The 448,665-nt window shown below is 65.4% G+C and carries 449 protein-coding genes and 7 tRNA genes (2 of these 456 only partly in view); 256 read left to right on the forward strand and 200 right to left on the reverse strand.

The features are described from left to right. Positions 1–503, reverse strand: partial view of a TonB-dependent receptor plug domain-containing protein gene (locus CLG96_RS00920; RefSeq protein ID WP_107965988.1) — the beginning only. 1,921 nt of this gene lie to the left of the window's left edge; the window shows 503 of its 2,424 coding nt (coding positions 1–503); its start codon is at positions 501–503; its stop codon lies beyond the left edge, outside the window. A gap of 530 nt (positions 504–1,033) precedes the next feature. On the opposite strand from CLG96_RS00920, the gene CLG96_RS00925 reads away from it, so the two are divergent. The 5 genes from CLG96_RS00925 to CLG96_RS00945 are packed head-to-tail and all read left to right on the forward strand — an operon-like array spanning position 1,034 to position 7,335. Beyond that, on the forward strand, positions 1,034–3,364 hold the full coding sequence (locus tag CLG96_RS00925; RefSeq protein WP_243395552.1) for a DUF1592 domain-containing protein: 2,331 nt from the start codon (positions 1,034–1,036) through the stop codon (positions 3,362–3,364). Then, entirely contained in the window at positions 3,361–4,701 is a 1,341-nt protein-coding gene (locus tag CLG96_RS00930; RefSeq protein ID WP_107965990.1) for a DUF1552 domain-containing protein, read from the forward strand. The genes CLG96_RS00925 and CLG96_RS00930 overlap by 4 nt, the downstream gene beginning before the upstream one ends. Then, positions 4,694–6,100: an ankyrin repeat domain-containing protein gene (locus CLG96_RS00935; RefSeq protein WP_107965991.1), complete on the forward strand. Its 1,407-nt coding sequence runs from the start codon at positions 4,694–4,696 to the stop codon at positions 6,098–6,100. Before CLG96_RS00930 ends, CLG96_RS00935 begins: the two co-directional genes overlap by 8 nt. A gap of 31 nt (positions 6,101–6,131) precedes the next feature. Further along, positions 6,132–6,626, forward strand: coding sequence for a c-type cytochrome (locus CLG96_RS00940; protein ID WP_107965992.1), 495 nt, complete (start codon positions 6,132–6,134; stop codon positions 6,624–6,626). 49 nt (positions 6,627–6,675) lie between these two features. Next, on the forward strand, positions 6,676–7,335 hold the full coding sequence (locus tag CLG96_RS00945; RefSeq protein WP_107965993.1) for a cytochrome b/b6 domain-containing protein: 660 nt from the start codon (positions 6,676–6,678) through the stop codon (positions 7,333–7,335). Between the two features lie 442 nt (positions 7,336–7,777). On the opposite strand, the gene CLG96_RS00950 is transcribed toward CLG96_RS00945, so the two are convergent. Then, positions 7,778–7,864, reverse strand: a tRNA-Leu gene (locus CLG96_RS00950). Positions 7,865–7,977: 113 nt separating this feature from the next. Here CLG96_RS00950 and CLG96_RS00955 point away from each other — a divergent pair. The 6 genes from CLG96_RS00955 to CLG96_RS00980 all read left to right on the forward strand — a co-directional run bounded on the left by CLG96_RS00955 (position 7,978) and on the right by CLG96_RS00980 (position 17,117). Further along, positions 7,978–8,916, forward strand: coding sequence for a complex I NDUFA9 subunit family protein (locus CLG96_RS00955; RefSeq protein ID WP_107966758.1), 939 nt, complete (start codon positions 7,978–7,980; stop codon positions 8,914–8,916). A 32-nt stretch (positions 8,917–8,948) separates the two neighbouring features. After that, on the forward strand, positions 8,949–9,749 hold the full coding sequence (locus tag CLG96_RS00960; protein WP_107965994.1) for an undecaprenyl-diphosphate phosphatase: 801 nt from the start codon (positions 8,949–8,951) through the stop codon (positions 9,747–9,749). 158 nt (positions 9,750–9,907) lie between these two features. Next, complete coding sequence (locus tag CLG96_RS00965; protein WP_107965995.1) at positions 9,908–11,347, forward strand: NAD(P)-dependent oxidoreductase; 1,440 nt, start codon at positions 9,908–9,910, stop codon at positions 11,345–11,347. Positions 11,348–11,444: 97 nt separating this feature from the next. Continuing rightward, a complete protein-coding gene (gene gltB / locus CLG96_RS00970) occupies positions 11,445–15,968 on the forward strand; it encodes a glutamate synthase large subunit (RefSeq protein WP_107966759.1) in 4,524 nt (1,507 codons plus the stop codon). 84 nt (positions 15,969–16,052) lie between these two features. Next, positions 16,053–16,388 carry a VOC family protein gene (locus CLG96_RS00975; protein WP_107965996.1) on the forward strand — a complete coding sequence of 112 codons (336 nt, stop codon included), beginning with the start codon at positions 16,053–16,055 and terminating at the stop codon, positions 16,386–16,388. A 57-nt stretch (positions 16,389–16,445) separates the two neighbouring features. Beyond that, positions 16,446–17,117 carry a glutathione S-transferase family protein gene (locus CLG96_RS00980; RefSeq protein WP_107965997.1) on the forward strand — a complete coding sequence of 224 codons (672 nt, stop codon included), beginning with the start codon at positions 16,446–16,448 and terminating at the stop codon, positions 17,115–17,117. A gap of 63 nt (positions 17,118–17,180) precedes the next feature. On the opposite strand, the gene ubiG is transcribed toward CLG96_RS00980, so the two are convergent. Further along, positions 17,181–17,909 (reverse strand): bifunctional 2-polyprenyl-6-hydroxyphenol methylase/3-demethylubiquinol 3-O-methyltransferase UbiG, encoded by a 729-nt coding sequence (gene ubiG, locus CLG96_RS00985; protein ID WP_107965998.1) that lies wholly within the window; start codon positions 17,907–17,909, stop codon positions 17,181–17,183. Positions 17,910–17,976: 67 nt separating this feature from the next. On the opposite strand from ubiG, the gene CLG96_RS00990 reads away from it, so the two are divergent. The 7 genes from CLG96_RS00990 (at position 17,977) to ftsH (ending at position 27,822) form a co-directional block, all read left to right on the forward strand. Further along, positions 17,977–19,242, forward strand: a complete 1,266-nt coding sequence (locus tag CLG96_RS00990) for an aspartate kinase (protein ID WP_107965999.1) — start codon at positions 17,977–17,979, stop codon at positions 19,240–19,242. Positions 19,243–19,268: 26 nt separating this feature from the next. Further along, positions 19,269–20,258, forward strand: a complete 990-nt coding sequence (locus CLG96_RS00995; protein ID WP_207796566.1) for an NAD(P)H-dependent flavin oxidoreductase — start codon at positions 19,269–19,271, stop codon at positions 20,256–20,258. A 13-nt stretch (positions 20,259–20,271) separates the two neighbouring features. Further along, the gene (gene ptsP, locus CLG96_RS01000; RefSeq protein ID WP_107966001.1) at positions 20,272–22,557 is read left to right on the forward strand and encodes a phosphoenolpyruvate--protein phosphotransferase; all 2,286 of its coding nucleotides are present in this window, start codon (positions 20,272–20,274) and stop codon (positions 22,555–22,557) included. 150 nt (positions 22,558–22,707) lie between these two features. Continuing rightward, on the forward strand, positions 22,708–23,616 hold the full coding sequence (locus CLG96_RS01005) for a helix-turn-helix domain-containing protein (protein ID WP_107966002.1): 909 nt from the start codon (positions 22,708–22,710) through the stop codon (positions 23,614–23,616). Positions 23,617–23,647: 31 nt separating this feature from the next. Beyond that, positions 23,648–24,661, forward strand: a complete 1,014-nt coding sequence (locus tag CLG96_RS01010) for a tetratricopeptide repeat protein (protein WP_341476932.1) — start codon at positions 23,648–23,650, stop codon at positions 24,659–24,661. 155 nt (positions 24,662–24,816) lie between these two features. Further along, positions 24,817–25,797 (forward strand): tRNA lysidine(34) synthetase TilS, encoded by a 981-nt coding sequence (gene tilS, locus CLG96_RS01015; protein ID WP_243395553.1) that lies wholly within the window; start codon positions 24,817–24,819, stop codon positions 25,795–25,797. 75 nt (positions 25,798–25,872) lie between these two features. Next, on the forward strand, positions 25,873–27,822 hold the full coding sequence (gene ftsH / locus CLG96_RS01020) for an ATP-dependent zinc metalloprotease FtsH (RefSeq protein ID WP_107966003.1): 1,950 nt from the start codon (positions 25,873–25,875) through the stop codon (positions 27,820–27,822). 364 nt (positions 27,823–28,186) lie between these two features. Here ftsH and CLG96_RS01025 read toward each other — a convergent pair whose 3' ends face one another. Continuing rightward, the gene (locus CLG96_RS01025; protein ID WP_165799472.1) at positions 28,187–29,296 is read right to left on the reverse strand and encodes a DUF3667 domain-containing protein; all 1,110 of its coding nucleotides are present in this window, start codon (positions 29,294–29,296) and stop codon (positions 28,187–28,189) included. Between the two features lie 107 nt (positions 29,297–29,403). On the opposite strand from CLG96_RS01025, the gene CLG96_RS01030 reads away from it, so the two are divergent. The 10 genes from CLG96_RS01030 to CLG96_RS01075 all read left to right on the forward strand — a co-directional run bounded on the left by CLG96_RS01030 (position 29,404) and on the right by CLG96_RS01075 (position 36,892). Beyond that, positions 29,404–30,657: a glutamate-5-semialdehyde dehydrogenase gene (locus tag CLG96_RS01030; RefSeq protein ID WP_107966005.1), complete on the forward strand. Its 1,254-nt coding sequence runs from the start codon at positions 29,404–29,406 to the stop codon at positions 30,655–30,657. 49 nt (positions 30,658–30,706) lie between these two features. Next, complete coding sequence (locus tag CLG96_RS01035; protein WP_107966006.1) at positions 30,707–31,339, forward strand: nicotinate-nucleotide adenylyltransferase; 633 nt, start codon at positions 30,707–30,709, stop codon at positions 31,337–31,339. An 8-nt stretch (positions 31,340–31,347) separates the two neighbouring features. Continuing rightward, positions 31,348–31,752, forward strand: a complete 405-nt coding sequence (gene rsfS, locus CLG96_RS01040) for a ribosome silencing factor (RefSeq protein ID WP_207796525.1) — start codon at positions 31,348–31,350, stop codon at positions 31,750–31,752. A gap of 4 nt (positions 31,753–31,756) precedes the next feature. Then, positions 31,757–32,179, forward strand: a complete 423-nt coding sequence (locus CLG96_RS01045; protein WP_107966007.1) for a 23S rRNA (pseudouridine(1915)-N(3))-methyltransferase RlmH — start codon at positions 31,757–31,759, stop codon at positions 32,177–32,179. A 6-nt stretch (positions 32,180–32,185) separates the two neighbouring features. After that, positions 32,186–33,397: a murein hydrolase activator EnvC family protein gene (locus CLG96_RS01050; protein ID WP_243395554.1), complete on the forward strand. Its 1,212-nt coding sequence runs from the start codon at positions 32,186–32,188 to the stop codon at positions 33,395–33,397. Between the two features lie 101 nt (positions 33,398–33,498). Continuing rightward, positions 33,499–34,854 (forward strand): S41 family peptidase, encoded by a 1,356-nt coding sequence (locus CLG96_RS01055; protein WP_107966008.1) that lies wholly within the window; start codon positions 33,499–33,501, stop codon positions 34,852–34,854. 91 nt (positions 34,855–34,945) lie between these two features. Next, on the forward strand, positions 34,946–35,422 hold the full coding sequence (locus tag CLG96_RS01060; RefSeq protein ID WP_107966009.1) for a disulfide bond formation protein B: 477 nt from the start codon (positions 34,946–34,948) through the stop codon (positions 35,420–35,422). Continuing rightward, complete coding sequence (locus CLG96_RS01065) at positions 35,401–35,958, forward strand: demethoxyubiquinone hydroxylase family protein (protein ID WP_107966010.1); 558 nt, start codon at positions 35,401–35,403, stop codon at positions 35,956–35,958. The genes CLG96_RS01060 and CLG96_RS01065 overlap by 22 nt, the downstream gene beginning before the upstream one ends. Positions 35,959–36,005: 47 nt before the next feature. Continuing rightward, the gene (locus CLG96_RS01070) at positions 36,006–36,401 is read left to right on the forward strand and encodes a hypothetical protein (protein WP_107966011.1); all 396 of its coding nucleotides are present in this window, start codon (positions 36,006–36,008) and stop codon (positions 36,399–36,401) included. Positions 36,402–36,463: 62 nt separating this feature from the next. Further along, on the forward strand, positions 36,464–36,892 hold the full coding sequence (locus tag CLG96_RS01075; protein ID WP_243395555.1) for a hypothetical protein: 429 nt from the start codon (positions 36,464–36,466) through the stop codon (positions 36,890–36,892). A 28-nt stretch (positions 36,893–36,920) separates the two neighbouring features. On the opposite strand, the gene CLG96_RS01080 is transcribed toward CLG96_RS01075, so the two are convergent. Genes CLG96_RS01080 through CLG96_RS01090 form a run of 3 tightly spaced genes read right to left on the reverse strand, consistent with a single transcriptional unit; the run spans position 36,921 to position 43,721 of the window. Continuing rightward, the gene (locus tag CLG96_RS01080; protein ID WP_107966012.1) at positions 36,921–37,862 is read right to left on the reverse strand and encodes a transglutaminase family protein; all 942 of its coding nucleotides are present in this window, start codon (positions 37,860–37,862) and stop codon (positions 36,921–36,923) included. After that, the gene (locus tag CLG96_RS01085) at positions 37,859–40,363 is read right to left on the reverse strand and encodes a circularly permuted type 2 ATP-grasp protein (protein ID WP_423828185.1); all 2,505 of its coding nucleotides are present in this window, start codon (positions 40,361–40,363) and stop codon (positions 37,859–37,861) included. The genes CLG96_RS01080 and CLG96_RS01085 overlap by 4 nt, the downstream gene beginning before the upstream one ends. Positions 40,364–40,409: 46 nt before the next feature. After that, complete coding sequence (locus CLG96_RS01090; protein WP_107966766.1) at positions 40,410–43,721, reverse strand: transglutaminase family protein; 3,312 nt, start codon at positions 43,719–43,721, stop codon at positions 40,410–40,412. 88 nt (positions 43,722–43,809) lie between these two features. On the opposite strand from CLG96_RS01090, the gene pdxH reads away from it, so the two are divergent. Both pdxH and CLG96_RS01100 read left to right on the forward strand, forming a co-directional pair. Continuing rightward, positions 43,810–44,388 carry a pyridoxamine 5'-phosphate oxidase gene (gene pdxH, locus CLG96_RS01095; RefSeq protein WP_107966767.1) on the forward strand — a complete coding sequence of 193 codons (579 nt, stop codon included), beginning with the start codon at positions 43,810–43,812 and terminating at the stop codon, positions 44,386–44,388. After that, positions 44,385–45,176 carry a PhzF family phenazine biosynthesis protein gene (locus tag CLG96_RS01100; protein ID WP_107966013.1) on the forward strand — a complete coding sequence of 264 codons (792 nt, stop codon included), beginning with the start codon at positions 44,385–44,387 and terminating at the stop codon, positions 45,174–45,176. The genes pdxH and CLG96_RS01100 overlap by 4 nt, the downstream gene beginning before the upstream one ends. A 51-nt stretch (positions 45,177–45,227) precedes the next feature. Here the strand turns inward: CLG96_RS01100 and mnmA are convergent, their stop codons facing one another. Further along, entirely contained in the window at positions 45,228–46,331 is a 1,104-nt protein-coding gene (gene mnmA / locus CLG96_RS01105) for a tRNA 2-thiouridine(34) synthase MnmA (protein ID WP_107966014.1), read from the reverse strand. 109 nt (positions 46,332–46,440) lie between these two features. Here mnmA and CLG96_RS01110 point away from each other — a divergent pair, with 109 nt between their 5' ends. The 3 genes from CLG96_RS01110 (at position 46,441) to CLG96_RS01120 (ending at position 47,571) form a co-directional block, all read left to right on the forward strand. Continuing rightward, positions 46,441–46,701, forward strand: coding sequence for a hypothetical protein (locus tag CLG96_RS01110; RefSeq protein ID WP_107966015.1), 261 nt, complete (start codon positions 46,441–46,443; stop codon positions 46,699–46,701). A gap of 150 nt (positions 46,702–46,851) precedes the next feature. Beyond that, positions 46,852–47,151, forward strand: coding sequence for a CtrA inhibitor SciP (gene sciP, locus CLG96_RS01115; RefSeq protein ID WP_107966016.1), 300 nt, complete (start codon positions 46,852–46,854; stop codon positions 47,149–47,151). Between the two features lie 150 nt (positions 47,152–47,301). Further along, entirely contained in the window at positions 47,302–47,571 is a 270-nt protein-coding gene (locus CLG96_RS01120) for a GlsB/YeaQ/YmgE family stress response membrane protein (protein WP_107966017.1), read from the forward strand. A 143-nt stretch (positions 47,572–47,714) separates the two neighbouring features. Here CLG96_RS01120 and CLG96_RS01125 read toward each other — a convergent pair whose 3' ends face one another. Next, positions 47,715–48,443 (reverse strand): SIMPL domain-containing protein, encoded by a 729-nt coding sequence (locus tag CLG96_RS01125; protein ID WP_107966018.1) that lies wholly within the window; start codon positions 48,441–48,443, stop codon positions 47,715–47,717. 212 nt (positions 48,444–48,655) lie between these two features. Between CLG96_RS01125 and CLG96_RS01130 the strand changes: the two genes are divergently transcribed. From CLG96_RS01130 to CLG96_RS01140, 3 genes are all read left to right on the forward strand, one after another. Next, positions 48,656–49,828, forward strand: coding sequence for an efflux RND transporter periplasmic adaptor subunit (locus tag CLG96_RS01130; protein ID WP_107966019.1), 1,173 nt, complete (start codon positions 48,656–48,658; stop codon positions 49,826–49,828). 11 nt (positions 49,829–49,839) lie between these two features. Continuing rightward, positions 49,840–52,914 (forward strand): efflux RND transporter permease subunit, encoded by a 3,075-nt coding sequence (locus tag CLG96_RS01135; RefSeq protein ID WP_107966020.1) that lies wholly within the window; start codon positions 49,840–49,842, stop codon positions 52,912–52,914. 153 nt (positions 52,915–53,067) lie between these two features. Continuing rightward, positions 53,068–54,333, forward strand: a complete 1,266-nt coding sequence (locus CLG96_RS01140; RefSeq protein WP_423828176.1) for a DUF445 domain-containing protein — start codon at positions 53,068–53,070, stop codon at positions 54,331–54,333. 131 nt (positions 54,334–54,464) lie between these two features. On the opposite strand, the gene murA is transcribed toward CLG96_RS01140, so the two are convergent. The 4 genes from murA to CLG96_RS01160 form a co-directional block, all read right to left on the reverse strand. Next, the gene (murA, locus tag CLG96_RS01145; protein WP_107966021.1) at positions 54,465–55,748 is read right to left on the reverse strand and encodes a UDP-N-acetylglucosamine 1-carboxyvinyltransferase; all 1,284 of its coding nucleotides are present in this window, start codon (positions 55,746–55,748) and stop codon (positions 54,465–54,467) included. A gap of 314 nt (positions 55,749–56,062) precedes the next feature. Beyond that, complete coding sequence (gene clpS, locus CLG96_RS01150; RefSeq protein ID WP_107966769.1) at positions 56,063–56,389, reverse strand: ATP-dependent Clp protease adapter ClpS; 327 nt, start codon at positions 56,387–56,389, stop codon at positions 56,063–56,065. A gap of 162 nt (positions 56,390–56,551) precedes the next feature. Next, positions 56,552–57,004, reverse strand: coding sequence for a phasin family protein (locus CLG96_RS19045; RefSeq protein WP_243395556.1), 453 nt, complete (start codon positions 57,002–57,004; stop codon positions 56,552–56,554). Between the two features lie 378 nt (positions 57,005–57,382). Beyond that, complete coding sequence (locus CLG96_RS01160) at positions 57,383–59,197, reverse strand: PHA/PHB synthase family protein (RefSeq protein WP_107966023.1); 1,815 nt, start codon at positions 59,195–59,197, stop codon at positions 57,383–57,385. Between the two features lie 174 nt (positions 59,198–59,371). Here CLG96_RS01160 and CLG96_RS01165 point away from each other — a divergent pair, with 174 nt between their 5' ends. Beyond that, a complete protein-coding gene (locus tag CLG96_RS01165; RefSeq protein ID WP_107966024.1) occupies positions 59,372–60,583 on the forward strand; it encodes an LL-diaminopimelate aminotransferase in 1,212 nt (403 codons plus the stop codon). An 80-nt stretch (positions 60,584–60,663) separates the two neighbouring features. On the opposite strand, the gene CLG96_RS01170 is transcribed toward CLG96_RS01165, so the two are convergent. Beyond that, positions 60,664–60,933, reverse strand: coding sequence for a hypothetical protein (locus CLG96_RS01170; RefSeq protein WP_133175312.1), 270 nt, complete (start codon positions 60,931–60,933; stop codon positions 60,664–60,666). 224 nt (positions 60,934–61,157) lie between these two features. Between CLG96_RS01170 and CLG96_RS01175 the strand changes: the two genes are divergently transcribed. Continuing rightward, positions 61,158–61,622 (forward strand): DUF2721 domain-containing protein, encoded by a 465-nt coding sequence (locus CLG96_RS01175; RefSeq protein WP_107966026.1) that lies wholly within the window; start codon positions 61,158–61,160, stop codon positions 61,620–61,622. A gap of 301 nt (positions 61,623–61,923) precedes the next feature. On the opposite strand, the gene CLG96_RS01180 is transcribed toward CLG96_RS01175, so the two are convergent. The 5 genes from CLG96_RS01180 to uvrB form a co-directional block, all read right to left on the reverse strand. Further along, complete coding sequence (locus tag CLG96_RS01180; RefSeq protein WP_107966027.1) at positions 61,924–62,199, reverse strand: DUF3175 domain-containing protein; 276 nt, start codon at positions 62,197–62,199, stop codon at positions 61,924–61,926. A gap of 6 nt (positions 62,200–62,205) precedes the next feature. Next, a complete protein-coding gene (locus CLG96_RS01185) occupies positions 62,206–62,355 on the reverse strand; it encodes a hypothetical protein (protein ID WP_107966028.1) in 150 nt (49 codons plus the stop codon). Positions 62,356–62,414: 59 nt separating this feature from the next. After that, positions 62,415–62,951 carry a hypothetical protein gene (locus tag CLG96_RS01190; protein WP_107966770.1) on the reverse strand — a complete coding sequence of 179 codons (537 nt, stop codon included), beginning with the start codon at positions 62,949–62,951 and terminating at the stop codon, positions 62,415–62,417. Between the two features lie 67 nt (positions 62,952–63,018). Next, on the reverse strand, positions 63,019–63,714 hold the full coding sequence (locus tag CLG96_RS01195; protein WP_107966029.1) for a 2OG-Fe(II) oxygenase: 696 nt from the start codon (positions 63,712–63,714) through the stop codon (positions 63,019–63,021). Between the two features lie 61 nt (positions 63,715–63,775). After that, the gene (uvrB, locus tag CLG96_RS01200) at positions 63,776–65,971 is read right to left on the reverse strand and encodes an excinuclease ABC subunit UvrB (RefSeq protein WP_107966030.1); all 2,196 of its coding nucleotides are present in this window, start codon (positions 65,969–65,971) and stop codon (positions 63,776–63,778) included. A 17-nt stretch (positions 65,972–65,988) separates the two neighbouring features. On the opposite strand from uvrB, the gene CLG96_RS01205 reads away from it, so the two are divergent. After that, positions 65,989–66,423, forward strand: a complete 435-nt coding sequence (locus CLG96_RS01205; protein ID WP_243395557.1) for a VOC family protein — start codon at positions 65,989–65,991, stop codon at positions 66,421–66,423. A 24-nt stretch (positions 66,424–66,447) separates the two neighbouring features. Further along, positions 66,448–67,275 carry an arylamine N-acetyltransferase family protein gene (locus tag CLG96_RS01210; protein WP_107966031.1) on the forward strand — a complete coding sequence of 276 codons (828 nt, stop codon included), beginning with the start codon at positions 66,448–66,450 and terminating at the stop codon, positions 67,273–67,275. 10 nt (positions 67,276–67,285) lie between these two features. Here the strand turns inward: CLG96_RS01210 and CLG96_RS01215 are convergent, their stop codons facing one another. Next, on the reverse strand, positions 67,286–67,540 hold the full coding sequence (locus CLG96_RS01215; protein ID WP_165799474.1) for a PepSY domain-containing protein: 255 nt from the start codon (positions 67,538–67,540) through the stop codon (positions 67,286–67,288). Positions 67,541–67,791: 251 nt separating this feature from the next. Between CLG96_RS01215 and CLG96_RS01220 the strand changes: the two genes are divergently transcribed. The 8 genes from CLG96_RS01220 (at position 67,792) to CLG96_RS01255 (ending at position 76,153) form a co-directional block, all read left to right on the forward strand. Further along, positions 67,792–68,982 carry a serine hydrolase domain-containing protein gene (locus tag CLG96_RS01220; protein ID WP_107966033.1) on the forward strand — a complete coding sequence of 397 codons (1,191 nt, stop codon included), beginning with the start codon at positions 67,792–67,794 and terminating at the stop codon, positions 68,980–68,982. Between the two features lie 74 nt (positions 68,983–69,056). Then, positions 69,057–69,671: an outer membrane protein gene (locus CLG96_RS01225; RefSeq protein ID WP_107966034.1), complete on the forward strand. Its 615-nt coding sequence runs from the start codon at positions 69,057–69,059 to the stop codon at positions 69,669–69,671. Between the two features lie 434 nt (positions 69,672–70,105). Beyond that, complete coding sequence (locus tag CLG96_RS01230) at positions 70,106–71,434, forward strand: CmpA/NrtA family ABC transporter substrate-binding protein (protein ID WP_107966771.1); 1,329 nt, start codon at positions 70,106–70,108, stop codon at positions 71,432–71,434. Positions 71,435–71,460: 26 nt separating this feature from the next. Further along, positions 71,461–72,432 carry a nitrate ABC transporter permease gene (ntrB, locus tag CLG96_RS01235; RefSeq protein ID WP_107966035.1) on the forward strand — a complete coding sequence of 324 codons (972 nt, stop codon included), beginning with the start codon at positions 71,461–71,463 and terminating at the stop codon, positions 72,430–72,432. Positions 72,433–72,449: 17 nt separating this feature from the next. Continuing rightward, positions 72,450–73,253, forward strand: a complete 804-nt coding sequence (locus tag CLG96_RS01240) for an ABC transporter ATP-binding protein (protein ID WP_107966036.1) — start codon at positions 72,450–72,452, stop codon at positions 73,251–73,253. 94 nt (positions 73,254–73,347) lie between these two features. Further along, positions 73,348–74,601, forward strand: coding sequence for an alginate export family protein (locus tag CLG96_RS01245; protein ID WP_107966037.1), 1,254 nt, complete (start codon positions 73,348–73,350; stop codon positions 74,599–74,601). A 268-nt stretch (positions 74,602–74,869) separates the two neighbouring features. Further along, the gene (locus CLG96_RS19400) at positions 74,870–75,499 is read left to right on the forward strand and encodes a histidine phosphatase family protein (protein ID WP_423828186.1); all 630 of its coding nucleotides are present in this window, start codon (positions 74,870–74,872) and stop codon (positions 75,497–75,499) included. 9 nt (positions 75,500–75,508) lie between these two features. Then, complete coding sequence (locus tag CLG96_RS01255; protein ID WP_107966039.1) at positions 75,509–76,153, forward strand: peptidylprolyl isomerase; 645 nt, start codon at positions 75,509–75,511, stop codon at positions 76,151–76,153. Between the two features lie 184 nt (positions 76,154–76,337). Here CLG96_RS01255 and CLG96_RS01260 read toward each other — a convergent pair whose 3' ends face one another. Next, positions 76,338–76,769, reverse strand: coding sequence for a hypothetical protein (locus CLG96_RS01260; RefSeq protein WP_107966040.1), 432 nt, complete (start codon positions 76,767–76,769; stop codon positions 76,338–76,340). Positions 76,770–76,930: 161 nt separating this feature from the next. Then, positions 76,931–78,448 (reverse strand): fumarate hydratase, encoded by a 1,518-nt coding sequence (locus tag CLG96_RS01265; RefSeq protein ID WP_107966041.1) that lies wholly within the window; start codon positions 78,446–78,448, stop codon positions 76,931–76,933. 352 nt (positions 78,449–78,800) lie between these two features. Here CLG96_RS01265 and CLG96_RS01270 point away from each other — a divergent pair, with 352 nt between their 5' ends. From CLG96_RS01270 to CLG96_RS01285, 4 genes are all read left to right on the forward strand, one after another. Then, entirely contained in the window at positions 78,801–80,702 is a 1,902-nt protein-coding gene (locus tag CLG96_RS01270; protein ID WP_107966042.1) for a ribonucleoside-diphosphate reductase subunit alpha, read from the forward strand. A gap of 163 nt (positions 80,703–80,865) precedes the next feature. Further along, the gene (locus CLG96_RS01275) at positions 80,866–81,918 is read left to right on the forward strand and encodes a ribonucleotide-diphosphate reductase subunit beta (protein WP_107966043.1); all 1,053 of its coding nucleotides are present in this window, start codon (positions 80,866–80,868) and stop codon (positions 81,916–81,918) included. A gap of 245 nt (positions 81,919–82,163) precedes the next feature. Continuing rightward, complete coding sequence (locus CLG96_RS01280) at positions 82,164–82,397, forward strand: KTSC domain-containing protein (protein WP_207796526.1); 234 nt, start codon at positions 82,164–82,166, stop codon at positions 82,395–82,397. A gap of 68 nt (positions 82,398–82,465) precedes the next feature. Beyond that, positions 82,466–82,945, forward strand: a complete 480-nt coding sequence (locus tag CLG96_RS01285; RefSeq protein WP_107966044.1) for a hypothetical protein — start codon at positions 82,466–82,468, stop codon at positions 82,943–82,945. Positions 82,946–82,976: 31 nt separating this feature from the next. Here CLG96_RS01285 and CLG96_RS01290 read toward each other — a convergent pair whose 3' ends face one another. Further along, the gene (locus CLG96_RS01290; RefSeq protein ID WP_107966045.1) at positions 82,977–83,576 is read right to left on the reverse strand and encodes a YdeI/OmpD-associated family protein; all 600 of its coding nucleotides are present in this window, start codon (positions 83,574–83,576) and stop codon (positions 82,977–82,979) included. Between the two features lie 97 nt (positions 83,577–83,673). Here CLG96_RS01290 and CLG96_RS01295 point away from each other — a divergent pair, with 97 nt between their 5' ends. Then, the gene (locus CLG96_RS01295; protein ID WP_107966046.1) at positions 83,674–84,426 is read left to right on the forward strand and encodes a sulfite exporter TauE/SafE family protein; all 753 of its coding nucleotides are present in this window, start codon (positions 83,674–83,676) and stop codon (positions 84,424–84,426) included. Here the strand turns inward: CLG96_RS01295 and CLG96_RS01300 are convergent. The 3 genes from CLG96_RS01300 to CLG96_RS01310 all read right to left on the reverse strand — a co-directional run bounded on the left by CLG96_RS01300 (position 84,423) and on the right by CLG96_RS01310 (position 86,069). Continuing rightward, positions 84,423–84,845, reverse strand: a complete 423-nt coding sequence (locus CLG96_RS01300) for a cupin domain-containing protein (protein ID WP_107966047.1) — start codon at positions 84,843–84,845, stop codon at positions 84,423–84,425. The genes CLG96_RS01295 and CLG96_RS01300 overlap by 4 nt on opposite strands. Positions 84,846–84,865: 20 nt before the next feature. Next, positions 84,866–85,777: an EamA family transporter RarD gene (gene rarD / locus CLG96_RS01305; RefSeq protein ID WP_107966048.1), complete on the reverse strand. Its 912-nt coding sequence runs from the start codon at positions 85,775–85,777 to the stop codon at positions 84,866–84,868. A 70-nt stretch (positions 85,778–85,847) separates the two neighbouring features. Further along, positions 85,848–86,069, reverse strand: a complete 222-nt coding sequence (locus CLG96_RS01310) for a hypothetical protein (RefSeq protein WP_107966049.1) — start codon at positions 86,067–86,069, stop codon at positions 85,848–85,850. Between the two features lie 106 nt (positions 86,070–86,175). Between CLG96_RS01310 and CLG96_RS01315 the strand changes: the two genes are divergently transcribed. Genes CLG96_RS01315 through CLG96_RS01340 form a run of 6 tightly spaced genes read left to right on the forward strand, consistent with a single transcriptional unit; the run spans position 86,176 to position 89,712 of the window. Next, complete coding sequence (locus CLG96_RS01315) at positions 86,176–86,571, forward strand: MAPEG family protein (protein WP_107966050.1); 396 nt, start codon at positions 86,176–86,178, stop codon at positions 86,569–86,571. A gap of 47 nt (positions 86,572–86,618) precedes the next feature. After that, positions 86,619–86,999 (forward strand): fluoride efflux transporter CrcB, encoded by a 381-nt coding sequence (gene crcB / locus CLG96_RS01320; RefSeq protein ID WP_107966051.1) that lies wholly within the window; start codon positions 86,619–86,621, stop codon positions 86,997–86,999. Then, complete coding sequence (locus CLG96_RS01325) at positions 86,996–88,108, forward strand: RluA family pseudouridine synthase (RefSeq protein ID WP_107966052.1); 1,113 nt, start codon at positions 86,996–86,998, stop codon at positions 88,106–88,108. The genes crcB and CLG96_RS01325 overlap by 4 nt, the downstream gene beginning before the upstream one ends. 16 nt (positions 88,109–88,124) lie before the next feature. After that, positions 88,125–88,787, forward strand: coding sequence for an HAD-IA family hydrolase (locus CLG96_RS01330; RefSeq protein WP_107966053.1), 663 nt, complete (start codon positions 88,125–88,127; stop codon positions 88,785–88,787). Further along, on the forward strand, positions 88,784–89,020 hold the full coding sequence (locus CLG96_RS01335; RefSeq protein WP_107966054.1) for a hypothetical protein: 237 nt from the start codon (positions 88,784–88,786) through the stop codon (positions 89,018–89,020). The genes CLG96_RS01330 and CLG96_RS01335 overlap by 4 nt, the downstream gene beginning before the upstream one ends. Then, positions 89,017–89,712, forward strand: coding sequence for an ATP12 family chaperone protein (locus CLG96_RS01340; protein ID WP_107966055.1), 696 nt, complete (start codon positions 89,017–89,019; stop codon positions 89,710–89,712). Before CLG96_RS01335 ends, CLG96_RS01340 begins: the two co-directional genes overlap by 4 nt. A gap of 43 nt (positions 89,713–89,755) precedes the next feature. Here CLG96_RS01340 and CLG96_RS01345 read toward each other — a convergent pair whose 3' ends face one another. Both CLG96_RS01345 and gmk read right to left on the reverse strand, forming a co-directional pair. Continuing rightward, a complete protein-coding gene (locus tag CLG96_RS01345) occupies positions 89,756–90,325 on the reverse strand; it encodes a hypothetical protein (RefSeq protein WP_107966056.1) in 570 nt (189 codons plus the stop codon). A 30-nt stretch (positions 90,326–90,355) separates the two neighbouring features. Continuing rightward, the gene (gmk, locus tag CLG96_RS01350; RefSeq protein WP_107966057.1) at positions 90,356–91,024 is read right to left on the reverse strand and encodes a guanylate kinase; all 669 of its coding nucleotides are present in this window, start codon (positions 91,022–91,024) and stop codon (positions 90,356–90,358) included. A 73-nt stretch (positions 91,025–91,097) separates the two neighbouring features. On the opposite strand from gmk, the gene CLG96_RS01355 reads away from it, so the two are divergent. The 3 genes from CLG96_RS01355 (at position 91,098) to CLG96_RS01365 (ending at position 93,784) form a co-directional block, all read left to right on the forward strand. Next, positions 91,098–91,640, forward strand: coding sequence for a DUF1697 domain-containing protein (locus CLG96_RS01355; protein ID WP_165799475.1), 543 nt, complete (start codon positions 91,098–91,100; stop codon positions 91,638–91,640). Beyond that, positions 91,637–92,200 (forward strand): DUF2585 domain-containing protein, encoded by a 564-nt coding sequence (locus tag CLG96_RS01360; RefSeq protein ID WP_107966059.1) that lies wholly within the window; start codon positions 91,637–91,639, stop codon positions 92,198–92,200. Before CLG96_RS01355 ends, CLG96_RS01360 begins: the two co-directional genes overlap by 4 nt. Positions 92,201–92,299: 99 nt before the next feature. Continuing rightward, a complete protein-coding gene (locus CLG96_RS01365; RefSeq protein WP_107966060.1) occupies positions 92,300–93,784 on the forward strand; it encodes a catalase in 1,485 nt (494 codons plus the stop codon). Positions 93,785–93,855: 71 nt separating this feature from the next. Here the strand turns inward: CLG96_RS01365 and CLG96_RS01370 are convergent, their stop codons facing one another. The 3 genes from CLG96_RS01370 to CLG96_RS01380 all read right to left on the reverse strand — a co-directional run bounded on the left by CLG96_RS01370 (position 93,856) and on the right by CLG96_RS01380 (position 96,115). Then, positions 93,856–94,065, reverse strand: a complete 210-nt coding sequence (locus CLG96_RS01370; protein ID WP_107966061.1) for a hypothetical protein — start codon at positions 94,063–94,065, stop codon at positions 93,856–93,858. An 82-nt stretch (positions 94,066–94,147) separates the two neighbouring features. Beyond that, positions 94,148–95,536, reverse strand: coding sequence for a class II fumarate hydratase (gene fumC / locus CLG96_RS01375; protein ID WP_107966062.1), 1,389 nt, complete (start codon positions 95,534–95,536; stop codon positions 94,148–94,150). Between the two features lie 99 nt (positions 95,537–95,635). Next, positions 95,636–96,115, reverse strand: coding sequence for an SspB family protein (locus tag CLG96_RS01380; RefSeq protein WP_107966063.1), 480 nt, complete (start codon positions 96,113–96,115; stop codon positions 95,636–95,638). Positions 96,116–96,191: 76 nt separating this feature from the next. Here CLG96_RS01380 and hisB point away from each other — a divergent pair, with 76 nt between their 5' ends. The 7 genes from hisB to CLG96_RS01415 all read left to right on the forward strand — a co-directional run bounded on the left by hisB (position 96,192) and on the right by CLG96_RS01415 (position 101,446). Continuing rightward, positions 96,192–96,788, forward strand: a complete 597-nt coding sequence (gene hisB / locus CLG96_RS01385) for an imidazoleglycerol-phosphate dehydratase HisB (protein WP_107966064.1) — start codon at positions 96,192–96,194, stop codon at positions 96,786–96,788. A gap of 16 nt (positions 96,789–96,804) precedes the next feature. Continuing rightward, positions 96,805–97,425 (forward strand): imidazole glycerol phosphate synthase subunit HisH, encoded by a 621-nt coding sequence (hisH, locus tag CLG96_RS01390; RefSeq protein ID WP_107966065.1) that lies wholly within the window; start codon positions 96,805–96,807, stop codon positions 97,423–97,425. A 103-nt stretch (positions 97,426–97,528) separates the two neighbouring features. Beyond that, positions 97,529–98,260 (forward strand): 1-(5-phosphoribosyl)-5-[(5-phosphoribosylamino)methylideneamino]imidazole-4-carboxamide isomerase, encoded by a 732-nt coding sequence (hisA, locus tag CLG96_RS01395; protein ID WP_107966066.1) that lies wholly within the window; start codon positions 97,529–97,531, stop codon positions 98,258–98,260. Next, positions 98,257–99,030, forward strand: a complete 774-nt coding sequence (hisF, locus tag CLG96_RS01400) for an imidazole glycerol phosphate synthase subunit HisF (RefSeq protein WP_107966067.1) — start codon at positions 98,257–98,259, stop codon at positions 99,028–99,030. The genes hisA and hisF overlap by 4 nt, the downstream gene beginning before the upstream one ends. 7 nt (positions 99,031–99,037) lie before the next feature. Further along, positions 99,038–99,361, forward strand: a complete 324-nt coding sequence (locus CLG96_RS01405; RefSeq protein ID WP_107966068.1) for a phosphoribosyl-ATP diphosphatase — start codon at positions 99,038–99,040, stop codon at positions 99,359–99,361. A 38-nt stretch (positions 99,362–99,399) separates the two neighbouring features. Further along, positions 99,400–99,780 (forward strand): histidine triad nucleotide-binding protein, encoded by a 381-nt coding sequence (locus tag CLG96_RS01410; protein ID WP_107966773.1) that lies wholly within the window; start codon positions 99,400–99,402, stop codon positions 99,778–99,780. A gap of 112 nt (positions 99,781–99,892) precedes the next feature. Next, a complete protein-coding gene (locus tag CLG96_RS01415) occupies positions 99,893–101,446 on the forward strand; it encodes an amino acid permease (RefSeq protein ID WP_107966069.1) in 1,554 nt (517 codons plus the stop codon). Between the two features lie 64 nt (positions 101,447–101,510). Here the strand turns inward: CLG96_RS01415 and CLG96_RS01420 are convergent, their stop codons facing one another. Continuing rightward, complete coding sequence (locus tag CLG96_RS01420; RefSeq protein ID WP_107966070.1) at positions 101,511–102,506, reverse strand: adenosine kinase; 996 nt, start codon at positions 102,504–102,506, stop codon at positions 101,511–101,513. A gap of 272 nt (positions 102,507–102,778) precedes the next feature. On the opposite strand from CLG96_RS01420, the gene CLG96_RS01425 reads away from it, so the two are divergent. Further along, a complete protein-coding gene (locus CLG96_RS01425; RefSeq protein ID WP_107966071.1) occupies positions 102,779–103,171 on the forward strand; it encodes a hypothetical protein in 393 nt (130 codons plus the stop codon). On the opposite strand, the gene queG is transcribed toward CLG96_RS01425, so the two are convergent. After that, positions 103,146–104,294 carry a tRNA epoxyqueuosine(34) reductase QueG gene (gene queG, locus CLG96_RS01430; RefSeq protein ID WP_243395558.1) on the reverse strand — a complete coding sequence of 383 codons (1,149 nt, stop codon included), beginning with the start codon at positions 104,292–104,294 and terminating at the stop codon, positions 103,146–103,148. The genes CLG96_RS01425 and queG overlap by 26 nt on opposite strands. Before the next feature lie 125 nt (positions 104,295–104,419). Here queG and CLG96_RS01435 point away from each other — a divergent pair, with 125 nt between their 5' ends. From CLG96_RS01435 to msrB, 3 genes are read left to right on the forward strand one after another with little or no spacing between them, the layout of a single operon-like run. Continuing rightward, the gene (locus CLG96_RS01435) at positions 104,420–105,355 is read left to right on the forward strand and encodes an ABC transporter ATP-binding protein (RefSeq protein WP_243395559.1); all 936 of its coding nucleotides are present in this window, start codon (positions 104,420–104,422) and stop codon (positions 105,353–105,355) included. Further along, entirely contained in the window at positions 105,352–106,569 is a 1,218-nt protein-coding gene (locus tag CLG96_RS01440) for an ABC transporter permease (RefSeq protein ID WP_107966074.1), read from the forward strand. The genes CLG96_RS01435 and CLG96_RS01440 overlap by 4 nt, the downstream gene beginning before the upstream one ends. 45 nt (positions 106,570–106,614) lie before the next feature. Then, positions 106,615–107,106, forward strand: a complete 492-nt coding sequence (gene msrB, locus CLG96_RS01445) for a peptide-methionine (R)-S-oxide reductase MsrB (RefSeq protein WP_107966075.1) — start codon at positions 106,615–106,617, stop codon at positions 107,104–107,106. 63 nt (positions 107,107–107,169) lie between these two features. Here msrB and CLG96_RS01450 read toward each other — a convergent pair whose 3' ends face one another. Beyond that, positions 107,170–107,970 carry a LytR/AlgR family response regulator transcription factor gene (locus CLG96_RS01450; protein WP_107966076.1) on the reverse strand — a complete coding sequence of 267 codons (801 nt, stop codon included), beginning with the start codon at positions 107,968–107,970 and terminating at the stop codon, positions 107,170–107,172. After that, complete coding sequence (locus tag CLG96_RS01455; RefSeq protein ID WP_107966077.1) at positions 107,967–109,061, reverse strand: sensor histidine kinase; 1,095 nt, start codon at positions 109,059–109,061, stop codon at positions 107,967–107,969. The genes CLG96_RS01450 and CLG96_RS01455 overlap by 4 nt, the downstream gene beginning before the upstream one ends. Before the next feature lie 248 nt (positions 109,062–109,309). Here CLG96_RS01455 and CLG96_RS01460 point away from each other — a divergent pair, with 248 nt between their 5' ends. Beyond that, positions 109,310–111,580: a TonB-dependent receptor gene (locus CLG96_RS01460; protein ID WP_107966078.1), complete on the forward strand. Its 2,271-nt coding sequence runs from the start codon at positions 109,310–109,312 to the stop codon at positions 111,578–111,580. Positions 111,581–111,640: 60 nt separating this feature from the next. Beyond that, on the forward strand, positions 111,641–113,248 hold the full coding sequence (locus CLG96_RS01465; RefSeq protein ID WP_107966079.1) for an alkaline phosphatase D family protein: 1,608 nt from the start codon (positions 111,641–111,643) through the stop codon (positions 113,246–113,248). Between the two features lie 122 nt (positions 113,249–113,370). On the opposite strand, the gene CLG96_RS01470 is transcribed toward CLG96_RS01465, so the two are convergent. The 3 genes from CLG96_RS01470 to CLG96_RS01480 form a co-directional block, all read right to left on the reverse strand. Further along, positions 113,371–116,133, reverse strand: coding sequence for a TonB-dependent receptor (locus CLG96_RS01470; RefSeq protein WP_107966080.1), 2,763 nt, complete (start codon positions 116,131–116,133; stop codon positions 113,371–113,373). A 231-nt stretch (positions 116,134–116,364) separates the two neighbouring features. Beyond that, a complete protein-coding gene (locus CLG96_RS01475; RefSeq protein ID WP_107966081.1) occupies positions 116,365–118,137 on the reverse strand; it encodes a glycoside hydrolase family 66 protein in 1,773 nt (590 codons plus the stop codon). A gap of 501 nt (positions 118,138–118,638) precedes the next feature. Further along, a tRNA-Pro gene (locus CLG96_RS01480) sits at positions 118,639–118,715 on the reverse strand. 196 nt (positions 118,716–118,911) lie between these two features. Here CLG96_RS01480 and lepA point away from each other — a divergent pair. Then, complete coding sequence (gene lepA, locus CLG96_RS01485; protein WP_107966082.1) at positions 118,912–120,723, forward strand: translation elongation factor 4; 1,812 nt, start codon at positions 118,912–118,914, stop codon at positions 120,721–120,723. Between the two features lie 184 nt (positions 120,724–120,907). Continuing rightward, positions 120,908–121,540 carry a LysE family translocator gene (locus CLG96_RS01490; protein WP_107966083.1) on the forward strand — a complete coding sequence of 211 codons (633 nt, stop codon included), beginning with the start codon at positions 120,908–120,910 and terminating at the stop codon, positions 121,538–121,540. An 86-nt stretch (positions 121,541–121,626) separates the two neighbouring features. Here the strand turns inward: CLG96_RS01490 and CLG96_RS01495 are convergent, their stop codons facing one another. Then, positions 121,627–122,559, reverse strand: coding sequence for a LysR family transcriptional regulator (locus CLG96_RS01495; protein ID WP_107966084.1), 933 nt, complete (start codon positions 122,557–122,559; stop codon positions 121,627–121,629). Positions 122,560–122,666: 107 nt separating this feature from the next. Here CLG96_RS01495 and CLG96_RS01500 point away from each other — a divergent pair, with 107 nt between their 5' ends. From CLG96_RS01500 to CLG96_RS01520, 5 genes are all read left to right on the forward strand, one after another. Next, positions 122,667–123,365 (forward strand): pirin family protein, encoded by a 699-nt coding sequence (locus CLG96_RS01500; protein WP_107966085.1) that lies wholly within the window; start codon positions 122,667–122,669, stop codon positions 123,363–123,365. A 58-nt stretch (positions 123,366–123,423) separates the two neighbouring features. Continuing rightward, a complete protein-coding gene (gene wrbA / locus CLG96_RS01505; protein ID WP_107966086.1) occupies positions 123,424–124,023 on the forward strand; it encodes an NAD(P)H:quinone oxidoreductase in 600 nt (199 codons plus the stop codon). A gap of 314 nt (positions 124,024–124,337) precedes the next feature. After that, positions 124,338–124,724: a UrcA family protein gene (locus CLG96_RS01510; protein ID WP_165799476.1), complete on the forward strand. Its 387-nt coding sequence runs from the start codon at positions 124,338–124,340 to the stop codon at positions 124,722–124,724. Positions 124,725–125,249: 525 nt separating this feature from the next. Continuing rightward, positions 125,250–126,404, forward strand: coding sequence for a glycosyltransferase family 4 protein (locus CLG96_RS01515; protein ID WP_107966088.1), 1,155 nt, complete (start codon positions 125,250–125,252; stop codon positions 126,402–126,404). Positions 126,405–126,494: 90 nt separating this feature from the next. Further along, positions 126,495–127,190: an HAD family hydrolase gene (locus CLG96_RS01520; protein ID WP_107966089.1), complete on the forward strand. Its 696-nt coding sequence runs from the start codon at positions 126,495–126,497 to the stop codon at positions 127,188–127,190. Positions 127,191–127,240: 50 nt separating this feature from the next. Here CLG96_RS01520 and CLG96_RS01525 read toward each other — a convergent pair whose 3' ends face one another. Together CLG96_RS01525 and CLG96_RS01530 are read right to left on the reverse strand one after the other, a co-directional pair. After that, the gene (locus tag CLG96_RS01525) at positions 127,241–128,191 is read right to left on the reverse strand and encodes a carbohydrate kinase family protein (protein ID WP_107966090.1); all 951 of its coding nucleotides are present in this window, start codon (positions 128,189–128,191) and stop codon (positions 127,241–127,243) included. Positions 128,192–128,207: 16 nt separating this feature from the next. Further along, positions 128,208–129,593 (reverse strand): sugar porter family MFS transporter, encoded by a 1,386-nt coding sequence (locus CLG96_RS01530; protein WP_107966091.1) that lies wholly within the window; start codon positions 129,591–129,593, stop codon positions 128,208–128,210. A 415-nt stretch (positions 129,594–130,008) separates the two neighbouring features. On the opposite strand from CLG96_RS01530, the gene CLG96_RS01535 reads away from it, so the two are divergent. Further along, positions 130,009–131,160, forward strand: coding sequence for a PepSY-associated TM helix domain-containing protein (locus CLG96_RS01535; protein ID WP_107966092.1), 1,152 nt, complete (start codon positions 130,009–130,011; stop codon positions 131,158–131,160). Between the two features lie 69 nt (positions 131,161–131,229). On the opposite strand, the gene CLG96_RS01540 is transcribed toward CLG96_RS01535, so the two are convergent. Further along, entirely contained in the window at positions 131,230–133,488 is a 2,259-nt protein-coding gene (locus CLG96_RS01540) for a TonB-dependent receptor plug domain-containing protein (RefSeq protein ID WP_107966093.1), read from the reverse strand. Positions 133,489–133,635: 147 nt separating this feature from the next. On the opposite strand from CLG96_RS01540, the gene CLG96_RS01545 reads away from it, so the two are divergent. The 7 genes from CLG96_RS01545 (at position 133,636) to CLG96_RS01580 (ending at position 142,794) form a co-directional block, all read left to right on the forward strand. Then, positions 133,636–134,664, forward strand: coding sequence for a phytase (locus tag CLG96_RS01545; protein WP_107966094.1), 1,029 nt, complete (start codon positions 133,636–133,638; stop codon positions 134,662–134,664). A gap of 252 nt (positions 134,665–134,916) precedes the next feature. Next, positions 134,917–136,845: a sigma-54-dependent Fis family transcriptional regulator gene (locus CLG96_RS01555; protein ID WP_107966096.1), complete on the forward strand. Its 1,929-nt coding sequence runs from the start codon at positions 134,917–134,919 to the stop codon at positions 136,843–136,845. Between the two features lie 306 nt (positions 136,846–137,151). Next, on the forward strand, positions 137,152–138,135 hold the full coding sequence (locus CLG96_RS01560; protein ID WP_107966097.1) for a thiamine pyrophosphate-dependent dehydrogenase E1 component subunit alpha: 984 nt from the start codon (positions 137,152–137,154) through the stop codon (positions 138,133–138,135). Positions 138,136–138,172: 37 nt separating this feature from the next. Further along, positions 138,173–139,195: an alpha-ketoacid dehydrogenase subunit beta gene (locus CLG96_RS01565; protein ID WP_107966098.1), complete on the forward strand. Its 1,023-nt coding sequence runs from the start codon at positions 138,173–138,175 to the stop codon at positions 139,193–139,195. Between the two features lie 14 nt (positions 139,196–139,209). Continuing rightward, the gene (locus CLG96_RS01570; protein WP_107966774.1) at positions 139,210–140,343 is read left to right on the forward strand and encodes an acetoin dehydrogenase dihydrolipoyllysine-residue acetyltransferase subunit; all 1,134 of its coding nucleotides are present in this window, start codon (positions 139,210–139,212) and stop codon (positions 140,341–140,343) included. 67 nt (positions 140,344–140,410) lie between these two features. Further along, positions 140,411–141,928 (forward strand): aldehyde dehydrogenase, encoded by a 1,518-nt coding sequence (gene adh, locus CLG96_RS01575; protein WP_107966099.1) that lies wholly within the window; start codon positions 140,411–140,413, stop codon positions 141,926–141,928. An 86-nt stretch (positions 141,929–142,014) separates the two neighbouring features. Then, entirely contained in the window at positions 142,015–142,794 is a 780-nt protein-coding gene (locus tag CLG96_RS01580; RefSeq protein WP_107966100.1) for an acetoin reductase, read from the forward strand. A gap of 42 nt (positions 142,795–142,836) precedes the next feature. Here CLG96_RS01580 and CLG96_RS01585 read toward each other — a convergent pair whose 3' ends face one another. The 4 genes from CLG96_RS01585 to glmU form a co-directional block, all read right to left on the reverse strand. Further along, on the reverse strand, positions 142,837–144,282 hold the full coding sequence (locus CLG96_RS01585; protein ID WP_107966101.1) for a CehA/McbA family metallohydrolase: 1,446 nt from the start codon (positions 144,280–144,282) through the stop codon (positions 142,837–142,839). Positions 144,283–144,290: 8 nt separating this feature from the next. Continuing rightward, a complete protein-coding gene (locus tag CLG96_RS01590; RefSeq protein ID WP_107966102.1) occupies positions 144,291–146,795 on the reverse strand; it encodes a TonB-dependent receptor in 2,505 nt (834 codons plus the stop codon). Between the two features lie 148 nt (positions 146,796–146,943). Continuing rightward, a complete protein-coding gene (glmS, locus tag CLG96_RS01595) occupies positions 146,944–148,767 on the reverse strand; it encodes a glutamine--fructose-6-phosphate transaminase (isomerizing) (protein WP_107966103.1) in 1,824 nt (607 codons plus the stop codon). Between the two features lie 134 nt (positions 148,768–148,901). Next, positions 148,902–150,257: a bifunctional UDP-N-acetylglucosamine diphosphorylase/glucosamine-1-phosphate N-acetyltransferase GlmU gene (gene glmU, locus CLG96_RS01600; RefSeq protein ID WP_107966775.1), complete on the reverse strand. Its 1,356-nt coding sequence runs from the start codon at positions 150,255–150,257 to the stop codon at positions 148,902–148,904. Positions 150,258–150,320: 63 nt separating this feature from the next. On the opposite strand from glmU, the gene gph reads away from it, so the two are divergent. From gph to phoB, 8 genes are all read left to right on the forward strand, one after another. Further along, on the forward strand, positions 150,321–150,989 hold the full coding sequence (gph, locus tag CLG96_RS01605) for a phosphoglycolate phosphatase (protein ID WP_107966104.1): 669 nt from the start codon (positions 150,321–150,323) through the stop codon (positions 150,987–150,989). A 5-nt stretch (positions 150,990–150,994) separates the two neighbouring features. Next, positions 150,995–152,209: an ATP-binding protein gene (locus tag CLG96_RS01610; protein ID WP_107966105.1), complete on the forward strand. Its 1,215-nt coding sequence runs from the start codon at positions 150,995–150,997 to the stop codon at positions 152,207–152,209. 90 nt (positions 152,210–152,299) lie between these two features. Beyond that, positions 152,300–153,358: a substrate-binding domain-containing protein gene (locus tag CLG96_RS01615; protein WP_107966106.1), complete on the forward strand. Its 1,059-nt coding sequence runs from the start codon at positions 152,300–152,302 to the stop codon at positions 153,356–153,358. 13 nt (positions 153,359–153,371) lie between these two features. Continuing rightward, positions 153,372–154,757, forward strand: coding sequence for a phosphate ABC transporter permease subunit PstC (gene pstC / locus CLG96_RS01620; protein WP_107966107.1), 1,386 nt, complete (start codon positions 153,372–153,374; stop codon positions 154,755–154,757). A gap of 31 nt (positions 154,758–154,788) precedes the next feature. Continuing rightward, entirely contained in the window at positions 154,789–156,060 is a 1,272-nt protein-coding gene (gene pstA, locus CLG96_RS01625; protein ID WP_107966776.1) for a phosphate ABC transporter permease PstA, read from the forward strand. A gap of 73 nt (positions 156,061–156,133) precedes the next feature. Continuing rightward, positions 156,134–156,880 carry a phosphate ABC transporter ATP-binding protein PstB gene (gene pstB, locus CLG96_RS01630; protein WP_107966777.1) on the forward strand — a complete coding sequence of 249 codons (747 nt, stop codon included), beginning with the start codon at positions 156,134–156,136 and terminating at the stop codon, positions 156,878–156,880. Positions 156,881–156,893: 13 nt separating this feature from the next. Then, complete coding sequence (gene phoU, locus CLG96_RS01635; protein ID WP_107966108.1) at positions 156,894–157,598, forward strand: phosphate signaling complex protein PhoU; 705 nt, start codon at positions 156,894–156,896, stop codon at positions 157,596–157,598. Between the two features lie 4 nt (positions 157,599–157,602). After that, positions 157,603–158,301 carry a phosphate regulon transcriptional regulator PhoB gene (gene phoB, locus CLG96_RS01640; RefSeq protein WP_107966109.1) on the forward strand — a complete coding sequence of 233 codons (699 nt, stop codon included), beginning with the start codon at positions 157,603–157,605 and terminating at the stop codon, positions 158,299–158,301. Positions 158,302–158,347: 46 nt separating this feature from the next. Here the strand turns inward: phoB and CLG96_RS01645 are convergent, their stop codons facing one another. After that, on the reverse strand, positions 158,348–158,683 hold the full coding sequence (locus CLG96_RS01645; protein ID WP_107966110.1) for a DUF2794 domain-containing protein: 336 nt from the start codon (positions 158,681–158,683) through the stop codon (positions 158,348–158,350). Next, positions 158,683–159,396, reverse strand: a complete 714-nt coding sequence (gene epsC / locus CLG96_RS01650; protein ID WP_107966778.1) for a serine O-acetyltransferase EpsC — start codon at positions 159,394–159,396, stop codon at positions 158,683–158,685. The genes CLG96_RS01645 and epsC overlap by 1 nt, the downstream gene beginning before the upstream one ends. A gap of 272 nt (positions 159,397–159,668) precedes the next feature. Between epsC and CLG96_RS01655 the strand changes: the two genes are divergently transcribed. Then, positions 159,669–160,574, forward strand: coding sequence for a hydrogen peroxide-inducible genes activator (locus CLG96_RS01655; RefSeq protein ID WP_107966111.1), 906 nt, complete (start codon positions 159,669–159,671; stop codon positions 160,572–160,574). A 65-nt stretch (positions 160,575–160,639) separates the two neighbouring features. On the opposite strand, the gene CLG96_RS01660 is transcribed toward CLG96_RS01655, so the two are convergent. Genes CLG96_RS01660 through CLG96_RS01675 form a run of 4 tightly spaced genes read right to left on the reverse strand, consistent with a single transcriptional unit; the run spans position 160,640 to position 162,485 of the window. Then, on the reverse strand, positions 160,640–161,083 hold the full coding sequence (locus CLG96_RS01660; RefSeq protein ID WP_107966112.1) for a molybdenum cofactor biosynthesis protein MoaE: 444 nt from the start codon (positions 161,081–161,083) through the stop codon (positions 160,640–160,642). Then, positions 161,080–161,337, reverse strand: a complete 258-nt coding sequence (gene moaD, locus CLG96_RS01665; protein ID WP_107966113.1) for a molybdopterin converting factor subunit 1 — start codon at positions 161,335–161,337, stop codon at positions 161,080–161,082. Before moaD ends, CLG96_RS01660 begins: the two co-directional genes overlap by 4 nt. A gap of 7 nt (positions 161,338–161,344) precedes the next feature. Then, the gene (gene pgsA, locus CLG96_RS01670) at positions 161,345–161,893 is read right to left on the reverse strand and encodes a CDP-diacylglycerol--glycerol-3-phosphate 3-phosphatidyltransferase (protein WP_107966114.1); all 549 of its coding nucleotides are present in this window, start codon (positions 161,891–161,893) and stop codon (positions 161,345–161,347) included. Positions 161,894–161,906: 13 nt separating this feature from the next. Then, positions 161,907–162,485, reverse strand: coding sequence for a GNAT family N-acetyltransferase (locus CLG96_RS01675; protein ID WP_243395561.1), 579 nt, complete (start codon positions 162,483–162,485; stop codon positions 161,907–161,909). Positions 162,486–162,590: 105 nt separating this feature from the next. Here CLG96_RS01675 and CLG96_RS01680 point away from each other — a divergent pair, with 105 nt between their 5' ends. Further along, complete coding sequence (locus tag CLG96_RS01680; RefSeq protein WP_107966116.1) at positions 162,591–163,859, forward strand: MFS transporter; 1,269 nt, start codon at positions 162,591–162,593, stop codon at positions 163,857–163,859. A 34-nt stretch (positions 163,860–163,893) separates the two neighbouring features. On the opposite strand, the gene CLG96_RS01685 is transcribed toward CLG96_RS01680, so the two are convergent. From CLG96_RS01685 to CLG96_RS01695, 3 genes are all read right to left on the reverse strand, one after another. Next, a complete protein-coding gene (locus CLG96_RS01685) occupies positions 163,894–164,370 on the reverse strand; it encodes a hypothetical protein (protein WP_107966117.1) in 477 nt (158 codons plus the stop codon). Positions 164,371–164,492: 122 nt separating this feature from the next. Beyond that, a tRNA-Ala gene (locus tag CLG96_RS01690) sits at positions 164,493–164,568 on the reverse strand. 107 nt (positions 164,569–164,675) lie between these two features. Beyond that, the gene (locus tag CLG96_RS01695) at positions 164,676–164,993 is read right to left on the reverse strand and encodes a TIGR02300 family protein (RefSeq protein ID WP_107966779.1); all 318 of its coding nucleotides are present in this window, start codon (positions 164,991–164,993) and stop codon (positions 164,676–164,678) included. A gap of 111 nt (positions 164,994–165,104) precedes the next feature. On the opposite strand from CLG96_RS01695, the gene aroA reads away from it, so the two are divergent. From aroA to CLG96_RS01735, 8 genes are all read left to right on the forward strand, one after another. Then, a complete protein-coding gene (gene aroA, locus CLG96_RS01700) occupies positions 165,105–166,439 on the forward strand; it encodes a 3-phosphoshikimate 1-carboxyvinyltransferase (RefSeq protein ID WP_107966118.1) in 1,335 nt (444 codons plus the stop codon). After that, positions 166,436–167,062 carry a (d)CMP kinase gene (locus tag CLG96_RS01705; RefSeq protein WP_107966119.1) on the forward strand — a complete coding sequence of 209 codons (627 nt, stop codon included), beginning with the start codon at positions 166,436–166,438 and terminating at the stop codon, positions 167,060–167,062. The genes aroA and CLG96_RS01705 overlap by 4 nt, the downstream gene beginning before the upstream one ends. 201 nt (positions 167,063–167,263) lie before the next feature. Beyond that, a complete protein-coding gene (gene rpsA, locus CLG96_RS01710; protein ID WP_107966120.1) occupies positions 167,264–168,967 on the forward strand; it encodes a 30S ribosomal protein S1 in 1,704 nt (567 codons plus the stop codon). A 201-nt stretch (positions 168,968–169,168) separates the two neighbouring features. Then, positions 169,169–169,447: an integration host factor subunit beta gene (locus CLG96_RS01715; RefSeq protein ID WP_107966121.1), complete on the forward strand. Its 279-nt coding sequence runs from the start codon at positions 169,169–169,171 to the stop codon at positions 169,445–169,447. Positions 169,448–169,493: 46 nt separating this feature from the next. Continuing rightward, positions 169,494–169,577, forward strand: a tRNA-Leu gene (locus CLG96_RS01720). A 109-nt stretch (positions 169,578–169,686) separates the two neighbouring features. Continuing rightward, on the forward strand, positions 169,687–171,222 hold the full coding sequence (locus CLG96_RS01725; protein ID WP_107966122.1) for a peptide ABC transporter substrate-binding protein: 1,536 nt from the start codon (positions 169,687–169,689) through the stop codon (positions 171,220–171,222). Continuing rightward, positions 171,219–172,610: an ABC transporter substrate-binding protein gene (locus CLG96_RS01730; RefSeq protein ID WP_107966123.1), complete on the forward strand. Its 1,392-nt coding sequence runs from the start codon at positions 171,219–171,221 to the stop codon at positions 172,608–172,610. The genes CLG96_RS01725 and CLG96_RS01730 overlap by 4 nt, the downstream gene beginning before the upstream one ends. An 82-nt stretch (positions 172,611–172,692) precedes the next feature. Continuing rightward, positions 172,693–173,139 (forward strand): DUF4112 domain-containing protein, encoded by a 447-nt coding sequence (locus tag CLG96_RS01735; RefSeq protein WP_107966780.1) that lies wholly within the window; start codon positions 172,693–172,695, stop codon positions 173,137–173,139. Here CLG96_RS01735 and CLG96_RS01740 read toward each other — a convergent pair. The 13 genes from CLG96_RS01740 to CLG96_RS01800 all read right to left on the reverse strand — a co-directional run bounded on the left by CLG96_RS01740 (position 173,117) and on the right by CLG96_RS01800 (position 183,218). Continuing rightward, on the reverse strand, positions 173,117–173,830 hold the full coding sequence (locus tag CLG96_RS01740) for a ribonuclease T2 family protein (protein ID WP_107966124.1): 714 nt from the start codon (positions 173,828–173,830) through the stop codon (positions 173,117–173,119). The genes CLG96_RS01735 and CLG96_RS01740 overlap by 23 nt on opposite strands. A 24-nt stretch (positions 173,831–173,854) precedes the next feature. Continuing rightward, positions 173,855–174,700: a carboxylating nicotinate-nucleotide diphosphorylase gene (gene nadC, locus CLG96_RS01745; RefSeq protein ID WP_107966125.1), complete on the reverse strand. Its 846-nt coding sequence runs from the start codon at positions 174,698–174,700 to the stop codon at positions 173,855–173,857. Positions 174,701–174,730: 30 nt separating this feature from the next. Next, the gene (nadA, locus tag CLG96_RS01750) at positions 174,731–175,732 is read right to left on the reverse strand and encodes a quinolinate synthase NadA (RefSeq protein ID WP_107966126.1); all 1,002 of its coding nucleotides are present in this window, start codon (positions 175,730–175,732) and stop codon (positions 174,731–174,733) included. Continuing rightward, positions 175,729–176,361, reverse strand: coding sequence for a DUF4230 domain-containing protein (locus CLG96_RS01755; RefSeq protein ID WP_107966127.1), 633 nt, complete (start codon positions 176,359–176,361; stop codon positions 175,729–175,731). Before CLG96_RS01755 ends, nadA begins: the two co-directional genes overlap by 4 nt. Further along, positions 176,358–177,215: an MBL fold metallo-hydrolase gene (locus tag CLG96_RS01760; RefSeq protein WP_107966128.1), complete on the reverse strand. Its 858-nt coding sequence runs from the start codon at positions 177,213–177,215 to the stop codon at positions 176,358–176,360. Before CLG96_RS01760 ends, CLG96_RS01755 begins: the two co-directional genes overlap by 4 nt. 96 nt (positions 177,216–177,311) lie before the next feature. Further along, entirely contained in the window at positions 177,312–177,647 is a 336-nt protein-coding gene (gene grxD, locus CLG96_RS01765) for a Grx4 family monothiol glutaredoxin (protein WP_107966129.1), read from the reverse strand. Beyond that, complete coding sequence (locus CLG96_RS01770; protein WP_107966130.1) at positions 177,644–177,892, reverse strand: BolA family protein; 249 nt, start codon at positions 177,890–177,892, stop codon at positions 177,644–177,646. The genes grxD and CLG96_RS01770 overlap by 4 nt, the downstream gene beginning before the upstream one ends. 13 nt (positions 177,893–177,905) lie before the next feature. Then, a complete protein-coding gene (locus CLG96_RS01775; protein WP_107966131.1) occupies positions 177,906–178,229 on the reverse strand; it encodes a DUF1476 domain-containing protein in 324 nt (107 codons plus the stop codon). Positions 178,230–178,335: 106 nt separating this feature from the next. Continuing rightward, on the reverse strand, positions 178,336–178,914 hold the full coding sequence (gene leuD, locus CLG96_RS01780) for a 3-isopropylmalate dehydratase small subunit (protein ID WP_107966132.1): 579 nt from the start codon (positions 178,912–178,914) through the stop codon (positions 178,336–178,338). Positions 178,915–178,918: 4 nt separating this feature from the next. Next, entirely contained in the window at positions 178,919–180,355 is a 1,437-nt protein-coding gene (gene leuC, locus CLG96_RS01785) for a 3-isopropylmalate dehydratase large subunit (protein ID WP_107966133.1), read from the reverse strand. Between the two features lie 16 nt (positions 180,356–180,371). Continuing rightward, positions 180,372–181,715 (reverse strand): serine hydrolase domain-containing protein, encoded by a 1,344-nt coding sequence (locus CLG96_RS01790; RefSeq protein WP_165799477.1) that lies wholly within the window; start codon positions 181,713–181,715, stop codon positions 180,372–180,374. 157 nt (positions 181,716–181,872) lie between these two features. Beyond that, a complete protein-coding gene (locus CLG96_RS01795) occupies positions 181,873–182,508 on the reverse strand; it encodes a 3-oxoacid CoA-transferase subunit B (protein WP_107966135.1) in 636 nt (211 codons plus the stop codon). Further along, positions 182,508–183,218, reverse strand: coding sequence for a CoA transferase subunit A (locus tag CLG96_RS01800; RefSeq protein ID WP_107966136.1), 711 nt, complete (start codon positions 183,216–183,218; stop codon positions 182,508–182,510). The genes CLG96_RS01795 and CLG96_RS01800 overlap by 1 nt, the downstream gene beginning before the upstream one ends. A 110-nt stretch (positions 183,219–183,328) precedes the next feature. Here CLG96_RS01800 and murI point away from each other — a divergent pair, with 110 nt between their 5' ends. Further along, complete coding sequence (gene murI / locus CLG96_RS01805) at positions 183,329–184,126, forward strand: glutamate racemase (RefSeq protein WP_107966137.1); 798 nt, start codon at positions 183,329–183,331, stop codon at positions 184,124–184,126. 150 nt (positions 184,127–184,276) lie between these two features. Next, positions 184,277–185,491, forward strand: a complete 1,215-nt coding sequence (hemA, locus tag CLG96_RS01810; protein ID WP_107966138.1) for a 5-aminolevulinate synthase — start codon at positions 184,277–184,279, stop codon at positions 185,489–185,491. A 129-nt stretch (positions 185,492–185,620) separates the two neighbouring features. Here the strand turns inward: hemA and CLG96_RS01815 are convergent, their stop codons facing one another. Further along, entirely contained in the window at positions 185,621–187,432 is a 1,812-nt protein-coding gene (locus CLG96_RS01815; protein ID WP_107966139.1) for a glucan ABC transporter ATP-binding protein/ permease, read from the reverse strand. Between the two features lie 384 nt (positions 187,433–187,816). After that, positions 187,817–188,284 carry a hypothetical protein gene (locus CLG96_RS01820; RefSeq protein WP_133175314.1) on the reverse strand — a complete coding sequence of 156 codons (468 nt, stop codon included), beginning with the start codon at positions 188,282–188,284 and terminating at the stop codon, positions 187,817–187,819. A gap of 100 nt (positions 188,285–188,384) precedes the next feature. Here CLG96_RS01820 and rpiB point away from each other — a divergent pair, with 100 nt between their 5' ends. The 5 genes from rpiB to CLG96_RS01845 all read left to right on the forward strand — a co-directional run bounded on the left by rpiB (position 188,385) and on the right by CLG96_RS01845 (position 191,660). Beyond that, a complete protein-coding gene (rpiB, locus tag CLG96_RS01825) occupies positions 188,385–188,843 on the forward strand; it encodes a ribose 5-phosphate isomerase B (RefSeq protein ID WP_107966141.1) in 459 nt (152 codons plus the stop codon). Further along, positions 188,840–190,153, forward strand: coding sequence for a serine hydroxymethyltransferase (glyA, locus tag CLG96_RS01830; RefSeq protein WP_107966142.1), 1,314 nt, complete (start codon positions 188,840–188,842; stop codon positions 190,151–190,153). The genes rpiB and glyA overlap by 4 nt, the downstream gene beginning before the upstream one ends. Continuing rightward, positions 190,154–190,615 carry a transcriptional regulator NrdR gene (gene nrdR / locus CLG96_RS01835; RefSeq protein ID WP_107966143.1) on the forward strand — a complete coding sequence of 154 codons (462 nt, stop codon included), beginning with the start codon at positions 190,154–190,156 and terminating at the stop codon, positions 190,613–190,615. After that, complete coding sequence (locus tag CLG96_RS01840) at positions 190,612–191,325, forward strand: RNA methyltransferase (RefSeq protein ID WP_107966144.1); 714 nt, start codon at positions 190,612–190,614, stop codon at positions 191,323–191,325. Before nrdR ends, CLG96_RS01840 begins: the two co-directional genes overlap by 4 nt. Positions 191,326–191,390: 65 nt before the next feature. After that, entirely contained in the window at positions 191,391–191,660 is a 270-nt protein-coding gene (locus CLG96_RS01845; protein ID WP_107966145.1) for a hypothetical protein, read from the forward strand. 22 nt (positions 191,661–191,682) lie between these two features. On the opposite strand, the gene CLG96_RS01850 is transcribed toward CLG96_RS01845, so the two are convergent. Further along, complete coding sequence (locus tag CLG96_RS01850) at positions 191,683–191,991, reverse strand: chorismate mutase (RefSeq protein ID WP_107966146.1); 309 nt, start codon at positions 191,989–191,991, stop codon at positions 191,683–191,685. Positions 191,992–192,178: 187 nt separating this feature from the next. Between CLG96_RS01850 and rpsD the strand changes: the two genes are divergently transcribed. Beyond that, the gene (rpsD, locus tag CLG96_RS01855) at positions 192,179–192,793 is read left to right on the forward strand and encodes a 30S ribosomal protein S4 (RefSeq protein WP_107966147.1); all 615 of its coding nucleotides are present in this window, start codon (positions 192,179–192,181) and stop codon (positions 192,791–192,793) included. A 93-nt stretch (positions 192,794–192,886) separates the two neighbouring features. Here rpsD and CLG96_RS01860 read toward each other — a convergent pair whose 3' ends face one another. After that, positions 192,887–194,422, reverse strand: a complete 1,536-nt coding sequence (locus CLG96_RS01860) for an alpha/beta hydrolase family protein (protein ID WP_243395562.1) — start codon at positions 194,420–194,422, stop codon at positions 192,887–192,889. A 17-nt stretch (positions 194,423–194,439) separates the two neighbouring features. Next, positions 194,440–194,868 (reverse strand): hypothetical protein, encoded by a 429-nt coding sequence (locus tag CLG96_RS19050; RefSeq protein ID WP_243395563.1) that lies wholly within the window; start codon positions 194,866–194,868, stop codon positions 194,440–194,442. A 144-nt stretch (positions 194,869–195,012) separates the two neighbouring features. On the opposite strand from CLG96_RS19050, the gene CLG96_RS01865 reads away from it, so the two are divergent. From CLG96_RS01865 to aguB, 3 genes are read left to right on the forward strand one after another with little or no spacing between them, the layout of a single operon-like run. Continuing rightward, the gene (locus CLG96_RS01865; protein WP_107966148.1) at positions 195,013–196,671 is read left to right on the forward strand and encodes a M28 family metallopeptidase; all 1,659 of its coding nucleotides are present in this window, start codon (positions 195,013–195,015) and stop codon (positions 196,669–196,671) included. Then, positions 196,668–197,648 carry an agmatine deiminase family protein gene (locus tag CLG96_RS01870; RefSeq protein WP_107966149.1) on the forward strand — a complete coding sequence of 327 codons (981 nt, stop codon included), beginning with the start codon at positions 196,668–196,670 and terminating at the stop codon, positions 197,646–197,648. The genes CLG96_RS01865 and CLG96_RS01870 overlap by 4 nt, the downstream gene beginning before the upstream one ends. A gap of 25 nt (positions 197,649–197,673) precedes the next feature. Then, on the forward strand, positions 197,674–198,522 hold the full coding sequence (aguB, locus tag CLG96_RS01875; RefSeq protein WP_107966150.1) for an N-carbamoylputrescine amidase: 849 nt from the start codon (positions 197,674–197,676) through the stop codon (positions 198,520–198,522). A 28-nt stretch (positions 198,523–198,550) separates the two neighbouring features. Here the strand turns inward: aguB and CLG96_RS01880 are convergent, their stop codons facing one another. Continuing rightward, positions 198,551–199,237 carry a uracil-DNA glycosylase gene (locus CLG96_RS01880; protein ID WP_107966151.1) on the reverse strand — a complete coding sequence of 229 codons (687 nt, stop codon included), beginning with the start codon at positions 199,235–199,237 and terminating at the stop codon, positions 198,551–198,553. 23 nt (positions 199,238–199,260) lie between these two features. Between CLG96_RS01880 and folK the strand changes: the two genes are divergently transcribed. Further along, complete coding sequence (gene folK, locus CLG96_RS01885) at positions 199,261–199,758, forward strand: 2-amino-4-hydroxy-6-hydroxymethyldihydropteridine diphosphokinase (RefSeq protein ID WP_107966152.1); 498 nt, start codon at positions 199,261–199,263, stop codon at positions 199,756–199,758. A 39-nt stretch (positions 199,759–199,797) separates the two neighbouring features. Here the strand turns inward: folK and CLG96_RS01890 are convergent, their stop codons facing one another. The 3 genes from CLG96_RS01890 to CLG96_RS01900 are packed head-to-tail and all read right to left on the reverse strand — an operon-like array spanning position 199,798 to position 203,030. Continuing rightward, positions 199,798–200,415, reverse strand: a complete 618-nt coding sequence (locus tag CLG96_RS01890) for an Isoquinoline 1-oxidoreductase subunit (protein ID WP_107966153.1) — start codon at positions 200,413–200,415, stop codon at positions 199,798–199,800. Further along, the gene (locus CLG96_RS01895; protein WP_107966154.1) at positions 200,412–202,565 is read right to left on the reverse strand and encodes a xanthine dehydrogenase family protein molybdopterin-binding subunit; all 2,154 of its coding nucleotides are present in this window, start codon (positions 202,563–202,565) and stop codon (positions 200,412–200,414) included. The genes CLG96_RS01890 and CLG96_RS01895 overlap by 4 nt, the downstream gene beginning before the upstream one ends. 3 nt (positions 202,566–202,568) lie before the next feature. Further along, positions 202,569–203,030 (reverse strand): (2Fe-2S)-binding protein, encoded by a 462-nt coding sequence (locus tag CLG96_RS01900; RefSeq protein WP_107966155.1) that lies wholly within the window; start codon positions 203,028–203,030, stop codon positions 202,569–202,571. A gap of 165 nt (positions 203,031–203,195) precedes the next feature. Between CLG96_RS01900 and CLG96_RS01905 the strand changes: the two genes are divergently transcribed. Together CLG96_RS01905 and CLG96_RS01910 are read left to right on the forward strand one after the other, a co-directional pair. After that, positions 203,196–203,271: transfer RNA gene (locus CLG96_RS01905), tRNA-Lys, on the forward strand. Between the two features lie 156 nt (positions 203,272–203,427). Further along, entirely contained in the window at positions 203,428–204,723 is a 1,296-nt protein-coding gene (locus tag CLG96_RS01910) for a tyrosine-type recombinase/integrase (RefSeq protein ID WP_107966156.1), read from the forward strand. A gap of 5 nt (positions 204,724–204,728) precedes the next feature. Here the strand turns inward: CLG96_RS01910 and CLG96_RS01915 are convergent, their stop codons facing one another. The 11 genes from CLG96_RS01915 to CLG96_RS19495 all read right to left on the reverse strand — a co-directional run bounded on the left by CLG96_RS01915 (position 204,729) and on the right by CLG96_RS19495 (position 210,367). Continuing rightward, on the reverse strand, positions 204,729–204,926 hold the full coding sequence (locus CLG96_RS01915; RefSeq protein WP_107966157.1) for an AlpA family transcriptional regulator: 198 nt from the start codon (positions 204,924–204,926) through the stop codon (positions 204,729–204,731). After that, complete coding sequence (locus tag CLG96_RS01920; protein WP_107966158.1) at positions 204,923–205,318, reverse strand: thermonuclease family protein; 396 nt, start codon at positions 205,316–205,318, stop codon at positions 204,923–204,925. Before CLG96_RS01920 ends, CLG96_RS01915 begins: the two co-directional genes overlap by 4 nt. Beyond that, positions 205,315–205,608, reverse strand: coding sequence for a hypothetical protein (locus CLG96_RS18435; RefSeq protein WP_133175315.1), 294 nt, complete (start codon positions 205,606–205,608; stop codon positions 205,315–205,317). Before CLG96_RS18435 ends, CLG96_RS01920 begins: the two co-directional genes overlap by 4 nt. Then, on the reverse strand, positions 205,601–205,963 hold the full coding sequence (locus tag CLG96_RS01925) for a DUF4326 domain-containing protein (RefSeq protein WP_107966159.1): 363 nt from the start codon (positions 205,961–205,963) through the stop codon (positions 205,601–205,603). The genes CLG96_RS18435 and CLG96_RS01925 overlap by 8 nt, the downstream gene beginning before the upstream one ends. After that, complete coding sequence (locus CLG96_RS01930; RefSeq protein ID WP_107966160.1) at positions 205,956–206,171, reverse strand: hypothetical protein; 216 nt, start codon at positions 206,169–206,171, stop codon at positions 205,956–205,958. Before CLG96_RS01930 ends, CLG96_RS01925 begins: the two co-directional genes overlap by 8 nt. Then, positions 206,168–206,482: a hypothetical protein gene (locus tag CLG96_RS01935; RefSeq protein WP_107966161.1), complete on the reverse strand. Its 315-nt coding sequence runs from the start codon at positions 206,480–206,482 to the stop codon at positions 206,168–206,170. The genes CLG96_RS01930 and CLG96_RS01935 overlap by 4 nt, the downstream gene beginning before the upstream one ends. Beyond that, positions 206,482–207,078 carry a hypothetical protein gene (locus CLG96_RS01940; RefSeq protein ID WP_107966162.1) on the reverse strand — a complete coding sequence of 199 codons (597 nt, stop codon included), beginning with the start codon at positions 207,076–207,078 and terminating at the stop codon, positions 206,482–206,484. The genes CLG96_RS01935 and CLG96_RS01940 overlap by 1 nt, the downstream gene beginning before the upstream one ends. A gap of 499 nt (positions 207,079–207,577) precedes the next feature. Next, complete coding sequence (locus CLG96_RS01950) at positions 207,578–208,012, reverse strand: hypothetical protein (RefSeq protein WP_107966164.1); 435 nt, start codon at positions 208,010–208,012, stop codon at positions 207,578–207,580. After that, entirely contained in the window at positions 208,009–209,304 is a 1,296-nt protein-coding gene (locus CLG96_RS01955; protein ID WP_107966781.1) for a DNA cytosine methyltransferase, read from the reverse strand. The genes CLG96_RS01950 and CLG96_RS01955 overlap by 4 nt, the downstream gene beginning before the upstream one ends. A gap of 44 nt (positions 209,305–209,348) precedes the next feature. Beyond that, positions 209,349–210,017, reverse strand: coding sequence for a hypothetical protein (locus tag CLG96_RS01960; protein ID WP_133175316.1), 669 nt, complete (start codon positions 210,015–210,017; stop codon positions 209,349–209,351). Next, entirely contained in the window at positions 210,014–210,367 is a 354-nt protein-coding gene (locus CLG96_RS19495; protein WP_107966166.1) for a DUF968 domain-containing protein, read from the reverse strand. Before CLG96_RS19495 ends, CLG96_RS01960 begins: the two co-directional genes overlap by 4 nt. Positions 210,368–210,442: 75 nt before the next feature. On the opposite strand from CLG96_RS19495, the gene CLG96_RS19500 reads away from it, so the two are divergent. Further along, on the forward strand, positions 210,443–210,679 hold the full coding sequence (locus tag CLG96_RS19500) for a hypothetical protein (RefSeq protein ID WP_165799478.1): 237 nt from the start codon (positions 210,443–210,445) through the stop codon (positions 210,677–210,679). A gap of 211 nt (positions 210,680–210,890) precedes the next feature. Here CLG96_RS19500 and CLG96_RS18560 read toward each other — a convergent pair whose 3' ends face one another. The 6 genes from CLG96_RS18560 to CLG96_RS01995 form a co-directional block, all read right to left on the reverse strand. Next, positions 210,891–211,058 carry a hypothetical protein gene (locus CLG96_RS18560; RefSeq protein WP_165799479.1) on the reverse strand — a complete coding sequence of 56 codons (168 nt, stop codon included), beginning with the start codon at positions 211,056–211,058 and terminating at the stop codon, positions 210,891–210,893. Further along, entirely contained in the window at positions 211,055–211,354 is a 300-nt protein-coding gene (locus tag CLG96_RS01975; protein ID WP_107966168.1) for a hypothetical protein, read from the reverse strand. Before CLG96_RS01975 ends, CLG96_RS18560 begins: the two co-directional genes overlap by 4 nt. Further along, a complete protein-coding gene (locus tag CLG96_RS01980) occupies positions 211,354–212,148 on the reverse strand; it encodes a class I SAM-dependent methyltransferase (protein WP_107966169.1) in 795 nt (264 codons plus the stop codon). Before CLG96_RS01980 ends, CLG96_RS01975 begins: the two co-directional genes overlap by 1 nt. Positions 212,149–212,296: 148 nt before the next feature. Next, positions 212,297–212,737, reverse strand: a complete 441-nt coding sequence (locus tag CLG96_RS19295; protein ID WP_107966170.1) for an HIRAN domain-containing protein — start codon at positions 212,735–212,737, stop codon at positions 212,297–212,299. A 219-nt stretch (positions 212,738–212,956) separates the two neighbouring features. Then, a complete protein-coding gene (locus tag CLG96_RS01990; RefSeq protein ID WP_133175317.1) occupies positions 212,957–213,868 on the reverse strand; it encodes a hypothetical protein in 912 nt (303 codons plus the stop codon). Between the two features lie 84 nt (positions 213,869–213,952). Further along, positions 213,953–214,729, reverse strand: coding sequence for a S24 family peptidase (locus tag CLG96_RS01995; protein ID WP_165799480.1), 777 nt, complete (start codon positions 214,727–214,729; stop codon positions 213,953–213,955). A 316-nt stretch (positions 214,730–215,045) separates the two neighbouring features. Here CLG96_RS01995 and CLG96_RS02005 point away from each other — a divergent pair, with 316 nt between their 5' ends. The 44 genes from CLG96_RS02005 to CLG96_RS02195 all read left to right on the forward strand — a co-directional run bounded on the left by CLG96_RS02005 (position 215,046) and on the right by CLG96_RS02195 (position 246,995). Next, complete coding sequence (locus CLG96_RS02005) at positions 215,046–215,345, forward strand: LexA family protein (RefSeq protein WP_107966173.1); 300 nt, start codon at positions 215,046–215,048, stop codon at positions 215,343–215,345. Further along, entirely contained in the window at positions 215,342–215,488 is a 147-nt protein-coding gene (locus CLG96_RS18565) for a hypothetical protein (RefSeq protein WP_165799481.1), read from the forward strand. The genes CLG96_RS02005 and CLG96_RS18565 overlap by 4 nt, the downstream gene beginning before the upstream one ends. Further along, entirely contained in the window at positions 215,489–215,962 is a 474-nt protein-coding gene (locus tag CLG96_RS02010) for a hypothetical protein (RefSeq protein ID WP_107966174.1), read from the forward strand. It abuts the gene before it with no gap. 50 nt (positions 215,963–216,012) lie between these two features. Then, positions 216,013–216,483, forward strand: a complete 471-nt coding sequence (locus tag CLG96_RS18440) for a hypothetical protein (protein ID WP_165799482.1) — start codon at positions 216,013–216,015, stop codon at positions 216,481–216,483. Continuing rightward, positions 216,483–217,226, forward strand: coding sequence for a DNA-methyltransferase (locus tag CLG96_RS02020; protein ID WP_107966176.1), 744 nt, complete (start codon positions 216,483–216,485; stop codon positions 217,224–217,226). The genes CLG96_RS18440 and CLG96_RS02020 overlap by 1 nt, the downstream gene beginning before the upstream one ends. Positions 217,227–217,270: 44 nt before the next feature. Beyond that, positions 217,271–218,464, forward strand: a complete 1,194-nt coding sequence (gene dnaN, locus CLG96_RS02025; protein ID WP_107966177.1) for a DNA polymerase III subunit beta — start codon at positions 217,271–217,273, stop codon at positions 218,462–218,464. Between the two features lie 31 nt (positions 218,465–218,495). Beyond that, entirely contained in the window at positions 218,496–218,738 is a 243-nt protein-coding gene (locus CLG96_RS02030; protein ID WP_107966178.1) for a DUF2312 domain-containing protein, read from the forward strand. Between the two features lie 17 nt (positions 218,739–218,755). Further along, positions 218,756–218,962 (forward strand): hypothetical protein, encoded by a 207-nt coding sequence (locus tag CLG96_RS02035; protein ID WP_107966179.1) that lies wholly within the window; start codon positions 218,756–218,758, stop codon positions 218,960–218,962. Then, a complete protein-coding gene (locus tag CLG96_RS02040) occupies positions 218,959–219,240 on the forward strand; it encodes a hypothetical protein (RefSeq protein ID WP_107966180.1) in 282 nt (93 codons plus the stop codon). Before CLG96_RS02035 ends, CLG96_RS02040 begins: the two co-directional genes overlap by 4 nt. After that, on the forward strand, positions 219,237–220,007 hold the full coding sequence (locus tag CLG96_RS02045; protein ID WP_107966181.1) for a hypothetical protein: 771 nt from the start codon (positions 219,237–219,239) through the stop codon (positions 220,005–220,007). The genes CLG96_RS02040 and CLG96_RS02045 overlap by 4 nt, the downstream gene beginning before the upstream one ends. Then, the gene (locus CLG96_RS02050; RefSeq protein WP_133175319.1) at positions 219,913–220,605 is read left to right on the forward strand and encodes a hypothetical protein; all 693 of its coding nucleotides are present in this window, start codon (positions 219,913–219,915) and stop codon (positions 220,603–220,605) included. Before CLG96_RS02045 ends, CLG96_RS02050 begins: the two co-directional genes overlap by 95 nt. A 26-nt stretch (positions 220,606–220,631) precedes the next feature. Next, positions 220,632–221,258, forward strand: a complete 627-nt coding sequence (locus CLG96_RS02055; RefSeq protein WP_165799483.1) for a hypothetical protein — start codon at positions 220,632–220,634, stop codon at positions 221,256–221,258. Between the two features lie 116 nt (positions 221,259–221,374). Further along, the gene (locus CLG96_RS18570) at positions 221,375–221,542 is read left to right on the forward strand and encodes a hypothetical protein (RefSeq protein WP_165799484.1); all 168 of its coding nucleotides are present in this window, start codon (positions 221,375–221,377) and stop codon (positions 221,540–221,542) included. Beyond that, positions 221,542–221,850, forward strand: a complete 309-nt coding sequence (locus CLG96_RS02060) for an HNH endonuclease (protein WP_107966184.1) — start codon at positions 221,542–221,544, stop codon at positions 221,848–221,850. The genes CLG96_RS18570 and CLG96_RS02060 overlap by 1 nt, the downstream gene beginning before the upstream one ends. A 126-nt stretch (positions 221,851–221,976) precedes the next feature. Continuing rightward, positions 221,977–222,411 carry a P27 family phage terminase small subunit gene (locus CLG96_RS02065; protein WP_107966185.1) on the forward strand — a complete coding sequence of 145 codons (435 nt, stop codon included), beginning with the start codon at positions 221,977–221,979 and terminating at the stop codon, positions 222,409–222,411. After that, positions 222,383–224,224, forward strand: coding sequence for a terminase large subunit (locus CLG96_RS02070; RefSeq protein ID WP_107966186.1), 1,842 nt, complete (start codon positions 222,383–222,385; stop codon positions 224,222–224,224). The genes CLG96_RS02065 and CLG96_RS02070 overlap by 29 nt, the downstream gene beginning before the upstream one ends. After that, a complete protein-coding gene (locus CLG96_RS02075; RefSeq protein WP_165799485.1) occupies positions 224,181–225,560 on the forward strand; it encodes a phage portal protein in 1,380 nt (459 codons plus the stop codon). The genes CLG96_RS02070 and CLG96_RS02075 overlap by 44 nt, the downstream gene beginning before the upstream one ends. Further along, complete coding sequence (locus CLG96_RS02080; RefSeq protein ID WP_107966188.1) at positions 225,538–226,245, forward strand: head maturation protease, ClpP-related; 708 nt, start codon at positions 225,538–225,540, stop codon at positions 226,243–226,245. The genes CLG96_RS02075 and CLG96_RS02080 overlap by 23 nt, the downstream gene beginning before the upstream one ends. A 63-nt stretch (positions 226,246–226,308) precedes the next feature. Beyond that, entirely contained in the window at positions 226,309–227,559 is a 1,251-nt protein-coding gene (locus CLG96_RS02085; protein ID WP_107966189.1) for a phage major capsid protein, read from the forward strand. 59 nt (positions 227,560–227,618) lie between these two features. Continuing rightward, complete coding sequence (locus CLG96_RS02090) at positions 227,619–227,936, forward strand: hypothetical protein (RefSeq protein WP_107966190.1); 318 nt, start codon at positions 227,619–227,621, stop codon at positions 227,934–227,936. Beyond that, on the forward strand, positions 227,933–228,232 hold the full coding sequence (locus tag CLG96_RS02095) for a head-tail connector protein (protein ID WP_165799486.1): 300 nt from the start codon (positions 227,933–227,935) through the stop codon (positions 228,230–228,232). The genes CLG96_RS02090 and CLG96_RS02095 overlap by 4 nt, the downstream gene beginning before the upstream one ends. After that, entirely contained in the window at positions 228,232–228,591 is a 360-nt protein-coding gene (locus CLG96_RS02100) for a phage head closure protein (protein ID WP_107966192.1), read from the forward strand. The genes CLG96_RS02095 and CLG96_RS02100 overlap by 1 nt, the downstream gene beginning before the upstream one ends. Further along, positions 228,591–229,115, forward strand: coding sequence for an HK97 gp10 family phage protein (locus CLG96_RS02105; protein WP_243395566.1), 525 nt, complete (start codon positions 228,591–228,593; stop codon positions 229,113–229,115). The genes CLG96_RS02100 and CLG96_RS02105 overlap by 1 nt, the downstream gene beginning before the upstream one ends. Next, on the forward strand, positions 229,112–229,522 hold the full coding sequence (gene gp17 / locus CLG96_RS02110) for a tail completion protein gp17 (RefSeq protein WP_165799487.1): 411 nt from the start codon (positions 229,112–229,114) through the stop codon (positions 229,520–229,522). The genes CLG96_RS02105 and gp17 overlap by 4 nt, the downstream gene beginning before the upstream one ends. A gap of 14 nt (positions 229,523–229,536) precedes the next feature. Then, a complete protein-coding gene (locus tag CLG96_RS02115; protein ID WP_107966194.1) occupies positions 229,537–229,722 on the forward strand; it encodes a hypothetical protein in 186 nt (61 codons plus the stop codon). A gap of 66 nt (positions 229,723–229,788) precedes the next feature. Beyond that, positions 229,789–230,235, forward strand: a complete 447-nt coding sequence (locus CLG96_RS02120; RefSeq protein ID WP_107966195.1) for a hypothetical protein — start codon at positions 229,789–229,791, stop codon at positions 230,233–230,235. 104 nt (positions 230,236–230,339) lie between these two features. Further along, positions 230,340–230,759, forward strand: a complete 420-nt coding sequence (locus CLG96_RS02125; protein ID WP_107966196.1) for a hypothetical protein — start codon at positions 230,340–230,342, stop codon at positions 230,757–230,759. 17 nt (positions 230,760–230,776) lie between these two features. Beyond that, positions 230,777–231,190 carry a phage tail assembly chaperone gene (locus CLG96_RS02130; RefSeq protein ID WP_243395567.1) on the forward strand — a complete coding sequence of 138 codons (414 nt, stop codon included), beginning with the start codon at positions 230,777–230,779 and terminating at the stop codon, positions 231,188–231,190. A gap of 38 nt (positions 231,191–231,228) precedes the next feature. Then, positions 231,229–231,717, forward strand: a complete 489-nt coding sequence (locus CLG96_RS02135) for a hypothetical protein (RefSeq protein WP_107966198.1) — start codon at positions 231,229–231,231, stop codon at positions 231,715–231,717. Then, the gene (locus CLG96_RS02140) at positions 231,714–232,073 is read left to right on the forward strand and encodes a hypothetical protein (RefSeq protein WP_107966199.1); all 360 of its coding nucleotides are present in this window, start codon (positions 231,714–231,716) and stop codon (positions 232,071–232,073) included. The genes CLG96_RS02135 and CLG96_RS02140 overlap by 4 nt, the downstream gene beginning before the upstream one ends. A gap of 116 nt (positions 232,074–232,189) precedes the next feature. After that, entirely contained in the window at positions 232,190–237,208 is a 5,019-nt protein-coding gene (locus CLG96_RS02145; protein WP_107966200.1) for a coiled-coil domain-containing protein, read from the forward strand. Beyond that, the gene (locus CLG96_RS02150) at positions 237,205–239,889 is read left to right on the forward strand and encodes a DUF1983 domain-containing protein (RefSeq protein WP_107966201.1); all 2,685 of its coding nucleotides are present in this window, start codon (positions 237,205–237,207) and stop codon (positions 239,887–239,889) included. The genes CLG96_RS02145 and CLG96_RS02150 overlap by 4 nt, the downstream gene beginning before the upstream one ends. Before the next feature lie 4 nt (positions 239,890–239,893). Beyond that, positions 239,894–242,422: a hypothetical protein gene (locus CLG96_RS02155; protein WP_107966202.1), complete on the forward strand. Its 2,529-nt coding sequence runs from the start codon at positions 239,894–239,896 to the stop codon at positions 242,420–242,422. After that, positions 242,415–242,561: a hypothetical protein gene (locus CLG96_RS18575; RefSeq protein ID WP_165799488.1), complete on the forward strand. Its 147-nt coding sequence runs from the start codon at positions 242,415–242,417 to the stop codon at positions 242,559–242,561. The genes CLG96_RS02155 and CLG96_RS18575 overlap by 8 nt, the downstream gene beginning before the upstream one ends. Next, positions 242,555–242,935 (forward strand): transglutaminase-like cysteine peptidase, encoded by a 381-nt coding sequence (locus CLG96_RS02160; protein ID WP_107966203.1) that lies wholly within the window; start codon positions 242,555–242,557, stop codon positions 242,933–242,935. The genes CLG96_RS18575 and CLG96_RS02160 overlap by 7 nt, the downstream gene beginning before the upstream one ends. A gap of 62 nt (positions 242,936–242,997) precedes the next feature. Continuing rightward, positions 242,998–243,348, forward strand: coding sequence for a hypothetical protein (locus CLG96_RS02165; protein ID WP_107966204.1), 351 nt, complete (start codon positions 242,998–243,000; stop codon positions 243,346–243,348). Then, positions 243,345–243,515: a hypothetical protein gene (locus CLG96_RS18580; protein ID WP_165799489.1), complete on the forward strand. Its 171-nt coding sequence runs from the start codon at positions 243,345–243,347 to the stop codon at positions 243,513–243,515. Before CLG96_RS02165 ends, CLG96_RS18580 begins: the two co-directional genes overlap by 4 nt. Positions 243,516–243,533: 18 nt before the next feature. Next, positions 243,534–244,049 carry a TIGR02594 family protein gene (locus CLG96_RS02170; RefSeq protein ID WP_107966205.1) on the forward strand — a complete coding sequence of 172 codons (516 nt, stop codon included), beginning with the start codon at positions 243,534–243,536 and terminating at the stop codon, positions 244,047–244,049. Then, positions 244,046–244,228 carry a hypothetical protein gene (locus tag CLG96_RS02175; protein ID WP_107966206.1) on the forward strand — a complete coding sequence of 61 codons (183 nt, stop codon included), beginning with the start codon at positions 244,046–244,048 and terminating at the stop codon, positions 244,226–244,228. Before CLG96_RS02170 ends, CLG96_RS02175 begins: the two co-directional genes overlap by 4 nt. After that, entirely contained in the window at positions 244,225–244,632 is a 408-nt protein-coding gene (locus CLG96_RS02180; RefSeq protein WP_107966207.1) for a hypothetical protein, read from the forward strand. The genes CLG96_RS02175 and CLG96_RS02180 overlap by 4 nt, the downstream gene beginning before the upstream one ends. Next, a complete protein-coding gene (locus CLG96_RS18585; protein ID WP_165799490.1) occupies positions 244,616–244,762 on the forward strand; it encodes a hypothetical protein in 147 nt (48 codons plus the stop codon). Before CLG96_RS02180 ends, CLG96_RS18585 begins: the two co-directional genes overlap by 17 nt. Before the next feature lie 22 nt (positions 244,763–244,784). Then, positions 244,785–245,051 carry a spike base protein, RCAP_Rcc01079 family gene (locus CLG96_RS02185; protein ID WP_107966208.1) on the forward strand — a complete coding sequence of 89 codons (267 nt, stop codon included), beginning with the start codon at positions 244,785–244,787 and terminating at the stop codon, positions 245,049–245,051. Position 245,052: 1 nt separating this feature from the next. Next, positions 245,053–246,747 (forward strand): hypothetical protein, encoded by a 1,695-nt coding sequence (locus tag CLG96_RS02190; protein ID WP_107966209.1) that lies wholly within the window; start codon positions 245,053–245,055, stop codon positions 246,745–246,747. Further along, complete coding sequence (locus tag CLG96_RS02195) at positions 246,744–246,995, forward strand: hypothetical protein (protein ID WP_107966210.1); 252 nt, start codon at positions 246,744–246,746, stop codon at positions 246,993–246,995. Before CLG96_RS02190 ends, CLG96_RS02195 begins: the two co-directional genes overlap by 4 nt. A 38-nt stretch (positions 246,996–247,033) precedes the next feature. On the opposite strand, the gene CLG96_RS02200 is transcribed toward CLG96_RS02195, so the two are convergent. From CLG96_RS02200 to mutM, 8 genes are all read right to left on the reverse strand, one after another. After that, entirely contained in the window at positions 247,034–247,228 is a 195-nt protein-coding gene (locus CLG96_RS02200) for a helix-turn-helix transcriptional regulator (protein WP_207796527.1), read from the reverse strand. A 567-nt stretch (positions 247,229–247,795) separates the two neighbouring features. Beyond that, positions 247,796–248,098, reverse strand: a complete 303-nt coding sequence (locus CLG96_RS19405; RefSeq protein ID WP_423828177.1) for a DUF6961 family protein — start codon at positions 248,096–248,098, stop codon at positions 247,796–247,798. Beyond that, complete coding sequence (locus tag CLG96_RS19410) at positions 248,071–248,337, reverse strand: YozE family protein (protein ID WP_423828178.1); 267 nt, start codon at positions 248,335–248,337, stop codon at positions 248,071–248,073. Before CLG96_RS19410 ends, CLG96_RS19405 begins: the two co-directional genes overlap by 28 nt. Next, positions 248,291–248,515 (reverse strand): hypothetical protein, encoded by a 225-nt coding sequence (locus CLG96_RS18590; protein WP_107966214.1) that lies wholly within the window; start codon positions 248,513–248,515, stop codon positions 248,291–248,293. Before CLG96_RS18590 ends, CLG96_RS19410 begins: the two co-directional genes overlap by 47 nt. Continuing rightward, positions 248,515–248,742 (reverse strand): hypothetical protein, encoded by a 228-nt coding sequence (locus CLG96_RS02220; protein ID WP_107966215.1) that lies wholly within the window; start codon positions 248,740–248,742, stop codon positions 248,515–248,517. The genes CLG96_RS18590 and CLG96_RS02220 overlap by 1 nt, the downstream gene beginning before the upstream one ends. A gap of 507 nt (positions 248,743–249,249) precedes the next feature. Continuing rightward, a complete protein-coding gene (dnaA, locus tag CLG96_RS02225; RefSeq protein WP_165799491.1) occupies positions 249,250–250,692 on the reverse strand; it encodes a chromosomal replication initiator protein DnaA in 1,443 nt (480 codons plus the stop codon). 433 nt (positions 250,693–251,125) lie between these two features. Next, positions 251,126–251,389 carry a 30S ribosomal protein S20 gene (rpsT, locus tag CLG96_RS02230; RefSeq protein ID WP_107966217.1) on the reverse strand — a complete coding sequence of 88 codons (264 nt, stop codon included), beginning with the start codon at positions 251,387–251,389 and terminating at the stop codon, positions 251,126–251,128. 97 nt (positions 251,390–251,486) lie between these two features. Continuing rightward, entirely contained in the window at positions 251,487–252,299 is an 813-nt protein-coding gene (mutM, locus tag CLG96_RS02235; RefSeq protein WP_107966218.1) for a bifunctional DNA-formamidopyrimidine glycosylase/DNA-(apurinic or apyrimidinic site) lyase, read from the reverse strand. Positions 252,300–252,359: 60 nt separating this feature from the next. On the opposite strand from mutM, the gene CLG96_RS02240 reads away from it, so the two are divergent. The 7 genes from CLG96_RS02240 to CLG96_RS02270 are packed head-to-tail and all read left to right on the forward strand — an operon-like array spanning position 252,360 to position 257,755. Further along, a complete protein-coding gene (locus CLG96_RS02240) occupies positions 252,360–253,091 on the forward strand; it encodes a class I SAM-dependent methyltransferase (RefSeq protein WP_107966219.1) in 732 nt (243 codons plus the stop codon). A gap of 10 nt (positions 253,092–253,101) precedes the next feature. Beyond that, on the forward strand, positions 253,102–254,634 hold the full coding sequence (gene ubiB / locus CLG96_RS02245) for a 2-polyprenylphenol 6-hydroxylase (RefSeq protein WP_107966220.1): 1,533 nt from the start codon (positions 253,102–253,104) through the stop codon (positions 254,632–254,634). Positions 254,635–254,638: 4 nt separating this feature from the next. Then, complete coding sequence (coaBC, locus tag CLG96_RS02250) at positions 254,639–255,829, forward strand: bifunctional phosphopantothenoylcysteine decarboxylase/phosphopantothenate--cysteine ligase CoaBC (RefSeq protein WP_107966221.1); 1,191 nt, start codon at positions 254,639–254,641, stop codon at positions 255,827–255,829. Beyond that, entirely contained in the window at positions 255,816–256,277 is a 462-nt protein-coding gene (gene dut, locus CLG96_RS02255; RefSeq protein ID WP_107966222.1) for a dUTP diphosphatase, read from the forward strand. Before coaBC ends, dut begins: the two co-directional genes overlap by 14 nt. Next, entirely contained in the window at positions 256,274–257,023 is a 750-nt protein-coding gene (locus tag CLG96_RS02260) for a HesA/MoeB/ThiF family protein (protein ID WP_107966223.1), read from the forward strand. Before dut ends, CLG96_RS02260 begins: the two co-directional genes overlap by 4 nt. After that, complete coding sequence (locus CLG96_RS02265; RefSeq protein WP_107966224.1) at positions 257,011–257,373, forward strand: DsrE family protein; 363 nt, start codon at positions 257,011–257,013, stop codon at positions 257,371–257,373. Before CLG96_RS02260 ends, CLG96_RS02265 begins: the two co-directional genes overlap by 13 nt. A gap of 46 nt (positions 257,374–257,419) precedes the next feature. Next, on the forward strand, positions 257,420–257,755 hold the full coding sequence (locus tag CLG96_RS02270) for a hypothetical protein (protein ID WP_107966225.1): 336 nt from the start codon (positions 257,420–257,422) through the stop codon (positions 257,753–257,755). A gap of 12 nt (positions 257,756–257,767) precedes the next feature. Here the strand turns inward: CLG96_RS02270 and CLG96_RS02275 are convergent, their stop codons facing one another. From CLG96_RS02275 to plsY, 5 genes are all read right to left on the reverse strand, one after another. Next, entirely contained in the window at positions 257,768–258,157 is a 390-nt protein-coding gene (locus CLG96_RS02275) for a type II toxin-antitoxin system death-on-curing family toxin (protein WP_107966226.1), read from the reverse strand. A 2-nt stretch (positions 258,158–258,159) separates the two neighbouring features. Next, the gene (locus tag CLG96_RS02280; protein WP_107966227.1) at positions 258,160–258,387 is read right to left on the reverse strand and encodes an AbrB/MazE/SpoVT family DNA-binding domain-containing protein; all 228 of its coding nucleotides are present in this window, start codon (positions 258,385–258,387) and stop codon (positions 258,160–258,162) included. 31 nt (positions 258,388–258,418) lie between these two features. Then, entirely contained in the window at positions 258,419–260,980 is a 2,562-nt protein-coding gene (gene topA / locus CLG96_RS02285; RefSeq protein WP_107966228.1) for a type I DNA topoisomerase, read from the reverse strand. Positions 260,981–261,075: 95 nt separating this feature from the next. Further along, a complete protein-coding gene (dprA, locus tag CLG96_RS02290) occupies positions 261,076–262,167 on the reverse strand; it encodes a DNA-processing protein DprA (protein ID WP_107966229.1) in 1,092 nt (363 codons plus the stop codon). Between the two features lie 7 nt (positions 262,168–262,174). Then, positions 262,175–262,753 carry a glycerol-3-phosphate 1-O-acyltransferase PlsY gene (plsY, locus tag CLG96_RS02295; RefSeq protein ID WP_107966230.1) on the reverse strand — a complete coding sequence of 193 codons (579 nt, stop codon included), beginning with the start codon at positions 262,751–262,753 and terminating at the stop codon, positions 262,175–262,177. 382 nt (positions 262,754–263,135) lie between these two features. Between plsY and CLG96_RS02300 the strand changes: the two genes are divergently transcribed. Further along, positions 263,136–263,432: an antibiotic biosynthesis monooxygenase family protein gene (locus tag CLG96_RS02300; protein WP_107966231.1), complete on the forward strand. Its 297-nt coding sequence runs from the start codon at positions 263,136–263,138 to the stop codon at positions 263,430–263,432. A gap of 31 nt (positions 263,433–263,463) precedes the next feature. Here the strand turns inward: CLG96_RS02300 and CLG96_RS02305 are convergent, their stop codons facing one another. The 6 genes from CLG96_RS02305 to CLG96_RS02330 all read right to left on the reverse strand — a co-directional run bounded on the left by CLG96_RS02305 (position 263,464) and on the right by CLG96_RS02330 (position 268,417). Further along, entirely contained in the window at positions 263,464–264,852 is a 1,389-nt protein-coding gene (locus tag CLG96_RS02305; protein ID WP_107966232.1) for an aminotransferase-like domain-containing protein, read from the reverse strand. Positions 264,853–264,916: 64 nt separating this feature from the next. Further along, positions 264,917–265,534, reverse strand: coding sequence for a LysE family translocator (locus CLG96_RS02310; protein WP_107966233.1), 618 nt, complete (start codon positions 265,532–265,534; stop codon positions 264,917–264,919). Between the two features lie 296 nt (positions 265,535–265,830). Next, positions 265,831–266,256, reverse strand: coding sequence for an ExbD/TolR family protein (locus tag CLG96_RS02315; protein WP_107966234.1), 426 nt, complete (start codon positions 266,254–266,256; stop codon positions 265,831–265,833). Positions 266,257–266,294: 38 nt separating this feature from the next. Then, positions 266,295–266,780, reverse strand: coding sequence for an ExbD/TolR family protein (locus tag CLG96_RS02320; RefSeq protein ID WP_107966235.1), 486 nt, complete (start codon positions 266,778–266,780; stop codon positions 266,295–266,297). Between the two features lie 123 nt (positions 266,781–266,903). Then, on the reverse strand, positions 266,904–267,665 hold the full coding sequence (locus tag CLG96_RS02325) for a MotA/TolQ/ExbB proton channel family protein (protein WP_107966236.1): 762 nt from the start codon (positions 267,663–267,665) through the stop codon (positions 266,904–266,906). A gap of 71 nt (positions 267,666–267,736) precedes the next feature. Continuing rightward, positions 267,737–268,417: an energy transducer TonB gene (locus CLG96_RS02330; protein WP_107966237.1), complete on the reverse strand. Its 681-nt coding sequence runs from the start codon at positions 268,415–268,417 to the stop codon at positions 267,737–267,739. Between the two features lie 249 nt (positions 268,418–268,666). Between CLG96_RS02330 and CLG96_RS02335 the strand changes: the two genes are divergently transcribed. After that, on the forward strand, positions 268,667–269,506 hold the full coding sequence (locus tag CLG96_RS02335; RefSeq protein WP_243395568.1) for a hypothetical protein: 840 nt from the start codon (positions 268,667–268,669) through the stop codon (positions 269,504–269,506). A 28-nt stretch (positions 269,507–269,534) separates the two neighbouring features. Here CLG96_RS02335 and CLG96_RS02340 read toward each other — a convergent pair whose 3' ends face one another. Both CLG96_RS02340 and CLG96_RS02345 read right to left on the reverse strand, forming a co-directional pair. After that, a complete protein-coding gene (locus CLG96_RS02340; RefSeq protein WP_107966784.1) occupies positions 269,535–269,936 on the reverse strand; it encodes a dihydroneopterin aldolase in 402 nt (133 codons plus the stop codon). A gap of 26 nt (positions 269,937–269,962) precedes the next feature. Then, positions 269,963–270,739 carry an SDR family NAD(P)-dependent oxidoreductase gene (locus tag CLG96_RS02345; RefSeq protein ID WP_107966239.1) on the reverse strand — a complete coding sequence of 259 codons (777 nt, stop codon included), beginning with the start codon at positions 270,737–270,739 and terminating at the stop codon, positions 269,963–269,965. A gap of 365 nt (positions 270,740–271,104) precedes the next feature. Between CLG96_RS02345 and CLG96_RS02350 the strand changes: the two genes are divergently transcribed. Beyond that, positions 271,105–271,623 carry a GNAT family N-acetyltransferase gene (locus tag CLG96_RS02350; protein ID WP_107966240.1) on the forward strand — a complete coding sequence of 173 codons (519 nt, stop codon included), beginning with the start codon at positions 271,105–271,107 and terminating at the stop codon, positions 271,621–271,623. Positions 271,624–271,635: 12 nt separating this feature from the next. Here the strand turns inward: CLG96_RS02350 and CLG96_RS02355 are convergent, their stop codons facing one another. The 4 genes from CLG96_RS02355 to CLG96_RS02370 form a co-directional block, all read right to left on the reverse strand. After that, positions 271,636–273,600, reverse strand: coding sequence for a GGDEF domain-containing protein (locus tag CLG96_RS02355; protein ID WP_107966241.1), 1,965 nt, complete (start codon positions 273,598–273,600; stop codon positions 271,636–271,638). 206 nt (positions 273,601–273,806) lie between these two features. Next, positions 273,807–275,786 (reverse strand): S9 family peptidase, encoded by a 1,980-nt coding sequence (locus tag CLG96_RS02360; RefSeq protein WP_107966242.1) that lies wholly within the window; start codon positions 275,784–275,786, stop codon positions 273,807–273,809. A gap of 138 nt (positions 275,787–275,924) precedes the next feature. After that, complete coding sequence (locus tag CLG96_RS02365) at positions 275,925–276,464, reverse strand: GNAT family N-acetyltransferase (RefSeq protein WP_107966243.1); 540 nt, start codon at positions 276,462–276,464, stop codon at positions 275,925–275,927. An 80-nt stretch (positions 276,465–276,544) separates the two neighbouring features. Then, complete coding sequence (locus CLG96_RS02370) at positions 276,545–276,724, reverse strand: hypothetical protein (protein ID WP_107966244.1); 180 nt, start codon at positions 276,722–276,724, stop codon at positions 276,545–276,547. Positions 276,725–276,834: 110 nt separating this feature from the next. Here CLG96_RS02370 and gcvA point away from each other — a divergent pair, with 110 nt between their 5' ends. Genes gcvA through CLG96_RS02385 form a run of 3 tightly spaced genes read left to right on the forward strand, consistent with a single transcriptional unit; the run spans position 276,835 to position 281,866 of the window. Continuing rightward, on the forward strand, positions 276,835–277,764 hold the full coding sequence (gene gcvA / locus CLG96_RS02375; protein ID WP_107966245.1) for a transcriptional regulator GcvA: 930 nt from the start codon (positions 276,835–276,837) through the stop codon (positions 277,762–277,764). Between the two features lie 37 nt (positions 277,765–277,801). Next, positions 277,802–280,060 (forward strand): DNA topoisomerase IV subunit A, encoded by a 2,259-nt coding sequence (gene parC / locus CLG96_RS02380; protein WP_107966246.1) that lies wholly within the window; start codon positions 277,802–277,804, stop codon positions 280,058–280,060. Between the two features lie 18 nt (positions 280,061–280,078). Next, positions 280,079–281,866 (forward strand): putative bifunctional diguanylate cyclase/phosphodiesterase, encoded by a 1,788-nt coding sequence (locus CLG96_RS02385; protein ID WP_341476934.1) that lies wholly within the window; start codon positions 280,079–280,081, stop codon positions 281,864–281,866. Here CLG96_RS02385 and CLG96_RS02390 read toward each other — a convergent pair. Genes CLG96_RS02390 through CLG96_RS02400 form a run of 3 tightly spaced genes read right to left on the reverse strand, consistent with a single transcriptional unit; the run spans position 281,842 to position 284,218 of the window. Beyond that, positions 281,842–283,053, reverse strand: coding sequence for a CCA tRNA nucleotidyltransferase (locus tag CLG96_RS02390; RefSeq protein ID WP_107966247.1), 1,212 nt, complete (start codon positions 283,051–283,053; stop codon positions 281,842–281,844). The two genes, CLG96_RS02385 and CLG96_RS02390, sit on opposite strands and share 25 nt — an antisense overlap. After that, on the reverse strand, positions 283,050–283,649 hold the full coding sequence (locus CLG96_RS02395; protein WP_107966248.1) for a CoA pyrophosphatase: 600 nt from the start codon (positions 283,647–283,649) through the stop codon (positions 283,050–283,052). Before CLG96_RS02395 ends, CLG96_RS02390 begins: the two co-directional genes overlap by 4 nt. Beyond that, positions 283,646–284,218, reverse strand: a complete 573-nt coding sequence (locus tag CLG96_RS02400; RefSeq protein ID WP_107966249.1) for a DUF1285 domain-containing protein — start codon at positions 284,216–284,218, stop codon at positions 283,646–283,648. The genes CLG96_RS02395 and CLG96_RS02400 overlap by 4 nt, the downstream gene beginning before the upstream one ends. Before the next feature lie 214 nt (positions 284,219–284,432). Between CLG96_RS02400 and purC the strand changes: the two genes are divergently transcribed. The 4 genes from purC to CLG96_RS02420 all read left to right on the forward strand — a co-directional run bounded on the left by purC (position 284,433) and on the right by CLG96_RS02420 (position 286,626). Continuing rightward, complete coding sequence (gene purC, locus CLG96_RS02405; RefSeq protein ID WP_107966250.1) at positions 284,433–285,212, forward strand: phosphoribosylaminoimidazolesuccinocarboxamide synthase; 780 nt, start codon at positions 284,433–284,435, stop codon at positions 285,210–285,212. A 103-nt stretch (positions 285,213–285,315) separates the two neighbouring features. Beyond that, a complete protein-coding gene (gene purS, locus CLG96_RS02410; RefSeq protein ID WP_107966251.1) occupies positions 285,316–285,546 on the forward strand; it encodes a phosphoribosylformylglycinamidine synthase subunit PurS in 231 nt (76 codons plus the stop codon). Between the two features lie 4 nt (positions 285,547–285,550). Further along, positions 285,551–286,216, forward strand: coding sequence for a phosphoribosylformylglycinamidine synthase subunit PurQ (purQ, locus tag CLG96_RS02415; protein WP_107966252.1), 666 nt, complete (start codon positions 285,551–285,553; stop codon positions 286,214–286,216). Continuing rightward, entirely contained in the window at positions 286,213–286,626 is a 414-nt protein-coding gene (locus tag CLG96_RS02420) for a GFA family protein (RefSeq protein ID WP_243395569.1), read from the forward strand. Before purQ ends, CLG96_RS02420 begins: the two co-directional genes overlap by 4 nt. Before the next feature lie 9 nt (positions 286,627–286,635). On the opposite strand, the gene CLG96_RS02425 is transcribed toward CLG96_RS02420, so the two are convergent. Next, the gene (locus CLG96_RS02425; RefSeq protein ID WP_107966253.1) at positions 286,636–287,385 is read right to left on the reverse strand and encodes a queuosine precursor transporter; all 750 of its coding nucleotides are present in this window, start codon (positions 287,383–287,385) and stop codon (positions 286,636–286,638) included. Between the two features lie 58 nt (positions 287,386–287,443). Between CLG96_RS02425 and CLG96_RS02430 the strand changes: the two genes are divergently transcribed. Then, positions 287,444–287,520, forward strand: a tRNA-Arg gene (locus tag CLG96_RS02430). A gap of 195 nt (positions 287,521–287,715) precedes the next feature. Here the strand turns inward: CLG96_RS02430 and CLG96_RS02435 are convergent. Then, positions 287,716–288,612 carry a LysR family transcriptional regulator gene (locus tag CLG96_RS02435; RefSeq protein WP_107966787.1) on the reverse strand — a complete coding sequence of 299 codons (897 nt, stop codon included), beginning with the start codon at positions 288,610–288,612 and terminating at the stop codon, positions 287,716–287,718. 149 nt (positions 288,613–288,761) lie between these two features. Between CLG96_RS02435 and CLG96_RS02440 the strand changes: the two genes are divergently transcribed. After that, on the forward strand, positions 288,762–289,415 hold the full coding sequence (locus CLG96_RS02440; RefSeq protein WP_107966254.1) for a hydrolase: 654 nt from the start codon (positions 288,762–288,764) through the stop codon (positions 289,413–289,415). Positions 289,416–289,652: 237 nt separating this feature from the next. Here CLG96_RS02440 and CLG96_RS02445 read toward each other — a convergent pair whose 3' ends face one another. After that, positions 289,653–290,420, reverse strand: a complete 768-nt coding sequence (locus tag CLG96_RS02445; RefSeq protein WP_107966255.1) for an SDR family NAD(P)-dependent oxidoreductase — start codon at positions 290,418–290,420, stop codon at positions 289,653–289,655. A 64-nt stretch (positions 290,421–290,484) separates the two neighbouring features. Then, complete coding sequence (locus CLG96_RS02450; protein WP_207796529.1) at positions 290,485–291,168, reverse strand: NADPH-dependent F420 reductase; 684 nt, start codon at positions 291,166–291,168, stop codon at positions 290,485–290,487. 83 nt (positions 291,169–291,251) lie between these two features. Between CLG96_RS02450 and CLG96_RS02455 the strand changes: the two genes are divergently transcribed. Then, positions 291,252–292,178 (forward strand): LysR family transcriptional regulator, encoded by a 927-nt coding sequence (locus tag CLG96_RS02455; protein WP_207796530.1) that lies wholly within the window; start codon positions 291,252–291,254, stop codon positions 292,176–292,178. Positions 292,179–293,327: 1,149 nt separating this feature from the next. Here the strand turns inward: CLG96_RS02455 and CLG96_RS02460 are convergent. After that, the gene (locus tag CLG96_RS02460) at positions 293,328–293,969 is read right to left on the reverse strand and encodes a flavin reductase family protein (RefSeq protein ID WP_243395570.1); all 642 of its coding nucleotides are present in this window, start codon (positions 293,967–293,969) and stop codon (positions 293,328–293,330) included. Positions 293,970–294,153: 184 nt separating this feature from the next. Here CLG96_RS02460 and CLG96_RS02465 point away from each other — a divergent pair, with 184 nt between their 5' ends. Both CLG96_RS02465 and CLG96_RS02470 read left to right on the forward strand, forming a co-directional pair. Beyond that, a complete protein-coding gene (locus CLG96_RS02465) occupies positions 294,154–295,005 on the forward strand; it encodes a LysR family transcriptional regulator (RefSeq protein WP_107966258.1) in 852 nt (283 codons plus the stop codon). A gap of 116 nt (positions 295,006–295,121) precedes the next feature. After that, a complete protein-coding gene (locus CLG96_RS02470; protein ID WP_107966259.1) occupies positions 295,122–296,090 on the forward strand; it encodes an MBL fold metallo-hydrolase in 969 nt (322 codons plus the stop codon). Positions 296,091–296,234: 144 nt separating this feature from the next. On the opposite strand, the gene CLG96_RS02475 is transcribed toward CLG96_RS02470, so the two are convergent. Further along, positions 296,235–297,635, reverse strand: a complete 1,401-nt coding sequence (locus CLG96_RS02475; RefSeq protein ID WP_107966260.1) for a nicotinate phosphoribosyltransferase — start codon at positions 297,633–297,635, stop codon at positions 296,235–296,237. A 63-nt stretch (positions 297,636–297,698) separates the two neighbouring features. Next, complete coding sequence (locus CLG96_RS02480; RefSeq protein ID WP_207796531.1) at positions 297,699–298,733, reverse strand: bifunctional nicotinamide-nucleotide adenylyltransferase/Nudix hydroxylase; 1,035 nt, start codon at positions 298,731–298,733, stop codon at positions 297,699–297,701. Between the two features lie 290 nt (positions 298,734–299,023). Here CLG96_RS02480 and CLG96_RS02485 point away from each other — a divergent pair, with 290 nt between their 5' ends. From CLG96_RS02485 to CLG96_RS02495, 3 genes are all read left to right on the forward strand, one after another. Beyond that, entirely contained in the window at positions 299,024–299,914 is an 891-nt protein-coding gene (locus CLG96_RS02485; RefSeq protein WP_107966261.1) for an alpha/beta fold hydrolase, read from the forward strand. Between the two features lie 88 nt (positions 299,915–300,002). Then, complete coding sequence (locus CLG96_RS02490) at positions 300,003–300,725, forward strand: SDR family NAD(P)-dependent oxidoreductase (RefSeq protein WP_107966262.1); 723 nt, start codon at positions 300,003–300,005, stop codon at positions 300,723–300,725. 12 nt (positions 300,726–300,737) lie between these two features. Then, positions 300,738–300,968: a tautomerase family protein gene (locus tag CLG96_RS02495; RefSeq protein ID WP_107966263.1), complete on the forward strand. Its 231-nt coding sequence runs from the start codon at positions 300,738–300,740 to the stop codon at positions 300,966–300,968. Positions 300,969–301,007: 39 nt separating this feature from the next. Here CLG96_RS02495 and CLG96_RS02500 read toward each other — a convergent pair whose 3' ends face one another. From CLG96_RS02500 to CLG96_RS02515, 4 genes are all read right to left on the reverse strand, one after another. Then, positions 301,008–301,925, reverse strand: coding sequence for a LysR family transcriptional regulator (locus tag CLG96_RS02500; protein WP_107966264.1), 918 nt, complete (start codon positions 301,923–301,925; stop codon positions 301,008–301,010). Positions 301,926–302,094: 169 nt separating this feature from the next. Continuing rightward, a complete protein-coding gene (locus tag CLG96_RS02505) occupies positions 302,095–303,663 on the reverse strand; it encodes a putative porin (protein WP_107966265.1) in 1,569 nt (522 codons plus the stop codon). A 57-nt stretch (positions 303,664–303,720) separates the two neighbouring features. Further along, on the reverse strand, positions 303,721–304,536 hold the full coding sequence (locus CLG96_RS02510; protein ID WP_107966266.1) for an enoyl-CoA hydratase/isomerase family protein: 816 nt from the start codon (positions 304,534–304,536) through the stop codon (positions 303,721–303,723). Beyond that, positions 304,533–305,813, reverse strand: coding sequence for a CaiB/BaiF CoA transferase family protein (locus tag CLG96_RS02515; RefSeq protein ID WP_243395571.1), 1,281 nt, complete (start codon positions 305,811–305,813; stop codon positions 304,533–304,535). Before CLG96_RS02515 ends, CLG96_RS02510 begins: the two co-directional genes overlap by 4 nt. A gap of 321 nt (positions 305,814–306,134) precedes the next feature. On the opposite strand from CLG96_RS02515, the gene CLG96_RS02520 reads away from it, so the two are divergent. The 8 genes from CLG96_RS02520 to CLG96_RS02555 all read left to right on the forward strand — a co-directional run bounded on the left by CLG96_RS02520 (position 306,135) and on the right by CLG96_RS02555 (position 314,734). After that, complete coding sequence (locus CLG96_RS02520) at positions 306,135–307,406, forward strand: MFS transporter (RefSeq protein ID WP_207796532.1); 1,272 nt, start codon at positions 306,135–306,137, stop codon at positions 307,404–307,406. Next, positions 307,403–308,734: a glycerate kinase type-2 family protein gene (locus CLG96_RS02525; RefSeq protein ID WP_107966268.1), complete on the forward strand. Its 1,332-nt coding sequence runs from the start codon at positions 307,403–307,405 to the stop codon at positions 308,732–308,734. The genes CLG96_RS02520 and CLG96_RS02525 overlap by 4 nt, the downstream gene beginning before the upstream one ends. Before the next feature lie 128 nt (positions 308,735–308,862). After that, positions 308,863–309,540 carry a GntR family transcriptional regulator gene (locus tag CLG96_RS02530; protein ID WP_107966269.1) on the forward strand — a complete coding sequence of 226 codons (678 nt, stop codon included), beginning with the start codon at positions 308,863–308,865 and terminating at the stop codon, positions 309,538–309,540. A 69-nt stretch (positions 309,541–309,609) separates the two neighbouring features. Beyond that, positions 309,610–310,131 carry a gamma carbonic anhydrase family protein gene (locus CLG96_RS02535; protein ID WP_107966270.1) on the forward strand — a complete coding sequence of 174 codons (522 nt, stop codon included), beginning with the start codon at positions 309,610–309,612 and terminating at the stop codon, positions 310,129–310,131. A gap of 131 nt (positions 310,132–310,262) precedes the next feature. Then, a complete protein-coding gene (bla, locus tag CLG96_RS02540) occupies positions 310,263–311,174 on the forward strand; it encodes a class A beta-lactamase (RefSeq protein ID WP_107966791.1) in 912 nt (303 codons plus the stop codon). A gap of 292 nt (positions 311,175–311,466) precedes the next feature. Next, complete coding sequence (locus CLG96_RS02545; RefSeq protein WP_107966271.1) at positions 311,467–312,687, forward strand: 3-dehydroquinate synthase; 1,221 nt, start codon at positions 311,467–311,469, stop codon at positions 312,685–312,687. Further along, positions 312,684–313,880, forward strand: a complete 1,197-nt coding sequence (gene eboE, locus CLG96_RS02550) for a metabolite traffic protein EboE (protein WP_107966272.1) — start codon at positions 312,684–312,686, stop codon at positions 313,878–313,880. The genes CLG96_RS02545 and eboE overlap by 4 nt, the downstream gene beginning before the upstream one ends. Next, positions 313,856–314,734, forward strand: a complete 879-nt coding sequence (locus tag CLG96_RS02555) for a UbiA family prenyltransferase (protein ID WP_107966273.1) — start codon at positions 313,856–313,858, stop codon at positions 314,732–314,734. The genes eboE and CLG96_RS02555 overlap by 25 nt, the downstream gene beginning before the upstream one ends. 10 nt (positions 314,735–314,744) lie before the next feature. On the opposite strand, the gene CLG96_RS02560 is transcribed toward CLG96_RS02555, so the two are convergent. Next, positions 314,745–316,127 (reverse strand): alkaline phosphatase family protein, encoded by a 1,383-nt coding sequence (locus CLG96_RS02560; RefSeq protein ID WP_107966274.1) that lies wholly within the window; start codon positions 316,125–316,127, stop codon positions 314,745–314,747. Positions 316,128–316,314: 187 nt separating this feature from the next. On the opposite strand from CLG96_RS02560, the gene CLG96_RS02565 reads away from it, so the two are divergent. Beyond that, positions 316,315–317,088: an EboA domain-containing protein gene (locus tag CLG96_RS02565; protein ID WP_107966275.1), complete on the forward strand. Its 774-nt coding sequence runs from the start codon at positions 316,315–316,317 to the stop codon at positions 317,086–317,088. After that, entirely contained in the window at positions 317,085–317,978 is an 894-nt protein-coding gene (locus CLG96_RS02570) for a TatD family hydrolase (protein ID WP_207796533.1), read from the forward strand. The genes CLG96_RS02565 and CLG96_RS02570 overlap by 4 nt, the downstream gene beginning before the upstream one ends. A 153-nt stretch (positions 317,979–318,131) precedes the next feature. Here CLG96_RS02570 and CLG96_RS18595 read toward each other — a convergent pair whose 3' ends face one another. The 3 genes from CLG96_RS18595 to CLG96_RS02585 form a co-directional block, all read right to left on the reverse strand. Beyond that, positions 318,132–318,368 (reverse strand): DUF1488 family protein, encoded by a 237-nt coding sequence (locus CLG96_RS18595; RefSeq protein WP_165799492.1) that lies wholly within the window; start codon positions 318,366–318,368, stop codon positions 318,132–318,134. A 49-nt stretch (positions 318,369–318,417) separates the two neighbouring features. Next, positions 318,418–318,954 (reverse strand): GNAT family N-acetyltransferase, encoded by a 537-nt coding sequence (locus tag CLG96_RS02580; protein ID WP_207796534.1) that lies wholly within the window; start codon positions 318,952–318,954, stop codon positions 318,418–318,420. Between the two features lie 89 nt (positions 318,955–319,043). Then, positions 319,044–319,325 carry an SWIB/MDM2 domain-containing protein gene (locus CLG96_RS02585; RefSeq protein WP_107966279.1) on the reverse strand — a complete coding sequence of 94 codons (282 nt, stop codon included), beginning with the start codon at positions 319,323–319,325 and terminating at the stop codon, positions 319,044–319,046. Positions 319,326–319,462: 137 nt separating this feature from the next. On the opposite strand from CLG96_RS02585, the gene CLG96_RS02590 reads away from it, so the two are divergent. The 4 genes from CLG96_RS02590 (at position 319,463) to CLG96_RS02605 (ending at position 323,570) form a co-directional block, all read left to right on the forward strand. Beyond that, positions 319,463–320,587: a glycoside hydrolase family 130 protein gene (locus CLG96_RS02590; RefSeq protein ID WP_107966280.1), complete on the forward strand. Its 1,125-nt coding sequence runs from the start codon at positions 319,463–319,465 to the stop codon at positions 320,585–320,587. Further along, complete coding sequence (locus CLG96_RS02595) at positions 320,584–322,179, forward strand: alpha-amylase family glycosyl hydrolase (RefSeq protein ID WP_107966281.1); 1,596 nt, start codon at positions 320,584–320,586, stop codon at positions 322,177–322,179. The genes CLG96_RS02590 and CLG96_RS02595 overlap by 4 nt, the downstream gene beginning before the upstream one ends. Continuing rightward, positions 322,180–323,193 carry a glycosyltransferase family 4 protein gene (locus tag CLG96_RS02600; protein ID WP_107966282.1) on the forward strand — a complete coding sequence of 338 codons (1,014 nt, stop codon included), beginning with the start codon at positions 322,180–322,182 and terminating at the stop codon, positions 323,191–323,193. Between the two features lie 95 nt (positions 323,194–323,288). Next, on the forward strand, positions 323,289–323,570 hold the full coding sequence (locus tag CLG96_RS02605; protein WP_107966283.1) for a hypothetical protein: 282 nt from the start codon (positions 323,289–323,291) through the stop codon (positions 323,568–323,570). A 30-nt stretch (positions 323,571–323,600) separates the two neighbouring features. Here the strand turns inward: CLG96_RS02605 and CLG96_RS02610 are convergent, their stop codons facing one another. Beyond that, complete coding sequence (locus CLG96_RS02610; protein WP_133175321.1) at positions 323,601–323,840, reverse strand: DUF5818 domain-containing protein; 240 nt, start codon at positions 323,838–323,840, stop codon at positions 323,601–323,603. 591 nt (positions 323,841–324,431) lie between these two features. On the opposite strand from CLG96_RS02610, the gene CLG96_RS02620 reads away from it, so the two are divergent. After that, positions 324,432–324,632: a hypothetical protein gene (locus CLG96_RS02620; protein ID WP_107966286.1), complete on the forward strand. Its 201-nt coding sequence runs from the start codon at positions 324,432–324,434 to the stop codon at positions 324,630–324,632. Positions 324,633–324,656: 24 nt separating this feature from the next. Here the strand turns inward: CLG96_RS02620 and CLG96_RS02625 are convergent, their stop codons facing one another. From CLG96_RS02625 to CLG96_RS02645, 5 genes are all read right to left on the reverse strand, one after another. Next, positions 324,657–326,717, reverse strand: a complete 2,061-nt coding sequence (locus CLG96_RS02625; protein ID WP_107966287.1) for an NAD(+) synthase — start codon at positions 326,715–326,717, stop codon at positions 324,657–324,659. Next, positions 326,714–327,220 (reverse strand): CinA family protein, encoded by a 507-nt coding sequence (locus tag CLG96_RS02630; RefSeq protein ID WP_107966288.1) that lies wholly within the window; start codon positions 327,218–327,220, stop codon positions 326,714–326,716. Before CLG96_RS02630 ends, CLG96_RS02625 begins: the two co-directional genes overlap by 4 nt. 241 nt (positions 327,221–327,461) lie before the next feature. Next, the gene (locus tag CLG96_RS02635) at positions 327,462–328,961 is read right to left on the reverse strand and encodes a tetratricopeptide repeat-containing sulfotransferase family protein (RefSeq protein WP_165799493.1); all 1,500 of its coding nucleotides are present in this window, start codon (positions 328,959–328,961) and stop codon (positions 327,462–327,464) included. A gap of 81 nt (positions 328,962–329,042) precedes the next feature. Next, on the reverse strand, positions 329,043–332,117 hold the full coding sequence (locus CLG96_RS02640; RefSeq protein ID WP_107966290.1) for a TonB-dependent receptor: 3,075 nt from the start codon (positions 332,115–332,117) through the stop codon (positions 329,043–329,045). A 449-nt stretch (positions 332,118–332,566) separates the two neighbouring features. Then, complete coding sequence (locus tag CLG96_RS02645) at positions 332,567–335,464, reverse strand: TonB-dependent receptor domain-containing protein (protein WP_107966291.1); 2,898 nt, start codon at positions 335,462–335,464, stop codon at positions 332,567–332,569. A gap of 347 nt (positions 335,465–335,811) precedes the next feature. Between CLG96_RS02645 and CLG96_RS02650 the strand changes: the two genes are divergently transcribed. Next, a complete protein-coding gene (locus tag CLG96_RS02650; protein WP_133175323.1) occupies positions 335,812–336,333 on the forward strand; it encodes a hypothetical protein in 522 nt (173 codons plus the stop codon). Between the two features lie 16 nt (positions 336,334–336,349). Here CLG96_RS02650 and CLG96_RS02655 read toward each other — a convergent pair whose 3' ends face one another. The 3 genes from CLG96_RS02655 to xseA form a co-directional block, all read right to left on the reverse strand. Then, the gene (locus tag CLG96_RS02655) at positions 336,350–337,171 is read right to left on the reverse strand and encodes a M23 family metallopeptidase (RefSeq protein ID WP_107966792.1); all 822 of its coding nucleotides are present in this window, start codon (positions 337,169–337,171) and stop codon (positions 336,350–336,352) included. A 77-nt stretch (positions 337,172–337,248) separates the two neighbouring features. Then, positions 337,249–337,467 (reverse strand): DUF2093 domain-containing protein, encoded by a 219-nt coding sequence (locus tag CLG96_RS02660; protein ID WP_107966293.1) that lies wholly within the window; start codon positions 337,465–337,467, stop codon positions 337,249–337,251. 12 nt (positions 337,468–337,479) lie between these two features. Continuing rightward, positions 337,480–338,934: an exodeoxyribonuclease VII large subunit gene (gene xseA / locus CLG96_RS02665; protein ID WP_107966294.1), complete on the reverse strand. Its 1,455-nt coding sequence runs from the start codon at positions 338,932–338,934 to the stop codon at positions 337,480–337,482. Between xseA and purD the strand changes: the two genes are divergently transcribed. Continuing rightward, the gene (purD, locus tag CLG96_RS02670; RefSeq protein WP_107966295.1) at positions 338,933–340,213 is read left to right on the forward strand and encodes a phosphoribosylamine--glycine ligase; all 1,281 of its coding nucleotides are present in this window, start codon (positions 338,933–338,935) and stop codon (positions 340,211–340,213) included. The genes xseA and purD overlap by 2 nt on opposite strands. Before the next feature lie 47 nt (positions 340,214–340,260). After that, the gene (locus CLG96_RS02675) at positions 340,261–340,776 is read left to right on the forward strand and encodes a hypothetical protein (RefSeq protein ID WP_107966296.1); all 516 of its coding nucleotides are present in this window, start codon (positions 340,261–340,263) and stop codon (positions 340,774–340,776) included. A 49-nt stretch (positions 340,777–340,825) separates the two neighbouring features. Here CLG96_RS02675 and CLG96_RS02680 read toward each other — a convergent pair whose 3' ends face one another. Further along, on the reverse strand, positions 340,826–342,151 hold the full coding sequence (locus CLG96_RS02680; protein ID WP_107966793.1) for a hemolysin family protein: 1,326 nt from the start codon (positions 342,149–342,151) through the stop codon (positions 340,826–340,828). A 140-nt stretch (positions 342,152–342,291) separates the two neighbouring features. Between CLG96_RS02680 and CLG96_RS19300 the strand changes: the two genes are divergently transcribed. Beyond that, positions 342,292–342,963: a YiaD family glycine zipper/OmpA-like lipoprotein gene (locus tag CLG96_RS19300; RefSeq protein WP_107966297.1), complete on the forward strand. Its 672-nt coding sequence runs from the start codon at positions 342,292–342,294 to the stop codon at positions 342,961–342,963. 52 nt (positions 342,964–343,015) lie between these two features. Here CLG96_RS19300 and CLG96_RS02690 read toward each other — a convergent pair whose 3' ends face one another. Genes CLG96_RS02690 through CLG96_RS02700 form a run of 3 tightly spaced genes read right to left on the reverse strand, consistent with a single transcriptional unit; the run spans position 343,016 to position 343,999 of the window. Further along, positions 343,016–343,468 carry a nucleoside deaminase gene (locus tag CLG96_RS02690; RefSeq protein WP_107966794.1) on the reverse strand — a complete coding sequence of 151 codons (453 nt, stop codon included), beginning with the start codon at positions 343,466–343,468 and terminating at the stop codon, positions 343,016–343,018. Positions 343,469–343,511: 43 nt separating this feature from the next. Then, complete coding sequence (locus tag CLG96_RS02695; RefSeq protein WP_107966298.1) at positions 343,512–343,718, reverse strand: YqaE/Pmp3 family membrane protein; 207 nt, start codon at positions 343,716–343,718, stop codon at positions 343,512–343,514. Between the two features lie 2 nt (positions 343,719–343,720). After that, a complete protein-coding gene (locus CLG96_RS02700; RefSeq protein ID WP_107966299.1) occupies positions 343,721–343,999 on the reverse strand; it encodes a hypothetical protein in 279 nt (92 codons plus the stop codon). Positions 344,000–344,162: 163 nt separating this feature from the next. Between CLG96_RS02700 and rpmB the strand changes: the two genes are divergently transcribed. Both rpmB and CLG96_RS02710 read left to right on the forward strand, forming a co-directional pair. Continuing rightward, positions 344,163–344,447, forward strand: coding sequence for a 50S ribosomal protein L28 (rpmB, locus tag CLG96_RS02705; protein WP_107966300.1), 285 nt, complete (start codon positions 344,163–344,165; stop codon positions 344,445–344,447). A gap of 289 nt (positions 344,448–344,736) precedes the next feature. Then, positions 344,737–345,228 (forward strand): glycine zipper 2TM domain-containing protein, encoded by a 492-nt coding sequence (locus CLG96_RS02710; RefSeq protein WP_107966301.1) that lies wholly within the window; start codon positions 344,737–344,739, stop codon positions 345,226–345,228. 103 nt (positions 345,229–345,331) lie between these two features. Here the strand turns inward: CLG96_RS02710 and cobT are convergent, their stop codons facing one another. From cobT to CLG96_RS02725, 3 genes are read right to left on the reverse strand one after another with little or no spacing between them, the layout of a single operon-like run. Then, on the reverse strand, positions 345,332–347,167 hold the full coding sequence (gene cobT / locus CLG96_RS02715) for a cobaltochelatase subunit CobT (protein ID WP_107966302.1): 1,836 nt from the start codon (positions 347,165–347,167) through the stop codon (positions 345,332–345,334). A gap of 59 nt (positions 347,168–347,226) precedes the next feature. After that, positions 347,227–348,231 carry a cobaltochelatase subunit CobS gene (gene cobS, locus CLG96_RS02720; RefSeq protein WP_107966795.1) on the reverse strand — a complete coding sequence of 335 codons (1,005 nt, stop codon included), beginning with the start codon at positions 348,229–348,231 and terminating at the stop codon, positions 347,227–347,229. 31 nt (positions 348,232–348,262) lie between these two features. Next, positions 348,263–348,850, reverse strand: a complete 588-nt coding sequence (locus tag CLG96_RS02725; protein WP_107966303.1) for a J domain-containing protein — start codon at positions 348,848–348,850, stop codon at positions 348,263–348,265. A gap of 40 nt (positions 348,851–348,890) precedes the next feature. Between CLG96_RS02725 and CLG96_RS02730 the strand changes: the two genes are divergently transcribed. The 16 genes from CLG96_RS02730 to rutA all read left to right on the forward strand — a co-directional run bounded on the left by CLG96_RS02730 (position 348,891) and on the right by rutA (position 364,530). Continuing rightward, the gene (locus CLG96_RS02730) at positions 348,891–349,184 is read left to right on the forward strand and encodes a BolA family protein (protein ID WP_107966304.1); all 294 of its coding nucleotides are present in this window, start codon (positions 348,891–348,893) and stop codon (positions 349,182–349,184) included. Continuing rightward, entirely contained in the window at positions 349,181–349,888 is a 708-nt protein-coding gene (locus CLG96_RS02735) for a glutathione S-transferase (RefSeq protein ID WP_107966305.1), read from the forward strand. The genes CLG96_RS02730 and CLG96_RS02735 overlap by 4 nt, the downstream gene beginning before the upstream one ends. 60 nt (positions 349,889–349,948) lie before the next feature. Next, positions 349,949–350,614, forward strand: a complete 666-nt coding sequence (gene hisG / locus CLG96_RS02740; protein WP_107966306.1) for an ATP phosphoribosyltransferase — start codon at positions 349,949–349,951, stop codon at positions 350,612–350,614. Next, on the forward strand, positions 350,604–351,890 hold the full coding sequence (gene hisD, locus CLG96_RS02745) for a histidinol dehydrogenase (RefSeq protein ID WP_107966307.1): 1,287 nt from the start codon (positions 350,604–350,606) through the stop codon (positions 351,888–351,890). The genes hisG and hisD overlap by 11 nt, the downstream gene beginning before the upstream one ends. Then, on the forward strand, positions 351,887–352,345 hold the full coding sequence (nusB, locus tag CLG96_RS02750; protein ID WP_107966308.1) for a transcription antitermination factor NusB: 459 nt from the start codon (positions 351,887–351,889) through the stop codon (positions 352,343–352,345). Before hisD ends, nusB begins: the two co-directional genes overlap by 4 nt. Before the next feature lie 37 nt (positions 352,346–352,382). Beyond that, entirely contained in the window at positions 352,383–353,312 is a 930-nt protein-coding gene (thiL, locus tag CLG96_RS02755; protein WP_107966309.1) for a thiamine-phosphate kinase, read from the forward strand. 107 nt (positions 353,313–353,419) lie between these two features. Then, positions 353,420–353,620 (forward strand): hypothetical protein, encoded by a 201-nt coding sequence (locus CLG96_RS02760; RefSeq protein ID WP_107966310.1) that lies wholly within the window; start codon positions 353,420–353,422, stop codon positions 353,618–353,620. A gap of 143 nt (positions 353,621–353,763) precedes the next feature. Beyond that, complete coding sequence (locus CLG96_RS02765) at positions 353,764–355,875, forward strand: sodium-translocating pyrophosphatase (RefSeq protein ID WP_107966311.1); 2,112 nt, start codon at positions 353,764–353,766, stop codon at positions 355,873–355,875. A gap of 100 nt (positions 355,876–355,975) precedes the next feature. Continuing rightward, entirely contained in the window at positions 355,976–357,883 is a 1,908-nt protein-coding gene (locus CLG96_RS02770; RefSeq protein WP_107966312.1) for an alpha/beta hydrolase family protein, read from the forward strand. After that, positions 357,880–359,211, forward strand: a complete 1,332-nt coding sequence (deoA, locus tag CLG96_RS02775) for a thymidine phosphorylase (RefSeq protein WP_107966313.1) — start codon at positions 357,880–357,882, stop codon at positions 359,209–359,211. The genes CLG96_RS02770 and deoA overlap by 4 nt, the downstream gene beginning before the upstream one ends. 27 nt (positions 359,212–359,238) lie before the next feature. Beyond that, positions 359,239–360,471, forward strand: coding sequence for a NupC/NupG family nucleoside CNT transporter (locus CLG96_RS02780; protein WP_107966314.1), 1,233 nt, complete (start codon positions 359,239–359,241; stop codon positions 360,469–360,471). Next, complete coding sequence (gene deoC / locus CLG96_RS02785; protein WP_107966315.1) at positions 360,468–361,382, forward strand: deoxyribose-phosphate aldolase; 915 nt, start codon at positions 360,468–360,470, stop codon at positions 361,380–361,382. Before CLG96_RS02780 ends, deoC begins: the two co-directional genes overlap by 4 nt. A 75-nt stretch (positions 361,383–361,457) precedes the next feature. Continuing rightward, positions 361,458–362,198 (forward strand): pyrimidine utilization protein B, encoded by a 741-nt coding sequence (gene rutB, locus CLG96_RS02790; RefSeq protein WP_279330493.1) that lies wholly within the window; start codon positions 361,458–361,460, stop codon positions 362,196–362,198. Positions 362,199–362,203: 5 nt separating this feature from the next. Continuing rightward, complete coding sequence (gene rutC / locus CLG96_RS02795) at positions 362,204–362,596, forward strand: pyrimidine utilization protein C (protein WP_107966316.1); 393 nt, start codon at positions 362,204–362,206, stop codon at positions 362,594–362,596. After that, complete coding sequence (gene rutD, locus CLG96_RS02800; protein WP_243395573.1) at positions 362,593–363,429, forward strand: pyrimidine utilization protein D; 837 nt, start codon at positions 362,593–362,595, stop codon at positions 363,427–363,429. The genes rutC and rutD overlap by 4 nt, the downstream gene beginning before the upstream one ends. 27 nt (positions 363,430–363,456) lie before the next feature. Then, positions 363,457–364,530 carry a pyrimidine utilization protein A gene (gene rutA / locus CLG96_RS02805; protein ID WP_107966317.1) on the forward strand — a complete coding sequence of 358 codons (1,074 nt, stop codon included), beginning with the start codon at positions 363,457–363,459 and terminating at the stop codon, positions 364,528–364,530. Between the two features lie 42 nt (positions 364,531–364,572). Here the strand turns inward: rutA and CLG96_RS02810 are convergent, their stop codons facing one another. The 4 genes from CLG96_RS02810 to CLG96_RS02825 all read right to left on the reverse strand — a co-directional run bounded on the left by CLG96_RS02810 (position 364,573) and on the right by CLG96_RS02825 (position 369,445). Beyond that, positions 364,573–364,956: a MerC domain-containing protein gene (locus CLG96_RS02810; RefSeq protein WP_133175324.1), complete on the reverse strand. Its 384-nt coding sequence runs from the start codon at positions 364,954–364,956 to the stop codon at positions 364,573–364,575. A gap of 122 nt (positions 364,957–365,078) precedes the next feature. Beyond that, complete coding sequence (locus CLG96_RS02815) at positions 365,079–365,804, reverse strand: superoxide dismutase (protein ID WP_207796535.1); 726 nt, start codon at positions 365,802–365,804, stop codon at positions 365,079–365,081. Between the two features lie 76 nt (positions 365,805–365,880). After that, on the reverse strand, positions 365,881–367,452 hold the full coding sequence (locus CLG96_RS02820) for an alkaline phosphatase D family protein (protein WP_107966320.1): 1,572 nt from the start codon (positions 367,450–367,452) through the stop codon (positions 365,881–365,883). 79 nt (positions 367,453–367,531) lie between these two features. Then, a complete protein-coding gene (locus CLG96_RS02825) occupies positions 367,532–369,445 on the reverse strand; it encodes a M1 family metallopeptidase (protein ID WP_107966321.1) in 1,914 nt (637 codons plus the stop codon). 125 nt (positions 369,446–369,570) lie between these two features. Here CLG96_RS02825 and CLG96_RS02830 point away from each other — a divergent pair, with 125 nt between their 5' ends. Further along, complete coding sequence (locus CLG96_RS02830) at positions 369,571–370,956, forward strand: MATE family efflux transporter (protein WP_243395574.1); 1,386 nt, start codon at positions 369,571–369,573, stop codon at positions 370,954–370,956. A 236-nt stretch (positions 370,957–371,192) separates the two neighbouring features. On the opposite strand, the gene CLG96_RS19085 is transcribed toward CLG96_RS02830, so the two are convergent. Beyond that, on the reverse strand, positions 371,193–371,567 hold the full coding sequence (locus CLG96_RS19085) for a hypothetical protein (RefSeq protein ID WP_243395575.1): 375 nt from the start codon (positions 371,565–371,567) through the stop codon (positions 371,193–371,195). Positions 371,568–371,701: 134 nt separating this feature from the next. Here CLG96_RS19085 and pip point away from each other — a divergent pair, with 134 nt between their 5' ends. Next, complete coding sequence (gene pip, locus CLG96_RS02835; protein WP_243395576.1) at positions 371,702–372,685, forward strand: prolyl aminopeptidase; 984 nt, start codon at positions 371,702–371,704, stop codon at positions 372,683–372,685. 25 nt (positions 372,686–372,710) lie between these two features. Here pip and CLG96_RS02840 read toward each other — a convergent pair whose 3' ends face one another. Continuing rightward, on the reverse strand, positions 372,711–373,553 hold the full coding sequence (locus CLG96_RS02840) for an aldose 1-epimerase (protein WP_165799495.1): 843 nt from the start codon (positions 373,551–373,553) through the stop codon (positions 372,711–372,713). A 113-nt stretch (positions 373,554–373,666) separates the two neighbouring features. Between CLG96_RS02840 and CLG96_RS02845 the strand changes: the two genes are divergently transcribed. Beyond that, positions 373,667–375,658: a glycoside hydrolase family 97 protein gene (locus CLG96_RS02845; RefSeq protein WP_107966324.1), complete on the forward strand. Its 1,992-nt coding sequence runs from the start codon at positions 373,667–373,669 to the stop codon at positions 375,656–375,658. Between the two features lie 85 nt (positions 375,659–375,743). Then, positions 375,744–378,494, forward strand: a complete 2,751-nt coding sequence (locus CLG96_RS02850) for a TonB-dependent receptor (protein WP_165799496.1) — start codon at positions 375,744–375,746, stop codon at positions 378,492–378,494. A 127-nt stretch (positions 378,495–378,621) separates the two neighbouring features. Here the strand turns inward: CLG96_RS02850 and CLG96_RS02855 are convergent, their stop codons facing one another. From CLG96_RS02855 to CLG96_RS02870, 4 genes are all read right to left on the reverse strand, one after another. Beyond that, positions 378,622–379,353: a FadR/GntR family transcriptional regulator gene (locus CLG96_RS02855; protein WP_107966326.1), complete on the reverse strand. Its 732-nt coding sequence runs from the start codon at positions 379,351–379,353 to the stop codon at positions 378,622–378,624. 66 nt (positions 379,354–379,419) lie between these two features. Continuing rightward, a complete protein-coding gene (locus CLG96_RS02860) occupies positions 379,420–380,052 on the reverse strand; it encodes a 2-dehydro-3-deoxy-6-phosphogalactonate aldolase (RefSeq protein WP_107966327.1) in 633 nt (210 codons plus the stop codon). Then, a complete protein-coding gene (locus CLG96_RS02865; RefSeq protein ID WP_107966328.1) occupies positions 380,052–380,969 on the reverse strand; it encodes a 2-dehydro-3-deoxygalactonokinase in 918 nt (305 codons plus the stop codon). The genes CLG96_RS02860 and CLG96_RS02865 overlap by 1 nt, the downstream gene beginning before the upstream one ends. Then, positions 380,966–381,835: an SMP-30/gluconolactonase/LRE family protein gene (locus CLG96_RS02870; RefSeq protein WP_243395577.1), complete on the reverse strand. Its 870-nt coding sequence runs from the start codon at positions 381,833–381,835 to the stop codon at positions 380,966–380,968. Before CLG96_RS02870 ends, CLG96_RS02865 begins: the two co-directional genes overlap by 4 nt. 177 nt (positions 381,836–382,012) lie before the next feature. Here CLG96_RS02870 and CLG96_RS02875 point away from each other — a divergent pair, with 177 nt between their 5' ends. Next, the gene (locus CLG96_RS02875) at positions 382,013–383,575 is read left to right on the forward strand and encodes a sodium/sugar symporter (protein WP_107966330.1); all 1,563 of its coding nucleotides are present in this window, start codon (positions 382,013–382,015) and stop codon (positions 383,573–383,575) included. Between the two features lie 227 nt (positions 383,576–383,802). Here the strand turns inward: CLG96_RS02875 and CLG96_RS02880 are convergent, their stop codons facing one another. Then, positions 383,803–384,771 carry a Gfo/Idh/MocA family protein gene (locus CLG96_RS02880; RefSeq protein ID WP_107966331.1) on the reverse strand — a complete coding sequence of 323 codons (969 nt, stop codon included), beginning with the start codon at positions 384,769–384,771 and terminating at the stop codon, positions 383,803–383,805. A gap of 102 nt (positions 384,772–384,873) precedes the next feature. On the opposite strand from CLG96_RS02880, the gene CLG96_RS02885 reads away from it, so the two are divergent. Next, positions 384,874–386,673 carry an IlvD/Edd family dehydratase gene (locus tag CLG96_RS02885; RefSeq protein ID WP_107966332.1) on the forward strand — a complete coding sequence of 600 codons (1,800 nt, stop codon included), beginning with the start codon at positions 384,874–384,876 and terminating at the stop codon, positions 386,671–386,673. Positions 386,674–386,862: 189 nt separating this feature from the next. On the opposite strand, the gene CLG96_RS18920 is transcribed toward CLG96_RS02885, so the two are convergent. The 12 genes from CLG96_RS18920 to CLG96_RS02940 form a co-directional block, all read right to left on the reverse strand. Next, the gene (locus CLG96_RS18920; RefSeq protein WP_207796536.1) at positions 386,863–387,162 is read right to left on the reverse strand and encodes an alpha/beta hydrolase; all 300 of its coding nucleotides are present in this window, start codon (positions 387,160–387,162) and stop codon (positions 386,863–386,865) included. Between the two features lie 194 nt (positions 387,163–387,356). Beyond that, positions 387,357–388,544, reverse strand: coding sequence for an MFS transporter (locus tag CLG96_RS02895; RefSeq protein WP_107966799.1), 1,188 nt, complete (start codon positions 388,542–388,544; stop codon positions 387,357–387,359). A gap of 165 nt (positions 388,545–388,709) precedes the next feature. Next, entirely contained in the window at positions 388,710–389,618 is a 909-nt protein-coding gene (locus tag CLG96_RS02900; RefSeq protein WP_107966800.1) for a LysR family transcriptional regulator, read from the reverse strand. A gap of 107 nt (positions 389,619–389,725) precedes the next feature. Beyond that, positions 389,726–389,887: a hypothetical protein gene (locus CLG96_RS18600; protein ID WP_165799497.1), complete on the reverse strand. Its 162-nt coding sequence runs from the start codon at positions 389,885–389,887 to the stop codon at positions 389,726–389,728. A gap of 21 nt (positions 389,888–389,908) precedes the next feature. Next, positions 389,909–390,508 (reverse strand): cysteine hydrolase family protein, encoded by a 600-nt coding sequence (locus tag CLG96_RS02905; RefSeq protein WP_107966333.1) that lies wholly within the window; start codon positions 390,506–390,508, stop codon positions 389,909–389,911. An 89-nt stretch (positions 390,509–390,597) separates the two neighbouring features. Continuing rightward, positions 390,598–391,080 carry a cyclophilin-like fold protein gene (locus CLG96_RS02910; RefSeq protein WP_207796537.1) on the reverse strand — a complete coding sequence of 161 codons (483 nt, stop codon included), beginning with the start codon at positions 391,078–391,080 and terminating at the stop codon, positions 390,598–390,600. A gap of 171 nt (positions 391,081–391,251) precedes the next feature. Beyond that, positions 391,252–393,441 (reverse strand): aldehyde oxidoreductase molybdenum-binding subunit PaoC, encoded by a 2,190-nt coding sequence (paoC, locus tag CLG96_RS02915; protein ID WP_107966334.1) that lies wholly within the window; start codon positions 393,439–393,441, stop codon positions 391,252–391,254. 3 nt (positions 393,442–393,444) lie between these two features. Next, a complete protein-coding gene (locus CLG96_RS02920) occupies positions 393,445–394,395 on the reverse strand; it encodes an FAD binding domain-containing protein (protein ID WP_107966335.1) in 951 nt (316 codons plus the stop codon). Continuing rightward, positions 394,392–395,027 carry an aldehyde dehydrogenase iron-sulfur subunit PaoA gene (gene paoA, locus CLG96_RS02925; RefSeq protein ID WP_107966336.1) on the reverse strand — a complete coding sequence of 212 codons (636 nt, stop codon included), beginning with the start codon at positions 395,025–395,027 and terminating at the stop codon, positions 394,392–394,394. The genes CLG96_RS02920 and paoA overlap by 4 nt, the downstream gene beginning before the upstream one ends. Before the next feature lie 236 nt (positions 395,028–395,263). Further along, positions 395,264–396,397 carry an XdhC family protein gene (locus CLG96_RS02930; protein WP_107966337.1) on the reverse strand — a complete coding sequence of 378 codons (1,134 nt, stop codon included), beginning with the start codon at positions 396,395–396,397 and terminating at the stop codon, positions 395,264–395,266. Continuing rightward, positions 396,297–396,989 (reverse strand): RibD family protein, encoded by a 693-nt coding sequence (locus CLG96_RS19090; RefSeq protein WP_107966802.1) that lies wholly within the window; start codon positions 396,987–396,989, stop codon positions 396,297–396,299. The genes CLG96_RS02930 and CLG96_RS19090 overlap by 101 nt, the downstream gene beginning before the upstream one ends. A 17-nt stretch (positions 396,990–397,006) precedes the next feature. Beyond that, positions 397,007–397,774: a glucose 1-dehydrogenase gene (locus CLG96_RS02940; RefSeq protein ID WP_107966338.1), complete on the reverse strand. Its 768-nt coding sequence runs from the start codon at positions 397,772–397,774 to the stop codon at positions 397,007–397,009. A 208-nt stretch (positions 397,775–397,982) separates the two neighbouring features. Between CLG96_RS02940 and CLG96_RS02945 the strand changes: the two genes are divergently transcribed. After that, positions 397,983–398,282, forward strand: coding sequence for a (R)-mandelonitrile lyase (locus CLG96_RS02945; RefSeq protein WP_243395578.1), 300 nt, complete (start codon positions 397,983–397,985; stop codon positions 398,280–398,282). A 290-nt stretch (positions 398,283–398,572) separates the two neighbouring features. Here the strand turns inward: CLG96_RS02945 and CLG96_RS02950 are convergent. Further along, positions 398,573–398,663, reverse strand: a tRNA-Ser gene (locus CLG96_RS02950). A gap of 76 nt (positions 398,664–398,739) precedes the next feature. Between CLG96_RS02950 and CLG96_RS02955 the strand changes: the two genes are divergently transcribed. Beyond that, entirely contained in the window at positions 398,740–399,663 is a 924-nt protein-coding gene (locus CLG96_RS02955; RefSeq protein WP_107966339.1) for a peptidylprolyl isomerase, read from the forward strand. Between the two features lie 52 nt (positions 399,664–399,715). Here CLG96_RS02955 and CLG96_RS02960 read toward each other — a convergent pair whose 3' ends face one another. Beyond that, positions 399,716–399,937, reverse strand: a complete 222-nt coding sequence (locus CLG96_RS02960; protein WP_243395579.1) for a hypothetical protein — start codon at positions 399,935–399,937, stop codon at positions 399,716–399,718. A 149-nt stretch (positions 399,938–400,086) separates the two neighbouring features. Then, entirely contained in the window at positions 400,087–400,254 is a 168-nt protein-coding gene (locus CLG96_RS18925) for a hypothetical protein (protein ID WP_207796538.1), read from the reverse strand. On the opposite strand from CLG96_RS18925, the gene CLG96_RS02970 reads away from it, so the two are divergent. The 3 genes from CLG96_RS02970 (at position 400,253) to CLG96_RS02980 (ending at position 402,273) form a co-directional block, all read left to right on the forward strand. Continuing rightward, positions 400,253–400,486: a Rossmann-fold NAD(P)-binding domain-containing protein gene (locus CLG96_RS02970; RefSeq protein ID WP_107966340.1), complete on the forward strand. Its 234-nt coding sequence runs from the start codon at positions 400,253–400,255 to the stop codon at positions 400,484–400,486. The two genes, CLG96_RS18925 and CLG96_RS02970, sit on opposite strands and share 2 nt — an antisense overlap. A gap of 163 nt (positions 400,487–400,649) precedes the next feature. Next, positions 400,650–401,729 carry a YfiM family protein gene (locus CLG96_RS02975; RefSeq protein WP_243395626.1) on the forward strand — a complete coding sequence of 360 codons (1,080 nt, stop codon included), beginning with the start codon at positions 400,650–400,652 and terminating at the stop codon, positions 401,727–401,729. Between the two features lie 121 nt (positions 401,730–401,850). Continuing rightward, the gene (locus CLG96_RS02980) at positions 401,851–402,273 is read left to right on the forward strand and encodes a fosfomycin resistance glutathione transferase (RefSeq protein WP_107966341.1); all 423 of its coding nucleotides are present in this window, start codon (positions 401,851–401,853) and stop codon (positions 402,271–402,273) included. 92 nt (positions 402,274–402,365) lie between these two features. Here CLG96_RS02980 and CLG96_RS02985 read toward each other — a convergent pair whose 3' ends face one another. Next, positions 402,366–402,953, reverse strand: a complete 588-nt coding sequence (locus CLG96_RS02985; protein ID WP_133175325.1) for a hypothetical protein — start codon at positions 402,951–402,953, stop codon at positions 402,366–402,368. Positions 402,954–403,039: 86 nt separating this feature from the next. Continuing rightward, positions 403,040–404,497, reverse strand: a complete 1,458-nt coding sequence (locus CLG96_RS02990) for an OprO/OprP family phosphate-selective porin (RefSeq protein ID WP_107966343.1) — start codon at positions 404,495–404,497, stop codon at positions 403,040–403,042. A gap of 911 nt (positions 404,498–405,408) precedes the next feature. Between CLG96_RS02990 and acnA the strand changes: the two genes are divergently transcribed. The 3 genes from acnA (at position 405,409) to CLG96_RS03010 (ending at position 411,146) form a co-directional block, all read left to right on the forward strand. Next, on the forward strand, positions 405,409–408,093 hold the full coding sequence (acnA, locus tag CLG96_RS03000; protein ID WP_107966345.1) for an aconitate hydratase AcnA: 2,685 nt from the start codon (positions 405,409–405,411) through the stop codon (positions 408,091–408,093). 347 nt (positions 408,094–408,440) lie between these two features. Continuing rightward, on the forward strand, positions 408,441–409,442 hold the full coding sequence (gene galE / locus CLG96_RS03005) for a UDP-glucose 4-epimerase GalE (RefSeq protein ID WP_107966346.1): 1,002 nt from the start codon (positions 408,441–408,443) through the stop codon (positions 409,440–409,442). Positions 409,443–409,649: 207 nt separating this feature from the next. Then, complete coding sequence (locus CLG96_RS03010) at positions 409,650–411,146, forward strand: DUF389 domain-containing protein (RefSeq protein WP_107966347.1); 1,497 nt, start codon at positions 409,650–409,652, stop codon at positions 411,144–411,146. Positions 411,147–411,197: 51 nt separating this feature from the next. Here the strand turns inward: CLG96_RS03010 and CLG96_RS03015 are convergent, their stop codons facing one another. From CLG96_RS03015 to CLG96_RS03025, 3 genes are all read right to left on the reverse strand, one after another. Next, entirely contained in the window at positions 411,198–411,434 is a 237-nt protein-coding gene (locus tag CLG96_RS03015) for a hypothetical protein (protein WP_107966348.1), read from the reverse strand. Positions 411,435–411,608: 174 nt separating this feature from the next. Further along, the gene (locus tag CLG96_RS03020; protein WP_107966349.1) at positions 411,609–412,253 is read right to left on the reverse strand and encodes a cysteine hydrolase family protein; all 645 of its coding nucleotides are present in this window, start codon (positions 412,251–412,253) and stop codon (positions 411,609–411,611) included. Between the two features lie 53 nt (positions 412,254–412,306). Further along, positions 412,307–412,987, reverse strand: a complete 681-nt coding sequence (locus tag CLG96_RS03025) for an HAD family hydrolase (RefSeq protein WP_107966350.1) — start codon at positions 412,985–412,987, stop codon at positions 412,307–412,309. 261 nt (positions 412,988–413,248) lie between these two features. Here CLG96_RS03025 and CLG96_RS03030 point away from each other — a divergent pair, with 261 nt between their 5' ends. The 3 genes from CLG96_RS03030 (at position 413,249) to CLG96_RS03040 (ending at position 415,624) form a co-directional block, all read left to right on the forward strand. Then, positions 413,249–414,553 (forward strand): dicarboxylate/amino acid:cation symporter, encoded by a 1,305-nt coding sequence (locus tag CLG96_RS03030; RefSeq protein WP_107966351.1) that lies wholly within the window; start codon positions 413,249–413,251, stop codon positions 414,551–414,553. A gap of 69 nt (positions 414,554–414,622) precedes the next feature. Continuing rightward, the gene (locus CLG96_RS03035) at positions 414,623–414,817 is read left to right on the forward strand and encodes a hypothetical protein (RefSeq protein WP_107966352.1); all 195 of its coding nucleotides are present in this window, start codon (positions 414,623–414,625) and stop codon (positions 414,815–414,817) included. A 72-nt stretch (positions 414,818–414,889) separates the two neighbouring features. Continuing rightward, positions 414,890–415,624, forward strand: coding sequence for a metallophosphoesterase family protein (locus CLG96_RS03040; RefSeq protein WP_107966353.1), 735 nt, complete (start codon positions 414,890–414,892; stop codon positions 415,622–415,624). 6 nt (positions 415,625–415,630) lie between these two features. On the opposite strand, the gene CLG96_RS03045 is transcribed toward CLG96_RS03040, so the two are convergent. The 3 genes from CLG96_RS03045 to CLG96_RS03055 are packed head-to-tail and all read right to left on the reverse strand — an operon-like array spanning position 415,631 to position 421,395. Further along, complete coding sequence (locus CLG96_RS03045) at positions 415,631–417,049, reverse strand: efflux transporter outer membrane subunit (RefSeq protein WP_107966806.1); 1,419 nt, start codon at positions 417,047–417,049, stop codon at positions 415,631–415,633. Next, on the reverse strand, positions 417,036–418,211 hold the full coding sequence (locus CLG96_RS03050; RefSeq protein ID WP_107966354.1) for an efflux RND transporter periplasmic adaptor subunit: 1,176 nt from the start codon (positions 418,209–418,211) through the stop codon (positions 417,036–417,038). Before CLG96_RS03050 ends, CLG96_RS03045 begins: the two co-directional genes overlap by 14 nt. Then, complete coding sequence (locus tag CLG96_RS03055) at positions 418,204–421,395, reverse strand: efflux RND transporter permease subunit (protein WP_107966355.1); 3,192 nt, start codon at positions 421,393–421,395, stop codon at positions 418,204–418,206. Before CLG96_RS03055 ends, CLG96_RS03050 begins: the two co-directional genes overlap by 8 nt. Positions 421,396–421,548: 153 nt before the next feature. On the opposite strand from CLG96_RS03055, the gene CLG96_RS03060 reads away from it, so the two are divergent. The 3 genes from CLG96_RS03060 to CLG96_RS19350 all read left to right on the forward strand — a co-directional run bounded on the left by CLG96_RS03060 (position 421,549) and on the right by CLG96_RS19350 (position 423,473). After that, on the forward strand, positions 421,549–422,487 hold the full coding sequence (locus tag CLG96_RS03060) for a LysR substrate-binding domain-containing protein (protein ID WP_107966356.1): 939 nt from the start codon (positions 421,549–421,551) through the stop codon (positions 422,485–422,487). Between the two features lie 9 nt (positions 422,488–422,496). After that, a complete protein-coding gene (gene trxC, locus CLG96_RS03065) occupies positions 422,497–422,940 on the forward strand; it encodes a thioredoxin TrxC (protein ID WP_107966357.1) in 444 nt (147 codons plus the stop codon). Positions 422,941–423,050: 110 nt separating this feature from the next. After that, positions 423,051–423,473 carry an EAL domain-containing protein gene (locus tag CLG96_RS19350; protein ID WP_107966358.1) on the forward strand — a complete coding sequence of 141 codons (423 nt, stop codon included), beginning with the start codon at positions 423,051–423,053 and terminating at the stop codon, positions 423,471–423,473. Here the strand turns inward: CLG96_RS19350 and CLG96_RS03075 are convergent. After that, the gene (locus tag CLG96_RS03075; RefSeq protein ID WP_107966359.1) at positions 423,463–424,461 is read right to left on the reverse strand and encodes an aldo/keto reductase; all 999 of its coding nucleotides are present in this window, start codon (positions 424,459–424,461) and stop codon (positions 423,463–423,465) included. The two genes, CLG96_RS19350 and CLG96_RS03075, sit on opposite strands and share 11 nt — an antisense overlap. Before the next feature lie 95 nt (positions 424,462–424,556). On the opposite strand from CLG96_RS03075, the gene CLG96_RS03080 reads away from it, so the two are divergent. Beyond that, the gene (locus tag CLG96_RS03080) at positions 424,557–425,468 is read left to right on the forward strand and encodes a LysR family transcriptional regulator (RefSeq protein ID WP_107966360.1); all 912 of its coding nucleotides are present in this window, start codon (positions 424,557–424,559) and stop codon (positions 425,466–425,468) included. 33 nt (positions 425,469–425,501) lie between these two features. Here the strand turns inward: CLG96_RS03080 and CLG96_RS03085 are convergent, their stop codons facing one another. Further along, a complete protein-coding gene (locus tag CLG96_RS03085; protein WP_107966361.1) occupies positions 425,502–425,729 on the reverse strand; it encodes a hypothetical protein in 228 nt (75 codons plus the stop codon). 230 nt (positions 425,730–425,959) lie between these two features. Between CLG96_RS03085 and CLG96_RS03090 the strand changes: the two genes are divergently transcribed. The 5 genes from CLG96_RS03090 to CLG96_RS03110 all read left to right on the forward strand — a co-directional run bounded on the left by CLG96_RS03090 (position 425,960) and on the right by CLG96_RS03110 (position 432,856). Further along, positions 425,960–426,496: an RNA polymerase sigma factor gene (locus tag CLG96_RS03090; protein ID WP_165799499.1), complete on the forward strand. Its 537-nt coding sequence runs from the start codon at positions 425,960–425,962 to the stop codon at positions 426,494–426,496. Next, the gene (locus CLG96_RS03095) at positions 426,465–427,430 is read left to right on the forward strand and encodes a FecR family protein (RefSeq protein ID WP_107966363.1); all 966 of its coding nucleotides are present in this window, start codon (positions 426,465–426,467) and stop codon (positions 427,428–427,430) included. Before CLG96_RS03090 ends, CLG96_RS03095 begins: the two co-directional genes overlap by 32 nt. A 77-nt stretch (positions 427,431–427,507) precedes the next feature. Continuing rightward, positions 427,508–430,387, forward strand: a complete 2,880-nt coding sequence (locus CLG96_RS03100; protein ID WP_165799500.1) for a TonB-dependent receptor — start codon at positions 427,508–427,510, stop codon at positions 430,385–430,387. A gap of 81 nt (positions 430,388–430,468) precedes the next feature. Next, positions 430,469–431,335: a hypothetical protein gene (locus CLG96_RS03105; RefSeq protein ID WP_107966365.1), complete on the forward strand. Its 867-nt coding sequence runs from the start codon at positions 430,469–430,471 to the stop codon at positions 431,333–431,335. Between the two features lie 402 nt (positions 431,336–431,737). Next, positions 431,738–432,856 (forward strand): radical SAM/SPASM domain-containing protein, encoded by a 1,119-nt coding sequence (locus CLG96_RS03110; RefSeq protein ID WP_107966366.1) that lies wholly within the window; start codon positions 431,738–431,740, stop codon positions 432,854–432,856. A 45-nt stretch (positions 432,857–432,901) separates the two neighbouring features. Here CLG96_RS03110 and CLG96_RS03115 read toward each other — a convergent pair whose 3' ends face one another. The 10 genes from CLG96_RS03115 to CLG96_RS03160 form a co-directional block, all read right to left on the reverse strand. Further along, positions 432,902–434,059 carry an acyltransferase family protein gene (locus tag CLG96_RS03115; RefSeq protein WP_107966367.1) on the reverse strand — a complete coding sequence of 386 codons (1,158 nt, stop codon included), beginning with the start codon at positions 434,057–434,059 and terminating at the stop codon, positions 432,902–432,904. A 302-nt stretch (positions 434,060–434,361) separates the two neighbouring features. Further along, entirely contained in the window at positions 434,362–435,219 is an 858-nt protein-coding gene (locus CLG96_RS03120) for a LamG domain-containing protein (protein WP_107966368.1), read from the reverse strand. A gap of 177 nt (positions 435,220–435,396) precedes the next feature. Further along, a complete protein-coding gene (locus CLG96_RS03125; RefSeq protein ID WP_107966369.1) occupies positions 435,397–436,728 on the reverse strand; it encodes an O-antigen ligase family protein in 1,332 nt (443 codons plus the stop codon). Positions 436,729–436,797: 69 nt separating this feature from the next. Next, a complete protein-coding gene (locus tag CLG96_RS03130; protein WP_107966370.1) occupies positions 436,798–437,961 on the reverse strand; it encodes a glycosyltransferase in 1,164 nt (387 codons plus the stop codon). A 2-nt stretch (positions 437,962–437,963) separates the two neighbouring features. Then, entirely contained in the window at positions 437,964–438,974 is a 1,011-nt protein-coding gene (locus CLG96_RS03135; RefSeq protein ID WP_107966371.1) for an NAD-dependent epimerase, read from the reverse strand. A gap of 207 nt (positions 438,975–439,181) precedes the next feature. Next, positions 439,182–440,507, reverse strand: a complete 1,326-nt coding sequence (locus tag CLG96_RS03140) for a lipopolysaccharide biosynthesis protein (protein WP_133175326.1) — start codon at positions 440,505–440,507, stop codon at positions 439,182–439,184. Between the two features lie 168 nt (positions 440,508–440,675). Continuing rightward, positions 440,676–441,815: a polysaccharide pyruvyl transferase family protein gene (locus CLG96_RS03145; RefSeq protein ID WP_107966373.1), complete on the reverse strand. Its 1,140-nt coding sequence runs from the start codon at positions 441,813–441,815 to the stop codon at positions 440,676–440,678. Positions 441,816–442,076: 261 nt separating this feature from the next. After that, complete coding sequence (locus CLG96_RS03150; RefSeq protein ID WP_165799501.1) at positions 442,077–443,273, reverse strand: glycosyltransferase; 1,197 nt, start codon at positions 443,271–443,273, stop codon at positions 442,077–442,079. Continuing rightward, positions 443,270–444,424, reverse strand: a complete 1,155-nt coding sequence (locus tag CLG96_RS03155) for a glycosyltransferase family 4 protein (protein WP_165799502.1) — start codon at positions 444,422–444,424, stop codon at positions 443,270–443,272. The genes CLG96_RS03150 and CLG96_RS03155 overlap by 4 nt, the downstream gene beginning before the upstream one ends. Then, positions 444,421–445,377 (reverse strand): glycosyltransferase family 2 protein, encoded by a 957-nt coding sequence (locus tag CLG96_RS03160; protein ID WP_165799503.1) that lies wholly within the window; start codon positions 445,375–445,377, stop codon positions 444,421–444,423. Before CLG96_RS03160 ends, CLG96_RS03155 begins: the two co-directional genes overlap by 4 nt. Before the next feature lie 386 nt (positions 445,378–445,763). On the opposite strand from CLG96_RS03160, the gene CLG96_RS03165 reads away from it, so the two are divergent. Next, positions 445,764–447,764, forward strand: a complete 2,001-nt coding sequence (locus CLG96_RS03165) for an acyltransferase family protein (protein WP_107966377.1) — start codon at positions 445,764–445,766, stop codon at positions 447,762–447,764. A 1-nt stretch (position 447,765) separates the two neighbouring features. Here CLG96_RS03165 and CLG96_RS03170 read toward each other — a convergent pair whose 3' ends face one another. Then, on the reverse strand, positions 447,766–448,665 hold the 3' portion of the coding sequence (locus CLG96_RS03170; RefSeq protein WP_107966378.1) for an O-antigen ligase family protein. It continues 525 nt past the right edge of the window; the window shows 900 of its 1,425 coding nt (coding positions 526–1,425); its start codon lies off the right edge, out of view; it ends in the stop codon at positions 447,766–447,768.

The following is a 448,665-nucleotide window of genomic DNA, read 5'->3' on the forward strand; positions in this document are numbered from 1 at the left end:
CCGTCGCGCAGCACTTCGACCCGGTCGAGCGCCGCCGTCGGAATGGTGTTGAGGTCGACGGCCGCCGAGCCACGTCCGACCGAGCCGTTGGTATTGAGCAAGGCCGATATATGGCCGCGCACGCCGTTGATCAGCACCAGCGTCGCATCAGGCGACAGGCCGCGCAGCGTTGCGGGACGGATGGCGTCGGTACCGTCAACGGCAGCGGCACGCGGAAAATCGATCGACGGCGTGAGCGTTGCCAACGCCGAAGCAAGTTCCGCCGTGCCCTGCTGGCGCAGCGCGTTCCCGCTCAGCACGTCCACCGGCGAGGCCGTGTCGAGCCGGGATCGCCCGGGCGCGCGCGTGCCGGTCACGACAATGTCGGCTGAAGGCGGCGAATCCGCCGCCTGCTCCGGCGCGCCCGGCGCGGGTTCGGCTACAGACTGGGCCAGTGCGCCCTGGGATGCAGCGAGGACCAAGGCCGGGATGGCGGCCCGGCCCAGCGGACAATGAGAAAGCATGATATTCCCCCTTATGGATTTTTCGGCTTTGCAGGGGTTTCCTACCAATCAGGTAGTATATTCAGGTAGAAAGGATTTGTTGCCGCGAGCCAAGGAGACGACGCCCTCTCCCTGCGGCTGTTTTGCCGGCGATCCGGCGTCGAGAAGGTCAAATTATCATATCGCCGCCGGGCAGCCGTCGGAACGGAGCGCCCCAGCCTGTGACGGGCGCATTTGCACCGTTGCCGCGCATTGATCCGCGCCGACCAGGGCTCTCGATTTTTGCGCTCTCTCTGTTCAATTATCGGCAATGGACGGGGGCGTAATTAGCCGATAGGTCGGCGTCATACGAAAAAATCACGTCGTATTGCGGACGATCCGCCATCCTGCCGTCGTACGATGACAACGGCAGCCCTGCGGTCGCCAACGGGGCAATTGGATCGGAAGCGATGAGTCTGAGCTGGCGTCAAACCCTCTGCAGCAGCGCCCTCGCGCTGAGCACCCTTGTCGCCGCAGCGTCCGTCCTCGCGCGTTCGGAAGGTGCGCCGCAGGTGCCCCCGCCCGCCCTGTCCAACGCCCGCAACGGCCCGCCGACCATGCTCGACGAATTTTGCTCGCGCTGCCACAATGACGATGACAGGGTCGCCGGCCTCTCGATCGACGATCTGCGTGGCAGCGACCTACTCCGCGGCAACCATGCCGACGAGTGGGAGAAGATCCTGCGCCGTGTCAGCCTTGGCGAGATGCCGCCTCTCAACAAGCCGCAGCCCGATCCCGCGATGAAGGCGGAATTCGTCCAGTGGCTCGAGCATTCGCTCGACACTTATGCTGGCGCGCATCCCGATCCGGGTCGCGCGACGATCCGCCGGCTGAACCGTGTCGAATATGCCAATGCCGTGCGCGATCTCTTCGCACTCAAGGTCGATGTCAGCCGCGAGCTGCCGCAGGACAATTCGGGCTATGGCTTCGACAATATCGCTGACGTGCTCAGCGTTTCGCCGACGCTGATGGATCGTTACGTCGCGGTCGCCGGCAAGGTCGGCCGCATGGCGACTGGGCTCACCTCGCGTCGTGAATTCGTCACCTCCTACGAGGTGCCGAAGGACGGGTCTGTCATGAACTCTGGCCGACCCGCCTATAATGAGCGGGCGAGCGACGACCTGCCGCTCGGCTCGCGCGGCGGCGGCGCGTTCAACTATTATGCGCGCTACGACGGTATCTACGAGATCAGCGGCTATTTGAACGCCAACACCAATAACGAGACGGACCGGCTGAAGGAGGACAAGGTCAGCGTCCGCGTGCCGCTGAAATCGGGCGCGCATGTCATCGGCCTTTCCTTTCGACGTCAGATCGCGCCCGTCGAGAGCGTCCAGACACTCCGGAACACGCTCGACGCCGTGCCGCTCCCGACCGAAGCACCGACGATGCTGCCGCTCGACGTCTCGGTCGATGGCGTGCGCGTGAAGGAGGTGAGCGTCCCCTCCTACCGCATGTCGCCGCGCTTCTCGCAGATGAACTTCCCGCGCGACGTGTTGCAGATCGACGTGGCGGGGCCGTTCTCGCCGACCGGCGTCGGCAACACTCCCAGCCGCAAGCGCATCTTCATCTGCAAGCCCACACGCGCGTCGGCCGAAACGGCCTGCGCGAAGCGTATCGTCTCCTCGCTTGCGCGGCGCGCCTATCGCCGCCCCGTCACCGCCGCCGACATGGCGCCGCTGATGCGCATCTACGCTACCGAGCGCGCCGCATCCGATTTCGAACATGGTGTGGAGGCAGCGGTGGAGGCGATCCTCGTATCACCGCACTTCCTGTTCCTGGTCGAGCAGGACCCCAAGGGCAGCGCGCCCGGCAGCGTCCACCGGATCAGCGACCTGGAACTCGCCTCCCGTCTCTCCTTCTTCCTGTGGAGCAGCATTCCGGACGAGGCCCTGCTCAAGGTCGCGGAGAAGGGCCAGTTGCACGATCCAGCCGTGCTGGATGCGCAGATATCGCGGATGCTCGCCGACCCGCGCGCCGAGGCGCTGACGAAGAACTTCGCCGGCCAGTGGCTCTACCTGCGCAACCTCGATCAGCAGCGGCCGGACATCACCGTCTTCCCGAAGTTCGACACGCGCCTGCGCACCGCGATGGCGCGCGAGACGGAGATGTTCTTCAGCTACGTGCTGCGGACCAATCGCAGCGTGCTCGATTTCATCGCCGCGGACTATACGTTCCTCAATCAGCGCCTAGCCGAACATTATGGCATCGGCGGCGTCAACGGCACCGCGTTCCGCCGCGTTAACCTCGATCCGTCGGCGCATCGCGGCGGGCTGCTCGGTCAGGCGAGCATTCTCACCGTCACTTCCTATGGCAATCACACATCGGTGGTGAAGCGGGGCAAGTGGATCCTCGACAATATGCTGGCCGCGCCACCTCCGCCGCCGCCGCCGGACGTGCCGGCGCTGCAGGAGAAGCATGACGGCCGCCTGCTGACCGCGCGCGAGCAGCTGGAGATGCACCGCAAAAACCCGACCTGCGCCGCATGTCACGTCAAGATGGACCCGCTCGGCTTCTCGCTCGAAAATTTCGATGCCGTGGGCGCGTTCCGCCGGACCGATGCAGGCCAGCCGATCGACGTGTCGGCGACGATGCCGGACGGGATGAAATTCTCCGGGCTGACCGGACTCCAGCAGGTGCTGATGGCCCGCAAGGACGAGTTCACCGGCGCCTTCACCGAGCGGCTGCTGACCTATGCGCTCGCCCGCGGCGTCGGCGCGCACGACATGCCCGCCATCCGCTCGATCACGCGCGCGGCGGCGGCCGATGACTACCGCATCCAGACGATCATCCGGGGCATCGTGACGAGCGATCCCTTCACCTTGAGAAAGACGGCATCGCAATGATTGTCATGCGCAAGCCGCTGAGCCGCCGCACGATGCTGCGCGGGCTGGGCACGATGATGGCGCTTCCGTTCATGGAGGCGATGATGCCGTCTGCAAAGGCGGCGGACATCGCGGCGCGCCCGAAGCGGCTCCAGATCTTCTACTCGCCCAACGGCATGATGATGGAGAATTTTCTGCCGACCGCGCAGGGGCCGGGCTTCACGCTCCCGCCCACGCTGGAGCCGCTGGCGCCCCATCGCGACTATATCACGGTCATCACTGGCCTTGGCCATCCGAGCGCCGCTGCGATGGGCGATCGGCCCGCCGGCCATGGCCGCTCCTGCCCGGCCTTCATCACCGGGACGCATGTGAAGCAGACCGAGGGTACCGACATTCGCTGCGCCATCTCGGTCGATCAGGTCTATGCGAACCATGTCGGCGATGCGACGCAGCTCAGCTCGCTGGAGCTCGGCATCGATCAGGCGAGCCTGCTCGGCAGCTGCGACATTGGCTATAGCTGCGCTTACACCAACGGCATCTCGTGGCGCAGCCCGACCGTTCCGCTGCCCGTTACCGCCAATCCGCGCGACGTGTTCGAGCGGCTGTTCGGCGATGGCGACGCGCTCGATGAGGGAAGCCGGCTCGCGCAGTTGCGCCGGCAATCGAGCATCCTCGATTTCGTGATGGACGATACGGCGCGCCTCTCCGGCCAGCTCGGCATGGAGGATCGCCGCAAGCTCGAAGAATATCTGGAAGCCACGCGCGACATCGAAAGGCGCATCCAGAAGGCGATGGCCTCGAGCGGCGGCACGCAGGTCGCCAATCTGGAGCGGCCCGCCGGCATACCGGAGTCTTTTGACGATCATGTCCGCATGATGATCGATCTGCAGGTGCTGGCGATGCAGGCGGATATCACGCGCGTCAGCAGCTTCATGATCGGCCGCGAGCTCAGCAACCGCACCTATCCCGAGATCGGGGTCCCGGATTCGCATCACATGCTCAGCCATCATGGCGGCAATCCGGAGAAGATTGCGAAGCTCTCCCGGATCAACCGACATCATATGGAATATTTTGCTTATTATCTCCAGCGGATGAAAGAGACAAAGGACGGCGAAGGCTCGCTGCTCGATCGTACCCTGGTGCTGCGTGGTTCCGCCTTCGGTGACCCGAACGAGCATGATCATATGGACCTGCCGATCGTCGTCGCAGGCGGGCTCGTGAAGGGCGATCGCCACCTCGTCGTGGAGAAGGGTACGACAATGTCGAACCTGCTGCTCGCCTCGCTGCATATACTCGGCGTGCCGGAACAGTCGTTCGGCGACAGCACCGGACCGCTCAAGGCACTCGCCAGTGCCTGAGCGCTTCCGCCAGGTCATCGCCCTTCTCGCCCTAATTGCCGGCTGCGGCACCGCGCACGCCCGCGCCGCGCGTGACGATGAGGCGCTGACGCGGGCGATCCGCGCCGATGATGTCGCAGGTGCGCAGGCGGCACTCGCGCATCATGCCGATCCCAACCAGCGGCTCGCCTTCGGCGCGACGCCGCTCGGCTGGGCGGTGAACACGCAGAATCCGGCGATGGTCGAACTACTGCTTGCCAAGGGCGCAACCCCGAACACCGCCGATACGGATGGCGTAACCCCGCTCTCGCTCGCCTGCGAACTTGGCGATGCCCGGATCGTCAGGCAAATTCTCTCCGCCGGCGCCAATGTGCGCACAGCCAAAGCGGACGGCACGACGCCGCTCGCCATCTGCGCGCGCTATGGCCCCACCGATGCGGTCGCGCGGATGCTGGCGGCAGGCGCGACGGTGGATAGCATCGACAGCCGCGGCCAGACGCCATTGATGTGGGCCGCCGCATCCGGCCGGGTCGATGCCATCGCCTTACTTCTAAAAGCCGGCGCGGACGTGAACCGCGTTTCGAAGGGCGGCTTCACCCCGCTCTTCTTCGCGATCAAGAGCGGGGTGACACCGGCGGTCGAGGCGTTGCTCGCGGCTGGCGCAAAGACGGATCATCGCGGGCCGGAAGGCACCAGCGCCGCGCAGCTCGCCCTCTACCAGAAGAATTTCGCCGCTGCCGCGCTGATGGTGGAGCGCGGCGCGGACGTGGCGGAGCGGGATCGTAACGGCAATCAGCTGCTCCACGCCGCCGCCGCCGGTGGCGATACTGCGCTCGTCAGCCTGCTGCTGGCGAAAGGCGCCGATCCGAACGGCCTGACCGGTCCCTCGCGCATCACATGGGTGACGGAGGCGAATTTCGGCGTGCCACCGCCGCCCGTGCCCCCGACGCCGCCGCTGCTTATGGCCGCCGCCAACGGACAGGAAGCGACGATGAAACTGCTGATCGCCGCGGGCGCGAATCCGCGCTTCGTCGCTGCGAACGGCACGAACGTGGTGCTCGCCGCCGCGAAGGGCGGCAGCGCGGCGGCGCTGGACCTCGCGCTGAGCCTCGCGCCGGACGTCAATGTCGCCAACGCCAAGGGCGAGACCCCGCTTCACTTGCTGGTCGGCGGCGGCGTCCAGCCCGAGCTTGAGGCCATGATACGGATACTCGCCGCGCACGGCGCCCGTATCGACATCAACAACAAGCGTGGCGCGACGGCGGCGCAGATGGCGGACAACGGCTTGGCCGAGGTGAAGGCGATCTTCCGCAAAATCTTTCCCGACGGGGCTGGCCTGAAGCTTGCAGATGCGGGAGGAAAGCGGACGGCGGCGACGCCTCCTCAGCGTCCCGCCACGCGGACCGTCCCGCGGAACTGACCTCCACAACACCCAAAGGCTGGATAATCGAATGAACCCACCACGAGCCTTCAAGATCACCCATATCAGCGTGCTTTCGACCATGGTGGCGGCGCTGACGATGGCCGGCACGCTGGCAGCGGCGCCAGCGGCCGCGCCCTCCCCGCAGGCCGCCGTCACGGCGCGTCAGGCAGGCTATAAGAAGATGGGCGGGGCCATGAAGGCGCTGAACGAGCAGCTCAAGAGCGACGCGCCGGCGAAGGACGTGATGGTCGGCGCCGCCCGAACGCTCGCCACGACCGCGCGCGAGCAGCCGAGACTGTTCCCCGCTGGCAGTGGCCCGACGGCTGGTGTGCACACCGATGCACTGCCCGACATCTGGACGGACCGCGCCACGTTCGACGCGCAGATGGGCAAGCTGATCGCCGAGACCGGCAAGCTACTGACGATTACAAATGGTGGCGACGTGGCGGCCATCCGCGCGCAGGCCAAAGCGACCGGCGCGACCTGCAGCGGCTGCCACCGCCAGTTCCGCGCCGACAGCTAAGGGATCGGAGCCAGCCGTGCCTCTAGACGAAAAGTCCGCCACCGGGACAATGTTCGCCCGGATATGGGACGCTCCTGTCCGGCTGTTCCACTGGCTTCTCGTTGCCTTGCTCGCCTTCTCCTGGTGGAGTGGCGAGCAGCATGAGATGGAGTGGCATCGCCTTTCGGGGTACGGCATCCTCGCACTGCTGATCTTCCGCATCTACTGGGGCTTCGTCGGCGGGCGAACGGCACGCTTCGCGCAGTTCCTGCGTGGGCCGCGCGCGGCGTTCGCTTATGCCAAGTCGATTGCCAAAGGCCCCTATGCTGCCGCGCCGGGTCACAATCCGATCGGCGGCTGGAGCGTCATGCTGATGCTCGCGACGCTTGCGGCGATGGTCGTCGCGGGGTTGTTCGCGGTGGACGTGGACGGTCTCGAGTCCGGGCCGCTCGCCGATTATGTGAGCTTCGATCAGGGACGCGCCGCCGCGAATATCCATGGGTTCGTGTTCAACCTGCTACTCGCGCTGGTCGCACTGCATGTGCTGGCGATCCTCTTCTATCTCGTGCGGCTCCGCCACAACCTGATCGGCCCGATGATCCACGGCCGCCGAGCCGTGAGCGGGAACGATCCGGTCGAGGATCTTCGCGCGTCACCATCGAAGGCCATGCTCGGCATCGTTATCGCCGGCATTTGCACCTATGTGATCGCGCAGGGCTTCCGATTGTAGCAGCGACCGGGACTTATTGCGCTCATGCCCTGCTAAAGTGCTGCGATGATAGGCTTGGCTTGATTCATAGATTCGTGATCCGCAACGGCTGCGATGGCCGGATGCGCCAACAGCCTGGGCAGACAGAGTCAATTGGAGCGCGAAAGCCGCAGCCAGCCCCGCCATCAGCCCCGGAAGCGGCTCAGCAGGCGTTTCCATGCCCGCTCATCAGGCCGAGGCAGCAAAACGGCGCTAAACCGACACTGGCAGGGCCGGCACACTGACGATCAGCTGACGAGGTCGGGCAATCGCCCCGCGGCGGAATGGCGTGAAAGATACTTCACTACGGCTCTCATAGGTCGCTCCGTCCTGCGCCGCTTGTAGCGGCGTTTTGTATCGTCGGAGCAACTGAGAGTGACGGTATTCCGCCAATTTCCGTATCTACAACCATCTAGTTGTAGAATGGTGCCCAGGAGAGGACTCGAACCTCCACGCCCTTGCGAGCGCCAGCACCTGAAGCTGGTGCGTCTACCAATTCCGCCACCTGGGCACGGGGTAGGCGGCGCGCTTAGCGGTAGGTTGGAGGACTTGTCAACTGTCCCTTCTTGTCTTCCTGTCGGACGGCGGGCATTGGGACAGCAACGACAGACAGGGAAGATGACGATGGAACGGCTGGTGACGCTTTTCGGCGGCGGGGGTTTTCTGGGCCGCTATGTGGCCCAAGAGCTGCTGAAGGCGGGGGTTCGCGTCCGCATCGCCGAGCGGGATCCTTCCGACGCATGGTTCCTGAAGCCGCTGGGCGGGCTGGGCCAGACCCAGTTCGTCTCCGCCGACATCACCCGCGCCGACAGCGCCAAGCGCGCCGCCGCCGGATCGACCGCGGTCGTCAATCTCGTCGGCATCCTTAAGGGCAATTTCCAGGCCGTCCATGTTACCGGCGCGCGCAACGCGGCCGAAGCGGCGGCGGCCACCGGCGCGGACGCCTTCGTGCAGATTTCCGCGATCGGCGCCGATCCGCGCTCCGAATCGGCCTATGCCCGCACCAAGGGCGAAGGCGAGGCCGCGGTGCGCGACGCATTTCCGGGTGCCACCATCCTGCGCCCGTCCATCCTGTTCGGCCCCGAGGACCAGTTCATTAATCGCTTCGCGCGGCTGGCGCGGATTTCGCCGGTCCTCCCCGTGATTCGCGGCAAGGCGCGCTTCCAGCCGGTCTGGGTCTCCGACGTGGCGCGCGCGATCGCGGCCGCGGCGCTCGATCCGGACAGCCATGCCGGCAAGACCTATGAGCTGGGCGGGCCGCAGATACTGACCATGGCGGAACTCAACGCCTGGGTCGCCGAACAGATCGGCGTCGAACGCACGATCCTGCCCGTACCGGACGGGGCCGCATCCTTGATGGCGCGGCTGGGCGGCTGGCTTCCGGGCGCGCCGATGAGCTGGGATCAGTGGCTGATGCTGCAGCGCGACAATGTCGTCGCTCCCGATGCGGAGGGGTTCGACGCCTTCGGCATCGCGCCGACCCCGCTCGCGGCGGTAGCGCCGGGCTGGCTCGTCCAATATCGTCGGCATGGCCGCTTTGCGCGGAATCACCCCTCCACCTGATTCTCCCTCTCTTCCCGAAGGACCAGACACTGATGGAAATGTCGCTGCTGACGATCATCCTGCTCGGCATCGTCGAAGGGCTTACGGAATATATTCCCGTCTCCTCCACCGGGCATCTGATCCTCGCCGGCGAGATTTTCGGAAAGGCCCCTGGCAACGCCACCTTCGATATCGTGATCCAGCTCGGCGCGATCCTGGCCGTGCTCGTCCTTTATCATAAACGCTTCGCCGAGGTGCTGGTCGGCCTCAGCAAGGGAGACACCGCCTCGATCCACTTCACGCGCAACATATTGATCGGCTTCCTGCCCTCCGCGCTGGTCGGAGCAGCCGCTTATGGGCTGATCAAGAAGATGCTGGAGACGCCGATCATCGTCGCGGTGGCGCTGGTCGTGGGCGGCGTGCTGATCCTGCTGATCGAGCGACGCAACCACGATCCCCATGTCCATGGCGTGGAAACGATGAGCTGGAAGACCGCACTTGGCGTGGGCGTGATCCAGTGCCTGTCGATGATCCCCGGGGTCAGCCGTTCGGGTGCCACCATCATGGGCGCGCTCAGCATGGGCATCGAACGCAAGACAGCGGCCGAATATAGCTTCTTCCTAGCCATTCCGACGATGGTGGGCGCAACCACGCTGGCGCTGTGGAAATCTCGCGACGAGCTGGGCGATGCGCAGATGAGCGCGATCGCAATCGGCTTCCTCGTCTCCTTCGTCGTGGCGATCGTGGTGATCCGCTGGTTCCTCACTATCGTCACCAAACATGGCTTCGCGCCTTTCGCCTGGTATCGAATCGTGGCGGGGAGCGCGGCGCTGGCCTGGCTTCTATCGCGATAGGCCCGGTTCGGACTTTTTAAGTCGCGATGACGTCAGCCGAAATCGAGGTGAAACTAAGTAGATAGAGAATCTAGGTAAGCACTGCTGACTTACATGGCCTTTTCCGCGTGACTTTCACGGAAAAGTAAGTCATTTGCGCCCTCGAACGGAGGGCACAAATGGCTGACAACCCCATGCTGAAATTCGTGGCCCTTGGGCAGCAATATCCCGAGAAGCGCGCGGCGGACGAACGGAGAGCCGATTTCGGCGAAATCTCCCGCGCCTATCAGATCGCCACGGCGGAGGAGCAGGCTTCGCGCTGCTCGCAATGCGGCGTCCCCTATTGCTCGACGCATTGCCCGCTCCACAATCATATTCCGGACTGGCTGAGGCTCACCGCCGAGGGGCGGCTGCGCGAGGCCTATGAGCTGTCCAACGCCACCTCCACCATGCCCGAGATTTGCGGCCGCATCTGCCCGCAGGACCGGCTGTGCGAAGGCAATTGCGTGATCGAATTTTCCGGTCATGGCGCGGTCACGATCGGCTCGGTCGAGAAGTTCATCACCGACACCGCTTGGGAGCAGGGCTGGGTCGAGCCGATCGCGCCGCTCGCCGATCGCGGCCAGTCGATCGGGGTGATCGGTGCGGGGCCGGCGGGGCTCACCGCCGCGCAGCTCATGCGCGAGCGCGGCTATGAAGTGCATGTCTATGACCGCTACGATCGCGCGGGCGGGCTGCTGACCTATGGCATCCCCGGCTTCAAGCTGGAGAAGCATGTCGTCATGCGCCGCGTCCAGCGGCTCCAGGATGCCGGCATCACCTTCCATTTCGGCTTCGAGGTCGGCCGCGACGCTACGCTCGACATGCTTCGCGCGCGCCACGACGCACTGCTGATCTCGACGGGCGTGTACAAGCCGCGCGCGATCAAGGCGCCGGGCGTGGGCCTGGGCGGGATCATCGACGCGCTCGATTATCTCACCGCCTCCAACCGCAAGAGCTTCGGCGATGCGGTGCCCGCGTTCGACGATGGCAGCCTCGATGCGGCGGGCAAGAATGTGGTGGTCGTCGGCGGCGGCGACACCGCGATGGATTGCGTGCGTACCGCCATCCGCCAGGGCGCCAAGTCCGTCAAATGCCTCTATCGTCGCGACAAGGCCAATATGCCGGGCTCGCAGCGCGAGGTGAAGAATGCCGAGGAGGAAGGCGTCGAGTTCGTCTGGCTCGCCGCGCCCGAAGCGTTCGACGGCAAGGAGAATGTCTCGGGCGTGCGCGTCGCCAAGATGCGGCTCGGCGCGCCCGACGCCTCGGGCCGCCGCGCGCCGGAGCCCGATCCCGGCAGCGAATTCCGCATCGAGGCCGATCTGGTCATCAAGGCGCTCGGCTTCGATGCCGAGGACCTGCCCAGGCTGTTCGATTCGACCGACCTTTCGGTCACGCGCTGGGGCACGCTGCGCGTCGATCACAAGTCGATGCAGACGAGCCTCGACGGCGTGTTCGCGGCGGGCGACATCGTGCGCGGCGCCTCGCTGGTCGTCTGGGCGATCCGCGACGGCCGCGACGTTGCCGAACGGATGCACGCCTATCTGAAGGCGAAGGTCCACGAAAAGGTGGCGGCGTGATGCTTAAGCCCCAATCCACTCCGCTTCTCGAACAGGCCAGCCGCGAGGCGATGGCGGCCGTCCAGGCCGATAGCGCCGAATGAGCCGGGAGACCGACATGACCCATTTTCCCACCCCCGAACATGAGCGCCTCGCCCGCGAGGGCATGTACCGCCCGGACTATGAAGGCGATGCCTGCGGCGTCGGCCTCGTCGCGGCGACCGACGGCAAGGCTTCGCGCCGGGTCGTCTCCGCCGCGATCGACGCGCTGAAGGCGGTCTGGCATCGCGGCGCGGTGGACGCCGACGGCAAGACCGGCGACGGCGCCGGCATATTGATCGACCTGCCGCATCGCTTCTTCGACGATGCGATCGAGATTTCGGGGCACAAGCCGCTGCCGAACCAGCTTGCGGTCGGCATGATCTTCCTGCCGCGCACCGATCTCGGTGCGCAGGAGACGTGCCGCACGATCGTCGAGAGCGAGATCATCGATTTCGGCTATACCATCTATGGCTGGCGCCAGGTGCCTGTCGACGTCTCGGTGATCGGCGACAAGGCGATGATGCTGCGTCCCGAGATCGAGCAGATCATGATCGCCGGGCCGCTGCCCGACGAGGCTTCGGCCGCGGAATTCGAGAAGAATCTCTACCTCATCCGCCGACGCATCGAGCGCAAGGTGATCGAGGCGCAGATCCAGGGCTTCTACATCTGCTCGCTGTCCTGCCGCTCGATCGTCTACAAGGGGCTGTTCCTGGCGGAAGCGCTGTCGGTCTTCTATCCGGACCTGCAGGACGAGCGCTTCGTCAGCCGCGTCGCCATCTTCCACCAGCGCTATTCGACCAACACCTTCCCGCAATGGTGGCTGGCCCAGCCCTTCCGCACGCTGGCGCATAATGGCGAGATCAACACGATCCGCGGCAATAAGAACTGGATGAAGAGCCACGAGATCAAGATGGCTTCGCTCGCCTTCGGCGAGCATTCGGAGGAGATCAAGCCGCTGATCCCGGCGGGCGCGTCCGATACGGCGGCGCTCGACGCGGTGTTCGAGGCGGTCTGCCGCGCGGGCCGCGACGCGCCGACCGCCAAGCTGATGCTCGTGCCCGAAGCCTGGCAGGGCGATGAGCGCATGGCGCCCGAAACGCAGGCCATGTATTCCTATTTCGCGAGCGTGATGGAGCCGTGGGACGGCCCGGCGGCGCTGGCGATGACCGACGGCCGCTGGGTGGTCGCCGGCGTCGACCGCAATGCGCTGAGACCGCTGCGCACCACGCGCACCGCGGACAATCTGCTGATCGTGGGTTCGGAAACCGGCATGGTCGTCGTGCCCGAATCGACCGTCGTCGCCAAGGGCCGGATGGGCCCGGGCCAGATGATCGCGATCGATCTGGACGAAGGCCGCCTCTATCAGGACAGCGAGATCAAGCAGCGGATCGCATCCGAGCAACCCTATGGCGAATGGGTCAAGGGCTTCCGCACGATCGACGATCTGCCTGCCCCGGCCGGGGATGCCACGCCCCGCTGGGATCGCGCCGAGCTGCTCCGCCGCCAGGTCGCGGCCGGGCAGACGCTGGAGGATATGGAGCTGATCCTGGCACCTCAGGTCGAGGATGCGAAGGAAGCGATCGGCTCGATGGGCGACGATACGCCGCTCGCGGTGATTTCGTCCAAGGCGCGGCTGATCAGCCATTTCTTCCGCCAGAATTTCAGCCAGGTGACCAACCCGCCGATCGACTCCCTGCGCGAAACGCGCGTGATGAGCCTGAAGACGCGCTTCGGCAATCTGGCCAACATCCTCGATAGGGAAGCGCAGCAATCGGACGTGCTGGTGCTGGAATCGCCGGTCGTGTCGAGCCGCGAATGGGCGACGCTGAAGCAGCATTTCGGCGCGCATCATGCCACGATCGACTGCACCTATCCGGCCGACGACAAGCCGGATGCGCTGCGCTCCGCCATCGCCCAGGTTCGCCGCGAGGCGGAACAGGCGGTGCGCGAGGGCAAGACCGAACTGTTCCTGACCGACGAGAATGTCGGCCCGGATCGCGTCTCGATCGCGATGGTGCTGGCGGCGGCGGCCGTCCACACACATCTCGTGCGCAAGGGGCTGCGCTCCTATGCGTCGATCAACGTGCGTTCGGCCGAATGCCTCGACACCCATTATTATGCGGTGCTGATCGGCGTCGGCGCGACCACGGTGAACGCCTATCTCGCCGAGGCGGCAGTGGCGGACCGTCATGCGCGCGGCCTGTTCGGCGATCTGACGCTGGAGCAATGCTTTGCCCGGCGCCGCAAGGCGATCGAGGACGGCCTGCTCAAGATCATGTCGAAGATGGGGATCGCGGTGATCTCCAGCTATCGCGGCGGCTATAATTTCGAGGCGGTGGGGCTTTCCCGCGCGCTGGTGAACGATCTGTTCCCCGGCATGCCCGCCAAGATTTCGGGCGAAGGCTATGCCTCGCTCCAGCTCAGCGCCAAGATGCGGCATGAGGTGGCGTTCGACGAGGCGGTGGCGACGCTGCCGATCGGCGGCTTCTATCGCCAGCGCAACGGCGGCGAGCCGCATGCCTATTCGGCGCAGCTCATGCACCTGCTGCAATCGTCCGTCTCGACCGACAGCTATTCGACTTATCTGCAATTTTCGCGCGGCGTGAAGGATCTGCCGCCCGTCTATCTGCGCGATCTGCTGGAGTTCAACTGGGCGCGCGAGCCGATCCCGATCGACAGCGTCGAGGCGATCACCGAGATCCGCAAGCGTTTCGTGACGCCGGGCATGTCCTTGGGCGCGCTCTCCCCGGAAGCGCATGAGACGCTCGCCATCGCCATGAACCGGATCGGCGCCAAGGCCGTTTCGGGCGAAGGCGGCGAGGATAAGAGCCGCTACACCCCCTATGAGAATGGCGACAATGCCAACAGCGTGATCAAGCAGGTCGCGTCCGGCCGCTTCGGCGTCACCGCCGAATATCTGGGCTCGGCCGAGGAGATCGAGATCAAGGTCGCGCAGGGCGCCAAGCCCGGCGAAGGCGGGCAGCTGCCCGGCTTCAAGGTGACCGAGATGATCGCCAAGCTCCGCCATTCGACGCCGGGCGTGACGCTGATCTCGCCGCCGCCGCATCATGACATCTATTCGATCGAGGATCTGGCGCAGCTCATCTATGATCTGAAGCAGATCAACCCCCGCGCGCGCGTCTGCGTGAAGCTCGTCTCCTCGGCGGGCATCGGCACGGTCGCGGCGGGCGTCGCCAAGGCGCATGCGGATGCGATCCTCGTCGCCGGCCATGTCGGCGGCACGGGCGCCTCCCCGCAGACCTCGATCAAATATGCCGGCACGCCCTGGGAAATGGGCCTGTCCGAGGTCAATCAGGTGCTGACGCTCAATGGCCTCCGGCATCGGGTGAAGCTGCGCACCGATGGCGGGCTCAAGACGGGGCGCGACATCGTGATCGCCGCGATCCTGGGCGCGGAGGAATTCGGCATCGGCACGCTGAGCCTCGTCGCCATGGGCTGCATCATGGTGCGCCAGTGCCATTCGAACACCTGCCCGGTGGGCGTCTGCACGCAGGATGAGGCGCTGCGCCGGAAGTTCGTCGGCACGCCCGAGAAGGTGATCAACCTGATGACCTTCATCGCCGAGGAGGTGCGCGAGATCCTCGCCAAGCTCGGCGTGCGCTCGCTCGACGAGGTGATCGGCCGCACCGAGCTGCTCCGGCAGGTCAGCCGCGGCGCCGAGCATCTCGACGATCTCGACCTGAACCCGATCCTCGCCAAGGTCGACGCGCCGGATCATCACCGCCGCTTCAGCATCAACACGTTCCGCAACGACGTGCCGGACAGCCTGGACGCGCAGATGATCCAGGATGCCAAGGCGGTGTTCGAGCGGCGCGAGAAGATGCAGCTCACCTATACGGTGCGCAACACGCATCGCGCGGTGGGCACGCGGCTTTCGGCGGAGATCACGCGCAAGTTCGGCATGTCCTCGCTCGCCGACAATCATGTCCAGATCCGGCTGCGCGGGTCGGCGGGCCAGTCGCTCGGCGCCTTCGCGGTGAAGGGCGTGACGCTGCAGGTGTTCGGCGATGCCAACGACTATGTCGGCAAGGGGCTTTCGGGCGCGATCATCTCGATCCGGCCGACCGTTTCGAGCCCGCTCGAATCCAAGTCGAACACGATCATCGGCAATACCGTCCTTTACGGCGCCACTGCGGGCAAGCTGTTCGCGGCAGGCCAGGCGGGCGAGCGCTTCGCAGTGCGCAATTCGGGCGCGACCGTCGTGGTCGAAGGCTGCGGCGCGAATGGCTGCGAATATATGACCGGCGGCACGGCGGTGATCCTGGGTGCCGTGGGCGAGAATTTCGGGGCCGGCATGACCGGCGGCATGGCCTTCGTCCTCGACGAGGATGACAGCTTCGCCGCCCGTGCCAATCCCGAGAGCATCGTCTGGCAGCGGCTCGCCTCGTCCCATTGGGAGACGCGGCTGAAGGCGCTGATCGCCGAACATGCGGTGATGACGGACAGCAAATGGTCCAACACCATCCTCGACGACTGGGAGCGTTGGCGCGGCCGTTTCTGGCAGGTCTGCCCCAAGGAGATGCTGAGCCGGCTCGAGCATCCGCTCGACGAGACCACGGAGGCGGCGGCGGCGGAATAGCCGCCCCGCCATCCCCCCGACTATGCTTGCGCATGAAGTCCGTTCCCTTTACGTTCCGGCCTTGTGGAACCGAGGGAGCGGACTGTGGCGCGATTGAACTATGTCGAACTGCCGGTAGCGGATACCGCACGGGCCAAGGCTTTTTACGAACAGGCGTTCGGCTGGTCGCTGACCGCTTTCGGGCCGACCTATGCTGCGACTACCAGCGGCGATGTCGATCTGGGGCTCCAGGGTGACGCGGCCGAAGCCACGGGCGCGCCCCTGCCCGTGATCGAGGTCGATGATCTGGAAGCCACGCTTGAGAAGGTGAAGGCCGCCGGAGCAGAGATCACACGCCCGATCTTCGCCTTTCCCGGCGGTCGCCGCTTCCAATTCCGCGATCCTGCGGGCAACGAACTGGCCGCTACCCGCACGGACTGACGGCACGCGCTATTGCCGCTGGCAAGCGCGCGCGATCCGGCTATTACCGAGCGGATCATGTGGCAGCTCTTCCAGTTCCCTCTCTGTCCCTTTTCGCGGAAAGTCCGGCTTCTCCTCGGCGAGAAGGGCGTCGGCTATGAGCTGGTGCGCGAATCGCCCTGGGCCCGGCGCGACGAATTTCTCGACATGAACCCCGCCGGGCAGACCCCGGTGATGGTCGATCGCGCGGCGGGCGTCACGCTGATCGATTCGAACGCCATCTGCGAATATTTCGAAGAGACGATCGAAAAATCGCCGATGATCCCCGGCTCGGCCGCCGATCGCGCCGAGGTGCGCCGGCTGGTCGCCTGGTTCGACCAGATTCTCTATCGCGAGGTGGTGGCGCCACTGCTCTACGAGCGGATGGAGAAGCGCATCGTCCATCGCCTGCCGCCCGATGCCAAGGTGCTACGCGAGGCGATGAAGCTCGCCAACACGCATCTCGACTATATCGATTATCTGATCGACTATCGCCGCTGGATGGCCGGCCCGCTGTTCAGCCTCGCCGATCTGGCCGCGACCGCCCATCTGTCGGTCGCCGACTATCTTGGCGGAATCGACTGGCGCGGCCATGAGCCGACCCGCCTCTGGTATGCCGGGCAGAAATCGCGCCCCAGCTTCCGCCCGCTCCTGTCCGAGCGGATGGAGGTGGTGAGCCCGCCCGATCATTATGACAAGCCGGACTTCTGAGCGGACGGCTTGAAGCATGACCGCTCTCACCCTGCGCGCGGGATCAATCAGGCGGAAGCCGGCCTATCGCGGCACGGCCGTCACGAAATAATCGAGTGTCTTGTTGTCCGACAGGATGAAGCCGCGCGCGGGCGACAGGCCGATGCCCGTCATGTCGATCACCTCCAGCCCCGCCTGCTCCACCATTCCGGTCAGCTCGTCGGGCGTCAGGAATTTGCTCCAGTCATGCGTGCCCTTGGGGATCTGGCCCAGCCCTTCCCCCAGCGCGATCATCGCGAGATAGGAGAGCGGCGTGCGGTTGGGCGTGGAGAGAATCATCAGCCCGTCCGGCGCCAGCACGCCCGCCAACCCGCGCACGAAGGCGGCAGGATCGACGACATGCTCGATCACCTCCATCGACACGACCAGATCGAACTGCTCGTCCTCCACCGTCTCGATCCCACCCGTGCGATAGTCGATCGAAAGCCCTTGGCTCGCCGCATGCGCGCTTGCCACGCCGATATTCTCCGGCGCCGCGTCGATCGCCGTCACCTCGCCGCCGAGCCGCGCCAGCGGTTCCGAAAGCAGCCCCGCGCCGCAGCCGACATCGAGCACCCTCTTGGCGGTCAGCGGCCGCAATGTCGCCGGATCGCCTGCCCAGTGCCGGTCGATCTGCTGGCGCAGATAGGAAAGGCGCACCGGGTTCAGCCGGTGGAGCATGGCGGAGGATCCCTTGGGGTCCCACCATTCGGCGGCGAGCTTCCCGAAATGCTCGGCTTCCCTGGGATCGATCGTGACAGTTGCGTTCGTCATGCCCCCTTACTAACAGGGCGCCGTCCCAGCCCCTAGCGGCAAAAGCCAGAGATCAAGCAGAGAAGCCATGGCGCGCATCGTAATGAAGTTCGGCGGCACTTCGATGGCCGGCATCGAGCGTATCCGCAATGTCGCGAACCGGGTGAAACGCGAGGTGGAGGCCGGCAACGAGGTCGCGGTCGTCGTCTCCGCCATGTCGGGCGAGACCGATCGGCTGGTCAATTTCTGCCGCGAGGCCTCCCCGCTCTACGATCCGCGCGAATATGACGTGGTGGTGGCGAGCGGCGAGCAGGTGACGAGCGGCCTACTCGCCATGACCTTGCAGGCGATGGGCGTGAAGGCGCGCAGCTGGCTCGGCTGGCAGCTCCCGATCCGCACGTCGGACGCGCACAGCTCGGCGCGCATCTCGGCGATCGATACCGAGGTGCTGGGCGCGGCACTGGCCTCGGGCGAGGTGGCGGTGATCCCCGGTTTCCAGGGCGTGACCGATGATGATCGGGTGACGACGCTGGGCCGCGGCGGATCGGATACGTCGGCCGTCGCGGTGGCGGCGGCGATGAAGGCCGATCGCTGCGACATCTATACCGACGTGGACGGCGTCTACACGACCGATCCGCGCATCGTGCCCAAGGCGCGCAAGCTCAGACAAGTGACCTATGAGGAGATGCTGGAGCTGGCCTCGGTCGGCGCCAAGGTGCTCCAGACCCGCTCGGTGGGTCTGGCGATGAAGGAAAAGGTGCGCGTGCAGGTGCTGTCGTCGTTCGACGGCGCGCCCGACGGCGCCACGCTGCCCGGCACGATGATCGTGGGCGAAGACGAGATCGAAGGAACGAGCATGGAACGGCAACTCATCACCGGCATCGCGCATGACAAGAATGAGGCGAAGGTCACGCTCGTGGCCGTGCCCGACCGTCCCGGCGCGGTGGCGACCATCTTCTCGCCGCTGGCGGACGCGAACATCAATGTCGACATGATCGTGCAGAACGTCTCGCACGGCACCGGCTCGACCGACGTGACCTTCACCGTGCCGCAGGCCGAACTCGCCCGCGCGCTCGACGTGCTGGAAAAGGCGCGCGGCACGATCGGCTTCGAAAAGCTGGTCCATGACACGGCCGTCGCCAAGATCTCGGTGGTCGGCGTCGGCATGCGCAGCCATGCGGGCGTCGCGGCACAGATGTTCAAGTCGCTGGCCGATCGCGGCATCAACATCCTCGCCATCACCACGTCCGAGATCAAGGTCTCGGTGCTGATCCACGAAGATTATACCGAGCTTGCCGTGCGCGTGCTGCACACCGCTTATGGCCTCGATGCCGAGGACAAGGTCGAGGCGTGAGCGGCAGCGAGCAACTCACCCGGCTGATGGCGCGCGGTGCCGAATTTCTCGGCGCCGAATATGCAATCCTTGCCGGCGCCATGAGCTGGGTTTCGGAGCGGAACCTGGTCGCCGCCATGTCCAATGCCGGCGGCTTCGGCGTGATCGCCTGCGGCGCGATGACGCCGGCGCTGCTCGACGCGGAGATTGCGGGCACCAAGGCGCTGACGCAAAAGCCCTTCGGCGTGAACCTGATCACCATGCATCCCGATCTGGATGCGCTGATCGACGTCTGCGCGAAACATCGCGTGGGCCATGTCGTGCTGGCCGGCGGCCTGCCGCCGGGCGGCGCGATCGAGAAGATCAAGGCGGGCGGTGCCAAGGTGATATGCTTCGCGCCGGCGCTCGCGCTGGCGAAGAAGCTGATCCGCTCGGGCGTCGATGCGCTCGTGATCGAGGGCATGGAGGCGGGCGGCCATATCGGACCCGTATCGACCTCCGTGCTGGCGCAGGAGATGCTGCCCGAAATTGCGGACAAGCTGCCCGTCTTCGTCGCCGGCGGCATCGGCCGGGGCGAGGCGATCGCCGGCTATCTCGAAATGGGCGCGGCGGGCGTTCAGCTCGGCACGCGCTTCGTCTGCGCGACCGAGTCGATCGCGCATCCCAATTTCAAGAAGGCGTTCATCCGCGCCTCCGCGCGCGATGCGGTGGCGAGCGTCCAGATCGATCCGCGCCTGCCCGTAATCCCCGTGCGCGCGCTCAAAAATGCCGGCAGCGACGCCTTCACCGCCAAGCAGCGCGAAGTGGCGCAGGCGCTGGACGAGGGCCGCGTGGCGATGGCCGAAGCACAGCTCCAGATCGAACATTATTGGGCGGGCGCGCTGCGCCGCGCGGTGATCGAGGGCGATGTCGAGCAGGGATCGCTGATGGCCGGCCAGTCGGTCGGCATGGTGACGAAGGAAGAGCCGGTTTCGGAGATCATAGAAACCTTGCTCGCCCAGGCATCCGCGGCATTGGCAGGGCGTTCCTCTTTCTGATAGCGGTCGGGCCATGCCGCCCGTAACGCCCAGCTCCGGAGCCTCCGCCGCACGCCAGATCCTGACCCGCCTTCACGATGTGATGGCGGCGCGGACCAATGCGCAGGCCAAGCTCAACCAGGTCGTCCAGATCATCGGCGAGGAGCTTTCGAGCGAAGTCTGCTCCATCTACCTGCTGCGCGACGGCGTGCTCGAGCTGTTCGCGACGCGCGGGCTGAAGCAGGAGGCGGTGCATGTCACCAAGCTTTCGCTGGGCGAGGGCCTGGTCGGCACGATCGCCGAGGATGTCGAGACGCTGAACCTCGACGAGGCGACCAGTCATCCCGATTTCGCCTATAAGCCGGAGACGGGCGAGGAACTGTTCCACAGTTTCGCGGGCGTGCCGATCGTCCGGCGGGAACGCGCGGTGGGCGTGCTCGCCGTGCAGCATACCGATCCACGCCGCTATGCCGAGGTGGAGATAGAGGCGCTGCAGACGGTGGCGATGGTGCTGGCCGAGCTGATCGCGGGCGCGGGCCTGGTCGACGACCGGGCGGTGCAGGCACGCGACGCGCGCGAGGCGGGTGCGCTCCGCCTCACCGGCCTCCGGCTGGTCGAGGGGATGGGGCGCGGCCAGGCGGTGTTCCACCAGCCCCGCGTCACCATCGAACATACCGTCGCCGAGGATATCGAGGCCGAGCGCCACCGCGTCTATTCCGCCTTCGACAAGATGCGCGACCAGATCGAGCGCATGATGAGCCAGGCCGAATTCGGCGTGGCCGGCGAGCATCAGGACGTGCTCGCGACCTATCGGATGTTCGCCTATGACGAAGGCTGGGCGCGGCGCATCAACGAGGCGATCGACAGCGGCCTGACGGCGGAAGCGGCGATCGAGCGTGTGCAGCAGCGCACCCGCATGCGCATGCGCGAGATTGACGATCCGCTGCTCGCGGACCGGATGCACGATCTGGAGGATCTGTCCAACCGGCTGCTGCGCATCGTTTCGGGCCAGCTCGGGACCGCGGCACAGCTCGGCCTGCGGCATGATTCCATCCTGATCGCGCGCAATCTGGGGCCGGCCGAGCTGCTGGAATATGACCGGCGCCGGCTGAAGGGCGTGATCCTCCAGGAAGGGTCGCTCACCGCGCACGTAACGATCGTCGCGCGTGCGATGGGCATTCCCGTGCTCGGCCGGGTGCGCGACATCCGCCGGCTGATCAGCGAGGGCGACACGCTGCTGCTCGACGCGCAACAGGGCGCCGTCTTCGTCCGGCCGACATCGACGATGGAGGAGGCGTTCGAGGCCAAGCTCGCGCTCGGCCAGAAGCGCCGCGCCGAATTCGCCGCGATGCGCGATCTGCCGCCGGTGACGAAGGACGATCTTCGCGTCACGCTGATGGTGAATGCGGGCCTGCGCGACGATGTCGCCGCGCTGGACGTGATGGGGGCGGACGGAATCGGCCTGTTCCGCACCGAATTCCAGTTCCTGATTTCCGCCACCCTGCCCCAGCGCGAACGCCAGCAGCGTTTCTATCGCGACGTGCTGGAGGCGGCGGGCGACCGGCCCGTGATCTTCCGCACGGTCGATATCGGTGGCGACAAGGCGCTGCCTTATATGAACAGCGACGACGCCGACGAGGAAAATCCCGCCATGGGCTGGCGCGCGATCCGGCTGGCGCTGGAGCGCGACGCGCTGATGAAGGCGCAGGCCGGCGCGCTGATCGAGGCGGCGGGCGGGCGCGTGCTCAACGTGATGTTCCCGATGGTGTCCGAGCCATGGGAGTTCGAACAGGCGCATGCCCTGTTCGAGGCGCAGCGCGCACGTGTCGCCGCGCGGGGCAAGACGCTGCCGCTCGCGATCCGCTACGGCACGATGCTCGAGGTGCCGGCGCTGGCGGAAAGCCTGGATCTGCTGCTGCCCAAGCTCGATTTCCTCTCGGTCGGCACCAACGACCTCACCCAATTCCTCTTCGCGGCGGACCGGGCCCATCCCAAGCTGGCGGAACGTTATGACTGGCTGAGCCCGGCGATATTGCGCTTCCTCTCGCGCGTCGTGCGGCAGGCGAAGACGGCCGAGGTGCCGGTCGGGATCTGCGGCGAGATGGGCGGGCGGACGCTGGAGGCGATGGCGCTGATCGGGCTGGGCGTCGAGCGGCTGTCGATCACCCCGGCCGCCGTCGGCGCGGTCAAGGCGATGATCCGCTCGCTCGATGCGGGGGCTCTGCGCGCGCGGATGGCGGAATGGCTGACGAATCCACCGCGCGACATGCGCGCCACGCTCACCGAATGGGCGGAGGAAAATGGCGTCGTGATTGCGTAAGGCAGCGTAGGAAGCCGGCGGATGGCCACCGGGATGCGCGGGAAGAGGCGGAACGGAGCCGCCGCCCGGCATTTATAATCGCAAGGTTTGACAGAGGCTTCCGCCTGGGCTCCAACTGTCGCAAACATGCCGGGAGCATCCGGAGGATGAATGAGCGAAGCGGCTAACAAGGATTTGGGTGGGGCTTCCCCGCTCGGTGTCGGTGAACGGCTGAAGAGTGCGCGCGAGGCGCAGGGGCTGGGCCTGGAAACGATTGCCGAGCGGACGCGCGTGCCGATCCGCCATCTGCAGATGATCGAGTCCGGCGAGCATGAGGGCCTGCCCGCGATTCCCTACAGCGCGGGTTTCGTGAAGGTCTATGCGCAGCTTCTCGGGCTGGACGGCGTGGCGCTCGCGCGCGACTTCCGCGCCGAGCTTGGCGGCATCCGGCGGGAGCGGGACTATCATGCCCCGTTCGAGCCGGCCGATCCGGCGCGCGTGCCGACGCGCGCACTAGCGCTGGTCGGGCTGGGCGTGGCCCTGCTGCTCGGCCTTGCCTATCTCTTCTGGCGCGGCGGCGGAATGGGCGAGGAAAGCACGCGGATCGCCGCGGAAACGCAACAGAGCGCGCCCACCGGAGCCGTTGCCCCGCCCCCGCCCGTCATCACGCCGCAACCCGCGCCGCAGCCGCTGCCGCCCGCAGCCGCTGCCGGCCCGGTCGCGCTCACGGCGAACGAGCAGGTCTGGGTCAAGGTCTATGACATGGGCGGCCCCACCTTCTTCATGGGGGTGATGGAGCCGGGGCAGCGCTTCGAGGTGCCGGCGACCGCCGCCGATCCGCGCATCCAGACTGGCCGGCCGCATGTGATCCGCGTGACCGTGGGCGATGCGGCAATCCCGCCACTCGGCACGGCCAACCAGACGATCAAGGATGTCAGCCTCTCGCCGGCCTCGCTGCGCGAACGCCTCTCGGCCGCCGCGCCCGTTGCACCTGGTGCTGCTCCGGGCGTGGCCCCGGCGCCCGCACCGATCGAGCCGCTGGTGCCGCCGCCGGGCGCAACGCCGGCAGAGCGCCCTTAAGGCTGGCGACAGCCACGCCGTTCGATAAGCGATGACCAACTTCTTCCGGGGATTCACGATCATGCGATTGGCGCCGCTCGCCGCCCTGCTCCTGGCCGGAACGGCCGTCCTGCCCGCCGCCGGGCCCGCCCAGGCCCAGTCCGCTCAGCAGGGTGCGGCGCAACTCGGCGGACGTGTCGACAGACTGGAGCGCGAGATGCGCGCAGTGCAGCGCAAGGTCTTCCCCGGCGCGAACCCCGATTATTTCGATCCGGAGATCGCGCCCGCCCAGGCGCCCCAGCCGAGCGCCGGCCAGCCGGCGAGCACGCCCGTCGCGGATCTTCAGGCGCGGGTACGGGCGCTGGAGACGGAGCTTTCGCGCCTGACCGGCCAGGTCGAGCAGAATGGATACAGGGTTCGCCAGCTCGAGGAGCAGATGGGCCGCTTCCGCACCGAGACCGCGGACCGGCTGAAGGCGATCGAGGCCGCCGGCGCCCCGCCCGCGGCACCGGCCGAAGGGGCTCCGGCCCCGATCGCCGCCGCGCCGACGCCTCCCCCCGCGCCCGCCAAGATCGATGCGGCCAAGCCGGCGCCGGCCAAGCCCATCGCGGCCAAGCCCGCTCCCGCCAAGCCTGCGCCCGCCGCCCCGGCGGAGGCCGCGGCGCCGTCGAGCGGCGATCCGGGCGAAGATGCCTATATGGCCGGCTATCGCCTGTGGGTGGACAAGAAATATGATGAGGCGGCGACCGCGCTGAAGGCGGTGGTCGCCAAATATCCCAAGCATAAGCGGGCGAGCTATGCCCAGAATCTGCTCGGCCGCGCCTATCTCGACGGCGGCAAGCCGGCCATGGCGGCGGAAGTTTTCTACGCCAATTATCAGAAGATGCCGCGCGGCGAACGCGCGCCCGACAGCCTCTATTATCTCGGCCAGGCACTGCTCCAGCTCAAGAAGCCCGAGGGAGCCTGCAAGGTCTATGACGAATTGCAGGACGTCTATGGCGCGACGATCGCCGAGCCCCTGAAGGGCCGCGTCGCGCAGGGCCGCAAGGATGCGAAATGCTCCTGAAAGGCGCACGCCTGCGCTGAACTGGCCGAAGCGCGCGCGCCTGCGGAAGCAGGGGCCTATGTCTCTCTCCTCATGGGACGGCCCTCGTGGAGAGAGACATGGATTCCGGCCGGCGCCGGAATGACGGGATGGTTCGGTCCCTCTATGGAGGCGGCATGACGGCCAGCCCCTCCGAACCACAGATTGCGCGTTTCCGAGCCGACCTTCAGGCGATCGGCGGACCGAGGGACGATGGCCGGCTCGGCCTCGCCGTATCGGGCGGGCCCGACAGCCTCGCTCTGCTGCTCCTCACCCATGCCGCCTTTCCCGGCCGGGTCGCGGCGGCGACGGTGGATCATGGGCTGCGGCCCGAAGCGACGGCGGAGGCCGATCAGGTCCATGCCATTTGCGGGGCGCTGGGCGTTCCGCACGAGATCCTCCGCATTAGAGTCGAACCCGGCACGCAGGGCATTCAGGCGGCGGCACGCAAGGGGCGCTATGCCGCACTGATCGACTGGTGCCGCGCGGGCGGCATGGCCTCATTGCTCACCGCGCATCATCGCGACGATCAGGCCGAAACGGTGTTGATGCGGCTCGCCCGGGGTGCCGGCATTGCAGGCCTGGCCGGCATCCGGCCGCGCCGCGCCCTGGCCGGCGATCCGGCTGGCATCATAGCACTCCGCCCGCTGCTCGGTTGGTCGAAGGAGGAGTTGATCGGACTGGTCGCCGCTGCCGGACTGAAGGCCGCCGACGATCCCTCCAACCGCGACCTGCGCTATGACCGCACCCGCGCGCGGCACTTGCTGCGTTCGGCCGACTGGCTCGATCCCCGCCGCCTCGCCGCCGTCGCCGATCATGCCCGTGATGCCGAGGATGCGCTCGACTGGGCGGCCCGGCAGGCGTTCGAGACGCGCTGCACCGTCAAGGGCGACGCCCTGCTGCTGGATGCATCAGGGCTGCCGCGCGAGATCCGCCGCCGCCTGCTCAAAATGGCCTTCCGACTCGGCTTCCCCGAGTCGGGCGAATTGCGCGGCCCGGAGCTCGACCGGCTTATGATCCGGCTCGATTCGGGGCTGGTTTCCACGCTGTCCGGCGTCAAAATCGAGCCTGGCGCCCCTTGGCGTCTCCGAAACGCACCGCCCCATCACGGCAAGTGAGCGAATCGCCGCCCATTCCATTGCCATTGACCCACACTTGCCTATCTATGCGGGGTTAGGAAGGCTGGAGTGCGCATGAACGACGAGAAGGAACCGCAGGGCACGACCCCCTGGATGAAGAGCCTCGCAATCTGGCTCGGCATACTTCTGGCGCTCGTCCTGTTCGTGTCGATGTTCGACAGCAGCACGCGCGCCGCCGCAGGCGAGACGGTCGCTTATTCGGAATTTCTCGGCCATGTCGAGGAAGGCACCGTCAAGGAAGTCGATATCGGCGACGGGGTCGTCACCGGCAAATATACCAATGGCAGCGCGTTCCGCGCCTATGCGCCGGCCGATCCGACGCTGGTCCAGCGTCTTGCCGACAAGAATGTCGTCTTCCGTGCGCAGCCGGACGAGCAGCCCTCGGTCTGGATGTATCTGCTCTATCAGTCGCTGCCCTTCCTCTTCATCCTGGGCATCGGCTTCTTCGTGATGCGCCAGATGCAGAAGAATGCGGGCTCGGGCGCGATGGGCTTCGGCAAGTCACGCGCGCGGATGCTGACGCAGAAGGAAGGCCGCGTCACCTTCGATGACGTCGCCGGCATCGACGAGGCGCGCGAGGAGCTGCAGGAAATCGTCGATTTCCTGAAGGATCCGAGCAAATTCGCCCGGTTGGGCGGCAAGATCCCGAAAGGCGCGCTGCTCGTCGGCTCGCCGGGCACGGGCAAGACTTTGCTCGCCCGCGCCATTGCGGGCGAGGCGAACGTGCCCTTCTTCACCATTTCGGGCTCGGACTTCGTCGAGATGTTCGTCGGCGTCGGTGCCAGCCGTGTCCGCGACATGTTCGAGCAGGCGAAGAAGAACGCACCCTGCATCGTCTTCATCGACGAGATCGACGCGGTCGGCCGCCATCGCGGCGCGGGCCTCGGCAATGGCAATGACGAGCGCGAGCAGACGCTCAACCAGCTTCTGGTCGAGATGGACGGCTTCGAGGCCAATGAGGGCATCATCATCGTCGCGGCGACCAACCGCCCCGACGTGCTCGATCCCGCGCTGCTCCGCCCGGGCCGCTTCGATCGTCAGGTCGTCGTGCCCCGTCCGGACATTGAGGGCCGCGAGAAGATCCTGCTCGTCCACATGAAGAAGACGCCGCTCGCCCCCGACGTCAATGCGCGCACCATCGCGCGGGGCACGCCCGGCTTCTCGGGCGCGGATCTCGCAAACCTCGTCAACGAGGCGGCGCTGCTCGCGGCCCGCAAGGGCAAGCGGCTGGTGGCCATGCGCGAGTTCGAGGAGGCCAAGGACAAGGTCATGATGGGCGCCGAGCGCAAGTCCATGGTCATGACCGAAGACGAAAAGAAGGCGACCGCCTATCATGAGGCCGGCCATGCCCTCGTCTCGCTGCACGTCCCCGGCTGCGATCCACTCCACAAGGTGACGATCATTCCGCGCGGCCGCGCGCTGGGCGTGACCTGGAACCTGCCCGAGCGCGACCGCTATTCGATGACGATGAAGCAGATGAAGGCCCGGCTCGCGCTCTGCTTCGGCGGCCGCATCGCCGAGCAGATCATCTATGGCGCGGACGAGCTCAACACGGGCGCTTCCAACGACATCCAGCAGGCCACCGACATGGCCCGTGCGATGGTGATGGAATATGGCATGTCCGAAAAGCTCGGCTGGCTGCGCTATCGCGACAATCAGGAAGAGGTGTTCCTCGGCCATAGCGTCTCGCGCAACCAGAGCGTGTCGGAAGAGACGGCGCGGCTGATCGATCAGGAGGTCCGCCGCCTGGTCGAGGAAGGCGAGGCAACCGCACGCAAGGTGCTGACCGAGCATCTGGACGAGTTGCACCGCCTTGCCACCGCGCTGCTCGAATATGAGACGCTGACCGGCGAGGAATCCAAGCGCGCGATCAAGGGCGAGGATATCGGCCGCGATGACGGCGTATCGCGCCCCAGCACCCCGCTCGCCGCGGGCGGCTCCTCGATCCCAAAGAGCAAGCGTCCCGGCGGCGGCTGGGGTGACCCGGCACCGCAAGGCGCCTGAGGCCAGAGGGAAAGAAAGGGGCGGCGGACGACCAAGCGTCCGCCGCCCTTCTTCTTTCAGACTCAAATTGAATCGTCGCCCCTGCGGAGGCAGGGGCCCATGTCTCTCCACGAACATTGTTACCGGAGAAGAGATAGGCATCCTCTACGGGGCATCCGCATACTCCCTATCGTCATGCCGAACTTGTTTCGGCATCCACTCCTCATCCGCACCGTTGCGCGGGTTAGGGGTGGACCCTGAAACAAGTTCAGGGGGACGACGGGCTCATGCAAAGGTCCGTCTGCGCAGGGATGACGAGAATGTTCAGCCGCCCGCAATCTCGCCCTGGAGACAGGCGGATCAGCCCCTGCCCCCGGCGAGGCCCTCAATCGCCGGAGCCCAGATAGAGCAGCCACATCAGGAACAGGCTGCTCGTAATGGAAACGACCATCAGCAAAGCGAAGGTCCGCCAGGTCGCGCCGAAGCGGCCGAGCCCATAGCCATATTTCAACTGCTTATACATGTGGATCGGGGGCACGATCATCGCCGCCAGCGTCACCCAGTTCGCTGACACACCCAGCGCCAGGGCAATGCTCAGCGCGACGACGAATAGGCTCATGAAGGAGAGCGAGTAGGTCGCGAAGACGGCATGGTCGTAAAAGCCCACATCGCGGCGGAAGGCGAAGAGCAGCCAGATGAAGGGCAGCGAAATGGGGATCAGCGCCCAGCTATATTTATAGCCCGAGCTCTTCATCTTGTAGAGCATCAGCTCCGGATTCTTGCTCGCATGCTCGACCTTGCGCTCGAGCCAGTTCTTGCCGTCGGAGCTGTCCAGATCCAGGTCGATCTTGGGCACGGAGCCGACCGATAGCGCTTTCTGCGCCATTTCGAGCTGCGCGATATCCTTGCGCGTCTTGGCCAGCTTGGTATCGATCGATGCGACCTTCCCACCCTCCTGAACCGCCTCCGCGCGCGCTTCTTCCAGTTCGGAAAGCTTCTCCCGCTCCTCTTTCAACTCGTCGGCGATCTGTGTTTCCGCCTGATTCAGCCCTAAGGCACCGCCGGCCGTGGCATGTTTCCCGGACGACCAGAGTGGCAGGTTGGACACCACCGCGAACATCAGGAAGACGGAGAAGAGGAACAAGGCCATTGGCGACACGAACCGGACGCGCTGGCCCTGCACATAGCGCCGCGTGAGCTCGCCTGGCCTGAAGGCGAGCAACGGCAGCGTGTGCCAGATCCTGCCTTCGAAATGGAACACGCCATGGGCGATGTCATGGATCAGCGCGTGCAGATTGCGGTGCAGATGCCCCGTCTGCCCGCAGGAATGGCAATAAGAGCCGACCCGCACCGTCCCGCAATTGGCGCAGGCCCCGCCCGCGCCCTCCCCCTCATGGCCATGCGCCGCAGCGTCACCCCTGCCGAGCCTGTCGATCTCGCGCGCGGCCAGCCCGCCGGAGACGACCGCCCCGACCTCTTCAATCCCTTCGCCCATCGCCCCCATTCCCTGACCATACCATTCAGTACGCCATAACCTGCCCGATGCGCCGCCATGCGTCGAGCCCGTTCCCGCGCGGCCCCACCCGTGCTAACGGCGCGGGCATGACCGACGCAGCCGCACTGATCGCCGAAATGGGCCTGCGCGCCCGCAACGCCGCCAGCCTGCTGGCGCGGACGCCGAGCACCGACAAGGCGGCGGCACTCCGCGCCGCCGCCGCTACGATCCGCGCGCGATCGGCCGATATCCTCGCCGCCAATGCGCAGGATATGGCACGCGGCGCGGCGAACGGCCTCTCGCCCGCCATGCTCGATCGGCTGAAGCTCGATCCCGCCCGGCTGGAGGGGATCGCCGCCGGACTGGAATCGGTGGCGGCGCTGCCCGATCCGGTCGGCGAGACGATCGACGAGATCGAGCGGCCCAACGGGCTGGTGCTGCGCCGCGTGCGCGTGCCGCTCGGCGTGGTCGGCATCATCTATGAAAGCCGGCCCAATGTGACGGCGGATGCGGGCGCGCTCAGCCTGATGTCCGGTAATGCCGCCATTTTGCGCGGCGGATCGGAAGCGATCGAGAGCAGCCGCGCGATCCATGCCGCCCTGATCGAGGGACTGCGTGCGGCCGGGCTGCCTGAAGATGCGATCCAGCTTGTCCCCACCACCGATCGCGCGGCGGTCGGCGCGATGCTGAAGGCGGCAGGCCTGATCGACATCATCGTGCCGCGCGGCGGCAAGTCGCTCGTCGCCCGCGTGCAGGAGGAAGCGCGCGTGCCGGTACTCGCCCATCTCGACGGCATCAACCATGTCTATGTCGATGCCGCCGCCGATCCGGACAAGGCGGTGGCGATCGCGCTCAACGCCAAGATGCGGCGCACGGGCGTGTGCGGCGCGATGGAGACGCTGCTGATCGACCGCGCCTATCCCGATCCCGCGCCCATCCTCGCCGGGCTGGCCGAAGCACGCTGCGAGCTGCGCGGCACGGCCGAGATCCGCACGATCGAGCCCCGCGCGCTTCCCGCCGACGAGGAGGATTGGGACACCGAATATCTCGACGGCATCTGCTCGGTGGCGCTGGTCGACGGTGTGGAAGATGCGATGGCGCATATCGCGCGCCACGGATCGCACCATACCGACTCGATCGTGACCGAGGACAGCGCGACCGCCGAGCGTTTCCTGGCGGAAGTCGATTCGGCGATCGTGATGTGGAACGCTTCCACCCAATTCGCCGATGGCGGCGAATTCGGCCTGGGCGCGGAGATCGGCATCTCCACCGGCCGTCTCCACGCCCGCGGCCCGGTCGCGCTCGAAGGGCTTACCACCTATAAATGGCAAGTGCGCGGCACGGGCCAGACGCGTCCTTGAGTCAGACGCGGGTGAAATGCGGCGATGCCGGCCGAGCAAGATCGGCCGGATGAAACCCACCGGGCTTCTCGGCGGGTCGTTCAACCCTGCCCATCGCGGCCATCGCCGGATCAGCCTGTTCGCGATCGACGCGCTGGGGCTGGAGGAGCTGTGGTGGCTCGTCTCGCCCGGCAATCCGCTCAAGGCCGATGCGGACGACATGGCGCCGCTTTCCGCCCGGCTCGCCTCGGCCAATCGCATGGCGCGCAACGCGCCAATCCGGCCGACCGCGATCGAGCAGCGGCTCGGCACGCGCTACACGGTCGATACGCTCGCCCGGCTCGTCCGCCGCTATCCCGATCGCCGCTTCATCTGGCTGATGGGGGCCGACAATCTGGCGCAATTCCATCGCTGGAGGGAGTGGCGGCGGATCGCGCGCACCGTGCCGATTGCGGTGATCGCCAGACCCGGCTATGATAAGGCTGCCCGCGCCACCAGGGCGATGGGCTGGCTGCGGCATGTCGTCCGGCCGTCAAGCCAGGCGCGAAACTGGACGACGTGGAGTCCGCCGGCGCTCGTGCTATTGCGCTTCCGCCTCGATCCGAATTCCGCGACACGGGCGAGGGCCCGCGATCCAGAATGGCATTCATCGTTCGCCAATAAGGCCTTGCGCGATCGCGTCTCGCGCAGGCCAGTGCTTTAGGAGGTTTCTTGCGCGCGCAAAGTATTGCCAAGCCGACCGCACAGACCGATCCGGTCGAAGCGTTGCATCGGCTCGTGCTTTCGTCGCTCGACGACGATCAAGCCGTCGAGACCGTCACCATCCCGCTTGCCGGCAAATCCAGCATCGCCGATCATATGGTGATCGCCAGCGGCCGTTCGACCCGCCAGGTAGCCTCCATGGCGACCAAGTTGGTCGAGCGGATCAAGGCCGAAACCGGCCGCACCGCGCGGATCGAGGGCCTGCCCACCGCCGATTGGGTGCTGATCGATGCCGGCGACGTGATCGTCCATCTGTTCCGTCCCGAGGTGCGCAGCTTCTACAATCTGGAGCGGATGTGGGCCTTTGGCGAGGCACCCCCGGGCGAGGCCGCGCCGGCCGCCGGAAACGCCTGACCCCTTGCTGCTGCACATCGTCGCCCGCGGCCGCATCGGCCGCGGACCCGAGGCGGAGCTGGTCGATCGCTATATGAAGCGCATCGCCTGGCCGACCCGAATCAGCGAATTGCCCGATCGCGGCGGGCGCATACCGCCGCGCGAACCCGGCACCATCCTCGTCATGCTCGATGAAAAGGGCGCGCAGCTCAGTTCTGCCGCCTTCGCGACCAAGCTCGGCCGCTGGCGCGACGACGGGCGGCGCGAGGCGCGCTTCCTGATCGGCGCGGCCGACGGCTTCGACGATGCCGATCGGGCGGAGGCGGACCTGCTGCTCGCCTTCGGTGCCGCCACCTGGCCACATCTCCTCGCCCGCGCGATGCTCGCCGAGCAATTGTGGCGGGCGACGAGCATCCTCGCCAACCATCCCTATCATCGCGAGGGCTGATCCCCGGTGCAGCCCCGGCCTTCGCCGCTCGCCACGCTGCTGATCGCCCTAGCCGTCATCGGAGCCGCCGGCGGCGCGGCATTCGCCCAGACGGCGCGCGACGAGGCCCAGGCGCTGGCCGATGCCCGCCGCCGCGCGGCGGAAGCGATCCATCGCGCGCACGCGCTCGAGGATCAGGCGGTCCGCGCGCTGGATGCCGCCGCCCGCGCCCGCGCGGAGGCCGCCGCCGTCGCGCTGCGCATCCAGACAGCCGAGGCGGACATCGCCACCGCGAGCGCCCGGCTCGCCCGGATCGAGCGGCTGCGCGCGCGCCAGCAGGCGCGGATCGCGGAGAAGCAGCAGCCGATCACCCGGCTCGCCGCCGCGCTCCAGATCCTCACCCGCCGCCCGCCGGCGGCCGCCATCGCCCAGCCGGGATCGCTGCGCGACATGGTTCATGTCCGCGCGCTGCTCTCCTCGGGCCTGCCCGTGATCGCCGAACGCACCGCCAGCCTGCGCGCGGAATTGGCCGCGATCGAACGGCTCCGTCGCCAGGCCGGACAGGCCCTGACCGAGCTGCACACCGCGCGCGAGACGCTTCAGGCGGAACGCATCCGGCTCGCCCGGCTCGAGGGTGCGGAGCGCGACCGTTCCGCCCGCCTCTCCGATTCGGCGATGTTCGAGCAGGAACGCGCCATGGGCCTGGGCGAGAAAGCGCGCGACATAGCGGTTCTGATGGAGGAGCTGGAGGCACAGGCGGTGATCCGCGAACGGCTCGCCACCCTACCCGGCCCGCTGCTCCGGCCGCGCTCGCCCGGGGGCGCACCCGCGCCTGCGGCCGATGCACCTCCGCCCGTCCGCTCCGATCGGCCCCCACCCTATCGCCTGCCAGTGGTGGGCAGGCTCGTCTCCGGCCTGGGCGAGAGTGACGAGAGTGGCCTGCACACCCGCGGGCTGACGCTCGCGACCGCCGCCGGTGCGCAGGTCGTCTCCCCCACCTGGGGCCGCATCTCCTATGCCGGCGCCTTTCGCGGCTATGGCAATATCGTGATCATCGATCATGGCGGCGGCTGGACGACGCTCATCACCGATCTCGCGACCATCATGGTACGCGTCGGCGATGTGGTGGTGCGCGGCAGCCCGGTCGGGCGCGCCGGCCCCGGCCGGCCGACCGTGACGGTGGAGCTCAGGCGCGGCGGCGTGCCGGTGGACATCGCCCGGCTGGCCGGCATCGGCTGATGCGCGCGGCCATCCGCCTGGACCCCGCATCGCCGCCATGCTTTGCAAGCCGCATAAATGATGTAGACTGTTTTGATTATCGCAGGAAAGACCGCTGATCCATGGCGAAGACCCTTTTGCGCACCGCCGGCCTCATCGCCGCCGTCGCCCTCGTGCCCGCCGTCTCCGCATCCCTCGCCCAGAGCGACGTGCAGACCTATCGCGAGCTCGACCAGTTCATGAGCGTGTTCGAGCGGGTGCGCGGCGAATATGTCGACAAGGTGGATGACAAGACGCTCATCAAGGGCGCGATCGATGGCATGCTCGCCAGCCTCGATCCGCACAGCTCCTATCTCGACGCGCGCGACTTCGACAATCTGAAGACGCAGACCGACGGCAATTATGGCGGCCTGGGCCTCACCGTCCAGCTCGAGGACGGGGCGGTCAAGATCGTCTCGCCGACCGAGGACACGCCCGCCTATCGCGCGGGCCTGAAGGCCGGGGACTTCATCACCCATCTCGACGGCAATCTGATCTATGGCGGCTCGCTCGACGAATCGGTCGACAAGATGCGCGGCCGGCCGGGCACGCAGATCCGCCTGACGGTCGTGCGGCCGGGCCGCGACAAGCCGTTCGACGTGACGCTCACTCGCGAGATCATCCAGCTCCGGCCGGTGAAGTGGGAGATCAAGGACCGGGTCGGCATCGTCAACATCAACGCCTTCAACCGGCAGACGGGCGATGCGGTGCGCTCGGCGCTCGTCTCGATCGACAAGGCGCTCGGCGGCAAGCCGCTCGGCTATATCGTCGATCTGCGCGCCAATCCGGGCGGGCTGCTCGATCAGGCGATCGACGTGTCGGACAGCTTCCTGGAACGCGGCGAGGTCGTTTCGCAGCGCGGCCGCGAGAAGGCGGATATCGAACGCTATTATGCCAAGCCCGGCGACTTCGCCCATGGCCTGCCGATCGTCGTGCTGGTCGATGCGGGCTCCGCCTCGGCGGCCGAAATCGTCGCCGGCGCGCTGCAGGACCATCATCGCGCGCTGGTGATGGGCGAACGCAGCTTCGGCAAGGGATCGGTGCAGACGTTGCTGCCGCTGACCGAGCAGACCGCGCTGCGGCTCACCACCGCGCGCTATTACACGCCGTCCGGCCGGTCGGTGCAGGAAGGCGGGATCGAGCCCGACATCGCCGTGCCGCAGCTCAGCGATCCGGACTACAAATCCCGCCCGCGGCTGCGCGAGGCCGACCTGCGCCGCCATCTGATCAACGAAGTGAAGGTCGACGATCGCGTGCTGGAGGATGACGGCAAGCCCGATCCCCGCTTCGCCGCGACCGCGGATACGCTCAAGAAGCAGGGCATCGAGGATTTCCAGCTCGATTATGCCGTCAAGACCATCTCCCGGCTGAGCACGCCCGCCGTGCTGGCCGCACTCGGCAATACGGCCAGGCCGGCCGCGCAGAAGCGGCTGCGCTGACCTCGCATCCGGTCCGCACCCCTTTTCTCCCTTCCGATCGCCTCCCCTTCCGGGGAGGCGATGACATGAGTTTCAGGTTATTTCCCTCCGCATGACCAATCTCGCCAAGGCCCGTCTGCTCGCCCTGATCCTGCCCACAGCGCTGCTCGCCGGCGCGCTGGGATCGCAATATCTGGGCGGCCTCTATCCATGCGAGATGTGCCATTGGCAGCGCTGGCCGCATTATGCCGCGGTGGCGGTGGCGCTGGTTGCGATCCTGGCCCGGAACAGCGCGCTCAGCCGCCCGCTTACGCTGCTCGCCGCGCTGCTGATCCTCGGAAGCGGGGCGACCGGCATCTTCCATGCCGGCGTCGAATATGGCTGGTGGGAAGGGCTCACCCGCTGCGCCTCCGCCGGCGTCGGCGGATCGACGGCGGACGTGCTGGCGGAGATCATGGCCACGCCGATGATCCGCTGCGATGCGGTGCAATGGTCGCTGTTCGGCATTTCGCTCGCCGGCTGGAACGCCCTGTTCTCGATCCTCGGCGGATCGGCTATCGTAGCCCTATGTCTGAAGCGTCCCCGCTGAGCGCGCCGCCCGCGCCCCACCTGTCCGATCATGCCCGCGCATCGATGCTGCGCGTCGATCAGGCGGGGGAATTCGGCGCCACCCGCATCTATGCCGGCCAGCTTGCCGTCATGGGCAATCGCCATCCCGATAGCCGCACCATCGCCCGCATGGCGGCGCAGGAGGAGCGGCATCGCGCGATTTTCGACCGGATGATCGCCGAACGGCACGTGCGGCCCACCTTGCTCGCGCCCGTCTGGAACGTCGCCGGCTTCGCGCTGGGTGCCGCCACCGCGCTGATCGGCCCGAAGGCGGCGATGGCCTGCACCGCCGCGATCGAGACGGAGATCGACCGCCATTATGGCGAGCAGCTCGACGCGCTGGGGGACAGCGATCCCGAGCTGGCCGACCGGATCACCGAATTCCGCGCCGAGGAGCAGGAGCATCGCGATGCCGCGCTGGCAAGCGGCGCGGAGGAGGCGCCGGCCTATCCGCTGCTCGCCGGCGCGATCCGGCTGGGCTGCCGCATCGCCATCGGCCTGTCGCGACGGATATGACCCTTCCGTAATGCGTTGCTCATATAATCTATGATAAGGTGGCGCGCATGAAGAAGGCTGTCATCCTCGCCGGTCCGCTGCTGGCGGCGTTTTTCGCCGCCCTGCCCTCCGCCCCCGCAACGGCGCAGCGCGTCGACAATGTGCTCACCATCTATGGCAATGATCCTTGTCCGACGAGCAATGGCGAGGAGATCGTCGTCTGCAAGCGGCTCGATGAGCGCGAGCGCTATCGCATCCCCGAGGAGCTTCGCGGCAGCCTCCCTTCGCCCGGCAATGAGCGATGGGCGGACCGCGCCAAGAGCCTGGAATATGTCGGCGCATCGGGCACGGGCAGTTGCACGGCCAACGGCAATGGCGGCTGGACGGGTTGCTGGAGCCGGCTGATGAAGCAGGCGCGCGACGAGCGGAAGCAGGCTGCCGCCAGCGAGCGCGAGGCCCCCTGATCCGGTTCATCCGCCGCGCATCCCGGAACGCGTCCGGCTCCGGCGGGTTGAGACGATCGAGGATGATGAAGATACGAAGCATATTGTTCGGCGCGGCGATGGGCCTGGTGCTGCTGGCAGCGCCCGCGCCTGCACAGGAACCGGACGTCGTCTCGGCCCAGCCGCCCGAACGGGTCCGGACGCTCCTCGTCTATGGCGACGATCCCTGCCCCCAGAGCACCGCGGAGGAAATCGTCGTCTGTGCACGCCAGCCGGAACGTGAGCGCTACCGCGTACCCGAGCGCTTCCGTGACCGGCCCCGTGGGCCGGCGGCGGTCCGCGAAAGCTGGGCGAACACGGTGCGCGAGCTGGAATATGTCGGGCGGGCAGGCACGCCCAATAGCTGCTCGGTCGTGGGCTCGGGCGGCCAGACCGGCTGCCTCGCCCGCTTCCTGACCCAGGCCCGCGCCGAGCGCGAGGCAGCGCGGCGCGAAGCCGCCGACATCCCTTGATCAACCGGCCCCGATCAGCCGGTCCCGATCAGTCGGACAATATGGCTTCCGCCTCCTCCACCGGCTCGACATCCACCGACACGTCGATCTTCTGCCCGTCGCGGCCGAGGAAGATGCCGTCGATCGGCGCCACATCCGCATAGTCGCGGCCGACGGCAGTGATGATATGGTCCCGTCCCATCGCGCAGCCATTGGTGGGATCGAAGCCGATCCAGCCGCGCGCCGGCCCGCACCAGATCAGCACCCAGGCATGGGTCGCGTCCGCCCCCACCAGCCGCGGCATGCCCGGCGGCGGCAGGGTGCGCAGATAGCCGGAGACATAGGCCGCCGGCAGGCCCGCCGCGCGCAGGCCTGAAATCATGATCTGCGCGAAATCCTGGCACACGCCATGGCGGTTGGCGAAGGCTTCGGCCGGGCTCGTGTCCGTCTCCGTGGCATTGCCGTCATAGCGGAATTCGGCGCGGATCGCCTGCGTCAGCGCGAGCCCAGCCTCGAATATGCCGCGCGACGGTGCAAGCTCCGTCGCGCACCATTCGGCAATTTCGCGGAACAGCGCGATATGCGGCGAGGCGAAGATATAATTGGCCGGCGACAGCGCGGACAGGTCAGCCGAGGCTCGGGCAAGAGCGCAAATCTCCGCCACGGTCGGATCTTCGGGCAGCGCCATCGGCATCGGCCGATCGACGCGCATGCGCATGCGGCTCTCGATCACGATCTCGCTCGCCGGCTGGTCGATGCCGATACGCGTCATATTGGCGAGATAGCCCGCGCCCGAACGCGGCACGATGATCTCCGCTGCGGGCGTCACTTCCAGCGCATAATCCTCCAGCACCTGCCCCGGCCAATCGACCGGCCGCAGCCGCAGGTTGCAGCGCGCGAAGCGGACGGGATGGACATAGCGGAAATGCGTGCGATGGCGGATCTTATAGAATCCGGACGGCGCCTCCGGGCAGGATGGAGGGCGGGTCATGCCAGCGTCATCCCGGCAGCGCGGATCGTCTCGCCGCCCTGGAGGAAGAAGCGCGCGCCGACCGCTTCGGACAGGAGGAACAGCCGTTTCTCGATCGCCAGCACCGCGTCGGGGCCCAGCGATTCGGCGCGCGCGGTCACGATCGCCGCGCGCAGCTCGGTCGCCAGCATTTCGGGCTCCTCGGCCATGCCGTCATCGCGCAGATTGGGCAGCACGCGCAGATGCTCCAATATGCGCTCCACCTGCCAGCCCATGCTGCGCGGATTATAGGGATCGAGTGCGATCAGGTCGCGCACCGGCACGAGCGCGAGGCCGGTATGATAGCGCGCCCGATAGCTGATCTGGCTGTCGGAAAGCTCGAGCAAGGTGGTGAGATCATCGGCCGACGCCTCATTATGCGCAAAATTGCGCAACAGCCGGCAGACCTGCACCGCGCGCTCCACCCGGCGGCCGAGATCGTGGAAGCGCCAGCCTGCCGTCCGCGCCATATTCTCCGCCGCCAGGCCGGAAAGCGCCGAGAAACGTTCCTGCAGCGCCGCCGCGCGGGCGATCATCGCGCCCGGATCCTCGTCGCCCGCAGGCGGCAGCGGCGCGTCGATCAGGCGCCACACATCCGCCGAAATACGATCGCGCGTTCCCTCGGCAATGGCATGGACGGTGGCGAAGATGGTCCGCACACTGCCGATGCCGGGCCCGTCGAGCGCGGCAGCGGCAAGCTCGGGCACATGCTGGCCGCGCGTGGCTTCATCCTCCCCCGGCACGTTCGGCGCAGCGCCGCTCGTGACGAGCAATCCCGCCAACCGCTGCACCGTGGCGGGCACCAGCGCCGCGCCGCTATCCACGTCGATCGTGCTGCCCAGTGTTGCGCGGATCAGGCGAAGCACGCTCTCGCCACGCTCTAGATAGCGGCCGAGCCAGTAGAGATTGTCCGCCGCCCGGCTCGGCAAGGTACCCGGATTGCGGCGGATCGGGATATGGGTGGGCAGCAGCGACACCTGCTCGACCGGCTCCAGCCCGACGATGCAGACATCCGCCGAAAAGGCGCCCTCGCCGATCGGGCTGGCGCGCGAATCGGACGTATCGGCCAGCCGCGCGAATCCGCCGGGCATCACCGTCCATCGCCCTTCCCCGTCACGGACCGCAAAGGCGCGCAACGTGAAGGTCCGCGCGACGAGCTGACCATCGGCGACCGCCGGCATGGTGGACAGGCGCACCACCTCCTGCCCGACATAATCGAGCGGCCGGGCAGCGATCGCGGCGAGCAGCCGCTCCCGCGCCGGCTCCGAAAGCGTGGAGCCCAGCACCGCGCGCCCATCGGGCAGGCCAAGCGGCGCATCGGGGAAGGCCGGCGCCAGCAGCAGCCGATCGAAATCCGCCTCCACCTGCTCGCGCGGCCAATCCTGCCCACACCACCAGGTGGCGATATTGGGCAGGCGCAGATCCTCGCCCAGCATCCGCCGGGCGAGCGCGGGCAGGAACGCCGCCATGCCGGCCGATTCGATTACGCCCGATCCCGGCGCATTGGCGATCACCGCATTGCCCGCGACCATCGCATCCATCAGGCCAGGCACGCCGATCTGCGATCCGGCGTCGAAGGCGAGCGGATCGATGAAGCGCGAATCCATCCGCCGCCACAGCGCGTCGATGCGCTTCAGCCCCTCGATCGTGCGGACATAGAGCTTGTCCTCGCGCACCGCGAGATCGGCGCCCTCCACCAGCAGCAGGCCGAGATAGCGCGCGAGATGCGCCTGCTCGGCATAGCTGGGATTGTAGCGGCCGGGCGTCAGCAGGCCGATGCGCGGCTCGGCGCGGCGGCAGACGGCGGACAGGCCCTCGCGGAAGGCGGAGAAGAAGGGAGCGAGACGATGGACGTTGATCCGCGTCTGAAGCGTGCCCATCACCCGGCTCGCCGCCAGCCGGTTCTCCAGCGCATAGCCGGCCCCGGCAGGCGCGCGGACATGATCGGCCAGCACACGCCATTCGCCGTCCGGCCCGCGGCCGAGATCGACCGCATAGATATGCAGGCGATGGCCGCCGGGCGGCGGCACGCCGATCATCTGGCGCCAGAAATGGCGGTTGCCCGTCACCAATGCGGCCGGCAGGCGACCGCTGGTGACGAGCGACTGCTCGCCATAAATATCGTCCAGAACGCGTTCGAGCAGGTCGGCGCGCTGGGCGACCCCGTCCGCCAGCGTCCGCCATTCATCCTCGCCGATCAGCAGCGGCAATGCGGAAAGCGGCCAGGGGCGCTCCTCGCTCTCGCCCGGCAGGCGGAAGGCGGTGCCGAGTTCGGCCACCTGACGCGAGATGCGATCCTGCAGCCGCTGGAGATGCCCCTCGGTGAGCGTCGCCACGCCATCGAACAGATAATGCCACCAGCGCGCGCCACGGCCCACATCGCCGCGAACGATATCGCCTTCGCTCGCGCGCGCGACATAGCTGTTGAGCCAGCCTTGCCCCCATGTCGGCATGCCCGGAAGCTGCGCCATATTCTCCACCATGGCCAGCGCCATACTCCGTCCCGTCACCGCTGCGAAGGCACCGGTATCAGCGCGGCGGAGGCGTGCGCAGATCGAGCGTCATCGGAAATTCCGCGCTACGCTCCTCCGCCGGCATCGCCACCACGCCCGGCGTATGGCCATGATCCTGGAAACGCGCCCTGCGCCGCGCCTCCGCCTCATAATCGTTGATCGGCACCATATCGTAATTGCGCCCGCCCGGATGGCCGACATGATAGACGCAGCCGCCGAGCGAGCGGCCGTTCCAGCGGTCGAGCAGATCGAAGGTGAGCGGCGCATCCACGGGCAGGCGCGGATGGAGGCAATTGGCCGGCGCCCAGGCCTTGAAGCGCACGCCGCCCACCGCCTCGCCGGGCACGCCCGTCGGCGCCATCGGCACGGCGCGGCCGTTGACCGCCACCACATGCCGCCCCGGGATCAGGCCGGACGCCTTCACCTGCAGCCGCTCGGTCGAGCTGTCGACATAGCGCACCGTGCCGCCGATCGCACCCGTTTCGCCCAGCACATGCCAGGGCTCGAGCGCATGGGAGATTTCCAGCCGCACGCCGCCCGCCACCACCTCGCCATGGACGGGGAAGCGGAACTGGCGCTGCGCCTCGAACCAGGCGGGATCGAAATCATAGCCCGCCGCCCTGAGGTCCGCGAGCACGTCCAGAAAATCGGCCCAGACGAAATGCGGCAGCAGGAAACGGTCGTGGAGCGTCGTGCCCCAGCGCACCAGCCCGCCCGTCTGCGGCTCGCGCCAGAACCAGGCGGTGAGCGCGCGAATCAGCAATTGCTGGGCGAGGCTCATCTTCGCGTCGGGCGGCATCTCGAAGCCCCGAAACTCGACCAGGCCAAGCCGCCCGGTCGGCCCGTCGGGCGAGAAGAGCTTGTCGATGCAGATTTCCGTGCGGTGCGTATTGCCCGTCACGTCCACCAGCAGGTTGCGGAACAGCCGATCGACCAGCCAGGGCGGCGGCATCTCCCCATCGCCTGGCCTCGGCACCTGCGCCAGTGCGATTTCCAGCTCGTAGAGCCCGTCATGCCGCGCCTCGTCGATGCGTGGCGCCTGGCTGGTCGGGCCGATGAACAGGCCGGAGAAGAGGTAGCTGAGCGAGGGATGGCGCTGCCAGTAGAGGACAAAGCTCTTGAGCAGGTCCGGCCGCCGGATGAAGGGCGAATCGTTCACCGAACGGCCACCCAGCACCAGATGATTGCCCCCGCCCGTGCCGATCGCGCGCCCGTCCACCATGAACTTGTCGGCAGTCAGCCCGCATTCGCGCGCCATGTCGTAAAGGCTGGTGGTGATGTCCACCGTCTCGGCCCAGCTCGCCGCGGGCTGGACATTCACCTCGATCACGCCGGGATCGGGCGTCACCTTCAGCACCTGCAGCCGGGGATCGGGCGGCGGAGCATAGCCCTCGATCCGCACGGGAATGCGCGTCCGCTCCGCCGTCGCCTCGATCTCGGCGATCAGCTCCAGATAATCCTCAAGCGTTTCGACCGGCGGGATGAATATGGCGAGATGATCCCCGCGCGGCTCGACGGTGAGCGCGGTGCGCACCGCCCCCTCGATCATCTGCTGCTCGGCCCTGCCCTGCGGCGCTTGCCCTCCCGCCGCCACCGCCTCCGCCCGCTGCGCGCGGAAATCGGGCAGCGGCTCGCGCGGCTCGCTCATGTCGCGAACGTGGAGATAGGGATAGTCGGCCGGCGGCACATAGGGCAGCGAGCTCAGCGGCAGGCGATAGCCCAGCGCCGAATCGCCCGGCACGAGGAACAGCTTGCCGCGCCGCACCCGCCAGCGTTCCGAACGCCAGCCGCGCCTCGGCACAGGGGCCTGATGCGTCTGCCAGCGCTGGATCGGAAGGACATAGCCGACCGGACGCGACAGCCCCCGCTCGAACACCTTCACCATCCGTGCCCGCGCCTCGGGATCGTCGATCCGGGGATCGGTCGGATCGCTATTGTCGGGAAGGGCCGCCTCCTTCACCGCCCATTCCAGCCCATCCTCATAGGCGGGCTGGACATTGTCGCCACCGACGCCCAGCCCCTCGGCCACGCCTTCCAGAAATTGCTGCGCCAGCGCCGGATCGATCGCCTCGCTCTCCGCCCGGTCCGGCGCGATCAGCGAAAGGTCGCGCCAGATGGGCACGCCATCGAGCCGCCAGTAGAGCGAATAGCCCCAGCGCGGCAGGCTCTCGCCCGGATACCATTTGCCCTGGCCGTGATGGAGCAGCCCGCCCGGCGCGAATTTGTCGCGCATCCTGCGGATCAGCCGATCGGCATAGGCGGCCTTGGTCGGCCCCACCGCGTCGCCATTCCATTCCGGCGCGTCCAGATCGTCCGCCGCGACAAAGGTAGGCTCGCCCCCGGTGGTGAGCCGCACATCCTGCGCCAGCAGATCGGCATCCACCTTCTCGCCCAGCGCCTCGAGCGCCTGCCAGCGCGCCTCGGTGAAGGGCTTGGTGATGCGCACTGCCTCGGCGATGCGCTGCACATCCATGGCGAAATCGAAATCGACATGTGCCGGCTCCATCAGCGCGCCCTGAATCGGCGTTGCGGAGCGATAATGCGGCGTGGCGGCAAGCGGGATATGACCCTCGCCCGCGAACATGCCCGATGTCGGATCGAGGCCGATCCAACCCGCGCCGGGCACGAACACTTCCGTCCAGGCATGGAGGTCGGTCACGTCCTGCGACACGCCCCTGGGCCCCTCCACCGGCACCACGTCGGGGGTCAGCTGGATCGAATAGCCCGATACGAAGCGCGCCGCGAAGCCCAGCCGGCGGAGCAGATGGACGAGCAACCAGGCGCTGTCGCGGCAGCTTCCCGTGCCGATCTCCAGCGTCTCCTCGGGCGCCTGCACGCCCGCCTCCATGCGGATAACATAGCCGACCCGCTGATTGAGCGCGCGGTTGAGATCGACCAGAAAGTCGATCGTCCGTTCCTTCACATCCGCGAAGCGCGCGAGGAATTTCTCGAACAGCGGGCCCTGCGGCTCGGTCTCGAAATAGGCGGAGAGATCGGCGGCGAGGTCCGGCGCATAGGTGAAGGGCCGATGCTCGGCATAATCCTCGACGAAGAAGTCGAACGGATTGATCACCACCAGATCCGCGATCAGATCGACAGTGATGCGGAACTCGGCCGTCTTCTCCGGAAATACGATCCGCGCCAGCCAGTTGCCGTGCGGATCCTGCTGCCAGTTGATGAAGTGATTTTCGGGAAAGATGCGCAGCGAATAATTGTTCACCGCCGTGCGGCTGTGCGCCGCCGGTCTCAGCCGGATGACCTGCGGCCCGAGCGTGACCGGCCGGTCATAGCGATAGGAGGTGACGTGGTGGAGCGCTGCCTGGATCATCACCTTTCCTTGCACCATAGCTGCCGGGGCAGCGCAATATTTACGCAAAGAATATCCTCCTCGCGCCACCGGCGTTATGATCGGTGGGATGACGGACGATCCTTTTGCCCTGTTCGAACGCTGGCTGGCCGATGCGAAAGCCATGGAACCCAATGATCCCAATGCGATGGCCGTGGCGACGGTGGGCGCGGACGGCCAGCCCGCAGTCCGCATGGTGCTGCTCAAGGGCCATGATCAGCGCGGTTTCGTCTTCTATACCAATCTCGAAAGCCGCAAGGCGGGCGAACTGATGGCCAATCCCAGGGCGGCTTTGCTGTTCCACTGGAAGTCGCTGCGCCGTCAGGTGCGCATCGAAGGGCCCGTCTCGGGCGTCACCGATGCCGAAGCCGACGCCTATTTCGCGACGCGCGCGCGCGATTCGCAGCTCGGCGCCTGGGCATCGGACCAGTCCCGCCCGCTCGATGCGCGCGCCACGTTCGAGGCGCGCTTCGCCGAGGTGGCGGAGCGTTATCGGGGCGGGCCGGTGCCGCGCCCGCCGCATTGGTCGGGCTTCCGCGTGGTGCCCGAGCGGATCGAATTCTGGCAGGACCGCCCCCATCGCCTGCACGAGCGCCGGCTGTTCACGCGCAACGGGGGGAACTGGCACGAAGGATATCTCTACCCATGACCGAATTGCGCTTCGTCCAAGTCGATGCCTTTGCGGACCGCCCCTTCGCCGGCAATCCGGCCGCGGTGATGCCGCTCGATCGCTGGCTCGACGACGATCTGCTCCAGGCGATCGCCGGGGAGAACAACCTCGCCGAAACGGCCTTCCTCGTGCCCACCACCGGCGGCAATGCCGATTATGAGCTGCGCTGGTTCACGCCGACGACCGAGGTGGCGCTATGCGGCCATGCGACGCTCGCCAGCGGCCATGTGATGCTGGGCGATCTGCCGCAGCGCGACGCGATTCATTTCCGCACGAGCAAGGCGGGCGTGCTGACGGTGGCGCGCGCCGGAAAGGGCTATGCGCTCGATCTGCCCGCCTGGGCGCCCTCCCCCCGCCCGCTGCCCGATGCGGTCGCCGCGGTCGGCGGGCGACCGCTCGAGACGCTGTGGCGCGAGGGCTATTCCGTGCTGGTCTATGCCAGCGAGGCGGAGGTGCGCGCGCTGGCCCCCGATTTCGCGGCGCTGCGGTCCCAGGGCGATATACTTTACATCGCTACCGCCCCCGGACGCGACACCGCCATCGTCAGCCGTGCCTTCGCGCCGGGCGCCGGGATTGACGAGGATCCGGTGACGGGATCGGCCCATTCGGTGATCGTGCCCTATTGGGCCGAACGGCTAGGCCGCGAAAGCTTCACCGCCTTCCAGGCGAGCCGGCGCGGCGGACGGCTGAGCTGCCGGCTGGCGGGCGACCGTGTCGTCCTCGGCGGATCCTGTGTCACCGTGATCGAGGGCCGCTTCCGCCTTTGACCGAATCGCCGCTCGGGCTGAGCCTGTCGAAGCCTGTATCGAGCCCGGGGCTCAGGCGGCCAGCGCGGCGGACATCGTCTCCTCGATCCAGCCGCCGCCGAGCAGCCGGTCGCCGGCATAGAGCACCGCCGCCTGCCCCGGCGCCACGCCATATTCGGGCATGTCGAAGATAACGATATCGCCCTCGAACCGCGCCGGCACGGGCTTGGCCAGCGAGCGGACCTTGGCGGTGACGGGCCCCTTATAGGCGCCGCCGATCCAGTTCACGTCGGACAGCCGCGCGGCGCCGACCGCCAGCGCCCGCTTCGGCCCCACCACGAGCCGCCGCGCCTCCGGCTCGACGCGCACCACATAGAGCGGCTCGGGGCTGCCGCCGATCTCGATGCCGCGCCGCTGGCCGATGGTGAAATGGATGAGGCCCCTGTGCCGACCGAGCACGCGGCCTTCCAGATCGACGATATCGCCCGGCTCGCCCGCCTCGGGGCGGAGCTTGCGGACGATCTTGGCATAATCGCCGTCGGGCACGAAGCATATATCCTGGCTGTCGGGCTTGGCGGCCACGCCCAGTCCGATCTCGGCCGCGATCTCGCGCACGCGCGGCTTGGGCAGGCCGCCCAGCGGGAAGCGCAGATAATCGAGCTGCGCCTGCGTCGTCGCGAACAGGAAATAGCTCTGGTCGCGCGCCGGATCGGCGGCGCGGTGCAGCTCCGTCCCCTCCGCGCCGATCATCCGGCGGACATAATGGCCGGTGGCGAGGCAGTCGGCGCCCAGATCGCGCGCAATGCCGAACAGGTCGGTGAACTTCACCCCCTGATTGCAGCGGACGCAGGGAATGGGCGTGCGGCCGGCGGCATATTCGTCCGCAAAGCCCTGGATCACGGAATCCCGAAAGGCCGTCTCATAATCGAACACATAATGGGCGATGCCGAGCCGGTCCGCGACCGCGCGCGCGTCGCGAATATCCTGCCCGGCGCAGCAGCTTCCCGTGCGGCCGACCGCCGCGCCATGATCATAGAGCTGCAGCGTGACGCCGATCACCTCTGCGCCCGAACGTTGGGCGAGCGCCGCCACCACCGAACTATCGACCCCGCCCGACATGGCGACGACGATCCGGCTGTCCTTCAACGGGCGATCGAGCTGGAAATCCGCATCCATCGCCGCCCTTTAGCGCCGCCCGCGCCGGCTTGCAAAAAACAGCCCTAAAAGTTCCGCCGTCCCGGTCGTCATCCTCCACAGCACGGGATCGAAATCGGGAGCAGCCGCGATGGGACCGGACAGGATCAAACCTGCGCATGCCGAGCGGCTGCCGCTCGATTTCACGCTGCTCGGCGCCACGCTCGCCGCACGAACCGCCTCCAGCGCCACCGCCCGGGCGCATGCCCGGATCGAGCAGGCAGGCCGTCAGCATGGCACATATTATGCGCTCGCCGGGCTGTTGCGCGGCCATGGGGCCATCGACGCTGCCGCATCGCTCGGCGGCAGTTTCCACCCGTTCGTCGCTCATTCGTCGCGCGCGCGGCCATGATGAGGCAGGATGTACGGCGCCGACGCAGGGGTCGCGCCCAAGCGTCATCCGAAATTTTACCTTCCGGTTTTAGGCTTCCTTCAACGTCTTCCCGGCAATGGATGGCGCGGCGGAAGCGCCGGTCGAAAAGACCATGTTCTGAGGATTTGAATGATCGAGAAGCAGAAGTTACGACCCGCACAGGTGATAGGTCCGCTCGGCGAGCCGCTGACGCTGGACACGCTGCCGCCGCCCGACACGACCCGCTGGGTGGTGCGGCGCAAGGCGGAAGTGGTCGCCGCCGTCGCGGGCGGGCTGCTGACGTTCGACGAAGTATGCGAGCGCTATGGCCTTACGCTGGAGGAATTCGCCTCCTGGCAGCGCGCGATCGAACGGTCCGGCATGCCGGGGCTCCGGGTGACGCGCATCCAGCATTATCGGTCGCTCTACACGCGCCAGCAGAAATACTGAAGGAAATCACGAGGAAAGGCCGTTTCGATCCTCCTGCGACACCCCCGCGACCGACGAGCGGAGGAACCACATCATTGCCTGCGCGTATCAACGATCGGACCGTCGCAGGTGTGCAACTGCCCACCGGCGGCGTTGCAGGAGGACTGAATCATGACGTGGCTCATCATCATCGTCGTAGGTGGAATACTTGGCTGGCTCGCCAGCATCGTGATGCGCACCGATGCCCAGCAGGGGATCGTTCTGAATGTCGTCGTCGGTATCATCGGCGCAATCCTGGGCGGAATCTTGCTCTCGGGCCTGATCGGCGGCGCCTCGATCACCACCGGCACGTTCGACATCCGCTCGCTGCTCGTGTCGTTCCTCGGCGCGGTTATCCTGCTCGCGATCGTCAATCTTTTCCGCCGCGGTCGCGTTCGCTGAATTTCGTTGCGTAGGCGTATCGAGTTGTAGCGTAAGTTTAAGCGTGGAATAGCTTGTGCGTATCATGGGCCGCCCCGGCCTCACCGGGGCGGCCCATTTTCCTCACCGGGAAGCGCCATGCCGACGAAAGCGCGTCCGGCGGATCACTGCAGTTCGAACGTCACCATGACGGAAACGGACAGCGTCTGCTCTCCCGGCTCGATCGCTGTGTCGGCCGCCTCCATGCGCGCCTTGGCCGCCATCGGCATGGGACGCGGCGGCGGCATGACGGCTCCCTGCTCGCTGATCGCGATGATCCGGCGGACGCTGAGGCCGGCGGCTTTGGCGTAAAGCTCCGCGCGCGCGCGCGCCTTGGCGACGGCGGCGGCACGCGCCTCGTCCAGCGCGGCCTCCGGCTTGTCGACGACCAGCTCGGGCCCGTTGATCTGGTTCGCACCTGCGGCCACCAGCGCATCCAATATCGCGCCCGACTTCCTCACGTCGCGAAAGCGCACATTCACCTGATTCGACGCCTGGTAGCCGGTCAGGATCGGCGGCCGATTCTCACCATAGCGATATTGCGGACTGAGGTTGATCGAGGCCGTCCTTATGTCGCGATCGGCCACGCCCGCCTTGCGCAGCGCGGCAATGGTCGCGGCCATGCGGCTGGCATTTTCGGCCATGGCGGCGCTTGCGGTGGGCGCCTGCGTCACCACGCCCGCGCTGATGACGGCCACGTCCGGCACGCGCGTCACCTCCCCTTCCGCGACGATGTCGAGCCGCGTCCCCGACAGCGTAGGCACCGGCGTGACGGCGGGCATCTGCGCGGCGGCCAGCGCCGGCACGAGCGCGGACAGGGCGAGCGCGGCCATCAGAGCGGGGGCTTTTTTCATCGCTTCATCTCCATGAAAGAACGCTTCGACGCATGATTCGCCGTGGCCGCGCTTTGGGAGTCCGGGCCTGCACCTGTGCTGAACGGCCGCATTTTGCCCGAAAGGCGCATGCGGATATCATCCGCTTGAGGCTGGTGGCTTATTGATGTAACACACAGCTGGAGGGGACGGCGACTGGGGGTCATGCCGTCAGGATCAGGATCTTGCGCGTGATGAATATCGAAAGCGGAATCGTCGCCGACACGGCCGAGTTCGACCTGCCGACCGAAGATACGCGGCGCGCACGCCGCCGCCGGCGCATCATCATCGCCGTGGGCCTGGTCGTAGTGACGCTGCTGCTCGCCTATTTCCTCTTCGGCCGCGGGGGGCAGAAGCCGACCGCGCCGGCCGTGAACATACCGCGCGTCACCGTGATCGTGCCCGGCCGCCAGCCGGTGGCCAACATCATCTCGGCCACCGGTAATCTCGCCGCCCGGCGCGAAATGCCCGTGGGCGTGGTCGGCGAAGGCGGCATGGTGACGCAGGTGCTGGTCGAACCCGGCGACTGGGTGGCCGCGGGCCAGACGCTTGCCGTGATCGAACGGTCGGTGCAGGTGCAGCAGGCCAATTCGCTCGCCGCCTCGATCTCGGTCGCGCGCGCCGATGCCGCGCTCGCTCAGGCGGAACTCGACCGGGCGCGCCAGCTCGTCGAGCGCGGCTTCATCTCCAAGGCGGATATCGATCGCAGGACCGCGACACGCGACGCCGCCAACGCCCGCGTCGCCGTCGCCCAGGCACAGCTTGGCGAGCAGCGCGCCCGCATCGGCCGGCTCGATATCCGCGCGCCCGCCGCAGGCCTCGTCCTCACCCGCGCGGTCGAGCCGGGCCAGGTGGTGAATCCATCCAACGGCGCGCTCTTCCGGCTCGCCAAGGGCGGCGAGATGGAGCTGCTCGCCCGCCTGCCCGAAGCGGATCTGACGCGCCTTACGGTCGGCGTGCCGGCCGAGGTGACGCCCGTCGGCACCAGCCTCAATTTCCACGGCCAAATCTGGCAGCTCTCCCCGGTGATCGATCCGCAGACGCGCCAGGGCGTCGCGCGCATCGCGCTCGGCTTCGACAAGGCGCTGCGCCCCGGCGGCTTCGCGGCAACGCGGATCATGGGCGGCTCGGTCGATGCACCGCTGCTGCCGCAATCGGCGGTCATGGGCGATGCCAAGGGCAATTATGTCTATGTGGTCGGCACGGATGACAAGGTCGTCCGGCGCGACATCAGCATCGGCGACGTCTCCGATACGGGCGTCAGCATCGTCAAGGGGCTGAACGGCAGCGAGCGCGTCGTCCTTTCGGCCGGCGCCTTCCTGAACCCGGGGGACAAGGTCGTGCCCGAACTCCAGGCCGCCCGCTAGGAGCACGCAGGATGAACTTCCGCAACATCTCCGCCTGGTCGATCCGCAATCCGGTTCCGCCGATCGTCCTGTTCGTTGCGCTCACGCTGGCGGGCATCGTTTCCTTCATGCGGATGGACGTGAACCAGAATCCGGACGTCAGCTTCCCCGCCGCGAACATCAGCGTCAGCCAGCCGGGCGCAGCACCCAGCGAAATGGAAACGCAGGTCACGCAGCGGATCGAGGCTGCGGTACGCGGCATCAGCGGCGTCGACGAGATCAACTCGTTCGTGAACGAAGGCAATTCGCGGACCTTCGTCCAATTCTCGATCGGAACGCCGGTCGATCGCGCGGTGAACGACGTGCGCGACGCGGTGTCGCAGATCCGCAGCGAGCTTCCCGACGGCATTCTCGAGCCGGTGGTGACGCGCGTCGACGTCGATGGCGATTCGATCGCCTATTTCTCGGTCGAAGCGGTCGACATGACGCTCGAGCAGTTGAGCTGGTATGTCGACAATGATGTCGCCAAGCGGCTGCTGACCATCTCCGGCACGGCTTCGATCGATCGCGGCGGCGGCGTCAGCCGCGAGATCCGGGTGATCCTCGATCCCGCCAAGATGCAGGCGCAGGGGGTGACGGCCGCGCAGGTCAATGCGCAGCTCCGCCAGACCAATCTCAATGCCGCAGGCGGCCGCGCCGAAATTGCGGGCGCCGAACAGTCGGTCCGCATTCTTGGTAATGCCGACGACGCCTATTCGCTGGGCGAAAAGCAGATTTCGGTCGGCAATGGCCGCACCGTGAAGCTCTCCGACATCGCCACGGTGCGCGACGCCTATGCCGAGCAGCGCAGCATCGCCAAGATGAACGGCCGTCAGGTGCTCAATTTCGGCATCAACAAGGCCAAGGGCTATTCGGACGTCACCATTTATAAGGAGACGCTCAAGGCCCTGAAAAAGCTGGAGAAGGAAAATCCCAAGATCCACTTCACCCAGCTCTTCACCAGCGTTGACTACACCGAGATGCAATATGAGTCCGCGATCCATGCGATGATCGAGGGCGCGGTACTTGCCGTGCTGGTGGTGTTCGTCTTCCTGCGCGACTGGCGCGCGACGCTGATCTCCGCGATCGCCATCCCGCTTTCCGCGATCCCGACCTTCTGGATCATGGACCTGATGAACTTCACGCTGAACGGCTTGAGCCTGCTCGCGCTCAGCCTCGTTGCGGGCGTGCTGGTGGACGATGCGATCGTCGAGATCGAGAATATCGTGCGCCACATGCGGATGGGCAAATCCGCCTTCCAGGCCTCGATCGATGCCGCCGACGAGATCGGCCTCGCGGTGGTCGCGACGACCTTCGCGATCGTCGCCGTGTTCCTGCCGGTCGGCCTGATGCCGGGCCTTTCCGGCCAATTCTTCAAGCAATTCGGCCTCACCATCGTGGCCTCCGTGCTGATGAGCCTTGCGGTGGCGCGGCTCATCACCCCGATGATCGCCGCTTATTGCCTCAAGGCGCATGGCCATGCCGAACATGGCGGCGGCTGGCTGATGGACGGCTATATGGCGGTGCTGCGCTGGACGCTCCGGAATCGCTGGAAGACGATGGGCATCGGCCTGCTTTCCTTCGTGGCGACGATCTTTGCCTTCGCCACCCTGCCCTTCACCTTCATGCCCACGCTCAACACCGATTACAGTCAGGTCCGCATCCAGATGGTGCCGGGGTCCACCCTGGCGCAGACGGAGGCGGTGGCCGACGAGGCGGCCCGCATCCTGCGCGAAGCGCCCGAGGTGGAGTCCGCGCTGGAGGATATCGATGTCGGCTCGGCGCGCATCTTCATCACGCTCGACAAGAATCGGCAGCGGACCAGCACCGAATTCGAACGCGCGATGGCGCCCAGGCTGCGCGACATCGCCGATGCGCGCGTCACCTTCCAGTCGCAGACCGGCGGCGGTGGGCGCGACATCACCATCATGCTCGCCGGCGACGATCCAGTGAAGCTCCAGGCGGGCGCGCAGTCGGTCGTGGAGGCGATGAAGGGTCTGCCCAACATCCGCGCTCCGCGAATCGACGGCGATCTCGCCCGGCCGGAAATCACGATCAAGCCTCGCTTCGATCTTGCCGCTGATCTGGGTGTCACGACCGCGGCGCTCAGCCAGACGATCCGTATCGCGACGCTCGGCGATATCGACCAGAATGTCGCCAAATTCTCGCTGACCGATCGCCAGATCCCGATCCGGGTGGCGATCGACGAAAATTCGCGCCGCAGCCTCGCGACGATCCAGAACCTGCCCGTGCCGACCATCAGCGGCGGCTCCGTGCCGCTCAAGGTGGTGGCGGATATCGGCTTCGGCGAAGGCCCGTCGCAGCTCCGCCGCTACAACCAGACGCGCCGCCTGGTGATCGGCGCCGATCTCGCCTCCGGCGCGATCAGCGGCGAGGAGATGAAGAAGGTGCTGGCGCTGCCCGCCTTCAAGAATCTGCCCCAGGGCATCGAGCGGGTGCAGTTTGGCGACAGCAAGTTCCAGGCCGAAATGGTCACCAACTTCATGATCGCGCTCATCTCGGGCATCTTCATGGTCTTCGCGGTGCTGGTGCTGCTCTATAAGCGGGTGATGCCGCCCTTCGTGAACATGGGTTCGCTGCTGCTGGCGCCGCTGGGCGGCGCGGTGGCGCTCCATCTCACGGGCATGCCCATCTCGATCTCGGTGCTGATCGGCCTGCTCATGCTGCTCGGCATCGTCGCCAAAAATTCGATCCTGCTGGTCGATTTCGCGATCGAGGAGATGGGCCGCGGCCGGTCCAAGACGCAGGCCATATTGGAAGCTGGGCACAAGCGCGCCCAGCCGATCGTGATGACCACCGTGGCGATGGTGGCGGGCATGGTGCCCATCGCGCTCTCGATCACGGGCGATGGCAGCTTCCGCGCGCCCATGGCGATCACCGTGATCGGCGGCCTGATCCTCTCGACGCTGCTTACCCTGCTGATCGTGCCGGCGGCGTTCAGCCTGGCCGACGGGTTCGAAAAGCGGATCGGCCCGCGCCTCTCCCGCTGGCTCACCAATGGCGGCGAGCGCGGCCATGGCGCGCGGCTTCCCCAGCCGGCGGAATAGGCGCCCGCTCTCTCGCGGGCAGAATGAACCAAAAGGCGCGACGGCGATTGTTTCGGGGACCATGCCGTCCGCCTTTCATTCCCTCCCCCGCCCGTCGGGCGCCACCGATCCCGGCCTTCGCCCGATCGGCACTTTGTTGCTACGAGGGCGGACATGAATTTCGTCGCCCGCACCCGACAGGATCGCTTCAACCCCGCCCAGCGTGGCATGCGCGGCATGCATGCGGTGGCGACCGGGCTGCTGGTGGCGATGGCCGGCCTCTATGCGCTGGCCTCCTCGTTCGAACGTCCGGGCAATATCTGGGGCTTCGTCCGTGCCTTTGCCGAGGCGGCGATGGTCGGCGGGCTGGCGGACTGGTTCGCGGTCACGGCGCTGTTCCGTCACCCGCTTGGCTTGCCCATACCGCATACCGCGATCATCCCCCGCAACAAGGATCGGATCGGCGACAATCTCGCCTCCTTCCTGCGCGACAATTTCCTGACCTCCTCGGTCGTCGCGCGCCGCATGTCCGGGCTGGATGTGGCGAGCGCGCTCGGCCGCATCCTCGCCGCGCCCCCGCGCGACGGCCGGCTGCGGTCCGGCGGATCGAAGCTCGCCGTGACCATATTGGAAGCGCTGGACGACGAGCAGTTGGGCACGCTCGCCAAGTCCGCCGCCGCCGGCCGGCTGCGCGCACTGGAAATCTCGCCTGTCATGGGACAGATGCTCACGACCATGATCGCGGAGGGGCGGCACCGCCCGATCATCGACGCCGCAATCCTCTGGGCCGGCCGCACGCTGGAGGCCAATGAGCCGATCCTCCGCCGCATGATCCATGATCGGGCAGGCGCGATCCTGCGCTGGACGGGACTGGACGAGACGCTGTCCAATGCGATCCTCGACGGCCTGTCGAAGATGCTGGGCGAGATGATCGAGACTCCGGATCATCCGCTGCGCGCCAAGGCCGAGGAAGGGCTGGCCAAGCTCGCGCATGACCTTCAGCATGATCCGGAGATGCGCGCCCGGGTCGAGCGGCTGAAGCTCGAGGCGCTCGCCAATCCCGCGATCACCGGCTGGCTCGACCGCATGTGGCAGAGCCTGCGCGAGGCGCTGATCCGCGCCGCGCGCGATCCGGCCCGCGCCGTCTCGGGCGGCTTCGGCGAGGCGCTGCGCCAGCTGGGCGACACGCTCCAGAAGGAGCCGCGCCTCAAGCTGCCGGTCAACCGCTTCACGCGCCGCGTCACGGTCGGCGCAGTTGCCGCTTATGGCGACGACATCGTCAAGCTGGTGTCGGAAACGATTCGCGGCTGGAACGCGCAGACCATCACCGGCCGGCTGGAAGCCGCGGTCGGGCGCGATCTGCAATATATCCGCATCAACGGCACGATGGTCGGCGGCCTCGTCGGCCTCGCCATCCACATGATCGAGGTGCTTCTATAAGGCGTTCAACCGTCGCCCCCTGTGCGGGGATAAGGGGATCAGAGCCTCCTCCGCGGAGACCGCGCCCAGCCTGAGCGCGGTGTTCCAAGGCCGGCGGAAAAGGCTCCAGCTACGCCAGAACGAGCCCCGCCTCAGCCCTCGGACGTGCGCTCGATATCCGCGCCCACGGCGGAAAGCTTTTCCTCCAGCCGCTCATAACCGCGATCGAGATGGTAGATGCGGCTGACCACCGTTTCCCCTTCGGCGGCGAGACCGGCGAGGATCAGGCTCATCGAAGCGCGCAGGTCCGTCGCCATCACGGGCGCGCCGACCAGCCGCTCCACGCCGCGCACCACGGCGGTGCGGCCATGCACCTTTATGTCCGCGCCCATGCGCAGCAGTTCGGGCACATGCATGTAGCGATTCTCGAAGATCGTCTCGGTCAGCACGCTCGCCCCATCCGCCAACGCCAGCATCGCCATGAACTGCGCCTGCATGTCAGTGGGAAAGCCCGGGAAAGGCGCGGTCGAAAGCGTGAGCGCGGAAAGCCGCCCGTCCGCCACGACGCGCACGCCATCCTGCGTCTGGACGATGGCAAGGCCGGCATCGGCGAGGCCCGAGGCGATCGCCTCCATATCCGCCATGCGCGCGCCGACCAGTTCCAGATCGCCCCCCGTAATCCCGGCGGCGCAGGCATAGCTGCCCGCCTCGATCCGGTCGGGCATCACTTCATAGCTGGCGCCGTGAAGCGCGCTCTTGCCCTGGATGATCAGCCGCTCGGTGCCGATGCCGTCAATCTCGGCGCCCATGGCGACGAGGCAACGGCAGAGATCGGTAATCTCCGGCTCGCGCGCGGCATTGTCGATCACCGTCTCGCCCTTGGCCAGCACGGCCGCCATCAGCGCATTTTCGGTGGCACCCACCGAGACCAGCGGAAAGACGATCCGCCCGCCGACCAGCCCACCCTTGGGCGCGATCGCCTTCACATAGCCGGCGGCGATCTCGATCTCCGCGCCCAATGCCTCCAGCGCCTTCAGATGCAGGTCGATCGGGCGATTGCCGATCGCGCAGCCGCCCGGCAGCGATACGGTCGCCTCGCCCCCGCGGGCGACCAGCGGGCCGAGCACCAGGATCGAGGCGCGCATCTTGCGCACGATATCATAGGGCGCGACGGTCGAGGTCAGCGTTTCGGCATGGAGCGTCATCGCCCGGCCGAACGCATCCGGCCGCGATCCCGCCACCGTCGTCGAGACGCCCAGCCCGTTCAGCAGATGGCCGAAGCTGTCGACATCCGCCAAGCGCGGCAGATTTTCGAGCGTCAGCGGCTCGGCCGTGAGCAGCGCGCAGGGCAGCAGGGTGAGCGCGGCATTCTTCGCGCCCGAGATCGGAACGCGACCGGCGAGGCGGCGGCCGCCGCGGATGATGATCCTGTCCATCAGCCGCCTTTATCGCCTCCTTGCCGCGACGCAAGCATTCCCCGCATTGCGGGATGAAGCAAGGCGCCCCGATCGTCATTCCGGCGGAGCCGTCCGCCCCCTCCCGTGCCGACTTGTCGAAGCGCCGGAGCCTTCCTCCTGCCTCCTTCCACCCAGCCGCGCTCAGCCTGAGCGCGGTGATTCAGCACGATGGTGCGATGCAGCGAAAATCGGATCGACCATGAGGCGGACGGCACCGATCACGCGGCCGCCCGAGGCGAAACCAATAAAAGATGTGATGGATCAGGCCGTGATGCGGATAGGATCGCGGGCCGCTACGCCTTTTCGAGCGTGCACTGAAGCGGATGCTGATTCTGTCGGGCGAAGTCGGTGACTTGGCTGACCTTGGTCTCGGCCACCTCATAGCTGAATATGCCGCAGACGCCGACGCCCTTCTGATGCACGTGCAGCATCACCCGTGTCGCATCCTCGATATTCATTCGGAAGAAGCGCTGGAGGCAGAGGACGACAAACTCCATCGGCGTATAATCGTCGTTCAGCATCAGCACCTTGTAGGGCGAGGGCTTTTTGGTGCGCGTACGCGTGCGCGTGACGACGCCCAGCCCGGTGCCGTCCTCCTCGCCATCCTTTCGGGTGGCCATCGCATGAATATCAAGATCAGCGCTCAGCATCGTCTCGCTCGCCGGTGGAACGCACAGAATATGGCAATGCGAGGGTGAGGAGCAAGCCCCCGTCCGGCCCCGAAGACGCGAACGGCCGCCCTCCAGGGGAGAGCGGCCGCGTCGCAATCCGGCGCGTCAGCCTCAGAGGGCGACGGTCTTGATCTTCTCCGCCGCGACCGCATAGCGGCTCGACAGCGGCTGGACGACTTCGCCGACCAGCTTCAGCCAGGATTCGCTGAACTTGGAAGCCTCGGCAACGGCGCTGTCGAAGGAGGATTTGGCGAAATCGCTCTGGAGCTGGAACAGCTCGGTGGGCGACTTGACCGAAGCGAAGCTCTTGAACGCGGTGGTCGCGGTCTCGAAGCTCTTCTTGCTATAATCGGCCGCTTCCTGCGCAAGCTGCTCGGTGCCCTTCGCCGCGACGCGGGCGGAGGCGACGAGCGCCTCGACATTGCCCTTGGTCAGGTCGGCGAATTCCTCGCCCAGCTTGGTGCTCTTCTCGAATGCGCTCTTGGCCCGCTCGTTCAGATCACCGAACAGCGCCTGAACCTTCTCGGCGGCGGCTTTCGGGGTGGCGGGAGCGACGGTAGCCATATCGATTGTTCCTTTCAGATCCGGTTTTTGGGGCTCAGGGGCAGCGGAGGACGATGTGGCCGAGGCGCTCTCCGCAAGCGGCGCTTCGACTGGTGGGGCCGAAGGAATAGCCTTCGCCTTCCTGGGCATAGCGGTCTCGCCCTTGGAACGCGGCTTGACCGGCTTGACATCGGGTAACGGACCTGGGGCCGATATGGCCGGCTTAGCCGTCCGTGGCTTCACCGACGAAACGCCAGGCAGCTTCTCAGGCCTCGTATCGGTCAACGAACGCTCCTTGTAACGATGCACCGCCATGTTGCATTGCACAATAAGCAATTCGCCCGCTTATTTCAATGGGATTATTTGTGCAGTGCAGCGAAAATGGCGGCTTTTGGTAGGCTAGCGACTACGTACGTAGCTTCCCGGGGCCTCCTCCAGGGGGGGCAGCTTGCCCCCGCCAGGAATGCGGGCGCCGGTCGCTTCGACCGTGCCGCCGGACCGTTCGCCGATCCAGTTGCGCCAGTCGGGCCACCAACTGCCCTTCGTTTCGACTGCGCCCGCGATGAAATCTTCGAGCGACGAAAATGTTCCCGGATTGGTCCAATATTGATAGCGATTCTTTGCGGGAGGGTTGATTACCCCGGCAATATGGCCCGACCCCGCAAGGACGAAGCGGATCGGTCCCTTGAGATGCTGGGTCAACTTCCACACGCTTTCCGGTGGCGCGATATGATCCTCGCGGCCGGCCTCGACATAGGCCGGCGTCTCGACCCGGCCGAGATCGATCGGCGTTCCCGCGATATTCAGCGCGCCGGCCTCCACCAGCCGGTTGCCGCGATAGAAATCCTCCAAATAGGCGCGATGCCATTTGGCCGGCAGGTTGGTGACGTCGCTGTTCCAATGGAGCAGATCGAAGGGCACATAATCCTGCCCCAGCAGATAGTTATTGACGACATAGTTCCAGATCAGGTCGCGCCCGCGCAGCAGGTTGAAGGTCGCCGCCATATAGCGCCCGTCGAGATAGCCGGTGTTGGCCGAAAGCTTCTCGATCAGCTTCAACTGCTCGTCGGTCACGAACAGCGAAAGATCGCCCGCCTCGGTGAAATCGACCTGCGCGGTGAAGAAGGTGGCGCTGGCGACCTTCGCCGCCTGCCCCGTCGCAGCAAGCCAGGCGAGCGTCATGGCGAGCGTCGTTCCCGCCACGCAATAGCCGATGGTGTGAACCGCGGGCACGTCGAGCAGGTCGCGCACCAGATCGATCGCCTCGGCCTGGCCGCGCAGCACATAATCCTCCATCGTCGTCTCGGCCATCGTCTCGTCGGCCGATTTCCACGAGAGGACGAACACGGTGAGCCCCTGCTCCACCGCCCAGCGGATGAAGCTGTTCTCAGGCTTGAGATCGAGAATGTAAAAGCGGTTGATCCAGGGCGGGAAGATGAGGAGCGGCACGTCCAGCACCTTGTCCGTCATCGGCTCATATTGGATCAGCTGATAGAGCGGCGTCTCGTGGATCACCTTGCCCGGCGTGGTGGCGATGTTGACGCCCAGTTCGAAGGCGGTGCGATCGCCCTGGGTGAGCTGGCCGCGGCGCAGGTCGGCGAGCATATATTCCAGGCCGCGCAGCAGATTCTCGCCGCGCGTCTCAAACATCTTCTCCAGCACCAGCGGGTTGGTCGCGGCGAAATTGGCCGGGCTCATCGCCTCGACGAAGGTCTTGGTGGCGAAACGGATCTGCTCCTTCTGGCGCCGGTCGACATCCTCCAGCTCCTCGACGCCCTTCATCAGATGATCGGCGATCATCAGATAGGTCTGGCGGATCAGGTCGAACAGCGGATGCTCGCGCCATTGCGGGGCGGAAAAGCGCTTATCCTTGTCGGCGGCGATGGCGAAGGCGGAATTGGCCGCATCCTGCCCCTTGGCGAGGAAGCCCTGCCACAGGTTCAGGCTTTCCGCCCAAAATTCGCTCTGCGCGCGCGCGATCGCGGCCGGATCGGGCAGCGGCAAGGTCGCCGATCCGGGCAGCGCCGGGCCGGGCATCTCGCTCACCAGCGCGCCGATCGGCTCCTGCGTCTTGCCGCCGGTCATGGCGGCGGCCTCGGCGGCATGTTCCAGCATCATCTGCTGCGCGCGCCCGATCACACCCGTCCAGTGTTGAAGGTCCCTGAGCGTCGAACCCATATCCGCGCTTTCGCGCCCGTCCTGTCCATCGGCCATCGGCCATCCTCTCTTTATTCGCGCCGGCCCCTGCCAATCGGGCCGTAGCCGGCTTATAAGGCACGCCGTCTGCGGGATTCCGTCAAGGGCCGCCCGTCGACGAAGATGGGCGACTCGTCGCCCCCCGCACAAGAGGTCAATCTCACAGGCCAAAGCGTAAAGTTGAGGAAAGTCATGACCGAGGATTTCTACCGCATCCGCCGCCTGCCGCCCTATGTCATCGCCGAAGTGAACGCGATGCGCGCGGCCGCGCGAGCGCGGGGCGAGGACATCATCGATCTCGGCATGGGCAATCCCGATCTGCCGCCGCCGCCGCATGTGATCGCCAAGCTGGCCGAGGTCGCCGCCAAGCCCGATGCGCATGGTTATTCCGCGTCCCGGGGCATTCCCGGGCTGCGCCGCGCGCAGGCGGGCTATTATCAGCGCCGCTTCGGGGTCGATCTCGATCCCGAGACGGAGGTGGTAGTGACGCTCGGCTCGAAGGAGGGGCTCGCCAATCTCGCCCAAGCGATCACCGCACCGGGCGACGTGGTGCTGGCGCCCAATCCCAGCTATCCGATCCATACGTTCGGCTTCATCATCGCCGGCGCCACGATCCGCTCGATCCCGACCACGCCGGACGACCGCTTCTTCGATTCGCTCGAACGCGCGGTGAAGTTCACCGTGCCGAAGCCGAGCGTGATGGTGATCGGCTATCCTTCCAATCCCACCGCGGATGTCGCCGATCTCGCTTTCTACGAGAAGGTCGTCGCCTTCGCGAAGGAGCATCAGATCTGGGTGCTGTCGGATCTCGCTTATTCGGAAATCTATTTCGATGACGTGCCGACGCCGTCCATCCTGCAGGTGCCGGGCGCCAAGGATGTGGCGGTGGAATTCACCTCAATGTCCAAAACCTATTCGATGGCGGGCTGGCGGATGGGCTTCGCGGTCGGCAACAAGACGCTGATCGCGGCGCTGACGCGGGTGAAATCCTATCTCGATTATGGCGCCTTCACGCCGATCCAGGCGGCAGCCTGCGCGGCGATCAATGGGCCGCAGGATATCGTCGAGCAGAACAGGCAGCTCTACAAGCGCCGCCGCGACGTGCTGGTGGAAAGCTTCGCGCGCGCCGGATGGGAGATTCCCAGCCCCCGCGCCTCGATGTTCTGCTGGGCGCCGCTGCCGCCAGCGCTGGCGCATCTCGGCAGCCTGGAATTTTCCAAGCAGCTCCTCACCCATGCGCAGGTCGCGGTCGCGCCCGGCGTCGGCTATGGCGAGGAGGGCGAAGGCTTCGTCCGCATCGCGATGGTCGAGAATGAGCATCGCATTCGCCAGGCGGCGCGCAATGTGAAGCGCTATCTGCAAAGCATGGGCGTCAATTCCGCCCAGGCCCAGAAAGCGGGCTGATCCGCCAGCCGGCAGGACCGGACACGAAAAAGGGCGCCGTCGCGAGACGGCGCCCTTTCCTTATTCCAGGCTGGATTGGCTTAGCGCGCGGCGTACTGCGCGTCGCCGACGACGGCGCGGCTGAAGCTCACGCGCTGGCCGCCGACGAGGCCGGACACGCGATTGCCATGCACGCGCAGCGAGAAACGCTGGCCGGTCGTCTCGTTCCGGCCGTTGATCAGCGTCACGTCGTCGCGGGTCGTCATGTCATAGGTGAAGTCATAGCCATCGCGCGAAAAAGCTCCGCTTTCCGCCGCGGCCGGGGCAGCCATCACCAGCGCCAGGCCGGCGAATGCGAACAAATTCTTCATCTCTTTGCTCCCTTCATCACGCCGCCAGGTCCTCATTTATTGTGCGATGCACCATGCAAGGGGATTTTCCGGGTGACAAATGAAAGCTGCGCTGGCTTGGTTGCAGTTTCCGGAATTCTCGGCACGCAACCGGCCATGCATGATTCGCAATCGGCGGAACGGCCCTTTCGGACAGACAATGAAGCGGCTTGACGCACCCCGAGCTCCGCCGCATCGGGAGCGCCATGGCCAACCCCTCCACCGTCGCCGATCTCGCCCATACGATCCAACTCGCGGTGGCGCCGGTATTCCTGCTCACCGGCATCGGCGCCTTCCTCAACATGCTCACCGGGCGGCTTGCCCGGGTGGTCGATCGGGCGCGCAAGATCGAGGCGGCCTTCACGCCGCCGGATCATCCCCGCCATGCCCAGCAGGTGCTGGAGCTGCGCCTGCTCGACCGGCGGATCCGGGTGGTCAACACCGCCATATTCCTGTGCACGTCGAGCGCGGTCGCGGTGTGCATGACGATCGCCGGCCTGTTCGTCTCCAGCCTGTTCGGCCTGGGCTTCACCCAGACGATGGCGATCGTGTTCGTGCTGGCGATGCTGCTGCTGATCGTGGGGCTGGTGCTGTTCCTGATCGAAGTCCGCATGGCCGTCGCCGCGATCCGCGTGCGGGACGAGCTTCTGGAGCGGAACGAACGGCGCTGAACGCCTCCGAAAACAGGAAGGCCAGAAAAAAAGAAGGATCGCCGGAACTCACGCCCCGGCGATCCCCCTTACATGGTCAGCGGCCGGAAGTGCCGGCCCGGAAGACCCTGGCGCTGTTAGAAGCGCGTCTCCCGAACGGACTGAACCGACCCCCAAGCTGAACCATGAGACATCGGATCACCTCCTTTCGCTATGTTGATGAGCATCGCTAACATGAGTCATCAGGACTCGCTGCACAAGCCTTGAATGTAGATATTTTTCGGCCCAGACTCTTCCGCCGCCGCGCTCCGGCCACAGGCCGTCATTCCCGCCCGAAGGCCCTGCGCAATTCCGCCTTCGCCGCTTCCAGCCGGGCCCTGCGCTCGGCCGGCAAATTGCGCCCCGCCCGATTGATGTAGAAGCTCAGCATCGACATGGCCGATCGGAACGGCGTGGCCTTGCGCCGCGCGCTCCGCTCGGCGGACCGCTTGAGCGAGCGGGCGATTTCCGCCGGATCGTCGAGCGCGAAGACATGATCCTCCAGGTCGAGTGCGTTCGACCGTTCGGTCACCTGCCGGGACCATCTGCGCGCTGCCATGGCCGATCAGTGCCGCTTGAAATAATGTATGTCGCGCTCATGCTTCTCAGCCGCCGCCCTGGTCGCGAAGGTGCCGAGATTGCGGCGCTTGCCGGTCTTTTCGTCGGCTTTGCGCGAATAGAGCCGGTACTGGCCGGATTTGAGCTTGCGGATCATTGCCCTTGCTCCTGCTGCCCGCCCGCTATGAAAAAACGGATAGGCGGCGGGCAGGGTTCCTATTTGCGGCAGTCCTCGATCGTCCGCGCCGGCTCCGCCCAGGCCGGAAGCACGAGCAACGGCAGGCCATCGCCCGCCACCGTGAAGCGCCCCCGGCTGAAGGCGATCTTGTCGAGGAAAGGATCGTTCGCGCGCGCGACCGCGCCGATATAGGGCACGGGCCCCGGCACCGGCTGCGCCTGCCAGCGCGTCGCGCCATAGGAGGTGGTGATCGTCATCGCCCCGCCCCGCGTGCCCGGGCGGGACAGGGTTAACGTGCGCGTCGCCCCGTCACAGCGCAGGATGAAATCGGCCTGCGCGGCGGACCGGCCGAACAGGGCCGACGATCCCCGCGCATCCGCGACATAGGCCCATTTGCCCGGGGTCAGCGGGATGTCGCTCCACGCCACTGCGGGTTGCGGCATGGGCGCGGCGGGCGGAGCCGGCGTCGCGGATGGCGGAGCAGGCGGCGGTGGCGCGGGCGGCGTCGCGCAGGCGGCGAGCAAAACCAGCGCCGCCATCGGCAGACATTTGAATCGCTTGGCGATATCTCTCATGACAGCCTTGATGAGCGAAGCGGCGCGCCGGGGAAAGCCCCGATCGTCGTGTCGCGGCAACGGCCCGTCAGAGCGCATCGTGGAAGATGATGCCGAGCGTGAAGCGCGATCCCGAGCGCAGCCGGCTCACCCCATGGCGCATCTGCACCCGGCTCCAGCCGCGCGGGCCCCGCACCGGCCGTTCGCGTACCGGGAAGAGCACCGCATCGCCCTGCCCCAGGGCCACCACCTCGGGGCGCGACTGCTGGCGCGGCCGCTGCTCGCTCAGCACGAACTCGCCGCCCTCGAAATCCTCGCCCGGCCGCGACAGCAGGATCGCAAGCTGAAGCGGAAAGACATGCTCGCCATAAAGATCCTGGTGCAGCGCGTTCCAGTCGCCCGGGCCATAGCGCAGCAAGAGCGGCGTCGGCCGCGCCTGGCCCGCGGCATGGCAGCGCGCGAGATAATCGCCATGCGCCTCCGGATAGCGCTCCTCCCGTCCCAGAAGCTCCGCCCAGCGATTGGCGATCGTAGCGAGTGGCGGATAGAGCGCGCTGCGCAGCGCCTGCACGGGAGCGGGCAGCTCATAGGCGAAATAGCGATAATCGCCACTGCCATAGCCATGCCGGGCCATCGAGACATGTTTGCGGAAGCGGCCCTCCTCCTCCCACAGCCCGATGATCGCGGCGCACTCCGCCGAGCCGAGCAGGCCGGGCAGCACAGCGGCGCCATAGGAGTCGAGATCGGATGCGGCTTGCGTCCAGTCGATCGGGGAAAGGCTCATGTCCCTTCCCTAATCCCGTGCGCGCGCCCACGCATCCCCCGCCTTGCTCTCAAATCCGCGCTCAGCGCCCCCGCTTCGCCGCCCGTGCCGCCTTGGCCTTGCCGAAGCGGGTGGTGCGCGTGCCCGGTTTGCCGCTGGTGGCGTTCCCGCGCACGGGCGCCTTATGCTCCTCCACGGGCAGGCCAAGCTCCTCCTGCTCCAGCCGGCGTATCTCGTCGCGCAGCCGGCCCGCTTCCTCGAATTCGAGATCGGCGGCGGCCTTGCGCATCTTCTGCTCCAGCTCCTCGATATAGGCGCGCAGATTATGGCCGACCATGTGCGGCCGTTCCTCAATGCCCGTCTCGACCGTCACCTGATCCTTCGACGCGAGATGCGCGACGATATCGGAGATGTTGCGCCTGACCGATTCGGGCGTGATGCCATGTTCGGCATTATAGGCCTGCTGCTTCTCGCGCCGGCGCTGCGTCTCCGCCATCGCCCGCTCCATCGATCCGGTGATGCGATCGGCATAGAGGATCACCCGCCCCTCCGCATTGCGCGCCGCGCGGCCGATCGTCTGGATCAGCGAGGTCTCGGAACGCAGGAATCCCTCCTTGTCCGCATCGAGGATCGCGACCAGCCCGCATTCGGGAATGTCGAGCCCTTCGCGCAGCAGGTTGATGCCGACGAGCACGTCATAGACGCCGAGCCTGAGATCACGGATCAGTTCGATCCGCTCCAGCGTCTCCACGTCCGAATGCATGTAGCGGACCTTGAGCCCCGCCTCATGGAGATATTCGGTCAGATCCTCCGCCATCCGTTTGGTGAGCGTCGTCACCAGCGTGCGATAGCCCTTGCGCGCCGTCTCCTTCGCCTCATGGATGAGATCGTCCACCTGGCTCTCGATCGGCCGCACATCGACGGGCGGGTCGATCAGCCCGGTCGGCCGGATCACCTGCTCGGCGAAGACGCCGCCCGCCCGCTCCATCTCCCACGACCCCGGCGTGGCGGAGACGTAGAAGGTCGGCGGGCGCATCGCATCCCATTCGTTGAAGCGCAGCGGGCGATTGTCGATGCAGCTCGGCAGGCGGAAGCCATATTCGGCGAGCGTGATCTTGCGCCGATGGTCGCCGCGCGCCATGCCGCCGATCTGCGGCACCGTCTGGTGGCTCTCATCGACGAACAGCAGCGCATTTTCGGGCAGATATTCGAACAAGGTGGGCGGCGGCTCGCCCGGCAGGCGCCCGGTCAGGAAACGGCTGTAATTCTCGATGCCCGCGCAGCTTCCCGTCGCCGCGATCATCTCCAGGTCGAAATTGGTGCGCTGCTCGAGCCGCTGCGCCTCCAAGAGCTTGCCCTCCGCCACCAGCTCCTTCAGCCGCTCGGCCAGCTCATGGCGGATCGCCTCGCTCGCCTGCTTCAAGGTCGGCCCCGGCGTCACATAGTGCGAATTGGCATAGACGCGCACGCTGTTGAGCGATGCCGCCTTCTTGCCCGTCAGCGGATCGAATTCGACGATCTCCTCAATCTCATCGCCGAAAAAGCTGATCCGCCAGGCCGAATCCTCATAGTGCGACGGGAACAGCTCCAGATTGTCGCCCCGCACGCGGAAATTGCCGCGCGCGAAGGCCTGGTCGTTGCGCTTATATTGGAGCGCCACCAGCTTCCGGATGATCTCGCGCTGATCGACCGTCTGGCCCTTCTTGAGATCGAAGATCATCGCCGAATAGGTTTCGACCGATCCGATTCCGTAAAGGCAGGAGACGGACGCCACGATCAGCACATCGTCGCGTTCCAACAGCGCGCGCGTCGCCGAATGGCGCATCCGGTCGATCGCCTCGTTTATCGAGCTTTCCTTCTCGATATAGGTGTCGGTGCGCGGCACATAGGCTTCGGGCTGATAATAATCATAGTAGCTGACGAAGAACTCCACCGCATTTTCGGGGAAGAAGCTCTTGAATTCGCCATAAAGCTGCGCGGCGAGGATCTTGTTCGGCGCCAGCACGAGCGCGGGCCGCTGCAGTTCCTCGATCACCTTGGCCATGGTGAAGGTCTTGCCCGATCCGGTAACGCCGAGCAGCACCTGATCCCGCTCTCCGCCGCGCGCTTGGCCTACCAGCTCGGCAATGGCGGTCGGCTGGTCGCCCGAGGGCTGATAATCGGACACGAGCTTGAACGGCTTTCCGCCTTCCGATTTCTCGGGGCGTTCAGGCCGGTGGGGAATGAAGCTCTGCCCGGTCTCGGGCTCGTCGAGGGTCGTGCGGATCTGGATTGCCATGGCCGCCAATATGGGGCTTGGGCGCGCTTTGTTCCAGCGCTACAAGCGGCCACGCAGCAGGGAGGCTCCAGCGCCATGATCGGGTCGGCACCAATGATTTCGAAAAGGCGAAGGGCTTTTACGACAGCCTCTTCGAAACGATCGGCGCCAGCCGGATCCTCGAGTTCGACCGGATCTGCGCCTGGAGCCGGCAATGGGGCCAGCCATTGTTCGGCGTCGCCCTTCCCTATGACGGGGTGGAGGCCAGCGTCGGCAATGGCACGATGATCTCGCTCCTCGTCGATGATCGTGCCAAGGTCGATGCGCTCCATGGCAAGGCGGTGGCGCTTGGCGGCCGCTGCGAGGGCCGCCCCGGCCTGCGCGGGGAGGAAGGACCCCAGGCCTTCTACGCCGCCTATTTCCGCGACCTGGACGGCAACAAACTCTGCGCCTTTCGCATGGGCGCCGCCTGAAACACCAATCCGAAGCGAGCCTCGATGACCAGCCAGTTTGATCTTTCCGCCTATCTCGCGCGCATTGCGCTCCCCATCGCGCCGGTGGCCGACGCATCGGGGCTCATCGCGTTGCAGCGCGCGCATCGCCTCGCCATCCCGTTCGAGAATCTCGATATCTGGCTCGGCCGCGGCATCTCGCTCGATCCCGATGCCGTCTTCGCCAAGCTGGTGACGGGCAAGCGCGGCGGCTATTGCTTCGAGCAGAACCAGCTCTTCCTGCGCGCGCTCCACGCGATCGGCTTCGAGGCGCGACCGCTGCTCGCACGCGTCTGGCTGGGCGCCGCCGAAGTGCCGCCGCGCACCCACACCTTCAATCTCGTCACGATCGACGGGCAGGACTGGATCGCCGATGCCGGCTTCGGCGGCAGCTATACGCCGCCCATGCCGCTGGCCGATGGCGAGATGGTGGAAACGCCCGACGGCGCGCGCCATCGCCTCTCGCGCGATCCGGATCATGGCTGGATGCTGATGCGCGAGGGCGATACGGGGCCGATGGACGGGCGCGGCGGCGGCCCGGGCTTCCAGCCGCAATATAGCTTCACGCTCGATCCGGCCTATCCCACCGATCTCGCGCTCGCCAATCATTGGACGGCGACCGCGCCCGCGAGCCGCTTCACCCAGCTCCGCATCGTCAGCATCGTCCTGCCGCAGGGCTTCGCCTCGCTCACCGATCGGGCCTATAGCCGACGCAGCGGCGGGTCGCCGACCGAGGGCGAGATCGGTTCGCCTCTGGTCTATCGGATGCGGCTCAGCCTGATGTTCGGGCTCGATTTCGAGGCAGAGGAAGTAGAGGCGCTGGGTCTCTTCTGATCGCGGTCGATCAATATCGGCTGCGCGCGACTATATCATAGTCGCTCCGGCTCAGGCGCAGCCGATAGCTGGTGCCGTCGCGGTCGCGCGCATCGGTCACCTTCCAGTCACCGCCGTCCCGCTCGATCCTGTCCCAGCCGATATAGCCGTCGGCGATCAGCGCATGGGCGATGGCGCCGGTTTCCTTCTTGCTCGGGCCGCGATCCGCAAGTGCCGGCACCGCAACGAGCGACACCAAGCCGAGCAGCATGATGGATCGCTTCATCGACCGTTTCTTCATGTCCCCCCAATCCCCTCGATCCCGGGCAACATCATCATTTAGAGCCGCCCATAACGGTCAAAATCAAGTGAATTTCAGCAATTTTGGCCGCCGGATCGCAACCATTCGTCGCCATTCCTTGTCATTTCGTTTCAGATCCGAAATTTTTCTTTTCCCCGGCCGGGTTTGGCGGTTGGGCAGCTCCCTTCCTGCCTCCGTCCATTGTACCGCGCCCATCCTTCGCCCATGCTCGGCCGATGCGGCCCCCTCTCCTGCTCCGAATCACCTTCGCGGCATTAGCCATATATTTTTGCGGACCGGTTAAGGCCGAGCCGAGCGCCGCCGCCTCGGTACGCCTCCCCTTCACACGCTCGGCGCTCGGCCTGGCGCAGACCCAGGGCATGGCGGATCCGGCGAGCGGCCGGCGCGTGACGGCGGACGATCCGGTGCGCGTCGCCTCCGTCTCGAAGCTCGCGGTCGCGATCGCCGTGCTGCGGCTGGTCGAGCAGGGCCGGCTCGATCTGGATGCGGATGTGGCGCGCTGGCTCGGCTATCCCATACGCAATCCCGCCTTCCCCGACCGGCCGGTCACGCTGCGCCTGTTGCTGTCGCACCGCTCCGGCCTGCGCGACGGGATCGACTATGCGCTGCCGCTCGACGCCACGCTCAAGGAGGCGCTGGCGCAGCCCGCCGCCTGGGACGATGCGCATCCGCCGGGACACTGGTTCCGCTATGCCAATCTCAACTTCCCTGTCATCGCCTCGGTGATGGAGGCGGCGACGGGCGAGCGCTTCGATCGGCTGATGGCGCGCCTCCTCTTCGCGCCGCTCGGGCTCGATGCCTGCTTCAACTGGACGACATGCTCCGATCGCGCGATCAATCATGCGGTCGTGCTCCACGATGCGACAGGGCGGCCCGTGCGCGACGATCTGGGTGGGCATCGTCCCACCTGCCCGGTGGTGCCAGGGGCGGATGGCGGCTGCGATCTGGCGGCATGGCGGCCGGGCCAGAATGGCGCCACCTTCTCGCCGCAGGGCGGCATGCGCATCTCGACACGCGGCCTCGCCCGGATCGGGCAGGTGCTGCTCAACAATGGCCGGATCGGCCGCACGCGCCTGCTCTCCCCCGCCTCGGTCGATCTGCTGCTGGCGCCGCTCTGGCGTTTCGACGGGGCGAATGGCGACACGGAAGGCGGCTTCTATTGCAGCTACGGCCTCGCCAGCCAGACGCTCGCCACATCCCAGGCCGGCTGCCGCGACGATCCGTTCGGCGACGGTCTCGCCCGCACCGGCCATGCCGGCGAGGCCTATGGCCTGCGCTCGGGGCTATGGATCGACCGGGCGAAGGGGCAGGGGCTCGCTTATTTTATCACCCGCGTGGCGGACGATGCTCCCAAGGGCAGCTCCGCCTATACGGCGGCGGAGGAGGCGCTGGCACAGGGGCGCTGATCCCCGGAACTGGCGCTCGATCCATTTTCCATCCATGATCGGCATCGATAATCGTCGTTCAGGGAGTTCCGCTCATGTCGCTTGCGCTTCGCCATCTCCTGCCCGCCCTGCTGCTCGCGGCACCGGCCGCCGCCCAGGCGCAGGGCCTGCCGCTCCTTCCCCATTTCTATGCCGGCGCCGAGCTCGGATCGGGCTCGCGCGGGGCAAGCAATTTCGGCGTCGCCGGCACGCGCACCGGCGGCGATGACACATCGTTCGATTATGGCGTCTTCGGCGGTGTCGAGCTGCCCTCCTTCCCGCTCGGCTATTTCGCGCTCGAAGCCGGTGTCGGCATGTCGGACGGCAAGACGGAAGCGACCGTCGTCAATGGCGGCGTCACGCAGCGCGTGACAGGCGATGCCGAATGGAACTGGAGCGGCACCGCGCGGCTCGGCCTCAATCCCATCCCCGGCCTCGCCGCCTATGGCATCGCCGGCTATGGCGGCGAGAAGGTGGACGTGACGGTCACGAACACCGCCACCGGCGCCAGCGTCTCGGACAATCGCCACCGCGACGGCCTGATCTACGGCGTCGGCGCGCGCTATACCTTCGGCCAATTCCTCGGCGCCCGCGTCGAATATCGCCAGCGCGAAACCAGCGGCCGCTACGACCCCGAACAGATATTGGGCGGCCTCTATCTCCGCTTCTGATCGCGGATATTATCTAAACCATCGCCCCTGCGTGGGATCTCATCAGAATGATATTTTGATGGGATCCCGGAGGCAGGGGCCCATTCTCTCTCCACCAGGATGATGCACCGCAACATTCGGTGGAGCGGCATGCGTGCCGACCTTCCAGCGTCGGTCAGCCGAGATACGCCGCCAGCCCCAACATTTTGGCAATCCGGCTTGGCGGCAATTGCAAATGCGGCACCTGCGAAAAAGCACTTGCATTAGCCGCGAATCACGGTCAGTCTCCCCCTACGGGCAAAGTAGCCCATCCCATCATAGCTGCCAGTCCAAAGACGGGCTGTAGCAGCGGATCTCGATCCGTCAGGATAAGAGATCAGGCAGAGCCGCCATCAACCGGGAAATCATCCCGGTTGGGCGGCTTTTTTCGTTTCCGCAACCGGGGGGTCAAAGAGATGAATGAGAAGAATAAAGATGATCGCTGTGACACCGATCAGGGCTGTTCGTCGACGCTCGGGCGCCGGAACTTCCTTCAGCTCGGCGGTGCAGCCGCAACGACAGCCCTTCTCGGCGCGGTCAATAGCGCCTTTCCGGCCGGCGCCTTCGCCGCTGGCCCGGGTCCGGAAGTCAAGGGCGCCAAGCTCGGCTTCATCGCGCTCACCGACGCCTCGCCGCTCATCATCGCCAAGGAACTCGGTCTTTTCGCCAAATATGGCATGCCGGATGTCGAGGTGCTCAAGCAGGCGAGCTGGGCCGCGACCCGCGACAATCTGGTGCTCGGCGCAGCCGGCGGGGGCATTGATGGCGCGCATATCCTGACGCCCATGCCCTATTTTCTGACGCTGGGCACGATCGGCAAGGCGACGCCGATGAACATCCTCGCGCGCCTCAACGTCAACGGCCAGGGCATCTCGGTCGAGAAGGAATATATGACCGCCAAGGCGGACATTAATTCGGCGAAGATGATGGGGATCATCGCCAGGCGGAAGGCCGCCGGCAACAAGATCACCATGGCGATGACCTTCCCGGGCGGCACGCATGATCTGTGGCTGCGCTACTGGCTGGCCGCCGGTGGCATCGATCCGGACAAGGATGTCGAGCTCATCACCGTCCCGCCTCCCCAGATGGTCGCCAATATGAAGGCGAACACGATGGAGGCCTTCTGCGTCGGCGAGCCCTGGCACGATCAGCTCATTTCGCAGAAGCTGGGCTACACCGCGGTTTCGACTGGCCAGATGTGGATGAACCATCCTGAAAAAAGCTTCGCGATGCGCGCGGACTGGGTGGCGCAGAATCCAAGAGCGGCGATCGCTATCACCGCGGCAGTCATCGAGGCGCAGCGCTGGTGCGACAATCCAGCAAACACCGCCAGGCTCGCCGCGATCATCGGCGGACGCGACTGGCTGAAGGTCGCGCCGTCCGACATTCAGGATCGGCTTGCCGGCACCTTCAACATGGGTGACGGTCGCATATTCAATAATGCGCCGTTCAAGATGAAATTCTGGGCGGCCAACGCATCCTTTCCCTGGAAAAGCCACGATCTCTGGTTCCTCACCGAGGATCAGCGCTGGGGCAAGCTGCCGATGACGCTCAACAAGGGCGCGGTCATCGCCAAGGTCAATCGCTCGGATATCTGGCGCAAGGCGGCGACGCTGGCGAAGGTTCCGGCCGGCCAGATCCCCAAGGGCGAGAGCCGGGGCGTCGAGAAATTCTTCGACGGCAAGGTCTTCGATCCCGGCAATCCGGCCGCCTACCTCAAGAGCCTCGCGATCAAGCGGGTCTGATCGTCTCTCGCCGAAGGGAAACGGACATGTCGACCTCTTCCGCCAAACTTGTCGCGACGAGCGCCGGCTGGTTGCCGGAGCATGTGGCGGCGAAACCTGTCACCGGGATCATCCGGCATCCTTCCGCGCCGACAGCGGATGCCGGATCGGTCGTACCGCCAACATCAGCTAAGCAGCGTTCCATCTGGATCGACCGCGCGGTGACGATCGGCACGAACCTGCTGCCGACGACGCTGCTGTTGGTGCTGCTGATCGCCTTCTGGGAAATCTCATGCGGTACGGAGGGCGCAGCGCTTCCCAGCCCTTCCCGAATCTGGTCCGAGAGCCGCGACGTCATCCTCCATCCATTGAAGGGGGTCACGTTTGATCTTTCGGGCATGCACATCCAGGATGGCGGCGACGTCGGTATCGCGGGACATATATTGACCAGCCTTGGCCGCGTGGCCCTCGGCTATGGCCTGTCGGCGATCGTCGGCATCGCGCTTGGCGTGCTGATCGGGCAGAGCCGCACAGCCTATCGCGCGCTCGATCCCTTCTTCCAGGTGCTGCGCACCGTGCCGCCGCTCGCCTGGCTGCCGATCAGCCTCGCCATCTTCCAGCAGGCCGGCCCGTCGGCGATCTTCCTGATCTTCATCACGGCGATCTGGCCCGTGATCCTGAATAGCGCGGCCGGCGTGCAAAGCATCCCAGCGACCTACCGCAATGTCGCCAAGGTACTCGGCCTCAACCCGTTCGAATATTTCACGCGCATCATGCTGCCGGCAACGGTGCCGCACATGTTCACGGGGCTGCGGATCGGCGTGGGCATGAGCTGGCTCGCGATCGTCGCCGCCGAGATGGTGCAGGGCGGCACCGGCATCGGCTTCTTCATCTGGGACAGCTACAACAGCTCGCTTCTCACCGACACGATCGTCGCCCTCGTCTGGATCGGCCTCGTGGGCTTCGCGCTCGATCGGCTGGTCGCCTTCATCGGCCGCCGCGTGGCGCGCCAGGCCTGACCCGGGAGCACAGGATCATGAAACAACGCAGCTATCTGGCGCTCGAAGACATCGAAGTCAGCTTCCCGACCAGGAAGGGACCGTTCGTGGCGGTGAAGCAGGTCGATCTCTCGATCGACAAGGGCGAGTTCGTCGCGCTGATCGGCCATTCGGGATGCGGCAAGTCCACCCTGCTCAACGTGATCGCCGGGCTGGTGAAGCCCTCGCGCGGCGTCGTCTTCCTCGATGGCGAGGTGGTCGACCGGCCCGGGCCCGATCGCGCGGTGATCTTCCAGGATCATTCGCTGCTTCCCTGGCTGACGGTCGAAGAGAATGTCCGCCTCGCCGTGGACAAGACCGCATCGGGGAAATCGCGTGGTGAACGGCGCGACTGGGTGATGCACAATTTGGAGCTGGTTCATATGGCGCATGCTGCGACCAAGCGTCCGAGCGAAATCTCGGGCGGCATGAAACAGCGCGTCGGCATTGCGCGGGCCATCGCGATGACCCCCCGCGTGCTGCTCATGGACGAGCCCTTCGGCGCGCTGGACGCGCTCACACGTGCCAGCCTTCAGGATGCGGTGATGGAGATTCAGAACCAATTGAACAACACCGTCGTGATGATCACCCATGATGTCGACGAGGCGGTGCTGCTCGCCGATCGCGTGGTGATGATGACCAACGGTCCGGCGGCCGGCATTGGCGAGGATATCAGGATCGATCTGCCGCGGCCGCGCAACCGGATCGAGGCGGCGGAAACATCCGCCTACAACCATGCACGCCACGAAATCCTGCACTTCCTACACCAGCGTTATAGCAACCCGCTCGACAAGGTCGCATAGGCGCAAAGGCGGATCGGGGCCGCTCGAAAACATAAATTGGAGAGGATGCCGATCGGGGCATCCAACATGTCATAGGGTCAAGGGGGTATTTGGCATGAGACGATTCTCAGCTTGCTTGCTGCTGTCCGCCGTCTTCGCAACGCCGGCCATGGCGGAACCGCTGAAGTTCAAGCCGCTGATCGACACGCGGCTGCGCTATGAAGGTGTCGAACAGAAGGGATTTGCCGAGGATGCGGACGCGATCACGCTGCGCGCCCGGCTCGGCGGCGAGCTTGCCGCAAAGAACTGGTCCTTCCTTGCCGAGGCGGAAGGAACGCTCGCGGTCGACGAGGACTATAATAGCGGCCTCAACGGCAAGGCCAGCCTGCCGCTCGTCGCGGATCCCGAGAATATCGAGCTCAACCGCATCCAGATCCAGTATAAGGGCCTGCCCAAGACGGTCGTCACGCTGGGGCGCCAGCGCATCAATCTCGACGACCAGCGTTTCGTGGGCTCGGTCGGCTGGCGACAGAATGAGCAGACCTTCGACGCGGCGCGGATCGAATGGTCGGGTGTCAAGGATCTGAAGCTCGATGCCACCTATAGCTGGTCGGCCCGCACGATCTGGGGCGTCGACGGCGGCAACGCCTTTGGCCGGGCGCGTCAGCAGGCGATCGGCGGCGACAATGTCTTCGTCAATCTGAGCTACAAGACCCCCATCGGCATGCTCACCGGCTTCACCTATCTGGTCGATCAGGACGAGGCGGTGATCAGCGGCTTTCGCAATTCGAGCCAGACCTTCGGCGCGCGTTTTGCGGGAAGCTATCCGGTCAGCAAGGCGGTGAAGCTCAACTATCTGGCGAGCTATGCGCGCCAATCGGATTATCACCGCAACCCGAACGACTATTCCGCCGATTATTATCTGGTCGAAGGCGGGCTGACCGCTGCGGGCGTCACCTTGGGCGGCGGCTATGAAGTGCTCGGCGCGGATAACGGCGTGGCGCTCACCTCTTTCCAGACTCCGCTCGCCACACTCCACAAGTTCCAGGGCTGGGCCGACAAGTTCCTGGTGACGCCGCCCAACGGCATCCGCGATCTTTATGGCCAGATCGGCTATGCGAAGCCGAAGCCCATCAAGGGCGTGGACGCGATCACGCTCACCGCGGCCTATCATCGCTTCACGGCGGATCGACCGGTAGCAGTCGTCGGCCGCCAACATTATGGCAATGAGCTCAATGCCCAGCTCACGGTGAAGGTGAAGAAATACACATTCCTCGCCAAATATGCCGACTATGAAGCGAAGGACACCGCGCCCTTCGCGAGCACGGATACCAGGAAGCTCTGGCTCTCGGTCGAATGGGCGTTCTGATCAGGCTGGAATATTCTGGCTAGGCGCCATCTGATAACCGGCTCGACATCATAAGGGCCTTTACCCGATTGTGCCCTGCCTGTGGCGCCAGGCGGGGCACTGACTTCATTTCCAATCACCCCGCCCCGCCCGCAGCCGACTCCGGATGATCGCAGCAGCGGCCTTTGGCTGCGCGCGTCCTGGCCTGTACATTCTCTTTCCCTTCCCCATAAGGGACCGCAATAGATGCCATGCAGGGGGCGCGAAAGCTGCTGTATCTCGTTAGCTGCTGTATCTCGTTCGCCACGGCCAGACCGAATATAATGCCCAGGGCCGCCTCCAAGGCAGGCTGGATTCGCCGCTGACGGAATTGGGGATAGCGCAAGCGACGAATATCGGCCGCGCCTTACGCGCTTTGATAAAAAATCCCGATGGCTGGACAATCGAGTCGAGCCCCTTGACGAGAGCGCGGCGGACGGCCGAGATCATCCGTACCCAGATCGGAATAGGATCGGATATCGTCCTGGATGACCGCTTGCGCGAAGTCTCCTTGGGATCATGGGACGGGCTCACCGGGCCAGAGATAGACGCGCTATGGCCTGGCGCGAGGATCGCATCCTCGGTTCGGCTGAGCTGGATTCACGGCTGTCAGGACGGCGAGACATTCCAGGCCGCCACTGCGCGCCTGACGGAATGGCTGATGGCGGCCGACGATAGGAAAAATCATATCGTCGTGAGCCATGGCATAGCCGGAAGCTTGCTGCGCGGCATATATGCCGGCCTGTCGGCGGCAGAAATGCTGCGTCTTCCTGTCCCTCAGGACGCTTTCTTCGAATTGGATGATCGGCGAATTCGCCGTATCGATTGTTCCGTTCCGACATGTCCGCCTGGACCCGCGCGCCCCGGAAAATTCCGATAGGCTGAAGATATGCTTCGACGATTCGCCCCATTGGCCCTGCTCTGGCTCTGCGCCGTGCCTGCCCTGGCCCAGACCGCCGCACCGCCCGCAGCCGAACAGATCCAGGAACAGGCTCCGGCGCCGAAGCCGGCGACGATCCGCGTCAGCCTCCAGACCAGCGAAGGCCCGATCCTCCTCGAGCTGGAGAAGGAGCGCGCGCCCGTCACGACCGCCAACTTCCTGCGCTATGTCGACCAGAAGCGGCTCGACGGCACCACTATCTATCGCGCCACCAAGGTCGCACCCGGCTTCGGCCTGATCCAGGGCGGCGTCCGCAACGATCCCAAACATGCGCTCCCGCCGATCGCGCATGAGCCGACCAGCCGCACCGGCCTGTCGCACGGCGACGGCACCATCTCGATGGCGCGCAACGCGCCCGGCACCGCCACGGGCGACTTCTTCATCACGATCGGCGCCTTGCCCTCCATGGATGCCGATCCCACGCAGCCCGGCGACAATCTCGGCTTCGCCGCCTTCGGCCATGTCGTCGAGGGCATGGATGTCGTCCGCCGCATCCTCGATGCGCCCATCTCGCCCACCGCCGGAGAGGGCGTGATGAAAGGCCAGATGCTCGCTGCACCGGTCCGCATCCTCGCCGCGCGCCGCGCGGAGTGACGCTGCCATCCGCGCTTGCCGCTCAGCCATCGCGGCCGGCAATGCTCCAGCGCATATGACCGATGGCCGAAGCGCCGGTGGGGCGCTCATGCCAGATCAATATTTGCAATCTCGCATGAAATCAGCGCCCCTCGGATAGGCTAGCCCCCTACTTGAGCAGCCTGACGCCATGGGAAATTGAGGATTATGATGCGCTTGCCCCGGCAGCCTTGGCTGCCTTCTTCCTATGTTCGCGGGGCGGGATTGTCCGGATCGTGGCGGCATATTCGGCGATCAGGACGAAAACCCAAAATTCCGTGCCGAGCCATTCCCCGGCCACCACGCCTTTCATCAGATCGAGAGCAAGGAACCCCATCGCGAGCATGCGGAACCAGAGCGAGCTTCTGGCCGGCATGTCAGCGCGAAGCGAGGCCGTCAGCATCATGAAGATGCTCATGACGCCGAACATGATCGATGAAAGGAGCGTGTCCGCCCGGTGGAAGCCATCCAGTGCGGCGATGAACCAGAATAGCCGCGACACCGCATATTGGCTTTGGCGCGTCAGTTGGCAGAATTTGATGATGAGCGGCACGAACAATGTCTTGCCGATCCAGAGGTCCAGCTTGGTCAGGAGCATCCGATCGCCCTTACAGGGATATGCCGACGTCGCGCCACCCCCGCACATCAATCGCGCTGAACTTACTCAATCATCCATTCGGATGGCGCCCCTGGCCGAAATCGGGCCTTGGAGGGCGCCATGGATCCCCGCCTCCGCGGGGATCCCGATTTGGCTCAAGCTCAGGCCTGCTCCAGCGCCTTCATCTTCGCGATCTTCTCGCGCCACACCAGCGGCGCCGTATGGTGGACGCTGGTGCCCTCGCTATCCACCGCGACCGTCACCGGCATGTCCTTGACGTCGAATTCGTAGATCGCCTCCATGCCGAGATCCTCGAAGCCGACGACCTTCGCGCCCTTGATCGCGCGCGCGACCAGATAGGCCGCACCGCCCACTGCCATCAGATAGGCGGATTTGGCCTGACTGATCGCCTCGATCGCCGCCGGCCCGCGCTCGGCCTTGCCGACCATCGCCAGCAGCCCCTGGTCGAGCATCATCTTGGTGAACTTGTCCATCCGCGTCGCGGTCGTCGGGCCCGCAGGCCCCACCACCTCGCCCGGGATCGGATCGACCGGGCCGACATAATAAATGACGCGGCCCTTGAACTCGACGGGAAGCTCCTCGCTCTTCGCCAGCATGTCCTGGATGCGCTTGTGTGCCGCGTCGCGCCCGGTCAGCATCTTGCCGTTCAGGAGCAACCGGTCGCCCGGCTTCCAGCTCGCGACCACCTCGGGCGTCAGAGTATCGAGATCGACGCGGATCGCCTCCTTGGACGGCGCCCATTCCACCTTGGGCCATTCATCCAGGCTCGGCGGCTCCAGATAGGCCGGCCCCGATCCGTCGAGATGGAAATGGGCGTGGCGCGTCGCCGCGCAATTGGGGATCATCGCGACGGGCTTGGACGCCGCATGCGTCGGCCAGTCGAATATCTTGACGTCGAGAATGGTGGCGAGCCCGCCCAGCCCCTGCGCCCCGATGCCGAGCGCATTGACCTTGTCGAAAATCTCGATGCGCAATTCCTCGATCTTGTTCTGCGGCCCCCGCGCCTTGAGCTGCGCCATGTCGATATCGCCCATCAGCGATTCCTTGGCGAGCAGCATCGCCTTTTCCGCCGTGCCGCCGATGCCGATGCCCAGCATGCCCGGCGGGCACCAGCCGGCGCCCATCTGCGGCACCATCTCCAGCACCCAGTCGAGGATCGAATCCGACGGGTTCAGCATCTTGAACTTGGACTTATTCTCCGATCCGCCGCCCTTGGCCGCGACCGTCACCTCGACATGATGGCCGGGCACCATCTCGACATGGAGGACGGACGGCGTGTTGTCCTTGGTGTTGACGCGCGAGAAGGCCGGATCCTTCAGGATCGAGGCGCGCAACCGGTTCTCGGGATGGAGATAGGCGCGCCGCACGCCTTCATCGACGACCTCTTGGAGGCTCCTGTCGGACTCCAGCCGGCACGCCTGCCCCCATTTGACGAAGATGGTGACGATGCCCGTATCCTGGCAGATCGGGCGATGCCCCTCCGCGCACATGCGGCTGTTGGTCAATATCTGCGCGATCGCATCCTTGGCCGCCGGGCTCTCCTCCGCCTCATAAGCGGCGCCCAGCGCACGGATATAGTCCATCGGATGATAGTAAGAGATGAACTGAAGCGCGTCCGCCACGCTCTCGATCAGATCGGCTTCCTTGATGGTGATCATGGCCTAAGCGCCTCCCCCGCGTGAAAATTTCATCGCCGCAATACGCCCTCCGGGCGCGCAATCCAACCGATACCCGCCATGTCCAGTCCCCTAAGCGACCTCCGCAAAAAATTTATCGCTTGCGTCAGAGTCAGCGTCCAAGCACTATCTCTGGTGTTCGCCGCAGGGGCCGGCAACAAGATTGAGTTACTGCCATCACGGCACCATATGGTGCCATGAAACCACCGACCCGTAGCATGCGGGGAGGGAGGGATTCTTGCGGTCTCAATCCGGCCCTTCGGTGATAGGCTCGGGCGGCACCGCCCCGAGTCGAACGTAACAGGAACAGCAACTGGCTAAGGGGGTTTGGCAGATGGACCTTTCCGGTAGCAGCGAAGTGGGCGTAAACGACGTGGCGACATTGTTGGACATTCCCGCAGCCCAGCAGGCGGCGGCATCTTCCTCGGATCAGGGCGCGCGTCCGCTGCCCTTCTCGCTGGAGGTCGATCATGGCCGCGATGCGCTCCTCACTGATTTCGGCAAGGAGACGCTGAAGGACCGCTATCTTCTGCCGGGCGAAAGCTATCAGGATCTGTTCGTCCGCGTGGCCTCCGCCTATGCCGACGATCAGGATCATGCCCAGCGCATCTACGACTATATTTCGCGTCTCTGGTTCATGCCGGCGACGCCGGTGCTGTCGAACGGCGGCACGGGGCGCGGGCTCCCCATCTCCTGCTATCTGAATTCGGTCGACGACAGCCTGAACGGCATCGTCAACACCTGGAACGAGAATGTCTGGCTGGCCTCGCGCGGCGGCGGCATCGGCACCTATTGGGGCGCAGTGCGCGGCATTGGCGAGCCGGTCGGCCTCAACGGCAAGACGAGCGGCATCATTCCCTTCGTCCGCGTGATGGATTCACTGACGCTCGCGATCAGCCAGGGCTCGCTCCGCCGCGGCTCCGCCGCCTGCTATCTCGACGTCAGCCATCCGGAGATCGAGGAGTTTCTCGAGATCCGCAAGCCCTCGGGCGACTTCAACCGCAAGGCGCTCAACCTCCACCATGGCGTGCTCTTGACGGACGAGTTCATGGAGGCGGTGCGCGACGGCCGCAGCTTCGACCTCAAATCCCCCAAGGACGGCTCGAAGCGCGGCGAGGTCGATGCGCGCTCGCTCTTCCAGAAGCTGGTCGAGACCCGGCTTGCCACCGGCGAACCCTATATCGTGTTCGTCGATCAGGTGAACCGGACGATGCCCAAGCATCATCGTGATCTGGGGCTGAAGGTCTCCACCTCCAATCTCTGCTCGGAAATCACGCTGCCGACGGGCCGCGACCATCTCGGCCAGGACCGTACCGCCGTCTGCTGCCTCTCCTCGCTCAATCTCGAGACGTGGGACCAGTGGCATGGCGACAAGCAGTTCATCGAGGATGTGATGCGCTTCCTCGACAATGTGCTGCAGGACTATATCGACCGCGCGCCGGAGGAGATGGCCCGCGCCAAATATTCCGCCTCGCGCGAGCGTTCGGTGGGCCTGGGCGTGATGGGCTTCCACAGCTTCCTGCAAGCGCGCGGCCTGCCCTTCGAAGGCGCCATGGCCAAGTCGTGGAACCTCAAGATCTTCAAGCATATCAATGCCAAGGTGAACGAGGCGTCGATGCTGCTCGCGCATGAGCGCGGCCCCTGCCCGGACGCTGCCGACATGGGCGTGATGGAGCGTTTCTCCTGCAAGATGGCGATCGCGCCCACTGCCTCGATCAGCATCATCTGCGGCGGCACCTCGGCCTGCATCGAGCCGATCCCGGCCAATATCTATACGCACAAGACGCTGTCGGGCAGCTTCTCGGTCAAGAATCCCTATCTCGAAAAGCTGCTGATCGAGAAGTCGAAGAATAGCGACGCCGTCTGGGCCACGATCCTCGAGCGCGGCGGCTCGGTCCAGCATCTCGAATTCCTGACGCAGGAAGAGAAGGACTGTTTCAAGACCAGCTTCGAGATCGACCAGCGCTGGCTGCTCGAGCTCGCGGCGGACCGCACGCCCTATATCGATCAGGCGCAGTCGCTCAATCTCTTCATCCCGGCGGATGTCGAGAAATGGGATCTTCTGATGCTCCACTTCCGCGCCTGGGAACTCGGCATCAAGTCGCTTTACTATCTGCGTTCCAAATCGATCCAGCGCGCCGGCTTCGCGGGCGGTGTCGAGGCGGACAACACGCCCGACCTGCGCAAGATCCAGGTCGAGACGACCGACTATGACGAGTGCCTCGCCTGCCAATGACCGAAAAGCCCTCTCCCCTCGGGGGAGAGGGTTGGGTGAGGGCGCGCGAGCGCTGAGCGAGCGTCCCGCCCTCTCCTCCCATGCCGGTTTCGAACGGCGGCACCGCCCGCCGCCTCCCAATCCCGCCCTCTCCGCCAGGAGAGGGAAGTAAGGACCGCCCCCTATGCCTCTCCTTCAGGCTTCCCGCACCTACAAGCCCTTCGAATATCCCTGGGCGTTCGAATATTGGAAGCGCCAGCAGCAGCTCCACTGGCTGCCCGAAGAAGTGCCCTTGGGCGAGGATTGCCGCGACTGGGCGCAGAAGCTCACCGATCATGAGCGCAATCTGCTGACGCAGATCTTCCGCTTCTTCACCCAGGCCGATGTCGAGGTGCAGGATTGCTACCACGAAAAATATGGCCGCGTGTTCAAGCCGACCGAGGTCAAGATGATGCTGACCGCGTTCAGCAACATGGAGACGGTCCACATCGCCGCCTACAGCCATCTGCTCGACACGATCGGCATGCCTGAAACCGAATATTCGGCCTTCCTCCAATATAAGGAGATGAAGGATAAGCATGACTATCTGGCGACCTTCGGCGTCGACAGCGACGAGGATATTGCGCGCACGCTCGCCATGTTCGGCGGCTTCACCGAGGGGCTTCAGCTCTTCGCCAGCTTCGCGATGCTGATGAACTTTCCGCGCTTCAACAAGATGAAGGGCATGGGCCAGATCGTCACCTGGTCGGTGCGCGACGAGAGCCTCCATTGCGAGGGCATCGTCCGCCTGTTCCATGCCTTCGTGAAGGAGCGCAACTGCCTCACGCCTGCGGTGAAGGAAGATATTCTCGACATGTGCCAGAAGACGGTGCGGATGGAGGATGCCTTCATCGATCTCGTCTTCGAAATGGGCCCGGTGCCGGGGATGACGCCCAAGGACATCAAGAAATATGTCCGCTACATCGCCGACTGGCGGCTGGGCCAGCTGGGTCTCAAGCCGATCTACATGATCGAGGACCATCCCCTCCCCTGGCTCGCCCCGCTGTTGAACGGCGTCGAGCATGCCAATTTCTTCGAGACGCGCGCCACCGAATATTCGAAGGCGGCGACGCGTGGCCAGTGGAGCGACGTCTGGGACGCCTTCGACCGCCGCAAGGCCGCCGGCAAGGCCCAGATCGCCAACGAGGACGCGGCCGAGGGCGGCCTGTTCGGCCATGCCGGCGTAGCGGCGGAGTAAGCCAAACCGCAATATCCCATCCCGTCGCCCCTGCCTGCGCGGGGGCGACGGGATTGGCCTGGCAAACGGCCAACTCTCTCCCTCCGCTTCACCGCGCCCCGCAGGAACCTCGCGGCCATGCGCTTCGTTCGAAACCTCCCTTGCTCAGGAGGATAGACGTGAACGAAGCCAGTCCCGCCGGGGAGAAGGGGCGCCGCGCCGCGCCCACGCACCGGCGCGCCACCCACGTCTGACCGCCGCCTATCATGCGCGCGCTGCGCTCCTCCGTCATTCGCAGCTTCAATCATGATGCCGCGCGGCGGCGGCTGGAAATCCTCTTCGTGAACGGCCGACGCTATGTCTATCATGGCGTTCCGGCCCGCATCGCCGCAGCGTTCGCCGCGGCCTCTTCGGCCGGCGCCTATTTCAACAGCCATATTCGCGACCGATATCGCCACACGCACCTGCGCAAATCCGTCTCTCCGATGAACGGCATGTAGTCTGCGGTTCACGCAACCGTAGCTATTCCACGCCGTTGTGCCGCCACCGGAATGTTAGGAGATGCATTATGCGCAAGTTCGTCATCGCCGCCGCGCTGGCGGCCGTCGCCACCCCATCCGCTCCCCTGCTGGCCGATCCGCCGGGCTGGGCGCCGGCGCATGGCCAGCGCGACAAGGACTATCGCAAGGCGCAGAAAGAATGGCGCAAGGAGCGCCGCGAGGCGTGGCGCGATTATGGCCGCTACGACTATAACCGCGTCGATCCGCGCTATGGCAGCTATCATGCGGACCGCTATTATCGCGACGGCCGCTATTATGAGCCGCGCCGCCTTTCCTACAATGATCGCATCTATCGCGGGCAGGATGGCCGCTATTATTGCCGCCGCTCGGATGGCACCACCGGCCTCATCATCGGCGGGATCGGCGGCGGCGCGCTCGGCAACATCATCGCGCCGGGCGGCTCCAAGACGCTGGGCACCATCCTCGGCGCGGGCGCCGGCGCGCTGATCGGCCGGGCGATCGATCGCGACAATGTCCGCTGCCGCTGACCGGACGGGCTGACCATGGCCGGGGGCAGGCTCAGCAATTCTGATATTTCCAGTTGCGCTGCTTGCCCTCGGCCATCCACTCTACCGCCTGCGCGATGCGTCGCGCGCGCGTCTCGGGCCGCTTGGCCTCGATCACCCATTCGACATATTCGCGCCGCTGCGATGGCGAAAAGCCGTCGAAGCTCGCTTGCGCGGGCGGGTTCGCGATCAGCGCCGCAGCAAGATCCTCCGGCGTTTCGAGCGGCGGCTTGGGATGTTTCAGCGGGCGCGGACGCTTCTCGCCCGTGGCGATGATCGCCGCCGCCTTGCGGATCAGATCCGTCAGCGTCGCCGGATCAGGCAGGTCGCCGAGCGACATTATCCGGCCGAACTGACCCATGCCGCCCTTTTCCGCCCCGCCCTCGCCCGTCACCTCCGCGCCGCGCCAGAAGCCGAAGATCGCATGCTCCTTGAATCCGGCCATCATGCACAAAATCTGGCCGCGATAGAGGAAGAAAGGCGAATTCCACTTGATCGCCTCCTCCGCCTCCGGGCAGGCGCCATGCACTGCCTCGCGCAAATGGCTCAGGATCGGCCGGGCGAAGGGCTGCGCCTTTTCGATATAGGCATCGACGCGCGGATCGCGGGACATGGGCGTGGACTCCCCGAAAGCGGAGCGCCGATCATCGCGCTACCCGCATCGCCGCGCAACCGCTTGCATCCGCCGGCCAGCCGGACGACAGAAAGCCATGCCCACCGATCCGCTTTTCTACCTTGCCGCAATCCCCGCCGTGATCCTGCTCGGCCTGGGCAAGGGCGGCTTCGTCGGCATGGGTTCGCTCGGCCTGCCGCTCCTCGCCCTGGCGATATCGCCGGTCGAAGCGGCGGCGATCCTGCTGCCGATCCTGATCGTGCAGGATGTGGTGGGCGTCTGGGCCTTCCGCCACGCTTGGGACAAGCATGTGCTGGCGGTCATGCTGCCGGGATCGCTGGTCGGCGTGGTGCTCGGCTATCTCTTCGCGGCGCAGGTGTCGGCGGCGGCGGTGATGGCGGTGCTGGGCGTCATCTCCATCCTCTTCGCCATCCAGCGGCTCTGGCAGCGGCGGGGCGGATCGGTCGCCGTATCGCGCCATGCGCCCGGCTGGGTCGGCATGCTGCTGGGGGTGGGATCGGGCTTCACCAGCCAGATCGCCCATGCCGGCGCGCCGCCCTTCCAAATGTATGTGCTGCCCCGCCATCTGCCGCGCGACACGCTGGTCGGCACCACCGCCATCTTCTTCGCCACGACCAACTGGCTCAAGGTGCCGGCCTATATGGCGCTCGGCCAGTTCACCAAGGCGCACCTGCTGGCAACGGCCGCGCTGCTCCCGGTAGCGATCGTCTCCACCTTCGCCGGCGTGCGGCTTGTCCGCCGCGTCTCGCCCGATCGCTTCTATACCGCCATCTACTGGCTGATGATCCTGGTCGGCGCCAAGCTGCTATGGGACGCGCTGGCCCATTAAGCGGGCGACCATCCCTCCGGCGCCAGCTCGAAGCCGGTAAATTCAAAACCGGGCGATACCACGCAGGAAACCAGCGTCCAGCCCCGATCCGCCTCCGCCGCCTGCCAGCCATGAGGCGGGATCAGATGCTGGGGCACCTCGCCGGCCAGCACGTCGGGGCCCAGCCGCGTCTCTATGATCGGCCCATCCCCCTCCTTCGTCAGCAGGCGCAGCGGATGGCCGGCATGGAACAGCCACAGCTCGGCCGCATCCACCCTATGCCAATGCGATCGCTGCCCCACCTCGAGCAGGAACAGGATCGCCGTGGCACCCGCCCGCTCGCCCTCGGCGGCCGGTGCGCGCCATGTCTCGCGATACCATCCGCCCTCGGGATGAGGCGCGAGCCCCAGCCGCGCCACGATCGCTGCCGCTTCGTCCATGCCCGCCTCCCCTCGCTCGTCTAGCGGGCGGCCGTCGCCTTCCCTTGGGGCCGGCTGGCGCGCAATCCGTCCATCGCAAAGACGGCCAGCCCCGCCCAAATGCAGGCGAAGGTCAGCGCATGCACCCGGCTCATATGCTCGCCGAAGACGAATATGGCGCAAAGGAACTGGAGCGTCGGCGCGATATATTGGAGCAGGCCCACCGTCGACAGCGGCAACCGCCGTGCCGCCGCCGCGAACATCAGCAGCGGCACTGCCGTCACCACGCCCGCCAGCATCAGCAGCAGGTCCAGCCCGCACTCCACGCCGAACGCGCCATTCCCCTGGCTTGCCTCCCACAGCAGCCAGCCGAGCGCGAGCGGCCCCAGCAGGATCGTTTCGATCAGCAGCCCGCCCAGCGCATCGACCTGCGCCACCTTGCGGACGAGGCCGTAGAAGGCAAAGCTCGCAGCGAGGCTGAGCGAGATCCACAGGGCCCCGCCCCCGTTCAGCGCAAGCAGGAGCACGCCTGCCGCCGCCAGCGCCACCGCCAGCCCCTGCGCCGGCCGCAGCCTTTCGCCGAGCAGCGCCATGCCCAGCGCCACGCTCATCAGCGGATTGATGAAATAGCCGAGACTTGCCTCGAGCACATGGCCGTTCAATACCGCCCAGATATAGATCAGCCAGTTGAGTGCGACCAATGTGGCGCTCAGCAGCAGCAGGCGCATCGTCCGCCGATCGGCGACCACCGCCCGGATCGCCGGCCAGCGCCGCATCAGCGTCACGATACCGAGCAGCAGGATGAGCGACCAGATCACCCGATGCGCCAATATCTGCAGCGCGGGCACGCCATGGAGCAGCCGCAGGAACAGTGGCAGCAGCCCCCAGATCAGATAGGCGCCAATGCCGGAAAGCGCGCCGATCCGCGCCTCGCGCCGTACAATGTCGTTCATGAAAGGCGGGAGGCGATCGGGCTCATTCCGTTCCCCCTGCGTCCGAACATGGCGGACGTCAACGGGGATCTCAGAGGAAGCCGCCGCCGAGGAACAAGCGTAGCGAACCGATCACTATGACGATCAGGTTGAGCGTCCGCCCGCTCGTCGAACGCGACATGGCGCCGAGCAGCAGGCCGACCAGCGCGAGCGGAATGATCGCCCAGTTCACCCAGCCCAGAAAAGGCAGGAAGGCGATGGCCGCGAACAGGCCCGCTAGCACGCCGATGAAGAGCGAGAGGAAGTTCAGCATGGCGGCAATGTCGTATGCGCGCGGCCGGCATGCAAGAAGGTCGGCCCGGACGGCCGATAGGCACCTGACTTGACGGCGGTGTAACGACGAAGCAAGCCTCCCGCCCATGCCGATCGAATTCACCCTGCTCGGCGCGACGCTGATCCTCGCGCTCGTCCACATTCTCGCTGCGATCCGCGTCAAGACGCAGCAATATGGCGTCAAATGGAATATGGGCGCGCGGGATGAAGCCTTGCCGCCCCTCTCGCCGCTCGGCGGGCGGCTCGCCCGCGCCCAGGCCAATCTGTTCGAAACGCTGCCCTTGTTCATCGGCGCGCTGCTCGGCGCGCACGCCGTCGGCCGGCTCGGCTGGAAGACGGAGCTCGGCGCCCATCTCTATTTCTGGGCACGGCTCGTCTATCTCCCGGTCTATGCGGCGGGCATTCCCAGGCTCCGCACCGCGATCTGGAGCGTCTCGGTCGCCGGCCTGCTGCTGATCATCTGGGCGCTGCTGTTCGGTTGATCCGCAATCCACTGGCGAGCGGCCTGCACAGCCGCTAAGGCAGGCTAATGCCTCCGCTTCTCATCGTCATGCTGGGCGGCGCGATCGGCGCCGGCTTCCGCTACCACATCGGATCGATCGCGCTCCGCAATCTCGGCCCCGGATTCCCTTGGGGCACGTGGATCGTCAATCTACTCGGCGGCTTCCTGATGGGGATGCTGGCGGGCGTGCTGGCCCGATCCACCGACGGATCGGGCGAGCCGCTTCGCCTGTTCCTCGGCGTCGGCGTACTCGGCGGCTTCACCACCTTCTCTGCCTTCAGCCTGGAAACCTTCAACATGCTGCTACGCGGCGATCATGTCTCGGCGGCGACCTATGCCGTCTCCTCCATCGCCGGATCGGTACTGATGCTGATCCTGGGCGTCTATCTGGTGAGGGCGCTGGCATGAGCGACGGCAAGCCCCCCGTCGCTGAGGTGCGGCAGTTCACCGTTTCGGACGATGATGACGGCATCCGCCTCGATCGCTGGTTCAAGCGGCATTTGCCGGATGCGAGCTTCAACATCGTCTCGCGCTGGGCACGCACCGGCCAGCTCCGCATCGACGGCAAGCGCGCCACGCCCGGCGACCGGATCGAGGCCGGCCAGATCATCCGCGTCCCCCCCGCCGATGCGCCCCAGCCGGCGCCCACCGCCCGGCCGAAACGCGAGCGCCCGCCGCTGTCGCCCGAGGATGTGGAATTCGCGCAGAGCCTCGTCATCCATCGCGATCGCCACGCCATCGTGATTAACAAGCCGCCCGGCCTCGCAACGCAGGGCGGCACCAAGACCGACCGTCATGTCGATGGCCTGCTCGATGCGCTCACCTTCGAGGCGGAGGGCCGGCCCAAGCTCGTCCACCGGCTGGACAAGGACACGTCGGGCGTCCTGCTCCTCGCCCGCTCGGCGCGCGCCGCAGCGCATTTCGCCAAGGCCTTTTCCAGCCGCTCGGCGCGCAAGGTCTATTGGGCGCTGATCGTCGGCGTGCCGTCGATCGAAGATGGCATGATCGAGCTTCCCATCGCCAAGCAGCCCGGCACGGGCGGCGAGAAGATGCATGTCGACGAGAAGGAGGGCCTGCCCGCCCGCACCCGCTATCGCGTGATCGAACGCGCCGGCAACACCGCCGCCTGGGTCGAGCTCCAGCCCTTCACGGGCCGCACGCATCAGCTTCGCGTCCATATGGCGGCGATCGGCCATCCGATCGTCGGCGACGGCAAATATGGCGGCCAGGACGCGTTCCTGACCGGCGGGATCAGCCGCAAGATGCATCTTCATGCCCGCCGGCTGAAGGTCGATCATCTCGATGGCGGCGCGCTCGACGTGACGGCCGATCCGCCCGCCCATTTCCAGGAGAGCATCGCCCATCTCGGCTTCGATCCGGCGCGCGCCGACCTGCCCCTCGACGAGCCCAAGTTCAGCGAGACGCCCGAGGGCAAGCGCAAGATGGAGGCCGCCCGCGCTAAGGCCCGCCGCAAGGAGCGCAAGGGCGAACGCCGCGGCCGGGGGCGAACAGCGTGAGCAGCCTTTCCCGAAGATGAGCAATCGCCTCGCCATATTCGACTGCGACGGCACGCTGGTCGATTCACAGCATAATATCTGCACGGCGATGCAGCAGGGCTTCGTCGCCGCCGGCCTGACCCCGCCCAGCCGCGAGGCGACGCTCAACATAGTGGGCTTGAGCCTCGTCGAGGCGATGCAGGCGCTGCTGCCCGATGCCGATCCCGATCTCCATGTCGCGCTCGGCGATCATTACAAGCGCGCCTTCACCGATCTGCGCGCCGGCGGCCTCGTCCATGAGCCGCTGTTCGAGGGGATGGCCGATGCGCTGGACGCGCTCGATCGCGCGGGCTGGCTGCTCGGCGTCGCCACGGGCAAGTCGGATCGCGGGCTGGGCCTCTGCCTCGATCATCATGGGCTGAAGCAGCGTTTCGCGACGCTCCAGACCGCCGATCGTCACCCTTCCAAGCCGCATCCGTCGATGATCCATCAGGCAATGGCGGACGCGGGAGCCGATCCGCAAAGCACGGTGATGATCGGCGATACCAGCTATGATATCGCCATGGCCAAGGCGGCGGGTGTTACCGCGATCGGCGTCGCCTGGGGATATCATCGCCCCGCCGAGCTTTATGCCGAGGGGGCCGATCTCGTCGCCGATCACCCCTCCCAACTGATCAGCATGCTGGAGGGCCTGTCATGACACCCCAGGACCGCGAAAGGATCGAGCGGACCCGTTTCACCATATTGAGCGCCGCGCGCGCATCGGGCGCGATCATCATGCTGATCGGCCTGTGGATCTGGTATGGCAATGTGGTGCGGGCGGGCGGTCATCCCCCGATCGGCGGTGCGCTGTTCGCGATCGGCTTCGTCGAATCGCTGATCCTGCCGCGCTGGCTCATTTTCAAATGGCGGACGCCGCCCAACAATCCATGAAACGCTTCTACAAACTGGTCGCCGCCCTGCCGGAGAATGGCGGCTATTCGATCCGGCTCGATGGCCGCCCGGTCAAGACGCCCGCGCGCCATCCGCTGATCCTGCCGACGTCCGATCTCGCCGCCGCCGTGGTCGCCGAATGGGATATGCAGGGCGAGACGATCGATCCCCGCTATATGCCCTTCACCGGCCTCGCCAATGCCGCGATCGACCGGGTGGCGCCCGATCCCGCCGCCTTCACGCGCGACATCGCCGCCTATGGCGAGACCGACCTGCTCTGCTATCGCGCCGAAGAGCCGCCCGAGCTGGTCGCGCGCCAGACCGCCGCCTGGGATCCGCTGCTCGATTGGGCGCGCCGCCGCTACGATATCGCTTTCGAGATCGCGACCGGCATCATCCACCGGCCCCAGCCGCCCGCGACCATCGCCCGCCTCGCCGAGGCGGTCTCCGCCCGCGATCCGTTCGCGCTCGCGGGCCTCTCCCCGCTCGTCACGATCGGCGGCTCGCTGGTCGCCGCGCTCGCATCGGCCGAAGGCGCGATCGCACCCGATGCCGCCTTCGACGCGACCCATCTCGACGAGCTGTGGCAGGCGGAGCAATGGGGCGAGGACTGGCTCGCCACCGACGCCCGCGATGCCCGCCGCCGCGACTTCATCGCCGCGGCGAGCTTCCTGACGCTGCTGCGCCAGTAGGTTTTTGTCCGACCGCGCTCAGCCCGAGGCAGGGATTCGCCTCTCAATGCACCGTCATCGCCGCCGGCCTGGGCAGGAACCAGCGCGCGATGACCAGTCCGGCCACGGCAAAACCGATAAATTCGGAAATGGCGAGATAGACGAAATAGCCCCAGCCGAAATGGTTGAAGACCGGTTGGGCGAGCGTGAAATAGAGCACGGACGCCGCCGCGAACAGGACGACCAGCCTCATCCGGTCCGCAAGGGCCGTCACACGCGACGCCACCCCATAAAGCGCGATGCCGATCAGCAGCGCGGTTACGATCGAGAAGATCAGCCCCGCGAGCAGCGAGCCGGAGTCCGCCAGCGGGAATCCTTCCACATTGAAATGGACGGTCGCCACCGGCCCCTTGGCGAAGAGTATGTCGCCCTCGCGCGTGCCGGTCAGCGGGATGGCATAGGTGCCCGTGCCGCTCTTCGTCAGATTCTGGGCGAGCGCGAGCTGCACGGCGGTGCTTTCCGCAGGCCCCAGCGAAGCGAAGGCGAGCCTCGCCAGCGGCGTGCCCCAGAAGATGAAGCCGACGAAAAATTGGGCGAGCCCGCCCAATATGCTGCCGATCAGGATGCGAACCATCTCGTCCTCCCTGTTGTCCCCGTCGACAGGCTAGGACGGATCGCGTTCCCCTGAAAGGGCATTGCCCGCCTTGATGAGCTTGCGGGCGAAGCCGATCAGCCCCGTCTGGCGGCTGCGCTTCAGCCGCTCGGCTTCCAGGATCATGCGCACCTGACCGAAACAGCGATCGACATCATCGTTGATCAGCACATAGTCATAGCCGTCCCAATGGCTGATCTCGCTCGCTGCGCGGGCCATGCGCGATGCGATCACCGCGGGATCGTCCGTGCCGCGCCCGCGCAGCCGCCGGCCGAGCTCGTCCACCGAAGGCGGCAGGATGAAGACGCGCACCACATCGCCGCCCGCCTGCTGATAAAGCTGCTGTGCGCCCTGCCAATCTATGTCGAACAGTACGTCATTGCCTTCATCCAGCATGCGCTCGACCGGCGCCCTGGGCGTGCCGTAGCGATGATCGAAGACATGCGCCCATTCGAGGAATTCGCCGTTCGCGGTCATCTCGCGGAAACGCTGCAGATCGACGAAATGATAATCCCGCCCGTCCACCTCGCCGGGCCGCATCGGCCGGGTGGTAGCGGAAACCGACAAAGCGATGTCCGGATCGGACGCAAGCAGCATCCGGGCGATGGTCGATTTTCCGGCGCCCGACGGCGAGGACAGCACGAACAGGACGCCGCGGCGGGCAAGCTGAGAGTGAGGCATGGCCGCTCTTGGCGTCCCCCGCCACGCCCGTCAACGTCTGGCGCGTACGCCGCAAAAGAGGCAGCATCGGCGCATGACCTGTTTCATCGCCCTCCTCCGTGCCATCAATGTCGGCAAGCGCCAGGTGCCGATGGCGGAGCTCCGCATGCTCGTCACCGGCCTCGGCTATGGTGATGTGCAAAGCCATGTCGCCAGCGGCAACCTTCTTTTCTCGGGCGAGGGAAGCGCAGCGGATGTCGAACGGACGCTCGACGCGGCGATCAGCGAACGCTTCGGCTTTCCGGTCGAAACGATGGTCCGCACCGCCGATCAATGGCCTCTCTATGTCGCCGCAAATCCCTTCCCGCGCGAGAGCGAGGCCGCGCCCAACCGCGTGCTGATGCTGCTCTCCAAGGCGCCTCCCACCCCCGACGCCGCCGCGCGCATCGCCGAACGCGCGCAAGCGGGCGAGATCGTCCGCGCCGCAGGCGGGGCGATCTGGATCTATTATGCCGACGGCGTCGGCCGGTCGAAGCTCAGCCCCGTCTTCATCGACAGGATGATCGGCTCGCCCGCCACCGGCCGCAACATCAGCACGGTGCGCAAGCTGGCTGCGATGGCGGGCGTCGCAGCATGAGGCGGATCGCGCCGCGCCATCTGCTGATCGCCCTCGCCATCCTATTCACCGCCGCCGCGATCCTGCTCGCCATGGGGCGTCCGCCAATCTGCACCTGCGGCACGGTCAAGCTCTGGCACGGCTCCGTCCAATCGGCCGAGAACAGCCAGCATCTCGCCGACTGGTATACGCCCAGCCACATCATCCATGGCTTCCTCTTCTATGCGCTGGGCTGGCTGCTGCTCCGCCACAGCCCCGTGGGCGAGCGTTTCGTCATCGCCGTGGCGATCGAGGCGGCATGGGAGCTGATCGAAAATTCCCCCATGGTCATCGATCGTTATCGCCAGGCGACGATCGCGCTCGGCTATCTGGGCGATAGCGTGATCAACTCGGTCGCGGACATCGGCTGGATGATGCTGGGCTTCCTCCTCGCGCGGCGCCTCCCCATCGTCACGACCATCGCGCTGACGATCGGCTTCGAGCTTCTGACGCTGTGGCTGATCCGCGACAATCTGGCACTCAATATCCTCATGCTGCTCTGGCCGGTGGAGGCCATCCGGATATGGCAGGGCGGCACCTGATCGACATACTCGATTTCTGGAACAGGGTTTAATCGTTGGAATTGATCTGAAGCCAAGTGCATCCCTCCAGCATCGCAAGAGCAGGAAAGGGCACGCAAGATGGCTGACAGACCCATATTGACCACCAGCGCCGGCGCGCCGATCGGCGACAATCAGAATGCGCTCAGCGCCGGCGCGCGCGGGCCGCTGCTGCTGCAGGACTATCAGCTCATCGAAAAGCTCGCGCATCAGAATCGCGAGCGCATTCCCGAGCGCGTGGTCCATGCCAAGGGCTGGGGTGCCTTCGGCACCTTCACCGTCACGCACGACATCAGCCGCTACACCAACGCCAAGATCTTCTCGGCCGTCGGCAAGCAGACCGATCTGCTGCTGCGCTTCTCGACCGTCGCCGGCGAGCAGGGTGCTGCCGATGCCGAGCGCGACGTGCGCGGCTTCGCGCTGAAATTCTATACGGAGGACGGCAATTGGGATCTGGTCGGCAACAACACGCCGGTCTTCTTCATCCGCGATCCCTATAAATTCCCGGATTTCATCCGCACGCAGAAGCGCCATCCCAGGACCAACCTGCGCTCGGCCACCGCCATGTGGGATTTCTGGTCACTGTCGCCCGAATCGCTCCATCAGGTGACGATCCTCTTCTCGGATCGCGGCCTGCCGGTCGCCCCGCAATATATGAACGGCTATGGCTCCCACAGCTATTCCTTCTGGAATGATGCGGGCGAGCGCTATTGGGTGAAGTTCCACTTCAAGACGCAGCAGGGCCACCGCGTCCACAGCAATGAGGAAGCCGCCGAGGTGATCGGCCGGAGCCGCGAATCCTATCAGGAGGCGCTCTACGGCGCGATCGATCGGGGCGAATTCCCGAAATGGACGGTCTATGTCCAGATCATGCCCGAGGCGGATGCGGACAAGACGCCCTATGATCCGTTCGATCTCACGAAGGTCTGGCCGCATGGCGATTATCCGCTGATCGAGGTGGGCGAGATCGTGCTCGACCGCAATCCGGACAATTATTTCGCGGAGGTCGAGCAGGCCGCCTTCTCGCCATCCAACATCGTCAAGGGGATCAGCTTCTCGCCGGACCGGGTGCTCCAGGCGCGGATCTTCGCCTATGCCGACGCGCATCGCCACCGGCTCGGCACCCATTATGAGGCGCTGCCGGTGAACCAGCCGAAATGCCCGGTGCATCATTATCACAAGGATGGGCAGATGCGCTTCTTCGGGACGGCGCACGGAAATGCCGACGCCTATTATGAGCCCAACAGCTTCGGCGGGCCGGTGGAGGACCCCTCCTATCGCGAGCCGCCGCTGAACCTGTCCGGCCCGGCGCGGCGCTACGATCATCGCGACGGCAATGACGATTACAGCCAGCCGCGCGCGCTGTTCAGCCTGTTCGACGCGGGCGAAAAGGCACGGCTTTTCGCCAATCTGGCGGCGGCGATGCAGGGCGTTCCACAGTTCATCGTCGATCGCCAGCTCGGCCATTTCGAGAAGATCGCGCCCGAATATGCGGCCGGCGTGCGCGATGCGCTCGCCCGCCTCGCCGGATCGGCCGAGGAAGCCGCGCTCGAGCCGGCGGAATAATCGCCCGCCGATAAGGGAAAGGGCCGCGGTGGCATCCCACCGCGGCCCTTTTCATTCCGCCGATATGGCGGTCAGGAGCGTCCAGTCATCGTCCGCCGCTCCTTGTGCCGGTCATAGGCTTTCTTGGCGACATAGCCGCCACCCAGGATCAGCCCCAGCGGCCCCAGCCGGCGCAGCGCGCCCGCCGCCGCCACGCCGATCAGCGCGCCCTTGACGCCGCCCCGCCCGTCCCGCCGATCAATCTCGCGCCCGACCGCTGCACCGATAAGCTTCCCGATCATGTAAAGCCTCCCTTTAAACCTTGCCTGCAATTAGCGCCGGATGGGAACCGACGGTTCCACGGCCCGCCGCAGCTTCCGCCCGTCACCGCCCGAGCATCGCCTCCGGCCGCACCACCCGGTCGAACGTCTCCTCGTCCACCAGCTCCAACACCAGCCCCGCCTCGCGCAGCGACAGGCCATGATGATGCGCATATTTGGCGATCTTCGCGGCATTGTCATAGCCGATCTCGGGCGCGAGCGCGGTGACGAGCATCAGCGAGCGTTCGAGCAGCTCCTCGATCCGCTTCCGATCCGGCTCCAGCCCATCGAGCGCGCGCAGGCCGAAACTTTCCATGCCCACACTCAAGAGGTCGATCGATCGCAACATGTTCGCGCCGATCAGCGGCTTGAACACGTTAAGCTCCATATGCCCCTGCAATCCGCCGATCGTGACGGCCTGGGCATTGCCCATCACCTGCGCCGCCACCATCGTCAGCATCTCGCACTGGGTGGGGTTCACCTTGCCCGGCATGATCGAGCTGCCCGGCTCATTTTCGGGCAGCTTCAGCTCGCCCAGGCCGCAGCGCGGGCCGGATCCGAGCAGGCGGATGTCGTTGGCGATCTTGGAAAGCGAAACCGCGATCACGTTGAGCACGCCCGAAAGCTCGACCAGCGTATCGTGCGTCGCCAGCGCCTCGAACTTGTTGGGCGCCGTCTCGAACGGAAGCCCGGTCAGCAGGGCGAGCTCCGCCGCCACGTCACGGTCGAATCCCTTGGGCGCGTTCAGCCCTGTGCCCACCGCCGTTCCGCCCTGCGCCAGCCGGTGAAGCCGGGGCAGCACCGCCTCGACCCGTGCGATGCCGTCCGCGATCTGATGGGCATAGCCCGAAAATTCCTGGCCCAGCGTCAGCGGCGTCGCATCCTGCAAATGGGTGCGGCCGATCTTGACGATATCGTCCCAGGCCGCCGCCTTCTCCGCCAGCCTTTCATTGAGCCGCCTAAGCGCGGGCCGCAACTGATCCGCCACCGCGCGCGCGGCCGCGACGTGCAGCGCCGTCGGGAAGCTGTCGTTGGAGGATTGGCCGCGATTGACATGATCGTTGGGATGGACCGGCGCCTTGCCGCCGCGCTCGCCCGTCAGCAGCTCATTGGCGCGCCCCGCAATCACCTCATTGGCGTTCATGTTGGATTGGGTGCCCGATCCCGTCTGCCAGATGACGAGCGGAAACTGGTCGTCATGCTTGCCCGCGACCACCTCGGCCGCCGCCGTCTCGATCGCCTTGGCAATCTCCGTCTCCAGCCCGTGGCGCCGGTTCACCCGCGCCGCCGCCTGCTTCACCAGTGCCAGCGCATGAACGATGCCGATCGGCATCCGCTCATTGGGGCCGAAGGGAAAATTCTCGATCGATCGCTGCGTCTGCGCGCCCCAATAGGCGCCGGCCGGCACGTCGATCGGGCCGAAACTATCGGATTCGGTGCGGAATTCGGCCATCTCAGTCTCCCGTCATGCAACGGGAAGCTGGCATCTCCCAGGCTTATTTCAAGTCCGCAACGGCCAGCCGGGCGCGCGCCCGCGATGATGAGAACGGGATTATTTTTTCCGGGTGAAATCGACCGAGACGACGTTCGATCCATCCTCGATGGGCGTAGCGACCGGCGCGTCATTGCCTGCCGTGCCCGCCTCGGGCTCCTCATCCTCCTCCTGGGCGGAGAATTGCAGCGCGAAATTCACCGCCGGATCGACGAAGCGGGTGATCGCGGCGAAGGGGATGAACAGGCGCGAGCCGATCTGGTTGAAGCTCAGCCCCACCTCGAATCCCGTCGGGCTCACCTTCAGATCCCAGAAACGATGCTGGATGACGATCGTCATCTCGTCCGGGAAACGCTCCACCAGATGGCGCGGAATATCGACGCCGGCGGCACCCGTCTTGAAGGTGATGTAGAAATGATGGTCGCCGGGCAGGCCGCCATTCTTCTCGATCTCGCCCAGCACGCGGCCGACGACGGCACGCAATGCCTCCTGGACGATTTCGTCATAGGGAATCAGGCTGTCGGGCGTGGTATCGCTCATGCCCCTTCAAGTGGACGCATGGCACTGGCGGGTCAAGACGTTGCGAGTCCGTGGGACCACGCTATACGCGGCGACCATGCGCACGGCCACGATTCACCGCAAGACGAGCGAGACCGAGATCGACGTCGAGATCAATCTCGACGGTATGGGCGTCTATGAGGTCTCGACGGGCATCGGCTTCCTCGATCATATGCTCGAGCAGCTTTCGCGCCATTCGCTGATCGACATCAGGCTGAAGGCGATCGGCGATCTTCACATCGATACCCATCACACCGCCGAGGACAGTGCCATCGCGCTTGGCGAGGCGGTTCGCCAGGCGCTCGGCGACCGGCGCGGAATCGCCCGCTTCGGCCATGCCTATGCGCCGATGGACGAGACGCTGAGCCGCATCGCGATCGACATTTCCGGCCGCCCTTATCTGGTGTGGAAATCCGCCTTCACCCAGCCCAAGCTCGGCGATCTGGATACGGAGCTGATCGAACATTGGTTCCTGAGCTTCGCGGGCGCGGTCGGCATGACGCTGCATGTCGAGACGCTCTACGGCCGCAATAATCACCATATCGCCGAAAGCCTCTTCAAGGGCGCCGCGCGCGCGCTGCGCACCGCGATCGAGATCGATCCGCGCAAGGCCGATGCCGTGCCCTCCACCAAGGGCACGTTGGGGGGCGTCTGATGCCCCGGGCCAGGCCATGACCGACCGCGTCGCCCTGATCGATTATGGCGCCGGCAATCTGCGCTCGGTGGAAAATGCCCTGCGCGCGGCGGGCGCGGAGGATATCGACGTCACCGCCGATCCCGCGGCCCTGCTTGCCGCGGATCGGATCGTGCTTCCCGGCGTCGGCGCCTTCGCCAATTGCATGGGCGCGCTGTCGGCCATTCCGGGCATGGTCGATGCGCTCAACGAAGCAGTGCTGGCGGATGCCAAGCCCTTTCTCGGCATCTGCGTCGGCATGCAGCTAATGGCCGATTTCGGCGAGGAATTCGGCATCCACAAGGGCCTGGGCTGGATCGGCGGATCGGTCGCGCTCCTCCAGCCCCGCGATACCGCGCTCAAGGTGCCGCATATGGGCTGGAACGATGTGACGCCCGCTCAGGAACATCCGCTGATCGTTCCCGGCGAGGCCTATTTCCTGCACAGTTTCGCCTTTTCGCCCGCCGATCCGGCGGATCTCCTCGCCGCAACCGATCATGGCGGTCCCGTCACCGCCGCGATCGGCCGGCACAATATGATCGGCGTCCAGTTCCATCCGGAGAAGAGCCAGGCCTATGGCCTCGCCTTCCTCGCCCGCTTCCTGGACTGGCGCCCTTGACCGCCCGCCATTCGCCCCGTGCCAAGCCGAGAATGGTCGCGGCCATCGGCATGCGGCTGTCATGGTTTCGCGCTATAGAAAAGGTTCAGGAAATCGTTACGGCATGAGCATCATCGTCTTCCCCGCGATCGACCTCAAGGGCGGCCAGGTCGTGCGCCTCGCCGAAGGGGATATGGATCGTGCCACCGTCTATGGCGAAAATCCCGCCGAACAGGCACGGATCTTCGCCGATCAGGGCGCGGATCATCTCCATGTCGTCGATCTTGACGGCGCCTTCGCCGGCCAGTCGGTCAATGGCGGCGCTGTCGAGGCGATCGTCGCGGCCTTTCCCGGCAAGGTGCAGCTCGGCGGCGGCATCCGCGATCGCGGCGCGATCGATCGCTGGCTGTCGATCGGCGTCGAACGAGTCGTGATCGGCACGGCCGCGCTCGAAAATCCCGATCTGGTGCGGGAAGCGGCGCGCGACCTGCCGGGCCGCATCGTCGTCGCGGTCGATGCACGCGACGGCAAGGTCGCCACCCGCGGCTGGGCCGAAGTCTCCGAAGTCTCGGTCGTCGATCTCGCCAACCGCTTCCAGGATGCCGGCGTCGCCGCGCTGCTCTTCACCGATGTCGGCCGCGACGGCCTGCTCAGGGGTTGCAACGTCCATGCCACGCTCGATCTCGCGCGGCGCACCACCATCCCCGTGATCGCCAGCGGCGGCGTCGCCGATCTGGGCGACATATTGGCGCTCGCCCGCCATTTCACCGACGGGATCGAAGGCGTCATCACCGGCCGGGCCCTTTATGACGGCCGCCTCGACCTGCGCGAGGCGCTGGAAGTCGCCCGGGCATGAGCGTCCGCGTCCGCGTCATCCCCTGCCTCGACGTGGCGGGCGGCCGCGTCGTCAAGGGCGTCAACTTCGTCGATCTGGCCGATGCCGGCGATCCGGTGGAACAGGCGCGGGTCTATGACGCGGCGGGCGCGGACGAGCTTTGCTTCCTCGACATCACCGCCAGCCATGAAGGGCGCGGCACCATCCTCGATGTCGTCGCGCGCACCGCCGCCGTCTGCTTCATGCCGCTCACCGTCGGCGGCGGCGTCCGCACGGTGGAGGATGCGCGCGCGCTGCTCCTCGCCGGTGCGGACAAGGTCGCGATCAATTCCGCCGCCGTGGCCCGGCCCGAGCTTGCCGCCGAGCTGGCCGACCGTTTCGGCGCGCAATGCGTCGTCGGCGCGATCGACGCGCGCAACGTCGCCCCCGGCCGCTGGGAGATTTTCACCCATGGCGGCCGTCGCCCGACCGGCATCGACGCCATCGCCCATGCCCGCCGCCTGGCCGAGCTCGGCGCGGGCGAGCTCCTGGTGACGTCGATGGATCGGGACGGCACGCGCGGCGGCTATGATCTCGCGCTGACCCGCGCCATCGCCGATGCCGTGTCCGTGCCGGTGATCGCCAGCGGCGGCGTAGGCGGGCTCGACGATCTGGTCGCGGGCGTGACGGAGGGGCATGCGAGCGCGGTGCTCGCCGCCTCCATCTTCCATTTCGGCAAATATAGCGTGGCGGAGGCGCATGCAGCGCTCGCCGCCGCGGGCCTTCCGGTTCGTCACCCGCAAGGCTATTGATACGGGCATGGCCAACACATTGACCCAGCTCGAACAGACGATCCTCAACCGCCGGGGCGCGGACCCGAGCATGTCCTATGTCGCCAGCCTCTTCGCCCGGGGCCGGCCAAAAATCGCCGAGAAGCTGGGCGAGGAAGCGGTCGAGACGGTGATCGCCTCGCTGAGCGGGGATCGCGGCGCGCTGGTCGGCGAGGCGGCGGACCTCCTCTTCCACCTTTGCGTGCTGCTCGCCGATGCCGACATCACCGTCGCCGACGTGCTGGCCGAGCTCGACCGGCGCGAAGGCATCTCCGGCATCGCGGAAAAGGCCGCCCGCAACCCGCAGGCCTGATTCCGCACGATATGGGGATGGAAGGAAAGGACCGAGCGATGCCGATCGACGCCACTTTGCCCTATGACGAGACCAACATCTTCGCCCGCATCCTGCGCGGGGAAATCCCCGCGAAGACGGTCTATGAGGATGATTTCGCGCTCGCCTTCCACGACATCAATCCGCAGGCGCCGACGCACATATTGGTGATCCCCAAGGGCGCCTATGTCTCCTGGGACGATTTTTCCACGCATGCGCCCGATGCGGAGATTGCCGGCTTCATCCGCGCGGTCGGCCATGTCGCGCGCGAGGCGGGGCTGGTCGAGCCCGGATATCGCCTGCTCGCCAATATCGGCGGCCATGGCCATCAGGAGGTGCCTCACCTCCATGTCCATATCTTCGGCGGCCGCCCGCTCGGGCCGATGCTTGCCCGCGGCTGAACGCCGTCATCAAAACGTCGCTTATTCTATTGCGCGCCGCCGATCAGCCGCTAGGCTCCGAGCCCCATAATACAGGCAATCCCGTAAGGATGCCTGACAAGGGGAAAGCTACATGATTTTCTGGCGCGTCAAGCCGCTCGACGCCATTTTGGCCACTGCCGAGAAAAAATCGCTTCACCGCTCGCTCGGTGCCTTCCAGCTCACCATGCTCGGCATCGGCGCCGTCATCGGCACCGGCATCTTCGTCCTGACGGCGGAAGCCGCGCAGAAGGCCGGGCCGGGGATGATCCTCAGCTTCGTCATCGCCGGCTTCGTCTGCGCGGTCGCCGCGCTTTGCTATGCCGAGATGGCGGCGATGGTGCCCGTCTCGGGCTCCGCCTACACCTATAGCTATGCGGTGATGGGGGAGCTTGTCGCCTGGATCGTCGGCTGGGCGCTGATCCTCGAATATGCGGTGGCGGCGGGCGCCGTCTCGGTCGGATGGTCCGGCTATATCGTCGGCCTGATCGAAAATGTGGCGGGGATAGACATACCGGACGCCTGGGTGCTCGGCCCGCTCAATGGCGGCATCATCAATATTCCCGCCATGTTCGTGGCGCTCGTCATCACCTGGCTGCTCGTGCTCGGCACCAAGGAGAGCGCCTTCGTCAACGCGATCCTCGTCGCCATCAAGATCGTCGCGCTCACCGTCTTCGTCATCCTGTCCATCCCCGTGATGAACATGGAGAATTTCCAGCCCTTCGCGCCGCTCGGCATGGGCGGCATCTCGGCGGCGGCAGCGTCGATCTTCTTCGCCTATGTCGGCTTCGACGCGGTCTCGACCGCGGCCGAGGAAACCAAGAATCCCCAGCGCAACATGCCGATCGGCCTGATCGGCAGCCTCGCCATCTGCACCCTCTTCTACATGCTGGTCGCATCCGGCGTGATCGGATCGGTCGGCGCGCAGCCGCTGCTCGATGCCAACGGCGCCGGATTTTCGCCCGGCAGCGCGGAATTCGCCGCCGCCTGCAAGGCAAGCCCCGATAGCTATGTCGTCTGCTCGCGCGAGGCGCTGGCCTGGACGCTGCGCGAAATCGGCTGGCGCCAGATCGGCAATCTCATCGGCCTCGCCGCCGGCTTCGCGCTGCCGTCGGTCATCCTCATGATGATGTTCGGCCAGACGCGCATCTTCTTCGTGATGAGCCGCGACGGCCTGCTTCCGGCCTCGCTCTCGAAGGTTCATCCCAAATATCGCACGCCGCACGTCATCACCATCATCACCGGCATCTTCGTCGCGCTCTTCTCGGCGCTGTTCCCGGTGGGCGTGCTGGCGGACATCTCCAATTCGGGCACGCTCTTCGCCTTCGCCGCGGTGGCGCTCGGCGTGCTGATCCTGCGCAGCCGCGAGCCCGGCCGCGCCCGTCCGTTCCGCACGCCGGCCGTCTGGTTCGTCTCGCCGCTCGCGGCGGCGGGCTGCGTCTATCTCTTCTTCAGCCTGTCGCGCGAAACGCAGCTGATGTTCTTCGGCTGGGCCGCGATCGGCCTCGTCGTCTATTATCTCTATGGCTATCGCCGCAGCCAGCTCGCGCATGGCGTGATCGAGGTGCCCGAGGAGGAGGCCGATATTCCGCCCGTTCCCGTCCCCCCGCTGCCTCACGCCCCCACGCCGGGCGGCAAGCAGGCCTGAACGAAAAAAGGGGCGCTTCCGATGGGAAGCGCCCCTTCTTCTTGAACCCGCTGGCGTTGTGCCCTTATCCCAGCCGCGCCGCGATCAGTTCATTGAGATCCGCTTCCGGCCGCGCGCCATAATGGGAGATTACCTCCGCTGCGGCGATTGCGCCCATGGTCAGGCTGTCCTGCACGCTGCGTCCCTGCGTCTGCCCCGCGAGGAAGCCCGCCGCGAACAGGTCGCCCGCGCCCGTCGTATCGACGATCCGCGCGATCGGCTCGGCCGGCACGGCGAAGCGCGCGCCATCCTTCAACGCGATCGCCCCATGCGCGCCGCGCGTGACGACCAGCAGCGGCACCTTCGCCGCCGTCGTCGCCACCGCCGCCTCGAAATCGTCGGTCTGGGCGAGCGACAATATCTCCGCCTCATTGGCGAAGAGTATGTCGATCAGCCCTTCCTCCATCAGCCGGTTGAAATCGCCGCGATGCCGCTCGATGCAGAAGGCGTCGGACAGGGTGAAGGCCACCTTGCGGCCGGCGCCACGCGCCACGTCGATCGCGGCGCGCATCGCCGCGCGCGGCTCTTCCGGATCCCACAAATAGCCTTCGAGATAGAGGATCGCGGCGGACGCGATCAGCTCCCGATCCAGCGCCGCCTCGGGCAGGAACTGGGATGCGCCGAGGAAGGTGTTCATCGTCCGCTGCCCGTCCGGCGTCACCAGGATCAGGCAGCGCGCGGTGGAGGGATCGCCCCGACGCGACATGGTGTTGTAGACGACGCCTACCGCGCGAATATCATGCGCGAAGACGGTGCCGAGTTGATCTTCCGCCACCTGGCCGATGAAGCCGCATTTGCCGCCAAGTGCCGCGATGCCGGCCACGGTGTTCGCCGCCGATCCGCCGCTGATCTCGCGCCCCGGCCCCATCCGGCTGTACAGACCCTCCGCCGTTTCCGGATCGATCAGCCGCATCGATCCCTTGGCTATTCCTTCGTTCGCGATGAAGGCGTCGTCCGCCTGGGCAATTACGTCGACAATGGCATTGCCGATCGCGATGATATCGAGGGTCGTACCCGTCACGCCTGTCTCCCTGTGGCGGCGAAATCGAAATAGCGCGACTAGACGGGGACTGAGCCCGACGCAATCCGATAGCCCCGGCCGTGAAAGGCGATAAGAAAAGGCGATGCGCCTTCAAATCTCATTCCGACCGCCGGAAAGACGAGACTCGCCTTGCGACCGGCCGTGGCGATGGCGCGTCGCCCGGGTCCCTGCCATTAGCGACCCGTTCATGCGCCTTGTCGCAAAACTGCCGGCATCGCCATGATCAAGTCTATGTTTCACGGGAGGAAGCGATGATCCGCCGCCTTGGCGCGCTCGTGCCGATGATCGGCCTGGCCGCGCTCGCCGCCTGCACCACGCCCAGCGCCGGCCCGCCGACCATCGTATCGCCCCCTTCGTCGCCGTCGCCCGCCAAATTGCCGACGGCCGGGCTGGAGCGGGTGATGGGCCAGGATGCCCGCGCGCTCCAGCTGCTGTTCGGCGATCCCGATCTCGATCTGCGCGAGACGGGCGCGCGCAAGCTCCAATTTTCCGGTCCGCTCTGCGTGCTCGACACCTATCTCTATCCGCGCGGGTCCGGCCGCGAGCCGGTGGTCACCTATGTCGACGCGCGCCGCCCGGACGGCACGGATTTCGACCGTGCAAGCTGCGTCGCTGCACTCAGCCGCCGGCAGGAAGCGCGCTGATCGGCTCGACCGATCGGGCATCGGCCATGTCGGGCGGCAGCATCCACTCCGCCCGCACTGTCTCGTCCGTCTCGCTATCGATCCGCGCCGCACGCTCCCGCGCGAATGCCGCCGGATCGAGCCGCGACAGTGCCCAGACCGCCGCCCCGCGCACCAGCGCGCTCGGATCGTCCAGCAGCCGCACAGCCGGCGCCACCAGCGCCGCGGCCCCGCTGTTCCCCGCTACGATCAGCGCGTTGCGCACCATCCGGTCTCGCCCGATCCGCTTGATCGGCGAGCCCGAGAAGATCGCGCGGAAGGCCGGATCGTCCATCTCCAGCAGATCGCCTATCTCGGGCGCCGCCAGCTCCGCCCGCGCATGGAAGGCCCGGTTCGCCGCAGCGCTCGCGGCGAACTTGTTCCACGGGCAGACCGCCAGGCAATCGTCGCAGCCATAGACGCGATTGCCGATCGCCGCGCGGAACTCCAGCGGGATGGGGCCCTTATTCTCGATGGTGAGATAGGAGATGCAGCGCCGCGCATCGATGCGATAGGGCGCCGGAAAGGCGTCCGTCGGGCAGGCCCGCTGGCAGGCGTCGCATGATCCGCAACTGTCGCGATGGCGCGCGTCGGGCGTCAGCTCCAAAGTCGTCATGATCGCGCCGAGCAGCAGCCAGCTTCCCTGTTCGCGGCTGACGAGATTGCTGTGCTTGCCCTGCCAGCCGAGCCCCGCCGCCTCGGCCAGCGGCTTTTCCATCACCGGCGCGGTATCGACGAACACCTTCACATCGCCCCCCGCCTTCGCCACCAGCCAGCGGGCGAGCGCCTTCAGCGCCTTCTTGACGATGTCATGATAATCCTGCCCGCGCGCATAGGCGGAAATGCGCCCGATCCCGCCTTCGCCTTCCAGCGCCATCGGATTTTCGGCCGGTGCATAGCTCATGCCGAGCATGATGACGGATCGCACCTCGGGCCATAGCGCCGCCGGGCTGCCGCGCTGGCCGGATCGTTCCTCCATCCACAGCATGTCGCCATGCGCGCCGCTCGCCAGCCATTCGGCCAGCCGCGCCGCCGTCTCCGGCGCCGCATCCGCGCGTGCAATGCCGCAGGCGACGAAGCCCAGCGCCGCCGCTTCCGCCTTCAATGCCGCCTCTATATCCACAAGGCCCTATCTACACGCCCCGTCCGCAAAAGCTGGAATCTCTTTTCGCCTTTCGTCACAAAGGCTCCGGCTGTCACGGGACGGACGATCGCGAGGGACATGATCAGGTGACGGATTTCGCGATCGAGGCGCGGGGCCTGGTCAAATATTTCGACGGTGCCCGCGCGGTCGACGGCATCGATCTCGCCGTGCCCGCCGGCACCATCTATGGCGTGCTCGGCCCCAATGGCGCGGGCAAGACGACCACGCTGCGCATGCTGCTCGGCATCATCGATCCGGACGAGGGCGATCGCCACCTGCTCGGCGAGACGGTCCCGATCCGCGCTGCACCCAAGGTCGGCTATCTGCCCGAGGAACGCGGCCTCTATCCCGCAATGGCGGCGGCGGACGCAATCGCCTTCATGGGTGCGCTGCGCGGCCTGCCGTTGAAGGAGGGCCGCCACCGCGCCGCGCTGCTGATGGAGGAATATGGGCTGGGCCATGCCGTCAAGCGGCCGATCCGTACCCTCTCCAAGGGCATGGCGCAGACCGTCCAGCTCCTCGGCACGATCGTCCACAAACCCCGGCTGATCGTCCTCGACGAGCCTTTCTCCGGTCTCGATGCGATCAACCAGGCCCGGCTCGAAGGGCTGATCCGCGCCCAGGCGGCAGATGGCGTGACCATCCTCTTCTCCACCCATGTCATCGCCCATGCCGAGCGGTTGTGCGAACGGATCGCGATCATCGCCCGGGGCAAGATCCGCTTCGAGGGCGGGGTGGAGGAAGCGCGCGCGCGCCTCGCGCCGCAGGTCCGCCTCGGCACGCGCGCCGCAGACGGCCCGTGGCGCGCCGCCCTTCCCGCCGATGCGCGACATGACGGGGGCCTGTGGCGCTTCGAACTGCCCGAAAGCGGCATAGAGCCGCTGCTCGAGGCGCTGATCCGGGGCGGCGCCGGGATCGAGACGCTGTCGATCGAGCGGCCCGGCCTGCACGACGCCTTCGTCGCCATCGTCGGCGCGGCCACGACGCAGGACATGGACAAGGAAGAGGAAGAGCGCGCATGAGGCAGATCTTCCGCGCCGCCTGGGTCATCGCCCGGCGCGATTATGTCGCGACCGTCTGGTCCAAGACCTTCCTGCTGTTCCTGCTCGGCCCGCTCTTCCCCATCGCCTTCGGCCTGTTCTTCGGCAGCATCGGCGAACGGGCGGCCGAGGCCGGGCGCGGCAGCGTCGCCGTGATCGCCGATATGCGCGACGGGCGGGCGATCGCCGACGCGCATCTCCGCCTGTCCGGCCGGCTGGGCAGGCGTGCGCTGCCCGAACTCAATATCGTCGCGCCCGAACAGGACGAGGCGGCACAGATCCGCCGCCTCCTCGCCGATCCCAAGGCGAACAGCATCGCCGTGCTCACCGGCGGGCTCGTCCGCCCTGCGCTCCACGCCGCCGAGGGCCGGCTCGATACGCTCGACGGCGAGCTCGCGCTCATCCTCGATCGCGCGCGCGAAGCTCGCGTCATGGGTGCCGCCGTTCCGTCCCCGGTCGAAATCCTCCGCCGGCCGATCGAGGGGGCAGCGGGCGACGATAAGGGCGGTCGCGAGCTTATCGCCCGTGCGGGCCAGACGCTGCTCGTGCTGCTGATCATGATCCTTGCCGGCATGCTGCTGTCCAACCTGATCGAGGAGAAATCGAACAAGGTGATCGAGGTGCTGGCCGCCGCCGTGCCGATCGACGCCATCTTCCTCGGCAAGCTCGCGGCGATGCTGGCGATGTCGCTCACGGGCATATTCGTCTGGGGCGGCGCCGCCGCGATCGCCGCCGCCCTGTTCCTCGCGGGTGATCCCGGCTCGATTCCCGCGCCCGCGGTCGGCTGGTCCGCCTTTGCGGCACTCGGCCTCCTCTATTTCGCCGCCGCCTATCTCCTGGTCGGCGCGCTGTTCCTCGGCATAGGCGGGCAGGCCTCGACGGTGCGCGAGGTGCAGACGCTCTCCATGCCGCTCACCATGGGGCAGCTCGCGATCTTCGCGCTCGCCTCCACCGCGATCGGCGCGCCGGACGGGCCTGCCGGCCTCGCCGCCTCGGCCTTTCCCTGGAGCTCGCCCTTCGCGATGATCGCGCGCGCCGCCGAGCGGCCGGAGCTCTGGCCGCACCTCCTCGCCATTGGCTGGCAGCTTCTGTGGCTTGCCCTCATCATCCGCATCGCCTCGCGCCTGTTCCGCTTGAGCGTGCTCAGCTCCGGCCGCCGGCATGGCTGGCTGGCGAAGCTCCGCGCCAGGGCTTGAAACTGCATGGCTTCCCGCCACCTATTCCCTGCAGGAAAGCGCAAAATGTCCATCAGCAGACGGCAGATGATCGGCACGGGCGGCATTGCGGCGGTCACGGCGCTGCTGTTCGGCACAGCCATGGGCCGCACCGCGCCCGGCAGGTTCGAGCTGATGCTGAGCGATGCCGAATGGCGCAGGCGCCTCTCGCCCCAGGCCTATGCCGTGCTCCGCCGCGAGGCGACCGAGCGGCCTTATTCCAGCCCGCTCAATGACGAGCATCGCCCCGGCACATTCGTCTGCGCCGGCTGCGGCCTTCCCCTCTTTTCGTCGAGAACCAAGTTCGACAGCGGCACGGGCTGGCCCAGCTTCTGGCGCCCCCTTCCCAGGGCCGTCGGCACGGCCACGGATCGGCTGCTCGGCTATGCACGCACCGAGGTCCATTGTCGGCGCTGCGGCGGCCATCTCGGCCATGTCTTCGATGATGGGCCTCCGCCCACCGGCAAGCGCTACTGCATGAACGGCGTGGCGTTGCGCTTCATTCCCGCCCGCGCCTGAAACGTTCGTCCGCATTCGCCGGCCGGAACGCCCCCTCCCCCTTCCCCTGGGGGATTAATCCGGTCAGTGGACGAAGCGCGCCACCACGTCGCGATAGCTGCGGCTGACCTTCACCTGCGCGCCCGAATCGAGCACCAGGAAACATTCGCCATTGGTATGCGGCTTCACCTGCCTGACGAGGTCGAGATTGACGATCGTCGAACGGTGCACCCGCTGGAAACGGCGCGGATCGAGCCGCTTTTCCAGATCCTTCATCGTCTCGCGCAGGATCAGCGTATTGTCGCCCGTATAGATGCACATATAGTCGCCGGCAGCGTCGATCCGCTCGATCGTATCCACATCGACGCGGAATATCTGTCCGCGATCCTTGATGTTGATCAGCTTCTCGAAACGGCTTGCGGCGGGTGCCTCCACCGTCTCCGGCAGGCTTCCGGCCGCTTCGGGGGCGACTTCGGCGAGCACTTCCATCAGCCGCGTCGCTTCCACGGCGCCGCGCTTCTCCGCCAGCCGCTGGCGCACCCGGTCCAGCGTGTCGGCGAGGCGATCGGTATCCACCGGCTTCATCAGATAATCGACCGCATCCGCCTCGAAGGCACGCAGCGCATGGTCCATATAGGCGGTGACGAATACGAAGAGCGGCGGCTCCACCTCCATCAGCCCCTGGATCACGGAAAATCCGTCGAAGCCGGGCATCTGGATATCGAGGAAGACGAGGTCTGGCTTGTGCGTCTTGATCGCGCGAATGGCCTCGCGGCCGTTGAGGCAAGTCTCAATGATTTCAACGTCCTCATGCGCTTCGAGCCGGAGCGCCAGGCCTTGGATGGCGAGCGGCTCGTCATCGACGAGGATGGTGCGGATCGTCATGCGAATTCCTTGGGCTGTTCAGTCTGGAAGGGTATTTCGATCATGACGCCGAACCCGCCCTCCCGGCTCGCTTGAATATCGAACCGATGGTCCGCGCCATAAGCCTGCGCCAGCCTGTCCCGAATATTCGCCAGTCCGACGCCTGTTGAATAAGTGGGCCGCGCCCCCCCCTCTTGCAAGCCCGGTCCCGTGTCCGAAACCGTAATCTGGAGGCGATCCCCCGCCAGGCGCGCCTCCACCGCAATGTCCGCCCCCTCCTCCTTGGGCGTCACGGCATATTTGATCGCATTTTCGACAAGCGGCTGGAGCAGCAGCGACGGCAGCCGTGCCTGCGAGACGCGCGGATCGATCGCGAAGCTCGGCCGCAGCCGATCCTCGAACCGCATCTTCTCGATCTCCAGATAGAGCTTCAGCGTCTCCACCTCCTGCGCCACAGTCACCTGGCCCGCCGGCTCGTTCACCAGCGTGTAGCGCAGGAACGAGGATAGTCTCGACAGCATCGCATTAGCACGATCCGTCTGCTTGAGCAGCACCAATGTGGAGATGGAATTTAGGGTGTTGAACAGGAAATGGGGATTGAGCTGGTAGCGCAGCATGGCGAGCTGGGCGGCCGACGCCTGCACCTCCAGCTTGGACATCTGGTCCATCTTCTCCTCGAGGAGCAGATAGAAGTTGATGCCGTAATAAAGCGCGGACCAGGCCGCGAGCAGCGAGAAATCGAGCAGGATCGCGCCCAGGAACTGGATGCCCTCGGGCGGCGATCCGGGGCGGTAGAAGGTCGCATGCGCCCAGGTCTCGATCGTCGAGAATATGGCCGATGCAAGCATCAGGATCAGGATCGATACCGTCCAGGTCACCGCCGGCCGCTGCGTGATCAGCCGGCGATAGGCGGCCGCCATCAGCAGCGTCAGCGAATAGCCGGTCGCGGTCGTGAGCGCCGCCGGCACGATGTAGAGAAAGCCCATCGCATTGGCGATGCCGCCCAGCGCGCGTAGCGTGAAATAGCCCGCCCAGCCGGCGGATTGCAGGATCCAGAAGGCCCGATTCTTGTCATTGAAGAAGGGCTGCGAGCGAAGGCCGGTCAATGCCATGCGCCCAGCATCTACAGGAAAGCCGCCGCTCATGGCAATTTTTCGGCGGCTGGACGATCGCACACGGCCCCGTCCTCCTTTCATGGTGCACAAATGCCAACTCGGAGCGCCCATCCTAACCGGCATTGCCCTGTTCCGACATTGGGCGACATGGAGCCTTCATCATACCGACACCGGAATGAAACGGCCCACACCTAGCTCCACCCCTGAAAGGACGCTCGATCAGGCGCACCAAAGGGGAACATATCATGATCTGTCTGGACAAGAGCCGCTGGCTTTCGGCCACCGCGCTGGCCGCCTTTCTGATCGCGGGAGCAGCACGGGCGGAAGAGGCACCGTCCGATGCCGAGGCGAGCGTCGAGATCGTCGTGCTCGGCCAGGGCCAGGCACGGCAGGTACAACAGATCGATTCCGCCGATATCGCGCTCGAAGCACCCGGCATCAGCCCGCTGAAGGCGATCGACAAGCTTCCGGGCGTCAACTTCCAGTCGGCCGACCCCTTCGGCGCCTATGAATGGTCGACCAGCCTTTCGGTACGCGGCTTCAGCCAGAGCCAGATGGGTTTCACGCTGGACGGCATCCCGCTCGGCGACATGAGCTATGCCAATCATAACGGCCTCCATATCAGCCGCGCGGTCATCAGCGAGAATGTCGGCCGGGTGGAGGTCGCGCAGGGCGCGGGCAGCCTCGCCGCCGCCTCGTCGAGCAATCTGGGCGGCACGATCGAATTCTTCACGCGCGAGCCCAAGGAGGCGTTCGGCATCGAGGCCAACGGCACCTATGGTACCGAAGATACCAAGCGCGGCTTCGTGCGCCTGGACACGGGTTCGCTGGGTGATGGCGGGCCGCTGATCTCGGTCGCCTATGCCTATCAGGATGCCGACAAGTGGAAGGGCGAAGGCGTCCAGCGGCAGCATCAGATGAATGCGCGCATCGTGCAGCCGGCCGGCGATGGCCGCTTCTTCGGCTTCGTCAACTATTCGGACCGGCGCGAGAATGATTATCAGGATCTGTCCGCCGCGATGATCGACCGGCTCGGCTATGGCTGGGACAATTTCGCGAAGAATTGGGATCTTGCCGTCCGCGTCGCGCATATCGCGAACAATCGCGGCGACACGGGCGCGCCCGTGACCGATCCGACTGCCGGCACCAGCTATCCCGCCCCGATCCAGACGGTCGACGATTCCTATTATGACGCGGCTGGCCTGCGCAAGGACTGGCTGGCCGGCGCGGGCTTCGACGCGCCGCTGACCGACATATGGAGCGTCAAGGCAACCGGCTATCATCATAGCAACAAGGGCGTCGGCATCTGGTTCACGCCCTATGTCGGCACACCCGGCGGCGCGCCGATCACGATCCGCACCACCGAATATGACATCAACCGCAACGGCATCGTCGCCTCGACCGAGATCGAGACCGGGCCGAACCGGATCGAAGGCGGCATCTGGTACGAGGACAATGCGTTCAACAATGCGCGCCGCTTCTATGGCCTGGCCAATACCAGCGGCCGCCCGAGCCGCAGCTCGCTCGATTTCCCCAAAGATCCGCTACTGACGCAGTGGGAATTCGATTTCCACAGCGAGACGCTGCAATATCATGTGCAGGACAGGCTCGATCTCGGACGCGTCCAGATCAATGCGGGCTGGAAGGGCCTGCGCGTCGAGAATGAGGCGACTCCCGTCGTTTCCGGAGGGTTGGCCTCGGGCACGATCCGGGCGCGCGACTGGTTCCTGCCGCAGGCGGGCCTGTTGTTCCGCCTGACCGACGATCAGGAAATCTTCGCGAGCTATACCGAAAATCTGCGCGCCTTCACGACATCGGCCTTCAGCACGACGCAGGCCGGCTTCGATGCGCTGCGCGGCAATCTGAAACCCGAAAGCTCGACCACTTATGAGCTGGGCGCACGTACGCAGAGCCGTCGATTCCGGGGCGTGCTCGCCGGCTATTATGTCGATTTCAAGGATCGGCTGATCAGCTTCGCCAATGGCGCGGGCATCATCGGCAACCCCTCGATCCTGCAGAATGTCGGTGACGTACGCTCCTATGGCGTCGAAGCGGCCGGAACCTTCCGTGTCACGCCGCAGCTTTCGCTGTTCGCCTCCTACGCCTATAATCGGTCCGAATATCGCGATGATGTGATGAACGCGCGTGGCATCGTGCTGGCCGCGACCGATGGCAAGACCGTGGTCAATTCGCCCGAGCACCTCGCCAAGGGCGAGATCAGCTATGACGACGACGCCTTCTTCGCCCGGCTGGGCGCCAACTATACGTCACGGCGCTATTATTCCTACGAGAATGACGTTTCGGTGCCGGGCTTCGTGCTGTTCGATGCAAGCCTCGGCTATCGCTTCACGGGTGCGCTGGAAGGCTTCACCATCCAGGCCAGCGCCACCAACCTGTTCGACAAGGAATATGTGGCGACCATCGGCTCCAACGGCTTCGCCAATCGCCGCGACAGCCAGACGCTGCTCGCCGGCGCGCCGCAGCAATTTTTCGTGACGCTGAAGAGCAGTTTCTGATCCTCATGGGGCAGCCCGGGTGCGGGCTGCCCCTTCCGCCTTTCGGGAGGGACGACCGCCATGATCCTCGATCGCCGCCGCTTCATCCTGGCGGGCGCCATAAGTGCCAGCCTTATCGCACTCCCGGCCTGGGCGCGGTTCGGGCAAGGTTTCACCCATAATGTCGCGAGCGGCGAGCCCGGCCCCAACTCGGTCCTGCTCTGGACGCGCTATGTGGCGACGGGCGGCAGCAGCCGCCTGACCGCTGAAATTGCGGAAACCGCGGATTTCGCGCGGATCATTTCAGGCGGATCGGTCGATGCCGCGCCGGAGCGCGATCATATCGCCAAGATCGCGCTGGGCGGCCTCGCGCCGGATCGATGGTATTATTATCGCTTCGTCGCCGCGGACGGGAACATGTCTCCGGTCGGCCGCACGCGCACCCTGCCCACCGGCACCTGCCGCCAGTTCAATCTCGGCGTCTTCTCCTGCGCGAACCTGCCCTTCGGCTATTTCAACGCCTATGCGCATGCCGCGCAGCGGCAGGACATCGATCTGATGCTCCATCTCGGCGACTATATCTATGAATATCCGCGCGGCACCTATCCGTCGATGGACGAGGCCGTCGCCGACCGCCGGATCGAGCCGGCCGGCGAGATCGTCCATCTCGCCGACTATCGCCTGCGCTATGCCAGCTATCGTGCCGATCGCGATCTTCAGGCGCTGCACCAGCGTTTCCCGATGGTGATGATGTGGGACGATCATGAATCCGCCAATGACAGCTGGCAGGGCGGCGCCCAGAATCACGATCCGCTGCGCGAGGGCGAGTGGGCGGCGCGCAAGCGAGCGGCGATGCAGGCCTATCGCGAGTGGATGCCCGTCTCCGATGCGGGCTGGGCGGAATATGCCATCGGCGATCTCGCGACCATCTTCCGGCCCGAGACGCGCCTGATCGCGCGATCGCGGCAACCCGATCTGGGTGCTGCGATCCTTGGCCAGGCCGATCCAGTGGCGGCGATGAAAAGGTTCCGGGACAGCGTCTGGAGCGACCCCGCAAGGTCGATGATGGGCAGCGAGCAGGAAGCCTGGCTGGCGGACGGCTTTCGCCGATCGGCCAGGCGTGCGCGCTGGCAGTTGCTTGCGCAGCAGACCGTGATGGGCTTCGAGAATATGCCCGCGGATATTGCCGGCTGGGTCCCGCCGGGCGCTCCCGATTATATGAAGGCGCTCGCCACCTTCGCGCCCGTCGCGGCGAAGCTCGGCCTGCCGCATTATATGGACAATTGGAACGGCTATCCTGCCGCGCGGTCGCGCCTGCTGCGTTCGGCGCTCGATGCCGATGCCGATCTCCTGATACTGTCCGGCGACAGCCATAATGCCTGGGCCTATGAGCTGCGCGAGGCGGGGCAGCCGGCGGCGGTCGAGTTCGGCGGACATAGCGTTACCTCGCCAGGCTATGAAAGCTATTTCCCGAATGTGGCGCCGGCGGATGTCGCGCGCGGCATCGTCGCCGCGAGCCCGGAGCTGAAATGGGCCGATACCGCGCAGCGCGGCTATATGACCGTCTCGCTGACGCCCGACGCCGCGACCGCCGAATGGCTCTTTCTGGATACGATCCAGGCGCCCTCGACCAAGCTCGCTGGATCGCACCGGGCGAAGGTTGCCGCGCGGAGCAGGCGACTGGCCTGACGTGCGAATGGCGTGCGCTGGCCGATAAAATATGGCCCGGCAGAGACGCGCTCTACCGGGCCGGAAGCAGGAATAGGAATGCGTGGCCGCGCAGACTTCAGCCTTGCGCGGGCCCGCGCCCCTCAGAATTTGGCGCGGACACCAAATTCGAAACGCCGCGAATAAGGCTCGTAGAAAGTCGTGAAGCGCTTATCCAGAACGTAGCTATGCGTGTCTTCCTCGGTGATATTGTAGACGTCGAGATAGAGGGTGAAATTGTCGGTAAAGGCGAAGCTGCCGCTGAAGTCCATGAAGCCCGATGCCGCGGTCGTGGTGGGTGTGCTCGCCGGGCCGCAGACCGCGCAGGCGACATAGGCATCCCTGAAGGCATAGGACAGGCGCAGGCTGAGCGGACCCTTCTCATAGAAGCCCGACGCGTTGACCGTATGCTTTGAAACGCCGTCCAGCGAGGTCGTGGTCTGCACGCCCTTGATCGTCACATCCGCCTTGCTGTCGACATAGGTATAGTTGACGAGACCGCCCAGGCCATTGCTGAAGATATGCTGGAGGCCAGCCTCGATACCCTTGAGCTCGGCCGTGTCGCCATTGACGGGCACGCTGACCTGGAAGGTTTCCCCGATTATCTCTTCTTGGATGACCGCGCCGGTGATGAATCCCTTGATCTTCTTGTAGAAGGCGGCGACCGAAGCGGAGCTTCCCTGATTGCCATACCATTCGACCGAAAGATCCAGCGAATCCGCCTTGATCGCCTTCAATTGCGGATTACCGTTACGCGAAACCCGCGGCGGCAGGCTGTTGATCTCCCAGTTCACGTCGACGCCAAGCTGGGCGAAGGTCGGCCGGGTGATCGCCTTCGATGCAGCGGCCCTCACCTGCAGATTATCCAACAGCCTGTAGGTTATGTTCGCCGAGGGAAGAAAGTTATTATATGTATTCGTTTCGCTGATGGGTATAACTTCGGAAAATGTACCCTTGAAGTTCGTGCTGTCCGGGATCGGCTCCAGCGCCAGAAGCTGCTGCGAGTGACCGCTCGACTTCGCCCTGGTCCGGATATAACGGACCCCGATATTTCCGTCCCAGCGATCGGCGTTGAAGTTCAGCTGGGCATAGCCGCCATATTGATCCTCATCGACCTTGCTCGAGGAGCGAAGCTGCGGCTTGGCGGCGATATTTTCGTCGAAATAGGCCTGCCCGCGTGAGAGGACCGCGGCCCGGAACAACGCCTCCGCGTTCAGCGCCGGCCACCTGTTCGCGCCGCCGATCGTGCCCGCGCGATAACCGCCGGACGGGAACGGAACCACGGCGACGACGCCAACGGAACCCAGCGTGTCGTTGAAGCCGCAATAGCCGCATCCGTTCGTCGGCGCGTAGTTCAGCTTGTCCTTGATGCGGTTGAAATAGAAGCCGCCGACCTTGAAGGTCGTCTCCAGCCCGCCAAGGCCGAACTTATAGTCGAAATCCAGGCGGGAGGAGAGCGCCTTGTCCTTGGTCTGCTCGCCCTTCTGCTCCATGAAGTGCAGGCCGATTTCATCATTGTTCAGATCGAGGCAGCTTCTGCCATCGGGCAGCGTGCACATGACCGTCGGGACCGGGCTGGTCGCCTCGAAACGATATGTTCCGCCTTTCACACCGGCGACGGTGAAGAATTCCTTGCCCGCATTGGGGCGCTTGGCCTGGGAGTAAGCGAGGTCGAGCTTGATGGTCAGCGCGTCGGTCGCCTCATAAGCCGTGTTCCAGCCGACCTGATAGGTCGTGACCTTGCGGGCATGGGTGTCCGTCCCGATCTCGACCGGGATATTGGTAAGATCGAACGAGGTGATGAGATAGCGGTTGGTCGCGTCGCCGGCCCAGGGCTCGAGTTGCGCATTCGCGAAACGCGCCCAGCCATCATTGCTGTAGAAGTTCACATTATAGGAATAATTATTCTCGGGCGTGTCATAATAGGAATAGAATGCGTCGATCTTCGTCTTCAACCGATCGGTCGGCGCATATTGAACACCGCCGACAAGGCTAAGCCGTTCGCGCGGACCATTTTTGACCTGATAGGAGATGATGCCGGGAAAGGCGCCACGGCCGTCCACCGCCTGATCACGAACGCCATCCCCGTTCGAATCGACCGTCTCGGTGCTGGCGCCGAAACTCTGATATGTGTCCGAACGCCAGTTGCGCTTGTACCAATAGACGCCGCCGAACACGCCGAGCGTATTGTCCGCGAAAGTATCGCTCGCCACGAAGCCCAAGCGCGGCGTGACCTTCTTCGATGCCTCGTCATAAAGGCCGCCCGCCGAACCCGAAATATGGAATCCCGGCCGCGACAGCGGATCGAGCGTCGTCAGCTCGACCAGACCGCCGATGCTGCCGTCGATCAGCGACGCCGTCGGCGCCTTGAAGACGGTCGCGGCCGCAATCGCCTCGGAAGGCATGATGTCATAGCTGAAGTCGCGGCCGGCATTGTCGGTCGCCAGCACGCGTCCATTGAACGTCGTCAGGTTGAACTGGCTGCCCAGTCCCCGGATCGAGACGAAGCGCCCCTCGCCGCCGCTGGTGCGCGAGATCTGGACGCCCGTGATCCGCTGCAGCGAATCGGCGATGTTCGCATCGGGAAACTTGCCGATATCCTCCGCGCTGATCGCATCGGCGATCGTATCGGCGTTGCGCTTGATGGCGGTCGCGCGCTGGATGGCGGCGCGGACACCCGTCACGATGATCTCTTCCGCATTGGGGGACGACATGCCGGCCGGATCGGTGTCGGGCGCTTGCGGGTTATTGGATGTAGTTTCCTGGCCCTCGGGCGCCGTCGATTCCGCCGGCACGGTCTGAGCTGCCGCGAGCGTGCCGAACGAGCAGCCGGACGCAAGAATCGCAAGCGCATGCGCAAATTTCATATGAAATCCCCTCTCCAGATGCCGCCTGATTTTCAGTGCTATTTGCGGCTGCGCTCTATTTAGCCGGCGAATCGGACATTCGCAAACGCAATTGCAGCAAACGGGGCGGGGATTTTGCGGGTGGTCATGTTGAGTAGGAGCGCAGGACAAGGTCCTACGTCGCCGGGTCGCGGTTCATCTGCATCGAATCGGGGTGTCCTGGCTCCGCGCCTGTCGAGAAGGCGCGTGAAATCAGGACAATATGATCGTGCTCCAGTAATGGAGCGCAGGCAGCATGATCTCGACCTCCACACCCGCTGAAGATGCCCGCTTCCTGAATGCAAGCGGCTGGTAACGGCCGCCGTCCACATCGGGCGAGGCCCAGCCGGCCGCGCGTATGTCGCCGGGCATATGGAGCGTCAGGCGCAGGTTGCGCAGATGCGGCGCATCCGGCCGATTCATCGCAATGTCGCGCCAGCGCGGATCATCGCTTCCCAGAAGGTTGATCAGATGGACCATCGTGCGGCCGCCGCCGCGCCGGGCGATGGTCCACAGCCTGTTCGGCTCGCCCGTGGTGCTGGTCATCTGCCCTTCGACCCGCAAACGCACGTCGATCGGCTCCAGGCCGCCACGCAGATAGGTCTGATAGGCCGTCAGGAAATCATAATAATGACGTAGCGCATTGCGGAGCTCCGCCGACATCTCCAGGCGCCTGTTGGGAAAATATTCGCTCGACAGCATCCGCTCCCCGTCGCCCAGCTCGATATGCGAAGCGCCCGAAGCGAAGATCGCCGCATCCGTCAGCAGGACGCTCGGCAGGTTGAACCGTGTCGCGGCGGGCGCCGGTCCATCCTTCGCCTCGCGACGGTGGAGATAGGCGGCGAGGACATAGGCCTTTTGCGGGTTCGCGATCCGAACCTGCTCCGCCGCCGCAAGGATGCTGGCGAATGTCGGATGATCCTCCCACAGTTCCGAATAGACGAAGTCGGCGGCGGAGGTCGCGATATGCTCCTGGCCGCGCGCATTCACCGCGTTGAAGAGAATGCGCCTGCCGAGCCGGGAACGGGCGCGATCGATATAGGGCCGGAAGCCTGCAATATAGTCCACCGGCGAACGGTCATAGGCATAACCGCCGCTCGCGCCGAACGTGTCCACATGCCAGCCGTCGAAGGGATAGACGCGGAAAAGATCCTCCATCCGGCCGAAAATATAGTCCTGCCACGCCGGATCATTCTGGTTCATGTAGAAGAGACGCGGTGTGCTCCAGCCGGGAATGTTGAGATCGAAGCTCTTGGCCGTCTCCGCGGTGCGCTGCCCCTCGGCGCTCGGCCATGTCGCCCATTGGATCGGCAGCGGATCGGCCTTGGAGAAGGCGTCCGCATAGGCGCTGTAGCTGGCATTATAGGCCATCGCCATCATGTTGCGGCGATGCGCCTCATCGATGAAGGCACGAACGATATCCGCCTCGATCCCGCGCCCCGCAATGTCCTTCCAGCTCGCGGCGGGCCGCTCGACCGTTCCGGCAAGCGGCTGCTCGTGCCGATACTGGAAATCGTAAAATTGCAGCCCGTTGATGTGAAAGCAATTGAGCTCGCGGACCCATTTCGCGGGATCCGCCCCGTCCGCCCGGCTGAAATGGGACAGATAACCGTAGCGGGGAAAGCGCTTCCAGTCCGACGATATGTCGAGCGCGCTGGTCCGCTCGCCAAGATCGCGGCCGTCCCGGGAGCGCAGCCGGATGCTGACGAAATAGCCCTGGAAATCGTCGCGGGGGACGGAACAGGAAAGGAGGATCTCGGTCGCATTTTCCCCGAGCGTGGCGGGCCCGCAGCGCCCGACCTCCCGCCCTAGGTCCATCACGCTTGCCATGACGGTCTCACCGCCCACTGCCTTGCCGCCAATCTCGGCGATCAGGCGGACCGGCTCACCGGGCGAATAGCGCGCCTTGTCGGGATAAGCATCCGCAAGCGTGGCCGGCGAAGCGGGCGCCAGCACGGCCGCGGCAAGAGCAACCAGAAACGACATGGAGTCTCCCTTCCGGCGAAAGGATCAATGCGCAGATCGCGATGCGCGTCGCAATTTCAACGGAATCTCTGCAATTTCAGCGGAAGCACGGCCGAAACCGACAGTGCGCTTCTCACCTGAGCATGTGGCCGATGCGGAGCCGGCTGTTGATGAAGCCCATATTTCCTCTCCTCCCTATTTGGAGGGCAAATTCTCACCAGCCGCCGATATTGGCAATGGGGCTGCAAAGGCCTCCCATGATGCGGCGGACGATCCCCGGCTTCGCCACCGCAAGTCGATCATCTCGATACGCTGCAATCGCCGAGGGCGAGGGGAGGCGGCAAGGGAGAGCCGGCGCAGAGGGGCTCTTAACATCTTTCCGAGCCTTGCTTCTTCAGTGTCGCCACGCTGCATCGTCCCTTGTGTCACGAATGTGTCACGAACGACGAAAGGCGAACGAAAGGCAGTCAGCCCGTCTCGCGACAGGCTTCCTATCCTTCTGATTTTCTTGAATTATTAAAATGGTCGGGGAGAGAGGATTCGAACCTCCGGCCCCTGCCTCCCGAAGACAGTGCTCTACCAGGCTGAGCTACTCCCCGACGGAGCCCGGTCGTTAAGCCTTTCGGAGGCCGACCGGTGCAGCAAGTCGCGGGCCTATAGCCGGCTCATCGGGGGGCCGCAAGGGGGTCCGGCGATGTTCGTTGCGATTGACGTCCATCGCATCCGCCGCATGCGGCCGTGGCCACGCCGTCCGCCACTTACGCCTGCGCCCATTTTCCGCTAGGGCGCGCGGCCATGACCACGCCGCTCGACAAAATCCGCAATTTCTCGATCATCGCCCATATCGATCATGGCAAGTCGACGCTCGCCGACCGGCTGATCCAGCGCACCGGCGGCCTTTCGGACCGCGAAATGTCCGCCCAGGTGCTCGACAATATGGAGATAGAGAAGGAGCGCGGCATCACCATCAAGGCGCAGACCGTGCGCCTTGATTACAAGGCGTCGGACGGCGAGACCTATACGCTCAACCTGATGGACACGCCGGGCCATGTCGACTTCGCCTATGAGGTGTCGCGCAGCCTCGCCGCCTGCGAGGGCGCGCTGCTCGTCGTCGATGCCGCGCAAGGCGTGGAGGCGCAGACGCTCGCCAACGTCTATCAATCGATCGAGCATGATCATGAGATCGTGCCCGTCATCAACAAGATCGACCTGCCCGCCGCCGAGCCGGACAAGGTCAAGGCCGAAATAGAGGACATCATCGGCCTGCCCGCGGACGATGCCGTGCTCGCCTCGGCCAAGTCGGGCATCGGCATCGACGATATCCTCGAATCGATCGTCAAGCGCATCCCTGCGCCCAAGGGCGATGCCGCCGCGCCGCTCAAGGCGATGCTCGTCGATAGCTGGTACGATCCCTATCTCGGCGTCGTGATCCTCGTGCGCGTGATCGACGGCGTGCTGAAGAAGGGCCAGCAGATCAAGTTCATGCAGGCCGGCACGCAGCATCTGGTGGACCGCGTCGGCTGCTTCCGCCCCAAGATCGAGCAGCTTGGCGAGCTCGGCCCCGGCGAGGTCGGCTTCATCACCGCGCAGATCAAGGAAGTATCGCAGACCGCCGTCGGCGACACGATCACCGATGCCAAGAAGCCCGCCGCCGAAGCGCTTCCGGGCTTCAAGGAAGTGCAGCCGGTCGTCTTCTGCGGCCTCTTCCCCGTGGACGCCAATGATTTCGAGAAGCTGCGCGACAGCCTCTACAAGCTGCGCCTCAACGACGCCTCGTTCAGCTTCGAGATGGAGACCTCGGCCGCGCTCGGCTTCGGCTTCCGCTGCGGCTTCCTGGGCCTTCTCCATCTGGAAATCATCCAGGAGCGGCTGACGCGCGAATATGATCTCGATCTGATCACCACCGCGCCTTCGGTCGTTTATCACATCAACCTCGCGCATAATCAGGGCGTGCAGGAGCTGCACAATCCCGCCGACATGCCCGATGCGATGAAGATCGCCTCGGTCGAGGAGCCGTGGATCGAGGCAACCATCTACGTCCCCGACGAGCATCTCGGCTCGATCCTCAAGCTCTGCCAGGATCGGCGCGGCATTCAGAAGAACCTCACCTATGTCTCCGGCCGCGCGCAGATCACCTATGAGCTGCCGCTCAACGAAGTGGTGTTCGATTTCTACGACCGGCTGAAATCGATCAGCCGGGGCTATGCCAGCTTCGACTATCATCAGATCGGCTATCGCGAGGGCGATCTCGTCAAGATGAACGTGCTGGTGAACAATGAGCCGGTCGACGCGCTGTCGATGATCGTCCACCGTTCGCAAGCCGAATCGCGCGGGCGGCACATGTGCGAGCGACTGAAGGACCTCATCCCGCGCCATATGTTCAAGGTGCCGATCCAGGCGGCGATCGGCGGCAAGGTGATCGCGCGCGAGACGATCGCCGCGCTCCGCAAGGACGTGACCGCCAAATGCTATGGCGGCGACGCGACGCGCAAACGCAAGCTCCTCGAGAAGCAGAAGGAGGGCAAGAAGCGGATGCGCGAATATGGCAGCGTGCAGATCCCGCAGGAGGCGTTCATTGCCGCGCTGAGGATGGGCGACGAAGGCTGAGGCTGAGCGCCCGAGACTAACGGACGAATTGCGCATGCAATTCATCCGTTAGGCGAGGAAAAGCGCCAGCCCGGCCGACGACCGGCCGGCCTGCACGGCCGTGTCGATCGACGGCGCGGCTTCGCCGCGACGCATGCCCACCCCATGCTACAGCCCCGCCATTGCTGACCCTGCGGAGCCGCCGATGACCATCGCCCAATCGCTGCTGGCCTTCCTCCTCGCCGCCGGCCTGCTCACCATCACGCCCGGCGTCGATACCGCGATGATCCTGCGGACGGCGACCATCGAAGGCCCCGCGCGGGCCGCCTTCGCCGCGCTCGGCATCGGGCTCGGCTGCCTGCTCTGGGGGGCGGGAACGGCGCTCGGCCTGGGCGTGCTGCTCGCCGCGTCCGAACTCGCCTTCACCATCGTCAAATGGGCGGGTGCCGCCTATCTCGTCTGGCTCGGCATCGGGCTGATCCGCAATCCCCGCCAGGGTCTCACGACTGCGCGAGGCAGCGCGCCCGCCGCCGGATCGGGCGCTGCGACATGGCTGTGCCGGGGATTGCTGACCAATTTGTTGAATCCCAAGGTCGGCGTCTTCTACATCAGCTTCCTGCCGCAATTCGTGCCCGATGGCGTGCCGGTGGCGGGCTACAGCTTCCTGCTGGCGGCGATGCATGTGGTGCTCGGCCTGCTCTGGGCCGGGGCGCTGATCGCTGCCTCCGTCCCGCTCGGCCGCTTCCTGTCGCGCCCTTCGACCGTCCGCGCGATGGACCGGCTGACCGGCACCGTCTTCATCGCTTTTGGCGTGAAACTCGCTTTGTCCAGGCGCTGATCCCTTCCCACCGTCATTCCGGCTGGAGCATTTTTCACCAAACCGCGCTCAGCCCGAGCGCACTGATTCAATCTGGGTGAAACCCGCTAAGCCGCATTCTCCCGCTCCCCGAACCGCGCCCAGGGCGCGAAGGAGAGATGCTGCACCAGATATTCGATCAGCACGGACACGCGCTTGGGCCGCAACGCGCCCGGCGGCGTCACCACATTCACATTGATGATCGGCGCATGCCAGTCGCACATCACCGGCTCCAGCCGCCCATCCATCAGTTCGCGCCAGATCAGAAATTCGGGCTGCACCGCCACGCCCTGCCCTGCCAATAGCGCGGGCAGCAACGCATCCGCATTGTTCGATCGCATCCCCGCCGGCACGCGCACCGCATATTCGCCCTCGGTCGCATGCTCGAAGCGCCACACGGTCGGCGAGGCGAGATAGGTGTAGATCAGGCCGACATGCCCCTCCAGCTCGCGCGGGTGGCTCGGCCGGCCATGCTTGTCCCAATAATCCGGCGTCGCCACCAGCGGCCGGCGCACCTCGAACAGCCGCCGCGCGCGCAGCGATGAATCGCTCAGCGCCGCGATGCGCAGCGCAAGGTCATATCCCTCTCCCACCAGATCGACGAACTGGTCGCTAAGGAAGAGCTCCACCGAAACCTCGGGATAGAGCGCCATGAAGGTCGGCAGCAGCGGCGCCAGATGCTGCATCCCGAAGGACATGGGGGCGGACATGCGCACCAGCCCGCGCGGGGTCGCCGATTGCGCCGATGCCTCCGCCTCCGCCGCCTCGCCTTCCGCCAGGATGCGCGCCGCCCGATCGAGCGACTCCCGCCCGCTCTCGCTCAGCGACAGGCGGCGCGATGTACGATGGAGCAGGGTCGTCCCCAACCGCTGCTCGAGCCGCGTCACCGCCTTGGACACGGTCGCCTTGGAAAGCTTCAGCTCGTCCGCCGCGCGGGCGAAGGAGCCCGTGTCCGCCACCTTCGCGAAAATCGCCCAGGCTTCGAAATCCGGCAATGACATAGGCTCACCTTCAGAAACGATGAGTTTCTATCATTCCTGTTTTTGCCCGGCTGTAAATCCTTATCTTGGCGTCAACAGCATTGCTCATCCGAGCAGGGAGACAGTAGATGATCGACCTTCGTCCTTTCGACAGCCTCGGCGGCGCCAACCATGGCTGGCTCGACGCCAAGCATCATTTTTCCTTCGCCAACTATTATGATCCCAAGCGGATGAACTGGGGTTCGCTGCGCGTGTGGAATGACGACACCATCGCCCCGCGCACGGGCTTCCCGCCGCATCCCCATTCGGACATGGAAATCATCACCTATGTCCGCAAGGGCGCCATCACGCATCAGGACAATCTGGGCAATAAGGGCCGCACCACGGCCGGCGACGTCCAGGTGATGTCCGCGGGCACCGGCATCGCGCATTCCGAATATAATCTGGAGGACGAGACGACCCAGATCTTCCAGATCTGGATCCTGCCCACCGGCCGCGGCAAGGCGCCGAGCTGGGGCACGCGGCCCTTCCCCAAGGGCGAGCGCTCCGGCCATTTCGTGACCCTCGCCTCGGGCTTCGAGAATGATGGCGACGCGCTGCCGATCCGCACCGACGCCCGCGTCGTCGGCGCGACGCTGAAGGCAGGCGAGAGCGCCGAATATCCGCTCGGCAAGGATCGCCACGCCTATCTGGTGCCGGCGGCCGGCGCGATCGAGATTGACGGCATTCGCGTCAACGCTCGCGACGGCGCCGCGATCAGCGACGTGGAGACGCTGCGCGTCACCGCGCTCGAGGATGCCGAGATCGTCCTCGTCGACGCGGCCTGACATGCTGCGGCGCCTTTTGACTCTTTTCCGTTCCTCCGTTCAGCCAAGGAAGACACGCATGAGCAAGGTCCTCGTCCTGTATTATTCGAGCTATGGTCATATCGAGCAGATGGCCGAGGCCGTCGCCGAGGGCGCCCGTTCAACGGGCGCCACGGTGGACATCAAGCGCGTGCCCGAGCTGGTGCCGGAGGAAGTGGCGAAGAACAGCCATTTCAAGCTGGATCAGAAGGCGCCGATCGCGACCGTCGACGATCTCGAACATTATGATGCGATCATCGTCGGCACGGGCACGCGCTATGGCCGCATGTCCTCGCAAATGGCCAATTTCCTCGATCAGACCGGCGGCCTGTGGATGCGCGGCGCGCTCAACGGCAAAGTGGGCGCGGCCTTCAGCGCCACCGCCAGCCAGCATGGCGGGCAGGAAACGACGCTTTTCTCGATCATCACCAACCTGATGCATCTCGGCCTGGTGGTGGTCGGCCTGCCCTACAGCTTCCAGGGCCAGCTCAAGCTGGACGAGGTGACCGGCGGTTCGCCCTATGGCGCGACGACCATCACCGGCGGCGACGGTTCGCGCCAGCCGAGCGAGAATGAGCTGGAAGGCGCCCGTTTCCAGGGCCGCCATGTCGCGGAAATCGCCAACCGGCTGTTCGGCTGATCCACCGGCGGCGGAGCATGCTCCGCCGCCATTTTCCCGCGTAGGATCAGGGGCCGGAACACACGCATAAGTTGCGCGGCACGGTCCGAAAAACCGCCTCGGATCGAGTATTTACCGCATCGCAGCGGCCGATTCCTGTTGCAGCGCAATGTCGAAATCGCCGGATTTGCGCGCTTTTCGACTTGTTCGGCTCCGATCCGAACCTATAATGTTCGCGTGGGCCGCAAATGGCCCGCTGTCGGCGCGATCCGTCGTGCCCGGCATATAAAAACACGAGACGTCACCATGTCGAGTGCCGTCCGCAGGAGAATGCCATGCCTACCCCTCGGTCGGGCCCCAGCCCGCGCCCCTCATGGGCTATCGCCATCGCCGCCATCCTGTCCTTCGGGGCTTCGGCTGCGCATGCCGATCCCCAGATCCAGGTCGATGCCACATCCGGGGATTCCATCACCCGGACGAAGATCGTCCATACCGACGATCTCAACCTTGCCAGCCCGGTGGCGCAGCGCAGGCTGGAACTGCGCATCGCCCGCGCGGCGCGCGAGGTCTGCGGCTATTCCTCGATGCACGGGCTGCGTCCGCCCGAATCCTATCTGCGTTGCGAAGAAGGCGCGCTCGCAGGCGCGGCCCGTCAATGGGCCCCGCTCCAGAAAAGCGCCGAGCGCGACAGCGGCCGTTCGTCCATCCGCTTGATGGATTAATCAAGCGCGGACGAACGCGCAGCTCCCTTGAAGGGCGGCCGATGACCCCCCATCGGCCGCCTTTTTATTATGTCCGTCACCCTGCAACGGAGTTGGGCGAAAAACGGACCTAGCGAGACCTGTGCGCGGGTGGGAGTAGCCGAGGGTGGAAGAAGCTGATTCCATGGGCTTTCCGAGATGGAGAGGGCCGAGATGGAGAGGAGCCATGTCCCATCGTTCGATCGGCCAGGAACAGTTCGGCTTTTCGCGCCAACAGCGCTCGTCATCCTCGCTCGACGAGATGGCCAGGCTGATCTCGGGTGGGAGCCGATCATGACGCTGCTCGCCCCACTCTATCCGGCAATGAAGGGAGAGCCCGCCCGGCCACCTTGGCGATGTTCAAGGCGCTATTCCTGCAGTCTGCTATGATCTGTCCGTCGCGTCGGCGCTTCGCTATGGCCGCATTCTTCTCGCCGGGGTCTTGCACGGGCGCCACCCGTCCCGTTCCGCATGGCTTTTTGCCGAGACACCTTCTACGAGCCGCCGATGGACGTTACCGATCTTCGCGTCGCCCTGTTCACGGGCAATTATAATTATGTCCGGGATGGCGCCAATCAGGCGCTGAACCGGCTCGTCGGCTATCTCCAGCGCGAAGGCGCCAAGGTCCGCATCTACAGCCCCCGCACCGATACGCCCGCCTTCCCCTCCACCGGCAAGGTGATCGGCGTGCCGGCGCTGCCGCTACCCGGCCGCGCCGAATATCGCGCCCCGCTGTGCATCCCGCCCCGGGTGAAGCGCGACATCAGGGATTTCGATCCCACCATCTTTCATGTCGCCAGCCCCGAAATATTGGGCCATCGCGCCGTCACGCTCGCCCGCAAGCGCGACCTGCCGGTCGTCGCCTCGGTCCATACCCGCTTCGAAACCTATCCGCGCTATTATGGCCTCGCCTTCATGGAGCCGCTGGTGGAGGCCGCGCTGCGCCGCTTCTATCGCCGCTGCGACGCCATTTTCGCGCCCTCCGAATCCATGGCTCAGCTGCTGCGCGAACAGCGGATGAGCTATCATGTCGGCATCTGGTCACGCGGCGTCGATCGCGAGGTCTTCTCGCCCGCGCGGCGCGACATGAACTGGCGCCGCAGCCTCGGCATCGCCGATGACGAGCCCGTCATCGCCTTTGTCGGCCGGCTGGTGATGGAAAAGGGGCTGGACGTCTTCGCCGATGCGATCGATGCGCTCGATCGGCGCAATGTGCGCCATCGCGTGCTGGTGATCGGCGAGGGGCCGGCGCGCGAATGGTTCGAGCGCCGCCTGCCCGACGCCATCTTCGTCGGATTCCAGAAGGGCGACGATCTCGGCCGCGCCATCGCCTCCGCCGACATGCTGTTCAATCCGTCCGTCACCGAGACGTTCGGCAATGTCACGCTCGAAGCCATGGCCGCCGGCCTTCCCGTCGTCGCCGCGCGCGCGACGGGCAGCCTCAGCCTCGTCACCGAAAATGTCACGGGCAAGCTGGTCCGCGCGGGTGGCACGGAAGCCTTCGCCAATGCGCTGCGCGTCTATTGCGAGGATCCCGGCACGCGCGAGGCAGCCGGCATTGCGGGCCGCAAGGCGAGCGAGCGCTATGGCTGGGATCAGGTCAATCAGAAGCTGGTCGAGGCCTATCTCCGCATCGTCCGGGCGCGGGCCAGGGGCAAATAGGCCCGGCACCTCCGCCGCCCCGCCGGGGCAGGGGATGACGACCGGTCCGCTCCACGCTATTGAGCTCGACCCAAGCCCGTGGAGGCCCTTATGCCCGTCACCACCATCGGTCTCGATGCCGACGACACGCTCTGGCACAATGAGACGATCTTCCGCCTCACGCAGCGCCGCTTCCAGGAATTGCTCGCCCCCTTCGCGGACGAGGCGCTGATCGAGGAGCGGCTGGCGGAGGTCGAGCAACGCAACCTCGCCCTCTATGGCTATGGCGCCAAGGGCTTCACCCTCTCGATGCTCGAAACCGCGCTGGAACTCAGCCGCGCCTGCGTGCCGGCGACGGTCGTCGAGGAGATTCTCGCCGCCGGCCGCGAAATGATGCGCCATCCCGTCGAGCCGCTGCCCGGCGTCACCGAGGCGCTGGAGACGCTGGCGGAGCGCGCGCGGCTCATTCTCATCACCAAGGGCGATCTATTCCATCAGGAGGCCAAGCTCGCCGCCTCCGGCCTGGGCGATCATTTCTCGGGCGTCGAGATCGTCAGCGACAAGCGGGCGGACACCTATCGCCGCATCTTCGCGCGCCATGGCGCGGGCGCGGACCAGTCGCTGATGGCCGGAAACAGCGTCCGTTCGGACATATTGCCCGCGCTCGAGGCAGGCAGTTACGCCGCGCTCATTCCCTATCCGCTGGTCTGGGCGCATGAAGCGGCCGAGGTTCCGACCGGCCATCCCCGCTTCACCGAACTCGCCTCGCTCGCCGAACTCTCCGCCTGGCTCGAAAACCTCGCCTGATCGTCCCGCCAGCTCCATCCTGCCGGCGCCATCCTGCCGGAGAATGCCGGTCAGGCCGACAGCAGCTCCATGTCGATCTCGTTCCGATAGGGCAGATCGGGGCCGCGGCGGGAGCAGGTCACGCCGGCGGCGCGTATCGCATAAGCGGCGAGCCGTTCCAGCTCTCCGCCGCCAAGCCCCGCGAGCCCCGTCGGGGAGGCCGCGCCATTGGCATGCAGATAGGCAAGCATCGCCGCCTGGAAGGTATCGCCGGCGCCGACCGTATCGACCACGCTGATGGGCGCTGCCGATATCTCGACCGCGCCATGCGCCTGCGAAAGAAGCAGCGCCCCGTCGCCGCCGCGCGTCACCACCACCAGCCGGCAGCGGTCGGAAAGCCAGCGCCGCGCGGTCTCGATCGGATCCGCGCCGGGATAGAGCAGGTCGATATCCTCGAGGCTCGCCTTCACCACATGCGCATAGCGTGCGAAGCGCTCGATCTGCTCCCGCCAGCGCGCCGTATCGGGCTCGACCGCGAGGCGGACGTTCGGATCGAGCGTGACGAGGCAATGCTCCCCCACCCGCTCGAGCAGCGCCAGCAGCCGATCCGCCGAAGGCTGGGTCACGAGCGGGAAGGAGCCGACATGGACGGCCGTGATCGAATCGATCGCGGCGGCGACCTCGTCGACATCGGGATGGAAATTCGCCTCGTCCAGCCCCCGGAAACGGTAGCTGGCGATGCCCTGCTCGTCGAGGCTGACCAGCGCGCAGGGCGTCGGCCCCGTCGAGCGCGAGGCGAAGCGGACATCGACATTCTCGCGCGCCAGCGCATCCTGGAGCGCGCAGCCATAATCGTCGCCGGAAAGCGAGGTGGCGAGCGACACGGGCACGCCCAGCCGCGCGAGGCCGATCGCCACGTTGAACGGCGATCCGCCCGCGACGGCGCGCGGCCGCGCGCCGGACGAAGCTTGGTCCCCTTCCTCGAATACGTCGAACAGCGCCTCGCCGCAGATCAGAAACATGCGGATATCCCCTCGATCAGGCCGAAACGGTGGCGGTCGTGCCGGCGGGGGCGCCGCCGGCTCCGGCCGTGTCGCGCGATCCACCCAGCCGCTCCTCCATCTCCTCCAGCGCCACGCCGCGCGTCTCGGGGAAGAAGATCAGCACGAGGACGAACTGCAGCGCCATCATCCCGGCGAAGAACAGGAAGGGCGCGCCGCGCGACACCGCTGCCACCGCCGGGAAGACGCCCGAGATCAGCGCGTTCCACAGCCAATGGGTGGTGCTGCCCAGCGCCGCGCCGCGCGCACGCACGCTCGTCGGGAAGATCTCGCTCAGATAGACCCAGATCACCGCGCCCTGGCTCACCGCGAAGAAGGCGATGAAGCCGATCAGCATCCACAGCAAGAGCGCCTCGGGCAGATGGCCGAAGAGCACCACCGCGACCACCGAGAGACAGGCCGTCATGCCCGCCGCACCGACCAGCAGCAGCGTCTTGCGGCCGACACGGTCGATCAGCATCATGCCCAGCGCCGTGAACAGCAGGTTGGCGACGCCGATCGCCACGGCCTGCCGGTCGGCCGAAACCGCGCCATAGCCGGCGGCCGCGAAAATATCGTTCAGATAATAAAGGATCGCGTTGATGCCGGCGAGCTGGTTGAAGCTCGCCAGGCCGAAGGCGAGCAGGATCGGCTTGCCATGCCGCGCCCAGGAAAGCTTCACGCCGGCATGGGAACGCTCCTCGGCCAGCGAACGCTCGATCTGCTTCAGCTCGCCACGCGGATCGGCGATGCCGATATTGGCGAGCACCTCGGCCGCCTCCGCGCCGCGCTGCTTTGCCGCGAGCCAGCGCGGGCTGTTGGGGATGCGATAGAGAAGGACGAGCAGCACCACCGCTGGCGCTGCCGCCGCGCCAAGCTTCCAGCGCCACACTTCGCTGCCGTCGAGCAGCGCGCCGATCACGCCATTGCTGAGATAGGCGACGAGGATGCCCAGCACGACATTGAACTGGAACATGCCGACGAGCGCACCGCGCCGCGCGGGTGGGGCGATTTCGGAAATATAGACGGGCGCCAGCACGGAGGAGCCACCGATCGCGATCCCGCCGATGAAGCGGAAGAAGATCAGCGATCCCCAGTCCCAGGCGATCGCCGAGCCCACGCCCGAGACGATATAGAACAGCGCCAGCACGCGCAGCGCGTTGCGGCTGCCGAAACGGTCGCCGGGCGATCCGATCAGCAGCGCGCCGAGCAGCGTGCCCCACAGCGCCGAGGATACGGTCAGGCCAAGCGAGGCCGGCGTCAGATCGAAGACGCGGACGAGATCGCCCGTCACGCCCGCTACTACCGCCGTGTCGAAACCGAACAGCAGCCCTGCGAGCGCTGCGGTCGCAACGCTGACGCCCAATAGATTCCGTGCTTGCATCAATCCCCTCCGGCGGCCCGCATCCGCAATTATTAAGAAAACGTTTTCTCCTGAGCAGCTTCGAAGGTCAAGACCGAATCAAGGCTTCACAAAGGCGTCCGCCGCCAGATTGAACCGGATCATCGTCAGACGCGGCGATGAATCGGGCGTCCCGTAGCGATCTGGCGACATATTATTTCGTGTGCACCCTGTTCGACCATTCGACAATGTTGATCTCCCGCCCTTTTTGCGATTGCGAATGAGAATTGGTCGCACTAATCATTTCTTCCGGGGGCATAGGATGCGATCGAGCAAACCGGTGGGCTGAATCCCAGGCCCCGCACGGGCCTCCGCCCGTTCGGAACATGGCAGGCGGGATCGGCTCGATGCCGCTCTGTCAACAGGGAAAAATACGGGACGGAAATCGATCTCTGACATGCGCAAGAAACTCGTCACCCTGCATCTGTGGTTCGGCCTGACGATCGGCCTGCTCTGGGCGGTTCAAGGGCTCAGTGGCGCGCTGCTGGTATTCCATCAGGAAATTGAGCGGCTGGCGGGCCCGGCGACGAGCGCGGGGCCGCAGGCTTCGCTCGATACCGTTATCGCCCGCGCGGCCAAAGCGGCGAATGCCCCGATCGACACGGTGAGCGTGACGGACGGGCGCGGCGACCTGCTGTCGGCCTGGTACAGGGATGCGGAAGGTCATAAGCGCGCCCAACTCGTCGATGCGGCCACGGCACGCATTCTGGCGGCGCATGATCGCGAACCGGCGCTGCCGGCCGCGGGATCGGCCATGCAATGGGTCTATCTGCTTCACGAAACGCTGCTCGGCGGAGCGTTCGGCGAGACGCTGATCGGCATCTCCGGCCTATTGCTGATGACGGCTGCCGCGACCGGCCTGTACGTCGCCTGGCCGAAGCGCCGGCAATGGAAGGCGGCCTTCTCGGTCAGCCGCTGGCGATCGCCGCCGCAGAAGCTTTATGGCTGGCACAGGGCGGTGGGGCTGCTCACCGGCTTCGCGCTGCTCGTCATCGCGCCATGCGGCATCTATATGGTCTTCGCGAACGAGCTGCGTCCCGCGCTGGCAAAGCTTGTGCCGCATCACCTGCCCTATAAGATCGCCCCCGCCCCGGCCGATTTCCGGCCGACCGAGAGCGCTCAGGCCGCGCTCGACCGCGCCCACGCGCTCTTTCCGGACGGCCGCTTCGTCCGCCTGACCCTGCCCACGGCCGAGGCGCCCGCCTATCGGATCCGCCTGCGCCAACCGGGCGAGACGCGCGCATGGTCGGGCGTTACGACCATCGTCATCGATGCGCGCACCGGCCGCACGCTCAATATCTATGATCCGCTGAAGGCGCCGCTCAGCAATCGCATCCTGGACGCCGCTTATTCCATCCACAATGGCGAGGTCGCGCATCTTGCCGGGCGGCTGCTGGTGATGCTCGCGGGCCTCGCGCTGCCGACACTCTACATTACGGGCATCAAGTCCTGGCTCGGCAAGCGCCGGCGGAAGAAATCGGGCAAGCGCCGTGCCGCGCCCCAAAGTGCATCCGCCTCTGCCGGATCAAGGAGCGCCCCGCTTCCATAGCTGACCGGCCGATTACGGAATCGCACATATCATCCGGGCCGGGTGATCTCACCCGGCCCGGACAATGGCTCAGAAAGCCGCGCGCAGCGTCACCTGGAACAGCCGGCCCGCGCGCTCGCGCTCCAGCTCATGCTCGTCGAGCTCGCCGGCGGCGCGGTTCGCCACTATTTCGTCGAACGAGTCCCCATCGAATTTGTCGAACGTCTCGCGCTTGGCGCGGTTCAGCAGGTTCTGCGCGGAGAAGCGCAGCACGAAATTCCTGCCGAAACGCTTTTCGACAAAGGCTTCGAGATCCGCGCCATAGGTCAGATCCACCGTCTCGTCGAAATTGGATTCCCTGGCCTTGCTGCGGCCCGAGATCGAGGCGCCGAAGCTCGCATCGACCGCACGCACCGTCTGGATGAAGCCGGCATTGTAGATATGATGCGGCTGGTTGTTGAAACGGCGCTTCTCGCCCGTGAAAGGATCGGTCGTCTCGCTGTCGAGATAGGTGTAGTTGGCAAAGATGCCGGTATCGGGCGCGCCGAGAAAGGCGAGCGGCGTGGAAAAGTCGAACTCGACGCCCCAGGTCTTGCCGTCGCCGACATTGCGCGGCGTCACCTCGCGGAAGCCGTCAATCTCCTCGCCCGTCGCATTGACCTCGATCAGGTCCGAAATGTCGCGGTAGAAGAAATTGACGCCGACAATGCCCTTGCCCGCAAGCCTGCGCTCATAGCCGATATCGACGCCCCAGGCGCGCTCATTCTTGAGGTCGGGATTGCCGACGAGGACATTCTCATCCGCCGGTTCCTCGAACTGCCGGAAAGGCGCGATATAGTCATAATTGGGCCGGCGTACCGTCCGCGCGAGCGAGGCGCGGAACTGATCGTTGCCGGTCGGCGTGAAGCGGAAGTGAAACGAAGGATTGAGCGATTCCGCGTTATAAGAGGCGCGGTCGGTCAGGCCCACTTCCTCCTCCGGATTGCTGGCAACCTTGCGGCGCGTAATCTCGTAGCGCAGGCCCGCATCGATCGTGATGCTGGACGAGGGCTCGAAGGTCAGCCGCGCATAGGGATCGTAGCGCTTTTCCTTGATGGTGAAGAGCGCGCCCGCCACCGGCTCGTCCTGGCTGCCATCCTCGAGCAGCGAGCCATTGCGCTCCTTGTTCAGATAATCGAGGCCGAGCTTCGCCGAAAGGCTGCCGGCCTTGAAGCTGTAAAAGGCAGTCGCCTGATATTCGTCGTCCTTGATGTCCTGGAACAGCCGCTCGTCAAGCTCGAGTTCGTCGAGCGTGTCGCCCTGGTCGACCTCGGTCAGCGTGTCGTCGCGAAAGCCGTTCCACGCGCTCCTGAGGCCGAATTCGCCCGGGCCGACGGGCAGCTCCAGATCGGCGGTGATCGCATAGGTCTGCTGGCTGATGCGCTCGCGCTGCACCTCGGCGCCGTCGATCACGAGATCGGACTGTTTGGGAATGAAGCGCTCGCCCAGTTCCTCGGCATCGAGGCCGTCGCGCAGCACATATTCGATCGAGGTCTCGTCCTCGTCGCGGTCGGTATCGACGACGAGGCCGCCGACGCGCAGCCGGCCCTCGCCGATCCGCGTCGTGATCTCGGCATTGGCCGACAGGTCGCTGCCATCGCGCGTATCGTCCTGAAGCTCGCGATTGTCGAAGAACAGATCGCCATCGAAACGCTCGGAAATCTTCTTCTTGGGGTTGCGACGCTCCTGATAATTGAGCGCAGCCCAGAAGCTGGTGTCACCCAGCGTGTCGGCATAGGCGATCGCGCCCGAGGGGCGAACGCCGCCATCCTCGTTGATCAGCGTGCCGGCCTTGGCGAAGCCGCCCTCGAAGCTGGCCGCTTCCTTGGTGATGATGTTGAGCGTGCCCGCAATGCCCTCGCTCGGCTGGTCGGCGCGCGGCGCGCGGACGATCTCGATCCGCTCGACCAACTCGGCGGGGATGCGGTCGACGAAGAAGCTGCGGTCGGCGCCCGCGCCCGGCGCGCGGCGGCCGTTGATCAGCACCTGGGTGAAGCCCGGCGGCAGGCCGCGCATCTGGGCGCCGTCATATTCGAGCACGTCCGAGGTGAAGGTGACGCCCGGCACGCGCTTCAGCATCTCGCCGACCGACACAGGCTCGAAGCGCTGGAAATATTCAAGATCGTAGGAAAGAACAGGATTGGTGTCCTCGGTGCGGTTGCGGAACGCGATCGCAGCCGTAACGATGATTTCATTTGCACGAACCTGCTCGCTTTCCTCAGGAACAGTGGCCGTCTGCGCAATAGATGGAGATGAAAAAATAAAAGGAGCGATAGCAGCCCCGATTAGAAATAGATTTTTCTTCTTCACTATTTCCCCCTTTTATCGCGGAGCTTTTTGCGAGTTGACGCAATATCTGAACCCGATATTAACGCTGATAAATGGGTCAATTAGGAAAGCATTGTGACGAAAGCAGGTAACACACGTTTCAATTTTGTTGCGTCCTCCTTCATCCTCATGACGGTGGCCGCCTGCGCCGCGCCTGAGCCGACGATGGAGATGCGGATCGCGCGCGCCGCGCCCGCCGTCTCGGTGCAGGCGCGCGGCGAGACCGCGGCGGTCGCGACCGCGAATGTCGACGCCGCGGACGATCCCGCCATCTGGCGCAATCCGGCCGATCCTGCCGCGAGCCTGATCGTCGGCACCGACAAGAAAGCGGGGCTGCACGTCTATGGGCTCGACGGGTCCGACCGCTTCTTCTTCGATGCGGGCGCAGTCAACAATGTCGATCTGCGCGCCGATGTGCCGATCGGCGGCGCGCCCGGCATCCTCGTCGGCGCGAGCGATCGCAACGACCTCGCAAATTCGCAGCTTGCGCTGTTCAGGCTCGATCCGGCGACGGCGCAGCTCCACCCGCTGGGCAAGGTCCCGTCGGGCAAGGGCGAGGCCTATGGCGTCTGCCTCTACCGCACGGCCCAGTCGCTCCATGCCTTCATGGTGCTGAAGGATGGGACGATCAATCAGGTCGAACTCGATCTGGCCGGCGCGCAGCCGGCGGGCCGCATCGTCCGGACGATGAAGCTCGGTACACAATCCGAAGGCTGCGTCGTCGACGAGCGCACAGGCCGCCTCTATGTCGCCGAGGAGGATGTCGGGCTCTGGCGCTTCAATGCCGCGCCGGACGGCTCCGTCCAGCCGATCCGCATCGCCGCGGCCGATGGCTACAAGCTCGTCGCCGACGCCGAGGGGCTGGCGCTCGCGGCGCAGGGAGAGAAAGGCGGCTATCTCCTCGTGTCGAGCCAGGGCGACAATGCCTATGCGGTCTACCGGCTTGAGGATGACGGCTATGTCGGCCGTTTCCGCATCGCGGCCGGAGCGGTCGGCAGCGTCGAGGAAACCGACGGGATCGACCTCGTCCCCGGCGATTTCGGGCCCAACTATCCCGGCGGCCTGTTCGTCACGCAGGATGGGATGAACCCGCCCAAGGCGCAGAATTTCAAGCTCACCGCTTGGGACGACATAAAGAAGGCGCTCGGCCTCAACTGATCCCTGCCCCGGCTGGGGGCCGGGCGCATGTCGCGCGACCCCTATCCGGCTCCATGTCAGTATAGGGGCCGCGCGATGCCATGATTGCGCGCCTACAAAGCATCGCCGGCCGATCCGCCGAGCCTGGCCGCGCCGACAGCGTGGGAAGCGGGGCCAGGATGAAGCCTCTTTTGAGGCCAGCCGACGAGGCTTGTCAGCCTATCACGCCGGAGGGATACTGCCCCCAAAAACAGAATGTTCAGGAGATGAAGCGTGAGAGCTGAACAAGCCGCGCATATCGAGGAGCTGTGCAGCGTCGCGGCGGGCAAGCCGACGACGCGCGCGCCCCTCATCAGCGCATCCTGGCGGCGGTGCGTCGATCGGCACAAGCTCGATCCCGAGATATTGCGCAGCCCCCATATCCTGACCAGCACGCGGCTGCGCGAGCATCGCGACGTGATGGACGCGTTCCTCCATACCGCCCGGTTCGGCCTGGAAACGCTCTATCGTCAGGTATCCGGCCTCGGCTATGTCCTGCTGCTGACCGACAGCAAGGGCGTCACGGTCGACTTCATCGGCGACGAGGCCGCCACCGAGGATCTCCGCCGCACCGGCCTCTATCTGGGCGCGGATTGGGCCGAGCAGCAGATGGGCACCTGCGCGGTCGGCACCTGCATCGCGACCGGCGAGGCGCTCACCGTCCACCGCTCGGACCATTTCGACGCGACCCATATCCCGCTCACCTGCACCGCAGCACCCGTCTATGACGGCACCGGCAGGCTCGCGGCCGTGCTCGATATCTCGGCGCTGAAGTCGCCGTCGCCGAAGGAGAGCCAGCATCTCGCGCTCCAGCTCGTCGAAAGCTGCGCGCGGAAGATCGAGAATGCCAGCCTCCTCAACGATTTCCGCCATGACTGGATCATCAAGCTGTCCAGCTCGCAGGAATTCGCCGATGTCGATCCGGATTTCCTGCTGGCGGTGGATGACGGCGGTCGGATCGCGGGCTTCAACCGCCGTGCCGGCAAGCTTCTGGAGGATCGCGACGGCGGCGAGACACGCGGCCCGATCGGACGGAAGCTCGACGAATATTTCGATTGTGGCATCGACGACCTGCCATCCTTCATCCATTCGATCCCGACATATCAGCGCACCGCCCGGCTCCGCGGCAGCGGCGAGATGCTGTTCGCGCAGGCGCTGCCCCCACCGGCCAAGCCCCTCTCCTCACCGCGCATGGACATGCCCCGGCCCCCGCTTCCCGAGCCCCTGCGCGCGCTCTTCGGCGAGGATGCGGCGATGGCCCAGCTCGCCGCGCGCGCCGCGCGCCTGGTCGACACACAGATGAGCATCCTGGTCCAGGGCGAGACGGGCACCGGCAAGGAACATCTCGCCAAGGCGATCCACGCCGCGAGCGCGCGTGCCAGCAAGGCCTTCGTGCCCGTGAACTGCGCGGCGCTGCCCGAGACGCTGATCGAGAGCGAGCTGTTCGGCTATGAAGCGGGCGCGTTCACGGGCGCGGCAGGACGCGGCAAGAAGGGGCTGGTGCTGGAAGCGGACGGCGGCACGCTGTTCCTCGACGAGATTGGCGACATGCCGCTCGCCGCGCAGACCCGGCTGCTCCGCGTGCTGGCGGAGCGCGAGGTGACGCCGGTCGGACGCACCCGGCCCGTGCCCGTCAACATCCGCGTCATCGCCGCCACGCATCGCGATCTTGCCGAGCAGGTCCGTGCCGGCCGGTTCCGCGACGATCTCTATTATCGGCTGAACGGCGCGGTGCTGCGCCTGCCTGCGCTGCGGCGGCGCGCAGATCTCGAATGGCTGATCGACCGGCTGCTGGCGGCGCGCTGTCCGGACAGGAAGCCGCCCCGGCTGAGCAGCGCCGCCATGCAAGCGCTGCTCGGTCATGACTGGCCGGGCAATATCCGCGAACTCGTCAACGCCATCGACTATGCCTGTGCGCTGTCGAACGGCGCGACGATCACGCCCTCCGATCTGCCGGATATGATCGTCGGGCGCCTCGGTGCCGACGATCGGCGCGTCGCCGCATCCACCGCCTCCGGATGCGAGGCGGAGGAACTGGTGGATGCATTGCGCGCGCATCGCTGGAATGTCTCGGCGATCGCGCGCGAATGGCAGGTCGATCGATCGACCGTGCACCGGCGGATGCGCCGCCTCGGCATCGTTCCGCCCAATCGGCGCGGCTGATCGCGCAATGTGGCGCCACAGCTGTTGCACCTGCCGTGCAACAGCTGGTGCATGACGGCGCGCCGCCGCTTCCCTGAAACAGCTCCCCGATAACGTATTTGCGGGCTTTTTGGAGCTGCGCTCGACCTGGCACGGCCCTTGCTGACCCTTTCCGTAAAACAGAAAATGCGATGGAGAGCCAGGTTCGATGCCCAGCGTCGGCATCATCGCCCGTTCCGTTTCCGCCCGCGCCATGGGCGCCGCCGGCGACGCTCCATGCCCTGCCCCCATTGGACCGAACCCAAGAAAGATAATGGAGGAGAAACGATGTCGAACAATCCCTTCCCGCTCGAGAAGCCGGATCTGCTGAAGGCCTATCGGACCATGCGCACGATCCGCGAGTTCGAGGAGCGGCTGCATATCGAGTTCGCGCGCGGCGACATTCCCGGTTTCGTCCATCTCTATGCCGGCGAGGAAGCCTGCGCTGCCGGCGTCATGATGCACCTCACCGATATCGACCGCATCGCCTCCACCCATCGCGGCCATGGCCATTGCATCGCCAAGGGTGTCGACGTGCATGAGATGATGGCGGAGATATATGGCAAGGCCACCGGTGCCTGCCGCGGCAAGGGCGGCTCGATGCATATCGCGGACCTCTCCAAGGGCATGATGGGCGCGAACGGCATACTCGGCGCAGGCGCGCCGCTCATCTGCGGCGCGGGGCTCGCCGCCAAGTTCCGGGGCGATGGCGGCGTCGGCGTCACCTTCTTCGGCGACGGGGCGTCGAACCAGGGGACGGTGCTCGAAAGCATGAACCTCGCCGCGATCTGGAAGCTGCCCGTGCTCTTCGTGGTCGAGAATAACGGCTATGCCGAGGCGACCTCGGTCAACTACGCGACCGCGATCGACTCCTTCATCGATCGCGCCACCGGCTTCGGCCTGCCCGCCATGGCGGTCGACGGCACCGACTTCTTCGCCGTGTATGAAGCGGCCGGCGAGCTGATCCGCCGCGCGCGCGAAGGCGGCGGCCCGGCGCTGCTCGAATGCAGGATGGTCCGCTTCTTCGGCCATTTCGAGGGCGACGCCCAGACCTACAAGGCCAAGGGCGAGAATGACTTCAACCGCGCCAATCGCGACTGCCTGAACCTTTTTGCCGAGCGCGTGCTGGAGGTCGGCATCGTCTCAACCGAGGAGATCGAGGCGATCGACCGCGAGCTGCTCCTCCTGATCGAGGCGTCCGTCACCGCGGCCAAGGCGGCGCCGCTCCCCGCCCCGCGCGACCTCACTGCCGACGTCTACGTCTCCTACTGACGCCGGCCAACGAAAAGACCCAAGGAAAGGATTAGCCATGGCCCGCAAGATCAGCTTCAAACAGGCGATCAACGAGGCGCTCGATCTGGAGATGCGCCGCGACCCCACCGTCATCCTGCTCGGCGAGGATATTGTCGGCGGCGCCGGCGGCAAGGGCGAGGAGGATGCCTGGGGCGGCGTGCTCGGCGTGACGAAGGGGCTGCACGCCAAATATCCCGGTCGCCTGCTCGATACGCCGCTGTCCGAATCTGCCTATATCGGCGCGGCGATCGGCGCCGCCTGCTGCGGCATGCGCCCGGTGGCCGAGCTCATGTTCCTCGATTTCATGGGTGTCTGCTTCGATCAGATCCTGAACCAGGCGGCGAAGTTCAACTATATGTTCGGCGGCAAGGCGCGCACGCCGGTCACGATCCGCGCGATGGTCGGCGCGGGCTTCCGGGCGGCCGCGCAGCATTCGCAGATGCTGACCCCGCTCTTCACGCATATTCCGGGCCTGAAGGTCGTCTGCCCGTCCAACGCCTATGATGCCAAGGGCCTGCTCATCCAGTCGATCCGCGACAATGATCCCGTCATCTTCTGCGAGCATAAGAATCTCTACGGGCATGAGGTGGACGTGCCGGCCGAAGCCTATGCCCTGCCCTTCGGCGAGGCCAATATCGTGCGCGACGGCCGGGACGTGACGATCGTCACCTATGGGCTGATGGTCCACCGCGCCGTCGAGGCGGCCGCCGTGCTGGCGAAGCAGGGCATCGAGGCCGAGGTGATCGATCTTCGCACCCTCTCGCCGATCGACTGGGACACGGTGATCGAGAGCGTGGAGACGACCGGCCGGCTGGTCGTGGTCGACGAGGCGCATCCGCGCTGCTCGCTCGCGACCGACGTCGCGGCCTATGTCGCCCAGCATGCCTTCGGCGCGCTGAAGGCAGCACCGCAGATGGTGACCGCGCCGCACACGCCGGTGCCCTTCTCGCCGGTGCTCGAGGATCTCTACCTCCCCACCGCAGACGTGATCGCCACCGCCGTGTCGCGGATCACCGCGCGCGAGAAGCTGGTCGCCTGAAGGAGATGATGACGATGGATATGCGGATAAAGCCGATCGTGATGCCCAAATGGGGCCTGTCCATGTCCGAAGGCCGGGTGACGGGATGGCTCAAGAAGGCCGGTGATCGGATCGCGGTCGGCGACGAGATCGTCGAGGTCGAGACGGACAAGATAGCGGGCGTGGTGGAAGCGGGCGATGCCGGCCTGCTGCGCCGCGCGATCGGCGAGGAAGACATAGTCTATCCGGTGAAGGCGCTCATCGGCGTGATCGCCGACGAGGATGTGAGCGATACCGACATCGACGCCTTCATCGCGGCCTATGTCACCCCCGCGGGCGACGAGGAGGAAGGCGAGGCGAAGGGACCAGGCTACGAATTCGTCGAAACCGACGCAGGCACGATCCGCTACGCCAGGCGCGGCGATGGCGGCGAGACCGTCATTCTCGTCCACGGCTTTGGCGGCGACCTCGACAATTGGCTGTTCAACATCGACGCGATCGCGGAGAAGGCGACCGTCCACGCGCTCGACCTACCGGGCCATGGCCAGTCGACCAAGACGGTCGGCAACGCCTCGGTGGACGGCTTGGCAGGCGTGCTGCTCGGCTTCATGGCGAAGCTCGGGATCGATCGCGCGCATCTCGTCGGCCATTCCATGGGCAGCGCGGTATCGATGGCGGCGGCGCTCGCGGCCCCCGACAAGGTGGCCTCGCTCACGCTGATCGCACCCGCCGGCCTCGGGCCGGAAATCAATGCCGACTATCTCGAAGGCTTCGTCGCCGCCCAGTCGCGGCGTGAGCTCAAGCCCGTCGTCGAGCAGCTTTTCGCCGATCCGGCGCTCGCGAGCCGGCAGATGCTGGACGATCTGCTCAAATATAAGCGGATCGACGGGGTCGAGGAGGCGCTTCGGGCAATCATGGCGGCATTTCTGGAGAGCGAGCGGCAGCGACGGATTCTCTCGCCCCAGATCGCCGCGGCCAACCTGCCGATCCTCCTGATCTGGGGCGAGGAGGATCGCATCATTCCCGCCGCGCACGCGCGGGCGCTCGACGGCCGCGCCACGGCGGAGATCATCGAGGGCGCGGGCCATATGGTCCAGATGGAGAAGGCGAGCCGCGTCAACGACCGCATCCTCGCCCATGTCGCGGATCGAGTAGCCACGCCTGCATGACGGCAAGGCGCCTCGCGTCCCGCATCAACACAAGACATTGAAAACAGACATATATTAGGAGAGACATATGACCGTTCACGAGCCGATCGTCGCCCGCAAGGCCCCGTTCAAGGCGCGCTACGGCAACTATATTGGCGGCCAATGGGTGGAACCCGCCGATGGCCGCTATTTCGACGACACCTCCCCGATCAACGGACAGGTCGTCACCTCGATCGCACGATCAGGCACAATCGATGTGGAACGCGCGATCGACGCTGCCCATGCCGCAAAGGACGGCTGGGGCCGCACCAGCCCGGCCGAGCGCGCGCTGATCCTCCATCGCATCGCCGACCGGATGGAGGAAAATCTCGACCTGCTGGCAACCGCCGAAACCTGGGACAATGGCAAGCCGATCCGCGAAACGACGGCCGCCGACCTGCCGCTCGCCATCGATCATTTCCGCTATTTCGCCGGCTGCGTCCGCGCGCAGGAAGGCGGCATCTCCGAAATCGACCATGACACGGTCGCCTATCATTTCCATGAGCCGCTGGGCGTCGTCGGGCAGATCATCCCGTGGAACTTCCCGCTGCTGATGGCCTGCTGGAAGCTGGCGCCCGCGCTGGCGGCAGGCAATTGCGTCGTCATCAAGCCCGCCGAGCAGACACCCGCCTCGATCCTCGTCTGGGCGGAATTGGTGGGCGACCTGCTGCCGCCGGGCGTGCTCAACATCGTCAACGGCTTCGGGCTGGAGGCGGGAAAGCCGCTCGCCACCTCGCCGCGCATCGCCAAGATCGCCTTCACCGGCGAGACGACGACCGGCCGGCTCATCATGCAATATGCCAGCGACAATCTGATCCCCGTGACGCTGGAGCTGGGCGGCAAGAGCCCCAACATCTTCTTCGCCGACGTGGCCGCCGAGGATGACGATTATTTCGACAAGGCGATCGAGGGCTTCGCCATGTTCGCGCTCAACCAGGGCGAGGTCTGCACCTGCCCGAGCCGCGCGCTCGTCCATGAAAGCATCTATGACCGCTTCATGGAGAAAGCGGTCGCGCGCGTGGAGGCGATCCGCCAGGGCGATCCGCTCGACCCCCGCACGGCGATCGGCGCGCAGGCCTCCTCCGAGCAGCTCGAAAAGATCCTTTCCTATTTCGACATCGGCCGGAAGGAAGGCGCCGAGTTGCTGACCGGCGGCGAGCGCAACCGGCTCGGCGACGGGCTGGAAAACGGCTTCTACGTCAAGCCCACCATCCTGCGCGGCCACAATCGGATGCGCATCTTCCAGGAGGAGATTTTCGGCCCGGTCGTCTCGGTGACGACCTTCAAGGACGATGCCGAGGCGCTGTCGATCGCCAATGACACACATTACGGCCTGGGCGCGGGCGTCTGGACGCGCGACGGCACCCGCGCCTACCGCATGGGCCGCGGCATCCAGGCCGGCCGCGTCTGGACCAACTGCTACCATGCCTATCCGGCGCACGCCGCCTTCGGCGGTTACAAGCAGTCGGGCATCGGCCGCGAGACGCACCGGATGATGCTCGACCATTATCAGCAGACCAAGAATCTGCTGGTCAGCTACAGCCCGAAGGCGCTGGGCTTTTTCTGAGATAGCCGTGAACGAGGGGCGCATTGCCGCCCCTCGCTATGTGCCGCCCGCGTCCGTCGGGTGGCGAATAATAAGGGGAATATCTAATGAGCATTGCGGGCAAGGTCGCTCTGGTAACGGGGGCCGGCCAGGGCATCGGGCGCGGCATCGCCCTGCGCCTGGCGCGGGACGGGGCGGATATCGCGCTGGTCGATATCAGGGACGACAAGATCGGCGTGGTCGCCGGCGAGATCGAGGCGCTGGGACGCAAGGCGGCAACCTTCGTCGCGGATGTGGGCGACCGGGCGCAGGTCCATGCCGCGGTCGATCATGCCGAAAGCACGCTCGGCGGCTTCGACATCATGGTCAACAATGCCGGCATCGCGCAGGTCCAGCCGATACTGGACGCCACGCCAGAGGAGGTCGGCCGCATCCTCAGGATCAATGTCGAAGGCGTGCTGTGGGGTATCCAGGCTGCGGCGGCGCGATTCAAGGCGCTGGCGCGCAAGGGCAAGATCATCAATGCCTGCTCCATCGCCGGGCATGACGGCTTCGCGCTGCTGGGCGTCTATTCGGCGACCAAGTTCGCGGTACGCGCGCTGACCCAGGCTGCCGCCAGGGAGCTTGCGGCCGATGGCATCACCGTCAACGCCTATTGCCCCGGCGTGGTCGGCACCGACATGTGGGTCGAGATCGACAGGCGCATGGCGGAGATTACGGGCGCGCAGCTCGGCGCGACCTACAGCAAATATGTCGAGGGCATCGCGCTCGGCCGCGCGGAGACGCCCGACGATGTCGCCGGGCTCGTATCCTATCTCGCCGGGCCCGACTCCGATTATATGACGGGCCAAGCGCCGCTGATCGACGGCGGCCTCGTCTATCGCTGAGGCGATGTCACGGCGGCCCAGCCCCTTCGCCCGGTCAGTCTCTTAGCAAGCCGGGCCCAGATAGATGGGATTGCCGATGACGAGCAGCCGGCCATCGGCACCCCGCGCATTGGCGGTCACCCATCCGCAGCGAGGCGGCCGGGAAAGCACGACATCCTGGCGCGCGTCGTTCGAAGCGATTGCGCGCCCGAGATCGGGCGCCGCCTTGCCGTTGACGACGAACTCGATCCTCGCCCCCGCAAGTGCTTTCGTATGGATGGTGAGGGTCAGTGGACCGGATCCGGCAAGCGTCTCACCCATGGCCGCGCTCGCGCTGCCCCGACGGGCGCCAAGATCGAGCAGCCTCTCGCCCGATCCTTCGACATCGATGAAGATGCGGCCTTCCCGCAGGCCCTCGAGGATGCCGGCCTGGCTGAGCTCGCGCGCATGGACGACGGTGGTCGGCGTGCCGATCGGAGACTTGCCCGCAGTCGCATCATGATTGTCGCTGCCGCCGATCCCGGCGAGATGATGGCCTTCGTTCAGCCGGGCATACCAGAAAGAAAGGCCCGAGCCTGGACCTTCCACGGTCCGGCCGTTGACCGCCTCGATCGTCTGGATGCGCTCATAGTCGGTATCGCGCACCGTCCAGCCGCAGCCCATGCAATCCTCGCCCGATGGCAAAGCAGGGTGGTTGATCGACAGGACCGCGCCGGCCCGCGCGACGGCATCGGCGAGCCTAGAGAAGCCGGGCACGGCCACGCTGCCGAGGCGGAAATCGACGAACTCGGCCGGGCCGAAGATGTTGGCATGGCCGTGGAAGGTGGTGATCTCGATCCCGGGGATCAGCAGCAGCCGGTCGAAATAGGGCTGCACCTCCCGGAGCCCGTTATAATGGGCGACGCTGTTATGGTCGGTGACCGCCACAAAATCGAGCTTCGCCGCGACCGCCGCTTCCACCGTCTTGAACAGCGGGCAGGCGATCTTCTTGCCCGTCTGGCTGGTGCAGAAGCCGTCGCTATGGCCGCTATGCATATGGAGATCGCCGCGATACCAGCCGGGCCCGGCGCGAACCGGCGCGTGGGCGGCCGCCTCGCTCCCGTTACGGGCTCCTACGCGGTCGAAGCTGATCCGCGCGGTGTAGCCGGCATCGGCCTCGCGTCGTGCATTGGGCACGCCCAGAAGCAGGCGCCAGCGGCCCGGCACGATATATCCGGGCAGATAGCCGGGCGTGGCGTCGCTCGCCGAAACCGTGAACTGCGATTTCGAGCCGCCGCTCCAGCCGCGGAAACGGACCGGATCGAACAGCCCCAGATCGATGACCGTACGGTTCGCCTTGTCATAGTCGAAAGTCACGCTGATGCGCGAGACGCCGTCCGGCACATCGAACGGCACCTCGCGATAGCTTTGATGATCGGCGCCCCCGATCCGTCCCGTCAACACGAGGTCGGCCGGAGCCGGTGCGATGGTCGCGACGGCGGCGGCAAGGATCAGGGGCGCGATCACCATGGTTCCACTCAGAAGCGATAGGAAGCGGCGAAGCGGAAGCTGCGGCCGAGGATGGGGCGACCGATGAAGAGCTGGTTGCCCGCCTGCCCGCTGCTGAGCTCGCCCGAGCGGGGATTGCCTTCGGTCAGCCCGAGCTTGTTGGTGAGATTGTCGCCATAGGCGAACAGGCTGATCTCGGGCGTGACGGCGAAGCGCAGGCTCGCATTGAGCACGGTATAGGCGGGCAGCTTCTGCGTATTGGCCGCATCACCAAAGCGCTTGCCATAATATTCCACGTCCATCTGCGCGCGGAGGCGATTGTCGAGCAGATTGACGCCCGGCGTCACGCGGAAGCTGACCTCAGGCACGCGGAGCAGCCGGTTGCCGCTATAATCCACGTCCACCGGCTTGCCCGAGACGAGCTGGGTGAAGCGCAGATCGCGGAACTCGGGCTTCTGCGCAGTGCCGTTCAGCGCCAGATCGAACCAGCTCACCGGCCGGACGATCGCCTCCAGCTCGACGCCATAAGCGCGCGTGTCCGCATATTCGGTGCGCACCTCATAGCCGCCGGTCGCGGAGTTGAAGACGTTGTTCGAGATGGCGAAGCTGTCATAATCGGTGTTGAATGCGGTCGCATAGAGGCTCAGCCAGCGGCCGGAATATTTCACGCCGGCTTCGGAAAGCTTGACCTTCTGCGTCACCGGCCGCGCGGTGGGATCGGTGATGAAGTTGCCGACGCCGGGCAGGCGGAAGGCGGCGGTGTAGCGCGCGAAGACGCCGGCCCGCGGGCTGAATTGCCAGTTGGCGCCGATCGTCCAGCCGAACTGATCGAACTTGCGATCGAAAGACTTGGTCACGCCCGATCCGGTGAGCACATTATTGTCGGCCAGCGTCGAAGGATCGCCGAGATTGACGGAGCGCGAGCCTTCGGAGCGCCCCTCCGTCTTCACCTTTTCATAGCGCAGGCCGCCATCGATGCGGAGCTGATCCGTCACCTGCCATTCGTCCGAGGCATAGACGGCGAAGGTGTCGGACGTGCCGGTGCCGTTGGCGAATTCCGAGCCGTAGCGAGAGACGCCATTCTGCGTCTGGCTGCCGACGACGCGGCCGCTCGCGTCGAGCGCGACCAGATCGAGCAATTGCGCATTGCCCGACACATCTTCCAGCACCGTCGCGGAATAGCGGCGGAAGCTATCCTTGATATAGGCATAATAGCCACCGACGGCGAAATCATGCTTCATGCCGCCAATCTCGAAGCTGTGCGACAGGCGCAGATCGTTCAGCAGCTCGCGCTCATCGATGCTAACGGGGCGGACGCTGTTCTCGACGATCAGGCCATTGCCATTCTGCCCAGCGAGATCGAACGCGCGGCCGTCGCTCGCATAACGCAGCTGGACCTGGGTCGCGCCGGGATAGGCCGTCAGCAGCGTGGACCGCCGGGCCGAGACATAGTCCGTCGCGCGCGTCAGCGCGGCCGGATAGACGCCGTTGCGGACGGTCTGGGACTCGCGATAGCGCGCCTTGTTCTGGAGAAGCCAACCCTCGGCCAGCTCATATTCCGCGCTCGCCGAAAACTGGTCGAGCTTCACGCGCGTGCCGTCCCTATTGTCGAAATTGACGATGCCGCCGGTGCCGTTGCGCAGCGCGAGCTGCGCGGTCGCGGGGCTCGCCAGCGTATCATGCATCACGTCGATGCCGGGCACGCCGACGATCTCGCCGTCCGCGTCGCGGGTGAGCGGAAGGCCGGTGTAGAGGATCGTGCGATCGTCCAGCCGGCGATAGGAGAGGTCGATCTTGCCGCCGCTAAAATCACGGCCGAGATCGACGCGGAACTGGCCGCCCTTATTGCCCCTGAAGCCGGGATCGCGGACGCCGTCCTCGACCCGGTAGAAGCCGCCCAGGCCGAGCTTCCAGTCGCCGATCGGCGCACCGATCCAGCCGTCCACCCGATGCTGGTTGGCGGTCGGTCCGAACGTATATTTGGCGATGCCTTCGATGCTTTCACCGGCGCGGCGGGTGATGAAGTTGATCACGCCGCCGGGCGCATTGGGCGTGAAGATGGAGGACGGGCCACCACGGACCACCTCGACGCGATCGATCGTCTCATCGATGCGGAAGGTCTGGTCGACATTGAGATAGCCCAGCGCCGGATCATGCTGCACCGGAAGCCCATTTTCCAGCAGGTTGACCGAGCCGAAGCCGTCGACCGGAATGCCGCGCGCGCGGATATTGCCGCTGCCTTCGCCGCCGGATGCCTCCACCCAGAAGCCGGGAACCGACTTCAGCGCCTCGGTGACGCTGGTCGGCGCGCGGCTGCGCAGAAATTCTTCCGACATGGTCGTGATGGCGTAGCTCGTGTCGGCCTTGGTCCGGTCTCCGGCGCCGGCGCGGCCGGTGACCACGATTTCGGTCTCGCCCGAAGCCGCCGCTTCCTCGCCGGACGTGCCATTGTCCGCCATCTGGGCCGAGGCGCTCGCTGCACAGACAAGTGCGAAAACGCTCGCGCACAGGCGCAAGCCAACGAATTTATTCATGGATCCCCCGCTTTGACGGCATGACTGCCGCTCGGGGGTGCCTGTTAGAGGCGTCCCATTGCAAAGATCGGGCGAAGCAATGGCATTTGCGCTGCCATAGATTTACAGAATAATGACAGCATAGCCCCATGGGCTATGACCATAAGGCTCACTCCACCGTCACGCTCTTCGCCAGATTGCGCGGCTGATCCACGTCCGTGCCCTTCACCACCGCCACATGATAAGCGAGCAGCTGCACCGGGATCGCATAGACGAGCGGTGCGATCAGCGGATGCACCTTGGGCATGGTGATCGTCGCCAGGCAGTTGTCGCCTGCTTGCGCTATCCCGTCATAGTCGGAAATCAGCACCACCCTGCCGCCCCGCGCCTGCACCTCCTGCATATTGGAGACGGTCTTCTCGAACAAAGGCCCCGATGGCGCCAGCACGATCACGGGCACGGCCTCGTCGATCAGCGCGATCGGCCCATGCTTCATCTCGCCCGCGGCATAGCCCTCGGCATGGATATAGCTGATCTCCTTGAGCTTCAGCGCGCCTTCCAGCGCCAGCGGATAATCCGGGCCCCGGCCGAGATAGAGAACGTCGCGCGCGCCCGCGATCATATGGGCCATCTTCTCGATCATCTCATCATAGGCGAGCGCACCGTTGAGCGCCGCCGGCGCCTCCGCCAAATGCCGGACGATCCGCCGCTCCTCCTCCTCGGAAAGCCGCCCCTTGGCGCGCGCCAGATTGGCCGCCAGCGCAGCCAGCACGGCAAGCTGGCAGGTGAAGGCCTTGGTGGAGGCGACGCCGATCTCCGGCCCCGCATGCGTCGGCAGCAGCAGGTCCGCCTCGCGCGCCATGGACGAGGTGGGGACGTTCACCACCACCGCCACTTTCTGCCCGCCCGCCTTGGCATGGCGCAGCGCCGCCAGTGTGTCCGCCGTCTCGCCCGACTGGCTGATGAAGAGCGCGAGCCCGCCCTCCTCCATCACCGGATCGCGATAGCGATATTCGGACGCGACATCGATCTCGACCGGAACGCGCGCGAAGCGCTCGATCCAATATTGCGCGACCATGCCGGCATAGAAGCTCGTCCCGCAGGCGACGATCGTCACGCGGCGGATGTCCGCCAGATCCGAATCGGGGATGGGCAGCGCCACCTTGCCATCCAGCGGGCGGAGATAGCTTTGCAGCGTCTGGGCGACGACCACCGGCTGCTCGTAAATCTCCTTCTGCATGAAGTGGCGATGATTGCCCTTGTCGATCAGCGCGCCCGTCACGCCGGAAATGGTGACGGGGCGTTCCACCGGCCGGTTGTCGCGGTCGAAAATCTCCACCTGCTCGCGGCCGATGACCACCCAGTCGCCTTCGTCCAGATAGGCGATCCGCTGGGTGAGCGGCGCGAGCGCAAGCGCGTCGGAACCCAGATAATTTTCGCCCTCGCCATAGCCGACAGTCAGCGGCGCGCCGAGCCGCGCGCCGATCAGCAGATCGGGATGGTTGCGGAACATCAGCGCCAGCGCGAAGGCACCGTGCAGCCGCGGCAGGACGGCGGCGACCGCCTCCTGCGGCGAGAGGCCGCGCTCAATCTCGCGCGCCACGAGATGGCCCACCACCTCCGTGTCGGTCTGGCTCAAGAAGCGGCGTCCATCGGCGATCAGCTCGTCGCGCAGCGGCTTGAAATTCTCGATGATCCCATTGTGGACGAGCACGACGTCGCCGACGATATGCGGGTGGGCATTATCCTCGGTCGGCGCGCCATGCGTCGCCCAGCGCGTATGCGCGATCCCGCTTATTCCCGGCAGCGGATCATGCGCGAGCTTCGCCGCGAGGTTCGAAAGCTTGCCCTCGGCGCGCCGCCGGTCGAACCCGCCATCATGGATGGTGCAGATGCCGGCCGAGTCATAGCCGCGATATTCCAGCCGGCGCAGCCCGTCGAGCAGGCGCCCGCTCACCTCATCCCTGCCGACAATCCCGATAATGCCGCACATTCCAGTATTGCCCCTACGTCCCGTTCCACTTCAATTCGCCACCGTCATCCCGGCGAAGGCTGGGCCCCCTCCAAACTCTCCGCTTGCGGCAACTGCGGAGGGATCCCGGCCTTCACCGGGATGACGAAATAAATTCAGGAATCCCGCTTCTTCCGCGCCCGCATCTTCTCGCGGAAGCGCGTCGCCCAGCCGGGCCGCTCCTCCTGCATCCCCCGCGCGACCGCCAGCGCATCGGCCGAAACGTCGCGCGTCACCACCGATCCCGCGCCGACGATCGCGCCCGCGCCGATCGTCACCGGCGCCACCAGCGCGCTGTTCGATCCGATGAAGGCGCCCTCGCCGATCCGCGTCGGATATTTGCCGAAGCCGTCATAATTGCAGGTGATCGTGCCCGCGCCGATATTGGCGCCCGGCCCCACCTCGGCATCGCCCAGATAGGTCAGATGATTTGCCTTGGCGCCCCTGCCCAGCTTCGCCTTCTTCATCTCGACGAAATTGCCGACGCGCGCGCCCTCGCCCACCTCCGCGCCGGGGCGCAGCCGGGCATAGGGGCCGATATCGGCGCCGGCCGCCACCGTCGCCCCCTCGATATGGCTGAAGGCGTGGATCATCACCTTGTCGCCGATCGTGACGCCAGGGCCGAAGCGGACATTGGGCTCGATCGTCACGTCCCGGCCGATCACCGTGTCGTGCGAGAACCAGACCGTCTCGGGCGCGATCAGCGTGGCGCCCTCCGCCATGGCGCGCGCGCGACGCTGCTGCTGCCACAGCGCCTCCACCTCGGCCAGCTCGGCGCGGCTGTTGACGCCGGCCACTTCCCAGGGCTCGGCCTCGATCACCGCCGATCCGCGCCCGTCGGCGGCGGCCAGCATCACAATATCGGGCAGATAATATTCCCCCGCCGCATTGTCGTTGCCGACCCGTTCGAGAAGCGTCCAGAGGTCGGACGCGCGCACCGCCATCAGGCCGGAATTGCACAGCGTCTCGCAACGCTCGTCCGGGCTTGCATCCTTATATTCCACCATCTTCTCGATCGCGCCGTCCCGCGCGATGATCCGGCCATAGGCAAGCCCGTCCGCCGGGCGGAAACCCAGCACCGAAACGGCCGGTTCGTCGGGCGCGTGCAGCCGCGCGATCAGGCGCGCCATCGTCTCCGTCCCGACGAGCGGCACATCGCCATAGAGGATGATGATATCCCCTTGAAAACGCTCAAGGCTTTCCCGTGCCTGGAGCACCGCATGCGCCGTCCCGAGCTGCTCCGCCTGATAGGCCGTCACCCCCTCATAGGTGGTAACGAGCTCCTCTACTTGCTCGCGCCCCGCCCCCGTCACCACCACCTTCGCCGCTGGCCCCAGCCGGTCGACACTGTCCATCAGATGCGCCAGCATCGGCCGCCCGGCGATCGGGTGGAGCACCTTGTGGAGATCGGATTTCATGCGGGTCCCCTTGCCGGCGGCAAGGATGATGGCGGCGAAGGGCGCGGAGCTCATGGCCGCCATCTACGACGACTGTCTTGCTATTGCCATAACCCCTCGCCACAGCTTGAACGCATCATGGCCCGCTTCCCCTTCGATATCGTCGCTTTCGATCTGGACGGCACGCTCGCCGATACCGCGCCCGATCTCACCACCGCGCTCAATCACAGCCTGGCCCATCTCGGCCGTCCGCCCGTCCCGGCGGAGGATGTCCGCCACATGGTCGGCCATGGCGCGCGCGCGCTGCTGCGCAAGGGCCTCGCCGCCACCGGCGAGGTGAGCGAGACGCTGATCGATCGGGGCTTTCCCGTCTTTCTCGATCATTACACCGCCCATATCGCGGACGGCACCCGCCCCTTTCCCGGGCTCGAAGCCGCGCTCGACCGGCTGGCGGCGCTCGACGTCAGGCTCGCGGTCTGCACCAACAAGCTGGAGGGCCTCGCCCGCGAGCTGATCGACGCGCTTGGCTGGCGTGATCGCTTCGCCGCGATCATCGGCGGCGACACGCTGCCCGTGCGCAAGCCCGATCCCGCCCCGCTGTTCGAAGCGGTCGCCCGCGCCGGCGGCGGCCGCGCCGCCTATATCGGCGATTCGATCACCGACACCGATACGGCGCGCAACGCGAAGATTCCCTGCATCGCCGTCACCTTCGGCTTTTCGGACCGGCCGGCGGACATGCTGGGCGCGGATCTGCTGATCGATCATTATGACGAGCTGATCCCCGCGCTCGAACGGCTCGGCAACTGAGATCGATGGCGGTGCGCGATCCTCTGCGGCTGGGCGGGAGCGTCATCGCCGCGACGCTCGCCGCCGGCCTGTCCTGGGCATTGGCGGCACCACGTGGTGCCGTCCTGCTGACCGCGCTCATCGCCGCTGCGGGCACCTGGTTCGCCATCCGCAACAATAATCACACGCCCCTTGCCGCCGAGCCTCCTCCTCCGCCGCCGGGGCCGGACGAGGCGACGCTCGCGCTGGTCGAGGCGATCGACGATCCGATTCTGCTGGTCGAGCGTCAGGTCATCGTCCGCGCCAATGCTGCCGCCCGCGCCCTGTTCGGCGCGCATGTCGAGGGTGAGGACGTCCGCCTTGCCATCCGCCATCCCGCCGCCGTCGGCCATCTCGCCGGCCGCCAGCACGAACCCGTCGAGCTGGTCGGCATCGGCGAGCGCGACCGGCGCTGGGAGCTCACCGCGCGCGACATCGGCCAGGGCCGCCGCCTCGTCCGCCTGCGCGACCGCACCGCATCCCATGCAACCGAAAAAATGCGCGTCGATTTCGTCGCCAATGCGAGCCATGAACTGCGCACGCCGCTCGCCACCCTGCTCGGCTTCATCGAGACGCTGGAGGACGCCAACGGGCCGAAGGACGGCCCCATCCGCGCCCGCTTCCTGAAGATCATGTTCGGCGAAGCCAAGCGGATGCAGCAGTTGATCGACGATCTGATGTCGCTGTCCCGCATCGAGGCGGACAAGTATAACCTGCCCCAAACGGCGGTCGAGCTAGCGCCGCTCGTCGAGGAGGTGAGCATGGCGCTCAGGGCCGGCCTGCCCGACGGCGAGGACCGCATCCTCGTGCGCACCGATGCCGATGTCCCCGCCGTCACGGGCGATCGCGTGCAGCTTTCACAGCTTCTCCACAACATCATCGGCAATGCGCTCAAATATGGCCGTGCCGGAACGCCCGTGAGAATCACGCTCAGCAAGGCGCGCGGCGGCATGGCGCGCATCTCCGTCGCCGATGAGGGCGAGGGCATCGCCCCCGAGCATCTGCCGCGCCTGACCGAACGCTTCTACCGCGTCGATCCGGGCCGCAGCCGGTCGGTCGGCGGCACGGGACTCGGCCTCGCCATCGTCAAGCATATCGTGGAGCGCCATCGCGGCCGGCTCGATATAGACAGCGTCGTCGGACGCGGCACGACGGTCCGTGTCCTTCTGCCCCCCGCCCGGGAGCCCGTCATAAAGCCGTAACATATTCGTCACAGAGGTCACCCGGATGCGCTCTAGCGCGGAGAGGCCCGGTCCGGCCTGAGCGGCGCAGGAGACTATTGGAGAAATATAATGGCCAGTAAAATCGGTTTCATCGGCGTCGCAGCCGCGGCACTGGCACTTTCCGCCTGCCAGAATCAGGATGGCGGAAACAGCGCGAATGGCGGCGCGCGGGATCAAATCCGTGCGGTCGGCTCCTCCACCGTCTATCCTTTCACCACGGTCGTCGCCGAACAATTTGCGCGAAAGAATCCGGGTTTCAAGGCGCCGATCGTCGAATCGACCGGCACGGGCGCCGGCATGAAACTGTTCTGCGCCGGCGTCGGCGCGCAGCATCCGGACATCGAAAATGCATCGCGCCGGATCAAGAAGTCCGAACTGGACGATTGCGTCAAGAATGGCGTGAAGGACATTGTCGAGGTCCAGATTGGCATTGACGGCATCGTGCTCGCCGAAAGCAAGACCGGCCCGCAGTTCAAGCTGACCGAGGCCGACATCTACAAGGCGGTCGCAGCCGAACCCTATGGCAAGCCCAACACCGCCAAGACCTGGAAGGACGTGAACCCCGCGCTGCCCGCCACCCGGATCGTCGTCTATGGTCCGCCGCCGACGAGCGGCACGCGCGATGCCTTCGCCGAGTTGATCCTCGACAAGGGATGCAATGCCGATCCGGCCACCGCCGCCCTCAAGAAGACCGACGAGGACAAGCATAAGGCGATCTGCACGAAGGTGCGCGAGGACGGCGCCTATGTGGAATCGGGCGAGAATGACAATCTGATCGTTCAGAAGCTGGTCGCCAATCCAGATGCGGTCGGCATCTTCGGCTACAGCTTCCTCGAGGAGAATGTCGACAAGGTGCGCGGCGTCGCCATCCAGAATGTCGTGCCGACCTATGACACGATCGCGAGCTACGAATATCCTGGCGCCCGCCCGCTCTATATTTATGTGAAGTCGGCGCATCTCAACGCGATCAAGGGGCTGAAGGAATTCGTCCAGGAATATGCCGGCGCCTGGAACAAGGGCGGATATCTCAGCCGTCGCGGCCTGATCGCGGCGCCCGACGATGTGCGCGCCGCCAATCTGACGATCGCGCAGAAGCTGACTCCGCTCGATCCCGCGACGATAAAGTAAGGCAAGGCACGGGATGACTCCTCTGGCGCTTCTTTTCCTGGTCCTGGGCCTCGGCCTCGTCGCGTGGTTCACCGCGCGGGCGAAGGCCGGCGGCTTCGCCACGCCCGGCGCGCCGCGCCCGCACAGCCGGCCCAACTATCATGGCTGGTATGTAACGCTCTGGGCGGTCATCCCGGCTTTGATCTTCCTTGCTGTGTGGAGCGGAGTCCAGCCCGGCCTGGTGATCGATGCGACGCTCAAGAGCCCGGCCGCGGCGCAGCTTCCGCCGCCGGGCATGGAGCGCGCCGCGATCCTGTCCGAAGTGCGCGGGCTGGCGGAAGGCACGATCGAAGCGGCCTTCAATCCGCTGTCCGATACGCTGCTGCCCGCCTATAAGCAGGCGCGCCTCCATTATGGCCTCATCGGCGCGGTTCTGACGGTGATCCTGGCCTTTGCGGGCGGCGCCTATGCCTTCACCCGGCTGAAGCCCGATTTCCGCGCGCGCAACCGGGTCGAGCGGGTCGTGATGGCGGTGCTGCTGATCGCCTCGTTGATCGCGATCCTGACGACGATCGGCATCGTCGCCTCGCTGCTGTTCGAATCACTGCGCTTCTTCGCCAAGGTCTCGCCGATCGAATTCCTGACCGGCACGGTCTGGAGCCCACAGACCGCGATCCGCGCCGATCAGGTCGGCTCGTCGGGTGCATTCGGCGCGGTGCCGCTCTTCTGGGGAACGATCTTCATCGGCGCGATCATCGCCATGATCGTCGCCATCCCGCTCGGCCTGATGAGCGCCATCTATCTGACGCAATATGCCAAGCCCTCCACCCGCAAGTGGATGAAGCCGATCCTCGAGATTTTGGCGGGCGTGCCGACCGTGGTCTATGGCTATTTCGCGGCGCTCACCGTGGCGCCCGCGCTGCGCAGCTTCGCGGCGTCGATCGGGATTGCGGGCGCCTCGTCCGAAAGCGCGCTGGCCGCGGGCCTCGTCATGGGCGTGATGATCATTCCCTTCGTCTCCTCCATGGCCGACGATTCGATCGCCGCCGTGCCGCAATCGATGCGCGACGGCAGCCTCGCAATGGGCGCCACCATGTCCGAAACGATCAAGAAGGTGCTGGTGCCCGCCGCCCTGCCCGGCGTCGTCGGTGGTGTTCTGCTCGCCGTCAGCCGTGCCATCGGCGAGACGATGATCGTGGTGATGGCGGCCGGCCTCGCGGCCAATCTCACCGCCAATCCCTTCGCCTCGGTGACGACCGTCACCACCCAGATCGTACAGTTGCTGACGGGCGATCAGGAATTCGACAGCGCCAAGACGCTCGCCGCCTTCGCGCTCGGCCTGGTGCTGTTCCTTGTCACCCTGCTCCTCAACATCGTCGCACTGCGCGTCGTGAAGAAATATCGGGAAGCTTATGAATAGCCGCATCCCCAACCCGGTGGCGCAACTCGACATGCCGGGCGCGGCGGAATCCGCCGTGCGGCGGCCGACCGACTGGAAAAGCGGCGCGATGCAGAGCCGTGTCCGCCGGCGCTATGCCGCCGAGCGGCGGTTCCGCTTCCTCGGCCTGACGGCCGTGCTGCTCTCGGTCGCTTTTCTCACCTTTCTGCTGGTCACGATGATCGGCAACGGCATACGCGGCTTCACGCGGACCGAGATCAGGCTGCCGATCGACTTCCCGGCCTCGACGCTCATCTTGGATCCGGCGGCGCTACGCGGGCCGGAGGCCGACAGGGCGCTGGCGGGCGCCGATCTGGAAGGCGTGGCGGCGGCCGCGGCCGATACGGCCTTCGGGCAGGGCGGCAACCGTCTGCTCTCGGATGGGGCCTGGATCGCCGTACGCCAGGCCATCAAGGCCGATCCCTCGATCCTCGGGCGCAAGGCGGATATCTGGGTGCCCGCCTCCACCGGCATCGACCTTGCCGCCAAGAGCGAAGCAGCAGCCGCGGACGAGGCGGCCCATGCCCGGCTGGAGCAGGCAGGCGCAGTCCGGACCGGGCTCAATCTCGGCTTCCTGACGGCCGCAGACTCGACCGATCCCACGCTCGTCGGCATCTGGGGCGCGCTCAAGGGCTCCTTGCTGACGATGGTGGTAACGCTGCTGCTCGCCTTCCCGATCGGCGTGCTTTCGGCCCTCTATCTGGAGGAATATGCGCCGCGTAACCGCTGGACCGACCTGATCGAGGTGTCGATCAACAATCTGGCGGCGGTGCCCTCGATCATCTTCGGCCTGCTCGGCCTGGCGGTGTTCCTGAATTTCATGCACCTGCCGCGCTCGGCACCGGTGGTCGGCGGACTCACGCTCGCACTGATGACCATGCCGGTGATCGTCATCGCCGGGCGCAACGCGATCAAATCCGTTCCGCCCTCGATCCGCGACGCGGCGCTCGGCATCGGCGCCAGCCGGGTGCAGGTGGTGTTCCACCATGTCCTGCCACTGGCGCTGCCCGGCATTCTCACCGGCACGATCATCGGCATGGCGCGCGCGCTCGGCGAGACGGCGCCTCTGCTGATGATCGGCATGCGCGCCTTCATCTCCTCGCCGCCGAGCGGCCTGACCGAGCCCGCGACCGTGCTTCCCGTGCAGATCTTCCTCTGGTCGGACGAGGTGAACCGCGGCTTCGTCGAGAAGACCTCCGCTGCGATTGTCGTCCTGCTGCTGTTCCTCCTCGCGATGAACGGCCTCGCAATCTATCTCCGCAACAAGTTCGAAACCCGGTGGTGACCCTTCGATGAACGACGACAGCTTCGGCCGGATCACCGGCGACCCCAATGCCGCGCCGCGCCTGACCACCAAGATGACGGCGCGGGGCGTGAACGTCTTCTATGGCGAGAAACAGGCGATCAAGGACGTCTCGATCGACGTGACGCAGGAACATGTCACCGCCTTCATCGGCCCTTCGGGCTGCGGCAAGTCGACCTTCCTGCGCACGCTCAATCGCATGAACGACACCGTTGCCTCGGCGCGGGTGGAAGGCGAGATCACGCTCGACGGCGAGAATATCTATTCCTCGTCGATGGACGTGGTGCAGCTTCGCGCGCGGGTGGGCATGGTGTTCCAGAAGCCCAATCCCTTCCCCAAGTCGATCTATGAGAATGTCGCCTATGGACCGCGCATCCATGGCCTCGCCTCCAGCAAGGCGACGATGGATCAGGTGGTCGAAAAGTCGCTTCGTCGCGCCGGCCTGTGGGACGAGGTGAAGGATCGGCTGCACGACAGCGGCACGGCGCTTTCGGGCGGGCAGCAGCAGCGGCTGTGCATCGCGCGCGCCATCGCGGTCGATCCCGAAGTGATCCTGATGGACGAGCCCTGCTCCGCGCTGGACCCGATCGCCACCGCCAAGATCGAGGAACTGATCCACGAGCTGCGCGGCCGCTACGCGATCGTGATCGTGACGCACAACATGCAGCAGGCGGCGCGCGTGTCGCAGCGCACCGCCTTTTTCCATCTCGGCACGCTCGTCGAATATGGTGACACGTCCGAGATCTTCACCAATCCCCGCGAAACGCGGACCAAGGATTACATCACCGGCCGTTACGGTTGAGGAGGCAGAAGAAATGGCTACCACCGGACATACCGTCAAAGCCTTCGACGAGGATTTGGGCCAGCTTCGCGGGCTCGTCTCCGAAATGGGCGGCCTGGCCGAAGCAGCGATCAACGATGCGATGCAGGCGCTGGTCCGTCGCGACATAGAGGGCGCCGCGCGCGTCGTGGAGGAAGATCGCCGCATCGACGAGATCGAAAGCGAGATCGAGCGGCGGGTCGTCCGTCTGATCGCGCTGCGCGCGCCGATGGCGGACGATCTGCGCGACGTGCTCGCCGCACTCAAGATCAGCGGCGTGATCGAGCGCATGGGCGATTATGCCAAGAATATCGCCAAGCGCGTGCCGCTGCTGAACGACGTCAGGAATGTCGAGCCACTGTCGATCCTGCCGGCGATGGGCCGCGCGGTTTCGGAAATGGTGCGCAACGTGCTCGACGCCTTCGCCGCGCGCGATGCGCAGGCGGCGGTCGACGTGTGCGCGAGCGACCGGGGCGTCGACGATTTCTACAACAGCCTGTTCCGCGCGCTCCTCACCTACATGATGGAAAATCCGCACAACATCACCGCATCGACCCATCTGCTCTTCATCGCGAAGAATCTCGAGCGGATCGGCGATCATGCCACCAACGTTGCCGAGATGGTCTATTTCGCGGCGACCGGACATCAGATGGCGGAGCGGCCGCGCGGCGAGGACGTGCTGGCGACCGAGGGGGAGTAAGTCCATGGCCCGAGCCCGTGTCCTGCTTGTCGAAGATGATGCCGCGCTCGCGGAACTGCTCGTCTGGCATTTCAGCCGCGAGGAATATGAGGTCGAACATACTGCGGACGGCGAGGAAGCGTTGCTGCTCGCGCGGGAATCGCCGCCCGATCTGGTGCTGCTCGACTGGATGATCGAGGGGCTTTCCGGGATCGAGGTGTGCCGCCGCCTGCGCCGCATGCCCGATACGGCGAATGTGCCGATCATCATGCTCACCGCGCGCGGCGAGGAGGAGGATCGCATCCGTGGCCTCGAAACCGGCGCCGACGATTATGTCACCAAGCCCTTCAGCCCGCGCGAGCTGGTCGCCCGGGCGGGCGCGGTGCTCCGCCGCGTGCGTCCAGCACTGGCGGGCGAGAAGCTGACCTATTCCGACATCGAGATGGACATGGTGAGCCACAAGGTGCGCCGCGACGGCACGCCGGTGGCGCTGGGGCCGACCGAGTTCCGCCTGCTCAAGCATTTTCTGGAACATCCCGGCCGCGTCTTCTCGCGCGAGCGGCTGCTCGATTCGGTCTGGGGCCGTGATTCGGATATCGAGCCGCGCACAGTGGACGTGCATATCCGCCGCCTGCGCAAGGCGATCAATCTGGAAGGGCACCCGGACATCATCCGCACCGTGCGCTCGGCCGGCTATGCGCTGGACAGCGAGGGCGCGGGCTGATCGGACCGCGCCGCCTGCGTGCGGCGCGCCTGATACTCGTCCGGACTCAGTCCGCCACCAGCTTCACCAGCCGCCGCTCGATCGGCGCGAGGACCGGCCCCAGTTCATGGCCGCGTTTCAGGATCGCGCCCGCTTCGCCCACCAGCGCCCATTGCCCCTGGCGAATACGGAGCGCGGGGCGTTTCTCGATACGATATTCGGGGCGCTCGGCGGCGCGGCGGAAGGCGGCGAAGGATGCCGCGTCGCGGCCGAGGTCGATCGCATAATCGCGCCAATGGCCGGCTGCGACCATCCGGCCATAAAGATCGAGGATACGGGCGAGTTCGATCCGATCGAAGGCGACCTGACCCGGCTGGCCGGGAAAGGGCGTGACAACGCCCATCAGGCGCGTTCGCGCTCCGTGGGGCCCGGATGCGCCCCGCCCCTTTGCTGACCGTCCCGTTCCTGAATGAGCTGGGCAAGTCTGTTGCGAAGTTGCTCGACCTCGCATTTGAGCATTTCGAGCTGCTGCGTCTGCGGATCGAACCGCTCCGAGCAGATCGTGCCATAGGGCACGAAATCGCGCTGATATTGCTCGGCCGCCACGAGCGTCGGGCGGGCGGGAATGCCCGTCATGGTCGCCCCCTCGGGCACGTCGCGGGTCACGACGGCGTTGGCGCCGATCCGGGAATTTTTCTCGACCGTTATGGGGCCCAGCACATTGGCGCCGGATCCGATGATCACGCCGTCGCAGATTGTGGGGTGCCGCTTGCCCGCTATGCCATTTGCGGGATTCGTGCCGCCCAGCGTGACATTCTGATAGATGGTCACATTGTCGCCGATCTCCGACGTCTCGCCGATCACCGAGAAGCCATGATCGATGAAGAGATTGCGGCCGATCTGCGCGCCCGGATGGATGTCGATCCCCGTCAGGAAGCGGGAAAGATGATTGACGAAGCGGGCAAGGAAATAAAGTTCGCCCTGGAACAGCCAATGAGCTACGCGATGGAGGCCGACGGCAAGCACGCCGGGATAGAGCAATATCTCCCAGCGCGATCGCGGCGCAGGATCCCGCGCCTTGATCGAATCAAGATAGGCGACCAGCCGCCCCAACATCCCGGCCTCCCTGACGAACCCAAAATCCGGATGTAAGCTGCCGCGCGATGAAATGCCAGAGGTGCGCCGGCTCCCTCCCGCGCCGGGAGAGGGCTCGGGAGCGATCAGACGGCGATAGACATTGTTCATCGCCATGATCGCCTCGGCCAACGATAAGCATGGATATCTGCTGATCAGGGGTTCGTACGAAACTCGCCTCTCCGCTATCTGAGGGACTAGAGAAAAACGGTCGGATTGATTATTTCTCGATCATTGATCGAAAGAGGCAATCATTGAACAGCTATCTGCCCACGCTGAAGCAGCTCCAATATCTCGTGGCATTGCATGACCATGGCCATTTCGGGCGCGCGGCGGACGCCTGTTTCGTCACCCAGTCCACCCTGTCCGCGGGATTGCGCGAGCTCGAATCGCTGATCGGCATCATCCTCGTCGAACGCACGCGGCGCGTGGTTCGCTTCACGCCGCTCGGCAACAGGATCGCGGAAAAGGCGCGACGCGTCCTGCGCGAGGCGGAGGAGCTGAGCGGGCTCGCCAAGGCTGCGGGCAAGCCGCTTTCGGGCGATCTCAGAATGGGCGTGATCCCCACCATCGCGCCCTTCCTTTTGCCGCGCATCCTGCCGAAGCTGCGCGCCGACTGGCCGGACCTGAAACTCTATCTGCGCGAGGAGACATCCACCGCCGCCTGCGATTCGCTGCATCGCGGCCATGTCGATTGCGTGCTGCTGGCGCTGCCCTATCAATGCGGGGACATAGAGGCCGCCGAGCTCTTCACCGACCGGCTGTTCGTGGCCTTCCCCAAGGGCCTGATGCCCGATCCTCCGCCGGCCATTTCCGCCGAGGATATAGACGAGAGCCATCTGCTGCTGCTGGAAGACGGGCATTGCCTGAAGGACCATGTGCTCGCCGCCTGCAACCGGCCGGAACTCCGCGCCGAGGCGACCATGCTCGGCACATCGCTCCACACGCTGGTGCAGATGGTGGATAATGGGCTGGGAATGACGATGCTGCCGGAAATGGCGCTGAACGCGGGGATCCTAGACAATACCGACGTGGTCGCGCGGCCGCTGGAGGCGGCGCATCCCTCGCGACGGATCGCGCTCGTCTGGCGCGCGGGCTCGCCGCGGGAAAAGGAATTCCGCCTGCTCGCCGATGCGCTGCGCGAGAGCGCCACCGCCTAGAAGATTTTCAAGCCGGGTGACATCACCCAGCGACTCGGAAAATGCGGCAAGACAGGAAGAAGCGGTCAGCCGCCCCAGCGCGCGGCGGCGGCATCATCCTCCGCCTTGGCTTCGACCCAGTGGACCGTGCCGTCGGCGAAGCGCTCGCGCTTCCAGAAGGGTGCTGCGGTCTTGAGCCAGTCGATCAGGAAGGCGCAGGCCTCCAGCGCCGCCGCGCGATGCGCCGAGGCGGTGCCGACGAAGACGATGCGGTCGCCCGGCACCAGCGGGCCATAACGGTGGATCAGGACGATGCCGAGCAGCGGCCAGCGCCGCGCCGCCTCCTCCGCGACGGCGCGCATCGCCTTTTCGGTCATGCCGGGATGATGCTCGAGCATCATTTCGACCAGCCCGCCATCGCCCCGGACGAGGCCGGTGAAGCTTGCCACCCCGCCCCCGCCCAGCGCCTCCAGCCGGGTGAGTTCCACGCCCGGATCGAAGGCTTCGGCCTGGACGCCGATCGCGATCATCCGCCCGTCACCGGGGGAAAGATGGCGATCTCGCGCGCACCGGCTATGGCCGTGTCGAGCGGGGCGAAATGCTGGTCCACCGCCGCGCGCAGCCGGGCAGGATCCTCGAACGCCTCGGCATGCCCCCCGCCCCGCGCCGCCAGCCAGTCGATCAGATCGGTGACCGTCGCCACCGTCGCGGGCGGATCGACGCGCTCGCCTTCCACTCCGATCTTCTCGCGCACCCAGGCGAAATAGAGCATTTCGATCGCCATTGCAGGCTCAATCCATATGTTTCAGGCCGACGCGCAGATAATCCCAGCCGGTGATCAGCGTCAGCGCGGCCGCCATCCAGAGGCTGAACAGGCCGATGTCGCGAATCCATCCCATATGCGGCAACGCGCCGCCGAGGATGATCGCGCCGAGCGAGATCAACTGGAAGGTCGTCTTCCATTTGGCAAGCTTGCTGACCGGCACCGAGACGCGCAGATCGGCGAGGAATTCGCGCAGGCCCGAAACGGCGATCTCGCGTAACAGGATCACCAGCGCCGCCACCACATGCCAATTGTCGACATCGCGGGTGAAGACCAGCATCACGATCACCGCGGCCACCATGATCTTGTCCGCGATCGGATCGAGGAACACGCCCAGCTTGGAGACCGTCCCCTGCGCACGGGCGAGATAGCCGTCGAAATAATCTGTGACACCCATCAGCACATAAAGGCCGAAGGCCAGCGCATATTCGAACCAGCCGGGCCGCCACAGCAGCGCCACGAGCAGCGGCACCGCAAGGATGCGCGACAATGTCAGTATGTTGGGCAAGGTCAGCATGGGCAGGCCATCCCTAGCGTGGTTGGTCGCCCTTGGGGAGATGCGCAGGATCACGTTCGAACATGATCACCGGCTTGTCCCGATATCGCGTCTCGCCGAAGCGCCGGAAGCCGCATTTGCCCGCGACACCGAGCGAGGCCGCATTGGCCGGATCGATCAGGCACACCATGCGCGTGCCGCCGAAATGCGCATCGGCCCAGCGGATCGCCGCCGCCGCCGCCTCGCTGGCATAGCCCTTGCCCTGTGCCGCGCGGCCAAGCATCCAGGCGGCTTCCGGAAATCCGTCGAAATCGGGTCCCAGTCCGCGATGAAAATCGGCCACGCCCGTCTCGCCGACGAAACGCCCGCTCACCCGCTCCTCGATTGCTAAAAGGCCATAGCCGAGCAGCGCCCAATGCCCCGCATAGCGCATCAGCCGATGCCATATTTCCTCACGCGTCGGCGGCTGGGACGTGATGAAGCGCATCACCTCCGGATCGCTCGAAAGCGCGACCATATCCTCATAATCATCGAGTCGGTGCGGGCGCAGGCGCAGCCTTTCGGTCTCGATGACGACGGACCCGGCCTCGGACCGGAAATGCGACATGGCCATGTAACGGTGCCCTCCTGCGACGGTACGAGCTTGGACGAAGCCCGTCGCCTGCGCTATGGCCGCTCCGACGCATCAACGCCACCCGAGCGAGCCCAGCCTCCCGCAATGACACCTTCTTTCCGGCTTCTTGCCAAACGGCGGTTCCTGCCGCTGTTCGCGACGCAATTCCTCGGCGCGTTCAACGATAATCTGTTCAAGACGGCGATGGTCCTGTTCGCGACCTATGCCATCTATTCGGATCCGGCCAAGGAAGCGGGCTTCAACGCGCTGGCGACGGGGCTCTTCATCCTCCCCTTCTTCCTGCTCTCCGCGCTTTCGGGGCAGCTTGCCGACACGCGCGACAAGGCGCGGATCATCCGCCTCGTGAAGACCGCGGAAATCGCGATCATGCTGATCGGCGCGGTCGGGTTGCTATTGTCGCTTGTGCCGGTGATGCTCGCGGCGGTGCTGGCGATGGGCATCCACTCCACCTTCTTCGGCCCGATCAAATATGCGATCCTGCCGCAGCATCTGAAGAAGGAGGAGGTGCTTGGCGGCACCGGGCTGGTGGAAGCGGGCACCTATCTCGCAATCCTCGCCGGCACGATCCTGGCGGGCTTCATCGATGCACGGACGACGGCCCTGACGGTGCTGGGCGTAGCAGCGCTTGGCTGGCTCACGGCGCGCGCCGTGCCTTCCGCCCCGCCCTCGGGCGATACGCCACCGCTCGATTTCCATATCGTGCGCGCCTCGATCACGCTGGTATCGGGCACGATGCATATCTCGCGGCTGTTCCGGGCGATCTGCGCGATCAGCTTCTTCTGGATGATCGGATCGATCCTGATCATCCAATTCCCTCCGCTCGTGAAGAATATCTTCACTGCCGACGAGAAAGTGGCGAGCCTGTTCCTGGCAATCTTCTCGATCGGCGTGGCGATCGGCTCGGTGCTGATAAACCGGCTGCTCCAGGGCACGGTTTCCGCCCGCTACGCGCCCGCCTCGGTCGTCGCCATGGGTGTCTGCATCATCTTCCTCGCATTGACCGCCAAGGGCTGGGAGGGGCTGCCCGACGATCGTCTTTACGGCCTCGCCGAGTTTGCCCGCCATCCCGCCGCTTGGGAGGTGTTCCTGGCGCTGCTCGGCGTTTCGGTGACAGGCGGAATGTTCGTCGTGCCGCTCTATGCCTTCCTCACCACCACAGTGGCGGCGGATCAGACGGCACGGACCGTCGCGGCCAACAATATCGTCAATTCCGGCGCAATGGTGGTAGGCGCGGCAGGCGTGCTGGCGCTTTCCGCCGCGGGGATCGGCGTGGTGGAGACGCTCTATTTGGTCTCCGGCCTATGCCTGATCGCCGCCTGGATCGCCTGGAAGCTGCACTGCGCCTGCGACTGACCCGGCAATTCGGCCTGCCGGGGCGGGCCTCGCCTCAATGCTTGGCGGCGTGCGATTCGCGTCCGAACCTGGCGCGGACCGAATCGATCAGATCGCCCGACGCCTTGACGATGGTGCTGCGGCCCACCGTCGCAGCAAGACCGGCGACGACGCCGACCGCCGCCACTGCAGCCCCCACGACCATGCCTCGTTTCGTGACCGCGACCCTCGGCACCTTCGCCGCGCCATTCTTCGCAGCCTTGCCTGCCCGAATCGCACGGCCGGAAGAAAGCGGTGTCGCCTTGCCGCGGGCTGCCGCCCTGCGCCGCGCCGGCGTCTTGCCCGCACGCGCCTTCGCCGGAACGATCTCGGCCGCGATCGATTCGGCCTTGTCCGATTTCGATGGCGGCGCCTTCGTTCCTGCGGCTTTGGCGCGCGGACCGCGCTTGCGCACGGGCCTCTCCTCGGCCACCGCGTCGGGGGACGTATCGGGCTTTTCGATCGCTTCGCTATCGGTTGGGGTGGTTGCCATCGTGCAGTCTCCCTAGCTTATCGCAAGAGACAACCGCCGCGCGCACGCCCGGTTCCGTAACGACCATCACCGCCCGAATCCGGAAAAGAAAAAGCCCCCGGAAACCGGGGGCTATTCGAAATTGGTGGAGCCGAGGGGGATCGAACCCCTGACCTTCGCAATGCCATTGCGACGCTCTCCCAGCTGAGCTACGGCCCCGAACCTTTTGCCCCCTTCCTGTCGCCAGGCCCGCCGGCTGGGAGCCGGCGGCGGGGTGGAGCGCCCTTTAGGTCAGGAGGAGCGCTCCTGCAAGCACCAAAAGAGGATCAGTTTTCGTCGTCCTCATTCTCGGTGTTGACGCCGATATCGTCGTCGCCGCCCAGATCGACATCATCGTCGGGGCTCGGCTCCTCATCCTCGTCGATGTCCAGATCTTCCGACAGATCCGAATCACTGACCTTGTCCTCCGCCGTCTCCTTCTTGGGCGCGTCGAACGGCAGGGGCTGCTTGGACTTCAATATGGGATCGGGCTCCCAGGCGGTGCCGCATTCGATGCAGGTCACGGGATCGTCATTGCCCAGATCGTAGAAGCGAGTGCCGCATTTCGGGCAGGTCCGCTTGGTGCCCCATTCAGGCTTTACCACGGCTGATAGCCTCCGGTGGAATTGAAAGATGAGCGCCCGGAACAGAGGGACCGGCCGCCAAGTGCCGCGCGCCTTGCCATAGCGGGGGGCCGCTGTCAAAAGCCGCCGCACATGACCGACCAGCATCCCCGCCCCGCCCATTTTGCCGCCCCCGGCCCGCTTTCCGGCACCGTCCGCGTGCCCGGAGACAAATCGATCTCGCATCGATCACTCATGCTGTCCGCGCTGGCCGTCGGCGAAAGCAAGGTGGACGGGCTGCTCGAGGGCGAGGATGTGCTGGCCACCGCCGCCGCGATGCGCGCGATGGGCGCCGACATTGCGCGCGGCACGGATGGCCGCTGGACGATCCATGGCGTGGGCGTGGGCAGCCTGCTCCAGCCCGAGGCCGCGCTCGACATGGGCAATTCGGGCACGTCGACCCGGCTCCTGATGGGCCTTGTTGCAAGCCATCCGATCACCGCCACCTTCATCGGCGACGCATCGCTTTCCAAGCGCCCGATGGGCCGCGTCATCGAGCCGCTGGGGAGCATGGGCGCGGAATTCACGGCCAGCCCCGGCGGGCGGCTGCCGCTGATGGTGCGCGGCCTCGCGCCCGCCGTGCCGATCGAATATCGCCTCCCGGTCGCCTCGGCGCAGGTGAAATCGGCGATCCTCCTCGCCGGCCTCAACACGCCGGGCATCACCCGCGTGATCGAACCCGTGCCGACGCGCGATCATAGCGAACGGATGCTGCGCGGTTTCGGCGCCGAACTGACGGTGGAGCAGGATGGCGGCACGCGCATCATCTCCGTCCGCGGCGAGGCAGAGCTCAAGCCACAGCATATCGTGGTGCCCGGCGACCCTTCCTCGGCGGGCTTCCCGGTGGTGGCGGCGCTGCTCGTGCCCGGATCATCGGTGACGGTGGAAAATGTCGGGCTCAATCCGACGCGTGCGGGCCTGTTCGAGATATTGAAGGCGATGGGCGCGGATCTGCGCTTCGACAATGAGCGCATCGTCGGCGGCGAGCCTGTCGCCGACATCGTCGTGCGTCATTCGACGCTGAAGGGGATCGAGGTGCCCGCCGAGATCGCGCCGAGCATGATCGACGAATTCCCCATATTGTTCGTCGTCGCCGCCCTGGCCGAAGGGCGGACGGTCACGCGCGGGCTGGAGGAACTGCGCGTCAAGGAATCGGATCGGCTCGCCACAATGGCCGAAGGGCTGCGCGCGATCGGCGCGCGGGTGGAGGAGCGCGAGGACGGCCTCGTCATCGACGGCACGGGCGGCGAGCCGCTCGCCGGCGGAGCGACCATCGCTGCCCGGCTCGACCATCGCATTGCGATGAGCTTCGCCGTGGCGGGGCTGGTTTCGCGCGATCCGGTCACGATCGACGATATGGCGCCGGTCGCGACGAGCTTCCCCGGCTTTACCGACATGCTCGTCGGCCTCGGGGCGGAAAGCGCATGATCATCGCCGTCGATGGGCCCGCCGCCTCGGGCAAGGGCACGATCGCCCGGGCGCTCGCCCGCCATTATGGCCTGCCGCATCTCGATACCGGCCTGCTCTACCGGGCAGTCGGCATCAGTGTCATGCGCGCGGGCGGCGATCCCGCCAATCCCGCCCACGCCACCGCGGAATGCGGCTTTTCGGAGGCGCTGCTGGTCGATCCGGCGCTGAAGTCGGAGGCAGCGGGCCGCGCCGCCTCGCTCGTATCCTCGCATCCGGAGGTGCGTGCCGCGCTGATCCGGCGTCAACAGGATTTCGCCGATCAGCCGGGCGGCGCGGTGCTCGACGGCCGGGACATCGGCACCGTCATTGCCCCGCACGCCCATGCCAAGCTGTTCGTCACCGCGAGCGCCGAGGTCCGCGCCGAGCGCCGCCATCGCGAACTGGCCGGAATGGGCCTCGACACGCGCCTCACGGCGGTGCTTCAGGACATTCGGGCGCGCGACGAGCGCGATTCGTCGCGTTCTGCTGCCCCGTTGCGTCAGGCGGACGACGCCGACTTGCTGGATACCAGCCAAATGGATATAGAAACCGCCGTCCAGCGGGCGATTGCGCTCGTGGAGGCCCGGATCAGGACAGCCTAGCAGGCTGATCTGACAAGGCGCTTCGGGCCCGGCCATCGCCGGGCTTCGAACGCGCCTTTTTCGCTTTTCCCGCGACGGCGCGCCACGAACGGCTTCATTCAAAGGATATCATGTCCGGCATGGGGCCGGCTTGATGGTTCGGCCAAAAGACCTTCGGATACAACCGGATGGCCGGAAACAGACTGTAGGACTAGAGATTATATGGCCACAGCGGCAAATCCCACCCGCGACGATTTCGCGGCAATGCTCAACGAAACCCTCGGCGGCGAGAATGAAGGCTTCGAAGGCCGCGTCGTCAAGGGCACCGTCACCGCCATCGAGAATGACATGGCCGTCATCGACGTCGGCCTGAAGTCCGAAGGCCGCGTGGCGCTACGCGAATTCGCGGCGCCCGGCCAGAAGGCCGATCTCAAGGTCGGCGACGAGGTCGAGGTCTATGTCGACCGTGTCGAGAACGTCCATGGCGAAGCGATGCTCAGCCGCGACCGCGCCCGCCGCGAAGCCGCCTGGGACAAGCTGGAGGCCGAATTCGCCAACACCGCGCGCGTCGATGGCGTGATCTTCGGTCGGGTGAAGGGCGGCTTCACGGTCGATCTGAACGGCGCCGTGGCCTTCCTGCCGGGCAGCCAGGTCGATATCCGCCCGGTGCGCGACGTCACCCCGCTGATGGACATTCCGCAGCCCTTCCAGATCCTCAAGATGGATCGCCGCCGCGGCAACATCGTCGTGTCGCGCCGCGCCGTCCTCGAGGAAACCCGCGCCGAGCAGCGTTCGGGCCTGATCCAGTCGCTCCATGAGGGCCAGGTGATCGAGGGTGTCGTCAAGAACATCACCGATTATGGCGCGTTCGTGGATCTGGGCGGCATTGACGGCCTGCTCCACGTGACCGACCTCAGCTACAAGCGCGTCTCGCACCCGAACGAGATGATCAACATCGGCGATACCGTCCGCGTGCAGATCATCCGCATCAACAAGGACACGCAGCGCATCTCGCTCGGCATGAAGCAGCTCGAGAGCGATCCGTGGGAAGGCGCCGCCGCGAAATATCCGATCGGCGGCAAATTCTCCGGCCGCGTCACGAACATCACCGAATATGGCGCGTTCGTGGAGCTGGAGCCGGGCATCGAGGGCCTCGTCCACGTGTCCGAAATGTCCTGGACGAAGAAGAACGTCCATCCGGGCAAGATCGTCTCCACCAGCCAGGAGGTGGATGTCGTCATCCTCGAGGTGGATCAGGACAAGCGCCGCATCAGCCTCGGCCTCAAGCAGGCCCAGAACAATCCGTGGGAAAGCTTCCTCGAGGCGCACCCGGTTGGCTCGATCGTCGAGGGCGAAGTCAAGAACGCCACCGAATTCGGCCTGTTCATCGGCCTGGACGGCGACGTCGACGGCATGGTCCACATGTCGGACATCGCCTGGGGCGTGACCGGCGAGGAAGCGCTGGCTCTCCATCACAAGGGCGAGACCGTGAAGGCGGTCGTGCTCGACATCGATCCGGAGAAGGAGCGCATCTCGCTCGGCATGAAGCAGCTTGAGCGCGGCGGCGTCGCCGTCGGCGGCGAGGGCCGGCTCAACAAGAATGCGATCGTCACCGTCACCGTCCTGGCCGTCACCGACGGCGGTCTCGACGTGCAGGCGGGCGAGGATGGCCCGACCGGCTTCATCAAGCGCGGCGATCTCGGCCGCGATCGCGACGAGCAGCGTCCGGAGCGCTTCCAGGTCGGCCAGAAGTTCGACGCGATGGTCGTCGGCTTCGATCGTTCGAAGAAGCCTACCTTCTCGGTCAAGGCGATGCAGATCGCTGAGGAGAAGCAGGCGGTCGCGCAATATGGCTCATCCGATTCGGGTGCGTCTCTGGGCGACATTCTCGGTGCTGCCCTCAAGGCGCGCAGCGAAGAGAATTGATGCCGCTCGCCCTTCGGGGCGAAGCTGAACAAGAAGGCGTGGGACCTCGGTCCCGCGCCTTTTTTGTTGCGCTGCGGCAGCCTACTCATTGATCCAGGTTGAAATTCTGGCTTATAGAATCGGTGGGCGGGCAACGATTGCGGGACCGGGGGCGGTCTCGATCGGCCATGATGTCTGGGCGACTTGGACGGAGGTGGGGCGATGATCAGGTCCGAACTGGTGGCACTTTTGGCGAATGATCATCCGGATCTGTCGCCGAAGGAGGTCGAACGGATCGTCTCCGGCGTGTTCGACACGATCAGTGCGCGGCTGGCCGCCGGCGGGCGCGTCGAGCTCAGAGGCTTCGGCACCTTTTCCACCCGCGCACGCACGGCCCGCACCGGCCGCAATCCCCGCACGGGCGATGCCGTTGAGGTCAACGCCAAACGCGTGCCCTATTTCAAGCCCGGCAAGGAGATGCGCGCACGCCTCAACATGTGAGTCGTGCTTGACCGACGCACCGTGGCGGGCCCATGCGGGGCAGGCTGCGGACGTGGCGAAACCGGTAGACGCGGCAGACTTAAAATCTGCTTCCCCTGGAGTGCGGGTTCGAGTCCCGCCGTCCGCACCATATAACCCATGACATTGGATTCCCGCTCGGCCGCGGAATGGCTTGCATGGGCATTTTTATGGCCGAAGCCGGTTTGCCTGCGTGCCGGTTGCGCTATGGTCCGCCTCGCATGTCGCTTGCCCGGATCCTGATCCTCGCCCTGCTGCCGCTCGCCGCCTGTGCGCGGACGCCCGGGCGTGATGCGGGCGGCGACACGCTCGTCCGGATCGCCGATTCCGAAACGAAGAGCCTCGATCCGCATATGGCATCCGATCTGAGCTCGATGCGGATCGCCGCCGATCAGTTCGAAGGGCTGACCCGCTTCAACGCCGCCGGCATCGCCGAGCCGGGGCTGGCGCACGGCTGGACCGTCTCGCCCGATGGGCTGAGCTGGCGCTTCCCGCTGCGGCCGCGCCTCGCTTTCTCGGATGGCCATCCGATCATAGCCGCCACCTTTGCGGGCGTCTTCCGCCGCCTTACCGACAAGGCGACGGCCTCGTCCAACGCGGCGCTGTTCGATACGATCAGGGATGTGGAGGCCGATGGCGACACGGTTATAGTCCGCCTCAAATCCCCTTTCCCGGCCCTGCCCGAGCTGCTCGCCCATCCCGCAATGGCCGCCTTGCCGCTCCATCGCATCGCGACAGGCGGCGACCAATGGACCGCTGAGCGGCCGCTGGTCACGTCCGGCGCCTATCGGCTCACCGGCTGGGTGCTGAATGATCATGCCACGCTCGAGGCCAATCCGCGCTGGCATGACGGGCGGCCGCCGGTCGCCCGGATCGAATGGCGTCCGGTCGACGACAGGTTGACGGCAATGCGCATCTTCGTCGCCGGCGGTACCGACACGACTTACGATCTTCCGGCGACGCGTCTGCCCTGGCTGCGCCGCAACCTGCCCGGCGCCGCGCATGTCGCGCCCTATAATGGCGCTTATTATTTCGCCTTCAACACGCGCAAGCCGCCCTTCGACAATATACTGGTCCGCCGCGCGCTCGACATCGCCGTCGACCGCCGCTGGATCGCGGGTCCGCTGATGGCGCTGGGCACGCCGCCCGCCTGGGGAGTCGTGCCGGGGGGCGTGGGCGGCCTCGCCCCCTATCGCCCGGCCTGGGCGGACTGGCCGAAGGAGCAGCGCCTCGCGGTCGCCCGGAAGCTGCTGGCAAAAGCAGGCTATGGCCCGGACCATCCGCTCGATTTCGAGATACGCTTCAACAGCGACAGCGACCATCGCCGGGTGGCGATCGCGCTTGCCGCGATGTGGAAGCTGCTGGGCGTGACGGCGCGCCTCCTCAACAGCGAGGCCTCGCTCCATTTCGCGAGCCTCAGGCGCGGGGACTTCCAGCTCGCCCGATCCGGCTGGATCGGCGACCTCGCCGCGCCCGAAAATTATCTCTCGATCCATCGCTCGGACGCCGGGCCGATCAACTATTCTGGCTATGCCAGCAAGCATTATGACGCTGCGCTCGACACCGCCCTGGCGGAGCCCCATCCCGCCCGCCGCAATGCGGCGATGCGCCGGGCGGAAGCGATATTGGCGCAGGACGCACCGATCATCCCCATTTATTTCTATGTCAGCCGCGCGCTGGTGGCGAAGCGCGTCGGCGGCTGGCAGGACAATCCCGCCAATGTCCATCCGAGCCGGACGCTGACGCTCGCGCGATGAATCTCCGCCCGATCCTCCTTGCTGCGCTCGTCACGCTCACGGCCTGCGACGCGCCTCCGCAAAATGGCCCGATCCTCGCCAGCGTGATCGGCGGCCCGCCCGAGCTCGTCGATCCGAGCCACAAGCCGCTGCCGCCGCCATCGGCCCTGCTGCTCATGGCGACGGCGCAGGGGCTGGTCCGCTTCGACGGCGCGGGGCAGATCGAACCGGGCCTCGCCATGCGCTGGGCGGTTTCCGACGACGGCCTCTATTACACCTTCCGCCTTGCCGACGGCACGGGCCTTACCGCCGAGGACGTCGCACGCCGGCTGCGCGCCGCGATCGGGCCCACCAGCCGAAATCCGCTGAAGCCGCTGCTCGACGCGATCGAGGAGATTGTCGCGGTCACGCCCGAGGTGATCGAGATCAGGCTGCGCGCGCCCCGCCCCAATCTACTCGAGCTGCTCGCCCAGCCCGAACTGGCGCTGATCGGGGAAGATGGCGGCACAGGCCCCTTCCATGTCACCGAACGACCCGGCGATGCGCTGATCCTGCGCCCCGTCACCCTGGGAGAGGATGTGCCGGACGGCAAACGCCATCCGCCCTTAGCGTTGCGCGGCGAGCGTGCCGGGCTGGCCGTGGCGCGCTTTACCTCCGGACAGGCGATGCTGGTGACGGGCGGCAGCTTCGCGGATCTGCCCGTCGCCCGCGCCGTCTCCCTGCCCCAGGGCGTACTGCGCTTCGATCCCGTCGGCGGCCTGTTCGGCTTCGCCATTGTGGAACCGCGCGGCTTCCTTGCCGAAAGCGCCAACCGCCGGGCATTGTCTCTCGCGATCGACCGCGGCCGGATCGTGGGCCTGATCGGCGCGCCGAACCTCTACCCCACCGATCGGATCGTAGCGACGCGATCCGCCGGCGCGCCGCGACGCGAGGATGCGGCCGCCATCGTCGCCCTCTGGCGCACGGGCGGAGGCGACATGCCGCGCCTGCGCATCGCCATGCCGCGCGGCCCTGGGGCCGACATGCTGTTCCGGCTCGTTGCCGCGGACTGGGCGGCGATCGGCGTCCAAGCGCGGCGGGTCGAACTGAACGAGAGCGCGGACCTTCGCCTGATCGACGCGATCGCCCCAACCGACGATAACAATTGGCATCTCCGCCGCTTCGCTTGCGGCGCCAGTCCGCTGTGCAGCCCGGAGGCGGACGCGGCACTCGCGGCCGCAGGGGAAGCCGCGACGCCCGAGACGCGCGCCATCCGGCTTGCAACGGCCGAAGCCTATCTGGAATCGGTGATGCCCTTCATCGCCATCGCCCAGCCCGTTCGCTGGTCGCTCGTCCAGCCGCTGCTCAACGGATGGCTGGAGAATAAGCGCGGCATCCATCCGCTCAACCACCTCCGCACCGGTCCCTGAACTGGCAGGAAGCTTCGCCGGCCCGATGCGATCGGCAAAGGCGCACCTATATCAGGGGCGCAAGGTCGTCATGGAGTATTCGATGCCCCTCTCATCCGAGCAATTCGATCGTCTCGCCAATGGCTTTCCGGGCCTGGGTCGCGATCCCGCCTCCGTCCGCCGCCGGATCGAGGCGATGGAGGCGCTGCTCGAAAAACTCTTCGTGGTGCCGGGCATCAGGCGGCCGATCGGGCTGGATGCGATCCTCGGCCTCGTGCCCGTGGTCGGTGATATCGCCACCACCGCATTGGGCGCCTGGATCCTGTGGGAAGCACGCAACCTCGGCATGTCGAAGCTGCAGCTGACGCGCATGGCGGGGAATGTGGGCGTGGATGCGGTGCTGGGCGCGGTTCCGCTGGTGGGCGATCTGTTCGATTTCGCCTTCCGATCGAACAGCCGCAACCTGAAGATCATCCGCAGGCATCTCGATCGGCATCATCCGGAAACGGCGACGATCGAGGGCTCGTTCAGCCGCCGCGCCAGATTCTGATCCGGTCGGTCGGCCGGAGGCCGCCGTCCGATGCCTTGCAGCGCGCCGGCCGGAAATTGGTGCCGAGGCAGAGCCACACTTCTTCCAGCCAGCCCTTCCGGTTGACGTTGAGCTTCACCATGTCCGCGCGCAGCCCCGGATTGGCGGCGGCGAAGGCGCGCGAAAAACCCGCCACCGTCAGCGGCCGGCGCGAAAGCGCGTCCATGTCGGGATAGCGCATGCCGGCATAGAGCTTCGTCGCCAGCCCGAAATAAGCGGGTGGCGCGATATTGCCCATGCAGGTGCCATGCTTCGCCCATTCATGCTGGAGCAGTTGCACATCGGGGGTGGCGCAGAGATTCTCTCGGATCACGCGTTCGGGCAGCAGCGCCGTCGGCTTGCAATATTGCGGCCAGCTCTTGCCCCGTCCGTCAGGCCACAGGCCATGGAGCGTGAAGCCGAAACGGGGCCCCTCCCCACCGCATTGGAAGTGATCCTCGCTGCTCGTGCGCCGTGTGCGGCAATATTCGGGTGACCAGCTCAAGGCCAGCGTATAGCCGCCGATGGGCATTTCGCGCTTCGGCTGGCTCGCGCTCGGCAGGTCCGCGACCGGCCGAGGCAGAACCGGAGGCACGCGGCATTCATAGGCCTGGGCGAAGGCCGGGGCGGGCAGGAGCGCCAGCGCCGCCGCGAACGGGAATCGAAACCTCATATGCCCTCCCCCCAATGAAGCCGGTCAGACCGCCGCGAAATCCAGCCCGATATCCGCCGCCGGCGCCGACTGGGTGAGACGGCCGACCGAAATATAGGTCACGCCCGTTTCCGCGATCGCGCGGATCGTGTCGAGCCTCACGCCGCCCGATGCCTCGGTCGGCACGCGCCCGCCGACGAGCGTGACGGCACCGCGCAACGTGGGCGGGTCCATATTATCGAGGAGGAGATGCGTGGCGCCGGCGGCGAGCGCAGGCTCGATCTGGTCGATCCGATCGACCTCGACGATGATCCGCGCGATGCCGGCCGCGACCGCGCGGCGCACCGCCTCGCCGATATCGCCCGCCACGGCGACATGATTGTCCTTGATCATCGCCGCATCATCGAGCCGCATGCGATGGTTGGTCGCCCCGCCCATCCGCGTCGCATATTTTTCGAGCACGCGCAGGCCCGGTATGGTCTTGCGCGTGTCGACCAGCGTGGCGCCCGTACCGAGGATCGCATCCACATAGCAGCGCGTGAGCGTGGCGATGCCGGACAGATGCTGCACCGTGTTGAGCGCCGAGCGCTCGGCGGTCAGCAGCGCGCGGGCCTTGCCCTTGATCCGCATCAGGTCCGCGCCCGCGGAGACGCGCGCGCCCTCCTCCACCAGCATCTCGATCTCCACCTCCGGATCGAGCGCGCGGAAAAAGGCTTCCGCCAGCGGCAGCCCTGCGACGGTGATCGCATCGCGACTGTCCATCACGCCTGCGAACATCGCGTCCGCCGGGATCACCGCGGCGGAGGTGATATCGCCATGCTCGCCAAGATCCTCGGCAAGGGTCGCGCGGACGAAGCCGTCGAGATCGAAATCGGAAAGGGCGAAGGACATGGGACCCCAGACAGGAGCGACGCTTCTCATTCAGCCCGCTATCGCCTTGGCCGCACCGAGATCGCCCTTGCCTACCGTGCCGGCGGCCATTTCCAGCATGCGGTCGAGCGGCTTCTTGGCGGCGAGGCGGGTCGCCTCGTCCAGCTCGATGCGCGGTTCGAGGTCGCGCAGCGCCAGATAGAGCTTCTCGATCGAGTTCATCGCCATATAGGGGCACATGTTGCAGTTGCAGTTGCCGTCAGCACCGGGCGCACCGATGAAGGTCTTGTGCGGCGCCGCCTTCTCCATCTGATGGATGATATGCGGCTCGGTGGCGACGATGATCGTCTGTGCGGGGCTCGCCAGCGCGAATTCCAAGATCGCGCGGGTCGAACCGACATGATCGGCATGATCGAGTATATAGGCCGGGCATTCGGGATGCGCCGCCACCGGGGCGTCCGGATATTGCGCCTTGAGCTTCAGCAGCTCGGTTTCCGAAAAGGCCTCATGGACGATGCAGGCGCCGGGCCAGAGCAGCATGTCGCGGCCGGTCTTGCGGTTGAAATAGGCCCCCAGATTCTTGTCCGGCGCGAAGATGATCTTCTGATCCATCGGCAACTGGCTCAATATCTTCTCGGCCGAAGAGCTCGTCACGATAATGTCCGAATGCGCCTTCACCGCCGCCGAGCAATTTATGTAGGTGATGGCGATATGGTCCGGATGCGCGGCACGAAACTTCGCGAACTGCTCGGGCGGGCAGCTATCCTCCAGCGAGCAGCCGGCGGCCATGTCCGGCAGGACCACCGTCTTTTCGGGCGAGAGGATCTTGGCCACCTCGGCCATGAAGCGCACGCCGCAAAAGGCGATCACCTCCGCGTCGGTATCCGCCGCCTTGCGGCTGAGATCCAGGCTGTCACCGACGAAATCGGCTAGATCCTGTATCTCGGGCGCCTGATAATAATGGGCAAGGATCACGGCATTGCGTTCCTTGCGCAGCCGATCGATCTCCGCACGCAGATCGAGCCCCGCGAGGCTGCCGGCAGCGATATTCATGATACTCTCTCCTGCTCGTCCCGGAACCGGGCGACCACCGTCGCGTCGATTCCCGCCGCCCTCAGCGGCATCGAGAAACTCCGTTCGATCGCGTTGCGCGCCGCATCGCGGGCGAGCCGCATCGGCAGCGCATCGCGCGCCTGGCGGATCAGCTCGGCCTGCCCCGCCCTGCGATTGGCGGCGTCCAACTGCGCCTCCGCATCGGTCAACGCCATCAGAACGCCGCCTTCACCATATTCCCGGATTGCCGCAAGCTCCACCTGGGGGCCGGCAATCTCCACCGGCGGCAGGGCGATGCTGAGCGTGCGGCTGTCCGCATTCCAGACCAGATCGCTCTGCTGCAGCCGGCCGAGATCGACCTCGTAGCGCACCAGCCCGGGCATGATCAGCGTCTTCCGCGCGGACAGGCCGAAGCGGCTCTGTTGCGAGGTGACGACCGCGACGAAGCGCGCGGCGAAGGGCGTCAGCCGGTTCTGCTCGCGCACTGCCTGCAGGCTTGCCGCGGCGATCGTGACCGGATCGGGCGCCAGCTCGCGCCTGAGCTTCCAGCCGAAGGCCGCGACGATGCCCGCCGCGACCAGAGCGAGCAAAAGCAGCCCGCCAACCCATTTGGCGACCGGCCGGATCATGCCGCGAGTGCCCAGCCATCGCCTGCCCGAGCGACCAGCCCCCGCGTCTCCATATCGATGAGATGCGCCAGCACGGACCGGCCGGCCGCGCCGTGCAACCGCGGATCGATCCCGACATACATTTTCTCGACCATGGCAGGGATCGGCCGGGCCCCTTCGCCCAGCAGGCGCAATATCTGGCCCTCGCGCTGCTTGCGATGGCCGACGAGGCTGCGCACGAAGCGCTGCGGCTTTTCCACGGGCTCGCCATGGGCTGGATAATAAATGATATCGTCGCGCGCCATCAGCCGATCGAGGCTCGCCATATAATCGGCCATGTCGCCGTCCGGCGGCGAGATCACCGTCGTCGACCAGCCCATCACATGATCGCCGGTGAAGAGCGCATTCGCCTCGCGCAGCGCGAAGCAGAGATGGTTGGAGGTGTGGCCGGGCGTCGCCACGGCTTCGAGCGTCCAGCCCGGACCCGACACGCGCTCGCCGTCCGCGAGCACCCGATCAGGTGCATAATCCGTATCGAACGCCGCATCGGCGCGCGGCCCTTCATCGTTGAGCGCGAGCGGCGCGCAGCCCATGATCGGGGCGCCCGTCGCGGCCTTCAGCGCGCGGCTCGCCGGGCTATGGTCGCGATGCGTATGGGTGCAGATTATGGCGCCGATCCGCTCGCCTGCGGAGGCCTGCAATATGGCATCGACATGTTCGGGCAGGTCGGGCCCCGGATCGATCACCGCTATCTCGCCCCGGCCGACCAGATAGGTCTGTGTGCCCTTATAGGTGAAGGCAGACGGGTTCGGCGCGAGCAGGCGGCGCACCAGCGGATGGAGCGCCTGCGCAAGGCCGGGGGTCTGTTCGGTCATGGACGTGCATGTGGCATCGACCGAAGCCGATGTGAAGAGCCAGGCTTCACCGCTCTCCACCCCGCCCGAAGCGGGGCAGGACGAGCCAAAACCGGGTCAGGCGCCCGCCCGGGCGATGCCCTTCTGATCGAGCAGCTCGATCAGCTCACCGGCCTCATACATCTCCATCATGATGTCCGATCCGCCGATGAACTCGCCCTTCACATAGAGCTGGGGAATGGTCGGCCAATCCGAATATTCCTTGATGCCCTGGCGGATCGCCTGATCCTGCAGCACGTCGATCGTCTGATATTCGACGCCGAGATGATCGAGGATCGCTACCGCCCGGCTGGAAAAGCCGCATTGCGGGAAGAGCGGAGTGCCCTTCATGAAGAGCAGCACCTCCGCCGATTTGACGGCCGCCGCGATGCGGGCCTGTGCGTCGTCGCTCATTTGGTCTTTCCTTGATCAGGTGTCGCCGTGGTCAATTGCAATGCGTGGAGAACGCCGCCCATCCGCCCGCCCAGCGCCTCATAAACGCGCTGATGCTGGCGCACGCGGGGCAGCCCCCGGAAAGTTTCGCTGACGACGCGCGCCGCATAATGATCGCCATCGCCCGCGAGATCGGTAATCTCTATCTCGGCATCGGGGATCGCCGCCCGAATCATCGCCTCGATTTCATCGGCCGCCATCGGCATGGGGGCGCTTTCCTTATTTCGCCTCGAGGAGCTGGCGGCGCGCCTCGACCGTCTTTTCCTGGAGCGTCGCACGGATGCGCGCCTCATTGATGTCGACGCCGGCCGAGACGAGGTCTCCCAAAAGCTTGCGGATCACATCCTCGTCGCCGGCTTCCTCGAAATCGGCCTGGACGACCGCCTTAGCATAAGCGTCCGTCTCCTCCGCCGTCAGGCCCATCAGCGCCGCCGCCCAGGTGCCGATCAGCCGATTGCGCCGGGCGATGATGCGGAAGGCCATTTCCTGATCCTGCGCGAACTTATTCTCGAACGCGCGCTCGCGATCGTCGAAAGTGGTCATCTGCTGGTCCCTGTACCCACTGGCGGTTTCGATCCAGATAGGCGGGCCCGCCGCGCTGCGCAACGGCGGTCCTCCAATGGGGTCGACAAGCTTTGCTTTGATGCGGCTAGAGCCAGGGCCGATCGGCCGCGATCCGCGTCTCATAGGCGGCGATATCGCGGTCCATGGCGAGCGTCAGACCGATCTCGTCGAGGCCGTTCATCAGGCAATTGCGGCGGAACGGGTCCATCTCGAACTCGAACCGATCCTGGAAGGGCGTCGTGACCGTCAGGCTCTCCAGATCGACCGTGACCGGATGATCCTTCGCCACCTCCAGCAGCCGATCGACCGCGGCTTGGGGCAGGACGACGGCGACGATGCCGTTCTTGAAGGCATTGCCGGAGAAGATGTCGGAGAAGGACGGCGCGATCACCGCCTTCACGCCCATGTCGTTGAGCGCCCAGGCGGCATGTTCGCGGCTCGATCCGCAGCCGAAATTATCGCCCGCGATCAGGATCGGCGAGCCAGCATAGGCCGGGTCCTCGAACACATTGCCGGGCTCGGCGCGCACCGTCTCGAACGCGCCCTTGCCGAGGCCGGCGCGCGAGATGGTCTTGAGATAATGGGCCGGGATGATGACGTCCGTATCGACATTCTTGCGGCCGAACGGATAGGCCGAACCCTCGACCCGGGTGATCGCTTCCATATCCTTACTCCGCCGTCATCAGGTCGCGCACATCGGTGAGCCTGCCCGTCACCGCCGCCGCCGCCGCCATTGCGGGCGAAAGCAGGTGGGTGCGCGCGCCCGGCCCCTGCCGGCCGACGAAATTGCGGTTGGAAGTCGATGCGCAGCGCTCGCCCGGCGGCACCTTGTCCGGATTCATGGCGAGGCACATGGAACAGCCGGGCTCGCGCCACTGGAATCCGGCCTCGATGAAAATCCGGTCCAGCCCCTCGGCCTCGGCCTGGCGCTTGACGAGGCCCGATCCAGGCACGACCAGCGCCTGGCGGACATTGTCGGCCACCTTGCGCCCCCTGGCGACCGCGGCCGCCGCGCGCAGATCCTCGATACGGCTGTTGGTGCAGGATCCGATGAAGATATTCTCCACCGCCACATCCTGCATCCGCGTGCCCGGCTCCAGGCCCATATAGTCGAGCGACTTGCGCGCCGCGATCCGCTTGGCGGGATCGGCGAAGCTTTCCGGATCGGGCACGATGCCGGTGATCGGCACCACATCTTCCGGGCTGGTGCCCCAGGTCAGGCTGGGCGCGATGTCGGTGGCGTCGAGCGTCACCACCCGATCATAGACGGCGCCCGGATCGGTCGGCAGCGTCTTCCACCAGGCCACCGCGCGTTCCCACTCCTCGCCCTTGGGCGCCATCGGCCGCCCCTTGAGATAGGCATAGGTCGTCTCGTCGGGCGCGATGAGCCCCGCCCGGGCGCCGCCCTCGATCGACATGTTGGAGATGGTCAGCCGGCCCTCGATCGACATGTCGCGAATCACCGATCCGGTATATTCGATGACATAGCCGGTGCCGCCCGCCGCGCCGATCTTGCCGATGATCGCGAGGATCACGTCCTTCGCGCTGACGCCGAAGCCCAGCGTGCCGTCGATGCACACCTCCATTGTCTTCGATTGCTTGAGCAGCAGCGTCTGCGTCGCGAGCACATGCTCGACCTCGGACGTGCCGATGCCGAAGGCGAGCGCGCCGAGCGCGCCATGCGCCGAGGTGTGGCTGTCGCCACAGACCAGCGTCGTGCCCGGCAGGGTGAAGCCCTGTTCCGGCCCGACGACATGGACGATGCCCTGCTCGGGCGCGATCGCGTCGATATAATGGATGCCGAAGGACGGCGCATTGAGCTGGAGCGCGGCAAGCTGCTGCGCCGACTCGGGATCCGCGATCGGCACGCGGCTGCCATCCGGATTCAACCGCCGGGTGGTCGGCAGATTATGGTCGGGCACCGCGAGCGTCAGGTCCGGCCGCCGCACCTTGCGACCGGCGGCGCGAAGCCCCTCGAAAGCCTGCGGGCTGGTGACTTCATGGACCAGATGACGATCGATATAGATCAGGCAGGTGCCGTCATCCCTGCGCTCGACGACATGCGCGTCCCAGATCTTTTCGTAAAGGGTACGGGGTTTAGTCATGCGCGGCGCAATAATGCTAATGCCGCTTTCCGTCCAGTTGCAGCCAATCTTTCGCTGGAAGCCCATAGAGCATATCGAAAATTTCCAGCGGCAGGCCCGCCGGCCGGCTGGTCGAGCTGTTCCACAGCATCGCCACCCCGCTGCGCCGTTCCGGATCGAACAGGATCAGCGACCGATAGCCCGAAACCGCGCCGCGATGGCCGATCAGCCTGTGCCCCTGATACACGGAATCGCGCCAGCCCAGGCCATAGCTGGGCCGCTCCATGGCCAGATCATAATCGGCCATGCGCGAACGCGGCGTGGTGGTGAAGATGCGCGGCAGATGGATCGTCCACAGCACCGATTTGGGCAGCACCTTGGGCGCCTCGCCCATCTGCGCGCGCATCCACAGGCCGAGGTCGCGGATCGAGCTGTTCACCCCGCCGGCGGCCGGCACGCGATAATAGGCTTCCTTCACCTCAAGCACGTTGCGGCCCTGATGCGGCTTGGCCCAGCTCTTCGCTCCGATCAGCCCCTCGCGCGTCATGCTGGCGCTCTTCATGCCCAGCGGATCGAACAGCCGGGCCTTCACCACCGCGCCATAATCCTTGCCCGTCACCCGCTCGACGATCTCGCTCGCCGCATCATAGGCGACATTCTGATAAGTCCAGCAGGTGCCGGGCCGGCAATAGCGATCGAGCGAAGCGAGCATGCCGCGGATCGCATAGGGATCCTGATCCCCCTCCAGCCTGTCGTCATAGGCATTTTTGACGATGCCCAGCCGTTGCGAGAGCAGATCCGTGACGGTCGCTTCCTTCTCCATGCCATCGGGCAGGTGCAGCGAGGGCGCATGGGCGGCAACGGAATCGCCGAGTGACAGCTTTTTCTCGGCGGCGAGCTCCGCCAGCATCGTGCTCGCCACGCCCTTGGAAACCGATGCCCAGCGGAAGACGGTATCGGGCGTCACGGGCTCGGCGCCGCCGGCCACGGTCGTGCCATAGCCCTTCAGGAAGCGGAACGCGCCATTCTCGATGACGACGATGCCCAGCCCCACCATCTCATTGCGCGCCATCAGCGCCTTCAGCCGGGCATCGATCCGCCTGTAATCAATGTCGGACGACGTGCTGGAAACAGCCGCCACTTGGGACACATCGGCAGGCGGGGGCACGGCCAGCGGGCGCTCCAGCGGAGGTCCGGCCTTGCCGAGCACCGCACGTTCGGGCGCGGCATTGCGCAGCGCATGATAGCGGCCGATCACGAGCACGCCGACGACCAGCAACAGCGCGATACCGATTTCGGCCAGGATCCCGAATGGAAAGCCGCGTCCGCCATGGCGGCGTCCCCGGGAATCGGTAACGGGAAATCGGTATGGAGCTGTCACGATAAGCCGATCGCTAGGACGCGGAAGGGCGTCATATCGCGATCCTAGTCCGGCAGTTCCACACCGCAAAATCGACTCGCCGCACATCCGAGTCGGGTCATCGCAGGATCGTCCGGCGGGCGCCCATCCCGCCGGACAGGAAATCAGCCCCCGTAAATCAACTCTCGTAATGCGCCGTCGTCTTGGCGGCCACCTCCTCGGCCGTCACGCCCGGCGCAAGCTCGGTCAGGCGGAAGGGCGAGCCATGATCTGGCCGCTGGAACACGGCCAGATCGGTGATGATCATGTCGACGACATTCTGCCCGGTCAGCGGGAGCGTGCAGGCCGGGATGAACTTGGGCGAGCCGTCCTTGGCGTTATGCTCCATGACGACGATGATCTTCTTAACGCCCGCGACGAGATCCATCGCCCCGCCCATGCCCTTCACCATCTTGCCGGGGATCATCCAGTTGGCGATGTCGCCGCCTTCGGACACTTCCATCGCGCCCAGCACGGTCAGGTCGATATGGCCGCCGCGGATCATCGCGAAGCTGTCCGAGCTGGAAAAATAGCTGGAAGAGGGCAGCTCGGAGATGGTCTGCTTGCCGGCATTGATAAGGTCGGGATCCACCTCATCCTCATAGGGAAAGGGCCCGATGCCGAGCATGCCATTCTCGCTCTGGAGCGTGACGGTGATCCCTTCCGGGATATTATTCGCCACCAGCGTCGGAATGCCGATGCCGAGATTGACGTAGAAGCCGTCCTTCAGCTCCTTCGCGGCGCGCGCCGCCATCTGGTTGCGGTCCCACGGCATCAGGCGGCCTCCCTCTGGCGAACGGTGCGGAACTCGATCTTCTTGTCGTAGGGCGCGCCCATTATGAGCCGCTTCACATAGATTCCGGGCACATGGACGCAATCCGGGTCGAGGCTGCCGACAGGCACGATCTCCTCCACCTCGGCGACGGTCATCCTGCTTGCAGTGGCCATGGGCTGGTTGAAGTTGCGGGCTGTCTTGCGGAAGATCAGATTTCCCGCCTCGTCCGCCTTCCAGCCCTTGATGATCGAAAGATCCGCGACGATCCCGCGCTCCAGCACATAGGTCTCGCCGTCAAATTCCTTGGTTTCCTTGCCTTCGGCCACGATCGTGCCGACGCCCGTCTTGGTATAGAAGCCGGGAATGCCCGCCCCACCCGCGCGACACCGTTCGGCGAGCGTGCCCTGGGGGCAGAATTCCACCTCGATCTCGCCGGCCAAATATTGCCGCTCGAACTCCTTATTCTCGCCGACATAGCTGGCGATCACCTTGGCGATCTGGTGCGAGCGGAGCAGCTTGCCGAGGCCCACCCCGTCAATGCCGCAATTGTTCGAAACGACGGTGAGATTGCGGACGCCCGAGGCCTCGATCGCGTCGATCAGCCGCTCGGGGATGCCGCACAGGCCGAAGCCGCCCGAACAGATCGTCATGCCCTCGAACAACAGCCCTTCGAGTGCGGACGCGGCATCCGCATAGATCTTGTCCATCATGCCCTCTCCCTCGACTTGAATTGCGATTCAGATAGGCGCCCCCACCATATCAGGTCAATCGGTGCGGGTCGCCGTTTGCAGGCGGCGCGATGCGCGGTAACAGGCGGGTGATGAGCGATACGAGACCCGTCCTGCTGTTCGACTCCGGGGTCGGCGGCCTTTCCGTCCTTGCACCGGTGCGCGCGCTGCTGCCGCAGGCGCCGATCGTCTATGTCGCGGACAATGGCGGCTTTCCCTATGGCACCAAGAGCGAGGCGGAAATCGCCGCGCGCGTGCCCGCGCTGCTCGGCCGGCTGGCGGAACGCTATGCCCCCCGGCTGATCGTGATCGCCTGCAATACCGCCTCCACCATCGCGCTGCCGGCCGTCCGCGCCGCGCTCGACCTGCCGATCGTCGGCACGGTACCGGCAATCAAGCCGGCGGCACTGATGTCGAAGAGCCGGGTGATCGGCGTGCTCGGCACCAACGCCACGGTGCGCCAGCCCTATGTCGATAATCTCTCCGCCGAGTTCGCGGCCGACTGCACCGTGCTGCGCCACGGATCGGCGCCGCTGGTGGAACTGGCCGAGGCGCATCTGCGCGGGGAGGAGACCGACCTTGCCGACTATGCCGCGGCGCTCGCCGGGCTGTTCGACCAGCCGGGCGGGAAGCGGATGGATATGGTGGTACTTGCCTGCACCCATTTCCCGCTGGTGGAGGACAAGCTCAGGGCGGCGAGCCCCCGGCCGCTGACCTTTGTCGATGGCGGCCCCGGCATCGCGCGGCGAGTGGCCTATCTGACGGAGGGGCAGTCATGGCCCGAGGCGCCGGGCGAGGGCCTTGCCGTCTTCACCGCGCCGACCGGGATAAGCGAAGGGTTGAGAAGCTCGTTACGACGCTTCGGCCTTGGTCGGGTGGAGATGCTCTGATCGCCTAAGCCGATCATGCCCGCGGTGAATTCCGGTTTTTGCCGATCGGGCGACCGCTTTATGCTATGCTCATTGCGAACCGTTCGCGCTGGCCTTTGCTGACATGGATCAGTAAAAGCCGCCGCGAAATTGCTCCCGGGAGTGAGCCAGTTGGACTATCAGCGCGTCTTCGCCCAGGCGATCGACCGGCTTCATGCCGAAGGACGCTATCGCGTTTTCATCGATATATTGCGCAACAAGGGCATGTTCCCCAATGCGCGCTGCTTCGCGGGGCATAACGGACCGAAGCCGATCACCGTCTGGTGCTCGAACGACTATCTCGCCATGGGCCAGCATCCCGCGGTGATCTCGGCGATGGAAGAGGCGCTGCACGATGTGGGCGCCGGATCGGGCGGCACGCGCAATATCGGCGGCAACACCCATTATCATATCGATCTGGAAGCCGAGCTGGCCGACCTTCACGGCAAGGAAGCGGCGCTGCTCTTCACCTCGGGCTATGTTTCGAACGAGGCGACCTTGGCGACGCTCGCCAAGGTGCTGCCGGGCTGCATCATCTTCTCCGACCAGTTGAACCACGCCTCGATGATCGCGGGCATCCGCAATTCGGGCTGCGAGAAGCGCGTCTTCCGCCACAATGATGTGGAGCATCTGGAAGAGCTGCTGAAGGAGGCCGATCCGGACGCGCCCAAGCTGATCGCATTCGAAAGCGTCTATTCGATGGACGGGGACGTGGCGCCGATCGAGGCCTTTTGCGACCTCGCCGACAAATATAACGCCATCACCTATCTGGACGAAGTCCATGCCGTCGGCATGTACGGCCCCCGCGGCGGCGGCATTTCCGACCGCGATGCGATCGCCCACCGGCTGACGATCATCGAGGGCACGCTGGGCAAGGCGTTCGGCGTGATGGGCGGCTATATCGCGGCCGACCGCACGATCATCGACGTGATCCGCAGCTATGCGCCCGGCTTCATCTTCACCACCTCGCTCTCCCCCGTGCTGGTCGCGGGCGCGCTGGCGAGCGTGCGCCACCTCAAGGCATCGTCCGAGGAGCGCGATGCGCAGCAGGCCGCCGCGTCCACGCTCAAGCACCTGTTCGCCGAGGCTGGCCTGCCGGTGATGCCTTCCACCACGCATATCGTGCCGCTGCTGGTGGGCGATCCGGTGAAGGCCAAGCGGGTGAGCGATATCCTCCTTGCCGAATATGGCGTCTATGTGCAGCCGATAAACTTCCCCACCGTGCCGCGCGGCACGGAACGGCTGCGCTTCACCCCCGGCCCGTCGCACACGGAAGCGATGATGCGCGAGCTGACCCAGGCGCTGGTCGAAATCTGGGACCGGATGGAAATGAAGCTGGCCGCCTGAGCCGGCGTGCGGAAGCAGGCAGCGCGATCGAGGCGCCGCCTGCTCCGGGCATAGGGGCGACTTTCAGCCGATTAACAAGCCGTCATCCCTGCGCAGGAAGAGATGACGGCTTGGATAGGGCGAGCGGCTTCAGGCCCGACGCGACAGGGAGCGGCCGAGCGGCGCCGCATCGTCATTGGCGACGGACGGGATCATGCCGCCGTCGCGGACGAGCCGGGCGAACATGCCGCCCTGCTCCACCAGCTCGTCAAAGCCTCCCTGCTCCACGATCCGGCCCGCATCGAGGACGATGATCCGGTCGGCCGAGCGGATGGTGGACAGGCGGTGCGCGATGACGAAGGTCGTCCGGCCGCGACGCAGGCGGTCGAGGCTCTCCTGAAGCCTGGCCTCGGTCGCCACGTCGAGCGCCGAGGTGGCTTCGTCCAGCAGCAGGATCGGCGCATCCTTCAGGAGCGCGCGCGCAATCGCGATACGCTGCCGCTCGCCGCCCGATAGCCCCTGCCCCCTGTCGCCGACCGCGCTCGAAAAGCCACCCTCCTTGCGCATGATGAAGTCATAGGCGCCGGCGATGCGCGCCGCCTCCTCTATCTGCTCGGCCGTGGCATCCGGTCTGCCCATGGCGATATTCTCCGCGATCGTGCGGTTGAACAGGCCGGCCTCCTGAAAGACCACGCCGGTGGCGGCGCGCAACGATGCCAGCGTCACGTCCCGAATGTCCCGACCATCGACGAGGATGCGGCCATGTTGGGGATCGAAGGCGCGCTGGAGCAGACCCAGCGCGGTCGACTTTCCCGATCCGGTCGGCCCCACGATCGCGACCGTCTCGCCCGGCTTCGCCTCGAAATTCAGGTCGCGGATCGCGCCCGAGCCGGTCGGATAGCGGAAGCTGACATTTTCGAACACGACATGGCCCCGCTCGACGCGCAGCGGTGCGGCGTCCGGACGCTCCACTATGTGCGACTCATGGTCCAGTATCTCGAAAAACTGCGCCAGCGACGGTCTCCGCATGAACATGTTCATCACGAAGCTGGTGAACTGATCGAGACGGCCGATCAGCAGCGTCGCGAAGCCGACGAAGGCGACGATGTCGCCGAGCGACGCCAGGCCGCGCGATACCAGCATCGCGCCGACCGCGAAGATGGCGACGATCGAGATTGACGAGGCGCCGCGCGTCAGCACCGCCACAAGCGCCCACCAGTTGAGCACGGGATATTGCGCCGCCAATAGCTGCTGGAGCGAGCCGCGGATCGAGCGAAGCTCACCCGGCACCGCCAGAAAACTCTGGAGCACGGGTACATTGCCGAACAGATCGCCGACATGGCCGGAAATGTCGGTAAAATGATTTTCGACCTGCGCCTGACGGCCGGAGGTACGGCGCATCACGCCCAGATTGATCACCGTATAGACGGCCATCAGCGCGAGGAGGACGAGCGCGAGCCGCCAGTTCATCCACAAGGCGACGGGCACGAGCGCGATCAGCGAAACGACATTGATCAACTGTTCCCGGAGCATGGGCAGCCACAGGCTGAAAAGCGTCTCGCAGCCGGAAATCATGATCCGCATCATCCGCCCGGAGCGCGCCGCGGTGTGGAAGGAGGGCGGCAAGGCCAGCAGATGCTCCACGAAACGCGCCATCGCGGCCAGCCGACGTCGATGCGCCATGCGGTCGGCCATCAGCGCGACGACCATGCCTGCGAGAAAGGCGGTAAGGCTCAATGCGCACCAGAGCGCGATGAAACCCAGCGAATTATGCCCTTGGGCGAGCGCATTGACCGCCTTGCCGAACAGGATCGGCTCGGCCACCTGCAGAAGCGCCACCATCGCGCCCGCACAGACGACCGCGAGCGCGGTGCCGCGTTCCGGGCGCAGCATGCCGATGGCGCGCATAAAGACATGCGAACCGCGTCGCGCACGCGACGCTGCGTTTTGTTTACCGGCCATGAGGAAAACCTCTTTTATGGCGTTGAGGGGGAGCGGGTGCGCCGGTTTCGGCCTTGAGCCTGTGGCGATTCGCGATCGCCAGAACCGGACGAGACTGGGATAGCAGCAATAAGGTTAACGTAAAGCAACGGGCGGGCGGCGCGGCACAGAGCGGCTGTGTTTCACCCCGGCCCGTCGCATGGGGAGCGCAATGAGGCATAAGCCAGCCCAAGATCGCCGCCCCTGCTCAGCTTCCCATCAAAGGGCTGTTTTGATGGGGGCCTCGAAGGCAGGGGCCTCTCTCCTCATGGGGCGGCCTTGGCGAAGAGAGATATGGATCCCTGCCTGCGCAGGGATGACGGACTGTAGAACTCCGGGGTGCGGCCATTCTAGACAGGCCCCGCCTCAATCCCGGCAATATCCCTCCACACCCTGCCGCACGATCAGGCAGTCCTTCTTCTCCGCCAGCCATTTGAAGCCCGTTTCCGCGCCCGTGCCGGCGCGTATCAGCTCCTCTCTGCCGGCGCGGAAAAGGCGGATGGCATTTCCCTCCGCCCGTCCCTCGAAGGTTGCTTCGTCATCCAGCGTATATCTGTTGCGGATCATATAGGTGCCGCCGCTCGGACCCGGCGCGATTTCGAGGAACAGCCCCTCCGGCCCGGTCCAGCGGCCGATCCAGTCATCCGTCACCGTGCCCGTCTGCGCCCGAGCAGCTCCGCCCGCGGCCGCGAATCCATTGGCCGATGTCGCCGTCTCACGCGCCAATAGGGCATTCGCCACCATCCCGCCCTGCGGGGCGCCGCCCCCTTCGTCCTGCATGCCGCAGGCGGCAAGCGCCGCCGAGGCCGCGACAGCCATGATCAGCTTCTTCATAGGATAGTCCTTCTTGAACGCGCCGCAGATCAAAGCCGGTGGCTTTCCGATGTTCCAGCGCCTAGTAGAGCCGCCATTCGACTCAGCGGGAAATTTCGTCATGGCCGATATCGTCGCCATCGCTTCCGATCATGCCGCCATCGAGCTCAAGGCGGCGCTCGTCCAATGGCTCGGCGAACAGGGCGTCGAAGTGCGCGACCTGGGGCCTGCCACGGCCGACTCCGTCGATTATCCCGATTATGGCTACAAGCTCGCCAACTATATCGCCTCGGGCCAGGCGACCAAGGGTGTCGCGCTGTGCGGATCGGGCATCGGCATTTCGATCGCGGTGAACCGCAATCCCGCCTGCCGCTGCGCGCTCGTTTCCGACGGGCTTTCGGCCCGGCTCGCGCGCGAGCATAATGATGCCAATGTGATCGCCATGGGCGCACGGCTGATCGGCGTGGACATGGCGCGCGATTGCCTCGCCGCATTCCTCGCCACCCCCTTCGCCGGCGGCCGCCATGAGCGGCGCATCGCCAAGCTTTCCTCCCCCAGCTTCGAAAAGGAGCCCGCATGAGCACGAATCCCGCCACGCTGAATGAAGTCCAGCCGGATGGTTTCTTCTCGCGCGGACTGGCTGAGGCCGATCCCGCCGTCTTCGCCGGCCTCCAGCAGGAGATCGCCCGCGAGAAGAAGCAGATCGAGCTGATCGCGTCCGAAAATATCGTCTCCAAGGCGGTGCTGGAGGCGCAGGGCTCGGTCTTCACCAACAAATATGCCGAGGGTTATCCAGGCAAGCGCTATTATCAGGGCTGCGCGCCGTCCGACGTGGTCGAGCAGCTCGCGATCGACCGCGCCAAGGAGTTGTTCGGCTGCAACTTCGCCAATGTGCAGCCCCATTCGGGCGCACAGGCCAATGGCGCGGTGATGCTGGCGCTGACCAAGCCGGGCGACACGATCATGGGCCTCAGCCTCGATGCCGGCGGGCATCTGACGCACGGCGCCAAGGCGTCGCTTTCGGGCAAATGGTATAATGCTGTGCAATATGGCGTGCGCGAGGACGATCATCTGATCGATTTCGATCAGGTCGAGCGGCTCGCCCGCGAACATAAGCCGAAGCTCATCATCACCGGCGGATCGGCCTATCCGCGCCACATCGACTTCGCCCGTTTCCGCAGGATCGCGGACGAGGTGGGCGCCTTCTTCATGGTCGACATGGCGCATTTCGCGGGCCTCGTCGCGGGCGGCGCGCACCCCACCCCCTTCGGCCACGCCCATGTCGTCACCACCACGACGCACAAGACGCTGCGCGGTCCGCGTGGCGGCATGGTGCTGACCGACGACGAGGCGATCGCGAAGAAGATCAACTCGGCAGTGTTCCCTGGCCTTCAGGGCGGGCCGCTGATGCATGTCATCGCCGCTAAAGCAGTGGCCTTCGGCGAGGCGCTCCAGCCCGAATTCAAGGTCTATGCGAAGGCCGTGGTCGAAAATGCCAAGGTGCTTGCGGCGCGGCTCAAGGAACGCGGGGCAGACATCGTCTCGGGCGGCACGGACACGCATCTGGCGCTGATCGACCTGCGCCCGCTCGGCATCACCGGAAAGGATGCGGACGAGGCGCTGGAGCGTTCGGGCATCACCTGCAACAAGAATGGCGTGCCCTTCGATCCGCTGCCGCCGGTCAAGACCAGCGGCATCCGCGTCGGCTCCCCCGCCGGCACGACGCGCGGCTTCGGCCCGGCCGAGTTCCGCGAAATTGGCGACCTGATCGCCGACGTGCTCGACGGTCTGCGCGCCAAGGGCGAACATGGCGACCCGGCGGTCGAGGCGAATGTGCGCGCCCGCGTCGAGGCGCTGTGCGACCGTTTCCCAATCTATCCGGAGCTGTGATTGCGCTGTCCCTTTTGTGCCCATGAAGACAGCCAGGTGAAGGATAGCCGTCCCTCCGAGGACGGCACCTCCATCCGCCGGCGCCGCCAGTGCGAAGGCTGCGGCGCGCGCTTCACCACCTTCGAGCGCGTGCAGCTGCGCGAGCTGACGGTGGTGAAGAAGGATGGCGCGCGCGAGCCGTTCGAGCGGACCAAGCTCGAACGCTCGATCGCCATCGCCTGTCGCAAGCGCCCCGTGCCGCCCGAGCGGATCGACCGGCTCGTCTCCGGCATCCAGCGCCAGCTCGAGACGAGCGGCGAGAGCGAGGTGGTGGCGACGCGCGTGGGCGAGATGGTGATGGACGGGCTGAAGGCGCTCGACAGCGTCGCCTACATACGCTTCGCCAGCGTCTATAAGGATTTCCGCGAGGCCAAGGATTTCGAGGATTTCGCCGGCGCGGTGGTGGAGGCGGGGCGCGAATGACGGCGCCCGTGATCGTCCTCGTGCGCCCGCAACTGGGCGAGAATATCGGCAAGGCCGCGCGCGCCATGCTCAATTTCGGGCTGACCGAGATGCGGCTCGTAGCGCCCCGCGACGGCTGGCCCAATCCGCAGGCGGGGCCGGCGGCGTCGGGCGCGGACATGGTGCTGGAAAAGGCGCAGGTCTTCGAGACGGTGGCGGACGCGATCGCGGACTGCAGCAACGTCTATGCGACGACGGTGCGCCGCCGCGGGCTGGTGAAGCCGGTAGTGACGCCCGAGGAAGCTGCGCGCGAGATCCATGCCGCGCCGGGGCGCTCGGCCATATTGTTCGGGCCGGAGCGGTCCGGGCTGGAAACGGACGATGTGGCAGTGGCGCGCGCGATCCTGACCGTGCCGATCAACCCCGAATTCGGCTCGCTCAACCTCGCCCAGGCGGTGATATTGGTGGCCTATGAATGGTCCAAGGGCCAGGCGCTGGCCCAGCCGACCTTGATCGAGGCCGATCCGCCCGCGCCACAGGCCGATCTCGACGGGCTGGTCGCGCATCTGGAAGGCATGCTGGAGGATGCGGGCTATTTCTTCCCGCCCGATCGCGTGCCCGCGACCAAGCGCACGCTGCGCTCCGTGCTCACGCGGCCGGGATGGAACGCGCAGGAAGTGCGCACGCTGCGCGGCGTGCTGAGCGCGCTGGGGAAGCCCCGGCCGCGCTGAACTTGGACATGATTTACCTTGGCCGCAACAAGGGCTAGGATCGATTATTACTTTCCCGAGAGGCCATGATGACTGCACGATTCGCCCTGCTCGCGCTTCCTCTTCTTGTCATCTCCACGGTTTCTGTGGCCGGCGCGCCCGAAACAGCTACCGGCGGCGCGGCGCCGCAGCAGGCGAAAGAGAAGATCATCTGCAAGACCTCCTATGAGACCGGCTCCTTCGTGAAGAGGCGCAGGAACTGCGCCACCAAGCGCCAGTGGGATGATGCCGCCACTGCCGCCCGGTCCACCACCCAGGGCATGCAAAACCAGCTTTTCACACCCGACCAGAATTGAGTCCGGCCGGCGCGCGGCAGTCTCAGCCGCGCGCGTCGAACCGCTCAAATTCGTGCGCGATTGATCCTTCGACGAGCACATCATAGACGGAGGCAGCGAGCTCGGGCGGGAAGTTCCGTGCCGCGGCCGCCTTGCACACCTTGGCGATCACATCGGCCTTGCGCCATTCGTCGCGGACCTGATCGCGGCTCGGCTTGATGCGGGCTGCGGCCTCGATATAGCGCATGCGCTCGCCAAGCAGCGCCACGATCGCCACGTCCAGCGCATCGATCGCGGCACGTACCTCGCGCATCTCGGTGCAATCGGCGGCGGGGATGATTTCCTGGGACATGGCCCCTCTTAGGAAAGCCGCGCACTGCGCCGCAAGCTTGACTCTCCGCTATCACGCGGCCATAGGCGCCGCTTCGCAATTGGCCCCGCACCCCCGGTGAAGTGGCGGCCCTGCCGGATCGACCTTCCGGGCAGCGCGGTTCCGGGACATCCGACGGCAACGTCAAACGCAATTGAAGGAACGACTTATGTCGAAGCGCAACAGCGCCAAGTACAAGCTCGACCGCCGCATGGGCGAGAATATCTGGGGTCGCCCGAAGAGCCCGGTCAACAAGCGCGAATATGGCCCCGGCCAGCACGGCCAGCGCCGCAAGAGCAAGATTTCAGACTATGGCCTTCAGCTCAAGGCGAAGCAGAAGCTGAAGGGCTATTATGGCGACGTGACGGAGAAGCAGTTCAAGCGCTCCTACACCGACGCCGCCAAGATGAAGGGCGATACGTCGCAGAACCTGATCGGCCTGCTCGAGCGCCGTCTCGACGCGGTGGTCTATCGCGCCAAGTTCGCGCCGACCATCTTCGCCGCGCGCCAGCTCGTCAGCCACGGCCATGTCCGCGTGAACGGCGTGAAGTGCAACATCGCCTCGCGCCGCGTGAACCCGGGTGACGAGATCACGCTCGGCAGCAAGGCGCAGGAAATGGCGCTGGTGCTGGAGGCGCAGGGCCTGTCCGAGCGCGACATCCCCGAATATGTCACCCCCGACGGCAATGCGAAGGTGACCTTCGTGCGCGTGCCGACTCTCGACGAGGTGCCCTATCCGGTGAAGATGGAGCCGAACCTGGTCGTCGAATTCTATTCGCGCTGATCCGGCTTCCTTCGGAAAAGAACAGAGGGCGGTCCTGCGGGGCCGCCCTTTTTCTTTGCCCTCCCTGCACGCAGGCGGGGAGGGTGCATCGCGTCACATTTTCATCGCGCTGCGCAGGAACGTATCGCTCCGGCGCAGCATGTCCGCACGCACGGCGGAATCCTCGAGATAATGATCGAGATGGTCCCAGCTGACGAGCTCGCTCGGCACGCCCGCTTCCTTCAGCCGACTGGCCATGAGGCGCGACTGGGCGATGCCGACATTGCGGTCGAGCGCGCCGTGGAAGAGAAGCACGGGCACGCGGATGCTCGACGCATTCTGCGCGGGCGATCCTTCGCGGACATGCGGCCCCGAACCGATATAGTCGCGCATCAGGCGGAAATTGGTCCAGTAGCGCCATTCCTCCTTCAGCGCGGCAAGATCGGTAACGGGCGCAATCGCCACGACCGCCTTGAACAGGCCCGGATCGGCTACCGCCGACTGCAGGGCCGCATAGCCGCCATAGGACCAGCCGACGATCGCCAGCCTCGCCGGATCGGCAATGCCCTGCCTGACCAGCCAGCGGCCAGCATCATTGACGTCGCCGATCGCGACCTTCCAGGAACGGAAGCCATTTTCCTGGAACCAGGCGTCGCCATAGCCGGCCGAGCCGCGAAAATTGGGCTGAAGCACGGCATAGCCGCGCGCCGCATAATATTGGGAGAGCCAGTTGAATCCCCATTCGTCGCGCGCGCCCGGCCCGCCATGCGGCATCACGATCGCCGGAAGATTGCGCCCGTCGCTGCCCGGCGGAAGCGTGAGATAGGCGGGCACCATCGTGCCATCGGCGGCAGGATAGCTGACGGGCTTCACGGTCGCCAGCGTCACGCCCTCCAGCTCGGGGCGCACCGTCATCAATATGCCGAGCTTCTTCGCGGCGCGATCGAACAGATAATAGACGCCCGGATCATTGTCGCTGCCCGCCCATATCAGCAGCTTGCTTTCATCGAGGCTGGAATCGACGATGCGGATCTGCGGCTGCTTCGGAAGCGCCTTGCCGAGCGAGGCAATGAGCGTCTTGAGCTCCGGATCGAAATAGACGGTGTGGCGGACATCCGTAGCATAGCTCACGCCCACGACGCGCTTGCGCCGGCCGATCCGGACGAGCCCGTCCACATCCACGTCGGGACGCGTATAGATCAGCTCTTCGCGCTTCGCGCCATCCAGCGACACCGAATAAAGCGCGAGCCGGCCATCCTTCTTGCGAAAGCCATAGGCGACATCCTTGTCGAAATCGACCGCATAGGGATTGAAGCCCTCCCGCGTCTGCATGTCATAGTCGCCGAGCGGCAGCCATTCGCGCGAGCCTCTGGTCCGGTAGAAATAGCTGGTCACGCCCGTGGCCATGCCGGTGGCGCCGCGCACATTGCCGCGCCCCATGATCCGGACCGTGCCCCGGCCGTCGCTGATATATTCCTCCGCCTCGCGATCGGCATTTTCGATCCGGCTGATCTTGAGCGTGCGCGTATCGATCCGATCGACACCATAGCCCTCCTTCGACGATCCGAAGTGGCTGCCGACCCTGTCGTCGGGCAGATAGAGCCGGGCCATCAGCACGGCGCCATCCTCCTCGGGCAACCAGTCGATCACCTCTCCGCCGCCGAGCGCTAGCCCGCGTGTATAGAAATTCGTGTATAGAAATTGGTGCGGTTGCTGAGCAGCTTCTGATTGGCGCCATCCGCGTCCACCGCGACAACCCTGGTGAAGGGCAAGGGCTCGACATTATTGTAGATGACACCATAGACGGTGCAGACGAGCCGATCGTTCGCAACCCAGTTGCAGCGATCGAGCCGCTCCGGCGCGCCGCTCGCCACCAGTACGCGGCGCGGCCTGGCGCCTTCCTCCACCCCCACGGTGTAAAGCGCGGCCCCCTGCCCCGCAGCCGGCGCGATGAAGGCGATCTTGCTGCCATCGGGCGAGAGGCTGACCTGCGCCGCCCCTTCACGCACGCCGAAGACAGTCGCGCTGTCCTTCGGCATATCGGCCGCGGACAGCATGAATAGCGCGGCAACAGCCACGACAAGCCTGTATTTCATCCATTTCCCCCCTGAACCCGAGCATATCTTCTTCGGAAGACGGGCTTTGTACAAGCGGGGCCTCGATGCTTGCGCCGCTCCTTGCGCTTTGCCATGACGCCCCCCTGCCGCCCAGAAGCGGGATCCACAGGGAGACGCCATTCCATGCCGCGCACGAAATCCCTTGCCTTGCCCCTCGCCGTCCTGCTCGCCGGCACTGCCTCGGCGGCCATGGCCAGGCCGGCCGCCGTGGCGGCGCCGGCGATATCGGTCGAGACGCTGAAGGAGGTGACGCAGACGCTTTCATCCGACGCGTTCGAGGGCCGCGCGCCGACGACGCCGGCCGAGGACAAGACGGTCGCCTATATCGCCGACCGTTTCGCCAAGGCGGGGCTGAAGCCCGGCAACAAGGGTGGCTGGTACCAGAATGTGCCGCTGGCCGAGATCACGACCAAGCCGGACGTGACGCTGAACGTGACCGGCGGCAAGGCGCCGCTGAGCTTCGCCTACAAGCAGGACATGGTCGTCAAGACCTATCAGATCCAACCCAGGATCGACATCGCCAATGCCGATATCGTCTTCGTCGGCTATGGCATCAACGCGCCCGAGCGCGGCTGGAACGACTATGCCGGCATCGATGTGCGCGGCAAGGTCGTCATCATCCTCGTCAATGATCCGGACTGGCAGACGCAGACGCTCGACGGCCCGTTCGGCGGACGGGCGATGACCTATTATGGCCGCTGGACCTATAAATATGAGGAAGCCGCGCGGCAGGGCGCGGCGGCCGCGCTGATCGTCCATGATACCGAGCCCGCCGCCTATGGCTTCAACGTGGTCGTCTCCTCCAACACCGGCCCGCAGCTCGAGCTGGATGCGGCGGACGGGCATATGGACCAGTCCAAGGCGATCGGCTGGCTGACCAACGATGCGGCGCGCAGGCTGCTCGCCGCGGCGGGCCAGGATCTCGACACGCTCTCGGCCGCGGCGAAGGTCAAGGGCTTCAAGGCGGTGCCGCTGGGCCTGAAGGCGTCGATGACGCTGGAGAACGCGATCCGCCGCCAGGCATCGAAGAATGTCGTCGGCCTGCTGCCGGGCAGGACGCGGCCGGACGAATATATCGTCTATTCGGCGCATTGGGATCATCTCGGCCGGTGCGAGCCGGTAAGTGGCGACGATATCTGCAACGGCGCGCTCGACAATGCCTCAGGCATAGCCGGGCTGGTGGCGCTGGCGGACGCCTATCGCACGCAGGGCGCGCCCGAACGCTCCGTGCTGTTCGTGGCGGTGACGGCCGAGGAATCCGGCCTGCTCGGCTCGCAATATTATGCGACCAACCCGGTCGAGCCGCTCGCGAAGACGGTTGCCGGGCTCAATATGGACGGGCTGAATGTGCTCGGCCGGACGCATGATGTGGTCGTCATCGGCCCGGGCAAGTCCGAGCTGGAGGATAATCTGAAGCGCGCGGTGCTCGCGCAGAATCGCATGATCGTGCCCGAGCCGACGCCGGAAAAGGGCAGCTTCTATCGTTCCGACCATTTCAGCCTGGCGAAGGTGGGCGTGCCGACGCTCTATTTCGACAGCGGCGAGGATCTGCTGGATGGCGGCAAGGCGGCCGGCCGTGCGGCGGCGGAGGATTATGTGAAGAACCGCTATCATGCGCCATCGGACGAATATGATCCCAAGTGGAACTGGTCCGGCGCAGTGGAGGATCTGCAGCTTTATTATCGCATCGGCCGCGAGCTGGCCGATGGCAGCGCCTGGCCCAACTGGTATCCGACCGCCGAATTCCGCGCCACGCGCGACCAATCCCGAGGAACGAAATGACCCTGCGCCAGCCGCCCGAATGGGCACCCCACAAGGCCGTATGGATCGGCTTTCCGAGCCATGGCGAACTGTGGGAGGAGGATCTCGCGCCCGCGCGCGGCGAGGTGGTCGATTTCGCGCGCGCCGTGCATGACGGCGGTAATGGCGAGCAGGTGATATTGGTCGCGGCCGATGCGGAATCGGCCGAGGCGGCGGCTGCCATGGCCGGGCCGGGCATCGATGTGATCGTCGAGCCCTTCGGCGACATCTGGCTGCGCGACACGGGGCCGATCATCCTCGCCGGAGCGGAAGGGCCGGTCGCGGCCGAATTCCGCTTCAACTGGTGGGGCGGCAAATATGACCTGCCGGGCGACGAGGATGTGTCCGCGCGGCTCGCCGAAAAGGCGGGCTTCACCGTCCGCAGCCATGACTGGGTGCTGGAAGGCGGCGCGATCGACGTCGACGGCGCGGGGCTCGCCGTCACGACCGAGCAATGCCTGCTCAATCCCAACCGCAACCCGGCGCTGTCGCGCGAGGAAATCGAGGCGCGGCTGAAATCCGCGCTGGGGATCGACCGGCTGCTGTGGCTGGGCGACGGCCTGCTCAACGATCATACGGACGGCCATGTCGACAATCTCGCCCGCTTCGTCGGCCCGAACCGGCTGGCGCTGCCCGTGCCGGCGGAGGACGATCCCAATGCGGCCATCTATCGCGACGCGGCCGAGCGGGCGCGCGCATTCGGCGTCGAGCTGGTGCCCATCCCCTCGCCGGGGAAGGTGGAACGCGATGGCGAAATCGTGCCGGCTTCCTACATGAATTTCTACATAGGCAATGCGACGGTGGTGGTGCCCCTCTATGGCGCCCCCAACGACGATGCCGCGATCGAGGCGATCGGCGCATTATTCCCCGGCAGGCGGGCCGTGGGCTTCCGCGCGGATCATATCCTGACGGGCGGGGGCAGCTTCCACTGCATCAGCCAGCAGGTGCCTTCCATCTGAAACCTTCGGCCGCCAGGGTAGAAGAATGACCGAAATTACCGTCGCCGCGCTGCAACTCGCTTTTTCCGACGATATTCAGGAAAATATCGCCGCCGTGTCCGAACTGGTGCGCGAGGCCGCGTCCAAGGGCGCGCAAGTGATCCTGCCGCCCGAGCTGTTCGAAGGCCATTATTTCTGCCGAGTGGAGGATGAGGGCCTGTTCGCCCGCGCCAAGCCCACCGCCAGCCATCCCGCCGTGCTCGCCATGCGCAAGCTGGCGGAGGAGCTGAACGTCTATATCCCGACCAGCTTCTTCGAGGCGGAGGGGCCACATCATTATAACAGCCTGGCCATGATCGGCCCGGACGGCGCGGTGATGGGCGTCTATCGCAAGAGCCATATCCCCGACGGCCCCGGCTATGAGGAGAAATTCTATTTCCGCCCGGGCAATACGGGGTTCAAGGTGTGGCCGGGGCCGTCCGCGACGCTGGGCGTCGGCGTATGCTGGGATCAATGGTATCCGGAAACGGCGCGCGCGATGATGCTGATGGGGGCGGAAATCCTCTTCTACCCCACCGCGATCGGCAGCGAGCCGCACGATCCCGACCTCGATACCAGCCGGCTGTGGCGCCGCGCGATGATCGGCCATGCCGTGTCGAACGTCGTGCCCGTGGTGGCATCCAACCGGATCGGCACGGAGGAGGGCCAGACCTTCTACGGCAACAGCTTCATCGCCAATGAGCGCGGCGACCTGATCGCCGAATTCGGGCGCGAGGAGACGGGTGTGCTGGTCGCGACGCTCGACCTCGACCGGGTGAAGCGCCACCGCGCAGCCTTCGGTTTCTTCCGCGACCGGCGGCCGGAGCTTTACGGGCGGCTGGCGGAGGACAGATAAGCTTCATCGCGCTCAGGCTTCGACAAGCTCAGCCAGAGCGCGATGATTCGATGCAGACGGAAGCGGCTGTCAGGGGCCGGAAGTGCATCGCGCGCTCGAACACCGCCTCGAACATCTCCGCCGTCAGCCGGCCGGTATTCTGATTGTAGCGCGAGCAATGATAGCTATCGAGGATCGTCAGGCCGGACGGCAGGACATGTTCGGCGAGATGGCCGAAGGGCGCCTTGGGAAGCTTGCCCCCTAGCGCCTTCACCGCCGACTGATGCGCGATCTGGCCGAGTGCCACCACGAGCTTCAGATTGGGCAACGCCATCAGCGGCGGCTCGAGGAAAGCGCGGCAGGTGCGGATTTCCTCGGGCGTGGGCTTGTTCTGCGGAGGTACGCAGCGCACCGCGTTGATGATCATCGCGCCGGTCAGCTCCAGCCCATCGTCGATCCGTGCCTCGAACCGGCCATTGGCGAGGCCATATTTGCTGAGCGTGGCATAGAGCAGCCCGCCGGCATAATCGCCGGTGAAGGGACGGCCAGTGCGGTTGGCGCCCTGAAGGCCGGGTGCCAGGCCGACGATCGCCAGCCAGGCGTCGGGATCGCCGAACATCGGCACGGGGGCGTTGAACCAGTCGGGATGCGCCGCGCGCTGTTCCTGACGGAAGGCGGCGAGGCGCGGGCAGAGCGGGCAATCGGGCGAAGGTTCGAGCAGAGTGGCGCTTGTCATCGCGCCGCGATAGGCGCTCGACCATGGTTACGACAAGCTATGCTATCGCTCTTGGATCGAACCGCCGCCATGGGCGGCACGGCGCGCCGGCCAAGGTGCTGGCGGCGGCGGTCGCGACGATGCGGGCGGAGGGGCTGGTCGTGACCGCACTTTCGCCCATGATCGCGACGCCCGCGCTGGGACCGGCGGGGCGCGGCTTCGCCAATGCGGCCGCCCTGATCGAGACGCGGCTCGATCCGCCGGCGCTGCTCGCCCTCCTCAAGCGGATCGAGCAACGCTTCGGCCGGCGCCCGGGGCGGCGCTGGGGCGCGCGCGTGCTCGATCTGGATATAGTCTTATGGTCGGGCGGGACATGGCCGCCCACGCCGCGTGGCGCGGCGCCGGGGCGGCTTCGCGTGCCGCATCGAGAGCTGGCGCAGCGCGCCTTCGTGCTGGCCCCGCTGGCGGCGGTAGCGGCCGGATGGCGCGATCCGCGCTCCGGACGCACCGTGCGGCAGATGTTGGCGCAGCTGCGGCGTTAGCGCCGTCGTCCCTGCGGAAGGCGACGGTTAGACGGGTCGTTACGCCTTCGGACAGGCAGTGCCGCTTTCGGTCCAGGCCTTGAACAGTTCGCCGAACTGCTTCTGCGTGCCCGGCGCCGGGGTACGGCCCGCGCCCGGGTGCCAGCCCCAGCCGACCAGCTCATCCTCGCCCATATGATGGATCAGCCTGGCCATATCCATGCCGCCATTGCGGCGGTGATCCTTGATCTGGCGGCAGATCTCGCCCAGCGACTTGCCCTGCCACGCCATCTCGATCGGCGCGAGATGCCATTTGGGTGCGCCGGGAATGCGAGCGGGATCGAAATTGGCCTCGCTGTGGCAGGTGGCGCAGCGCATGCCGGGCGCACCGAATCCATCCGTGCCGCGCACCACCCAGGGATTGTGCGGCGTCATCGCATCGCCCTGGCTCGGCCGTTCACCCGCCGGATGGCAATTGAGGCAGCGCGGATGCTGGATCACCTTGCCGACCTCCGCGAACAAGGCGAGCGAGCGCTCCCGCTTATTCTCGATACCGGCAAAGTCCTCGACCGAGCGCAGCCCGACCTCGGGCGTGGCGGCGCCGGTGCGCACCGATGCGGCACCGATCGTGACGGCGGCGACGGCGGCAAGGCCGAGTGCCAGACGCGACCCGCTCATGCGACCCGCACGAAGGGCAGGCGGGACGGGCGGCCGAGGCCGAGACGGGCCATGGCGTTGGCCACGGCGGGCGCGGTGGGCGGAAGGCCCGGTTCGCCGATGCCCGTGGGGGCTTCGCTGGATTTCACGATCACGACCTCCACCTCCGGCATTTCATGGATCCTGAGCGAGCGATATTTGTCGAAATTGGCAACGGCCGGAATGCCGGCCTCCAGCGGCACTTCGGCGAACAGCGCATGGCCCAGCCCGAAGCCGATCCCGCCCTCCACCTGGGCACGGACCACATCGGGATTGATCGCCACGCCCACATCCACCGCGCACCATATCTTGTGCACTTTGGGCAGGCCGTCCGCACCCTTAGACACTTCGGCGATCTGCGCCACGAAACTCCTGAAGCTTTCGACCACCGCCACGCCGCGCGCGCGGCCATTGACGGGCCCCGGCCCGTTCCAGCCGGCAAGCTCGGCCACCGCCTTCAACACGCCCGCCGCGCGCGAATTGTCCATCAGCGCGAGACGCCCGGCGACGGGATCCTGCCCCGCTTTCTCCAACAGCTGGTCGATGAAGCATTCGACCGCATAGCCGGTATGCGTATGCCCCACCGAGCGCCACCACAGCGTCGTCACGGGGCTTTGGGCGATATGGACGTCGCAGCGGAAGGCCCCCGTCCGGTAGAATATCTCGCTGGCACCTTCCGACATCGTCGGATCGATGCCGTCCTTCATCATCGCCTCGAAGGGCGAGCCCTTGATGAAGGACTGGCCGACGATCGTGTTGGACCAGCCGGCGATCGCTCCGTCCTTCACGCTGCCGCGCAGCCGATGAACGAAGAGCGGCCTATAATGGCCACCCATGATGTCGTCCTCGCGCGTCCAGACGAGCTTGACCGGCCGGCCCGGCCCGATCGCCTTTGCCGCCTCCGCCAGCTCGGACGCGAGATGGGCGTTGCCCTGTGCGCGGCGACCGAAGCTGCCGCCCGCAAGCAATGTCTCGATGCTCACCGCCTGCGGCGCAATGCCGAGCACCTTGGCGATGGTGGCCTGGTCCAGCGTCTGGATCTGGCTGCCGAAGCGGGCATTGGCCCGCTTGCCGTCCCATTCGATATAGCCGTCGAGCGGCTCCATCGGGGCATGGGCGAGATAGGGGAAGATATATTCCGCCTCGACCAGATCGCCCTGCCCCAGCGCCGCATCGACATCGCCATGGCTGTTGACGACGGTGCCGGCGGTCCCAGCCAGCCCGCGCCACGCCTCGACCATCTCCTCGCTGCCGCGCCGTTCGGCGGCGCTCTCGTCCCAGCGGGCGACGAGCTTCCCGCGCCCCTTCAGCGCGGGCCACATGCCGTCGGCATATACGGCGACGCCGCTCGACAGGGGTTTGACCGCGACCACGCCCTTCACCTTCAGCGCTTCGGCGGCATCGAAGGAGGCGAGCTTCGCCCCGAAACATGGCGGCCGGGCAACCACCACGGTCAGCATGCCGGGCGCCGCCATGTCGATCGTGAACCTGGCGCTGCCGTTCGACTTGGCGACGCTGTCGAGGCGGGAAACCTTGCGGTCCTGCCCGATCAGCCGGAAACTGGCGGGATCCTTGAGCGTCACCTTGGGCGGCACCGGCAGCCTGCCCGCCGCCGCAGCGAACTGCCCGAAGCGCGCCTCGCGGCCCGACGGGGCATGGCGGATCACGCCTTTCTCCACACTGAGCGTCGCCGGCTGCACGCCCCAGCTCTGCGCGGCCGCCAGCACCAGCATCGCCCGCGCCGCCGCACCGGCATGGCGCAGCTGATCATAGCTGTTGGCCATGGCCGAGGATCCGCCGGTGCCCTGGATCACGCCGAAGTTGAAATTGGCGTAGATCTTCGCGTCGGCGGGCGCCGATTCGGCACGGACCTGCGCCCAGTCCGCATCCAGTTCCTCGGCGACGAGCGTTGCGAGGCCGGTATAGGGGCCCTGCCCCATCTCGATATGCTTGCAGATCACGGTGACGCTGTCGTCCGCACCGATGCGGATGAAGGCGTTGGGATCGACGGGGCCGGCTTGGGGCGCTCCCTGCGCCCGTGCGCCGCCGAATGGCAAGCTCAGCCCGATGACGAGCGCGCCCGCCGTGGAAAGCGCCTCGCGCCGCGAAAGGCCGGTGGATTCATAGCCCATGGCTCAGGCCTCCAGCGCCTTGGCCGCATCATGGATCGCGGCGCGGATGCGGACATAGGTGGCGCAGCGGCAGATATTGCCGTTCATCGCCAGGTCGATCGCCTTGTCGTCGGGCTTTTTCACCTCGCGCAGCAGTGCGATGGCGCTCATCACCTGCCCCGACTGGCAATAGCCGCATTGCGGCACGTCGCGCGCCGCCCAGGCCGCCTGCACCGCTTTCGCCTCCGGCCCGTCCGCGCCCTCGATAGTCGTCACCTGACGGTTGCCGAGCCGCGAGACGGGCAGCGCGCAGGAACGCCGCGGCTGACCATCGACATGGACAGTGCAGGCGCCGCACTGGGCGACGCCGCAGCCGAATTTCGTGCCGGTGAGTCCCAGATTGTCGCGGATCACCCAGAGAAGCGGCGTATCGGGATCGACATCGACCTCCCGCACTGCGCCGTTGACCGTGATGGAATAAGGCATCGCGCGTTCTCCCCGCGTCGGTTCATTGGCGATATGATAACCCCCCGTACCGATCTGTCACGTGCGATCGTCTCGTAACAATTCGCACAGCCGGTTGACCCCGGCGCGCTCGGCTCATAGGGAACCTGCCACGGTCACGCCGTCGCGAAGCATGACGGCTGGTGAGGGCTCGTAGCTCAGTCGGTAGAGCAACGGACTTTTAATCTGTAGGTCCCGGGTTCGAATCCCGGCGAGCCCACCACAAGCTGTTTCCGGCCGTTCCCATCCCTTCCCGAACCCCTTGCGCCGCGGAGCATCGCGGGGCATTCGGGTGTCCCAAGGCATCTCGCAACCCGCCACCCAATTCGACCTCTCGCGGGGGTATTTTGGGGGTACCGGATGAAACGCTGGGGGTATCATGGCACTAACAGACGCACAGGCCCGGAAAGCGCGGCCCGCCGAGAAAGATTATAAGCTCTCCGACTCTCTCGGTCTATTTCTGTTCGTGACGACCACCGGCTACAAATCGTGGCGGTTCAAATATCGGTTCGCGAAAAAGGAAAAGCTCCTGACGTTCGGCGCTTATCCTGAGATCTCGCTATCCGAGGCGCGCGATCTTCGTGACGCCGCGCGCAAGCTGTTGCGCGAACACAAGGACCCGGCGATCGTCCGGAAGCAGGAGAAGGCTGCCGCGATCAGCAGCGCCGACCAAACATTCGAGAAAATCGCGCGCGAGTGGCACGAGGAACAGAAGGCGCGATGGTCGGCAGCACACGCAGAGACGGTGATCGAGAGCCTGGAGCGCGATATATTCGACGCGTGGGGTGGCCTGCCGATCGCGGAGATCAATATCCCGATGGTTGTTGATCTGCTGAAGGGTGTGCAGCGGCGCGGCGCGGTCGAGACGGCCCATCGCCTCCGGCAGCGCATCTCCGCGATATTCGTGTTCGCTGGCGCGTCCGGCCTCGTCACTGCAGATCCGGCCGACAAGGTGGGTGCGGTGCTGAAGCCAATGCCGAAGAAAACGAAGATGCCTGCGCTTCTGGAGATGGAGAAGCTCCGTCAGCTCCTGAAGGAGGTGGAGGGGCCGCTATCCACAGCCAATGTCATCACCAAGCTTGCTTCACGTTTTGTGGCACTGACCGTTCCTCGCCCGGGCGTTGCGCGTGCGATCGGCTGGGCCGAGTTCGAGGGTATCGACTGGGAGACGTGCGAGACGGACGATCCGCTGTGGCGCATCCCGCCCGATCGAATGAAGCTCGAGAAGGATAAAAAGGACGAGGTCGCTTTCGAGCATATCATCCCACTGTCGACGCATGCGATCGATGTCCTGCGCGTAGTGCGGCGGCTGACCAGCCGGGCCAGCTATGTTTTCCCGGCAATCCGCTATGCACACAGGCCGATGTCGGAAAACACAATCGCTTACGCCTATAATCGCGTCGGCTATCAGGGGAGGCACGTGCCGCACGGCTGGCGTGCAGCTTTCTCAACAGTGATGAATGAGCGCGCAGAGCGCGCTGGGCGGGACAAAGATCGGGAAATCATAGACCTGTTCCTCGCCCATATCCCCAAAGGCGTGTCCGGATCGGAAGGAGCCTACAACCGAGCGGCCTATATGCCGCGCCGGCGCGAGCTAGCGCAGGAATGGGGAGACCTTCTGATGGAGGGGATGGCGCCAGCGAGAGACCTGCTTGGCGCCACACAAAAGGGATAAATTCGTCAGGCCGCCTTGATCCAGGCAGTCGGATTCGACACCCACACTCGGATGTCGGATTCGTACCACGCCACCGAGTTACGCCCAAGCGGCACCCGCGCAGGGAACGTCCCCTCCCCCATCCGTCGATAGATAGTCGTCCGCGAGAGGCCGGTTCGGTTCATAACCTCCGGCAAGCGGACCAAGCGGTCATTCTCAGTCATATGCACCGCCTCCCTCGCGGCCAATATCGATCCCACCGCACCCCGGCCCCGGAGGCGATGACAGCGCAGGACAGCGGCTCACCACTCGGCAACTCGCACCAGGCCACAGTCCGCCCGTAGCTCCGCCCGGTCGCCACGCACGTCAGGCGCTTGCCCAGGGCGATCCGCTGGACGGTGCGCAGCGCGACGCCCGGATCGCGATCCCCGCAGGGCTGGTTCGTCTTGCAGGTCCCGTCGGCCTCTATGGCGCCGACCCCTTGCAAGCGGACCTTGACCACCCCCTGCGCCGTGGCGACGGTATAGGGTCCATCCGCATCGTGGATGCGCACCACCGGACCCGCGAACGTCTGCCCCGCCGGCACGATGATGGCGGCTAGCGCGAGGGCGATCATGGGTGGCCCCGCAGATAGGCGCGGACGCGATGGCCAAGCCGGGTGAGATGGTATCGCTGAGATTCACGCCTGCCGTCGGGCAATAGTCGGCCGCCATCATGCTCGGCCAGTCCGGCCTGCTCCAATGGTAAAACAGTTTGCCTATAACCTCTAAAACGGCCGAGGGCGTTGCGGGGCGTGCATTCGACGACATCAAACCATGTCGGTGTCCCTTTTGGCCAAGCGAGGAGGGCCAGACGGGCGCCCTCGTTCAATTCGGCCGCGATCTTTTTCACCTGATCCTCACCCACCAATCGCCTCCTTCAGCACAGCGACCTCCTCCGCGTTCGCCAGTTCCAGCAGCACGGCCGCGTGGCAGGCGTCCTCGTAGGGGTCAGGCTTGCCGCACCAGCATGCCAGGTTCCGCCCGGCGAGTTCGGCCCGGGCTGCGGCGACTAGCTTGGCGTCGAGCGGCGCTAGCGAGCGGAACAGCACGAAGGCATGGCGCTTGTCCGCCACGATGGCCCCCTTGGTTGGTCCGAAAGGCGCCGGCTTTCCGGGGACGAACGGGTTTCCCCATTTCGTGGTCCGATCCACCTTCACGGTGTTCGGAGGCATGCGCCAGCCCTTCGCGCGGGAAAGCTGGATGCGCTTGGGCTTATCCATTGCCCGCCTCCATGGCTGCGCGGGCGCGGAGCTTAAAGGCGCTGTCGGGGCTGTCTGCGAATAGCCTTGCCGCCTTGTCCATCGCTTCTACTTCGGAGGACGCGCGCACCTTGGCGCCTTCTGCCATCAGATCGCCTCGGACATATCGGTCCAGCTGATACACCCGCCCTTGCGTTTCCTCAGCCAGCGCTATGAGTTCGTCTTTCATCGGGCCTCCGGTGGTTGAGGGAGACGCCAGTGGGTAGGCTGTCGGAACGGGAAGTCGGCAACGCGCCCAACCTTCATCATCGCCGCAAGCCTGCTTTGCCCGAACGAGCCTTTCACTATCTCCGGGAAATAGAGCAGCACTTCATCCTTCGGGGCCGTCTCGATCGGCTGCCACTGATCCCGCTCGACCATGGCGAGGAGGACGCGGAGGTAAACCTCATCGACGCCGCTAATATCGGCGTAGCCTGAGACCTCCAGCTCCTCGATCAGGAAGCGCACCCGCTCCACCGCTGCTTTCTCTTCCTGCGTCATCACGCATCCTCCCCGCTGCCGGGCTGGGTGGGGGACGGGCGTAGAGCCTCCCGCAGTCGGTCGCGCTCCGCTTCGGCGGCGGGCGCGCGCCGGCAATATCCTGATAGCCGGCTCGGGTCTGGGAAGTTCTTTGCTCCCAGCAACTCGTCCCGCTCGCGCTCCAGTTCGGCGACCCGGGCTTCGGCGGCATTGGCGCGGGCTATCTGGCAGTCCAGCGCCTCGCGATATGAAGTGCGCGGCCGATTTTTCTCGATGATCTCTTCCCATTGGAGATTATCAGCGAAATTCCACGCATCCCGAATCAGATCGGCATGGTTGGTGCTGCCGAGGTAAACCCGATCGCCTTCGTCCTCTAACTCGTCGTTCACTGCGATGAGCATGTCGCGCATCTTGAACAGCGCCTTGGCGTACAGGGCAGCATCCGAGAATGCGGTGTCCCGCTCCCGCTCCAGCTCCGCGATCCGGGCGGCTTGGGAGCGGACATGTTGGCGAATGGTGCGCCACTGCCTGCGGACCTCAGCCGGTTCGCCTTCCATAACGCCATCGAGGTATCCGGCAGAGAACACGATGGTTATCGGCAGTGCTTCGTCAGTCATTGCGCGTCTCCATGAGGTGCTGGCGGACGGCGAGGCCGAGAGGGCGCAGGTTCCACCCGGCGGTACACCATCGATCGGCAGGAGAAATCCGTCCTACGAGCCCTTTGATCTCAAGAGACCGAAGCGATTTTGTCAGTGCTAAGCGGCCGTGGCGCGCCGGTTTATATCCGCACCGCCCAGCAAGCGTGTCGGCGCTCGGGGTATATTCTGTATCACGGAACGCCATGAGCGCCCGCCGCTGCGCCTCGCTCAGCCCCGCAGCTATTCGAGCTACGTCAGTCATTTCGGGGCTCCATCACGGCGGTTTCCGCGACCTGGCCACAGTCTGCGCCGTCGCTATAGCATTTCGGGCAAAAGACATCGCCGCAGTCGCCCCAGTAATCGGTCCCGCACTCTTCGGACGAGCCAACCCAGCCACATGCGTCGCAGGAGGCGAGATAGTAGGGGTCCGGTACGGCGAACTCGCGCCCGTCCGGCAAGGTATACCGAGCTACGTCAGTCATTTCGGCTGTCCTTCGAGGGCGGCGCGGGCCGATACGGCGGCGCGGAGGCAGTCGATCAGCGTGTCGCCGGCGAAGCGCCTGTCCCGCCAGTCGGTCCAGCCGCCATTGCATTCGATCGCGCTGTTCGGCAGGCCGTTGAAATCGGGGTTGTCGCAGAGGATCATCACCGCATCACCTTCGTCGGCGCGCAGGGCGTTGATCAGGCTTGTGAACTCCTCCGCCGCCTTGACGCGGGCGATCAGCGCGGGGAGGTAACGGAAAGTGAGGTCGCTCAGATTATTCGCAGCATTGCTCAATACGACACACGCCGCCAACCGTTCGCCAGACAGGCGCTCGTTTTGGTAAGCGAGGTACGCGGCTTTCGTGGCACGGTGCGCCTCCTCCAGCGCCTGCATCTGCGCGTCGGTGATTGCCACGTCGGGGGTGGTCATGCGGCTATCCTTTCGCGGCGATAGACAGCCGCAAGCGCTTCCTCGGTGCGGAGGATCGCGCGGCCTATGGCTTCGGGGATTTGGGGGACGACGGCGTCGCCGAACGCTTCGACGATGAGGCTTGCGGCAGAAGTCCCTTTTCCACCGCCGACCGCAACGCGCGTGCCAGCCACCCAGGCGGATAGCCCATCATCCAGCCGTAGGTGATCGGCAAGGTCTGCGAGGGTCCAGTCAGCCCGGCCGCCGAAAGCATCGCCGCTATCTGGCGGGCATACTGCCATTTGTCCGATGCGCGACCCGTCATCGCTCCGTCCAGCACGGCGTCCATCGTCGGCGATTTCCGCTTGTCGTAGGCGGGGGACCATGCATCCATCCGCTTGTCCCGCTTGTCCCGCTTGTCCCGCTTGTCCCGCTTGTCCCGCTTGGTCGGGGTCGGGAGCGTTTCGTGTCGCTCCGCCTGTCGAATGTACGATTCCAAGCTGATTTGCACCTTCGTGCCATCCGCGCGCTTGCCAGTTGCTATCGTTTCCGGCGAGTTCATGCGGCCGCCGTTCGGCTTCGTGGGCGTAGGCAGCATTCCCGCATGCCGGCTTGCCTGTCCCTGCAACTGCGCCAGCACGTCGCCCCGGAAACCCCTGTCCGCATCCGTCTTCCGCGGCGTGGCAAGAATCCTGCGGAACGGATATGTCGATCCGGCTCCCCCGCCGGCTCCGTCCCTCATGCCGTCCGAAGCCATCGGGGTCGGCAACCTGCTCGAGATCGCAGCCAATGAGCCATGACCGGGGGCGCTCGTGATTGGCTCCGATGTCGCCAGCACGAACCACGACCGCCCAGCAGGAGTAGCCGATTGCCTCCAGCGCAGCGAGGACGGCGTCCGCGCCCCGAGTTCGGAGATTAGCGCTGTTCTCAAGAGCGAACCAACGAGCTCCGCTTTCTCCACGTTCGCGGGCGAGGTCACGGATTTCGCCGATGATGCGGATGGCTTCGAAATAGAGGCCGGACCGCTCGCCTTCGACGCCGAGCCCCTTGGTATTGGCCGAGCTGATATCCTGGCAGGGCGGGCTCCCGACGATGACTGCGGGAAGATATCCAAGATCTCGGCGAAGTCGGTCTGCCGTAAGGGTTCGAACATCGTCATAGAGCAGGACACCCGGATTGTTCTCGGCGTAGAGGATACGGCGCCATTCGACCGCTTCGCAGGCGGCCACGGTGCGGAAGCCGGCCCGATGCATGCCGAGCGACCATCCGCCGGCGGCGGCGCTGAACAGATCGAGGATGGGGATGTCGCTCATCACGCAGCTATCCTCAGACGGGGCGGGCGGAGGGAGCGGGGACATCAGAGAGACGCCCTTTGTTCGGCGAGCCATGCGCCGATCAGGGGGAATTCGCGCTCGATCTCGAACCACCGGGGAAACCGGCCTTCGTGGGTGCGGAACCGGCCTGGGAAAAGGCGCGCCGCATCGAATGCGGTTTTCTTCAGCCGCCGGTGCCGGATCAGGCCTTGGAAATAGGGCTCCACCTCGGCAGGTGCCGTCAGATGGCTCGGCCCCGGCCGCAGTCGCCCGCCCAGATCAACCACGATGCCCGCCGCTTCCTTCGGGCGAAGGACCGCGCCAGCCAGCTCGAAATATTCGGTGTCCTCATGATCCCCGAAGCTGATCTGTATGGGGAGCCGGGTGACCGACGTGGCGTAGCCATACCGCGCCAGAATCTCCATATCCTCCGCCGGGAAGCGGGCCCGGAGGCACTGGACGAGCATTGCCGTCGTCGCCTGCCTCTGCTCCTCCGGCAGATGCTTGGCCCGGTAATCTACCTCGGCGACGCGGACGATGTCTGACAGCAAGCCGGGATCGACCGTCTTGCGGAAGACGGCGCAGGCATCCGGTATCCGAATTCCGGCCGGCCCGACGGGATATGTCTTGGCAACTTCCGACCCGTAAAGCTGCGACGGTGCGACGCGAGGCATGGCGTTTAGCGCCGCCTGCGAGATGGTGGTGCGGCTCATGCGCCCTGCCCGTCCCACTTCGACCGGTGCGGGCTCCGCTCGGCATATTCGACCGCCAGCGCGCTCGCGTCGAAATCGAACATGGCCTGGAACGTCTGCCACCCCTTGGAATGCTGGGCCTTGTGGTGCCCGTCACAGAGGGGGATCGTGTTCCAGTCCTCTGTCTTGGTCCCCATGCCCTTGGCGCCGAGGAAATCGACATGGGCGGCGATGATCGGTCCCTCGCATCCGCCATGGTGGGCGAGCGCGCAGGGGCGGCCGCGGAGCCATTGAAGGTGGCTCGGACAGCGCTTCGCCTCCTTAGCGCGCTGGCTGTTCTTACGGCGGGGGCGGATGTCGACGCGGATCATGCCGGCACCTTCGGCTTGCGCGTAACAAGAAGCCTGCGCACCATGGGCGCACCGAAGGAAATGGAGCGATCAACCATGGATGCACCTGAGCGGCTGGGCATTGATTTCACGAATGGCGACCGGAAAATGCGCGTGATGGTGTCTCGCGAGGCGGTCGAAGATGACCTCCACGTTGAACGGGTGACAGCAGAAGAGTTCAGCGACTGGCTTGAAGCCAATTCCGAGCGCGTGCGCCTCTCCGCTGAGAAGAAGCTCAAGCACGAGATTATATCCGGGACCATTTTCATCCGTTCCGGGGAGTTGCTCGCCTAACAGGCTCATGCCGATCTCCCGTCACGCGGTTGCCCGGGTCGGCCGGCCTCGACGACCGACCCGGAGGTTGGGGAATCTGACGCGCGGGGGGAGCGCGCCCGAGGCAGGGGGGAGCTGGAAATGACGACTGCGGCCGGGTCATGCGGCACGCGCTGGACCGGTCCGCGATAGACGGTCCGGTTGGCCAGGAGGGTCATGGCGTCGACGATCATCAGCGCACCGCCAGGGCGACGGCTGCCGCCGGATAGGCCGCCATCGACGCGGTGATCGCGACGATCCCGCCCCACTCGAGCGGGTGCGTGATTGCATAGTGGGAGAGGCAGACACCGGTGGCCGTCAGCAGGGCGCCGGCGACGGTGAGAATGCGGGCGCGGGTCATGCCGCCACCTGCTGGGCCGCGGCGGCACGAACGCGGTCGAACGCTGCCGCCGCCTCATCGGACAAGGCCGGTGACACGAGGATCTTCACCGGCCCGACGCGCACCCCGTGGAACTCGCCATCCATGGCGAGGCGGTCGGTATGCCGAACATGCTTCCATGTCGGGATCTGGTGCGAGCCGAAGCGAATGCCCCTCGGGAGCCCCAGCGACACCGGGCCGACCGAGAAGCCGGCGGCGGACAGCGCCTCTAGCGCCCTCGCCTCATCTTCGAATGCAATGGTCTCGGTGACCGCCATTACCGTGCCTTCCGGATCAGGATCATGCGCGTCTGGATCGCCGTTCCGCTTTCCTTGAAGGCTCCAGCGGGAATAATTTCGACATCGGCTCGGACGTCAGTCAGCCATTCGCGGAACTCGACCGTCTCTCGTTCCTGACCGATAAAGCCATGCTCACTGACGATGGCCGCGAGCTGTCCGCCCGGCGCCAGCACATTGAAGGCATGGCGAACGTGACGGATATCCTGATTGCGCGTGAAAGGCGGGTTCATCGCGATCTTATTGGGCCGATACGCCTCCTCAGAGACGGCCCAGTCCAGAAAGTCAGCACAGTGCAGGCGGCCGACAGAAACCTTGCCCTGCTCGCGGAGCACGGCGCAGTTATCTGGGTCGATTTCAACGGCCTCAACACTGAAGGGAAACCGTTCACGCATCGCGGCCACAATGCGGCCATGTCCCGCACTCGGCTCAAGGCAGATGTCGCACGGGCCGATCTTGATGGCGTCGCACAGGCGACCAGCCAGATCGGCAGGGGTTTCAAAAAACTGCAGGCTTTTCTTTCGAGTCAGCAGCTCGTCGACTGCGCGTCCGCTGGACAGCGCCGAGGCCAATTTCTCAGCCGGATCGTTCGCGAACACGTGGCCCTTAGCCTTCGTGTTCCACTTACCCCCAAGAGCCTGGAGAACCTTGTCCGTGGCCTGATAGAGCTTCCTATCAAGCTGGCGCGCAGGAAGGCGCACAACGTTACCGTCTGCAACAGCGGAGCGAAGGACCTCCGCGACATCGTCTGCAATTTTGACTGCGGCCTCTGCCACCGTGCCCTCCCATCAGAGAAACCACCGTCTTGCGGGCCCGTCATTGGGCGGCATCAGGTGGCTGATGGGAGGATCGTAGTAGGACGCGTCCTACCTTGTCAACATAAATTAGTAGGATACGTCCCACGGCATACGTAGGACGCGAGCTTCAGTCGTCCGGTGGAATGTAGTCCGGCCAAAAGCCGCTATCATCGTCGTATGAGTGCGGCCTAGGCTGCGCTTCAGGCAGAACGGGATCGACCCCGTCGAAAGCGACCCGGATTACCGCTCCATACTTGGTCGATTCCTGAAAGATGGCCCGTAGCTCGCGGCCATCGGCGATCATGCGGCCGATCCACCCGCACCGTTCCGCCGTAAGATAGCCCATTTGGACGCCGCGTGCGCTAAGTACCATTACGGCACGTGGATCTGCTGGATTCTTAGGTTCCGGGACAAGCTCAACTGGATCGCCTGGGCGGCATGCCGCGATTTCGAAGCGACGAGTTGGGCCCCTTCGATTCGGGAAATCAGCACCTACGACTGCGAGGCTCAGGCCGTGAATGGGCAAGACTTTATCATACGATCTTGATTTGTTCGCCTGCGGGCGCATAGCAGCATCGAGCTGCCGTTGGGAACGATAAAGGAACGTTGTTCAATGTCGCGCCATTTACCCGCGGATCGACGCCGCCGGCGGTTGTATAGCGCCGGCATAACGGCCGCAGCTACCGTTGCCCTGCTCGGTTTTGAACGACTGTCACCGCTTACAACATGGATAATTTCCGTTCTCGCGCTAACGGTGCTCATTTCCATCTTCTATCGTGCTGGCAGTTCAGAGGGGTAGTCTCGCGCGGTGCAACTGCGGCTTGATCACTTCAACAACGCTTCGCTCTTTCGTAACCCACACCCCATTCTCAAATTTATCTTTGAACGTTAGAGTCACTGTCATTTTGATCCCCTGACGCAATTCCTCGTGAACTTCAGCCCTCTCAATTGCAGCAAGGAATTCACGGTCCTTCATCACTGCACCAAACTCTGGCATCCCTTCACGCCTGAATCGCCAGCTTCTCTCTGCATTTTCAAGAACAGGACTTACCAGAGTAACCTCCCACGTTTCAGACCACTTGCGAGACTTTTCTTCAATCTCGTCTACTTCGGGCGTGAGCAGGTATTTTTGATAGATACCGCGAGGAACAACGAAGGCGGGCCTCGTGTCAGGGACTGAGGAAACTCCAACTTCAGTAATCTGAGAGTCCTTCTCTACTGCTTGGAAAAATTGGCGACGTTGCGACTTTGCAACATTCGGCTGCAGCGCTCTGGCAATATCCCGCGCCAGCAGTTCTCTTTCTTCTGGTGATAACTCTACTCCAGGATTGTCGCTCGTCACGGAACTCCATATGCTTTCGACAGTCATGGCTATTGGAGTGGTGATCACGATAAGCGCCAAAGCCCTCGCCAAGGCGTGCAACCGAGGATATTTAGATGACCCTCGCTCTATTTTCTCCAGCTTGCGCTCAAAGAATGTGAGCACTGTGTTAAGCCACAGACTGCCGCGATCGCCGTCGACAATTTCAACCACCAACTGAACGCTGGGATCAACAACGAAGGCTAATTCCCGAAGCGCAGCAACCCAGGCAATGGCCGCCTCCGCAACCACCTCCAAATCAGCCGTTCTTCCTTCTGCCAAGCCGAAATATAGGCTGATAGGTGTATTTACACGCCTCAACTCAAGCTGATCGATCACCGCTCCCCCCCCCGAGGTAAGTGACTACTTCTGCAACATATTTCCAGATTAGGCAGGTTCAGCCGAGCGAAGGCTTCCCGTCAATTAGATTCTCCGTCCTATCCATATAACTCGCCCCACAATGAACAGGTCTTCGGCAGCAACCTCCTGACCCGGCACATTGGGGTTATCCGAGATGACATGCACTGTCTCATGATCAATCACTCGAAGGCGCTTGATCATTCCCGCTCCGTGTAGGCTGACCGCCCAAATACGGTCCTGCATATTGAGGCGGCGCTGAGCGGTATCGATCAGCACCATATCGTCATTGATGAGCGTCGGCATCATGCTGTCGCCATCGCCGCGGGCGACAAAGAGCCGATCGGCCGGGGAACGTGTAAGAACGCGCAGAAAGTTGGGATCGAACTTGATTGTTCCCTCTTCGGGATAATCCTCGATATTCGCCCCGTCGCCCATGGCATAAGCAAGATCGACCTGGCGAATATCGATCGCCCCATCACCATCCGATGCCGATCTCGTAGGCGGAATGTCTGGACTGGGCGCATACGAACGTGACGGCTGCCCAGCCTCTTCCCGGTCGGCGCCTCTTACTGGCTCCACAGGCGTGACGAGCTGGCCAGCCGCTGCAGCGGTCAGCCGATCAATCGGCTGACCGAGCACTTCTGCGATATGTTGCAATGTCGTGAGAGAGGGCTGAAGGCTTTTCCCTCTCTGAATGTCATAGATCGGCTTACCCTTGGTGCCTGTGCGTTCCTGGATCATCCGGTCATAGTGATCCCGAGGCTTGGGGGCGGCGGCAAGGGCGAGCGACACAAAACGCTGAAGCGGCGTCTCCTCTTTTTCTGGCGTGGAATTCTGCATGTGGGACGTTTCCCACACACCACTGGCTGTTGCCATACTGGGATTTGTCCTACGTTCTAGACTTGACGGTAGGATACGTCCTACTTTACACCGCCGTTATGAAGCCCACACCGACCCCGCTGATCGACGCGATCGACGAGTTCGTAGCTCACCATCGCATGTCGCCTATTACCTTTGGCCGGAAGGCGCTCAGCGATCCGCATTTCGTTGGGCAACTGCGCGCGGGGCGGCGCGTGTGGCCCGAGACGGAGGCCAAGGTCCGCCACTTCATGGCCACGTACCGTCCCGTCCCAGCCAGCGCTGAGGTCAAGGCCGCATGAAGCCCCTCAATCCCAAGCAGCAAGAGCTGCTCGACATCTACCGCAGTGGCGGGACGGACTTTTCGCTCCGCGAGTTGGCCTCCAAGCTGCACATCGCCCATTCCAGGGTATCCGAGCATCGACAGACCCTGGCGGCGCTTGGTTATATCCGCATCCACCCCTTCGCCCACCGCTCTGTCGAGCTGGTCGAGCCTTTGGAGTTCCGCCTGCGCGATTTCTCGAACGCCGATCTGGCGGCGGAGCTGCGCCGCCGGGGCTGGAAGGGCGACATCCATCATTCGGGAGCCACGGCATGACGGAAGTGACGGCGCTCGCCGCGCTGTACGGGATTTGCGGCGCCGTTGGGGCGGGTGTGACATGGCTCGCCATCACCCTTCTGGACGGGCTGCTGGAAGATTTCCGCTCGATGCTGGGCGATGATCATGGGGATAATAGATAGATGCGCACCCGGAACAATGCTGCGTCGCACACAGCGCTGATTTCGCCGGAAGCGGCGGACGATCATATCCACCGCACGTTGGGCCTGTTCATCGGCCAGGGGCGCCGCTTCTCGGTCGAGGACATCGAGACGGGCACCGGCATTCCGGCGCGCACCGTGAGTGGCTGGATCGCCAACGCGGTCGAGAACCGCCGCCGGCCCAAGGGCGGGCATCTGATGATCCTCTGCCACTTCATCGGCGTCGAATTCACGAACAAGCTTCTGGGGGCAGTCGGCCAGGGCGCGCGCGATCTGAACCCGGCCGAAGATGCTCCGGCATCGGTCGTGTCAAAGCTGGTTTCCGGTGCCGCCGAGTTCGCGAAACGCGGCCTCGATGGCCGCTACTGCCACACGGACCGTGGCGAGCTGGAAGACGACGCGGACGAGATGATCATGATCCTGACGCCGTTCAGCAGCCGCGCCCGCGACGACTGATTTTCGACTGAGGACTTAAGCGCCGGGGGACCCGGCGGGAGGGACTGACGATGAATGGAGCGAACAGCGCTCCTGCGTCGATGGACGTGGGAGCGGCGGGAAACCTGCGCCCGAATTGCATGAAGAAGGACGCCTGCGACTCCAGGGGGCCGGGGCGCTGTCGCCGCTGCGCGCATATCGAAACGATGAAACGGCCAGAGGTCCGCGCAAAAATCAGCGCGTCGCAGAAAGCTCGGTTGGCAGATCCCCTGGTTCGAGCGAGGCACGCCGAGACAGCACGCGCCAATCTCGCACCGCACCGGGCGTCTTCCGGCCGCAAGCGCACCTTGCGAATGATCGGCCACATCCCGGAGGCATATCGCGACGAATATCGGCGGCTCGTAAACACAAAGAAGCTGACGAGCGCCGAGGCGCGCGCGGTGATCGAGGCCGAGATGCAGGCCGAGGGCAAGCGTGAAGTCGCTCGCAATGCCGCTGCGATGCGCGAGAAGCATCAGCGCGATCTGGCGAGCCGGTACTGATGGGCGCCCGCGTCGAGCATATCGGCAACGCCACGCTCTATCTGGGTGATTGTCGCGAGATCCTGCCGACTCTTGTCGCCGTCGATCACATCATCTGTGATCCGCCCTATGAGGCGTCGCTTCATGCCGCGAAGAACAGCCTAAAAGGGCGCATTCGACGCGATCGTGGTGCCGCACTGAAGGGCCTCGATTTCGCACCGATCGATGACATCCGAGAGGACTTCGTTCGCCTCGCCTCAGATGTTTGCAACGGCTGGTTCATCGTTTTCTGCACGCCCGAAGGCGTCGCCAAGTGGGCAGACTGCATCAATCCATCGTCGATGAAATATAAGCGTGCCTGCGTCTGGGTTAAGCCGGATTCAACGCCGCAGCTCAACGGGCAAGGTCCGGCTCAAGGTGCAGAGAACTTCGTCTGCGCTTGGGCCGGCCAAGGTTATGCACGTTGGAACGCTGGCGGAAAGCGCGGCGTCTACACCCACCTGGTCAACAATCCGGAGCGTCACGGCGAGCATCCGACTGAGAAGCCCCGGCGCCTCATGTCGGAGATTCTGGCCGATTTCACCAGCGCTGGAGAGCTTATCTGCGACCCCTTCATGGGCTCCGGCACCACCGGTGTCGCGGCGGCAATGGCGCATCGTCAGTTCATCGGGATCGAGAAGGCCGCCCGTTACTTCGACATCGCCTGCCGCCGCATCGAGGACGCGCAGCGCCAGGGAAACCTGTTCGCGGACGCGGCAGCGTGACCGCCTCTCCCTCCCCTCACCACCCACGAAGAAAGGAACTGAGCATGCAGAACAGCGAAGCAATCTCGCTTTCGAGCAGCGACTTCCGCCACGCCATTTCCCTCGCCGGGAAGTGCATCGAGCGGAACAACAAAACAATACCGACCCTCAGCATGATCCACGCCCGCGCCAATGGCGTTTTCGAGGCGACGGGCACGGACCTGGACGTTCTGGTTTCGGCATCGGTGCCGCGCGCAGGCAGCGCCGAGGCGACCTTCCTCATTCCCGACTACCGCTCGATCATCGGGGCCGTGAAGGCCGGCGGCGGCTCCGACGTCACCTTGGAGCCGGCCGAGGGGAAATTCGCGCTCGCGTCCGACACGCTATCGGTCGAAGTCGTCAGCAACATCGCGGCCGACGATTTTCCGCTGTCGGGCCAACTAATCGCGCATGATGAATTCACGGCCACGCTAAGCCATGAGCAGTTGCGCTCACTGCGCCGGATAGCGGCATCCATCTCGAAGGCGGAAACCCGCTATTATTTGAACGGCATATATCTCCATCATATCGATGGCACCACGTTCCGGGCCGTCGCAACGGATGGACATCGCCTCAGCGTCATAGATCTTGAGATCCCAGACGCCTCCGGAGCCTTGGAGGGGATTATAATCCCACGGAAGGCGATCCGGCTCCTGCTGGAGATGATTGGCAACAAGGCGGGTGCGGCAGATCCAGGCATCGCGTTCCGCGTCGGCACCGGCATGTTGCGCAACCGTGAGGACAGCACCGCACCAGAGCGGAAGGGTGTGAGCCGCGCCCACTTCTCGCTGCGCGCTGGCAACGCATCCGTCACCCTCGCGACGAAGCTGATTGACGGCACCTACCCGGATTATGCCCGCGTAATCCCATCCGAATCAGGGCGGTCGTTCCTGTTCAAGTCGGCCGAATTCCGGCGCGCTCTGGAGGCTGTGTCATTCGGGTCCAAGGACGTACGGGCGGTTCGGCTCGACTTTGACAGCGAGGGGGCGACCGTCAGCGCGAAGTATGTCAGCGGCATCGCCAGTGCGGTCCGCATTAGCTGCCAGCACTCAGGCGAGCCGTGGGAGGTTGGATTCAGCGGCTCCCACCTGATCGACATGATCGATGCCGCCGGCGGTGATGAGTTCGTGCTCAGTGCGGCGGACGCGACCGGCCCTGCGCTGATCAAAAACCCGGCAGACCCAGATTGGACGGGCGTCCTGATGCCCTGCCGGCTTTGACCACCTCTCTCACCAACGGAAGGGAAATAGCATGAGCGACGGCAACATCGCGGCGGATCAGCTGCGACTGTTCCTCGAGCGCGTCGAACGCCTTGAGGAAGAGAAGAAAGGCATGCTGGACGACATCAAGGACGTCTACCTGGAAGCCAAGAGCCAGGGCTTCGACGTCAAGACGATGAAGACCATCATCCGCCTGCGCCGGATGGAAAAGGACGCGCGCGACGAGGCGGATGCCCTTCTCGAGACCTATCGCAACGCACTCGGCCTGCACTGATCCGGAGGGACTGAGGCATGTTCGACCGCATCAGAAACGCACTTCTCCGCCGGGCCTCAAACCCGGCGGCGATCATCCGCGCCGATCGCGCGCGTGCGGCGAAGCTCGGTCATGCCCGGCACGATTCCGAATGGAAGGCCCTGCGGGACGCCACCACGGCGCGCCTGCGGGAAGATTATGCTGCCAAACAGGCGGCCAAGGACAAGGCAGCGCCCAGCGCATGAGCTATTTTGCCGGCAGCGAAGACGATGTGGTCGAGGCCTTGCTTGGGGTGAGCTACCTTAAGGAGATCCACGTCCGCGCCTATGTGCGCGCCAAGAACGCGGGCGCCGATCCGGTGGACGCGATCTGCGCGGCCATCCACCGCAGCCGGTGGCCCGACAGCGTGCCGAATAAGCCGTGGCTCGAATGCAGCGCTCGCTGGGCTGGCCATCTCGACAACTGGGTCGAAATCCTCCGCTCGCGCGGGAACAACGTCATCGGCGAGGCGCCGACGGCATGAGCACGGTTGCGTCCGTCTGGGCAGGAAAACAGAAAACCGAACGGCCAGCGGACAAGCTGATCCTTTGGGCTATGGCTGATGCCGCATCAAAGGACAGCTTCGAGTGCTTCTCGTCGGTCGCGTCGCTGGTGGAGTTCACCGGGCTCGACCGCAAGACGGTGCTTGCGGGCCAGCAGCGCCTGAAGGCTGTCGGCCTAATCGCCGACACTGGCCGGCGCAAGGGCGATACAAAACAGATCATCGTTTGGGCACTCCCCGTCGAAACAGTGCCGGAAACGGGATCGTTAGAGACGGTGCCAGAAACGGAACTGTTCCAAAAACGGAACTGTTCCACTTTCCCCACAGAACAGTCCCAAAAACGGGACACGGAACCTGTCTTGGAACCTGAACCTCAGAAGGCTTCGCCTTCTTCGGAGACGCGCAAGCGCAAGGCGCCAGCGCGTTCTGCGGTCGAGACGCTCCCCGATCTACCGGAGGGCGTCACCGACGAGCAGTGGGACGGCTTCGTAGCGATGCGGAAGCAGATCAAGAAACCGCTGGGCCCACATGCCGCCAAGCTGGCGATCCGTGAACTGCACCGGCTGGCCGAGGACGGGCACCCGCCCGGCAAGGTGCTCGAGCAATCCACCCTCAACGGCTGGCAGGGCCTCTACCCCATCAAGGACGATCGACGTGGCCAACGAAATCACTCTGGCGAACGAAAATTCCGGGACCCGCTCAATCAGCGTGACTGGGAAACTGGCGGCTTCCATCCCGTCATGGATTGACCTGCACGAGCTCGATGCCAGCGGCCCGCATGCCTACTCCCTCCCGATCCGGCCGGGCCAATTGCCCGCGATCCGTGCGGCAGCCGACGCGCACTTCGCTGCGCTGGCCCCGTCGACGGCCGACGAGCGACAGCGGACGCTACGCGGCCTGCGGTCGGCGACCATCCTGCAGCAGGAGGATGCGGCCGAGGCGGAGGCGACGCTGAAGATGCTCCGCGTCCACGTTGCCGACGTGCCGCTGGACATCCTGGAGGCAGCCTGCCGCGCCTACTGCAACGCCCCGGGCAAACGGTTCTTCCCGAAGTCAGCGGGCGAATTGCGGACATTCATCAACCCCCTAATCTATGCGCGGCAGGCGCGCGCGTACCGGCTGAAGAAGCTGGCCGCCCAGGCGGAGAAGGAAGAGGCCGAGCGCCGGCGCCTGGAAGATGACCCCCTCACCCCTGAGGCTATGGCCGCCATCAAGGCCGAGTTCGGCTTGGACCGGCTGGGCGAGGAGTCAGCGGCGCCTGCGGCTGGATCAGCACCATTGGACAAGGGCGTGACGACGTTCGGCGATGCGGCGTCATCGGCCATCGACAGCATTGCGGCAGAGTAATGAGTAGGGTGAGCGGGGATCAGGGCATGGTGAGAAGTAGGGACATCAAGGCGATATCCGAACTGGCAGCCGAGATGAAACGGCGGAAGGCGGTCGATCAGGCTGAACGCGAACGGCGTCGGCAGCAGAAGACATCTCAGCAGGCCGCGGCCGAACCTCGTCCGCTGGTGAACCCCTTTATGGCCCAGCACGGCCGTTACGAGGAATCGACGGTGGTCGACCTTGATGGGTCGTTGGGCGGCAAGCGCATGTCCATGGTGAAAGTCCTGCTCAACCGGGGCGGAACGGCCGTCGAGCGCTGGATATCGAGCGACCACAATGGGATGTTCGGCGAGCCGCAGCAGCGCGCTATCCGCTATACGCAGAACCTATGGATACGGGCGGAAGGCGGGTTGCGGGCGATCGATCTGACGGCTGATATTGTTGATGCTCCGCTCGGCTGGTCTCAGCAGGAGGCGCTGGTTGATTTGAAGGATCTGATGGCGCGCGTGCCGCGACCCTATTGGGAAGTTTATGAGAACGTCTGCCGCTTCGACGAACCTGCCGGGACGGCTGGCTCCAAGCTGGCCAACAACGACCGGTCGGCGCTCGCCGCTGCAAAGACATGCGTTGCGTTCACGGCCAGCCTGATCGCGCAATGGCGGAGACTATAGTCCTCTTGACTGGTGTCCGCCTAAGTGTAAGAAGAAATGCAGATGGGGCATTACGCCCTGAGCAAGCGCCCGCAGCCCACCGGCTCGCGGGCGTTGTCGTATCTGGGGAGGATCGCATGCCGCAGCCTTCCCAGTCAGATCTGGCCGCCGAGGCGCTGGATATCTCCATCTCGATCGAGCGCCTGCGCCCGGACTGGAACAACCCGGAGCGCTTCCATTTCGCCAAGTCCGAGCTGGCTGCGCGGATGCGGCGCCTGCATCGTCAGCTTCGGGGGCGGCGGTGATGGTCGAGCGTCTTCGTGGCAGCGCGGGCGTCGCCCAGCGTCGTCGCCGCCTCGCCCGCACGCATGGCCTATGCGAGATGTGCCTTGCGGCTGGCCGGCCCGAGATCGCGACCGTCGTCGACCATATCGTTCCGCTCGCCCTCGGCGGCTCCGACGAGGACAGCAACACCCGCAACCTATGCGGTGCGCATCACCTCGAAGTGACGGCCGAGCAGTTCGGGCATCGCGCTCCGATCAAGGCGCGCGGCGTCAGCCGATCGGGCCGGCCGACCGCGCCCGACCACCCATGGAACCAGCGTCGGGACTGACACCCCCCCCGGGGGGGGCAAAAGTCTGTGAGGCCGCGGCGGCGGACACCGACCCCGCCCTCCATGTGCTCCGCGAGTAGTTTTGAGGATAAAAGTTCGGGGCACCCCCGAAGGGGGTGATGTGCTATGAACGTGATTGAGGGCACCGGACTGATCGTCGAGGAGCCAGTTTGGTCGCTGTTGCTCAGCGATCCGCTGGAAATCGAGGTGGCCAAGCAGCACTGGCGCCGGGTCACGGTCGAGATGCGCGATCGCGACCTGCTGTCGCCATCAAATGGCCACGCCATTCAGCGGCTTGTGCTTGCCTATGTGATCTATGATCGCTGCTCGCGCGAGGTGGCAGACAGCGGGGCGGTGCTCAAGCCGAAGCGGGGCAGCCCGCGAGCCATCGCGCGGCTCAGCCCGCATTTCCAGGCGATGCGTGAGGCGGCCAATGACGCGGCCACACTCGAAGCCGAACTCGGCCTGTCGCCGCGTCGGCGCAATGGCGTCGGCAAGGTGGCCAAGAAGGTGACGCGCACCACGGGCGCAGATGCGTTCCTCAAGCCGCGGACGGGCTGAGCCGCTCGATCCGGTCACGGCTTGGGCGCAGGCGGCGGTCCGCGGCGAGTTCGTCGTCGGCGAGCTGGTCCGTTACGCAGCGGAGCGGCATCTCCGCGATCTGCGCGACGGCGAGAAGCGGGGATTGTTCTGGCGCCCGGAGAAGGCGCAGCGGGTTATCGACTTCTTTCCGGCGCTGTTCACGATCACGGACGGGCCGGCGGCCGGGAAGCCGTTCCATCTGCTGCCCTATCATGTGTTCGTCGCCGGCTCGCTGATGGGCTGGGTCAACGCTGAAGGGCGCTGGCGCTTCAGATCGGCTTGGATCGAGACAGGAAAGGGACAGGCAAAATCCCCGCTAATGGCGGGACTCGGGCTCTATGCCATGGGTTGGTGCGGCTTCGCCCGATCGCAGGTCTATTCGATCGCCGCCGACAAGAACACGGCAAACGTCCTCTTCAAGGACGCGGTCGCCATGTGCCGGGCGCAAATCCCCGATCGCGACGAAGGTGAGACGCTGGAGGAGATCGGCGAGGTCATCATCCGCGGCGAGGGCGATAACGCCTGGAAAATCGAGCACCCGAGTACGAAGTCCATATTCAAGGCACTCGCTGGCGGCGAAACCCAGTCCGGTCCACGCCCGCGCATGGTGCTGGCCGACGAGATCCACGAGTTCAAGGTCGACACGCAAATCGAGCTCTGGCGGCGCGCGATAACGAAGATCGCGGGCGACGCTATGATGATCCTGGGCACCAACACGCCAGCGTCTGCGCAGCTCGTCGGGACGTCCTATTCTGGCAGCTATCAGGCGATCGCCAAGGGCGAGGTGAAGGACGATAGCGCCTTCAGCTTCATCGCTCGGGTCGACAAGGCCGATCGCGAGACGGTGTTCGCGAACGAATCCTGCTGGGCCAAGGCGCTGCCAGCGCTGGGTATCACCTATCCGATCACGAATATCCGCGAGGAGGTGGTGACGGCGCAGACGCGGCTGTCGACCGCGTCCAGCGTCAAACGGCTCTATTTCGGCATCCCGACCGGCGCGGCCGATTTCTGGATCAACGAAGACGATTGGGCAGCCGTGCTCGACGTCATTGATGACGAGACCATTGCGGCGCTCAAAGGCTGCCCGTGCTGGCTATCTCTGGACCTCAGTCAGAAGAACGATCTGACCGCGCTGACCGCGACATGGCGCGATGGCGCGGGCGTGCTGTGGCAGAAGACCTGGTACTGGACGACCAAGGTTGGCCTGCCTGATCGCGCCAAGGCCGATCAGGCGCCCTATGAACAATGGGTCGAAGAAGGCTGGCTGACTGCGGTTGATGGCGCGACGATCGACAAGACGTTCATCGCCGCAAAGGTCGCCGAGCTCGCAGCCGGGCATAATGTCGTGGAGCTGGTGTTCGACACAGCGCAGATCGCTGACTTCGAGGCCGCCTGCGAGGAAATCGGTTTCCCAGCCTGGCGCTATCGGGGACCGAAGGAGCCGGAAGGACAGGGCCTCAAGATGGTGCCGCACGCGCAGGGAACGCGCGTGATGTTCGAGGACCGGCAATATTGCATGCCGCGCTCGGTCGAGCGGACGGAAGACCGGATTCTGAAAAAGACGATCGTGATCGACGATTCGCCGGTCACCTATAGCTGCGCGGCGAACGCGGCGCTCATCAGCGACGGACAGAAGAACCGGGCCTTCGACAAGAAGCGCTCGCGCGGCCGCATCGACGGCCTGGTCACGATCGCGATGGGCGTCGGCGCCGCAGACAATGTCCCGCTGGAGCAGGCGAAGGAGACGCATGATGAGTTCTTCGTCGACCTCGCGGCTGACAATTCCGACTGACTATAGCGGCTCGCTCTCGGCCGGCGCCCGCGCCGCGGCGGAACGGCGGGTGACCGGACAGGCGGCAGCATCGCCCCGAGCAGCCGTCGACAGCGTACCGGTGATCGCCGGGGACGCCTCGGTGTTCGAATGGTTTGGTGGCTCCCAAATGGCGGCCGGGGTTTCCGTCTCGCCCGATACGGCGATGCGGACAGCCGCTGTCTGGCGCTGCGTCACGCTTATCTCGGGCGCGATCATGAGCTTGCCGCTCAACATCTATCGACGCACGGCGGATGGCGGGCGCGAGCGGGCCGACGATCATCCCTATGCCCGTTTGCTACGTGACGAGCCGAACGACGAAATGTCCGGCGCGCAGCTTATCGAGCTCGTCACCATGGGGGCGCTGCTCAGCGGCAATAGTTATGGCCTGATCCGGCAGGCCCGCAACGGCACCATCACCGCGATCGACTATTATCATCCGGACGATGTTCGTCCCTTCCGCTCGGGCATCTCGATCTATTACCGCTTCACCAACGAAGACGGCACGACCGAGGATCACGAAGCCTCCTATGTGCTCCACTTCGCAGGTCCTGGCCGGCAGCGGCGGCGCCTCACCGCCATGTCGCCGATCAGCTATCATGCCATGTCGATCGGCGTCGGAATCGCGACGCGCGACTATACCGCCGGCCAGTTCGAACGCGGGCTGCTCACCAACGATTATTTCCACTTTCCGAACAAGCTGACCGCCGAGCAGCGCGAGCAGTTTCGCGAATATGTCCGCCAGCGCAACCAGGGCATCACCAACGCGCACAATCCGCTGATCCTCGCCGAGGGCGGCGAATGGAAGCGGCTGACCATCTCGGCGAAGGATGCACAGCTCCTCGAGTTGCTCAAATATTCGTCGATCGATATCGCCCGGATCTTCGGCTGCCCCCCGCACATGATCGGCGAGGTGGACGGAACGACGAGCTGGGGCACTGGTATCGAACAGCTCGGCATCGGCTTCGTCACTTATACGCTTCGCCCGCATCTCGTCCGCTTCCAGCGCGAGCTCAACCGCAAGCTGTTCCCGTCGATCGGCAATCGCCGGTCGGAATATTTCATTGAGTTCGATCCCGATGGCCTGATGCAGGGCGATATCAAGTCGCAGGGCGAATATTTCCGCATCGCCCTCGGCGGCAATCAGCTTCCCGGCTTCATGACCATCAACGAGGTCCGCCGGCTCAAGAACCTGCCGCCGATCCCCGGCGGCGACGAAGTCTATCGCCCGACCGAGCAGCCTGCCGCCGGGCCCGGCCACAATGGCGGTCCGCCGCTCGATGACGAGGACGACGATGATCAATCGCAAGCTGCTTAATCTGATCCGCGACAATAGCGGCAAAGGCGCCGGCATCCGCGCTGAAACGGCCGACGATGTCGCGACGATCTATGTCTATGACACGATCGATCCCTATTGGGGCGTGTCGGCAGCCGAGTTCGCGCGTGTCCTGGCGGGGATCGATGCCAATCAGATCCTGCTCAGGATCAACAGCCCGGGCGGTGACGTGTTCGAGGCGCGCGCGATGATGACCGCGCTGTCCGAGCATAAGGCGACGGTGACCGCCAAAATCGACGGCCTCGCCGCCTCGGCCGCGACCGCGCTGTCGCTGGCCGCGGATCGCGTCGAGATCGCCGATGGCGGCTTCTACATGATCCACAACGCCTGGACGTTCATGCTGGGCAATGCCGATGAACTGCGCACGACCGCCGGCCTGCTCGACAAGATCGATGCCACGCTGCGCGAGGGCTATGCCGGCAAGACGGGCAAGACAGACGCCGAGATCGCCGCCTGGATGAAGGCGGAGACGTGGTTCAGCGCCCAGGAGGCGGTGGAGAATGGCTTTGCCGATGCCGTGCTTGAGACGGCGCCGGCGGCAAAGGCGCAGGCCTACAACCTCGCCGTATACCAGAACGCGCCCCAGGCGCTCACCGATGCACAGCCGGACGACGCGGCCCGCCAGCGCATGCTGTCGCGCCTCCGGCTGTACGAACGAACGGCGTAGCGGTCCCTCGCGCGCCTGCATGGCCCTGCTGAAGCGGGGCTTTTTTTGTTGGAGAACCCTACCATGAAGATCAAAGCGCTTCGGGACCAGCGCGCCGCGAAGGCGGCCGAGGCCCGCAACCTGCTCGACACCAACACCGGCGACAAGTGGTCGAAGGATGTCGAGAAGCAGGTCGACGACATCTATGCCGAGATCGACCGTATCGATTCCCAGATCGAGCGCCTGGAGCGTCAGGCCAAAATTGATGGCGATCAGCAGCTCGACGGCGCGCGCGCCGAGCAGCGCGAGCGCGAGCGCTCGAACCTGACGCCCGAGCAGCGGGAGCAGGCCGATCGCTACAATGCGGCGTTCCGCACGTTCATCCTGAACGGCGAGCGCGGCATGACTCGCGAGGATTACGATGCCCTGCGTGTCGGACAGGTCCAGAATGCCCAGTCCATCGGCACCGGCGCCGCCGGCGGCTATCTCGTGCCGACCGGCTGGGGCGGCGAACTGCTCGAAGCCCTGGCCGCGTTCGGTGGCATCCGCGATGTCGCGACCGTCATCCAGACGTCGGGCGGCAATCCGATTCCGTGGCCGACGGTCGACGAGACCGCCATTGAAGGTGAAATCGTCGCCGAAAACCAGTCGGCCACAGATCAGGACGTCACGTTCGGCACCACCCAGATCGGCGCCTACAAGTATAGCTCCAAGGTGTTCACCGTGCCGTTCGAGCTGCTGCAGGATCAGGGCCCCGGCATGGATATCGAGGCATTCATCCGCCGCGCTGCCGCAACCCGCATTGCGCGCATCACCAACAAGCACTTCACGACCGGCACGGGCACCGGCCAGCCGCAGGGAATCGTCACCGCCTCCTCTGTCGGCAAGGTCGGCGCGAGCGGGCAAGCGGCGAACGTCATCTATGATGATCTCGTCGACCTCGAGCATTCGGTCGATCCGGCCTATCGCGAGATGCCGGGCGTGGGCTTCATGTTCCATGACACCACCCTGCGCGGCCTCAAGAAGCTGAAGGACGCCGACGGCCGGCCGCTGTGGGTTCCGGGCGTGTCGACCAAGGAGCCGGACACGATCCTCAGCTATCGCTACAAGATCAACCAGGCGATGCCGGTCATGGCGGCGAATGCCAAGTCGATCCTGTTCGGCGACATGAAGCAGTATCTGATCCGCGACATCATGCAGGTCACGCTGTTCCGCTTCGACGACAGCGCCTTCGTCAAGAAGGGCCAGATCGGTTTCCTCGCCTGGTCGCGCCATGATGGCAAGCTGGTCAGCGCCGGCGCACCGGTGAAGGCCTACCAGAACGCCGCCTCCTAAGAGTCCCTCCCCCGACTGGTCGGGGCTCCGCGCCCCGGCCATTTTTCTGCGAGGATCCCATGAACGAACCTACTTCCCGCCGCCGGCCGGTGCCCGCCAGCGCCCCGGCCGAGCCGACGAACACCGCGCCCGTGGCGACGGCCGCCGATGCCTCCCCGACGGACCCTGTCCCGAGTGACGGGGCGGATCAGTCCAATCCGGCGCCTCCGGTGCCCGCCAGCGCTTTGGTCGACGCGCGCGTTCTGGTCGCGCATGGCGGCCATCAGCCGAACGATGTCGTCGCCCTGTCGCCCGATGAAGCCGCGGCGGCCGAGGCATTCGGACTCGTCGACACCAATCCGGTCGCCGTCGCCTATGCCAAGAGCCTGGGCGCGTGACCGATCTGGTTTCGCTCGCCGATATCAAGCTGCACCTGCGGCTCGGCGACGACACCATCGAAGATGCGCTGCTGACGACGATGTTGCGCGCCGCCCAGCGGCGCTGCGAGACGCATATGGGGCGCAAGATCGACGCTGATCCGGATCACCCGCTTGGCGAGGATGATCTGATCCTCGTCGGACAGGCGATCCGCGTGCTCGTCGGCGCCTGGTATCGAGATCGCGCCGGCGGCGATGGTGACCTGCCGCAGCCGGTGCTCTGGCTGCTGCAGGATCTGCGCGTGATTGCCGTCTGATGCGCCGCCCGGTTCTGCTGCAGGCAGATGATCTGGACCGGCGCATCGCGTTCGAGCGTCCGGTCACCGGCGAGGGCTTTGACGACGCAGGCTCGGGCATCTGGGCGCCGGTCTGCACTGTCTGGGCCCAGGTCCGCGACGTGCTGCCCAGCCGCGCTGAGCGCCTGGCCGATGGGCTGACGATCGTGAACAGGCCCGCGCGCATCCGCATCCGCTACCGCGAGGACATCACGTCGGACATGCGCATCCTCTACGGCACGCGCGTCATGCAGATCGTGGCCGGTCCCGTCGAGCTCGGCCGGCGCGAGGGGCTGGAGATGATGGCCGAGGAATATCGACCGGCCGGGAACCCGGCCTGATGCCCACCGTGCGCGGCAAGCGCGAGGTTCGCTCGTTCATCGCCAAACTGCCGGAGGAGCTGGCTAATCGCGTGCTGCGCGGTGCTGCGCGCGCAGCGGCGAACGTGGTGGCTGATGAGGCGAAAGATCGATCCATCTCCGACGAGGTGTCGGCCGCAATCAAGGTTGCGACCCAGCGTGAAGCGGACCGGATCATTGCCAAGGTCCAGGTGAAAGGGCTCGGCGCCTACATCGCGCCTTGGCTCGAATATGGCACCGATCCGCACTTCATCTCGGTGGATGATAGCCAGCGCGCCGGCATGAGCGTCGGGCGGGTCAATCGCTTGGCGAAGGAAGGTTCGCTGGTCATCAACGGCCAGTTCGTCGGCTCCACCGTCTGGCATCCCGGCGCCCAGCGGCATCCGTTTCTCCGCCCTGCGCTCGACATCAAGGAGGCCGAGGCTGTCACGGCGGCGCAGCACTATATCTCGACCCGCGTCTCCAAGGGCGGGATCACCGGCAAGGACGAAGGGGACGAGGCGTGAGCGCGCTGGAGGGAACCGACATTGTGGGTGCCCTGCTGACGGCTGACGCGCAGCTGACCGAGCTGGTGCCGGCTGATCGGATCAAGGCAGGCCGCTTGCCCGAAGGCGTCGGCTTGCCTGCGCTGCTGGTGCGCACCGTCAGTTCCGTAGACCGGCAGCCGCTCACGCGCGGGCCGCTGGTTCGGCGCACCGATCGCGTGTCCGTCACCGTGCACGCGGCCAGCCATCGCGACCGCAAAGCCGTCATCGCCCTGGTGCGCAAATGCTGCGCGGGCCGAACGGGCGCGTTGGGCGGTGGCAGCAATGTTTCCATCCTCACCGCCGGCATGGGCCCAGACCTGAACGGCCCCGGCGACATCTTCGCGAGGACACAGGATTTCCGGGTCAGTTGGGACGCGGAAGATTGAGCAGGAGCACCATCATGACCGACCAGAAGAAGGTGAGCGCCTTCATCATCAGGGATTTCGGCGACGCCGGCACCGGTGAGAAGTTCAAGGCCGAAGCCGTGGCGCCGATCAGCGAAGGCGCTTTTACCAACTACCAGGCGGCCGGCCTGGCCCGCAAGCCCACCGCCGACGAGGCCAAGGCCGCCAAGGCCCCCGCCTGACCCATTCGTCCGCCCGCGCGGACGTTTCCCGCCGGATGATCCGGCTCGCCACACAGGAGAAATACCATGGCTTCCACGACTGCCGCGGGCACGACGATTGCGATCTCGGCTGCGGCTCCAGCTACCCAGGACAGCACGGGCTACGCCGCGCTGACCTATACCGAAATCGGCGGTATCGAGCAGATCGGCACCATCGGCGCGACCACCAACAAGGTCGAGTTCCAACCGCTCAATGGGCCGAAGGAAAAGCACAAGGGATCGACCGATTATGGCTCGTTGCAGCCGGCGCTCGCGCACAGCGACACCGACGCCGGCCAGACGCTGCTGCGCACCGCCGCAGACCCGGCGAACAACGCGCTCTATTCGTTCAAGGTGACCTATCCCGGCGGCGAGAAGCGCTACTTCCAGGGGCGCGTGTTCGGCTATCCGGAAAATGTGGGCGGCGCCGACAGCATCATCATGGCCAATCCGACCATCGAAATTAACACGAAGGTCGTGAAGGCCGCCTCCTGATCTCCCCAGCTTCCGGCGCTTGAGCCGGTCACTGCGCATCAGCCTGCCCCGGACATCGCGGGCGCCGCGGCAGGCTGGTGCACCTTCCCGCGAAAGGACGAAAAATGCTCGATATCACGACTCAGGCCGTGGCGGACACGGCTGCCATCCACCTCAAGGGCGCCGACGGCGAATATCTCTATTCCAACGGCAAGCCCGTTCGCATTGTCGTCTTCGGCCCCGGCTCGACGCAATTTTCGGCGGTCGAGGCACGTCAGACCAATCGCGCGGTCAAGCGCATGCAGGACAATGACGGCAAGGTTTCCGTTGCTCCGCCCGAGCAGCGCGCCGCCGAGCAGGCTGAGGATCTGGCGGCGATCACCGTCGCCTTCGAGAATTTCACCTACCCTCCGGCGGAGGGCAAGCCGGGGCAGGAATTGTTCCGGGCCTTCTATGCTGATGCAAAGCTCGGCTTCATGGCCCAGCAGGTGCTGAAGGCGCTGAGAGACTGGGGAAACTTCAAGCCCGGCTCGGCCGGGAACTGACGCTTTATGTGCGGCAGATGGCGTGGCTCAATGCCACGCCCAAGCCGCCCGAGGGAACGAAGCGGGCGGAGGCGAAGGATCGGCCGCCCGCGCTAAGCCGGATTGAGCAGATGAAGCGGGACAAGATCACCCCGCGGATGCCGCCCAATCCGGCGCCACACCTGATTACGTGGCTGGTCGAAATAGGCTTGACGGAAGAGGCCGGCATGGGCCGCGGGCCGATCAGCTGGCAAAGCATTGATGCCTGGTGCAACCGCACCAGCATCGACCTTGAACCTTGGCAATCGCGCCTGCTGCGGTCGCTGTCGACCGAATATCTGGCCGAGAGCCGTCGGGCTGAGAGCGAGAATTGCCCGGCACCCTGGCGCGCAGAGGTCACCGAGCGCGAGAAAGAGGTCGAAGTCGCGCGGTTGCGGATGGTGCTTGGGTAGGCATCCGCGCTACCATCCTCCCTAGCAGGGGTGGGCGGATGATTCGGACGCGGTGGACGATCGGCGAGGAGCACGAGGTCTCGCCGGGCAACTATGCGACGCTGCTGGCGGAGCATTTCGGATGGCTGCTCTGGTCCTTCGAGACCGCCAGCGGCACCTATTACGGCATCAATAAGCCCGCCGATGGGCAGTCGCACCCAATCCCGGCTGGTGTGCACCAGGCCTTCTTCGGCCCCACCCCCTACGCGTCGATCATCGTGCATGGCCCGGAGCAGTATGTGCTCATTCACGGCAAGCACGTCTTCGCGACGGTGAAATATAGAGAGGTAGGCGCCCGCTTCTTGACCGACGTCAAGCAAGGGGCGGAAATCGACCCCTATGTCGTCGACGGGAAGCGCATCGAGGTCGTCGTCTCGTCGATGCCTGGGGAGCGGGCGTTCTCGAAGGTGGTGCAGGATCACGGCTTCATCGACATGACCGGCGCTGTCGATATGATCGGCATGGTTGATCTGTTGAGGAAGAAATGATGCGTGCAATCGCGTTCCTCGCCGTCACGCTGGCCACGCCCGGAATGGCCGCCGATCAGTTTGACCTCGTCTGCGTCTCGAAGACGCAGACGGTTAGATATAGGGTCGATCTCGCCAAAGGAGAGGCCTGCTCCGATAGTTGCGATCGCGTGTGGAAGATGGGCGAAGCCACCACCGGCGAGCTAAGGCTGATCGACAAGAGACCCGACTACAGAGGCGATCTCGAGGAGCGATCGGTTGTCAGCCGCCAGTCCGGCGAATGGCATTACGACATGTCGATGAGCGGCAGCTCCTCGTCCCGGGACGGCAAATGCGACCCAGCGCCGTTTAGCGGCTTCCCCGCCGCGAAGTTCTAGCGAGCGACGACAGGGGCCTGGTCCCGGCGGCCATTTGGGTCACCCTTCCATCTTCAGATTTCATTCGAGGGCGGCCCTGCGGGACCGCCCTTTCCTTATGTGGAAAGGACGCCGGCATGGACGACGGCAGCCCGACTCTTGAAGTTGGCTTCGCAATCGACACGGAAGGCTCGTTCGAGACGCTGCGCCAACTCCAGGCCGCGATGGACACGACCGAGGCACGTGTCGTTGCCGAGGCGGCGAAGATCGAGCGCGCCACCGGCAACATGATCAGCTTGGGCGGTGCGACTGCCCAGATCACCTCGTTTGGCAACGCCTATACTCGCACGGAGCAGGCAATTTCGCGGGATGCCGCCAAGATCGAGAGGGCCGGCGAGCGGCTGGTGGCGCAGCTTGAGCGCCAGAATGCGGCCTTCGGAAAGACGCGAGCCGAGCTTCGCGCGATGAAGGTCGAAGAGCTGGCGGTCGCGGCCGCCCTCGCGAACAACACTGATCTGGCGGCCCGTCTTCGCGCCCAGGAAGCGGAGCTTTATAATCAGGAGCTCGCCGCCGCTCGCCGCGCCGCGCAGGAAACCGAGGCCGCAGCGGAAGAAAAGGCCATGGCTGCGGAGCGCGAGGCCACGGCAGTGAGGGAGGCCGCCTGGGCCCATCAGATGTTCGAGGCGCGGGTCCGCGAAGGTGCCGCCGCGATGCGCGCGGAGGAGGCGGCCGCAGCAAGTGATGCCGTCGCCCTGCAGCGCCTCCGCGAGATGCTCGATCCGGCCGCCGCCGCTCAGGACCGCCTGACACGCGAGATGGAGGAAGCCCAAAGGGTGATGCTTGCCGCCGGCCATAGCGCCGAGGAGGTGGCCCGCGCCCAAGACCTGTTGGCCCAACGATCGACCGGGGCCGCAGCGCGCCTTGCCGCCGAGCATGATCGCCTTGCCGCTCAAGTGCGCGCCTCGCATGCAGCCCAAGAGGCTGACGCCGTAGCAGCGGAGCGGCTGCGTGCGGCGACCGACCCGCTCTACGCGGCGACCAAGCGTCTGAACGAGGAAATCGCGGAATCAACGCGGCTCTATTATGCTGGCGCGACCGCGCCCGCAGAGTATGCGCGACAGCAGGCGGTTCTGATCGGTCGCCTGCGCGAGGTGGAGCAGGCGCACGACGCGACCGCGCGTGCCAGCGGCCGGGCCGGCAGTTCACTCACCCAGCTGACGTTTCAGGCGAACGACGTCATCACCATGTGGGCGATGGGCGCGCCTGTTGGGCAAATTTTCGTCTCCCAGATCGGGCAGATCGTGCAGGTGGCGCAGATGGCGGAGGGGGGTGTCAAAGGCCTCGCCAAGGAGGTCGGCCTTCTGGCGGTGGCCTATGCACCGCTGCTTGCGGTGGCCGCCGCAGCTGTCGGCGCATTTGCCCTCTTCGATCGCGCGGTGTCGAAGGGCGTCGATACCAAGGAGCTGGTGAACAGTCTTGGGCTAACCCAAAAAGAGATCAAGCGCCTTAAGGATGTGTCGGTGGATACCGGCGACGTGGTCGGTGCCACTTTCGACGTTCTCGCGCAGCGGGTCGGCATCAGCGTCAGCGATATGTCGAAATGGTTCGGCGAGGCCCTGGATTTCATGACCACGATCGGAAGGAAGGCGCTCGCTGCCCTCTATTCCGAGTTCGTCGGCACGTTCCGCGTGATCGGCGTGATCGTCCGCGACGTCTTCGCCGGAAAGGGGATCAGAGAGATCCTGTCGGATGTGGGCGACACGTATAGGGGGGCCTTCAACGAGGCCGATGCGGCCATGACCCGTTTCGGCGAGGATGTGACGAAGCAAATTCGGTCGAACAAGCTCGATGAGCTTCGCAAGCAGGCCAAGGAGATCAAAGCCGACCGCACGCCGAACGCGGACAACCATGCCAAGCAGCTCGCGCGCGAAGCCGCAGCCACCGAGGCTCAGATCCGCAACCTCTATGCCCTGGCTGAATCCTACCAGGTGTCTGGCGCGGCGGCGCTGATCGCAGAGGCGCGAGTGAAGGCGGAAAGCCAGGCGATCAAGCAGCGCGCGGACGTCGAGGCGGCCGTCGAGCGGCAGATCCGTCTCGCCATCGCCCAGCGCGTTTCCGACGCTGAAAAGGGCGCGCTTGCCACCCGCGAGCAGGCGCAAGTCCAAGAGCGCGTCAATGCCCAGGTGTCGGCCGGCCTGATCCCGGCCGAGCGTGCCGCCGATCTGGTACGCGGCCAGATTGCGGACCTTCCGCTCCTCGCCGCCCTACAAGTGTCCCAGCAGCGCGGATACGCGAAGGAAATTGAGGCAGCAAAGCGTGCGCTCGACGATCAGCGGAAGGCGCGCGAGCAGTTGAACCGGGCGGAGCAGGAAGCGCAATTCAACACCTCCTCGGCCGCCGGCAATGAGCGGCTGGCTGAATTGCGGGAAGAGTTGCGCCTCATTGGAGAAACGGACGCAGCTCGCATTCGGGCCCTTGCGACTCTGAAGGCGCAGCAGCAGGCATCAAAATGGACTTATCTCAGCCCAGAAGAGCGCGCAGACTATATCGCGCAGCAGGTCCGGATCGCCGAGCTCGACCTCCAACGACAGCTGCGCGCCGACGCCTTCAACGACAGCCTGCGCTATCAGGCGGACCTGCTCGACGCGATCGCAACCAACGTCAGCATCGCGGCGAATGGGATGGCCGAAGCTTTCGGCAAAGCCGGGGAGGCCCTGGGCGGCTTGGCGTCGACCTTCGCCAGCTATCTCGCCGATCGCGAACGCTTGGACTCCAGCCATGAGGCGGAACTGCTTAAAATCCGCCAGATCCGGGATGAGCAGATCCGCGCGCAGCGTGAACAGCAGGAAAATGCGCTTTTCGCGGCCCGCTCCCTGACGTCGCAGGTCGGTCTCTATGGCGATATGACGTCTGCCGCTAAGGGCTTCTTCAAGGAAGGCTCCGACGGCTACAAGGCACTGGAAACAGCCGAAAAGGCTTTCCGCGCTGTCGAGTTCGCGCTGTCGGTGCGCGCCATTGCGCAGGATGCTGTCGAAACCGCCTCGTCCATCGCGAAGAGCGGCGCGCGGACGGCGACCAAGGCTGTCGAAGCCGTGGTGTCGGCTATTTCCTCGCTTCCCTTCCCGCTGAACCTCGCGGCCGGCGCGGCGACGATCGCCGCGCTCGCCTCCATCGGCGTGGCGGTTGCCGGTTCGTTCGGCGGCGGCAAGAACAACCTGCCTGCGACGAACGACGGCAGCGGTACGGTGCTCGGCGACACCTCGGCACAAAGCGCATCGATCAGGAACGCGCTCGACGCGCTGACGCAGATCGAGGACGTCACCCTGTCCGTCAACCGCGACATGCTGAGCAGCCTGCGGTCGATCGAGAGCAATATCGGCGGGCTCGCCTCGCTGCTCGTGCGCACCGGCAACATCGATGCCAGCGCGGGCGTATCCGAGGGCTTCCAGTCCAACCTGCTGGGCAAGGTGCTCAGCATGGGACCATTTGCCGCCTTCGGCCCGGTCGGCGTCGCGCTCAGCGGGCTCATCAAGCAAATCCCGATCGTCGGCGATGTTCTTGGCGGCATCAGCAATCTGATCGGCGGCCTGTTCGGCACCAAGACGCGGGTAGTGGGCAGCGGGCTCTATGGCGACGACCAATCGGTGGGCGACATCCTCTCGTCCGGCTTCGACGCATCCTATTATTCGGACGTCCAGCGGAAGAAGCGGTTCCTCGGCCTGACCACGTCGACCAAATACAGCACCGTCTATACCGGCGCCGATCCCGAGATCGAAAGCCAGTTCACGCTGCTCATCCGCCAGTTTTACGAGGCGATCGGGCAGGCTTCGGGGCCGCTCGGCCAGGCGCTTGGCGACGTCGAGCAGCGTCTTTCCAATTTCACGGTCAATCTGGGCAAGATCGACCTGCAGGGGCTCACCGGCGAGGAGATCCAGGAGAAGCTGGAAGCGGTGTTCGGCGCCGCCGCCGATGAGATGGCGAAGGCGGGCGTGCCGGGTCTTGAGCGGTTCCAGCAGGTCGGCGAGGGCTATTTCGAGACGCTGGTGCGCGTGGCATCCACCGTCGAAGCGGTTGACGCCACCTTCCAGTTGCTGGGTCGCACGACGGGCTCGCTGGGCGTTGACATCGACATGGCGATTTCGGGCCTGTTCGACAGCGTCAGCGATTTCGTCAACGCCTCCAATGCCTATTTCGAGGCCTATTATTCGGACGCGGAGCAGGCGGCGGCCAGGACCGCGCAGATGGCCAAGGCGTTCGGCAGCCTCGGCCTTGTCCTGCCCGACACGCTCGCCGGCTTCCGCAGCCTCGTCGAGGCGCAGGACCTGACCACGGCCGCGGGCCAGCAGACCTATGCGACGCTGCTGCAGCTGGCGCCGGCCTTCGCCGACCTCAAAAAGTCCATGGACGGCGCCAAGTCGGCGGCCGACATTTTGAGCGAGCGCCAGAACCTGGAAAACCAGATCCGTCAGCTTCAGGGCGACACAGCCGCAATCCGCGCCGCCGAGCTCGCCAAGCTCGATGTCAGCAACCGCGCGCTGCAGGAGCAGGTCTGGGCGATGCAGGACGCGCAGAAGGCAGCCGCTGCCGCCGAGCAGCTGCGCGAGGCGTGGACGTCGGTCGGGGACAGCATCATGGACGAGGTGCGGCGCATCCGCGGCCTGAGTGATGCCGGCGGCGGGGCGAACTTCGCCACGCTGATGGGCCAGTTCAACGCCGCGAACGCGGCTGCCCGCGCCGGCGACATGGACGCCGCGAAGAACCTGCCCCAGCTGTCGAAATCGCTGCTCGATGCGGCCGCGCTGGCAGCGACGAGCCGGCAGGAGCTTGACCGCGTGCGGGCGCAGACCGCCGCCAGCCTGGAGGCGACCTTTGCGGCGATCAGCGGCCTTGGCGGCGACGTGCCCTCGATCACGGGCAGCAGCAGCGATGCCACCCTGACGAGCCTCGCCGCCTCGGCCGGCTCCGGGACCGCAGCGGCGAATGACGACTTGGTCGGCGAGATCAGGGCGCTGCGCGCCGAGGTCGCCCAGCTCCGCAGCGAGAACAACTCCGGCCATGCCGCGATCGCGGGCAACACCGGCGCGATCAAGCGCACGCTCGACAATGTGACGGCCGCGAGCGGCGGCGATGCGATCAGCATAGGGGTTGCTGCATGAAGGTTGTGATCGACGGCGGCGCCGTCATCGATATCGGCGCGACGGAAGCCGCGCCGACCATCGGCATTATCGACTATAGCCGCCGCGAGACCGATGATTTCGGCGTGACGACCGTCGTGCCGCGCGGGTTCGCGCGCCAGATGTCGGTGCGCGTCAAGGTGCCGACCGATAATGTCGACGCGATCCAGCGGCAGCTGGCCGCCCTGCGCGCAACGCCCGCGCAGTGGATCGCGGATGATCGCTTCGACAGCCTCGCCGTCACCGGCTTCTACCGTGATTTCTCACTGGACCTCGCCGTCCCGCCCGTCAGCTATTGCACGCTCACCATAGAGGGCCTGGCCGAAGATGGCGCGTTCGTTGACCCGGGCACGGACCCGGCGCCCGATCAGCGGACCTCGACGCTGCGCCTGCTGCAGCCGGCCACGATTACCGACGCGGTCCTGATTTCCTCGACCATCCCGGAAACAGATTATCCGGTATGGTCGAACACAGCGACCTACGCGCTCGGCGCGCGCGTGATCAAAACTGCGACGCATCGGATCTATGAGAGCGCCGCCGCTGGCAATGTCGGCAATGATCCGGCGGGCGCATCCGGCCTCTGGATCGACATCGGCCCGACCAACAGATGGGCCATGTTCGACCAGGCAATCGGCTCCCTGTCGGCATCGACCGGCTCGATCGTCGTCACGCTGGACCCGCTCGCGGCCGTCAACGCGCTCGCCCTGCTGGACGTCACCGCCGCGAGCGTGCGCGTGCAGGCGGCGGGCTATGATCGCACGCAGGCGCTCGCGGCGTCGCCGGGGATGGTCACGTTCCTCGACCTGCCGGCGACGACTGGCGCCATCACCGTCACCATCTCGGGATCGGGCACCGTGTCGGCCGGCACCCTGCTCATTGGGCATCTGGTCGGGCTGGGCATCACCGAATCCTCGCCCACGGCCGCGATCACGGACTATAGCCGCAAGGAGACCGACGATTTCGGCGAAGTGACGCTGGTGGAGCGCGCATGGGCCAAGCGCATGAGCGTGCGCGGCCTGATCGACACAGCCGCGGTCGACGTGGTGGCGGGCCGTATCGCCAATGTGCGCGCGACGCCCGCGCTCTGGATCGGTGACGAAAGCCTGGAGAGCGTCACCGTCTATGGCTTCTTCAAAGATTTCTCGATCGAGGTCGGGGACGCTACCAGCACGCTTTCCCTCTCGGTCGAAGGGCTGAGCGCCGCGGCAAAGATCGCCCCGCTGATCGGGGACATCGGCTGGAGCGACATCAAGGACGATGATCCGGCGCACCCCAAGCCCGAGGACGGTGCCACCAATGGCGCGCCGGCCGGAACCCAAGTCAACGGTCGCCCGGTCGAGAGCATCACCGGTGATATCGACCTTAATGGCGAGAACTATGTCAATCTCGCCCAGCTGGCCGACACGCAGAACGCCGCGATGCTGGCGCGCACGACGCTTAACGGCCAGCCGATCGCGACGGTCGTCACGCAGGTCATCAGCCAGGCGACAACCGACCGCAACGCCGTGGCCGAGCAATATTCCATCCTCGGCGCCAAGTTCAGCCAGAACGAGGCGGGCATCAGCGACCTATCGCAGGTCGTTGCCGACAGCTCGCAGGCCACCTCGCAGCGCCTCACGACCGTCGAGGCGCGCGCCGGAGATCTGGAAGCGTCCGTCCAGTCGCAGCAAGGGGCCATCGCCACCCTCGAAGGCAAGACTGGCGCCTGGTGGGTGGTCGATGTCAACTCGGGCCAGAATGGCGGCCGGGCGGTCGTGTCGATGCGCGCGGAGAACGGAACATCGAGCATCGACATCGCGGCACAAGGTATCTTCCTGTCGAACATCGCGAACGGGATGCTCCTGCCAGCGCTCAGCCTCGTCGGCGGCGGGGTCGTCATCCACGGCACGCTCGCGACGAACACGATCGTCGCATCCGCCAACGGCGGCATGAGGATCGAGCTCGCGAACAACCGCATCATCTTCAACAACGGAAGCGTCATGAAGGTGCAAGGAACCGGGTTCGGGTCGAGCAACCAGTTCGTCGAATGGTTCGGGCCAAGCCTCGCCAATGTGAGCCAATGCACCGAGGCGAACGCGATCGCCTATCTCAAGACCAATGGCGACGCATATTTCGGCGGTTCGCTGTCGGCCGGCGTCCTGACAACCAAGGCCGCGACCTCCGACACCAGCGCGTCCGCGCAGGCCGAAACGGCCGTGTTCGGCTCGAACGGCGGGACGATTGTCGTGACGTTGAGCTACACCTATCAGGCGAGCTTCCATCACAGCTTCCCGGGCACGTCGCAGGGGCTGAACGACTACACCTCCGAAAAGAACCTCTATGGCGGCCAGCCAGACGGCCTTGGCACGGGCCATGTCGCCAATGGCGCCGATCCGGGAAGCTGCTCGATCGAACTCTATCGCTCGATCAATGGCGGCGCCTATGCGCTGGTCTCCACGCTCACCGTTACGGGCAGCTGGAGCTGGGTCGGTCTTGAGCCCATCCCCGCGGGCTCCGAGCCGGGATCGTCAGACCTGACCGACAGCAATTCGGGGTCGATCACCTACACCGATCCCCAGACGGTGGCGCAGAACCGCCAATACAAGGCGGTGATGACCTCCCGCAATCCGAAGCTCACCCAGAACATCGTGCAGCGCGTGTCGATCATCGCGGTGGAGGAATAAGGCGATGGTGACCATTTCCGAAGCGGCGCAGATGATCGCCGACCTCGTCGTCAAGTTCGAGGGAAATCACGATCAGCTCTCCGTCATCATGACGGGTTCTGCCACGGGCGGCCAGGACGGCTATTATCCCTATACGGCGCCTGACGGGGCGGTGGTGCAGGTGGCTTCGCCCAACAAGCTGGCGGCGCTTGCAGGCGTGGCGATCAGCACGGGCGGCAACGGCACCACGGACAACGCCGCAGCCTTCCTGGCCGCGCAGGCCGCCCGCCAGCAGAACAGGCTGACGGCGGGAATCTATCGCATCAGCTCGTCGCTCACCCTCACGGGCGTCTGGATCTTCGAGCCCGGCGCCATGATCCTCGTTCCGGATGGGGTGACGCTGTCCGTCAATGCGATCATCTTTGCGGGTGCCTGGCAGATCTTCACGGGCTGGCCGGCGGATACCTCCTCGATCCGTGTCGCGACCGCCAATGACAAGAGCCGTATCGTCTTTCTCAGGAATCAGACGTTGCTGCCTGAATGGTTCGGCGCGGTCGGAGACAATATCGCCAACGACAAGCCCGCATGGCAGCGCCTGGGCTATGCCTTCCCCGAATATGGTTCGATCCTTTGCCGCCAGCAGGCGACCTATCTCTTTGATAACGGCGGCATGGCGGACCGCAGCGACCGCCCCTGCCACGCGCTTTTCAGCCAGAAACGCTGGGTGGACCTCGACCTGAACGGGGCCACGCTCAGGCTCGCCAACAACACCAAATATAGCATCCTCGTCTTCACCGGATCGGCTGCGCAGACGCCGGTCAACCGCTTCTTCCGCCTGCACGGTGGCGGCACGCTCGACGGCAATCGGGCGGGCAACGAGGCGCAGTACATAGCCCAGTGGCAGGCGGGCCAGTCCTCCGCCAGCAAGGGCTATGGCGCGCTCGTTTTCATTCAGGGCTTCATGCAGGCGCTGGTGGAGGGGGTCCACGTCAAAGACCCGATACATAGTGGCGTTGACGCTCAGGAGTGCGAGGTGGTCGTATTCAGCGGCAATCGCGCGACGGGCGGTTTCCCCATGCAGTGGAACGTCCATGCCGACCAGAGCCACTATTTCGCGGCGCGCCGCAACTATATGGGCCGCGTATTCTTCCGGGACATCGATGCCGAGGGCGGTAGCCACCACATCACCGCCCACACCAACGTCAATGATCTGGACCCGGTCACCGAAAGCAGGACCGCCTGCTATATCGATGGCTATAACGGGCTCAATTGGAGCGAAAGCGGCATCCATGTCGAGCAGATGGAAGTCTGCCACATCATCAATTTCGACATGGAGATCAACGACGCGGCACTCTCGTCAGCCAATGTCGCGGATCTGTTCGTCCGAGCTTTCTCGACGAGGCCTGTCGGCGGCCGCCATATCAGCGTCTCGATCACCAACGGCTCGATGCGCAACGGCTGCGTCACCGTCAATGACGAACTCGGCAATGACGACAACCGCACGGGCCGCGTCGCGATCGACAATGTCCATGTCTCCAAGTCGATCAACGGGCTGCTCGCCGAACCGCGCATCGAGGCGGCCAATTCGGGCAAGGTGACCAATTGCACGGTTCTCGGCACGGCCGCGACGCCGATCACACGCAAGGCGATCACTGCCAAGGTCGCGACCGACTGCACGGTGGATTATGCGCAGGGTGTCGACGTCTATGACAAGTTCACGGGCAAGGTGACCAACGCCTCGGTCGAGGGCGTCAAGCTGCTCTCCAGTGGCGATGCGCTGGTCGATGCGGTCATCACCGATTGCCAGGTCGGCATCAACGCCAATGGCGCCAGGCTGGAGGCGCGCGGACGCATCGCCAGAACGCAGCGCTCAGCGATCCGCTCCGACGTGCCGGCCGGCTACCTCAAGGCGCTCGGGATGCGCATCGAGGATTGGGGCCTTGATGCGACTGCCGCCTATGCGGATCGCGCTGCGGTCGGCGGGACCAACACGAACGGCGACGGCGCATCCTCTCCAGATATCGAGGTGCGCGACACGACGTTTGCGCGGATCGACGCCAACTGCTCGACGCAGACGGTCCGCGCGACGCAGGCCGGCAACAAGGTGGTGCTGATCGACAATCGCGGTATCGGTGCCGGCCTGCTGGGGCCGCAGTTCACCGCTGGGGCCGAAAGCTACATGCAGCCGCTCATCGGCCAGGAGACGGTGACGAGCTGGCAGGCGGTGCTCGATCAATCCAGCAACACGGTCGGCGCGCGCTTTTTCTGGCAGGCCTATCGGGATTTGCAGCTTGCGCTATCGTCCGCTGCCACCATCACCCATATCAACAGCGCCACGAGCAGCGCCGCGATGATCAAGGGTGTGACGGTGACCGTCACGATCAACAATGCGAATGCGGCGTTTGATTTTACCCAGCCGAACGTGACGAGAGACGGCCAGACCTCTTACGCGCTGCGCCACGCCAGCAAGACGACATGGTCACCGGCGGCCGGCGCGGTGATGCGCATGACCTTCCTGGGCTCCTATTGGATGTGCGAGACGATCGATGCGTAACGCTGGCCTCGTCCTGCTCATGCTGCTGGCCGGCTGCGCCACGCCGCCAGCAGCCCCCATGCGTGACGGCGCCGCTGCGCCCGCGCCGATCGGCTGGGCCGATTATTGCCGGCGCCACCCGGGCGACATGAGATGCTGACGCTCGCCGGGCTACGCCGGGTCAATGTGCGGATCAACCATGACGTGCGCTATCGCACCGACCTGTCGCTCTATCGCCAGCTCGACCATTGGGAGCCCGCCACCGGCGAGGGTGACTGCGAGGACTATGCGCTGGCCAAGCGCAACGCCTTGCGGGAGATCGGCTGGCCGGACCGGGACCTCCGCCTCGCCACCTGTTGGGACGAGACGGGCGCTTACCATGCCGTCCTGACGGTCGATTTCGAGGACGCAACCTGGGTGCTCGACAACCGCTCCGACCGCGTCGCCGATTGGGAGGCGCTTGAGCGGCACGGATATCGTTGGGACCGGCGGCAGGCCGCCGACGGACCGCGCTGGGTGAAAATCACCAAATAGCCACCTCAATAGGGGGATCATGACATGACGACGAATGCTGTCGCCGGCACGGGGCCGGCGCGATGAGCCCGCGTGACCTCGCGGTGCTGTGGGCGGCCGCCTATGGTGCTGCGCTGACGGCCTTTGCGGCCAGGGTCACATGGCTGCTGTTCGGCGTCGCGCCGGCCCCGCCGGAAGATCCGGCCGCCTATGCCCGATGGGCGCGCAAGCGGCGCTGGCTGATCATCTCGGAGTTCGCGGCGCTGCCCATGTTCGCGACGCTCGCCGTCCTCGGCGCGGCGCAGGGCTGGGTGTCTCCGGTCGCAGCCGTCCTCGGCGCGCTGTTCGGCGGGGCGCTCGGCTTCGCATTTTTCGTCCACGCGCTTGAGGCCGTCGTCCGCCGGCGCATCGGTCTCGACGAGGCGAAATCATGAGCGACCTCGGCACGATCGCAGCCCTGATCATCACCGTCTCGGGCGGAGCATCGGTGAGCTGCCTCGTCGCAGCGTTGATCCCGCCGCCCACCGATCCGGACCCGCTCGCGCCCCTGCCGCCAGTCGACGCGCCGGCACCGCTCTATCCGCCCAGCGAAGACTGCTGATCCACCAAGGAAAATCCTATGACCACCGAACCGGCGTGGCTGACGGCCGCGCGGGCCAAGCTCGGCACGCGCGAAGCGCCGGGCGCGGCCAACAGCGCCACCATCCTCGGCTGGGCCCGGCAGCTCGGCGTGAAGGTGCTCGGCATCGCCTACAATGCTGACGGCGTGCCGTGGTGCGGGCTCTTTGTCGCCACCTGCCTCCGGGAGGCGAGCGTGGACCTCGCCGAAATGAGGGTTGCCGTCCGCGCGAAAGCCTGGGCGGATTGGGGCGCAAACCTCCGCATGGACCGGCTCGCGCCGGGCGCAATCCTCGTCTTCGATCGCCCGTCCGGCGGGCATGTCGGCTTCTACGTCGGTGAGGATGCCACGCACTATCATGTACTCGGCGGCAATCAGGGAGATGCTGTCACCATCATGCGGCTCGGCAAGGGGCGCTGCATCGCGCGGCGCTGGCCCAAGGGCGTGCCGGTGATCGGCGCGCCGGTGTGGCTGTCCAATGTGGCCGGTGTGCCCGTTTCGAGGAACGAGGCATGAGCATAGGCGGCAAGACGCTGGGTGAGTTCGCCCAAAATCCGGACGGAAAGACATATGACGGCCGGAAGGTCGCGCAATGGCTGTTCGAAGCCGTCACCGGCAAGCCGATGTCCGACGAGGAGGCGCAGCGCCTGGTCGACGAAGCGCAGGCGCGTGCGAAAGCGAGGCGCAAGCCATGAGCCTGATCCTCCGCCGCCTCTGGCCCTATCTGCTCGGCGGCGCACTGCTGATCGGCGCCTATCTCTGGATCGACCAGCGCGCCTATCGCCGCGGTTATGCGGCCAGTGAAGCCGCGCACGCGAGGGCCGCCGCCAAGGCCATCGCCATCATGCGCAAGGCCGAGGCCGCAATCAGCATGCTCAACGGCCGGGTCGCCGCCGCCCAATCCGCCCAACAAATCGAAATCAGGGAGATCTACCGTGAGGTGCCCCGCATCATCACTCGTCCGATCTATCGCACTCAGTGCGTCGATGGCGATGGCGTCCGCCTGCTCGACCGCGCCCGCGCCAATGCCAACCGCGAGCCTGCCGGCGAACCTGCTGGCGCCGCCGCCGGATCTGCCGCCGATGCCGCGCGGCACTGACGGGACGCTCGACGGCGGCCAATGTCTGGCCGGCGCGCTCGACCTTTACGCCACCGCCGGCGCGATCCGGCTGCAGCTGCTCGGCCTGATTGCGGCCGAGAAGGCGCGCGCAGGCAGCGCCGCCCACTAATCCTCACCACCAGGAGACCATCATGTCCGATCCCTTCGGCTCGTTTTCTGATTCCGTCAGCTCACCAGCCACGCGCGCGGTCGCCATTACCCCGCACGATACAAATCCGCTGACCGATGTTCCCAAGGCCCTCTATGTCGGGACTGGCGGAAATATCACCATGCGCGGCAAGTCCGGTACCGCCGATCAGGTATGGAAGAATGTGCCTTCCGGAGCGATCCTGCCGTTCAGGTCCGAATATATCCGCGCCACCGGCACCACGGCGGCCGATATTCTGGCGCTTTACTGAGATGATCGGGTTCGGCTTTTCGATCCCGGAGGTGGCGGCGAGGCGGCCGCCGCCCGCGCTCTGGGCACCCACCGCGCTTGGCATGGCACCATTTGTGACCGCGACCGATTCTTCGACCCTCACGCTCAACAGCGGCAACGTCGCGAGCTGGAGCACCAAGGGCTCATCCGGCGCGCCGCTCATCCAGACGAATGCAGCCAAGCAGCCGGCCCTGGCCGGCAACAAGACAACGTTCGCCGCCGCTTCGCAGAAATATATGGCCCAGCGCGGCGCGCTCACGGTCGACACCGAGACGGCAGCGCTGATCGGCGAGACGGTGCTCCCGGACGCGCATAATACCTCCGTCCCCGGCACCGGCTTTGTCTGCACGGGCCTGGCCGCCATCCTCGACGGCGGCGGCAATATCACCGGGTGGTGGGCGACGCATGGCGGCCATCCTGCCTATGGCGCTGCACTGTCCTCTCGCGCCCCGTCGATCATTAAGCTCAGCCTGACCTACCAAAAGCTTGATGAGATCAAGCTATCCGATCTTGGCATCCCGATCGGCGGCGGGGCGCAGGGCATCGCGATCGCGCCGGACGGGACGATCTATCTCGCGATCACCGATGGCGGTGTGGGCAAGGCGCTCCATATCGATCCGGTCGCCCGCGCACTGCTCGGTTGGCTAAATTTTGGCACCTCGATCAACGCGCTAGCCTATGACGGCGATCGCGACGCGGTGATCCTGCATTCGGCATCGTCGAACAATGCCGTCACCATCATCGACGGGAGCACCGTCACGCTCACCGATGGCGATATCCGCTGGGTCGCCAAGGACACGGGGAGCTGGGCGACCGAGCATAGGCCCGCCTTCCTGCCCAAGGCGGGAACCATCGGCGCGTCCAAGGATCAGATGTGCTGGAACCCTGTGACGCATGATCTCTATTATTGCTATGGCGCTAACGGAAGTCCGGGCGAAGTCTATCGCATGGACACTCAAACGGATTGGTACAACTATATCCGGGAGAAGAAGATATTGACCGAATCCACCGCAATGGAGGGCTTCTACGTCTACGGCAACCGGCTATTCGCCAACAACGACAAGAATTATCACCTGGGCGGAAGCGCGAAGAACGTCATCAGCGAGTTTCAGATTTCGCCGTGCGATCCTTATGTCGAGCTTGGAAAGAAATTCTCCATCGTCCTGCTTGGCGGCAAGGCGACCGAGGGCAGCATCCAATATTTCATGAGCTTCGGCGAGGGCGGAAGCTCGGCGCAGCGCGCAGGCGTCGCCATCAGCAACGTCAACAGCCAGGCGAGCCAGGTGCGCATCACCCTGCGCAATTCGGTCGCCGTTGGTTCGCTGCTCACCTTCACCCTGCCGGTCGCCCTGTCCACGAACCCGATGCTCTGGTTTGACGTCGACCTCGATGCGCTGACCGCAACGCTCTATTGCAACGGGACGCTCGTGGGGACGCAGACATTCGGCTCGGGCACGGCCGGCGTCGGTCTGCCACGCCTCCCGATGGTGCTGGGCTCTACGCTAAACGCCGGAAATCTCGCGAATTATCTCAGTGGTGATATTCAAATGGCTGGCGTGCTCGTCGCCCCACCCTCGCCCGCCAATCGGCAAAAGGTCGAAGGTTATGGCGCATGGGAATATGGCAAGGTAGCGAGTCTCCCGTCCGACCATCCATATAAGGGAGCCCGTCCATGAGTTGGTGGATTTTCGACACGCTGGCCGCCGCGCAGGTGGCCGAGGCGGCGGCAACGGCCACATTGCCCGACGATACCCTCGTCACCGGCGAGGTCGCCCCGGTCCAAGTGACCCGGTGTTGGGCGGACATTGTTGCGTTAACGGACGGGCGGTTCGCCTTTCCGGCGAAGGCGGGGATGGCACTTCCGGCGGGAGCGACAGAGATGGAAGATATCGCCGGGCTACTGCCGGAAACGGGCGAGGCCTGACGCCAGCGAAGCCCCGCCGCCTTCACGGTCGAAGAGGTTTAGACCTCCGCCCGGGCCGCCTCCGGGTGCTCGGCGAGATAGCGCATCGCCAGCGCGGTCCGAATCTCGATCGCCGCCTCGCCGCGTTCCATCATGCCTACATATTTGGAGGTCATCCCCAGCGCCTCGCCAAGCTCGGCCTGTGTGAGCCCGAGCGCCTTGCGCAGGGCCTTGAGTTCGTCCGCTTGCATCATGTCGGCCTCCGTCGTATTTTGAGGCCGGCTCCCGTCCCGCTTCTTCTGGCGGGTCCGAGAGCCGGTCAGGTTAGAGGCGGATTTTGAGGGTCAGTCTGATCCGCTTCCATTTGAACCGGAGGGCGAAATTAAGCATTTCGTTTCTCCGTTTCTGCCAGCGGGTTGGGCCCCGCTGACAAGAACAGTTTTAGGAACTCACTTCCTTTCTGTCAAACAGAAAAGTGAAGTGGGTTCCTTTTTTTATGCTGGTTGCGGGTGGTGATGAGCGCTGAGATAGCGGCGCTCTGAAGATGTGCAGCGGGCAGAAAGTGGGGGACCGCCCGCTGCAGCGCCACTAGAGCCGGTCGGAAGCGGTCACGCGAGCGTGGATATTGCGTACGGAAAAGCGCTGCGGTCTAGAGGGCGACCCGATCGAGGCGCGGCCCGAGACGGGCGATGTCTGACGGGTAGGAGCCCCGCCGTGTCACCCCGACGGGGCTCCGGACAGCGCAGAGGCCCCGAACGCTGCCCACCAGTATTGGGCCCGATCGCGCTTCGGGGAGCAAGGTGGGCAAGGACGGGATCGGATTAGCGCCCAAAGGGAGCCCCGCCGACGGCCCACCGGCGAGGCTCCGGAGCGCGGGCGGAATTGCCTTTCAGTGCCCGCGCGCCGGATCGTTGAACATGAACGTATCCCGTTTGACAGACCAGGAAAGGGCGTACTGGAATTTCGGGGAGAGTTTGCACCCCCAAGTAATCGCCCGCGACCGCCAGCGCTTCGATCCGCTCGGCCACGAATGCCGGCGCCCGGTCGCCGTGCGTCTTGATGACCTGCTGGGCGCAGGCCCATAGCTCCCAATCGGTCAAGGGCATTGGCAGCCTTCCCGCCATTCCCGCTCGGCTGCTCGCGCGGCCTGCCACATGTCGCCATCGGCTGCGGTGGAGCGGACCCGACGCAGAACGTCTTCAGATTCGCCACGGCGAGGAAAGCCGGGATCGTTCTTCGCGGCGCGCGCAAGATCGCCGATCCAGTCGTCTCGCCCGGCCTGGGCGAGCAGCCACCGACCGAATGATCCGCGTGGCTCAGAGGCAGCTATGGCTCTTCCCCTCAGGTGGTCCATAGATCTCATATCCCTCGAACCGCGCGACGATGCGCTTAGTGATCTGCTCAAGGGCCGCGTCGTGGACGAACCGATCCTTGCTCCTCAGATCGAGCAGGACGCTCCGGGGGACCTGCTGCAAAGCGAAATGGACCACGTAGCTTATATCCTGCAGCGTGATCCGGCGGGGAAGTACGCTCCGGGGCATCAGTAGCTCACCCAGTCGAGTTCGGCATCGTCGACCGCCTCGAACATCTCGCCATCGGCGATCGTGTCGCGCAGCCGCTTGCGGACATCCTCTGGGCCACCGTTCTTCGGAAACTGGCGATCGGCCTTCGCTGCGGCGACGAGCGCGCCGACCAGCCCTTCCCTGTCCTTCTGCATCAGGAGCCACGCGCCGAACGCGGGGCGCTCTTCACCGTATCGATCCACCATCGTGACCTCCCATCTAGTCGCGGCGACATCATATATGTTCCGCGTTTGTTCTGATAGTCAGTCATGGCGCCATCGATTCCCGTGAGCCGTCTTTGAAGCGGCGGGAATACATCCGCGATAATCTGGGGGTATCCTCGGGGGTACCGGCATGTTACGCTTGGCCAACATGGCTTATATTAAGGGCGTTTCTGGCGCATGTCGCGGTAGGCGGCGAGCCCACCACAAGCTGTTTCCGCGCCATGCCTGTCCCTTCCCAGAATCCTTGTTGGGCGGGCCCCTCTCGCAAGACCGCCGTCACCCTGAAACCCCGCGTGACGGTGCGGATGAGGGATGGCTGCCGAAACAAGTTCGGCATGACGATAGGGGTTAGGCGCGCAGACGCTTGGGGATCAGCGGGCGCAACGCCGGCGGGCAGCGTTCCCGCACGCGTCGGCATCCCGCCCCCTCCCCTGTCGGGAGGAAGAAGGATGCCGCTTTAGCGAAACGATATTCGTTGGAAAGGCGCGCTCAGCCTTCGAGCTGACGCATCAGCAGGCGCACGTCGGCGTCCAGCTCCGCATCGGTGACGCGCAGCTTCTCGATCTGGCGGACGGCGTGGATCACCGTCGTATGATCGCGCCCGCCGAAGCGGCGGCCGATCTCGGGCAACGAGCGCGGCGTAAGCTGCTTGGCGAGATACATGGCGATCTGGCGCGGGCGGGCGACCTCGCGCGCGCGGCGGGCCGAGCCCATTTCCGATTGGCGGATACGATAATGATCGGACACGCGGCGCTGGATCTCGTCGATCGTCACGCGGCGCTGATTGGCGCGCAGCAGATCGGCGAGCGTCGCCTGGGTGAATTCCAGGTCGATCGGCTTGCCCGACAGATTGGCATAAGCGACGACGCGGGTGAGCGCGCCTTCCAGCTCGCGCACGCTGGCGCTGATCCGCTTGGCGAGGAACATCACCACATCGCTCGGCACCATCACCTGCGGCATGGTTTCGAGCTTCTTCAGGATGATGTTGAGCCGAAGCTCGAAATCGGCGGGATTCACGTCCGCGACGAGACCCCAGGAAAGGCGGGAGAGGATGCGGCTCTCGATCCCGTCCAGATCCTGCGGGCTGCGATCCGCGCTGATGACGAGGCGGCGGCCGCCCGAAATCAGCTCGTTCATCGTGTGGAAAAATTCTTCCTGCGTCGATTCCTTGCCCGAGATGAACTGGACATCGTCGATCATCAGCACGTCGGCCGCGCGCAGCCACTGCTTGAAGCTGAACGTATCCTTCTGCCGCATCGCAGCGACGAACTCGAACATGAACTTCTCGGCCGACATATAGACGACCCGCGCGCCCGGATGGCGGGCGACATATTCATGCCCGATGGCATGCATCAGATGCGTCTTGCCGAGACCCGTGCCGCCATGGAGGAAGAGCGGGTTGAAGGCGAGCGGGCCGCCCTCGGCCAAGGTGCGCGCGGCATTATAGGCGACCTCATTGGCCTTGCCGACGACGAAGCTGTCGAATGTGTAGCGCGGCTCGAGCGGGGTGCTGCCCGCGCCGGCGGAGGGGGCGGCAGGCGCGGATGCCGGGACGGCGGCGGCAACGGCGGGTGCCTCGTCCGCTGCCTCGGCAGGTGCAGCTTCGGCGGGCGCCGCGAACATCGCGCGCGGTGCGGCTTCGGCCGCCGTCTCGATCGTGACGGTGCTGATCTGCGGCAGCATCGCGCGCCAGGCATGGCCGAGCTGATCGGCAAAATGGGTGCGCACCCAGCTCGCCATGAATTCGGACGGCGCGAGGAGCCGGACATGCCCCTCCTCCGCATCGAACGCAGCCAGCGTCAGCGGCTTCAGCCAGCCGTCGAAGGTGCGCGCACCGATGCTCTTGCGCAGGCTGGCACGAATCGCCTCCCACGCCGCCTCGGCCGGATCGAGCGCACCATCGCTGACATCGCCCTGATATGCGAAACCCAAGTTCACCTCTCGCGCCACCCCAATAATCTCTTGCCCCCGCCCGATCGGGCGGCCCGCTTATTCAAGACAAAGCGATCCCATACGCGGCGACACCCCTCGCCAACGCCTATGGTGCGATGCTCTGCTATCCTTCCGGCGGAAGAATCAGCCGCCGGAGGGAGGGACCTTAGGGACGTGTCGGGAGCCCGATCAAGGCCTCGAAGCGTCATTGAAGTGAAATATAGATCTTGACGACGCAATTCCGGGGATCGCGATTTCGTAAGTATCAAGTGATTGATTATACTAAGATTTTCCCCGTACGGGGAAATTCGCTTACGTACGAATCATTGTAAATCCGCAGCATAGGCATTTGATTTCCGGGGGAACGAAAAAAGCCCGCCGGCCTGGGCCGACGGGCTTTTTTCCTTAACCTTTTGATGCAGTCCCGGGCGACTCAGCCCAGGGCAGCAACCCGCTTGGTGAGGCGCGAGAATTTGCGCGAGGCGGTATTCTTGTGGATCACGCCCTTGGAGACGCCACGCGCCAGTTCCGGCTGCATCGCGGCGAGCGCCGTGACGGCGGCATCCTTGTCGCCCGTGGTCAGCGCGGCCTCAACCTTCTTCACGAAGGTGCGGATGCGGCTGATGCGCGCACCGTTGATCTCGGCGCGACGCTCGTTGCGACGGATGCGCTTCTTTGCCTGCGGCGTGTTCGCCATGCTTGTCCTCGAAACCTGTCAATGGAAAGGGCGGCACAGGCCAGCCCGTACCGTGAAGGCGCGCCCTATACGCAGGAACGGGCGATCGGTCAACGATTCACCGCTGGCATTTCGGGCAAGCGAAGGTCGATCGCCCGCCATCCACCTGACGCAGGATCGTGCCCCCGCAGGAACAGGCTTCCCCCTCGCGCCCATAGACGCGGAACTGCTTGAAAAAATAGCCGAGCTCGCCGTCCGGCCGGGCATAGTCGCGCAAGGTCGATCCCCCCGCCTCGATCGCCGCCGCCAGCACCTCGCGCACCGCCGAGGCAAGCAGCGCGAGCTTCGCCCTGCCGATTCGGCCGGCGGGCTTGCGCGGATCGATGCGCGCCATGTTGAGCGCCTCGCACACATAGATGTTGCCGAGCCCCGCCACGATCCGCTGATCGAGCAGCAGCAGCTTGATGGGCGCCACCCGCCCCTCGAACATCCGCGCGAGATGCGCGACGCCGAAATCGGGTCCGAGCGGCTCGGGGCCGAGCGCACGGAAGGCGGGCCATTCATCGACCCCGGCCGTCTCGACCAGATCGAGCGATCCGAAGCGGCGGGGATCGTTGAGCGCGAGCAGCCGGCCGGCTTCCGTCTCCACCAGCAAATGATCATGCGCACCGATCCCGTCCGGATCGATCCGCCAGCGGCCGGACATTCCGAGATGGAAGATCAGCGTATCGCCCCGATCCGTATCGATCAGCCCATATTTGGCGCGGCGGCGAAGGCCCGTGACGACCGCGCCCGTCATCCGCTGCCGCAGGTCCTGGGGGATGGCGCGGCGCAGATCCGCACGACGCGGCTCGACGCGCGCGAGGCGATGGCCTTCAAGCACGGGACGCAGGCCGCGTACGGTGGTTTCGACTTCGGGAAGCTCGGGCATGGCGACGCCAGCGCTAGGTTGCGTTTGCCGCCACGGCAAGCCTTGGCTAGAGCGGGCGGCATGAGCGAAACCGTCTCCTTCGGCTATGCCGACGTGCCCATCGAGGAAAAGACCGGGAAGGTCCATGCGATCTTCCGCAACGTCGCCTCACGCTACGACCTGATGAACGACGCCATGTCGGGCGGCATGCATCGCCTGTGGAAGGACCGTTTCGTCCGCCGGGTGAAGCCGCGCCCGGGTGAGTCCATCCTCGACATGGCCGGGGGCACGGGCGACATCGCCTTCCGCATGGCGAAGGCGGGCGCGAACGTCACCGTCGCCGACATCAATGGCGCGATGCTGGAAGTGGGCCAGCAACGCGCGCTGAAGCGCGGGCTGGATGGGCTGATCTGGGCCGAGGAAAATGCCGAGACGCTGAGCTTCGCCGATCGGCAGTTCGACGCCTATACCATCGCTTTCGGCATCCGGAACGTGACGCGCGTGCAGCAGGCGCTGGAGGAAGCGCATCGTGTGCTGAAGCGCGGCGGGCGCTTCTTCTGCCTCGAATTCTCGACCACGCTATGGCCGGGCTTCGGGGAGATTTACGACGCCTATTCGCACAAGCTCGTCCCTCAGATCGGCAAATATGTCGCAGGCGACGAGGAGAGCTATCGCTACCTGATCGAATCGATCCGCCGCTTCCCCGACATGGCGACGTTCCGGGGCATGATCGAGCGCGCCGGCTTCGTACGCTGCTCGGTCGAGCCGTTGCTCGGCGGGCTTGTCGCGATCCATAGCGGCTGGAAGATCTGATCGCCCGCCAATGACATCTTCCATCGTCCATATCTGGCGGCTCCTGAAATGGGGTCGCACCCTCGCGCGCCATGGCGCACTCACCGGCATCGAGCGCGATCCGCTGACGCCGCCTCCGGTGCGCCGGCTGATCCGCCTCGCCCGGTTCGGCGCGAAAGTGCCCGCGACGCCCGCTTATGCCGATGCGTTCGAGGCGATCGGCCCCGCCGCGATCAAGCTCGGCCAGGCGCTCGCCACCCGGCCGGACCTGGTGGGGGAGGCCGCCGCGGCCGATCTCTTCCGCCTGCAGGATGCGCTGCCTCCCGCCCCCTTCGCGGACATAAGCGCATCGATCGAGCAGAGCCTGGGCAAGCCGATCGATGCGTTGTTCAGTTCGTTCGACGAGCAGGCAGTGGGCGCCGCGTCGATCGCCCAGGTCTATCGCGCGGTCACCACCGATGGGCGGCGCGTCGCGGTGAAGGTGCTGCGCCCGGGGGTGGAGGAGGATTTCGCCCGCGCGATCGAAACCTATGAATGGGCCGCCGCCCAGGCCGAGGCGCTGGGGGGCGAGCTTGCGCGGCTGCGTCCCCGGCTCGTCATCGCCACCTTCCGCCAATGGACCGCGCGCGAGCTCGACCTGAGGCGCGAGGCGGCCTCCGCATCGGAGCTGGCCGAGGGAATGGAGGCCGAGCTTGGCTTCTATGTGCCGCAGATCGACTGGAGCCGCACCGCGCGGCGCGTGATGACGCTGGAATGGCTTGAAGGCGTGAAGCTTTCCGATCGCGCGGCGCTCATCGCCGCCGGCCATGATCCGAAGGCGCTCGCCGCGCGCCTCGTCCGCGCCTTCCTGCGCCAGGCGATCGCCGACGGCTTCTTCCATGCCGACATGCATCAGGGCAATCTCTTCGCCCTGCCCGACGGCCGGCTGGCGGCGATCGACTTCGGCATCATGGGCCGGATCGACCGGCGCGCGCGCATGTGGCTGGCCGAGATCATCCATGGCCTCATCACCGGCAATTATCGCCGCGTAGCGGAAATCCATTTCGAGGCGGGCTATGTGCCGCCGCATCATAATATAGCGGAGTTCACCACCGCGCTGCGTGCCGTGGGCGAGCCGATCCGGGGCCTTGCGGTGAAGGACATATCGGTCGGCCAGATGCTCGACGGGCTGTTCGGGATCACGCGCGACTTCGACATGCCGACCCAGCCTCACCTCCTCCTCCTCCAGAAAACGATGGTGATGGTGGAAGGGGTGGCGACCACGCTCGATCCGGACATCAACATGTGGGAGACGAGCGGCCCCTTCGTGCGCGAATGGCTCCGCTCCGAGCTCGGCCCCGAAGCCTGGCTCGCCGACCGGCTGACGACCGACTTCAAGACGCTCGCCGGCCTGCCCGACCTGATCCGCCGTATCGAGGCGCGCTTCCCGCCCGAGGGCGGCGCGCCCCCGCCGCCGCCGCTGCGCGAGGTGCATCTGGTGCGCATCGGCGGCGGCTGGCGCTATGCGGCGGTGGCTCTGCTGGCAGCGGTCGCTGGCACAGCGGCGGCGCTGCTATTAGGTTGAGGGCGTGACGGGCAAGCGCATCCTCCTGATCGTCGGCGGCGGGATCGCGGCCTATAAGGCGTGCGAGCTGGTGCGCGGGCTGCGCAAGCAAGGCGCCACGGTGCGCTGCGTGCTGACCGAGGGCGGGCAGCATTTCGTGACACCGATGACACTCGCCGCACTTTCCGAGCAGCCGGTCCACACCAGCCTGTGGGACCTCAAGGACGAGGCGGAGATGGGCCATATCCAGCTCAGCCGCGAGGCGGATCTGCTGGTCGTCTGCCCCGCCACCGCCGATCTTCTCGCCAAGATGGCCGCCGGCATCGCCGACGATCTCGCCACCACCCTGCTGCTCGCCACCGACAAGCCGGTGCTGGCGGTGCCCGCGATGAATGTGCGCATGTGGCTCCATGCCGCGACGCGGCGCAACGTCGCCCGGCTGCGCGCGGACGGCGTGACGGTGATCGAGCCGGACGAGGGGCCGATGGCCTGCGGCGAATATGGGCCGGGCCGCCTGCCGGAGGTGGACGCGATCCTCGCCGCGATCGCGCGGCAGCGCGCCGGGCCCGCTGCGCGCCCGCTTACGGGCCGGCGCGCGCTCGTCACCGCGGGGCCCACGCATGAGCCGATCGATCCGGTGCGCTATATCGCCAATCGCTCGTCGGGGAAGCAGGGCTTCGCCATCGCCGGCGCGCTGGCCGATCTGGGCGCGGAGGTGACGCTCGTCGCGGGGCCGGTAAGCCTGCCCACACCGCCCGGGATCCGCCGCGTCGATGTCGAGACGGCGCGCGAGATGGCGGCCGCGGTCGAGGCGGCGCTGCCGGCAGATGTGGCGGTGATGGTCGCTGCCGTCGCCGACTGGCGGGTCGAGCCTTCGGGCCAGAAGATCAAGAAACCGGCGGATGGCACGCCCCCTGCCCTCATGCTCGGCGAGAATCCGGATATTTTGGCGGGCCTTTCCGCCGGTCCGCGACGGCCCCGGCTGGTGGTGGGCTTCGCCGCCGAAACCAATGACGTGATCGCCCATGCGACCGCCAAGCGGCAGCGCAAGGGATGCGACTGGATCGTCGCCAACGATGTTTCGGGGGATGTGATGGGGGGCGAGGCCAACAGCGTCCACATCATCACCGCCGCCGGCGTCGAAAGCTGGGATCGTCTCCCCAAGGGCGAGGTCGCCGCCCGCATCGCACAGAGAATCGCCGATGAACTCGCCTGACATTTCGATCCGGCTCAAGCGCCTGCCGCATGGGGCGGACCTTCCGCTTCCGGCCTATGCCACCGCCCATGCCGCAGGGCTCGACATCGTCGCGGCCGAGGATGTGACGCTGGCGCCGGGCGCGCGCCATGCGGTCGCCACCGGCTTCGCCATCGCAATCCCCGAGGGCTATGAGGTGCAGGTCCGCCCCCGCTCGGGCCTTGCGCTCAAACATGGCATCACCTGCCTCAACACGCCCGGCACGATCGATGCGGATTATCGCGGCGAAGTGAAGGTGATCCTCGCCAATCTCGGGGCCGAGCCGTTCGCGATCGTGCGCGGCGAGCGCATCGCCCAGCTCGTTCCCGCCGCCGTCACCCGCGCCGCCTTCGCCGAGGTGGCGGAGCTGGACGAGACGGTACGCGGCGCGGGCGGCTTCGGCTCGACCGGCGTGCACTCGCTCGGCTGATGTTCAGCGACGAGCAGCTCGATCGCTACGCGCGCCATATCATCCTGAAGGAGATTGGCGGCGAGGGTCAACGGCGGCTGCTCGACGCGCATGTCACCGTGATCGGCGCGGGCGGGATCGGATCGCCGCTGATCCAATATCTCGCCGCCGCCGGCATCGGCCGGCTGACCGTGATCGACGACGATCATGTGGCGCTTTCCAATCTCCAGCGGCAGACCTTGTTCGGCATCGACGATATCGGCGCGCCCAAGGTGGATGCCGCCGCGCGCGCGGTCGCCCGGCTCAATCCGGACGTCGCCTTCATGCCCGTCGAGACGCGGATCGACGCCGCCAATGCCATGGCGCTGCTCAAGAGCGCGGACGTGGTGGTGGACGGATCGGACAGCTTCACCACGCGCCTCGTGGTGGCCGATGCGGCGCATGCGCTGCGCATTCCGCTCGTTTCGGCGGCGGTCGGCCAGTTTGACGGGCAGCTCGCCCTCTATCGCGGCTGGGAGGCGGACAAGCCCTGCTATCGCTGCCTCGTCGGCGCCGATCCGGACCGGCCGGACATTTCCTGCGCGGATCAGGGCGTGCTCGGCGCATTGACGGGGGTGATGGGCAGCCTCGCCGCGATCGAGGCGGTGCGCGCCATCACCCGCTTCGGCGAGGACAGCGCGGGCAAGCTGCTGCTGGTCGATGCGCTCGCCTTCCGCTTCCGTACCCTGACCGTGCCGAAAGATCCGGGCTGCGCTTGCGCGGGCTGACGATCATCGTTGCGGAGCCCGCGCCCGAACGCTTTCGCGCGGCATTGTCGCTCGCGGCGGCGCAGGCGGCGCTGGGAGCCTCGGCACGGATCTTCTGCCAGGGCATGGCGGTGACGCTGCTTAGGTCCGATCTCGTCGTTCCGGGCGATGCCGCGCAGGAAGCGGCTGGCCTGCCCCGGCTCGGCCAGCTTCTGGATGAGGCGCTGGCGCTGGGCGTGGAGCTCATCGCCTGCCAGTCCGGCCTGCACCTGACGGGCATGGATGCGGCAAGGCTCGATCCTCGCATGCGGACGGGCGGCTTCATCGGTCTGCTGCAGGATCTGGGGGAGGACCGGCTGCTGTTCGCCTGATCCGAAGCATGACATTCTGGGGCACCCAATAAGCGGAGGTGCCGGGATGGAGAGCAGCCTTAAATTGCCCCTGTCGGGCGACGTGACGCAAAGCATATTGCCGTGGAACTGGACGCTGAACGGCAATCAGTTCGGCAATCTGAACGTCTATCTCGGCCGGACGAGCGATCCGGAGCTGGAAAGGCGGATCCTGGACAAGGTGGGCACCTATGGCCGGCAGCTCGGCCAGATCGGCGATGCGCTGCGCGTGCTGATCGCGCATGTCGATCTCGACCGGCTGAGCCCGGAAGAGCGGCTGGCGATCGACAAGTTCGACCTTCAGATGCGCGAAATCGAGCTGATCAAGCGCGAGAAAGCGATCAAGAAATCCAGTCCGGCCTGACGGAACGGCCGGTCAGGCGACGATCCGCTGGCGGAACCAGTCCGCGGTCTCCTCCTCGCTAAGCTCGCCGGCGGCCAGAGCGAGAATGAAGACGACGATCTCGGCGTCGCTTGCGGAGAGACTCAGCCGATTGAGATTAAGAAAGGTTTCGCTCACGACTGCGGCGGTCCGCTTGTTGCCGTCCACGAAGGGATGGTTGCGCGCTATGCCATAGGCATAAGCGGCCGCCAGCGCCGCCGCATCGGGATCACCATAGGCCGCCAGATTGAGCGGGCGCGCCATCGCGCTTTCGAGCAGCCCGGCGTCACGCACGCCATCGCTGCCGCCATGTTCGGCCAATTGCTCGCGATGGGCAGCGAGCGCCACCTGGGGCGCCACCCAGACCCAGCCCTGAGTCGCCACCTTTATTTCGCGAGCTCGCGCAAGGCAGCCTGACGGCGCCGCATCACCTGACGCGCCACCGCCATCTGTTCCTCGAAATCAGCCTCATAGGGGCGAAGCTCGATCCCGCCCGGTGTCTCCGCGATGCTAAGCGCATCGCCCTGCTCCAGACGCAGCCGGGCAAGCACATCCTTCGGCAGGATCACGCCTGTCGAATTTCCGATCGGGATCAGCTTGAGCGGCTTGTTCATACGCCCGTTATAACATCCAAGGGTCCGCCGCTCAATCCGCCGCGGCCGCCTTCGCCTTCTTCGCTGCGGGCTTCTTTGCCGTCTCCTTCTTGGCGGCGGCCTTTTTGGGCGCCGCCTTCTTCTTGCCCTTGGCCGGCCCCTTGGCTGCGCGCTCAGCCAGCAGGGCGAGCGCCGTCTCCAGCGTCAGCGTGGCGGGATCGGCTGTCTTGGGGAGCGTCGCATTGGTGACGCCGTCGGTGACATAGGGGCCGAAGCGCCCTTCCATCAGCTTCACCGGCTTGCCCGTCTCGGGACTGTCGCCGAAGCTCGCCAGCGGCTCGCGCGCTGCGCCGCGGGCGCGGGCACCGCCCTGCGCGGCATCGGCAAGCTTGGCGACCGCCGCATTCATCCCCGTCTCGAACACCTCCGCCGTGGAGGCGAGCCGCGCATATTTGCCGTCATGCGCCAGATAGGGGCCGTAGCGGCCGATGCTGGCGGTGATCGGCTTGCCCGTTTCGGGATGATTGCCGATCTCGCGCGGCAGCGAAAGCAGCTTCAGCGCCATGTCCAGATCGAGATCGGCCTCCGGCACATCCTTGGGGATGGAGCCGCGCTTCGCCTCCTTGCCATCGCCCAACTGGACATAGGGGCCGAAGCGCCCGGACCGCTTGGAAACCTCCTCGCCCGTCGCCGGATCGGTGCCGAGCACCACCGGGCCCGTATCCGCGCCCGCATCCTGCGCCCCGGCCTGGGCGAAACGGCGGGTATATTTGCATTCCGGATAGTTGGAGCAGGCGACGAACGCACCGAACCGCCCCCCGCGCAGCGCCAGACGGCCATTATGGCAGGCGGGGCAGAGGCGCGGATCGCTGCCGTCGCCCTTGTCCGGAAACAGATAAGGGCCGAGAAATTCGTCGAGCGCCGCCGTCACCTCGGACGGCTTCTGATCCATCACCTCGGCGGTCTTGGGCTTGAAGTCGCGCCAGAAGGCTTCGAGCACCTCCTGCCACTGCGCACGGCCGCCGGATACATCGTCCAGGCTTTCCTCCAGCCCGGCGGTGAAATCATAGGAGACGTAACGCTCGAAGAAACGCTCGAGAAAGGCGGTCACCAGCCGGCCGCTCTCCTGCGGAATGAAGCGGTTCTTCTCGATCACGACATATTCGCGATCCTTCAGCACCTGCAGCACCGAGGCATAGGTGGAAGGACGACCAATGCCGAGCTCCTCCATCTTCTTGACGAGGCTGGCTTCGGAATAGCGCGGCGGCGGCTGGGTGAAATGCTGCTCGGCCGTTACCGCCTTCTTGGCGGGCGCGTCGCCCTCGCCCATGCGCGGCAGGCGCTTGGCATCATCATCTTGCTCGTCGTCGCGCCCTTCCTCGTAAAGCGCGAGATAGCCGGGAAAGAGCACCACCTGGCCGGTGGCGCGCAGCCCGTGCTGACCCGTGCCGTCGGCCAGCTCGATCGTCGTGCGCTCCAACCGGGCGGACGCCATCTGGCTTGCCAGCGCGCGCTTCCAGATCAGCTCATAGAGCCGGGCATGGTCGCCCGAGCCGACCCGATCCTTCGAGAAATCGGTCGGCCGGATCGCCTCATGCGCTTCCTGCGCATTCTTGGCCTTGGCGGTATATTGGCGGGGCCTGTCGGGCACATAGCTGCCATCATAGCGGTTCGCAATCGCGCCGCGCGCGGCAGAGATGGCGCTGTCGTCCATCTGCACGCCGTCCGTCCGCATATAGGTGATCGCGCCATCCTCGTAGAGCGTCTGGGCGATGCGCATCGTGTGACTGGCGGAGAAACCCAGCTTGCGCGCCGCTTCCTGCTGCAAGGTCGAGGTGGTGAAGGGAGCCGGGGGATTGCGGGTGAGCGGCTTCGTCTCGACCGAAACGACCGAGAAACGGCCGGCCTCGACATCCTTCTTCGCCGCTTCCGCATCGCCGCCATTGCCGATCGACAGGCGATCGAGCTTCTGCCCTTTCCAGCGCACCAGCCGCGCGACGAAGGGCACGCCATCCTGCTCCATCGCCGCGGCGACGGACCAATATTCCTGCGCCTTGAACGCCTCTATCTCGCGCTCGCGATCGACGACGAGGCGCAGCGCCACGGACTGGACGCGGCCCGCCGACTTGGCGCCCGGCAGCTTGCGCCACAGCACGGGCGAAAGCGTGAAGCCCACCAGATAATCGAGCGCGCGCCGCGCCCGATAGGCATCGATCAGATCCTCGTCCAGATCGCGCGGATGGGCCATCGCCTCGGTGACGGCAGGCTTGGTGATCGCATTGAAGGTGACGCGGCGCACATCGCCGGGCAGCGCCTTCTTCCGCTTCAGCACCTCCTGCACATGCCAGCTTATCGCCTCGCCCTCACGATCGGGGTCGGTGGCGAGGATCAGCGCGTCGGCGGTCTTGGCCTCGTCCGTGATCGCCTTCAGCTGGCGCGTCTTGTCGGCATAATCCTCCCACTGCATCGCGAAGCCCTCATCGGGATTCACCGATCCGTCCCTGGCGGGCAGGTCGCGGACATGGCCGTAGGAAGCGAGGACGCGATAATCCTTGCCCAGATATTTCTCGATGGTCTTGGCCTTGGCCGGAGATTCGACGACGACGAGCTTCATGACGGTCCGTTACTGTTTTTCTCACGCGTACGCACGAGGGTGGGAAAGGGGGCGAGGTCCGTCAAGCGGCGAACGCCCGCCAGCCGCCCGGCCCATCAGGCCAGGCTCACCCGCCCGCCGGCATGACGCTCCAGCCGGCCGGCCAGTTCCAGCTCCAGCAGCACGGTCTGCACGATTGCGGGCGGCAAAGCGGACTGGCGGATGAGCTCATCGACCGGAGTCGCCACGGGGCCGAGCAGCATCATGACGGCATCGCGCTCCGCAGCGCTCGCATCGGATGCGATATCGGGTGCCACATAACCGCGCTCGGGCTGCGCGACCAGGCCGCCGAGCGGCCCCAGCGATTCGATCACATCGGCGGCGCACTGGACCAGCGTGGCGCCCTCGCGGATCAGCATGTTGCAGCCCTGCGCGCGCGAATCGAGCGGCGATCCGGGCACGGCCATCACCTCCCGACCATATTCGGCGGCCAGCCGCGCCGTGATCAGCGATCCCGATCGGGGTGCGGCCTCCACCACCAGCGTGCCCAGCGACAGGCCCGCGATGATGCGGTTGCGATAGGGGAAATGGCGCGCACGGGGTTCGATACCCGGCGGCTGTTCCGCGACGAGCAGGCCGCGCTCGGCAATGTCGCGCTGAAGCGCCTCATTTTCCGGCGGATAGAAAATGTCCAGCCCGCCCGCGATCACACCGATCGTGCCGCCGCCGATCGCGCCGCCATGCGCCGCCGTGTCGATGCCGCGCGCCAGCCCGGACACGACGACGAGCCCGCGCTCCGCCAGATCATGGCACAGCGCCCGCGCGAAGCGGACCGCTGCAGCCGAGGCGTTGCGCGCACCCACCACCGCGACCATCGGCCGATCGAGCAGGCCGGCGACGCCCTTCACGATCAGCGCCGGCGGCGCCGTCTCGATCCGGGCAAGCGCGGACGGATAGAGGCCGCGACCGACGAACAGATAGCGCGCGCCCAGCCGCTCGACCGCTTCCACCTCGCGCTCGATCACGGCGCGGGCGGCGAGCGTCGGCGGCTTGCCTCCACCCCGTCGGGCGAGATCGGGCACCGCATCGAGCGCGGCCGCCGGCGAGCCGAAGCGCGCGATCAGCTGGGCATAGGTGACAGCCCCGATTCCGGGCGTACGGATCAGGCGCAGGCGCGCAATGCCATCCTCATATCCCGCCTCCGACAAGGCCGGATCAGACGGTGCGCGAGCCGGCGACGCGCGGCTCCGTGCCCGCCAACAGCCGCTCGAGATTGGTGCGATGCTTCCACAGCAGCATCAGCGCGAAGAAGAGGAACAGCAAAGCGAGATCGAAACGCTCGAAAAAGGCCGCCGCCACCGGCGTCGCCACCGCCGCCGACATGCCGCCGACCGAGGAGAAGCGCGTCACCGCGAGCGCGCCGAGCCACACCAGCGCGAAGACCAGCCCCGAAGGCCAGTGGAGTGCCAGCGCGATGCCGAGGAAGGTCGCGACACCCTTGCCGCCCCGAAAGCGCAGCCAGACCGGATAGAGATGACCGAGAAAGGCGCCGGCTGCCGCGATCGGCGCCAAGACGGGAGCAACTGCACCGGCCAGCACCACCGCCACGGCGCCCTTCGCCCCGTCGAGGATCAGCGTCAGCGCCGCTAGCCCCTTATGCCCGGTACGCAGCACATTGGTGGCACCGATATTGCCGGAACCGATGGCGCGCAGATCGCCCGCGCCCGCCATCCGGGTGAGGATCACCCCGAACGGAATCGAACCGAGCAGATAGCCGACGACGAACGCAAGCATCGGGCCGATCAAGGGTTGCAGGGGCACGGAGGTTCCTCTGTTGTCCGGGGAGCATAGTCGTTCGGGCTGGAACCGCAACAATCTGCATCAATATGACAGCAAGCCGCGCTTTCCGCCGTGGGCTGCCCCGGGACGAGCGGACGGCCGGCAATGGCCGGATGGATCCGTTGCGGATCGGATGCGCTTTCCGGACAGGCCTTTCCGGCATGTCGACCGGCTCATTCCCTAAATCCGCTCCCTGATCCAATCAGGCTGTCATGATGTTGCCAGGGAACAACATGGAAATGTCATTGCTCGCCCTTTCACAAGATTTGCAAGCTTTTGGTGCCATCTTGCCTCGACAGGACTCGTCCGCCGCCGGGGGACACGCTATGGGGCTGCAATGGTCAAGGAAATCCTCGAGATCGACGTCAAGCCCGGCACGGAAACAGCGTTCGAACAGGCGGTGCGCGACGCGCAGCATTGCTTCCTGGGCGCTCCCGGCTGCCATGGCCTGATCCTCCATCGCTCGCTGGAGCAGCCGAGCCGCTACCGTATCCTGATCGACTGGGAATCGGTCGAGCATCATATGGTGGAATTCCGCAATTCGGAGGCTTTCCTCGAATGGCGGCGGCTTGCCGGTTCCTATTTCGCGGCGACGCCCCGGGTCGAGCATCTGGTGGAAGTCTTTTCGCGCTGAATCGCCCTGCCGTCTGATTGTACCGATACAATCAGACGATCGCTCTTTCGCTCGCCTCCATATCCGCGCTCAGCGCCGCCATCACGATGCGTAGCGCGCCCTCCATCTCCACCGCATCGACCGCATCGAGACAGAGGCGCAGCCCCGACAGAAGCGCTGGATCGACCGCCGTCGATTCGGGCGGGGTCAGCTCCACGCCCGCCCTCAGCGCACGCAGCGATACCCGCTCCGCCTCCATCGCCGACATGGGCAGCCAGAGATGCATGGCATGGCGGCTGGCGGGGCGTTCGGCCGCATCGCCGACGATCGCCAGCGCGCGCTCCAGCCGCCCCGCGGCATCGTTCAGGATCGCCCCGGCGATGCGATCCGCCACGCCCTCCTCGACCCAGATGCGGAAGATATGATGGCCGATGGCCGCCGGCGCATAATAAGCGGCGCGCACATGGCGCAACACCGCCTCGCGCCACTGCCCACCTTCAGGCGGCAGCAGCCAGCCCGCGCGCAGACCCGGCGCGAGCGATTTCGCGGCCCCGCCGATATGAAAGGCGCGATCGGGCAGCAGTTCCGCCAGTGCCGGCACCCCCGGCAGATCGCGCCCGTAAAGCGCATAGACATCATCCTCGATCAGGATCAGCCCGCGCCGCCGCACGACCGCCGCGATCGCCTCGCGCCGCGCGGCGGACATGCGCCGCCCCGTCGGATTCTGCAGCGTGGGGACGAGATAGACGACCGCAGCACCCGTCTCGGCCGCTGCCCGGTCGAGCGCGTCGGGGTCCACCCCCTCCCCGTCCAGCGCGACGCCGCGAAGCCGATAGCCCGCGACAGTCGCGATCTGCTTCGTCCCGGCATAGGTTGCCGCCTCGCAAAGCAGCGTAGCGCCAGGCTTCATCGTCACGGCGAGCGCGAGCGCCAGCCCCTGCTGCGCGCCATTGCATATGATCAGCCGCTCGGGATCGAGCGCCATGGTGCCGGTCCGCACGCTCCAGGCGGCGGCGGCGGCGCGCACGGCGGCGGCGCCCGCGACCGGGGCATAGGCGGTCAGCGCCGCCGGATCCTCGGCCGCCAGCCGTGCCATCGCCGCGGCGAGATAGGGTTCGGCATGGCCCGAGGGGGCGAGGTTGCGCGACAGGTCGATCGGCCCCGGCGCGCGCGGCGGTGGCGATGCTCCCTGATCGTTGCCGGTGACGAAGGAACCCGCGCCGACACGGGCGTGGATCAGGCCGCGCCGCTCCGCTTCGGCATAGGCCTTGGTAACCGTGCCGACGCCGATGCCGAGATCGGCGGCGAGATCGCGATGCGGCGGCAGCCGGGATCCTGCCGGCAAACGCCCGCTCGCGCGATCACGGGCGATCGCATCGAACAGGGCCTGGTAGAGTGGCCGGCCATCCGCCGCCTCTATGTCCGGTTTCCAGCGGGTCATTCCAGGCCCTTGGCACGGGGCGAGCCGGCGATCAAATCCCGTCGCGCGCCTCTCCGGACCGTGATCATTCGTAGATGATGAGCAGTACAGTGAGCGCGGTCAGCAGTGCCATCGCGCGATTGAACCAGCGCAGCGCGTCCGGGCGGGCGTGCATCAGCGCCTTGATCCCAGCACCGAACCCGGCCCAGACCGAGATGCAGGGAAAGCCCACGACCCCCATGACAAGCGCCACGAACAGGACCCTCGCGGCATAGCCCGGCCCCGGCGCGGCGAAAGCGGCGATTGCCGTGAGCGCCATCAGCCAGGCCTTGGGATTGGCGAACTGGAAGGCGGCGGCACCATGGAAGGACAATGGCCGCGCTGCCGTCGCCCCGCCCGGCTCACCCGCGCGCCACAATTTCCATGACAGATAAAGGAGATAGACGATGCCGACCAGCTTGAGCGCGAGCCCGAGCCGCGGCTCCGCGGCGAAAAGCCCGCCCAGCCCGGCCCCCACGACCGAGATCAGAACCATCATACCCGTGCTGATCCCCAGCATGTGCGGCACGGTGCGCCGCACGCCGAACAGCAAGCCGGACGAGGCGAGCATCATATTGTTCGGGCCGGGCGTGATCGTCATCAGCACCGAATAGAGGATGAGCGGCGCCACCAGCGCGACATCCAATGCGGCTCCCGACGACATGATTCGACCTCCCTTTCCAGTTCCCCTTTTCCATTATCGATTGTTTGCGATTGTCGCAATACAATATAAGATCAATGCTTCATTGTCATGAGACAATGGCGCAATACCGCCATAGCGGGGGGATGGGGCGACGGGAAGGCGCGCAGAATAGCAAGGAAGAGAAGGCGCACAGGAGAAACCCGCCCAGCGGATGGCGAAAAGCCATGCCGCCGCGTCCCGGCGTCCGAGAGGAGCCCAAAAGAAAAGGGCGGACCTTGCGGCCCGCCCTCTTCCCGGCTCGTTGCCGTATGTACGGCTTAGAACTTGGCGTATGCCTCGTTGCCGACGAAGCCCATCTTCTCGACATTGGCCCGCTTGGTGACCGCGAGTACTTCGTCGACCACCTCATAGGGCGCATCCGGGTTCGGCTGCAGATGCAGTTCCGGGATCGGGCTCATCGTCTGGGTCTGGTCCAGATACTGGCGCAGAACGACGAGATCCACCGGCGCACCGTTCCAGAAGACATTGCGGGCCGCGTCGATCGTGATCTTGTTCTTGATCGGGTCGATCGGCGGCTTGGGCTGGTTGGGGCTATCGACCGGCAGGTCGAGCTTCACCGCATGCGTCTGGATCGGAATGGTAATGATGAACATGATGAGGAGCACCAGCATGACGTCGATCAACGGCGTCGTGTTGATGTCCATCATCGGCTCGCCTTCGCTGGTGCTTGCGGCCATCGCCATGGGCTATACTCCTCGGATAGGCTGGATCGCGAGCGGGTTCACAGGCGCGGCGCGGTCGCGGTACCCGCGGCCGGCTCCGAAATGAAGCCGACGCGCGCGAAACCGGCACGCTGCATGGTGAACACTGCGCCGCCGATGCAGCGATAGTTCGTGTTGACGTCGCCGCGGATATGCGTTTCCGGGAGCTCGAGCCCGGCAGCGTTCGGGCCGCCCTGCTTGTCGATCTCCAGCTTCAGCTTGGCGACGGCTCTTTCGAGCAGCTCCTCGGAACTGACCCGCGTCTGGCCCCAATAAACCTCGCAATCACCACCCGCGCCATTCCGGATCGACAGGACGACATTTTCGGGCTTGCTGGTGGTCGGTTCGAACACCGTCTTGGGAAGATTGACGGGAACCGTCTGGATCACCACCGGAACGGTGATGAGAAAGATGATGAGGAGCACCAGCATGACGTCGACGAGCGGCGTCGTGTTGATGTCCGACATCGGGGAGCCGTCTTCGGCGGGGCCCGCACTCATGGCCATCGGTTGAGATCCTATTCTACTTCAGTCGGCGACCGGCGGGCGGCCCGGCCGATGCGCCCTCGGCTATGAACGGATCGGCGGTGCCGGGCGCCGGATGTCGGCGCCCGGCCCGTCCGGTCTGCGTCAGGCCTTCGGAGCGGCCGCGGCCGTGCCGGCCTTGAGCGGCGCAACCGGAGCGGCAGCCTTGGCGGCGAGCGTGGGGCGCACCGCACCGCCCGACACCATATAGCCGTGCAGATCGGTCGAGAAGGCCGAGATCTGCTCGGCGACGACCTTGTTGCGACGGATCAGCCAGTTGTAGCCGAGCACCGCGGGAACCGCCACGGCGAGGCCGAGCGCGGTCATGATCAGCGCTTCACCGACCGGACCGGCGACCGCGTCGATCGAAGCCTGACCGGCCGAGCCGATCTTGATGAGCGCGCGGTAGATGCCGATGACGGTACCGAACAGACCGATGAACGGCGAGGTCGAACCAACGGTCGCGAGCACCGCAAGGCCGTTGCCGAGCTTCGAATTGACCAGTGCCTGGCTGCGGGCGAGCGAGCTGAGCAGCCAATCATGCTGATCGACCGGATCGAGCAGCTTGGTATGCTCGTCCTGGGCGCGCAGGCCGTCGTCGACGATCTGGCGATAGGCCGAATTCTTCTCGAGCTTGGCGGCACCTTCCTTCAAGCTCGGCGTTCCCCAGAAGCTGGTGCGGACGCGCTTGGCCTGATTGAGGATCTTCTGCTGCTCGATCAGCTTGGTGAACATGATGTACCAGGAAGCGGCGGACATCACGACGAGAATGATGAAAACCGCCCAAGCGATGGTGCCGCCCTGTTCGAGCGCGGCCATCAGGCCATAGGGATTCTCGCCGCCGGTCGGAGCTGCGGGGGTGGTCATGTCAGGAACTTTCCTCTTCGATCAGATTTGGTTGGATAATGTTCCCGGCCGAAGCCGGGAACTTTGAGCAATCACTCGGTCGGCAGCCGCCAGGTGAAGCGCAATGTCTTCGTGCCGCCCGGAATGGGATTGCCACTCTGGTCGAGCGCCGGTGAGTAGCGGCCGCGCCGCGTCACGAGCCGGCATGCGGCATCGTCGAGCGTCGAGGAGCCACTGCTGGACGAGATCCGGCAATTCTCGATGCGACCCTGCGCATTGACCTCGAACGTCAGACCCACGGTCCCCTGCTCCTCGTTGCGGATCGCGCTCGGAGGATAGTCGTCGGTCGTCACCCACGAACCCGGATTACCCCTGGCCGCGGCGGCCTTGGATATGGCCGGGGCCGCCGGCGGAGCCGGGGGCGCGGGAGGCGCGACGGGCGCGGTCGGCGTGATCACCGGCGGGGGTGCTACCTGCACCGTCTGCACCGGCGGCGCCATCACCACGGGCGGCTGCACGATCGGCGGCGGGGCCACCATGGGCGGCGGCTGCACCGGCGGAGCGTCCGGCGGCGGAGGCGGCGGAGGCGTCTCCTCGGGGGGCGGCGGCTCCTCGACCACGTCGAACGTCTTGAGATCCTTCGCGACCTGCTTGACAACGTTGAAGGCAAGACCGGTCATGAACGCATAGCCGAGCAGGGCGTGAAGCAGGACGACCAGCCCGATCGACACAAGCTTTCGCGTGCTCATAGATGATTGATCAGCGTAAGCCATTAAGGAACCACACTCCCTCCAATCCATAAGCCCTGCGAACATCCGGAACCCGGGCCTGGAACGCCCGCACACTCCGCCCGCCACATCCAACCTGATTTATAATTATTGGCGAGGACTGTGTTCCTATCGCGACACTTTCCGCGACGCAAACGCTTTGTCGCCGCCCCGAAAGAAGCTTTTTGGGCCTCAACAGCGCTTTCCAGGAGAGGCGGATATTCCACTCCGCCGTACCATGCTATCGGTTGAAAAATGCACAAGCGAACCTATCTGCACATTGTTACCGGCCTATTGCTGACGGGTGCTGCACTTCCCACCGCAGCACAGCAATTACCTGTAACCTCCGGATTTTCCTATGCGGACATTGCCGACATGGCACTCGCGGCACCCGTTGCCGCGGGCGTGGAAATCCGGCGCGCGACACTTCTGAAGGGCAAGGACGCGGCCGGAGTCGCTCGCGGGCGCGCGCGATTCTACATCGAGGCGGATGTGAAAAGCCTGATTCGCGGTACGGGAGGACTCCCCGCGAAAATCACCTACCTCGTCGACGTACCGACGGATTCGGCGAATCGCCCCCCAAAATTACGCAAGGCGCGGATGCTGCTGCTGGCATCGCAGGTAGCAGGCAGGCCCGGCGAGATTCGGCTGATCGGGCCGCGCGCGCAATTGCCCTGGACGCCGGAAAATGAGGCGCGGATCCGGGCGATCCTGACCGAGGCGCTCGCGGGCGGCGCGCCGCCGCGAATCAGCGGCATCGGCAACGCCTTCCACGTGCCCGGCTCGCTGCCCGGCGAAAGCGAGACGCAGATCTTCCTCAAGACCGACGATGGCCGCCCGATCTCGCTCGCCATCCTCCGCCGCCCGGGCGAACAACCGCGCTGGGCGGTGGCGCTGGGCGAGATGGTGGACAACAGCGCAGAGCCGCCCCGCCCCGAAACGCTGCTCTGGTATCGCCTAGCCTGCGGCCTGCCCGCCAATCTCCCGGAAAACAGCCTGGCGGAAGCGGCCGGGGCCGATCTCGACGCGATCCGCGCCGATTATCGCCTGGTGCTGGCGGGCCTTGGCCCCTGCGGGCGCACGACGGAGCGCTGAACGCCGCGCGCACCCGTCTCAGAAAGCGTCAGAAGGACGAAAGCTCGACGCCGACCGCCGCACAATCGGAATAGATGTCGGGCTTGCGCGTCGCGACCCGGAGGCCGGTGACGCCGGCCCGGGCCGCGATCAGCTGATAGATTTCGCGCACCAGCGTTTCCTGCAGGTTGAAGCGGCGCCCCTGTGCCAGCCGCTCGATTTCGGAGCGCAGGAAATCATAGTTCCAGGCGACCGACGCCTTGTCCTCGGCGGCGAAGGAGGCCTCGTCCAGCCAGACCTCGACCGTGACGAGCAGGCGCTGGGGATTACCCACCTCAAAATCATGGAAGCCGATATCCACCGGCAGATCGAAATCCTGAAGGAATATGCGGCGGGACTTGGGCGCGAGCGCCGCGGGCACGAGGCCGTCGAGCAGGGGAGAGATCGTCATCATTGCACCTTGAATTCAGCTTGGATTCAGCCTTCGCCCGAAGGCGTCATGAACTGGACATCGCGCGGAAGCGACAGGAAACGCTGGCCGGCGTCGAGCAAGATCGTCTGCCCGGTCAAGGTCGGGCTGGCGATGATGAAGCGCAGCGCAGCAACGATCTGCTCCACCGTCACGCCGCGGCGGAGCGCGTTTACACGATGGACCTGATCGAAATTGTCGCGCGACTGCGGACCGGAAACGAGCGTCACCGAAGGGGCGATGCCGCAGACACGAATGCCGCGCTCCGCCAGCACGCGCGCGGCAAGCTCGGTCAGGCCGGCAAGCCCCATTTTCGAGACGGTATAGGTGAAGAAATCGGGATTGGGTTGGGCGAGCTTGGCATCGAGCAGATTGACCACCAGCCCCCCCGCCCCTTCCGGAACGAAGCGCGCAAAGGCTTGGGTAACGAGCGCCGGCCCGCGTAGATTGGCGGCCATATGCGCATCCCATTGATCGGCGGTGAAGCTGTCGAACGCGTCATAGACGAAGCTCGACGCATTGTTCACCAGCAGCCCCGCCGGCGGCATGCCGTCGAGCGCTTCCATCACCGCAACGCCCGCATCGGCGCGCGCCATATCGACCGAAACGATCCGTGCGGCCGGGCCGATCTCGGCGGCGAGCGCCTCCGCCTCGCCGATCGAGCGATGGCAGTGGATCAGCACATGCCAGCCGTCGGCCGCCAGCGCACGCACCAGCGCGGCGCCGATGCGCCGGGCGCCACCTGTCACGATCGCGGTGCGCGGGGAGCCAAATTCGGGAGTCATCGCGCCGGCCGGGTAGCGCCTGGCTCGGGCGGCGGCAAGCGGAGACGATGGGGCATGATAGGGCCGCCAATAGGGGCCGACGCCCCGGAGGCAAGGCGCGTGACGGCCGATTCGCCGCCCAGAGACAGTGATTCGCGCGAGGCGATCAGGGAAAGGCCATTGGCCGGCGCAAGCCCTCGGCACGTCCGCTCTTCCGATAATCTCCTTTCTTGCGAGATAGATATATAGACCAGGCGGGCCGGGTGGGGGATAGGCCGGGGCGCGGCGGATGCGCCCGCGATGCCCGTCATTTTCCTTTCAGCAATCGCAGGCTAAAGGCGCGCGCTCCGGGCGCCCATGCGCCCCTCTCTGGAGATCGCCCCGCCTTGATCACGCTCGCGCCCCTGGACCAGGTCCATCCCGATGCCGTGGAGCAGTTGCTCGACGCCGCTTTCGGCCCGGACCGCCATGGCCGCACCGCCTATCGGCTGCGCGAAGGCATGGCGGAGATCCCGGCGCTGTCCTTCGCCGCGCTGGAGGAGGAGACGCTGCTGGGGTCGATCCAGTGCTGGCCGGTGACGCTGGCGGGAGATGGAGGCGCGACTGATCCGCTGGTGCTGGTGGGCCCGGTCGCGGTCCGCCCCGATCGGCAGCGCGACGGGATCGGCCGGATGCTGATGGAGCGGATGATCGAGGCCGCCACCGAGACGGGCGAGACCGCGCTCGTGCTGATCGGCGACCCGGAATATTATGGCCGCTTCTTCGGCTTCACCGCCGATGCCACCGCCGGCTGGACGCTGCCCGGCCCCTTCGAGCCACGTCGCCTGCTCGCGCGGCTGACCGACGGGCGGACGCTCGCCGCCCGGGGCGCGCTGGGACCGCGACGGGCCATGGCCGGCGCCTGATCCCGCACGGGCTCAGGCCCGTTGCATGACAGCCAGGCGCCGGCGATCGCCGATCAACTGATATTCGATCCGGTTGCGGCCCTTTTGCTTGGCGGCATAGAGCAGCCTGTCGGCTGCGCGGATAATGTCGGCCGGCCGGCGGATATGGCCGTCGAACAAGGCGAGGCCCGCGCTGGTCGTGACGATGCCATAGGGGCTGCCGCGATGCTCCAGCCGGCGATCGGCGATGGTGGTGACGATGGATTCGCCGATCGCGATGCAGTGCTCCGCGTCCTGGCCCGGCAGGATCAGCGCGAACTCCTCCCCGCCATAGCGATAGATGCGATGCCCCGGCGCACATTCGCCCAGCATGGCAACAATCCGGCGCAACATGCCATCCCCCGCCTCATGGCCATAGCCGTCATTATAGGGCTTGAAATAGTCGATGTCGCACAGCAGCAGCGCGAAAGCCCCCTCGCCCGGCTGGGCGGCGACGATGGCGGCAGCCAGATCGATATCGAAGGCGCGGCGGTTGAAGCAATCGGTCAGCGCGTCGCTGAGCGACAATATTTCGAGCTCGCGGTTCGCCTGTTCCAGCTCCGACGTGCGCGCCGTGACCATCGCCTCCAGATGGCGGCTGGCATGCCCGACCCGCGCGGCCATGCCGCGGAACGAGCGGGCGAGCAGGCCGATCTCATTATCCTGATCGACAGGCAACGGCACCATCCCCTCGGCGACGCCGGCATAATCCCCCGCCGCAATATGTTCGGCCGCGCGCTGCATCTGCAGGATCGGCCGCGCCACCCCGCGCCGCAACAGGAAGAAGGCGATCATCGTCAGCAGCGCCAGCAGCGCCACGCCCAGGAACAATGTCACTGCCGCCGCCTCATGCGCCTGGGCCAGGATGGGCGCGCGCGGATGGACGGTGATGAACCACCAACCGGGCCCGTCCAGCCGGGTGAAGGCGAGATAGCCGCCGACATCCTCATTCTCGATGACATGGACGCCGTTGCGCAGCATCGCCCGTTCCGGCGCGCTGATGCTGCGATAGATGCTGAGCAGTGTCGGATCGCCCATCCGCTTGACGTTCAGCACGCCCGAACGGTGCCTGATCTCGTCCAGCCGCCGCGGATGGGCGACGAGATCGCCATTGGCCTTGAGGATCAGATTATAACCGCCATCGGGATGGTTGCGGATCAGCCGGTCGATCAGGTCACCCAGCAATATGTCATGGCTGGGATTGATCAGATGCCGGCCATGATGATCGACCGGCAGCCCATTGGTGATCATCCATTGCCGAGCGGTGCGATCGAAATAGAGGCCGGTCCATACGGGATCGCGATCCGGATTATGTTCAGGCAGCGTCGCGCGGATCGTCCGCCCCTTGGGCATGTCGAGCGCCGGATCGGCATCGAGCCCCCAGGGCTCGCCCGGCCAATGGACGATGACCGCGTTTTCCGGCAGGCTGACATGGGTATTGATGAACTGGCTGTGCCAGGCGGGGCCATATTGCGCCACCAGCATATAGGCCAGCACCATCCTGCGGCGCAGCTCCGGCGTCAGCGGCGGATGCTTGCGCCCCATGAAGCCGGTGACATCCCCGCGCGGCAGGCCGTCCGCGCCCATGATCCCGTCATAATATTGGCGCCGCAGCCGGATCGCCCCATCCGTCCCCTCGACGAAATAAGCGTCGAAATCGGGATGGGGCAGGATCTTCGGATCGGCATAGAGACGCAGAAAATGCTCGCGAAAGGTAACGAGATTGGCCTGGGCCGCGCGGAAGACGCGGCTTTCCGCCTGGGCGCGCTCATTCAGATAGCGGGTGAGATGATCGAGCGCCTGTTCCTCGGCGCGCTTGGCGATGACATGATAGCCCACCGTGCACAATATCGCCGTGCCGAGACACGCCCAGAGCAGCATCTTGACCGCGACCTGCCAGATGAGCGCAGGCTGCCGCGCGGGCCCCGGCGGCAAAAGGCGGGCGAGCAGACCGGTCATGCGCGCCCCTCAAAGGCCCGCACCCGCGAAGACCAGCTCTTTCCCGCTTTCCCCCTTATAGCCACGTCCGTCGTTCGCCCCCATCCCACCCCGGGCATAGACAGAAAGAGTAAATTTCCGGCAACCATGTCTCCCCGCCGGATAGCGGCCTTTTGCGCCGCATCGCCCCCCGGCGTCGGCAAAAAGACCGGACGGCGCCCGGCCGGTTATTTGATCGACAGCGCCTCCGACAACCCCGGCGCAAACTGCGCGCCGGCCGGCACCTGCGCGGTCGATCCCTTGAGCGCGTCGCCGATCGGCTCGGCCCGCCCGCCGAGGCAGGGCTTGAGGAAATTCTCGGTCACCGCGTTGAAGGCGATATTGTTGACCGGCCGCGCAAAGCCATGTCCCTCGTCGGGGAAGAGGATGTAGGTGACGGGAATCTTCCTGGCCTCCATCGCCTTCACGATCTGATCGCTCTCGCGCACATTGACGCGCGGATCATTGGCGCCCTGGCCGATCAGCAGCGGCACCTTGATCGCATCCGCCTTGAACAGCGGCGAACGCTCCTTCAGCAGCGCGCGTCCTTCCTCCGTCGTGGGATCACCCATCCGCTTGTAGAATTGCTGCTTGCCCGCCTCCCAATAAGGCGGGATCGTCTGGAGCAGGGTGAAGAGATTGGACGGGCCGACGATATCGACGCCGCAGCGGAAGGCATCCGGCGTGAAGGTCACGCCCGCGAGCGTCGCATAACCGCCATAGGAACCACCCATTATGGCCACCTTGTCGCGCGCCGTGATGCCGCCCTTCACAGCCCAATCGACCGCGTCGATCAGGTCGTCATGCATCCGGGTGCCCCATTGCAGATCGCCCGCCGAGATGAACTTCTTCCCGAAGCCGGTCGAGCCCCGATAATTGACCGAGAGCACCGCATAGCCCCGGTTCGCCAGCCATTGGTGATAACTATGATAGCCATAGCTGTCGCGCGCCCAGGGCCCACCATGAACGAACAGCACCATCGGCACGGGCGCGCCGGGCTTCCCGTCGCCGTCCGGATCGGTGCCGGCGGGCAGCGACAGATAGGAAGTGAGGGTGAGCCCGTCGCGCGCCCTGATTTCCAGCGGATGCATGGCGACGAGCGGCGCGCCCTCCAGCTCGGGCCGGCCGACGAACAGCCTGGTGACGCGCTTGGCCTTGCGATCATAGAGATAGGTGGCGGCGGGCGCCGTTACCGGATCGACCGTCACTATCCATTCATCATCCGCATCGGTGCGCGAGGTGACGTTGATCTCGCCCTTGAGCTCCGCCTTCAGATAAGCGAGATCGCCCTTCACGGCGGGATCGATCAGCTTCCATTCGTTGCGCAGATATTCGACGGAATAGGCCTGCACGCGGCCGGTCTTGGGATCCGCCAGGATCGTGCCGATATCGGCCTTGCCATCCTCGGCAAGGATGCTCGTCCGGCCGCTCGCCACATCCTGTGCCACGAGCGCGGCCGTGTCGCGGCCACGCGAATCGACCCAGTAGAGCGTCTTGTTGTCGGCGGTGAAACCGAGCGGGCCGGTCGTCAGCGCATCGTCGAGGCCGATCGTGGCGAAGGGCTCCGCCTCCACCTGGCCATTGGCCATGCGGAAGAATTGCTGCCCGCCGTCGGGCGTCGCCTTGGCAGCGATGCGCAAGGTAAGCGCATCATCCGCCGTATAGCCGGCATAGCCGTCATTGCGTTGGACGAGGCTGAGCTTGCCGGTCTTCAGGTCCAGGCTGTGCACATCATGCCAACGCGGATCGCGATTGTTGAGACCGACGAGGATGCGGTCCTTTACATGATTGCTGATGCCGACAATCTCGGCGCGCGTCTTCTCGAAGGGGGTCAGCAGCGTTTCGACGCCGGTCGTGACGTTCACGCCATAGAGCAGGAAATTCTCGTCGCCGCCTTTGTCGTTGATGAACAATATCTGGGACGAATCGGGCGCCCAGAAATGCTGGCGGATCGGCCGCTGCGTCTCGGCGGTGAGCGGCCTCGCTTTGGCGGGGTCGGCAGCGGGCGCGACCCAGATATTGAGCACGCCGTCGCGCGGCGCGATCCAGGACAGCCATTTGCCGTCCGGGCTCAGCCGCCCCTGCGTCTTGGAAGGATTGCCGAAAAGCTTCGTGCGCTCGATCAGCGGCACGCCCGCCGAGGTCGCAGCCGCCGCCGGCATGGACATGGCCGAAGCGGCCAGCGCCAGCCCCAGCGCAGCGATAATGGCGTACGCATCCTTCCTGCCCCCTTATTTGCCTCGCCGGGAGAATGGCTTGGCAAGCAGGGGATGACAATCCATGTCGTCAGGATGCGGAATTGCGGCTCATCCCAGCGCCTTTCCCATGCGCACCAGCGGCACGCGCACACCGCCCGACGTATCCGCCTCGAACGGCTCGATCGGGCGATAGCCCGCCGCCTCATAGAGCGGCACGCCCGCAAGCGTGGCGGCGAGCTCGGCGGTGCGGAAACCCTCGGCCGCGGCCGCCGCCTCGCAGGCGACAAGAATCGCACGACCGATGCCGCGCCGCACATGATCGGGATCAGTATACATGGCCCGCACCCGCGCGGGATCGCGCGACGGATCGAGCAGCGCCGCATCCCGCCCTGCGCTGTGATCGCCGCCGAATAGCGTCGCGCGCCGGCTCCAGCCGCCACAGCCGATCAGCCGCTCCGCCTCCACCACCGCGAAATAGGTGCCATCCTCGATCAACTGCGTGTCGAGCCCCATCACCTCGCGCGAGGCCGCGACCTGCTCGGGCGACAGGAAATCGTTCATCAACGCGCCGATCGCGCGGTCCATCAGCAGGCGGATGGCGGAAATGTCCCCGGCATCCGCCTGCCGCATCGTCCATCCCGTTCCCATCGTTGCTCCCCCTTGGCTGTCGTCCCGCCTCCTATCCTTCGGCCATGCCGTTCGGGAAGGGGGATCGGCCTGAGCGGGGATCAGCGCATCGTCTCGGGCTCGTCCTCGATGCGGATCGGATCGGTCGCCGGCCACTGGCGATGCGCGCCCCACCAGGTGATGAAATGATCGCCCGCGGCGAGCGCGCCGGCCAGGTTGGCGAGGAAGGAACTGCGCCGTTCGACACCGTCATTCTTATGATTGCAAACCGCCTGCGCCATTTGCCTGCTCCGTTCCCGACATGATTGCCGCCCGAGGATCTGGGCTTTTTCGCGAAACAGCGCCAACTAAAGCTTGGACAGGATGAATAAGCCTGGCTTATGGATATGCGATGCGCCGCATTCCGCCCCTCGCCGCCGTCCGCGTGTTCGAGGCCGCCGCGCGCCATCTGAACTTCACCTCCGCCGCGGCCGAGCTCGGCATGACGCAGGCGGCGGTGAGCTATCAGATCAGGCTGCTCGAGGAACGGCTCGGTACCGCACTGTTCGTCCGTTCCAAGCGGCGCGTGTCGCTGACGGAGGCGGGGCGCCGCGCGGCACCGCTCGTCTCGGGCGCGTTCGACACGCTGGACGACGCCTTCTCCGGCCTGCGCGAGGATGGCGAGGCAGTGCTTTCGATCACGGCGATCCCATCCTTCGCCGCCCAATGGTTCGCGCCGCGCCTCGGCGCCTTCCAGATCGCGCATCCCGAAATCGCCGTCCGGCTAGACGCCTCCAATGCGATCGCCGATTTCGGCCAGTCCGATTTCGACGTGGGCATACGCTGCGGCAAGGGGCCATGGCCCGGGCTGCGCGCGGATTATCTGTTCCGCGTCCATTTCACGCCGATGTGCAGCCCCGATTTCGCCGCGCGCCATGGCGGGCTGACGACGCCCGAGACGCTGCTCGAGGCGCCCCTGCTCAGTTCCGACGTCGATTGGTGGCACCGCTGGTTCGCGGCGGCGGGCGTCACGAACGAAAAAGCGCGCGGGAGACAGCGTGTGCACATGGATTCGCAGGCGCTGGAAGGCAGCACCGCGATCGCCGGCCATGGCATAGCGCTGCTCACCCCGCCGCTCTGGACGCGCGAATTGGCCGCCGGCAGCCTCGTCCGCCCGTTCGATATCATAGCCTATGACGGGGCGAGCTACTGGCTGGTCTATCCCGAGCCCAAGCGGCGCATGCGCAAGATCCAGCTCTTCCGCGAATGGTTCCTCGCCCAAGTCGCCACCCAGGCCGTGACGGACGGTTCGGGCGCCTTCCTTCCGCTCCCGCCGGACTGACTGGCGGGCGCTTTCATCGGCTGCTAACGAGGGCGCAATGACCAGCTCCGCCGACCCCCTCGACCAGATTGTCGAGGCGCCTTTCGACAGCGCGCTCTCCGAACGCTATCTCGTCTATGCGCTTTCCACCATCACCGCGCGCTCGCTGCCCGACGTGCGTGATGGGTTGAAGCCCGTGCATCGCCGCCTGCTCTGGGGCATGCGCCTGCTGCGCCTCGATCCCGCCGCCGGATACAAGAAATGCGCGCGCGTCGTGGGCGATGTGATGGGCAAATATCATCCCCATGGCGATGCCTCGATCTACGACGCGATGGTCCGCCTCGCCCAGCCCTTCTCGCTACGCTATCCGCTGGTCGACGGGCAGGGCAATTTCGGCAATGTCGACGGCGATAATGCCGCGGCCATGCGCTATACCGAGGCGCGGCTGACGGCGGCCGCCGGCGAGCTGATGGCCGGGCTCGACGAGGGCACCGTCGATTTCCGCCCGACCTATAATGGCGAGGAGGAAGAGCCGGAGGTTTTTCCCGGCCTCTTCCCCAATCTGCTGGCGAACGGCGCGAGCGGCATCGCGGTCGGCATGGCGACGTCGATCCCGCCGCACAATGTGGCCGAGCTGATCGACGCCGCGACCCATCTGATCGACAAGCCCGAGAGCGAGCCGGGCGAGCTGATGCAGTTCGTGAAGGGGCCGGACCTGCCCACCGGCGGCATCTGCGTCGACAGCCCGGCCGCCATAGCTGAGGCCTATGCCAGCGGGCGCGGCAGCTTCCGCGTGCGCGCACGCTGGACGGTGGAGGATCAGGGGCGCGGCACCTGGGTCGCGGTCGTCAGCGAGATCCCCTATCAGATCCCCAAATCCAAGCTGATCGAGACGATCGCGGCGCTGATCAACGAGAAGAAGCTGCCGATCCTCGCCGATATCCGCGACGAATCGGACGAGCAGATCCGCATCGTGCTCGAGCCCCGCAGCCGTGCGGTCGATCCGCAGCTGCTGATGGACGGGCTGTTCCGCCTGACCGACCTCGAAACACGCGTACCGCTCAACCTCAACGTGCTCGATGCGACGCGCACGCCAGGCGTCATGTCGCTGAAACAGGCGCTCGCCGCCTGGCTGGACCATCAGTTCGAGGTGCTGGTCCGCCGCTCGAAGCATCGGCTGGCGAAGATCGCCGACCGGATCGAGCTGCTCGACGGCTATCTCATCGCCTATCTCAATCTCGACCGGGTGATCGCGATCATTCGCGAGGAGGATGAGCCGAAGCCGGTGCTGATCGCCGAATTCGGCCTCACCGACCGCCAGGCCGAAGCCATCCTCAACATGCGGCTGCGCTCGCTGCGCAAGCTGGAGGAGATGGAGATCAGGAAGGAGCGCACCGCGCTCGACGCGGAGGGCAAGGGGCTCGAGGCGCTGATCGAAAGCCCCGCCCGCCAGCGCACCCGCCTCAAGAAGGATCTCGCCAAGCTGCGCGAGCGCTATGCGCCCGAGACCGAGCTCGGCCGCCGCCGCACGACGATCGAGGAACAGGCCCCCGCGCGGGAGATTCCGCTGGAGGCGATGATCGAGCGCGAGCCGATCACCGTGATCCTGTCCCAGCGCGGTTGGATCCGCGCGATGAGCGGCCATCGCGATCTGGCGGCGGCCGACACGCTGAAGTTCAAGGAAGGCGACGGTCCCGCTTTCGCCTTTCACGCGCATACCACCGACAAGCTGCTGCTGGCGGCGGATACGGGCCGCTTCTACACGCTCGCCGCGGACAAGCTGCCCGGCGGACGCGGCTTCGGCGAGCCGGTGCGGCTGATGGTCGATCTGGAGGCGGAAGCACAGATCGTGGCGCTGCTGCCCGCGCGCAATGGCGAGCGGCTGCTGCTCGCCGCCGCCGACGGAAAGGGTTTCGTCGCCAAGGCGGCGGAGATCGTGGCCGAGACGCGAAAAGGCCGGCAGGTGGTGAACGTCCGCCCCAATGCGAAGCTGAAGGTCGTCCGCCCGATCGATGCGGAGGATGATTATGTCGCGGTGATCGGCGACAATCGCAAGCTGGTCGTCTTCCCCATCGGCGAGTTGCCGGAAATGGCGCGCGGATCGGGCGTGCAGTTGCAGCGCTACCGCGACGGCGGGCTTTCCGATGCGATCAGCCTGCGCCTCGAAAAAGGGCTGAGCTGGGCGATGGGCGGCGAAAGCGGCCGCACGCGCACCGAGGCCGATCTGAGCCCGTGGCGCACCGCGCGCGGCGCGGGCGGGCGCATGCCCCCGGTAGGTTTCCCGCGCGACAACCGCTTCGGGCCACGCCCGCAATAGCAGAGGAAATCTTAACCCTTGTCCGATAAACTGCCTGCCATGCAGCTCGTCAAAAGCGAAGGTGTCGGTATCGGGCCCAGGGATACCGTTGGCGACGAGCACGCCCCGCCTGCCGCTCCCCCGGAGGAGCTCGACATGCTCGCCAGCGAGGAAGGGCTCCCGCCGGAGGTGCTGCGCTATCGCCAGGATTATCTGGAGGCACTGCCGATCGCCGCGGCGGTGATCGGGCTCCAGGACGGCAAACCCGGCATCATCGCCGCCAATGACAAGCTAAACCTGGTGGCAGGCCCCGATCTGCCGCGCCGCTACATGGCGCAGATGAGCGGCAGGCTGCGCGCCTTCCTACTCTCCGACGAGGAGCATCTCGAATATCAGTGGCAGGAGCCGGGCATCGGCAACCGCCATTTCACCGTGCGTTTCTCGCGGCTGTCCCCGGCGGTCAATCATGCGCGCCGCTGCCTTCTCTCGCTGGTCGACCGCACCGCGCAGGTGGAGACGGAACGCTCGCTGCGCGCCGAGATGCTGCACGACAGCCTTACCGGCCTGCCCAATCGCCTTGCCTTCAACGAGGCGGTGGAGGCCGCGATCGAGGCGGACGCGGGCGGACAGGACAGCTTCGCCGTGCTCGTCGTCGATCTTACCCGCTTCAGCCGCATCAACGAATGCATGGGATCGATGGCGGGCGACGAGTTGATCATCACGGTCGCGCGCCGGCTGATGGCAACCTTGCGCGCGGGCGACGTGCTGGCGCGGCTCGGCGGCGACGAATTCGGCATATTGCTGCGGCTGGCGGACGGGCCTGGGGACGCGCTCCAGGCCGCGCGCCGCATCGCATCCACCTTCGCCACCCCGATCCGCCTGTCCGAGCTCGAAATCTGCGTCGATTGCGCGGTGGGCTGCGCGCTGATGAACGGCCGCGCCGCCCAGGCGGGGGACATCATCCGCAACGCCCAGTTCGCGATGAAGCGCGCCAAGCAATCGGGCCGGGTGGAGGTCTATCAGCCGGGCGAGGTCAGTGCCGCGCGCCGCCGCTTCAGCCTGGAGACCGAGCTGCGCCGCGCGATCGACCGGGACGAGCTCAGCCTCGCCTTCCAGCCGTTGATCAATCTCGAAACCAATAGCGTCTCCGGATTCGAGGCGCTCGCCCGCTGGATCCATCCCGATCATGGCCCGATCCCGCCGAGCGAGTTCATCCCCGTCGCGGAGGAATCGGGGCTGATCGTGCCGCTCGGTCGCTGGGCGCTCGATGCCACCGCGCGCACGCTCGCCGAATGGGACAGGCGGACGGGCCGCGTGCTGCCGGTATATGCCGGCGTCAACGTCTCCGCCGTCCAGCTCCAGCGCGACGATGTCGCGGCCGGCGTCGCCGGCGCCCTCGGCGCGAACGGGCTGGATGGCAGCCGACTGACGCTGGAGCTTACCGAAAGCGCGATCATCAGCGATCCGGACCGGGCGGGCCGCGTGCTGACGGCGCTCAAGATGCTCGATGCGCGCATCGCGATGGATGATTTCGGCACGGGCTATTCCAACCTCGCCTATCTCCAGAAGCTGCCGATCGACATCCTCAAGATCGATCGCAGCTTCGTGACGGGCATGCTCGCAGATCGGGACTCGATCGCGATCGTCCGCGCGGTGCTGAGCCTCGCCGACGCGCTCGGCATGAAGACCACCGCCGAAGGCATAGAGACGGTCGAGCTCGCCCGGACGCTGGCGGCGCTGGGCTGCTCGACCGGCCAGGGCTATTATTTCGCGAAGCCTCTCTCGGCCGACGACGCGCTCGACTATCTGCTCGCGCGCGCCGCCTGATCCACTTCCTCGGCCAAGATCGCGGCCAGCCGCGCCTCGCCCGGAAAATCCTCCTCCACCCAGCGCCGCTCGATCGCGCGCAAGGTCGCGGCCACCACCGGGCCAGCCTTCAGTCCCCGGCGGATCAAATCTCCCCCGCCCAAGGGCAGCCGGGGCGGCGCCCAGCCTTCGAGCGCGGCGAGGCCCGAGGCCGCGCTGTCCCGATCGGGCGCGCGCAGCAGCAACCGGTCGGTCGCCCCCTCGCTGCCGATGCGATAGGCCAGCCGGCGCGGCTCGATCGGGGCAGCATCGTCCGCCGCGAGCGCCAGGCGCTTGCGATTCGCGTTGGAAAGCTTGAGCCGCGCGGCGACATTCTCCGCCACCGCCGGATCGGCCGGCAGCAGCGCCGCCAGCCGGCGGAGCGGATCGGGCCGAGCCATGATCTGCTCGCGCGCGACCAGCTCGGCCAGCCGCGCCACGCCCGCCGCATCGATCTCCGGCAGCACCGGGGCGAATATGCCATGCTCCACCATCAGCGCGACGGTGGGCGTCGGGTCCGCCACCGCCAGCAGCTTGATAAGTTCGTCGGCGATGCGCTCGCGCGACAGCGCCATCAGGTCGTTCGCCCGCGCCGCGCAGGCGGCGAGCCCGGCGGCATCCGGGGCGCCCTGGCCGAAGCGCGCATGGAAGCGGAAGAAGCGCAGGATGCGCAGATGGTCCTCCGCAATGCGGCGCTCAGCATCGCCGATGAAGCGGACCAGCCCCGCCTCCAAATCGCCCAGCCCGCCGAAATAATCATGGATCTCGCCGGTCAGCGGATCGGCCGAAAGCGCGTTGATCGTGAAATCGCGCCGCGCCGCATCCTCGCGCCAGTCCTCGGTGAAGGCGACGGTCGCGCGCCGCCCATCGGTGGAGACATCGCGGCGCAGCGTCGTCACCTCGACGGGTCCTTCGGGCAGCACCGCCGTCACCGTACCATGCGCGATGCCGGTCGGCACGGCCTTGAAGCCCGCCGCCCTGATCCGCTCGCGCACCTCATCGGGCATGAGCGCGGTGGCGCAGTCGATATCGGCCACGGGCAGGCCGAGCAGCGTGTCGCGCACCGCGCCGCCGACGAAGCGGACCAGCCCGTCGCCGGCGCCAAGCGTGCGCACCAAAGCATCCAGCCCGGCGCGCGCGCGCCAGGATGCATCAGGCAGCCGGCTCATGCGACGGGCAGCAGCCGATGGGCCAGATTGGCGATCATCGCCGCGGTGACGCCCCAGATGCGGCGTTCCTTCCACATGATCTCGAAATAGCGTCGCTCCCTGCCCTGCCATATGGCGGTGCGCTCGACCCGCATGGCCGGATCGAGCAGATAATCGAGCGGCACCTCGAAGATCGCCGCCACCTCGCTCTCCTGCGGCAGCAGCGGCAGGTCCGGCGGCACCACCCCCACCACCGGCGTAATGTCATATCCCGTGCCCGTCCGGTAGCGGTCGGCGATGCCGGCCACCTCGACCAGCGCGGGCGGCAGGCCGATCTCCTCCTCCGCCTCGCGCAGCGCCGCCGCCACCGGCCCCGCATCCGCTGGATCGAGCCGCCCGCCGGGAAAGGCCACCTGCCCCGCATGGCGCCTGAGATTGGCGTTGCGCAGGGTCAGCAGCACGCCCGGCGCCGGCCGATCGGTGATGGGCATCAGCACGGCGGCGGGCACATGCGGCATGCCCGGCTCGACCAGATTGTCGAAATCCCCCGGAAAGGGCGCCGGCCCGCGCGCGGCGCCCGCATCCAGGGCGGCGCGCAGCCGCCCGGCGAGCGTCATCGCGCCGGCTCCAGCGGGAAGAACATGCCCCCGCTCCAAAGCCCCGCCGGCGTGCTACCCTCGGCGATGGCGAGATTGGCGAGCTCATAATAAACCGGCCGGGCGATCAGCGCGTCCAGCCCGCGGCGCACCGCCAGATAGGGATAGGCCCCGTCCTCGCGCCGCTCGAATCGCAGCGGATGATCCGGCCCGGCCAGGACGAGATCGCCCGTATTGAGCCGGAAGGCGAGCCGCCGCGCCGCGCCCTCGCCCTCGCTCCGGAGCTCGACCGCGACGAAGGGCGCGTCCTCCACCTGGATGCCGAGCTTCTCCACCGGCGTCACCAGCACGAAGGAACCGTCCGGCTCGCGCCTGAGGATCGTCGAGAAAAGCCGCACCATCGCCGGCCGGCCGATCGGCGCGCCTTCATGATACCAGGTGCCGTCGCGCGCGATCCGCATCGCGCTTTCGCCGCAATAGGCCGGATTCCAGCTTTCGACCGGCGGTAGTTTCTGTTCCTCGGCGAGCTTGGCGATCTCGGCAAGGGACAGGCCAGCAAGATCGGGCGGCGGCGGCTTGGTTTCGGGCATGACCGAAATTAACCGATTATGCCGGGATGATGGAACGGCTTTCTGTCCTGGCCGGCCCACCGCCGCCGAGCACCGCCGGCATCCCTGTGAAGCTGCCCCATCGAATTGCGCGGGCTTCCCGTTTCCGCTATGGGGGCCACGTCCGCCTCGGCTGCGCGTCGCCCAAGACGCTGCGTCCGGGGCGCAATTTCTTTGAACCCCCCGGGGAGAGCCAATGTCCCGCCGCCGCCAGATCTACGAAGGCAAGGCCAAGATTCTCTATGAGGGCCCCGAGCCGGGCACGCTGATCCAATATTTCAAGGACGACGCGACCGCCTTCAACGCCCAGAAGAAAGGCACGATCAGCGGCAAGGGCGTGCTCAACAACCGCATTTCCGAGCATATCTTCACGCTGCTCAGCCATATCGGCGTGCCCACCCATTTCATCCGCCGGCTCAACATGCGCGAGCAGCTGATCCGGCAGGTGGAGATCGTGCCGATCGAGGTGGTGGTGCGCAACGTCGCCGCCGGCAGCCTCGTCAAGCGGCTGGGCATCGAGGAGGGCACGCAGCTCCCCCGCACGATCATCGAATATTATTATAAGGACGATGCGCTCGGCGATCCGATGGTGGCGGACGAGCATATCGCCTGCTTCGGCTGGGCCAGCCAGGAGGAGATGCACGACATCGCCGATATGGCGATCCGCGTGAATGATTTTCTGTGCGGCCTGTTCGCCGGCGTCGGCATCCGGCTGGTCGATTTCAAGCTCGAATTCGGCCGCATCTGGGACAATGACTATAGCCGCATCATCCTCGCCGACGAGATCAGCCCGGACGGCTGCCGCCTGTGGGACATGAGCTCGGGCGAGAAGCTGGACAAGGATCGCTTCCGCCAGGATCTGGGCGGCGAGGTCGAGGCCTATCAGGAAATCGCCCGCCGGCTGGGCCTGCTTCCCGAAGGCGCGGACACGACGGTGCTCGATCTCGAAAAGCATCGGAAGAACCGGGGAAAATAAGCGCCCAGCGGATGCCATCGCGGCATCGAAGGCGCATCTTCACCTTGCCCCTTGCCGCCCCCCGCGCCATAGGGGCGGCGACGGCATCGGACGAGGCAGTGCAATGAAGACCCGTATCTATGTGACGCTCAAGAACGGCGTCCTCGATCCGCAGGGCAAGGCGATCCACCATGCGCTGGACGGCCTGGGCTTTACCGGCGTGAACGACGTGCGCGCGGGCAAGCTGATCGAGCTCGACCTTGCCGACGGCACCAGCGATGCCGATATTGACGCCATGTGCCGCAAGCTGCTGGCCAACACCGTCATCGAAAACTACCGGATCGAACGGGTCTGACCCCATGAAGAGCGCCGTCATCGTCTTCCCCGGATCGAATTGCGATCGCGACCTTGCCGTCGCGATCCGCGAGATCACCGGCTCCACCCCGCAAATGCTGTGGCATCGCGAGACGACGCTCCCCGACGGTATCGACCTGATCGCCATCCCCGGCGGTTTTTCCTATGGCGACTATCTGCGCTCCGGCGCGATGGCGGCGCGCTCGCCCATCATGCAGGCGGTGGTGGAAGCCGCCGATCGCGGCGTTCCCGTGCTCGGCATCTGCAACGGCTTTCAGATCCTCACTGAATCGGGCCTGCTACCCGGCGCCTTGATGCGCAATGCCGGACTCGGCTTCGTCTGCCGCGACGTGGCGCTCTGCGTCGGCGAGGCGCGCTCGCCCTTCACCTCCGGCTATTCGGTCGGCGAGGCGATCCGGCTCCCCGTCGCGCATCATGACGGCAACTATACCGCCGATCCCGAAACGCTCGACCGGCTCGAGGGCGAAGGCCGGATCGCCTTCCGCTATGCCGAGGACGTCAATGGATCGGTTCGCAGCATCGCCGGCATCGTCAATGCGCGCGGCAATGTGTTGGGCATGATGCCGCATCCCGAGCGGCTGATCGAGCCTGCCCAAGGTGGCACGGACGGCCGCCGCCTGTTCGAAGGCCTGCTGGAAACGGTCGCGTGACGATCGGCGCGGGCTGCCTGTGCGGCGCGGTCCGCTTCGAGATTATGGCGGAACCTATCGCGGCGCGGAGCTGCTGGTGCCGCCTGTGCCAATATCTCGGCGCCGGCAGCGCGACGGTCAATGTCTGCTTCCCGACCGAGGCGGTGACGATCAGCGGCGAGATCCGCTATTTCCAAAGCGTCGCCGACAGCGGCAATGTCATGCAGCGCGGCTTCTGCCCGACCTGCGGCACGCCGCTCACCAGCGCCGCCGAAGCGCGGCCGCATCTGCTCTTCATCCGCGCCGGCGCGCTCGATGATCCCGGCCTGATCGGTCCGCAGGCGACGATCTGGGCCTCGCAGGCGCCCGACTGGGCCTGCATCGACGAGGCGCTGCCCAGCTATCCGGCGCAGATCCCGCCGGTCGCCTGATCTCTCGGCTCAGATCTTCGCGCGGAAGGGCGTGAAGTTCGTCCCTTCGTCGAATATGTCGATCCCCTCGCGCCGCTTGAGGAAGCCGACCGCGAGATAGGTGAAAGGCGTCAGCAGCACCTCCCAGGAAACCTTGAGCACGAACTGGCTCAGCATCACCATCAACATCGCCTCCACCGGCCAGCCTGGCGCGCCATAAAAGGCCAGCGGATAGAAGATCAGGCTGTCGACGCCCTGTCCGACGACGGTGCTGCCGATCGTCCGCGTCCAGAGATATTTGCCCTTGGTCCATATCTTCATCTTGGCGAGCACGAAGCTGTTGGCGAATTCGCCTGCCCAGAAGGCGCAGATGGACGCGAACACGATCCGCGGCACCTGGCCGAAGACGCTTTCATAGGCCGCCTGCCCCGGCCAGCCCTTGTCCGGCGGAAGGGCTACGACCACCCAGGACATGAACACCATGAACAGCATCGCGCCGAATCCGGCCCAGATGCAGCGCCGCGCCCGGGCATAGCCATAGACTTCGGTCAGCACGTCTCCCAGCACATAGGAGACAGGGAAGAAGAGGATGCCGGCGCCGAACGGCCAGGGGCCGAGCAGCGGCAGATCGACCACCGCGCGCTTGCCCGCGCCGATGACGTTGGAGAGCAGCAGGATGGTGACGAACGCCGCCATCACGAAATCGAAATAGCGCAGCGGCCGCGCGCCCAGTTGATCCGCCTCGACCGCGACCGGCCGGATTATTGTCTCTTGCCCCATGGAGGAGAGACTATCCGAGTTCCCGTCCGACGCAATCCACGCTATGCGCTTCGCCGACGCGCCCGTAGCTCAGTTGGATAGAGCACGAGCCTTCTAAGCTTGGGGTCGGGGGTTCGAATCCCTCCGGGCGCGCCAAATACCGCCGTCTGCCGCCGTTCTCTATCCTAGCGCCGCCCCGGCACGTCGGCGTAGTAGGCCGGGCGGGCAATGGCGGAATGGGAGTTTGAATCGTCCCACGCGGCGGCCGCTTCGCGCCGATCTGGCCTTTATTTCCTCCTCGTCGGGGCCGTCCGCTTCGTGGTCCAGACTATCGAAGTTGATGAGCCACGCTCACACAGGTGCATGCGGCGAAACTTGCGGAGCCTTGTCGAAGCACTCGACCAGCAGTTCGGTGAGAATTCGAACCTTACGCGCCGGATGCTGACCGGGCGGGCGGATGACATAGATGCCCGCAGGAGGCGGTGGATACCGGGTCATAACGGGCACAAGTGCACCGGAGGCCAGATGATCACCGGTGAGACCATCGGGCACCCAGGCGATTCCCAACCCTGCAATCGCGGCGGCGACGAGCGCCGTTCCATTGTCGGCCTTGAAGCGTCCCTGCGGACGAACAGTGATGGTCTTGTCGCCATCCACGAACAACCAGGCCTCGGTGCCCTGCATCAGGGCCTGATGCTCGATCAACTCCTCGGGAGTCTCGGGGGCCCCATGGGCTTCGATGTAGTCCGGGCTCGCGACGAGCTTGCCGTAGATCGGCCCGACACGCCTTGCGATCAGGTTTGAGTCCGCGAGATAACCAACCCGGATCGCACAGTCGTAACCCTCCGCGATCAGATCAACGAAGCGATCCGTGTAGCTGGTATGAATGTGGAGTTGCGGGTGACGACGCGCCATGTCAGCGAGAACGGAAGCGAAGTGGGTCGGGCCGAAGGAAAGAGGCGCAGCAACGCGCAAGCGGCCGCGAAGGTCACCCGTTGGTAGGATCGTCTCCTTAGCCGCATCGATCTCGGCGCAGACTCTGGCCGCATAGTCCCGGAAGGTGGCCCCGGCTTCCGTCAGAGCGGCGCCACGGGTGGTTCGCGCGAGAAGCTGAACTCCCAGGTCCTCTTCAAGTCGGGCGAGCCGCCGGCTGACGATCGACTTGGCGAGGCCGAGCCGGCGCGCAGCGGGCGAAACTCCGCCAGCATCGGCGACTTCCACGAACGTCCGCAGCTCTTCGATGTCCAATTCGGCGTTCCTCGTTGCGCGACACAGCGTGCCAGGAGCGAGCGCTACCGTACCAGGATGGGGAATGACAATGTCCACGCAGGCAAGTCGCGGTCGGCGCCTGCCTCTTGGCACACAGGTCTCACCCACAACGACATCAGAGGATCATCATGACCTTTCGTAACGGCCTTGCGTCGCTTCTTCGTCCCGAGGACTCGGTCCTCGTTCTGATCGACCACCAGCCCTATCAACTCGCCAACCTAAACAGCCACGAGCCGCAGATGGTGGTCAACAATGCGACGGCGCTGGCGAAGGCCGCCAAGGCTTTCGGCGTTCCCACCATCCTGACGAGCGTGATCGCCGAACGCGGCGGTCTGATCTTCCCGCAGATCACCGATGTGTTCCCCGATCAGGAGGTGATCGACCGGACGTTCATCAATACCTGGGAGGACCAGAAGGTGGTGGACGCCGTCAAGGCGACCGGTCGCAAGCAGCTGATCATCGCCGGCCTGTGGACCGAGATCTGCGTTGCGATGCCGGCAATCCAAGCGCTCGGCGAAGGCTGGGACGTGACGGTCATCACGGATGCGTCGGGCGCCGTGTCCGTCGAGGCGCACGAGGTCGCCATCCAGCGCATGATCGCGGCCGGCGCGAACATGATGACCTGGCTAGCGCTGGCGGGCGAATGGCAGCGCGACTGGGCCCGGATGGATACGGCGGCCGCGCTGGCGGAAGTGCTCCAGCAGCATGCTGCTGGCAGCGGCATCGCGTATCTATGGGAGCAGCAGTTGCTCAACACGCCGGTGCCGAGCGCCGCGGGCTGATTTGAGCGGGGATGACGAGGGCTTTGATCGACCGCTGCGGACATGCTGGTGGCTTATCGAGCCTTCGTCATCCCTCATCGACCACGGCTGCTTTGCACCTGCCGTTTGATTTCCAAACAAGCAAGATTGGTCCCAAATTGCCCCGCGCCTGCGCCCGTCACCGTGCGCTTGCAGGAGGAGCGACAGGAGCGATGTAAGACTCAAACAACTGAAATGCAGGGGCGCATCGCGACAGGATCAGAGCTTGTAGCCGCCGCTCGCCTCGATGACCTGCGCGGTCACCCAGCGGCCTTCGCCGGAGGCCAAAAACGCCACCACGGCGGCGACATCCAACGGCTCGCCGAAGCGACCCAGCGCAGTGTCGCCCTCGATCGCCGTGACCATCTCCGGGTTCTCGCGGACAGCGGCGTTCATGTCCGTGCGTATCCAGCCTGGCGCCACTGCGTTCACGGTGATCCCGCGCGGCCCCAGCTCCATGGCGAGCGCATGGGTCAGGTTGTTGATCGCCGCCTTCGCCATGGAATAGATCGGGACGGCCTGCAGCGGCCGCGTGGCGGCAGCCGACGAGACGTTGATGATGCGACCTTCATCGGAAAGACGAGTGAGCGCGGCTTGGACCATGAAGAAGGGCGCGCGGGCGTGGACTGCGAACATCGTATCCCAGGCTTCGGGCGTCGCGTCCGCAAGGCCGCCCCAGCCAGAATTGCCGGCGTTGTTAACCAGGATGTCGAGAGCCGCACCGCCGGTCCGTTCGGCGAGTTCACGGTCGAGTTGCTCGAACAACGCCGGGATCGCATCGGCATCGGCAAGATCGGCCTGCAGCGCGAAAGCGTTGCCCCCCTCTTGCTCAATGGCAGAGACGGTTTCAAGGGCGCCGGCTCGGCTCGCATTGTAGGTGAGCGCGACCGTCGCCCCTTCCTTCGCGAGGCGTTCGGCGATCGCGCGGCCGATGCCTCGCGAACTTCCGGTCACCAGCGCGGTCTTTCCGTTCAACGAATGCGACATGAGTATCTCCACGTTTGGGCATGAGCCCGTTAGATGGTCTGGCGGACGGGTCTGCGCGGCCCCTTCAGGCGGTCCGCTCGCGCACGATCGGGCTCGGATCGGCCTCGACCACGGTCAGTCCCAGACGGATCAGATCGGTATCCCCGCCATATTCATGGTCAGCGACGTGGTGCAGGAGCACGCCGAGCTGCTCGATTTGACGAGCGGCCCTGAGTGGATCGGCGTTGACGGGTCTGAAGCCGGCATCGCCGATCAGCCCACGCGCGACATGCCCGGCAGCCGCGTCGTCGGTCGCGTAGAAGATGCCCGGTGGCACCGGCGATGCGGACCACGCCGCCGCCTCAAGCACCGGCGGCGCCAGCGTGCTGAACGCCTTAACGATCCGGGCCCTCGGCAGACGCGCCTGAAGGTCCTCCGACGTCGAGCCGTCGCGCATGAAGTCCAGGTCGTGGAAGTGCTGGAAGTCGGCGGTGACGCCGAGCGGGTTCATCGTCTCGATCACGACCTTGCCGTCGAGCGCGTCGCCGACGATGTCCACGATCGCCTCCACCCGCGGCCAGTAGACGGAGAACAGGACGACCTCGCCGAACGTGGCGGCCTCGCGGATCGTGCCGAGCCGCGCCTTATCGCCGAGTTCCGCGAGAAGCGGCGCGAGCTTGCGGTCCTCGCCGTCCTTCGCGACGACGAGGTCGTGTCCCGCTGCGGCCCACGCTCTCGCCAAGCGATCGCCGATGTTGCCGGTGTTCAAGATTCCGATCCTCACCTGGACCTCCGATGCCGTGGCCGAGGCGTCGTCGCCTCAGAGGCTCAGAGATGGAGGATGCGATCTAATTGAGTAATCCGCTCGAACATGACAAACTGTTGTTGATGACGGCAACAATCGACTTGGCCGAGATGCGGACCTTCGTCGCGGTGGTGACCGAGGGCTCCTTCACCGCCGCCGCCCAGCGGCTCGACACCGACAAGGCGCGGATCAGCCGGGTGGTGCGGCGCATGGAGGAGGAGCTCGGCGCGCAGCTTCTGAACCGCTCGACCCGTCGTCTCAGCGTCACGGAGGTCGGGCGCGACTATTTCGAGCGTGCGGTGTGCATCCTCTCCGCCGCTGACGCGGCCGCGGCGGCGGTCGCGCAGCAGACCCAAAAGCCCAAAGGCCGCCTCAAGGTCACGGCCGGCGCCGAGTTCGGCACCACGCGCGTCGACGGCTGGATCGCCGAGTTCCTCAGAACCTCGCCGGCCGTGACGGTGGAGACGGAATACACGAACCGCGTAGTCGATATCATCCATGAGGGAGTCGACGTCGCGATCCGCATCGGCGACCTAGCGAATTCCGAACTCTCGGCCCGCAAGCTCGGCGAGGTGCGCTATGGCCTTTATGCGTCTCCCGACTATCTGCGCCGTGCCGCACCCCTGCGCGAGATTGCGGACCTGACACACCACGACCTCATCATGCACACGCCGCGCGGACGCCCGAGCTGGACGCTGGTCAATGGATCACGCACCGAGAGGATCGACCAGCTCCCGCGTTGCTCGCTCAACAACACGATCGCCGCCAGGAACATGGCGCTCGCTGACCTTGGGATAGTTCAGCTCCCTCAATATATGGCCGCCTCACACTTGGAGGACGGCACCCTCGAGCGTGTCCTCCTCGATTGGGCGCGCAAGCCGGTCCCGGTCCACGCCGTCTTTGCGTCGAGCCGCTACATGGATCCCAAGGTCCGCGGGTTCGTCGATCTGGCGGTCGCACTTTTCCCGAACTAGCGTGGTCCCGATCAAACACGGCGCTAAGCTCGTCGGATCAAGTGTCCTGACCACAGATTCCGGCGGAAGCGACTTTCGCCGCCGGCCCGCTAAGGGGCAGCCTTTGCCCTTCATAGGACCAGCGGCACCGCATTGCGGCGCAGGTCGGTAGCCGGCGCCAAGCAGCGGCTCTATAGTAGTACGAAAGGCGAAATATATTCGTTATGTTTATCCGGCGCGGGGCGCCACGGTTTTTGACCAATCCACAGACAGGCCCAAATAGCCCCAGCGATCACCAAATAAGCACTGGAGACAATGAAGCCTGCGGTTGCCGCTAAGATGGCTCGCCACAACACCCAGCCAGCCTCAACCATATTCCCGGCCATTGGCTTCGGGATGCTCCAAGATGGGCGAGATCGCACTCCCGCCTGCGCCTTAGATCAGAGGACGCTGCCGGCTTCGGCGATCAGGCTGAATGGCATAGATTGAGGCTGCGACTGAAATAAGCCGCATAGAGGCGCACAGCTCTCTCCGTACCTCTACCCGAACTTGATCGACGCGCTCTACGGGCCACCCTAGGGCAAGTTGCGAATCGCGCCCTGACCCACCGGCTCTTCCCTACGGCGGCGCCCTGCCCGCCCGATCGTTACACATCCGCGCCGACCCTCTTCCGGCGCACTCCATCGAGAGATCAACTGCCCCGCCACCCGGCGGGGCTTTTATGCCGGCCCAGCTCATGCCGCCCCCGGAACCATCTCCCCACCCGGTCGTTACACCCCTGCCCGCCACACCCGGGCTTCCTAAATCAGGTCCATAATGCCCCGCCCTCACCGGCGGGGCCTTTTCCCACTCACAGCCATCCCATGTGGCAGACTCATGCGCGGTCCGTCCGGATTTGGCGGGCTTCGCGCAAGATGCGATCAACGGAAGTCGGCATTGGGGCTAGCTGCACAGCCTCCGCTCGCGATCGAACTTGCCCCAGCGCAGGGCATAGCCGCCCTGGACCATCATGCAGTCGAGTTCGACATGCTGTAGCTGGTCCCGTCGCCTGCACGGATTTTACCCTCCACGCCGCTGCTGCTCGCGCCGTTGCTTCGCGGCCGGGTCGGCCTCCGCAATGATTTCTCGATAACGCACCATCTATCACTGGCCTCGCAGCGGACGCATCGCTCAAGCGCCGGGTCGGACCATGCGGAATCGCTGTCCTTCCTCGATGGCGAAATAGTCCGCCGGTCCTCCGCCCCGCAAAATGGGCTGCGCGGCGACCGTGTCATAGACGCCGTCGCCAAGCAGCGCCTTGTCGATATGCACGACCACCACTTCACCCAGCACCAGCCATGTATCGACATCGCCGCCCTGCGCATCCTTCAGCCGGACGATCTGGGTCAGGCGGCACTCGAACGAGACCGGGCTCTCGAGCACCCGCGGCGGCGCGATGCGCCGCGAAGGCGCCGGCGTGACTCCCGCCAGCATGAATTCGTCGACATCCGGCGGAACCGGAGCGCAGCTGGCGTTCATCGCCTCCGCGAGCGGCCGTGTCGCGAGATTCCAGGCGAATTCACCCATCGCCTCGATATTGCGCACGCTGTCCTTCCAGCCGATGCTCGCAAAGCCGATGATCGGTGGCCGGTAATTGAAAGCGTTGAAGAAGCTGTAGGGCGCGAGATTGGGCACGCCCTCCGGGCTTTGCGACGAGATCCAGCCGATCGGACGCGGGCCGATGATCGCGTTGAGCGGGTCATGCCGAAGCCCATGACCGATCCGGGGTTCATAGATGTGGAAATCGGCCATGGGCAGTCCTTCATATTCCATGATGGTGAGCCATGATGGCGGGATCGTCGGGACGGCTCAATGCTGCGCCGATATTTGGCCACCGCCGCCATGGCGAAGACGATATCGCGGCCGAGGCCCGAGGCCGCCGAGGCGGCGCGTTCGGGCGGTTGCACGCCAACTGACGATCCTGCACCCTTCGTTCATTTCTGTTCGGGGGCTTGAGATGGAGTGGGGCGACATACGCATTTTCCTGGCGGTCGTGCGCTCGGGCACGCTCGGCGCCGCCGCGCGGGCGCTGAAGCTCAGCCACCCGACCATCGGGCGCCGCCTGCGCGCGCTCGAGGCGGATACCGGGCAAACGCTGTTCCAGCGGACGAGCGAAGGCTTCGTCCTGACCGACGAAGGCAAGGCAATCCTGGCGCTGGCCGAACAGATGGAGGAAAGCGCGCTTGCCATGGAAAGGCGGCTGGCGGGCGAGGGCGAGCAGCTTGACGGGATGCTCCGCATTTCCTCGGCCGACTGGTTCGGCGCCTATGTCCTGCCGCCGATATTGGCCGAATTCACCCGCAGCCATCCGAATGTCTCGGTCGAACTGGTCACCGGCGCGCGGCTTTTCAACCTGTCGCGCCGCGAGGCCGATCTTGTCTTTCGCATCGTGCCGTTCGACGAGCCGGACATTGTGCAGCGCCGGCTGATGACGCTGGATTATGCCCTTTATGCCGGCCAGTCGGTGCCCGATCCGGTCGCGGGCGACGGAACGGGATCGGCGATCATCACCATGGACACGGCGCTCAGCGGCTTTCCAGACGTCGCCTGGCTCCAGCGCCTCCTGCCCAACGCCCGCACCGCGCTCCGCAGCAACAATCGGAGCGTGCAGGCACGGATGTGCGCGCTCGGCATCGGACTGGCCGTATTGCCATGCGCCATCGGCGACAATGTGGCCGGGCTGCGCCGCGTCGACCTTGGCGAGCCACCGCCGCGACGCGACATGTGGCTCGGCTATCATCGCGACCTGCGCCGCCTGAGGAGGCTGCGCGCGATGCTCGACGTCGCGCTTCGCGTCCTGGCCGATTGAAAGCCGGCCACCCATTGCATCGAACATTTTTGAACAGCTATCGTCCGCCATTGTCGGTTTTCAGGGACGCGGCGTGCGGAGATGATGTCGGCATCAATCATATCTGGAGACCCGACATGCGACCGCGCCTTTCCCTGCCCGCTCTTGCCGCCGCCATGATCGCGACCGGCACTGTCGCCTTGCCCATTCAGGCTTCGGCGACGACCGAGCCGTCGAGCCAGACGGCCTCCCCTGGCGTCTATCGCATGACGCTGGGCGCGTTCACGATCATCGCCCTGTCCGACGGCAGCTTCGATCTGCCCACCGACCAGCTGTTGATCGAGCCCAGGCCGGGCGAGGTGAAGGAACTGCTCGACCGTGCCGGCCTGCCCGCCGCCGTGCCGACCGCGATCAACGCCTTCCTGATCGACACCGGTACGAAGCGGATCTTGGTCGATGCGGGATCGGGCGCGCTGCTCGGGCCGAGCCTCGGCAAGCTGCTCGATAATCTGCGCGCCGCCGGATACCGGCCCGAGCAGATCGACGAGCTGTTGCTGACGCATCTCCATCCGGATCATGTCGGCGGGCTCGCTGACGGCGGCCGCATGACCTTTCCCAATGCCGTCATCCGCGTCGATCGCAGCGAGGCCGGCTTCTGGCTCGACAAGGCGAATAGGTCCAGGGTCGACGATAGCGTCAAGGGCAGCTTCGACGCGGCCCTCACATCGCTCCAGCCTTATATCGCGGCCGGCCGTCTCAAGCAGTTCGAACCCGGCGAGAAGCTGGAACCGGGCATTATGGCTGTCGCCATGCCGGGGCATACCGCAGGCCACACCGTCTATCGCATCGAGAGCCGCGGGCAGACGATGATGATGTGGGGCGACATCGTGCATGTCGCCGCCGTCCAGTTCCCGGACCCCAGGATAACCATCCACTTTGACAGCGTGACCGGCGAAGCCGAGGCCGCCCGCGAAACCGCCTTTGGCGATGCGACGCGCAAAGGCTATTGGGTCGCGGCATCGCATATCGCCTTCCCCGGCATAGGCCATGTCGGAAGCGATGGGACGGGTTATATGTGGAAACCCGCCGACAGGAACGCCCGCTGACGGCTCGCCATCCATGGGCTGAGCGCCCATCATCTTCATACCGGGTGCGATATTAACAGGAAATGGCTGGTTTCAGCCATTTCCTGTTCCATTCACCATGACGAAGATGGGCACCAAGCGTCAGGCGCGTTGCACCGAATCCTTTCAGCAACCTCGCTCGGCTTCCGCCACGCGCTGACGGACTTGCGCGAGGGAGTCGTCGACGAGCAGATGACCGTCGCGCCAGACGGGCCGCAACTGGTTGATGCCGCCATCGAGCGGGGCGAAGCGCGCGCCATCGACCGGAACCGTGTGCCAATGCGCTCCTTGCCGGACAAGTCCCAACAGCCCGCGCTTGGAACGTTTCCGGCTGTCGGTCGCCGGATCCTTGTAGACGTCATGCCAGGCGCCCCCGATCTCGACCGCGCTTGCCTTATAGGCAAAGGCCTGCGTGTCGCGATCGAGCTTCTGCAGCAAGGCGCCGCCCATCCCGAAAGCGATGTTGGACGCGCAAAAGCCGTCGGCAGTGATCCGGTCGAGGATCGCGGCAATGCTGGCGGGATTGACGCCATCTCCCTGGATCACACGCACATGCCTGAGCACATGATAGCCCTTGCCATTGGTCTCGGTGCCGAAGCGTGCGGCGAGGAGCGCCATCGTCCGGGCTACGACGGTCACGGGATCGCCGCTGTCGGGCCGCACGACCAGCGTCGCGCCGCTGTCGATCACCTGCTGCCGGAGCTGCTCGCCCCAGATATGATCGACGGCGGCGTAAAGATCATAGCTGTCGGAAACGACGGCGAAGATGCCGCCCGGCTTGCCGAACCGGCCGATCATGTTCGCATAGGCCTCGACCTCGCGCGCGCGGCCCCAGCTCGTGATCGTGCTATGTTCGGCCGCCGGGATGCTGAAACCCGCCATCGGCTCGTTATAGAAGCGGCGCCCCGCGACAATTGCGGACAGCGTATCGGTCCCCTTGAAATTCACCAGATGCGCAAGTCCCCCGAGCGCCGCGCTCTCCTCGCTGGAAACGCCGCGCGCGCCGAAATCATGCAGCTTGAAGGGCAATTGCGCTTCGGGATCGTCGGCGGTCCTGACCAGCGCCTCGCGGATGATCTGCCGCACATGCCAGCTGATCGTGGCGACCGTGATCGGATACCAGATGCGCAGCAGCGCGGTTTCGACATAGCTTGGCAGCCAGGCGAAATCGGGATCCGTGTTGACGACGGTCATCATGACATTGTGCGTCGGCACGACGGTGCCTTCGGGCAGCGCGCGGATCTCGATCGGCAGCCGGCCCTGGTGCCTGCGCAGCAGCAGGTCCCAGCCATGCGCGTTGAACGGCACGCCATGATCACGCAGCAATTCCCGCGCCTCGTCGATATCGCGGCGCGTCACGGGCCGGTCGAACGCCTGCTTCAATATCGCCTGCAGGCCGAAGAACAGCGTCCTGTCATAAACGCCCCCGCGGCTTTCCAGATAGGCGAACAGGCGGGTCGTTTCCGGCGGATATTGGACGAAATGGCTGGTCTTGTAGCTGTCGGTATTGAGGATCGGGTTGATCATGACGGAAGCTCCTTCACGTCTTGGAAAGCCCTCGGGGTCTCTCCCCTGGGGCGGGTTTCAGGATCAGGCGGCGCCCAGAAAATGTTCGAGGATGAAGAAATGATCTTCGAACAGTTGGCTGCGCATCCGCCGCGCTTCGGCAACGGGCACCCAGCGTGCCCGCGCCGCATCGTCACCGCCACGGACGGGCGGCAATTCGCCCGTCGGGAAGTCGAAATGGAATGCGTGCGTGATCGTGCGGCCGCGCAGCGACCGATCGGGATGATCGAACACGGCCTCGCCGCGGATGCTGCCTTTCAGGACCGGGACGGGAAGCTTGAGCCGCGTCTCCTCGCGAAGCTCGCGAATGGCGGCATCGCGCACGCCCTCGTCCTGCCGCACGAAGCCGCCGGGCAGCGCCCATAGCCCCCTGCCCGGCTGCGCCTTGCGCCTGACCAGCAGGACATGGCCCGAATGGAGGACGACCGCATCGGCGGTGACGAAGGTCGGCGGGTAAGGCGCGCTTTTCCAGGCGGCCCGATACTGTTCGACATGCCGGAATTCCTCGAGCAGCTGCGCATAGGCTTCGGTCGAGCGGAAGGCCCGGATCATGGCGAACACAGGTGCGGGCACATTGGCCTCCAGCAGCCGCAACGCGCCTTCATCCTCGGAAAAGAGATGGCGGCGCAATTCGGTGGCGGAGAGCATCGGCACCGCCTCGGCGTCGATCAGCGCCCATTGCGGGAAGGCGCGCAGATAATAGCTGCTGGCGTCCTTCAGATGGCCGACGAGAGCGATCGAGGAATCGGCCTTGCCGTCCTGCCCGATCGCGCGCGCAACCTGCGCCTGCACCGCGGCGATCCAGGCATTCTCATTATACAAATGATCCTCGAGCGGGAGGATGATGATGCGGTCGGCGAGCGGTCCGGCAACCGCGCGGATCATCACTTCGCGTTCGGCGAAGCTCCAGGGATTCCTGGCCGTGCGGGGCGCGTCGGCCGAACCGACGAGGACAATGATTTTGGATGCTTCCCGCGAGGCGCGGGCGAGAAGGGACAGGTGCCCCGTATGAAAGGGCTCGAACCGTCCGATACAGACGGCATAATCGTAACGCATCATGAGGCTCCCTCATGCTATGTCCGCCCGGTCTCCCCGGACGGCAACGCGATCCGCGTTGCGATCCCTTCCCTAAGCCGAACGGGCGAAGCTGGCAATCGGATTGCGAGCACCGAGAGTCAGATCAATCATGGCGTGGGCATAGTGTCGGCGCGGCACTTCGTGCGATATTTGCAATACTGACTTGCGAGTTGGAATAATTCTGCTGAATTGAGCAATAGCGTAGATCCTCCTCCACGGATGCCGAAGCATCCAGCCGCCAATGTCGGCGGCTTCATCCGAGGAGAATATCCATGGCTACGGACATGATCGACAGGCTTCCCGTAACGCGCCACCGCACCGCTCAGGTGAATGGGCTCGACATCTTCTATCGCGAAGCAGGTCCGGCCGGCGCGCCGGTCGTCGTGCTGCTGCACGGCTTTCCGACATCGTCGCATATGTACCGGAATCTCATTCCGGCGCTCGCCGATCGCTATCATGTGATCGCGCCCGACCTGCCCGGTTTCGGCCTTTCCTCAATGCCCTCGCGCGAGAGCTTCACCTATAGCTTCGCCATGTTTGCCGATATGGTTGACGCGCTGCTCCAGCAGCTCGGGATCGCGGCCTATGCACTCTATGTCATGGACTATGGCGCCCCGACCGGCTTTCGTCTGGCGCTCAAGCATCCGGAACGCGTGACCGCGCTCATCGTGCAGAACGGCAATGCCTATGAAGAGGGGCTCTCGCCCTTCTGGGACCAGCTCAAGGCCTATTGGGCCGACGGCTCGGAGGAGAAGCGCGAGGCGCTGCGGCCGCTGATGTCGCTCGACGTGACCAAGTTCCAATATCTGGATGGCGTGAAGGATCCTTCCCGCATCGATCCTGCAAACTGGCTTCACGACCAGCATTTCCTGGATCGGCCGGGCAATGTCGAGATCCAGCTCGACCTCTTCTATGACTATCGCAACAATGTAGCGCTCTATCCCAGCTTCCAGCGCTTCTTCCGCGACTATAAGCCGCCGATGCTGATCACCTGGGGCGCCAATGACAGCATCTTTCCGGCCGAAGGCGCAAAGGCCTTCCTGCGCGACAATCCGGAAGCCGAGCTGCATCTTCTCGACAGCGGCCACTTCGCCTTCGAGGACAAGGCCGACGAGATCGTCCCGCTGATCCGCGACTTCCTGGCCCGCACGCTGCCGGCCTGAATCTCCTCATATCGAAAAACCGGAACGCCTCCCGGCGCGGTGTCGGGCGGCGCCCTCCCGCACAATCGTTGAACAAGGAAATCGAACCATGACCAACATGAAAACCGTCATCATCACGGGTGCATCGCAAGGCATCGGCGCCGGGCTCGTTGCCGCCTATCGCGCCAAGGGCTGGCGCGTCGTCGCCAATTCCCGCAGCATCAGGACGGATGCTTTCGGCGATGATCCCGGCATCGCCATAGTCGAAGGCGATGTAGGCGACACCATCACGGCAGCGCGGCTCGTCGATACGGCCGTCGCACGGTTCGGCAGGGTCGACAGCCTCGTCAACAATGCCGGCATCTTCATCGCCAAGCCCTTCACCGATTATTCCGAAGCGGATTTCGCGGCGAAGATCGGCGTGAACCTGGCGGGCTTCTTCCATGTCACCCAGGCGGCGATCGCCCGGATGCTCGCGCAGGGCGAAGGCGGCCATGTGGTGAGCATCACCACCAGCCTCGTCAACCAGCCGATCAACGGCGTCCCCTCGGTGCTCGCCTCGCTCACCAAGGGCGGCATCGACGCGGCGACCCGCAGCCTGGCGATCGAATATGCCGGAAACGGCATCCGCGCCAACGCCGTTTCGCCCGGCATCATCCAGACGCCGATGCATGCGCCCGAGACGCATGCGACGCTCGCCGGGCTGCATCCGATCGGCCGCATGGGGACGATCGACGAGATCGTCGAGGCGGTCCTCTATCTGGAAGATGCCGGCTTCGTCACCGGCGAAACGCTCCACGTCGACGGCGGCCAGCACGCCGGCCGTTGGTAAGGGGGGACATCCATGCCGTACATCAACGTCAAATTCACCAAGGGCAGCGCCACCCGCGAGCAGAAGGCCAGGATCATCGAGGGCATGACCAATGTCCTGCGCGACGTGATCGACAAGGCGCCCGAGGCGACCTTCGTCGTGATCGACGAGGTCGCGCATGAGGATTGGGGCACGGGCGGCCTGCCGGTCCTCGAATATTGGAAGAAAACCGGCAAGACCGCCTCGGCAAGCGGCAAGGGTTGAACGCTCCTGGAGCCGGCGACGCATGTCGCCGGCTCCCTCTCAATCGAGGCAAAGGCGCAGGCGCCGCGCGAATTCGGCTCGAAGCAGCGGCACGGCATGATCGACAAAAGCGCGCACCTTGGGGACCGAAAGCCGTCCCTCCGGCATCACGAGATGGACGGGAAGCGGCAGCGGTTCGTCCTTGGTCAGCAGGATGCGCAACTGCCGCATATGGACCGCATCCGCCACCTGATAGGAAAAGGCCCGGGTGATGCCCCGGCCTTCGAGCGCCGAGCCGAGGGCCGCCTCGACCGTGTTGACGATCAGGCGAGGCTCGATCGTCACATTGCGCGTCGTCCCTCCAGCCGCCGAGAAGATCCACCCCTCATTCCCGAACGACGTCATCTGGATACAGCGATGGTGCACGAGATCGCTTGGCGTTTCGACGGGCGCCGCGGCATCGAGATAGGCGGGGGCCGCCACCAGCAGCTTGCGCACTTCGCCGATACGGACGGCGATCAGGCTTGAATCGGGCAGATGCCCGATCCTGAGCGCCACATCGATCCCCTCATCGATCAGATTGACGCTGCGATCCAGCAACAGCAGACGCGCCTTCACGGCCGGTTGCTGGTCCAGAAAGGCGTCAAGGATCGGACGCATGATCTGGCTACCGCTCACCAGCGGCGCGGTGATCGCCAACAAGCCGCGCGGCGCCGCGCGCTCTCCGGCCGCCATCAGGTCCGCCTCTTCCAGATCGGTCAGCACCCGCCGACAGGCTGCTGCATAGCGTTCGCCCGCCTCGCTCAGCCGGATCGATCGTGTGGTGCGGTGGAGCAACGGGACGCCGACATGCGCCTCAAGCGCGCTGATCGCACGCGTAACCGCCGTGGGCGAACGGCCGAGCTTGCGTCCGGCGGCAGCCAGGCTGCCCTCGTCCAGGGCTGCGACGAACACACGCATCGCATCGATACGGTCCACGACCCACCCCAATAGCCGCAAGAATGATGGCGGTTTGTCCAGCAAACCGCCGATTTCCGCAATGCCAGGATTGGGGGGAATTCAGATGAATTTTGGCCCTATCACAGATGTCGGCCCCGGGCGTCCCGATACGGGAATCCTGATGGTTGCAATAGCCAGTGCACGCCCATCAGAACCGCGTCAGCAGTGCCATGCGGAGCATATGCACGCGCTGCGCCTGATCGCCGAGGCTTTTGGTGTCGTAGGCGAGGGCCTCCAGCCAGGTATTGTCGCTGACGCCGTAGAGCAGGTCGAGATAGCCGCCCTGCACATTGGTGCCGCCCAGCCCGAAGTCGCCCTCGGTGAAGGCGTCGAGCAGCGAGTCCGATTCCAGCCGCCGCCATGTCAGCGCCACCTGCCAGTCACCGTTGCGCACCACCCTGGCCGAGCCGACGCGAATCTCCGCGGAATAGGCCATGTCGCCGGTGGGATCGCCGGTCAGCAGGGTCAGGCGCCCCAGTTCGGAGGCCGAATGGCCGAAGTTGCGCGCCACCTCGCCGGTGAAGGTCACGGCCAATCCTTGGATGGCGGCATAGCTGAGCGCGCCGGTGACGTCGCCGATGTGGAAGCGCGAGGCGAGGCCGGGCACGATGCGCCCGGGGGCAGGCTGCACGTCGAACAGCGAATTGCCCTTCACCACCAGCCCCGGCCGGCTTGCTTCATCGCCCAGGCGGCCGCTGATGTGGCGATAATGATAATAAGCGCCGGCAATCTTCAACGAGAGATCGCCGGCAAGCGGGGTGTCGATGCCGAGCTGGCCGGCATAGAGCCAGCGGTCGGGTGACTTCAGCAGATCCTGCAGCGCGAAGATGCCAGCGGCGCCGAAGATGCTTGTGCCGCCACCGCCGATCCGCTTTTCGCCGACCAGCGCTACGCCTTCCGGGTTGACGTCCTGATCCCAGAACATGTCGGTGGAGTAGAAGGGGTTGGCCATGCGGCCGCCCTGGAAGGCGAGCGCGTCGTTGAACCTGTAGCGCATATAGGCACGGTCGACGACGACATCGTCCTTGTTGAAATAGTCGCCGAGCGTCTCGTTGGTGGAGGTGGGCTCAGTCTCATTACCCACGACGAGGCGGAAGAAGGCGGAGACGCGCGGCGAGGCGGCGGCGGTGAAGCCGAGGCGCGCGCGGTAGCGCAGGCGCGTGCGGTCCTGTGTCGCATTGAGAAAATTGCTGATCGGCGCTGTCGTGCCGCCATTGGCGATGATGGTGGCGAAGTCCGGAATATTCGGGCTGTTATGTTTTGCAAAATATTCGCCCTGCCAGCGGATACGGAAGTCGCCATCGATCCGGACGCGATCGGGCAGCGCACCCCTTGCCGCCGGCACGCGCGCCGCGGCGGCATCGGCGGCGCGGGAGGCCGCCGGGGCAAGCCGGCCGAGCGAGGGATCCGGCGGCGCCGCGCCGCCGCCGGCCTGCCGGGGGAGGGCGACCGGATCGGCTGCGGCGAACGTGACGGGCATGGCGGGAGAAGGCGACGTTGTCGCCGGAGCAGGCGTCGTGGCGGCCGCCGTCCGCCGTTCACGGGCATAGCGCTCCCGCATCGCATCGGCCTTGGCGGGCGTGATCACGCCTTCGGCCACCATCAGGCGGATCACCGTCTCTACCGCCTCGTCGAAGGGAGGCGTGGAATCGGCGGCGAAGGCCGGCGCCTGGACGAACGCCGTCGCCAGCGCCAACCCGAGGGCCGGCAGCTTCATGCTTCCTCTCCTTATTATATGCTATCGTTATTATATTATGTCATATCATTAGGGGGCTTAGCGTCCCTGCCAGTCGATCCGGGCCTTATTGCCGAAGGCCGCGACGCCATGATGGAAGTCGGCGCTGCCATAGCAGGCGCGGATCAGGTCGCTTATGTCGGCGTCCGGTCCGTGCACGAGGCGAAGCAATGTCTCCCGGGTCGCCCTCATGCTGATGGGCGCATGCCCCACCAGGCGATCGCAGAGCCGCGCGACCTCGGCATCGAGCTCCTCCGGCGGCACCACCACCTCCAAATATCCGATCGGGAGCAGCGCCTCCGCCGCGGGCATTTCGGCGAGCAGCAGCATTCGCTTGACCCAGCTCAAGCCCAGCGTCGCGCAGAGCCGGCGCAGATTGGCGGCGGAGAGGCAGTTTCCCAGGGTGCGCGCGATCGGCACGCCGAAACGCGCGCCCGTGGCGGCGATACGGATGTCGCAGGCATTGGCGATGGCGAGCCCGCCGCCGACCGCATAGCCTTCCACGACGGCGATTGTGGGCACGCGAAGCTGCTCCAGCGCCGCAACGAAGCTGTCGATTCGGGCTTCATAGGCGATGCCGTCGTCAGCCGAGCTGAACGCCCGGAACTGCGCGATATCGGTGCCGGCGACGAAGGCCTTGCCGCCCGCGCCGCGCAGGACGGCGACGCGGATGTCCGGCCTCGCGTCAATCTCCGCGCATGCTTTGGCCAGCGCATCGTACATCGCCCAGGTCATCGCGTTGCGGGCCGACGGGCGGTCGAACAGGATATGCGCGACGTGGCCCTCGACGCGCAGCGTCACGCGCCCATCATCAGGGGATTGCCCGCGAAGCTCCACGGCCGCCTGCGCGCTCACAGCGTGAAGGCTCCCTGCCGGCGGAGCTCCTCCAGCCGGTCGCGCTCCAGGCCGAATTCGGCGAGCACCTCGTCCGTATGCTCGCCGAGCAGAGGCGGATGACGGCGTATCTGCTGCGGTGTCCCGGCCAGCTTCACGGGAAAACCGATATTGGGCAGCTTGCCTTCGACCGGATGGTCGATCTCGAGCCGCATCTGCCGATGGCGGCCATGAACGCCCTCAAAGGCTTCGGGATAGCTGTTCATGCGCCCTGCGGGAATCCCGACGGCGAGCAGGCGCGCGACCCATTGCTCGGCGGGCCGGGTGATGAAGGTCGTCTCGAGTTCCGCGATCAGAATCGCGCGATTGGCGAGACGGGAGGGAATATCGGCATAGCGGGGATCGTCGAGCAACTCGGCACGGCCGAGCTCCTGGCAGAGCTTGCGCCAGAGCTTCTGGTTCGTCGCCCCCATGACGAAATAGCCGTCCGCGGCCCTGACCGCCTGATAGGGCGCGCTCATGCGGTTCGCGGTGCCGAGCGGCTCTGGCACCCGGCCGGTGCCCCAATATTCGGAAATGTCCCAGATGGAGAAGGCGAGCGCCGCCTCGAACAGCGAGGCGTCGATGAACTGGCCGCGTCCCGTGGACCGGCAGCCGATATAGGCGCTCAATATGGCATAGGTCGCGAAGAGCGCGCAGCCGATATCGGCGACCGGCACGCCCGCCTTCACCGGGGGACCGCCCGGATGGCCGGTGACGCTCATCACGCCGGACATGGCCTGTGCCATCAGGTCGAAGCCTGGACGGTCCGCCCAGGGGCCGGTCTGTCCGAAGCCGGAAATGCTCGCATAGACGAGACGTGGATTGATCGCGCTGAGCGTGTCATAGTCGATGCCAAGCTTCTTCACGACGCCCGGCCGGTAATTTTCGACGACGATATCGGCGCGTTCGACCAGCTTGAGGAAGGCCGTCCTCCCCGCGGGATTTTTGAGGTTGAGCGTGATGCTCCGCTTGTTCCTGTTGAGATTGAGGAAACCCATGCTGTCATTGCCCTTGAGCTTGAAGCCCATGGCGCCGCGCGTCTGGTCTCCGGTTTCGGGTGGTTCCACCTTGATGACGTCGGCGCCCAGATCGCCGAGCAGCATGGTGCAGAAGGGGCCGGCCATGACCTGCGTGACATCGAGCACCCTGATCCCAGCGAGGGGCAGCGCGTTGGTGCGCGCGGGCCGGGGCCCGACCGCCTCGGCATCATTCGTGCGCGTGCCGTCCATCCTATTGGCATGGGACGCATCTTCCATGGCCGCAGCCTCCTTCCCCGTGGTTCGTTCGAGCATCAGCCCGTTAATGAATAATGAATTCATAATTGCACATGCATCACATAGCAAGCGACTATCGCAAGAAGTGAATTATGCATTCATTATCCATTGACGGCGCAGCCTGCGGCGCTTAGCAATGAAGGCTCCGCCAAGAGTCGCGCAGGCCAGATTTGCAGGGACCGGCGGAAAGAAAATAATGACAGGAGAAGGAAAATGGCCGCTGGATTGGAGGGTGGATTATCCCAGGCCGTCAAAAGGACGGTCACAACCGCGCCCGGAAGGGTCTTTGGTCTGATTTGCCTGATGTATTTCATCACCTATGTCGACCGGGTCAATATCTCGACCCTGGCGCCACTGATCTCGGATGAACTGGGGCTCTCGAATATTCAACTCGGCCTTGTCCTGTCGGCATTCGGCTATCCCTATGCGCTGCTGCAGATCATCGGCGGCACGGCGGCCGACAAGTTCGGCGCACGCAGAACCCTGATGATCTGCGGCGGCATCTGGGCGATCTCGACAATCGCCACCGGACTTGTCGGTGGACTTCTCTCGCTGCTGATCGCGCGCATCCTCCTCGGCATCGGCGAGGGCGCCACCTTCCCCGCGGCCACCCGCGCCATGGCATCCTGGGTCCCCGCGGCGCGGCGCGGCTATGCGCAGGGCATGGTCCATTCCTGCTCCCGCCTTGCCAATGCGATCACACCGCCCTTGGTGGTGCTGTTCGCCGCCTATCTCGGCTGGCGCGGCGCGTTCATCGCGCTGGGCTGCGCAAGCCTGGTCTGGGTGCTGATCTGGGTTCTCTATTTCCGCGATGACCCGCGCGATCATCCCGGCGTAACGCGAGGCGAGATCGAGCTGTTGCCGCCGCATATGAGCCGGGCGAAGGCAAGCGCCCGGAAGGTGCCGTGGGGGGCGTTGGTCCCCGCCATGATGCCGACGACCATCGTCTATTTCTGCTATAATTGGACATTCTGGCTCTACATCACTTGGCTGCCGAGCTATTTCGTGAAGGCCCATGGCCTCAATCTCAAGGACATGGCGATCTTCACCTTCGGCATATTCGCGGCCGGCGTGGTCGGCGACACTCTGGGCGGCGTTCTGACCGACTTCTTCTATCGCCGCACCGGCAACATGCCGCTGGCGCGCCGCATCGTCATCGTCTTCAGCCTGCTGGCCTCGATGATCTGCCTGACTCCGGCGCTTTTCGTGAACGACCTCGCGATCATCGGCCTTTCGCTGGCGACGGCCTTCTTCTTCCTCGAGCTGCTGGTCGGGCCGATCTGGGCGGTGCCCATGGATATCGCGCCGGAATATGCGGGCACGGGCAGCGGCATCATGAACACCGGCTCGGCGATCGCCGGCATTCTGTCGCCCATCGTCTTCGGATTGGTGATCGAACTGACCGGCAGCTACTCCCTGCCCTTCTACGGCTCGACGATATTGCTGACGGTAGGCGCGATCATCGCCTTCTTCTTCCTGCCCAAGCGCGGCCTGACTTTCTCCGCCGCCTCCGACGATGCGCGCGCCACCCCATATCCCAGGACCGGCGCAGTGCAGGACGTGGCAGCGCAATGAGCGGCGGCACCCGGAGCCTGCCCTTCACGCTGCAAGGGCACGGGGTTTGGCAGGATGCGGAGGCTCGCCGCTTTCTGCGCCATATATTCGATAGCGGGGTCGCCGCGGCGGACCCGCGACAGGTCCTCGCGGCGCACCTGCCTCCACCGCCGCGCACTGGGCGCTGTGTGGTGGTGGGTGCAGGGAAATCGGCCGCCGTCATGGCGGCCGCGCTGGAGCAGGCCTGGCCCGACGTGGCGCTGTCGGGCCTCGTCGTCACCCGCTACGGCCATGCTGTGCCGACGCAGCGGATCGAGGTGATCGAGGCGTCGCACCCGGTTCCCGATGTGCGGAGCGAATATGCCGCGCGGCGGATGCTCGCCGCGGTCAGCGGGCTTGGCGAAGACGATCTGGTGATCGCGCTGATCTCGGGCGGCGGATCCGCGTTGCTGGCCCTCCCCCGGCCGGGATTGACCCTTGCGGACAAGCAGGCCGTCAACCGGGCGCTGCTGCATAGCGGTGCGACCATCGCGGAGATGAATCTCGTCCGCAAGCAGCTGTCGGCGATCAAGGGCGGCCGGCTGGCCGCCGCCGCGGCGCCGGCGCGGGTGCTGACGCTCGCCATCAGCGACGTCCCCGGCGACGATCCGGCGACGATCGCGAGCGGCCCCACAGTGATCGAGCCGGTCGATCCCGACGCCGTACGCGATATAATCAAGCGCTATCGGCTGGAGCTTCCGGCGCATGTCGCCGCTGCTCTCGAGGCTGCATCTACCGAGACGCCGGAACCGGGAAGCTTGCCACGCACGGAGTTCAGGATGATCGCGACGCCGGCGATGGCGCTGGACGCCTGCGCATCCGCCGCCCGGGCCTATGGCGTCACGCCGCTCATCCTCGGCGATGCGCTGGAAGGCGAGAGCCGGGAACTCGGCATTGCCATGGCCGGCATCGCCCGCAGCGTGAAGCGCCATGCCCAGCCGGTCGCGGCGCCGGCGCTGCTGCTGTCTGGGGGCGAGACGACCGTGTCCATCGGCGATACGCCGCCCGGTCGCGGAGGACGGAACACGGAATTTCTGGCGGGGCTTGCCGTCGCGCTGACAGGCGAGCGCGGGATATGGGCGATCGCCGGGGATTCGGACGGCATCGACGGCACCGAGGATGCCGCGGGTGCCATCATCACTCCCGACACGCTGGCGCGCGCGGAGGAGAAAGGCCTGAGCGCGCGCACGCTGCTCGCACGCCATGACAGCTACAGCCTGTTCCAGGCATTGGACGATCTGGTCGTGACCGGCCCCACGCTGACCAATGTCAACGACATAAGGGCCATATTGATCGTGCCGGCCACATGATCGCGGCCCCGCTCCCCTATGGCATCTTGGGTTCCATCATCGGGAAGGCTAGATCGATCCTGAACGAACAGCCCCAAGCGCTTTGCCGCCACGGTCGGCGGCATGCAGCAGTTGCAGGACCGATATTGATGCCCGAAGCCACCCAGATTCCCCGGCAAAGTCTGCACGATGCGCTGACGCCCAGCCTGCGCGGAATGATCCTGGGCGGAGAGCTGAAGCCGGGCGCCAAGATCCCGGAACGACAGCTATGCGAGCGCTTCGGCGTCTCGCGCACGCCGCTCCGCGAGGCGCTCAAGGTGCTCGCCGCCGAAGGATTGATCGAGCTGCTGCCGCAGCGGGGGGCGATCGTCGCGCAGATCAGCGCGGAGGATATTGAGGAGCTTTTCCCCATCATGGCCGCGCTCGAGGCGCTGGCGGGCGAGCTTGCCTGCGAGCGCGCGACCGATGCGGATATCGCCCGCATCAGGGCGCTGCACGATCAGATGATGGAAAGCTACCGGATCGACGACGAGGACAATTATCTCCGCCTCAACCGCCTCGTCCACGAGGCTATTTTCGATATCGCCCGCAACGACACGCTGGCCGCCATGTATCAGCAGATATTGATGCGCATCCACGCGCACCGCTTCATCGTCCGCAAGAGCGAGGCGAACTGGAAAAGCGCCGTGGAAGAACATGAGCAGATCATGGAAGCGCTCGCCGCGCGCGACAAGCGCCGCCTGTCCCGGCTGCTGCGCAAGCATGTCACCGGAACGACTGCCAGGATCGCCCGAGAATCGGTGGAACGCGCGGAAGCAAAGCCGTGAGATTTGGCCTGGCGCCTAAGAGGCGATGATCGAAGCAACTTTCGTCGGATAAAAAAGGGAGGAAAGCGGATGCTCTACAGCTTGGATGGCGACCGGCCGGAGATTGCTGCCCCGGACTGCTATGTCGCGCCGACCGCCCTCCTCATCGGCCGCGTGAAACTGATGCCGCGCGCGAGCATATGGTTCGGCGCGGTGCTGCGCGGAGATGCGGAGCTGATCGCGATCGGCACGGGCAGCAATGTGCAGGATAATTCCGTGCTGCACACCGATCCCGGCTTCCCGCTGACGCTCGAGGAGGATGTGACGGTCGGGCATCTCGCGACGCTGCATGGCTGCGTCGTCGGCGCGGGATCGCTGATCGGCATGGGCGCGACCGTCATGAACGGCACCAGGATCGGCCGGAACTGCCTGATCGGCGCGCGCGCACTGATCACGGAAGGCAAGGATATTCCCGACGGCTCGATCGTGCGCGGCAGCCCCGGAAAGATCGTCGGCGAAGTGACGCCCGACCATATCGACATGATGGCGAAGACCGCCCAATCCTATCGGGACCGCGCCGCACATTATCGGCTGCACCTGGAGGCGATCTGAGCATCCGGGACGATCCGGATGGCCTTTCGTCTCCATCTTATGACCGGATAGGCAAAATTCCCGGCCGTCCCCGGAATTTATCGTTGCGCTGTCAGCCGGACATGCTCCACCCGTCGGGAAGGAGGATGGATATGCTCGACAGACGCGGCTTCACCGGATTGATCGGCGGCGGACTGCTGCTCGGCGTCGGCGGGATGCCGCTGGCCGCGGCCGGGATGCGCCGGGAAAACGGCGATCGGCAGGATGCGGAGCGATCCGCCGCGCTCAACGCACGGATCGCGCGGATCGAGGCGGAAAGCGGCGGGCGGCTGGGCGTCTTCCTGCTCGACAGCGGATCCGGCCCGCGTTTCGGCTATCGTGCGCGCGAGCTTTTTCCGATGTGCAGCACCTTCAAATTCCTGCTGGCCGCGATGATCCTCGCGCGCGTCGATCGCGGGAAAGAGAGGCTGGACCGGCGCATCCGCTTCGGGCCCGAGGCAATCGTCACTTATGCGCCGATCACCGGAAAGCATGTCGGCGGCGACGGCATGTCGATCGCCGAACTATGCGAGGCGACGATGACGCTGAGCGACAATGTCGCCGCCAATCTGCTGCTCGATACGATCGGCGGACCGACAGCGCTGACCGCCTGGCTCCGCACGATCGGCGACAAGGTGACGCGTCTCGACCGGAACGAGCCGTCGCTCAACGAGGCGCGGGCGGGCGATCCGCGCGACACGACGACCCCGCTCGCCATGCTGGGCAATTTGCGCAAGCTGCTGATCGGACGCACGCTGTCCGCCCCCTCGCGCGCGCTGCTCACCAGCTGGATGGTCGGCAACAGGACGGGCGACCGGCGGCTGCGCGCCGGCCTGCCATCAGGCTGGCGCGTCGGCGACAAGACCGGGACGGGCGAGAATGGCACATATAATGACATTGCCATCATCTGGCCGCCCGAACGGCCGCCCCTGCTGATGACCGCCTATCTGACCCAGGCCCGCCCCGATCGGGGCGATGCCACGCTTGCCGAGGTCGCACGGGCAATGGCGGAGCTGGCAGGCTGAGGCAGACCACGCCGCGGCCGGAACGGAAGCGGAGAATCGATACGATTGTATAACAGCTCCGTAATCTCCCGCTGTCGAACAGCAACGAACATGAAGTATGATGCCCTCCAAGAGGCGGAGGCATGCTGAGGCAAAATCCGGCAGAGACGGATAGATAATAATAAAAACCTGGGAAAAAGCATCCTCCGTCTCTGCCACATTTCCCCTGGTCACGGACTTCTCCGATCGTCGATCTTCGCGACGGAAGGTCATTTCATGACATCATGGCGGGATATAGCCCGGAGCTTGCCCCATGGCTTATCGACTTGGCCGAGTGGAACCCGTCTCCTTGGCCGGCATCTCGCCGCCCTATTCGATTCATCGCCAGCGCTTCACCGTCACCTATGACTATGCCGTGCTGTTCACGCGCGATTGCTTCGCCCCGGACAATGACACGCTGGCGATGGTGATGGCGAGGGCGCCCGGCGCGCCGCGCCCGCGCTGCATCGCCTTCGTCGATCTCGGCGTCATCGCCGGCCGACCCGATCTGATCGCGGAAATCGACACCCATTTCTCGACGCGGGACGATCTGCCCAATCTGATCCGTCCGCCTCAGCCGCTACCCGGCGGAGAGGCGATCAAAAATGATCCGCAACTGATCGCCCGCCTGCAGGACATGATCCTCGAAGGCCGTATCGATCGCCATTCCTATGTGCTCGCGGTGGGCGGCGGGGCCTTTCTCGACGCGGTCGGGCTGGCCGCGGCGATGGCGCATCGCGGCGTCCGCCTGGTGCGCGTGCCGACGACCGTGCTGGCGCAGAATGATTCGGGCGTGGGCGTGAAAACCGCGATCAACCGCAACGGCGCCAAGAATCAGATCGGCGTCTTCGCCCCGCCCTGGGCAGTGATCAACGATGCCGCGCTGCTCGACAGCCTGCCCCGGCGGGATCGCATCGCCGGCATGGCCGAGGCGGTGAAGGTGGCGCTGATCCGCGATGCGGATTTCTTCGCCTGGCTCGAACGATCCGCCAACGCGCTCGTCCGCTTCAAGCCGGAGGCGGTGGCGACCATGATCCGCCGCTCGGCCGAGATCCATATGCGCCAGATCGCCGAGGGCGGCGACCCCTTCGAGCAGGGCAGCGCCCGGCCGCTCGATTTCGGCCATTGGGCCGCGCACAGGCTGGAGGAGCTGACGCACGGCCAGTTGCGCCATGGCGAGGCGGTGGCGATCGGCATCGCGCTCGATACGCGCTATTCGGTGCTATCCGGACTGCTGCCCGCCGGCGAGGAGTTGCGCGTGGACGCGTTGCTGGAGCAGCTCGGCTTCAGCTTGTGGCATCCCGCGCTTGGCCTGCGCGACGACGCCGGCCGGCCGCTCGTCCTGGCAGGGATCGAGGCGTTTCGCGAGCATCTGGGCGGGCGGCTGACCATAACTTTGCTCGCCGCACTCGGCCGCGGCATCGAGGTCAATGTGATGGACGCGAAGCTGATCGGGCAGGCGATCGACTGGCTCGCGGAACGCGCATCGCCATGATGGTCCGGCCGGACGAATGGTTGGGCTATTGCCTCAACGTCCATCCCACGCAAAGCTTCGCCGAGGTGCGCGCGGCATTGCTCGGCCCGGTCAGGGAACTCAAACGCCGGCTCGCCCCCGATCGGCCCTTCGGCGTGGGCCTGCGCATGTCCGCCGAGGCGCTTGCCCATCCGGATGCGGCTGGGGAGATCAAGGCGATCTTCGCGGCGGAAGGCTTCGCCGCTTATACGATGAACGGCTTTCCCTATGGGCGCTTCCATGGCGCGCCGGTCAAGGAAGCGGTCTATGAGCCCGATTGGTCGAGCAGGGCACGCCTCAACTACAGTCTGGGCCTGGCGGAGCTGATGGCGGCGCTGGTGCCCGAAGGCGCCATGGCCACGATCAGCACGGTTCCGGGCGGTTATGCGGAAAGGGTCGGCCACAAGCCGGAGGAGATTGCCGAAGTGCTGCTCCGCGCCGCCGCCCATCTGGTGCGGCTCGAGCGCCGCACGGGGCGCCGCATCGCGCTCGCGGTGGAGCCCGAGCCGAGCTGCCTGATGGAGACGGTCGCCGACGCGGTCGCCTTCTTCCGCGCGCATCTCCTGACCGACGGAGCAGCGCGCCGGCTGGCCGCGCTTGCCGACATAAGCCCGGCTGAAGCCGCGCAGGCGCTCCCCCGCCATCTCGGCCTATGCCTCGACGTCTGCCATATGGCGGTAGGATTCGAGGATGCCGGGGAGGCGGTGGCGGCGCTCAGGGCGGCGGGCATCGCCATTCACAAGCTGCAACTGAGCGCGGCGCTGCGCATCGACCATATGGACGCGCGGAGCCGCAGCCGCCTCGCCGCCTTCCAGGACGAAATCTATCTGCATCAGGTGGTGGCGCGCACCGCCGATGGCGGCCTGCGCTCGCATCTCGATCTGCCGCAGGCGCTGGCGCTCGGCGAGGCTTCGGACGGCGAGGCCTGGCATATCCATTTCCATGTCCCCCTCTTCGCCGATCTCGCCCCGCCGCTGGGCTCGACGCGCGACGTGCTGGAACAGGTGCTGGCGCTCCATCGTGCCGAGCCGCTTTCCAGCCATTTGGAAGTGGAAACCTATACATGGGACGTGCTGCCGCCCGAGGTACATCCCGAAGGCATAGCAGGCGGCCCGATCGACATAATCGACGGCATTGAGAGGGAATTGCGATGGGCGCATCGACAACTTTCCTGATCCGCCCACGCGCGGCGATGCTGCTCGGCCGCGTCTCCAATCTGCCGACCATATTCAGCAACGCCATGGCCGGCTTCGCGCTGGCGGGCGGCGATTTCGCCCGCACGGAGGACCTCGCCGCACTCGCCGCCGCCGCACTGGCGCTGCTGCTCTTCTATGTCGGCGGCATGTATCTCAACGACGCCTTCGACGCCGCCGTCGATGCGCGCGAGCGGCCGATGCGCCCCATTCCGCGCGGCGATGCGTCGCGCGGCGCGGTGTTCGTCGCGGGCTCGGCGCTGCTGCTGGCTGCCATGTGGATCGCCGCGCGGAACGGCGCCGGCCCGGAGGGGCTCGCGCTCGCCACCGCAATCCTGCTCTACGACATGCTCCACAAGCGCACGGCGTTCGCCCCGCTCATAATGGGGCTCTGCCGCCTGCTCTGCTATGTGCTGGCGGCGCGGATCGCGGGGGCCGTGCCGGGGCCGGCGCTGCTGTTCGGCGCGTTCGGCCTTTTCTGCCATGTCGTCGGCCTCACTTATGCCGCCCGGCAGGAGGCGCATGACCGGCTGGGTTCCGCCTGGCCGCTGGCCGTGCTGGCCCTGCCGCTCGGCTGGGCGTTCTGGTCGGCCTGGGGCGATGGAACGGCGCTGATCCTCTGGCTTTGCCTGCTGGCAGCGACCGCGCTCGGCCTCAGCCGGCTGATGCGCCGCGCGGCGGGCGACGTGCCGCGCGCGGTGGCGCTGCTGATCGCCGCCATATCGCTGTTCGATGCGGTGCTGATCGCCGCCACGGGCGCGACGGCGGCCGCGATCGTGGCTGCCTTATGCTATCCCGCAACCCTGCTCCTGCAACGGCTGGTGCCCGGGACCTGACGCCCGCTCATCAATCGAACACATGCGCCAAGGCGAGCGCCTTGAAGTCGGTCGCCGCTACGGAGCCGGGCGGCAACAGCTCCGGATTGGAGGAAATGACGAGCGGTCCCTGATCGGGATCGTCCGTCAGCCGCCCGTGCGAGCCCCTCACCAGCCCCGTATCGCCGCTCGATATCACCGACATCAGCCGCCGCTGGCCGAGCTTGCGCAAGGCGAGCGTCCAGGCGGAGCTGAGCTTGGGGAAACGCAATGCGGGATCGAAGAACAGCTCCACCGGATCATAGCCCGGCTTGCGGTGGATATCGACGGTGGTGGCGAAATCGGGCGCGCGGGCGTCCTCCAGCCAATAATGATAGGCGAACCAGCGATCCGCCCGGGCGATCGCCACCAGCTCGCCGCTGCGCGGATGATCCAGCCCCTGCGCCTGCTTCTCCGGCCCACCCCATATCGCCTCCACCCCGTCCATGAGCTCGATCAGGCGCCGCACGCGGCCAATCTGTTCCGGCCGGCGGACATAGATATGGGCAAGCTGATGATCGGCGACCGCGAACGCCTCCGACGCGCCGGGATCGAGCAGCTCGCGCCCCAATTCCTCGCGCACCGTGACCAGCCCCGCCTCGCGCAGCGCACGATTGATGAAGATCGCTTCGCTGACCGGCGTGATGCCATATTCGGAAACGATCAGCACGCGCGCGTGCCGCGCCTCGGCCTGGGCGATGAGGTCGCCCGCCAGCGCGTCGACCTCGCGCAGCGCCCGGCCTATGGCGGGGTGTTTCCTGTCCGGCCCGTAGCGCTGCAGGTCATAATCGAGATGCGGCAGATAGCTCAGCGTCAGCGTGGGATTGCGCGTGGTGATGACATGGCTCGTCGCTGCCGCGATCCAGCGGCTGGCGCTGATATCCGCCATCGGCCCCCAGAAGCGGAACAGCGGGAAACTGCCGAGAAGCCCGGTCAGCTCGTCCCGAAGATCCACGGGATGGCTGTAGCAATCGGGGATCTTGCGCCCGTCGGCCGGATACATGGGCCGCGGCGTCACGCTCCAATCGGCGGTCGCATACATATTGTACCACCAGAAGAGCTTGGCGCAGGTAAAGTCCGGATCGCGCGCCCGGCCGGCCTCCCAAATCTTCTCGCCGGCGATCAGATGGTTGGACTGGCGCCACAGCCAGACCTCCGCCAGATCCCGGAAATACCAGCCATTGGCCACCGCGCCATGCCCCGCCGGCGGCAGGCCGGTCAGCAGCGTCGACTGGACGCTGCAGGTGACGGCGGGGGTCACCGTGCTCAACGGCCGCATGCCGCCGCGGGATGCCAGCCGCGAAAGATGCGGCGTATCGCCTCCCAACAGTTCCGGCGTCAGCCCGACGACGAGAAGCACAAGCGTCGGCGTCATCAATCCATCCTCGCAAGACGAATTGAGTAGGCGATATTACCTATTCTGAAACGTCATTCTGAGCAATCTATAGTGGATTCGATATCATAGACTGTATCACCCCAAATCGGGTGGCAATTTACGTGAGCTATATTCGACATTGTCGGCAATCTCTTCCGGCCGCATCTTTGCAGAAAAGGGGTATGGAATGAGCGTAACGACGCCGAAGCTGCTGCTCGGCCGCTGGATCGCCCGTCAGGCCGCCCCCGATGCGGCGCAATGGCTGGAGGATCATGCAGCGGCGATCGGCGAGGATCGCCCTGATGCGACGATCGATCATGATCTGGCCATGATCCTGGCGCGCATGCCCCGGCGGTTCGGCCGGGACGACCTCTTCCTCGATGCGGTGGATCTGGCGGAAGCTGATGCGGCCTGCCCCGGCTGGTCTCCGGCGGGCCTGAGCCTCGATGGCGCGGCACGGATATATGTGCTGCTGGCGCTCCCCGCCGAAGGTTTCGCCGCCCGTTTCCGCCGGTTGCGCCAAGGCGCCGATCTGGGAGAACTGGTGGCGCTGTTCCGCGGGCTTCCGCTCTATCCCGATCCCCACGGCCTCGAAGCGGAAGCGGCGGAAGGGCTGCGCACCAACATGCGCGCCATATTCGAGGCGATCGCCCATAACAGCCCCTATCCCGCCCCGATCTTCGATCAGCATCGCTGGAATCACATGGTGCTAAAGGCGCTGTTCGTCGGCAGCGCGCTCGCGCCCATTCAGGGCCTCGAAGCGCGCGCGAACAAGGAGCTGGCCGTCATCCTGCGCGATTATGTGCGCGAGCGGCGGGCCGCCGGCCGGCCGCTGCCGCCCGATCTGTGGCGCTGCCTCGAACCTCATGCCGCAGCGGCGGGAGCACTCGACGAGCTCGCGGCCGCGCGCCTTGCCGCCATCCCCGCCCCAGCCCCCAGCATCGAGGAACCCACGGCATGATGGTCATCGATCCGCACGCGCATATGATCTCGCGCACCACCGACGATTATCAGGCCATGGCGGATGCCGGCGTGGTGGCGGTGATCGAGCCGGCCTTCTGGGTGGGGCAGCCGCGCACGCATGTCGGCAGCTATATCGACTATCTTTCGGCGATACTGGGCTTCGAACGCTTCCGCGCCGGCCAGTTCGGCGTCCGCCATTATTGCACCATCGGCCTCAATTCGAAGGAGGCCAATGACGAGGCGCTGGCCGAAGCGGTGATGGACATATTGCCCCGTTTCGCGCTCAAGGAAGGCGTCGTCGCGATCGGCGAGATCGGCTATGACGAGCAGACTCCGCTCGAGGACCGTTATTTCCGCCGCCAGCTCGACCTGGCGCTGGAGCTCGACCTGCCCGTGCTGATCCACACGCCGCATCGCGACAAGAAACGCGGCACGTCGCGCTCGATGGACGTATGCGAGGAACATGGCGTGCCGCCCTCCCGCGTGATCGTCGACCATAATAATGAAGAGACGGTCGCCGAGGTGCTGGAGCGCGGCTATTGGGCGGCCTTCTCAATCTATCCCAGCACCAAGATGGGCGATGCCCGCATGGTCGAGATATTGAGGCGCTACGGTTCGGAACGCATCATCGTCAATTCGGCCTGCGACTGGGGCATTTCCGATCCGCTGGCCGTGCCCAGGACGGCGCATCTGGCGCTGGAGCGCGGCCTCCCGCCGGGCGATGTCCACGACGCCTGCTATGCCAATGCGCTCGCCGCCTTCGGCCAGAGCGGCCAGATGGCGGAAAGCGACTGGCTGGCCCCGCCCCCGATCGACCAGCGCACGCTGTTCGAAGGCAATTCCATATTGCGAGGCGGCCGCCCGCCCGTGATCGAACAGCAGAGCTAGATCAGCCCAGTTCTACTGAGGGCAGGGGTCCCATGTCTCTCACCATGAATACTGTCGTGCGTGGATAGAGACATGGATCCCTGCCTCCGCAGGGATGACGGGATTGTCGGGTTCAACCTTATTGCAAAGCGGACGGCAAAAGGCCGGCCCACCTCAAAAATCGATATCCGCGCCGGCGATGACGACGCCGCCATCCTCCAGCACCTGCCCGGCCGCGATCTTCTCGCGCGCGATCTGCTCGAAGACATGGCGATGCTTGTCGAATATCCATGCGCTCGGAAGCGTGCGCGAATGGCCGCCAGCGCATATTTCCAGCGCCCGCCGCCGCACGTAAAGGGGGATTACCTTCCCCTGATGGAGAAGGGTGGAATCATGATCGCCGGTCTTCATCGGCCGCCCTTTACCAGCAGCATGTCGGACAGGTGAAGCGGCGAAGCGCTCACTGCGCGGCCAGTTCCTTGTAGAATATGCTCGTGCCCCAAGGGCGCCCGTCGGGGAGCAGCGCATAGCCCGGCACATGCCCGGCGAATATCCATCCCAGCCGGCGATAGAGGCGCTCGGCATCGCTTCCCGCCGTATCGAGCACGAGCAGCGTCTTGCCCGCCGCGCGTGCCATATTCTCCGCCGTCTCGACCAGCGCCCGCCCCAGCCCGCGATTGCGCGCCCGCCGATGGACGAGCAGCTTGGCGAGGTCCCCCCGGTGCGGCTGGTTCTCGGGCTGATCGAGCACGATCTGCACCGTTCCCGCCGGCTGCGCTTCGCCATCAATGTCCGCCGCGATCAGGATGCGCTCGCCCGCCGCGACGGATAGGGCGATGCCGCGCCAATAGGCCTGCGCCCTGTCGGAGCCGAGCGGAGCCATGAAGCCGACCGACGCGCCGCCCGCCACGCAATCGACCAGGATCGCGGACAGGCCGTCGATCCGCTCCCTTATCTCATCGGCCGACAGGGATCGGATGACGGGCGAGAGGTTCAAGGCGCTTTCCCGAATGGCCATGAGCGATCGGGACCGCATAGCGCATCGCCCGCCGCATGCGCCACATGCGCCTGTCCATGCGCGTCAGATCATTTCAGATGGGCCGACAGATGCTTGTTCATCTCGAACATGGTCGCCTTCTTCTTGCCGAACACCTTTTCCAGCTTGGCGTCGGCGATGATCTCGCGCTTGTTCTCGGGATTTTGCAGATGATGCTTCTTGATATAGTCCCAGACCTTGCTGACGACGTCGCTGCGCGCGAGCGGCTTGGTGCCGACGATCGCGCCCAACTCATCCGATGGCTGCACTGGCCTGTGCAGGCCGTCCACCTTGCTGCCGCCACCGGACTTCCTTGCGGACTTCGCGGCCATATATCCTCCAGGGACAGAAAAAAGACCGAACTATAAACTTATGGCGGAAAGGATAGGTCCCCTGCCCGCCCGCCCCGGAACAGCATGGACCCGACTGGCGTTCACCGCGGCAATGTTCCTGGGCGCAGGGTCCGTGGATGGCCGGCACGAACGACGATTTCCTGATCTTCCGCCCCGATGACGTCGATCTGGCACGATCGCCGCTCCGCCGGTCGCTGGCCGAGCCGACCTATGCGCTCGGCGCCTTCAACCCAGGCCTTACCCGGCTGCCGAACGGCAATCTGCTGCTGATGGTGCGGATCGCCGAGGCGCTGCGGGAGCCGGTGATTGATGGCCGCATCCGCACAATCCGCTGGACGCCGCAAAGCTATGCGCTCGAAAGCTTCGCGCTCGACAGCGTCGACATGGCCGATCCGCGCTTATTCTCGCTGCGCAGGCCCGCGCATCGGATTCTGGCGCTTACCTCGCTCTCCTGGCTGCTCCCCGTCGAGCTGACGCCCGATGGGCGTGCGATCGTCGCCATCCATTATGATCGCGCGATCGAGCCCGCCGCCTCCTATCAGGAATATGGTGTCGAGGATGCGCGGATCAGCCGGATCGACAATCTCTGGTACATGACGGTCTGTTCGGTGAGTGCCGAGCGGCATTGCACCACGCTCCATATCTCGCGCAACGGGCTCGATTATGCGTTGCAGGGCATCGTGCTCGATCATCAGAACAAGGACATGATCCTGTTCGAAGGCAAGGTCGGCGGGCGCTTCATGGCGCTCACCCGTCCGCTGGGCGAGGTCTATTTCGCCTATCCCGATGCCAGCCCCTATGCCGGCGGCCCCTCGATCAACCTCGCCCAGTCGCCCGACGCGCTCCATTGGAAGCCGCTCGACCGGCCCGGCATACGCGGGCGGAAGGGCTCGACCTCCGCCCTGAAGGTCGGCGGCGGCAGCCCGCCCATCCGCACGGACAAGGGCTGGCTCCTGATCTATCATGGCGTCGAGATGCGCGGCGCAGTGGGCATCTATCGCAGCTTCTGGGCGCTGCTCGATCGCGACGACCCCAGCCTCATCCTCCGGCTGGAGGATGAGGCGCCGCTGCTGGAGGCCGATCCGGCGCTCACCCTGCCGATCGCGCATCAGGCCTATCTGCCCACCCCCGTCGTCTATACCAGCGGGATCGCGGATGGAGGCGACCATTATGTCGTGGCCTCGGGCGAGGCGGATCTCGCCTGCCGCATCACTCTTCTGCCCAAGGCGCTGTTCGCATGACCGCTCGCTGGTGGCAGAAGGGCGTCATCTATCAAATCTATCCGCGCTCCTTCCAGGATATGGACGGCGACGGCATCGGCGACCTGAAGGGGATCGCGCGACGGCTCGATTATCTGGCGGAGCTTGGCATCGACGCCATCTGGATCTCGCCAATCTATCCCTCGCCAATGGCTGATTTCGGCTATGACGTGGCCGATTATCGCGGCATCGATCCTCGCTTCGGCACGCTCGCCGATTTCGACGCGCTGCTCGCCGCCGCGCATGCGCGGGGCATGAAGCTGCTGCTCGATTTCGTGCCCAATCATAGTTCGGACCAGCACCCCTGGTTCATCGAGAGCCGCGCCTCGCGCACCAATCCGAAGCGCGACTGGTATATCTGGCGCGACGCGGCGCCCGGCGGCGGCCCACCCAACAATTGGATCAGCGATTTCGGCGGCTCCGCCTGGCAGTGGGACGAGGCGACCGGCCAATATTATTATCACGCCTTTCTGAAGGAGCAGCCCGACCTCAATTGGCGCAATCCCGATCTGCGCGCGGCGATGATGGACGTGCTGCGCTTCTGGCTGGATCGCGGCGTCGACGGCTTCCGCATCGACGTGCTGTGGCACATGGTGAAGGCCGCCGACTTCCCCGACAATCCGCCCAATCCGGATTATCGCCCGTCGATGGGCGAGATGCACAGCCTGCTCCAGCTCCATTCCACGGACCAGCCGGAGATCCACGATATCGCCGCCGAGATGCGCCGGCTGGCCGATTGCTATGGCGACCGCGTGCTGATCGGGGAGATCTATCTGCCGCTCGACCGGCTGATGCATTATTATGGGCGCGAGCAGGCGGGCGTGCATCTGCCCTTCAACTTCCAGCTGATCGAGGCGCCCTGGAATGCGCGCGGCCTCGCCCAAATGATCGCGGCCTATGAGGCGGCGCTTCCGCCCGGCGGCTGGCCCAACTGGGTGCTCGGCAATCATGATCGGCCGCGCATCGCCGCAAGGCTGGGCGAGGCGCAGGCGCGCGTCGCGACGATGCTGCTGCTCACGCTGCGCGGCACGCCGACCCTTTATTATGGCGACGAGCTCGGCATCGGCCATGTCGAGATAGCGGCCGATCGCGTGCAGGATCCGCGCGAGCTGCGCGAGCCGGGCCTGGGGCTCGGCCGCGATCCGGTGCGCACGCCGATGCCATGGGACGAAAGCCCGAATGCCGGCTTCACCACGGGCACGCCCTGGCTGCCGCTGAATCCGGACTGGCCCATGCGCAATGTCGCACGACAGGCCGGCGAGCCGGGATCGCCGCTGATGCTGCATCGCCGCCTGCTGGCACTACGCCGTACCCATGCCGCGCTCTCGATCGGCGACATACGGCTGATCGACACGGAGGGCGATATGCTCGCCTATGAACGACACGCGGACGGGGAAAGGCTGCTCGTCGCGCTCAACCTGGGCCATGATCCGCAACGCTTCGTGCCGCCACGCTGGGCGCGGGGCGCATGCCTGTTGCTCTCCACGATCGACGATCCTGTCGCCGGCGATGGCGAGGCGCTCATGTTCCGCCCGGACGAAGGCATGATCCTCGCGCCACAGGACAATAGCTGAATGCGCATCGCCATGCTGGCGCCCATCTCCTGGCGCACGCCACCTCGCCATTATGGGCCATGGGAGCTCGTCACCAGCCTGCTGACCGAAGGGCTGGTCGCGCGTGGCGTGGATGTCACGCTCTTCGCCACGCGGGATTCCCTTACAGCCGGCACGCTCGCTGGCATCTGCCCCGCGCCCTACTCGGAGGATGCGTCAATCGACCCCAAGGTGTGGGAGATGCTGCACGTCGCCCATGTCTTCGAGCGGGCAGGCGAGTACGATCTGATCCACAACCAGGCCGATTTCGTACCGCTCGCCTTTTCGCGCCTGGTCGATACGCCGCTCGTCACCACCATCCACGGCTTCTCCTCGCCGCGCATATTGCCGACCTACAGGGAATATGAGGATCGGGTCGCCTATGTCTCGATCAGCCATGCCGATCGCGCGCCCGGCCTGCGCTACGCCGCCACCATCCATCATGGCATTCCGATCGACGCGTTTCCCTTCGATCCGCAGGGCGGCGAGAATCTGCTCTTCTTCGGCCGCATCCATCCCGACAAGGGCGCGGCGGAGGCGATCGAGGTCGCCGCGCGCGCTGGCCGCCGCCTCGTCATGGCCGGCATCGTTCAGGATCAGGGCTATCATATGCAGCAGGTCGCGCCCGCCATCGACGGCGACAAGGTCCGCTATTTCGGTCCCGTCGGCGGCGAGATGCGGACGCGCACTCTAGGCTCCGCCCGCGCGCTCCTCCACCTGATCAATTTCGAGGAGCCTTTCGGCCTGTCGGTGATCGAGGCCATGGCCTGCGGCACGCCGGTGATCGCCACGCGGCGCGGATCCATGCCCGAGTTGATCGACCATGGCGTCACCGGCTTCCTCGTCGACAGCCTCGCTGAAGCGGTCGACGCCATCGCCCGCATCGACGAGATCGACCGCGCCGCCTGCCGCGCGGCGGTCGCGGCGCGCTTCAGCGTCGATCATATGGTCGATCGCTATCTCGACCTCTACCGCTCGATTCTCGGGCGCGCCTGACGGGCAGCCATCCGGGCCAAGCGGAGCCGCCGCGCCGGAACGCCTCAATGGGGAGCCGCGTTGGGGGCTTGGATGTCGCATCGTTGGAGGATGACATGAGCGACAGCAAGCATCCCATGCAGGCGGACGGATCGGGCACTAGCCGGAATGCCGGCGACAGTGTCGATCAGCCGGAGGCGAATGGCCGCAAGACTTCGGGCGAGTCCGGTGGCGGCTTCTATCCCAATCCGCATCGCGGCAAGAAACCCGGCCGCAGCCCCAGCGATTTCCTCGGCCATGGCGGGCAGACGGTGATGGCCTATCATGGCACCGGCCAGCTCGGCGACAAGAAGATCGAGGGACAGGAAAATCCGAACTCGCCCAGCAAAGAGGAATAGCCCTGATCCGCGCCCGAGCGGGCCTGCTCGCTATCCGGCGCGGGCCTGACGATGCGCGCCCATCCAGAGCACCTCCAGCCGCTCCGGCCCGCATTGCACGGCTTCCACCGTCACATGCCGGTCGAGCAACCCGTTGAAGGAAGGATCGGGCGCGAAGGTCCAGATACCGCCATCGTCGGCATCCAATATCATGCCGCGCGCGCCACGCCTCAGAAGGCCGGACATGCGCCGATGCAGTTGCGCGCCGGAGGGGCTCGACCACGGCTTCATGGCGTGACACTCCGGCCGCCGCACTGCGCCGGTCCCTTTCTCCACTTCTCCCGCATCGCAGCGAAGCCGCGCCTGCATCGATCGACCGTCTCTTCCGTCATGGCGCGCTCCATGGCTCGCATCCGGACATGATCCGCCTGCAGGGTCCCCGCTCCAATCACCTGCATTAGGGCCTGCAACTACCGGCGACCACGGATCCGGCCCCCGACACGACCCGCCGCAGACCCGGGCTGAACGGACTTTGCCTTGGAATTGGGTCGCGCACAGCGGGGTAAAAATAGGGTGGGGAATGGGGGTGCCCCCGGCCGCGCCATGAGCCGCTATTGGTTCGGCCGCGTGGAATCGCAGGGGGTCTCGCCGCGATGGGCCGAACATGTCGGAACAGTCGATCGGGGGCGCTCCCGAAAGCGATTCGCGGACCCCGTCGCGATCCGCCGAACGCCATACACGGCCCGGCGCGATGCGATGATGCAGATCAGGCCATGCGACTAATATAAGTGAAAGCATGGCTTCGGGCAGAACGGCACCTTCACCGAAGCGCTTGAAAGAGCGAACAAAAAACAATCGACGCCATTCAAGGAGAGACAAGGAATGAAGGGCAGACGCCATCCCAGCGGTATTCCCGCTCCGGTCCATCGGTCCTGGAATCTCGAACCCGGGGCGCGTCGCAATGTCAGCCCCTGGTTGTTGGCGGGACGGCAGCCGACCGCGGCCGATATCTGGGCGGTGATCGACGGCGAGGAAGCGGATCATTCCCTTCCCCACCATCCCCAATCCGAACCGAACAACTAATCCCCGCCCGCCGGCCCGCGCGGCTCAGCGGGCGACATCCTCCCCATCGGGCACGCCTGCCAGCTCGGCCAACCATGGCCGCGCCGTGCCGTCCGATGGGGCGCGCCAGTCGCCGCGCGGGGAGAGGCTGCCGCCGGCCGAGACCTTGGGCGCATTGGGGATGGCGGACCGCTTGAACTGGCTAGTCTGGAAGAAGCGGAACAGGAACTCGCCCAGCCAACGCCTGATCGTCGCCAGATCATAGGCGTTGCGCGCCTCCTCCGGCATGCCCGCCGGCCAGCGCCCCGCCGCCACATCCTTCCAGGCATGCCAGGCGAGGAAGGCGATCTTGGACGGCGGCAGGCCGTAGCGCACGACATAATGCAGGAAGAAGTCGTGCAGCTCATAAGGGCCGATCTTCGATTGCGTGCTCTGGATCGCGCCGTCGGCATCCGCCGGCACCAGTTCGGGCGAGATCTCGGTGCCGAGGATCGCGGTCAGCACCCGGTCCGTCTCGGCATCGAACTGGCCGGTCTGGACGCACCAGCGGATCAGATATTGGATCAGCGTCTTGGGCACTGCGGCATTGACCGCATAATGGCTCATCTGGTCGCCCACGCCATAGGTGCACCAGCCGAGCGCCAGCTCGGAAAGGTCGCCCGTGCCGACGACGAAGCCCTGCCGCTGATTGGCCAGGCGGAAGAGATAGTCGGTGCGCAGCCCCGCCTGCACATTTTCGAAGGTGACGTCATAGACGGGCTCACCGCTTGCGAAGGGGTGGCCCATATCGGCAAGCATCTGGCGCGCGGCGGGGCGGATGTCGATTTCCGCGCCGGTCACGCCCAATGCGCGCATCAGCGCCCAGGCATTGCCCTTGGTCTCCTCGCCCGTCGCGAAGCCCGGCATGGTGAAGCCCAATATCGCCGAACGCGCCATGCCGAGCCGGTCGCACGCCTTGGCCGCGACGATCAGCGCATGGGTGGAATCGAGCCCGCCCGACACGCCGATCACGAGATGTTTCGTGCCCGTCGCGGCGATACGCTTGGCGATCCCCTCCACCTGGATGTTGAACGCCTCATAGCAATCCTGATCGAGCTGCTCGGGCGTGTCGGGCACGAAGGGAAAGCGCCTGAGCGCCCGGTGCAAGCCCACATCCTCCATCGTCGGCCGATGCTCGAAGCGCACGCGTCGAAATGCCGTCTCGGGATGGCCCGCCACGGCCGCGCTGTCGTTGAACGTGCCGTTGCGCATCCGCTCCAGCCGCAGCCGCTGCACGTCGATATCGGCGACGATCATCCCCGGCTCGGTCGAGAAGCGGCGGGATTCTGCAATCGGCTCGCCCAGCTCATGGATCATCGCCTGCCCGTCCCAGGCGAGATCGGTGGTGCTCTCCCCCGGCCCCGCCGCCGAATAGATATAGGCCGCGACCGCGCGGAACGATTGCGACGCGCAGAGCAAGGCCCGCTCGCGCGCCTTGCCGATGACGATGTTGGATGCCGATAGATTGCACAGGATCAGCGCACCCGCGAGCGCACCCATTGTGGAGGGCGGCGTCGGCGACCAATAATCCTCGCAAATCTCGGCATGGAAGACGAAGTCGGCAAGGTCGCTCGCCGCGAAGAGCAGGTCGGTGCCGAACGGCACGGTCTGCCCGGCCACCTCTATCTCCAGCCCGCGCAGGCCCGCGCCGGGGGCGAACCAGCGCTTCTCATAATATTCGCGATAATTGGGGAGATAGGCCTTTGGCACCACGCCCAATATGCGCCCCCGCGCGATCGCCAGCGCGGTATTATAGAGCCTGCCGTTGCGACGCAGCGGCGCGCCTACCAGCAGCACCGGCTTGAGGCTCCGGCTTTCCTCGACGATCCGTGCAATCCCGGCCTCCACCGCATCCAGCAGCGCATCCTGCAGATGCAAGTCGTCGAGCGCATAGGAGGAGATGCCGAGCTCGGGAAACAGCATCAGGTCCACGGCCTGCGCATCGCCCTCGCGCGCGAGCGCCAGCGTCGCCTCTACATTGGCCGCCGGATCGCCCGCGGTCGCCAGCGGCGTGCAGGCCGCGACACGCACGAAACCCTGCGCATGGATCGAGAAGAAATCGGTCACGCCATCGCCTCACGCATCATTTCCAACGCCACCCGCATGCAGGCGATGCGAACCGGCCCCCGCCCTATATCGCCGAAATGCGCCTCGCGGTGTGAAGTTTTGCCGTCGCGCCGCGCGCAGCCGAAATGGACCAGCCCCACCTCGTCATCGGGGCCCGCGCGCCCGGCAAAGCCGGTGATGGCAAGCGCGATGTCCGCCGCGGAATGCGCGATCGCCCCCTCCGCCATCGCCACCGCAACCTCCCGGCTCACCGCGCCGCAACGCTCGATCTTCTCCGCCGCAATGCCGAGCAATTCGCACTTTGCCTGCTCGCTATAGACGATGAAGCCGCGCTCGAACGCATGGCTCGCTCCCTCCACATCGGTCAGCAACGATGCCAGAAGCCCCCCGGTGCAGCTCTCCGCCGTCGCCAGCGTCAGGTCGCGGTCACACGCCTCCTTCAAATATGCATGGGCCATCGCCTCCACCTCGTCCGGCATCACGGCAGACAGGGTCTCGGTCATCCTTCGCTCCTTGGTTTATATTCTGCCTTCGAACGTCGCGCTGACCTCATCCGAACCCGCCTCATTCCGCCCGCAGCGTCGCGCCGAGCTATGCCTCCATCGGCGAGGCGTAGCGGCTTTTCCGGCGCGACGGGTTTCAACGCTGCCCGGCAACGTCATGGATATACCTATCCAGCACCAAGGCTCGGTTCGGGATGTGGCGCGAAAACATCATCCATGGCCCCAGCAGCCCAGATCCTGCCTAGTCCCCGCAGTCCCATTTCTCGGTCGCGGCCTCATAGGCACGCAGAAAGGGATGGAGATGCGTCCTATAGGGCGCGGCCGAGCCTATCGCGCTGGTATAGAGGGGCTTGCGCACCTGCGCGACGCTCGAGGTCGCGACAGCACGCTCGGTGCGATGAAAGTTATAGACGCGCTCGTCATCGGCCAATCCACAATGGGCCAGGATACGCGGTATAACCTGTTCCGGGGCGGTAACCAGCTCAGCATAAGGCACCACGAGCATCTTTTCGCCAACCAATCGGCGCCAATGTTCAAACAAGCGATCCTCAGCCGCAAGATGCTCCCCCAGATCAGACAAGGAAAAGCTCCAGCCCAAGCCGGCTGCAAAAAAAGTACGGAAGCAGGACCAAGCCGTATCCAAAGGATCGCGGCGCAGCCATATGATCGGAGCCGAAGGCAAGGCCATTCGGATCAGCCCCGCAAAACGGCTGTTATTCAGGGTCTTGTCTACCACAAGGCCATTCGGGCCAAAACGCTCGGTCAGCAGATGGTTATAGGTTTTAACGATGGGTTCCCATGCAGCCATCGGCGATCCCGAGCGTCTGACATAATGCCGCACATCCTCGCCGGTAGCACCACCGATCGGCTGAACCGCCTGCGCAATAAGGTTAACCTCCGCTCCGTCGGATACCGCGCGATGGCTCGTTAATATCTGTTCGACGAGAGTAGTGCCGGACCTGGGCATGCCGATCACAAAAAGTGGCCGCGGCACGGAAGATGTCGCTCTCGCTGAAAATGCCTCGAGCAAGCCAGCATCGAAGGAGCGAATGATGCTGGCGGCGTTGGCACGATCGCCCCGTGCATCATAGGACCGCGTCCCACGGATCAGCTCTGCGCCTTCCGAGAAGGCGGCGAACGCCTTGTCGACTTCCCCGAGATCGTCCCAGCTTTTGCCGACTGCATAAAGATAGGCTGCTCGCGAGGCGGGCGGCTGTTGCCGCACTGCGTCGCCTGCCCTCATCAAGTGGTCGAAGTCGGGGGTGGCTGCACGCATCCTCGACAGAGCCACCAGCGCCAGCCAGCTAGCTCCCGAAGCAGGCAATATCCGTACCGCAGCGCGCAAATGAGCCTGCGCGCGCTCCATATCGCCAAGCTGCGACCAGGCAGTGCCGAGGAAATGATGATATGAGGCATCGCCTTGCGCTTTGGCAGCAAACGGCTCGATCAGGCCAACCGCCTGCTTCAGTCTTCCGGATCTCGCCAGCAGCTCGGCCTGGGCGAGCCGCCGCTCTCCACTTGATGGATCATTCGCCACATAGCGTGCCATCGCCGCGTGAGCGATGGTCCATTCACCTACCGTCGCCGCAAAACGCGCGACAGGCTGCCAGTTCTTGCCGAGCGGCTGCCCCGCTGCGAGCAGCCTCCGCGCGGCATCGATGGCGACTTGGCGATCGCCACGATTCAGCGCGTCCACAAAGACATTCACGTCAGACAAGGCGCTTCCTTCGGCGTCGGTCACTCGATCCCTTACACACCTTACACATATGAAAGGGGCCGGCATTGCCGACCCCCTCGTACAGTATTCCTATGATCCCTTGGCTTAGAAATCGATGCCGAGCTGAAAGCGGAAGTAGCGCGGCGTCTGGTAGAGGTTCGGCAGACCATAGTCCGAACGTGGAGCACCCGGACCGGTGGTGCCGCGTTCTTCGAAATCGATCTTCGCCTTCTCGTTGAAAGCGTTGAAGACGTCGACGCGGAAGGTTCCGCTGAACAGTTCCGCCGGAATCTTGAAGGCCACCGTCAGATTGGTGACCGTCTGCCAATCCGACTTGAAGACAGTGCCACGCGGCGTAAGCGTAGCTGCCGGCAGCGGCGATGTCCTCGGGTTGGTGACGACGGCCCCATCAGCACCCACACGGCAGTAGAAGCCCGCCGCGCCATAAAGGCCGGCGAATGCGTCGACGCTCGCCGGCACGCGGCCGATACAACCGAAACGACGCGGCGACTGTGCGGAGAAGTTCGCGCCCAGCGTCAGCCAGGGAAGCGGCTGATAGGAGCCATAGAGCTTGAACTTGTGACGATTGTCACCCGGCAGATAGCCGTAAGTTCCATCCGTCAGGCCGGGCTGGTCGAACGCGGTGGTCAGGCCCGAGTCGGTCTGGCCATTGTCCGAACGGATGCCGCCCTCGATATTACCCTTGCTCTTCGACCAGGTATAGGAACCCGAAAGGCTCCACACGCCGTCAAAGTCGCGATCGAAGGTAAAGGTGACCGCCTTATAGGTACGGCGCGCCTTCGGATAGCCGAGATCCTCCGCCGAGAAGTCGATCGTGCGGACGCTCGTCTCGCCCGGCAGCGGATCCGACAATTGGATACGCGCCGGCGCGCCTGGATTGGTCAGCACATATTGGTGGAAACCGCTCCAGGTATCTTCGCAACCCGATATGCCGTTGGCAGCACAGAATTTATTCACCGCGGCATCAATCGCCACGTCCTCGAGCGACTCGTTCAGCTTGCGATACTGGCCGAACAGGCCCACGCGGATCAGACTGCCCAGGCGGCGCTCGATACCGAGCACATATTCGTCGACCGACTGCGGCTTGAGGCTCTGCGAAACGGTCGCGGCGGTCGGAGTGGCCGTACCGTCCGAGAGAAGTTCGCAGTTCGCCACGCCCGTGTCGAAGCAAGGGCGGCCACCGTCGAACAGCAGCGGCGCACCAAGGATCGGCGTATTATCGGGATTGACGCCCGCTACTTGGAAGAAACGCGTATAATCGAGCTCGGCGCCAGCCAAGCGGATATTGGTATTGGCCGGAACCGGCAGATAATAGCGCCCGAACGAACCATAGACCTTGGTCAGGCTGTCCCCGGTCGGATCAACCGAGAAGCTGAGTCGCGGCGCCCACTGGTCGCCCGACTTGAAATAGGTCTCACCATTGACGTTCTTGTTCTCGAAGCGATCGTTGCGGACACCGAGATTGAACGTCAGGCGATTGTCGAACAACGACCAGCTATCCTGAACATAAAAGGCCTCGTTGCGCGACTTGAAGACGCCACCATTGAAATGCGTGCGACCCGATACGTAGAGTGTGCCGGCCGGTGCATAGGGATCGCCTGCCCGCGCAGTATTGTACGTCCAGGCCACGCCGCCCGTGTAGCGACTGTTCGAATCCGTCGTCAGATCCTCGCGATCATAGCCGCCCTTGATATGATGCTGGCCGAAAGCGGTGAAGTAGAGATCGATATCGCCGCGATAAAACTCACGAGTATCGCTCGATTCATCGATCAGATTGAGCGAGTTGCCCGAGAGTGCCGGATTGAAGGCACCGCTCACATCCGTAATGAAAGGATAATCGTCGTTGCTCGATCCAGCAATATCCTGGTTCTTGTTCTTGCCGTAAGCGCCCGAGAGCGTCAGCCAATCCGTAAACTGGCCCGTATAACGGCCGATATAATTTTCGCCGCCGAGACGCTGAACGACCGTGCCTCGATAAGCGCCCGGTCGAGCTGCTGCATCGACCCGGCTGTCATAGGATCCACCATTCTCATCAACAACCGCGAAGCTGTCGATAATGGTCTTCTGGCTCGAATCAAAATAAGTGAATTCCAGGCGATGGCCATCGGTGATGATCGCATCGAGCTTGCCGCCCCAGAAGGGTGACTTGGTGCTGCGCTCCTCTCGACGGAGGCCGGTGCTATAAGCAGGGAATTGCGCGACGTTGGATGTCAGAAGCGTATCGCCCCGCGATATATCCTGGGCCTGATAAAAACCGTAGAAGAACAGGCGATCCTTGAGGATCGGACCGGACAGATAGATGTTCGTCTGGAGACGTTCCTGTTTGTCGGCTTGATTGTAGCCGGTGGCGAGCAGGGTGCCGCCAATGGTGTTCGGAGAATCCTCGCGTAGCGCGTCCGGTTCCCAGGACATCAGCATGCCGCCATGGAATTCGTTCGAACCTGATTTGGTGGTCGCGTTCACAAAGCCGCCAGTGAAACGGCCGAATTCGGCCGGAATGCCGCCGTTCTTTACTTCGATCGTATTGTAGAATTCGAACGGCACGTTAACTGCGCCGAGGCCCTCGCGAAATTCCGTGATATTCAACCCGTTGAGAAAGAATACATTTTCGGAAACCGACGAGCCCGAGATAGCGGCGAGATTGCCGAATGCGGAGTCGCCGAGTGCCGTGCCGGGAGCGAGGAGGACGACGGACGTCAGGTCTCGGGCGACCGGAACACGCGCGGCGAGTTCGCCGATCTGGATGACTGCGCCGGTCGTGGTCCGATCAAAATCGGACACCCGAACACGACGGCCCGTGACTATGATCGCACTGCTGTCCGCCGAAGTCGCCGCGCCTGCAGCGACCAGCTGAAACTGGTTGCCCGCGCTGGACTGCGTCAGAGTAACGGCGGAATCCGAAAAATCGGAGAAGCCCGGCGCCGAGATCTGGAAAGTATAGCTGCCCTGCGGCAGCGCCGGCACGCGATAGGTACCGCTCGAATCCGTGGTGGCGCTACGCGTAAAGCCCTGCGCATTCGAAGTGACGGTCACGGTAGCACCGGAAATTCCATTGCCCGATGCGTCAACCACACTGCCGGTCGCCGTAACGTTGGTATAGTCCTGCGCTGCGGCAGGGGTTTCTAGAATAATCGTAGACGCGAACGTCGCACCCATCATTGCAGCCGCCGATAAAGCGGAACTGCCGTTCAAAAACGCCTTGGTGAAGGTTCTGAAATTAGCCACGCTTCAACCCCCTTTGCAGCATCGACGTCGAATTTCCCTGTCGTTCGTCGAGCTCAGTTGCTTCTCGGCTGGTGAAATCAGCACAGCTCGAGGATGAGCGGACGATGCGAGGACATGATCTTCATGTAAAGCTCACCACATCTTGATGAAGATAATAAACGATTTGCCTGTAGCAATTATGCAACATATCAGACTTGCTGTTGCATAACGGTGATACATCTCCGCATTAGGAGACATCACGGAAAATGCGAGATGCTGACGAGGACGAAGCCGTCCTTCGATCACGTGAAGAGCGGCTACGATTATCACCTCGCTTTCATACATAAAAAAAAGAGGCGGGCATTTCTGCCCGCCTCCAATTTTGGCTTGATCTTCTGTTTCGATCAGAAGCGGAACTTCGCCGCCGCGCCGAAGCGACGACCGATCGCGTCATAGGTCGACGGATAGGTGTTGCCGCTGTTGTATGACGTCGTACCAATCGTATTGCCGACGATCGGCGGCTTCTTGTTGAACAGGTTGAGCACCGTGAAGGTGAGCGAAACCTCGTCCGACACGTTGAACCGCGCGCTCAGGTCGAAATAGTCATGTGCCTTGATCGAGCGATACTGTTCGAGCGGGCCATTGTCCGGGCCACCATCGTCCTCGAGCGCCAGCGGCTCATACTTCACGCCATCGATATGACGCCACAGGAGCGACAGGTCGACATCGTCGAAGGAAAGGGTGGTGCGCTGGTTCCAGCTGAACTCCGGCTGGATCGATTCGCAGTTGACCGAATAATAGCCGACGCATTCACGGTTAATCGAGTTCGGCGTTGCCTTGAACTTGGACGAGTTGGTCCAGTTACCATCGAACGACAGAGCGAGAGCCGCGAAACCCAGGTCCCTCTTATAGTTGATGCTCAGATCGATGCCGTCGGTCGAGAGTCGACCGAGGTTGGACAGTCCCAGCGGAATACCCGGCGTGGTCGCCGAGCTGCCGTCGAGACCGCCGGTGAGCGGATTGCGACGGATCTGGGTGCAGGCCACGCTCGTCGCGCTGCCAGCGGTGAGATTGTCGAAACAGGCTGCGAGCACGTCGCCGATCGTCGGGTCCGTGATCGCGTCGGTTACCTTGATATTATAGTAATCGACGGTGACGGACAGGCCGCGAACCTGCTCCGGCTGCAGCACGACACCGACGGTCCAGGTCTTCGCCTTTTCCACGTCCAGGTTCGGATTGCCGCCCGTCGTGACGTTCGGCTGACCGGCGGACGGATTCTGGATCGCGCCAATCGAGTTGGCAGGGGCGCCCTGAGCAATGCAGACAGCACGCAGGTTGGCATTGGTGGTCGGAGCGGCGCCGGCGCAGGGATCCTGGGCGAGGTTATCCAGACCAACCACCGGCGGCGAGAACAGCTCATTGATGTTCGGAGCACGGGTCGCGACCTGATAATTGCCACGAACCTTGACGCCCAACACCGGCTCCCAGCTACCGCCAGCCTTCCAGGTCTCCTTGCTGCCGGCCGTCGAATAATCGGAGATACGGCCGCCGAGCTCGAGCGTCAGGCTCTTGGCAAAGGGCGCATCTTCCACGAGCGGCGCGATGATCTCGGCGAAGGCTTCCCAGACGTCATATCTGCCGAACGTATCCGGCGAAGCCGCGCCATTGCCGAGCACTTCGTCCGGCGTCTGCGTGGCGAGATCGGAGATGCTGGATGCGCTGTACTTGCGATACTCACCGCCAACGGCGAGGCCGATCGGGTTCGATGCGAGCGGGCTCGCTACCCCAAAGTCACCCGTGATCACACCACGAACCGCCGAGAGCGCGGTGTTGGTCGAACCGCTGGTCGTCACGCCGACCAGGTAATCGAGCTGCTCCTGCGTGATCGAGCCCGCGGGCCCGAACAGGTTGATGGGAACGCAGTCGCCGCCGGACAGACAGGTATTCGGATTAGTAGCAAGCGTCGCCAGGCGCAGACGGGAAAGCAGGCCGTTGCCGCTCTGACGCTGAATATTCTCGCTCTCGCCATAGGTGCCGTAGAGATCGAAATCGAGCGTGTCGGTGATCGACCCGCGAACACCCGCGCGCAGCTGGAAGAGCTGCGTGGTGTAGACGCTGTCGCGCGTGCCGGCTTCGACGAAGCGGCGCGAAACGGCCGACGTGAAGGTCCGGTAGTTCGGATCCGTCGGGCTGGTCGCAAGAGCCGCTGCATCGCACTGCACGGTCGTCAGGCCGTTCGCGGCACAGAATTGCGCCCGCGCGGCCGCCGGCAGATAGGGATTGCTGTACGGAATCTCGAGCGCATTACCGAAGGTGCCCGACGATGCGATGATCGTGCGAACCGTATTCTTCGAGTACATGCCCTGCGTGTAGACTTCGATCCCGTCGGTCACTTCATAGTGGGCCGAGCCGAAGATGTTGAAGCGCTCGAACGGCGTCTGGTAGACGTTCTGCGGATTGAAGTTGAATAGCGCATAGGTCGGGACCAGCGCGCCGGTCGCCGGATCGATCTGGCGCGTGCCGACGCCCGGAAGCGAGAAACGGCCGGGCACGGTCGTGCCGGAGCCGCCGGGACGGCCCGAATAGGAATCGATTGACTGGAAACCATAGTCGCGGTCGCCCTGATAGATCGGGTCGGACTGCTGATAGCCGATGCTGAAGGTGGCGTTGCCGCGGCCATCATCAAAATTGGCGCCCGTCGACAGATCGACGCGGAAGACATTGCCGTCGCCCTGTTCGCTGATCTGGTTGCTGACGTTCGCTTCGAAGCCCGCGAAATCCTTCTTCGTGATGAAGTTCACCACACCGGCTACCGCGTCCGCACCATAAGTGGTGGAAGCGCCGCCGGTAAGGATATCGACGCGCTCGATCAGCGCGAGCGGGATGTTGTTGAGGTCGACCGCGCCAACCAGGCCGGCCGGTGTCACGCGCGCGCCGTCGAGCAGCACGAGGTTACGATTATAACCCAGGCCGCGCAGGTTGACGTAGGAAGCGCCGCCATTGCCGTTGTTGACGGCCGAGCCGATGCTCGGAACCGCGCCCGGCAGGGTGCGGAGCAGTTCTTCGGCGACATTCGACTGACGCAGTTCGATTTCCTGCGCGCCGATCACAGCGACCGGGCTGGACTGAACGAGGTTCGGATTCTGGATCAGCGAGCCGGTAACGACAATCGCGTCCTCAGAGGCCGGCTCGGCCTCTTCCTGCGCCGGCGCGGTCTGCGACCAGGCCGGAGCTGCGGCAAAAAACGCCGTCGCAGCGATGGTGGATGCCAACAGGCTATCCCTGAAGCGGTTGGAAATCATCAATAGTCCCCCTTGGATGCCGGCGTCCCACCGGCAAGGCACTCGTCGTCGCGTCAGCCGAGAAGCCAACGGATGTCACTTCCTAGGATGTCCCGGTAAAATTACGCAATCTGCGGCCATGGTGCGGCGCGACGATATTGCCCCTCTGTTACACCAAAGACACAGATTGACGCTTCCAGAGCAGTTGGCGCGCAAAAAAACGACGCGCTCGGGCGCTCCTGCCCCTGTCGCAGGAAACGCATTGCATTGACGCCCAGCTCGCAAGAAGAAGATCGGATCAGCGCCCATGCCGATCTCGCCGGGACAGGGATGTACTAGGTCGTTGGCAAGCCATTGAGGAGATATTCGTGCCGACCATATCGTTCTTGGTGTTGATAATCCTTCCGATTACGGCGGCCACCTCCGCCGCGGCGCCCAAGGCATCCGCGCTGACAGCACTGACGAATTGCCGCGCGATCGCGGAAAATGAGGCGAGGCTCGCCTGCTATGACGCCGCTGCGGCCGAACTCGATACGGCCGCGAATAAGAAGGACATTCTCGTCCTCGACCGGGAGGATGTGCGCGAGACGCGGCGTAGCCTCTTCGGCTTCGCCCTACCGCGAGTGCCCCTGTTCGGCGCCCGGGACGACAACGAGGAGAAGGTCGAGGATATAGAGGAGATCACCGCCAAGATACGCGGTGCCCGATCCCTCGGCTATGGCAAATGGCAGATCGTCCTTGAAGACGGAGCTACCTGGTCGACCACCGAGGCAGTCGCCCGGCGGGAGCCCAAAGGGGGCAGCACGGTCGTCATCCGCCGCAAATCGATGGGCAGTTATATGATGAAGATCGACGGTGATCAGGGCGTCCGCGCCAAGCGGGACGGCTGAACGACCGGAGCGATGCTCAACTTACCGGCATCGCCCCAACAAGCCGTTGCGGGTCGATGCGCTCGCCGCTCCACATCATCGCCCAATGAAGATGCGGGCCGGTCGATCGGCCGCTGGTGCCGATCGCGCCGATCCGCTGGCCCTGGCGGACATGCTCGCCCGGCTTCACGTCGATACGCGACAGATGCAGCATCGCGCTGTTCAGCCCCATGCCATGATCGATCATCAAGAGATTGCCCTCGAGCGTGAAGGGCGCCTCCGCCGCGAGCACGACCACGCCATCGGCCGGTGCCACGATCGGCGTTCCGCTCGGCCGCGCCACGTCCACGCCGCTATGGAAGGCGCCCGGCTCGCCGGCATAGATGCGCTGCGATCCGAAGACGCCGCTGATCCGCCCCGTCACCGGCCAGGCGAAGCGCTGCCGCCATCCCTCCACGGGGGAGCGCAGCGCGCGGGCCGCGCCGATCCGTTCCAGCTCGGTCTTGCGCCGCGCGAGGAATTCCGGCGTCGGCGTGGTGCCGCGCGGCAATGTCGGCAACGACTGTATGTCCCATGCGCGGGGCGCGATCGCCAGCGCCTGGCGCAGCAGATCGCCATTCGTCAGCTCCGCCTCGACGGTAGCAGCCGGCCCATGGTCGCGGCCGAAGCCGATCAGGAAACGGCCGTCCGTCGCGAAGGGGATCGTCTTGCCATCGAGCCTGAGCGCCACCGTGCCCATGGGCGCCTGCCCGAAGGCGAGCCCGCCCTGGATCAGCCCGCCGGTGAAGCCGAAATCAGCGCTGCGCAGCACGGCCGCGCGCGGAGCCGCTGGCGGCGCCGGCGGAGCGGGCTCAGCCATCCTCGGCGCCTCGACCGTTCCGGAAGCGCAGGCCGTAACGAGCAGCGCCGTCGCCAGCGCCGCCCATGCGCCCGGCTTCAAGCCCGCGCCTCGCCCTTGGCCGCCATCTCCGCTTTGGTCGCCGCTTCCGCGCTGGCATAGGCTTCCTGCCGCGCTACGCTCCAATAGCGCAGATGATCGAGCGGGATCTTCTCGCCCGAAACCGCGCAGAGGACATGATCGCCGGGCACGAGCACCCGGAAGCTATTGGCCAGATAATGGAGCTTGGCGGCCCGGCCGCCTTGGGACATCAACATGATAGCGCTTTCCTAAAGCAGCTTCGGCTGTACCGGCTTCGGCGCCGCCGCTTTCTTTTTCTCATATGGGGAGGATGCGTCCCGCTCAACCCGGGCGTCCACCCGCCCGTCGGCAAAAACCAGCGTCAGGGCGCCTGCCGCCTGCGCCTCGCCCGCCGTAGCGATCGTGCCGCCGCCCGGACGGCGCTCGACCCGCGCATAGCCGCGCGCAAGTGGCTTGTCCGGATGGAGCTGCTCGGCCAGCCGCCATAGCCGGGCGAGGTTCAACCGGCCATCCGCGATCCGGGCCCGGATGATCTCCGGCCGCAGCCGCACGGCGGCCAATCGTTCATGACCCCGCTCGATGCGATCCTGGAGCAGCCGGGGCCTGAGCGCGCCCGCGACATGGCTGAGCTCGCCGCGCGCATGCGCCAGCCGGTGCGAAAGCGCGCGTGGCAGCCGCTCGCCCAGATCATCGGCGCGCTGGCGCTGCGGCCCGAGCAGCCGCTCGGGCGTCGGCCAGCGCGCGATCAGCGCCTCCAGCCGCTCGCCCGCCCGCTCGCGATAGCGCCGCACGCAGCGGCCCGATCGCAGCCCAAGCTCACGCACCTGCGCCAGAAGCTCGGCGCGCACGGGCACGGCGATCTCGGCGGCCGCCGTCGGCGTCGGCGCGCGCACGTCCGCAGCAAAGTCGCACAAAGTCGTGTCCGTCTCATGCCCGACCGCCGAGATAGTAGGGATCGGCGATTCCGCCACCGCGCGCACCACCACTTCCTCGTTGAAAGCCCACAGATCCTCGATCGATCCGCCGCCGCGCGCGACGATGATCAGGTCCGGCCGGGGCGCAGGGCCGCCCGCCTCCGGCAGCGCACCAAAGCCGCGCACGGCGGCCGCGACCTGCGCCGCCGCGCCTTCGCCCTGCACCGCCACGGGCCAGACGATCACATGGCTGGGGCAGCGATCCTCCAGCCGGTGCAAAATGTCGCGGATCACGGCCCCCGTGGGCGAGGTCACGACGCCGATCACGCGCGGCAGGAAAGGCAGCGGCCGTTTGCGCTCGCGATCGAACAGCCCCTCGGCGGCAAGCTGGCGGCGGCGCTGGTCGAGCAGCTGCATCAGCGCGCCCTGCCCCGCCAGCTCGAGCCGCTCGATCACCATCTGATATTTGGAGCGGCCGGGATAGGTGGTCAGCCGCCCGGTCGCGATCACCTCGATCCCATCCTCCGGGCGGAAGGCGAGCGCGGAGCCCGTGCCCTTCCAGATCACGCCGTCGATGCAGGCACGATCGTCCTTCAGCGTCAGATAGCTGTGCCCCGAGGCGACCCGCTTGAAGCCCGAAATCTCGCCGCGCACGCGCACATGGGAAAAAGCATCCTCCACGCTGCGCTTGAGCGCGCCGGACAGTTCGGAGACGGTGAGCGCGGGTGCGTTGTTCCCCGCCGCCTCCTCGGCTAACAGCCGGGCTCGATCGGGAGAATTTGACGCCATGATAGTCCTGCTGCTGGGTAACGGAGGCCGCGAACATGCGCTCGCCTGGAAGCTTGCGCAATCACCGCGCCTCGTGAAGCTTTATGCGGCGCCGGGCAATCCCGGCATTGCAGAACATGCCGAACTGGTGGCGCTGGACCATGCCCATCAGGAATCGGTCGTCGCCTTCGCACGCGACAATAATGTCGGGCTGGTGGTGGTCGGCCCCGAACAGCCGCTGGTCGAGGGCCTCGTCGACAAGCTCGCGGCGGAAGGCATTCTCGCCTTCGGGCCGACCGCCGCCGCGGCGCAGCTCGAAGGATCGAAGGGCTTCACCAAGGATCTCTGCGCGCGGGAGAATATCCCGACCGCCGCTTATGCCCGCTTCACCTCGCTGGAGGCGGCGCAGGCCGGCCTCGCCCGCTTCGGCCTGCCCGTCGTCATCAAGGCGGACGGGCTCGCAGCGGGCAAGGGCGTGGTCATCGCCGAAACCGCCGAACAGGCCAAAGCCGCGCTCGCCGACATGTTCGCGGGCGGCTTCGGCGCGGCCGGGGCGGAAGTGGTGATCGAGGAATATCTTACCGGCGAGGAAGCCAGCTTCTTCGCGCTGACCGACGGCAGGACGGTCGTCCCCTTCGGCTCCGCGCAGGATCATAAGCGCGTCGGCGACGGCGATGTCGGGCCCAATACGGGCGGCATGGGCGCCTACAGCCCCGCGCGCATCCTCACGCCCGAGCTCGAAGCGCGCACGATGGCCGAGATCATCGAGCCCACCGTCCGCGCGCTGGCCGCTGCCGGCACGCCTTATTCGGGCGTGCTCTATGCCGGGCTGATGCTGACGGCCGACGGCCCCAAGCTGATCGAATATAATGCCCGCTTCGGCGATCCCGAATGCCAGGTGCTGATGTCCCGCTTCGACGGCGATCTGATCGACCTGCTGCTCGCCGTCGCCGAGGGCCGCCTCGCCGAGATTCCGGCGCCGCGCCTCGCCGCGCGCACCGCGCTCACGGTCGTCATGGCCGCCAAAGGCTATCCCGGCACGCCCGAGAAGGGAGGCGCGATTCGCGGGATCGAGGCGGCCGAGATGGGCGGCGCCAAGATATTCCAGGCCGGCACGGCGCAAAAGGACGGCCTGCTCGTCGCCAATGGCGGCCGCGTGCTCAACGTCACCGCCACCGGCGCGACCGTCGCCGAGGCGCAGGCCGCCGCCTATCGCGCGGTCGACGCGATCGACTTTCCCACCGGATTCTGCCGGCGCGACATAGGCTGGCGCGAGGTGGAACGCGAACGGAACGGCTGAAGCCCGTCCGCCGTTCGAGATCAGGAAATAGCCCGAAAAGAGGACCCATGGACCAGACCACGCTCATCGCCATTTCCGTCGTCGCCCTGTTGCTGGTCATCGGCCTGTTCTTCCTGCTTCGGGGCAAGAAGCAGCATATCGAGCTCAGCGCGCCGCCGCCCGCAAAGCCGGTCATGCGCGCCGCGCCCGCGCCTGCCCCCGGCCCGGAAGGCAATGGCGTGACGGACGAGGCCGCCGCCGCGGTCGAAGATGTGGTCGGCGAGATTTTGGAGGTCGACGCGCATCATGATCGCGCGCTCGATGAGGCCGCCGCTGGCCCGGCCGATCCGCTCACCCGGATCAAGGGCCTCGGCCCCAAGGCGGAGGCGCGCCTTGCCCAGCTCGGCATCACCCGCTTCGAGCAGATCGCCGCCTGGACGCCCCAGGAGGTCGCCGAAATCGACGCCCAGCTGGGCCCCTTCAAGGGCCGCATCCAGCGCGACCGCTGGGTCGAGCAGGCCACCCACCTTGCCCAGGGCGACATTGCCGGGTTCGAGGCGAAATTCGGCAAGCTGAGCGGCTGATCATCGACCGTCGCCCCCGCCTGCGCGGGGGCGACGGGATTATCCGGATCTAACCCTGCTGTCCCTTGGCCTCGACGGCAAGCAGCTTGTCGATCTTGCGCCCATCCATGTCGACGATCTCGAAGCGCCAGCCATGGCTGCGGAAATGCTCGCCCACCGTCGGCAGATGCTTGAGCACCGAAAGCGCGAAGCCCGCCACCGTCGCATAATCGCGATCCTCGGGCAGCGTGATCCCCAGCCGCTCGGCCAGCATGTCGGCGGAAAGCGAGCCCGACACCAGCCAGCTCCCGTCGCCGCGCTCCACCAGCGGCGGATCGGTATCATGATCCTTGTCGGACGCGAACGCGCCCGCAATCGCCGCGAGCAGGTCGGCCGGCGCCACCAGGCCATCGAAATGGCCATATTCGTCATGGACCAGCGCCATCGGCACGTCCGCCTCGCGCAGCGTGCCGAGCACGTTCATCGCGTCCATCTGATCCGGCACCACCGGCGCCTGCCGCATCAGCGCGCGCAGGTCCAGCGGCCGCCCGTCGACCAACGCCGCCAGCAGGTCGCGCGCCTGCACCACGCCGATAATCTCGTCCACCGATCCTTCCGCCACGGGCATGCGGCTGTGCGACAGATGCGCCAGCCTTTCGCGCACGGTCGCCTCGTCGGCATCGGCATCGATCCATTCCACCTCGGTGCGCGGCGTCATCACCTCGCGCACCGGCCGGTCGGCCAGCCGCACCACGCCCGAGATGATCGCCCGCTCGCTCTCCTCAATCACGCCCGCGCTCGATGCCTCGGCGACGATCAGGTGCAGCTCCTCGGCGGTGACATGCTTCTCCGATTCCCGCTTGAGACCGGAAAGCTTGAAGATCAGCGCGCTCGACCGGTCGAGCACCCACACGAAGGGCGCGGTGATCTTGGAAAGCCACAGCATCGGCAGCGCCATCAGCGCCGCGATCGGCTCGGGCGAGCGCAGCGCGAACTGCTTGGGCACCAGCTCGCCGATGATCAGCGAGAGATAGGTGGTGACGAAGATGACGAGCCCGAAGCCCCATTTGGCCGCCGACGCCGCCGACATGCCGAGCAGTTCCAGCCGCTCACCCACGGGCCCACCCAGGCTCGCGCCCGAATAGGCGCCGGCGAGGATGCCGATCAGCGTGATGCCGATCTGCACGGTCGAAAGAAACTTGCCCGGCGCGGAGGCGAGCTGGATCGCGGTGCGCGCGCCGCGCCTGCCGGTGCGCGCCATCGCCTCCAGCCGCGGCTTGCGCGCGGAAACGATCGCCAGCTCGGACATGGCGAAGACGCCGTTCAGCGCGATCAGCGCAAGGATGATCGCAAGGTCGATCCAGGGGAATGGCGTGGGGGAAGGGGCGTCGGGCATGGCGGCGTCCATTCCCTATCGCCGGTTTCTGTCTCTACGACAACAGCAGGATCATATCCCGTTCAGCACGGCGGCGGAACAACGTCTCCATGACGGGGTTGAGCCGCGATAAAATCGCAAGAACAGAAAGGACGAATATCATGCATATTTCTCACAGGATCCTGGGCGCGGCGGCGGCCCTGTCGCTGCTCGGCACGGCCGCCTGCACCACCGATCCGGTGACGGGCGAGAAGCGCATGTCCAAGGCCGGGATCGGCGCGGGCCTTGGCGCGGGCGCGGGCGCACTGCTCGGCACGATCGTCGGCGGCAGGCGCAGCCGCACCGAGGCGATCGTCGGCGCGGGCATCGGCGCGATCGCCGGCACCGCGATCGGCGCCTATATGGACAAGCAGGAACGCGAGCTGAGGCAGAAGACGGCGGGCACCGATGTCGAGGTCATCCGCCAGGGCGACGAGCTCATGCTCAACATGCCGTCGGGCATCACCTTCGCCACCAACAGCTATGAAATCGCCCCGCCCTTCCGCAAGACGCTGGACGATGTCGCAGCGACGCTGGCCAATTATAACCAGACCTATATCGACGTGTACGGCCATACCGATTCGACCGGCAATGATGCGATCAACCTGCCCCTGTCGCAGAATCGCGCCCAGTCGGTCGCCAATTATCTGACGACCCGCGGCGTCGTCCGCGCGCGAATCGGCACGCAGGGCTTCGGCTCCAGCCAGCCCGTCGCGTCCAACGCGACGCCCGAAGGCCGGCAGCAGAATCGCCGTGTCGAGATCAAGATCGTCCCCGTGACGACCCAGGGCTGATGTTCGCGGGGGAAGGGCCGCTGCCCTTCCCTCCCCTTATCGGGGCGGTCCGCTACCGCCGCCCCGCGAAAAAGACCCGCAGCATCTCCGCCGCCTCCCCCTCGCCGATTCCGGCATAGGTTTCGGGCCGGTGATGGCAGGTCGGCTGGGCGAAGAAGCGGGGCCCATGCGCCACCGCCCCACCCTTCGGATCCTCCGCCGCATAATAGAGCCGCGCCAGCCGCGCATGGGCGATTGCGCCGGCGCACATCGCGCAGGGCTCCAGCGTCACCCACAAATCGCACCCGTCGAGCCGGGGCTGGCCGATCGCCTCCGCCGCGCGGCGGATCACGACGATTTCGGCATGGGCGGTCGGATCGAGGCTGGCACGCATCATATTGGCGGAAGTGGCGATCACCGCCCCGTCGCGCGTCACCACTGCGCCCACCGGCACCTCGCCCTCCTCGGCCGCGAGACGCGCGAGATCGAGCGCGAGCCGCATCGGGGCTGGAAGGGGAAAGGCCATGCGGCCCCGCATAGCCGGGGCGGCGGCCATTCTCAAATGGCCCTTAGCGCAGCTTCGGCACCAGATCGGGCCTCAGCAGCACGACCAGCGTGAAGATCACGCCCGGCAGCCAGCCGATGAGGGTTAGGAGCACGGAGATCCAGAAGGCCGGTGTGATCCCGCGCACCAGGAACAGGCCGAGCGGCGGCAGGAGGATGGCGGCGATGATCGCGAGTGGCCCAACGCCCGCCTCTCCTCCCGCCGCAGCCATGATTATTGCGCCTTCTCCACGTCGACCGTCGGGACCTTGATCTCCTCCTTGGTCTTGCCGACCTCAACCTTCGGCACATCGATCGACTCGGTCTTGGTGCCGACCTTCACGTCCGCGGTCTTCACATCGAAAGTCGGTGCCTGGCCGCCCTCCACGGCGACCTTCGGCAGCTTCGTTTCCCGCGTCTGCGTAACGTCGATCAGCCCGAAGGCGAAGGCGGCGATGATGGCGAGTATGGCCACGACGGCAATGACGAGGCCGCTGCGCGCTCCTGTGGTCATGACAGGCTCTCCTATTGTCTGAACCGAAAGGCTCCAACGAATGCCGCGGCGGAGGGGTTGCATCCTCATTGGGGAGGGCCGGTCCGAAGCCGGTTGACGAATCCCTGGCCTGCCGCTATCCGGCCGCACTTTCCGGGCAACCGATCATCAGGACGATTAGACCATGTCGCGCATTTGCGAACTGACCGGCAAGGGCCGTCAGGTGGGCCACAATGTTTCCCACGCCAACAACAAGACCAAGCGGACCTTCCTGCCGAATCTGCAGAATGTCACGCTGATCTCCGATGCTCTGGGCAAGGGCGTGAAGCTGCGCGTCTCGACGCACGGCCTGCGTTCGGTCGAACATGTCGGCGGCCTCGACAACTGGCTGGTCAAGACGTCGGACGACAAGCTGTCGCTCCGCGCGCGCCGTCTGAAGCGCGAAGTCGCGAAGGCGATCGCCGCCTGATCCCGCGGGATCGCCGCGCGGGCGGTCCCCCATTACTCGTCATTCGGCGAAAGCCGGAATCTCCCCCTGTCCGCCGATCAGGCTTAAAGGGGAGAATCCGGCAGGCGCCGTCATGCCCATTCTCCTTCCTCTCCTGCGCATGAACGCCGGCTAACTGCCGCATTCAGTCTCGGCTCACGCGAATCGAGCTATAAGGCAGCATCGACGAAGAGGCGGATATCCGGAACGATCCGGCACCAGCCTGCGAACGTTGACCGGGTAAACGCTTTTTGTGCTCAAGGAGAGTCACATGCTCGCCAGGACGCTCAGCCTCGCGGCAACGGCGATCGCTGCGATGACGCTGACCCCCAGCGCCGCCAATGCGCAATATTATGACTACGGCTATTATAGCCGGGGTGATTATGATCGTGGCTATTATCGCGGCTATCGTGGGGATTATTATCGGGATCGCCCCGGCTATTATTATGGTGATCGGGGCTATCGCGAACATCGCCGTCATTGGCGCGGGGATCGCTATTACGGCCGCGGCGGCCGCTATTATGGCGATCGACGCTATTATGATGGCCGGCGCTACTATGGCGATCGACGTTATTATGGCGATCGGCGCTATTATTATGGTCGTTGCCGCGACAGTGGCACCGGCGGCACGATCCTCGGCGCGATCGCGGGCGGCCTGCTCGGCGATGCGGCGGTGGGCCGCCATGGCGATGAAACGGCCGGTGCGATCGCCGGCGCCGGCATCGGTGCACTGATCGGCCGGGGGATCGATCGCAATTGCTGATCGGTAATCTCGTACAGCTTTCCCTCGAGTAGCGTAATGAGGGGCAGGGAGGCCGGGGTTCCTTAAGAGCCCCGGCCTTTCTTTTTCCTGGCTGGAAGATCGCCTACGCCGCTTCGTCGAACAGCGCCGCGAGTTGCTCCACCATCGTGCCGCCGAGCTGCTCGGCATCCATGATCGTCACCGCGCGCGCATAATAGCGCGTCACGTCATGGCCGATGCCGATGGCGATCAGCTCGACCGAGGATTTCGTCTCGATCCAGTGGATCACCTGGCGCAGATGCTTTTCCAGATAGCTGCCCGAATTGACCGACAGCGTCGAATCGTCGACCGGCGCCCCGTCCGAGATCACCATCAGGATGCGCCGCTCCTCATGCCGGCCAATCAGCCGGTTATGCGCCCAGAGCAGCGCCTCGCCGTCGATATTTTCCTTGAGCAGCCCCTCGCGCATCATCAGGCCGAGATTCTTGCGCGCGCGCCGCCAAGGCTCGTCCGCCCGCTTGTAGACAATATGGCGCAGGTCGTTGAGCCGCCCCGGCGCCGCCGGCCGCCCCGCACCGAGCCAGGCCTCGCGGCTCTGCCCGCCCTTCCAGGCGCGCGTGGTGAAGCCCAATATCTCCACCTTGACGCCGCAACGCTCCAGCGTGCGCGCGAGGATGTCGGCCGAGATCGCGGCGATCGAGATGGGCCGCCCGCGCATCGATCCCGAATTGTCGATGAGGAGCGTCACGATCGTGTCGCGGAAATCGGTCTCCCGCTCGATCTTGTAGCTCAAGGAATGGGCCGGATTGATGACGACGCGCGCCAGCCGCGCCGCGTCGAGCAGCCCTTCCTCCTGGTCGAAATCCCAGCTCCGGTTCTGCTGCGCCATCAGCCGGCGCTGCAGCCGGTTGGCGAGCTTGGTGACGGCGCCCTGGAGATGAACGAGCTGCTGGTCGAGATAGGAGCGCAGCCGCGTCAACTCGTCCTCGTCGCACAACTCCCCCGCCTCGACCACCTCGTCGAAGCGCGTCGTATAGGCCTTATATTCGAGGAAGCGGTCATGCTCGGAAAGCGGCCGGTTGGGCCGCACGGGCTTCATCCCTTCCTCGCCATCCTCGCCCAGATCGGCGTCGCGCTCGGCGGATTCCTCCTCCTGGGTCTGACGGCTCTCGCCCTGCTCCTCGCCGTCCTGCTCGGTCTCGGCGCGGCTCTCCATCTCGCTGTCGCTATGACCGCCCGAATCCTGGGATTCGTCCTCGCCCTCCTCGCCTTCGGACTGGTCCTCGCCCTCGCCTTCCTCGCCCTCCTCCTCGGCCTGTTCGGGCTCGACCTGGCCGTCGACGAGTTGGAGGTCCTCCAGCAGCCGCGCCGTCAGCCGGGCAAAGGCGGCCTGGTCGTCGAGCGCCATGGCGAGCGCGTCGAGATCCTTGCCCGCTTTCTCCTCGATCCAGTCGCGCACCAGCGACAGGCCATGTTCGGCGATTGCCGGCGGCGCCTCGCCGGTCAGCCTTTCGCGCGCCATCAGCCCGATCGCGGAGGAGAGCGGCACCTCCTCACGGCTGCGCGCGCGCGTCAGCGGATCGGATTTGAGCCGCATGTCGAGCGCATGGGAAAGATTGGCGCGCACCCCCTCCATCGCGCGCGATCCCAGCGCCTCCACCCGCGCCGTCTCGACTGCGTCGAACACCGCGCGCGCCACCGCTTCCTGCGGTGCGTTACGCGCATGAAGCGCGGGATCATGATGCCGCATCCTGAGCGCAAAGCCGTCCGCGAAGCCCCGCGCCTCGGCCACCTGGGCCGCCGGCAGCCCGCGCGCCGGCATCGGCACGCGAAGCTGATTGAACGAGGCGGAGGGCGCGTCGGCGGTGAAGGACAGCTCCAGCTCCGCCTCATGCGCCATCGCCCGCGCGGCGCCCGCCAGCACCTGCCGGAACGCCTCAAGAGGATTCTGCTCGGCCACTCGCAACCTCGCCCGTCAGATCGTCATCCCCCGGCCCCTTGCCGGGGAGATGGCCGAAGCTAAGCCTTGCCCACCACGCTTTCGGGCAGGTCCTTGCCGAACACGCGCTGATAATATTCCGCCACCAGCGCACGCTCCGCCTCGTCGCACTTATTGAGGAAGGAGAGGCGGAAGGCGAAACCGATATCGCCGAAAATCAGCGCATTCTGCGCCCAGCTGATCACGGTGCGCGGGCTCATCACGGTCGATATGTCGCCAGCGATGAAGCCCTGGCGGGTCAGGTCGGCGACCTTGACCATATTGTCGACCACCTTCTTGCCGTCGGGCTTGTCATATTCGCCCGATTTGGCGAGCACGATCTGCGCCTCGGTCGCGGCCGGCAGATAGTTCAGCGTGACGACGATGTTCCAGCGGTCCATCTGGCCCTGGTTGATCTGCTGCGTGCCATGATAGAGGCCGGTCGTGTCGCCCAGCCCCACCGTATTGGCGGTCGCGAACAGGCGGAACCAGGGGTTCGGCCGGATCACGCGATTCTGGTCGAGCAGCGTCAGCTTGCCCTCCGTCTCCAGCACGCGCTGGATCACGAACATCACATCGGGCCGGCCCGCATCATATTCGTCGAACACGATCGCGGTCGGCGTCTGCAGCGCCCAGGGGAGCAGGCCTTCTTGGAATTCGGTGATCTGCTGGCCGTCGCGAAGCACGATCGCGTCGCGGCCGATCAGGTCGATGCGGCTGATATGCGCGTCGAGGTTGATGCGTACGCACGGCCAGTTGAGCCGCGCCGCCACCTGCTCGATATGGCTCGACTTGCCGGTGCCGTGATAGCCCTGCACCATCACGCGGCGATTATGCGCGAAGCCGGCGACGATCGCCATCGTCGTGTCCGGATCGAACACATAGGCCGGATCGAGATCGGGCACGCGCTCGTCCGCCTCCGAAAAGGCCGGCACCTGAAGCTCGCTGTCGATCCCGAAAAGGTCGCGCACCTTCACCATCCGGTCGGGCGCATCGAGCACGGTGGCCGCGCGGCTGTCGGGCTGAACGTTCGGAATATCGGCCATGATCGTGCCTTCTGACTTCATTGGTCCTGGCTCAGGCAAATGCCGGAGCGGATTTGAGTTGCGTATAGGCGGATATCACATCCTGCAAAGCCTTCTCATGCGATCTGTCGCCGCCGTTACGGTCCGGATGATAGCGCCGGACCAGCTCGGCATAACGTGCCCTCAAGGCGCGGCGATCCGCATCCGTTCCCAGCCCCAATATCTTGAGCGCCTTGCGGTCGCGCTCGCTGAGCAGCTTGCCGTCCTTGCGTTCCGCCTCGCGCGCCGCGAATCGCGCACCGATCGCGTCGAGCGGATCGATGAAGTCGCTCCAGCGCGGCGTGCTGCCGGCATTGACCGAAAAGGCGCGCGTCTCGCGCTCCCAGCCGGCATAGGGCCGCTGCTGCGCCTCTATCTCCTCGGCATCCATCCCGTCGAAGAAATTATAGCGCGCATTGAATGCGCGGACATGATCGAGGCACAGCCAGCGCCAGTCGCCCGGCCCGTCAAAGCCCGAACGCCGTTCGCCGGGCGCGCGGAACTCGCCGGGCTCGGTGCAGCCCGGATGGTCGCAATGCCGACGCCGGCCGCCGACCCGTCCGTGGAACCTGTCCCCCTTCGCCCGCCTCTCTTCGCTCAAAATCCGTCCCTCTGCCTCGTAAACCCTTTATATAGGCCGCATGACCGACAAACCTACAGGCCCCGTCGCCGCCGAGATCGCCCGGCGGCTCCAATCCGCCCTTTCCCCCGAACGGCTCGCCGTGATCGACGACAGCGAGAAGCATCGCGGCCATGCCGGCCATGATGCGCGCGGCGAAAGCCATTTCACCGTGGAGATCGTCAGCAGCCTGTTCGAGGGGCAGAACCGCGTCGCCCGTCAGCGCGCGGTGAACGCCGCGCTCGCCGATCTGCTCGCGCAGCGCGTCCATGCGCTCGCCATCAAGGCGCGGACACCGGCGGAGGACGCCACATGAGCTATGATCTCTGGTATTGGCCGGACATTCCGGGACGCGGCGAATTCGTCCGTCTCGCGCTGGAAGCGGGCCAGATCCCCTATCGCGATCGGGGGCGCGAGGGCGATGGGGATTTCAGCAGGGTCGCCGCCGATCTCGACCTTCCCCGCGACACCCCCTCCTTCGCGCCGCCCTATCTGATCGCGGACGGGATGGTGATCGGCCAGACCGCCAACATCCTTCTCTTCCTGGGCGAAAAACATGGTCTCGCGCCCGCCGACACCGCAGGCCGGCTGTGGGTGAACCAGCTCCAGCTCACCATCGCCGATGTGGTGACGGAGGCGCACAACGTTCATCATCCGATCGGCCCCAGCCTCTATTATGAGGATCAGCAGGCCGAGGCCGCCCGCGCGGCGAAAGTCTTCCGCGAAGAGCGCCTGCCCGCTTTCCTCGCCTATTTCGAACGTGTCCTCGCCCGCCACGGATCATGGCTCGCCGGGCCGGGCTGGAGCTATGCCGATCTCTCGCTGTTCCAGCTGGTGGAAGGGCTGAGATTCGCCTTCCCCAAGCGCATGGCCTCGGTCGCCCGCGATACGCCGCGCGTGCTTACGCTCCACGAAGCGGTGGCAAAGCTGCCGGCGCTGCGTCCCTATCTGTCGAGCGATCGCCGCCTGCCTTTCGGCGAGGGCATCTTCCGTCATTATCCGGAACTCGACGCGCATTGAGGCGGAAAATCGGGCTTTGAGTTGCCCTGAAGCCCCCCGGCAAGTAAAGCCGCCCCCGCCATGGCAGACCAGATCATCTTCGCCATCCCCAAGGGCCGCATCCTCGAGGAAGCGCTGCCGCTGCTCGCGCGCGTCGGGATCGAGCCCGAGCCGGCCTTTTCGGACGAGGGCAGCCGCGCGCTGCGCTTCGCCACCAACCGGCCGGAGATCGGCCTGATCCGCGTGCGCGCCTTCGATGTCGCCACCTTCGTCGCCCATGGCGCGGCGCAGCTCGGCATCGTCGGATCGGACGTGCTGATGGAATTCGACTATTCGGAACTCTATGCGCCGGTGGACCTGGACATCGGCCATTGCCGCCTGTCTGTCGCCGAGCCCGCTGCAATGGCCGAAGGCGACGATCCGCGCGAATGGAGCCATGTCCGCGTCGCGACCAAATATCCCAACCTCACCCGCCGCCATTTCGAGGCGCGCGGCGTGCAGGCCGAATGCGTCAAGCTCAACGGCGCGATGGAGATCGCCCCGGTGCTGGGCCTTTCCAGCCGCATCGTCGACCTCGTCTCCTCGGGCAGGACGCTCAAGGAAAATGGCCTGGTCGAGGTCGAGACGGTCGCCAGCGTCTCCGCCCGGCTGATCGTCAACCGCGCCGCCTTCAAGACGCGCGCCGCCGACATGGCGCCGCTGGTCGAGGCATTCCGCGAGGCTGTGGGAGGCCGGCGTGCCGCTTAGGCTCGATACCACCGCGCCCGATTTCGCCGCCCGCTTCGACGCGCTCGTAAATGCACGGCGCGAGGCCGACGAGGATGTATCGCGCGCGGTGGCCGATATTGTGCGCGACGTGCGCGAACGGGGCGACGCCGCGATCGCCGACTATACGCGCCGCTTCGACCGCCACGATCTCGACACCTCCGGCTGGCAGGTACCCGCCGAGGAACGCCGCGCCGCGCTCGAAGGGCTCGCGCCCGATCTGCGCGCCGCGCTCGAGCTCGCCGCCACCCGCATCCGCGCCTATCATGCCGCGCAGCGCCCCGCCGACAGCGAGAGCGTGGACGAGGCGGGCGTCCGCATGGGCGCGCGCTGGACGCCGGTCGAGGCTGCGGGCCTCTATGTGCCGGGCGGACGCGCGGCCTATCCCTCCTCGGTGCTGATGAACGCCATTCCCGCCAAGGCGGCGGGCGTCTCCCGGCTCGCCATGGTCACGCCCACACCCGATGGCGTCGTCAACCCGCTCGTCCTCGCCGCCGCCGAGATTGCGGGCGTGGACGAGGTATGGCGCATCGGCGGCGCGCAGGCGATCGCGGCGCTTGCCTATGGCAGCACGCGCATCGCTCCCGTCGACGTGATCGTCGGCCCCGGAAATGCCTGGGTGGCGGAAGCCAAGCGCCAGCTTTACGGCGTGGTCGGCATCGACATGGTGGCCGGCCCCTCCGAGATTCTCGTCGTGGCGGATGCGAAGAACGATCCCGACTGGATCGCCGCCGATCTGCTCAGCCAGGCCGAGCATGATCCGACCAGCCAGTCGATCCTCTTCACCGACGATGCTGCCTTCGCCGATGCGGTGGCGAGCGCGGTCGAGGCGCAGCTTGGCCGGCTCCAGACCGGGGCCACCGCGCGCGCAAGCTGGGACGCCAATGGCGCGATCATCGTCATGGACCGGCTGGAGGCCGCCCCGCCGCTGGTCGATCGCCTCGCGCCCGAGCATCTGGAACTCGCGATCGACGATCCCGACGCCTTCTTCGCGCAAGTCCGCCATGCCGGCTCGGTCTTTCTTGGCCGCCACACGCCCGAGGCGATCGGCGATTATGTCGCCGGGCCGAACCATGTCCTTCCCACCGGCCGCCGCGCGCGCTTCTCCTCCGGCCTGTCCGCGCTCGATTTCATGAAGCGCACCAGCTTCATCGCGCTCGATCGGGCGAGCCTCGCGAAGATCGGCCCCGCGGCCGTAGCGCTCGCCCATGCCGAAGGCCTGCCCGCGCACGCCGCCTCCGTAGCGATCAGATTATGACCAAGACCAAAAACGAACGTTCCCGCTCGCGCTCCGCCGCGCGCCTTGCCGCCGTCCAGGCGCTCTATCAGCAGGAGATGGAGGGCACCAAGCTCCCCATATTGCTCGACGAGTTCCACCGTCATCGCCTCGGCGCGACGATCGAGGATGTCGAATATGCCCAGGCTGAGATCGACTTTTTCGATGATCTGGTGAAGGGCGTCGACGCCCGCCGCGCGGAGATAGACGCCGCCATCTCGGCCAGGCTGGCGAGCGGCTGGAGCCTCGAACGGCTCGACAAGCCGATGCGCCAGATCTTGCGCGCGGGCACCTATGAGCTGATCGCGCGCATCGACGTGCCGACCGCGACCGTCATCAGCGAATATGTCGACGTCGCCGACGCCTTCTACGCCAAGCGCGAAAAGGGCTTCGTCAACGGCCTGCTCGACGGCGTCGCCAAGGCGGTGCGCGCGTGAACGGGAACACCCTCTCCCCCTCCGGGGAGAGGGATTGATGTCCCGCGAATCCGATTTCATTGCCGCCCTCGCCCGGCTCGCCACCCATCCCGCCGCGCGCGGCCTCGCGGACGACGCCGCGGTCCTGCCCCCGCCCGCCGCGGATCTCGTCCTCACCCACGACATGCTCGTGGAGGGGGTGCATTTCCTTGCCACCGATCCGCCGCAGGACGTTGCCCGGAAGCTCGTCGCGGTGAATCTCTCCGATCTCGCCGCCAAGGGCGCGACGCCGATTGGCGCGTTGATGGGCTACGGCCTCGGCGCCGATCCGGCCTGGGACAGGGCCTTTCTCGACGGCCTCGAACAGGCGCTCGCCCGCTTTGCCACGCCGCTGCTCGGCGGGGATACGGTCGCCATGCCCGCAGGCACGCCGCGCGCGATCGGCCTCACCGCGATCGGCACATCGCCCTGTGCCCCGGCCCGATCGGGCGCAAAGCCCGGCGACCGGCTGTGGGTTACGGGACCGATCGGAGATGCCGGCCTCGGCCTCCGCATCGCACGCGGCGATCGCCCCGGCCCGGATGTGCTGCGCGACGCCTATCGCCGCCCCGAGCCCCGGCTTGCCGAAGGACGCGCGCTGGCACCCCATGTCCATGCCATGGCTGACATATCGGACGGCCTGCTGATCGACGCCGCACGCATGGCCGCCGCCAGCGGCCTCGCCGTCGCGATCGATCTTGCCGCCATCCCCCTTTCGCCCGAGGCCGTCGCCTTCGCCGGGGACGATCGCGCCGCGCGCCTCGCCGCGGCCACTGCCGGCGACGATTATCAGCTCCTCTTCGCAGCTGCCGAGGATGCGACCCTGCCCCCGCTTCCCGGCCTCGCGCCCATCGGCCGCTTCGCCGCCGGATCGGGGCTCAGCCTCGGCGACGGGGCGGAAGTCGTGCCGCTCCCCGCCCGGCTGGGCTATGAGCATGGCGCATCCTGATCCTGCGGGGCAGAGTTTCACGGAGCCCTTCACCCAAATCAATATCGGTTAATGCGGCCCGCGTCCGCCCATGGTCTGCCGGGATATAGCCCGTGAGGGAGACCGGCATGGACCTTCTCGCCCGATTGCAGCCGCTCCAGGAGGCCTATCTGCTGAGCCTCGTCGCGATGCTGGTCTTCGTCACCGGCCTTTCCCTACGGAATGGCGGGGTCCTGCGCGGCAAAGGCGCGCTTTATCTTTGGGCTGTGCTGGTCCTGCTCCCGCTCTTCGCCGGGGCCGGCTGGTTCTATGCCGAATTGATCGTCTAGCCGCGAAATTCCGTAGCTGAGCGCGGCGCTCGGTGCGGCTTGTCGCGGGTGCGCACCAGGATCATATTCCGGTCCCCCCGGCACGGAAGCTCCCGCCAGAGAGGAGTCGAAACCGCGACGGATAAGGAAGGGAGGGAGATCGGATGCTCATCGTGCAACTGGCCATCGCCTGTGGCCTGCTCGCCATCCTCTATGGCTTCGTCACCAGCCGGCAGGTGCTGGCCGCTTCCCCCGGCAATGCGCGCATGCAGGATATCGCCGCGGCCATCCAGGAAGGCGCGCGCGCCTATCTCGGCCGCCAATATCGCACCATCGCGATTGTCGGGATCGTCGTCGCAATCCTCGTCTACGCCTTTCTCGGGCTCACTTCGGCGATCGCCTTCGCCATCGGCGCGCTGCTCTCGGGTTCCGCCGGCTTCATCGGCATGACCATCTCGGTGAAGGCCAATGTCCGCACCGCCGAAGCCGCGCGGCACGGCCTCCAGGCCGGCCTCACCCTCGCCTTCCGCGCGGGCGCGATCACGGGCATGCTGGTGGCGGGCCTCGCACTCCTGGCGATCTCGGTCTTCTTCTTCTATCTGACGGGCCCCGCCGGCCATGGCCCCGATGATCGCATCGTGATCGACGCGCTTGTGGCGCTGGCCTTCGGCGCCTCGCTCATCTCTATCTTCGCGCGGCTGGGCGGCGGCATCTTCACCAAGGCGGCGGATGTCGGCGCCGATCTTGTCGGCAAGGTCGAGGCCGGCATTCCCGAGGACGATCCCCGCAATCCGGCAGTGATCGCGGACAATGTCGGCGACAATGTCGGCGACTGCGCGGGCATGGCGGCCGACCTGTTCGAAACCTATGTCGTCACGATCGGCGCGACGATGGTGCTGACGGCGCTGCTCATCGACGTGCCCGACGCCCGGCTCTTCGCGCTGATGGCGCTGCCGCTGCTCATCGGTGGCGTCTGCATTATCAGCTCGATCATCGGCACCTATATGGTCCGCCTCGGCGCGCGGGAATCGATCATGGGCGCGCTCTACAAGGGCTTCTGGACGACCGCGCTCCTCTCCATCCCAGCCATCTATCTCGTCACCGATTATGTGCTGGGGGACATGAACGCTCCCGTCGGCGGCCCGGACGACGCCAACGGCTTTACTGGCATGGACCTGTTCTGGTGCATGATGCTGGGCCTCGGCGTCACCGCCTCGCTCGTCTGGATCACCGAATATTATACCGGCACCAATTATCGCCCGGTAAAGTCGATCGCGCGCGCCTCCGAGACGGGCCATGGCACCAACGTCATCCAGGGCCTCGCCGTCAGCCTGGAGGCGACGGCAATGCCGACGGTCGTGATCTGCATCGGCATCATCGTCGCCTATCAGCTCGCCGGCCTGATCGGCATCGGCTTTGCCGCCACCTCGATGCTCGCGCTGGCGGGCATGGTGGTGGCGCTCGACGCCTATGGTCCCGTCACCGACAATGCCGGCGGCATCGCCGAGATGGCCGGCCTCGAACATGAGGTCCGCATCCGCACCGACGCGCTCGATGCGGTCGGCAACACCACCAAGGCGGTGACGAAGGGCTATGCGATCGGATCGGCGGGCCTTGCCGCACTCGTCCTGTTCGGCGCCTACACTACCGACCTTGCCCTGTTCTTCCCCGATCTGGCGGTCGATTTCTCACTGTCCAATCCCTATGTCATCGTCGGGCTGCTGCTCGGCGCGCTGCTCCCCTATCTGTTCGGCGCGATGGGGATGACGGCGGTCGGCCGCGCTGGGGGCGCGGTGGTGGAGGAGGTGCGCGGCCAGTTCCGCGACAATCCCGGCATCATGGCGGGGACGAGCCGGCCAAACTATGCCCGCACGGTCGATCTCGTCACGCGCGCCGCGATCCGCGAGATGATCGTGCCGAGCCTGCTGCCCGTGGCAACGCCGATCCTGGTCTATTTCGCGATCCGCGCCGTCGCCGGCCAGGCCAACGGCTTCGCGGCGCTCGGCGCGCTGCTGCTCGGCGTGATCGTCTCCGGCCTGTTCGTGGCGATTTCGATGACGAGCGGCGGCGGCGCCTGGGACAATGCCAAGAAATATATCGAGGATGGCAATTACGGCGGCAAGGGATCGGCGGCGCACAAGGCGGCCGTCACCGGCGACACGGTCGGCGATCCCTATAAGGATACGGCAGGCCCCGCGGTGAATCCCATGATCAAGATCACCAACATCGTCGCGCTGCTACTGCTGGCGGCGCTGGCGGGGCAGGCCGCGGGCTGATTTCACGGTCAAATCGTCATTTTCACTCTGGAGCTTTTGGCGACTGGACGGCGGATATTTGCTTGTTAAGCTCGCCCGTCATGGATCTGCGGGGGGCCAGATGATCCGTCCGATCGTCTTGTTGCTGTCATTGCTTCTGCCTGTCTGCGTCGCGTCGGCCGCGCCGCGTCCAATCGAGCAGTTCGCCGCGCTGCCCTTCATCAGCGCGCCCGAACTGTCGCCCCGCGGCGATCGGATCGCGGCCCGCGTCGCGGTCAACGGCACGCAATATCTGATGATCCATCCCATATTCGATGGAAGCGCGCAGCCGACGCTGATTCCGGTCGGCGACAATGATCTCAACTGGTTTCAATGGGTGAACGACGATTGGCTCGTCATAGGCGTCGGCGCCATGTCTCCGGTCGGGAGCGAACAATGGTATATCCGCCGCGCGATCGGCGTCAGCGCGGATGGCAAGAAGACGAACGTCATCGCTGCGCACCAGGCCGCGCAAAATGCGGATGACCTGCTGTGGATCGCGCGGGACGGCAGCTCCCGCATCCTGCTCGCGCTGCAAAAGTCGATCTATTCCATTGATCCCGGTTTCTGGCCCGAGGTCGTCGAGGTCGATGTCTCGACCGGCAGGACGAAGACGGTGGTCCGGCCCGTCCAATATGTGATGAACTGGTATGCCGATGGCGCCGGCACGGTCCGGATGGGTGTCGGCTATAATGACGATACGCAAACGTCCCGGTTGCTCTATCGCGGCAGCGCCTCGGAACGCTTCCACACGGTCGACCGCGCGGATCGGCGCAAGGGCGAAAGCCTGCTCGCCCCCGCCTTGTTCCTCGACGGCGGCAAGGCGATCGCGGTCAACGATCAGGACGGCTTCGACGCGCTCTACGAAATGGATCTCGCCACTTTGTCGCTCGGCAAGCGCATCTTCGGCGCCGCAGGCTATGATCTTGATGCGCTGCTGGCCGGGGCGGACGGGAAAAGCCTCGCCGGCGCGCGCTTCACCGATACGCGTCGGCGCGTCCACTGGTTCGATCCCGTGCTGACCGAGGTGCAGCGCAGCATCGACCAGGCGGTCGGTGATCGCCATGCCGAGATCGTCTCGATGAACCGCGATCGCACCAAGCTGCTCGTGGAGGTAGGCAGCGCGGATCAGGCCGGTGCGCTTTATTATTACGACCTCGCGGACGGCGCGATGCAGCGCATCGCCTGGAATGACGAGACGCTCAAGAACACGCACCTCCATCCGGTCAAAACGATCCGCTTCAAGGCGCGCGATGGCCTCGAAATCCCCGCGGTGCTGACGCTCCCCAAGGGTCTGCCGACGAAGGATCTGCCGCTGATCGTGCTGCCCCATGGCGGCCCCTTCGCCCGCGATTCCGAAAGTTGGGATTGGTGGGTCCAGTTCCTCGCCGATCGCGGCTATGCCGTGATCCAGCCCAATTATCGGGGCTCCTCCGGCTTCGGCACCGCCTTCGCGGAAAAGGGCGAGGGCGAATGGGGCCTGAAGATGCAGGACGATCTGGACGATGCACGCGCCTATATGATCGAGCAGGGGATCGCCGATCCCAAGCGCGTCTGCATGGTCGGCGCCTCCTATGGCGGCTATGCCGCGATGCGCGCCGCGCAGCGCAACGGATCGCTCTATCGCTGCGCCATCGCCTATGCCGGCGTGTCCGATCTGGGCGCCATGCGCCGCTATGATTCCCGTTTCCTCAACAGCAAGGGCCGGAGCGACTGGCTGAAGCGTCAGGCGCCCGATTTCCGCGCCGTCTCGCCCGTCTTCGACGCGGGCGGCTTCTCCACGCCCATCCTCCTCATGCACGGCAAGAAGGATCGGACGGTCCCCGTCTCGCAGTCGCGCGAAATGGCGGAAAAGCTGAAAGCCGCGGGCAAGCCCCATATCTATATCGAACAGCCGCTCGCCGATCATCATTTCAGCCGCGCGGACGATCGCCTCTTATTCCTTCGGGAGATGGAGAAATTCCTGAACGAGCATAATCCCGCCGGATGAGCCTGCTCGAATCGATCCGTCGCAAACGGGATGGCGGCCGGCTCGACGCGCCGGACATTGCCGCCTTCGTCTCGCGCCTCGCGGATGGATCGATCGAGCCCGAGCAGGCGGCCGCGCTCGCCATGGCAATCTATCTGAGGGGCATGGATTTCGCCGAAACGGGCGCGCTCACCGCCGCCATGGCGCGATCCGGCACGATCCTCGACTGGGCCGGCATGCTGTCTGGCCCGGTGCTCGACAAACATTCGACGGGCGGCATAGGCGATAAGGTGTCGCTGATGCTGGCGCCGATCGTCGCGGCATGCGGCGGCTATGTGCCGATGATCTCGGGACGCGGCCTCGGCCATACGGGCGGCACGCTCGACAAGCTCGCCAGCATCCCCGGCTATGATCCCTTCCCCGGGCTCGATCGGCTGCGGCAGGTGGTGCGCGATGTCGGCTGCGCGATCATCGGCCAGACGGACGATCTCGCACCCGCCGATCGCCGCCTCTATGCGGTGCGCGACGTCACCGCGACGATCGAATCGACCCCGCTGATCACCGCCTCGATCCTCTCCAAGAAGGTCGCCGCCGGGCTCGACGGGCTGGTGATGGATATCAAGATCGGCTCGGGCGCCTTCATGGCGACCGAGGCCGAGGCCCGCCTGCTGTCCGCCAGCATCCTCGGCACCGCCGCCGCCATGGGCCTGCCCGCGCGCACGCTGATCACCGACATGGGCCAGACGCTGGGCACGACTGCCGGCAATGCCGTCGAGGTCGGCGAGACGATCCGCTATCTCAAGGGCGATCGCGATCCCCGGCTGGACGAGGTCGTCCTGGCGCTCGCCGCCGAGATGCTGCTGCTGGGCCGCCTCGACGCCGATCGCGACGCCGCCCGCGCGCGTGCCGAGGCGGCGCTCACCTCCGGCTGCGCGGCCGAGACCTTCGCCCGCATGGTCGCCGCACTCGGCGGCCCCACGGACCTGATCGACCATCCGGAACGCCGTCTCGCCGCAGCCCCCGTCATCCTCCCCGTCTTTCCCGAGGTGGCGGGCCATCTCGTCGCGGTGGATGGGAAGGCGATCGGCAGGACGATCATCGGCCTCGGCGGCGGCCGCACGCGCATCGCGGACCGGATCGATCCTAGGGTCGGCTTCACCCATGTCGCGCCGATCGGTGCTGCGGTCGGCCCCGATCGGCCGCTGGCGATGATCCATGCCGCGACGCCCGAATCCGCTGCGCGGGGGCTGGCCGAATTTCGCCGAGCCTGTATCGTCGGCGAAATAACCCCACCGCAAAACCCCGTGGTTCATGCGCCCGTGGTCCATGCGGTGGTGACGGATTTCTGATCTTATCCAGGGACGGCCGTTTACCTCATGCAGAAACTCCTGATCGGCGCGCTGGGCATCATCCTGATCCTGGCGATCGCCGTGCTGCTCTCGTCGAACCGCCGCCATATCCGGCCGCGTGTCGTGCTCGCCGCTTTCGCGCTCCAGGCCGGCATCGCCACGCTCGTGCTCTACGTCCCCGCCGGCCGCGCCACGATCGGCTGGCTTTCGGGCGGGGTCGCGGCGCTGTTGAGCTACAGCCAGGCCGGCACCAATTTCGTGTTCGGCGGCCTCGCCAATCCCGCGCTCGGCGGCAGCTTCGCGATCCAGGCGCTGCCCGTGATCATCTTCTTCGCGGCACTCGTCTCGATCCTCTATTATCTGCGCGTGATGCAATATGTCGTCCGCTTCGTCGGCGGCGCGATCGAGAAGATCACCGGCGTCTCCAAGGTCGAATCGCTGTGTGCGGCGGCCAATATCTTCGTCGGCCAGTCCGAATCCCCGCTCGTCATCCGCCCCTATCTGCCCAGCCTCACGCCTTCGCAGCTCTTCACGGTGATGGCGTCCGGCATGGCGGGCGTCGCCGGCACGATCCTCGCCGCCTATGCCTCGATGGGCATACGCATCGATTATCTGCTCGCCGCCTCCTTCATGTCCGCGCCGGGCGGCATATTGATGGCGAAGATCATGATGCCCGACGATCCCGAAGTACCGATCGACCGCCCCGTCGAGCTGGCGGAGGCGACGCATGACGAGGAAGCGCCCGCCAACATCATCATGGCGGCGGCACAAGGCGCGCAGCTCGGCGTCAAGCTCGCGGTCGCGGTGGGCGCGATGGTGCTTGCTTTCGTGGCGCTGGTGGCGCTCGCCAACGGCATATTGTCGGGCGTCGGCGGCTGGTTCGGCCAGCCCGACCTCAGCTTCCAGAAGCTGCTCGGCCTGATCTTCGCGCCGGTCATGTTCCTGCTGAACGTGCCGTGGAAGGAAGCGCTCGCCGCCGGCGGGCTGTTCGGCGAGAAGGTCGTGCTCAACGAATTCGTCGCCTATATCCATCTCGGCGAACGGGCGGGAACGCTCAGCCCGCATACGATCGCGATCATCACCTTTGCCTTGTGCGGCTTCGCCAATTTCAGCTCGATCGCGATCCAGATGGCGGTCACGGGCGGGCTCGCTCCCAATCAGCGGCCGCTCATCGCTCGGCTCGGCATCAAGGCGCTGATCGCGGGCTCGCTCGCTAACCTCATGTCGGCAGCGCTTGCCGGCATATTGATCACCTCATGACCAGGAATCCCGGCCTGCCCTTCGATGCGGCCGCGATCGAGGCGCTCCATGTCGACGATAGCGAAATCGAGCGGGACATAGCCGCCTTCACGGCGCATCCGCTGCCCGAGGGTCGGGAGCGCGCGAATTGGCTGCTCGAGGCGATCGCCTGCATGGATCTGACGACGCTCGCGGGCGACGACACGCCCGAGCGCGTCGAGCAGCTCTGCGCGCGCGCCCGCGCACCGCTCCCGCCCACGCTGCTACAGGCGCTCGGCCTTGCGCCCGGCATGCTCAAGACGGGCGCGGTCTGCGTCTATCATGCGATGATCGCGCCTGCGCTCACCGCGCTCGCGGGCAGCGATATTCCCGTCGCAGCGGTCTCGGCCGGATTTCCGGCGGGCCTTTCGCCGCTTTCGACACGGATCGCCGAAGTCACGGAATCGGCCGCGGCAGGTGCTGCCGAGATCGACATCGTCATCCAGCGCCGTCACGCGCTCAGCGGCGACTGGCGGACGCTCTATGACGAGGTTCGCGCCTTCCGCGAGGCCGCTGGGCAAGCGCATGTGAAGGCGATCCTCGCCACCGGCGAGCTGGGCACGGCGACACGCATCGCCCGCGCCTCGCTCGTCTGCATCATGGCCGGCGCCGATTTCATCAAGACATCGACGGGCATGGAGAAGGTCAACGCCACGCTGCCGGCGGGCCTCGTCATGCTGCGCATCATCCGCGACCATGCCACGCGAACGGGCATCCGGATCGGCTTCAAGCCGGCCGGCGGGATCGCGTCCGCCGATCAGGCGCTCGCCTGGCTGATGCTCGTGCGGCAGGAATTGGGGGAGGAATGGCTCACGCCCGATCTGTTCCGTTTCGGCGCATCGCGGCTGCTCGACGATGTCGAACGGCATCTCGAGGCGCATGTCGCGGCATGACACCCCCGATTCGGGTGGCTCTTGCCCGGAGCACGGCCTTTTGTCACATTTCTCCCATGCAGCGAGGATGATGCGATGATGCAGGCGGACGGCGTGGTAGCGAGAAGCGCGGAACCCGGTGTCCGCGCGGTCACTCTCCCGGCACGGCCCGAACCGATCCGCCTCTCGCCCGACGACACCGCCATCGTCGTGATCGACATGCAGAATGCCTATGCCTCGCCGGGCGGCTATCTCGACCTGGCGGGCTTTGACATTTCGGGCGCCGCCGCCGTCATCGACCGCATTGCCACCGTGCTCGACGTCGCGCACGCCGCCGGCCTTCCGATCATCTATTTCCAAAATGGCTGGGATGCGGATTATGTCGAGGCCGGCGGCCCCGGCTCGCCAAATTATCACAAGTCCAACGCGCTCAAGACGATGCGCCGCCGCCCCGAGCTTCAGGGCAAGCTGCTCGCGCGCGGTACATGGGATTATGCGCTGGTCGATCGGCTGAAGCCCCGGCCCGGCGATATCGAGCTGCACAAGACGCGCTATTCCGGCTTCTTCAATTCGCAGCTCGATAGCGTGCTGCGCGCGCGCGGCATCCGCAATCTGATATTTGTCGGCATCGCCACCAATGTCTGCGTCGAATCCACGCTGCGCGACGGCTTCTTCCTCGAATATTTCGGCGTGATGCTGGAAGATGCGACGCATCAGGCTGGCCCCTCCTTCCTGCAGCAGGCCACCGTCTACAATGTCGAGACCTTCTTCGGCTGGGTCTCGACGGTAGCCGATTTCTGCGGCAGTTTCGGACAGTTGCCGCAAGAGGAGGCCTGATCCGCATGCCCATGACGCCGATCGTCCCGCTTGGCTCCGCGCCTCCCATCGCCCCCTATTCGCCGGGCACGAAGGCGGACGGCGTGATCTATGTCGCCGGCACGCTGGCGCTGACGCCCGATGGCCAGGCCGCCCATGTCGGCGACGCCGCCGCCCAGACGCGTCAGATATTGGAGACGATCAAATCGGTGATCGAGGCCGGCGGCGGCACCATGGCCGATGTCGCCTTCAACCATATCTTCCTGAAGGATTGGGCCGATTATGCCGCGATGAATATGGTCTATGCCGAATATTTTCCGGGCGACAAGCCTGCCCGCTACTGCATCCAATGCGGTCTCGTCCGTGCCGAATGCCTCGTCGAGATCGCCAGCATCGCCCATGTCGGGAGCGGCAATTGAAGGCCGAGAGCGGCTATATCGACGGACTTTATTTTGAGATTATGGGCTGTCGCGACACGCATGCCGCGACGTTGATCCTCTCCTCGGGGCTGGGCGGCTCGGCCAATTATTGGGCGCCCAATGTCACCGAGCTCGGCAAGCGCTATCGCCTTCTCCTCTACGATCATCGCGGCACCGGGCGCAGCGCCCCCCATCTGCCTGCCCCCTGCACGGTGGATGGCATGGCGGCCGATATAATCACGCTGATGGACGGGCTCGATATCGATCGCGCGCATCTGGTCGGCCATGCCGCAGGCGGGCTGATGGGGCTGTCGATCGCGCTCGACATGCCGGAACGCCTGACCAGCCTCGTCGTCGTCAATGGCTGGGCGAAGGCCGATCCGCATTTCCTGCGCTGCTTCGAAACGCGGCTCGCTCTGCTGCGCGACAGCGGCCCACGCGCCTATCTGCGCGCCCAGCCCATCTTTCTCTATCCGGCGCCCTGGATCTCGGCGAACAGCGATCGGCTCGATGCGGAAGAGAAGGTGCACCTTGCCCATTTCCCCCCGATCGACACGATCGAGCGCCGCATCGCGGCACTCGCCGCCTTCGACATTAGCGATCGGCTGGATCAGATCGGCGTGCCGCTGCTCGCGCTGGCGGCGGCGGACGACATGCTCGTGCCTGCGCCCTGCTCGGCCCGGCTCGCCGCCGCCGTGCCCGGCGCCGCGCTCGCCACCATGCCCGGGGGCGGCCATGCCTGCAACGTCACCAAGCCCGCCATGTTCGACAGCCTTGTGCTCGATTTCCTGGCGCGCAGCGAGCGCCGGTCGATGTCCGCGCTGGCGGGCTGAACGTCTTTCGAGGAAGGGTCGCAATCAATGCAAGTCGGCGTTTTCGTTCCCATCGGCAATAATGGCTGGCTGATTTCGGAAACGTCGCCGCAATATATGCCGACCTTCGATCTCAACCGGCGCATCGCCGAGCGCGCGGAACATTATGGCCTCGATTTCCTGCTCTCGATGATCAAGCTGCGCGGCTTCGGCGGAAAGACCGAATTCTGGGAATATAATCTGGAAAGCTTCACGCTGATGGCCGGGCTCGCCGCCGTCACGGAGAAGATCCGCATCTTCGCCACCGCCGCCACGCTCACCACGCCCCCCGCCATCGCTGCGCGCATGGCGTCGACCATCGACAGCATCAGCCATGGCCGCTTCGGCCTCAATCTCATCACCGGCTGGCAGAAGGCGGAATATGATCAGATGGGGCTGTGGCCCGGCGACGAGCATTTCCGCCGCCGCTACGACTATCTGTCCGAATATGCCCAGATATTGCGTGATCTCTGGGCGACGGGCGTGTCGGACTTCAAGGGCCGATATTTCCAGATGGAGGATTGCCGCGTCCGCCCCGTGCCGCAGGGCGAGATGAAGATCATCTGCGCCGGAAGCTCGGACGAGGGGCTCGCCTTCTCCGCCCGCTATGCCGATTATGCCTTCTGCCTCGGCAAGGGCCTCAACACGCCGACCGCCTTCGCCTTCAACAATGAACGCCTCGCCGCCGCCACCGCCAAGACGGGGCGCGACGTGTCCGTCTTCGTGCTGATGATGGTGATCGCCGAGGAGACGGACGAGGCCGCGCTCGCCAAATGGGAATATTATCGCGCGGGCGTCGATCGGGATGCGATCGCCTGGCTCGCCGAACAGGGCGCCGCCGACAAGGCCAACACGACCACCAATGTCCGCCAGCTCGCCGATCCGGCCTCGGCGGTGAACCTCAACATGGGCACGATCGTCGGCTCTTATGCGAGCGTCGCCGCCATGCTCGACGAGGTCGCCACCGTCCCCGGCACGGGCGGCATATTGCTCACCTTCGACGATTTCGTCGAAGGGATCGAGAAGTTCGGCAGCCGCATCCAGCCCCTGATGAAAAGCCGCGCGCATGTGAGCGCGGCCTAAGGCCTCTCGTCGCCGCCACGAAAGCCGGGACGACGGAGTTATTCACATACAGCCATGCGCCTGCGCCCGCATCCGCCAGTTGATGCCATGGCCGCCCATCAAGAGCAGGCTTCCCGCCACCGTCAGCCCCGTCTCCCATATTTCGCCCCGCCCCGGCAGCAGCGCCACCGTAAGCAGCGCCACGCCTGCGCCGCCCAGCAGCGTCGGCAAGGGCGTGCCATGCACGCGCCAACCCCCGAGAAAAGCGAGCGCCGCAAAAGGAATGACGAAACCCAGCGCCAGATAATGAAAACTCTCCGGCAGCCGCAGCATGTTCGTGAAGGCCGGCAGAAGCGCGATGGCGAGCGGCAGGATCAGGCAATGGACCAGGCACAGCAGCGATGCCGCCATAGCCGCACCTTCCAGCAAATTGGTCCGTTTCTCCATCGCCTCATTCTCCCATGCGGCCAATCCGGCCGTTCATGATACGGTATAAAGTATCATGAACGGAAAAAGGCAATGCCGTCGCCCCATTTTCTCCGGGGCGACGGCTTATCAGGCAGGAAGGCTCAGCGCCTGGCCGCCGCGAAACGGCGCGACACCTCGGCCCAATCGACCACCTTCCACCAGGCTTCGAGATAATCGCCGCGCCGGTTATTGTAGGTCAGATAATAAGCATGTTCCCACACATCATTGCCCAGCACGGGCAGACCCTTCACCGCCGCCACGTCCATCAGCGGATTGTCCTGATTGGGCGTCGACGTGATGGCGAGCTTGCCGTCCGCGCCGACGATCAGCCACACCCAGCCCGAACCGAACTGCTTGGTGCCGGCCTCCTTGAACGCCGCCTTGAACTTGTCGAGCGAGCCGAAGCTGGCCTCGATCGCGGCCGCTAGCGCGCCCGACGGCGCGCCGCTCTTCGCCGGCGCGGTCATCGTCTTCCAGTAGAATGTGTGGTTCCAATGGCCGCCGGCATTGTTGCGCACCACCGTCGGCAGCGTGCCCGCCTTGGCGACGAGTTGCTCCAACGTCTGCCCCTGCAGCGCCGGATCGGCCGTCACCGCCTTGTTGAGCGCGTCGACATAGGCCTGATGATGCTTGTCATGATGCAGCTTCATCGTCGCCTCGTCGATCACGGGCGCCAGCGCATCATAGGCATAAGGAAGCGGCGCGAGCGAAAAGGGGCCCGCGACGGGCGCCGTGGCGGGCGCAGGCGCCGCCTGCGCAAAGGCCGGCGCGGTCGCCAGCGTAGCGGTCGCGATCGCGAGGCCGGCGAAAAGGGCTTTCACGGTCATCTTCATTCCTTCATGCCTGTAACAAGGGTCTGGACGTTTAACCGGCACGACATCCGCCATCTCCCGCGATAGCGCGTCAAGCCGTGACGAGCGCGGGCTTGCCCCGCTCCACCGCAAGCGTCGTCCGCGTCGAGATCTGGCCGCCCGGCTCATGCACCTTGTCGACCACGCGGAACGCGCTGCTCCACTGGTCGGGCGTCACCTCGCAGAGCAGATAGCCGCGCTGGTCGTTGGAAAATTTGAGGAAGGGATTGTCGGCCATGATCCGCTCCGCGCCCGAGCGCTTGTCGCTGCCGCTGCCACCCGAGCTGATCGAGGTGCTGACGAACTCGACCGCCACCGCCTCGTCCGTACCGTTTCGCGTGCGCAGCTCGCCCGCGAAATTCTGATGCTCGTCGCCGGTCAAGGCGACGACATTGCCGAGCCCCTTGAGCGAGGCGAACAGCCGCTCGCGGGGGCTGTCATAGCCGCCCCAGCTATCCATGTTGCGGATCGGCGCGGGCTCGTCCCCCGTGCGCCGGTCGAGCGGCATCATCATGATCTGCTGCGCCAGCGCGTTCCAGCGCGCGCCGCCCTGCCGCAGGTTTTGGGCGAGCCATTTCTCCTGGCCGTCGCCCAGCACGGTCGCCCGCCCATCGGCAACATCCGCGCAAATCGGCTTGAAGCCATCGTCGCAGGGCTGGTCCGAACGGAATTGTCGCGTATCGAGGAAATGCATGTCGAGCAGATTGCCGAAGCGCGCGCGACGATAGAGCTGGATCGCATTGCCCGCCGGGAAAGAGGAACGGCGCAGCGGCATATGCTCATAATAGGCCTGGAACGCGGCCGCGCGGCGCAGCGCGAACAGCTCGGCCGGCGCCCCGCTCTTGCCCCAGCCGTCGATATTCTGCACCCAGTTGTTCTGCACCTCATGATCGTCGAAGGTCGCGAAGAAGGCAGCCGAGGCATGGGCCGCCTGCAGATCCGGATCCATCTTGGTCTGGGCGTAGCGGCGGCGATAATCGCCGATCGTCAGGCAGTCGCCGCCCTGATAGGTGCGGACGAATTGCTTGAGCCTGCCGTCCCAACCGATCCCGATCGGCGCGCTGCGGGATTCGTAGATGTAATCGCCATAATGATAGACGAAGTCGATCTCCTCGGCGGCGAGGTGACGATAGGCGGTATAGAGCCCATCCTCATAATGCTGGCATCCCGCCACGCCGAAGCGCAGCCGATCGATCGCGGCGCCATTGGCCGGCAGGGTCTTCGCCCGGCCACGCACCGTCCGCTCGCGCCCGATCGAGAAGCGATACCAATAAGGCCGCCCCGGCTCGAGCCCCGTCACCTCGACATGCACGGCATGGCCCAGCTCCGGCCGGGCGATCGCCTCGCCCTTCTGGATGATGTTGCGGAACGGCTCCTCGGTCGCGATCTCCCAGGTCACGGGCATCGGCGCGATCGGCATGCCGCCATGTTCGGCGAGCGGATCGGGCGCGAGCCGCGTCCAGATCACGAAGCCGTCGGGCGAGGGGTCGCCCGATGCGATGCCCAGCCGGAAGGGATAGTCCGCGAAGAGCTGTTGCGCGCGCACAATGGCCGGCGCGCCCAGCAAGGCCGCTCCGCCAATCGCGCCGCCGATCAAGCCGCGCCTGCTGATGCCGTTGGTCATGCTTTTCCCCCGATTTCCGATTTCGCCCGGCCTGCGCCGAAATGGCGACATGATGGTTACAGCGGCTATTTGACGCCCTCTATCTGACTATCGCGTCCACCGTACCGCTCGTCACGGCATGATAGCCACTGCGCGCGCCGGCATAGATGCGCCGCGCGATCGGCGGGCCCCAGCCCTCCTCCTTCATCAGCGCGGCGAACAGCGGCGCCACGAACTTGCGCCGTCCCTGCTCGGTCAGGAAGCGTTCGACCGAGGGCACCGCGGGATCATGATGGTTCGCCACCGCGAGCATCAGCCAGGCGAAGCGTATCTCGCTATTGCCCGTCCGCGACAGCCCATATTGGCGGTCGATCGCATCGAGCTGCGCGGTCGTCAGCCTGCGCGGCAGGCTGGCGAGGAAGCGCACGCGCTCCTGCGTCGTCCAGCCCGCCCAGCCCGTCGCCTCCGCCACCTTGGCGCCTACCGAAAAGGCCTTCGCCTCGGCATCGACAATCGCGAAGGCATCCGAGCGGACATGCACCGCATTGTCCGGCAGCCCCGGCTGATAGACCCAGCGGTCGAGCCCGATCTGCGCCTCCAGCACCCGATCGCCCCGGATCAGATTGGCGCGCAGGTCGGCAAGGAAGCCCGCGCTCGTCTGCGGCTTGAAGGCGAAGCGATCGAAATAGGACCAAAGATAGGCATCGAACCTTTCGCGCCCCACCGCCGCCTCGATCGTGCGCAGGAAGGTCGCACCCTTCTCATAGGCGACGTCGGTCATGCCCTCGTCGGGATCGCGCCCGACAAGATCGAGGTGCAGCCGGCTGTCGGGCGCGGCCATGCCGCCCGCCGCCGCGATCGCCGCCTGCATGTCGCTCCAGCCCAGATCCGCCAGCATCGCCGCGCGCGCCGGGCCATAGAGCGCCTCCATGATCCGGTTCTCGAAATAGACGGTGAAGCCCTCGTTCAGCCAGAAATCATTCCATGTCGCATTGGTGACGAGATTGCCCGACCAGCTATGCGCCAACTCATGCGCGACGAGGCTGACGAGCGAGCGATCGCCCGCCAGGATGGTCGGCGTGGCGAAGGTCAGGCGCGGATTCTCCATGCCGCCGAAGGGGAAGGAGGGCGGCAGGACGAGCAGATCGTAACGCCCCCAGCGATAGGGACCGTAAAGGCTCTCCGCCGCCTCGACCATCTTCTCGACATCGACCAGTTCGGACGCGGAGCGCTCGAGCATCGCCGGCTCGGTATAGACGCCGGTGCGCGTACCGAGCGGGCGGAAGGCGATGTCGCCCACCGCCAGCGCGATCAGATAGGGCGCCACCGGCTTGTCCATGCGGAAGCGATAGGCCTTGCGCCCAGGCCCTGCCGGCTCGCCCTCGGGCGTCAGCATCTGCGCGCTCATCACCGCGCGGAGGTCCGCCGGCACGGTCAGCCGCGCCTCCCAGGTCTGTCGGATGCCGGGGCTGTCCTGCGTCGGGATCCAGGTCCGGTTGAGGATCGCCTCGCCCTGGCTGAACAGATAGGGCCGCTTCTTCCCCGCCGTCTGCTCCGGCGGCAACCATTGCAGCGCCGCGGCATCCGGCGCGGTTGCATAGCGCACGATGATCCGCCGCGCGCCGTTCAGCGTCACGCTGAGCGGGGCGCCCAGGATCGGATCGGCCGTCCCCAGCGAGAAAGGCAGCGGTCGTCCGCCCGCATCGGTAACGGCGGCGATCTCCAGCCCCTTGGTGTCGAGCAGGATCGTCCGCGCGCCCGGCGCCGCCACTATGTCCAGCGCCGCCATGCCCGACAGCCGCTTCGTATCGAAATCGACCGCCAGATCGAGCGCCACATGCGTCACCCGCGCCTCGGCCGGCCGGGCAGAGCTGTGCACGTCGCGCGCATCCGGACTCGTCAGCACGGGCGCGCTCACCGGCGCCCTGTCCCCCGACAGCCTGTCCACCGGCTGGCATGCCGCAAGCAGCGCCGCCCCCATCGCCGCCAAGACGGCGCCGCTCTTCAATCCCATCGTCACTTTCTTCCACCCGGCGCGGAGGATAGGCGCCGGCGGCGATCATCAGCACAATCGCGCGGATGGCAAGCGTTGCGCCACATTGCTTGACCGCGACCATCTGCTCCGGGCAACCGATCGCGATGCGCCATCCTCCGCCCGCACCCGCCCCGGACATGCCCTTCGCCATGCACCGGGCGATCTGGGCGATCGCGCTTCCCGCCATGCTCACCAATGTCGCGACCGCGCTGTTCGGCCTTGCCGACATGTGGGTGATCGGGCGGCTCGGCGATGCTTCGGCGCAGGGCGCAGTGGAGCTTGGCGCCAAGCTGCTGATGGGCCTTCTCACCGTCTTCAATTTCCTGCGCAGCGGTACGGTCGCGCTCACTGCCCAGGCCGCCGGCCGCGCCGATGCGGAGGATCAGGCCGCAACGCTTGCCCGCGCCGTCGCCGTAGCGCTGCTGATCGGCCTCATCCTGCTCCTCGCCCGGCCGCTCGTCATTCCCGCGGGGCTGGATCTGCTGGATGCGCGCGGGCAGCTCGCCGCCGATGCGCATCTTTATGTCGGCATACGCTATTGGGGCGGCGTCGCCTGGCTGGTGAATGCGGTGCTCATAGGCTGGCTGATCGGCCGCCGGCGGGTGCGCGCGGTGCTGCTGATCGAGATTTTCGCCAATATCGCGCATGTCGCGCTCGATCTCGGGCTGGTGCTCGGCCTCGGCTGGGGCGTTGCCGGCGTCGCGACGGCGACCGTCGCATCGGAAACGGCGAAGCTGCTCGCGCTCGCGACAATCCTAGCCGGCGAGGCTCCGGCGCGGCGCGCACTCGCCATGGCGCGGTTGCCGGGCACATGGCAGGCGGCGGAGCTCGCCACGCTCTTCCGCCTCAACCGCGACCTCTTCCTGCGCACACTGCTGCTGATGGCCGCCTTCCTGCTGATGACGCGCGCCGGCGCGCGGCAGGGCGCGACCATCCTCGCCGCGAACGGCATATTGTTCCAGCTTTTCATGCTCTCGGCGCTGATCCTCGACGGGTTCGAGAGCGCGGCGCAGGTGCTGTGCGGCGAGGCGCGCGGCGGCCGCGATCCGCGCCATTTCCGCCGGCTGGTGCGCGCGCTCCTCCTGTGGGGCGGCGCGACCGGTCTCGTCATCAGCCTCGCCTATGCGCTGACAGGCGCGCCGCTCGCCGCCAGCTTCACCACCGCCCCCGACGTTGCCGCCGCCGCCTCCGCCCATATCGGCTGGGCGGTCGCATTGCCGCTCGTCGGCATGGTCTCCTTCGTGCTCGACGGGGTGTTCATCGGCGCCACCTGGACGCGGGCGATGCTCGGCACCATGGCGGCCGCGCTGGCGGCCTTTGCCTTGGCCCTGCTGGCCGCGACGCCGCTCGGCAATCATGGCCTGTGGCTGGCCTTCTCGCTCTTCCTCCTCGCGCGCGGCGCGGGTCAGGCGCTGCTGCTGCCGCGCCTCATCCGCCGGACATTGGGCACGGACGCGACGGCGGATATGCGGGTGGCGATCGGAAATTAAGCGGGGCGGCAGCGGCTGGGCGAAATGCCGGTCTCAACCGGCGGCTTCCTCTCCGAAGCGATCTTGTCGGTCGCCCAGCCGCGCTCAAAACTCCCGTAGCCGATTCGTGAGACAAAAAAAAGGGCCGGCACGAGGCCGACCCTGAAGTCTTAGGAGAGGATGCCTGAAAGGCCCGTTCCTTTTGCGGCGCAGCACGTTTTCACGCAAGTGCAATAGGTAATATTACGATTGCAGTTTCAGCAATCGCCTTTTCCCGCGAGGAAGGGAATGCCCAGGTTCAGCCGGCCGAAAGCTTGGCTGGTCGATATTCGGCCAAGGTACGCGGCTGTGCGTCCGAGAGCTTCTTGCATGAAATGCAACGGGGTTTGCGGGCGTGAAGGAACAAGGCTGTGATGAAAGGATGCCGCCTCGTCCGGGCGGGATACGAAGGAAAAGTCATGCAGACCGAAGGTGTGGTGCAGGCGAAGGCGATATTGGCCATACTTGGCTGCCTCACCGACGAGCTTCTCGACGCGGGCCTGATCGATCAGGGTCGATTCGCCGCACGCCTCGTCGCGGCGAAGGAAGCGCATGCCGAGATCGGGGAACAGGCGGTAGGCGATCTTCTCCACCTTTTCCGCTCCTCGCTGCTGGATATGCGGGACGGGCCCGAGATACGCCGCCGGCGGCTCTGCTGAGCCGATTTGCGGCGGGCCAGCGAAGCGCCGATAAGAAGCCCGCCCCGCCCAACCGTCAGGATCGTTCCGTGGCCGACCAGCCTCTCGCCCCCGCTCCGCTCCGCTCGCTCTATCCGCCGATCGAACCCTATGCCTCGGGCTATCTCGATGTCGGCGACGGGCACAGCCTTTATTGGGAGCTTTGCGGCAATCCGCACGGCAAGCCCGCCATCTTCCTGCATGGCGGGCCGGGTGCGGGCTGCGGCCCCGATCATCGCCGCCTGTTCGATCCCGAAAAATATCGCGTGCTGCTGTTCGATCAGCGCGGCTGCGGCCGCTCGCGCCCCCATGCCGAGCTCGAAGCCAACAGCACCTGGCATCTGGTCGCGGATATCGAGCGGCTGCGCGAGATGGTCGGCGTGGAAAAATGGCTGGTGTTCGGTGGCTCCTGGGGCTCGACGCTCGCGCTCGCTTATGCCGAGACGCATCCCGCCCGGACGAGCGCGCTGATCCTGCGCGGCATATTCGCGCTGCGCCAGGCCGAGGTCGACTGGTATTATCAGCAGGGCGCCTCCTGGATCTTCCCGGACAAATGGGAGCGGTTCCTGGCGCCGATCCCCGAGACCGAGCGCGGCGCGCTGGTCGATGCCTATCGCCGCCGGCTGACCGATCCCGACCGTTCGGTCCGGCTCGCGGCCGCCAGGGCCTGGAGCCGCTGGGAAGGCGAGACGATCACGCTTCTTCCCGATCCCGCTTTGTCCACGACGCATGGCGCGGACGATTTCGCGCTCGCCTTCGCGCGCATCGAAAATCATTTCTTCTTCCATCAGGGCTGGCTGGAAGAAGGCCAGCTCATCCGCGACGCCCACCGCCTGCGCGACATACCGGGCGTCATCGTCCAGGGCCGCTATGACATGGCGACGCCGGTGCAGACCGCCTGGGACCTGCATCGCGCCTGGCCGGAAGCGGAATTCCATCTCGTCCCCGATGCCGGCCATGCCTTCAACGAGCCCGGCATACTCGACCGGCTGATCCGCGCCACCGACGCCTTCGCCGCCGACCCGCGCATCTGACGGCGAAATGGCGGGATCGGGCCTTTTATAGCCTGACGATGCTCATGCCGATCGTCGCGGTCGCCCCCGGATCGACTATCTGGTGGCCGGGCTGCCGTTCGTCGTTGAACGAGTTGGGGACATGGGTCACGGGCTCGAGGCAGACATAATCCTCGCCCGGCGGCGCATAGAGATGGAAACCCCGCGCTTCCCCGCTCGTCACTGCGATGCGCGACGCATCGGAGGAGATGAGGATCCCGTTCACCGGCCCGTCGAAGAAATTGTCGAGCCCCAGCAGCGCACCGATCGGCACATCCGCACCATCGCCCGCGAAGGGATTGGCCTCCTGCACGACATCCGCCACGCCGCGCGCATCGTTCAGCCATATCGACCGGGCCGCTGCCGCGATCCGCGTCGTGGCACCCGCCGGGAAATAGGGATGGAGACCCAGCCCCAGCGGCATCGGCCGCGCCGACCGATTCGTCACCTCCAGCACGACATTCAGCCCGCCCGGCAGCAGCGACAGGATCTGCCGCGCGCTATAGTCCCATGGCCAGCCGCCGCCCTTATGGTCCAACCGTAGCACGGCGCGATCCTCCGCCGCCGTCTCGACCTGCCAGGCCGCGCGCCAGCCATGGCCGTGCAACGCATGTGGCGGCGCCTCCCTGTCGGGCTCGATCTCGATCCGCTCACCATCGAAGGTGAAACGGGCATCCGCCACGCGATTCGCGAAGGGGACGAGCGGGAAGCAGCCGCTCTTCAGTACATCCTCATTATCCACCGGAGCGGGACGCAGCAGATCGACCCCGTCGACTGCCAGCGCCGCGATCGAGCCACCCACAGCCGGCGTGACGAGACAGCGGACACGATCCTTCTTCAGCACGATCATCGGCACTCTCCACATTAATATGATTTTTAAGACTAGACTCGTCACCGCCAGTCAATATATGAGTTTGATATTATAAATCGGTCCGGACTAACCGGGCCCATCAGGAGAGGATAATGACGCGCTTATCGTTCGTCGCCGCTCTGCTCGCATGCACCACGATGAATGTCGCGGCGAGCGCCCAACAGCCTGCCGCCCCGCTCGAACTCAAATCGCCCGACGGTTCCATCTCCGTCTCCTTCACGCCCTCCGTCGGCGATCAGCCGCCGCTTTATCAGGTGACGCGCAAGGGCGAGGTCGTGATCGCGTCTTCCCCGCTGGGGCTCAACCTCTATGACGTCACACCGTTCGGTCCGCTCGAGGTCGTAGCGGCGAACCGCGCCTCGGCCGATCGCAGCTACAAGCTCACCGCCACCAAGACGGCGACGGCGCGCGATCATTATAATGAGCTGACGGTTTCGCTGCGCGAACGCGACGGCAGCCAGCGCAAGCTCGACATCATCTTCCGCGCCTATGATGACGGCGCCGCCTTCCGCTACAGCCTGCCGCAACAGCCTGGCTTCACCAGCGTCCAGCTTGCGGGCGAGCGCACCCAGTTCAACTTCCCCGCCGATTATGATTGCTGGGGCCTCAATCTAGGCCGCACCAATCTCAGCCATGAAGGGGAATATGAGCCGATCAAGGCGTCCAAGACGCGCTGGCACAATCTGTTCGATCCGCCTTTCACCTGCAAGACCGGCTCGGGCAATACCACCTTCATCCTGACGGAAGCCGATCTGCGCGATTATGGCGCGCTTTATCTGCGCGGCCGCAATGATGGCGGGCTCGGAATGTATGCCTATGTCTCGCCGCGCTATGACGATCCCAAGGTCGCGGTACGGCGCGAGATGACGGCCGCCGGTATCCAGTCGCCCTGGCGCGTGGTGATGATGGCGGACCGGGCGGGCGATCTCATCCCTTCCACGCTGATCGGCAATCTCAACCCGCAGAACGCTATCGGTGACACTTCATGGATCGCACCCGGCAAGACCGCCTGGGACTGGTGGTCCGGCCCCTATCTGCCCGCGCCCGCCAAGGGCGGCATGGATATGGTCACGCTCAAGCGCTACATTGATTTCGCGGGCGCGACCGGGCTTCCCTATATGCTGATCGACGAGGGCTGGAGCCTCAATTCGGGCTTCGCCGGCAGCGCGCCCGCCAATACCGACATCACCAAGACGCAGCCCAATCTCGATATGCCGGAGCTCGTCCGCTATGCGAAGGCGCGCAATGTCGATTTGATGCTCTGGCTCCAGTGGAGCCTGCTCGACAAGAATATGTCGGCCGCGCTCGATCAATATCGGGCCTGGGGCATAAAGGGGATCAAGGTCGATTTCATGGACCGCGACGACCAGGAAATGGTCGCCTTCTATCATCGCGTGATCCCCGAAGCCGCCAAGCGCAAACTGCTCGTCAATCTGCACGGCGCCTATCACCCGACGGGCCTCAACCGCACCTATCCCAATTTCGTCACACAGGAAGGCGTGCTGGGCGCGGAATATAATAAATGGTCGCATCGCGTCACGGCGACGCACAATGTCACCCTGCCCTTCACCCGCATGGTGCTCGGCCCGCTGGATTATACGCCGGGCGGCTTCCGCAACGTCGCGCCCGATCAGTTCAAGATCGTCAACAGCCCGCCGCTGGTGAAGACGACGCGCGGCCAGGCGCTGGCCATGTATGTTGTCTATGACAGCCCGGTCCAGATGCTCTCGGACAGCCCCGATGCCTATGAGGGCGCAGCCGGCCTCGATTTCCTGAAGCTCGTGCCCACCGCCTGGGACGAGACGCGCTTCCTCGGCGGGGACATTGGCGAGCATATCGTCCTCGCCCGCCGCAAGGGCAGCGACTGGTATATCGGCGCGATGACGAACGAGAGCGGGCGCAGCGTGACGCTGCCACTCTCCTTCCTCGGCAAGGGCCGCTTCAGCGCGCAGATCTGGGCGGATGGCGCGACGCCGACGACGCTTGCCGAAAGCCGGCGCGACGGCCTCACCGCCGCCGACAGCCTGACCCTCGAACTGGCCGGAAGCGGCGGCGCTGCCGTCCGCATCACGCCCGGCCGCTAGAGCAAGAAAAGAACCGGCCCGTCACGGGCCGGCACATAACCCATGACGTGAACAATCGCCCGCGAAGGCGATGGGGAGGATATTTATGCGTGTTAAGAGAAGCGATCTGCTCCGTTCACTCCTGCTCTGCACCAGCCTGACCGCCACGCCGGCCCTGGCGCAGACCGCACCGCAGCCCGAGGAGCCCGCCGCGCAGGCGACGGTCACCGAGGGCGAGGCACAGGAAATCATCGTCACCGGCACGCGCGCCAGCCTCGGCCGCGCGCTGGACATCAAGCGCGAAACGCTCGGCGTCGTCGATTCGATCGCTGCGGAGGATATGGGCAAGTTCCCCGACCAGAATGTCGCGGAATCGCTCCAGCGCATCAGCGGCGTCTCGATCGACCGTTCGCAAGGCGAGGGCCGCTTCATCACGGTGCGCGGCTTCGGCCCCGAATTCAACACGGTGCTGCTCAACGGCCGCATCCTCGCCACCGACAATAATGGCCGCGAATTCAGCTTCGACATATTGCCGTCCGAGCTGATCGCGGGTGCCGATGTCTACAAATCCTCGGCGGCCAATTTCCAGGAAGGCGGCATCGGCTCCACCGTCATCGTCCGCACCGCCCGGCCGCTCGATCGTGCCGGCTTCGTCTTCGCCGGAAACGCCGGCGGCAAATATGACAGCGGATCGAAGAATGTGACGCCGACCGCCTCGGTACTGCTCAGCCAGAGCAATGAGGATCGCACTTTCGGCGCACTGCTCAGCCTCGTCTATGACAAGCGCGATGCCCGGATTCAGCGCTATGGTACCGGCGGCTGGATGACAGGCCAGAATCTCGATTACAATAAGGATAGTGTCGTCGATCTCGCCAATGTCGCCGTGCCGCGCACTGCAGAGCACGTCATCGACGAAAGCTCGCGCGAGCGGATCGGCGGCACGCTCGCCATCGACTGGGTCGTGTCCGATCAGTTGAAGCTTAAGCTCGACGGCCTCTACACCCAGTATAAGATCGACTCGCAGACGAACTTTCTTGCCTATTTCACCGACCCCGCCGACATCATTTCCGCCACCGCGAATGAGAATGGCACCGTCACCCGCTTCGTACGCGGCAATACGGGCAGCCTCGCGACCGACCATGTCGTGACGACCAACCCGCGCAATGCGCGCACCTATCAGGTCGCGCTCAACTCCGAATGGACGCCGTCCGATCGCACCACGATCACGGCCGACGCCTCCTATTCGCGCGCGACCAACAAGGGCGGCGGCGCCACGCCCTTCTTCGTGATCGGTGCGCGCAACACCGGCCTGAACCCCGTCTGGGAATTGCGCCCGGACGAACCGACGCCGCTCGTCTCCAACGTCATCTCGACGACCGATACGTCGCAGCTCCGCGGCCATTTCGGCCTGCAGAGCGGCGACAATGTGTCCGATCAGATCGGCCAATTCCGGATCGACGGCGTCCAGGAATTTGACGGCACGCTGCGCCGCGTCCGCTTCGGTGGCCTCGCCTCGCAGCGGACCAAGAAGATCAGCGACTATTCCACGCCGCAGGGCATTCTCTGCTTCTACTGCGGCTATTTCGCGACGCTTCCCTCGGGGCTCACCAGCACCTTCGACGCCGGCAGCTTCCTCGGCAGCCCGGGCGCCCCGACGCAATGGCTGAACTTCGACTATAATCAGCTCGTTTCTTATTATAACAGCGACGCAGCGATCACGCAGAAGGGCAATCCGCAGGCGGAAGCGCTCTTCCGCGCGCTGATCGCCGCCAATGGCGGCACTTTTCGCGGCGTGATCAATCCCGCTGCCTCGGGCAAGGTGCGCGAGAACAGCTATGCCGCCTATGTTCAGAGCGAATTCGAGGGCAGCCTGGGCGACATGCCGTGGAGCGCGGCGGCGGGCGTGCGCTGGGTCTATACCGATCTCAAGGCGAGCGGCGCGTCACAACAGATCTCGTCGATTATCCAACTTCCGGGCGATGCGACGCAGCTCGATTATTTCCTGACGCCGCCGATCCCCGTCACGGCAACCAATAATTACAACTATCTGCTGCCGTCGGCGACCTTCCGCCTGAATCTCACCGACGAGTTGGTCGTCCGCGTGGCGGGCTCGCGCACGCTCACCCGGCCGACGCTCACCAACCTGTCGCTCAACGAAAGCTTCACGGTTCGTCCGCCGGCCTCCTTCTTCTCCTCGGGCGGCAATCCGGCGCTGAAGCCCTATCTCGCCTGGAATGCCGATCTGGGGCTGGATTATTTCCTCAGCCGGACGAGCTATGCGAGCATTGCGGGCTTCTACAAGAAGGTCGACAATTTCGTCTCGCTGGTCACGCGGCCGCGCCAGATCCTCGGCTACACCTTCCTCGACACGCGTCCGACCAACGCGGAATCGGCCGAAATCTATGGTTTCGAGGCCGCCGTGCAATATACGTTCGACATATTGCCGGCGCCGTTCGATGGGCTCGGCTTCTCGGCCAACTACACCAAGGTCGAAAGCTCGGTCGCATTCGATCCCAGCCTTGCCGCCCAGGTGTTCAATGTCGAGGGCCTGTCCGACTCCGCCAATGTCGTCGCCTTCTACGAAAAGGGGCCGATCCAGCTGCGCGGCGCGTACAACTGGCGCGCCAAATTCCTCCGCCGCACCTTCGGCGCGCAGGGCCAGCCGGAGAATGTCGGCGCCTATGGCCAGTATGACGTCACCGCGAGCGTCAAGTTCACGCCCAACCTGACGCTCTATGGCGAGATGCTGAACGTCACCAACGCCAAGTCGCGCGCCTATCAGTCGTTCGAGGAGCGGCTGCTGACGCTGGAGGATACGGGCCGGCGGATCACCGTCGGCGTCCGCGCCAGCTTCTGATTTCCGGCCGCGGGTCCCGCCCCAAGGGATCCGCGGCCACCCTCTTCCCGGGGAGCGTCCCGCCCTCTCCTGCTGGCGCACCCTGGCCTGCCGCTGCGTTCCTCCCGGAACGCGGCGGCTTTGTTTTTCAGTTGCCGACTTCAGCCTCGGCCTGATGGATCAAAGCGAGCACATCGGCGATGATGGTCCGCATCGCCTCGCCCGCCGCCGCCGGATCGCGCGCAACGATCGCCTTCATCACCTTCTCATGCGCGGGCAGGCTCGCCGTATGGCCCTTGTAGCGATTGGTGAAGCGGATCGACGTCTGCAGCGCGGTCGCCACCATATCCCGAAACTGATTGTAGAAAGGATTGCCCGACGCGCGCAAAATCGCGACATGAAAGGCGATGTCGGACTGGAGCGGATCATCCTGCCCGCGCTCGGCCGCCTCCATCCGCCGGAATCCGTCCGCGATCGCATCAAGCCCCTCCTGGTCGGCGGCGGTTGCCGCCAGCGCTGCCGCACCGGGCTCGACCGCGAGCCTGAGCTCGGTGAACTGGCGCAGCAGCCCAAGCGAGAATTTGCGCTCGAGCAGCCAGCGCAGCACGTCCGTATCGAACAGGTTCCAGGACGCGACCGGCTGGATGCTCGTCCCCTGGCGCGGCCGCTGGCTCAGCAGGCCCTTGGCGGTCAGCATCTTGACCGCCTCGCGCGTCACCGAACGGCTGACGGCATGCTGGCGGGCGAGTTCCGCTTCAGTCGGGAAGGACTTGTCATCATAGCTTCCCGTAACGATGGAGCGGCCGAGCGCGTCCAGCATGCCGTGGGTGAGATTACGGCCGAGCGCGTCGCGCACATCGGATGTCTGTAGCTTGTTCATGCCGTTTCCTCGGTCAGTGCCATGATCGGCCAGTCCTACGGCATCATAATATCTATCCGACAACTGTCACGCCATGGTCGCCCGCCATGCTTCGACGAGCTGCCGTCCGCGCTCGCCCACAAGGGCCGCCGTATCGCCCGGACGGTAAAGCGCACCACCGACGCCGATCCCTTCCGCGCCCGCCGCCAGCCAGTCGCCCAGATTGGCCGCACCCGTGCCGCCCACCGCCCAACTCTTCACATGCGCGGGCAATATCTCGCGCACCGCCTTCAGATAGGCCGGCCCCAGGCTCGCCGCAGGGAACAGCTTGAGCCGCGTGGCGCCCGCCGAAATGGCGGTGAAGGCCTCGCTTGGGGTAATGAAGCCGGGCAGCGGCTCCATTCCCTTCTCGACCGCCCGGGCGATCACCGCCGCATTGATATTGGGCGTGACGAGCAGCCTGCCGCCGACGCCCGCGACCGCATCGACCGATGCCGGATCGAGCACCGTGCCCGCGCCCACCAGCGCCTCGCTGCCGCAGCTTTCCGCCAGCAGGGCGATGCTGTCGAGCGGATCGGGCGAGTTCAGCGGCACTTCGATCAGGCGGATGCCCGCCGCGACCAGCGCCTGGCCGACCGCCACCACCTCCTCCGGCCTGATGCCCCGCAATATGGCGACGACCGGCGGCGTTCCGGTGGCGAGAAGTTCGTCGATACGCATCAGTGGGACTCCTTGCCTGAGGATTGCAATGCGATGAGGCCCGCGATCGAGCAGCCATTGCCATCGAGGTCGAGCGTCTGGATGCCGCGCGCGGCGAAGGCGCGGCGGTAGAGCGCGGTCAGCCCCGGATCGCCGATCATCAGGATCCGCTCGGGCCGGTCGCCGAGCAGCCGCAGCCCCTCGCCCGCCTCATGGCCGAGGAGCAGGCCGGAAAGATAGCCCAGCGCCCAGCCATGGCTGCGCCCGTCGAGCAACTGCGCCGATCGCGCCTCGAAGATCGCGGCGAGCAGGCCATCAAATTCCGCGCTGCGGGCAAGACCGGTGTCGAAGCCCTCATCGCGCCCCTCCTCCCGCGCGCCCGCGCGCGCCAGCGTCGAATGGTCGCGCAACAGGGCGAAAAACTCGCCCGTGGGGAAAGTATGGAAGCGCTCGACCCGTCCATCGACAATCGCCGCCCATTTGCTGTGCGTGCCCGGCAACACAATTAGATGGCGCCCCCGCCCCAGCGCCGGATCGCCCGCGATCGCGCCGAATATCTGCGTCTCCTCGCCGCGCATCACGTCCGGCGCGCCCAGCCAGTTGCGGGTCTTGAGGCCCGGCGCGATCATGATGTCGAGCCCCTCGATCGACAGCGACAGCGTCGCCTCGCGCCATTCGGCAAGCGTTGCGGGGCAAGCGGCATAGGGCACTTCGACCAGCCCGTTGCGCGATCCGACCATGCCGCACAAAGTGACGGACATGGCCCCCTCGCCCCGCCAGGGTGCCACCGCCGCGACCAGCGCGGCTGCCGGCGTGCCGTTCAGCGCGCCGATGCCCGGCCCGTCGGCACGGTCGACAATCTCCTCCCCGCGCATGCGGAACAGGCGCAGGCGGCTGGTCCCCCAGTCGCCGAGGATCACCTCGCCGGGCCCGCTCATCGCCCGCCCCCGAGCGCGAGGATGCCGGAGGGCACGCCCGGCACATCGACAGAAAAGGCGAAGAGGCCGCCCGCCTCCGGCTGCGCCTCCAGTTCGGCGGGGGTGAGGCCGATACGCGCGGTGGTCACATAGGCGGTCTTCAGATCCGCGCCGCCGAACGCCAGCTTGGTGACATTGGCGCAGGGCAGCTCCACGGTCTGCACAAGGCTGCCGTCGGGTGCATAGCGGCGCGCCTGCCAGCCACCCCACAGGCCCACCCAGACATGATCCTCCGCATCGATCGTCACCCCGTCGGGCGTGCCGTCGGCGGGGTCGATCCGGGCGAAGACGCTGCCGTCGCGCAGCTCATCGCCCGCCGATATGTCGAAACGCCAGATCGTCCGCCCCAGCGTATCGACATGATAGACATAGCGGCCGTCGCCGGTCACGGTCGGCCCGTTGGTGATGACGCATTCGCCACCCGCGCGCGCGAGCCGTCCGCGATCGAACAGATAGACCGCACCGCTCGGGCTGGTCTCGCCATCATCCATCGATCCGAACCATAGCCGCCCGGCCGAATCGACCACCGCGTCGTTCAGCCTGTTGCCTGCCGCCATCTCGACCGTCGCCAGCGGTTCGGCGTCGAGCGCGGTCCCATCGAATCGCAGCAGCTCATGCCCCCGGCCGACGACGAATCCGCCATCGTCGCTCGGCACGATGAAGCCCGGCTGCCCACCCAGCTCGAACGTATCGCGCTGGCCGCTCGCCGGATCGAGGCGATGGACCCGCCCCTTCTTGATGTCCGTGAACCATAAAGTGGCCGATCGCGCGTCCCAGAGCGGCCCCTCGCCCAGCGCCGCGCCGAGCGGCCAGATATATTCCACCATCGGCATCCTCCCTCCGCATCCACCCGCTGCGCATGCGAACTATCGGTAGACAAGTCTGAATGATATTATAAATAGGTCATGCTGGAATGACAGCGCAAAGTCGATGCCGTTCAACACCGGCCAGGCCCCTCAAGGGCTTCGAAGACCGGGCAAGCGCATCGTGCGAGGAGGATCCTGATGCAGCTTGCCACCGTCGATATCGTCGTGCTTATCGTTTATGCCATCGGCATTTTCGGGCTCGCCCAATGGGTATCCCGCAGCAAATCCGGCGAGCAGAAGGATACGAAGGATTATTTCCTTGCGTCGAAATCCCTGCCCTGGTGGGCGATCGGCGCGTCGCTGATCGCGGCCAACATCTCCGCAGAACAGATTGTCGGCATGTCGGGATCGGGCTACGCCATCGGGCTCGCCATCGCCTCCTATGAATGGATGGCGGCGCTGACCTTGCTGATCGTCGGCAAATATTTCCTGCCGATCTTCCTACGCAACGAAATCTACACCATGCCCCAGTTTCTGGAGCAGCGTTACGGCCCGCGCATCCGCACGCTGATGGCGATATTCTGGCTGGGCCTCTATGTCTTCGTGAACCTCACCTCGATCATCTGGCTCGGCTCGATCGCGGTCCATCGCATCGCCGGCATCGATCAGGACATGGCGCTCGTCATCCTCGGCGCCTTCGCGCTCCTCTACCAGCTCTATGGCGGGCTGAAGGCGGTGGCGCTCACCGATATCGTGCAGGTGACGCTGCTGATCCTCGGCGGGCTGCTCGTCTCGGGGCTCACGCTGAACGAGATTGGCGGTGATCAGGGCATAGCCGGCGGCTTTGCGGCGCTCACCGCCCGGGTGCCCGATCATTTCGACATGATCCTCTCGCGCGACAATCCCTTCTACAAGGATCTGCCGGGCATATCGGTGCTGATCGGCGGCCTGTGGATCATGAATCTCAGCTATTGGGGCTTCAACCAATATATCATTCAGCGCGCGCTCGCCGCGAAAAGCCTGCGCGAAGCGCAGCGCGGCGTGGCCTTCGCCGCCTATCTCAAGCTGCTGATGCCGGCCATCATCGTCCTGCCCGGCATTGCCGCGGTGCTGCTGGCGCCCGGCCTCGCCCGGCCCGACGAAGCCTATCCGACGATGATGCGCCTGCTGCCGCCGGGCATATTGGGGCTGGTGTTCGCCGCGCTCGTCGCCGCGATCGTCGCCTCCACCGCCTCCAAGATCAATTCGATCGCGACCATCTTCACGCTCGACATCTGGAACAAGCGCGCCGGCGTGCGCAGCGAGCGGCAGCTGGTGCTGACGGGCCGGATCACCGCCGTCGTCGCCGTGATCCTCGCCGTGCTGACCGCGCGGCCGCTGCTCGGTTCCTTCGATCAGGCCTTCCAGTTCATTCAGGAATATACCGGCTTCTTCACGCCGGGCATCACCGTCATCTTCCTGCTCGGCCTTTTCTGGAAGCGCGCGACCGAGGGCGGTGCGCTTGCCGCCGCGATAGGCTCCTTCCTCCTGTCGCTGGCCTTCAAGCTCATGATGCCGGAACTGCCCTTCATCGATCGGGTCGGCGTGGTCTTCCTCGCGACGCTGGCGCTCGCCATCCTCGTCTCGCTCGCCCGCCCCGCCCATGTCGCCAGCAATCGCGTGACGACCAGTGATGTGACCTATGGCACGCCACTCGGCTTCAATCTCGCCTCGCTCGGCGTGCTCTTCATCCTGACGGCGCTCTACACCACATGGTGGTGATCGGGCGCCGTCGTCCCTCCCAAAAATGACGTCGCCCCGGCCAAGGCCGGGGCTCCACGTCTCTCTCCACAAATGACGGCCCAAATGGAGATAGACATGGATCCCTGCGCAGGCGGGACCTTCGCCCAAGCGCGCCGACGCCGATAATGGGTGGATGCCGAAACAAGTTCGGCATGATGATAGGAGTTATGCGAAGGTCCCGTCCCTTCAGGGAATGCCCGGATAGATCAGGGCTCGAACGGCTCCACCAGCACGTTACGCGCAATCAGAAAGGCATCGGCCACCAGCCTGAGCGGGCTCGGATCGGCATCGGACCGCCCCGCCGCGATCAACTCCGCGAATCTGCGATAGACGCCCGGATACTCAGCCTCGGGCGCGCCGCGCTCGGGCTCCCCGTCGATCGACAGGCGCGACCCGCCATGGGTCAGCGCCAGCGTGCCGCCATCATCGGTCTCGATATGGATGTTCCAGCTCTGCTCGCCCGTCTGCCGGAAATCGAAATCGGCCGCTATGTCCGCCCCGCCCGACTGGAGCGTCAGCCGCGCGCCGATCGGCGCGAAGGCATTGGCCGGCGTCTCGAACGCGGCTTCCTCCACCGTCAGCATCTCCGGGCAGATTTCGGTCAGGATCGACAGCGCGTTGATTCCGGGATCGAATACCCCCAACCCGCCCGGCTGCCACAGCCAGCGCTGACCCGGATGCCATTGGCGCACATTCTCGCGCCAGATCACCTTGCCGCGCGCGATGCGCCGCCCGGCGAGCCACGCCTTGGCCGCCGCCACCATCGGCGCATGCCTGGAATGCCAGGTGGCGAAGAGCGTCCGGTCATGGGTATCGGCGGCGACACGCAGCCGCTCGAAATCGGAAAGCGTCGCGGCCGGCGGCTTTTCCAGCATGACGTGCAGCCCCGCCGCGAGCGCGGGCAACGCGATCGCGCTGCGCACCTGCGGCGGCGTGCAGATCGCGATGGCATCGACGGGCGGCCCGTCGCGCAGCAGATCGCCCAGCGTCGCATATCGCGGCAGGTCGCGCAGCCCGCTCCCGGAATGGCTCACCAGCGCCGCCAGCTCGAAGCCGTCATCCGCCGCGATCGCCGGATCATGCTGGTCGCGCGCGATCTTGCCCACGCCCACGATCACCATGCGGACGACCCTGCTCGCCTCCGCCACCGGAACGACATTGCCTGCCTCGGCCATCCAACTCTCCCTTTGCTTTCCTGCTGATCCGTCCTATATATATGATCAATGTGCAGCACGAAAGCCGGCTGCGCGAAAACAGTGCGCAGGGAAGGGATGCCAATGTCCGATCAGCCCGCTACGCGGCGATTGAGATCGCAGGACTGGTTCGATCGGCCGGAAAATCCCGACATGACCGCGCTCTATCTCGAGCGCTATCTGAATTACGGCCTCACCGCCGAGGAGCTTCAGTCGGGCAAGCCGATCATCGGTATCGCGCAGACGGGCAGCGACCTGTCACCCTGCAACCGCCACCATATCGTGCTCGCCGAACGCGTGCGCGAGGGCATCCGCACGGCGGGCGGCATCGCCATCGAATTCCCCGTCCATCCGATCCAAGAGACGGGCAAGCGGCCTACCGCCGGGCTCGATCGCAACCTCGCCTATCTCGGCCTGGTCGAAACGCTCTACGGCTATCCGCTCGACGGCGTCGTGCTCACCATCGGCTGCGACAAGACGACGCCCGCATGCCTGATGGCGGCGGCGACGGTGAACCTGCCCGCGATCGCGCTCTCGGTCGGCCCGATGCTCAATGGCTGGCATGAGGGCGAACGCACCGGATCGGGCACGATCATCTGGAAGGCGCGGCAGATGCTTGCGGCGGGCGAGATCGACTATAAGGGCTTCATGGAGCTCGTCGCTTCCTCCGCGCCTTCGGTCGGCTATTGCAATACCATGGGCACGGCGACGACGATGAACAGCCTCGCCGAGGCCTTGGGCATGCAGCTTCCGGGCTCGGCCGCGATCCCCGCCCCCTATCGCGAACGCGCGCAGATCGCCTATCAGACGGGCCTGCGCATCGTGGAGATGGTGAAGGAGGATCTGAAGCCCTCCGACATATTGACGCGCGGCGCCTTCCTCAATGCGATCCGGGTCAATTCGGCGATCGGCGGCTCCACCAACGCGCCGATCCACCTCGCCGCCATTGCCCGCCATGCCGGGGTCGAGCTTTCGATCGACGACTGGCAGGAACATGGGCAGGATGTGCCGCTGATCGTCAACCTCCAGCCCGCCGGCCAATATCTTGGCGAGGATTATCATCATGCCGGCGGCGTGCCGGCGGTGATGGGCGAGCTGATCGCGGCCGGCCTGCTCGACGAAGGCTGCATGACCGCCACCGGCCGCACGGTGGGCGAGAATATCCGCGGCCGGCGCAGCAAGCTGCCCGACGTGATCCGCTCGGTCGACGCGCCGCTGATGGAGGCGGCGGGCTTCGTCGTGCTGCGCGGCAATATCTTCGACAGCGCGCTGATGAAGGTCAGCGTGATCTCGCCCGAATTCCGCGGCCGCTATCTCTGCAATCCCGACGATCCCGATGCGTTCGAGGGCCCCTGCGTCGTGTTCGACGGGCCGGAGGATTATCATGCCCGCATCGACGATCCGGCGACGGGCATCGACGATCGGACGATCCTCGTCATGCGCGGCGCGGGCCCGATCGGCTATCCTGGTGCGGCCGAGGTGGTGAACATGCGCCCGCCCGCCTATCTGATCGAGCGCGGAATCCATTCGCTGCCCTGCATCGGCGACGGGCGCCAGTCGGGCACGTCGGGCTCGCCCTCGATCCTCAACGCCTCGCCCGAGGCCGCGGTCGGCGGCAATATCGCGCTGCTGCGCTCGGGCGACCGGCTCCGCATCGATCTCGCCCGCGCGCGCGTCGACCTGCTCGTCAGTGACACGGAACTGACCGAACGCCGCACCGCCTTCGACGCCGCCGGCGGCTATGCCTATCCGCGCAGCCAGACACCCTGGCAGATGATCCAGCGCCGCTTGGTGACGCAGCTCGAAACGGGTGCCGTGCTCGAAGGCGCGGACGGTTTCCAGCAACTCGCCCAAACCGCCGGCCTCCCCCGCGACAGCCATTAGGCCCGCTCGCCCAGCCAAACCACCGTCATGCCAGCAATAGTCATAGAACTCCTTCGCGACGTCTGGTGAGTCGGCGGTGACGGTTTCCGGCGTCCGATGACGTATTTCTTCTCATCCCCCTCGGCTTCGACCCAGCGCTGCGCGGAGATCTCTTCGAGAGCCTTTCTGCGATCGGCCTCAGACATCGTGTCACCAAGGCCCCTGGCGGCGGTCGCGCGCCATGTCATACATGCTGACCGTAGCGACCGCCTTCATCCTCGAATCGATCTGCGCGGCGCTGCGCGCAAAGCCGCCGCTGCCGCAGATGCCAATGACGCCGATCCGATTACGGTCCACCAGAGGATGCACGCCCAGGAAGTCGACGGCGACACTGAAGTCCTCGACGAAGGCTTCCGGCGAGGCGATGAAATGCGGCTGGCCGCCGCTCTCGCCGTTGTAGGGCGTCGTGGGCCAAGGTGATGAAGCCGCGCTCGGCCATCTGCTGCGCATAGAGACCCGACGCCTGCTCCTTCACGCCGCCAAACGGAGGGCCGACGACAAGGGCGAGATGCCGGGGGATCAGACCGCCTGTTGCGTCTGTTGGCTATCAAGTGGCTCCTGGATCGAGCCATTGTGACGATCAGGCATGCCGTCTCCTCGATGTGCTCGCGGGGATGTGCGTGATATCGGCATGCCGGCCACGGCTAAGCCCCCTTGCGAGAGCTTATCGAGCCGAGGATCGCGGCCCCACCGAGCAGCACGGCGCTGGTCAGGAAGGTGCTCTGATATCCGCTCTTGTCGAAGAGATATCCGCCGACTGCGGCGCCAAGCGTGATCGCCATTTGAATGACAGCGACCATAAGGCCGCCGCCGGCCTCGGCGTCGTCCGGCAGGGTTCGGCTCAGCCAGGTCCACCAGGCGACCGGCGCGGCCGTGCCGATCAGACCCCAGCCAGCGAGCAGGACCGTGGCGGCAGCCGGTACTGTGCCCAGCGCTGTCAGCGCCAGCGCGATGGCCGCCATGGCGAGCGGCGCCCCGACAAGAGCTGCAGATAGGCGCTTGGTCACGATGAAGCCGATAAGCCAGGTGCCGAGCAGGCCCGCACCGCCCATGACCAGCAGGATCAACGAAAGCATGGACACATTGACCTGAGTGACGGTCTCGAGAAAGGGCCGCAGATAGGTGAACAGGGCGAACTGTCCCATGAACAGCAGGGTGACGGCGAGCATGCCTTGCGGCGCTTTCGGGCGACGAAGGACACCGAACGCGCTGGCCTTGCGAGAGGCGCGGTCCGAGGGCATCGGCGGCAGGCTCATGAACTGCCAGGCAAGCGTGATCGCCGCGAGGGGAACGACGGCAAAAAACGCGCCGCGCCAGCCGATATATTGGCCGAGGAAGCTGCCGAGCGGAGCCGCAATGGTGGTCGCCAGCGCATTGCCGCCATTGAGCAGGGCGAGCGCGCGGGGCACGTCCTTCTCCGTCACCAGCCGCATTACGGTGGCCGTGGACATCGACCAGAAGCCGCCTATGACGACGCCTAACAGCGCACGTCCCACCATCAGCACCGCAAAGTTCGGCGCGAAAGCCACCACCAATCCGGACGCCAGCATCAGGACGGTGAGGCCGAGCAGGATCTTGCGCCGGTCTACGCCCCTGGTCGCCGAGGAGATGAAGAGACTCGTCAGCACCGCGAAGACTCCCGATACGGAGATCGCCTGACCGGCAGTTCCCTCACTCAGCTGCAGGTCCGACGCGATCGGCGTCAGGAGACTGACCGGCATGAATTCGGATGCGATCAGCGTCGAGACGCAAAGGGTGAGCGCGAACACGGCCCCCCAGGCCGCGGGGCGTGAAAAGGATGCGTCGGGCACACCGGCGAGTTGGGTCGTCATGGCTTTCCTCAGGTTGCTTGGCACGCCGTCAAATGCGGGGCGCTTGAAGGGCGGAAGCAACATCCGCAGCCGGAACGTAGGCGCTACGGCGCTCTTTGATCAGTCGGACTCGATTGGATGCGACGATGCATGAAATTCATCGATCCGGACTGGAGCGTTTCGTCTCTACAGGCCAAGTGGCCGCAGTTCGCGCACCAGATCGATGAACAGGCGAAGGGCCGACGGAAGCTGACGCCTGCTCGAATAATAGATGTGAAAGGCAGGCCCGACCGAAACCCAGTCGTCGAGGACCGTGCAGAGGGTGCCGTCTTCGAGCGCCTGGCGGACCATCGGCTCGGCAAGGTACATCAGCCCCGCGCCTTGCTTGACCGCGGGCAGTGCCACCTGCCCCTGGTCGATCGTCAGCGCGCCGGGCACGTTCACGGCCAACTGCTCGTCGCCGCGCTCGAATTCCCATCGGTAGATGCGGTCGTCACCGGTGCGGATCTGCACGCATCGATGCGCCTGAAGATCGTTCGGGTGGGTGGGTGTGCCGAACCGTTGCAGATAGGCAGGCGCGGCCACGACGAGCCAACGTATGTCCGCCGACAGGCGCTGGGCGACCATGTCTTCGGGCACGGTGCCGCCGTATCGGATTCCAGCGTCGTAGCCGCTGTCGATCACATCGATCATGCGGTTGCTGACCGAAATCTCGATCTCCACATCCGGATAGCGTTCGAGGAAGGTGGCCAGCACCGGCGCCACGAGATAATCGGCCGCCTCGGTCGGCACGCTCAACCGGACGCGGCCGATCGGCGCGTCGCGGAAGCGGTTGAGGACGTCGACAGCTCGGCCGATCTCGTCGAACGGCTCAAGGATAGCGGATTGGAGCGCTTCGCCGGCTGCCGTCAGGGTGACGCTCCGGCTCGTCCGGTTGAGGAGGCGAACGCCAAGTCGCTCCTCGAGACCTTTGAGCGCATGGCTGAGCGCCGATGCGCTGATCCCGAGCTCGAGCCCCGCGCGCCGGAAATTCCGGTGCTTGGCGATCTCAAGAAAGTAGCTGAGGTCGGCGAAGTCTGATCGACGAAATTGCATTCCTTTCAGCCCTTCCTCCTCCAATCGACTTGGCGCGTTTGCTTCATATTGCCTTTGTCATCGACGGGACACCGCCGAAGCCGCGACTCGAATTTGCCGACCAATGCTCAGCCGGCGAGAGACGCGTTGTCGTTGACCAACTGATACTTCACGTCGCTGCGCTGCATGCGGTCGGAGGCTTCTTCACCCCCTCGCGCCGGGACCATTTCGGTGGCAGCGACGATCCCGTGGCGGGAGCAGAAGTCGAGCATGTCCTGAGCTGAATGCATTCGATGACCCTCGCTGGAAGCCTATTGCAGGGCGGCCAGGAAGGCGTCGTGCGTCATGGGCTGCGAGAACATCGCGAAGTCCTTGCTCACCGCCATCTGCTGCTCTTCCTCGCTGAGGGCGGCGGTGCAGTCGGTGAGCGTCACCACGCGATAGCCGCGCTCATAGGCCGAGCGCATCGTCGACTCGACGCAGCAATTGGTCAGGAACCCCGCCAGCACGACATGGGTGATGCCGCGGGCACGCAGGATGAAATCGATATTGGTGCTGGCAAAGCAGTCGAGCCCGCGTTTCCCTTCGATGACGATATCGCCCTCGACCGGGCTCAGTTCGTCGATGATCTGGGCGCCCCAGCTGCCCTTGCGGAAGGCGTTCGACGCAAGCACGCCCGCGAGGATGCCATAGGGCTCGGCAGGGATCTCGGGATAGCCTTCGGCAAACGAGATGGGCGCATGCATGATGGTGACGCCCCGGGCACGCGCGGCTTCGACGGTGGCCAGGCTGTTGGCGAGCATGTTGCTGCTCTCCATCACGGCCTGGACCGCTGCATGCTGGACGCCGCCCTCCTTCACGAAGTCGTTCTGATATTCGATCAGGACGAGCGCGGTTGTGCGGGGATCCATAGTAGCTCCAATCGGTTCGTGTTGCCGCGCCGCCTCAAGTCATCTGAGGAAGGCGGTCGAGATATTTGTCGAGCGTGATCGAGGACCTCTCAATCCGCGCGCTCGATCCGCGCGGAGAATGAACCGCTCCGCATCAGTGCTTGCTGGCCAGACACGATTCTGCCCATCTTGATCAGGTCGCGGGACGGCTCATATCCCTTGTAGAAGATGGCAATGTTCCCCCAGGGAACATAATAGGTGATGTCCCACACATTGGCTGCATAGTCCGTCGTCCGGCCTTCGGTCGAAAGCCGCCGGGGGGCGAGGTGGCTGATCTTCTCGCGCCCCGCAAAATCCTCGAACTGCACGGTCATGGGCAGCAGCGCGACGAAATCGCGCGAGGTGGGGTTATCCTCCAGCACCGCTTTGACGGGGGTGCCATCGACGATGATGTTCATGGTCATGCTCATACGTTTCGATTCCTGCCTCGGAGGCATCTGGGCTTCGACCTGATTTCCAATGACGGCCTGCGGGACCATCATCGGTAGCACCAGCGCGAGCACGATGACGAGGGGCAGTGCCAGCGCCAGCATTCTACGCGAACGCCGATTCATTTTTCGCTCCCTTGTGAGAACGTAAGGCAATAATCGCCCCCTTCTCCTCGCCCCGCGGGAAAAGCCTGGGCGACGGCGCAGAACCTCATGCACCAGGACCTGGACTGCGCGGAATGGAGAACTATCTGCGCATTCATCGGACACCCAGCCTCACGCCATCTGCGGCAGACGATCGAGATATTTGTCGAGCGTGATCGGATAGTCGCGCACGCGCACGCCGGTGGCATTGTAGATAGCGTTGGCGACCGCGGCGCCCACGCCGCACAGGCCGAGCTCACCGATACCCTTGGCCTTCATCGGAGACACGATCGGGTCCGTTTCGTCGAGGAACACGACCTCAAGATGCGGAATGTCCGCATGGACCGGAACCTCGTAGCCGGCGAGATCATGGTTGACGAAAAAGCCGAAGCGCTTGTCGACGGCCAACTCCTCCATGAGCGCGCCGCCGACTCCCATGGTCATCGCGCCGATCATCTGGCTGCGCGCCGAGATCGGGTTGAGGATGCGTCCGGCCGCTGCGACAGCGAGCATCCGACGGATTCGCGTCTCGCCGGTCGCCATGTCCACTGCAGCTTCCACGAAATGCGCGCCAAAGGTCGATTGCTGGTAGGTCTTCTCCAGATCGCCCCATTCCATCCTGTCCTCGGCCACGATCTCGCCGGCCTTGGCGGCGTCGGCGAGAGCAACCGATCGATTGCCGCTGCGAACCTGGCCATCGGCGAAGGTCGCCTCGCTGGCGTTGAAGCCGAGACGCTGCGCGACCGCCTCGCGCAGTTTCACGCATGCGGCATAGACGCCCGAGGTCGAGCTGTTCGCACCGAACTGGCCGCCCGATCCGGAGGAGACAGGGAAATTGGAATCGCCCAGGCGCACGACGACCCGATCGAGGTCCACGCCCATCATCTCCGCCGCGGTCTGGGCGATGATCGTATAGCTGCCGGTGCCGATATCGGTCATGTCGGTCTCGACCGTGACCATGCCATCGTCGCCAAGACGGACGCGCGCACCCGAGGTGAAGTTCATATTGTTGCGAAAGGCGGCGGCCATGCCCATGCCGACGAGCCAACGCCCATCGCGCACGCTGCCGGGCTTCGCATTGCGCCGGTTCCAGCCAAAGCGCTCGGCCCCCTGGCGCAGGCATTCGACGAGCTGGCGCTGCGAAAATTTGCGGCTCGGGTTCTCGGGATCGACCTGGGTATCGTTGACGATGCGGAATTCCACCGGGTCCATGCCCAGCTTTTCCGCCATCTCGTCCATCGCGATCTCGAGCGCCATCATGCCGGGTGCCTCGCCGGGCGCGCGCATGGCATTGCCTTCCGGCAGGTCGAGTACCGCAAGCCGCGTCCGGATCAGGCGGTTGGCACCCGCATAGAGGAGGCGACTCTGTTGGACGGCTACTTCCGGGCCACCGCCAGGCTGGTCGCCCGACCAGCTTTCATGGGCAAATGCAGTGATCTTGCCGTCCGGGGTCGCACCCAGCCGGATAAGCTGGATGGTTGCCGGGCGATGGGTCGTGTTGTTGATCGAGAAGGGGCGCGGCATGGCGACCTTCACAGGACGTTTCGCGGCACGCGCGCCCAGTGCTGCCATCACCGCCTCGCTGCGCAGGAACAGCTTCCCGCCGAACCCGCCGCCGATATAGGGCGACACCATCCTGACCTTCTCCGCCGGAATGCCGAGCGTGGTGGCCAGATCGGTCCGTCCCCAGTCGATCATCTGGTTGGACGTCCAGACGGTTAGTTGATCGCCCTCCCAGGCCGCGACGGTCGCATAGGGCTCCATCATCGCATGGCTGTGGTCGGGCGTCGTATAGGTGGCATCAAGCTTGACGGGCGCGGCGGCATAGGCCTGATCGAAATCGCCGACCGTGGCGCTCGGTTCTGAGGGGCCGGCGTCGTCCTTCGCTGCCGCCAGGTCGAAACGTCCTTCCGCCCGCGCATATTGTACGGTGATGAGGCTTGCCGCGTGGCGGGCCTGCTCGAAGGTCTCCGCCACGACGATCGCGATCGCCTGATGGTAGTGATCGACCTCGGGACCACCCAGAAGCTTGGCCGTGTTGAATTTACCTTTGCCGAGCGGGCCGGCGTCGGCTGCCGTGACAATCGCCAGCACGCCGGGCGCCGCCTTGGCATATTTAAGGTCCATGGACGTGATCCGCCCCTTGGCGATCGCGGCCCCGACAATGAAGCCGTAGGCCGCGTTCGGGGCCACATCGTGATGCTCATAGGCATAGGGCGCGGTGCCCGTCACCTTGAGCGGACCGTCGATGCGATGGGTCGGCTTGCCGACGACGCGCAACTGATCGATGGGGTTCTGGCCCGCAGGCGTGTCGAACTTCATGGGTCAGCCTTTCGCTTCTGCCATCACCGCGCCGAGCGTGCGCTCGACCAGGGTCAGCTTGAACTCGTTGTGATGCGTGGGCCTCGCGCCGGCGAGGAGCTTCGCGGTGACCGCCTTGGCTCCCTGCGGCATTTCCGCCTCGGCCGCTTCGACGCGCCAGGGCTTGGGCGCGACGCCGCCGACCGCCACGCGCCCGGTCCCGTCCTTCTGGATGATCGCCCCGATCGAGATCAGGGCAAAGGCATAGGACGCCCGGTCGCGCACCTTATGATAGATGTGTGTCCCGCCGATCGGCCGGGGAAGAGTGACGGCGGTAATGAGTTCGCCCCGCTCCAGCGCATTCTCGATATGGGGCGTGTTGCCCGGCAGCCGATGGAAGTCCGCGATCGGGATCGTCCGCGTGGACCCGTCCGCCTTGATCGTCTCGACCGAGGCGTCGAGCGCGCGCAGCGCGATTGCCATGTCGCTCGGATGCGTGGCGATGCAGGCGTCGCTGATGCCGATCACGCCGAGCTGGCGGCTGAAGCCGCCGAGCGCCGCGCAGCCCGAACCGGGTTGGCGCTTGTTGCAGGGCATGTTGGTGTCATAAAAATAGGAGCAGCGCGTCCGCTGGAGCAGATTGCCGGCGGTTGTCGCTTTGTTGCGCAGCTGCCCCGAGGCGCCGGCGACCGTGGCCCGGCTGATCAGGCCATAGTCGCGCCGGATGCGTGGATGGGAGGCAAGCGCCGTGTTGCTGACCAGCGCGCCGACCCGGACGCCGCCGTCCTGCATATCCTCGATCTTGTCGAAACCTAGGCCGTTGACGTCGATCAGGTGGGTCGGGGTCTCGATCTCGAGCTTCATGAGATCGAGCAGGTTGGTGCCTCCGGCGATGAACCTGGCGCCGGGCCGGCCCGCAACCTTCGCCGCAGCATCCCGGGCCGATGTCGCGCGTTCGTAGGTGAAGGGCCTCATGCGCCATCTCCTGCGACTTCGGTCATCGCCTCGAGGATGTTGGAATAGGCGCCGCAGCGACAGATATTGCCGCTCATGCGTTCGCGCATCTCCGCGTTCGTGACCTGCGGCGCTTCGGTCAGGCTTGCCGTGACGTGGCTCGGAACGCCGGCCCTGATCTCGTCGAGCACGGCGACGGCCGAACAGATCTGGCCGGGCGTGCAATAGCCGCATTGAAAGCCGTCATGCCTAACGAACGCCGCCTGCATCGGATGCAGCTTATCCGGCGTGCCCAGGCCTTCGATCGTGGTGATGCGGTCGCCCTCGTGCATGACGGCGAGGCTGAGGCAACTGTTGATGCGCTCACCATTCACGATCACCGTGCAGGCGCCGCACTGCCCATGGTCGCAGCCCTTCTTGGTGCCGGTCAGGTGAAGATGATCGCGCAGGACGTCCAGCAAGGTTGTGCGGGTATCCACCTCGAGCTGGCGGCGTTTGCCATTGACCTCTAACGAGACCGGCATCGCAGGCGGGGGCGATGCCGGAACAGGTTGGGCGGCGTCGAGCTGGGGCGTGGTTGCGATCGCCATCGAAGCGGCTCCTCCTGCCAGAACTCCCCGTCTCGACACCGCAATGGGACCGGAATTGTCCATTTGCCTGTCATCCTTTCTGTGATCGCCGCCAGATGGCTGGGTGGGGTTTGGATATTTGATCGCCTCGGCATCGCGCCAGCGAATATCCGCAAACCTGATTTCTCTCCGGTCTATGTTATTGAGTCCTCTCCCTTGGGATTAGAGCCGGTTCATTTGATGCACCGATGAGGAGATCTCAACGAAGCCGCCGGAACGGTCGCCCCGGGCGAGCCTATCCGTCTGGTTTCAAGCGCGATTCAGGCATCTTCCGTCCATTGAGCCGATCGTCGTTGCTGGTGGCAGGCAACAATCTGGCTCAGCGTCGAAAGCGCTAGCGTATCAGGATCGCGTGTTGCTGGTATGAGGCCGATCGGGCCGGTGATGCGCGCGAGAGACGATGGCGGCACGCCGCGCTCGGTCAGCGCGGCAAGACGAAGGGCATGGGTTCGCCGGCTCCCCATCGCACCGATGAAGAAGGCGTCCTGCTCCAGTGCCTGTTCCAGCAGCTCGCTCTCCCAGTCATGGTCGTGGAAGAGCGTTACGACCGCTGTGTCCTTGTCGCTGCGCAGATGGGGCGAGCGTGCGGGCGTCTTGAGCAGCCAGGACTGCGCTCCCAGGCGGTCGACGCTCTCGACGATCGTCTCATCCGGGCTGAGAATGACCACATCCGCGCCATAGCGGCATGCGAGCGCCGCCAGCGCTTCGGTCTCCGCACCATGGCCAAGGATGACGATGCGAAGCTCCGGGTCATGCCGCACGACGAAATGATCGCCGTCCCATCCTGCCGGGCGATCATCGGAAGCGGGACTGACCGCCAGCAGGCCATCTCTGCCAAGCGCGAGTCGAATGGGCGTCCGCTGTTTCAACCCGCCCAGCGCCTGATCGAGAGCGGCAGGCGACGGTTCCGGCGTGATGAGGAGGTCAAGGCCGCCGCCACAGGGCAGTCGGATATCGATGAAGCGGGATCCGGCTCCAAGGCGCAAGAGTTCGGTCTGGCCGTTCTCGATCACGCGCTTCGCCTCGCCGACGACCGCGGCCTCGACGCATCCGCCCGAGATCGAACCCCGATAGACGCCGGTTTCGCTGACGGCCATATGCGTGCCGGGCGAACGCGATGAACTCCCGATCACGTCAGTGATCGTGACGAGCGCTGTCCGTTCCCCATGCTGGGATCGATCCATCAGGAACCGGAATATGTCGGCCGCACCCTTCACGATTTTCTCGAACGGCTTTGAAGCTCCGGGCCGCCTGCAGTCGGTTGTCTGAACACCGGATTCACGGCGCGCCACCTCAGCCGTTCTCGACCCGATAGCGGAGCCAAACGGCACCATCCGCCATGCTCTCGCAGCTAAGGAGATGCATGGCACGAACCGGGGCGAGCCGATCCGCATCGGCCGCCAAAGAGTCGAAAACGCTTGGCGCTCCGGCCGCGCCATCGACAGTGGGCCAGACGATGAGACTGATTTCGTCGACCAGACCTTCGCGCAGGAAGGCGCCGTTCGCTATGCCGCCGCCCTCGAGGATCAGGCGTTCGACACCGAGTTCCCGATTGAGGATTTCAAGCGCGCGAGGAAGATCGATGCTAGTCTCGCCGGCGAAGAGGTAGGAGACGCCGTCCGACCGGAGCCCGGCCAGATGTGCGTCGGAGACCTGCTCGGTGAGTATGACCACGATGGGATCGCCACCGATATCCGATCGTCCCCACGCGATCTTGCCGGCTGCGTCGAGCACGACGCCATAGCCGGACGCGCCCCGCTGGGCGATCCACGGCTCGCGGGGGAAGACCGCCTCAGAAGGCGCCGGATAGGTTTCCGCCTTCGCGAACTCCTGGCCGGTGACCCGGCCAACGAGCCAGGCCTGGCCGCCGAGCTCATGATGGAGTCGGTCGTACAGGTCACCCTCGCGCACCTGCGGTCGCCACCGGCTCGGCAGAATGCGTCCGTCGATGCTGGATACCATGTGGCAGATGAGGTAGGGCTTCACGAGACGCTCCCTGCCGCTCAAACCGTCTGACCGCCGTCGATGACCATCGCGTGGCCGACGACGAAAGCGGCGGCGTCCGAGCATAGCCAGACGACGGCTTCGGCGATCTCCTCGGGTGTTCCCGGCCGGCCCACCGGCTCGGCATTGGCCACCATCTGCCGCCCCTCCGGGGTGCCGCCGGTGAACCGCTCCATCATGGGGGTGTCGACGAAGCCCGGGCAGATGGCGTTCACCCTTATGTTCGACTTGGCATAATCGAGAGCGGCGGACTTGGTCAGCCCGATGAGACCATGCTTGGCAGCGACATAGGCGGCCTGCCCAGCGAAGCCTCTGACGCCCGCGCCCGAGGAGGTGTTCACGATGACGCCCCCGCCTTGCTTCACCATGTGCGGAATCTCATGCTTCATGCACAGGAACGTGCCGCGCAGATTGATATCGACGATCCGATCCCATTCCTCCACCGAAAGGTCCGCGGTCGCGATCATGCCTTGCTCGACACCGGCATTGTTGAAGGCGAAATCGAGCCTTCCGAATGCTTCGACGGTGTGAGCAATCGCTGCCTCGACCTGATCCGGCTGCGAGATGTCGCACTTGAGCGCGATCGCTTGCCCGCCGCCCTCTTCAATCAGACGGACCGTCTCCTGAATGGAGTCATCGGTGCGTCCGACGACGGCCACGCTGGCGCCTCTGCGCCCAAAGGCGAGAACCGCTGCCCGCCCGATGCCCGTTCCAGCCCCGGTCACGAACGCGACCTTGCCGCTGAAATTTCCGTCCTGATTGGCCATGTTGCTTAATCCTTCCGGTTCTGCCTGCGACGCTCTCGAGGGGTCTGCGGCTCAAGTTGAGAACCTAGTGAATGCTTCGGGCACGACGAGCGGGGTTCCGCTCCATGGCCCGGTGAGCAGAATTCAACGCAGGATGGTGGCTATACTATCCGAGGCCTGCCCCGTCCCTCTGGCCGGCCCGAGGGACGCCAACAATGAGCGGCGCTCATTGGCTCAGGTCGACATTTTCGAGCCCGAAGCCAGGACTGCCTGGCATACCCATCCACTTGGGCAGACCCTCATCGTTACGTCGGGCGTGAGCTGGACGCAGTGCGAAGGCGGGCCGATCGTGGAGATCCGGGCCGGCGACGTGATCTGGTGCCCACCCGGCTGCCGTCATTGGCACAGCGCCACTCCTACCACTGCCATGATCCACATCGCCATCCAGGAGGCGCTGGACGGAAAGATGGTCGACTGGATGGAGCACGTCACCGACGAGCAATATTCGGTCGGCGCGGTGCAACGGTGATGCAAAAAGGCTGGGCTTGGGGCACCAAGAGTGACCAAGATCGATCGACGAATGGCGTTTTGCCTGTGCGCTCGCATCCGTCAGGTGGCATCACGCAAACGTCCGCTTTTCCTACGTTGCTGCCGAAAGTAGACTTTCCACTTCCGGCCATCTTTTATCAATCGGCGTCCATGATCGAACGGTTGTCCACCAGTCGCTCTTATCGTCGGGAAATAACGCATCAGGGCGTGTAATCAGCGGTGTAGCCTATACTGCTTGGTGACAGCTTTGTGCGGCAATCGGCGGGGGACTGGCGGAGCGGGAGGGATTCGAACCCTCGAAGGGCTGTTAACCCTTACACACTTTCCAGGCGTGCGCCTTCGACCACTCGGCCACCGCTCCGTCCGCGCTGGAAGCCGTGCCCACTATCGTGCGCGGAGCACTTCCGCAAGGTAGGTCGCCATGCAACAACGCCTCGATGGTATATTATTTGCCCCGCACGGCCCTCCGTGCCCTCGCTCCGGCCATGTCGCTGCTCGGCCTGCTCGCCCCGGGAGCCGGCGCGCAAGCCCCCACCCCTGCCCCGCTCACCCCCGCCAAGATCCTCGCCGATGCGCCGCCCGGCGCCTGGCGGAAGGTGGCGCCCGAAAATCTGCTGATGATGACGCTCGCCGGCGGCGGCCGCGTCGCGATCGAACTTGCGCCTGAATTCGCGCCGGCCCATGTCGCCAACATCGTCCGGCTCGCCCGCGCCGGCTGGTTTGATGGCACCAGCATAAATCGTGCGCAGGACAATTATGTCGTGCAATGGGGCGATGCGACCGAGGCCAAGCCGCTGCCCGCAGCGATCGTCGCCAATCCCCCCGCCGAATATGAGCGCCCGGCGGCGGGCCTTGCCTTCGATGCGCTGCCCTATCGCGATGCCTATGCGCCGCGCATCGGCTTCGTCGCGGGGCAGCCCGCCGCGGCCGAGGGCAATATCGCCTGGCTCGCCCATTGCTATGGCATGGTCGGCGTCGGCCGATCCAACGCGCCCGATACGGGCACGGGTGCCGAGCTTTATGCGGTGATCGGCCATGGCCCGCGCCATCTCGACCGCAATATCGCGCTGGTCGGCCGGGTGATCGACAATATGGGCGATCTCGCCGCGCGCCGGCGCGGCACGGCGGCACTGGGCTTCTATGCCGATCCGGCGGAGCGCGAGGCGATCGTCTCCGTCCGCCTCGCCGCCGATCTGCCGGCGGCGGAACGACCGGCCTATGAAGTGCTGGGCACCGACAGGCCGGCCTTTGCCGCCTGGGTGAAGGCGCGCGCCAACCGCAAGGATGATTTCTTCATCCGCCCGGCGGGCGCGGTCGATCTGTGCAACGCCCTGCCCCCGGTCCGCAAGGCGGGCGGCTGAAAGCGGTTCGGGCAATTCCGCCCGAACCAGACCCAAAAATCAGGCCCAAAAATCAGGCGACGTAGATCCCGTCGGGATCGAACCGCCCCCCACCCGGCTCGCATAGCGGCAGGGCCACGGTGCAAAAGGCGCATTCCGCCGAAATACGGCCGACATACCAATGGCTGCGGCCGCAGCCGGGGCAGATATTGCTGCCTCCAGGACGATAGAAAACCGCATAGCCCCGCATACGCGGATCGAAAGGTGCTGCGCGGGTCATTGTCGCATAGGGCATGGCCGAACTCCCCTTTCCTGCTCGATCAACGCCTCCACGCCGGATAGGTTGCCCTTATGCTGCGACGAAATACAGCGTGGAGAGTTCCTGCGCGATTCCCACCCGGCACCGCCGATCGCATTGACAAGGATCGACGGAAATGCGTCGGATCAGCACGCCCTCTCATAGGTCCTGCGTGCGGCTGCCACCTGCTCGCGCCGTTCCAGCGCCGATGAGGCAAGGGCGCTGATCGGCCTCAATATATCGCGGCCCATCTCCGCCAGTTCATAATCCACCCTGGGCGGGATCGTCGGCGTGACCGTCCAGAGCCCCGTCATGGGCAAGGATTATTCCGGCTCGCTCGAGCTGGTGGCACGGATGCTGAGTGGCAAGCTGCCCGGCCTGCCCCGGCGTGGGTTCAGCATCGTCGATGTTCGCGATCTGGTGGACATCCACCTCAAGGCGATGACGCCCCCAGAGGGAGCGGGCCAGCGCTTCATCGCGGCCGGCGACGCAGTCGATCATCGACTGCGCACAAAACCTGATACGCGAGCAGCTGGTCTGAGATAGAACAGCGCCCCACGCGAAGCTTGCCATAGATGAGCGGCCATAATGTCATCCTCGACGCACGAAATTCAAAAAATAATCCAAAATGCCGCCTCCTTCAGATTGACAACAGGAAACGCTGCAACATTAAGCCCTTGGCAAGATGAACGGAGTAATCGCGTTGAAGATGGTCGGGATGTTGCGCCTGCGCGGCGGGAAGCGGGCGCGAAGCTTGATCAACCCTTCCTATGTCGCCTGCTGGCTGTTGATATGCGGACTCGCAACATGGGGCCCCGCCCACGCCCAAAGCCTTGCGACAGCGGACCTCGCCAGCCGCCGGGAAAAGTCGGAGTCATCAGGACGGAACATCCAAGCCGATATGGCGATGGCCTCTATGCCGGGTGCAGAATGGGATCTCGCAAATGCCGAAAGCGGCTCTCCCTCGCCGCCCGAGGCGATAGTCGGCCCGCTGCCATCAGAAAACCCGCAACCTGCGAACGGCAACAAGCGCTACGCATCGTTCGGCAGTCAGGTGGGAACGGTCCGATGGGAGACGGCGGGGATTTTCGCCTATATCACCGCCTCTCAGATCGCGGTCACCAAGGGCACCCGATCCTTCCACTTCCAGGACGAGGGGTGGTTCGGCAAATCGACCAAGAATCTGGGCGTCGACAAGCTGACGCACGCCTATAATAGCTATCTGCTCACCGAGCTTATCCAGGCACGCATCAACCGGAAAACCGGCGGCGCCAGGGGAAGCGCGCTTACCGCCGCGATCCTTGCATCGGGCTTGATGGCCTATAGCGAACTCTATGACGCGCACAAGAAAAGCAGCGGCTTCTCGATCCAGGACGTAATCTTCAATACGGGCGGCGCGACATTTTCGGTCCTCCGAAACACGATTCCAGGCATGAAGGAGAAGGTCGATTTTCGCCTACTGCTGATGCCCAACTCCGAAATCTATACCTTCAAGGGGAAGGAGCATTACGCGCAGCAAAGATTTCTTCTGGCGGTGCAGCTATCGGGCTTTGAAGAATTTCAGAAAAGCCCTTTGCGCTTCGTCGAGCTCCACGCCGGCTATTATGCCAAGGGCTTTACCGCGCGCGACCACGAGCAAGGAGAAATTCCCCAACGCAAGCTGTTTTTCGGGCTTGGCCTCAATCTCAAGGAATTGTTCTTCAAAACGCCCCGATCGAAGATCGGACGTGCGACCGGACAGGTGCTCGATTACATTCAAATCCCCTATACCGCCATTCATGTGGACTGAGTGGCGACAGGCCCCCAATCTAAAGCATGAGAGGGCGTTGGCGCAGCCCTACCATCCGCTTTCCACCCTGGACGACATCGGGCGTTCTCGGCTCCTCAGGCATCGATGATAGAAGGACGGCATGAGCGAGCCGAAAATATCGGGCCTGAACCATCTGACGCTGGCAGTAGGCGAACTGGAGCGGTCGATAGGCTTTTACTGCGATCTGCTTGGCTTCACATTGCGCGCACGATGGGCGGATGGGGCCTATCTGGAGGCAGGCGCCCTCTGGCTCTGCCTGTCCTGCGACAAGGATGCGCGGACAAGCCCGCACCCGGACTATAGCCATGTCGCATTCGACGTCGCTCCGGAGGCGTTCGACGCGCTCAGCGAGCGGGTGCGCCGCGTCGCCCGCATCTGGAAGGAGAATCGCAGCGAAGGCCCTTCGCTCTATTTCCTCGATCCGGATGGGCACAGGCTGGAGCTTCATGTCGGCTCGCTTGCATCACGCCTGGCACATTTTCGGGCCAATCCCGCCCCCGGCCTCCACGTCATCGACGCCTAGGATCTTCTGCGCCCGATCACCGGCACCCGACCGCGCTTAGCCTGAGCTTGCCGAAGGGTGCCGAGCCCCGCCCTCCGACAAGCCCGACAGCCTCATCGCGGCTGTTCCCGCCGATCCTCGTGGTTCGGGCCGGCGGGCTGCCCGCCACGCGGCTGCGCCTCCCGCAAGGCCTGGGGCTCGGCCGATTGACGCGGCTGGATGCTGCGGGGATAGCCAGGAAAGAGCGGACGATCGGGTCGTCCCGGCCGATCCGCCCCGCCAGGCCAATCGGGCCGCCCGGGCCGGACTTCGCCGGTCCGCGGCGGCCGCTGGCCCCAATCGCGCCGCTCGCCCCAGTCACGCCGTTGGCCCCAGTCGCGCCGAGGGCGCTCGCCGGGTTGCCAGTCGCGGCGCTGGCGATAGCGCCAGCCCCGATCGCCATGCCAATGGCGCCGGTCGCGATCGCGCATCGCATGGCGCCGCCCGTGCCGGTCATACACATGATAGCCGCGTCCGGGATAGTAGAAGCCGTCATACCAGCCATAGGGCCGATAATAGCCGGGATAGCCGTAATAGCCCGGATAATAGTCGTAATCGCTAATGCCATAGCCGACGGAAACGCCGCCATAGCCATAATCGTCATAAGCGCAACCGCAGAGCACCAGCAGCGGCGCGAGCGCCAGCGCGAATTTCATCCTCATCTCTCCGCCTTTCCGGCATCCGAAATTTTCCGGACTCCGGCTAAGCATGAAGTGGTTGAACAGGCACTGAATTTAGGCCGCGCGACTCAGAATTCGACCTGCGCGCGCATCGCCAGCGAGTCGAAGGAATAGCCGCGATCATTCGCCGGCCCGGTCGATCCCGGCTTCACCGTCGCCGCCCGCGGGCCGCCGTCGATCTCGCTATGGGCATATTGCGCCATCAGCCGCACATAATCGATCGGGTTCCAGATCAGGCTCAGCTGATAGCCGGTCTGCCTGCCGCCATTCACATAGTCCGGCGCGACGATGAGCGGGCCCGTGGCCACCCGGTCCTTCAGGTTCAGATAGTCGATCCGGCCATTGATCTGGATCGCGCCGATGCCCCCCTTGTCGAAGGGTTTCAGCACCTTGGCACGCTCCCAGCGCCCGCCCTTATAGCCCCGGCTCTCACCCGTCAGAAAGAATCCGATCTCGCCATAGGCGGTCTCGAACGAGGGATTGCCGGCATAGAAGGTCGCCCCCGCCACGCCATTGTTCGGGCCGAACAGCGCGCCCGGGCGATGGCCGTCCACCCACAGCTTCTGCGCCTCGCCAGCGAAATGGAAGGGCCCGTGAATCGCGGCCAGCTCGATCCCCACCACATCGTCGCCCTTGGCTGCGATCGCGCCCGTATCGACGAAGCGCTGATCGGTGAGCTGGGTGAAGGGGCGCGAGCGATATCGCGCATTCTGCGCATCCTTCGGGTTCACGCGATGCTGGAAATTGGCGCCGAGATGCAGCCGCGTATCGCCGAGCGCCGGAGACCATGTGCCGCGCACGCTCGCCTGCCAGCCGGTCCGCGCCTGACCGTCATCGTCAATCTCCTGGCTGAACAGGCCGGCAGTCAGCGTATAGCGGTCCTTCGGATCGACCAGCCCGACGGAGACGCCCAGCCGGCGATTATAGTTGAACGCATCGGTCACCGCCGCGCGTTCCAGCACGGAGCCGACCCGCGAGCTGGTCATGCTCTCCAGGCTCGAAAGCGGGAAGAAATTGCCGACCGTCACCAGGAGCGGGCTGCCGTCCGGCTGATAGGTCAGCACGACATCCTCATAGCCGACCGAGCCCTGCGCGAAGTTGAACTCCGCCTTGTAGCCGAAGCCGCCCGGCACCGTTCCTTCCGCACCGAAGACGAAGCGCCGGCCACGCGTATTCCAGCCGAGATTATTGTAATTGAGGCCCCCCACCGTGCCGGCGCGCGTCGCGCCGGGCGTGTCGACATAACCCGCGTCGAACTGGGCAAAGCCCCTCACCCTGAACTTGAAGCCGCCCTCGCCGGAAAATTCCGGCGCGCCCTTCCAGCTTGGCGTAACGACCGTCATCTGCTTCTTGAGCGCGTCGAGCTGCGCCTGGAGCGCCTCCATCTGCGCCTGCAATGCGGCGATCCGTGCTTCGCTCCCCTCCGCCCCCGTCGCGGCGGCGGGCTGCGGCGCCTGTGCAAAGACGGGCGCGGTCAGCAGCGCCGTGGCGGCGGCCGGCGCCGCGAGCAATTTCCCGATCGTCATAATGGTTACTAAAGCCTGGTCCCGATATTCCGGCCCCGCACTAGGCCCGCTCGATGATCTCGTTGTGACGGCTTCGTTTCGTTTTGATGACAGTCATCAATTCGTCAAAAAGTCCCCCGGAAGCCACGGACGGGCCTCCGGGGGCATAAGTAACCCATGAAGCTGGGGGCTGCTCCAGGGTATGCGGATAAAGGAGAAGACGAGCGCACGGAGCCGATGCCGCAGCCGGCACGAGCGCCAGCCCCGCGACAAACGGAACGGCCGCACCCGCCTTCTGGAAGCGCATTGACGACCACTGCTCCTTTCCCCGAAGGACGACGGCAGCCGCCCCGCTTCGGCCTCGCGGGACAGCCGGGCCGATGGTGCGGATGGATGGTGACATTGGCGTTACGCTTCGATGGCGGAGGCGCCTCGCCCCGGAGGCGCTTTTGCGGATACGCAGGCAACCGCCCTGCCCCGCCGCCGCCCGCACAGGCGCGCCTTTCCGGCGGCCTTGGCCGTCCCCGCCCATCCGCCGATTCATCTCCGAGAATTCGGCCTCCAGCCGGGCGCATATCGCGTCCTCCTCCTCGCACTCCGGCTCGATGATAGTCGGACACCGCCCGCTCGCTGCCGCCCGCTCTATTTTCGCGATCCGCTTTTCCGTCAGCATGTGCCTCGAAGCGGCCGTCGCTTCCCCGCGTCCTGCCCTGGAACACCGGCGCCTCCACGCCCTCCACCGCACACGCATTAGGCCATCGCCTTCAGCGAACGCGCGGCGCGCGCCATGATGTCCGTTCCAGCGGAGAACAGGCGCGCGCTCATGCACAACATCCACTCCCGACCATCAACAAATCCATGCTCTTTTCCTCCCCCTCCCCCCCTGCTAGAGCGCGCGCGACTCTGGCAGTAAATATCAAGGGGAAGCCGAAATGACCGCCGTCGGACAGGATACGCTGGGCACCCGTTCCACGCTCGAAGTAGGCGGCAAGACCGTCGCTTATTATTCCATCCCGAAGGCCGCCGAGACGCTCGGCGACGTTTCCCGCCTCCCCTTCTCGATGAAGGTGCTGCTCGAGAACCTCCTCCGCTTCGAGGACGGCAAGACCGTCACCACCGACGACCTCAAGGCGATGGTCCAGTGGCTCGGCGATCGCACCTCCGAGCGCGAAATCCAGTATCGCCCCGCGCGCGTGCTGATGCAGGATTTCACGGGCGTCCCCTGCGTCGTCGATCTCGCCGCGATGCGCGATGCGATGAACACGCTCGGCGGCGACGCGCAGAAGATCAATCCGCTGGTGCCCGTCCATCTCGTCATCGACCATTCGGTGATGGTCGACGAATTCGGCACGCCCAAGGCGTTCGAGGCGAATGTCGACCTCGAATATGAGCGCAACATGGAGCGCTACGAATTCCTCCGCTGGGGCTCCAAGGCGCTCGACAATTTCAAGGTCGTGCCCCCCGGCACGGGCATCTGCCACCAGGTCAATCTCGAAAATCTCGCCCGCACCATCTGGACCTCGGTCGATGCCGCGGGCGAGACGGTCGCCTATCCCGACACGCTCGTCGGCACGGACAGCCACACCACCATGGTCAACGGCCTGGGCGTGCTCGGCTGGGGCGTGGGCGGCATCGAGGCGGAAGCCGCGATGCTCGGCCAGCCCGTCTCGATGCTCATCCCCGAAGTGGTCGGCTTCAAGCTCACCGGCACGCTCGCGGAGGGCATCACCGCCACCGATCTGGTGCTGACCGTCACGCAGATGCTGCGCGCCAAGGGCGTGGTCGGCCGCTTCGTCGAATTTTACGGCCCCGGCCTCGATGCGCTGACGCTCGCCGATCGCGCGACCATCGCCAATATGGCGCCCGAATATGGCGCGACCTGCGGCTTCTTCCCGGTCGATCAGGCGACGCTCAACTATCTGCGCCTCACCGGCCGCGACGAATGGCAGATCGATCTGGTCGAGGCCTATGCCAAGGTCCAGGGCTTCTGGCGCGATGCCGCGGCCCCCGATCCCGTCTTCACCGACACGCTCGCGCTCGACATGGCGACCGTCCAGCCCTCGCTCGCCGGCCCCAAGCGCCCGCAGGACAAGGTGCTGCTCTCCAACGTCGACGACAATTTCAACGCCGAGCTCGTCAAGGGCTATAAGAAGACCGGCGAGAGCGACCAGCGCGTCGCGGTCGACGGCGAGGGTCATGATATCGGCCATGGCGACGTGGTGATCGCGGCGATCACGAGCTGCACCAACACCTCCAACCCCTCGGTGCTGGTCGCCGCCGGCCTCGTCGCCCGCAAGGCGCGCGCGCTGGGCCTTGAGCCGAAGCCCTGGGTCAAGACCTCGCTCGCGCCGGGCAGCCAAGTCGTCACCGATTATCTCACCAAGGCCAAGCTGCAGGACGATCTCGACGCGATCGGCTTCAATCTCGTCGGCTATGGCTGCACCACCTGCATCGGCAATTCCGGCCCGCTGCCCGCGCCGATTTCCAAGGCGATCAACGAGAATGATCTGGTCGCGGCCTCGGTGCTTTCGGGCAATCGCAACTTCGAAGGCCGCGTGTCGCCCGATGTGCGCGCCAACTTCCTCGCCTCGCCGCCGCTCGTCGTCGCCTACGCGCTGAAGGGCACCGTGCGGGAGGATATCACGGCCACCCCGATCGGCGAGGACAAGGACGGAAAGCCCGTCTATCTCAAGGACATATGGCCCACCAACCATGAGGTGGCGGACATCATCGCCTCGGTGATCGACAGCGAGATGTATCGCTCGCGCTACGCCAACGTCTTCGAGGGTGATCGCCAGTGGCAGGCGATCAACATCGAGGGGTCGGACACCTATCGCTGGTCGGCTGGGTCAACCTATGTGCAGAACCCGCCCTATTTCGAAGGCATGACGATGACGCCCGCGCCCGTCGCGGACATCGTCGAGGCCCGCCCGCTCGCCATCCTCGGCGACTCGATCACGACCGACCACATCAGCCCCGCGGGCTCGATCAAGGTCGATTCCCCGGCCGGCCGCTACCTCCTGGAGCATCAGGTCACCAAGGCCGATTTCAACAGCTATGGTGCACGGCGCGGCAACCATGAAGTGATGATGCGGGGCACCTTCGCCAATATCCGCATCCGCAACGAAATGGTCCCCGGCGTCGAAGGCGGCATGACCAAATATATCCCGTCGGGCGAGACGCTGGCCATCTACGACGCCGCCATGAAATATAAGGCGGACGGCACCCCGCTCGTCATCGTCGCGGGCAAGGAATATGGCACCGGCTCGTCGCGCGACTGGGCGGCGAAGGGCACCAACCTGCTCGGCGTCCGCGCCGTCATCGCCGAAAGCTTCGAGCGTATTCACCGCTCGAACCTCGTCGGCATGGGCATCGTGCCGCTTCAGTTCGCCGAGGGCGTCGATCGCCGCACGCTGAAGCTCGACGGCACCGAGCTTTTCTCGATCGACGATGTCGCCAATCTGCGCCCCCGCCAGCAGGTCACCGTCCGCCTCAAGCGCGCCGACGGCAGCGAGGAGACGTTCGAGACGCGGTGCCGGATCGATACCGTCAACGAGCTGGAATATTTCCTCAACGGCGGCATCCTCCACTACGTCCTCCGCAAGCTCGCGGCCTGAGCCGGAGGAGATCGACCGGCATGAAAAAGGCCCGGTCCGCACCATGCGGGCCGGGCCTTTTTATTGGATCAATCCGCCGAGCCGCACATCGCGAATGCAGCACATGACGCCCGTCCCCGCCTCGACAGGCGACAGGCGACAGGCGACAGGCGACAGGCGACAGGCGACAGGCGACAGGCGACAGGGGTCGTCGCATGCTCGGCAGTAAATCGATATTGTATTGCAATAATATTGGCGTATCCATTCTCACTCTGGGCGATCAATTCTGGTCAAGGCGAGATCTCCCGTTTCCTCCACGCGGCAGCGTGGCGACGGCGGCGGGGATCGCACATCGAAACGGGGCATGAATGAAGAACATCTTCCCAGTTCTGGTAACGGGCGGCGCCGGTTATATCGGCAGCCATGCGGTCCTCGCCTTGCTCGACGCGGGCTGGCCTGTCGTCGTCGTCGACAATCTCGTGACCGGCTTCAAGAACGCCGTCCCGGATGAAGCCATCTTCGTCGAGGGCGATATTGGCGATGTCGCCCTGATGAAGGAGGTGCTGACCTCGCACAAGATCGGCGCGATCATGCATTTCGCGGGCTCCGTGGTGGTCCCCGAATCCGTCGAGAACCCCCTTAAATATTATCGCAACAACACCGCCAACAGCCGCAACCTCATCGAAGCGGCGGTGGAGAGCGGCGTCAAACATTTCATCTTCTCGTCCACCGCCGCCACCTATGGCATTCCCGAGGAAATGCCGATCCGCGAGAACAGCCCGACCCAACCGATCAATCCTTATGGCCGATCGAAGTTGATGACGGAGGCGATGCTCGCCGATGTCGCAGCCTGCGGCGCGCTCAACTATTGCATCCTGCGCTATTTCAACGTTGCGGGCGCCGATCCGGCGGGGCGCGCGGGCCAATCGACGGCAGGCGCCACCCATTTGATCAAGGTCGCGGTGGAAGCGGCGACCGGCAAGCGGCCCGATGTCGCCGTGTTCGGCACCGACTATGCGACCGCCGATGGAACGGGCGTGCGCGACTATATTCACGTCACCGATCTCGCCGACGCCCATGTCCACGCGCTCAACGCGCTGGTGGAGGATCCTGAGGCGAGCCATATATTGAATTGCGGCTATGGCCGCGGCTTTTCGGTTCTCGAGGTGCTGAACGCCGTGGACCGGGTGACGAACATGCAGATCCAGCGCCGCTTCGCCCCGCGCCGGCCGGGTGATCCCGATGCGCTCGTGGCCGACAACGGCGCCATTCTCAACCGGCTGGAGTGGCGCCCGCGCCTGGATGACCTCGACACGATCGTCCAGCACGCGCTCGCCTGGGAAAGGCATTTGGCCGAACGGCGCGCATAGCGGCCGGTTACGGCACGAGCCCTCCTTCCTCCTTCTGTTCCTCCGACCTGCCGGAATTCACCGCTCCCGCCTCCGATGGCGGCAGGAGCGGCACGGCCGGTCGTGGGCGGAAGCGAGCCGGGGGTGTTCATGCCGGAACAGTCGGGATAAGCATGCGCCCCATTGCTGCGGTGCGGCATGTCTCGTGGGTCCATCTGAGGATGTTGAATGACGGAACAGGCCGTCTGCAACGATAATAGCCGATCAAATCTGAATCGCTGGTGGCGCAGCCAGGCGATCGCTTCGGTCGATCATATCTCGGTGATCGAAAGGGTCGAGCAGGAGGCCGTCTGGTCCCCCCGCTATCTTTTCATGACGCTGATCTCGGCAGGCATCGCCCTTCTGGGGCTGCTGCTGTCCTCGCCTGCGGTGGTGATCGGCGCGATGCTCATCTCGCCGCTGATCGGGCCCATCGTCGGCCTGGGATTTTCGCTGGCCCTGTTCGACTTCAAGGAGCTTCGCCGATCCATTCTCGCTTTGGCGCTGGGAGTGCTGATCGCAGTGCTGTTCACCGCGGCCATCTCGCTCCTGTCCCCGTTGCAGACGGTCACCGCCGAAATAGCGGCGCGGACGCGGCCCAATCTGTTCGATCTGCTCGTCGCCCTGCTCTCCGCGCTTGCCGGTGCCTATGCGATGATCCGCGGCCAGAGCGGCACGATCGTGGGCGTTGCCATTGCGACCGCCCTCATGCCGCCGCTCGCCGTCGTCGGCTTCGGCCTGGCGACCTGGAACTGGCCGGTATTCTCCGGAGCGATCCTCCTGTTCGTGACAAACTTCGTCACCATCACGCTGACCGTGATGGCGGTGGCCCGCTTCTACGGTTTCGGAGGCCATCTCACGGCGGGGCAGACTCGATTGCAGGGCATATTGCTCACGATCATCCTGGTCGGGCTCGCTTTCCCCCTGGCGCTCGCGCTCCGACAGATCGGTTGGGAATCCGTCGCCTCCCGCCAGATCCGGGATGCCGCGCTTTCGCCCTTTTCGAACCAGGCGCGGATCAGCCAGATCGATGTCGATTATGATCGCGATCCCATACAGGTCCGCGCCATCATATTGACGCGGCAGTTCAGGCCCGACGCCGAACGGCTCGTCCATGAGCGGCTGCGCAATACGCTCAGCCGCCCCGCCGAAGTGCATATCGATCAGGTGCGGATCGGATCGGAAAACAGCGATTCCGCCCAGGTGGCGGCAGCCGGGCGCCCCGGAGACAACAGCCGCGATCTCGGCGCCACCCTCTCCGCGCTGATGGAAAGACTGACGCTCGCCGCCGATGCCGGGGAAGGCGCCGTCACGATCGATCGGGAACGGCGCCACGCCGTCGTCAACGCCCGGTCGCTCGCCGGGGCAAATATGAGCACCTATCGGGAGATGGAACAGCGGATCGGCAGGGATATGGATGGCTGGTCGATCACGCTTGTCCCGCCGCCGGCTCCCCTTCCCGTCATCGGCTTCAACGGGGAAGTGCCCGATCCCGCCGCGCTGGATGCGGCGACATGGGCCGGGCAGCGCCTGCGCCTGCCGATCGGCGTGTCGGGCACGGCGGCGCGCGCGGATGAGATCGTTTCCGCGCTAGAGAAATCCGGTGTCGCCGCGCGCAAGGTCGGCTCGAAGGGCGATGCAAATGGCTCCGTGCGCCTGTCCTGGGCACCACTCGGGAACGAATGAACGAGGAGGTCCCGTCCGTCAAAAAGCCGGACAGGTGGGCGACGGAGCGATCTACGCGATCTTAAGTAGCAGCATGCCGATCATGTCAGCATCGCCATTGTCGGAAGCGCGTGCGGTCACGATCTTATAGCCGTCGCCATTGGCCCTGCGCACCAGATCCACGACCTTCTGGAAGGCTGCCAGTGCCTCGTCGCTTCCGTCGACCGGGGTCAAGGTGAGCTTCTTCTGATCCATTTCCGCGCGATGCTCGGTCGAGCTGAGCCTGATCGCGTAGAGTATGTCGTTCATTCCTGAATCTTTCCGCCCAGAAGAGCCCGTGCCTTTCACTTAGCCTCGCTGAAGACAAGCGAAGGACGACTGGGTGTGTCTTGCCAGCGATCAGATGATCGCCGCGCTTCAGCAACTCAGGTCGCGGCCGCCCGCACCAGCCCGGGCCCGGCATTGCTGCCTGGGCTGATCGGTTCAGGCAGTGGCATAGCCTCCTGCCCTCGCCTCGGCACGCAGACCGCCGTCAAGTTCCCGGAGGAATTCGACATGCGTCATCGGCCGCGAGAACATCGGGAAATTCTTCTCGACCGCCAGCTTCTGCTCCTCCGCGCTCACGGTCGCGGTGCAGTCGGTCAGCGTCACGACATCATAGCCTTTTTCATAGGCGGTGCGCATGGTCGATTCGACGCAGCAATTGGTGAGGAAGCCGGCGAGCGCCACCGTCTCGATATTCCGCTGACGCAGCACGAAATCGAGATTGGTGCTGTAGAAGGCGCAAAGGCCGCGCTTGCCCTCGATGACGATGTCGCCTGCGCTGCGCGGCAACTGGTCGACGATTTCCGCGCCCCAGCTTCCCGCGCGGAAGGCGCTCGTATCGATCACGCCCTTCAGGATGCCATAGGGCTCGGCGCGGATCTCGGGATAGCCGGCGGCGAAGGAGATCGGGACGAAGACGATATCCGCGCCCCGCGCCCGCGCCCCCTCTATGACGGCCCGGCTGTTGTCGAGCATGGCGGTGGTCGACATCACATCCTTGACGGCATTATGGAGCGCGCCGCCCTCGCTGACGAAATCATTCTGATATTCGATGAGGACGATCGCGGTCTTCTTCGGGTCCATGGCTGAAACTCCCTAGATCCTGCGCGGGAAGATTGATGCGGCGCGGCGGCAGGTCATCGCCGCGAGGAGACCTCGTCGATATGTCGCAGCAAGTCGGCGGGATCCTCATAGACGCGCAGCGCCCCGCTGCGTTCGAGCTCCTCCTGCCCATAGCCGCCCGAGAGCAGGCCCACGCCGAGCGCGCGACAGCGCCGTGCCGCCAGCATGTCCCAGATGCTGTCGCCGACGACGATGGCGGATTCGATCGGCACGCCGAGCCTGGCGGCAGCGGCGAGGAAAAGATCCGGGTCCGGCTTGGCATGGCGAACCTGGTCGCGCGTCACGACCACGGCCGTTTCGGGATCGACGCCCAGCGCGCGAAGATTCGGCGCCGCGGTCTCCATCCGGCCGCTGGTGGCGATCGCCCAGCGGATCTCCGATCGGGTGAGCGCCTCGATCAGGTCGCGCGCGCCGGGAAGCGGCCGCACGGTCGCGCTGCGGCGGGCATAGGCTTCGGCATGGAGCGCGCGCAGCCGCTCGATGCGAGCGGGATCGATCGCCCCGCCGGTCTCGCGCAGGAGCTGATCGGTGAACAGGCCGCCGCTCATGCCGATCTTGCGGTGGATCCGCCAGACGGAAAGCTCGATTCCCTCCGCATCGAGCGCGTCCTGCCATGCCAATACATGCTGATAGACGCTGTCGACCAGCGTTCCGTCGAGATCGAACAGGAAACTATTCTCGATCCATTCGATCATCGTACGAAGCTCCCGGGAGGAAATATCCTGGGTCCTCCGCGCAATCCGACGCGAAGACCATGAAATGAACGACCAGGAAATAGGAGAATCGAAATCCTGTCCAAGCTCGCCCGTAATCTAGCCCATCCGATCGGTGATGCAACCCGATCACCCGGCGCATGCGAGGGGAAGCTCCACCGAATTTAAGACGATCCGGCGCTCGACACTATCCTTCGACTATGATCAGGTGGCGTAATCTGCGTGACATGGAAATGGGGGCAAATGTCGCGATCCACGATCATCCTGGCCGCACTTGTTGCGGGGCTGCTGGCCGGAACAATCTTGTCCGCGGTGCAGATGCCGCTGACGGAGAATATAATCTCGATCGCCGAACCTGTCGGCAGATTGTGGCTCGGCGCGCTCAGGATGACGCTGGTGCCGCTGGTGTTCGCGCTGGTCGTCATGGGCATCGCATCCGCGGCGAGCACGGCCGCGACCGGCGGCCTTGCCGCACGCGCACTGGCGATCTTCGCCCTGCTGCTGGTCGTGGCAGCCTCGATCGCCGCGATCATGACACCGGCCCTCCTCGCGCTGTCGCCGCCGCCGGAACAGGCGATCGAGACGCTGCGCGCGGCCGGCCATGGCCGGGCCGAGGTCCCCGCCCTGCCGCCGCCTGCCGAATGGATCGTCGGCCTGATTCCCGACAATCCCGTCCGCGCGGCAGCGGACGGGGCGATGCTGCAGCTTGTCCTGTTCGCGCTCGTCTTCGGCTTCGCCGCCACGCGCATCCCGCAGGAGCGCAGGATAGCACTCGTCGAGCTTTTTCAGAGCGTAGCGGACACGATGATGGTGATCATCGGCTGGGTGCTGTGGATCGCGTCGATCGGCGTCTTCGCGCTCGCGCTCAGCGTCGGCGCGACAAGCGGGTTCGCGGCCGCGGGGGCGCTCGCCCATTATATCGCGATCGTCTCCGCCGTCTGCCTTGCCATCATGATGCTGGCCTATCCGATCGCCCGCCTCGTCGGACGCGTTCCGCTCGGCAGGTTCGCCCGGGCGCTTGCCCCGGCGCAGGCGGTCGCCGCGAGCACCCAGTCGTCGCTCGCATCGCTTCCCGCCATGATCGAGGGTGCGGAGCGGGGGCTCGGCATTCCGGGCCGGGTGGCGGGGCTGGTGCTGCCGCTCGCAGTGTCGCTTTTCCGCATGACGAGCCCGGCCGGCAATCTCGCCGTCGCGATCTATCTCGCCCATCTTTACAATGTCCCTGTCGGCCCGATGCAGCTTGTGGCAGCGGTGCTGGTCGCGGCGATCGTCAGCCTGGCCGTGGTGGGCGTGGCGAGCCAGGTTTCCTTCTTCGCCGGTGCAGCCCCCGTCTGCATCGCCATCGGCGCGCCGATCGAGCCGCTCGCCCTTCTGATCGCGGTCGAATCCATCCCCGACATTTTCAGAACGGTGGGAAATGTATCGGCGGACCTTGCCGTCACGTCCGTCCTCGCACGTTCCGATGCCGAGACCATGGCGAAACATGGCCGCGCAGGAGCGCTGGACGAGGCGACACCGGCCGGCCCATCGCATCTATCGACCATGTGAACGAAGGCGAGATTGACGTTTCCGGCCGGCCACGGAAGCAAATGGACGCTCAACGAACAGGGAGGTTCAATGAGCGGTTTCGATCCGACGGACTGGATTCGCGAAGCAGAGGCGAATGGCGCGGAGCTCACACTGGCGGAAGATGGCAATCTTGCCATCGACTTTGCGGAAGAGGCAGATCCCGCGCCTTTGATGTCGCAGATCACCGGCTGGCCCGGCCGGCGACAGCTCATCCAGCAGGCGATAGAGGCCCGGCAGGATTAAGGTCCCGCGGCAGGCGAAAGGCCGGCTCGCAATCGGTTTACACGCATCAGACCTTGCCGCTATTCTCACGCGATGAGAATAGCGGCCATATCCGACATTCACGGCAATCTCGCGGCGCTGGATGCCGTGCTGGCGGACATTGCACGGCGCAATGTCGATCTGGTCGTGAATCTGGGAGACATATTCTCGGGCGCGCTCTTCCCGCGCGAGACCGCCGATCGCCTCATGCCGCTCGGTTTCCCGACCATCCGAGGCAATCATGAGCGGCAGATATTGACCCTCGATCCCGGACGCATGGGGCCATCCGACCGCCTCGCCGCCGACTGCCTCACTCCGGACCAGAAAGGCTGGATCGCCGCGCTGCCTGAAACGCTCCGGATTTCGGAGGAGGTGCTGCTGGTGCACGGCACGCCGGACAGCGATCTGGCCTATTTCCTCGAAACGGTGGATGAAACGGGTCTTCGCCCGGCGACGATGGCCGAGATCGAGGCGCGCGCCGGCAACGAACCCGCGCGGCTGATCCTATGTGGACATACCCATATGCCGCGCGTGGCCCGGCTCGACGATGGTCGCCTGATCGTCAATCCGGGCAGCGTCGGCCTGCCCGCCTATGAGGATGACCGGCCATTCCCGCACAAGATAGAAGCCGGCTCGCCATATGCCCGCTATGCGATCGCGGAGCGGGGGGACGGCCAATGGACGGCGCGGCTGCTGATCGTGGGCTATGATTGGAATGAAGCGGCGGACATAGCGGCTGCGCGCGGGCGGCAGGACTGGGCGCGCGCGTTGCGCACCGGCTTCGCCTGAAAGACGTCAGCCGCTGAGCGCCCCGCCTGCGCCATAGTCGCCGCCCAACGCGCGGATGAGGGCGACGGCGGTTCGCATGCGCTCCGTCTGGATGATCAGGCTGGTCCGCTGCGCATCGAGCGACGCCGTCTGGGCGATGACGACCTCCAGATAATCGGACGCGCCGTCCCGATAGCGGGTGAGCGCGAGATCCTCGGTCCTTGCCGCCGCCGCCGCCGCGTCGCGCTGGTCCTTGGCCTGCGTCGCCAGATGTCGCGCGCTGGCGAGCCCATCCTCTACCTCGCGAAAGGCGGCGAGCACGGCGGCGCGATAATCTGCGGACGCTTCCTCGAACAGCGCGCGCGCATTCTGCACCTCCGCCCGGCGCCGGCCGCCGTCGAAAAGGTTGAGCATCGCGGAGAGAGGTCCGAGCGCCCAATAGCTGGCAGGCGTGCTGAGCAGCGAGCCGCTCGCCGCCTCGAAACCGCCGGCGAGGCCCAGCGTCACTGTAGGAAAGAAAGCGGACCGCGCGACCCCGATCCGTGCATTGGCGGCCGCCATGCGGCGTTCCGCCTCGGCTATGTCCGGGCGGCGCTGGAGCAGCGCGGAGGGCGCGCCGGCCGGCACGTCCGGCGGCGCCAGCGGCTGGACGGCGGCAGGGATGGAGAAGCTTGAGGCGACCTCGCCGACAAGGGCTGCGATGCCATGCTCCACCGCCGCGCGCTCATTCGCGACCTGGGACAGATCGGCGCGGGCATTGGAGAGGAGCGTGCGCGCGCGGCTGACGTCCATTCCCGAGGCGATGCCGCCATCATGCCGCGTCAGCGTGAGATCATAGGCGCGCTCATAAGCGGCCACCGTCTGCCGGAGCAGCGCCGCCTGCGCATCGAGCCCGCGCAGCCGGAAATAGGCATCGGCGAGCGACGCCTGCAGGCTGAGCCGGACGGAGGCGAGATCGGCTGCATCGCCCTCGGCATCCGCACGGGCGGCGCGAACGCTGTTGCGCACGCGGCCCCATAGATCGGCCTCGTAGGAAAGCGTGCCGTCGAGGGAGAAATCGTTGAAGGTGGCGGAGCGCCCTTGTGCCAGCGGACGCCGCCCGGACAGGCGCTCGCGCGAAGCGGCCCCGCCCACATTCACCTCGGGATAATAATCCGTCCCCGCGCGCCGAACGAGCGCGACCGCCTGATCATAGCGGGCGAGCGCGGCGGCGAGCGTGGGGCTCGCCCGCTCGATCCGGCTTTCGAGATCGTCCAGCACCGGATCGCCGAAGGCCCGCCACCAGGCACCGCGCGGCATGCCATCCATCGGCGTCGCGGACGTCCATGGGCCGGCTTCTCTGTAGGCGGCGGGCGCGACCGATGCCGGCGGCTGATAGTCAGGCGCCGTGGCGCAGCCGGCAAGCGCCGTCGCCGCGAGGAGGATCGCCGCCCTAGCCGCGCGCATCGGCCGCTCCCCCCGCTCCGGCCACCGTGGCGCCCTGAACGCGGACATGATCGCCGGTGGCGATGGCGTCCGGCGGCGTGTCGATGATCCGCTCGCGGCCCGTGAGGCCGGCGGTGACCTCCACCTCGCGGCCCTCGTCGCGGCCGATCGTGACGGGCTTCAGCGTCACGATGCCGCGATTGTCGACGATCGCCACCATCGGCCCTTCCTCGCGGAAGATCAGCGCGCTCGACGGCAGGCGCACGCTGCCGGCCGCCGCCGCGATCGGGAACTTCACCTGCGCATAGGCGCCGGGCTTGAGCGCGCGATCGTCATTATCCGCCTGAAGCTCGACCAGCACAGTACCCGACTGGACGTCCACCGCGCCCGCCGTGCGCGTCATCACTGCATCGAAGCTGCGGCCGGGATATTCGGGCAGCGTCAGCATGGCATGGAGCCCCGGCTTGACCTGCGAGGAAAAGCCCTGCGGCACGCGCACATAGATACGCATGCGATGAATGTCGGATACGGTGAACAAGGGCGTGGCGGCAGCCGTGCCCGACGTCACCAACGCGCCGATCTGCGCCGAACGGCTGGTCACGGTGCCATCGAACGGCGCGGACAGGCGCGTGAAGCCGAGCAGCGCGCGCAGGCGCTTCACATTGGCAAGCTCGGCATTGGCGACGGCGATCTTGGCGGCAAGATCGCCCGCTTTCTCGTCCGCCTCCTGCCGCGACACCGCATCCTTGCCGAGCAGCGTGTCCCAGCGCGCGGCAGTGCTCTGCGCCAGCCGCTGATTGGCGAGCGCGGTCTGATAATCGGCCTGCGCCTGTGCGAGCTGCTGCTCCAGTTCCGGCGCGTCCAACAGGGCGAGCGCCTGGCCGGCGCGCACATTATCGCCGATATCGGCCAGCCAGCGCCGCACATAACCGTTGGTGCGCGCATAGATGGGCGCGCTGTTGAACGCCTGCACATTGCCCGGCAGCACCAGCCCGTCGCCATCCCCAGATTGTTTCGGGGCAACGAGGGCGACGGTCAGCATGGCATTTTCGGCCGCGACCTCCTTCAGCGCGCGTTCCGAATTGGCGCGAACGGATATGCCGAACGCGGCGACGGCCAGCGCGCCGATCGCGGCCGCGATCCCGACATGCTTCAGCGTCCTGGTCTTGCGATCGTCAGGCATAAGCGGCTTCCAGTTCCTTGGAGACTTGCTTGCTCCGCCCCTTATGGTGAACGAAGCTGAAAAAGACGGGGACGAACATCAGCGTGGCGAAAGTCGCGACCAGCAGCCCGCCGATCACGGCGCGGCCCAGCGGCGCATTCTGCTCGCCGCCCTCGCCCAGCCCCAGCGCCATCGGCGCCATGCCGATGATCATGGCGAGCGCGGTCATCAGCACGGGGCGGAAGCGGACCATGCCCGCCTCGAGCGCGGCCCGGGTCGCATCGCCCAGTTCCGCCAGCCGCTCGCGCGCGAAGCTCACCACCAGGATCGAATTGGCGGTGGCAACGCCCATGCACATGATCGCGCCCGTTAGCGCGGGCACGGACAGGGTCGTGCCGCTGACGAACAGCATCCAGACGATGCCGGCGAGCGCCGCGGGAAGCGCTGTGATGATGACGAACGGGTCGAGCCAGCTCTGGAAATTCACCACGATCAGCAGATAGATCAGCAGGACCGCGCCGATGAGGCCGAAGCCCAGGCCGAAAAAGGCGGCGTTCATCGTGCTATATTGGCCGCGCAGCGTGACCGTGACGCCCTTGGGCTGCTCCTTTTCCAGATCCTTGATCGCGGCCTGGATGTCGGCTGCGACCGCGCCCAGATCGCGGCCCTGCGTCGTCGCATAAATGTCGACGACGGGCTGGATATTATAATGGCTGACGATCGGAGCGGCATTGCTGCGGCGCACCACCGCTATGCCGCCCAACGTCTGGCTGGCCACGGCGTTGGCGCCGGACACGGGGATATTCTGAAGATCCGAAACCGATCCGACGCGATATTCGGGCGTCTGCGCAACGACCGGATAGGAAACGCCATTTTCCGGGTTCAGGAAGAAGACCGGGGCGGTCTGCGACGTGCCGGCGAGGCTGTTGGCGAGGCTGGTCGTCACGTCGCGCTCAGTGAGACCGAACTGGCCGATGCGCGAGCGATCGACATCGACATTCAATTGCGGATAGCGCGTCGATTGCTGGATGCGCGCATCCGCCAGCCCCGCGATCATGCGCACGCGGCGCAGCAGCTTCGCCGCATAGGCCGCATTGTCGGCGGCCTTGCGCCCGCTGATCTGGATATCGATCGGCGCGGGCGCGCCGAAATTCAGTATCTGGCTAGTGATGTCCGCCGGCAGGAAGGCAAAGCTGCTGCCCGGAAAGCTTTTCGGCAGCTCGCGGCGCAGCGTTTCGACATATTCGGCGGTGGGCCGGTGATCCTCGTTCAGCGCGATCAATATGTCGCCATCCTGCGGGCCGATCGTGCCGCTATTATTGTAGATGGTGTTGAGCGGGCTGACCGGCAGGCCGATATTGTCGACCACCGATTTCAGATCATTGGCCGGGATCAGCTGGCGGATGCGCCGCTGGATGCGATCGAACTCCGCCGCCGTATCCTCGATCCGCGACCCCACGGGCGCGCGGACATGCATGGTGATCTGCCCCGCATCGACTGCCGGGAAGAAGTTGCGGCCGAGGAAGGGCACGAGCAGGAAGGACAGCAGCACGACCGCCATGAAGCCGATCATGAACGGCTTGCGCCGATCGAGCGCGCGTTCGAGCAGATCGCCATAGCGCAGGCGGAGCTGTTCGAACCGCGTCTCGAACCCGCGCTGGAAACGGACCAGCGGATTGCGCGATGCAGCGGTGCCCGCGGCGTGCGCATCCTCCCCCGCAGCGTGCGGCTTCAGCAGATACATCGCCATGGTCGGCACCAGCGTGCGCGACAGGATGAAGGAGGCGATCATCGCGAAGACCACCGACAGCGCCATCGGCACGAACAGATAGCCCGCGACACCCGGCAGGAAGAGCATCGGCACGAAGACGATGCAGATGCACAGCAGCGAGACGAAGGCCGGCGTCACGATCTGCGCGGCGCCATCCATGATGGCGGGGATTACGCCCTTGCCCTGTTCCAGATGCCAGTTGATATTCTCGATCGTCACGGTCGCATCGTCGACGAGGATGCCGACCGCGAGCGCGAGACCGCCCAGCGTCATCACATTGAGCGTCTGGCCGAAGGCGGCGAGCGTCGCCACCGCCGCCAGCACGGCGAGCGGGAGCGAGAGCGCGATGATGACGGTCGAGCGCCAGGATCCGAGGAACAGCAGGATCATCAGCGAGGTGAGCGCGGCCGCAATCGCCCCTTCCTTCACCACGCCTTCCACGGCTGCCTGGACGAAGAGCGACTGATCGCCGATCGGCGTGATCTGCAGCGTTTCGGGCAGGCCCTGCTGGATCCTGGGCAGTGCATTCTTGACCCCCTGCACGATGGCGAGCGTCGATGTGGCACCGTTCTTCAGCACTGTGAGCAGCGCCGAGCGGGCGCCGTCGACATGGATCACATTGGTCTGCGGCGCGCTGCCGTCGCGGACGAAGGCGACGTCGCGCATATAGATTGTCGCGCCGTTCACCACCTTGACCGGAAGATTGTTCAGCTCCTCGATCGAGGAGGGCGCATTGTTGAGCTTCACGCTATATTGATAGGAACCGATCTTGGCGAAGCCGGCCGGGTTGATCTGGTTCTGCGCGGCGATGGCGTTGCCGACATCCTGCGCCGACAGCCCCTTGGACTGGAGCGCCTGCGGATCGATATCGATCTGCACCTGCCGCTGCCTGCCGCCCGAGGGGAAGGGCATGGCGGCGCCGGGCACGGTCACGAGCTGCGGGCGGATCTGATTCTGGCCGAGATCGAACAATTGCTGTTCGGTGAGCCCCTTGCCGGACAGGGCAAGCTGGATGATCGGCACCGTCGAGGCGCTATAGTTCAGGATAAGGGGCGGCGTGACGCCGGGCGGCATCTGCCGCAGCACGGTCTGCGACACGGACGTGACCTGCGCGGTCGCGGTGCGGATGTCGGCGCCGGGCTGGAAGAAGATCTTGACGATGCCGATGCCCTGCAGGGACTGGCTTTCGACATGTTCGATATCGTTGACGGTAGTGGTCAGCACCCGTTCATAGGGGGTGATGATCCGGCCGGCCATCTCCTCGGGCGGAAGGCCCGCATATTGCCACGCCACCGCGATCACCGGGACCCTGATGTTCGGGAAGATGTCGACGGGCGTCCGGAACGCGGCGAGGAGGCCCACGATCAGGATCAGCATCGCCATCACGATGAAGGTCAGCGGGCGCTGGAGCGCGATCCTTACAAGAGCAATCATCAAACGCCTTTCCGGACGGCCACAGGGCACGGGCAGCTGCTCTGGCCGTGCTCCATGGTCGGTCGCCGTAACGAATGATGCTGCGTTGCATCATGAAAGCATGCAGGTCTAATATATGATGCGGCTTGATTGATATCGAAAGCGACCTGTTCCGTGGAACTCCGCCATCTGCGCTATTTTCTGTGCGTCGCCGAGGAGCTGCATTTCGGCCGTGCCGCGCTGCGCCTCGGCATCTCGCAGCCGCCGCTCAGTCAGCAGATCCGGGCGCTGGAGGATGATCTCGGCGTTCGCCTGTTCCGGCGCACCAGCCGCCGGGTCGAGCTGACCGACGTCGGCCAGCTCTTCGTTGAGGAAGCGCGGCGGACGATCCATCAGGCGGAACAAGCCGTCGCCGTCGCCCGGCGCGCGCAGGGAGGCGAGATAGGCAGGCTCGCCATCGGTTTCTCCACCTCCGCGCCGTTGACGCCGCTGGTGACGAAGGCGCTGTTCGCGTTCCGCCGCAGCCATCCCAATGTCCATCTCGATCTGGCGGAAATGTCGCGCGACGCGCAGATCGCGGCGGTCGCCGACCGCAGGCTCGATATCGGCTTCGTGCGCAGCATCGATTCTCCACCCACGCCGAAGGGGCTGGTCGCGACCATGTTGCTGGAGGAGGATATGCTCGTCGCGATGCGCGGCGATCATCCGCTGGCCGGGATCGGACGCGCGATCAGGATCGGCGATCTGGAGGGCGAGCCCTTCGTCCTCTACGAACGCGATCTGGGCGCCGGATTCAACGAACAGGTGATGCTGCTCTGCCGCCGCGCCGGCTTCGAGCCCAAGGTCGTGCAGACGGTGCAGGGTCTGGCGAGCCTGCTCGGCCTCGTCGCGGCGGGCTTCGGCCTGACGATACTCACCCGTTCGCTGATGGCACTGCACCCCGAAAATGTCGTCTATCGTCCGCTCGACGATCCCGCCGCGGTCAGCCGCCTGTGGTTCATCCACCGCAACCAGCCCTGCCCGCCCTGCACGCGCTTCATCGACATCGTCAGCGCCGGGCCCGGCCATGATGCCGCCCATGATCAGGACCGAACCGTAGGCGCGGACGTTTAGGAAGGCGAGATGGAGACGAAGATCATCCTGAGCTGCCCGAACTGCGCCACGCTCAACCGCGTGGCGACGGCGCGGCTGGGCGAAGGCGGCAAATGCGGCCGCTGCGGCAACGCCCTGTTCCTGGGACGGCCGATCGAGCTCAATTCGGCCAATTTCGAGCGCCATGCCGCAGCGAGCGACCTGCCGCTGCTGATCGACTTCTGGGCATCGTGGTGTGGACCGTGCCGCCAGATGGCGCCGGCCTTCCAGGCCGCGGCCGCTCGGCTCGAACCGCGCCTGCGCCTCGGCAAGCTGGATACTGAGGCCGAGCAGGGCATTGCCAGCCGTTTCGCGATCCGCAGCCTCCCCAGCCTCCTCCTCGTCAGGAAGGGCCGGGAGGTGATGCGGACGGCGGGCGCGATGCCGGAAAGCGCGATCGTGCAATGGGCGGAACGCGCGCTCGTCGCAGCCTGAGCGTCGCTCGGGTGAGGACTACGGAAAATACCAAGAGAATTGCCGCAGACCGAAGGCAGAGCCGATTAACACTTGATTGGCAATTGCAGACCTAAGACCGGCCTACGACAATCAATGTCTCGCCCGTGCAGTTCCGGCTGCCCAACCTCGTCGAGCAGGTCGCCGCGATTCTCGCGAGAACCGGACTGGACGGCAGGCGATTGGAGCTGGAGATCACCGAAACGGTGCTGATGCGCGATCGCGAGACGGTGCTGGCGACGCTCCATCGCCTGAAGGCGCTGGGCACGCGGATCGCGATGGACGATTTCGGGACGGGCTATTCGTCCCTCAGCAACCTTAAAAGCTTCCCGTTCGACAAGATCAAGATCGACCGCAGCTTCAGGGCTTTCTGCGCGGCAAACCCGATATCGAGCCGAGCGCGAGGCTCGGGCCACATCGCCAACGGGCATGAGCAAGGCCGGCAGGGCAGAGCTGGGCTACCCCGCCGGCATTTGATTGATATCGCGCCAGCAACGCGCGCTGTCAGAGATTGACCATGGAAAGATCGCGCGGATTGTAGCGATCGCCGGCAACCGCCGTCTCGGGCACGGCGCGGTCGATCGCGGCCAGTTCATCCGCCGTCAGCACGAGGTCGGCCGAAGCCGCATTCTCCTCCAGATGGCGGACTTTCCGGGCGCCGGGGATCGGCACGATATTGTCGCCCTGCGCCAAGAGCCAGGCGAGCGCCAGTTGCGCGGGAGTTGCGCCGCGCGGCTCGGCCAGCCGCTCCAGCTCAGCCACCAGCAACCGATTGGCCGCGGCGGCCTCGGCCTGGAAACGCGGCAGCGTGCGGCGGAAATCATCGGCGGGCAGCGTCTCCGCCGGCGCCAGCTTGCCCGTCAGGAAACCGCGCCCGAGGGGGCTGAAGGGCACCAGACCGATGCCGAGCTCGCGGCAGACGGGCAACACCTCCGCCTCGAGGCCACGCGTCCAGAGCGAATATTCAGACTGGACCGCCGCGATCGGATGGACGGCATGCGCGCGCCGGATCGTCGCTGCCGACGCCTCGGACAGGCCGAGATGGCGCACCTTGCCCTCCGCGACCAGCACCGCCATCGTGCCGACCACATCCTCGATCGGCACGTCGGGATCGACGCGATGCTGATAGAGCAGGTCGATCGTCTCGATGCCCAGCCGCTTGAGCGATCCTTCCACCGCCTCGCGAATATGTTCGGGCCGGCTGTCGACGCCCGCCATGCGCTCGCGCGCGGTGCCTTCCGGCAGGATCTTGAAGCCGAACTTGGTCGCGATCACCACTTGGTCCCGGATCGGGCGCAGCGCCCGGCCGACCAGCTCCTCATTCGTATAAGGGCCATAGACCTCGGCCGTATCGAAGAAAGTGACGCCGATCTCCGCCGCGCGATGCAGCGTGCGGATCGAATCCGCCTCGTCGCTTGCGCCATAAGCGTGGCTCATCCCCATGCAGCCGAGGCCGATGGCAGAGACCTCCAGTCCGTTCCTTCCGAGCCTGCGCAATTCCATATCATCCTCCTTGATCGGAAGAGCGCTAGATGGACCCGCGGCATTGCTCCTATAATCCGCAATTGATCGCACGAAGTGATGAGCAGGATTCAGCAATGCCGACCGCCGGCCTATCCGAACTCGATGCCTTCGCCTGCGTCGCGCGCCACCGCAGCTTCCGCCGCGCGGCGATCGAGCGCGGCGTCTCGCCCTCCGCGCTCAGCCATACGCTCCGCATATTGGAGGAGCGGATGGGCGTCCGCCTGCTCCATCGCTCGACCCGCAGCGTGATGCCCACCGAAGCCGGCGAGAAGCTGCTCGCCCGCCTCGCGCCAGCGCTGGCCGAGATCGACGCGGCGGTGGAAGGGATCAACGCGTTTCGCGATCGCCCGGTCGGAACGCTCAGGCTCAACGTCTCGCGCTCGGTGGCGCGGCTGATGATGCCGCCGCTCGTCGCCCGCTTCCATGCCTTATGCCCGGAGGTGAGGCTGGAGATCGTCACCGACGACGGCTTCGTCGATATCGTGGCGCAGGGCTTCGATGCAGGCGTGCGCTTCGGGGAGAGCCTTGCCCGCGACATGGTGGCCATTCCCTTCGGCCCGATGCAGCGTTTCGCGGTCGTCGGTGCGCCGGCCTATCTCGAACGACGGGGCATCCCGGCAAGCCCGCGCGAACTGCCCGGTCATGCCTGCATCGCCCGGCGCTATCCCAGTGGCGCGCTCTATTCCTGGGAATTTGAGCGCGGCGATGAAGCGATCGAGGTGGCCGTGACCGGTCCGTTGGTCGTCGATGATGCCGACGTCACGCAGCGCGCCGCGGAGGAGGGGCTCGGCCTTGCCTTCCTGCACGAAACGCAAGTTCTGGACGCGCTGCGCTGCGGCCGGCTGATGCGCGTGCTGGAGGATTGGTGCCCGCCCTTCCCCGGCTATTTCCTCTATTATTCCAGCCGTCGCCAGATGACGGCCGCGCTGCGCGCCTTCATCGACATGGTCCGCGCCATGCAGAAGGAACAACTATCCCTTGCATGACGGCGTTGCGGCTCCTGGCCGACATGCGCGACGCTAAAGGCGCTGCGTCCCGCAAATATATTTCTGGACGGCGACGCCGAGCGCCGTGAGCTTGAAGGCCGAAGCCGGCCTGTTCACGGAAGTCGCGCAGACTATGCCGAGCTTTTCCAGCGGCTCCATCGACCTATCGCCGAACTGGACCGGCCGCGGGCCGCCGATCCGCCGGATCAGCTTGCGCTGGCCCTCGCTGAGCCCAGCTACGGTCGCCTCGATTTCGTTCATACGTCACACCCAAAGCGCGGGGGGATTTGAACCCACCGGCAGGCTAGGCGCCAATTCCTAACGAATGGCTAAGAAATCAGGCCGGGCGGCAGCGCGTTCTCGCCGGAATCGAACCTGACAAAAATAGTTCATCAGCCATCCCTAAGCCATTCCGCCATCACCTTCCGGAAAACCCTGCCAAAGCCCTGATGCCCGCCACATCGGACATGATAGACTGGCTCGCCACGCATGTGCTCGAGCATGAAGCGGACGTGCGGGCCTGGCTGCGGCGATCCTCCTTCAACGGGATCGATGCCGACGATATCGTCCAGGAGACCTATTGCCGCCTGTCCATGCTGAAGGAGGTGGACTCGATCCATAATCCGCGCGCTTATTTCTTCACGGTCGCGCGCAGCATCGTGCTGGAAGCGATGCGCCGTTCGCGCGTCGTCCGGATCGATGCGCTGGCCGATCTCTCCACGCTCGACATCGCCGACCCTTCGCCCTCAGTGGAACGGATCGTGAGCGGCCGGCAGGATGTGGCGCGCCTCCAGACGCTGATCGCGGCTTTGCCGCAGCGCTGCGCGCAGATATTCACGCTGCGCAAGGTGCATGGCCTGTCGCAACGGGAAGTAGCACAAAAGCTAAATCTGTCCGAAAACGTTATAGAAAAACAGACAGCACGTGGACTCAGGTTGCTGCTGCAGGCAATTACCGACGCGAACGAAGACAGACGAGAAGCTCCGAAACCGCAAGATGATGACCGGCGAAGCCTTCGACAACATTGACCAGCAGGCGAGCCATTGGGCGGTTCGTGTCGCGAACGGCACGTTGACGCAAGCGGAAGCCAATCATCTCGAGGCCTGGCTGGCGATGGACCCGCGACATCGCGGCGCCTTCGTGCGCGCCCAGGCCGGCTGGCGGATGCTCGACCGGCTGAGACATTCCGAACCCGAGTCGCATATCGTTACCCCCGCGCCCCGCGCGCCGCTCCTAACGCGGCGGCGCCTGATCGCGTGCGGGAGCGCGCTCGCCGCTGGCACGGCCGCCGCGATCCTCCTGCCGCCGCTCCTCGTCGGATCGCGATATTCGACCACGACCGGCGAGGTCCGCCGCGTGCCCCTTGCCGATGGATCGAGCGCCACGATCAACACGGCCAGCACCATAGACGTCCGCTATGACGCCGAACGCCGCTCGATACGGCTGGTGGAGGGCGAGGCCTGGTTCGACGTCAATCCCGATCCCGCGCGACCTTTCCTGGTGCAGGCAGGGGATATCCGCGTGCGGGCCGTAGGCACCGCCTTTTCCGTGCGCCGGCGGGGGGAAAGCACCGACATTCTCGTCACCGAAGGCGTGGTCGAGGCATGGAAGGTCAATGACAAAGGCGCGCGCGCGCACATTGTGGCAGGATCGAGCGCGAGCGTGGACAAGGGCGCGGTCCGGCCCTCACCGGAAACGGAGGGCAGCGCACGTGCCGTCGAGCGCCAACTGGCATGGCGCGAAGGGCTGATCGTGCTGGACGGCGAAACGCTCGACGCGGCCGTCACCGAATTCAACCGCTACAATGTCGCGACACTGAGCGTGGCCGGGCAGTCGCCGGAAAAGCTGCGGCTTGTGGGCGTATTCCGCGCGACCGATCCGGAGGCCTTCGCCGCCGCCGCCGCCGGGCTTGCCGGGGGATATGTGCAAAAAAGCGGCAACATGATCGTCATTCACCTGTAACTATATAATATTTCCTAATAATTTTTGGGAGAAGGGGGCGGAAAATCCCTCGGTGTTCATCTTAGAGGATGAACCAAGTGACCGGGGGGTTTCAGGTGATCGACAAGACCATTCGTTCGTTCATGGCGGCCACGGCCGTCGCGCTGGCATTGGCCCATGTGGCGCCGGCGCAGTCGCAGATGCGCAACTTCAACATTCCCGAACAGCCATTGCGCTCGGCCATTGCCGAGCTGGGCGTGCAAAGCGGCCTGCAACTGCTGGTATCGGATGCCGATCTCGCCAACCGGCAGGCCCCACCGATCCGTGGCGAGATGGACGCGCGTGCCGCGCTCCGCCGGCTCATCGCTGGAAGCGGGCTGTCGATCGCATCCGACGACGGCCGGACCATCCTGCTGACCCGCAAGGAAACGCCGCGCCCTTTCGCCCCAGCCGCCCCTGAGACCACGAACGAGGAGACGGCGATCGTCGTGACGGGCGACCGGCTGTCGCAGGCCCTGTCGATCCAGACGAAGCGCGACGCCTTCACCGTGACCGATGCGATCTCATCGGACGATATCGGCAAGCTGCCCGATCATAACAGCGCCGCCGCGCTGCGCCGCATCCCGGGCGTCTCGACGCAGGAGGATCAGGGCGAACCGCGCTTCCCCGTGCTGCGCGGGCTGAGCTCGACCTATAACCGCACCTCGATCAACGGCTCGATCGTCGCCTCGGTCGACAATAGCGCGCGCACCGTGCCGCTCGACATCGTGCCCTCGACGCTTGCTTCCAAGCTCGAAGTGATCAAGACGATCACGCCCGATCTCGATCCGAACGCGATCGGCGGCACGATCAACATCGTCACCAAAAGCGCGTTCAGCGAAGATGGCTTCTTCTTCTACGGCCAAGGCGCGCTGGGCGATTATCAGCAGAGCGGCGAAATAAGGGGCGACAAGCTCTCCTGGCGTGCCAATGCGACCACGGGCACCCGCTTCGGCCCCGACGGCCAGTTCGGTCTGGTCGCCTCGCTGAGCTACCAGATCCGCGACAGCGACATTCCACAGGTCGAAACCGCGAGCCCCAGCTATCGCCAATATACTGCCGCGGGCGTGCCCGTCGCGCTCAACGCGGCGAACGGCAACGGCAACCTCGTGCCCGTCCAGCAGCGCCTGTTCGTCTATAATAATCGTCGCGAGCGGCTGGGCGGCGCGCTCGCGCTCGAATGGCAGCCCGATACATCCTTCTATGTCCGCGCCTTCGGCAGCTACAACCGCATGGAGGATGATGAGGAGCGCAGCGAAAACCGGATCGAGCCGAGCGGCAACGTCTCCGGCCAGACACCGACCGGCGGCAGCTTGGCGACCGGCCGCAACATCGTCGGCCTCGGCCGCTTCCAGATAAACCGCTCGATCTGGACCGGGCAGCTTTCGGCGCGCTACGAACCGAACGACATGCTCCACTGGGAAACCGACCTGGTTTATTCGGGCGCGGAGCTCGACAATCCGGAGAGCACCGAGGAATTCGCGACGCCCGCTTCGGGCATGTTCGGCTTCGATTATGATTTCGACAATTTCTTCTTCAAGTTCCGGCCGCGCAATCAGGCCGCGGTCGACGATCCGGCCAATTACCGCTTCAGCTCGCGCACCGAGCTTCAGCGCGGGAGCCAGGAAGATGTCTATGAGGCGCGCTCGGCCCTCTCGTTCTCGACCGACAGCATCGCCGATCGCGCCACGCTGAAGCTCGGCGGCGTCTATCGCTCCACCGCGCGCGATGCGGATCAGGATTTCACCTCGCTGACGCTACCCGCCTCCGCCGGGCTTAACTACACGCTCGCCGATGCCTCCGGCCGCATGCCGATCGATGTCGTCGGCGGCTATCGCTTCGGGCTGCGCATCGACAGCGACAAGGCCAATGACTTCGCCGCCGCCAATCGCGCGCGCTTCACGGCAAGTTCCAGCAACATATCCTCGGATTATCAGGTGGACGAGGATGTCTATGGCGGCTTCATCCAGGCCCAGATCGAGCTGGGCGCGCTGAACCTGCTGGGCGGCGTGCGCTATGAACGCACCGATGTCGACTCCAGCGGCGCCCGCATCGTCAATAACGGCCCCACACCGGTGACGCGGTCGGGCAGCTATGACAATTGGCTGCCGAGCGTCCATCTGCGGTGGAATGCGGCGCCCCGGCTCGTCCTGCGCGGCGCCTATACCAACACGATCGGCCGGCCGGATTTCGGCAGCATCGCCGCGCGCGAGTCGATCAGCCTTCCGGGCGGCGGCATTCCCACGCTCAGTCGCGGCAATCCCGATCTGAAGCCGCGCGAGAGCGAAGGGCTCGATGCCTCGATCGAATATTATCCGTCCGGCGGCATGATCTCGCTCGCTATCTTCCACAAGAAGATCAAGAATGAAATCTATACGCTGACGAGCCTGGAGAGGATCGACCTCGGCATCGGCCGCGGCGTGGAGGATGTGAACGTCACGCAGGCGCGCAATATCGAAAGCGCCAAAATCTTCGGGATCGAGGCGGGCCTGCAACAGGCGCTGACCTTCCTGCCCAGCCCGCTCGATGGCTTCGGCGTCAATCTCAACGCCACCTATGTCAACAGCGACGTCAATTACCGCACGTCGCCGACCAGCGTGCGCGATCCCGGCCTGTTCCTCCAGCCAGAATGGATCGCCAATGCGCAGCTTTATTATCAGCGCGGCGGTTTCGAGGGCCGTGTCTCCTATAATTATATCGGCGGCTTCCTCGAGACGATCAACGCCACCATCCCTGCGGCGGATCAATATTGGCGTGAGCGTTCCACGGTCGATGCGCAGATCAGCTATCGGCTCAACCGGCATGTCGAGCTGTTCGTCGAGGGCGAGAATCTCACCAATGCCGGCCGGCGCGAGCTGACCGGGCCGAACCGCGACCTGCTGCAGGAAGCGGCGACCTATGGGCGCGCCTTCTGGGCCGGCGCGTCCGCCCGCTTCTGATCGGAAATATTCCACCGATCGCGATCCACTCCCGATCGCCGAGCCACCCCGCTCGGCGATCCCACAGGCGGAGACTTTTCCATGCGCAGCCTTATCCTTTCGCTGCTTTTCGCGACCACGGCGGCCGGCGGCCAGCCGGCATCCGCGCCGCCGCGCGGCTATGTCCCACCCGAACCGCTCCCCATCGCCCGGCTCGAAGCGCGCGAAGTCCGCCGTTTCTCCGCGCCCGAGGCGCGGCAGGGCGTGGCGGTCGATGCGCGCTTCTTCTATGCGATCGTCAATTCGCGCATCGGCAAATATGACAAGCAGACGGGCAAAAAGCTGGCCGAATGGATCGGCGATCGCCGCCGCATCACCCATCTCAATTCCTGCGTCGCGGCCGAGGCCAGGCTGATCTGCGCCAATTCCAATTTCCCGCAGGTGCCGATGGCGAGCTCGGTCGAGATTTTCGACACCGCCACCATGCGCCACATTCAGAGCGTGCCGCTGGGCATGCGGCTGGGGTCGCTCACCTGGGTCGAGCGCAAGGACGGCGTCTGGTGGGCGGGCTTCGCCAATTATGACGAGAAAGGCGGCGAGCCGGGGCACGACCATCGTTTCACCATGGTCGCCAAGTCCGACGATGGCTGGCGCCAGATTGGCGGCTACCGCTTCCCCGATACGGTGCTGCAGGTGTTCGCGCCGCTCAGCAATTCGGGCGGAAGCTGGGGCGATGACGGGCTGCTCTACGTCACCGGCCATGACGCCAGCGAGATCTATGTGCTGCGAGAGCCGGGCGAAGGGCCCGTGCTCGAACATGTCGCGACGATCGCCGCTCCGCTCGAAGGCCAGGCCTGGGCCTGGGACAGATCGGCCGGACGGGCGCTCTACGGCATCACCCGCCGGGACGGCGAGGTGGTGATGATGACGATCCCCCCGGTGCCGCTACCGGCCCGCCCGGCCGAGTGAAGAAAGACGCTTCATTCGGGGCGAGATGCGTCGCCGGACTCGCCCTCCTATCCCGACGAAGCGCATCATGACGAGCAATAGCGCGCCCTTCCAAGCAGATGACAGATCGCTGCGAGACGCCTCCTTTCTTCCTGCATTGAAAGAATGAACCCTACAATAGAGGAGTTTTATTCCAGCATACGGTCGCCACCATGCACGAATGTCGTTTTTCCAATATTATATTTATGAGTATTTATATACAATAAATCATGGATATATAATAATCTTCTACGAGCATATAATATAGGCCCTATTGTTACGTCTAAGTTTCAATTTTTCCATTGACACATCCCCCGGCATGAAGCGACCATGGAGATAGTTAGTTATATCACGCCAAGTTGCGGCCCGTGATGCAGAGGGGGGATGGTAATGCGTGCGGGGCAATCCTCGCCTCTGGTCGTCGACGGCCGGCAAGCCCCCGGCTGGGGTGACCGCGTCAGCCGCTGGCTGAAGGTTCGGGAAATGCGCCATTTCTGGCGCAAGCAATATATTTTCCGCAAGAATCTGACACCCCGCAAATTGGCTAATTTTGCGCTGCGAGGCGCGGCCTTCGCGCTGAAGTCGCCGAATCTCGGCGGCGTGCCGGTGCATATCAAAGTGGATGTCGCGCCGCAGTGCCAGTTGCGCTGCCCCGTCTGCCTGCACGGCGCGATGGAAAAGGACCAGCGCCAGACGCTGCCCGAGCCGATGCAGCTCGAAACCTTCACCCGCCTCGTCGATCAGGTTCGCGGCCGGACGCATGTCATGTCGCTCTACAATCTCGGCGAGCCTTTGATGAACAGGGCACTGCCGGCGATGATCCGCTATGCCGCCGATGCCAATATCAACACCTACATCACCAGCAATTTCAGCTTTCATCTGAGCGACGCGCGGCTGACTGAGCTTGCCGAATCCGGCCTGACGCTTCTGATCGTCGCAGTCGACGGGATTTCCGACGCCACCTATGGCCGCCAGAGGATCCGCGGGCGCTGGGAACTGATCGAGAGCAATCTGCGCCGCTTCATCGCCTTGCGTGGAACGCATGGGCCGCGCGTTACTCTGCAATATATCGTGTTCGACCATAATCGGCATGAGGCACCGACGGTCACCGCCTATTGCAAGGCGATGGGCATAGACGATGCGCTGATCTTCGAAGGCACGACGACGCCATGGACAACCGAATTCGCTCCGCGCGCGGGATGGATTCCCAAGCCCCGGCGCCGGCTGCCGCGCTGCGCCTGGCCCTTCTTCTCGTCGCTCATCGCGCCCAACGGCAATGTCTATGGCTGCTGCCACTATCGCATGGACGAAAATTACCTCCGTCAGGAAGAGACACGTCCGCTGGGAAATATCAACGACATGCCCGTCGCGGACATATATGCCTCGGAGGCCTATCGGACAGCGCGACGCCTGGCGATCCATCCGGCGCAGAACGGTCCCGTCTCCGGCCATTTTTGCGAAGGTTGTCCGGTCATCCAGGGAGGAATGCCCCTCCTTCGCTGACGAAGAGGCACCCCGTCCTTCACCCCGGACAGCCCGAACCGGCGGTCAAACCGCCAGCGCCTTGCCTCTTCTGGCTGCCCAACCATCCGCAATGCGATTGAAATAATCCCGGAAAGGCACCTCGATCCACGAATAGGTGAGACGGGAGAGGAACAGCAGCAGAGCGACATAGACGATCGCCAGCGCATCCATCGCCCATGGCCCACCGATCGTTATCAGAAGCTCCCGCACCCCGGGCACTGCTCCGAAGATCGGAATGTGGAGTTTCGCCTGCGCAACCCGAAGCACATCGTTCATCACGGTGAGGATCGGAAAATGGATCAGGTAGATCGAAAAGGAAACAGTCCCGACCATGACGAACGGCTTGGTCGCCAATATGCCGGATACCGGCCCAGCCGACCGGGCGAAGATGGTGATCGCCCAAGCGAATATCGCCGGCGCCACGAGCGGCTGATAGGTGAAGTCCATCATGAACATCAGCAGGATCAGGCCGGTCGCCACAATCTCCAGCCATGCCCCCTGCCCGGGATGCTCCCGCCGGGCGAGGAAGAATTGATACGCCAATGTGCCGAGAAAGAAGCCATAGATGCATTCCATCGCGCCGGCGCCCTCGATTCTGCGAAGAGGAAAGCCCATTGCGCAATTGAGCGCGACCATCGCCGCCGCAAGCATGGCGAGCCCAAGCGCAATCCTTCTGTAGCGAACGCCGCCCAGGACGAGGGCGACGAAAAAGACGGCATAGACCCAGAATTCGGCGCTGATCGTCCAGCTTGGTATGTTCCAGCTATATCTGGGAAAGAATCCCAGCCCCTGGATCAGCAGGAGATTACCGAAAAGCGAGGGGATGGACCAGGCATCGCTGAAGGGCTTCGACCCGGACGAAAGATCCGCCAGCGTGACGAGTATGAACTTGGCGCTTTCGGAGCCGACGAGAAGCAGCAGGGTGAAGAGATGAAGCGGATAGATCCGGCCGAACCGTCGCAGAAAAAATGGCGCAGCATCGGACCAACCGCTGATCTTGCGCCCATAAGCGTGCATCATGACGAAGCCGCTCAGCACGAAGAAGAAGATGACTCCCATCTCGCCGTTGCGAACAACGGGGAAATTATAAAAATGCCCTGCGGCGCTTAGATGGTAAAGAGCGACTATGACCGCGCAGATTCCACGCCAGCTTTCGAGTACGATGAATTTCTGCCGGTCCATGCCATCTCCCCCGACGCTGGCCCCGAGCAGGCTCTATAGATAGCCACAAAGATGGCTGATAGTGCGCCGATGCCAGAGACTCGGATATATGCGGCAATCCGTTATATAAATTCAATAGACTATTTTCCCTTCGAAAATTTGTTCAAAAATTGAGCATGATTTGGTTTTCGTTACGTATTCGTATCGTTATTGCTTTTCTTCGGCCTGACCGTGCATAGACAAGCAGCGCACCGACATGGTCAGCGCGCGCAGAACCGATCAAATCAGATGGCGAGGCTGCCAGACCATCCGCTATTGGGAACTCAGTCCCCTGCTATAATAGCTCCGCCGCCGCGTGGCTTATAGGCGCGGATATAATCCACATACATCCTCATCGGACTGACCGCCTGGGCCACTTCCGACGGAAGAATGGCGAGTGTCACCAGAGGATAGAGAGGAACGTTGAAATCCTCAGGCAGCGCGATCCGCGCGACTTCCTTGCGGTCGACATAGATATAGGCGAAACCGCTTATGACCTGAGCCCCATAACTGTGCCAATTGCCGTCGGTGATCACGCCGTCCATCCCGACATAATTGGACTTGAACGTATGGCTCGCAGGCGCCTTGGGCCAGATATGCACGCTATGATGATGCCCCTTGGGATCACCGCCATACCATTCGATCGCATCCACCTCGACATGACCGGTATCGGGCTTGTCCGGCGAAAGCAGCCAAAAAGCGCCCCAATAACCATAGGTGGTGACCCCTCGGAATTTTATCCGGGATTCAAAATAGCAGCCGTTGCATGCAAATCCCCAGTCCGGAGAAAAGGAGGCGGTGCCGGCGGATTGGGCGGCGTCCGCCGTCTGCACGGAACCGGATCGCCATTTTCCGTCCAGCTGATAGGCGGTCAGCGTGAGATAGCCATTCTGAATCTTGTAGGCCTGCTCACCCGGCGCATCGAAGATACCGGCGCCATAGGGTGTATGGACCGGCGCGAACAGCTTCGGCCCGCGAAAGCTCCATTGCCTGTTGAAATCTTCCGTAAAGGCAAGGTCGTAATTATCCAGCACCAACTCCGTGCCTGTGCTGTCCTCGATCCAGGTCACGGACATAGATCCACCCGCAAACGCGGTAGTTGGGACTGCAATCAGTGAAATCGCAAAGGTTCGCGCCCGCATTGGGTTAAATCCCCTGTCATGATGGTATCGCGGCCTTAACGAGTATCCATAAATATTTTGTTCCCATGCCAGATGCTCGGTCACCCCGGAAACGAGACACGACGTTTGTTTTCCGGCACGAACCGTAATTTAGTTTCGCATCTGGATCGACTTGGCAACCGCGTATAGGGACTTACCTCAATGCGGTCGCCCAATCTCCGCCCGCATTGGCAATGGCAGGAACGGCGCATGCACCTCCCCCTCGATCACCCTCGGCCCTGCCGGCCTATATCGCCCGAGCCCTGGAAGCGACGAGACATAAAAGCCGAACAGCATGATGAGCGAGAACATGAGCGTGTCGGCTGCTTCCGCCGTGAGATAGAGCAGCATGAATCCGAAAATGTAGAGCGGCGTCTTGGCCGTCGAGGCAGTCCCGAAGCCGCCGACGCGGCGGAGATAATTCCAGATGTTGAGCGCCAGCGTCAGGGCATAGGTCAGAACGATGGCAATGCCCACAAGGCCATTTTCCACCGGCAACCGATGGGTTTCGCCATGCACGTTCATCGCGAAACCGCCAGGAAGATCGCCATAAGCGTTGCGCGCCCAATGCTGATAGCCAGTGGCGCCCATGCCGAAGATGGGATGCTGATGAAACAGCTCATTCGCCTGCCGATTGACGAACTCACGGATCAGATCGCTATAATCCGCCAGATTGGTAATGGCGAAAAATTCACTGGTCCGCAGTTCCGGCGTGCTCTGCGTCAGCGTAAGTATCTGCCGGGCGACATAATCGCCTTCGGGCGCCAGGCTAACATAGCTGCCCAGCGTCGCCGACCCGATGACGAGGACGAGCAGCTTGGTAAGCAGCGACGCGTTGGAGAGCAGGAAGAGCAGCGCGAGCAGCAGATAGGCCTTTCGCTCGCCGCTGATCAGGATCAGCACGGTTAGGAGCCCGATGGCCCCCGCCCATAGCGCCGGCCCCAACCTGCCCTTAATCTCATCCTCCTTGATGAAGAACAGCAGCACGCAGAGCGAGAAGCAAAATTTCGCGTCGTAGAGATATTTCCAGGTGAAATATCGGCCCGTCGACAAATGATAGTAGATCACATGCACGAAAACGGCGATGCCGATAATCAACAACTTCGTAGTGAATAACCTCACGCGCTGCGAGCTGATCCGGGCGAAATAATTTGCAACGACGATCGTCGATCCCAGCACGAGCAGGAACTGGATCGTCCGATAGGCGCCTTCGCTCGCGCTGACCATGAATGCGGTCAGGGTCATCAACGCAACGTAGAGGATGCCGAATATGCCAGGCGGCGTCAGGAAGAAGGATTTGCGCGGGAGGAGCATGCCGACGGCGATGATCCCGGCAAGAATAACTGCGCCAACCGCCGCAAGCTTGTATATCAGGCAGAGAAGAAACAGCAGCGCACCATTTTCGATGCAGAAGCCGACCCATGAATCTTCGAGCGCTTCCGATCGCTTCGACTGCGGCAACGGGCCAGCATGACCGATCTGATACGCCATCTCAGCAGCCTTCCCTAACAAGCCCCACCCACAAAGGATGCGCCAGCATCCCCCCGACGCCGGCGGCCGTCAGCGCCGGGCGGGTACGGGCAAGCTCTCATAACTTGCATCGAGCGCCGCGAACATGGCCGGAAAGGACCATTCGTCGACGGGCGATACCGCCGCGCCCGCGGACAGGCGCGCCAGTTCAGACCGATCGCGAATCAGATCGACCGCCACCCGGGCGACCTCGGCCGCATCCGGAGATGGCACGATCCGGCCGTTCACGCCATGCTGGACGATCTCCTCGATCGCTTCGACCGGACTGACCACCGCGGGCTTGCCCCCGCCCAGATATTGCACCACGACACGCGGCAGCCCCTCGCGCAGCGAGGCCAGGACGCCGATGTCGGACAAGGCGACGACCCGTTCGGGCGTGGGATAATAGCCCAGCAGGACAACACGATCGGCCAGCCCCAGATCCGCGACCTTCTGATGGACGGCCTCCCGATCCGGACCGTCGCCAGCGAAGATCAGGCGAATGGGCTCGCCCGGGCGGGTCGCGGCTGCGAAGCCTTCGAGGAAATCGATATGGCGCTTGCGCGGCTCGAGCGCCGCCAGCATCAGGATCACGCTCGGTTTTTCCTCATCCGGGCCGATACGGAGCATGTCGCGCCAATCATCCGGCCAGGGCGCATCCCGGAATTTGCCGATCTCCATTCCGGAACGCACTACGCGATGCGGCACCTTCCGTCCGATCGAGGCGGTCTCATAGGCCTGTTTCGTGCCATGGCTGACATGGACGAACAGATCGGTGCCGGGCGCCACGGCATGTTCGGCGGCGAGATAGACGAAACGCTCGACCGCACCGACATTGCTGAAAGGCAGCATGTGCACGCCATGGACGATATGCGGCACCTTCACGGCGCGCGCCGCCTGCCGGCCGACAATCCCGGCCTTGCTGGTATGGGTATGGACGATGTCGGGCCGGAGCGCAGCAAAGGCCTTGCGCAATTCGCCATAGGCCTGGACATCCTTCAGCGGATGGATCGGCCGGACGAGCGAGGGAATCAGCTGGAGGCGAACATCCGTGCCCTGGCGCTCATAATAGTCTGGATTGGATTCGGCGCCGTAGAACAGATGGACGCGATGACCGGACCGCGCCTGATGAACGCAACTGCTCCACGTATTCTCCTCCGCCCCGGCGCGAAGAAGACGCGTGATGACATGGACGATGGTCAGCGGCCGCCCCATGATCAGGCGGCCTTTTCGCGATAATACCAGTCGACGAAGGCCTTGACGCCATCCTCCACGCTCGTCGCCGGCCTATAGCCGGTGAGCGCCTCGAGCAGCCCCGCCGCCGCATAGGTGCGCGGTACGTCGCCCGGCTGCATCGGCAGCATCTTGCGGACCGCGGGCTTGCCGACCGCGGCCTCGACCGTCTCGACAAACTCCATCAGGCCGATCGGTTGCCCCCCGCCGATATTGACGACGCGAAACGGCGCATGAGCGGAGAGCGTGTCGATCACATCGGGCTGCGTCACCCGATTCTCCTCGGCGGGCACCACTCCGATCAGCCGGATGATACCTTCCACCAGATCCGCGATATAGGTGAAGTCGCGGCTCATCTGGCCTTCGCCGTAAATCTCGATCGGCCGTCCCTTTTCGATCGCATCGACGAACTTGAACAGCGCCATGTCCGGCCGACCCCAAGGCCCGTAGACGGTGAAGAAGCGAAAGGCCGTCGTCGGAATGCCGTAGAGATGGGCATAGCTATGCGCCATCACCTCCATCGCCTTCTTGCTGGCGGCATAGAGCGTCATCGGCTCGTCCGCCTTGTCGCTTTCGGCGAACGGCACCACCGGATTGGCCCCATAGACCGACGAGGTGGAGGCGAGCAGCAGATGGGCGGGCTTCACCGCCTTGGCGATTTCCAGCACGTTCCACGAGCCGACGAGATTGGCGTCGACATAGGCCTTAGGATTTTCGAGGCTGTAGCGCACGCCCGCCTGCGCGGCGAGATGGACGATCACCTCGGGCTCGGCAAGCTCCGCCGCCTTCGTCAGCGCTGCCTGATCCTCCAGCATGCCGATTACCGGACGGAAGCCGTTCGATCGCGCCAGTATAGCGTGGCGCGCCTCCTTCAGGCCGACGTCATAATAAGGCGTCATCCCGTCGAACCCGACAACGAAATGCCCATCGTCGAGCAGGCGCTTTGCCAGATGGAAGCCGATGAATCCCGCCGTACCGGTAATCAGAAATCGCATCGATGAAGCCCCCAATATCCAGCTTGGGCTGCCGACCACCCATGCCGCATCGCAGCAGGGAGCGATCTTCAGAACCTATTTCAATTCACAATCACATTTGAGCCGTCAAGCTTTTCCAGCCGATGAACGAAGCAAATCGCGGATCGGACTGACCTGGCACCCAAATTATCGATGATGCGACGCACAAAATCTACCTGCCATATATCATCACAAGGCGACGAAATGATCGACCAGATAGGCGATCAGAGACCCGCCTATCAATGTGGCCCAGACCATGATCCATGTCGGACGATAATGGATCGTGAAGTAGCGGCGGCCGAAATATTGCGTCGACAGAGCGAAGACAGCGCTTCCGCAGACCGAGGCATAGGGCACCGCGGTGACCCCACCCAGCCTGGCGAAGACATAGCTCAGGACAAGGCAGATCGCCGCGGACAGGCTGGTCAGGGGGATGATCATCGCCGATCGCTTGGCGACGAAGAAGCCCACGCCCAGGATCCAATAATAGGATGTCAGCCATCCCGCGACCGCGACCGGGATGATCGCCGAATAATAATCGACATAGGCGCCCTCCTGATCGATCAGATGGGCGATCGGCCGATGCAGCAGGACCAGCCCCACAAAGGCGGCCGTCGAGCAGGCCATGTAGATCATCGCCATCTGGCCCGCGGCGCGATCGTCGCCATTGCGCGCGCAACGAAGCAGCGCCGGAAACCATGCCTTCTGGATCGGCATCAGCGCCATCTTGAGAAGCTCGCCAAGGCGCGACAGGAAAGTATAGGCACCCGTTGCCGCCAGCCCGAAGGTGAACAGGACGATCCATCGTCCGCCCATATTGTTGAGCTCGGACATGGAGCGATGAACGACGAGCGGCACCGAATAGCGCATGATTTCGCCCATCCGGTCCATCTTCACCCCATATCGCCTGAGCGAGGTGAAGGAGAACCACAGGAAGAGCGGCGCCCATCCGAGAAGCTGACACAGACCCGAAATCACCAGCTTGTCGCGCGCGAAAGGCAATAGCAGGACCAGGAACAGCAGATTCAGCGCACTGGGCAGCGCCTCCAATATCGATTGCGCCATCGATTTCTGCTGCATGCGCAATATTTCGAGCTCCATATAGACCAGAGCCCGGATGACGAAGGAGAAGGTGTAGAGCTGAAATGCGGTGGTCGACAGGCCGAGGCCGATACGATCCAGGAACGATCCCGGCATCAGCAGCAGGATCGCGGCACCGACCGCCGTATAGATCAGACAGAAGGCCGTCCCAGTCGCTCGAATGGTGTCGCTGGAATCGGGATCATCGCCAACATAGCGCGGCACACCGATCCGCGGCACGCCCAGCGTGAACATATCAGTGATGAGGAAGCCGAGCATGATCATCGTGCCGACGAAGCCCAGTCCCGCCGGATCGAGGCTGTTCACCAGGATCGCGAAGGAGACGACATCCAGCCCCTTGAGCGCCACCTGGCCGACGCCATAGGTGACGAGATCCCTGATGAAGGTCGAATGCCGCTTCAGCGACTTCGCCATCTTGCCGCTTCCGGCGACGTAAGCGGCGTCAGACGCCTGGATACGGTCAGTCACCACCTGATGTCCCGTTACTCACCCACCATGGCTCATGCGCATACGGGCATCATCTCCAGTCCGACCGATATTGTTCTGTTATCTTATAAAATGGAGGGGAAGGAAGCGCCCCGCCTAGGGATTCGTGGCCCCGGCAAAATCGGCCGACGCCTTGCTCGCTTTGCCTCCAACCGAAGTCAGGAAATCCATCACAATCTTCCTGTTCTCGCGCGCCATTTCGATGACCCGCGTCGGCACCTGGACTTCCTGCCCGACCAGCCCCTCGACGGACTTCAGCGCCTGCTGGACGCTTTCGGGCGTCCAATCCCAGAGCGGCAGGCATCGATCCGAAGCACCGATCTGCCGGAAGAAACGGGCCGTCTTGGGATGGGTGGCGATGGAAAGGACCGGTCGCCGACGCGTCGACCCGACAATCCCGACATGCAGCTTGGTGGTGATGATGAGATCGGATGCCGAAAGCACTCCGAACAGATCGTCCACCCCGCCATATCTGTAGACACTCGCGAAAGGCAGGTCCACGATGAACTTCTGCGCTTCCTCGAGCTGCTGCTTCACTACGGGCGTGTTGCGCTGGTCGGTGATCATCAGCACATAATAGCCGTTCCGCTCGACCCATTCGCGCAACGTGCCCAGCATATAGGCCCATTGTTCGGTGCTGGCGCTCTGCTGATCGAGGTGGAGCGAGACGATCGGGCGGCCATCCGCCAGACCGCGCGTCCGCTCAAGCGCGGCCTGCGTCTCCGCGCTCATTTCGGCATCCCAGAGCGAGACGGCCGCATCCGCGGTAACCTTGATAGTCCGAGAAACACCGTTCGCCTTGAGGAAGGCATGGCTCTCATCATCGCGCACCGCGACCACGCGCGCCATCTTGCAGAGCGTGGTCGCAGCGATACGCGCCGGGATGTTCGAGATCTGGCCGCACCCGACACCAATCACACCGACCGGTTTCCGCGACAGGAGGAAGCCCGGCGCCGGCTTCAGATGGTTGCGCATCATCCTGAAGCCCCAGCGCCATCGTCCGAGGAAGGAGCGTGACGGCTCCCCGAAATAGCCGCCACCGATATAGAGAAGCGCATCGGCATCCGAAAAGGAGCCCGGCTTGTCGAGCAGCATCTGCGGATAAACGCTTTGCGAGGCGAACGGCGCGACGACCTCGCAACCACTGCTCCGCACCCAGTCCGCAAAAATGCGACCAAGAAGCACATCGCCGAAATTGTCGACATTGAGAGCGCCTTGCAAGGCGATTACTGTCATGATCGTTCCTCGACTTCAGGCTGAATACGAATTGCCAGATCTTTCACTCATTTGCCGAGTTCGGCAGAGAGCGTATCCCCATTGTGCCCGCGCGCAGAGTGCGGCCAATTTGCAGAAAAAGTCCAGATGGAAAAACCGGAGCTAAGCGAAACAAAAGCGCCCCGCCGATTCATGACGAACGGGAACTGATACCGGTAACGCGAATGTCATGGAAACCATGGCCGCAAGGCCGCCGCCCGACCATTCGCATCTTGCCGAATATCATCGCCCGCGCCGCTCGCGCGCCTTGTCGAGCGCGGCGATGGTGCGCGTCGCCGTGGCATCGATGCCCACCCGATCCTCGGCGAAACGGCGGGCAGCGCGCGCCATGGCCATGCGCTTCTCCACGGAAAGATCGAGCGCCCGCACCATCGCCTCACGCAACCCTGCGGCGCTGATGTCGCGAACGACAAAGCCGGTCTCTCCATCGCGCACCACATCCTCGACGCCGCTCGCCGCAAAGAGAATCGGGATGCAGCCGGCCGACATGGCTTCGAGCAGCGAATTGGACTGTCCCTCGCGCAACGACGCCGACATGAAGAAGTCGCTCGGCATCAGATGCGGATAGACGTCGCTCGCGAAACCCGGAAATTCGAATTGTCCGGCGACGCCGGCCGCTTCTGCCCGGGCGCTCAGCGTCTCGCGCTCGGCCCCGTCGCCCACAAAGGCGAATGTGAAGCTGCGCCCGGCCAGGGCAAGTCCCTCCGCTCCCTCGTAAAGCATCGCGACATTCTTGTCGGATATCATGCGGCCGGTGAAGACGAAGCGGTCGCCGTTGCGCGTGCCTATCGCTTCTTTCACCTCGTCGAGCGGTGGCAGTTGCACGCCGTTGGGAAAGGCCGCGATCCGCTCGGTGGACACACCGAGCGCGGCCAGATCCTTCTCGATCTGGATGCCGTTAGCGACGAATATGTCCACCCGGCGAAGCAACAGCCGCTTCACCCAGGCGCCGTAAAAATATCGCTTCTCGTCGAGGGCGATGAAATCCGACGCCTCGCCCCCGCCGCCGAGCTTGATCAGCAGCGGCGAATCGAGACGCGAGGCGACCAGCGCCGGCGCCAGCGCATGAAGCCGCGCATGGAAGGCATAGACGGGCACGCCGCGAAACGCCTCGCCGCCATAGCGGCGGTAGAATTCGGACGTCCAGCGGAACAGGGAGGCGATGCGGCGCCCGCCATAATTGGGATAATGCTTCACCCGGATACGTTCGATCCGACCGAAGGCGGCCGGTTCGGAAAGGACCGTATCCGTCCATATGGTCGGCGCCACGATAGTGACGTCCACCCCCTGGCGCCCCAGCGCCTCGGCGAGGATCTTGGCCTGCCGCTCGGCGCCGCCATAGCTGTCCGGAAAATAAGCGGCCACAACGAGAATCAGCTTGCGGCTCGCCTCCTCGGCCTCGGCGACCCGCGCGCTCATTGCCCGGCTCCGGCTGGCGCGAGAAGCTCGGGGAAGGTGCCCTCGGCGCAGGCGCGCCAATTGAAGCCGCGGGCGCGGGCAAAGGCGGCCGCGCCGAGCTCCGCGCGCCATGCGGGATCGCGCGCAAGCGCGGCCACCGCATCCGCCATCGCGCCAAGCGCCTCGGGCGCAAAGAGCAGCGGGCTATCCTCGCCCACCACTTCGGGAATACCGCCGACATGGCTGGCGATCGACGGACAATGCTGCGCGCCCGCCTCCACCAGGACGAGACCGAATCCCTCTATCTTGGTGGGCAACGGCCGAGCGCAGAGGATATGGGCCAGCGCCCGCTTGTAGAGCAGCCTGATATCCTCGTCGGAAAGCCGGCCGGTGAGGATCAGCCGGACACCCGCCGCCGCCGCCGCCGCTTTCACCTGATCCGCATAATCATCGCTCTCGACCCGCCCGGCAACGATATAGACCAGCCCCTCGACGCCATGCCGTGCCTGCGCATCCGCGAGCAGCTGCACGGTTTCGAGCTGCCCCTTGCGATCCTCGATCCGGCCGACCGTCACGACGATCCGCGCATCCTGCGGCAAGGCGGCCAGAGCGACATTCTCGAACGTCTCGGGCGGCGGCGCGAACCAGGCCTCGTCCACCCCCAGATAATTGACCTTGCCCTGCGGGACATGGCCGAAACTATCCTCGAAAATGGCCAGGGTAGCGGCCGAATTGGTCGAGACCATCTCGCTCCGGCAATAGGCCGCACGCACGATCGTACGCATCAGCGACTTGCGCTTGAACTTGATCGCCTCGCTGCCATGCACCATCACGCGATAGGGTCGCCCCGTCAGCCGCGAGAAGAGCGAGGCCAGCAGCACCGAGCGGATATCGGCCGCCAGAAACACGGCACTGCGCGGCGAGGCCATCAGCAGCCGCAGCACCTTGAGCGCGGTCGCCGGCGCAATCTTGTGATGGCGCAATATGCGATGCGTGTCCGGCGCCGGCCGCTGCGGCAGATCGGGATAATCGGGCACGATCGCAGTGGTCCGCACGCCGGCCGCGCGGAGCTGCTCCACGAGATTGCCCGCATAGGAACCCGTGCCCCCCGGAAAGGGCGGATATTCGCAGGACAATATGATCGCCTCGCGCCGGGCCACCGACGCGCTCATGCGTTGCCGCTCCCGATCGCGGCACGGCGGGCGGAAAGAAGCGGCTTCAGCAGCAAATTGGCCGGCCCCGCGAGGAAGGACGCCACCACCCATGACGTCCAGGCGCGAATGTTCCACGCATCGAGCTTGGTCGCCAGCCGGAGATGCGCGACCGCGCCCTCCCGGTCGCCGGCGAGGAATTTATAGTTGCCGAGCTTGCGGGCCCGCTCGGCCAGGCGGCGCGGCACGATCGGCAGCAGCCGCGTCTCCTCCGCCGCGAACTTGAATGCGACATAGGCGTGATGTGCCATCAGATCCTTTCGCCCGCCGGTGATGCTCGTCGTCCGGTTGCGCTTGTAGAGCAGCGGCGCATCCACGAGCGCGAACCGGCAGACGCGCGACAGACGCAGATAGAAATCAGTATCCTCGAACACGCGGACCGCCGCATCGAATCGCCCCGCCGCCTCAAATGCATCGCGTCGCAGCAGGATTGTCGAAGGGATGATCGGCGGATCGTTCAGGAAATAGGTCAATGTCAGATCCGTGTTGCGCGTAATGTCGAGCACGCCGGCCGCGCGCGCGGCGCTCAGATCCTGATTCGGGAAAGTATAATAATCGGCATAGACGAGACCGACCCCTGCATCGCGATCAAGCAGCGGCAACTGCTTCTCCAGCTTGTCGGGCGTCCAGAGATCGTCACCATCGAGAATCGCCAGATAGGGAGAGGTGCAGCGCGTCGCGGCGAGATTACGGTTGCCGGGAAGGCCGAGCCCGCCCTCGCCGTAGATCACCTCGATCCTGGGGTCGAGCGCCTCGATCGCGTGCAAAACGGCGATCGTATCGGGCGCAGAGCCGTCGTCGGCGATGACGATCCGGTCGATCACATCGGCGCGAGTCTGATCGAGAACGGAGCGCACTGCCGCCTCGATATAAGGTCCTTCATTGTAACAGGTCATGATGACCGAGCACGTCATGCCGAAACTTCCCCGCCCGAACATGGTGTGTTCGCCAGACGTAGGCGAATAAACTATTGCCGACAAGACGCTTCCTACAGCCCGAGGCGATAGACGAAGAACGAATCCGTTCCAGACAGAAAATGAAATGAACTCGTCATGTTGAAGGGGGCTGGTCAGATATTAACAATCGCGCAATCATTATGCTAAGATAGTCGAGGGGGAGATCGGCAAGGCCGGGGGCAGGCGATACGTTTGACGACGTAGAGCATGGCTATCCGGCCAATCATTGCCAAAAATTCGCCGCGGAAACATCCGGCCGGATCGGACGCCCGTTCGCCAGCCGATGTCGCCCGGAGGACAATGATACGGAATCAGCGCTGTTTCACTGTAGGGCGGGAGAATCCATGAAGTATCGGAGCGATATTGACGGGCTGAGAGCGGTCGCCGTCCTTTCGGTCATCCTTTTCCATATCGGATTCCGAGTCTTCTCGGGTGGTTATGTCGGCGTCGATGTCTTCTTCGTGATCTCGGGCTACCTCATCACCGCGATATTGAAGAGTGACGCCGAGACAGGGCAGTTCTCGATCGTAAAATTCTACGAACGCCGCATCCGACGTATATTTCCCGCTCTGTTCTGCATGATGCTTGCGACAAGCATCGTCGCCCTACTTATCTTCCTGCCCGATGACCTCGCCGGCTATGGCGGAAGCGTCTGGGCTGCAACCCTATCCGTCTCAAACATCCTGTTCTGGGACCAGGCCGATTATTTCGATGCGCCGGCGGAAATGAAGCCACTGCTCCATACCTGGTCGCTCTCGGTCGAGGAGCAATTCTATCTCTTCTTCCCGCTCTTCCTGATCCTGGCCTATCGCTATGGCTCGCGGCGCTTCCTGTCTGGAACGATTATCGCTGTCGCGCTGACCTCCTTCGCGCTCAGCATCTGGGCGGCTGACAGGGTGCCCGTCGCGGCTTTCTATCTGCTGCCGACGCGTGCGTGGGAATTGTTGCTCGGCTCGATCCTGGCGCTCGGTATCGTGCCGCCGCTCCGCTCCCGTCCGGCTGCGGAGGCCTGCGGCATGGCTGGGCTGGCGCTCATCGCCATCGCCGTCTTCACCTATGACAGCAAGACGATCTTTCCGGGCCTTGCGGCGCTGCCACCCTGCCTCGGCGCGGTGCTGATCATCCATTCCGGCCAGCATCTGAAGGACGGGCTCGCCCAACGCATCCTGGGCTCGCCGCCGGCCCGATTCATCGGCCTGATCTCCTTCTCGCTCTATCTCTGGCATTGGCCGCTGATCGTCTTCGCCAAATATCTAAGCATCGATCCCCTCGCGACGCCGGTGGTACTGCTCGTCCTCACCCTCACCTTCGTCCTCGCCTATCTGTCCTGGCGATTCGTCGAGCAGCCGTTCCGCCATCCCGGCGGCGGCTGGACACGGGCGAGAATCTTTACCTTCGGCTTCGCCTCAATGATCGCCGCGGTCATCTTCGGCGGATCCATCTCGCTGGCGCAGGGCTTTCCCGGGCGTATGCCGGAGCAAGTGCTGCGCATAGCCGACGAAAAAAGCTATCTGGATGCTGACCGCAGCTGCCATCAAGCCTTCCTGAAGCAGATAACGGCGGAAAAGCTGTGCATCAGGGGAGCCTCCGGCCGCGCACCCAGCTTCCTACTGGTCGGCGACAGTCATGCCGGCGCGGTTGCAGGCAGCGTGTTCGAGGCAGCGGCCCGCAAGGGCCTGTCGGGCGTCCAACTCAGCGATTCGGGCTATCGCCCGATGCCGGGCTTCCTGAAGCATGGCGAGCAAGCCAAATATGCCTGGATGCACAAGCAGTTGGTCCGCGTCCTAGAAGAACGGCCGAGCATCCGGACCGTTCTTGTCGTGATCTACTGGCATCAGGCCGTGGACAGCACCGAATATTATAATGCTCAAGGGCGACGACTGAGCGGCCGTGACGGCACGAGCCAGGGTCTCACTGCACTCGTCAACGCCTATCCTGATCGTCATTTCATTTTCATGACCGCGCCGGCCATGTCGATGACGTTCGGCGCAAATCCGGCCGCCCGCGCCGCGCTGTTCGGCTATGATTATGCGCCTTCCGTTCCGTTGGCGGATTTTCATGCCATGGAGGCTTCCTATCGTCCGATCATGGCCGATCTGGCACAGCATGCGAATGTCGACGTAATGGACATTACCAATCTGCTGTGCGGGGCCGGGGGGTGCTCGGGGCTGATCGGCGGGCAGCTTGCCTATCGCGACAATAATCACCTGTCGACGGCGGCAGCCAGGGCTTTGATCCCCGCCTTCGAGGCGGCTTTGACGATGTCCCATCCGCCTGCGCAGGAGCGGCTGACGCTCGACGCCCCGGCGCAGGCGGATGGGCGGGTCCGCCCCGCCCATTGGTAGCCTATTTGGCGGTGCTGCTCTTGAGTGGCAGCAGGAAGCGAAGCCTGCTGACCATATCGGCGGCCGCCGATGAGCCGGCAGAGGCTCCGCCTGTCCAAGCCTGCGCATTGCCGACGCCGAGAAGTGCCGCATAGAGGCATCCCACCGCCGGAATCTGAATGCTGAAATCAGTAAGCGCATGGACTCCGACGAGGACCGAAGCGGCGAAGGCGAGCGAGGGAAAGACGCTGTCACGGTTGCGCCGATAGGCGCCGACAAGGCAGAGGAGCGCAAGCCAGACGATGACCGCAGCCAGCATCGCCGCCGCTGGCAGGCCGAGTTCAGCGGCAAGCTCCAAATAGCTGTTATGCGCGAGCGTGAAGGTCTGACGACCCGGCAATGTCATGTCGCGATAGAGGGGCAGGAGGCTCGCAAATCCGCCATAGCCCTGCCCCGTCCATGGCGCGCTGTCGATCATGCGCCTGGTCAGTTCAAACAGCGGCAGACGATCGATTCCGTCCGTCCCCTCGAGCCGATCAAGCAGGCCGTCGCCACTGGAGCCGACAAGTGGCAGAGCCGCGAGCAGCGAGATGATAAGCGCAATCAGTCGCGCCCGCAGCGTCACGATCGCGCGTCCCACGAGGATCAGCGTCAGTAATCCGATCGCGGTCGCCGCAAAACCCATACGCGAATGACTTTGCAGCCAAGCCATGGCGATCACGATCAGGAGCGTTCCGAACAGAGCAGGCGCGCCGCGCAGCGCTTCGAAGAAACGTCCGATGCGGCTGAGCGACGGATCGGCATATCGCCAGTTCCGCCGAAACAGATGGATGGTCAGGGCAAAGACCGTAAGCAGCCCGAGGCCAGCGAAGGTGGCATAGCTGTTGCGATTGACGAAGGTGCCCGTCACATCGTCCAGATA

This window comes from Sphingomonas oleivorans (assembly GCF_003050615.1).
Lineage (GTDB): Bacteria > Pseudomonadota > Alphaproteobacteria > Sphingomonadales > Sphingomonadaceae > Sphingomonas_H > Sphingomonas_H oleivorans.

What these genes read in the sequence shown, in the direction of transcription:
- pdxH (WP_107966767.1), top strand. Translation starts at nt 43,810, where the DNA reads ATGACGGACGATCCTTTTGCCCTGTTCGAACGCTGGCTGGCCGATGCG.
- CLG96_RS01660 (WP_107966112.1), bottom strand. Translation starts at nt 161,083, where the DNA reads ATGATCGCGATCGGCGTCCAGGCCGAAGCCTTCGATCCGGGCGTGGAA.
- CLG96_RS01080 (WP_107966012.1), bottom strand. Translation starts at nt 37,862, where the DNA reads ATGACCCGCCCTCCATCCTGCCCGGAGGCGCCGTCCGGATTCTATAAG.
- CLG96_RS01770 (WP_107966130.1), bottom strand. Translation starts at nt 177,892, where the DNA reads ATGCCGATGGCGGCCGATGAAATCGAGGCGATGATTCGGGCGGCGATC.
- CLG96_RS01315 (WP_107966050.1), top strand. Translation starts at nt 86,176, where the DNA reads ATGCCGATCGAATTCACCCTGCTCGGCGCGACGCTGATCCTCGCGCTC.
- CLG96_RS02605 (WP_107966283.1), top strand. Translation starts at nt 323,289, where the DNA reads ATGAGCGACAGCAAGCATCCCATGCAGGCGGACGGATCGGGCACTAGC.
- paoA (WP_107966336.1), bottom strand. Translation starts at nt 395,027, where the DNA reads ATGGACAATTCCGGTCCCATTGCGGTGTCGAGACGGGGAGTTCTGGCA.
- CLG96_RS02640 (WP_107966290.1), bottom strand. Translation starts at nt 332,117, where the DNA reads ATGATGGGTGCGACGTTCGCGTCTACGATTATTCTAGAAACCCCTGCC.
- CLG96_RS02070 (WP_107966186.1), top strand. Translation starts at nt 222,383, where the DNA reads ATGCGTTCCTCAAGCCGCGGACGGGCTGAGCCGCTCGATCCGGTCACG.
- CLG96_RS00995 (WP_207796566.1), top strand. Translation starts at nt 19,269, where the DNA reads ATGGCGCGCGGTGCCGAATTTCTCGGCGCCGAATATGCAATCCTTGCC.
- CLG96_RS02185 (WP_107966208.1), top strand. Translation starts at nt 244,785, where the DNA reads ATGTCCGATCCCTTCGGCTCGTTTTCTGATTCCGTCAGCTCACCAGCC.
- CLG96_RS01210 (WP_107966031.1), top strand. Translation starts at nt 66,448, where the DNA reads ATGACCAGCCAGTTTGATCTTTCCGCCTATCTCGCGCGCATTGCGCTC.
- folK (WP_107966152.1), top strand. Translation starts at nt 199,261, where the DNA reads ATGGTTACGACAAGCTATGCTATCGCTCTTGGATCGAACCGCCGCCAT.
- xseA (WP_107966294.1), bottom strand. Translation starts at nt 338,934, where the DNA reads ATGGCGTCAAATTCTCCCGATCGAGCCCGGCTGTTAGCCGAGGAGGCG.
- dnaN (WP_107966177.1), top strand. Translation starts at nt 217,271, where the DNA reads ATGCAGAACAGCGAAGCAATCTCGCTTTCGAGCAGCGACTTCCGCCAC.
- CLG96_RS03010 (WP_107966347.1), top strand. Translation starts at nt 409,650, where the DNA reads ATGACGGAACAGGCCGTCTGCAACGATAATAGCCGATCAAATCTGAAT.
- grxD (WP_107966129.1), bottom strand. Translation starts at nt 177,647, where the DNA reads ATGAGCGACGACGCACAGGCCCGCATCGCGGCGGCCGTCAAATCGGCG.
- CLG96_RS01950 (WP_107966164.1), bottom strand. Translation starts at nt 208,012, where the DNA reads ATGACCACCCCCGACGTGGCAATCACCGACGCGCAGATGCAGGCGCTG.
- CLG96_RS02060 (WP_107966184.1), top strand. Translation starts at nt 221,542, where the DNA reads ATGGTCGAGCGTCTTCGTGGCAGCGCGGGCGTCGCCCAGCGTCGTCGC.
- CLG96_RS01410 (WP_107966773.1), top strand. Translation starts at nt 99,400, where the DNA reads ATGCCGATCGACGCCACTTTGCCCTATGACGAGACCAACATCTTCGCC.
- fumC (WP_107966062.1), bottom strand. Translation starts at nt 95,536, where the DNA reads ATGGCCGAATTCCGCACCGAATCCGATAGTTTCGGCCCGATCGACGTG.
- CLG96_RS03135 (WP_107966371.1), bottom strand. Translation starts at nt 438,974, where the DNA reads ATGCGATTTCTGATTACCGGTACGGCGGGATTCATCGGCTTCCATCTG.
- CLG96_RS01355 (WP_165799475.1), top strand. Translation starts at nt 91,098, where the DNA reads ATGACCTGTTTCATCGCCCTCCTCCGTGCCATCAATGTCGGCAAGCGC.
- CLG96_RS02175 (WP_107966206.1), top strand. Translation starts at nt 244,046, where the DNA reads ATGAGCATAGGCGGCAAGACGCTGGGTGAGTTCGCCCAAAATCCGGAC.
- CLG96_RS02970 (WP_107966340.1), top strand. Translation starts at nt 400,253, where the DNA reads ATGGGCAAGGATTATTCCGGCTCGCTCGAGCTGGTGGCACGGATGCTG.
- CLG96_RS02180 (WP_107966207.1), top strand. Translation starts at nt 244,225, where the DNA reads ATGAGCCTGATCCTCCGCCGCCTCTGGCCCTATCTGCTCGGCGGCGCA.
- CLG96_RS02020 (WP_107966176.1), top strand. Translation starts at nt 216,483, where the DNA reads ATGGGCGCCCGCGTCGAGCATATCGGCAACGCCACGCTCTATCTGGGT.
- bla (WP_107966791.1), top strand. Translation starts at nt 310,263, where the DNA reads ATGCTCGACAGACGCGGCTTCACCGGATTGATCGGCGGCGGACTGCTG.
- CLG96_RS01010 (WP_341476932.1), top strand. Translation starts at nt 23,648, where the DNA reads ATGACCAACTTCTTCCGGGGATTCACGATCATGCGATTGGCGCCGCTC.
- CLG96_RS02120 (WP_107966195.1), top strand. Translation starts at nt 229,789, where the DNA reads ATGGCTTCCACGACTGCCGCGGGCACGACGATTGCGATCTCGGCTGCG.
- CLG96_RS19295 (WP_107966170.1), bottom strand. Translation starts at nt 212,737, where the DNA reads ATGCGCCCGCAGGCGAACAAATCAAGATCGTATGATAAAGTCTTGCCC.
- CLG96_RS00955 (WP_107966758.1), top strand. Translation starts at nt 7,978, where the DNA reads ATGGAACGGCTGGTGACGCTTTTCGGCGGCGGGGGTTTTCTGGGCCGC.
- CLG96_RS03155 (WP_165799502.1), bottom strand. Translation starts at nt 444,424, where the DNA reads ATGAGCGCGTCGGTGGCCCGGCGCGAGGCGATCATATTGTCCTGCGAA.
- CLG96_RS02115 (WP_107966194.1), top strand. Translation starts at nt 229,537, where the DNA reads ATGACCGACCAGAAGAAGGTGAGCGCCTTCATCATCAGGGATTTCGGC.
- CLG96_RS01500 (WP_107966085.1), top strand. Translation starts at nt 122,667, where the DNA reads ATGATCGACCTTCGTCCTTTCGACAGCCTCGGCGGCGCCAACCATGGC.
- ntrB (WP_107966035.1), top strand. Translation starts at nt 71,461, where the DNA reads ATGTCGACCTCTTCCGCCAAACTTGTCGCGACGAGCGCCGGCTGGTTG.
- CLG96_RS02885 (WP_107966332.1), top strand. Translation starts at nt 384,874, where the DNA reads ATGTCCGATCAGCCCGCTACGCGGCGATTGAGATCGCAGGACTGGTTC.
- CLG96_RS02195 (WP_107966210.1), top strand. Translation starts at nt 246,744, where the DNA reads ATGAGTTGGTGGATTTTCGACACGCTGGCCGCCGCGCAGGTGGCCGAG.
- CLG96_RS02330 (WP_107966237.1), bottom strand. Translation starts at nt 268,417, where the DNA reads ATGGCTTACGCTGATCAATCATCTATGAGCACGCGAAAGCTTGTGTCG.
- sciP (WP_107966016.1), top strand. Translation starts at nt 46,852, where the DNA reads ATGATCGAGAAGCAGAAGTTACGACCCGCACAGGTGATAGGTCCGCTC.
- CLG96_RS02340 (WP_107966784.1), bottom strand. Translation starts at nt 269,936, where the DNA reads ATGACGATCTCTCCCCTGCTCGACGGCCTCGTGCCCGCGGCGCTCGCG.
- CLG96_RS02495 (WP_107966263.1), top strand. Translation starts at nt 300,738, where the DNA reads ATGCCGTACATCAACGTCAAATTCACCAAGGGCAGCGCCACCCGCGAG.
- purQ (WP_107966252.1), top strand. Translation starts at nt 285,551, where the DNA reads ATGAAGAGCGCCGTCATCGTCTTCCCCGGATCGAATTGCGATCGCGAC.
- CLG96_RS02365 (WP_107966243.1), bottom strand. Translation starts at nt 276,464, where the DNA reads ATGGGAACGGGATGGACGATGCGGCAGGCGGATGCCGGGGACATTTCC.
- CLG96_RS03095 (WP_107966363.1), top strand. Translation starts at nt 426,465, where the DNA reads ATGATGACCGGCGAAGCCTTCGACAACATTGACCAGCAGGCGAGCCAT.
- CLG96_RS01900 (WP_107966155.1), bottom strand. Translation starts at nt 203,030, where the DNA reads ATGCCTTATTCCATCACGGTCAACGGCGCAGTGCGGGAGGTCGATGTC.
- CLG96_RS01415 (WP_107966069.1), top strand. Translation starts at nt 99,893, where the DNA reads ATGATTTTCTGGCGCGTCAAGCCGCTCGACGCCATTTTGGCCACTGCC.
- CLG96_RS01890 (WP_107966153.1), bottom strand. Translation starts at nt 200,415, where the DNA reads ATGAGCGGGTCGCGTCTGGCACTCGGCCTTGCCGCCGTCGCCGCCGTC.
- CLG96_RS03120 (WP_107966368.1), bottom strand. Translation starts at nt 435,219, where the DNA reads ATGCGGGCGCGAACCTTTGCGATTTCACTGATTGCAGTCCCAACTACC.
- CLG96_RS01800 (WP_107966136.1), bottom strand. Translation starts at nt 183,218, where the DNA reads ATGATGGACAAGATCTATGCGGATGCCGCGTCCGCACTCGAAGGGCTG.
- CLG96_RS02160 (WP_107966203.1), top strand. Translation starts at nt 242,555, where the DNA reads ATGCTGACGCTCGCCGGGCTACGCCGGGTCAATGTGCGGATCAACCAT.
- CLG96_RS02585 (WP_107966279.1), bottom strand. Translation starts at nt 319,325, where the DNA reads ATGGCCGCGAAGTCCGCAAGGAAGTCCGGTGGCGGCAGCAAGGTGGAC.
- phoU (WP_107966108.1), top strand. Translation starts at nt 156,894, where the DNA reads ATGGCTACCACCGGACATACCGTCAAAGCCTTCGACGAGGATTTGGGC.
- CLG96_RS01335 (WP_107966054.1), top strand. Translation starts at nt 88,784, where the DNA reads ATGACACCCCAGGACCGCGAAAGGATCGAGCGGACCCGTTTCACCATA.
- CLG96_RS02530 (WP_107966269.1), top strand. Translation starts at nt 308,863, where the DNA reads ATGCCCGAAGCCACCCAGATTCCCCGGCAAAGTCTGCACGATGCGCTG.
- CLG96_RS18920 (WP_207796536.1), bottom strand. Translation starts at nt 387,162, where the DNA reads ATGCGCAGCAGATGGCCGAGCGCGGCTTCATCACCTTGGCCCACGACG.
- CLG96_RS01895 (WP_107966154.1), bottom strand. Translation starts at nt 202,565, where the DNA reads ATGGGCTATGAATCCACCGGCCTTTCGCGGCGCGAGGCGCTTTCCACG.
- CLG96_RS01955 (WP_107966781.1), bottom strand. Translation starts at nt 209,304, where the DNA reads ATGAGCGACATCCCCATCCTCGATCTGTTCAGCGCCGCCGCCGGCGGA.
- CLG96_RS01265 (WP_107966041.1), bottom strand. Translation starts at nt 78,448, where the DNA reads ATGATCACCATCAAGGAAGCCGATCTGATCGAGAGCGTGGCGGACGCG.
- leuC (WP_107966133.1), bottom strand. Translation starts at nt 180,355, where the DNA reads ATGACTAAACCCCGTACCCTTTACGAAAAGATCTGGGACGCGCATGTC.
- CLG96_RS02105 (WP_243395566.1), top strand. Translation starts at nt 228,591, where the DNA reads ATGCCCACCGTGCGCGGCAAGCGCGAGGTTCGCTCGTTCATCGCCAAA.
- CLG96_RS01450 (WP_107966076.1), bottom strand. Translation starts at nt 107,970, where the DNA reads ATGACGATCCGCACCATCCTCGTCGATGACGAGCCGCTCGCCATCCAA.
- CLG96_RS18590 (WP_107966214.1), bottom strand. Translation starts at nt 248,515, where the DNA reads ATGCCCCGGAGCGTACTTCCCCGCCGGATCACGCTGCAGGATATAAGC.
- CLG96_RS01190 (WP_107966770.1), bottom strand. Translation starts at nt 62,951, where the DNA reads ATGAGAGATATCGCCAAGCGATTCAAATGTCTGCCGATGGCGGCGCTG.
- parC (WP_107966246.1), top strand. Translation starts at nt 277,802, where the DNA reads ATGACCAGCTCCGCCGACCCCCTCGACCAGATTGTCGAGGCGCCTTTC.
- CLG96_RS01460 (WP_107966078.1), top strand. Translation starts at nt 109,310, where the DNA reads ATGATCTGTCTGGACAAGAGCCGCTGGCTTTCGGCCACCGCGCTGGCC.
- CLG96_RS02310 (WP_107966233.1), bottom strand. Translation starts at nt 265,534, where the DNA reads ATGTCGTCGGGAGCCGCATTGGATGTCGCGCTGGTGGCGCCGCTCATC.
- CLG96_RS01845 (WP_107966145.1), top strand. Translation starts at nt 191,391, where the DNA reads ATGATGACTGCACGATTCGCCCTGCTCGCGCTTCCTCTTCTTGTCATC.
- CLG96_RS02840 (WP_165799495.1), bottom strand. Translation starts at nt 373,553, where the DNA reads ATGATCGTGCTGAAGAAGGATCGTGTCCGCTGTCTCGTCACGCCGGCT.
- CLG96_RS01490 (WP_107966083.1), top strand. Translation starts at nt 120,908, where the DNA reads ATGACCATCGCCCAATCGCTGCTGGCCTTCCTCCTCGCCGCCGGCCTG.
- CLG96_RS01070 (WP_107966011.1), top strand. Translation starts at nt 36,006, where the DNA reads ATGAAGAAGGCTGTCATCCTCGCCGGTCCGCTGCTGGCGGCGTTTTTC.
- CLG96_RS01925 (WP_107966159.1), bottom strand. Translation starts at nt 205,963, where the DNA reads ATGGATAAGCCCAAGCGCATCCAGCTTTCCCGCGCGAAGGGCTGGCGC.
- CLG96_RS01030 (WP_107966005.1), top strand. Translation starts at nt 29,404, where the DNA reads ATGACCGACGCAGCCGCACTGATCGCCGAAATGGGCCTGCGCGCCCGC.
- CLG96_RS02675 (WP_107966296.1), top strand. Translation starts at nt 340,261, where the DNA reads ATGGACCAGACCACGCTCATCGCCATTTCCGTCGTCGCCCTGTTGCTG.
- CLG96_RS02870 (WP_243395577.1), bottom strand. Translation starts at nt 381,835, where the DNA reads ATGGTGGAATATATCTGGCCGCTCGGCGCGGCGCTGGGCGAGGGGCCG.
- leuD (WP_107966132.1), bottom strand. Translation starts at nt 178,914, where the DNA reads ATGGAAGCGATCACCCGGGTCGAGGGTTCGGCCTATCCGTTCGGCCGC.
- CLG96_RS03015 (WP_107966348.1), bottom strand. Translation starts at nt 411,434, where the DNA reads ATGAACGACATACTCTACGCGATCAGGCTCAGCTCGACCGAGCATCGC.
- CLG96_RS01240 (WP_107966036.1), top strand. Translation starts at nt 72,450, where the DNA reads ATGAAACAACGCAGCTATCTGGCGCTCGAAGACATCGAAGTCAGCTTC.
- CLG96_RS02980 (WP_107966341.1), top strand. Translation starts at nt 401,851, where the DNA reads ATGAGCGAGCCGAAAATATCGGGCCTGAACCATCTGACGCTGGCAGTA.
- CLG96_RS02525 (WP_107966268.1), top strand. Translation starts at nt 307,403, where the DNA reads ATGAGCGGCGGCACCCGGAGCCTGCCCTTCACGCTGCAAGGGCACGGG.
- deoA (WP_107966313.1), top strand. Translation starts at nt 357,880, where the DNA reads ATGAGCCTGCTCGAATCGATCCGTCGCAAACGGGATGGCGGCCGGCTC.
- CLG96_RS01520 (WP_107966089.1), top strand. Translation starts at nt 126,495, where the DNA reads ATGCCCGTCACCACCATCGGTCTCGATGCCGACGACACGCTCTGGCAC.
- ptsP (WP_107966001.1), top strand. Translation starts at nt 20,272, where the DNA reads ATGCCGCCCGTAACGCCCAGCTCCGGAGCCTCCGCCGCACGCCAGATC.
- CLG96_RS02565 (WP_107966275.1), top strand. Translation starts at nt 316,315, where the DNA reads ATGAGCGTAACGACGCCGAAGCTGCTGCTCGGCCGCTGGATCGCCCGT.
- CLG96_RS01775 (WP_107966131.1), bottom strand. Translation starts at nt 178,229, where the DNA reads ATGACCACTTTCGACGATCGCGAGCGCGCGTTCGAGAATAAGTTCGCG.
- pstA (WP_107966776.1), top strand. Translation starts at nt 154,789, where the DNA reads ATGCCGGGCGCGGCGGAATCCGCCGTGCGGCGGCCGACCGACTGGAAA.
- CLG96_RS02010 (WP_107966174.1), top strand. Translation starts at nt 215,489, where the DNA reads ATGCGCACCCGGAACAATGCTGCGTCGCACACAGCGCTGATTTCGCCG.
- CLG96_RS01175 (WP_107966026.1), top strand. Translation starts at nt 61,158, where the DNA reads ATGGCCAACCCCTCCACCGTCGCCGATCTCGCCCATACGATCCAACTC.
- CLG96_RS01740 (WP_107966124.1), bottom strand. Translation starts at nt 173,830, where the DNA reads ATGAGGTTTCGATTCCCGTTCGCGGCGGCGCTGGCGCTCCTGCCCGCC.
- CLG96_RS01425 (WP_107966071.1), top strand. Translation starts at nt 102,779, where the DNA reads ATGATCCGCCGCCTTGGCGCGCTCGTGCCGATGATCGGCCTGGCCGCG.
- CLG96_RS02910 (WP_207796537.1), bottom strand. Translation starts at nt 391,080, where the DNA reads ATGCTGGCGCTGGCACTGCCCCTCGTCATCGTGCTCGCGCTGGTGCTA.
- CLG96_RS02155 (WP_107966202.1), top strand. Translation starts at nt 239,894, where the DNA reads ATGGTGACCATTTCCGAAGCGGCGCAGATGATCGCCGACCTCGTCGTC.
- CLG96_RS02570 (WP_207796533.1), top strand. Translation starts at nt 317,085, where the DNA reads ATGATGGTCATCGATCCGCACGCGCATATGATCTCGCGCACCACCGAC.
- CLG96_RS01850 (WP_107966146.1), bottom strand. Translation starts at nt 191,991, where the DNA reads ATGTCCCAGGAAATCATCCCCGCCGCCGATTGCACCGAGATGCGCGAG.
- CLG96_RS01565 (WP_107966098.1), top strand. Translation starts at nt 138,173, where the DNA reads ATGGCCCGCAAGATCAGCTTCAAACAGGCGATCAACGAGGCGCTCGAT.
- purD (WP_107966295.1), top strand. Translation starts at nt 338,933, where the DNA reads ATGATAGTCCTGCTGCTGGGTAACGGAGGCCGCGAACATGCGCTCGCC.
- CLG96_RS19495 (WP_107966166.1), bottom strand. Translation starts at nt 210,367, where the DNA reads ATGATCCGCGTCGACATCCGCCCCCGCCGTAAGAACAGCCAGCGCGCT.
- CLG96_RS00930 (WP_107965990.1), top strand. Translation starts at nt 3,361, where the DNA reads ATGATTGTCATGCGCAAGCCGCTGAGCCGCCGCACGATGCTGCGCGGG.
- ftsH (WP_107966003.1), top strand. Translation starts at nt 25,873, where the DNA reads ATGAACGACGAGAAGGAACCGCAGGGCACGACCCCCTGGATGAAGAGC.
- CLG96_RS02865 (WP_107966328.1), bottom strand. Translation starts at nt 380,969, where the DNA reads ATGAGCGGGCCCGGCGAGGTGATCCTCGGCGACTGGGGGACCAGCCGC.
- CLG96_RS02130 (WP_243395567.1), top strand. Translation starts at nt 230,777, where the DNA reads ATGGCGTGGCTCAATGCCACGCCCAAGCCGCCCGAGGGAACGAAGCGG.
- CLG96_RS19410 (WP_423828178.1), bottom strand. Translation starts at nt 248,337, where the DNA reads ATGAGATCTATGGACCACCTGAGGGGAAGAGCCATAGCTGCCTCTGAG.
- CLG96_RS02645 (WP_107966291.1), bottom strand. Translation starts at nt 335,464, where the DNA reads ATGATTTCCAACCGCTTCAGGGATAGCCTGTTGGCATCCACCATCGCT.
- CLG96_RS03045 (WP_107966806.1), bottom strand. Translation starts at nt 417,049, where the DNA reads ATGCGCGCGGCTAGGGCGGCGATCCTCCTCGCGGCGACGGCGCTTGCC.
- CLG96_RS02035 (WP_107966179.1), top strand. Translation starts at nt 218,756, where the DNA reads ATGTTCGACCGCATCAGAAACGCACTTCTCCGCCGGGCCTCAAACCCG.
- CLG96_RS02390 (WP_107966247.1), bottom strand. Translation starts at nt 283,053, where the DNA reads ATGAGCCGGCTGCCTGATGCATCCTGGCGCGCGCGCGCCGGGCTGGAT.
- CLG96_RS02220 (WP_107966215.1), bottom strand. Translation starts at nt 248,742, where the DNA reads ATGGTGGATCGATACGGTGAAGAGCGCCCCGCGTTCGGCGCGTGGCTC.
- CLG96_RS01680 (WP_107966116.1), top strand. Translation starts at nt 162,591, where the DNA reads ATGACACCTTCTTTCCGGCTTCTTGCCAAACGGCGGTTCCTGCCGCTG.
- CLG96_RS01440 (WP_107966074.1), top strand. Translation starts at nt 105,352, where the DNA reads ATGAGGCAGATCTTCCGCGCCGCCTGGGTCATCGCCCGGCGCGATTAT.
- rarD (WP_107966048.1), bottom strand. Translation starts at nt 85,777, where the DNA reads ATGAACGACATTGTACGGCGCGAGGCGCGGATCGGCGCGCTTTCCGGC.
- nadA (WP_107966126.1), bottom strand. Translation starts at nt 175,732, where the DNA reads ATGAATATCGCTGCCGGCAGCCTCGCGGGGCTCGATCTGCGTGCGGAG.
- CLG96_RS01735 (WP_107966780.1), top strand. Translation starts at nt 172,693, where the DNA reads ATGCCCCTCTCATCCGAGCAATTCGATCGTCTCGCCAATGGCTTTCCG.
- CLG96_RS02620 (WP_107966286.1), top strand. Translation starts at nt 324,432, where the DNA reads ATGAAGGGCAGACGCCATCCCAGCGGTATTCCCGCTCCGGTCCATCGG.
- CLG96_RS18440 (WP_165799482.1), top strand. Translation starts at nt 216,013, where the DNA reads ATGAATGGAGCGAACAGCGCTCCTGCGTCGATGGACGTGGGAGCGGCG.
- paoC (WP_107966334.1), bottom strand. Translation starts at nt 393,441, where the DNA reads ATGAAGTTCGACACGCCTGCGGGCCAGAACCCCATCGATCAGTTGCGC.
- CLG96_RS02400 (WP_107966249.1), bottom strand. Translation starts at nt 284,218, where the DNA reads ATGCCCGAAACCAAGCCGCCGCCGCCCGATCTTGCTGGCCTGTCCCTT.
- uvrB (WP_107966030.1), bottom strand. Translation starts at nt 65,971, where the DNA reads ATGGCAATCCAGATCCGCACGACCCTCGACGAGCCCGAGACCGGGCAG.
- CLG96_RS01110 (WP_107966015.1), top strand. Translation starts at nt 46,441, where the DNA reads ATGGGACCGGACAGGATCAAACCTGCGCATGCCGAGCGGCTGCCGCTC.
- CLG96_RS01530 (WP_107966091.1), bottom strand. Translation starts at nt 129,593, where the DNA reads ATGCAAGCACGGAATCTATTGGGCGTCAGCGTTGCGACCGCAGCGCTC.
- CLG96_RS01285 (WP_107966044.1), top strand. Translation starts at nt 82,466, where the DNA reads ATGCGCAAGTTCGTCATCGCCGCCGCGCTGGCGGCCGTCGCCACCCCA.
- topA (WP_107966228.1), bottom strand. Translation starts at nt 260,980, where the DNA reads ATGAAGCTCGTCGTCGTCGAATCTCCGGCCAAGGCCAAGACCATCGAG.
- CLG96_RS19050 (WP_243395563.1), bottom strand. Translation starts at nt 194,868, where the DNA reads ATGAAATACAGGCTTGTCGTGGCTGTTGCCGCGCTATTCATGCTGTCC.
- CLG96_RS01755 (WP_107966127.1), bottom strand. Translation starts at nt 176,361, where the DNA reads ATGATCCGGCCGGTCGCCAAATGGGTTGGCGGGCTGCTTTTGCTCGCT.
- CLG96_RS02770 (WP_107966312.1), top strand. Translation starts at nt 355,976, where the DNA reads ATGATCCGTCCGATCGTCTTGTTGCTGTCATTGCTTCTGCCTGTCTGC.
- CLG96_RS01005 (WP_107966002.1), top strand. Translation starts at nt 22,708, where the DNA reads ATGAGCGAAGCGGCTAACAAGGATTTGGGTGGGGCTTCCCCGCTCGGT.
- CLG96_RS01470 (WP_107966080.1), bottom strand. Translation starts at nt 116,133, where the DNA reads ATGAAATTTGCGCATGCGCTTGCGATTCTTGCGTCCGGCTGCTCGTTC.
- CLG96_RS02040 (WP_107966180.1), top strand. Translation starts at nt 218,959, where the DNA reads ATGAGCTATTTTGCCGGCAGCGAAGACGATGTGGTCGAGGCCTTGCTT.
- CLG96_RS03055 (WP_107966355.1), bottom strand. Translation starts at nt 421,395, where the DNA reads ATGATTGCTCTTGTAAGGATCGCGCTCCAGCGCCCGCTGACCTTCATC.
- CLG96_RS01560 (WP_107966097.1), top strand. Translation starts at nt 137,152, where the DNA reads ATGTCGAACAATCCCTTCCCGCTCGAGAAGCCGGATCTGCTGAAGGCC.
- CLG96_RS19300 (WP_107966297.1), top strand. Translation starts at nt 342,292, where the DNA reads ATGCATATTTCTCACAGGATCCTGGGCGCGGCGGCGGCCCTGTCGCTG.
- rutB (WP_279330493.1), top strand. Translation starts at nt 361,458, where the DNA reads ATGATGCAGGCGGACGGCGTGGTAGCGAGAAGCGCGGAACCCGGTGTC.
- CLG96_RS02030 (WP_107966178.1), top strand. Translation starts at nt 218,496, where the DNA reads ATGAGCGACGGCAACATCGCGGCGGATCAGCTGCGACTGTTCCTCGAG.
- CLG96_RS02960 (WP_243395579.1), bottom strand. Translation starts at nt 399,937, where the DNA reads ATGCCCTATGCGACAATGACCCGCGCAGCACCTTTCGATCCGCGTATG.
- CLG96_RS02045 (WP_107966181.1), top strand. Translation starts at nt 219,237, where the DNA reads ATGAGCACGGTTGCGTCCGTCTGGGCAGGAAAACAGAAAACCGAACGG.
- nusB (WP_107966308.1), top strand. Translation starts at nt 351,887, where the DNA reads ATGACCAAGACCAAAAACGAACGTTCCCGCTCGCGCTCCGCCGCGCGC.
- CLG96_RS02305 (WP_107966232.1), bottom strand. Translation starts at nt 264,852, where the DNA reads ATGACCCGCTGGAAACCGGACATAGAGGCGGCGGATGGCCGGCCACTC.
- CLG96_RS01360 (WP_107966059.1), top strand. Translation starts at nt 91,637, where the DNA reads ATGAGGCGGATCGCGCCGCGCCATCTGCTGATCGCCCTCGCCATCCTA.
- rpsD (WP_107966147.1), top strand. Translation starts at nt 192,179, where the DNA reads ATGTCGAAGCGCAACAGCGCCAAGTACAAGCTCGACCGCCGCATGGGC.
- CLG96_RS02125 (WP_107966196.1), top strand. Translation starts at nt 230,340, where the DNA reads ATGCTCGATATCACGACTCAGGCCGTGGCGGACACGGCTGCCATCCAC.
- CLG96_RS18570 (WP_165799484.1), top strand. Translation starts at nt 221,375, where the DNA reads ATGCCGCAGCCTTCCCAGTCAGATCTGGCCGCCGAGGCGCTGGATATC.
- adh (WP_107966099.1), top strand. Translation starts at nt 140,411, where the DNA reads ATGACCGTTCACGAGCCGATCGTCGCCCGCAAGGCCCCGTTCAAGGCG.
- CLG96_RS01085 (WP_423828185.1), bottom strand. Translation starts at nt 40,363, where the DNA reads ATGGTGGAGAATATGGCGCAGCTTCCGGGCATGCCGACATGGGGGCAA.
- lepA (WP_107966082.1), top strand. Translation starts at nt 118,912, where the DNA reads ATGACCACGCCGCTCGACAAAATCCGCAATTTCTCGATCATCGCCCAT.
- CLG96_RS01730 (WP_107966123.1), top strand. Translation starts at nt 171,219, where the DNA reads ATGAATCTCCGCCCGATCCTCCTTGCTGCGCTCGTCACGCTCACGGCC.
- ubiB (WP_107966220.1), top strand. Translation starts at nt 253,102, where the DNA reads ATGACATCTTCCATCGTCCATATCTGGCGGCTCCTGAAATGGGGTCGC.
- hisB (WP_107966064.1), top strand. Translation starts at nt 96,192, where the DNA reads ATGCGCACGGCCACGATTCACCGCAAGACGAGCGAGACCGAGATCGAC.
- CLG96_RS03105 (WP_107966365.1), top strand. Translation starts at nt 430,469, where the DNA reads ATGCGCAGCCTTATCCTTTCGCTGCTTTTCGCGACCACGGCGGCCGGC.
- CLG96_RS01170 (WP_133175312.1), bottom strand. Translation starts at nt 60,933, where the DNA reads ATGAAGAATTTGTTCGCATTCGCCGGCCTGGCGCTGGTGATGGCTGCC.
- CLG96_RS01975 (WP_107966168.1), bottom strand. Translation starts at nt 211,354, where the DNA reads ATGGCGGTCACCGAGACCATTGCATTCGAAGATGAGGCGAGGGCGCTA.
- CLG96_RS01230 (WP_107966771.1), top strand. Translation starts at nt 70,106, where the DNA reads ATGAATGAGAAGAATAAAGATGATCGCTGTGACACCGATCAGGGCTGT.
- CLG96_RS02425 (WP_107966253.1), bottom strand. Translation starts at nt 287,385, where the DNA reads ATGGGGCAAGAGACAATAATCCGGCCGGTCGCGGTCGAGGCGGATCAA.
- moaD (WP_107966113.1), bottom strand. Translation starts at nt 161,337, where the DNA reads ATGGCGATCGAAATGCTCTATTTCGCCTGGGTGCGCGAGAAGATCGGA.
- CLG96_RS02680 (WP_107966793.1), bottom strand. Translation starts at nt 342,151, where the DNA reads ATGCCCGACGCCCCTTCCCCCACGCCATTCCCCTGGATCGACCTTGCG.
- CLG96_RS02395 (WP_107966248.1), bottom strand. Translation starts at nt 283,649, where the DNA reads ATGACGCTCGCCGGGCGGCTGCGCGCCGCCCTGGATGCGGGCGCCGCG.
- phoB (WP_107966109.1), top strand. Translation starts at nt 157,603, where the DNA reads ATGGCCCGAGCCCGTGTCCTGCTTGTCGAAGATGATGCCGCGCTCGCG.
- CLG96_RS02300 (WP_107966231.1), top strand. Translation starts at nt 263,136, where the DNA reads ATGGTCAAGGAAATCCTCGAGATCGACGTCAAGCCCGGCACGGAAACA.
- hisF (WP_107966067.1), top strand. Translation starts at nt 98,257, where the DNA reads ATGAGCGTCCGCGTCCGCGTCATCCCCTGCCTCGACGTGGCGGGCGGC.
- CLG96_RS02135 (WP_107966198.1), top strand. Translation starts at nt 231,229, where the DNA reads ATGATTCGGACGCGGTGGACGATCGGCGAGGAGCACGAGGTCTCGCCG.
- CLG96_RS00940 (WP_107965992.1), top strand. Translation starts at nt 6,132, where the DNA reads ATGAACCCACCACGAGCCTTCAAGATCACCCATATCAGCGTGCTTTCG.
- CLG96_RS02710 (WP_107966301.1), top strand. Translation starts at nt 344,737, where the DNA reads ATGCTCGCCAGGACGCTCAGCCTCGCGGCAACGGCGATCGCTGCGATG.
- CLG96_RS01310 (WP_107966049.1), bottom strand. Translation starts at nt 86,069, where the DNA reads ATGCTGAACTTCCTCTCGCTCTTCATCGGCGTGCTAGCGGGCCTGTTC.
- CLG96_RS02440 (WP_107966254.1), top strand. Translation starts at nt 288,762, where the DNA reads ATGACCTTTCGTAACGGCCTTGCGTCGCTTCTTCGTCCCGAGGACTCG.
- eboE (WP_107966272.1), top strand. Translation starts at nt 312,684, where the DNA reads ATGATGGTCCGGCCGGACGAATGGTTGGGCTATTGCCTCAACGTCCAT.
- CLG96_RS01195 (WP_107966029.1), bottom strand. Translation starts at nt 63,714, where the DNA reads ATGAGCCTTTCCCCGATCGACTGGACGCAAGCCGCATCCGATCTCGAC.
- CLG96_RS02690 (WP_107966794.1), bottom strand. Translation starts at nt 343,468, where the DNA reads ATGGCCTTTCCCCTTCCAGCCCCGATGCGGCTCGCGCTCGATCTCGCG.
- CLG96_RS01705 (WP_107966119.1), top strand. Translation starts at nt 166,436, where the DNA reads ATGATCATCGCCGTCGATGGGCCCGCCGCCTCGGGCAAGGGCACGATC.
- CLG96_RS02975 (WP_243395626.1), top strand. Translation starts at nt 400,650, where the DNA reads ATGGTCGGGATGTTGCGCCTGCGCGGCGGGAAGCGGGCGCGAAGCTTG.
- CLG96_RS03035 (WP_107966352.1), top strand. Translation starts at nt 414,623, where the DNA reads ATGAGCGGTTTCGATCCGACGGACTGGATTCGCGAAGCAGAGGCGAAT.
- CLG96_RS00990 (WP_107965999.1), top strand. Translation starts at nt 17,977, where the DNA reads ATGGCGCGCATCGTAATGAAGTTCGGCGGCACTTCGATGGCCGGCATC.
- CLG96_RS01725 (WP_107966122.1), top strand. Translation starts at nt 169,687, where the DNA reads ATGTCGCTTGCCCGGATCCTGATCCTCGCCCTGCTGCCGCTCGCCGCC.
- CLG96_RS01995 (WP_165799480.1), bottom strand. Translation starts at nt 214,729, where the DNA reads ATGCAGAATTCCACGCCAGAAAAAGAGGAGACGCCGCTTCAGCGTTTT.
- CLG96_RS01300 (WP_107966047.1), bottom strand. Translation starts at nt 84,845, where the DNA reads ATGGACGAAGCGGCAGCGATCGTGGCGCGGCTGGGGCTCGCGCCTCAT.
- CLG96_RS02370 (WP_107966244.1), bottom strand. Translation starts at nt 276,724, where the DNA reads ATGGCGCAGGCGGTTTGCAATCATAAGAATGACGGTGTCGAACGGCGC.
- CLG96_RS03150 (WP_165799501.1), bottom strand. Translation starts at nt 443,273, where the DNA reads ATGAGCGCGCGGGTCGCCGAGGCCGAGGAGGCGAGCCGCAAGCTGATT.
- pstC (WP_107966107.1), top strand. Translation starts at nt 153,372, where the DNA reads ATGACTCCTCTGGCGCTTCTTTTCCTGGTCCTGGGCCTCGGCCTCGTC.
- nadC (WP_107966125.1), bottom strand. Translation starts at nt 174,700, where the DNA reads ATGTCCTTCGCCCTTTCCGATTTCGATCTCGACGGCTTCGTCCGCGCG.
- CLG96_RS02955 (WP_107966339.1), top strand. Translation starts at nt 398,740, where the DNA reads ATGGTATATTATTTGCCCCGCACGGCCCTCCGTGCCCTCGCTCCGGCC.
- CLG96_RS01515 (WP_107966088.1), top strand. Translation starts at nt 125,250, where the DNA reads ATGGACGTTACCGATCTTCGCGTCGCCCTGTTCACGGGCAATTATAAT.
- crcB (WP_107966051.1), top strand. Translation starts at nt 86,619, where the DNA reads ATGCCTCCGCTTCTCATCGTCATGCTGGGCGGCGCGATCGGCGCCGGC.
- epsC (WP_107966778.1), bottom strand. Translation starts at nt 159,396, where the DNA reads ATGTTGGGGCGGCTGGTCGCCTATCTTGATTCGATCAAGGCGCGGGAT.
- CLG96_RS01380 (WP_107966063.1), bottom strand. Translation starts at nt 96,115, where the DNA reads ATGAGCGATACCACGCCCGACAGCCTGATTCCCTATGACGAAATCGTC.
- mnmA (WP_107966014.1), bottom strand. Translation starts at nt 46,331, where the DNA reads ATGGATGCGGATTTCCAGCTCGATCGCCCGTTGAAGGACAGCCGGATC.
- CLG96_RS01065 (WP_107966010.1), top strand. Translation starts at nt 35,401, where the DNA reads ATGTCTGAAGCGTCCCCGCTGAGCGCGCCGCCCGCGCCCCACCTGTCC.
- CLG96_RS01525 (WP_107966090.1), bottom strand. Translation starts at nt 128,191, where the DNA reads ATGTTTCTGATCTGCGGCGAGGCGCTGTTCGACGTATTCGAGGAAGGG.
- CLG96_RS02590 (WP_107966280.1), top strand. Translation starts at nt 319,463, where the DNA reads ATGGCCGGCACGAACGACGATTTCCTGATCTTCCGCCCCGATGACGTC.
- CLG96_RS03125 (WP_107966369.1), bottom strand. Translation starts at nt 436,728, where the DNA reads ATGGCGTATCAGATCGGTCATGCTGGCCCGTTGCCGCAGTCGAAGCGA.
- gmk (WP_107966057.1), bottom strand. Translation starts at nt 91,024, where the DNA reads ATGCCTCACTCTCAGCTTGCCCGCCGCGGCGTCCTGTTCGTGCTGTCC.
- CLG96_RS02535 (WP_107966270.1), top strand. Translation starts at nt 309,610, where the DNA reads ATGCTCTACAGCTTGGATGGCGACCGGCCGGAGATTGCTGCCCCGGAC.
- CLG96_RS03140 (WP_133175326.1), bottom strand. Translation starts at nt 440,507, where the DNA reads ATGGCGAAGTCGCTGAAGCGGCATTCGACCTTCATCAGGGATCTCGTC.
- CLG96_RS02845 (WP_107966324.1), top strand. Translation starts at nt 373,667, where the DNA reads ATGACGCGCTTATCGTTCGTCGCCGCTCTGCTCGCATGCACCACGATG.
- CLG96_RS01055 (WP_107966008.1), top strand. Translation starts at nt 33,499, where the DNA reads ATGGCGAAGACCCTTTTGCGCACCGCCGGCCTCATCGCCGCCGTCGCC.
- rpmB (WP_107966300.1), top strand. Translation starts at nt 344,163, where the DNA reads ATGTCGCGCATTTGCGAACTGACCGGCAAGGGCCGTCAGGTGGGCCAC.
- CLG96_RS00945 (WP_107965993.1), top strand. Translation starts at nt 6,676, where the DNA reads ATGTTCGCCCGGATATGGGACGCTCCTGTCCGGCTGTTCCACTGGCTT.
- CLG96_RS02545 (WP_107966271.1), top strand. Translation starts at nt 311,467, where the DNA reads ATGGCTTATCGACTTGGCCGAGTGGAACCCGTCTCCTTGGCCGGCATC.
- CLG96_RS02335 (WP_243395568.1), top strand. Translation starts at nt 268,667, where the DNA reads ATGCACAAGCGAACCTATCTGCACATTGTTACCGGCCTATTGCTGACG.
- CLG96_RS02170 (WP_107966205.1), top strand. Translation starts at nt 243,534, where the DNA reads ATGACCACCGAACCGGCGTGGCTGACGGCCGCGCGGGCCAAGCTCGGC.
- CLG96_RS02660 (WP_107966293.1), bottom strand. Translation starts at nt 337,467, where the DNA reads ATGTTGATGTCCCAAGGCGGCCGGGCCGCCAAGCTCCATTATCTGGCC.
- rpsT (WP_107966217.1), bottom strand. Translation starts at nt 251,389, where the DNA reads ATGGCGAACACGCCGCAGGCAAAGAAGCGCATCCGTCGCAACGAGCGT.
- murA (WP_107966021.1), bottom strand. Translation starts at nt 55,748, where the DNA reads ATGGACAGGATCATCATCCGCGGCGGCCGCCGCCTCGCCGGTCGCGTT.
- CLG96_RS02355 (WP_107966241.1), bottom strand. Translation starts at nt 273,600, where the DNA reads ATGACCGGTCTGCTCGCCCGCCTTTTGCCGCCGGGGCCCGCGCGGCAG.
- CLG96_RS18560 (WP_165799479.1), bottom strand. Translation starts at nt 211,058, where the DNA reads ATGACCCGCGCCCGCATTCTCACCGTCGCCGGCGCCCTGCTGACGGCC.
- CLG96_RS01545 (WP_107966094.1), top strand. Translation starts at nt 133,636, where the DNA reads ATGACGGTGGCCGCCTGCGCCGCGCCTGAGCCGACGATGGAGATGCGG.
- CLG96_RS02100 (WP_107966192.1), top strand. Translation starts at nt 228,232, where the DNA reads ATGCGCCGCCCGGTTCTGCTGCAGGCAGATGATCTGGACCGGCGCATC.
- CLG96_RS02905 (WP_107966333.1), bottom strand. Translation starts at nt 390,508, where the DNA reads ATGGATCCCCGCACAACCGCGCTCGTCCTGATCGAATATCAGAACGAC.
- CLG96_RS02850 (WP_165799496.1), top strand. Translation starts at nt 375,744, where the DNA reads ATGCGTGTTAAGAGAAGCGATCTGCTCCGTTCACTCCTGCTCTGCACC.
- CLG96_RS01215 (WP_165799474.1), bottom strand. Translation starts at nt 67,540, where the DNA reads ATGAAGCGATCCATCATGCTGCTCGGCTTGGTGTCGCTCGTTGCGGTG.
- CLG96_RS01135 (WP_107966020.1), top strand. Translation starts at nt 49,840, where the DNA reads ATGAACTTCCGCAACATCTCCGCCTGGTCGATCCGCAATCCGGTTCCG.
- CLG96_RS01930 (WP_107966160.1), bottom strand. Translation starts at nt 206,171, where the DNA reads ATGAAAGACGAACTCATAGCGCTGGCTGAGGAAACGCAAGGGCGGGTG.
- CLG96_RS02700 (WP_107966299.1), bottom strand. Translation starts at nt 343,999, where the DNA reads ATGACCACAGGAGCGCGCAGCGGCCTCGTCATTGCCGTCGTGGCCATA.
- CLG96_RS01495 (WP_107966084.1), bottom strand. Translation starts at nt 122,559, where the DNA reads ATGTCATTGCCGGATTTCGAAGCCTGGGCGATTTTCGCGAAGGTGGCG.
- trxC (WP_107966357.1), top strand. Translation starts at nt 422,497, where the DNA reads ATGGAGACGAAGATCATCCTGAGCTGCCCGAACTGCGCCACGCTCAAC.
- CLG96_RS02240 (WP_107966219.1), top strand. Translation starts at nt 252,360, where the DNA reads ATGAGCGAAACCGTCTCCTTCGGCTATGCCGACGTGCCCATCGAGGAA.
- CLG96_RS02485 (WP_107966261.1), top strand. Translation starts at nt 299,024, where the DNA reads ATGGCTACGGACATGATCGACAGGCTTCCCGTAACGCGCCACCGCACC.
- CLG96_RS02880 (WP_107966331.1), bottom strand. Translation starts at nt 384,771, where the DNA reads ATGGCCGAGGCAGGCAATGTCGTTCCGGTGGCGGAGGCGAGCAGGGTC.
- gcvA (WP_107966245.1), top strand. Translation starts at nt 276,835, where the DNA reads ATGCGCCGCATTCCGCCCCTCGCCGCCGTCCGCGTGTTCGAGGCCGCC.
- CLG96_RS01910 (WP_107966156.1), top strand. Translation starts at nt 203,428, where the DNA reads ATGGCACTAACAGACGCACAGGCCCGGAAAGCGCGGCCCGCCGAGAAA.
- CLG96_RS01330 (WP_107966053.1), top strand. Translation starts at nt 88,125, where the DNA reads ATGAGCAATCGCCTCGCCATATTCGACTGCGACGGCACGCTGGTCGAT.
- CLG96_RS02005 (WP_107966173.1), top strand. Translation starts at nt 215,046, where the DNA reads ATGAAGCCCCTCAATCCCAAGCAGCAAGAGCTGCTCGACATCTACCGC.
- CLG96_RS01100 (WP_107966013.1), top strand. Translation starts at nt 44,385, where the DNA reads ATGACCGAATTGCGCTTCGTCCAAGTCGATGCCTTTGCGGACCGCCCC.
- hisG (WP_107966306.1), top strand. Translation starts at nt 349,949, where the DNA reads ATGGCAGACCAGATCATCTTCGCCATCCCCAAGGGCCGCATCCTCGAG.
- CLG96_RS03080 (WP_107966360.1), top strand. Translation starts at nt 424,557, where the DNA reads ATGCCGACCGCCGGCCTATCCGAACTCGATGCCTTCGCCTGCGTCGCG.
- CLG96_RS02480 (WP_207796531.1), bottom strand. Translation starts at nt 298,733, where the DNA reads ATGATGCGTTACGATTATGCCGTCTGTATCGGACGGTTCGAGCCCTTT.
- CLG96_RS02875 (WP_107966330.1), top strand. Translation starts at nt 382,013, where the DNA reads ATGCAGCTTGCCACCGTCGATATCGTCGTGCTTATCGTTTATGCCATC.
- CLG96_RS02090 (WP_107966190.1), top strand. Translation starts at nt 227,619, where the DNA reads ATGAACGAACCTACTTCCCGCCGCCGGCCGGTGCCCGCCAGCGCCCCG.
- CLG96_RS03160 (WP_165799503.1), bottom strand. Translation starts at nt 445,377, where the DNA reads ATGACGTGCTCGGTCATCATGACCTGTTACAATGAAGGACCTTATATC.
- CLG96_RS02165 (WP_107966204.1), top strand. Translation starts at nt 242,998, where the DNA reads ATGAGCCCGCGTGACCTCGCGGTGCTGTGGGCGGCCGCCTATGGTGCT.
- CLG96_RS02515 (WP_243395571.1), bottom strand. Translation starts at nt 305,813, where the DNA reads ATGGAAGATGCGTCCCATGCCAATAGGATGGACGGCACGCGCACGAAT.
- CLG96_RS01960 (WP_133175316.1), bottom strand. Translation starts at nt 210,017, where the DNA reads ATGAGCCGCACCACCATCTCGCAGGCGGCGCTAAACGCCATGCCTCGC.
- ubiG (WP_107965998.1), bottom strand. Translation starts at nt 17,909, where the DNA reads ATGACGAACGCAACTGTCACGATCGATCCCAGGGAAGCCGAGCATTTC.
- CLG96_RS02600 (WP_107966282.1), top strand. Translation starts at nt 322,180, where the DNA reads ATGCGCATCGCCATGCTGGCGCCCATCTCCTGGCGCACGCCACCTCGC.
- hisA (WP_107966066.1), top strand. Translation starts at nt 97,529, where the DNA reads ATGAGCATCATCGTCTTCCCCGCGATCGACCTCAAGGGCGGCCAGGTC.
- CLG96_RS01260 (WP_107966040.1), bottom strand. Translation starts at nt 76,769, where the DNA reads ATGCTCCTGACCAAGCTGGACCTCTGGATCGGCAAGACATTGTTCGTG.
- CLG96_RS01405 (WP_107966068.1), top strand. Translation starts at nt 99,038, where the DNA reads ATGGCCAACACATTGACCCAGCTCGAACAGACGATCCTCAACCGCCGG.
- CLG96_RS02065 (WP_107966185.1), top strand. Translation starts at nt 221,977, where the DNA reads ATGAACGTGATTGAGGGCACCGGACTGATCGTCGAGGAGCCAGTTTGG.
- CLG96_RS02985 (WP_133175325.1), bottom strand. Translation starts at nt 402,953, where the DNA reads ATGAGGATGAAATTCGCGCTGGCGCTCGCGCCGCTGCTGGTGCTCTGC.
- CLG96_RS02595 (WP_107966281.1), top strand. Translation starts at nt 320,584, where the DNA reads ATGACCGCTCGCTGGTGGCAGAAGGGCGTCATCTATCAAATCTATCCG.
- CLG96_RS02895 (WP_107966799.1), bottom strand. Translation starts at nt 388,544, where the DNA reads ATGACGACCCAACTCGCCGGTGTGCCCGACGCATCCTTTTCACGCCCC.
- CLG96_RS03130 (WP_107966370.1), bottom strand. Translation starts at nt 437,961, where the DNA reads ATGGGGCGGCCGCTGACCATCGTCCATGTCATCACGCGTCTTCTTCGC.
- CLG96_RS01870 (WP_107966149.1), top strand. Translation starts at nt 196,668, where the DNA reads ATGACCCTGCGCCAGCCGCCCGAATGGGCACCCCACAAGGCCGTATGG.
- CLG96_RS02765 (WP_107966311.1), top strand. Translation starts at nt 353,764, where the DNA reads ATGCTCATCGTGCAACTGGCCATCGCCTGTGGCCTGCTCGCCATCCTC.
- CLG96_RS01585 (WP_107966101.1), bottom strand. Translation starts at nt 144,282, where the DNA reads ATGGTGATCGCGCCCCTGATCCTTGCCGCCGCCGTCGCGACCATCGCA.
- CLG96_RS18595 (WP_165799492.1), bottom strand. Translation starts at nt 318,368, where the DNA reads ATGAAGACCGGCGATCATGATTCCACCCTTCTCCATCAGGGGAAGGTA.
- rpiB (WP_107966141.1), top strand. Translation starts at nt 188,385, where the DNA reads ATGGCCGATATCGTCGCCATCGCTTCCGATCATGCCGCCATCGAGCTC.
- CLG96_RS01025 (WP_165799472.1), bottom strand. Translation starts at nt 29,296, where the DNA reads ATGGGCGAAGGGATTGAAGAGGTCGGGGCGGTCGTCTCCGGCGGGCTG.
- aguB (WP_107966150.1), top strand. Translation starts at nt 197,674, where the DNA reads ATGACCGAAATTACCGTCGCCGCGCTGCAACTCGCTTTTTCCGACGAT.
- CLG96_RS01345 (WP_107966056.1), bottom strand. Translation starts at nt 90,325, where the DNA reads ATGGTTCGCATCCTGATCGGCAGCATATTGGGCGGGCTCGCCCAATTT.
- CLG96_RS02760 (WP_107966310.1), top strand. Translation starts at nt 353,420, where the DNA reads ATGGACCTTCTCGCCCGATTGCAGCCGCTCCAGGAGGCCTATCTGCTG.
- CLG96_RS03145 (WP_107966373.1), bottom strand. Translation starts at nt 441,815, where the DNA reads ATGACAGTAATCGCCTTGCAAGGCGCTCTCAATGTCGACAATTTCGGC.
- CLG96_RS02315 (WP_107966234.1), bottom strand. Translation starts at nt 266,256, where the DNA reads ATGGCGATGGCCGCAAGCACCAGCGAAGGCGAGCCGATGATGGACATC.
- murI (WP_107966137.1), top strand. Translation starts at nt 183,329, where the DNA reads ATGAGCGATACGAGACCCGTCCTGCTGTTCGACTCCGGGGTCGGCGGC.
- CLG96_RS02815 (WP_207796535.1), bottom strand. Translation starts at nt 365,804, where the DNA reads ATGACCGTGAAAGCCCTTTTCGCCGGCCTCGCGATCGCGACCGCTACG.
- CLG96_RS01220 (WP_107966033.1), top strand. Translation starts at nt 67,792, where the DNA reads ATGCGGCCCCCTCTCCTGCTCCGAATCACCTTCGCGGCATTAGCCATA.
- CLG96_RS02505 (WP_107966265.1), bottom strand. Translation starts at nt 303,663, where the DNA reads ATGAAGCTGCCGGCCCTCGGGTTGGCGCTGGCGACGGCGTTCGTCCAG.
- CLG96_RS18565 (WP_165799481.1), top strand. Translation starts at nt 215,342, where the DNA reads ATGACGGAAGTGACGGCGCTCGCCGCGCTGTACGGGATTTGCGGCGCC.
- CLG96_RS01140 (WP_423828176.1), top strand. Translation starts at nt 53,068, where the DNA reads ATGAATTTCGTCGCCCGCACCCGACAGGATCGCTTCAACCCCGCCCAG.
- CLG96_RS01160 (WP_107966023.1), bottom strand. Translation starts at nt 59,197, where the DNA reads ATGGCCGATGGACAGGACGGGCGCGAAAGCGCGGATATGGGTTCGACG.
- CLG96_RS01815 (WP_107966139.1), bottom strand. Translation starts at nt 187,432, where the DNA reads ATGGCCGGTAAACAAAACGCAGCGTCGCGTGCGCGACGCGGTTCGCAT.
- CLG96_RS03085 (WP_107966361.1), bottom strand. Translation starts at nt 425,729, where the DNA reads ATGAACGAAATCGAGGCGACCGTAGCTGGGCTCAGCGAGGGCCAGCGC.
- CLG96_RS02280 (WP_107966227.1), bottom strand. Translation starts at nt 258,387, where the DNA reads ATGAACAAGCCGCTCAAGCTGATCCCGATCGGAAATTCGACAGGCGTG.
- CLG96_RS01125 (WP_107966018.1), bottom strand. Translation starts at nt 48,443, where the DNA reads ATGAAAAAAGCCCCCGCTCTGATGGCCGCGCTCGCCCTGTCCGCGCTC.
- CLG96_RS01590 (WP_107966102.1), bottom strand. Translation starts at nt 146,795, where the DNA reads ATGAATAAATTCGTTGGCTTGCGCCTGTGCGCGAGCGTTTTCGCACTT.
- tilS (WP_243395553.1), top strand. Translation starts at nt 24,817, where the DNA reads ATGACGGCCAGCCCCTCCGAACCACAGATTGCGCGTTTCCGAGCCGAC.
- dut (WP_107966222.1), top strand. Translation starts at nt 255,816, where the DNA reads ATGAACTCGCCTGACATTTCGATCCGGCTCAAGCGCCTGCCGCATGGG.
- CLG96_RS01130 (WP_107966019.1), top strand. Translation starts at nt 48,656, where the DNA reads ATGAATATCGAAAGCGGAATCGTCGCCGACACGGCCGAGTTCGACCTG.
- acnA (WP_107966345.1), top strand. Translation starts at nt 405,409, where the DNA reads ATGACCGCCGTCGGACAGGATACGCTGGGCACCCGTTCCACGCTCGAA.
- CLG96_RS02655 (WP_107966792.1), bottom strand. Translation starts at nt 337,171, where the DNA reads ATGGCTGAGCCCGCTCCGCCGGCGCCGCCAGCGGCTCCGCGCGCGGCC.
- glmU (WP_107966775.1), bottom strand. Translation starts at nt 150,257, where the DNA reads ATGAGCTCCGCGCCCTTCGCCGCCATCATCCTTGCCGCCGGCAAGGGG.
- CLG96_RS01075 (WP_243395555.1), top strand. Translation starts at nt 36,464, where the DNA reads ATGATGAAGATACGAAGCATATTGTTCGGCGCGGCGATGGGCCTGGTG.
- CLG96_RS02465 (WP_107966258.1), top strand. Translation starts at nt 294,154, where the DNA reads ATGGAGTGGGGCGACATACGCATTTTCCTGGCGGTCGTGCGCTCGGGC.
- thiL (WP_107966309.1), top strand. Translation starts at nt 352,383, where the DNA reads ATGTCCCGCGAATCCGATTTCATTGCCGCCCTCGCCCGGCTCGCCACC.
- CLG96_RS01865 (WP_107966148.1), top strand. Translation starts at nt 195,013, where the DNA reads ATGCCGCGCACGAAATCCCTTGCCTTGCCCCTCGCCGTCCTGCTCGCC.
- CLG96_RS02810 (WP_133175324.1), bottom strand. Translation starts at nt 364,956, where the DNA reads ATGGAGAAACGGACCAATTTGCTGGAAGGTGCGGCTATGGCGGCATCG.
- CLG96_RS01370 (WP_107966061.1), bottom strand. Translation starts at nt 94,065, where the DNA reads ATGATCGGGAAGCTTATCGGTGCAGCGGTCGGGCGCGAGATTGATCGG.
- CLG96_RS02990 (WP_107966343.1), bottom strand. Translation starts at nt 404,497, where the DNA reads ATGACGATCGGGAAATTGCTCGCGGCGCCGGCCGCCGCCACGGCGCTG.
- glyA (WP_107966142.1), top strand. Translation starts at nt 188,840, where the DNA reads ATGAGCACGAATCCCGCCACGCTGAATGAAGTCCAGCCGGATGGTTTC.
- CLG96_RS02270 (WP_107966225.1), top strand. Translation starts at nt 257,420, where the DNA reads ATGGAGAGCAGCCTTAAATTGCCCCTGTCGGGCGACGTGACGCAAAGC.
- CLG96_RS01920 (WP_107966158.1), bottom strand. Translation starts at nt 205,318, where the DNA reads ATGATCGCCCTCGCGCTAGCCGCCATCATCGTGCCGGCGGGGCAGACG.
- CLG96_RS02555 (WP_107966273.1), top strand. Translation starts at nt 313,856, where the DNA reads ATGGGCGCATCGACAACTTTCCTGATCCGCCCACGCGCGGCGATGCTG.
- CLG96_RS01795 (WP_107966135.1), bottom strand. Translation starts at nt 182,508, where the DNA reads ATGCCGTGGGACCGCAACCAGATGGCGGCGCGCGCCGCGAAGGAGCTG.
- CLG96_RS02460 (WP_243395570.1), bottom strand. Translation starts at nt 293,969, where the DNA reads ATGGAATATGAAGGACTGCCCATGGCCGATTTCCACATCTATGAACCC.
- CLG96_RS01940 (WP_107966162.1), bottom strand. Translation starts at nt 207,078, where the DNA reads ATGACTGACGAAGCACTGCCGATAACCATCGTGTTCTCTGCCGGATAC.
- pstB (WP_107966777.1), top strand. Translation starts at nt 156,134, where the DNA reads ATGACGGCGCGGGGCGTGAACGTCTTCTATGGCGAGAAACAGGCGATC.
- CLG96_RS01880 (WP_107966151.1), bottom strand. Translation starts at nt 199,237, where the DNA reads ATGACAAGCGCCACTCTGCTCGAACCTTCGCCCGATTGCCCGCTCTGC.
- aroA (WP_107966118.1), top strand. Translation starts at nt 165,105, where the DNA reads ATGACCGACCAGCATCCCCGCCCCGCCCATTTTGCCGCCCCCGGCCCG.
- CLG96_RS01165 (WP_107966024.1), top strand. Translation starts at nt 59,372, where the DNA reads ATGACCGAGGATTTCTACCGCATCCGCCGCCTGCCGCCCTATGTCATC.
- plsY (WP_107966230.1), bottom strand. Translation starts at nt 262,753, where the DNA reads ATGCTTGCGTTCGTCGTCGGCTATCTGCTCGGTTCGATTCCGTTCGGG.
- CLG96_RS02610 (WP_133175321.1), bottom strand. Translation starts at nt 323,840, where the DNA reads ATGAAGCCGTGGTCGAGCCCCTCCGGCGCGCAACTGCATCGGCGCATG.
- CLG96_RS01715 (WP_107966121.1), top strand. Translation starts at nt 169,169, where the DNA reads ATGATCAGGTCCGAACTGGTGGCACTTTTGGCGAATGATCATCCGGAT.
- CLG96_RS18580 (WP_165799489.1), top strand. Translation starts at nt 243,345, where the DNA reads ATGAGCGACCTCGGCACGATCGCAGCCCTGATCATCACCGTCTCGGGC.
- pgsA (WP_107966114.1), bottom strand. Translation starts at nt 161,893, where the DNA reads ATGCTGACCTTGCCCAACATACTGACATTGTCGCGCATCCTTGCGGTG.
- deoC (WP_107966315.1), top strand. Translation starts at nt 360,468, where the DNA reads ATGACCAGGAATCCCGGCCTGCCCTTCGATGCGGCCGCGATCGAGGCG.
- CLG96_RS02780 (WP_107966314.1), top strand. Translation starts at nt 359,239, where the DNA reads ATGCAGAAACTCCTGATCGGCGCGCTGGGCATCATCCTGATCCTGGCG.
- CLG96_RS01840 (WP_107966144.1), top strand. Translation starts at nt 190,612, where the DNA reads ATGACGGCGCCCGTGATCGTCCTCGTGCGCCCGCAACTGGGCGAGAAT.
- CLG96_RS02080 (WP_107966188.1), top strand. Translation starts at nt 225,538, where the DNA reads ATGATCAATCGCAAGCTGCTTAATCTGATCCGCGACAATAGCGGCAAA.
- CLG96_RS01915 (WP_107966157.1), bottom strand. Translation starts at nt 204,926, where the DNA reads ATGACTGAGAATGACCGCTTGGTCCGCTTGCCGGAGGTTATGAACCGA.
- CLG96_RS19500 (WP_165799478.1), top strand. Translation starts at nt 210,443, where the DNA reads ATGGATGCACCTGAGCGGCTGGGCATTGATTTCACGAATGGCGACCGG.
- CLG96_RS02855 (WP_107966326.1), bottom strand. Translation starts at nt 379,353, where the DNA reads ATGAACAAGCTACAGACATCCGATGTGCGCGACGCGCTCGGCCGTAAT.
- CLG96_RS01090 (WP_107966766.1), bottom strand. Translation starts at nt 43,721, where the DNA reads ATGATCCAGGCAGCGCTCCACCACGTCACCTCCTATCGCTATGACCGG.
- CLG96_RS03165 (WP_107966377.1), top strand. Translation starts at nt 445,764, where the DNA reads ATGAAGTATCGGAGCGATATTGACGGGCTGAGAGCGGTCGCCGTCCTT.
- CLG96_RS02055 (WP_165799483.1), top strand. Translation starts at nt 220,632, where the DNA reads ATGGTGAGAAGTAGGGACATCAAGGCGATATCCGAACTGGCAGCCGAG.
- wrbA (WP_107966086.1), top strand. Translation starts at nt 123,424, where the DNA reads ATGAGCAAGGTCCTCGTCCTGTATTATTCGAGCTATGGTCATATCGAG.
- CLG96_RS03020 (WP_107966349.1), bottom strand. Translation starts at nt 412,253, where the DNA reads ATGGACCCGAAGAAGACCGCGATCGTCCTCATCGAATATCAGAATGAT.
- CLG96_RS03115 (WP_107966367.1), bottom strand. Translation starts at nt 434,059, where the DNA reads ATGGACCGGCAGAAATTCATCGTACTCGAAAGCTGGCGTGGAATCTGC.
- CLG96_RS02145 (WP_107966200.1), top strand. Translation starts at nt 232,190, where the DNA reads ATGGACGACGGCAGCCCGACTCTTGAAGTTGGCTTCGCAATCGACACG.
- CLG96_RS18575 (WP_165799488.1), top strand. Translation starts at nt 242,415, where the DNA reads ATGCGTAACGCTGGCCTCGTCCTGCTCATGCTGCTGGCCGGCTGCGCC.
- CLG96_RS02520 (WP_207796532.1), top strand. Translation starts at nt 306,135, where the DNA reads ATGTATTTCATCACCTATGTCGACCGGGTCAATATCTCGACCCTGGCG.
- CLG96_RS02075 (WP_165799485.1), top strand. Translation starts at nt 224,181, where the DNA reads ATGATGAGTTCTTCGTCGACCTCGCGGCTGACAATTCCGACTGACTAT.
- CLG96_RS03030 (WP_107966351.1), top strand. Translation starts at nt 413,249, where the DNA reads ATGTCGCGATCCACGATCATCCTGGCCGCACTTGTTGCGGGGCTGCTG.
- CLG96_RS01935 (WP_107966161.1), bottom strand. Translation starts at nt 206,482, where the DNA reads ATGACGCAGGAAGAGAAAGCAGCGGTGGAGCGGGTGCGCTTCCTGATC.
- CLG96_RS01685 (WP_107966117.1), bottom strand. Translation starts at nt 164,370, where the DNA reads ATGGCAACCACCCCAACCGATAGCGAAGCGATCGAAAAGCCCGATACG.
- CLG96_RS02475 (WP_107966260.1), bottom strand. Translation starts at nt 297,635, where the DNA reads ATGATCAACCCGATCCTCAATACCGACAGCTACAAGACCAGCCATTTC.
- CLG96_RS01535 (WP_107966092.1), top strand. Translation starts at nt 130,009, where the DNA reads ATGCGCAAGAAACTCGTCACCCTGCATCTGTGGTTCGGCCTGACGATC.
- CLG96_RS01615 (WP_107966106.1), top strand. Translation starts at nt 152,300, where the DNA reads ATGGCCAGTAAAATCGGTTTCATCGGCGTCGCAGCCGCGGCACTGGCA.
- CLG96_RS18585 (WP_165799490.1), top strand. Translation starts at nt 244,616, where the DNA reads ATGCCGCGCGGCACTGACGGGACGCTCGACGGCGGCCAATGTCTGGCC.
- clpS (WP_107966769.1), bottom strand. Translation starts at nt 56,389, where the DNA reads ATGGCCACCCGAAAGGATGGCGAGGAGGACGGCACCGGGCTGGGCGTC.
- cobS (WP_107966795.1), bottom strand. Translation starts at nt 348,231, where the DNA reads ATGGCCGATATTCCGAACGTTCAGCCCGACAGCCGCGCGGCCACCGTG.
- CLG96_RS01295 (WP_107966046.1), top strand. Translation starts at nt 83,674, where the DNA reads ATGCCCACCGATCCGCTTTTCTACCTTGCCGCAATCCCCGCCGTGATC.
- CLG96_RS02190 (WP_107966209.1), top strand. Translation starts at nt 245,053, where the DNA reads ATGATCGGGTTCGGCTTTTCGATCCCGGAGGTGGCGGCGAGGCGGCCG.
- CLG96_RS01060 (WP_107966009.1), top strand. Translation starts at nt 34,946, where the DNA reads ATGACCAATCTCGCCAAGGCCCGTCTGCTCGCCCTGATCCTGCCCACA.
- CLG96_RS18600 (WP_165799497.1), bottom strand. Translation starts at nt 389,887, where the DNA reads ATGCATTCAGCTCAGGACATGCTCGACTTCTGCTCCCGCCACGGGATC.
- CLG96_RS02830 (WP_243395574.1), top strand. Translation starts at nt 369,571, where the DNA reads ATGCGCCATCCTCCGCCCGCACCCGCCCCGGACATGCCCTTCGCCATG.
- CLG96_RS01610 (WP_107966105.1), top strand. Translation starts at nt 150,995, where the DNA reads ATGGCGGTGCGCGATCCTCTGCGGCTGGGCGGGAGCGTCATCGCCGCG.
- CLG96_RS02920 (WP_107966335.1), bottom strand. Translation starts at nt 394,395, where the DNA reads ATGAGGCCCTTCACCTACGAACGCGCGACATCGGCCCGGGATGCTGCG.
- CLG96_RS01580 (WP_107966100.1), top strand. Translation starts at nt 142,015, where the DNA reads ATGAGCATTGCGGGCAAGGTCGCTCTGGTAACGGGGGCCGGCCAGGGC.
- galE (WP_107966346.1), top strand. Translation starts at nt 408,441, where the DNA reads ATGAAGAACATCTTCCCAGTTCTGGTAACGGGCGGCGCCGGTTATATC.
- rutA (WP_107966317.1), top strand. Translation starts at nt 363,457, where the DNA reads ATGCAAGTCGGCGTTTTCGTTCCCATCGGCAATAATGGCTGGCTGATT.
- CLG96_RS01325 (WP_107966052.1), top strand. Translation starts at nt 86,996, where the DNA reads ATGAGCGACGGCAAGCCCCCCGTCGCTGAGGTGCGGCAGTTCACCGTT.
- CLG96_RS02200 (WP_207796527.1), bottom strand. Translation starts at nt 247,228, where the DNA reads ATGATGCAAGCGGACGAACTCAAGGCCCTGCGCAAGGCGCTCGGGCTC.
- CLG96_RS19405 (WP_423828177.1), bottom strand. Translation starts at nt 248,098, where the DNA reads ATGGCGGGAAGGCTGCCAATGCCCTTGACCGATTGGGAGCTATGGGCC.
- CLG96_RS02930 (WP_107966337.1), bottom strand. Translation starts at nt 396,397, where the DNA reads ATGCGGATCGGCTCGCCCCGGTTCGTGCCATGCATCTCCTTAGCTGCG.
- CLG96_RS02360 (WP_107966242.1), bottom strand. Translation starts at nt 275,786, where the DNA reads ATGTCCATGCCGGCGGCGGCTGCGACCTCGGCGGGCGTGCCGCTGATC.
- gltB (WP_107966759.1), top strand. Translation starts at nt 11,445, where the DNA reads ATGACCCATTTTCCCACCCCCGAACATGAGCGCCTCGCCCGCGAGGGC.
- CLG96_RS01675 (WP_243395561.1), bottom strand. Translation starts at nt 162,485, where the DNA reads ATGGCCATGTCGCATTTCCGGTCCGAGGCCGGGTCCGTCGTCATCGAG.
- CLG96_RS02445 (WP_107966255.1), bottom strand. Translation starts at nt 290,420, where the DNA reads ATGTCGCATTCGTTGAACGGAAAGACCGCGCTGGTGACCGGAAGTTCG.
- CLG96_RS02085 (WP_107966189.1), top strand. Translation starts at nt 226,309, where the DNA reads ATGAAGATCAAAGCGCTTCGGGACCAGCGCGCCGCGAAGGCGGCCGAG.
- rpsA (WP_107966120.1), top strand. Translation starts at nt 167,264, where the DNA reads ATGGCCACAGCGGCAAATCCCACCCGCGACGATTTCGCGGCAATGCTC.
- CLG96_RS01275 (WP_107966043.1), top strand. Translation starts at nt 80,866, where the DNA reads ATGCCTCTCCTTCAGGCTTCCCGCACCTACAAGCCCTTCGAATATCCC.
- CLG96_RS02860 (WP_107966327.1), bottom strand. Translation starts at nt 380,052, where the DNA reads ATGCGTATCGACGAACTTCTCGCCACCGGAACGCCGCCGGTCGTCGCC.
- CLG96_RS01475 (WP_107966081.1), bottom strand. Translation starts at nt 118,137, where the DNA reads ATGTCGTTTCTGGTTGCTCTTGCCGCGGCCGTGCTGGCGCCCGCTTCG.
- purS (WP_107966251.1), top strand. Translation starts at nt 285,316, where the DNA reads ATGAAGACCCGTATCTATGTGACGCTCAAGAACGGCGTCCTCGATCCG.
- CLG96_RS02345 (WP_107966239.1), bottom strand. Translation starts at nt 270,739, where the DNA reads ATGACTCCCGAATTTGGCTCCCCGCGCACCGCGATCGTGACAGGTGGC.
- CLG96_RS01820 (WP_133175314.1), bottom strand. Translation starts at nt 188,284, where the DNA reads ATGAAGAAGCTGATCATGGCTGTCGCGGCCTCGGCGGCGCTTGCCGCC.
- rutC (WP_107966316.1), top strand. Translation starts at nt 362,204, where the DNA reads ATGCCCATGACGCCGATCGTCCCGCTTGGCTCCGCGCCTCCCATCGCC.
- CLG96_RS01760 (WP_107966128.1), bottom strand. Translation starts at nt 177,215, where the DNA reads ATGACCGAACAGACCCCCGGCCTTGCGCAGGCGCTCCATCCGCTGGTG.
- CLG96_RS01290 (WP_107966045.1), bottom strand. Translation starts at nt 83,576, where the DNA reads ATGTCCCGCGATCCGCGCGTCGATGCCTATATCGAAAAGGCGCAGCCC.
- CLG96_RS02140 (WP_107966199.1), top strand. Translation starts at nt 231,714, where the DNA reads ATGATGCGTGCAATCGCGTTCCTCGCCGTCACGCTGGCCACGCCCGGA.
- CLG96_RS00960 (WP_107965994.1), top strand. Translation starts at nt 8,949, where the DNA reads ATGGAAATGTCGCTGCTGACGATCATCCTGCTCGGCATCGTCGAAGGG.
- CLG96_RS03040 (WP_107966353.1), top strand. Translation starts at nt 414,890, where the DNA reads ATGAGAATAGCGGCCATATCCGACATTCACGGCAATCTCGCGGCGCTG.
- CLG96_RS02560 (WP_107966274.1), bottom strand. Translation starts at nt 316,127, where the DNA reads ATGACGCCGACGCTTGTGCTTCTCGTCGTCGGGCTGACGCCGGAACTG.
- CLG96_RS01510 (WP_165799476.1), top strand. Translation starts at nt 124,338, where the DNA reads ATGCCTACCCCTCGGTCGGGCCCCAGCCCGCGCCCCTCATGGGCTATC.
- CLG96_RS02150 (WP_107966201.1), top strand. Translation starts at nt 237,205, where the DNA reads ATGAAGGTTGTGATCGACGGCGGCGCCGTCATCGATATCGGCGCGACG.
- CLG96_RS18925 (WP_207796538.1), bottom strand. Translation starts at nt 400,254, where the DNA reads ATGACGGGGCTCTGGACGGTCACGCCGACGATCCCGCCCAGGGTGGAT.
- CLG96_RS01570 (WP_107966774.1), top strand. Translation starts at nt 139,210, where the DNA reads ATGGATATGCGGATAAAGCCGATCGTGATGCCCAAATGGGGCCTGTCC.
- CLG96_RS02630 (WP_107966288.1), bottom strand. Translation starts at nt 327,220, where the DNA reads ATGACCGAGACCCTGTCTGCCGTGATGCCGGACGAGGTGGAGGCGATG.
- msrB (WP_107966075.1), top strand. Translation starts at nt 106,615, where the DNA reads ATGTCCATCAGCAGACGGCAGATGATCGGCACGGGCGGCATTGCGGCG.
- CLG96_RS03110 (WP_107966366.1), top strand. Translation starts at nt 431,738, where the DNA reads ATGGTAATGCGTGCGGGGCAATCCTCGCCTCTGGTCGTCGACGGCCGG.
- CLG96_RS03075 (WP_107966359.1), bottom strand. Translation starts at nt 424,461, where the DNA reads ATGGAATTGCGCAGGCTCGGAAGGAACGGACTGGAGGTCTCTGCCATC.
- CLG96_RS02730 (WP_107966304.1), top strand. Translation starts at nt 348,891, where the DNA reads ATGACCGACAAACCTACAGGCCCCGTCGCCGCCGAGATCGCCCGGCGG.
- CLG96_RS00965 (WP_107965995.1), top strand. Translation starts at nt 9,908, where the DNA reads ATGGCTGACAACCCCATGCTGAAATTCGTGGCCCTTGGGCAGCAATAT.
- CLG96_RS02320 (WP_107966235.1), bottom strand. Translation starts at nt 266,780, where the DNA reads ATGGCCATGAGTGCGGGCCCCGCCGAAGACGGCTCCCCGATGTCGGAC.
- CLG96_RS19045 (WP_243395556.1), bottom strand. Translation starts at nt 57,004, where the DNA reads ATGGCTACCGTCGCTCCCGCCACCCCGAAAGCCGCCGCCGAGAAGGTT.
- CLG96_RS03025 (WP_107966350.1), bottom strand. Translation starts at nt 412,987, where the DNA reads ATGATCGAATGGATCGAGAATAGTTTCCTGTTCGATCTCGACGGAACG.
- glmS (WP_107966103.1), bottom strand. Translation starts at nt 148,767, where the DNA reads ATGTGCGGCATTATCGGGATTGTCGGCAGGGATGAGGTGAGCGGGCGC.
- CLG96_RS02325 (WP_107966236.1), bottom strand. Translation starts at nt 267,665, where the DNA reads ATGACCACCCCCGCAGCTCCGACCGGCGGCGAGAATCCCTATGGCCTG.
- CLG96_RS01180 (WP_107966027.1), bottom strand. Translation starts at nt 62,199, where the DNA reads ATGGCAGCGCGCAGATGGTCCCGGCAGGTGACCGAACGGTCGAACGCA.
- CLG96_RS01465 (WP_107966079.1), top strand. Translation starts at nt 111,641, where the DNA reads ATGATCCTCGATCGCCGCCGCTTCATCCTGGCGGGCGCCATAAGTGCC.
- CLG96_RS01245 (WP_107966037.1), top strand. Translation starts at nt 73,348, where the DNA reads ATGAGACGATTCTCAGCTTGCTTGCTGCTGTCCGCCGTCTTCGCAACG.
- CLG96_RS02940 (WP_107966338.1), bottom strand. Translation starts at nt 397,774, where the DNA reads ATGGCCAATCAGGACGGAAATTTCAGCGGCAAGGTCGCGTTCGTGACC.
- mutM (WP_107966218.1), bottom strand. Translation starts at nt 252,299, where the DNA reads ATGCCCGAGCTTCCCGAAGTCGAAACCACCGTACGCGGCCTGCGTCCC.
- CLG96_RS01225 (WP_107966034.1), top strand. Translation starts at nt 69,057, where the DNA reads ATGTCGCTTGCGCTTCGCCATCTCCTGCCCGCCCTGCTGCTCGCGGCA.
- CLG96_RS01255 (WP_107966039.1), top strand. Translation starts at nt 75,509, where the DNA reads ATGCTTCGACGATTCGCCCCATTGGCCCTGCTCTGGCTCTGCGCCGTG.
- CLG96_RS01185 (WP_107966028.1), bottom strand. Translation starts at nt 62,355, where the DNA reads ATGATCCGCAAGCTCAAATCCGGCCAGTACCGGCTCTATTCGCGCAAA.
- CLG96_RS01365 (WP_107966060.1), top strand. Translation starts at nt 92,300, where the DNA reads ATGGCTGACAGACCCATATTGACCACCAGCGCCGGCGCGCCGATCGGC.
- CLG96_RS02470 (WP_107966259.1), top strand. Translation starts at nt 295,122, where the DNA reads ATGCGACCGCGCCTTTCCCTGCCCGCTCTTGCCGCCGCCATGATCGCG.
- CLG96_RS01270 (WP_107966042.1), top strand. Translation starts at nt 78,801, where the DNA reads ATGGACCTTTCCGGTAGCAGCGAAGTGGGCGTAAACGACGTGGCGACA.
- CLG96_RS01455 (WP_107966077.1), bottom strand. Translation starts at nt 109,061, where the DNA reads ATGGCATTGACCGGCCTTCGCTCGCAGCCCTTCTTCAATGACAAGAAT.
- CLG96_RS01645 (WP_107966110.1), bottom strand. Translation starts at nt 158,683, where the DNA reads ATGGGCGTTGTCACGCCCTTTCCCGGCCAGCCGGGTCAGGTCGCCTTC.
- gph (WP_107966104.1), top strand. Translation starts at nt 150,321, where the DNA reads ATGGCCCGCTTCCCCTTCGATATCGTCGCTTTCGATCTGGACGGCACG.
- CLG96_RS02735 (WP_107966305.1), top strand. Translation starts at nt 349,181, where the DNA reads ATGAGCTATGATCTCTGGTATTGGCCGGACATTCCGGGACGCGGCGAA.
- CLG96_RS01120 (WP_107966017.1), top strand. Translation starts at nt 47,302, where the DNA reads ATGACGTGGCTCATCATCATCGTCGTAGGTGGAATACTTGGCTGGCTC.
- CLG96_RS02820 (WP_107966320.1), bottom strand. Translation starts at nt 367,452, where the DNA reads ATGACCAACGGCATCAGCAGGCGCGGCTTGATCGGCGGCGCGATTGGC.
- CLG96_RS02825 (WP_107966321.1), bottom strand. Translation starts at nt 369,445, where the DNA reads ATGGGATTGAAGAGCGGCGCCGTCTTGGCGGCGATGGGGGCGGCGCTG.
- CLG96_RS03050 (WP_107966354.1), bottom strand. Translation starts at nt 418,211, where the DNA reads ATGCCTGACGATCGCAAGACCAGGACGCTGAAGCATGTCGGGATCGCG.
- CLG96_RS01035 (WP_107966006.1), top strand. Translation starts at nt 30,707, where the DNA reads ATGAAACCCACCGGGCTTCTCGGCGGGTCGTTCAACCCTGCCCATCGC.
- CLG96_RS00980 (WP_107965997.1), top strand. Translation starts at nt 16,446, where the DNA reads ATGTGGCAGCTCTTCCAGTTCCCTCTCTGTCCCTTTTCGCGGAAAGTC.
- CLG96_RS02695 (WP_107966298.1), bottom strand. Translation starts at nt 343,718, where the DNA reads ATGGCTGCGGCGGGAGGAGAGGCGGGCGTTGGGCCACTCGCGATCATC.
- hisH (WP_107966065.1), top strand. Translation starts at nt 96,805, where the DNA reads ATGACCGACCGCGTCGCCCTGATCGATTATGGCGCCGGCAATCTGCGC.
- CLG96_RS01340 (WP_107966055.1), top strand. Translation starts at nt 89,017, where the DNA reads ATGAAACGCTTCTACAAACTGGTCGCCGCCCTGCCGGAGAATGGCGGC.
- CLG96_RS01280 (WP_207796526.1), top strand. Translation starts at nt 82,164, where the DNA reads ATGCGCGCGCTGCGCTCCTCCGTCATTCGCAGCTTCAATCATGATGCC.
- purC (WP_107966250.1), top strand. Translation starts at nt 284,433, where the DNA reads ATGTCCCGCCGCCGCCAGATCTACGAAGGCAAGGCCAAGATTCTCTAT.
- CLG96_RS02900 (WP_107966800.1), bottom strand. Translation starts at nt 389,618, where the DNA reads ATGCAATTTCGTCGATCAGACTTCGCCGACCTCAGCTACTTTCTTGAG.
- CLG96_RS02490 (WP_107966262.1), top strand. Translation starts at nt 300,003, where the DNA reads ATGACCAACATGAAAACCGTCATCATCACGGGTGCATCGCAAGGCATC.